The organism is Micromonospora echinofusca, from assembly GCF_900091445.1.
In the GTDB taxonomy this organism is placed as follows: Bacteria; Actinomycetota; Actinomycetes; order Mycobacteriales; family Micromonosporaceae; genus Micromonospora; species Micromonospora echinofusca.
Window position 1 is genome coordinate 3,292,309 of sequence record NZ_LT607733.1, and the last position, 461,373, is coordinate 3,753,681.

General features: G+C 74.7%; 314 protein-coding genes, 5 pseudogenes and 1 riboswitch (2 of these 320 cut by a window edge). Of the genes and pseudogenes, 149 read left to right on the plus strand and 170 right to left on the minus strand.

The annotated features are described in order from the left end of the window. The 3 genes in view from GA0070610_RS14450 to GA0070610_RS14460 are tightly spaced (each overlapping or abutting the next) and all read right to left on the minus strand, a layout consistent with a single transcriptional unit that may run on beyond the window. Positions 1-635, minus strand: the 5' portion of a protein-coding gene (locus tag GA0070610_RS14450; protein ID WP_089000519.1) for a DODA-type extradiol aromatic ring-opening family dioxygenase. Its footprint begins 205 nt before the window's first position; only the first 635 of its 840 coding nucleotides appear in the window; the start codon lies at positions 633-635; the stop codon falls past the left edge of the window. Continuing rightward, positions 628-1,617 (minus strand): DODA-type extradiol aromatic ring-opening family dioxygenase, encoded by a 990-nt coding sequence (locus GA0070610_RS14455; RefSeq protein WP_089000520.1) that lies wholly within the window; start codon positions 1,615-1,617, stop codon positions 628-630. The genes GA0070610_RS14450 and GA0070610_RS14455 overlap by 8 nt, the downstream gene beginning before the upstream one ends. Continuing rightward, positions 1,614-3,632, minus strand: coding sequence for a hydantoinase B/oxoprolinase family protein (locus GA0070610_RS14460; protein WP_089000521.1), 2,019 nt, complete (start codon positions 3,630-3,632; stop codon positions 1,614-1,616). Before GA0070610_RS14460 ends, GA0070610_RS14455 begins: the two co-directional genes overlap by 4 nt. Before the next feature lie 151 nt (positions 3,633-3,783). Between GA0070610_RS14460 and GA0070610_RS14465 the strand changes: the two genes are divergently transcribed. After that, complete coding sequence (locus tag GA0070610_RS14465) at positions 3,784-4,608, plus strand: IclR family transcriptional regulator (RefSeq protein ID WP_089000522.1); 825 nt, start codon at positions 3,784-3,786, stop codon at positions 4,606-4,608. A gap of 91 nt (positions 4,609-4,699) precedes the next feature. On the opposite strand, the gene GA0070610_RS14470 is transcribed toward GA0070610_RS14465, so the two are convergent. From GA0070610_RS14470 to GA0070610_RS14505, 8 genes are read right to left on the minus strand one after another with little or no spacing between them, the layout of a single operon-like run. Continuing rightward, positions 4,700-6,319, minus strand: a complete 1,620-nt coding sequence (locus tag GA0070610_RS14470) for a thiamine pyrophosphate-binding protein (protein ID WP_089000523.1) — start codon at positions 6,317-6,319, stop codon at positions 4,700-4,702. Next, the gene (locus tag GA0070610_RS14475) at positions 6,316-7,077 is read right to left on the minus strand and encodes an enoyl-CoA hydratase/isomerase family protein (protein WP_231926122.1); all 762 of its coding nucleotides are present in this window, start codon (positions 7,075-7,077) and stop codon (positions 6,316-6,318) included. The genes GA0070610_RS14470 and GA0070610_RS14475 overlap by 4 nt, the downstream gene beginning before the upstream one ends. Then, on the minus strand, positions 7,074-8,432 hold the full coding sequence (gene purB, locus GA0070610_RS14480; RefSeq protein WP_089000524.1) for an adenylosuccinate lyase: 1,359 nt from the start codon (positions 8,430-8,432) through the stop codon (positions 7,074-7,076). The genes GA0070610_RS14475 and purB overlap by 4 nt, the downstream gene beginning before the upstream one ends. Next, positions 8,432-10,012, minus strand: a complete 1,581-nt coding sequence (locus GA0070610_RS14485) for a class I adenylate-forming enzyme family protein (protein WP_089000525.1) — start codon at positions 10,010-10,012, stop codon at positions 8,432-8,434. The genes purB and GA0070610_RS14485 overlap by 1 nt, the downstream gene beginning before the upstream one ends. Before the next feature lie 3 nt (positions 10,013-10,015). Continuing rightward, positions 10,016-12,025: a hydantoinase/oxoprolinase family protein gene (locus tag GA0070610_RS14490; RefSeq protein WP_089000526.1), complete on the minus strand. Its 2,010-nt coding sequence runs from the start codon at positions 12,023-12,025 to the stop codon at positions 10,016-10,018. A gap of 36 nt (positions 12,026-12,061) precedes the next feature. Then, positions 12,062-12,889, minus strand: coding sequence for an ABC transporter permease (locus GA0070610_RS14495; protein ID WP_089000527.1), 828 nt, complete (start codon positions 12,887-12,889; stop codon positions 12,062-12,064). Continuing rightward, positions 12,886-13,770, minus strand: coding sequence for an ABC transporter ATP-binding protein (locus GA0070610_RS14500; RefSeq protein ID WP_231926123.1), 885 nt, complete (start codon positions 13,768-13,770; stop codon positions 12,886-12,888). The genes GA0070610_RS14495 and GA0070610_RS14500 overlap by 4 nt, the downstream gene beginning before the upstream one ends. Then, positions 13,767-14,687, minus strand: a complete 921-nt coding sequence (locus tag GA0070610_RS14505; protein WP_231926124.1) for an ABC transporter substrate-binding protein — start codon at positions 14,685-14,687, stop codon at positions 13,767-13,769. The genes GA0070610_RS14500 and GA0070610_RS14505 overlap by 4 nt, the downstream gene beginning before the upstream one ends. Before the next feature lie 407 nt (positions 14,688-15,094). Here GA0070610_RS14505 and GA0070610_RS14510 point away from each other — a divergent pair, with 407 nt between their 5' ends. From GA0070610_RS14510 to GA0070610_RS14600, 19 genes are all read left to right on the plus strand, one after another. Next, the gene (locus GA0070610_RS14510) at positions 15,095-15,943 is read left to right on the plus strand and encodes a MaoC/PaaZ C-terminal domain-containing protein (protein ID WP_089000529.1); all 849 of its coding nucleotides are present in this window, start codon (positions 15,095-15,097) and stop codon (positions 15,941-15,943) included. Positions 15,944-16,142: 199 nt separating this feature from the next. Continuing rightward, positions 16,143-18,158, plus strand: coding sequence for a phage tail sheath family protein (locus GA0070610_RS14515; RefSeq protein WP_089000530.1), 2,016 nt, complete (start codon positions 16,143-16,145; stop codon positions 18,156-18,158). 12 nt (positions 18,159-18,170) lie between these two features. After that, complete coding sequence (locus GA0070610_RS14520) at positions 18,171-18,689, plus strand: phage tail protein (RefSeq protein ID WP_089000531.1); 519 nt, start codon at positions 18,171-18,173, stop codon at positions 18,687-18,689. Then, complete coding sequence (locus tag GA0070610_RS14525; RefSeq protein ID WP_089000532.1) at positions 18,686-19,423, plus strand: hypothetical protein; 738 nt, start codon at positions 18,686-18,688, stop codon at positions 19,421-19,423. The genes GA0070610_RS14520 and GA0070610_RS14525 overlap by 4 nt, the downstream gene beginning before the upstream one ends. After that, positions 19,420-20,229, plus strand: a complete 810-nt coding sequence (locus GA0070610_RS14530) for a hypothetical protein (RefSeq protein ID WP_089000533.1) — start codon at positions 19,420-19,422, stop codon at positions 20,227-20,229. Before GA0070610_RS14525 ends, GA0070610_RS14530 begins: the two co-directional genes overlap by 4 nt. Then, positions 20,226-21,512: a DUF4255 domain-containing protein gene (locus GA0070610_RS14535; protein WP_089000534.1), complete on the plus strand. Its 1,287-nt coding sequence runs from the start codon at positions 20,226-20,228 to the stop codon at positions 21,510-21,512. Before GA0070610_RS14530 ends, GA0070610_RS14535 begins: the two co-directional genes overlap by 4 nt. After that, on the plus strand, positions 21,512-23,338 hold the full coding sequence (locus GA0070610_RS14540; protein ID WP_089000535.1) for an ATP-binding protein: 1,827 nt from the start codon (positions 21,512-21,514) through the stop codon (positions 23,336-23,338). Before GA0070610_RS14535 ends, GA0070610_RS14540 begins: the two co-directional genes overlap by 1 nt. Further along, the gene (locus GA0070610_RS14545; protein WP_089000536.1) at positions 23,335-23,577 is read left to right on the plus strand and encodes a hypothetical protein; all 243 of its coding nucleotides are present in this window, start codon (positions 23,335-23,337) and stop codon (positions 23,575-23,577) included. Before GA0070610_RS14540 ends, GA0070610_RS14545 begins: the two co-directional genes overlap by 4 nt. Then, positions 23,574-31,109, plus strand: a complete 7,536-nt coding sequence (locus GA0070610_RS14550) for an eCIS core domain-containing protein (RefSeq protein WP_089000537.1) — start codon at positions 23,574-23,576, stop codon at positions 31,107-31,109. The genes GA0070610_RS14545 and GA0070610_RS14550 overlap by 4 nt, the downstream gene beginning before the upstream one ends. Continuing rightward, on the plus strand, positions 31,106-31,750 hold the full coding sequence (locus GA0070610_RS14555) for a hypothetical protein (RefSeq protein ID WP_089000538.1): 645 nt from the start codon (positions 31,106-31,108) through the stop codon (positions 31,748-31,750). The genes GA0070610_RS14550 and GA0070610_RS14555 overlap by 4 nt, the downstream gene beginning before the upstream one ends. Beyond that, positions 31,747-32,169 (plus strand): hypothetical protein, encoded by a 423-nt coding sequence (locus tag GA0070610_RS14560; protein ID WP_197697856.1) that lies wholly within the window; start codon positions 31,747-31,749, stop codon positions 32,167-32,169. Before GA0070610_RS14555 ends, GA0070610_RS14560 begins: the two co-directional genes overlap by 4 nt. Further along, on the plus strand, positions 32,162-33,313 hold the full coding sequence (locus GA0070610_RS14565; RefSeq protein WP_089000539.1) for a hypothetical protein: 1,152 nt from the start codon (positions 32,162-32,164) through the stop codon (positions 33,311-33,313). The genes GA0070610_RS14560 and GA0070610_RS14565 overlap by 8 nt, the downstream gene beginning before the upstream one ends. Next, positions 33,310-33,816: a phage baseplate assembly protein V gene (locus GA0070610_RS14570; protein ID WP_089000540.1), complete on the plus strand. Its 507-nt coding sequence runs from the start codon at positions 33,310-33,312 to the stop codon at positions 33,814-33,816. The genes GA0070610_RS14565 and GA0070610_RS14570 overlap by 4 nt, the downstream gene beginning before the upstream one ends. After that, positions 33,816-34,160 carry a hypothetical protein gene (locus tag GA0070610_RS14575; protein WP_089003504.1) on the plus strand — a complete coding sequence of 115 codons (345 nt, stop codon included), beginning with the start codon at positions 33,816-33,818 and terminating at the stop codon, positions 34,158-34,160. Before GA0070610_RS14570 ends, GA0070610_RS14575 begins: the two co-directional genes overlap by 1 nt. Further along, positions 34,157-34,519, plus strand: a complete 363-nt coding sequence (locus GA0070610_RS14580; protein ID WP_089000541.1) for a GPW/gp25 family protein — start codon at positions 34,157-34,159, stop codon at positions 34,517-34,519. Before GA0070610_RS14575 ends, GA0070610_RS14580 begins: the two co-directional genes overlap by 4 nt. Beyond that, the gene (locus GA0070610_RS14585; RefSeq protein WP_089000542.1) at positions 34,516-36,894 is read left to right on the plus strand and encodes a baseplate J/gp47 family protein; all 2,379 of its coding nucleotides are present in this window, start codon (positions 34,516-34,518) and stop codon (positions 36,892-36,894) included. Before GA0070610_RS14580 ends, GA0070610_RS14585 begins: the two co-directional genes overlap by 4 nt. Then, positions 36,891-39,347 (plus strand): baseplate J/gp47 family protein, encoded by a 2,457-nt coding sequence (locus tag GA0070610_RS14590; protein ID WP_089000543.1) that lies wholly within the window; start codon positions 36,891-36,893, stop codon positions 39,345-39,347. The genes GA0070610_RS14585 and GA0070610_RS14590 overlap by 4 nt, the downstream gene beginning before the upstream one ends. Next, positions 39,344-41,467: a hypothetical protein gene (locus GA0070610_RS14595; protein ID WP_089000544.1), complete on the plus strand. Its 2,124-nt coding sequence runs from the start codon at positions 39,344-39,346 to the stop codon at positions 41,465-41,467. Before GA0070610_RS14590 ends, GA0070610_RS14595 begins: the two co-directional genes overlap by 4 nt. After that, positions 41,464-44,895, plus strand: coding sequence for a DUF6519 domain-containing protein (locus GA0070610_RS14600; RefSeq protein ID WP_089000545.1), 3,432 nt, complete (start codon positions 41,464-41,466; stop codon positions 44,893-44,895). The genes GA0070610_RS14595 and GA0070610_RS14600 overlap by 4 nt, the downstream gene beginning before the upstream one ends. Positions 44,896-45,127: 232 nt before the next feature. Here GA0070610_RS14600 and GA0070610_RS14605 read toward each other — a convergent pair whose 3' ends face one another. The 3 genes from GA0070610_RS14605 to GA0070610_RS14615 form a co-directional block, all read right to left on the minus strand. Then, a complete protein-coding gene (locus GA0070610_RS14605; protein ID WP_392567304.1) occupies positions 45,128-46,420 on the minus strand; it encodes an RNA polymerase sigma factor in 1,293 nt (430 codons plus the stop codon). A 5-nt stretch (positions 46,421-46,425) separates the two neighbouring features. Further along, positions 46,426-46,767: a YciI family protein gene (locus tag GA0070610_RS14610; protein WP_231926197.1), complete on the minus strand. Its 342-nt coding sequence runs from the start codon at positions 46,765-46,767 to the stop codon at positions 46,426-46,428. Positions 46,768-46,930: 163 nt separating this feature from the next. Further along, on the minus strand, positions 46,931-48,922 hold the full coding sequence (locus GA0070610_RS14615; protein WP_089000546.1) for a SpoIIE family protein phosphatase: 1,992 nt from the start codon (positions 48,920-48,922) through the stop codon (positions 46,931-46,933). Between the two features lie 251 nt (positions 48,923-49,173). On the opposite strand from GA0070610_RS14615, the gene GA0070610_RS14620 reads away from it, so the two are divergent. The 4 genes from GA0070610_RS14620 to GA0070610_RS14635 all read left to right on the plus strand — a co-directional run bounded on the left by GA0070610_RS14620 (position 49,174) and on the right by GA0070610_RS14635 (position 52,787). Then, complete coding sequence (locus tag GA0070610_RS14620; protein WP_089003507.1) at positions 49,174-50,286, plus strand: DUF4185 domain-containing protein; 1,113 nt, start codon at positions 49,174-49,176, stop codon at positions 50,284-50,286. Positions 50,287-50,389: 103 nt separating this feature from the next. Then, complete coding sequence (locus tag GA0070610_RS14625) at positions 50,390-51,517, plus strand: ABC transporter permease (protein WP_089000547.1); 1,128 nt, start codon at positions 50,390-50,392, stop codon at positions 51,515-51,517. Beyond that, positions 51,514-52,191 (plus strand): ABC transporter ATP-binding protein, encoded by a 678-nt coding sequence (locus GA0070610_RS14630; protein WP_231926125.1) that lies wholly within the window; start codon positions 51,514-51,516, stop codon positions 52,189-52,191. The genes GA0070610_RS14625 and GA0070610_RS14630 overlap by 4 nt, the downstream gene beginning before the upstream one ends. Before the next feature lie 14 nt (positions 52,192-52,205). Then, on the plus strand, positions 52,206-52,787 hold the full coding sequence (locus GA0070610_RS14635) for a TetR/AcrR family transcriptional regulator (protein WP_089000548.1): 582 nt from the start codon (positions 52,206-52,208) through the stop codon (positions 52,785-52,787). Between the two features lie 152 nt (positions 52,788-52,939). On the opposite strand, the gene GA0070610_RS14640 is transcribed toward GA0070610_RS14635, so the two are convergent. From GA0070610_RS14640 to GA0070610_RS14650, 3 genes are all read right to left on the minus strand, one after another. Further along, a complete protein-coding gene (locus GA0070610_RS14640) occupies positions 52,940-53,215 on the minus strand; it encodes a potassium transporter TrkA (protein ID WP_089000549.1) in 276 nt (91 codons plus the stop codon). 101 nt (positions 53,216-53,316) lie between these two features. Further along, positions 53,317-54,081, minus strand: a complete 765-nt coding sequence (locus GA0070610_RS14645; RefSeq protein ID WP_157747156.1) for a rod shape-determining protein — start codon at positions 54,079-54,081, stop codon at positions 53,317-53,319. A 144-nt stretch (positions 54,082-54,225) separates the two neighbouring features. Further along, a complete protein-coding gene (locus tag GA0070610_RS14650; protein WP_089000551.1) occupies positions 54,226-54,432 on the minus strand; it encodes a hypothetical protein in 207 nt (68 codons plus the stop codon). A 226-nt stretch (positions 54,433-54,658) separates the two neighbouring features. On the opposite strand from GA0070610_RS14650, the gene GA0070610_RS14655 reads away from it, so the two are divergent. The 9 genes from GA0070610_RS14655 to GA0070610_RS14695 all read left to right on the plus strand — a co-directional run bounded on the left by GA0070610_RS14655 (position 54,659) and on the right by GA0070610_RS14695 (position 67,797). Then, complete coding sequence (locus GA0070610_RS14655; protein ID WP_089003509.1) at positions 54,659-55,099, plus strand: hemerythrin domain-containing protein; 441 nt, start codon at positions 54,659-54,661, stop codon at positions 55,097-55,099. A 222-nt stretch (positions 55,100-55,321) separates the two neighbouring features. Continuing rightward, a complete protein-coding gene (locus GA0070610_RS14660) occupies positions 55,322-58,987 on the plus strand; it encodes a nitrate reductase subunit alpha (RefSeq protein WP_089003510.1) in 3,666 nt (1,221 codons plus the stop codon). Further along, the gene (gene narH, locus GA0070610_RS14665) at positions 58,987-60,681 is read left to right on the plus strand and encodes a nitrate reductase subunit beta (protein WP_089000552.1); all 1,695 of its coding nucleotides are present in this window, start codon (positions 58,987-58,989) and stop codon (positions 60,679-60,681) included. The genes GA0070610_RS14660 and narH overlap by 1 nt, the downstream gene beginning before the upstream one ends. Continuing rightward, a complete protein-coding gene (gene narJ / locus GA0070610_RS14670; RefSeq protein WP_089000553.1) occupies positions 60,678-61,304 on the plus strand; it encodes a nitrate reductase molybdenum cofactor assembly chaperone in 627 nt (208 codons plus the stop codon). The genes narH and narJ overlap by 4 nt, the downstream gene beginning before the upstream one ends. 173 nt (positions 61,305-61,477) lie before the next feature. After that, on the plus strand, positions 61,478-62,239 hold the full coding sequence (narI, locus tag GA0070610_RS14675; protein WP_089000554.1) for a respiratory nitrate reductase subunit gamma: 762 nt from the start codon (positions 61,478-61,480) through the stop codon (positions 62,237-62,239). Positions 62,240-62,273: 34 nt separating this feature from the next. Next, positions 62,274-63,533: an MFS transporter gene (locus tag GA0070610_RS14680; protein ID WP_089000555.1), complete on the plus strand. Its 1,260-nt coding sequence runs from the start codon at positions 62,274-62,276 to the stop codon at positions 63,531-63,533. A 363-nt stretch (positions 63,534-63,896) separates the two neighbouring features. Continuing rightward, entirely contained in the window at positions 63,897-65,264 is a 1,368-nt protein-coding gene (locus tag GA0070610_RS14685; RefSeq protein ID WP_089000556.1) for an endo-1,4-beta-xylanase, read from the plus strand. 171 nt (positions 65,265-65,435) lie between these two features. Further along, entirely contained in the window at positions 65,436-66,332 is an 897-nt protein-coding gene (locus GA0070610_RS14690; RefSeq protein WP_089000557.1) for a GNAT family N-acetyltransferase, read from the plus strand. Between the two features lie 136 nt (positions 66,333-66,468). Continuing rightward, positions 66,469-67,797 (plus strand): extracellular catalytic domain type 1 short-chain-length polyhydroxyalkanoate depolymerase, encoded by a 1,329-nt coding sequence (locus GA0070610_RS14695; RefSeq protein WP_089000558.1) that lies wholly within the window; start codon positions 66,469-66,471, stop codon positions 67,795-67,797. Between the two features lie 185 nt (positions 67,798-67,982). Here GA0070610_RS14695 and GA0070610_RS14700 read toward each other — a convergent pair whose 3' ends face one another. From GA0070610_RS14700 to GA0070610_RS14710, 3 genes are all read right to left on the minus strand, one after another. Continuing rightward, the gene (locus GA0070610_RS14700) at positions 67,983-69,182 is read right to left on the minus strand and encodes a hypothetical protein (protein ID WP_392567326.1); all 1,200 of its coding nucleotides are present in this window, start codon (positions 69,180-69,182) and stop codon (positions 67,983-67,985) included. 106 nt (positions 69,183-69,288) lie between these two features. Continuing rightward, positions 69,289-70,812 carry a metallophosphoesterase family protein gene (locus GA0070610_RS14705; RefSeq protein ID WP_392567305.1) on the minus strand — a complete coding sequence of 508 codons (1,524 nt, stop codon included), beginning with the start codon at positions 70,810-70,812 and terminating at the stop codon, positions 69,289-69,291. A 340-nt stretch (positions 70,813-71,152) separates the two neighbouring features. Continuing rightward, the gene (locus GA0070610_RS14710) at positions 71,153-73,186 is read right to left on the minus strand and encodes a serine/threonine-protein kinase (RefSeq protein WP_157747157.1); all 2,034 of its coding nucleotides are present in this window, start codon (positions 73,184-73,186) and stop codon (positions 71,153-71,155) included. A 232-nt stretch (positions 73,187-73,418) separates the two neighbouring features. Here GA0070610_RS14710 and GA0070610_RS14715 point away from each other — a divergent pair, with 232 nt between their 5' ends. Continuing rightward, complete coding sequence (locus GA0070610_RS14715; protein WP_157747158.1) at positions 73,419-73,697, plus strand: hypothetical protein; 279 nt, start codon at positions 73,419-73,421, stop codon at positions 73,695-73,697. Positions 73,698-74,045: 348 nt separating this feature from the next. After that, on the plus strand, positions 74,046-74,972 hold the full coding sequence (locus tag GA0070610_RS14720; protein ID WP_089000563.1) for a mechanosensitive ion channel family protein: 927 nt from the start codon (positions 74,046-74,048) through the stop codon (positions 74,970-74,972). Here the strand turns inward: GA0070610_RS14720 and GA0070610_RS14725 are convergent. Further along, positions 74,941-76,173: a cation:proton antiporter domain-containing protein gene (locus GA0070610_RS14725; protein WP_089000564.1), complete on the minus strand. Its 1,233-nt coding sequence runs from the start codon at positions 76,171-76,173 to the stop codon at positions 74,941-74,943. The two genes, GA0070610_RS14720 and GA0070610_RS14725, sit on opposite strands and share 32 nt — an antisense overlap. A 353-nt stretch (positions 76,174-76,526) precedes the next feature. Here GA0070610_RS14725 and GA0070610_RS14730 point away from each other — a divergent pair, with 353 nt between their 5' ends. Next, on the plus strand, positions 76,527-77,732 hold the full coding sequence (locus tag GA0070610_RS14730; protein WP_157747159.1) for a DUF2254 domain-containing protein: 1,206 nt from the start codon (positions 76,527-76,529) through the stop codon (positions 77,730-77,732). Positions 77,733-77,792: 60 nt separating this feature from the next. Here GA0070610_RS14730 and GA0070610_RS14735 read toward each other — a convergent pair whose 3' ends face one another. After that, a complete protein-coding gene (locus tag GA0070610_RS14735; RefSeq protein ID WP_089003511.1) occupies positions 77,793-78,584 on the minus strand; it encodes a potassium channel family protein in 792 nt (263 codons plus the stop codon). Between the two features lie 49 nt (positions 78,585-78,633). Between GA0070610_RS14735 and GA0070610_RS14740 the strand changes: the two genes are divergently transcribed. After that, entirely contained in the window at positions 78,634-79,143 is a 510-nt protein-coding gene (locus GA0070610_RS14740) for a MarR family winged helix-turn-helix transcriptional regulator (protein WP_231926126.1), read from the plus strand. Between the two features lie 38 nt (positions 79,144-79,181). On the opposite strand, the gene GA0070610_RS14745 is transcribed toward GA0070610_RS14740, so the two are convergent. Continuing rightward, positions 79,182-79,697 carry a DUF421 domain-containing protein gene (locus GA0070610_RS14745; RefSeq protein WP_089000567.1) on the minus strand — a complete coding sequence of 172 codons (516 nt, stop codon included), beginning with the start codon at positions 79,695-79,697 and terminating at the stop codon, positions 79,182-79,184. Positions 79,698-79,922: 225 nt separating this feature from the next. On the opposite strand from GA0070610_RS14745, the gene qcrC reads away from it, so the two are divergent. Together qcrC and qcrA are read left to right on the plus strand one after the other, a co-directional pair. Continuing rightward, entirely contained in the window at positions 79,923-80,747 is an 825-nt protein-coding gene (gene qcrC / locus GA0070610_RS14750) for a cytochrome bc1 complex diheme cytochrome c subunit (protein WP_089000568.1), read from the plus strand. Continuing rightward, the gene (qcrA, locus tag GA0070610_RS14755) at positions 80,744-81,832 is read left to right on the plus strand and encodes a cytochrome bc1 complex Rieske iron-sulfur subunit (protein ID WP_089000569.1); all 1,089 of its coding nucleotides are present in this window, start codon (positions 80,744-80,746) and stop codon (positions 81,830-81,832) included. Before qcrC ends, qcrA begins: the two co-directional genes overlap by 4 nt. A 199-nt stretch (positions 81,833-82,031) precedes the next feature. Here the strand turns inward: qcrA and GA0070610_RS14760 are convergent, their stop codons facing one another. Beyond that, the gene (locus GA0070610_RS14760; protein WP_089000570.1) at positions 82,032-82,754 is read right to left on the minus strand and encodes a VOC family protein; all 723 of its coding nucleotides are present in this window, start codon (positions 82,752-82,754) and stop codon (positions 82,032-82,034) included. A 270-nt stretch (positions 82,755-83,024) separates the two neighbouring features. Here GA0070610_RS14760 and GA0070610_RS14765 point away from each other — a divergent pair, with 270 nt between their 5' ends. Further along, on the plus strand, positions 83,025-83,738 hold the full coding sequence (locus tag GA0070610_RS14765; protein ID WP_089000571.1) for a hypothetical protein: 714 nt from the start codon (positions 83,025-83,027) through the stop codon (positions 83,736-83,738). Positions 83,739-83,881: 143 nt separating this feature from the next. Next, positions 83,882-84,640, plus strand: a complete 759-nt coding sequence (locus GA0070610_RS14770; RefSeq protein WP_089000572.1) for an SDR family NAD(P)-dependent oxidoreductase — start codon at positions 83,882-83,884, stop codon at positions 84,638-84,640. 69 nt (positions 84,641-84,709) lie between these two features. On the opposite strand, the gene rpsN is transcribed toward GA0070610_RS14770, so the two are convergent. The 3 genes from rpsN to rpmB are packed head-to-tail and all read right to left on the minus strand — an operon-like array spanning position 84,710 to position 85,418. Further along, entirely contained in the window at positions 84,710-85,015 is a 306-nt protein-coding gene (gene rpsN, locus GA0070610_RS14775) for a 30S ribosomal protein S14 (protein WP_089000573.1), read from the minus strand. After that, entirely contained in the window at positions 85,015-85,182 is a 168-nt protein-coding gene (rpmG, locus tag GA0070610_RS14780) for a 50S ribosomal protein L33 (RefSeq protein WP_089000574.1), read from the minus strand. Before rpmG ends, rpsN begins: the two co-directional genes overlap by 1 nt. Further along, entirely contained in the window at positions 85,182-85,418 is a 237-nt protein-coding gene (rpmB, locus tag GA0070610_RS14785; protein WP_089000575.1) for a 50S ribosomal protein L28, read from the minus strand. Before rpmB ends, rpmG begins: the two co-directional genes overlap by 1 nt. A gap of 45 nt (positions 85,419-85,463) precedes the next feature. Between rpmB and GA0070610_RS14790 the strand changes: the two are divergent. Next, positions 85,464-86,657: pseudogene (locus GA0070610_RS14790) on the plus strand (CobW family GTP-binding protein); the annotation flags it as partial. A 6-nt stretch (positions 86,658-86,663) separates the two neighbouring features. Here the strand turns inward: GA0070610_RS14790 and GA0070610_RS14795 are convergent. From GA0070610_RS14795 to GA0070610_RS14830, 8 genes are all read right to left on the minus strand, one after another. Next, positions 86,664-87,866: an erythromycin esterase family protein gene (locus tag GA0070610_RS14795; RefSeq protein ID WP_089000577.1), complete on the minus strand. Its 1,203-nt coding sequence runs from the start codon at positions 87,864-87,866 to the stop codon at positions 86,664-86,666. A gap of 156 nt (positions 87,867-88,022) precedes the next feature. Continuing rightward, entirely contained in the window at positions 88,023-88,883 is an 861-nt protein-coding gene (locus GA0070610_RS14800; RefSeq protein WP_231926127.1) for a class I SAM-dependent methyltransferase, read from the minus strand. 147 nt (positions 88,884-89,030) lie between these two features. After that, positions 89,031-90,038 (minus strand): glycoside hydrolase family protein, encoded by a 1,008-nt coding sequence (locus tag GA0070610_RS14805; RefSeq protein WP_089000579.1) that lies wholly within the window; start codon positions 90,036-90,038, stop codon positions 89,031-89,033. A gap of 307 nt (positions 90,039-90,345) precedes the next feature. Beyond that, positions 90,346-92,247: an SWIM zinc finger family protein gene (locus GA0070610_RS14810; protein WP_197697857.1), complete on the minus strand. Its 1,902-nt coding sequence runs from the start codon at positions 92,245-92,247 to the stop codon at positions 90,346-90,348. Beyond that, complete coding sequence (locus GA0070610_RS31410) at positions 92,244-95,921, minus strand: vWA domain-containing protein (protein ID WP_089000580.1); 3,678 nt, start codon at positions 95,919-95,921, stop codon at positions 92,244-92,246. Before GA0070610_RS31410 ends, GA0070610_RS14810 begins: the two co-directional genes overlap by 4 nt. Beyond that, on the minus strand, positions 95,918-97,108 hold the full coding sequence (locus GA0070610_RS14820) for an ATP-binding protein (protein ID WP_089000581.1): 1,191 nt from the start codon (positions 97,106-97,108) through the stop codon (positions 95,918-95,920). The genes GA0070610_RS31410 and GA0070610_RS14820 overlap by 4 nt, the downstream gene beginning before the upstream one ends. A gap of 107 nt (positions 97,109-97,215) precedes the next feature. Further along, entirely contained in the window at positions 97,216-102,249 is a 5,034-nt protein-coding gene (locus tag GA0070610_RS14825; protein WP_089003513.1) for a DNA-binding protein, read from the minus strand. Positions 102,250-102,254: 5 nt separating this feature from the next. Then, complete coding sequence (locus GA0070610_RS14830; RefSeq protein ID WP_089003514.1) at positions 102,255-103,112, minus strand: DUF4132 domain-containing protein; 858 nt, start codon at positions 103,110-103,112, stop codon at positions 102,255-102,257. Positions 103,113-103,366: 254 nt separating this feature from the next. Between GA0070610_RS14830 and GA0070610_RS31955 the strand changes: the two are divergent. Then, positions 103,367-103,651 (plus strand): annotated as a pseudogene (locus tag GA0070610_RS31955) (nuclear transport factor 2 family protein); the annotation flags it as partial. A gap of 181 nt (positions 103,652-103,832) precedes the next feature. On the opposite strand, the gene GA0070610_RS31420 reads toward GA0070610_RS31955, so the two are convergent. Both GA0070610_RS31420 and GA0070610_RS14845 read right to left on the minus strand, forming a co-directional pair. After that, positions 103,833-104,096, minus strand: coding sequence for a hypothetical protein (locus GA0070610_RS31420; RefSeq protein ID WP_231926129.1), 264 nt, complete (start codon positions 104,094-104,096; stop codon positions 103,833-103,835). Between the two features lie 147 nt (positions 104,097-104,243). Next, positions 104,244-104,882, minus strand: coding sequence for a TetR/AcrR family transcriptional regulator (locus tag GA0070610_RS14845; RefSeq protein ID WP_089000584.1), 639 nt, complete (start codon positions 104,880-104,882; stop codon positions 104,244-104,246). 61 nt (positions 104,883-104,943) lie between these two features. On the opposite strand from GA0070610_RS14845, the gene GA0070610_RS14850 reads away from it, so the two are divergent. Further along, positions 104,944-106,080 (plus strand): FAD-dependent monooxygenase, encoded by a 1,137-nt coding sequence (locus GA0070610_RS14850; protein ID WP_089000585.1) that lies wholly within the window; start codon positions 104,944-104,946, stop codon positions 106,078-106,080. Positions 106,081-106,342: 262 nt separating this feature from the next. Next, positions 106,343-107,386: a hypothetical protein gene (locus GA0070610_RS14855; RefSeq protein ID WP_089000586.1), complete on the plus strand. Its 1,044-nt coding sequence runs from the start codon at positions 106,343-106,345 to the stop codon at positions 107,384-107,386. Positions 107,387-107,575: 189 nt separating this feature from the next. On the opposite strand, the gene GA0070610_RS14860 is transcribed toward GA0070610_RS14855, so the two are convergent. Genes GA0070610_RS14860 through GA0070610_RS14870 form a run of 3 tightly spaced genes read right to left on the minus strand, consistent with a single transcriptional unit; the run spans position 107,576 to position 109,995 of the window. Further along, entirely contained in the window at positions 107,576-108,040 is a 465-nt protein-coding gene (locus GA0070610_RS14860; RefSeq protein ID WP_089000587.1) for a hypothetical protein, read from the minus strand. Then, entirely contained in the window at positions 108,015-108,653 is a 639-nt protein-coding gene (locus GA0070610_RS14865; RefSeq protein ID WP_089000588.1) for an RNA polymerase sigma factor, read from the minus strand. The genes GA0070610_RS14860 and GA0070610_RS14865 overlap by 26 nt, the downstream gene beginning before the upstream one ends. A gap of 31 nt (positions 108,654-108,684) precedes the next feature. Continuing rightward, the gene (locus tag GA0070610_RS14870) at positions 108,685-109,995 is read right to left on the minus strand and encodes a S8 family peptidase (protein ID WP_231926130.1); all 1,311 of its coding nucleotides are present in this window, start codon (positions 109,993-109,995) and stop codon (positions 108,685-108,687) included. A gap of 185 nt (positions 109,996-110,180) precedes the next feature. Between GA0070610_RS14870 and GA0070610_RS14875 the strand changes: the two genes are divergently transcribed. Together GA0070610_RS14875 and GA0070610_RS14880 are read left to right on the plus strand one after the other, a co-directional pair. Further along, entirely contained in the window at positions 110,181-112,808 is a 2,628-nt protein-coding gene (locus tag GA0070610_RS14875; protein ID WP_089000589.1) for a CHAT domain-containing protein, read from the plus strand. A 197-nt stretch (positions 112,809-113,005) separates the two neighbouring features. Next, on the plus strand, positions 113,006-113,953 hold the full coding sequence (locus GA0070610_RS14880) for a cation diffusion facilitator family transporter (RefSeq protein ID WP_089000590.1): 948 nt from the start codon (positions 113,006-113,008) through the stop codon (positions 113,951-113,953). A gap of 79 nt (positions 113,954-114,032) precedes the next feature. Here GA0070610_RS14880 and GA0070610_RS14885 read toward each other — a convergent pair whose 3' ends face one another. Together GA0070610_RS14885 and GA0070610_RS14890 are read right to left on the minus strand one after the other, a co-directional pair. Then, positions 114,033-115,436, minus strand: a complete 1,404-nt coding sequence (locus GA0070610_RS14885) for an endo-1,4-beta-xylanase (protein WP_089000591.1) — start codon at positions 115,434-115,436, stop codon at positions 114,033-114,035. Between the two features lie 288 nt (positions 115,437-115,724). Continuing rightward, positions 115,725-116,576, minus strand: coding sequence for an ATP-grasp domain-containing protein (locus GA0070610_RS14890; RefSeq protein ID WP_172896528.1), 852 nt, complete (start codon positions 116,574-116,576; stop codon positions 115,725-115,727). Positions 116,577-116,686: 110 nt separating this feature from the next. Between GA0070610_RS14890 and GA0070610_RS14895 the strand changes: the two genes are divergently transcribed. Further along, positions 116,687-116,974: a DUF1905 domain-containing protein gene (locus GA0070610_RS14895; protein WP_089000593.1), complete on the plus strand. Its 288-nt coding sequence runs from the start codon at positions 116,687-116,689 to the stop codon at positions 116,972-116,974. A 293-nt stretch (positions 116,975-117,267) separates the two neighbouring features. Beyond that, positions 117,268-119,136, plus strand: a complete 1,869-nt coding sequence (locus tag GA0070610_RS14900) for an adenylyl cyclase (protein WP_089000594.1) — start codon at positions 117,268-117,270, stop codon at positions 119,134-119,136. 51 nt (positions 119,137-119,187) lie between these two features. Here GA0070610_RS14900 and GA0070610_RS14905 read toward each other — a convergent pair whose 3' ends face one another. After that, positions 119,188-119,547 carry a hypothetical protein gene (locus tag GA0070610_RS14905; RefSeq protein WP_157747160.1) on the minus strand — a complete coding sequence of 120 codons (360 nt, stop codon included), beginning with the start codon at positions 119,545-119,547 and terminating at the stop codon, positions 119,188-119,190. 130 nt (positions 119,548-119,677) lie between these two features. Here GA0070610_RS14905 and GA0070610_RS14910 point away from each other — a divergent pair. After that, positions 119,678-120,397 (plus strand): annotated as a pseudogene (locus GA0070610_RS14910) (glycosyl hydrolase family 18 protein); the annotation flags it as partial. A gap of 155 nt (positions 120,398-120,552) precedes the next feature. Here the strand turns inward: GA0070610_RS14910 and GA0070610_RS14915 are convergent. The 3 genes from GA0070610_RS14915 to GA0070610_RS14925 all read right to left on the minus strand — a co-directional run bounded on the left by GA0070610_RS14915 (position 120,553) and on the right by GA0070610_RS14925 (position 124,146). Further along, on the minus strand, positions 120,553-121,689 hold the full coding sequence (locus tag GA0070610_RS14915; protein ID WP_089000596.1) for a CaiB/BaiF CoA transferase family protein: 1,137 nt from the start codon (positions 121,687-121,689) through the stop codon (positions 120,553-120,555). 165 nt (positions 121,690-121,854) lie between these two features. Then, positions 121,855-123,453, minus strand: a complete 1,599-nt coding sequence (locus GA0070610_RS14920; RefSeq protein ID WP_089000597.1) for a glycoside hydrolase family 64 protein — start codon at positions 123,451-123,453, stop codon at positions 121,855-121,857. A 105-nt stretch (positions 123,454-123,558) separates the two neighbouring features. Next, positions 123,559-124,146 carry an STAS domain-containing protein gene (locus GA0070610_RS14925; protein WP_157747161.1) on the minus strand — a complete coding sequence of 196 codons (588 nt, stop codon included), beginning with the start codon at positions 124,144-124,146 and terminating at the stop codon, positions 123,559-123,561. Positions 124,147-124,335: 189 nt separating this feature from the next. Here GA0070610_RS14925 and GA0070610_RS14930 point away from each other — a divergent pair, with 189 nt between their 5' ends. Beyond that, positions 124,336-125,286, plus strand: a complete 951-nt coding sequence (locus GA0070610_RS14930; protein WP_089000599.1) for a tetratricopeptide repeat protein — start codon at positions 124,336-124,338, stop codon at positions 125,284-125,286. A gap of 69 nt (positions 125,287-125,355) precedes the next feature. Here the strand turns inward: GA0070610_RS14930 and GA0070610_RS14935 are convergent, their stop codons facing one another. Next, a complete protein-coding gene (locus GA0070610_RS14935) occupies positions 125,356-126,192 on the minus strand; it encodes an SIR2 family NAD-dependent protein deacylase (protein ID WP_089000600.1) in 837 nt (278 codons plus the stop codon). Positions 126,193-126,652: 460 nt separating this feature from the next. On the opposite strand from GA0070610_RS14935, the gene GA0070610_RS14940 reads away from it, so the two are divergent. Continuing rightward, complete coding sequence (locus GA0070610_RS14940; protein ID WP_089003516.1) at positions 126,653-127,387, plus strand: DUF899 domain-containing protein; 735 nt, start codon at positions 126,653-126,655, stop codon at positions 127,385-127,387. An 18-nt stretch (positions 127,388-127,405) separates the two neighbouring features. On the opposite strand, the gene GA0070610_RS14945 is transcribed toward GA0070610_RS14940, so the two are convergent. Further along, a complete protein-coding gene (locus GA0070610_RS14945; RefSeq protein WP_089000601.1) occupies positions 127,406-128,062 on the minus strand; it encodes a M23 family metallopeptidase in 657 nt (218 codons plus the stop codon). 80 nt (positions 128,063-128,142) lie between these two features. On the opposite strand from GA0070610_RS14945, the gene GA0070610_RS31425 reads away from it, so the two are divergent. Both GA0070610_RS31425 and GA0070610_RS14955 read left to right on the plus strand, forming a co-directional pair. Then, on the plus strand, positions 128,143-128,394 hold the full coding sequence (locus GA0070610_RS31425; protein WP_231926132.1) for a hypothetical protein: 252 nt from the start codon (positions 128,143-128,145) through the stop codon (positions 128,392-128,394). Further along, positions 128,391-131,489, plus strand: coding sequence for a HEAT repeat domain-containing protein (locus GA0070610_RS14955; RefSeq protein WP_089000603.1), 3,099 nt, complete (start codon positions 128,391-128,393; stop codon positions 131,487-131,489). The genes GA0070610_RS31425 and GA0070610_RS14955 overlap by 4 nt, the downstream gene beginning before the upstream one ends. A 117-nt stretch (positions 131,490-131,606) precedes the next feature. On the opposite strand, the gene GA0070610_RS14960 is transcribed toward GA0070610_RS14955, so the two are convergent. Together GA0070610_RS14960 and GA0070610_RS14965 are read right to left on the minus strand one after the other, a co-directional pair. Then, positions 131,607-132,602, minus strand: coding sequence for a ribonucleotide-diphosphate reductase subunit beta (locus GA0070610_RS14960; protein ID WP_089003517.1), 996 nt, complete (start codon positions 132,600-132,602; stop codon positions 131,607-131,609). Between the two features lie 38 nt (positions 132,603-132,640). Then, positions 132,641-134,986: a ribonucleoside-diphosphate reductase subunit alpha gene (locus GA0070610_RS14965; RefSeq protein WP_089003518.1), complete on the minus strand. Its 2,346-nt coding sequence runs from the start codon at positions 134,984-134,986 to the stop codon at positions 132,641-132,643. A gap of 219 nt (positions 134,987-135,205) precedes the next feature. Then, a riboswitch (cobalamin riboswitch) is annotated at positions 135,206-135,420 on the minus strand. A gap of 236 nt (positions 135,421-135,656) precedes the next feature. On the opposite strand from GA0070610_RS14965, the gene GA0070610_RS14970 reads away from it, so the two are divergent. Next, on the plus strand, positions 135,657-135,986 hold the full coding sequence (locus GA0070610_RS14970) for an ArsR/SmtB family transcription factor (RefSeq protein WP_172896529.1): 330 nt from the start codon (positions 135,657-135,659) through the stop codon (positions 135,984-135,986). Further along, the gene (locus tag GA0070610_RS14975; RefSeq protein WP_089000604.1) at positions 135,986-136,687 is read left to right on the plus strand and encodes a cation transporter; all 702 of its coding nucleotides are present in this window, start codon (positions 135,986-135,988) and stop codon (positions 136,685-136,687) included. Before GA0070610_RS14970 ends, GA0070610_RS14975 begins: the two co-directional genes overlap by 1 nt. Before the next feature lie 190 nt (positions 136,688-136,877). Here the strand turns inward: GA0070610_RS14975 and GA0070610_RS14980 are convergent, their stop codons facing one another. Then, entirely contained in the window at positions 136,878-137,942 is a 1,065-nt protein-coding gene (locus GA0070610_RS14980; RefSeq protein WP_089000605.1) for a golvesin C-terminal-like domain-containing protein, read from the minus strand. Positions 137,943-138,099: 157 nt separating this feature from the next. Then, a complete protein-coding gene (locus tag GA0070610_RS14985; RefSeq protein WP_089000606.1) occupies positions 138,100-139,386 on the minus strand; it encodes a cellulose binding domain-containing protein in 1,287 nt (428 codons plus the stop codon). 855 nt (positions 139,387-140,241) lie between these two features. Here GA0070610_RS14985 and GA0070610_RS14990 point away from each other — a divergent pair. Next, positions 140,242-140,973, plus strand: coding sequence for a dienelactone hydrolase family protein (locus GA0070610_RS14990; protein WP_089000607.1), 732 nt, complete (start codon positions 140,242-140,244; stop codon positions 140,971-140,973). A 140-nt stretch (positions 140,974-141,113) separates the two neighbouring features. Here the strand turns inward: GA0070610_RS14990 and GA0070610_RS14995 are convergent, their stop codons facing one another. Beyond that, positions 141,114-141,503, minus strand: coding sequence for a nuclear transport factor 2 family protein (locus GA0070610_RS14995; RefSeq protein WP_089000608.1), 390 nt, complete (start codon positions 141,501-141,503; stop codon positions 141,114-141,116). 86 nt (positions 141,504-141,589) lie between these two features. Here GA0070610_RS14995 and GA0070610_RS15000 point away from each other — a divergent pair, with 86 nt between their 5' ends. Next, the gene (locus tag GA0070610_RS15000) at positions 141,590-142,351 is read left to right on the plus strand and encodes a helix-turn-helix domain-containing protein (RefSeq protein ID WP_089003520.1); all 762 of its coding nucleotides are present in this window, start codon (positions 141,590-141,592) and stop codon (positions 142,349-142,351) included. A 105-nt stretch (positions 142,352-142,456) separates the two neighbouring features. On the opposite strand, the gene metH is transcribed toward GA0070610_RS15000, so the two are convergent. Then, positions 142,457-145,972 (minus strand): methionine synthase, encoded by a 3,516-nt coding sequence (metH, locus tag GA0070610_RS15005; protein WP_172896531.1) that lies wholly within the window; start codon positions 145,970-145,972, stop codon positions 142,457-142,459. A gap of 261 nt (positions 145,973-146,233) precedes the next feature. Between metH and GA0070610_RS15010 the strand changes: the two genes are divergently transcribed. Then, positions 146,234-147,103 carry a PAC2 family protein gene (locus GA0070610_RS15010; protein WP_089000610.1) on the plus strand — a complete coding sequence of 290 codons (870 nt, stop codon included), beginning with the start codon at positions 146,234-146,236 and terminating at the stop codon, positions 147,101-147,103. Between the two features lie 145 nt (positions 147,104-147,248). After that, on the plus strand, positions 147,249-148,040 hold the full coding sequence (locus tag GA0070610_RS15015) for a GntR family transcriptional regulator (protein ID WP_089000611.1): 792 nt from the start codon (positions 147,249-147,251) through the stop codon (positions 148,038-148,040). Positions 148,041-148,076: 36 nt separating this feature from the next. Here the strand turns inward: GA0070610_RS15015 and mshC are convergent, their stop codons facing one another. The 5 genes from mshC to GA0070610_RS31695 form a co-directional block, all read right to left on the minus strand. Continuing rightward, on the minus strand, positions 148,077-149,315 hold the full coding sequence (mshC, locus tag GA0070610_RS15020) for a cysteine--1-D-myo-inosityl 2-amino-2-deoxy-alpha-D-glucopyranoside ligase (RefSeq protein ID WP_089000612.1): 1,239 nt from the start codon (positions 149,313-149,315) through the stop codon (positions 148,077-148,079). Positions 149,316-149,402: 87 nt separating this feature from the next. Further along, positions 149,403-150,221 (minus strand): SCO1664 family protein, encoded by an 819-nt coding sequence (locus GA0070610_RS15025; protein WP_089000613.1) that lies wholly within the window; start codon positions 150,219-150,221, stop codon positions 149,403-149,405. Further along, positions 150,218-150,802, minus strand: a complete 585-nt coding sequence (locus GA0070610_RS15030; RefSeq protein ID WP_089000614.1) for a DUF3090 domain-containing protein — start codon at positions 150,800-150,802, stop codon at positions 150,218-150,220. The genes GA0070610_RS15025 and GA0070610_RS15030 overlap by 4 nt, the downstream gene beginning before the upstream one ends. A gap of 286 nt (positions 150,803-151,088) precedes the next feature. Next, the gene (locus GA0070610_RS15035; protein WP_089000615.1) at positions 151,089-151,802 is read right to left on the minus strand and encodes a histidine phosphatase family protein; all 714 of its coding nucleotides are present in this window, start codon (positions 151,800-151,802) and stop codon (positions 151,089-151,091) included. A 95-nt stretch (positions 151,803-151,897) separates the two neighbouring features. Next, positions 151,898-152,026 carry a hypothetical protein gene (locus GA0070610_RS31695; protein WP_269458878.1) on the minus strand — a complete coding sequence of 43 codons (129 nt, stop codon included), beginning with the start codon at positions 152,024-152,026 and terminating at the stop codon, positions 151,898-151,900. 543 nt (positions 152,027-152,569) lie between these two features. Here GA0070610_RS31695 and GA0070610_RS15045 point away from each other — a divergent pair. Beyond that, positions 152,570-153,166 (plus strand): hypothetical protein, encoded by a 597-nt coding sequence (locus tag GA0070610_RS15045; RefSeq protein WP_089000617.1) that lies wholly within the window; start codon positions 152,570-152,572, stop codon positions 153,164-153,166. A gap of 377 nt (positions 153,167-153,543) precedes the next feature. Here the strand turns inward: GA0070610_RS15045 and GA0070610_RS15050 are convergent, their stop codons facing one another. Both GA0070610_RS15050 and GA0070610_RS15055 read right to left on the minus strand, forming a co-directional pair. Continuing rightward, positions 153,544-154,380, minus strand: a complete 837-nt coding sequence (locus tag GA0070610_RS15050) for an undecaprenyl-diphosphate phosphatase (protein WP_089000618.1) — start codon at positions 154,378-154,380, stop codon at positions 153,544-153,546. Next, the gene (locus GA0070610_RS15055; RefSeq protein ID WP_089000619.1) at positions 154,377-155,429 is read right to left on the minus strand and encodes an LLM class F420-dependent oxidoreductase; all 1,053 of its coding nucleotides are present in this window, start codon (positions 155,427-155,429) and stop codon (positions 154,377-154,379) included. Before GA0070610_RS15055 ends, GA0070610_RS15050 begins: the two co-directional genes overlap by 4 nt. Positions 155,430-155,605: 176 nt before the next feature. Between GA0070610_RS15055 and GA0070610_RS15060 the strand changes: the two genes are divergently transcribed. Further along, positions 155,606-156,577 carry an aldo/keto reductase gene (locus GA0070610_RS15060; protein ID WP_089000620.1) on the plus strand — a complete coding sequence of 324 codons (972 nt, stop codon included), beginning with the start codon at positions 155,606-155,608 and terminating at the stop codon, positions 156,575-156,577. A gap of 28 nt (positions 156,578-156,605) precedes the next feature. On the opposite strand, the gene GA0070610_RS15065 is transcribed toward GA0070610_RS15060, so the two are convergent. Genes GA0070610_RS15065 through GA0070610_RS15075 form a run of 3 tightly spaced genes read right to left on the minus strand, consistent with a single transcriptional unit; the run spans position 156,606 to position 158,912 of the window. Continuing rightward, positions 156,606-157,502 (minus strand): hypothetical protein, encoded by an 897-nt coding sequence (locus GA0070610_RS15065; protein WP_089000621.1) that lies wholly within the window; start codon positions 157,500-157,502, stop codon positions 156,606-156,608. Between the two features lie 22 nt (positions 157,503-157,524). Further along, entirely contained in the window at positions 157,525-158,586 is a 1,062-nt protein-coding gene (locus GA0070610_RS15070; RefSeq protein ID WP_089000622.1) for a WXG100 family type VII secretion target, read from the minus strand. Next, entirely contained in the window at positions 158,583-158,912 is a 330-nt protein-coding gene (locus GA0070610_RS15075; RefSeq protein ID WP_089000623.1) for a hypothetical protein, read from the minus strand. The genes GA0070610_RS15070 and GA0070610_RS15075 overlap by 4 nt, the downstream gene beginning before the upstream one ends. 93 nt (positions 158,913-159,005) lie before the next feature. Between GA0070610_RS15075 and GA0070610_RS15080 the strand changes: the two genes are divergently transcribed. Together GA0070610_RS15080 and GA0070610_RS15085 are read left to right on the plus strand one after the other, a co-directional pair. After that, complete coding sequence (locus tag GA0070610_RS15080) at positions 159,006-159,425, plus strand: YbaB/EbfC family nucleoid-associated protein (protein WP_089000624.1); 420 nt, start codon at positions 159,006-159,008, stop codon at positions 159,423-159,425. Then, complete coding sequence (locus GA0070610_RS15085) at positions 159,422-160,306, plus strand: SseB family protein (RefSeq protein ID WP_089000625.1); 885 nt, start codon at positions 159,422-159,424, stop codon at positions 160,304-160,306. Before GA0070610_RS15080 ends, GA0070610_RS15085 begins: the two co-directional genes overlap by 4 nt. 13 nt (positions 160,307-160,319) lie before the next feature. Here GA0070610_RS15085 and GA0070610_RS30895 read toward each other — a convergent pair whose 3' ends face one another. The 3 genes from GA0070610_RS30895 to GA0070610_RS15100 all read right to left on the minus strand — a co-directional run bounded on the left by GA0070610_RS30895 (position 160,320) and on the right by GA0070610_RS15100 (position 161,258). Then, on the minus strand, positions 160,320-160,475 hold the full coding sequence (locus GA0070610_RS30895; RefSeq protein WP_172896532.1) for a hypothetical protein: 156 nt from the start codon (positions 160,473-160,475) through the stop codon (positions 160,320-160,322). Between the two features lie 97 nt (positions 160,476-160,572). Beyond that, complete coding sequence (locus GA0070610_RS15095) at positions 160,573-160,779, minus strand: helix-turn-helix domain-containing protein (protein ID WP_089000627.1); 207 nt, start codon at positions 160,777-160,779, stop codon at positions 160,573-160,575. Then, complete coding sequence (locus GA0070610_RS15100; protein WP_089000628.1) at positions 160,779-161,258, minus strand: DUF2975 domain-containing protein; 480 nt, start codon at positions 161,256-161,258, stop codon at positions 160,779-160,781. Before GA0070610_RS15100 ends, GA0070610_RS15095 begins: the two co-directional genes overlap by 1 nt. A 168-nt stretch (positions 161,259-161,426) precedes the next feature. Between GA0070610_RS15100 and GA0070610_RS15105 the strand changes: the two genes are divergently transcribed. Beyond that, the gene (locus GA0070610_RS15105) at positions 161,427-161,618 is read left to right on the plus strand and encodes a DUF5703 family protein (protein WP_013734349.1); all 192 of its coding nucleotides are present in this window, start codon (positions 161,427-161,429) and stop codon (positions 161,616-161,618) included. Between the two features lie 79 nt (positions 161,619-161,697). Here the strand turns inward: GA0070610_RS15105 and GA0070610_RS15110 are convergent, their stop codons facing one another. Both GA0070610_RS15110 and GA0070610_RS15115 read right to left on the minus strand, forming a co-directional pair. Further along, positions 161,698-162,351 carry a hypothetical protein gene (locus tag GA0070610_RS15110; protein ID WP_089003521.1) on the minus strand — a complete coding sequence of 218 codons (654 nt, stop codon included), beginning with the start codon at positions 162,349-162,351 and terminating at the stop codon, positions 161,698-161,700. Positions 162,352-162,411: 60 nt separating this feature from the next. Continuing rightward, complete coding sequence (locus GA0070610_RS15115; RefSeq protein ID WP_089000629.1) at positions 162,412-163,740, minus strand: M20/M25/M40 family metallo-hydrolase; 1,329 nt, start codon at positions 163,738-163,740, stop codon at positions 162,412-162,414. Between the two features lie 217 nt (positions 163,741-163,957). Between GA0070610_RS15115 and GA0070610_RS15120 the strand changes: the two genes are divergently transcribed. The 3 genes from GA0070610_RS15120 (at position 163,958) to GA0070610_RS15130 (ending at position 165,910) form a co-directional block, all read left to right on the plus strand. Continuing rightward, positions 163,958-164,566: a hemerythrin domain-containing protein gene (locus GA0070610_RS15120; RefSeq protein ID WP_089000630.1), complete on the plus strand. Its 609-nt coding sequence runs from the start codon at positions 163,958-163,960 to the stop codon at positions 164,564-164,566. 86 nt (positions 164,567-164,652) lie between these two features. Then, complete coding sequence (locus GA0070610_RS15125) at positions 164,653-165,648, plus strand: LysR family transcriptional regulator (RefSeq protein WP_089000631.1); 996 nt, start codon at positions 164,653-164,655, stop codon at positions 165,646-165,648. A gap of 19 nt (positions 165,649-165,667) precedes the next feature. Continuing rightward, positions 165,668-165,910, plus strand: coding sequence for a hypothetical protein (locus tag GA0070610_RS15130; protein ID WP_089000632.1), 243 nt, complete (start codon positions 165,668-165,670; stop codon positions 165,908-165,910). Between the two features lie 99 nt (positions 165,911-166,009). Here the strand turns inward: GA0070610_RS15130 and GA0070610_RS15135 are convergent, their stop codons facing one another. Genes GA0070610_RS15135 through GA0070610_RS15140 form a run of 3 tightly spaced genes read right to left on the minus strand, consistent with a single transcriptional unit; the run spans position 166,010 to position 169,096 of the window. Further along, the gene (locus tag GA0070610_RS15135) at positions 166,010-166,360 is read right to left on the minus strand and encodes a DUF3140 domain-containing protein (protein ID WP_089000633.1); all 351 of its coding nucleotides are present in this window, start codon (positions 166,358-166,360) and stop codon (positions 166,010-166,012) included. Further along, positions 166,360-166,527, minus strand: coding sequence for a hypothetical protein (locus tag GA0070610_RS30900; RefSeq protein ID WP_172896533.1), 168 nt, complete (start codon positions 166,525-166,527; stop codon positions 166,360-166,362). The genes GA0070610_RS15135 and GA0070610_RS30900 overlap by 1 nt, the downstream gene beginning before the upstream one ends. 13 nt (positions 166,528-166,540) lie before the next feature. Further along, a complete protein-coding gene (locus tag GA0070610_RS15140) occupies positions 166,541-169,096 on the minus strand; it encodes an ATP-dependent Clp protease ATP-binding subunit (RefSeq protein WP_089000634.1) in 2,556 nt (851 codons plus the stop codon). A gap of 163 nt (positions 169,097-169,259) precedes the next feature. Between GA0070610_RS15140 and GA0070610_RS15145 the strand changes: the two genes are divergently transcribed. The 6 genes from GA0070610_RS15145 to GA0070610_RS15170 all read left to right on the plus strand — a co-directional run bounded on the left by GA0070610_RS15145 (position 169,260) and on the right by GA0070610_RS15170 (position 175,310). Next, entirely contained in the window at positions 169,260-169,667 is a 408-nt protein-coding gene (locus GA0070610_RS15145; protein ID WP_089000635.1) for a hypothetical protein, read from the plus strand. A 124-nt stretch (positions 169,668-169,791) separates the two neighbouring features. Next, the gene (locus tag GA0070610_RS15150) at positions 169,792-170,052 is read left to right on the plus strand and encodes a hypothetical protein (protein ID WP_089000636.1); all 261 of its coding nucleotides are present in this window, start codon (positions 169,792-169,794) and stop codon (positions 170,050-170,052) included. Positions 170,053-170,061: 9 nt separating this feature from the next. Continuing rightward, positions 170,062-171,495, plus strand: coding sequence for a hypothetical protein (locus GA0070610_RS15155; RefSeq protein ID WP_231926134.1), 1,434 nt, complete (start codon positions 170,062-170,064; stop codon positions 171,493-171,495). Continuing rightward, the gene (locus GA0070610_RS15160; RefSeq protein WP_089003522.1) at positions 171,488-174,160 is read left to right on the plus strand and encodes an FtsK/SpoIIIE domain-containing protein; all 2,673 of its coding nucleotides are present in this window, start codon (positions 171,488-171,490) and stop codon (positions 174,158-174,160) included. Before GA0070610_RS15155 ends, GA0070610_RS15160 begins: the two co-directional genes overlap by 8 nt. Beyond that, positions 174,157-174,822: a hypothetical protein gene (locus GA0070610_RS15165; protein WP_089000637.1), complete on the plus strand. Its 666-nt coding sequence runs from the start codon at positions 174,157-174,159 to the stop codon at positions 174,820-174,822. The genes GA0070610_RS15160 and GA0070610_RS15165 overlap by 4 nt, the downstream gene beginning before the upstream one ends. A gap of 131 nt (positions 174,823-174,953) precedes the next feature. Further along, positions 174,954-175,310 (plus strand): YciI family protein, encoded by a 357-nt coding sequence (locus GA0070610_RS15170; RefSeq protein ID WP_089000638.1) that lies wholly within the window; start codon positions 174,954-174,956, stop codon positions 175,308-175,310. Between the two features lie 62 nt (positions 175,311-175,372). Here GA0070610_RS15170 and GA0070610_RS15175 read toward each other — a convergent pair whose 3' ends face one another. Both GA0070610_RS15175 and GA0070610_RS15180 read right to left on the minus strand, forming a co-directional pair. Then, positions 175,373-176,638 carry a cupin domain-containing protein gene (locus GA0070610_RS15175; protein ID WP_089000639.1) on the minus strand — a complete coding sequence of 422 codons (1,266 nt, stop codon included), beginning with the start codon at positions 176,636-176,638 and terminating at the stop codon, positions 175,373-175,375. 9 nt (positions 176,639-176,647) lie between these two features. Further along, positions 176,648-176,950 (minus strand): hypothetical protein, encoded by a 303-nt coding sequence (locus tag GA0070610_RS15180; protein ID WP_089000640.1) that lies wholly within the window; start codon positions 176,948-176,950, stop codon positions 176,648-176,650. A 179-nt stretch (positions 176,951-177,129) separates the two neighbouring features. Here GA0070610_RS15180 and GA0070610_RS15185 point away from each other — a divergent pair, with 179 nt between their 5' ends. Then, entirely contained in the window at positions 177,130-177,981 is an 852-nt protein-coding gene (locus GA0070610_RS15185) for a PIG-L deacetylase family protein (protein ID WP_231926135.1), read from the plus strand. A gap of 152 nt (positions 177,982-178,133) precedes the next feature. Here GA0070610_RS15185 and GA0070610_RS15190 read toward each other — a convergent pair whose 3' ends face one another. The 5 genes from GA0070610_RS15190 to GA0070610_RS15215 form a co-directional block, all read right to left on the minus strand. Then, positions 178,134-178,562: a DUF2267 domain-containing protein gene (locus GA0070610_RS15190; protein WP_089000641.1), complete on the minus strand. Its 429-nt coding sequence runs from the start codon at positions 178,560-178,562 to the stop codon at positions 178,134-178,136. 319 nt (positions 178,563-178,881) lie between these two features. After that, positions 178,882-179,754 (minus strand): DUF72 domain-containing protein, encoded by an 873-nt coding sequence (locus GA0070610_RS15200; protein WP_089000643.1) that lies wholly within the window; start codon positions 179,752-179,754, stop codon positions 178,882-178,884. 48 nt (positions 179,755-179,802) lie between these two features. Further along, positions 179,803-180,201 (minus strand): TraR/DksA family transcriptional regulator, encoded by a 399-nt coding sequence (locus GA0070610_RS15205; protein ID WP_089000644.1) that lies wholly within the window; start codon positions 180,199-180,201, stop codon positions 179,803-179,805. A 160-nt stretch (positions 180,202-180,361) separates the two neighbouring features. Next, positions 180,362-181,000, minus strand: coding sequence for a nucleoside/nucleotide kinase family protein (locus GA0070610_RS15210; protein ID WP_089000645.1), 639 nt, complete (start codon positions 180,998-181,000; stop codon positions 180,362-180,364). Positions 181,001-181,063: 63 nt separating this feature from the next. Further along, positions 181,064-181,666, minus strand: a complete 603-nt coding sequence (locus tag GA0070610_RS15215; protein WP_089000646.1) for a winged helix-turn-helix domain-containing protein — start codon at positions 181,664-181,666, stop codon at positions 181,064-181,066. A gap of 452 nt (positions 181,667-182,118) precedes the next feature. Between GA0070610_RS15215 and GA0070610_RS15220 the strand changes: the two genes are divergently transcribed. Further along, positions 182,119-182,472 carry an ankyrin repeat domain-containing protein gene (locus GA0070610_RS15220; RefSeq protein WP_392567327.1) on the plus strand — a complete coding sequence of 118 codons (354 nt, stop codon included), beginning with the start codon at positions 182,119-182,121 and terminating at the stop codon, positions 182,470-182,472. A gap of 88 nt (positions 182,473-182,560) precedes the next feature. Continuing rightward, complete coding sequence (locus GA0070610_RS15225) at positions 182,561-183,517, plus strand: DUF3500 domain-containing protein (protein ID WP_172896534.1); 957 nt, start codon at positions 182,561-182,563, stop codon at positions 183,515-183,517. A gap of 3 nt (positions 183,518-183,520) precedes the next feature. Here GA0070610_RS15225 and GA0070610_RS15230 read toward each other — a convergent pair whose 3' ends face one another. The 6 genes from GA0070610_RS15230 to GA0070610_RS15255 all read right to left on the minus strand — a co-directional run bounded on the left by GA0070610_RS15230 (position 183,521) and on the right by GA0070610_RS15255 (position 191,512). Then, a complete protein-coding gene (locus GA0070610_RS15230; RefSeq protein ID WP_089000649.1) occupies positions 183,521-184,024 on the minus strand; it encodes a DUF2231 domain-containing protein in 504 nt (167 codons plus the stop codon). Between the two features lie 219 nt (positions 184,025-184,243). Further along, positions 184,244-184,984: a GAF and ANTAR domain-containing protein gene (locus GA0070610_RS15235; protein ID WP_089000650.1), complete on the minus strand. Its 741-nt coding sequence runs from the start codon at positions 184,982-184,984 to the stop codon at positions 184,244-184,246. Between the two features lie 186 nt (positions 184,985-185,170). After that, positions 185,171-187,462: an accessory Sec system translocase SecA2 gene (gene secA2, locus GA0070610_RS15240; protein WP_089000651.1), complete on the minus strand. Its 2,292-nt coding sequence runs from the start codon at positions 187,460-187,462 to the stop codon at positions 185,171-185,173. Between the two features lie 97 nt (positions 187,463-187,559). After that, positions 187,560-189,374: an ABC transporter ATP-binding protein gene (locus tag GA0070610_RS15245; protein WP_089000652.1), complete on the minus strand. Its 1,815-nt coding sequence runs from the start codon at positions 189,372-189,374 to the stop codon at positions 187,560-187,562. Positions 189,375-189,423: 49 nt separating this feature from the next. Continuing rightward, positions 189,424-190,512: a zinc-dependent alcohol dehydrogenase gene (locus GA0070610_RS15250; RefSeq protein WP_089000653.1), complete on the minus strand. Its 1,089-nt coding sequence runs from the start codon at positions 190,510-190,512 to the stop codon at positions 189,424-189,426. After that, entirely contained in the window at positions 190,505-191,512 is a 1,008-nt protein-coding gene (locus GA0070610_RS15255) for a Gfo/Idh/MocA family protein (RefSeq protein ID WP_089000654.1), read from the minus strand. The genes GA0070610_RS15250 and GA0070610_RS15255 overlap by 8 nt, the downstream gene beginning before the upstream one ends. 209 nt (positions 191,513-191,721) lie before the next feature. On the opposite strand from GA0070610_RS15255, the gene GA0070610_RS15260 reads away from it, so the two are divergent. The 5 genes from GA0070610_RS15260 to ctaD all read left to right on the plus strand — a co-directional run bounded on the left by GA0070610_RS15260 (position 191,722) and on the right by ctaD (position 197,546). Continuing rightward, positions 191,722-192,720 (plus strand): glucosyl-3-phosphoglycerate synthase, encoded by a 999-nt coding sequence (locus GA0070610_RS15260; RefSeq protein ID WP_172896535.1) that lies wholly within the window; start codon positions 191,722-191,724, stop codon positions 192,718-192,720. Between the two features lie 73 nt (positions 192,721-192,793). Then, positions 192,794-193,951 carry a glycosyltransferase gene (locus GA0070610_RS15265; RefSeq protein WP_089000656.1) on the plus strand — a complete coding sequence of 386 codons (1,158 nt, stop codon included), beginning with the start codon at positions 192,794-192,796 and terminating at the stop codon, positions 193,949-193,951. A 204-nt stretch (positions 193,952-194,155) separates the two neighbouring features. Then, on the plus strand, positions 194,156-194,608 hold the full coding sequence (locus tag GA0070610_RS15270; protein ID WP_089003524.1) for a DUF4383 domain-containing protein: 453 nt from the start codon (positions 194,156-194,158) through the stop codon (positions 194,606-194,608). Between the two features lie 102 nt (positions 194,609-194,710). Continuing rightward, positions 194,711-195,439 carry an ATP-binding protein gene (locus GA0070610_RS15275; RefSeq protein ID WP_089000657.1) on the plus strand — a complete coding sequence of 243 codons (729 nt, stop codon included), beginning with the start codon at positions 194,711-194,713 and terminating at the stop codon, positions 195,437-195,439. Between the two features lie 106 nt (positions 195,440-195,545). Beyond that, positions 195,546-197,546, plus strand: a complete 2,001-nt coding sequence (gene ctaD / locus GA0070610_RS15280; RefSeq protein ID WP_089000658.1) for an aa3-type cytochrome oxidase subunit I — start codon at positions 195,546-195,548, stop codon at positions 197,544-197,546. A 54-nt stretch (positions 197,547-197,600) separates the two neighbouring features. Here ctaD and GA0070610_RS15285 read toward each other — a convergent pair whose 3' ends face one another. Both GA0070610_RS15285 and GA0070610_RS15290 read right to left on the minus strand, forming a co-directional pair. Then, the gene (locus GA0070610_RS15285) at positions 197,601-198,740 is read right to left on the minus strand and encodes a SigB/SigF/SigG family RNA polymerase sigma factor (protein WP_089000659.1); all 1,140 of its coding nucleotides are present in this window, start codon (positions 198,738-198,740) and stop codon (positions 197,601-197,603) included. 228 nt (positions 198,741-198,968) lie between these two features. Beyond that, positions 198,969-200,381, minus strand: a complete 1,413-nt coding sequence (locus GA0070610_RS15290) for a hypothetical protein (RefSeq protein ID WP_089003525.1) — start codon at positions 200,379-200,381, stop codon at positions 198,969-198,971. 222 nt (positions 200,382-200,603) lie between these two features. Here GA0070610_RS15290 and GA0070610_RS15295 point away from each other — a divergent pair, with 222 nt between their 5' ends. Further along, the gene (locus GA0070610_RS15295; protein WP_089000660.1) at positions 200,604-200,837 is read left to right on the plus strand and encodes a CDGSH iron-sulfur domain-containing protein; all 234 of its coding nucleotides are present in this window, start codon (positions 200,604-200,606) and stop codon (positions 200,835-200,837) included. 53 nt (positions 200,838-200,890) lie between these two features. On the opposite strand, the gene GA0070610_RS15300 is transcribed toward GA0070610_RS15295, so the two are convergent. Genes GA0070610_RS15300 through GA0070610_RS15310 form a run of 3 tightly spaced genes read right to left on the minus strand, consistent with a single transcriptional unit; the run spans position 200,891 to position 204,905 of the window. After that, entirely contained in the window at positions 200,891-201,976 is a 1,086-nt protein-coding gene (locus GA0070610_RS15300; protein WP_089000661.1) for an iron-containing redox enzyme family protein, read from the minus strand. A 51-nt stretch (positions 201,977-202,027) separates the two neighbouring features. After that, the gene (locus GA0070610_RS15305) at positions 202,028-203,788 is read right to left on the minus strand and encodes a thiamine pyrophosphate-binding protein (RefSeq protein WP_089003526.1); all 1,761 of its coding nucleotides are present in this window, start codon (positions 203,786-203,788) and stop codon (positions 202,028-202,030) included. Further along, the gene (locus GA0070610_RS15310) at positions 203,781-204,905 is read right to left on the minus strand and encodes a baeRF2 domain-containing protein (protein ID WP_089000662.1); all 1,125 of its coding nucleotides are present in this window, start codon (positions 204,903-204,905) and stop codon (positions 203,781-203,783) included. The genes GA0070610_RS15305 and GA0070610_RS15310 overlap by 8 nt, the downstream gene beginning before the upstream one ends. A 143-nt stretch (positions 204,906-205,048) precedes the next feature. On the opposite strand from GA0070610_RS15310, the gene GA0070610_RS15315 reads away from it, so the two are divergent. Both GA0070610_RS15315 and GA0070610_RS15320 read left to right on the plus strand, forming a co-directional pair. After that, positions 205,049-205,597, plus strand: a complete 549-nt coding sequence (locus tag GA0070610_RS15315; protein WP_089003527.1) for a hypothetical protein — start codon at positions 205,049-205,051, stop codon at positions 205,595-205,597. A gap of 46 nt (positions 205,598-205,643) precedes the next feature. Continuing rightward, the gene (locus tag GA0070610_RS15320) at positions 205,644-206,504 is read left to right on the plus strand and encodes an alpha/beta fold hydrolase (protein ID WP_089000663.1); all 861 of its coding nucleotides are present in this window, start codon (positions 205,644-205,646) and stop codon (positions 206,502-206,504) included. Between the two features lie 102 nt (positions 206,505-206,606). On the opposite strand, the gene GA0070610_RS15325 is transcribed toward GA0070610_RS15320, so the two are convergent. Next, positions 206,607-206,945 carry a DUF3817 domain-containing protein gene (locus tag GA0070610_RS15325; protein ID WP_089000664.1) on the minus strand — a complete coding sequence of 113 codons (339 nt, stop codon included), beginning with the start codon at positions 206,943-206,945 and terminating at the stop codon, positions 206,607-206,609. Between the two features lie 183 nt (positions 206,946-207,128). Between GA0070610_RS15325 and GA0070610_RS15330 the strand changes: the two genes are divergently transcribed. Together GA0070610_RS15330 and GA0070610_RS15335 are read left to right on the plus strand one after the other, a co-directional pair. Then, positions 207,129-208,607, plus strand: coding sequence for a glutamate--cysteine ligase family protein (locus GA0070610_RS15330; protein WP_089003528.1), 1,479 nt, complete (start codon positions 207,129-207,131; stop codon positions 208,605-208,607). Between the two features lie 463 nt (positions 208,608-209,070). After that, complete coding sequence (locus tag GA0070610_RS15335) at positions 209,071-210,090, plus strand: hypothetical protein (protein WP_231925588.1); 1,020 nt, start codon at positions 209,071-209,073, stop codon at positions 210,088-210,090. A gap of 76 nt (positions 210,091-210,166) precedes the next feature. Here the strand turns inward: GA0070610_RS15335 and GA0070610_RS15340 are convergent, their stop codons facing one another. The 3 genes from GA0070610_RS15340 to GA0070610_RS15350 all read right to left on the minus strand — a co-directional run bounded on the left by GA0070610_RS15340 (position 210,167) and on the right by GA0070610_RS15350 (position 213,224). Next, positions 210,167-211,339: a zinc-dependent alcohol dehydrogenase gene (locus GA0070610_RS15340; RefSeq protein WP_089000665.1), complete on the minus strand. Its 1,173-nt coding sequence runs from the start codon at positions 211,337-211,339 to the stop codon at positions 210,167-210,169. Positions 211,340-211,365: 26 nt separating this feature from the next. Then, positions 211,366-212,319 carry an SRPBCC family protein gene (locus GA0070610_RS15345; protein WP_231925589.1) on the minus strand — a complete coding sequence of 318 codons (954 nt, stop codon included), beginning with the start codon at positions 212,317-212,319 and terminating at the stop codon, positions 211,366-211,368. 347 nt (positions 212,320-212,666) lie between these two features. Beyond that, positions 212,667-213,224, minus strand: coding sequence for a cysteine dioxygenase family protein (locus tag GA0070610_RS15350; protein ID WP_089000666.1), 558 nt, complete (start codon positions 213,222-213,224; stop codon positions 212,667-212,669). Between the two features lie 68 nt (positions 213,225-213,292). On the opposite strand from GA0070610_RS15350, the gene pdxR reads away from it, so the two are divergent. Both pdxR and GA0070610_RS30545 read left to right on the plus strand, forming a co-directional pair. Further along, a complete protein-coding gene (gene pdxR / locus GA0070610_RS15355) occupies positions 213,293-214,702 on the plus strand; it encodes a MocR-like pyridoxine biosynthesis transcription factor PdxR (protein WP_089000667.1) in 1,410 nt (469 codons plus the stop codon). Positions 214,703-214,768: 66 nt separating this feature from the next. Next, a complete protein-coding gene (locus tag GA0070610_RS30545; protein WP_157747162.1) occupies positions 214,769-215,614 on the plus strand; it encodes a CHAP domain-containing protein in 846 nt (281 codons plus the stop codon). A gap of 99 nt (positions 215,615-215,713) precedes the next feature. Here GA0070610_RS30545 and GA0070610_RS15365 read toward each other — a convergent pair whose 3' ends face one another. Continuing rightward, entirely contained in the window at positions 215,714-216,724 is a 1,011-nt protein-coding gene (locus GA0070610_RS15365) for a trypsin-like serine peptidase (RefSeq protein WP_089000668.1), read from the minus strand. Between the two features lie 334 nt (positions 216,725-217,058). Here GA0070610_RS15365 and GA0070610_RS15370 point away from each other — a divergent pair, with 334 nt between their 5' ends. Further along, on the plus strand, positions 217,059-217,997 hold the full coding sequence (locus GA0070610_RS15370; RefSeq protein WP_089000669.1) for an aminoglycoside phosphotransferase family protein: 939 nt from the start codon (positions 217,059-217,061) through the stop codon (positions 217,995-217,997). A 109-nt stretch (positions 217,998-218,106) separates the two neighbouring features. Then, positions 218,107-218,589: a cation:proton antiporter regulatory subunit gene (locus tag GA0070610_RS15375; RefSeq protein ID WP_089000670.1), complete on the plus strand. Its 483-nt coding sequence runs from the start codon at positions 218,107-218,109 to the stop codon at positions 218,587-218,589. A 135-nt stretch (positions 218,590-218,724) separates the two neighbouring features. Here the strand turns inward: GA0070610_RS15375 and GA0070610_RS15380 are convergent, their stop codons facing one another. Continuing rightward, the gene (locus tag GA0070610_RS15380; protein WP_089000671.1) at positions 218,725-219,276 is read right to left on the minus strand and encodes a YciI family protein; all 552 of its coding nucleotides are present in this window, start codon (positions 219,274-219,276) and stop codon (positions 218,725-218,727) included. 98 nt (positions 219,277-219,374) lie between these two features. Between GA0070610_RS15380 and GA0070610_RS15385 the strand changes: the two genes are divergently transcribed. Further along, positions 219,375-220,250, plus strand: a complete 876-nt coding sequence (locus GA0070610_RS15385) for an alpha/beta fold hydrolase (protein WP_231925590.1) — start codon at positions 219,375-219,377, stop codon at positions 220,248-220,250. A gap of 79 nt (positions 220,251-220,329) precedes the next feature. Here the strand turns inward: GA0070610_RS15385 and treZ are convergent, their stop codons facing one another. From treZ to glgX, 3 genes are read right to left on the minus strand one after another with little or no spacing between them, the layout of a single operon-like run. Then, the gene (gene treZ, locus GA0070610_RS15390; protein ID WP_089000672.1) at positions 220,330-222,063 is read right to left on the minus strand and encodes a malto-oligosyltrehalose trehalohydrolase; all 1,734 of its coding nucleotides are present in this window, start codon (positions 222,061-222,063) and stop codon (positions 220,330-220,332) included. Continuing rightward, positions 222,060-224,384: a malto-oligosyltrehalose synthase gene (treY, locus tag GA0070610_RS15395; RefSeq protein WP_089000673.1), complete on the minus strand. Its 2,325-nt coding sequence runs from the start codon at positions 224,382-224,384 to the stop codon at positions 222,060-222,062. The genes treZ and treY overlap by 4 nt, the downstream gene beginning before the upstream one ends. 1 nt (position 224,385) lies before the next feature. Next, the gene (gene glgX, locus GA0070610_RS15400) at positions 224,386-226,503 is read right to left on the minus strand and encodes a glycogen debranching protein GlgX (protein WP_089000674.1); all 2,118 of its coding nucleotides are present in this window, start codon (positions 226,501-226,503) and stop codon (positions 224,386-224,388) included. Between the two features lie 332 nt (positions 226,504-226,835). Between glgX and GA0070610_RS15405 the strand changes: the two genes are divergently transcribed. Beyond that, entirely contained in the window at positions 226,836-228,224 is a 1,389-nt protein-coding gene (locus GA0070610_RS15405; protein ID WP_089000675.1) for a glycosyltransferase family 4 protein, read from the plus strand. Between the two features lie 112 nt (positions 228,225-228,336). Here GA0070610_RS15405 and GA0070610_RS15410 read toward each other — a convergent pair whose 3' ends face one another. From GA0070610_RS15410 to GA0070610_RS30905, 4 genes are all read right to left on the minus strand, one after another. Further along, positions 228,337-229,620 (minus strand): citrate synthase, encoded by a 1,284-nt coding sequence (locus tag GA0070610_RS15410; protein WP_089000676.1) that lies wholly within the window; start codon positions 229,618-229,620, stop codon positions 228,337-228,339. 421 nt (positions 229,621-230,041) lie between these two features. Continuing rightward, the gene (locus GA0070610_RS15420) at positions 230,042-232,144 is read right to left on the minus strand and encodes a sulfatase-like hydrolase/transferase (protein WP_392567253.1); all 2,103 of its coding nucleotides are present in this window, start codon (positions 232,142-232,144) and stop codon (positions 230,042-230,044) included. Continuing rightward, on the minus strand, positions 232,137-233,561 hold the full coding sequence (locus GA0070610_RS15425) for a methyltransferase (RefSeq protein ID WP_089000678.1): 1,425 nt from the start codon (positions 233,559-233,561) through the stop codon (positions 232,137-232,139). The genes GA0070610_RS15420 and GA0070610_RS15425 overlap by 8 nt, the downstream gene beginning before the upstream one ends. A gap of 9 nt (positions 233,562-233,570) precedes the next feature. Beyond that, complete coding sequence (locus tag GA0070610_RS30905; protein ID WP_165947858.1) at positions 233,571-233,720, minus strand: hypothetical protein; 150 nt, start codon at positions 233,718-233,720, stop codon at positions 233,571-233,573. Between the two features lie 187 nt (positions 233,721-233,907). Here GA0070610_RS30905 and GA0070610_RS15430 point away from each other — a divergent pair, with 187 nt between their 5' ends. Beyond that, on the plus strand, positions 233,908-234,303 hold the full coding sequence (locus GA0070610_RS15430) for a VOC family protein (RefSeq protein ID WP_089000679.1): 396 nt from the start codon (positions 233,908-233,910) through the stop codon (positions 234,301-234,303). Positions 234,304-234,341: 38 nt separating this feature from the next. On the opposite strand, the gene GA0070610_RS15435 is transcribed toward GA0070610_RS15430, so the two are convergent. Then, on the minus strand, positions 234,342-235,028 hold the full coding sequence (locus GA0070610_RS15435) for a helix-turn-helix transcriptional regulator (RefSeq protein WP_089000680.1): 687 nt from the start codon (positions 235,026-235,028) through the stop codon (positions 234,342-234,344). Positions 235,029-235,070: 42 nt separating this feature from the next. Here GA0070610_RS15435 and GA0070610_RS15440 point away from each other — a divergent pair, with 42 nt between their 5' ends. Then, a complete protein-coding gene (locus GA0070610_RS15440; protein ID WP_089000681.1) occupies positions 235,071-235,916 on the plus strand; it encodes an arginase family protein in 846 nt (281 codons plus the stop codon). 118 nt (positions 235,917-236,034) lie between these two features. Here GA0070610_RS15440 and GA0070610_RS15445 read toward each other — a convergent pair whose 3' ends face one another. The 3 genes from GA0070610_RS15445 to GA0070610_RS15455 form a co-directional block, all read right to left on the minus strand. Next, positions 236,035-237,480: a sensor histidine kinase gene (locus GA0070610_RS15445; RefSeq protein WP_269458883.1), complete on the minus strand. Its 1,446-nt coding sequence runs from the start codon at positions 237,478-237,480 to the stop codon at positions 236,035-236,037. A gap of 16 nt (positions 237,481-237,496) precedes the next feature. Further along, positions 237,497-238,243, minus strand: a complete 747-nt coding sequence (locus tag GA0070610_RS15450; RefSeq protein WP_089000683.1) for a response regulator transcription factor — start codon at positions 238,241-238,243, stop codon at positions 237,497-237,499. Between the two features lie 112 nt (positions 238,244-238,355). Then, positions 238,356-238,589, minus strand: coding sequence for a hypothetical protein (locus GA0070610_RS15455; RefSeq protein WP_089000684.1), 234 nt, complete (start codon positions 238,587-238,589; stop codon positions 238,356-238,358). Positions 238,590-238,760: 171 nt separating this feature from the next. Between GA0070610_RS15455 and GA0070610_RS15460 the strand changes: the two genes are divergently transcribed. The 3 genes from GA0070610_RS15460 to GA0070610_RS15470 all read left to right on the plus strand — a co-directional run bounded on the left by GA0070610_RS15460 (position 238,761) and on the right by GA0070610_RS15470 (position 241,452). Further along, positions 238,761-239,708 carry a serine/threonine-protein kinase gene (locus tag GA0070610_RS15460; RefSeq protein ID WP_089000685.1) on the plus strand — a complete coding sequence of 316 codons (948 nt, stop codon included), beginning with the start codon at positions 238,761-238,763 and terminating at the stop codon, positions 239,706-239,708. Between the two features lie 87 nt (positions 239,709-239,795). After that, complete coding sequence (locus GA0070610_RS15465; RefSeq protein WP_089000686.1) at positions 239,796-240,224, plus strand: OsmC family protein; 429 nt, start codon at positions 239,796-239,798, stop codon at positions 240,222-240,224. 385 nt (positions 240,225-240,609) lie between these two features. Next, positions 240,610-241,452: a hypothetical protein gene (locus GA0070610_RS15470; RefSeq protein WP_172896536.1), complete on the plus strand. Its 843-nt coding sequence runs from the start codon at positions 240,610-240,612 to the stop codon at positions 241,450-241,452. A gap of 73 nt (positions 241,453-241,525) precedes the next feature. Here GA0070610_RS15470 and GA0070610_RS15475 read toward each other — a convergent pair whose 3' ends face one another. The 5 genes from GA0070610_RS15475 to GA0070610_RS15495 form a co-directional block, all read right to left on the minus strand. Next, positions 241,526-242,059 carry an ATPase gene (locus tag GA0070610_RS15475; protein WP_089000687.1) on the minus strand — a complete coding sequence of 178 codons (534 nt, stop codon included), beginning with the start codon at positions 242,057-242,059 and terminating at the stop codon, positions 241,526-241,528. A 189-nt stretch (positions 242,060-242,248) separates the two neighbouring features. Further along, positions 242,249-242,695 (minus strand): response regulator, encoded by a 447-nt coding sequence (locus GA0070610_RS15480; RefSeq protein WP_089000688.1) that lies wholly within the window; start codon positions 242,693-242,695, stop codon positions 242,249-242,251. 68 nt (positions 242,696-242,763) lie between these two features. Next, entirely contained in the window at positions 242,764-243,111 is a 348-nt protein-coding gene (locus tag GA0070610_RS15485; protein WP_089000689.1) for an STAS domain-containing protein, read from the minus strand. Positions 243,112-243,196: 85 nt separating this feature from the next. Beyond that, on the minus strand, positions 243,197-244,249 hold the full coding sequence (locus tag GA0070610_RS15490) for a cobalamin B12-binding domain-containing protein (RefSeq protein ID WP_172896537.1): 1,053 nt from the start codon (positions 244,247-244,249) through the stop codon (positions 243,197-243,199). Continuing rightward, complete coding sequence (locus tag GA0070610_RS15495) at positions 244,246-246,006, minus strand: PP2C family protein-serine/threonine phosphatase (RefSeq protein WP_089000690.1); 1,761 nt, start codon at positions 246,004-246,006, stop codon at positions 244,246-244,248. The genes GA0070610_RS15490 and GA0070610_RS15495 overlap by 4 nt, the downstream gene beginning before the upstream one ends. Positions 246,007-246,254: 248 nt before the next feature. On the opposite strand from GA0070610_RS15495, the gene GA0070610_RS15500 reads away from it, so the two are divergent. Both GA0070610_RS15500 and GA0070610_RS15505 read left to right on the plus strand, forming a co-directional pair. Continuing rightward, complete coding sequence (locus GA0070610_RS15500) at positions 246,255-246,602, plus strand: STAS domain-containing protein (RefSeq protein ID WP_089000691.1); 348 nt, start codon at positions 246,255-246,257, stop codon at positions 246,600-246,602. A 56-nt stretch (positions 246,603-246,658) separates the two neighbouring features. Further along, positions 246,659-246,997, plus strand: a complete 339-nt coding sequence (locus tag GA0070610_RS15505) for an STAS domain-containing protein (RefSeq protein ID WP_089000692.1) — start codon at positions 246,659-246,661, stop codon at positions 246,995-246,997. Positions 246,998-247,064: 67 nt separating this feature from the next. Here GA0070610_RS15505 and GA0070610_RS15510 read toward each other — a convergent pair whose 3' ends face one another. Next, entirely contained in the window at positions 247,065-247,379 is a 315-nt protein-coding gene (locus GA0070610_RS15510) for a hypothetical protein (RefSeq protein WP_089000693.1), read from the minus strand. A gap of 203 nt (positions 247,380-247,582) precedes the next feature. Here GA0070610_RS15510 and GA0070610_RS15515 point away from each other — a divergent pair, with 203 nt between their 5' ends. Beyond that, complete coding sequence (locus GA0070610_RS15515; protein WP_089000694.1) at positions 247,583-248,563, plus strand: DUF2267 domain-containing protein; 981 nt, start codon at positions 247,583-247,585, stop codon at positions 248,561-248,563. A 62-nt stretch (positions 248,564-248,625) separates the two neighbouring features. Then, the gene (locus GA0070610_RS15520; RefSeq protein WP_089000695.1) at positions 248,626-249,420 is read left to right on the plus strand and encodes a spermidine synthase; all 795 of its coding nucleotides are present in this window, start codon (positions 248,626-248,628) and stop codon (positions 249,418-249,420) included. Positions 249,421-249,629: 209 nt separating this feature from the next. Here GA0070610_RS15520 and GA0070610_RS15525 read toward each other — a convergent pair whose 3' ends face one another. Next, the gene (locus GA0070610_RS15525) at positions 249,630-250,931 is read right to left on the minus strand and encodes an NAD(P)/FAD-dependent oxidoreductase (RefSeq protein WP_089000696.1); all 1,302 of its coding nucleotides are present in this window, start codon (positions 250,929-250,931) and stop codon (positions 249,630-249,632) included. Between the two features lie 461 nt (positions 250,932-251,392). Here GA0070610_RS15525 and GA0070610_RS15530 point away from each other — a divergent pair, with 461 nt between their 5' ends. Then, positions 251,393-252,478 (plus strand): hypothetical protein, encoded by a 1,086-nt coding sequence (locus GA0070610_RS15530; RefSeq protein ID WP_089000697.1) that lies wholly within the window; start codon positions 251,393-251,395, stop codon positions 252,476-252,478. A gap of 82 nt (positions 252,479-252,560) precedes the next feature. Here GA0070610_RS15530 and GA0070610_RS15535 read toward each other — a convergent pair whose 3' ends face one another. From GA0070610_RS15535 to GA0070610_RS15570, 8 genes are all read right to left on the minus strand, one after another. After that, on the minus strand, positions 252,561-253,115 hold the full coding sequence (locus GA0070610_RS15535) for a GNAT family N-acetyltransferase (RefSeq protein WP_089000698.1): 555 nt from the start codon (positions 253,113-253,115) through the stop codon (positions 252,561-252,563). Between the two features lie 62 nt (positions 253,116-253,177). Further along, positions 253,178-253,573, minus strand: a complete 396-nt coding sequence (locus GA0070610_RS15540; protein ID WP_089000699.1) for a nuclear transport factor 2 family protein — start codon at positions 253,571-253,573, stop codon at positions 253,178-253,180. A gap of 50 nt (positions 253,574-253,623) precedes the next feature. After that, positions 253,624-253,917: a DUF6510 family protein gene (locus tag GA0070610_RS15545; RefSeq protein WP_089000700.1), complete on the minus strand. Its 294-nt coding sequence runs from the start codon at positions 253,915-253,917 to the stop codon at positions 253,624-253,626. Between the two features lie 20 nt (positions 253,918-253,937). Further along, positions 253,938-254,672, minus strand: a complete 735-nt coding sequence (locus GA0070610_RS15550) for a ferredoxin reductase (protein ID WP_089000701.1) — start codon at positions 254,670-254,672, stop codon at positions 253,938-253,940. Then, positions 254,669-255,259 carry a sulfite oxidase-like oxidoreductase gene (locus tag GA0070610_RS15555; RefSeq protein WP_197697891.1) on the minus strand — a complete coding sequence of 197 codons (591 nt, stop codon included), beginning with the start codon at positions 255,257-255,259 and terminating at the stop codon, positions 254,669-254,671. Before GA0070610_RS15555 ends, GA0070610_RS15550 begins: the two co-directional genes overlap by 4 nt. Positions 255,260-255,339: 80 nt before the next feature. Next, positions 255,340-256,359 (minus strand): TerC/Alx family metal homeostasis membrane protein, encoded by a 1,020-nt coding sequence (locus GA0070610_RS15560; protein ID WP_089000703.1) that lies wholly within the window; start codon positions 256,357-256,359, stop codon positions 255,340-255,342. A 214-nt stretch (positions 256,360-256,573) separates the two neighbouring features. Further along, positions 256,574-257,563, minus strand: a complete 990-nt coding sequence (locus GA0070610_RS15565) for a glycosyltransferase family 9 protein (protein WP_089000704.1) — start codon at positions 257,561-257,563, stop codon at positions 256,574-256,576. Beyond that, complete coding sequence (locus tag GA0070610_RS15570) at positions 257,556-258,734, minus strand: glycosyltransferase (protein WP_089000705.1); 1,179 nt, start codon at positions 258,732-258,734, stop codon at positions 257,556-257,558. Before GA0070610_RS15570 ends, GA0070610_RS15565 begins: the two co-directional genes overlap by 8 nt. Positions 258,735-258,807: 73 nt before the next feature. On the opposite strand from GA0070610_RS15570, the gene GA0070610_RS15575 reads away from it, so the two are divergent. Next, a complete protein-coding gene (locus GA0070610_RS15575) occupies positions 258,808-259,974 on the plus strand; it encodes a CaiB/BaiF CoA transferase family protein (protein ID WP_089000706.1) in 1,167 nt (388 codons plus the stop codon). An 85-nt stretch (positions 259,975-260,059) separates the two neighbouring features. On the opposite strand, the gene GA0070610_RS15580 is transcribed toward GA0070610_RS15575, so the two are convergent. Beyond that, positions 260,060-260,470 carry a DUF2267 domain-containing protein gene (locus GA0070610_RS15580; protein WP_089000707.1) on the minus strand — a complete coding sequence of 137 codons (411 nt, stop codon included), beginning with the start codon at positions 260,468-260,470 and terminating at the stop codon, positions 260,060-260,062. 153 nt (positions 260,471-260,623) lie between these two features. On the opposite strand from GA0070610_RS15580, the gene GA0070610_RS15585 reads away from it, so the two are divergent. Both GA0070610_RS15585 and GA0070610_RS15590 read left to right on the plus strand, forming a co-directional pair. Further along, the gene (locus GA0070610_RS15585; protein WP_089000708.1) at positions 260,624-260,896 is read left to right on the plus strand and encodes a DUF2795 domain-containing protein; all 273 of its coding nucleotides are present in this window, start codon (positions 260,624-260,626) and stop codon (positions 260,894-260,896) included. A 170-nt stretch (positions 260,897-261,066) separates the two neighbouring features. Continuing rightward, a complete protein-coding gene (locus GA0070610_RS15590) occupies positions 261,067-261,720 on the plus strand; it encodes a DUF1345 domain-containing protein (RefSeq protein WP_197697739.1) in 654 nt (217 codons plus the stop codon). 254 nt (positions 261,721-261,974) lie between these two features. Here the strand turns inward: GA0070610_RS15590 and GA0070610_RS15595 are convergent, their stop codons facing one another. The 5 genes from GA0070610_RS15595 to GA0070610_RS15615 all read right to left on the minus strand — a co-directional run bounded on the left by GA0070610_RS15595 (position 261,975) and on the right by GA0070610_RS15615 (position 269,476). Continuing rightward, complete coding sequence (locus GA0070610_RS15595; protein WP_089000709.1) at positions 261,975-262,640, minus strand: hypothetical protein; 666 nt, start codon at positions 262,638-262,640, stop codon at positions 261,975-261,977. Between the two features lie 42 nt (positions 262,641-262,682). Next, positions 262,683-263,654, minus strand: coding sequence for a pirin family protein (locus tag GA0070610_RS15600; RefSeq protein WP_089000710.1), 972 nt, complete (start codon positions 263,652-263,654; stop codon positions 262,683-262,685). A gap of 185 nt (positions 263,655-263,839) precedes the next feature. Next, a complete protein-coding gene (locus tag GA0070610_RS15605; RefSeq protein WP_089000711.1) occupies positions 263,840-264,433 on the minus strand; it encodes a hypothetical protein in 594 nt (197 codons plus the stop codon). A 618-nt stretch (positions 264,434-265,051) separates the two neighbouring features. Next, complete coding sequence (locus GA0070610_RS15610; protein ID WP_089000712.1) at positions 265,052-265,891, minus strand: DedA family protein; 840 nt, start codon at positions 265,889-265,891, stop codon at positions 265,052-265,054. A 99-nt stretch (positions 265,892-265,990) separates the two neighbouring features. Beyond that, a complete protein-coding gene (locus GA0070610_RS15615; protein WP_089000713.1) occupies positions 265,991-269,476 on the minus strand; it encodes a BTAD domain-containing putative transcriptional regulator in 3,486 nt (1,161 codons plus the stop codon). 169 nt (positions 269,477-269,645) lie between these two features. On the opposite strand from GA0070610_RS15615, the gene GA0070610_RS15620 reads away from it, so the two are divergent. Continuing rightward, complete coding sequence (locus GA0070610_RS15620) at positions 269,646-270,524, plus strand: alpha/beta fold hydrolase (protein WP_089000714.1); 879 nt, start codon at positions 269,646-269,648, stop codon at positions 270,522-270,524. Positions 270,525-270,721: 197 nt separating this feature from the next. After that, positions 270,722-271,549, plus strand: a complete 828-nt coding sequence (locus GA0070610_RS15625) for an MOSC domain-containing protein (RefSeq protein WP_089000715.1) — start codon at positions 270,722-270,724, stop codon at positions 271,547-271,549. 6 nt (positions 271,550-271,555) lie between these two features. Here the strand turns inward: GA0070610_RS15625 and GA0070610_RS15630 are convergent, their stop codons facing one another. The 4 genes from GA0070610_RS15630 to GA0070610_RS15645 all read right to left on the minus strand — a co-directional run bounded on the left by GA0070610_RS15630 (position 271,556) and on the right by GA0070610_RS15645 (position 275,430). After that, positions 271,556-273,097: a serine/threonine-protein kinase gene (locus GA0070610_RS15630; RefSeq protein WP_089000716.1), complete on the minus strand. Its 1,542-nt coding sequence runs from the start codon at positions 273,095-273,097 to the stop codon at positions 271,556-271,558. Positions 273,098-273,221: 124 nt separating this feature from the next. Beyond that, positions 273,222-274,070, minus strand: a complete 849-nt coding sequence (locus tag GA0070610_RS15635) for an SAM-dependent methyltransferase (protein ID WP_089000717.1) — start codon at positions 274,068-274,070, stop codon at positions 273,222-273,224. Positions 274,071-274,175: 105 nt separating this feature from the next. After that, positions 274,176-275,063 (minus strand): helix-turn-helix domain-containing protein, encoded by an 888-nt coding sequence (locus tag GA0070610_RS15640; protein ID WP_089000718.1) that lies wholly within the window; start codon positions 275,061-275,063, stop codon positions 274,176-274,178. Between the two features lie 127 nt (positions 275,064-275,190). Then, positions 275,191-275,430 carry a DUF397 domain-containing protein gene (locus tag GA0070610_RS15645; RefSeq protein ID WP_089000719.1) on the minus strand — a complete coding sequence of 80 codons (240 nt, stop codon included), beginning with the start codon at positions 275,428-275,430 and terminating at the stop codon, positions 275,191-275,193. A 260-nt stretch (positions 275,431-275,690) separates the two neighbouring features. Between GA0070610_RS15645 and GA0070610_RS15650 the strand changes: the two genes are divergently transcribed. After that, on the plus strand, positions 275,691-276,341 hold the full coding sequence (locus GA0070610_RS15650) for a GGDEF domain-containing protein (RefSeq protein ID WP_089003535.1): 651 nt from the start codon (positions 275,691-275,693) through the stop codon (positions 276,339-276,341). A gap of 118 nt (positions 276,342-276,459) precedes the next feature. Further along, positions 276,460-277,110 (plus strand): flavodoxin family protein, encoded by a 651-nt coding sequence (locus tag GA0070610_RS15655; RefSeq protein WP_089000720.1) that lies wholly within the window; start codon positions 276,460-276,462, stop codon positions 277,108-277,110. 3 nt (positions 277,111-277,113) lie between these two features. Here GA0070610_RS15655 and GA0070610_RS15660 read toward each other — a convergent pair whose 3' ends face one another. Then, positions 277,114-277,596, minus strand: a complete 483-nt coding sequence (locus GA0070610_RS15660) for a type II toxin-antitoxin system PemK/MazF family toxin (RefSeq protein WP_089000721.1) — start codon at positions 277,594-277,596, stop codon at positions 277,114-277,116. Between the two features lie 89 nt (positions 277,597-277,685). On the opposite strand from GA0070610_RS15660, the gene GA0070610_RS15665 reads away from it, so the two are divergent. From GA0070610_RS15665 to GA0070610_RS31960, 3 genes and pseudogenes are all read left to right on the plus strand, one after another. Then, the gene (locus GA0070610_RS15665) at positions 277,686-278,288 is read left to right on the plus strand and encodes a DUF4291 domain-containing protein (protein ID WP_089000722.1); all 603 of its coding nucleotides are present in this window, start codon (positions 277,686-277,688) and stop codon (positions 278,286-278,288) included. Positions 278,289-278,365: 77 nt separating this feature from the next. Next, entirely contained in the window at positions 278,366-278,977 is a 612-nt protein-coding gene (locus GA0070610_RS15670) for a hypothetical protein (protein WP_089000723.1), read from the plus strand. Positions 278,978-279,315: 338 nt separating this feature from the next. Continuing rightward, positions 279,316-279,810: pseudogene (locus tag GA0070610_RS31960) on the plus strand (penicillin-binding transpeptidase domain-containing protein); the annotation flags it as partial. A 126-nt stretch (positions 279,811-279,936) separates the two neighbouring features. Here the strand turns inward: GA0070610_RS31960 and GA0070610_RS31430 are convergent. Continuing rightward, positions 279,937-280,092, minus strand: a pseudogene (locus tag GA0070610_RS31430) (helix-turn-helix domain-containing protein); the annotation flags it as partial. 324 nt (positions 280,093-280,416) lie between these two features. On the opposite strand from GA0070610_RS31430, the gene GA0070610_RS15685 reads away from it, so the two are divergent. Continuing rightward, positions 280,417-281,688, plus strand: coding sequence for an MFS transporter (locus GA0070610_RS15685; protein WP_089000724.1), 1,272 nt, complete (start codon positions 280,417-280,419; stop codon positions 281,686-281,688). A gap of 346 nt (positions 281,689-282,034) precedes the next feature. Here GA0070610_RS15685 and GA0070610_RS15690 read toward each other — a convergent pair whose 3' ends face one another. Next, on the minus strand, positions 282,035-282,814 hold the full coding sequence (locus GA0070610_RS15690) for a transposase family protein (RefSeq protein WP_088998274.1): 780 nt from the start codon (positions 282,812-282,814) through the stop codon (positions 282,035-282,037). Positions 282,815-283,695: 881 nt separating this feature from the next. Here GA0070610_RS15690 and GA0070610_RS15695 point away from each other — a divergent pair. The 3 genes from GA0070610_RS15695 to prfH all read left to right on the plus strand — a co-directional run bounded on the left by GA0070610_RS15695 (position 283,696) and on the right by prfH (position 286,812). Then, positions 283,696-284,757, plus strand: a complete 1,062-nt coding sequence (locus tag GA0070610_RS15695) for an IS110 family RNA-guided transposase (protein WP_089000725.1) — start codon at positions 283,696-283,698, stop codon at positions 284,755-284,757. A gap of 205 nt (positions 284,758-284,962) precedes the next feature. Further along, a complete protein-coding gene (locus GA0070610_RS15700) occupies positions 284,963-286,138 on the plus strand; it encodes an RNA ligase RtcB family protein (RefSeq protein WP_089000726.1) in 1,176 nt (391 codons plus the stop codon). Continuing rightward, positions 286,135-286,812, plus strand: coding sequence for a peptide chain release factor H (prfH, locus tag GA0070610_RS15705; RefSeq protein WP_089000727.1), 678 nt, complete (start codon positions 286,135-286,137; stop codon positions 286,810-286,812). The genes GA0070610_RS15700 and prfH overlap by 4 nt, the downstream gene beginning before the upstream one ends. Here prfH and GA0070610_RS15710 read toward each other — a convergent pair. Together GA0070610_RS15710 and GA0070610_RS15715 are read right to left on the minus strand one after the other, a co-directional pair. Then, the gene (locus GA0070610_RS15710; protein WP_089000728.1) at positions 286,809-287,387 is read right to left on the minus strand and encodes an AAA family ATPase; all 579 of its coding nucleotides are present in this window, start codon (positions 287,385-287,387) and stop codon (positions 286,809-286,811) included. The genes prfH and GA0070610_RS15710 overlap by 4 nt on opposite strands. A 127-nt stretch (positions 287,388-287,514) precedes the next feature. Continuing rightward, a complete protein-coding gene (locus GA0070610_RS15715; RefSeq protein ID WP_089000729.1) occupies positions 287,515-289,149 on the minus strand; it encodes a BCCT family transporter in 1,635 nt (544 codons plus the stop codon). A 322-nt stretch (positions 289,150-289,471) separates the two neighbouring features. Here GA0070610_RS15715 and GA0070610_RS15720 point away from each other — a divergent pair, with 322 nt between their 5' ends. After that, the gene (locus tag GA0070610_RS15720) at positions 289,472-290,740 is read left to right on the plus strand and encodes a hypothetical protein (RefSeq protein ID WP_089000730.1); all 1,269 of its coding nucleotides are present in this window, start codon (positions 289,472-289,474) and stop codon (positions 290,738-290,740) included. Positions 290,741-290,759: 19 nt separating this feature from the next. Here the strand turns inward: GA0070610_RS15720 and GA0070610_RS32090 are convergent, their stop codons facing one another. The 3 genes from GA0070610_RS32090 to GA0070610_RS15735 all read right to left on the minus strand — a co-directional run bounded on the left by GA0070610_RS32090 (position 290,760) and on the right by GA0070610_RS15735 (position 292,610). Further along, complete coding sequence (locus tag GA0070610_RS32090) at positions 290,760-290,921, minus strand: TauD/TfdA family dioxygenase (protein ID WP_435820214.1); 162 nt, start codon at positions 290,919-290,921, stop codon at positions 290,760-290,762. Positions 290,922-291,219: 298 nt separating this feature from the next. Then, positions 291,220-291,978, minus strand: a complete 759-nt coding sequence (locus GA0070610_RS15730; RefSeq protein WP_089000731.1) for a thioesterase II family protein — start codon at positions 291,976-291,978, stop codon at positions 291,220-291,222. A 245-nt stretch (positions 291,979-292,223) separates the two neighbouring features. Beyond that, the gene (locus tag GA0070610_RS15735; RefSeq protein WP_089000732.1) at positions 292,224-292,610 is read right to left on the minus strand and encodes a DUF2267 domain-containing protein; all 387 of its coding nucleotides are present in this window, start codon (positions 292,608-292,610) and stop codon (positions 292,224-292,226) included. Positions 292,611-292,738: 128 nt separating this feature from the next. On the opposite strand from GA0070610_RS15735, the gene GA0070610_RS15740 reads away from it, so the two are divergent. From GA0070610_RS15740 to GA0070610_RS15750, 3 genes are all read left to right on the plus strand, one after another. Continuing rightward, a complete protein-coding gene (locus GA0070610_RS15740) occupies positions 292,739-293,413 on the plus strand; it encodes an arsenate reductase/protein-tyrosine-phosphatase family protein (protein ID WP_089000733.1) in 675 nt (224 codons plus the stop codon). A gap of 79 nt (positions 293,414-293,492) precedes the next feature. Further along, positions 293,493-294,602 (plus strand): ACR3 family arsenite efflux transporter, encoded by a 1,110-nt coding sequence (arsB, locus tag GA0070610_RS15745; protein WP_089000734.1) that lies wholly within the window; start codon positions 293,493-293,495, stop codon positions 294,600-294,602. 14 nt (positions 294,603-294,616) lie between these two features. Continuing rightward, positions 294,617-295,024 (plus strand): arsenate reductase ArsC, encoded by a 408-nt coding sequence (locus GA0070610_RS15750; protein WP_089000735.1) that lies wholly within the window; start codon positions 294,617-294,619, stop codon positions 295,022-295,024. A 64-nt stretch (positions 295,025-295,088) separates the two neighbouring features. Here GA0070610_RS15750 and GA0070610_RS15755 read toward each other — a convergent pair whose 3' ends face one another. Genes GA0070610_RS15755 through GA0070610_RS15765 form a run of 3 tightly spaced genes read right to left on the minus strand, consistent with a single transcriptional unit; the run spans position 295,089 to position 298,302 of the window. Further along, positions 295,089-296,450, minus strand: coding sequence for an MGH1-like glycoside hydrolase domain-containing protein (locus GA0070610_RS15755; RefSeq protein WP_392567254.1), 1,362 nt, complete (start codon positions 296,448-296,450; stop codon positions 295,089-295,091). Next, the gene (locus tag GA0070610_RS15760; RefSeq protein ID WP_089000736.1) at positions 296,447-297,265 is read right to left on the minus strand and encodes a sugar phosphate isomerase/epimerase family protein; all 819 of its coding nucleotides are present in this window, start codon (positions 297,263-297,265) and stop codon (positions 296,447-296,449) included. The genes GA0070610_RS15755 and GA0070610_RS15760 overlap by 4 nt, the downstream gene beginning before the upstream one ends. Further along, complete coding sequence (locus GA0070610_RS15765; RefSeq protein ID WP_089000737.1) at positions 297,262-298,302, minus strand: zinc-dependent alcohol dehydrogenase; 1,041 nt, start codon at positions 298,300-298,302, stop codon at positions 297,262-297,264. The genes GA0070610_RS15760 and GA0070610_RS15765 overlap by 4 nt, the downstream gene beginning before the upstream one ends. Positions 298,303-298,418: 116 nt before the next feature. Between GA0070610_RS15765 and GA0070610_RS15770 the strand changes: the two genes are divergently transcribed. The 5 genes from GA0070610_RS15770 (at position 298,419) to GA0070610_RS15790 (ending at position 303,094) form a co-directional block, all read left to right on the plus strand. Further along, on the plus strand, positions 298,419-299,813 hold the full coding sequence (locus GA0070610_RS15770) for an ABC transporter substrate-binding protein (protein WP_089000738.1): 1,395 nt from the start codon (positions 298,419-298,421) through the stop codon (positions 299,811-299,813). Further along, positions 299,810-300,769 (plus strand): carbohydrate ABC transporter permease, encoded by a 960-nt coding sequence (locus tag GA0070610_RS15775; protein WP_089000739.1) that lies wholly within the window; start codon positions 299,810-299,812, stop codon positions 300,767-300,769. Before GA0070610_RS15770 ends, GA0070610_RS15775 begins: the two co-directional genes overlap by 4 nt. Then, complete coding sequence (locus tag GA0070610_RS15780) at positions 300,769-301,635, plus strand: carbohydrate ABC transporter permease (protein ID WP_089000740.1); 867 nt, start codon at positions 300,769-300,771, stop codon at positions 301,633-301,635. The genes GA0070610_RS15775 and GA0070610_RS15780 overlap by 1 nt, the downstream gene beginning before the upstream one ends. 51 nt (positions 301,636-301,686) lie before the next feature. Beyond that, positions 301,687-302,244, plus strand: coding sequence for a GNAT family N-acetyltransferase (locus GA0070610_RS15785; RefSeq protein WP_197697741.1), 558 nt, complete (start codon positions 301,687-301,689; stop codon positions 302,242-302,244). A 244-nt stretch (positions 302,245-302,488) separates the two neighbouring features. Further along, entirely contained in the window at positions 302,489-303,094 is a 606-nt protein-coding gene (locus tag GA0070610_RS15790) for a class I SAM-dependent methyltransferase (protein WP_089000742.1), read from the plus strand. Positions 303,095-303,188: 94 nt separating this feature from the next. Here GA0070610_RS15790 and eccB read toward each other — a convergent pair whose 3' ends face one another. Next, positions 303,189-304,574, minus strand: a complete 1,386-nt coding sequence (eccB, locus tag GA0070610_RS15795) for a type VII secretion protein EccB (RefSeq protein WP_089000743.1) — start codon at positions 304,572-304,574, stop codon at positions 303,189-303,191. A 216-nt stretch (positions 304,575-304,790) separates the two neighbouring features. On the opposite strand from eccB, the gene GA0070610_RS15800 reads away from it, so the two are divergent. From GA0070610_RS15800 to GA0070610_RS15835, 8 genes are all read left to right on the plus strand, one after another. Further along, a complete protein-coding gene (locus tag GA0070610_RS15800) occupies positions 304,791-305,060 on the plus strand; it encodes a metal-sensitive transcriptional regulator (RefSeq protein WP_089000744.1) in 270 nt (89 codons plus the stop codon). A 136-nt stretch (positions 305,061-305,196) separates the two neighbouring features. Beyond that, on the plus strand, positions 305,197-306,600 hold the full coding sequence (locus tag GA0070610_RS15805) for an MBL fold metallo-hydrolase (protein WP_089000745.1): 1,404 nt from the start codon (positions 305,197-305,199) through the stop codon (positions 306,598-306,600). Between the two features lie 151 nt (positions 306,601-306,751). After that, positions 306,752-307,009, plus strand: coding sequence for a hypothetical protein (locus tag GA0070610_RS30550; RefSeq protein ID WP_157747163.1), 258 nt, complete (start codon positions 306,752-306,754; stop codon positions 307,007-307,009). Beyond that, positions 307,006-307,914, plus strand: a complete 909-nt coding sequence (locus tag GA0070610_RS15815) for a sulfite exporter TauE/SafE family protein (protein WP_089000746.1) — start codon at positions 307,006-307,008, stop codon at positions 307,912-307,914. Before GA0070610_RS30550 ends, GA0070610_RS15815 begins: the two co-directional genes overlap by 4 nt. Before the next feature lie 209 nt (positions 307,915-308,123). Further along, the gene (locus tag GA0070610_RS15820; RefSeq protein WP_157747164.1) at positions 308,124-309,182 is read left to right on the plus strand and encodes a sensor histidine kinase; all 1,059 of its coding nucleotides are present in this window, start codon (positions 308,124-308,126) and stop codon (positions 309,180-309,182) included. Further along, positions 309,175-310,296: a hypothetical protein gene (locus GA0070610_RS15825; RefSeq protein WP_157747165.1), complete on the plus strand. Its 1,122-nt coding sequence runs from the start codon at positions 309,175-309,177 to the stop codon at positions 310,294-310,296. Before GA0070610_RS15820 ends, GA0070610_RS15825 begins: the two co-directional genes overlap by 8 nt. Next, positions 310,278-310,934 (plus strand): response regulator transcription factor, encoded by a 657-nt coding sequence (locus GA0070610_RS15830; RefSeq protein WP_172896538.1) that lies wholly within the window; start codon positions 310,278-310,280, stop codon positions 310,932-310,934. The genes GA0070610_RS15825 and GA0070610_RS15830 overlap by 19 nt, the downstream gene beginning before the upstream one ends. 312 nt (positions 310,935-311,246) lie before the next feature. Next, positions 311,247-311,729 carry a hypothetical protein gene (locus tag GA0070610_RS15835; protein ID WP_089000749.1) on the plus strand — a complete coding sequence of 161 codons (483 nt, stop codon included), beginning with the start codon at positions 311,247-311,249 and terminating at the stop codon, positions 311,727-311,729. 155 nt (positions 311,730-311,884) lie between these two features. Here GA0070610_RS15835 and GA0070610_RS15840 read toward each other — a convergent pair whose 3' ends face one another. Next, positions 311,885-312,889, minus strand: coding sequence for an alcohol dehydrogenase catalytic domain-containing protein (locus GA0070610_RS15840; protein ID WP_197697893.1), 1,005 nt, complete (start codon positions 312,887-312,889; stop codon positions 311,885-311,887). Positions 312,890-313,019: 130 nt separating this feature from the next. On the opposite strand from GA0070610_RS15840, the gene GA0070610_RS15845 reads away from it, so the two are divergent. Both GA0070610_RS15845 and GA0070610_RS30910 read left to right on the plus strand, forming a co-directional pair. Continuing rightward, positions 313,020-313,733: a polyamine aminopropyltransferase gene (locus GA0070610_RS15845; RefSeq protein WP_089000751.1), complete on the plus strand. Its 714-nt coding sequence runs from the start codon at positions 313,020-313,022 to the stop codon at positions 313,731-313,733. Positions 313,734-314,201: 468 nt separating this feature from the next. Next, positions 314,202-314,378 carry a hypothetical protein gene (locus tag GA0070610_RS30910; protein WP_172896539.1) on the plus strand — a complete coding sequence of 59 codons (177 nt, stop codon included), beginning with the start codon at positions 314,202-314,204 and terminating at the stop codon, positions 314,376-314,378. Here GA0070610_RS30910 and GA0070610_RS15850 read toward each other — a convergent pair. Beyond that, positions 314,335-315,231 (minus strand): hypothetical protein, encoded by an 897-nt coding sequence (locus tag GA0070610_RS15850; RefSeq protein WP_089000752.1) that lies wholly within the window; start codon positions 315,229-315,231, stop codon positions 314,335-314,337. The genes GA0070610_RS30910 and GA0070610_RS15850 overlap by 44 nt on opposite strands. 115 nt (positions 315,232-315,346) lie before the next feature. On the opposite strand from GA0070610_RS15850, the gene GA0070610_RS15855 reads away from it, so the two are divergent. Continuing rightward, positions 315,347-317,035 carry a long-chain-fatty-acid--CoA ligase gene (locus GA0070610_RS15855; protein WP_089000753.1) on the plus strand — a complete coding sequence of 563 codons (1,689 nt, stop codon included), beginning with the start codon at positions 315,347-315,349 and terminating at the stop codon, positions 317,033-317,035. Positions 317,036-317,201: 166 nt separating this feature from the next. On the opposite strand, the gene GA0070610_RS15860 is transcribed toward GA0070610_RS15855, so the two are convergent. Then, a complete protein-coding gene (locus tag GA0070610_RS15860; RefSeq protein WP_089000754.1) occupies positions 317,202-317,567 on the minus strand; it encodes a hypothetical protein in 366 nt (121 codons plus the stop codon). A 32-nt stretch (positions 317,568-317,599) separates the two neighbouring features. Continuing rightward, positions 317,600-319,417: an acyl-CoA dehydrogenase gene (locus GA0070610_RS15865; protein ID WP_231925591.1), complete on the minus strand. Its 1,818-nt coding sequence runs from the start codon at positions 319,415-319,417 to the stop codon at positions 317,600-317,602. 461 nt (positions 319,418-319,878) lie between these two features. Here GA0070610_RS15865 and GA0070610_RS15870 point away from each other — a divergent pair, with 461 nt between their 5' ends. Next, the gene (locus tag GA0070610_RS15870) at positions 319,879-321,444 is read left to right on the plus strand and encodes a pectate lyase family protein (protein WP_089000756.1); all 1,566 of its coding nucleotides are present in this window, start codon (positions 319,879-319,881) and stop codon (positions 321,442-321,444) included. A gap of 168 nt (positions 321,445-321,612) precedes the next feature. Here the strand turns inward: GA0070610_RS15870 and GA0070610_RS15875 are convergent, their stop codons facing one another. From GA0070610_RS15875 to GA0070610_RS15885, 3 genes are all read right to left on the minus strand, one after another. Further along, a complete protein-coding gene (locus GA0070610_RS15875) occupies positions 321,613-322,785 on the minus strand; it encodes an alanine--tRNA ligase-related protein (protein ID WP_089000757.1) in 1,173 nt (390 codons plus the stop codon). Between the two features lie 257 nt (positions 322,786-323,042). After that, positions 323,043-324,185 carry a fatty acid desaturase family protein gene (locus tag GA0070610_RS15880; RefSeq protein ID WP_089000758.1) on the minus strand — a complete coding sequence of 381 codons (1,143 nt, stop codon included), beginning with the start codon at positions 324,183-324,185 and terminating at the stop codon, positions 323,043-323,045. A 13-nt stretch (positions 324,186-324,198) separates the two neighbouring features. Beyond that, positions 324,199-325,290 carry a ferredoxin reductase gene (locus GA0070610_RS15885; RefSeq protein ID WP_089000759.1) on the minus strand — a complete coding sequence of 364 codons (1,092 nt, stop codon included), beginning with the start codon at positions 325,288-325,290 and terminating at the stop codon, positions 324,199-324,201. An 84-nt stretch (positions 325,291-325,374) separates the two neighbouring features. Between GA0070610_RS15885 and GA0070610_RS15890 the strand changes: the two genes are divergently transcribed. From GA0070610_RS15890 to GA0070610_RS15920, 7 genes are all read left to right on the plus strand, one after another. Beyond that, the gene (locus GA0070610_RS15890) at positions 325,375-326,613 is read left to right on the plus strand and encodes a PucR family transcriptional regulator (RefSeq protein WP_089000760.1); all 1,239 of its coding nucleotides are present in this window, start codon (positions 325,375-325,377) and stop codon (positions 326,611-326,613) included. A gap of 240 nt (positions 326,614-326,853) precedes the next feature. Continuing rightward, the gene (locus GA0070610_RS15895; protein WP_089000761.1) at positions 326,854-328,233 is read left to right on the plus strand and encodes a hypothetical protein; all 1,380 of its coding nucleotides are present in this window, start codon (positions 326,854-326,856) and stop codon (positions 328,231-328,233) included. Beyond that, entirely contained in the window at positions 328,230-329,312 is a 1,083-nt protein-coding gene (locus tag GA0070610_RS15900) for a transporter substrate-binding domain-containing protein (RefSeq protein ID WP_089000762.1), read from the plus strand. The genes GA0070610_RS15895 and GA0070610_RS15900 overlap by 4 nt, the downstream gene beginning before the upstream one ends. 14 nt (positions 329,313-329,326) lie before the next feature. Continuing rightward, positions 329,327-330,196, plus strand: coding sequence for a hypothetical protein (locus GA0070610_RS15905; RefSeq protein WP_089000763.1), 870 nt, complete (start codon positions 329,327-329,329; stop codon positions 330,194-330,196). After that, complete coding sequence (locus GA0070610_RS15910; protein WP_089000764.1) at positions 330,193-332,367, plus strand: serine/threonine-protein kinase; 2,175 nt, start codon at positions 330,193-330,195, stop codon at positions 332,365-332,367. The genes GA0070610_RS15905 and GA0070610_RS15910 overlap by 4 nt, the downstream gene beginning before the upstream one ends. Positions 332,368-332,402: 35 nt before the next feature. After that, the gene (locus GA0070610_RS15915; RefSeq protein ID WP_157747166.1) at positions 332,403-333,845 is read left to right on the plus strand and encodes a VWA domain-containing protein; all 1,443 of its coding nucleotides are present in this window, start codon (positions 332,403-332,405) and stop codon (positions 333,843-333,845) included. 6 nt (positions 333,846-333,851) lie between these two features. After that, complete coding sequence (locus tag GA0070610_RS15920) at positions 333,852-335,588, plus strand: hypothetical protein (RefSeq protein ID WP_089000766.1); 1,737 nt, start codon at positions 333,852-333,854, stop codon at positions 335,586-335,588. Positions 335,589-335,681: 93 nt separating this feature from the next. On the opposite strand, the gene GA0070610_RS15925 is transcribed toward GA0070610_RS15920, so the two are convergent. The 5 genes from GA0070610_RS15925 to GA0070610_RS15945 form a co-directional block, all read right to left on the minus strand. Next, a complete protein-coding gene (locus GA0070610_RS15925; protein ID WP_089000767.1) occupies positions 335,682-336,062 on the minus strand; it encodes a VOC family protein in 381 nt (126 codons plus the stop codon). 19 nt (positions 336,063-336,081) lie between these two features. Then, entirely contained in the window at positions 336,082-336,327 is a 246-nt protein-coding gene (locus GA0070610_RS15930; RefSeq protein WP_089000768.1) for a DUF5988 family protein, read from the minus strand. 252 nt (positions 336,328-336,579) lie between these two features. Next, positions 336,580-337,317, minus strand: a complete 738-nt coding sequence (locus tag GA0070610_RS15935; RefSeq protein WP_089000769.1) for an ABC transporter permease — start codon at positions 337,315-337,317, stop codon at positions 336,580-336,582. Continuing rightward, positions 337,314-338,255: an ABC transporter ATP-binding protein gene (locus GA0070610_RS15940; RefSeq protein WP_089000770.1), complete on the minus strand. Its 942-nt coding sequence runs from the start codon at positions 338,253-338,255 to the stop codon at positions 337,314-337,316. Before GA0070610_RS15940 ends, GA0070610_RS15935 begins: the two co-directional genes overlap by 4 nt. A 286-nt stretch (positions 338,256-338,541) precedes the next feature. Further along, positions 338,542-339,216: an HAD-IA family hydrolase gene (locus GA0070610_RS15945; RefSeq protein WP_172896540.1), complete on the minus strand. Its 675-nt coding sequence runs from the start codon at positions 339,214-339,216 to the stop codon at positions 338,542-338,544. A gap of 216 nt (positions 339,217-339,432) precedes the next feature. Between GA0070610_RS15945 and GA0070610_RS15950 the strand changes: the two genes are divergently transcribed. Beyond that, on the plus strand, positions 339,433-340,842 hold the full coding sequence (locus tag GA0070610_RS15950; protein ID WP_089000771.1) for an acyl-CoA synthetase: 1,410 nt from the start codon (positions 339,433-339,435) through the stop codon (positions 340,840-340,842). Here the strand turns inward: GA0070610_RS15950 and GA0070610_RS15955 are convergent. Next, positions 340,839-341,501, minus strand: coding sequence for a 4'-phosphopantetheinyl transferase family protein (locus GA0070610_RS15955; RefSeq protein WP_089000772.1), 663 nt, complete (start codon positions 341,499-341,501; stop codon positions 340,839-340,841). The two genes, GA0070610_RS15950 and GA0070610_RS15955, sit on opposite strands and share 4 nt — an antisense overlap. Positions 341,502-341,673: 172 nt before the next feature. On the opposite strand from GA0070610_RS15955, the gene GA0070610_RS15960 reads away from it, so the two are divergent. Then, a complete protein-coding gene (locus GA0070610_RS15960) occupies positions 341,674-342,147 on the plus strand; it encodes a cold-shock protein (protein WP_089000773.1) in 474 nt (157 codons plus the stop codon). Between the two features lie 43 nt (positions 342,148-342,190). Here GA0070610_RS15960 and GA0070610_RS15965 read toward each other — a convergent pair whose 3' ends face one another. Next, positions 342,191-343,570: an AMP-binding protein gene (locus tag GA0070610_RS15965; RefSeq protein WP_089000774.1), complete on the minus strand. Its 1,380-nt coding sequence runs from the start codon at positions 343,568-343,570 to the stop codon at positions 342,191-342,193. A 1,393-nt stretch (positions 343,571-344,963) separates the two neighbouring features. Here GA0070610_RS15965 and GA0070610_RS15970 point away from each other — a divergent pair. Beyond that, the gene (locus tag GA0070610_RS15970) at positions 344,964-347,819 is read left to right on the plus strand and encodes an AAA family ATPase (RefSeq protein WP_089000775.1); all 2,856 of its coding nucleotides are present in this window, start codon (positions 344,964-344,966) and stop codon (positions 347,817-347,819) included. A gap of 679 nt (positions 347,820-348,498) precedes the next feature. Beyond that, entirely contained in the window at positions 348,499-351,309 is a 2,811-nt protein-coding gene (locus GA0070610_RS15975; protein ID WP_231925592.1) for a helix-turn-helix transcriptional regulator, read from the plus strand. 67 nt (positions 351,310-351,376) lie between these two features. Here the strand turns inward: GA0070610_RS15975 and GA0070610_RS15980 are convergent, their stop codons facing one another. The 12 genes from GA0070610_RS15980 to GA0070610_RS16035 all read right to left on the minus strand — a co-directional run. Continuing rightward, entirely contained in the window at positions 351,377-352,780 is a 1,404-nt protein-coding gene (locus GA0070610_RS15980) for a glycosyltransferase (protein ID WP_089000777.1), read from the minus strand. 446 nt (positions 352,781-353,226) lie between these two features. Next, positions 353,227-354,066 carry an ABC transporter permease gene (locus GA0070610_RS15985; protein ID WP_089000778.1) on the minus strand — a complete coding sequence of 280 codons (840 nt, stop codon included), beginning with the start codon at positions 354,064-354,066 and terminating at the stop codon, positions 353,227-353,229. Continuing rightward, complete coding sequence (locus GA0070610_RS15990; RefSeq protein ID WP_089000779.1) at positions 354,063-355,115, minus strand: ABC transporter ATP-binding protein; 1,053 nt, start codon at positions 355,113-355,115, stop codon at positions 354,063-354,065. The genes GA0070610_RS15985 and GA0070610_RS15990 overlap by 4 nt, the downstream gene beginning before the upstream one ends. An 87-nt stretch (positions 355,116-355,202) precedes the next feature. After that, the gene (locus tag GA0070610_RS15995) at positions 355,203-360,680 is read right to left on the minus strand and encodes a type I polyketide synthase (RefSeq protein ID WP_089000780.1); all 5,478 of its coding nucleotides are present in this window, start codon (positions 360,678-360,680) and stop codon (positions 355,203-355,205) included. A 25-nt stretch (positions 360,681-360,705) separates the two neighbouring features. After that, positions 360,706-370,188 carry a type I polyketide synthase gene (locus GA0070610_RS16000; RefSeq protein ID WP_089000781.1) on the minus strand — a complete coding sequence of 3,161 codons (9,483 nt, stop codon included), beginning with the start codon at positions 370,186-370,188 and terminating at the stop codon, positions 360,706-360,708. 48 nt (positions 370,189-370,236) lie between these two features. After that, entirely contained in the window at positions 370,237-375,228 is a 4,992-nt protein-coding gene (locus GA0070610_RS16005; RefSeq protein ID WP_089000782.1) for a type I polyketide synthase, read from the minus strand. 36 nt (positions 375,229-375,264) lie between these two features. Beyond that, positions 375,265-386,214: a type I polyketide synthase gene (locus GA0070610_RS16010; RefSeq protein WP_089000783.1), complete on the minus strand. Its 10,950-nt coding sequence runs from the start codon at positions 386,212-386,214 to the stop codon at positions 375,265-375,267. A gap of 47 nt (positions 386,215-386,261) precedes the next feature. Further along, on the minus strand, positions 386,262-400,388 hold the full coding sequence (locus GA0070610_RS16015; protein WP_089000784.1) for a type I polyketide synthase: 14,127 nt from the start codon (positions 400,386-400,388) through the stop codon (positions 386,262-386,264). A gap of 46 nt (positions 400,389-400,434) precedes the next feature. Then, positions 400,435-411,624 carry a type I polyketide synthase gene (locus GA0070610_RS16020; protein WP_089000785.1) on the minus strand — a complete coding sequence of 3,730 codons (11,190 nt, stop codon included), beginning with the start codon at positions 411,622-411,624 and terminating at the stop codon, positions 400,435-400,437. A gap of 41 nt (positions 411,625-411,665) precedes the next feature. Next, positions 411,666-426,224, minus strand: coding sequence for a type I polyketide synthase (locus GA0070610_RS16025; protein ID WP_089000786.1), 14,559 nt, complete (start codon positions 426,222-426,224; stop codon positions 411,666-411,668). A 43-nt stretch (positions 426,225-426,267) separates the two neighbouring features. Beyond that, the gene (locus GA0070610_RS16030; protein ID WP_089000787.1) at positions 426,268-436,332 is read right to left on the minus strand and encodes a type I polyketide synthase; all 10,065 of its coding nucleotides are present in this window, start codon (positions 436,330-436,332) and stop codon (positions 426,268-426,270) included. 347 nt (positions 436,333-436,679) lie between these two features. Next, on the minus strand, positions 436,680-461,373 hold the 3' portion of the coding sequence (locus GA0070610_RS16035; RefSeq protein ID WP_089003540.1) for a type I polyketide synthase. Its footprint extends 5,141 nt past the window's final position; 24,694 of the gene's 29,835 nt are visible here — the last part of the coding sequence; its start codon lies off the right edge, out of view; its stop codon occupies positions 436,680-436,682.

The window sequence follows — 461,373 nt, forward strand, 5'->3', positions numbered from 1 at the left end:
TCGAGTACGCGGGTGTTCCACTGCTCGTGCGCGGGCGCGCCGATGTGGTCCTGGGCGGGTTCGATCCACTGTTGGATCAGCCCGGAGGACAGGCCGCTGACCACGACGACGGCGGCGCGTACGCCGGCGTCGCGGGCGGCGGCGGCACCGGCCCGGCCGACATCGGCGAGGGTGTCGGCGTCGGCGTACAGGTTGCAGGAGACCTGCGCCCAGCGCAGCTTGCGCTCCGGGTCGAGCAGCGCCGAGGTGACGATGGTGCCGGTGTCGATGGGGAAGCCCTCGTAGCGGGTGCGGCGCGCCTGCTTGCCGTCGGCCTGCACCCGGTCGGCCCACCGCTCGCTGAACTCCACGTCGAAGCGCAGGTCGTAGCGGAGCTCCCCGTAGTCGTAGGCGTACCAGTTCTCGTCGACGTGTTCGCCGCGCGGGTTGGGGTCGCACTGGAACTGGTGGCCGAGGACGGTGAACCACTGGGTGGACAGCAGCAGGACGACGTCGGGCTCCAGCCGGCGCAGGCGCTCGCCCACGTCACGTGCGGCCGTGGCCAGCGCCTTCCAGCTCGGTGCGGGTTCCTTCGCGAGCAGGTGGGGCATGCCGGGCAGGAGCGCCCCGGCGACGATTCCGGTCCGGTCAGCCATGGGGGCTCCCCTCGGGCAGCCACTCGACGACGGCGTTTCCGGTGCCGATGATCGTGCCGTAGCCGAGCACGTCTCCGGCGACCTTGGGCCAGCCCATCGCGGCGAGCAGCCAGGTGAGGCTGCCGGCCTTCGTCTCCGACGCGGTGGCCTCGATGTGTTCGGTGATGAGTTCCCGCAGCGGGGCGGTCGGCCCCCGGCGGATCGCTTCGAGCAGCTTCATGTCCCACCGGTACTGGTGGTTGTTGTACGGGTGTTCGCGTTCCATGTCCTCCGGCAGCTCCGGCTCCTCGTGCCAGTGCAGGTGCGACAGGGAGTTGGAGGCGAGCAGCACGGCGCGGCGGCCGGTGGCCTCGACGGCACGGCGGGTGGCCTCGCCGAGCACCTCCATCTCCTCCAGGGACGCGTCGGAGTAGAAGTACGGGTTGTTGTTCGCCGACAGGGAGACCACGGGGATGTCCCAGGCGGGGTTGGCCAGGTGCAGGGCGCCGATGGTGGCGTAGTCGACGCGTACGCGGGGGTCGCGCATCGCGCGGGCGACCAGGCCGAGGTCGCTGGCCTCCTCGACGATGGCCTCGCCGAGTTCGACGTCGGTGCGGAAGTCGTAGCGGTAGCGGAAGAGGTGCGGGAAGATCGGCTCCACGGAGATGCCGCGCGGGTTCGGTGCGCAGTTGACGTGGTGGCCGACCATCGTGATCCAGTGCGGCGCGTGCACGATCAGCACGTCGGGGCGGTGCACCTCCTGGATGCGCTTGCGCAGCCGCTCGTAGGCCCAGCGCAGCGTCTCCCAGCCGCCGGTGGAGCGGGGTTCGTTCTGCGGCGGGTTCTCCGCGTAGATCAGGTGCGGCGGGTGCGGGCTGAGGCAGCCGGCGACGATGCCGGCCCGGGCGGGCGCGGCCTGCGGGGCCGGGGCGCTGCCGGCGCCGGTGCCGCGACCGGCGCGGGGGGTGGTCGTCGCCACCGGCACCCGGAAGACGCGGCTCACGACCGTCCCTCCCCCGCGAGGACCCGCACGTACGCGCGGTGCTCGGCGGTGGCGCCGAGGATCCGCATCCCGTCGTCGTCGAGGGCTATCTCGTCGGCGGCGAGGGCGGCGTCGTGGCGCAGCCAGGCCCGCAGGGGCGCCGGGTGTACGCCGTGCAGCTCGACGAGGCTCTCCTCGGCCAGGCCGCTGCCGGGTGCGACGTACGCGAGCCGGCGCTGGCCGCGCCGCCCGGTGTAGGCGGGCCGCTCGGTGGTGGCCAGGCGCAGCCAGTTCCGCTCGGCGCGCAGCCGCTGGCGCAGCTCGGCGGTGGCGGCGCGGTCGGCCCCGCCGGCGTCGTCGAGGACCACGCCGTAGCGCTGGCGGGCCTCGTCGCCGGTCAGGTAGTCCTGGCGGACGTCCTCGGCGACGGCGTCGGGCGCCCGGTCCAGGGGGTCGCCCCAGCCGCCGCCCCCGGCGGACTCCATCACGAGCACGTCCCCGGCCCGCATGGGGAAGCCGGCGATCTTGCCGGGGGTGTCGAAGTCGACCCGTCGGCCGTCGGCGCGGCGCAGGTGGGTGACCGTCGGCGCGCCGGGGCCGCCGTGGCGCAGCCCGTACGGGGGGACGGTGGTGCGGTCGGTCTGCACCGAGTACGACCCGCCGCTGGCCAGCAGCCGGGTCTCCCGTCGGCTGCCGAGGCCACCCCGGTGGGTACCGTCTCCGCAGGAGCCGGCGCGCAGTTCGCAGGCCTCGACGAGGATGGGGATCTCGGTCTCCAGCCGTTCGACGGACTGGATGGTGGAGATGTCGCCGAGGTCGACCGGGTTCATCGCGCTGGGGCCGTCGGATTCGAGGAATCCGCCGTTGCCGCCGGCCGGGTAGTCGTAGTAGAGGTAGGGCTGACCGGTGTGCTCGTCGACGCCGCCGATGAGGTTCTGGAAGGTGGTGCCGAACTGGTCGGCGGCGATGAGGTCGGGCGCCACCTGGCTCAGCGCCGCCATCACCGCGGAGATGACCCGCTTGCGGACCTCGCTGTGGGCGTTGGCGGGGGCCGGGTAGGCGACGTGCACCACCGTGCCGGGTTCGGTGAGCACCCGCAGGGGCCGGAACGCGCCGTGGTTGACCAGGCCGCCGGGGTCGAGGGCGGACTTGACCGCGATGAACACCCCGGCGACGGTCATCGCCCGCGACGAGTTGACCACGGCGGCGACCTGGGTGGAGGAGCCTCGGAAGTCGGCTTCGATCTCGTCGCCGTCGACGATCAGCCGGCAGCGCACGATCGCGGCGTCGTAGTCGCCGTCGGTGTAGAGGTCGAGGTAGTCCTCGTAGCGGTAGGTGCCGTCGGGCAGCGACCGGATCATGTCGCGCAGCCGCTGCTCGGTGCGGTCCATGTTGGCGGCGACGCAGTCGAGGATCAGCCCGGTGCCCCAGCGGTCGACGAGTTCCCGCAGCCGGCGCTGCGCCGTGTGGCAGGCGGCGATGCTGGACTCGAGGTCGCCGCGGCGTTCCTCGGCCATCCGGACGTTGGCGAAGAGGATGTCGAAGGCGGCCCGGTTGGGTCGGCCGGCCTCGATCAGCCTGATCGGCGGGATCCGCAGCCCTTCCTGGAGGATCTCGGTGGCCTGGCCGGAGACGCTGCCGGGGGTCATGCCGCCGATGTCGGCCCAGTGCATCCGGACGCAGGGGAAGAGGAACATCTGCCCGTCGACGAAGACCGGGCTGATCAGGGTGACGTCGTTGAGGTGGCTGCCGCCCCGGTACGGGTCGTTGACGATGTAGAGGTCTCCGGGGCGCATCTCGGCGGCGAAGTCGGCGAAGATCTCGGCCACCGAGGCCGGCATGGCGATGACGTGTCCCGGCATGTCCCGGCCCTGGGCGACCATCTGCCCGGAGGGGTCGAAGAGTGCGCAGGAGAAGTCCTGGGCGTCGGCGATCACCGGCGAGTGCGCGGTACGGAAGATCGTCTGCCGCATCTCGCGGACGATCGAGATGAGACTCTCGGTGACGACTTCCAGGTCGATCGGATTCACGGTCATGCGGATGCCTCACTGATTCCGGTGTCGGTCCGTGTCTTCCGCCGGAGGGGACCTGGACTGGTCGGGGCGAGTGGACCACCGTGCATTGGACCATCATGTGGTCCTAGAGTTATATTATGAAACCTAGCAGCCGGAAAGGCAGGGAAGCAAGATGTCGTACGCCACTGACCCGACGCCCGACGAGGGCGTCGCCCCCCGCGAGTCGGGCACCCAGGCGCTGGACCGCGCCCTGGGCGTCCTGCTGGCCTTCCGGGGTGACGCCGTCGAGCGCAAGGTCAGCGATGTCAGCCGCGAACTGGGCCTGCACAAGTCCACGGCCAGCCGGCTGTTCCGCGCGCTGGCCGACGCCGGCTTCCTGCAACGCAACGAGGAGAACGGCACCTACCGCCTCGGCGTCGCGGTCTTCGAGCTGGGCGCCCGCTTCCTCGCCGGGATCGACCTGCACGCGCTGGCCCGGCCCCTGCTGCACCAGCTCGCCGAGCGGGAGGGCGAGAGCGTCAACCTCGCCGTCCTGGAGGGCTCCGACGCCATCTCGCTCTACGTCGTGCAGGGCACCCGCAACGTGCAGCTCGTCTCCCGCCTCGGCCGGCGCATCCCCCTGTGGTGCAGCGCGGCCGGCAAGGCACTGCTCGTCGACCACGACGACGACGCCCTGCGCGCCCTGCTCGCCACCGTGCCGTTCACGGCGATGACCAGCAACACCATCACCGACCTGGACACCTTCGTGGCGCACATGGCCACCGTGCGGCGGCAGGGCTGGGCGCTGAACGACCAGGAGAGCGAGCACGGGCTGCGGGTGGTGGCCGCCCCCGTACGCGACCGGCGCGACCGGGTGACCGCCGCGATCAGCATCTCCGGGCCGATCTTCCGCCTGGACGACACCCGCACCCGGGAGCTGACCGACGCCGCCTGCCGTACCGCCGCCGAGCTGTCCCGCCAGCTCGGCCACGGCTTCGGCGACCGGTGGGGCGACTGAGCGCGCCGCCCACGAACCGGTCACCACGGGCCCCCGCCGTCGCGCCGGCACCGCGTCAGGTGCCGGCGGCGGCGCGGTGGGGCGTACGCCGTCAGAACCGCTCCTGGGTGACCTCGGGCAGGACCCGCACGTGCAGCACCGCCGGCCCGGTCACCGGCAGCGCCGCGTCGAGGGCCGCCTCGGCGCCCGCCTCGTCGGTGACCGTCCAGGCCGGTACGCCCAGGGACCGGGCCACCGCCGCCAGGTCCCGGGCCGGGAACCGGGCCAGCGCCGGGTCGACCCCGCGCGGGGCGAACTTGCGCACCTCCGCGCCGTAGCCACCGTCGTCGAGGACCACCAGCAGCACCGGCGCACCGACCCGGGCCAGCGTGTCCAGCTCACCGAGGCCGGTGAGCAGGCTGCCGTCGCCCTCGAAGGCCACCACCGGCCGGTCCGGTCGGCCCACCCCGGCCCCGACGGCGTACGGCAGGCCGACGCCGATGCTGCCGAACTCCCAGGGCGCGATGAACGCGCGGTCCACGGCGGACGAGTCGAGCAGCAGGTTCGGCCAGCCTCCGAACTGCCCCACGCCCACCACGGTGGTGCGCCGGGCGGGCAGCCGCCGGGCGCAGATCCGCATGAACGCCCGGGGGTCGATGCCCGCCGAGCCCTCGACGAACGCGATGCCGTCGAACGGGTCGGCCTCGGCGATCTGCGCGGCCAGCGCGGCACTGCGCCACTCCGGGCGCTCACGCGGCTCGAGCCGGGCCGTCACGGCCCGCGCGGTGACCGCCGCGTCCCCGACGATCCCCAGGTCGACCGGCCAGCGCGCGCCCAGCGCCCGCGCGTCGACGTCGACCGCGACCACCCGCGCCCCGGGGAAGAGCGCGCCGTGGTCGGCCGTCCACCGGTTGAGTCCCGCCCCGAGGGTGACCACCAGGTCCGCCTCGGCCAGCACCCGCCGGGTCAGCGGGCGGGCCAGTCCCCCGGCCACCCCCAGGTGGTACGGGTGGCCGGCGAAGAGCCCGGCGGCCAGCACGGTGGTGGCGAGCACCGCGCCGCACCAGTCGGCGAGCCGGCGTACGTCGTCGGCCGCCGCCTCGGCGCCCCGCCCGGCCAGCAGCACCGGGCGGCGGGCGGCGGCCAGCAGGCCGACCAGTTCGGCGACCGCCGCGTCGGTCGGCGCCGGCGACGCGGGCCGGTACGCGACGACGGCCGGCGCGGGCACGGCCCCGGCGGGCACCGGCTCGTCCTGGAGGTCGATGGGGACGTCGAGGACGACCGGGCCGGGCCGTTCGGCGGCGGCGCGGAACGCCAGGCCGACGTCGCGGGCGGCGGTGGCCGGCGCCACCACGGGCACGAACGCCCCGGCGGTGGCCAGCGCGAACGGCTGCTGCGGGAAGCTCTGCACGTGCAGCGGGTCGCCGGGCGGGGTGTCGCCGGCGATCAGGACCAGCGGCGTGCCGGCCTGCCGGGCGATGGTCAGCGCGGCACCGGCGACCGCCAGGCCGGGACCCTGGGTCACGGTGACGACGCCGCACCGGCCGGTGGCGCGGGCCCAGCCGTCGGCCATCATCACCGCGGCGTTCTCGTTGCGGGCCGCCACGAAGCGGACGCCGTGGCGCTGGACCAGGTCCGCGACCAGGAACATGTTGGCGTCGCCGAGCAGCCCGAAGATGGTGTCGACCCCGTGCGCCACGATGGCGTCGGCGATCGCCTCGCCGGCCCTCACCGGGCATCCCGGGCGAGGTAGTCGCCGGCGGGGCGCAGCGCCACGCTCAGCGCGCCGAGGTAGGAGTCGTTGGCGGCGGCCTCGAACCGGGGCCCGGCCAGGCGGGCCGCCCGCTTGGTCATCGACCGCCCGACGGCGGAGGTGGCCAGCAGCCGCTCGGCGAGCCCGGTCGCCGCGGCGGCGAGCCGCCCCGGGTCCACCACCTCGGTCACCAGGCGCAGGTCGCGCAGCTCGTCGGCGGGGATCCGCTCGCCGAGCAGCAGCCAGCGCTTGGCCAGGTCGGCGCCGACGAGGTCGGCGAGGATCGCCATGCCGCTCCAGGTCAGCGGGATGCCGAAGCCCACCTCCGGGAAGGTCGCGAAGCAGGTGTCGGCGGCCACCCGCAGGTCGCTGGCCAGGCCGAGCACCGCCCCGGAGCCGATGGCCGGGCCGTTGAACGCCGCGACGGTGCTCTGCTCCAGCCGGTACCAGCGTTCGACCAGCTCGGCGGTGCGGCGCTGCACGGACATCGTGGCCCGGGCGTCGAGGGTCGCCAGCTCGTGCAGGTCGGTGCCGGCGCAGAACGCGGTGCCGGCGCCCGTGAGCAGGACGACCTCGGTGCCGTCGTCGCGCGACAGCTCGTGCATCACGTCCTCGAAGCGGGCGAGCATCGCCAGGTCGAAGCTGTTGCGCCGGGCGGGCCGGTTGAGCGTCACCCGGGCGAGTCGGCCGTCGCGGTGCAGCAGCACGGACTCCTCGGCACGGTGGGCGTCGGTCATGGTGACTCCGAGTTGAGTAGGGCGCGGTCGACCAGCGCGGCGGCGTGGCCGACGTACGACAGGGGGTCCAGCAGGCCGGCGAGTTCCGCCGGGGGCAGGGCGGCGGCCACCTCGGGGTCGGCGCGCAGCGCCTCGGCGAACGGGCGGCCCGCATCGAGGCTGTCGCGGACGATCCGCATGACCAGGTGGTGGGCCTGTTCCCGGCCGAGCGGGCCGGCCAGGCGCAGCATCACCGCCTCGGAGAGCACGAGCCCGCCGGTGAGGTCGAGGTTGGCGCGCATCCGGTCGGGGTTGACGCCGAGGTCGCCGAAGACGTCGACCAGTCGCTGCATCGCGCCGCCGAGCAGGATGAAGCACTCCGGCAGCAGCTTCCACAGCGTCATGCCGACGCCCATGTCCCGGTCGTCCTGGGCGACCATGGTCTGCAACGCCAGGGGCACCTGGGCCCGCAGGGTGCCGGCGGCGGCGATCACCGCCTCGCAGCGGATCGGGTTGCGTTTGTGGGGCATCGTGCTGCTGCCGACCTGGGTGGACCGCTGCGACTCGTACGCCTCGCCGACCTCGGTGCGGCCGAGGAAGTAGACCTCCCGGGCCAGCTTCTCGGCGCTGGCCGCGACGAGGCCGAAGACCATCAGGCACTCGGCGAAGCGGTCCTGGGTGGCGTGCCACGGGGTGGCGGCGACGCCGAGCCCCAGGTCGGCGGCGACGGCCTGCTCCAGCGCGAACGCCTGCGGGCCGTAGCCGGCCATCGTGCCGGCCGCGCCGCCCATGCTCGTCACGAGCAGCCGCTGGCGCAGTTGCCGCAGCCGGACGCGGTGGCGTTGCAGCTCGTCCTGCCACACCGCGCAGCGCAGGCCGAAGGTGGTCGGCAGCGCCTGCTGCCCGTGGGTGCGGGCGGCCATCGGGGTGGCGCGGTGGCGCAGCGCCAGCCGGCGCAGCGCGCGTACCAGCTCGTCGATTTGCCGCTGCACGATGTCCAGGCCGTCGCGGGCCCGCAGGACGAAGCCGGTGTCCATCACGTCCTGGGTGGTGGCGCCGAGGTGGACGTAGCGGCCGGCGTCGCCCGGGCAGGCGGCGGTGAGCGCCCGCACCAGCGGCACGAGGGGGTGCACGGTGTCGGCGGCGTCGGCGGCGAGCACCGCCGTGTCGAGCCGCTCGACGCGGGCGGCCTCGGTGATGGCCTGCGCGGCGGCGGACGGGATGACGCCCAGTTTCGCCTGCCCCCGGGCGAGGGCGGCCTCGACGTCGAGCCACGACTGCATGAGCTGCCGGTCGTTGAAGACCCCGCGCATCTCGGCGTTGCCGAAGAAGCTGGTGACGGTGAGCGAGTCCAGGAAACACGAGCCGAGCTGCATCAGCGTTCCTCCCCCGGAGCAACGAGCAGGTCCCGCGCGGCCCGCCGGTCGACCTTCCCCGACGGCAGCAGCGGCAGGTCGGCGACCGTACGGATCAGGGTCGGCACCTTGTGCCGGGCCAGCCGTTGCGTGGCGGTGCGGGTGAGCCGGTCGACGTCGCAGCGCCCGCCGGGGACGGTCACGACCAGGGCCGCGACCTCCTCCCCCCAGCGCGGCGACGGCACGCCGAGGACGCACACCCGGGCCACGGCCGGGTCGTCGGCGAGCACGGCCTCGACCTCGGCGGGGTGCACGTTCTCGCCGCCGCGGATGATCAGTTCCTTGATCCGGCCGGCCAGGGTGAGGACCTTCTCGCCGGTCAGCGCCCCCAGGTCGCCGGTGCGCAGCCAGCCGTCGCTGGTGATCGCGGCGGCGGTGGTGAACGGGTCGTCGGCGTAGCCGCGGGTGACCGACTCTCCGCGTACCAGCAGCTCACCGACCTGCCCGGCGGGCAGCGGGGTGCGGGTGGCCGGGTCGACCACGGTGGCCTCAAGGGCCGGCAGGACGCGTCCGACGGTGCTCCCGGGCGCCCCGCAGGTCCCGTCGCCGGGGTCCAGGCTGATCGTCGGGCCGGCCTCGGTCTGGCCGTAGACGACCGCCACCCGCTCCAGGTCGAGGGCCCGCCGGGTGCGGGTGACCAGCGCCGGGGCGCAGGTGGCGCCGCCGAGGAAGCCGACCCGCAACGACGACAGGTTCCAACGTCCGGGGTCCTGCTCGACGCGGTCGCAGAGCATCGACGCCATGGTGGGTACGGCCTGCACCACCGTGCACGCGTGCCGCTCGATCTGGTCGAGCACCGGCTCGGTGCGGAACCTGCGGGTGGAGACCCACAGCGCGCCGGTCACCAGCGCCAGCATCGCCCCGCTGCCGAGCCCCGCCGCGTGGGCCAGGGGCAGCGGCGAGGCGATCCGGTCGTCGGGGCGCAGCCGGGCCGCCTCGGCCGTCCAGGCCGCGTTGGTCAGCAGGTTGGCCGCACTCAGCGACACCATCTTGGCCGGGCCGGTGGAGCCGGAGGTGAACTGGATGTTGCAGGCGGCGTCCGGGTCGCCGACGGGCGGCGGGACCGGGTCGTCCCAGCCGGGCAGCCCCGCCAGCGCCGCCGCGCCCAGGTCCGCGCCGAGGACGTGCCAGCCGTCCGGGCGCTCGCCCGGCGGCAGCCCCGCCAGGGCTTCGGTGACGGTGGGCGGGCCGGGCCGGTCGCGGACCCGCTCGGCGGCGAAGAGCCGCCGTGGTCGGGCACGGGCCAGCGCCGAGGTCAGCTCGGGCCCGGTGAGGCCGGGGTGCAGGGTGGTCAGGGCGGCGCCCCGCCAGGCCGCGGCGGCCAGCAGCACCAGCCAGGCCAGCCCGTTCTCGGCCCAGACCGCGATCCGGTCGCCACGGCCGACGCCTTGGGCCGCCAGGACGGCCGCCGCCCGGCCGGCGAGGTCGGCGAACTCCCCCGTCGTCACGGGCCGCCCCGGGTCGTCGAAGACGTACAGGGCGCGGTCCGGCTGCCGGGCGGCGCGCTCCAGCACGGTGAGGTCGAGCGCTGGCGGGATCACGGGTCACTCCTTGGTCAGCAGCAGGTTTCCGTGGTCGTCGACCGTGGCGGTCCAGCCGCCGCCGACGACGGTGGTGCTGCCGTTCTCCCGCACGACGGCGGGGCCGGCGACGACGGAGTCGGGGCCCAGGTCGGCGCGGCGCCACACGCTGGCCTCGACCCAGCCGCCGGTGCGGTAGAGGCGGGTCGTGCCGGGCTGCGCCGGGCCGCCGGTCGGGGCGGCGAAGCGTACGGCCGGGCGTGGCCCGAAGGCGGTGAGCCGGCAGTTGACGATCTCGGCGGGGTGGTCGGAGCGGGTGTACGCGTAGCGCTCGGCGTAGGCGGCGTGGAAGGCCGCCACCAGTTCGTCGGCCGTGGCCGGCAGCTCGGGCAGGGCGACGGCGAGGTCGAAGCTCTGCCCCCGGAACCGCATGCCGACCGAGAGGCCGAAGCTGACCTCGTCCGGCTCGACGCCGTCCTCGGCCTTGAGCTGGGCCAGGGCGGCGTCGCGCAGGTCGGCCAGGGCCGCCCGGGCCGCCGCCAGGCCGTCGCCGTCGGCCGGCACCAGGACGGTACGCACGTAGTCGTGGCGGGCCTGGGCGGTGACGAAGCCGAGCGCGGAGAAGTTGCCCGGCACCGGCGGTACGAGGACCCGGCGGATGCCGAGCTCGTCGGCGAGGTCGGTGGCGTGCATCGGGCCGGCGCCCCCGAAGGGCATCAGCACGAAGTCGCGCGGGTCGTGGCCGCACGCCACGGAGATCTCCTTGATGGCGCTGGTCATCTTGACCGTGGCGAGCGTCAGGATGCCGCGCGCCAGCTCCAGCTCGTCGAGACCGAACGTGCCGGCCAGCCCGGCCAGGGCGGCGCGGGCGGCGTCGGGGTCGAGCGGCACCTCCCCGCCCAGGCTCTCGCCCGGGTCGAGGTGGCCGACGAGCAGGTGCGCGTCGGTGGTGGTCGGCTCGGTGCCGCCCCGACCGTAGGCGGCCGGGCCGGGGGTGGAGCCGGCGCTGCGCGGCCCGACGCGCAGCTCCCCGCCCAGGTCGCGCCAGGCGATCGAGCCGCCGCCGGCGCCGATGGTGTTGATCTCGACCTGGAAGGTGCGGTTCGGGTAGCCGGCGATCTTCCCGTCGTTGGTCATCAACGGGGTGCCGTTCTTGATCAGGCAGACGTCCGTGCTGGTGCCGCCGATGTCGCAGGTGATGACGTTCGGATAGCCGGCGAGCGAGGCCACGTGCACGCTGGCGGCGACCCCGCCGGCGGGCCCGGAGAGGGCCAGGTTGATCGGCAGCCGCCCGGCCTCGTCGGTGGAGACGACACCGCCGCTGCTCGTCATGATCGACAGGGGGTGGGCGTATCCGCCGTCGGCGAGGGCGTCACCGAGCCCGCGCAGGTAGTCGGCGACGGTCGCCCGCACGCTGGCGTTGAGCACGGTGGTGGCGAAGCGCTCGTACTCGCCCTGCTCCGGCACCACGTCGGAGGAGACGGTGCAGACCAGGCCGGGGTGCCGCTCCGCCAGCCGCCGCGCCGCGGCCCGCTCGTGCGCGGGATTGCGGTACGAGTGCAGCAGGCAGACCGCCACCGCCCGGGGCCCGGCGGCGGCCACCCGGTCGAGTACCTCGTCCAGCTCGTCGGCGTCCAGCGGCCGTACGACGCTGCCGTCGGCGGCGATGCGCTCGCGCAGCACGTGCCGGTGCCGGCGCGCGACGAGCGGCGGCCGGGCGCTCTCCTTGACGCTGTAGAGGCGGGGCCGGTGCCCGAGGCCCATCTCCAGCACGTCCCGGAAGCCCTCGGTCGCCAGTACGGCCACCGGCTCGCCGGAGCCTTCGAGCAGCGCGTTGGTGACCCGGGTGGTGCCGTGCACGAACCGGTCGACGGTGTCCAGGCTGACGCCGAGCTTGGCCAGTCCCTCGAAGATCGCCGCCGCGGGGTCGTGCGGGGTGGAGAGGGTCTTGGCCTCGGCGAGCCGGGCGGTGGCCGGCTCGTAGACGATGACGTCGGTGAAGGTGCCACCGATGTCGACGCCGATGCAGAGCATGGCGAGCCTTTCGGGTAGGGGTGGATGCGTCGGCGACTAGAACGTCACGCCGTAGCGGCGCAGGGTCCGTCCCGTGACCAGCCGCAGGATCCAGTCGAAGAGGTAGCCGAGCAGGCCCAGGGCGATGATGCCCACGAAGACCCACTCGGTCTTGGCGTAGTTGCGGGCCGTCCAGATCAGCGAGCCGAGGCCGCTCTGGGCGGCGACGATCTCGGCGGAGACGATCGTCAGGAACGAGTTGCCCATCGCCAGCCGGGCCCCGGTGACCACGTGCGGCACCGTCGACGGCAGCACGACCGAGACGAGGCTGCGTACGGGGCCGGCGCCGAGCGCCCGGGCCGCGCGCATCCGGATCTCGTTGACCGACAGCACCCCGGCCAGGGTGTTGAGGGCGACGATGAAGACGGTGGTGTAGAAGATCAGCGCCACCTTCGACGCCTCCCCCGGCCCGAGCCAGATGATCGCCAGGGTGACGAAGGCGATCGGCGGCACGAAGCGGAAGAACTGGATGTACGGGTCGAGCATCAGCCGCAGCCAGGGGATGCAGCCCATCAGCAGACCCATCGGTACGCCGACGAGCACGCCGAGCAGCCAGCCGGTGAGGATGCGGGTCGAGGACGCGCTGACCGAGTCCCACAGGGTTCCGTCGCGGACGAGTTCGACCGCGCCGTCGAGGGTGAGCCGTGGCGAGGGCAGGAAGAAGGCGGTGTAGTTGCGGCTGACCAGGTCCCAGATCAGCACGCCGAGCAGCACCGACAGGATCGACAGCCCGATGCGGGTCAGCCGGGGCCAGCGGTTGCGGCGGGGGCCGGTCGTGGCCGCCGCCCGGGTGCGGTCGGGGACGGTGGGTGCCTCGACGGTCATCGTTCCTCCGTCCGCTCGGGCCGGTCGGCGCCGGGTCGGCCGTCGTGGCCGTCGTCGAGCCCCTGGGCGCGCAGCGTCCGGGCCACCTCGGCGCCGATGTCCTCGCGCAGCTCGCGGAACAGCGCCGCGCAGGCCGGGTCGGTCAGGTCGCGGGGCCGGGGCAGGTCGCAGCGGTAGTCCTTCTTGATCGCCGCCGACGGCCCCGCGGTCATCGTGACGATCCGGTCGCCGAGCAGGATGGCCTCGCCGATGTCGTGGGTGACGAAGACGATCGTGGCGCCGGTCTCGCGCCAGATCCGGTCGAGTTCGACCTGCATCACCAGCCGGGTCTGGGCGTCCAGCGCGCCGAACGGCTCGTCCATCAGCACGACCGAGGGGTCGTTGGCCAGGACCCGGGCCAGCTGGGCCCGTTGGCGCATGCCGCCGGAGAGCTGTTCGGGGAACCGCTCGGCGCTGTGTGCGAGGCCGACCATCGCCAGGTAGCGGTCGACGACCGCGTCGCGCCGGGCCTTCGGCACGCCGCGCATCTGCGGTCCGAAGGCGACGTTCTGGCGTACGGTCAGCCAGGGGAACAACGCCTCGGCGCTCTGGAAGACCACGCCCCGCGACACGTCCGGCCCGGTCACCGCCTCGCCGCCGCAGGTCACCTCGCCGGCCGCCGGGCGGACGAACCCGGCGACCGCGTTGAGCAGCGTGGACTTGCCGCAGCCGCTCGGGCCGAGCAGGCAGACGAGTTCACCGGCGGCGATGTCGAGGCTCGCGCCCCTGACGGCTACGAACTCGCCGAAGCGGATGTCGACGTCGCGGATGCGGATCGGGGAGCCGGCGCGGCTGGCGGGCAGCCCGGCGGACGTGGCGGGGGCGGTGCCGTCGACTGTCACGCCACCCCCTTGACCATGACGGTCGCCGGGTCGGCCTTCTGGGTGACGATCTTGCTGTCCTGCTGGAACTGGGCGATCTCGCCGTAGCGCTTGAGGTCGTCGTCGGTGAAGTCGCGGACCTGGCACTGGACGCCCTCGAGCAGCCCTTGGGCCTCCTTCGCCGGCACCTTGATGGCCTTCTCGGTGACCGTGCCCGCCTTGGCGGGGTCCTTGGTGAGCTGCTCGCACGCCTGGCCGATGGTCTGCACGACCTTCTTGGCGGTCTCCTTGTTGGCCTCGTACCAGGCGCCGTCGACGCCGATCACCAGGTTGTAGACGTAGCCGATGTCGCCGCTGGTCAGCAGGATCTTGCCGCCGTTGGCGACGCCGCGCGAGGGCCACGGCTCCCACATGATGTAGCCGTCCACGTCGCCGCGTTGCAGCAGGGCCGGCATCTCGGCGGGCGAGGCGTTGACGAACTCGACGGACTCCCGGCTGATGCCGCGCGCCGCGAGGACCTTGTTGGTGGCGTACTCGTTGACCGTGCCGGGGACGACGCCGTACTTCTTGATGCCCGCCACGTCGGCGACGCCGGAGCGCGCCACGAGCTTGATGAAGCTGGGCGACTGCGAGAAGACGGCCAGGCCCTTGATGTCGCCCCGGGTGGCCCGGTTGAGCAGGCTCGACTCGGTGCTCGCGGTGACCTGGCCCTGCTTGGCCAGGATCGCGTCGAGGCCGCCGGTGCCCTCCTGGTACTGGGTGACGGTGACGTTCAGGCCGTTGGCCTGGAACAGCTTCTCCTGGTCGGCGAGGTAGATCGGGGAGTACGCCGGGTCGACGCCCACGCCGAAGTTGACCGCCACCGAAGGGGTCGCCTCGCCGCCACCGGATTCGGTCGGGGTCTGGTTCTCCGCGCATGCCGCAACGGCGGCGGTCACCAGCAGGGCTGCTACCGCAGCTCGCAATGCTCGCATTCTCATGGCTACCCCAGATACCTAGCGGCTCATATTATGGTTACCGTTGCTTAATATGGGACGCTACTGCTGGGCGGTGGGCGCAGTCAAGAGATTCGACCTCACCTTCCTGCAACAGACAGTAGCCGTCGACGATCGACGGCCGACGGATCGAATCCGCAGCCACAAATCGGGAGTCCGATGAACACGCTGGACAAACGGGCCGATGCCGGCCGGCCCGAGCCGACGCCGGCCGCGAGGGCGACAACGTCGACCACTCTCCGTAGTCGCGCGCGCGGCGCAGAGGGCCGGGGTGGCCCCGGCGGCCGACCGCGCTGCGGCCGGGCGACGACGCGCCAGGCGTACGCGGGCGATCGGGCGGCGGCGGGCCGATGAGCGCACCGGGACCAGGCGGCCCGCTGCCGACGCTCGTCGGGCTGCACACGTCGTCGCGCCGGGCCTGGACCGCCACCGAGGCGATCCTCTACGCCCTCGGGGTCGGGGCGGGGCAGCGCGACCCGGCCACGGAACTCCGCTTCACCACCGAGAACTCGACCGGCCACCCGCAGCGGGTGCTGCCGACCTTCGCCAGCGTCCTCGCCGCCGATCCGCCGCCCCTGGGCGACCCCACCGCCGTCCGGCACGCGGAGGAGGCGCTCACCCTGTTCCGCCCGCTGCCGCCGGCCGGGCAGGTGCACACCACCGCCACCGTGACCGCGCTGCACGACCAGGGCAGCGGCGCGCTGGTCCAGCAGGTCTCCCGGCTGCGCGACCCGGCGGGCACGACGGTGGCCGTCGTACGCCGGTCCATGTTCGTCATCGGCGCCGGCGGCTTCGGCGGCAGCCGCGCCCGGGCCGCCGGATGGCGCGCGCCGACCGGCCCGCCCGAGCACCGGATCGTCGCCGCCGTCCGCCCGGACCAGGCGCTGCTCTACCGGCTCAGCGGCGACCGCAACCCGCTGCACTCCGATCCGGTCGTCGCCGGTCGCGCCGGGCTGCCCCGCCCGATCCTGCACGGCCTGTGCACCTTCGGCTTCGCCGGCCGGCTCCTGCTGCCCCTCGTCGGCGACGACCCGACCCGCGTACGGCACGTCCGGGCCCGCTTCAACGCGCCGCTGCACCCCGGCGACACCCTGACGGTGCAGGCCTGGCGGCGCCCGTACGGCGTGCTCTTCCGCGTCGGCGACGGGGCGGGGCGGATCGTCCTGGACCGGGGCGTGCTGGCCCTCGCCGCCCGGTGACCGGCCCGTCGTGCTGGCCGAACGGCGCGCGGGCCGGGACGTTCAGCGGCGGCCCGCTGGCCGATCAGTTCACGGCCAGTAACCGCATCGGCGCGGGTGTCGGGTTCGCGTCGCAACCCGGTCGGTTCCCCGCTAGAGGGCGCTGACCTGCGGGCGGAGGGTGTGGGCAGCCGACTTTCCACTCCGAGACGAGGTAGTCATGCCCGTGACTCCGAGCTATCCCGGCGTCTACATCGAGGAAGCCCCGAGCGGCGTCCGACCCGTCATCGGCGTGGCGACCGGGGTGGCCGCCTTCGTCGGATACGTCCGGACCGGCCCGGAGCACCGCGCCGTCCGGGTGAACAGCTTCGGCGAGTTCGAGCGCCGCTTCGGCGGCGTCGACCGCGACTCCGAACTCAGCCTGGCCGTGCAGCAGTTCTTCCGCAACGGCGGCGCCGCCGCGCTCGTCGTACGGGTGCCCCGCGCCGACGCCCGTCCCGCCTCGGTCACCCTGCTCGACAAGGTGGGCGCCGGCCCGAAGTCGGCGCTGGTGCTGGACGCCGCGAGCACCGGAAGCTGGGGCAGCGGGCTGCTGATCGACGTCGACCACGACGACGCGGCCGACCCGAAGACGTTCAACCTGAGCGTCCAGGACCCGGCGACCGGCGCGAGCGAGCACTTCACCGGGCTGTCGTCCGACCCGGCGAGCGCCGCGTACGCCGTCGCCGCGCTCAACGACCCCGACCGTGGCTCCTCGCTCGTGCGGGCCCGGGCCGGGGCGAGCGGCGCGGGCCGGCCGGTGCCCAGCGGCACCCTCGGCGCGGCCGTCGGCGCGCCGACGGTGGACGCCGCGAAGAACTACCGGCTCACCGTGCAGCCGGACCGGCCCACCAAGCCGGACCCGGCGGACCCCACCAGGACCGTCCCGGCCGTCGCCGCCGTGACCGTTACGGCGCTGGAGAAGGGCGAGCGGCTGCCGTCCTCACCCGCCGGCGTGGCCGCGCTGCTGCAACGGAAGATCAACACCGCGCTCGGGGCCGCCGACGGGGCCGCCGGGCTGCGGGTGCGGGTGCTGCCAACCGCCGACGGCGGGCTGCGCGTCCTCGGCGACGTGGACCCGCTGGTGGCCCCGGCGGCCGTCGACGCGGCCTTCACCGTCACGGGCGCGACCGCCTCCGGCGACGTGGCCGACGGCGCGGCGCTGCTCGGCCTGGGCGGCGCCACCACGAACGTCGGCCGGTACACCCCCGTCGGCGCCAAGCGACTCGGCCAGGGCGACCTGGTCACCGGCTCGGACGGCACGCTGCTGCCCGGCGCCGCCGCGCTGATCGGCTCCGAGGCCGCCTACACCGGCATCTACGCCCTGCTCAGGACGGACCTGTTCAACCTGCTCTGCATCCCCGACGCGACCCGCGCCAAGCCCGGCGACCCGACGTCGGTCGACACCGGGGTGGACCCGGAGGCGGTCTGGGCCGCCGCGTACGAGCTGTGCGCCCGGCGCCGGGCGATGCTGCTGGTCGACCCGCCGCCCGGAGTGGACGACCCCGACCGGGCGCTGGACTGGATCAACCAGCTCGGCGTCAAGGGACCCAACGCCGTGGCGCACTTCCCCCGGCTGCGGATCCCCGACCCGACCGACGGCTTCCGGCCGCGTACGGTCGCCCCCGGCGGCACCCTCGCCGGCCTGTACGCCCGCCAGGACACCGAGCGCGGCGTGTGGAAGGCTCCGGCGGGCACGGAGGCGCAGCTGCGCGGGGTGACCAACCTGGTCCACCCGCTCACCGACGCCGAGAACGGCGTGCTCAACCCGCTCGGGCTCAACTGCCTGCGGACGTTCCCGGTCGTCGGCACCGTCAACTGGGGGGCCCGCACCACGGCCGGCGCGGACGTGCTGGCCAGCCAGTGGAAGTACACGCCGGTGCGCCGGCTCGCGCTCTACATCGAGGAGAGCGTCTTCCGGGGTACCCAGTGGGCCGTCTTCGAGCCCAACGACGAGCCGCTCTGGGCCCAGCTGCGGCTGAACCTGACGTCGTTCATGCAGGACCTGTTCCGCAAGGGCGCGTTCGCCGGGCGTACCCCGCGCGAGGCGTACCTGGTGCGGTGCGACGCGGAGACCACCACCGGCGACGACCGGGACCGGGGCGTGGTGAACGTCGTCGTCGGGTTCGCCCCACTCAAACCCGCCGAGTTCGTGATCGTGCGGATCCAGCAGCTCGCCGGCCAGAGCCCGTCCTGAGAGGTGTGAGTCATGGTGCAGTTCGCGGTCAATCCGACGCGCTTCGACCCGTACAAGAACTTCAAGTTCCGGGTGAAGTGGGACGGCCGCTACGTGGCCGGGGTCAGCAAGGTCAGCGCGCTGAAGCGGACCACCGAGGTGGTCAAGCACCGCGACGGCGGCGACCCGTCGACCAGCCGCAAGTCCCCCGGGCGTACGGAGTTCGAGGCCGTCACCCTGGAGCGCGGCCTGACCCACGACGCCGAGTTCGCCCAGTGGGCCGGGCGGATCTGGGCGCTGCACGCCGGCCTCGGCTCGGAGGCGTCGCTGGCCGACTTCCGGCGCGACATCACCATCGAGCTGCTCAACGAGGCCGGGCAGGTCGCCCAGTCGTACCGGCTGTTCCGCTGCTGGGTCTCGGAGTACCAGGCGCTGCCGGAGCTGGACGCCAACGCCAACGCGGTGGCGATCGAGCACATCAAGCTGGAGAACGAGGGCTGGGAACGCGACGAGGCGGTCACCGAGCCGGCCGAACCCCGGCTCGCCTCGTGACCGCCGGGCCGCCGCCCGCCGAGGTGGAGCTGGTCTCCGCCTGGGACCGCGCGCTCGGGCAGCCGGCGCCGCGGCGCCCCCTGCTGCTGCTGGGCCGCGAGGACGCCGACCGGCTGCCGGTGGGCGAGGTGGCGGCCCTGCTGCTGCGTACGGCCCGGTCCTGGACCGGCGACCGGGTGGAGGCCACCCTCGACTGCCCGGCCTGCCCGCAACGGCTCGAGGTCGGTTTCGCCGTGGCCGACCTGCTGGCCGCCGCGCTGGACCCGACCGCCGACTCCGCACGCGGCGGCGCGCGGCACGTCGGCACCGGGGCGTTCACGCTCGACTGGCGGGGACACCGGCTGACCCTGCGGCTGCCCACCCCCGCCGACCTGGCGGCGGCGGCGCGGGCCGGGGACGCGGCGGCGGCCGAGCGGTGGCTGCTGCGGGCGTGCCTGCTCGCCGCCGATCCGCCGCTGGACGATCCCGCCCCCGCCCTGCCGGAGGTGTCGGCCGCGATGGCCGAGCGCGACCCGCTCGGGGTCGTCGCGGTCACCCTGACCTGCCCGGGCTGCGGCACCGCGACCGAGGCGCTGCTCGACGTGCCCGCCTGGGCGTGGCAGGCCGCCGACGCCCGGGTCCGGCGGCTGCTCGGCGAGGTGCACCGGCTGGCCCGCGCGTACGGCTGGTCGGAGGCGCAGGTGCTCGGCCTCGGCCCGCACCGCCGCGCCGCCTACCTGGAGCTGGTCCCGTGACCGGCTACCTGGCGGCGCTGGCCGCCCTCGCCGTCGGCGCCGCGCCCCGGCTGCGGCCCCGCACCCTCGGCCGGTTCGAACCGGAGCAGCCGCAGGCGGGCGACGACGTCGAGGCGTACGACGTGGAGCGGCCGACCCCCACGCCGTCCCGGCCGGCGGCGCGTCCCGCCGTGGCGGGCGCGTCGGGCGCGGTCCGGCCCGGCCCGCCCGCCGCGTCCCCGCCGGTGGCCGCTTCGCCAGCCCCGACAGCCCCCGGCGGCGACCGGTCGGCCGCGCCGGCCGCCGCTCCGGGCACGCCGCCGCCCGCGCCGACCGCGCCGGGCTCCGACCGGCCGGGCGCGCCCGCCACCCGGGCGCCGGTACCGGCGGACGCGGTGCGGCATGCGGCGGAGCGGGACGCCCCGCACCCGCCCCCCGTGCCCCGCCACCAGGTCCCTCCGCCCGCCGCGCCGTCGTCGCCCGCCGCGCCGGCCGTTCCCGGGTCGCCCGCCCTCCCGGCGGCCGTACCGCCGGCCGTACCGGCGTCCACGGTCGCGGTGTCCACGGTCGCGGTGCCCGCGTCACGCGCGCCGCAGTCGCCGCCCGCACGCGCCGTGGCGGTGACCCGCGCCGCCGCCCGGGCGCCCGAAGGCCCCACCGTGCACCTGCACATCGGCCGCATCGACGTGCGGCTCGCCCCGGGGCGGCACACCGCGCCCGCCGCCCCCGCGCCGGTCACCCCGGTCGCGCCGACGCCCGCCGTGGCCCCAGGACCGGCCCCCGAGCTGGAGGCCTACCTGCGCGAGGCGGAGGGACGGTCGCGATGAGCACCGCGTACGCCCTCGCCGCCGTCACCGCCGTGCTGCGCGCCCAGCTGATGGCGTACCTGCGGGCCACCGGCGCGTCGTCGGCCGTCGGCGGGGTCTCGGTCACCGCCGGCCCACCGGACCGGGTGAGCGTGGGCAACCAGGAGGGCAACCAGGTCAACCTGTTCCTCAGCCGGGTCACCCGCAACCCGACCTGGGCCAACCTCGGTCCGCCGCCGCGCAACGGCGCCGGTGACGACGTCGCCGCCGTCCCGCTCGGCGTCGACCTGCACTACGTGGCCAGCGTCTACGGCCACGACCCGCTGACCGGCGAGATCCTCCTCGGGCACCTGCTGGCGATGCTGCACGAGACGCCGGTGCTGACCCGCGCGACGATCCGCCGGTCCCTCGCGCCCGATCCACCGGACGCGACCCTGCCCGCGCCGGTGGCCGAGTCCCGCCTCGCCGAGCAGGTCGAGCAACTGCGGATCAGCGTCGCCAACAGCCCCGGCGGCGAGGAGAGCTTCCGGCTCTGGTCGGCGTTCAGCGCGCCCTACCGCAGCAGCGTCTTCCTCGACGTCTCGGTGGTGCTGATCGACCCCCTGCGGGGAGCCCGCGAGCCCCTGCCGGTGCGGTCGGTCACGGCCGGCACGGTCGACGTGCGCGGCCCCGAGGTCGACGCCGTACGCGCCGACGGGCCGACCGGCACCCCGGTCACCGCCGCCGCGACCCTCGTCGTGACCGGCCGCAACCTGACCGGCCCGGACACCCGCATCCGCGTCGGTACGGCCACCGCCAGCCCCGCCGCCGCGTCGGCCACCGAGCTTCGGGTGCCGCTGTCGGCCTTCGACCGGCCCGTCGCCGCCGGCCTGCGGGGCCTGGTCGTCACCCACTCCGTCGACCTGGGCGACCCGCCCGCGCCCCGGGCGGCGCTCAGCTCCGACGCCGTGCCGGTCACCTACCGGCCGACGATCACCGTCGCCCCCGCCGACGTGGTCGTCGACTCCAGCCGCACCGTGGACTCGGTGGTGCTGCGTACCGGCACGGTCACGGTCACCGTGCAGCCGCAGGTGGAGGCGACGCAGCAGGTCACCCTCTCCCTGACCGGGACGGGCGGCACGATCCTGCCCGCGCCGCCCGGCAACGGCGTCACCGGCGACGCCGGCACCACCGACCGGGTCCGCTTCGCCTTCCGCGACCTGCCCGCCGGGGCGTACCTGGCGCGGCTGCGGGTGGACGGGGTTGACAGCCCGCTGAGCACCGACCCCACCGGGCGGTACACCGGCCCCTCCGTGGTGCTGTGATGCCCGCCGCCCGCGCCGCCGCCCGCTGGCCCGCCCCCGCCGTCGCCGAACGGGCCGACGACGGGCTGGCCGCCGAGGTGGAACGGATCCGGCAGCTGCTCAAGGGCGAGCCCGCCCAGGTCGGCCGCCCGGACGGCGGGCACCTCGACCGGATCGCGGCCGGGTTCGGGCTCACCGGCTTCGAACGCGACGTGCTGGTCGCCGCCGTCGCGGGGGAACTCGGCCTGCTGGACCGCCCGCCCACCTTCGCCTGGTGCCTGGACGCCCTGCCCGGCGGGCACTGGGACGCCCTCGCCCCCGACCGTCCGCTGCGCGCCGCCCGCCTGGTCGAACTCGGCGACGGACCGCTGCCGCACGCCCCGCTACGCCTCGACGAGCGGATCCTGCACGAGGCGCGCGGCGCCGGGCGGCTCGACGAGCGGCTGCGGCCGTACGTCACCGAGCTGCCCGGACCGCCGGCGGGCCTGCCGGGCAGTCGGCGGCGGGCCGCGGCGGACCTCTGCGCCGCCTGGCAGGCCGGCCGCCGGGCCCTGCGGGTCACCGGGCCGGACCGGGCCGACCGCACGGACGTCGTCGCCGCCGCGGCGGCGACGGTGGGCCGCCGCGCCCACCGGCTGGCGGCGGCCGACCTGCCCGGCGCCGTCACCGACCGGGACGCCCTGGCCCGGCTGTGGAACCGCGAGGTGGTGCTCGCCGACCCGGTGCTGGTCGTGGAGCTGACCGGCGACGAACCGCCCGAGCAGACGGGCGTCGTGGCGCACCTGCTGGGGCGACTCATCGGCGACGTCGTCGTCTCCGCGCCGCGCGCCGTCGCGCTCGACGGGGTCGCCGCCGGGCCGGACGTGGACCGGCCCACCCGCGAGGAGCAGCGGGCGCTGTGGCGAGGGCTGCTGCCCGCGCGCCCCGCCGCCGCGCTGGCCCGCGAGTTCGACCTGGGCCACCACGAGATCCTCGCCACCGCCGCCCGCCCCACCACCGACCCGGCGGCGCTCGCCCGGGACCTGGTCCGCGAGCGGATCCGCCGGGACCTCGACGGGGTGGCCGAGCGGATCGCCGTGAAGGCCGGCTGGGACGACCTGGTGCTGCCCGCCCCGGCCCTGGCCCAGCTGCGGCAGCTCACCGCCGCCGCGGCCGGCCGCGCGCTGCTCGCCGAGCGCGGCTTCGGGCGGCGTACCGGGCGAGGGCTCGGGGTCACCGCCCTCTTCGCCGGCCCGAGCGGCACCGGCAAGACCCTGGCCGCCGAGGTCCTCGCCGGCGCGCTCGGCCTGGACCTGCACCGCGTCGACCTGGCCACCGTCGTCAGCAAGTGGATCGGCGAGACCGAGAAGCAGCTGCGCCGCGTCTTCGACGCCGCCGAGCGCGGCGGCACCGTGCTGCTCTTCGACGAGGCCGACGCGCTGTTCGGCCGCCGGTCCGAGGTGAAGGACAGCCACGACCGGTACGCCAACATCGAGGTGTCGTACCTGCTGCAACGCATGGAGCAGTACCGGGGCGTGGCGGTGCTGACGACCAACATGCGTACCGCCATCGACCCCGCGTTCCTGCGTCGGCTGCGGGTGTTGGTGCCCTTCGGGCATCCCGGCCCGGCCGAGCGGGCCGACCTGTGGCGGCGTGCCTTCCCGCCGCAGGTCGCCACCGAGGAGCTCGACCTGCCCCGGCTCGCCGGCCTGGACCTGACCGGCGGCGACATCCACACCGTCGCCCTGCGGGCCGCGCTCGTCGCCGCCGGGGAGCACACGCCCGTCCGGATGCGGCACGTGCTCGACGCCGTGGCCGCCGAGTACGCCAAGCACGACCGGCCCGCCGACCCGGGGCTGTGGTCATGAACATCGAGGTCGACGTCCGCGAGCTCGTCCTCACCGGGGTCGAGGCGCCCGATCCCGCCGCGCTCGGCGACGCGGTGCGCGTACGGCTGGCCCGACTGCTCGCCGAGCGCGGCCTGCCGCCCGCCTCTCCCCCGCCCGGCCCGCTGCCGGCGCCACCGGGAACGGACCTGCCGCAAGCGCTGGCCGAGGCGATCTGGGCGCAGTTGGGCCGGCCCGCCTGCCGGGAGGTGGACCGGTGAGCGAGCGCGAGGAAGCCGTCCGGCCGCAGTCCCCGACCGGCGAGCGGAACGCCGAGCTGGCCGGGCTGACCCGGGCCCTCGTCGAGCGGTACGCCCCCGCGCTGGGCCTGCGGCCCGACGCCGTACGGGTGCACCTCGGCGAGGCCGGACGGCGGGCCGCCAACCACGGCGCGAAGGGGCTCCTCGCCGACGGGGCGCTGCACCTGGCCCCCGGCTACGACCCGACGCGCGCCGCCGGGCGGGCCCTGCTCGCCCACGAACTCGGCCACCTAGCGCAGGCCGCCGCCGCATCGGGCGCGTACCCGGCCAGGCCCTCGGCGGGCAGTGCGGCGCCGGCGTCGACGACGAGCGTGACCGACCCGGAGGCCGAGGCACGGGCGCTGGCCGAGGCGGCGGCGGCCGGGCGGGCGCTCTGGACGCCGACGGCCCGGCTGCCGGCCGACGCGGTCGCCGCCGACACCGGCGCCGTCGCCACCGCTGCCCGCCCCGCGCCGGCCCTCGACGCGGAAACCGGCACCGGAGCGCTGGAGGCGCAGCTCAGTGAGCTGGTCGAGCGCCGGTACCGGGCCGAACGGGCCCGGATCATCGACCTGCTCGACGGCCTGTGGGTCTCCGGCGACGACGTGCGCGGCTGCCTGCGGGTGCTGGACACGTTGCCCTTCCTCGTCGCCCGGAGCCTGGTGCACAGCCTGCCGTCGCCACGGCGCACCGACCTGGGCCGCAACCTCGACGACGGCCACCACCGGCTCTACCCGGGTGCCGCCCTCGCCGCGCTCGGCGGCCAGACGCCCTACCTGCTGCGCCTGCTGGAGGCCGGCAACGTGCGCGGGCTGAGCACCGAGGGGCTCGGTCCCCTCGAGCGGCGTACCGCGCTGGACGTGCTGCGGGCCCTGCGCACCAGCGTCCTGCGGGAACTGCTCACCGGCGACCGCGGGAGGCACTTCCGGAGCCTGCTGACGCAGCTGCCGGAGCGTGGCAGCGACGCCGACGCCCTGCGCGAGCAGATCACGGCGCTGCGCGGGACCGACGCCGAGGCCGGCCGGCTGGACGAGGACACCGACCTGCGTGAGCGGCTGCGCCGCGTCGAGCGGCTGATCGGCCAGCGGCAGGGCAGCCAGGCGCTGGCGCAGTTGGCCGGCCTGGCGCCGGCCCCGCCCACCGCCGGCGGCACGGCCACCGCCGGGGGTCCGGCCGGCAGCGCCACCGCCGGCCCGCCCGAGCCGGGTCCCCGGCTGCGCCACGTGGTCCGCCGGCTCGACGAGGCCGGGCGCATCGACGCCCTGTTGGAGCAGCTGCCGTGGGAGGAGAAGCGGGTGGGCGCGCCCCTCGGCGCGCGGCTGCTCGTCGTGCTGGCCGCCCGGGAGGAACACCAGAACCTCACCCGCGTCGAGGGCCTGCTGTCGTACGGGGTCTTCGACTGGGCGATCCGCGACCACGAGGCGCGCTTCGCGTACCTGCTGCTGCGCAGCCTGCCGCTGGCCGCCCAGGACCGGTGGGTGCGGCTGGAGCAGGGCCGCTGGTTCGCCCGGCTGGAGGAGAACATCCCGGCCGAGGACGTCCTGGGCGGGCGGTACGCCGGGCTCGGCAGCCTCGCCGAGCCGCTCGACCCGGCCCGGGGCGGTGGCGGCCGGGCCGACGCCGACCGGATCGTCGCCGAGATCCACCAGCAGGTGCGGGCCGGGGTGGACGGGCACAACTCGGTGGAGCTGGTCCGCCGGCTGATCGGGCTGGACCGGGGCGCCGCCGTGGCACCGACCCGGCCCGCCGGACCGGGCCGGGAGACGCTCACCTCGGTCGTGCGCCGGCTCGACGCGCTGCGGGACCTCGACCGGATCGTCGAGGCGCTGCCCGACGCGTACCTCACCCACGAGAGCTGGCGGCCGGAGCTGCTGGACCTGTTCGCCCGCCGCGAGCCCGCCCAGCTCGCCCGGCAGGCCCGCCACCTGCTCGACATCGGGCTGCTCGACTGGGGGGTCAATCCCCGCGAGGCGTGGCTCGCCTTCCACCTCGTGCGCAACCTGCCGGCCGCCGAGCAGGGCCGGCTCGCCGCCGAGGACCCGGACCGCTGGGCCCGGATGCAGTCGGCGATGACCCCCGAGATGCGCGCGTCGCTGGCCACCACCGCCATCTCCGGGCCGCGCCGGCTGGAGACCCGCGACGCGCTGCGCGACCGGCTGCGCGACGACCGGCTCTGGAGCGCCGCGCAGGCCACCGAGCTGCGCGCGCTGATCATCCAGCTGTACGCGCTGGACGACCGCCGCTGGGTGTTCCTGCGGTCGCGGGAGGTGCGGGCCGACCGGGTGCCGGCGCTGGCGTCCCTCGTCGAGCAGCTACGCCTGTACCACGAGCGCAACCGGCCATCGTTCGTCCCCGAGCAGCTCGACTCGGGCGGCCTGCCCCGGGTCCTCGGCGAGCTGGGCCGGCTGGTCGCCGTCGGCCTGAAGCTGCTCTTCCTCAGCCGGACCGGTCTGAGCCTGTTCACCGAGGAGGTGACGGTCCGCGACTTCGACCTGCACGAGTTGCAGTGGGTCAGCGGCGACGTCGGCGGGGCGCGGTTGCGCGACCGCGCCCCGGGCGAGCGGTCCAACGAGCTGTCGCTGTCGGTCGACGCCCGGCAGGGCGTCGTACGGGTGCGGCTGCCCCGGCTGGAACTCAGCGGGGTGAACCGGGTGTTCACCGGAAGCTCCCTGCGCACCGGCCGGGTCACCCTGACCGACCTGGACGTCGTGGCGTCCTTCTCCGACCGGGGCTACGAGCGGCCGGTCGGCGCGCAGGCCGGGGTGGGCGGCGTCAGCGCCGCCGACGTGGTCTTCGCCAGCGAGTCGCTGCCCGGCGGGATGCTCGGGCTGACCCGGTTCGGGCTGTCGCGCCTGTTCTTCCGCGCGGGGGCCACCGGCACGGAGGACCTGGACGAGCCGTCGCGGCGCGGCTGGATCGGCATCCCGCTGATCAACCCGCTGATCCACCTGCTGCACAACGTCATCTCGTTCTACGGCGGGCTTCCCTTCCTCTCCAAGATCAGCGACGCGTTGATCGCCCCGTACACGGCCGGTGCGCCGTTCCTGGCCCGGCAGGTCGCCTCGTACACCGCCGGGGAGATCTTCAGCCCGCTGGCGAACGCCACGATCGGCCTGATCACCGACGGCGTCTTCCGGCCGCCCCGCACGGTCGGCGAGCGCGTCGAGGACGCCGCCGGCATGCTGCGCTCGTTGCAGGTCAGCTTCGCCAGCGCCACCGCCGAGGGGCTCTCCTTCGCCGGCATGCAGCAGATCGGCCGGGTCGAGATCGGCCGGACACTGCTCGGGGTGGGCACCAGCCTGCCCGCCCGGCTGCGCGCCGAACAGCGCTCGATCGAGGAGCGGCTCGGCCGCGCCGGCACCTCCGGGCAGCCCGCGCTGCGCGAGCGGCTCGCCGCCGTACGCCGGCAGGTCACCGAGCTGGAGCCGCTGGAGCGGGAGCTGCAACGCCTGGAGGGCCGGCACCGCTGGCACGCCGACTCGCTCAGCGAGGCCGAACGCCGCCGCCTGATCGAGCTGTCGGACCGGCTGCGGTCGAGCGCCGGCGGCACCCTCGACATCGGCGGCATCCGGGTCACCGGGCTGACCGGCCGCGTCGAGGCCGCCGGCGTGGAGATCGCCCCCGTCCACGCCGAGGCGTCGCTGCCCTCCCGCGTCGGGCAGCACCTGCCCGACGACGAGCTGATCGACCGGTTCCGCGCCGAGCGGACCCCGCCGGCCCTCACCACCACGGCCCGCGCCGCCACCGCCTCGGTCGAGGCCGCCGGCGTACGCCTGCTGCCCGGCGCCGACGGCACGCCCGCCCTGCGGCTGACCGCCGCCGAACTGCCCACCCCCGAGCAGGTACGCGAGCAGTTGGCCGCGCTGCCCGACGAGCCCCGCCACGCGCAGCGGCGTGCCGAGCTGACCCGCTGGCTGACCGGCCTGGCGCGGATCCGGGAGCTTCAGGCGCGTCCCGCCGAGCCGGTCGACGCCGCCGACCGGTACGTGCCGGGGCACCGCACCCGCGCCGAGGAGCAGGAGCTGCAACGGCTGCGCGAGCAGGCCCGCCGGTACTTCGGCGTCTCCGTCGGCGGGCTCACCCTCGCCGGGTTCGGCGCCTCGCTCGACCCCGCCACCCTCGGGGTGAGCGTGCGGCTCGCCGAGGCCACCGCCACCGACGTGCGCGCCGGCGCGTACGCCGTGGAGCGGATCGAGGCGCGTCGGCTGCGGTTGCGCGCCGACCTCGACACCGACGGCGGCGGGCTGCTGCCGCCCGAGTTGGCCGGCGCGGCCGCAGAGCAGGGCCTGCCCACCCGGCGTACCGCCCTCGGCTTCGGCGTCGGCGACCTCGCCGTGACCGGGGTGAGCGGGCCCGGCCTGGAGGCCCGCCGGATCGCGTTCACCGCGCCGGCCCGCCTCGACGGGCAGCCCGGCGAGGCCGTCCACGGCCGGGTGGTGCCGCGTGGCGACGACCTGAGCCTGCCCGACCTGGTGGTGGAGCAGACCGAGCTGACCGCGGTCACCCTGCGCTCGCCGGGACGCAGCCTCTACTCGCGCGGCAGCACCCGGATCGGGCGGATGAGCCTCGACGTGCTGATCCGCACGGCCGCCACGGGCTCGGGCCGGCAGACCCGCGGCGCGCTGGTACGCAGCATGGTCATCGACCGCATCGACGCCGACCAGGTCGGCATGGACGTCACCGAGCCGGCGCCCGGCTACTCGGTGGAGGCGGTCTCCGGGGCGCTGGTCGGCGTCCGGCTGCGCGACGTCGACGTCGACCTCACCGGCGCGGAGGCGACCTACTCCGGGCGGCTCACCGTCGGCCAGCTCGACCAGCTGCGCTTCGCCGTGGTCTCCCGCGCCCTGGGGGGACCGCCGACCACGATCACCGGCACGGTGGGCGGGCAGCCCACCGGCCCGGGGGCGGCGGCGGTCACCGTCGACCTCATCCGCGCCGGCGCGCACCAGGTCGACCCGGCCACCGGACGGGTGGTCAGCGACCCCACGGACGCCGTCGCCACCCGCCTCGACGGGCTCACCCTCACCGACACCACCCTGCGTACGCCCGACGGCCGGGTCACCGTACGCCGGGCCGGGGTGAGCGGGCGCATCGTCACCGGGCAGGGCGGCGGGCTACGGTTCGAGGACATCGGCCCGTCCCGGATCGAACTGTCGGCGATCGACTGGCGGGCGGGCGACGGGCGGATCACCTCGCGCGGGCCGACGGTGCTCGACGGGCTCACCGTCACCGGCCGCTGGGACAGCGCCCCCGAACACCGCGACGCCGCCGGACGGCTCGTCCCCGCCACCGCCGAGCTGTTCGTCGAGCGGCTGCACATCGACCGGGTCACCGGCCGCGACCTGCGCTACCGCAGCGGAGTGCTCGACGTCGGGCTCGGCCGGGCCACCCCGGTGCCGGCGGGCGAGCCGGACCTGCCGCCGCTGGAGATCCTCGACGTGGACCTGCGCGGGCTGCGCTGGAGCAGGGCGGCCGGGCTGGTGGCCGGGCGGCTGCGCACCGGGGCGACCCGGGTCGAGATCGCCGGCCAGATCGACGCGGCCCTGCACGTCGACGGCGCGCTGTCGGCCGCGCAGCTCACGCTGGGCTTCGGCCGGGGCGGCCGGGTCGAGGCCCGGGTCGTCGGCGGCGAGGGCCACCTCGGCGTGGGTCCGCGCCCCGGCGAACACGAGCAGCACGTCGGCATCCAGGGCCTGGACACCGGCCTGATCCGCGTCGCGCCGGACCGGATCGAGATCGGCCCGGACGGCTCCCCCGGACTACGCCTGGCGACGGTCGCGGTGGACGCCCTCAACTGGCAGGGCGAGTCGCTCGGCCTGCGCATCGCCCCCGGGGAGGGCGCGCTCACCTTCACCGGCATCACCGCGCGGGCACGCGTCGACCTGCACCCGGCCGGTACCCCGGGCGGCCGGTTCCGGCGGCTGCTGCTGCGCGAGGTGGTGGTGCAGGAGACCCGCGCCAGCGGCCTGCTGGTCGACCTGCGCGACGGCGTCACCATCCGCCTCGACGCCGACCGCGAGGCCGTCCTCGGGGAGCTGCGACTGCGCCCCGGCGCCGGCCAGGAGGGGTTCGTGGTCGAGGCCACCGGCACCGCCGCCGGCATGCGGGTCCTCGGCGGGCTGGACATCGGCGCGATCAGCGCGCCCCGGGTCGGCTTCGACATCGGCACATTTCTGTCGCGCGGCAGCGCCGACTTCGCCGCCGCCGGGCTCACCGTCGACTTCCTCGACCTGGGGGCGCTGCGGGTCAGCCTGCGCGAGCCCGCCCTCACCGCCATCCGCGCGCAGGTCACCGCCGAGTCCGGGCGGGAGCTGCGGCTGCTCGGCGCGCCGGCGGGCCGGCCCGAGTACGGGCTGCGCTTCACCTCGATCGGCTACACCCAGGACCCGGCCACCCCCGGCGGTCCCGCGCCCGGGCGCCGGATCGCGGTACGCGGCGGGGAGATCACCGGCCTCACCTTCACCGACACCGGGCTCGGCCTGCACATCTTCGTCGAGCGGGGCCTGCTCGGCGACCTCACCCACGACCTGGACACCGGCTCCGGCGAGCTGCCCTCGCTGGACATCCGCGACGCGACGTTCAGCCTGGACCTCGCCACCCTCCTCGGCGGCGCCGCCCCGGCCGCACCGGCCCGCACCACCAGCGCCCAGCGGCGGGCCGCCATGGCGACGCAGTGGGACGGGCTGCTGCGGATCCTGCACACCTACAACCTGAGCGAGGTGATCGACAGCCTCGACGGGCACATCGACTTCGACGTCGCCCACGACGGCTTCCTCTACGGCACCCGCGTCTGGGAGGTCCGGCTGTCCCTGCGCGACGGCACCGTGGACTACCGGCGGCTCACCGGGGCGCTGCCGTGGTGGACCCCCGGTCGGTTCGTCGTCGAGGGCGACGCCCTGGTCTACCGGGTGCACGTGCCCACCGTGGGCCCGGAGGGGGCGCCGCCGCCGGACAGCGACGTCGACGTGCTGCGCTGGCAGCTCACCACCGGGGAGGTGCAGCAGGCCCGCACCGAGCACCTGGTCCGGCTGAACCGGTTGCTCCAACCGACCCCCGGCTCCCGCGACGACCTGCTGCACACCATCGCCGACGTCGGCGACGACGAGCCGTCGACCGAGCCGCCCGGCCGGCTGGCCATCCGCAACGTCGACGTGGACCTCTCGGTGCGCAACCCCCGCGAGATCACCCTGCCGCTCGGCACCGGCAACGAGATCGTGCTCGCCCCCGACGCGCTGATGCACCTGACCGTCGGCGGCGGGCTGCGACGGGCCGCGGGCGGGGCCGGGCGCCCCGGCGCGCTGCGCCCGATCGCGCTGGAGAGCGCCACCGTCGCCCGGCTGAACCTGCTCTTCGGCTCCGTCGGCGTCTCCAGCGGCCGGATCCGGATCACCCACCTCACCGACGCCCGGCTCACCTTCGACGGGCTCAGCCCGCAGCTGCTGACCGGACGGATCGACCGCGCCGTCGCCGAGCGCATCCGCTGGCGGCGTACCGCTCCAGGAGGCACCCCGTGACCAGTCCGCTCAGCCCCCGCCTGCTCCGCGCCGGCCTGGTCGTCCTCGACCCGGACAGCGGCCGGACCCGCCGCGTGATCACCCTCCAGTACAACCCGGACGCGCTGACCCGGGGCTTCCAGCTCAAGACCGGTGGCGCGGAGGGCGGCGCGAAGGGCGAGGCGCTGCGGATCACCGGTCCGCCCGTGCAGACCCTCACGCTGGAGGCCGAACTCGACGCCGCCGACCAGCTCGCCGAACGCGACACCGCCGAACTCGGCCTGACCGCACAGTTGGCCGCCCTGGAGTCGCTGGCCTACCCCAGCCTGGCCGCCGTGCAGGACGCCGCGGCGCTGCTGGCCGCCGGGACCCTGGAGGTCGTACCGCCGCCGGCCCCGCTGGTGCTGCTGGCCTTCGGGCGGCGCCGGCTCTGGCCGGTACGCATCACCGAACTGACCATCACGGAGGAGGCGTTCGATCCCATGCTGAACCCGATCCGCGCGAAGATCCGGCTGGGCCTGCGGGTGCTGACCGTCAACGACGTGGGCACCGCCGGACGGGCCGGCGGGCTCGCCATGGCCGCCCACCAGCAGCTCGAACAGCTCGCCGGCCGGGCCCGCGGCGGCCGGCTGGGCGACCTCGGAATCGACCGGCTGCCGTGACCGGGCCCGGCGACACCGACCCGGCCCTGGTGGCCGCCCACAGCCGCGTCGCGGAGACCCTCTTCGCCGCGACCGGCACCGGCGGCGTCGGCGAGCCGTCGCCGGGGGCGGTCCCCCCGGAGAGCCGGTACGCCGGCGTCGGCACCACGACGACCGTCGACCCCGACACCGGTGCGGAGCTGGTCCACCTGCGCCGCCGGTTCGTGCCGCCCGCCGAGCGGCTGGCCACGGCCGGCTGGGAACGGGTCGCTGACGGCGACCGGGTCGACCTGCTGGCCGCCCGTACCCTCGGCGACCCGACGGCCTTCTGGCAGCTGTGCGACGCCAACGGCGCCTTCGACCCGGCCGAGCTGGAACAGCCGGGCCGGGTGGTGCGGGTGGCGCTGCCCGAGGGCTTCCCGGGAGGCGGCGATGCCTAGGGGCGTACGCCTGCAACTGCTGATCGGGCCGCTGACCTTCGGCCCCGCCCCGTACGAGCTGGTGGAGGCGTTGCAGGAGGCGCAGGTGACCCAGAACGCCGGGCAGCGCTCCGGGTTCCAGCTCCGCTTCGCCCTCGGCCGGGGCTCGCTGGCCGAACGGATGCTCGCCGACGGCAGCCTGGACCCGCCGACGCGGGTGCTGCTGGTGCTGCACCTCGACGGCCGTCCGCAGGTGCTCTCCGACGGGGTCGTCACCCGCCACGACGTGGCCCGCAGCAACGACGCCGGCGCCTCCACGCTCACCCTCACCGGCGTCGACGTGAGCCAGATGATGGACCTGATCGACCTGTCGGACCTGCCGATGCCGATGCCGGCGGAGGCCCGGGTGCTGACCCTGCTCGCCCCGTTCGCCGCGTACGGGGTGGTGCCGATGCTGGTGCCCAGCGTGCTGGTCTTCGCGCCGAACCCGACCCAGCGGATCCCGGCGGTACGCGGCACCACCTTCGCGTACGTGTCGCAGCTGGCCGACGAGGTGGGTTACACCTTCTACGTCGAGCCGGGCCCCACCCCCGGCATGAACGTCGCCTACTGGGGGCCGGAGGTCCGCGCGGGCCAGCCCCAGCCGGCGCTGACCGTGAACGCCGACGCCGGCTCCAACGTGGAGTCGCTGTCGTTCTCGTTCGACGGGGTGCAGAAGACCGTCCACCTGCTCACCGCCTTCCCCGAGCAGGTGCGGGTGCCGATCCCGCTGCCGGTGCCGGACGTCACCCCGCTGAACCCGCCGCTGGGCCGCAGGATCCCCGTCCCGCTGTCGTACCGGCGGATGAACGTCGGCCGGTCGAACCCGGCCGGCACCGACGACGCCACCGCCCGGATGGACGTGGTGCAGACCCTCGCCCGGGGCCTGGCCCGCGCTGCCCAGTCGGCGAACGTGATCACCGGCTCCGGCTCGCTGGACGTGCTGCGCTACGGCCGGCTGTTGCAGTGCCGGCGGCTGGTCGGGGTACGCGGCGCCGGCCGCGCCTACGACGGCGAGTACGTGGTGAAGAGCGTGACGACCACCGTCAAGGCGGGCGAGGTCAAGCAGCGCTTCTCCCTCGGCCGCAACGCCCACGTCTCCATCTCCGGGAGGGTCCAGCCATGACGACCAGGTACTACGGCAAGTATCGCGGCACGGTGGTCAGCCACATCGACCCGTTGCAGCAGGGACGCATCCAGGTGACCGTCCCCGACGTCACCCTGCCCCCGTCGACCTGGGCGATGCCCTGCTTCCCGCTCGCCGGGATCCACGCCGGCGTGTTCACGGTGCCGCTGCCCGGCACCGGCGTGTGGGTGGAGTTCGAGCAGGGCGACGCCGACCACCCGATCTGGACGGGCTGCTGGTACGGCTCGAAGGCGGAGATCCCCGCGCTGGTGGCCTCGGCGCCGCCGCCCACCCCGCCGATCGTGTTGCAGACCCCCGGCCAGGCCACCCTGATGATCTCCGACGCGCCCGGCCCTGCCGGCGGCATCCTGCTCAAGACGCTGACCGGCGCGATGATCTCGATCAACGACACCGGGATCGTCATCTCCAACGGCAAGGGCGCCTCGGTCACCCTCATCGGGCCGACCGTGGCCGTCAACCAGACCGCGCTGACGGTGACGTGATGCCGGGCCCGCCGCTGCACGTCGGAGCCGTCGTCTCCTGCCCGCACGCCGGGCCGGTCACCGCGCAGACCGCCAACTCCCGGGTGCTCGTCGACGGGCTGCCGGTGCTCACCGCCGCCGACGCGTACCCGGTCGCCGGCTGCACCTTCCAGGTGCCGGTCGGCGCCGGCACCAAGCCCCAGCCGTGCGTCCGGATCCAGTGGACCGCCCCGGCCGCCCGGGTGCTGGTCAACGGCCAGCCGGCGATGCTCACCACCAGCGTCGGGCTGGGCGTCAGCGCCGAGGGCGTACCGCAGGGCCCGCCCACGGTGAGCGGGTTCCAGGTCCGGGCGGTGGCGTCGTGACGTACCCGGCCTTTCCGTGGCGCCCCGACAACCGGGGCCGCTCGGGGCTGGCCGGCCCCGAGCGGCACGTCGCCGACCTGGTGGAGGCGGTGCTGTTCACCGCGCCCGGCGAGCGGGTCAACCGGCCGGACTTCGGCGCCGGGCTCGGCCAACTGCTCTTCGCCCCCGTCGACGAGGCGGTGGTGGGCGCCGCCGAGTTGCAGGCCCGCAGCGCGCTGCAACGGTGGCTCGGTGAGCTGATCGAGGTCGACGAGGTCCGCGTCGACCTGGCCGAGGCGGCCGTACGGGTGCACGTCGGCTACCGGCTGCGCGCCACCGGCCGCCCGGCGGAGGTACGGATCTCGAGGGGGACCGGATGAGCGTGCGGTGCAGTGACGACGAGCGCCGGGCCGAGGTCGCCCGCCCCGGCAGCGCGTTCAACGGCGTGGACTTCGTCGAGGTGGACGCGGCCGACCAGGAGCTGCTGCGGGTCGGGTTCCTGCACCCGCTGCCCGGCCAGCCGGGCGGCGTGCCGGGCGGGGCGGCGCTGGTCGCCGGCAACGTGGTCGTCGACGGGGGCGTACGGATCACCGGCGTGCGGGTGCTCACCGTCGCCGCCTCCGGCGCGGTGCTCACCGTACGGGTGGACCGGGCCGGCGACTTCTCCCCGTACACCCTGCGGTTGGTGCGTTCGGCGGTCGACGAGCGGGTGCCGCCGGGCTTCGATCCGGTGCTGGCGGCGGCCACCTTCTCCTTCAAGGCGAACTGCCCCAGCGACCTGGACCCGGCCCCCGCCGCGCCGGTCGTGCCCGCGCCCCCGGCCGCGCCCGCGCCGGTCGACTACCTGGCCAAGGACTACGCCGGCTTCCGGCGGCTGCTGCTCGACCGGCTCGCGGCCCTGCCCGGCTGGTCCGAACGCAACCCGGCCGACCCGCTGATCACCGTGGTGGAGGCGCTGGCACACGTCGCCGACCGGCTCTCCTACCGGCAGGACGCCGCCGGCACCGAGGCGTACCTCGGCACCGCCCGCAGCCGGGTCTCGGTGCGCCGGCACGCCCGGCTGCTCGACTACACGGTGCACGACGGCTGCGCCGCCCGCGCCTGGCTGAGCGTGCGGGTCGCCGCCGGCTCCGACGCCGAGGTCCGGGGTGTGCCGGCCGGCACCCCGGTGCTGGCCGCCGACCGGGCCACCCCGGCCCTGCCGCCCGCCGACGCGGCGGCGCTGCTGGCCGACGGCGCCACCGGCTTCGAGACGCTGACCGCGCTCGCCCCCCGCGCCGCCCGCAACGAGATCGCCCTGCACGTCTGGGGCGGCCGCGACTGCCACCTGCCGGCCGGCGCGACCCGGGCCACCCTGGTCGACCTGCCGGCCACCGGGCTGACCGCCGGCGACCTGCTGCTGCTGGAGGAGGTGCTCTCCCCCGCCACCGGGCGGCACGCCGACGCGGACCCGGCGCACCGGCAGGTCGTCCGGCTCGTCGCGGTGCGCCCGGGGACCGATCCGGTGGAAGGGCTGCCGGTGCTGGAGGTGGAGTGGGGCGCGGCCGACCGGCTGACGTTCCCGCTGACCGTCACCGCCTCCGTCGCCGGCACGGGCACCGGCCAGCTCGTCACCTGCGCCGTCGCCCGCGGCAACGTGGTGGCCGTCCAGCACGCCATCGCCGTACGCGGACACCTGCCGCCCGCCGCCGAGGCGCGGTGGCGGCCGGTGCTCACCGCCGAGCCGGTGGCGGCGGCGGCCCCGTTCCCGACGGACACCCCGGCGGCCCAGGCCCTCGACCAGGATCCGCGGGCCGCGCTGCCGCTGATCCGGCTGGAGACCACCGAGGGCAGCTGGCGGCCCCGCCGGGACCTGCTCAACGCCGACCGGTTCGACCAGGGCTTCGTGGCGGAGCGTGAACGCGACGGCCGCGTGGCGCTGCGCTTCGGCGACGACGTGTCGGGCCGCCGACCGCCGGCCGGCACGGTGTTCGAGACGACCTGGTGGCGCGGTGGTGGCGCCGCCGGCAACCTCGGCCACGACGCGCTGACCACTCTGGTCACCGACCGTTCCGGCGTCCTCGGCGTGACCAACCCGCTGCCCGCCGTCGGCGGCACCGACCCGGAGGACGTCGAGCACGCGCGCCAGCACGCGCCCGTCGCCTTCGCCATCCAGGAACGCGCCGTCACCACCGGCGACTGGGTGGCCGCGGCGCTGCGGCTGCCCGAGGTGGCCGGCGCCACCGCCCGGATCCGCTGGACCGGCTCCTGGTGGACGGTGTTCCTCACCCTCGACCTGCTGGGCGGCCACCGACTGGCCGGCGAGCCGGGGCTGGCCCGCCGGCTCGCCGGCCGCCTCGACCGGTTCCGGGTGGCCGGGTACGACCTGCAACTGCGCGACCCGGTGGACCTGCCGGTGGAGCTGCGCCTGTGGGTGTGCGTGGCGCCGGGGGCGTTCCGCTCCGACGTGCGTCGGGCCCTGCTGGAGCTGTTCTCCGACCGGGACCTGCCCGGCGGGCGTCGGGGGTTCTTCCACCCCGACCGGTTCAGCTTCGGTACCCCGCTCTACGTCAGCCAGCTGCTGGCCGCCGCGGTACCGGTCCCGGGCGTCACCGACGTCCGGGTCACCGAGCTGCACCCGGTGGGCGTGGCACCCGGCGGCGAGTTGGCCGCCCGGGTGCTGCGCACCGGCGACACCGAGGTGATCCGCCTCGACAACGACCCGAGCGTGCCGGAGCACGGCATGCTGCACCTCGACCTGGTGGGTGGGCTGTGACGACACGGACGGGCCGGGGGCCCAACCCGCCGGGACGCGGCGGCATCGACTACCGGCTGGGCCGGCAGGCGGACTTCGCCGCCGACATGCTGACCCGCCTCGGCGCCCGGCCGGAGTTGGCGGGGCTGACCACCCGCGAGGCCGACGACCCGGCCGTCGCCCTGCTGCACGCCTGGGCGGGCGCCCTCGACGTGCTCGCGTTCTACCAGGAGCGGATCGCCAACGAGGGCTTCCTCGGCACCGCCACCGAACGCGGCTCGGTGCTGATGCTGGCCCGCGCCATCGGCTACGAGCTGCGCCCCGGCGTCGCCGCCGCCACCTGGCTCTCCTTCACCGTCACGGCCACCCCGGGAGCGCCGGACGGCGTGCCGATCCCCGCCGGCAGCCAGGCGCAGAGCGTCCCGGGCCCCGGCGAGCTGCCCCAGGTGTTCGAGACCGTCGAGCCGCTGCTCGCCCGTCCCGAGCTGAACGCCGTCGGGCTGCGGGTCACCGAGCCCCGCGACCCCCGCCCCGGCGACGACACGCTCCACCTCGCCGGCACCGGTACGGTGCTCGTCCCCGGCAACGCGCTGCTGGTGCTCGGCCCCGACTGGTTCGACGTACGCCGGGTGCGGACCGTCACGGCGGTGCTGCCGCAGGCCGCCACCGCCCTCGACGGCGGCGAGGTGGTGCCCGCGTACACGGTCGTCGGGCTGGACGCGCCGGTGGGCGCGCGGACCCTCGGCGCGGAGCTGCGCCACCAGGTGCCCGGGGTGCAGGTGCACCTGCTGGCGCAGCGGGCGGCGTTGTTCGGCCACCAGGCCCAGCCCTGGTCGGCGCTGCCCGTGGCGCTGCGGGTGGGCGAGCTGAACCCGGGCACGAACCAGGTGCTGCCCGGCGCGTACGCGGACCGCGCGGACAGCTGGGTGGACGCCCCGTTCGCGGCGGCCGTACGCGAGCTGCACCTGGACCAGTCGTACCCGTCCGTCGTCGCCGGCTCGTGGCTGGTGCTGGAGACCGGCGGGACGCCGCAGCTGCGCCGGGTGGACGCGGTGGCGGACCTGCCGGTGGCGGACTTCGGCATCGCCGCCCGCACCACCCGCGTCACCGTCACCGGCGGCGACTCGCACGCCTTCTCCCGCCGTTCGACGACGGTGCTGGGCGACAGCCGGTTGCTCCCCCTGGCCCCGGTGCCACGCACCGCGCCCCTGGCCCGGGTGGCGACGCTGGAGTTGGCCCGCCCGGCGCCCGGGCTGGAGCCCGGCCGGCGGCTGGTGCTCACCGGCGTCGACCCGGCGGGCGCGGCGGTCTGCGAGGTGGTCGTCGTCCAGCGGGTCCGCGACGCCGCCACGGTGGACCTCGAGGCGAACGTCGCGCACACCTACCGGCGCGACAGCGTCCGCGTCCTGGGCAACGTGGCGGAGGCGACCCACGGGGAGAGCCGGGCCGAGGTGCTCGGCGGTGGTGACGCCCGGCAGGCGTTCCAACGGTTCACGCTGCGGCACGCGCCGCTGACACACGTGCCCGCCGCGACCGCCAGCGGGTCGCGCACCACCCTGGCCGTCTGGGTCGACGGGGTGCGCTGGCAGGAGGTGCCGGCGCTGCTCGGTCAGCCCGCCACGGCCCGGGTCTACACGGTGCGCCGGGCCGACGACGGCACCGTCACCGTCACCTTCGGCGACGGTCGCACCGGGGCGCGGCTGCCCAGCGGGCGCGACAACGTGGTGGCCACCTACCGGTCCGGGATCGGCCGGCTGGCCGACCTGGCGCCGGGACGGCTGACCATCCCGCTGTCGCGGCCGCTGGGCCTGATGGAGGTCACCAACCCGGTGCCCGCCGCCGGCGCCGACGACCCGGAGGGCGTGGACCGGGCGCGCCGCAACGCCCCGCTGGCCGTACGCACCCTGGGGCGGGTCGTCTCCCTGCACGACCACGCCGACTTCGCCCGCGCCTTCGCCGGTATCGGCAAGGCCCGCGCCGACCTGGTCTGGGACGGGCAGCGGCAGATCGTCCTGCTCACCGTGGCCGGTCCCGACGGGGCACCGGTCCCGGAGAGCGCGCCGGTGCGCGACGACCTGCTGCGCGCCCTCGACGCCGCCCGCCAGCCCGCCGTGCCGGTACGCATCCTCGGCCACCGCCGCCGCCGGGTCGCGGTGACGGCCCGGCTGCTCGTCGCGCCCGGGCACCGCTTCGCCGCCGTCGCCGCAGCCGCCCGGGCGGCGCTGGTCGCCGGCCTGAGCTTCGACGCCCGCGACTACGCCCAGCCCGTACGCGCCAGCGAGGTGCAGGCCCTGCTGCACGCGGTCCCCGGGGTCGCGGCGGTGGTGCTGGAGCTGCTGCACGAGGCCGGGCAGCCCGCCGTCCGCGCCGAGGTGATCGCCGCCGCGCCGGCGCGCCGCACCGGCGACCTGCTGCTCCCCGCCGACCTGCTCACCGCGGACGCCGGTGACGTCACCCTTCTGGAGGCATCGTGAGGGCCGAGGAGATCTGGGCGCTGCTGCCGGCCGCCCTGCGCAGCCAGGACGAGGCGGCCGGCGGCGTGCTGCGCGCGCTGGTGGAGGTGATGGCGGAGCAGGCCGTCCTGCTCGCCGCCGACGTCGACCAGCTCGCCGACGACTGGTTCGTGGAGACCTGCGCCGAGTGGGTGGTGCCCTACCTCGGTGAGCTGGTGGGTGCGGGCCGGCTGCACCCGCTGGCCGGCGGCACCGGGTTCTCCGACCGGGCCCGGGTGGCCGACACCATCCGGTTCCGGCGGCGCAAGGGCACCACCGCCGCGCTGGAGGAGCTGACCCGGGCGAACACCGGCTGGAGCACCGCCGCCGTCGAGTTCTTCGAACGGCTGGTCGTCACCCAGCACGTCAACCACGTGCGCACCGCGCCGGCCACCGCGGCGATCCGCGACGCCGGGGCCCTCGAACTGGTCGGCGGCCCGTTCGAGCCGGTCTGCCGGACCGTCGACGTGCGGGCCATGGACGCCGGCCAGGGCCGCCCCAACATCCCGAACATCGGCATGTACGTGTGGCCGCTGCCGTCGTACCGGCTGGACCGGGCCACCGCCGCCCCGGTCGCCGACCCGCCGGACGGGCGGTGGTGGATCGACCCGGTCGGGGTGGACCGGCAGCTCACCGGGCCGACGGTCACCGAGCCGGACATCGACCACCGCGCCGACGAGGCCAACGTGCCCGGCCCGCTGCGCCGTCGCCCGCTGCGCGACGAGCTGGCCGCGCTCGCCTCCGCCGCCCCGCCCGCCCCGCAGGAGCTGCGCTGGTTCCGCGAGGACGACCCCTCCCTCGTCGTGTGGATCCAGCCGGCGCCCGGCGACGAGCTGCGGCCCGTACCCCTGGAGCAGCTGCGGATCTGCGACCTGGCCGGCTGGGAGCGGCCGACCGGCAGCCTGGTGCGCGTCGACCCGGTACGCGGCCGGGTCACGGTCGCGCCCGGGCGGCCCGTGCACCGGCTGGCGGTCTCCTGGTGGTACGCCTTCGGCGCCGACGTGGGCGCCGGCCCGTACCCCCGCCGGGGCGACCTGGGCGCGGCCGACGGGCCGGTGGACTGGCAACTCGCGGTGAGCGTGACCGAGCCGCCGCGCCCCGGCGAGGTCGTCGCCTCGCTCTCCGAGGCCGTGACGGCGTGGCACGACTGGCAGGCCGACCACCCCGGCACGGCCGGCCGGATCGTGCTCACCGACAGCCACCGCTACCCGGAGGACCTCCTGGTGCGGGTCGGGCAGGGCAGCCGGCTGAGCCTCCTCGCCGCCCGGTGGCCCCAACCGCCGGACCGGCCACGCCGGCAGGCCGACCTGGACCCGGTCGGCGTCCGGCCCTGCCTGCTCGGCGGCCTGTCGGTCACGGGCACCGGCGCCGGCGAGCGCCCCGGCGAACTGGTCCTCGACGGCCTGCTGGTCTCCGGGGCGGTGAACGTCGCCGCGCCCGCCGCCGGGGAGACCGGCCTGGGCCGGGTCGAGTTGCGGCACTGCACCGTCGGGCCGGCGGCGACCGGCCTCACCGTCGCCGCCGGCAACGACCGCACGCGGGTGGCGGTGCACCGCTGCGTCACCGGCGCGCTGGCCGCCGGCGACGGTCCCGTCACCGTGGTCGACACGCTCGTCCATGGTGGGATCGCCGCCCCGGACGCCGAGGCCGACCTGACCGGGGTGACCGTCCTCGGCGCCACCGACGTGCGGGTGCTAACCGCCACGGACTGCCTGTTCGACCAGCCGGTCAGCGTGGCCCGGCGCCAGCAGGGCCACGTCCGCTTCAGCTACCTGCGGCCCGGGTCGGTCACCCCACGCCGCTACCGCTGCCAGCCGGACCTGGCCCAGCAGGCCCACCCCGGCGACCCCGACGTGGCCACCCGCGTCGGGCCGGCGTTCGCCAGCACCCGCTACGGCGACGCCACCTACGGCCGGCTCGCCGGCACCGCCGCCGCCGAGCTGCACACCGGCGCGGAGTCCGGCGCCGAGATGGGGGCGTTCCGACGCGCGCTGACGCCGCAACGCCTCAACAACCTCGCCCTCGCGCTGGCGGAGTACCTGCCGCTGGGGCGGGTGGCCGCTGCCCTGCCCGTCCTGCCGACCGGAGGAACCACACCATGAAGGGCGACATCAGCCGCGCCACGTTCGACCAGCGGCGGCACGCGACGAGCGTACGCAAGCAGCAGGGCCGGGTGGACCTGGACGCCGACTGGAACGAGCAGCAGGACATCCAGGCGCACCTGCGCGCCACGGCGCTGACCGACGTGGTCGGCGCGGTCGGCGCGCCGCTGGCCGGCGGGGCGTTCGCGCTCACCGGCGGGGCCGACCTCACCCTGTCGGCCGGCCGCTACTACCTCGACGGGGTGCTCTGCGAGAACGACGCGCAGGTCTCCGTCTTCGGCCAGCCCGACCTGCCGGCGGCCGGCCCGTTCGTGCGCCGCCTCGACGGCACCTGGCTGCCCGCCGGCGCCCCGGTGCCCGCCGGGGTGTACGTGGCGTGGTTGCAGGTGTGGCCGCAGCACGTGACGGCCATCGAGGACCCGGCCCTGCGGGAGGTCGCCCTCGGCGGGCCGGACACGGCCACCCGGCTGCGTACCGTCTGGCAGGTGCGGCTGGCGCAGGCCGGGCCGCCGGGCACGCCGGTGGGCTGCGCGGACACCCCGCCCGGCTGGGCCGAGCTGACCGCCGCCTCCACCGGCACCCTCGCCGTACGGGCCGATCCCACCGGCGCCGCCGGGGGCGACTGCGTCATCCCGACCGGCTCGCCGTACACGGGGCTGGACAACCAGTACTACCGGGTGGAGATCCTCTCCGGGGGTGCCCCGGGCACCGCCACGTACGTGTGGTCGCGCGACAACGCCGCGACGGTGGCGACGTGGGAGAGCATCGACGTCGACGTGCTGACCGTGAAGGTCCCCGGCCGCGACGGCAGCGCCGGCTTCGCCAACGGCTCCTGGGTGGAGCTGACCGACGACGGCCGGGAGCAGAACGGCGTGCCCGGCACCCTGGTGCAGGTCGACCGGGTCGAGGGCGACCGGATCGTGATCCGCCCCGCCACCGCCACCGGCAGCCTCGACCGGGCCGCCTTCCCGAGCCGGCCGAGGGTGCGCCGCTGGGACGGGCGGGGCGCCGTGCCGGCCGGCGGGGCCGAACTCGACCTGGAACTCGGCATCAAGATCCGCTTCGCGGCCTCGGGCGGCTACCGCACCGGCGACTGGTGGTCGTTCCCCGCCCGCGCGGCGGTGCACGACGTGGAGTGGCCGCGGGTCGGCACCACGCCCGTGCCGCAGACCCCGCACGGGCCGCGCCGCTCCCACGGTCGCCTGGGCGTCGTCGCGTACGACGGCAGCCAGTGGAGCGTCCTGCGCGACTGCCGGCCGGTCTTCGCCCCGCTGACCGGTCAGCTCGCCCTGAGCCTGCTCGGCGGCGACGGCCAGGAGGCCGTGCCGGTGCCGGCCAGCCCGGCGACCCTGGTGCCGCTCGGCCACGACCTGGTGGCCGGCGTCGCCGTCGGCGGCCGGCCCGTCGCCAAGGCCCGGGTCAGGTTCGGCGTCACCGTCGGCCAGGGCCGGGTGACCTCCGGGTCCACCACCGCCGCCACCGTCACCGTCGAGACGGGCGCCGACGGGCGGGCCCGCTGCGCCTGGCAGCTCGACTCCGCCACCGCCACCCAGGAGGTCACCGCCGTCCTGCTCGACGAGGCCGGGCAGCCCACGGGCCTGCCGCTGACCTTCACCGCCAGCCTGTCGCGCGCCGACCGGGTGTCGTACGACCCGACCGGGCACCCGGCGCTGGCCGGCTCGACCACCGTGCAGGCCGCCATCGACCAGCTCGCCGCCGCCACCACGGGCGGCTGGGCGACGGTGACCGTCCGGCCGGGCATGGACTGGGTGCAGGCGCTGACCACCCTGCCCGCCGGCGACGTGCTGATCTGCTTCGCCCCGGGCCTTTACATCAGCACCACGCCCGTCACCTTCTCCGGGCGGGCCAACATCCGGCTGCTCGGCAGCGGCCCCGCCAGCCGGGTGCGGGTCCAGGGCCACGAGTACGCGCTGATGTTCGTCGACTGCGGCACCGTGTCGGTGGCCCACCTGGCGGTGGAGACCCCCGGCCCGGCGTCCGCCTCGCACCGCCTCGGCCCGGTCACCGCGGTCAACTGCGCCGAGGTCACCGTCGAGCACGCCCAGCTCACCGGGGTGCCCGGCGCGTCACCGCAGAGCACCTGCCTGACCGTGCGCAACGACCACAACGCCCCGCCCGGCCGGGTCCGGGTGCTCGACTCGGACTTCCGCATCGGCCACGGGCAGCAGGGCGTGCTGCTGGTCAACCCCGACCACGCGATCGTCACCCGCTGCCGCTTCTCCTGCCCGCCCCGGCCGGCCTCGCTCACCCTCGCCGAGTTGGTCAAGGACGAGAAGTTCCGCGGCCAGCTGGCCGGCCAGCTCGTGGGCCGGCTCGCCCTCGACCGTCACGACCGGCTGGAGCGCGGCGAGTGGAACACCGTCGTGCGGGTCGGGCAGTGGGGCGTACGGACGAACTCCATCGTCCCGGAGAGCGAGTGGCGGACGCTGACCACGCTGCACCCGCCCACGGCCGAGGACCTGCGCGGCGAGGAGGCCGCCGGGGCGTACATGCTGCGCCTGGTGGACCTGGCCACCCACGATCCCGGCCGGCTGCCGACCTACAAGCGGCAGCTCACGTCACTCAAGGGGCGCCTCGGCGAGAGCGCCGGACGGATCTTCGACACCGACGAGGGCCGCCAGACGCTGCGCGACTACCTGGTCGGCGGCGGGCTGGACGTGCGGCGTTCCGACGACATCGCCCGCGACCGCCGCGAGGTGGCCCTGCCCGCGCCCGGCGCGAGCCTGCGCTTCGACTCGGCACTGAGCCAGGGCGCGTGGGAGGCCGCCGTCGCCGCCTCGCCGCCGTCCCGCCCGGTGCAGACGCCCTCCGCCGCCGCCCGGCACCTGCGCGCCGTCGCCGACCGCATCCTGCTGGAGCCGGCCTTCGGGGAGCGCTACGCCGCCGCGTACCGGCAGGCGCTGACGGCGGCGGCCGAGACGTCGGTGGGCGCCTGCGGGGTGGTGATCGGGGGCGGGACCGCCGTGGGGGACGTCGAGGTCTCCGACTGCCGCTTCGACCAGGTGGCCGAGGGCGTGCACATCGGGGTGTCGTACCGCTCGGGGTCGCCCATCCAGGGCCGCACCATCCGCGTCACCGGCAACGACATCCACCTCTACAAGGCCTGGTGGCGCGGTTCGGGCACGATCCGCGGCATCAAGGTCGGCAACATGCGGCACGTGTTCGTCTCGGACAACCGGATCTCGGTGGCCGCCGGCACGGGGCTCGGCGTCTGGGCGTCGGGGGTCGGCGGGCCGATCCTGACGATCCGGGACAACCTCGCGCAGAACTGCGAGCCCGGGATCGTGTGCGACCCGTCCTGGTGGAGCGCACCGGGCAAGCACCTGTGGTCGGTCACCGACAACGTCTCGACGCACGGGCCGATCCTGCTCGGCAGCGGCGTACGGAACTCGGGCAACGTCAGCTGAGCTGTCGCCTGGGCGACTGCGCGGCCGGCCCCGACCGGCCTACGCTCTCGGTGACTGCCATTCAGCACGGTTGCGGATCGCGGATGTGGTCGAGGGGTTCAAGTCCTCTGGTGGTCACCAACAGTGGCAAGGCGGGTCCTCACGGGCCCGCCTTGTCCCGTTCGGGGCGCGGGGAGCCGGTCGGGGCGCCGTCGCTTCGCGGTCGTCCGGTGCCGCCCCGCTCGGGTGGCCGTCACGCCGGCGACGCGCCGGGCCGGCCGATCGCGTCCAGCCTGCGGCGCAGCAGGGCCCGCTCCGGCTCGGTGCCGGCCAGGGCGAGCGCCTCCCGGTACGCCTCGGCGGCCTCGGCGTGCCGGCCGAGGCGGTGCAGCAGGTCGGCCCGGGCGGCCGGGTACGGGTGGTGGCCCCGCAGCAGCGGCTCGCCGGCCAGCTCGTCCAGCAGCGCCAGGCCCGCCTCCGGGCCGTCGCGCATCGCCACGGCGGCGGCCCGGTTCAGCGCGACGACCGGGGACGGCGCGAGGGCGAGCAGCACGTCGTAGAGCGCGACGATCTGCGGCCAGTCGGTGGTGGCGAGGTCCGCCGCCTCGACGTGCAGGGCGGCGATCGCGGCCTGCACCCCGTACGGGCCGGGCGGGCCGCCGGTCAGCGCGACGGGCACCAGGGCGAGGCCCTCGGCGATCATCGGGCGGTCCCAGCGGCCACGGTCCTGCTCGTCGAGCAGCACCAGCTCGTCGTCGGGGCCGGTGCGGGCGTCGCGGCGGGCGTGGACGAGCAGCATGAGCGCGAGCAGCCCGGCGACCTCCCGCTGGGCGGGCAGCAGCCGGCGCAGGATCCGGGCCAGCCGGACGGCCTCCTCGGCGAGGTCGAGCCGTTGCAGGCGAGGGCCCCCGCTGGCCGCGTAGCCCTCGGTGAAGATCGAGTACACCGCCTGGAGCACCCCCGGCAGCCGTTGCGGCAGCTCGCCCGCCTCGGGGACACGGAACGGGATCCGCGCCTCGTGGATCTTCTTCTTCGCCCGGGTGATCCGCTTGGCCATCGTCTCCGTCGGCACCAGGAAGGCGCGGGCCACCTCGGGCGTGGTCAGACCGGCCAGGTAGCGCAGGGTCAGCGCCCCCCGGTCCTCGGCGGCGAGCGCGGGATGGGCGCAGGTGAAGAAGAGCTGGAGCCGCTCGTCCGGCAGCTCGTCACCCGCCCCGGTGGCGGGGGCGGGGTCCGCGCGGTCCGCCTCCGCCTGGAGGACGGCCAGCCGTACGGCCAGGGCCTGGTCCCGCCGCAGCCGATCGACGGCCCTGCGCCGCGCCGTGGTCATCAGCCAGGCGCCCGGCCGGGGCGGGACGCCGTCGACCGGCCACCGCGCCAACGCCGTCTCGACGGCCTCGGAGGTGACCTCCTCGGCGAGGTCGAGGTCGCCGAAGCAGCGGACGAGGGCCGCCAGCAGTCGGCCGCGTTCCTCGCGGAACACGGCCTCCACGACCGCCGCCGGCGCCTCGTCCGTCCCCCCGTTGCCGGCGGGCGTCACGCCCACCGCGCTCAGCCCGCGAAGTCGGCGACCGGCCGGACCACGACGGAGCCGCCCGCGCGCGCACCGGGGCAGCGCGCCGCCCAGTCGAGCGCGACGTCGAGGTCCGGCACGTCGATCACGTAGAAACCGCCGAGGATCTCGCGGGTCTCGGCGAACGGCCCGTCCGTGACGGTCCGCCTGCCGTCCGGGCCGACCCGGACCGTGGTGGCGGTGACCAGGTCGGCCAGCGACTCGCCGGAGACGAGGATCCCCGCCTCGCGCACCTGCTTGTCGTACGCCATCCAGTCCCCGACCTCGCAGCCGGCGGCGCCGCCGTCCCCGTCGACCGCCCCCGCGTTGATGAGCAACATGTACTTCACGATCCCACTCCCCTTCCGTGTCGCGTCGCCCCTGCCGTTCCGGGCGACGCCGTACGCCATCACTACGGACGGGGCACGGCCGATTGGACATCCCACCCGGAATCTTTCCGCGCCGGGTCCGGCGCGGTCCCGGCTCCCGGGACGATCCCGCCGGTTACGGGCGCGCCCCCTCGTGGGTGGCGTCCGTGCCGGCCTGCGGCAGCAGGTGGCGCAGCCCGGTCAGCTCCAGTACGGCGTGGGCCGGGCTCTGCGGTGTGGCGGTGACGCGCAGGTGCGCGATGATCCGGTCGACCTCGTGCAGGATCCGCACGCCGGTGCTGCTCAGGTGGGTGACGGGGGTGAGGTCGATGGTCAGCGGCAGGCTGCCGCCGCGACTGGCCTGCATGATCGCGGCGCGCAGCGCGGGGCCGGTGGCCAGGTCCACCGGCCCCTGCACCCGCAGCACCCGGCCCGTCGGTGTCTCGACCACGGCGACGGCGAACTCCTCGGCGGCGGTGGCCTGCTTGTGGGGTCCGGCGGCCTGGGCGGCGGCCACGGTGCTCACCGTGGTCTCCTGGCCGATGTGCCGGTACATGCTGACGGTGGTGCCGGTCTCGGTGTGGCGGACCTCCGCCCGGTCGACGAGTCCGCGGATCATCGTCAGCCCACGGCCGCGGCCGCCCGGGTCGGCGACCGGCGGGCGCCACCGTCCCTGGTCGGCGCAGCTGACGTGCACGACGCCCTGGTGGTCCAGCGTGCCGTGCAGCGTGAACGTCCCCGGCGTACCGCTCGGATAGGCGTGGTCGACGGCGTTGGTGACGGCCTCCCCCGCGGCGTGCACGAGGTCGCTGGCGTCGGGAGCGCTGGCCCCGATCCGGGCCAGCCAGTCGCCCAGGTGCCGGCGCATCGGGCGCAGCGCCGCCGTCTCGGCGGGCAGGGTCACGTGCAGGGGCGCGACGGGCTCCGGCAGGAGGTGGGCGGCGAGGAGCGTGGTGTCGTCGCCGAAGCCGCCGCCGGCCAGGGCGAGACGTTCCGTGACCAGGGTGCAGATCCGGTCGGGCAGCCGCTGCGGGACGGTCGTGGCCTCGTGCAGGATCGCCCGCCGGGCCCCCGCCGCGGCGTCGGCCAGGATGCGGGCGCCGTCGTGCAGGTTTCGCCGGGGTCGTTCGATCAGGCCGTCGGTGTAGAGCAGCAGGACGTCGTCGGCCCGCAGCCGGCAGGTGTGGACCGGGGCGGGATCGGCTCCGGTGCCCAACGGCCCGGCGGGCGTCAGCGGCAGGTACCGGCCGTCGCCGTTCGGGCCGACGACCAGGGGCGCGGGGTGCGCGTGACTGGCCACCTCGAGGATGCCCGTGCCCGGGTCGAGGATCGCGAGGCAGGTGGTGGCCGCCCGGGTCGCGTGGGTGCGGGACGCGAAGTCGTCCAGGACGGCCAGCACCCGCGGCAGGTCGCCGCCCGACTGCAACGCCTGCCGGGCGACCGTACGCAGCTGGCCCATGGCGGCCGCGGCGGCGGCGCCGTGCCCGACGACGTCGCCGACGGTCAGCGCGAGCCGCCCGTCGGGCAGGGGAACGGCGTCGAACCAGTCCCCGCCGGCGACGAGGTCGCTGCTCGCGACGAGGTAGTGCGCGGCGACCTGGACGTGCGGCAGGACGGGCAGCATGTCGGGCAGGAGGCTGCGTTGCAGCTCCAGGACCAGGCCGACGGCCTGCCGGTAGCGGCGCTCGGCGGCGGCGGCAGCGGCCTCGGCGGCCTGCCGGGCGGCCACCACGGGGGTCGCGTCGACGGCCTGCACGATCACCCCGCGTACCGAGCCGTCGGGGTTGCGCCAGGGCGCCATGTCGAACGTGTAGAAGGCCTCCGTCAGCCTGCCGTCGCCGCTGCGGTCGGTCAGGACGCGCTGCTCGTAGCCGTGCGAACGGACGCCGTGCAGGGCCTGGTCGAGCAGCTCGAAGATGTGCTGGCCGGCGAGTTCCGGCACCGCCGACCGGAAGGGCTCGCCGAGCAGGCCGCTTCGGTCGCCGACGGCGGCGCGTACGGCCGGGTTCGCGGCCACCACCCGCAGCTCGGGACCCTCGAAGATCCACACGAATCCGGGCAGCTGCTCGAACCCGTCGAGCACCGCCTGCGGATCGCCGGAGGACCAGCGTGTACGCGGATCGACCACAGACGCCTACCCCTTACCCGTGCGCACCACCAGCACCCTGTCATGCCCGCGCCCGCCCCGTCCAATCCACCCCGGGGCGGCGTGGCGGCCCCGCCCGCCGACACGCCACGGGCCGCCGGTCGGGGCGGGCAGGTCCTTGACCCCGCCGGGTGGCTGGCCGTAGGTTCCAGCCCTACATCGACATCGGCAACTAGATGTGCGCTTCCCGCGTCCGTGGCCTTCCGGGACCCCGCACGAAGAGGATGGTCACCATGATCTCCCGCCGCTCCCTGCTCGGCACGGTCGCCGCCGCCGGCGTCGCCACGGCCGTCGCGCCGGTGCTCGCCCCCGGCAAAGCCCAGGCCGCCTCCTGGAAGAAGCGCCTCACCGGCGCCGACATGTACACCAACCACCGGTGGCGGGTCGCGGGCACCGACCTCGGCATCCCGTACGTGCTGGAGAACGGCTCCATCGGCTACCTCTTCGGCGACACGTTCGACACCCCGTGGCCCGAGGGCCCGCCGCTGCCCAACGACTGGCGCTCGCCGGTGATGCTGCGTTCCGCCGTGCACCCCGGCGCCGCCGGCGGGATCGTCTTCGACAGCGCCGCCCGCGTCGCGGGCGACGGTCGGGCCCCGGAGCTGATGCACAACGGCCACCACGGCGTCGGCATCGACGGCCTGCACGAGGTGACCGTCATCCCCAACGACGGCATCAGCTTCCCGGAGACCGGCCGTCAGCTCATCTCCTACATGAGCATCGAACACTGGAATTCCGCCGGCCCCGCCGGCCCGGACTGGAAGTCGCGCTACGCCGGCCTGGCCTACAGCGACAACGGCAACGACTTCCGCCGTCTGTCGCTGAAGTGGTGGAACAACGGCACCAACACCGACCCGTTCCAGATGTGGACGATGCAGCGCGACGGCGACTGGGTGTACGTCTTCTCCGTGCGCGCCGGCCGCCAGCACGGGCCGATGATGCTGCGCCGGGTCCGCTGGGACCGGCTGTTCTACCCCGAGTCGTACGAGGGCTGGGGCTGGAACGGCAGCAACTGGGGCTGGGGCCGCCCCTGCACGCCGATCCTGAACGGCCGCTTCGGCGAGCCCTCGGTGCGGCGGCTCTCCGACGGCACCTGGGTGATGTCGTACCTCAACTGCGCCACCGGCAACATCGTCACCCGCACCGCGGGCGGCCCGGACCACGTCTGGACGGCGGAGAAGATCCAGGTCACCTCCTGGCAGGAACCCGGTCTCTACGGCGGCTTCATCCACCCGTGGTCCAGCCGGCGAGCCAACGACCTGCACCTGATGGTCTCGAAGTGGACCAGGACGCCCGACAACCGCAGCACCGCCTACCACGTCAGCCAGTTCGTCGGGTCGGCGTAGCCAGGCACCGCCTCGTCTGACCGACGGCGCCGGGGAAGATGCCGACAGCATGTTGGTACGATGCCAACATGCAGTCGGTAAAATTGCGCCCCCGGCGGTGGGCATGTTCCTAGCGGTACGCGAACTGCGGTTCGCCAAGGCCCGGTTCGGCCTGATGGGGGCGGTCATCGCGCTCATCGCGGTGCTGGTGGTGCTGCTGTCGGGGCTCTCCACGGGCCTGGTGAACGACGGCGTGTCGGGGCTGCAGCGCAGCCCGGCGACCTCGTTCGCCTTCGCCGACGGGGTGCAGCACGATTCGGCGTTCTCCCGCAGCGTCGTCGACGTCTCCGCGGTCGACTCGTGGAAGGCGCAGCCCGGGGTCGCCGACGCGGCGCCCTTCGGCAACGCGCTGATCAACGCCCGCAGCGGCTCGGGCGTGGAGATCGACCTCGCGTTGTTCGGCGTGCCCACCGACTCGTTCCTCTCCCCGCCGGTGGCCGAGGGCGCCCGGCTGGGCGCCGCAAACGGCATCGTGGTGAGCCGGACCGCCATCGAGGCCGGGCTGCGGGTGGGTGACACGGTGACGGTCGACCGGATCGGCACCCGGCTCACGGTGGTGGGCGCCATGGCCGAGCAGCACACGTTCGGTCACGTCGACGTGGCCTACCTGCCGCTGCGTGTCTGGCAGGAGATCAAGGCCGGCGTCCGCCCCGGCGAACCCGTCCCGGGCGGCACCTACGACGAGATCACCGCCGTGGCGGTGCGGGCCGCCGACGGCGCCGAGGTCGACCTGGCGGCCGGTGACCGGGCCGCCGGCACCGAGAGCCTGTCCCGCACCGAGTCGTACGGCGCCTCGCCCGGATACACCGCCGAGACGTCGACCCTGCGGCTGATCGAGTGGTTCCTCTACGCCATCTCCGCGCTGGTGGTCGGCGCCTTCTTCACCGTGTGGACCATCCAACGCCGCGCGGAGATCGCCGTGCTGCGGGCCATGGGCGCTCCGACGGGATACCTGCTGCGCGACGGGCTGGCCCAGGCCTTCGCGTTGCTGCTGCTCGCCGTCGGCGCGGGCGTCGCGGTCGGCACGGCGGCCGGCAGCCTGGTCGGCAGCGGCATCCCGTTCGCGCTCAGCGCGCCGGCGATCGCGGTGGCCGCCCTCCTCCTGCTCGTCCTCGGCCTGGCCGGAGCGGCCGTGGCCATCGTCCGGATCGCCGCGGTGGATCCGCTGACCGCACTGGGAGCGAACCGGTGACCGACACCGGCCTGGTCATGCGCGGCGTGAGCCTGCGCTTCGGCGACGGCGACGACACCGTACCGGCCCTGGACGGCGTCGACCTGACCGTCGCCCCCGGGCAGTTCGTCGCGGTCGTCGGCCCCTCGGGGGCCGGCAAGTCCAGCCTGCTCGCGGTGGCCGGCGGGCTGACCGTCCCGACGTCGGGCTCGGTCACCCTCGCCGGACGGGACATGACCGTGTCGAGCGCGCGGGCGCGGGCGGCCCTGCGCCGGGAGTTCGTCGGCTTCGTGTTCCAGTCCGGCAACCTCATCCCCGCGCTGACCGCCGTGGACCAGATCCGGTTGCCGGCCCGCTTCGGCGCTCGCGGCTCCCGGCCCCGCGACGCGATGGCCCTGCTCGACGAGGTCGGGATGGCCCACAAGGCGAACCGCCGCCCGCACCAGCTCTCGGGTGGCGAACGGCAACGTGTCGGCATCGCCCGTGCCCTGGTCAACCGGCCGCGACTACTCTTGGTGGACGAGCCGACCGCCGCCCTCGACCGTGCCCGCAGTCACGAGGTGGTGGAGCTGCTGGCCCGCGAGACCAAGGAGAACGACGTCGCCACCGTCATGGTCACCCACGACCACGACGTGCTGCGCCACTGCACGACGGTGTACGAGATGATCGACGGGCGACTGATGCCCGTGGCGTGACGACAGGGGGTTCCGTGCCGAAGATCCAGGCGCCCACGGTGGCCGAGCACCGTGCCCGGCAGCGACGGGCGATCCTGGCGGCGGCCCGGGAACTCCTCGCGGAGAGCGGGGCGCAGGCGCCGAGCCTGGCCGAGGTGGGCAAGCGGACAGGCCTGGCGCGCCCCAGCGTCTACCAGTACTTCAAGTCGCGCGAGGACCTGCTCAACGCCGTCATCGCCGACATGTTCCCGCAGTGGTCGGCGTACGTCACGCAGCAGATGGACCGGGCCACCGACCCGGGCGGGCGGGTGCTGGCCTACGTCGAGGCCAACCTGCGGCTCGTGGCGCAGGGCGAGCACGCGGTCATGCGCGGGCTCGCCGCCAGCGTGCCGGGCGCCGTCCTCGCCGAGGAGAGTCGCGTCCTGCACGACCAGTTGCGTACGCCGCTGGTGGCGGCCCTGGCCGAGCACGGCGCGAGCGACCCGGCCGCCGCGGCGGAACTGGTCCAGGCGGTGGTCTACGCGTCCTCACAGATGATCGAGAACGGCACCCCGGAAGCCGCCGTGCTCGCCCTCACCCGGGAGCTTCTGGGCCCCTACCTACGACAGCAGGGCTGAGCGTCACCGGTGTCCGGCGGCGACCCGGCGGACCATCCGGCGCGCCGACGGGCTCCCGGGCCGCCAGGAACTCGCGGTGCAGCAGCCGGACCGCCGGACCAGTTCACGAACCCGCGCCCCACGTCGCCTCCTCCCACGGCCGGTCGGGCGGCTCACCCGCCGACGGCTGGGGTGGTCGTCGCCGGAACTCCGGCTCCGGGCCCGGTGACGTCGAGGGCGTCGAGCAGACCCAGCAGTCCGGCCAGGACGACGGCCTCGTCGGGTTCCAGCGTGATGCTGCGGGTGGCGTCGGGGTCCTCGTCGTCGGAGTGGACCAGCTCGCGCCGGCCGCCCGCGTGGTGGGTCACCACCCCGACGCGCACTCCGGCGGCGGTGGTGAACATGCGGCGGGTCCCGATGCCGGGCAGCGGGGTCAGTTCGACGTCCATCGGAAACTCCAGGGGATGCGGGGAGGGCCGGGACGGTTCGGTCCCGGCGCGGTGGGGCGGCGCGGTGGGGCGGGCGCAGGCCGTGCGGCCGCCCCACCGCCTCAGCCGGTGAGCAGCAGGCGCAGGCCGGCGAGCGTGGCCAGGTGCGGATCGGCGGGCATCGTGACGACCCGGCCGGTCAGCGCCGCCAGCCGGGCGCCGAGTTCGGGGTGCACCGCCCCGCCGCCGGTGATCAGCAGCCGGCGGCGCCCCGGCCCCACGGGCCGCGCGCCCAGGCGTCGTACCGCGGCGGCGATCAGCGGCACCTGGTCGAGGGCGTTGGGCCCGTCGACGCGCTCGGCGGCCTCGACCGCGCGGTCGGCGATGTGGGCGATCTCGGTGCGACCGAGTCCGATGTCGACGGCCACCACGTCGTCGCCGTCGAGGTCGGCCCGGCAGGCCAGGGCGGCGGCCAGCGGTTCCTCGACCGTGGCGACGCGCCCGCCGAACGCGTGGCGGACCGCCGCGACGAGGAGGTCCTTCTGTCGCAGCGTGGCGGTGGCCGGCACGCCGACCACGACCGGGGAGACGTCGTCGCCGGGCCGTCCGCTGGCCGCGGCCACCACCCGCAGCAGGTGTACGCAGGCGAAGAAGTCGGTCACCACGCCGTGCCGCACCGGCCACGCCAGTTTCACGTCACCGGTGTCGCGCAGCGCGATGGCGGCCCGACCGACGGCCTGGGCGCCGGCCGAGTTCCACGCGACGACGGCCGGCTCGGCGACGACCGTGCCGGACGTCGGCGTCCACAGCCGCACCGTCGAGGTGCCCAGGTCGAGGGCGACGGGATGGCGTAGGCCGAGGCGGGCGTACGCGCCGGGGGCCAGCATGCTCACCACCCCCGTCGCGGGGCGGGCGTGACCCGGGCTCCGTCGCGGACGGAGCGGGGCAGGATGGATCGATCGTGGTGCAGGGTGGGCATGGCGCTCCAAGCCACGGGCCCGCGTCGTGGGACGCGGGAAGGCGGACGGGCTTCAGACGGCGAACGTCAGCCCGGGCGGAGCGCGGTCGGCCGACCACGCGGGCACGCAGCCGGGAACGGCCCGTCGCGTACGCCGGAACACGATGCACAGCCCGACGGCCCGCGCCGCGGAGAGGACCATGACCAGCACGGTCAGCATCAGCAGCGCCGGCAGCGAGACCCGCCTGCCGGCGCGGCGGAGGCCGTGCCGATCCTGCATGCGCCCACCATAGCCGGGCGACCTGCCGGCCAGCCACGCCGCCACCCGACGGGCCGCCGTTCAGCCGACAGGCGGGCGGCGGGCGGCAGCGGGGCGCTGGTGGGCGGGCGACGGTCGTGGCGGGCCCGTCGTCCCGGCGTACCGGGCCGGTCGGCCCTGCCGACGGTGCCGCGGCCGCGCCGAGGATGGGGACCGGACGCGCCACCGGATCCTGGAGATGATCAGCATGTGCAACTACTGCGGCTGCCGGGAGTTCCCCCTGATCGGCCGGCTCTCGACCGAGCACGAGGCGATCGCCAACGCCGCCGGCCGGCTGCGCGACGCGGTACGGGCCGGGGGCACGGACGCGCCGGCGGCGCTCGACGCCCTGCTGGACCTGCTGATCCCGCACACCGCCACGGAGGAGGAGGGGCTCTTCGTCGAACTGCGGGCGGAGGGCAGCCTGGCCGACGCGGTGGAGAAGCTCTGCGCCGAGCACGAGGACATCCACGGTGTGCTCGGCGCCGTCGATCGCCGCGCGCCGGACTGGCCGGCGGTGCTGGCCGCCCTGGACCGGCTGCACCGGCACATCGACAACGAGGAGCACGGGCTCTTCCCGGCCGCGGTGATCGCGCTGCCCATCCCGGCGTGGGACCGGATCACCCCGACGGCCGGCGCCGCGCGGTAGGTCGCGTCGCAGGCCGACACCGCCGCGCGCGGCGGGGACGCCGACCGGCACGGCGCGGAGAACCGGGACCCGGCCGGAACACCTGATGATCTCGGGACCTTCGGCCCGGTTGTCCGGGGCTGCTGATCGCGACGATGGCTCCGGGCCCCCGCCTCCGGTTGCGCTCCGGCGCATTCGCCGCAAATGTGGGGCTCACGGTGATCTACCGGAGGGATGGGCTTCATGTCACGAGCTACCGAGCGAGCCGGGCGGGCGCTGCTGGCGGTCGGCGGCCTGGTGCGCCGGGCCGAGGTGTCCGACGACGGCCGGACGCTGCACCAGATCGGCGGCCGGGAGGCGGACGCCTTCTACCGGGACCGCTGGTCCTACGACAAGGTGGTGCGCTCCACGCACGGCGTCAACTGCACCGGCTCGTGCTCCTGGAAGGTGTACGTCAAGGACGGCATCATCACCTGGGAGCAGCAGCAGACCGACTACCCCAGCGTCGGGCCGGACCGGCCGGAGTACGAGCCGCGCGGTTGTCCCCGGGGCGCCGCCTTCTCCTGGTACACCTACTCCCCCACCCGGGTGCGCTACCCGTACGCCCGGGGTGTGCTGGTGCAGATGTACCGCGAGGCCAAGGCCCGCCTCGGTGACCCGGTCGCCGCGTGGGCGGACATCCAGGCCGACCCGGAGCGCCGCCGCCGCTACCAGAAGGCACGCGGCAAGGGCGGCCTGGTGCGCATCGGCTGGGACGAGGCGCAGGAGATGGTCGCCGCCGCGCACGTGCACACGATCGCCGAGTACGGCCCCGACCGGGTCGCCGGCTTCTCCCCGATCCCGGCGATGTCGATGGTGTCGCACGCCGTCGGCGCCCGGTTCGTGTCGCTGCTCGGCGGGTCGATGCTGTCCTTCTACGACTGGTACGCCGACCTGCCGGTGGCCTCCCCGCAGGTCTTCGGCGACCAGACCGACGTGCCCGAGTCCGGCGACTGGTGGGACGCCTCCTACTTCGTCATGTGGGGCTCCAACGTCCCGGTGACCCGCACCCCCGACGCGCACTGGATGGCCGAGGCGCGCTACCGGGGCCAGAAGGTCGTGGTGGTCAGCCCGGACTTCGCCGACAACGTGAAGTTCGCCGACGAGTGGATGCCCGCCCAGCCGGGCACCGACGGCGCGCTGGCGATGGCGATGGGGCACGTGATCCTCAAGGAGTTCTTCGTCGACCGGCGCACCCCGCGCTTCGTCGACTACGTGCGCCGCTTCACCGACCTGCCGTTCCTGGTGACGCTGGAGCCCGGCGCGGACGGCGCGTACCGGCCGGGCAAGTTCCTGACGGCCGAGGACCTCGGCGAGAGCGGGAAGGAGGCGGCCTTCAAGACGGTGCTCTGGGACTCCGCCACCGACGCGCCCGCCGTGCCGCGTGGCAGCCTCGGGCACCGCTGGGGCGAGCGGGACGGGCAGTGGAACCTCGACCTGGGCGACCTGGAGCCGGCACTGACCTGCCTGGGCGCCGGCGACGCGGTCGAGGTGGAGCTGCCCCGCTTCGACACCGACACCCCGCAGGTGCTGCGCCGAGGCGTGCCGACCCGGACGGTGGACGGCCAGCTGGTGACCAGCGTGTTCGACCTGCTGCTGGCCCAGTACGGGGTGGCCCGCGACGGGCTGCCCGGGCAGTGGCCGGCGGGCTACGACGACGTCGCGTCGCCGTACACGCCGGCGTGGCAGGAGCCGATCACCGGGGTGCCGGCGGCGCAGGTCGCCCGGGTGGCGCGGGAGTTCGCCGACAACGCGGAGCGCTCCGGCGGCCGCTCGATGATCCTGCTCGGCGCCGGCACCAACCACTGGTTCCACTCCGACGCCACCTACCGGGCGATCCTGGCGCTGGTGACGCTCACCGGCTGCCAGGGCGTCAACGGCGGCGGCTGGGCGCACTACGTCGGGCAGGAGAAGTGCCGCCCGGCGACCGGCTGGGCGCAGCTCGCATTCGGCCTGGACTGGGTGCGCCCGCCGCGGCAGATGATCGGCACCGCCTTCTGGTACGTGCACACCGACCAGTGGCGCTACGACACGTACTCCGCCGACGTGGTCTCCTCCCCCGTCGGCACGGGCGCCTTCGCCGGCAAGCACACCATGGACCTGCTGGCCCAGTCGGCGCGCTCGGGCTGGATGCCGTCGATGCCGACGTTCGACCGCAGCCCGCTCGACCTGGCCGACGAGGCCCTGGCCGCCCGCCCCGACGACCCGGGCGGCTGGGTGGCCGAGCAGCTCGGCGAGGGACGGTTGCGCTTCGCCTGCACCGACCCGGACGCGCCGGAGAACTGGCCGCGCGTGCTGACCGTGTGGCGGGCCAACCTGCTCGGCTCGTCGGCGAAGGGCAACGAGTACTTCCTGCGGCACCTGCTCGGCACCGACTCCAACCTGCGCGCGGACGAGGCCCCGGAGGAGCTGCGGCCGAAGGACGTGACCTGGCGGGAGGAGGCGCCGGAGGGCAAGCTCGACCTGCTGCTGTCGCTGGACTTCCGGATGACCTCCACGACGCTCTTCTCCGACGTCGTGCTGCCGGCCGCCACCTGGTACGAGAAGCACGACCTGAGCAGCACCGACATGCATCCCTTCGTGCACGCGTTCACCCCGGCAATCAACCCGCCGTGGCAGACCCGCACCGACTTCGACGCCTTCCACGGCATCGCCCGCGCGTTCTCGACGCTGGCGGAGCGGCACCTCGGCGTACGCAAGGATCTCGTCGCGGCGCCGCTGCTGCACGACACCCCGGACGCGATGGCGACCCCGCACGGCCGGGTGCGCGACTGGGCGGCCGAGGGCGAGACGCCGGTGCCCGGCCGCACGATGCCGAAGCTGCTGGTGGTGGAGCGCGACTACGGCGCGGTCGCCGACAAGCTGGCCGCGCTCGGCCCGCTGATGGACACCCTCGGCACGTCCGGTAAGGGCGTGGCGGTCGACGTCAATCCGGAGGTGGCGTACCTGCGGCGCAAGAACGGCGAGGTGCGCGGCGGGGTGGCCGACGGGCGGCCCTCGCTGGCGACGGACGTGCACGCCTGCGAGGCGATCCTCGCCCTCTCCGGCACCACCAACGGCCGCGTCGCCACCGCCGGCTTCCGCGACGTGGAGAAGCGCACGGGCGTACGCCTGGCGGACCTGGCCGCCGAGCACGAGGGCAAGCAGATCACCTTCGCCGACACCCAGGCCCGCCCGGTGCCGGTGATCACGAGCCCGGAGTGGTCGGGCAGCGAGCACGGCGGTCGCCGCTACTCGCCGTTCACCATCAACACCGAGCGGCTCAAGCCGTGGCACACCCTCACCGGGCGGCAGCACTTCTTCCTCGACCACGACTGGATGCACGAGGCCGGCGAGGCGCTGCCGATCTTCCGGCCGCCGCTGGACATGCACCGCCTCTTCGGCGAGCCGAGGCTCGGCCGCAACGGCGAGCTGGAGATCACCGTCCGGTACCTCACGCCGCACTCGAAGTGGTCGATCCACTCCGAGTACCAGGACAACCTGCTGATGCTGACGCTGTCGCGGGGCGGGCCGACGATGTGGATGAGCGAGGCCGACGCCGCGAAGATCGGCGTACGGGACAACGAGTGGATCGAGGCGGTCAACCGCAACGGCGTCGTGGTCTGCCGGGCCGTGGTCAGCCACAAGATGCCCGAGGGGACGGTCTACATGTACCACGCCCAGGAGCGGGTGATCGACGTGCCGAAGGCCGAGGTCAACGGCCGGCGCGGCGGCATCCACAACTCGCTGACCCGGCTGCTGGTCAAGCCCACCCACCTGATCGGCGGGTACGCCCAGTTGTCGTTCGCGTTCAACTATCTCGGGCCCACGGGCAACCAGCGCGACGAGGTCACCGTGATCCGCCGCCGTTCGCAGGAGGTGCAGTACTGATGCGCGTGATGGCCCAGATGGCGATGGTGATGAACCTCGACAAGTGCATCGGCTGCCACACCTGCTCGGTGACGTGCAAGCAGGCGTGGACCAACCGGTCCGGCGTCGAGTACGTCTGGTTCAACAACGTGGAGACCCGGCCCGGCCAGGGCTACCCGCGCACGTACGAGGACCAGCAGCGGTGGCAGGGCGGCTGGGTGCGGACCCGCTCGGGGAAGCTGAAGCCCCGCTCGGGCGGCCGGTTGAAGAAGATGTTCGGCATCTTCGCCAACCCGAAGCTGCCGTCGATGCAGGACTACTACGAGCCGTGGACGTACGACTACGAGCACCTGATCACCGCGCCGGCGGGTGACGACACGCCCGTCGCCCGGCCGAAGTCCCTGCTCACCGGCCAGGACACGAAGATCACCTGGAGCGCGAACTGGGACGACTCGCTCGCCGGCGGCAACGAGATCGCCGCCGGTGACCCGGTGCTGGCGAAGGTCTCCGACCAGGTGAAGCAGGAGTTCGAGAAGACGTTCATGTTCTTCCTGCCGCGCATCTGCGAGCACTGCCTCAACCCGTCCTGCGCGGCGTCCTGCCCCTCGGGGGCGATCTACAAGCGCGCCGAGGACGGCATCGTGCTGGTCGACCAGGACCGGTGCCGGGGCTGGCGGATGTGCGTGACGGGCTGCCCGTACAAGAAGGTGTACTTCAACCACCGCACCGGCAAGGCCGAGAAGTGCACGTTCTGCTTCCCGCGCATCGAGATCGGCCAGCCGACCATCTGCTCCGAGACCTGCGTGGGCCGCCTGCGCTACCTGGGGCTGATGCTCTACGACGTCGACCGGGTCGCCGAGGCCGCGGCCGTCAAGGACGAGGACGACCTCTACGAAGCGCAGCGCTCGGTCTTCCTCGACCCGCACGACCCGGCCGTGGCCGAGGCCGCGCGCGCCGCCGGCATCCCCGACGACTGGATCGACGCCGCGCGGCGCTCCCCGATCTGGGACCTGATCATGAAGTACGAGGTGGCATTGCCGCTGCATCCGGAGTACCGGACCATGCCGATGGTCTGGTACATCCCGCCGCTGTCGCCGGTGGCCGACGTACTGCGCGACACCGGCCACGACGCGGAGGACGCGGGCAACCTCTTCGGCGCGATCGACGCGCTGCGCATCCCGGTGGAGTACCTCGCCGAGCTGTTCAGCGCCGGGGACCCCGCCCCGGTGCGCGCCGTGCTCAACCGGCTCGCGGCGATGCGCTCGTACCAGCGCCGGATCAACCTGGGCGAGGCGCCCGACGAGTCGATCGCCGCCGCCGTGGGCATGACCGGTGAGCAGATGGACGAGATGTACCGGCTGCTGGCCATCGCCAAGTACGAGCAGCGCTACGTCATCCCGGCGGCGCACGCCGAGGACGCGCACCGGCTGGAGAAGATCGCCACCGAGTGCAGCCTCGACTACGAGGGCGGCCCGGGCATGGGCGGCGGCGGCCCGTACGGGCAGGGTCCCTTCGGGGAGTCGTCGGGCACGCCGGTGCCGGTGCAGGTGGAGACCTTCCACATGCTGCGCGACCGGCAGACCGCGGACGGTTTCACCGATCCCGGCGACGAGCCGCGCCGGGTGAACCTGCTCAACTGGGACGGCAAGGGCACCCCGAGGGGGCTCTTCCCGCCCCGGCCACGCGACGCCGAGCAGGACGGGGAGGGACGATGAGCGGGCCCGTCTGGCGGGCGGTGGCGGCGCGGGCCGCGTCGCTGCTGCTGCGCTATCCCGACGAGGAGGTCATGGCGGCGCTGCCGGTGCTGCGCGCCGCCCTCGACGAACTTCCGGCGGCGGTCGCCGGGCCGCTGCGCGAGGTCGTCGCGTACCGCGAGGGCACCGATCCCGGCCAGCTCCGGTCGACGTACGTCGAGCTGTTCGACTTCCGCCGCCGCTGCTGCCTGCACCTGACGTACTACACCTGCGGGGACACCCGTAAGCGGGGCGAGGCCCTCGTCGGCTTCACCGCCGCGTACAAGCGGGCGGGCCTGGAGGTGGTCGACGGCGAGCTGCCCGACTTCCTGCCCGCGGTGCTCGACCTGTCCGCCGTGGACGACGGCGGGTGGCGGCTGCTGCGCGACAACCGGGTCGGCCTGGACCTGCTGGTGGAGGCGCTGGGCCGGGAGAGGTCGGCGTACCTGCAGGCGGTGGCCGCCGTGCGGGAGATGCTGCCGCCCGCCGGGCCGGCGGAACTCAGCGCCGCCGCCCGGCTGGCCCGCACCGGCCCGCCCGTGGAGCAGGTCGGCCTGGAGCCGTTCGGGCTCGTCGACACCACGACTCTGGGCGGTCGCCGGTGAGCGCGAGGAACGCAGCGCAGCGGAGTACCGCAGTCGCGAACGAAAGAGGTCGCCGGTGAGCGCGAGGAACGCAGCGCAGCGGAGTACCGCAGTCGCGAACGAAAGAGGTCGCCGGTGAGCGCGAGGAACGCAGCGCAGCGGAGTACCGCAGTCGCGAACGAGGAGGGGCACCGATGAACACGCTGCTGTGGGTCGTGTACCCGTACCTGTGCCTGGTGGTGCTGGTCGGTGGGCTGATCTGGCGGCACCGGTACGACAAGTTCGGCTGGACCACCCGGTCCTCGCAGCTCTACGAGAGCACGATCCTGCGGTGGGGCAGCCCGCTGTTCCACTTCGGGGTGCTGATGGTCCTGATCGGACACGTCGGTGGCCTGCTGATCCCCGAGTCGTGGACCGAGGCGGTCGGCATCACCGAGCACGGCTACCACCTGATGGCCGTGTTCGTCGGCACGGTGGCCGGCTTCTGCACCCTGATCGGCCTGGGCATCCTCATCGCCCGCCGGCGGCTCACCGGCCCGGTCTTCGCCGCCACCACCCGCAACGACAAGGCCATGTACGTGGTGCTCGCCGGCGTGATCGTGCTCGGCCTGTGGGCGACCGTACGCGCCAACGTGTCGGGGCCGGGCTACAACTACCGCGAGACGATCTCCCCGTGGTTCCGGTCGCTGTTCTACCTGAGCCCGGACCCGGAGATCATGGCCGGCGTACCGGTGGCCTTCCAGATCCACATCCTGGCGGCGTTCGCCCTATTCGCGTTCTGGCCCTTCACCCGGCTGGTGCACGCGTTCAGCGCGCCGGTGGGCTACGCCACCCGCCCGTACGTCGTCTACCGCAGCCGCGACGACCGGCCCGGGTTGCGGCCGGGTCGCCCCGGCTGGGAGGGCCCGCCGAAGCTGCCCACCTCGCGCGGGGGCCGCAGCCGCTCGGGCCGGTGACGGCCGAACCAGGACGATTCGACGGAGAGCAGCCATGAGCATCCTCCCTGACGGACAGCCGACGCAGGCGACCTCCACCCCGGGTGCGGCCTCCCCCGGCGCTGGCGGCGGACCGGCGCCGGGCAGATCGGGCGCCACCACCCAGCTCGTCCTGGCCACCCTCGGCTTCCTGGTGAACTTCTGGGGGTGGGCGCTGCTGGGGCCGCTCGGCCCGGGCATCAAGGACCGCCTCGACCTCAGCTTCGCCGCGCAGTCCCTGCTGGTGGCCGTACCGGTGGTGGTCGGGTCGCTGGGCCGCATCCCGGTCGGCGCCCTCACCGACCGCTACGGCGCCCGGGTGGTCTTTCCGCTGGTCACGCTCGCCACGATCGTGCCGGTGCTGACCCTCAGCGTGGTCTCCTCCTATCCGGCGCTGATCGTGACGGGTTTCTTCCTGGGCATCGGCGGCACCGCCTTCGCCGTCGGCGTGCCGCTGGTCTCCGGCTGGTACCCGCCCGCGCGGCGCGGGTTCGCGATCGGCGTGTTCGGCATCGGCATGGGCGGCACGGCGATCGCCAACTTCACCACCGTCCGGCTCGCCGACGCCTACGGCTCCCGGGCGCCGTTCCTGCTGGTGGCCGCGATCCTCGCGGGCTACGCGGTGCTGTCGTTCCTGCTGCTGCGCGACGCGCCGGGGCGCGTCCGGCCGACCGGGTCGGCGTGGCGACGCCTCGCCGCGGTGGGCCGGCTGACCGTGACGTGGCAGTTGTGCTTCCTGTACGCGGTCGGCTTCGGCGGGTTCGTGGCCTTCAGCGTGTACCTGCCCGCGTACCTGAGCACCGCCTACGGGCTGGACGCCGCCGACGGCGCCTTGCGCACCGCCGGGTTCGTGGTCCTCGCCGTCCTCGCCCGCCCGCTGGGCGGCTGGCTCTCCGACCGGCTGCACCCGGTGCCCGTCCTGGTCTGGTGCTTCGCGGGGGTGGCCGCGTTCGCGGTGGTGCAGGCGTTCGAGCCCGCCCTGCTGCCCGTGGCGACCGTCGCGCTGCTCGGGATGGCGGTGCTGCTCGGCGCGTCCAGCGGGGCCGTCTTCGCCCTCGTCGGCAGGGTCGCCCCGGCCGATCAGGTGGGCGCGGTCACCGGCCTGGTCGGCGCCGCGGGCGGGCTGGGCGGGTTCGTCCCGCCGCTGGTGATGGGCTGGGTGTACGGCGTGCAGGGGTCGTACGCCATCGGCCTGATGCTGCTCTCCGACGTCGCGCTGGCGGCGGCGGTGTTCACGGCGGTGAAGATGGGCGGCCTGGCCAGGCGCGACGCCTGATCTCCGGTCGACGCCGGCCCGGCACCCTGCCGAGCGTTACGGAAGCACCCCGAAAAATCCGGTCGACGGACACTCACACCGATCGCATGTAGATCGGCGCGGGTGTCCGTCGCGTTGTCCCCCTCTGCGCTGACCTGGCATCCGGGTCGAGTCCACCGGAAGACGACCCTCCTTAGCTATCGTTAGTTTTCCGGAAATTCTTGCTCACCGATGCGATGCGCTGCCATACTCCACATCCACCAGGGTCGATGGTGACGGGCGCGCAGCCCTCGCGGTGCAGCCCCGCCAGCGGCCCCGGCCCGGCACACCCCCACCACCTCGGTCCGCCCTCGACGGTGCGGACCGGCCCCGGAAGGAGCAGGAATGATCGAGAGGTGCCACCGGGACACCCGGCCGAGATCGCGCCCCCGCCTGCACGCGGCCCTCGCCGTCGCCGCAGTGGGACTGCTCGCGGCGGCCGGCGCCACGGTCCTGCCCGGCGCGGCGAGCGCCGGGACCACCCTCGGCGCGTCGGCGGCGGAGCGCGGCCGCTACTTCGGCGCCGCCGTCGCCGCCAACAAGCTCAGCGACAACACCTACGTCACGATCCTCAATCGCGAGTTCAACTCGGTGACGCCCGAGAACGAGATGAAGATCGACGCCACCGAGCCGCAGCAGGGGCAGTTCACCTTCGCCAACGCGGACCGGATCGTCAGCCACGCCCGCAGCCGGGGCATGAGCGTACGGGGCCACACCCTGGCCTGGCACTCGCAGCAACCCGGCTGGATGCAGAACATGAGCGGCAGCGCGCTGCGCCAGGCGATGCTCAACCACGTCACGCAGGTGGCCACCCACTTCCGTGGTCAGGTGGTGGCCTGGGACGTGGTGAACGAGGCGTTCGCCGACGGCAGCAGCGGGGCCCGGCGCGACTCGAACCTCCAGCGCACCGGCAACGACTGGATCGAGGCGGCGTTCCGGGCCGCGCGGGCCGCCGACCCCGGCGCGAAGCTCTGCTACAACGACTACAACACCGACGACTGGAGCCACGCCAAGACCCAGGCCGTCTACGCCATGGTCCGCGACTTCAAGCAGCGTGGCGTGCCCATCGACTGCGTCGGCCTGCAGTCGCACTTCAACAGCGGCTCGCCCTACCCGGGCAACTACCGCACCACGCTGTCCAGCTTCGCGGCGCTCGGCGTCGACGTCCAGATCACCGAGCTGGACATCGCCGGGGCCTCGCCCACCACGTACCGCAACGTGGTCAACGACTGCCTCGCGGTGGCCCGGTGCACCGGCATCACCGTCTGGGGCATCCGGGACAGCGACTCCTGGCGGGCCTCCGACACACCGCTGCTGTTCGACAACGCCGGCAACCGCAAGCCCGCGTACGACGCGGTCCTCGCCGCCCTGAACAACGGCACTCCCCCGCCGACCACGCCGCCGCCGACGACCGGCCCGACCACCCCGCCGCCGGGCGGCGGAAGCTGCACCGCCACGCTGCGCGACGGCACCCGGTGGGGCGACCGGTTCAACAGCGAGGTGACGGTCAGCGGCGCCACCAACTGGACGGTCGTCGTCGCGGTGACGCCCCCGCAGAAGGTCTCCGCCACCTGGAACGGCACGCCGAGCTGGGACAGCAGCGGAAACGTCATGACCATGCGCTCGAACGGCAGCGGCAACGTCTTCGGGTTCACCACGATGGCCAACGGCAACTGGAGCCGCCCGCAGGTCTACTCCTGCACCGCCTCCTGAGCACGGCCGCCGGACGGTCCCGGGGCGGCGCCCGCCGCGCCGCCCCGGGACCGCCGGGTCGACTCCGGCCCCGGCCGTCGGGCGTCGGCCGACCGCCGGGCCGGCGCCATCGCGCGCGTCGCCGGAAGGGCACTGGCGTGGACCGTAGTTACCTGACTAAAGTCAGCCTTCATGGAAGCCGAGCGCATCGCCGCCGTGCGGCGGTTCAACCGGACGGTAACCCAGCGGGTGGGGGCACTCGACGACGAGTACATGGCGCGCGCCCGCCCCCTCGCGCAGGCCCGGCTGCTGTGGGAGATCGGTCCCGCCGGCGCCGAGGTCGCCGCGCTGCGGTCCCGGCTCGGGCTGGACTCGGGGCACCTCAGCCGCCTCCTGCGCGCCCTGGAGGGCGACGGGCTCGTCACCGTCGGGCCGGCCGAGCAGGCCGGCGGGGACGCCCGGGTGCGGGTCGCCACGCTCACCGACGCCGGCCGCGCCGAGTGGGCGGAGCTCGACGCGCGCTCCGACGAGTTCGCCCGGTCGATCCTCGCACCGCTGACCGGGCGGCACCGCGAGCGGCTCGTCGCGGCGATGGCCGAGGTGCAGCGGCTACTCGTCGCGTCGATGGTGCTCGTCGGGCCCTGCCCGCCGGGCGACCCGCGGGCACGCGCCTGCGTACGGGCCTACGCCCGGGAGGTGGCGCGGCGCTTCGACGGCGGGTTCGATCCGGCCCGCAGCAACCCGGTCCGCGACGAGGAACTCGTCCCCCCGGCGGGCGTGTTCCTGCTCGCCACGCTCAACGCCGAGCCGGTCGGCTGCGGCGCGGTGAAGCTGCACCCGGGCGCTCCCGCCGAGATCAAGCGGGTCTGGGTGGCGGACTCCGTACGCGGGCTCGGGCTCGGGCGGCGGCTGCTGGGCGAGTTGGAGCGGCACGCCGCCGAGCGGGGCTGGACCGCCGTCCGGCTGGACACCAACCGCAACCTCACGGAGGCGATCGCGATGTACCGGGCGGCCGGCTACCGGGAGATCGGGGCGTACAACGCCGAGCCCTACGCCCACCACTGGTTCGAGAAGCGACTGACACCGTGACGACCCGGGCGGCGCTTGCGGGACCCTCGATATTCATGGAGACTTGTCGATGCTTCTGAGCCGGATGTGATCGGGTAGCCGGGCAGCCCTCGATCGGCACCCCACCCTGTCCGCCGTCTGAGGAGAGGAACAGTTGATGAGAGCCAGACTCCGACTGCTGGGCGCCGCCCTGGCCGCCGCCGCGCTGACCGCGCTGGCGGCGGTGACGCTCGCCCCGCCGGCGTCCGCCGCGACGCTGACCGAGGTGACGAACTTCGGCCCCAACCCGAGCAGCCTGCGCATGTACCTGTACGTGCCGGACGCCGTCGCGCCCCGGCCGGGGCTGCTGGTCGCGGTGCACTACTGCACCGGCACCGGCCCCGCCATGTACGCCAACACCCAGTACGCGGCCCTGGCCGACCGGTACGGCTACATCGTCGTCTACCCGTCGGTCACCCGCAGCAGCCAGTGCTTCGACGTCTCCTCCCCGCAGGCGCTGCGCCGCGACGGCGGCAGCGACCCGGTGGGCATCAAGTCGATGGTCGACCACGTCCGGCAGCGGTACGCCGTCGACCCCGACCGGATCTTCGCCACCGGCATCTCGTCCGGCGCCATGATGACCAACGTCCTGCTCGGGCTCTATCCCGACGTGTTCAGCGCCGGCGCGGCGTTCTCCGGCGTCCCCTTCGGCTGCTTCGCCACCACCAACGGCTCCGAGTGGAACAGCGAGTGCGCCAACGGCCAGGTCAGCAGGACCCCGCAGCAGTGGGGAGACCTGGTCCGCAACGCCTACCCGGGCTACACCGGGCGGCGACCGCGCATGCAGACATGGCACGGGACGAACGACGAGGTGCTGCGCTACCCCAACTTCGGCGAGCAGATCAAGCAGTGGACCAACGTGCACGGGCTGAGCCAGACGCCGACGTACACCGACAGCCCGCAGGCCGGCTACACCCGCACCCGCTACGGCGGCAGCGGCGACCGGGCACCGGTCGAGGCGATCAGCATGCAGGGCGTGTCGCACAACCTGCCGGTCGACGCGGCGCAGGCGATCCGCTTCTTCGGCCTCGACACCACCGCTCCCCCCACGACCCCGCCGCCCACGACGCCGCCCCCGACGACCCCGCCGCCCAGCACTCCCCCGCCCAGCACCCCGCCGCCCGTGCCGGGCGGCTGCCGGGTCGGCTACACCGTCAACGCGTGGAACGCCGGGCTGACCGCCTCGGTCACCGTCACCAACACCGGCACCGCGACGGTCGACGGCTGGTCGCTGGCCTTCCCGCTGCCCGCCGGGCAGAACATCACCAACGGCTGGAACGCGACGTACGCCCCCACCAGCGGGGCGGTCACCGCCCGCAACGTCTCCTACAACGCCACCATCGCGCCCGGCGCGTCGGTCAGCGTGGGCTTCCAGGCCACCCACACCGGCGACACGGGACGCCCCTCCTCGTTCACCCTCAACGGCGTCACCTGCACGATCGCCTGAACCGGCCGGGGCGGCGCCGACCCCGGCGCCGCCCCGGCGGACAGCCGGTGCGCCACCGCAGCCGGATCCCTGTCACTACCGTCCCGGGATGCGGTGGACGGTGGCCCGACGGAGCCTCGCCGTGCTGGCCGGCTGGTACGCGTTCGCCGTGCTCGCACCGGTCGCGGCGGCGACCTGGATGTGGGTCAGCGCAGCGTGGAGCCGGTCAGCGTCGGGTTGCGGGCGCCCAGGAAGAAGATGCCGGGGTACCCGCGCGTCTCGAAGCCGTCGCTCGGGTTGCGGCGCAGGGTGGAGTCCTCGATCCGCATGGTGCCGGTGCGGTCGTTGCTGACGAAGAAGACGGCCCCGCCGCCCTCGTTCGCCTCGTTGCCCTCGATGATCGTGCCGGCGATCCGGACGCTGAACTCGTTGCCGTCGCAGTAGATCGCCCCGCCGCTGCCGCCGCCCGGCGTGCCGGCCCTGGCCGGGTTGGCCCCGGTGCCGACCGCCCGGTTGCCGGTCAGGACGCTGTTCAGCACCACCCAGCTGACGCCGATGCTGCTCAACGCGCCGCCGTTGGCGCAGACGCCGCCGTCGAACGTGCTGCCCACCACGTACACGGGTCCGTTCTCGTACTGGCTGAGCACCCGGATGGCCGCGCCGCCCAGGTCGGGGCCGGTACGGTCGCAGCGGTTGCGCACGAACCGCGAGTTGACCACCTTGAACCGGCCGCCCCGGACGAAGATCGCCCCACCGCCGCCGCCCTCGGTCCGCTCGCCGCTGGAGTTGCCGTCGGCGAAGGTCAGGTTCTGCACGGTGAGCTGCGGGTGGTCCTGGTTGTGGCAGTGCGAGGTGGTCCAGCCCTGCGCTTCGTCACAGGTGTTCATGTAGAGGATCCGCCGCCGCCCCTGGCCGCTGAGGGTGACCTTGCCGCCGCCGTCCAGCACCACCCTCGGCCCGTTGGCGTTGCGGACCTTGGCGGTGGCCGTCATCGTGATCGTCACCGGGTCCGGCCCGCAGTCGAAGGTGATGACGCCGCCGGCCGCCACCGCCTTCACCACCGCGGCCGAGGTGCAGCTGGCGGCGGTGCCGTCGCCGATCGTCCGCGTCGGCTTCGACGTGTCGACGGCCCGTGCCTGCGCCGGCACGTCCGCGCCGCCCCTCGGGTTGCCGGCCTTCAACGTCCCGCCCTTCGTCGAGGGTGCGGGGGTCGCGCTCGCGGAGAGCCCGCCGAGGCCGGAACGGGCTGTCGGGGCGCTACCGGGGCTGGTCGCCCCGACGGTGCCGGACGGCGCCGGCGCGGCCACCGGGGCCGACGCCGCGTCGCCGTCGGTCGTGGAGTTTCCGCAGGCGGGCAGGCCCGCCCCGGCGACGGTCAGGGCGAGCAGGGCGACAAGTGGCTTCACACGCACGCCGTGATGCTATGAGCCACGCGGACCGATGAGCGAATCCGTCGCCCGGCCCGACACCCGCGCGCACCACCACGGGCCACGGAAGCCCATGGTGTCGCGTCTACCGGTTCGCGGGACGAACAACCGGGGTGGGCGCGCCGGAGGTCGGGGGAACGCCGACCGGAGGAGCTTCGATCACCTTGCGGTCGAGGCTGACCTGTGCGGTGCCGGTGCCGCCGACCCGGATGTCGTCGTACGCCTTGAGCTGGCGGTCCGGGCCGAGATAGAGAACCGACATGGCCAGCGGTGTCGGCTCGTCGCCTTCGAGGCCTCGCAGCCCTGCCCCACCGGTGGACCCCTGCACCACCAGTCGCGTGGTCACCTCACCGGTCGGTGGCAGCACCGTCACTTCCCGACGGTGGGTGTGCCCGGCCAGCACGACAGGCGCGAGGCCGTTGAGCGCAGGGGCGGACGCCGGGTCGTGCACCAGTGCGAGATCCACGGGGGCGTCCAGGGCCCGGATCGTGGTGGCCAGGAGTTCACCGGCGCCCTCGACCGTCGTCGGCGACTCGTCCCAGGGGCCGGAGGCCTCCTCCCGCTTGTCGGGAGTGAAACGGGGATCGGCGATCCCCGCGATCCTCAGCCCCGCGACGAGCGTGACGGAGTTGTCGAGCACGACCGCGTTGGGCTGGCTGGCCACCGCGGCAGCGGTGCGGGGCGAGTCGTGGTTGCCGCGGATGTAGACGTAGGGCACGTCGAGGTGACTGATCATGGAGACGTAGGTGGTCTCGGGTTCGCTGCCCCAGTCGGTGATGTCACCGGTGTCGATCACCGCGTCGATGTCGTACTGGTCGACGACAGTCTTGATCACCGGCCAGGCGGCCGGATTGAGGTGCAGGTCCGAGACGTGCAGCAGCCTGGTGGTGTCCGGGGACGCCTGGTAGATCGGCAGGCTGGACACGGTGGCGTACAGCTTGCCGACGTTGCCCACCAGCCGTTGCAGCTGCTCGGCGTAGCGGCCGTAGTCGTCGGCGATCCGCTGGGCGTCACCGATCAACGCGGGGGCGTTGGCCAGCAGTCCCTCGTAGCGCGGCTCCGCCAGCGCCTGCGGTCGCAGCGTCGCGGCGGCGGTGCCGAGGGTGCCGCCGGTGATCAGCAGGGCCAGGCCGCCGGACCAGGCGACCCGGCGGACGGACCTGAAGGTCACGGCGGCGAGCAGCATCGAGGCCAGGACCGCCACCCCGAGCGTACGCAGCCCGAGGCGCACCAGCGCGTCACGGAGGTCCTGCGGTGCTGTCTCCCCGGCACGGGCGAGAGCTGCGGGATCGTTGATCAGCGCCTCGGTCCGTCGTTGGTCCAGCGAGTCGAGGCGGGCGGTCAGCCGGGCCGGACCCTCGTGGCTGTCGAGGAAGAGCGACCCCAGGGGTGGCACGGCCACCTCGGTGCCTCCGTCCGCGGCGAGGCTCACGTGGAACGCGACCCGGAACGGGCCGACGTCGCTCTCGCCTCTGCCACCCAGCACGACACCGACAATGACACCGACGCTGGTGACGGCCACGAGCGCGGCCACGGTCATGGCCCGCCTGGCCCATCGGGACCGGACGAACCGGGACGCACCTGTCCTGATGCCTCGCAGGCTCGGCATCATGTCGCGGTAGCGCGACCGACGGGCACCGGGGTGTAGGGTCACGGTCGGAGTCCGATCTGTTGCTCAGGAGGGGGCGGTCGGAAGCGCAGCACGACAGCTCCGGCCGCGACCGCGCCGGACGTGCGCCTTCCGACTGCCCGGACCTTCGGCCTCACCGAAACCTGCACACATGCAACAATCCCTGCGGCTGTCACGCTACCCGTCGGGACGCGGACCGGCCAGATACGCTGTCGGCCCCGACCGTCGGGCGGGCGCCACAGGTCCGGTTGCCTGGTCCCCGGCATACGCAAGAGCACGACACTCCGACGATCCGTCAGCCGAGGCCCCTGCGGGGCTGTCACACAGCGATCCGCGGTGAGCCGGTCACGGATCCGCCCACCCCCGGTGACCCGGTGACGGAAGGGTCGGCGGAGGTCGGCGGGCCGGGCGGGTCGCTGGGTCGGGGGTCCGGGACGAATTCGTCGCCTGGCGGCGGCGATGCCGAGGCGCTGCTCGGCGGCGGGTCGGTGCTCGGCGAGGGATCGACACTCGGCGGCGGGTCGGTGCCCGGCGACGGCTCCGTGCTCGGCGAGGGATCGACGGGCGGTGGAGGCATGGTGGTGTCCTGGGGGTCCCCGGTCGCCGGCGGGCTGGCGGGCGGCTGCGGGTCACCTCCCGGGTCGGGCTCCAGCGGAAGCGGATCGATGTCCTGCGCAGTCGTGGGCTCCCCCGGCGCGGCGTTGGGCGACGGCGTGGAGGCAGTCCCATCGGCCGGCCGACCCTTTCCTGCCGAAGGGGCGGCGGCGGACGACGGAGCGGACCCGACGACGGGCGACGCGATCTGGCTCACCACCCGGTCACACGGCAGGCCGTTGACGGAGAACGCGACCGGAGCCCTCAGACGTTCGGCCTCGACCGTCCCCCGCAGCGCCGCTGCCAGGGTCGCGCCGGGTGCCAGCGGCCTCGCCGGGGCGAGGGTCACCCGGCGGCGGTCCTGATCCCAGGACGTGCCGGTGGTGAGCACCCGGTGGCCGGGAGGCAGCGCGAACGCCAGTGACCAGTCACGCAGCCACTGCCCCCCGATGTTGGTGACGGCCAGGTCGGCACGGAAGCTCCCGTCCGCCATCTGGTGGGCGGTGTACCGGGCGGCGCAGCCGCCGGACTGCGGATCGGTGCTGCCGTTGTCGCTGTCCGCGGCATCGTCGAGCCCGGTGAAGCCCGGCAACTGGCCGACGAGTACCGCGGCGAGCAGGACCGCCGGTACGCCGATGGCGGCCCTGGAGCGGAGGCTGCGCAGACGTGCAGGACCCGGTACCGGCACGGTCCCGGGCCGCGTGTCCGCGGTGCGGGCCGGAGCCCTCGGACCACCGGTGAGCTCACGGGTCGATCCGGTGGCCGCCGGCGGGTCGGACACCGCGGCCGCAGGCCGCACCGACACCACCTCCACGCCGGTGGCGCCCCGTAGGGCGACTGCCACCTGGCCGGCCTCCGGCCGGCGACCCGCTTCCGACGACAGGCAACGCCCCACCAGGTCGGCCACCTCGTCCGGCAGTCCGGGAACGGACGGGACCTCGGCAGCACCCCGGCCGTGCCGCAGCTCAGCGGGACTCAGCCCGCTGACACACTCGGCCAGCACCAGGCCCAGGGCGAAGATGTCGCCGGCTGGCGCCGCCGTGGCACCGGCCGCCTGCTCCGGAGCCAGGTATGCCGGCGTGCCCCAGATCAGTTCCCCCTCGTCGGCGGGGTCCTGGCCGACACCTGCGGCGATGCCGAAGTCGACGACCTTGATCCCCCGGGAACCGAGCATCACGTTGCCGGGTTTGACGTCGCGGTGGACGAGTCCGAGGGCGTGTGCGGCGGCGAGGGCGTCCGCCACGGCGGCACCCACCCGGGCGACGTCGCGCCAGGGCATCCGTCCCGACCGGCGCAGACAGGCGGCCAGGGTCTCGCCGTCGACGAACTCCATGACGAGGAACGGTGCCCGCCCTCTGCCGAGACGCCGCTGCTCACCGTAGTCGTAGACGCCGGCGACGTGCGGATGGTCGAGTCTTGCCGCAGCGAGCGCCTCACCGCGCAGCCGCCCACGCGCCGCCGGGTCATCCAGCAACTCCGCGGAGAGCATCTTCACCGCCACTGTGCGCTGAAGCCGCAGATCGAAACCGCGCCAGACCACCGCCATGCCACCCTGCCCGACCGGTTCGTCGAGCCGGTAGCGCTGCTGCAGGAGTCGCATGTGTTCGTCTCCCCGGTCGTCGTACGGCGTCGACGCGATCGGGGCGGGATTCCGCTCCGGTCGCGCCGTTGTTTCCGTCGACGCTGGGCGGTACCCGACGCTCGTGGACCCAAACCCCTGCTCACAGTCCTCCGGACCACGGCGGGGATTGTCATGCAACCGTCATCGTCCTGCGGTCGTGCCGCCACATGCGGGGGAAGTTCTTGTCCATGCGGCACGACGGAGAGGAGGGACCGCGATGGGTGGACGGCATCGCCGGGTGCGTCCGGCGCTGGCGACCCTTCCGGCGCTGGTCCTACTCGCCACGGGCTGCACGAGCCCACCAGCGGCCCCTCAGCCCAGTCCCGAACCGGTGCCCACCACCCGGCCCGGCACCGTCGCCCGAGCGGAGGTGGGCGACCGGCTCACCATGACCGCCGCAGTCGACCGGATCATCACCGACACCGCGTTCGTCGTACGCGACGAGGATCTGACCGGCGGTATCCTGCTCGTGCTGACGACGGGTCCGTCGGCGCCGGCTGCGCCGCAGCTCGTGACCGTGCGGGGCACCGTCATCCGGTTCTCCCACGGCGCCCTCAGCGCCCGCTACCGCCTCGGATCCCCGGAACCGTACCGGGCCTTCGAAGGTGGGCGGGCGCTCGTGGCCCAGGATCTGAAGGTCTGGCAATGAGCCTCTCGACGCGGCCCGGGCTCCCCGGAGTCATCGGCCAGGCGGGGTGCGCCGGCCTCGCCGTCATTCTCGTCGCGACCTTCTCCGAGCGCCGTCACCCTTCCCGTTAGTACGGTGGTTACCGACGATCGCCGGTCTGCCGGTGGGCCGTCATCCTCGTCTGGTGAGCGGACAGCCCAACATCGAGGCACACCATCCTGCCGAAGTTGCCCGCCATGACTCCCGCGGACCACCCGCTCTCCCATACCAGGCGCATTCCGATATCTCGTCGCCGACGGCTGCCTATGGTGGAGGCGACGCGACGGACGCGCGTGCGCCGTTCGCCACCGAGGACGATGGGCAAGCAGCATGGAGCGGTTCCTGGAGGCTGTCTGGGACACGAGCAGCGTGGGCGGCCGCCTCGTGACCAGCGTCGTCCTGATCGTGCTAGCCATCGTGCTCGCCCCCCTGGCCGGCCGCCTGGCCACCCTCCGGGTACACGACACGACCAACCGTTACTACCTGCGCAAGGCGGTGCACTACCTGACCGTCGTGGCGTTGCTGTTCGCGCTGGCACTGCTGTGGCGGCCGTTCGCCGGCCGGGTCGGTGTGGTCTTCGGCCTGCTCGCCGCCGGTCTCGCGCTGGCCATGCAGGAGGTCATCGGCGCGTTCGCCGGATGGGTCAGCATCCTCACCGGCCGGCAGTTCCGCGTCGGTGACCGGATACAGATGTGCGGGGTCCGCGGCGACGTCCTGGACATCACCCCGCTGCGTACCCGCATCCTGGAAAGCGGCTCCTCCTCCGACCCGGAATCCTGGATCCGCGGCCGCCAGTACACCGGACGTGTGGTCTCCCTGTCGAACCGCTTCGTGTTCAGCGCACCGGTCTACAACAGCAGCACGGTGCTGGACCATCTGTGGGAGGAGCTGACCCTGCCCGTCCCCTACGAGGCGGACTGGCACCTGGCGGAGCGCATCCTGTGCGAGGAGGCGGAGAACGTCTCCTCGACGGTCGAGGCGCGAGGCGCCATCGAGCAGATGCGTCACCGCTACCCGGTCGCCGACGCGGAGGTCGATCCCCGCGTCTTCATCCGCGCCACCCCCAACTGGGTCGAGCTGTCGGCGCGGTTCGTGGTGCCGGTGCGCGCCGCACGACAGGTCAAGGACAAGGTCACCCGGCGGGTGCTGGAGCGCTTCGCCGAGAACGGCATCCGGGTGGCGTCGGTGACGCAGGACATCACCGTCCACCCGCCGCAGTCCCCGGCTACCGGCGCCGCCCCGGATGGTCGTCGGTGACGGCCGCCGACCGGCGGGCGTACCAGCGACGGCCCGGCGTGGCGGTGATGCCGTGCACCACGGTGCTCGCGACCACCACCAGGCTGCCGGCCGCCCACAGCCGGGGATCCCGGGCTCCCTCCTCCTGGCTGTGAGTGAGATAGAACAGCGCCGACACGCCGATCGGCCCGAACCAGCCCAGGAACACCACGCTTCGCCGGGGCATCCCCAGTACGCGTTTCAGCGCGAGCACCACCGGCAGGCGACGCAACACCAGCACCGCGACCACGAAGGCCGCCAGGGGCCAGCCCAGGTCGGCCCAGTCACGCCACGGCACCTCGACGCCGAGCAGAAAGAACAACGGCAGCACCAGATAACGGGTAAGCGCGTCGTCGAGCCTCTGCTCGGATGCACGTGACCGGTCGCCGATCACCGCGTTGTAGGCCAGGCCGGCGGCGAACACCGCGAGGATGCCGTCCGTGCGCGCCACGCGGGCGACCCCCAGTGCCGCGATGCCGAGCACGACCGTGAAGATCAGCAGGGAGCCCTCGTCCACGTCCTCCCGGGCCTCGGCCGTCATGACGGCCCGGCCGGCGGCGTAGCCGACCGCCAGGCCAACCACCACGGCCCCCACCACCCCCCACACCGCCGTGCCGAGCTGCCCGGCGAAAGATCCGGACGTCACGGCGGACAGCGCGAGCACGACGAACACGAAGGCGAGCCCGTCGTTGGCACCCGACTCGCCACTGATCACCTGACGTAGCCGAGCCGGCAGCTGCCGTTCGGCTGGCCCGCCCGAGACGATGCTGGATGCGAGGACCGGGTCGGTCGGCGTCAGACAGGCACCCAGCAGCGCGGCCAGGGCCACCGGAAGGCCGAGAACGAGCCAGGCCAGACCAGCGCTGACCACGGCCATTCCTGCCATCGCAACGGCGAGGAGCACACCGATCGGACGAATCACCGACCGGTACTCCGGCAGCGGAAAGCGCAGCGCGACGGCCATCAGCGAGATGGCCAGCAGGACCCGGCTCGCCTCCAGGGTCAGTACGGACGCCTGGCGGTGGGGCAGGTCGATCAGCCCGAGGACCGGACCTACCAGTACGCCCAGCAGCAGCGCGAGCAGAGGCTCACTGACCGGTACCCGACGGATGGCGCTGGACCAGAAGGCCAGCAGCACACCCAGGACACCGACCAGGGCGTAGCTGAGGTGAAGCAGGTCCATCCTGCGGCGCTACCCGTTTCGTGTCCGCTGCACACCTTCGCGCGGGCACCTGCCGCGGACGGTCACGTCGACTGGGGTCCGGCAGCGACGCAGGCCGGGCAGGCAGCGGCCTGGTCCGGTGATCCTGCCGTTGGTGAGGTGGCTGGTCGCACGACACTGCTCGCCCGAGAGGTGCGGGTCACGGTCCCCAGCGACGGAGCACCGGCGACTGATCCCGCCGGCTCCGGGCCGGCCAGCGCTGAGCCGCCCAGCGTGTCGCAAGCACCGTGCCCCGTGCCCCGGGTCGACGGACGGGGCGCGCCACGGTCCGTCGTACGCCACGATGGGGGTGTGCCGTCGAGGAACTGGTCATCGTGAGCCGGCCCCGCACCATGTCCGCGCGGCTCGCCGAAGTGCGGGAGAGCTTCTGGCTGGTGCCGGGGATGTTCGCCGTGGGCGCGGTGGCAGTGGCCGGCGGCCTTTCGATGCTGGAGCTGCAACTGGACCTTCCCGTCGAGGGAATCCTGCCCAGCAATCCCGCGGGTGCCCGATCGCTGCTGTCGTCGATCATCACGGCGATGATCTCCTTCACCGCGCTGGTCTTCTCCATCACGGTCGTGGCCCTGCAACTGGCCAGCAGTCAGTACACGCCGCGGGTCCTCCGGACGTTCCTCCAGGATCGGATCATCCAGGCGACGCTCGGTACGTTCGTCGCCACCTTCCTGTTCGCGATGGTGGTGCTCGCGGCGCTGCCAGCCCGGGACGGGGAGCGGTTCCCGGAACTGTCGCTCGCGGTGTCGATGTCGCTCGTCCTGGCCAGCACCGGCATCTTCATCTACTACCTGCACCACATCACCACGGTGATGAGGGTGTCGCACATCATCGCCTCGATCGGCGCCCAGACGCGGCGATCGATCGCCCGCCTACCCGCGCCGGACGAGCCGGCGGCGATGGTGCGCGGCGAGGTCACGCAGACCGTGCCCGCCCCGGCCCCCGGGATGGTCAGCAACGTCGACCTCCCCCTGCTCGCTCGCCTGGCACGCGAGTACGACTGCGCCATCACCGTCGTCCCCGCCCCGGGTGACTTCGTCGTCGAGGGGGCACCACTGGTGCGCGTCCACCGGGTGGTCGGCGCAACGGATCGCCCGGTACCGACCGACGAGGCCAGCCAGGGGGTGACCATCGGCATGGAGCGCACCCCGGGCCAGGACGTCGGGTTCGGCTTCCGACAGTTGGCCGACATCGCCGAACGCGCGCTGTCCCCGGCCGTCAACGACGTGACCACCGCCGTGCGCGCCGTGCAGGAGGCGCACGACCTCCTGCGCCGACTCGCCACCCGCCCCGACCCCGTCCACGTCGTCCGGGACGACGACAGCACCGTACGCGTCCGGGTGGACGGGGTCCGGTACGACCTCCTACTGGCCATGGTCGTCGACGACATCCGACTGGTCGCCGATCAGCAGCCGCGCGTCGCGCGGCTGCTGGACGCTGTCCTGCGCGACCTGGCGACCGTCGCGCTTCCCGCGCACCGGGCGGCGATTGCGTGTCGGATGTCGCCGGCAGCCCACAGCAGCCACTGACAGCCTGACCCGGCGGCGCCAAGGGCGCACCGCTCGCACGACCGTCGCGCGCGAACGTGGTCAGCGGGAGGGTTGGGGTGCCTCGCCCCGCCGCTGCGATTCGTCGCCGGCCCGTGACGCCGGCGGGACGAGTTGCTCGCGCAGGGCCGCGATCTCGGCGCGGAGGACGGCGATGTCCTCGCTCGTCGCCGCGGCCGCCTGCCCCTTGTCGGAGACCCGCTCCACGATCCAGGTGGCCAGCGAGCCCGTGACGAAACCGATCAGGCCGATCCCCCCGACCATGAGCCCCAGAGCCACAAACCGTCCGGCGTCGGTGACCGGGTAGTGGTCCCCGTAGCCGACGGTGGTGATGGTCACCGCCGCCCACCAGAGGGCGTCGTCGAACGAGACGATGTTGGCGTCCGTGGCGGACTGCTCGGCGTCGAGCACGGCCAGCGCGGAGACCAGTACGAGCAGCATGGTGGTCACGCCGACATAGATCGCCAGCCGACCGCGGGCCCACGTCTCCGTCTCCCGGCTGAGCGTCAGCACCACGGTGACCAGTCGCAGCGCCCGCAGCGGCCGCAGGACGGGCAGCACCAGTACGGCCAGGTCGAACAGGTGACCGCGCAGGAACCGCCGCCGATGGTCGGTCAGCCTCAGTCGCACCAGGAAGTCGGCCCAGAACGTCAACCAGATGAGGACGGTGGCGACCTCGCAGGTCCGCTGCCAGGGCTCCCCCAGGTCGGGTCGGAGGATCGGTGCCGCGTAGACGACAAGGAAGATCACCGACAGGACCGTCAGCGGGAGCGCCGTCCGGCGCTCCCAGCTCGTCGCCCGATCAGCGGGACGCGTGTGGTTTCTCGCCTGCATGACCGGTTCCATCCCGAAGTTTTGCGTGTATACATGCAATCATTGCCGGGTGGGACTTTACGCGGAAAGCGATACCCGGTCGACTCTCGGCGGCGAGGAGCTGATCGACGGGCTCTCGGCCCTCAGCCGCGCCCTGGTGGGAATCACCGCCCGGACGCTGGCGACCCTCGATGTCGAGGTCACCCTGTCGCAGTACCGGACCCTGGTCGTCCTGGCCTCCCGAGGCCCGCTGCGCACCGTGGACCTGGCGGCTGCACTGCACGTGCACCCGTCCACGGCGACGAGGACCTGTGACCGTCTGGTGCGCCGAGACCTGGTGGCCCGGCACCACCGGCCCACGGACCGGCGGGTGGCCCTGCTCACGCTCACGGAGGCCGGCAAGACACTGGTGGGCGATGTCATGCGGCACCGGACCGAGGAGATCCGGCGCCTGGTGCAGGCCGTCGCCACCAGTCCGCAGACGACCGCCGAGCTCATCACCTCGTTGGTGATCGCAGCCGACGAGCCCACGGAGGAACAGTGGTGGCACCGCTGGGATCGCTGCGCCGTGGCGCCCTAGCGGCGGCCACGGCGCACTCCTGCCGAGCGGTCCGCCCGCTACCCGGCATGGTCGACGACGTCGGCGAGACTGCTGCCGTCGCCCAGCTGTGACCGCGGGAGGACGCTCAGACTGCCGTCGGTCTCCAACACCACCGCCGCGAGGCCGTGGAGATCACCGGTGCCCTGACTGCGAGCGGCCTGCCGGATTTCGCTCTCGGCGACCCGGGCGCGGCGCATGGTGGCGTGACGCATCTGCCCGTCACGCAGCAGCATGGTCGGTCGTGCCTTGATCAACCGTTGTGACGGCGGCCAGCGCACCCCGAGCAGCGCGACCACGTACTGCAACGCCACCAGCAACACCAGCGCCAGGATGCCCTCCACCAGGGAGACATCACGCGACAGGAGGATCGTGGCGAGGGTGGAGCCCAAGGCCACGGTGACCACGAGGTCGAACGCGTTGAGCTTGGACAGGGTCCGCTTGCCGGACAGCCGCAGGATCAACACCAGCGCCGGATAGACGATCGCCGCGACGACGAGTAGACGCAGCAGGTCGGCAGGGTTCTTCAGCACCATGTCAGCGCCGTACCCGCGATGCGCGCCTCGCACGCGGCCGAACCGACGGCTCACCTCCGCGCGGAGGAGCCGAGGGTACGCGGGCTGACCTGCGGGGCACCGACGGGCGTGGTGCCCCGCCTCGACGAACCTGGGCGACGAACTTCAGTACACCTGCCGCGAGCCGTATACCCTAAATAGGCGTAAAGGCCGCGTATCGAACGGCTCTGAAGAGCAGAGGACGCCATGCACGACTCACGCCCGGGGTGCGCCCGACCGGGGGTACCTGTCCGTTTCAGCCGAGCCCGGCGGCGAGCCGCCGGCATCGCGCGGATGGTTACCGCACTCGTCCTGGCCGGGGGTGCCTACGCGCTGTTCGCGCCGGCCGCCCAGGCCCAGGAGGAGCCACGGTCGAGCGCCGCCGCGGCCGAGGGCGAGGCGTTGTTCGAGGTCGGCTGCATCACCTGCCACGGTCGCAGCGCCGGAGGGGTCGAGGGACGCGGACCCAGCCTGATCAACGTCGGTGGCGCGTCGGTCGAGTTCCAGGTCGGCACCGGCCGGATGCCGCTGGCTCGCCAGGAGGCTCAGGCGCAGCGCAAACCGCCGCTGTACACCGACGAGGAGGTCCGCCAGCTCGCCGCCTACATCGACTCCCTCGGGGTGGGGCCCGTGGTGCCGGACGACGTCGACGCCCTGGTCGACGAGGCCAACCTGGCCCGCGGCGGCGAGTTGTTCCGGGTCAACTGCTCGCAGTGCCACGCCTTCGGCGGCGGTGGTGGGGCGCTCTCCTCCGGCAAGTACGCCCCCAGCCTCTACCCCGCCAGCGACCGGATCATCTACGCCGCCATGCTCAGCGGCCCGCAGAACATGCCGGTCTTCGGCGACAGCACCCTGACGCCCGAACAGAAGGCCGACCTGATCGCCTACATCCAGCGGGTGATCCAGACCGACAACGATCCCGGCGGGTTCAACCTCGGCCGCTACGGTCCGTCCACCGAAGGGCTGGCGGTCTTCCTGGTCGGGATCGTCGCGCTGGTGTTCGCGAGCCTCTGGATCGCGGGCAAGTCGTGACCGGACAACGCGCCCAACAGAGCCGGGAGCCGGTCGACGTCGCGGATCGGTCGTTGTCCCGCTTCGAGGTCGTACGCGAGGGCGCGCGGCGTGACGACATCGAGATCGTGCACTACGAGCCCCAGGTCGCCGCCGGCTCCAAGGCCGAGCGCCGACTGGCGCGTACCGTCGCGGTGTTCTTCCTCGTCGCGGGACTCGCCGCCACCGCGTTCCTGGTCGTGTTCATCTGGTGGCCGTGGCGCTACCAACTCCTCGGCGAGATCGAGGAGTACTACACTCCGCTGCTCGGGACGACGATGGGCATCGCCCTGCTGGGCATCGGGTTCGGGGTCCTCATGTGGGGCAAGAAGCTGTTGCCCAAGGAGGTGTCCATCCAGGACCGCCACGAAGGTGCGGTCTCCGCCGACGACCGCGCCGTCACCGGACAGACCATGCTCTACATGGTCGACGAGATCGGTGTGAAGCGTCGCCCGCTGCTGGGTGTCTCGCTGCTCGCGGGCCTCGTGCCCCTCGGCGCGGCCGCCGCCGCGCCCCTCGTCGGCGGTCTCATCGCCGACCCCCACAAGGACGACCAGCTGTTCCGCACCGGCTTCGCCCTCGCAGACGACCCGGGCGCCGTCACCCGCGTGCGGCTGGTCCGCGAGGACGGCCGGCCGGTACGCCCCGCCGACCTGCTCCCCGGCGGGCAGGTCACCGTCTTCCCCGGCATCCCGCACGGCGTCAGCAACCAGTACGCCGACTCGGTCACCCTGCTCATCCACCTGCGGGCCCGAGACGCCCTGCGGGCACGCGAGAACAACGAACAGGCCGGCAAGCAGGACTGGATGTGGGGCAGCTACATCGCCTATTCCAAGATCTGCACCCACGCCGGCTGCCCCGCCAGCCTCTACGAACAGCAGACCAACCGGCTGCTCTGCCCCTGCCACCAGTCGCAGTTCCTCATCACCGACAACGCCAAACCCATCTTCGGCCCCGCCAGCCGGCCCCTTCCCCAGCTCCCCATCGAGGTCGACGACGAGGGCTTCTTCGTAGCCACTTCCGACTACCAGGAACCCATCGGCCCCGACTTCTGGGAACGCCCCTGACCACACAGCGCCACCGGCCACCCGCTCCCGGAGGCCGGCGGCGGTGCCGCAGGTGAGCCCGACGTGGTGCAGCACGCCGGCCACCGCCAGGCCCAGCGCCTCGGTGTCGACGCCGGCGGGCAGCCGACCCAGTTGCTGCTCGGCGGCCAGATAGTCGGCGCTCGCGCGTTCGATCGTCGGCCAGGTTCCGCGCGGCCGGCTACCGGGGCGGCAACACGCAGAACTCGTTGCCGTCGGGATCGGCCAGCACCGCCCGGTCGACCTCGCCCTGGCCGATGTCGATCCGGGTCGCCCCGAGGGAGAGCAGGCGCTCGACCTCCGCCTGAAGATCGCCGTCGGCGGGCGGCGCGAGGTCGAAGTGCAGCCGTTGCCTGCCGGTCCTCGGCATCAGCGGCGGGCCGCCCCAGGTGATCTTCGGACCGCCGAGCGGTGACTGGATCGCCGTCTCCTGGTCCTGGTCCCAGACCAGCGGCCACCTGAGGGCTTCGCTCCAGAAGTAGCCGACCTCCTGCGAGCCGTCGCAGGCCAGCGCGCCGACGAATCCGCAGCCGGCGAGGAAGTTGTTGCCCGGCTCGATGACGCAGAACTCGTTGCCCTCAGGGTCGGCGAGCACCACGTGCCCGTCTTCCGGGCGCTGGCCGACGTCGATGTGCCGTGCGCCGAGTTCCAGCGCCCTGTCCACCGTCTGCTGCTGCTCGCGCGGGGAGGCGCTCGTCAGGTCGAAGTGCATCCGGTTCTGGCCGGCCTTCGATTCCCGGGTCGGCAGGAAGCGGATCCGGAATGCCGTGTCGTCACCGGACAGGAGGGCGGCCCCGTCGTACGGGTCGTCGGCCAGGTCCCGGCCCAGTACCCCCGACCAGAACCGCGCGAGTGGCAGAGGTTCGTGCGCGGCGAAGCTGATCGCGAACAGGTGACATGTCATGGCTGTCCATCTCCGATCGCCGATCGGCCTCCGCCGATGGTGGCACCACCGGCCGGGTCGATCGGGAGCATAGGGGCACGCGGCGCCGTCCGCAGCCGAGTATTCCGCCGCCGCACCGGCCGGCAGCCCGTCGTGACCGGTCCGGGCCAGCTCCTTGCGCCGGTGGCGCCCGGCAGCGGCACCCGCGCCACATCCCCCTGCGGCGGTACGACCTCTGCGCGGGAGGCGGCAGCCGATTAGGCTCATGAAGATCGACTTAAGGAGTTGGCCATGCCGAACCTGTCGTCCCCTTCGACGGCCGTCCGCCGCGCCGCCGTCGCGGCCGCGCTGGCCGTCGGTGTCGCCGCGTCCATGCCAGCCTGCACCACCGCCGAGCCCACGGCCGGCGAGCCCACCGCCTCGCCGTCGACGTCGGCACCCGCCAGCGGGGCCGCCGACACGCCCTCGCCCACCGGCGCCACGCCGACGACCGACTCGCGGACGCCCGCCCCCGGCGCGACCGGCGACGCGGACCCCATCCTGCGGGGCGAACGGCAGATCGTGCTGCGGCCGGTCGGGTCGTTCGAGTCGATCCTGGCCGTCGACGCCAAGGGCCGACTGAACCTGACCGACGGCGACACGGACAAGAGCCTGTTCGTGTTGCTGCCCGCCAACGGCAACCGTCACCAGATCCGGACCGCGAAGGCGCACAACGGCGCCGAACCCGACTGCATGGGTCTGCGCGACAACGGCAGCGCCCCGGCGACGGTCGTGGCCGCCGCCTGCGACGCCCGCCGGGCCGGTCAACTGTTCACCATCGAGAAGACGAAGGAGAAGAGCGAGGGCCGCCCGACCTACACCATCAGCGGCGAGGGCAGGCTCCACCTGCGCGCCACGGACCGGGGTGGGCTCACCGCCCAACCGGTGGGCGAGGGCGACGCCGGCGAGGGCACGGCCTTCGACTTCGTCGACAACGGCGCCGCACCCTCCGGCCCGGGCGAGTGAGCGCCGCTGCCCCGGCAACCGACGGCGTCGGCGGGCCGCAGTGGCGGGGTTCCGCCAGGTCACGGGACCTTCGACTCTGCGCGCCGGGGCGCCCGCCGACGATCATGAAGAGGAGAGTTCCGAGGTCGGACGGAGATTGAGCCATGAACGAGCAGCGTTACGCCGGACGGGTCGCGGTGGTCACCGGGGCCGGATCGGGAATCGGCCAGGCGGTGGCCCGCCAGCTCGCGGCGGAGGGAGCCATGGTGCTCGCGTGCGACATCGACGCCGCCGGCCTCGCGTCGACCGTGGAGCTGATCGAGAAGGACGGGTACACCGCGACCACGGTCACCGCCGACATCACCCGGCAGGCCGACGTCGACGCGCTCATCGACGCGCTGCCCGAGCGACGGGTCGACCTGCTGGCCAACGTCGCCGGCGTCATGGACCACTTCCTGCCCGTCACCGAGCTCGACGACGACACCTGGGAGCACGTCCTGGCGGTCAACCTCACCGGCCCCATGCGGCTGTGCCGGGCCGTGCTGCCACTGATGAGGGCCCAGGGCTCGGGCGCGGTCGTCAACGTCTCGTCCATCGGCGGGCTCACCGGCGCGGTCGCCGGCACCGCCTACGTCGCTTCCAAGCACGGGCTCATCGGCCTGACCCGCTCCATCGCCAACCTGTACGCCGAGGACGGCATCCGCGCCAACACCGTCTGCCCGGCGGGCGTGGAGACCAACATCGGCCGCACCGCCGCGCCGAAGGTCCCGTGGGCGTACCAGCGACTGGAGAAGTCGTTCGGCCGCACCACCCGGATGGCCGTGCCCGCCGAGGTCTCCACCCTGGTCTGCTGGCTGGGCTCGCCGGAGGCGGTCAACGTCAACGGCGCGACCATCACCTCCGACGGAGGTTGGACCTCCTGACGCGGCCCCCGCCGGCCGGTTGTCGGCCGGCCGGCGGGGCTGCCTACGTTCGGGCGGGGCGCGGCGACGTCACCGCGACGCCTTGCGCACCCCGGGCAGCTCGCCGCGCAGGGCCAGCTCGCGGAACCGCACCCGGGACAGCCCGAACCGGGACAGCACCCCGCGCGGGCGGCCGTCGATCTGGTCGCGGGAGCGCAGTCGTACGGGGCTGGAGTCCCGGGGCAGGCGGCTGAGTCGGCGCGCCGCCTCGGCGCGTACGTCCGGGTCGGTGTCCGGATGGCTGACCGTCCGCTTCAGCTCGCCCCTCGCCTCGGCGTGCCGGGCGACGAGGATCTCGCGGCGGGCCTGCCGGTGGCCGAGGCTCCGGCGGGCCATCAGCGCGCCTCGCGGAACTCGACGTGCCGGCGTACGACCGGGTCGTACTTGCGCAGCACGAGGCGGTCCGGATCGTTGCGGCGGTTCTTGCGGGTGACGTACGTGTAGCCGGAGCCGGCGGTGCTGCGCAGCCGCACGATCGGGCGCACGTCGGTCTGCCGGGCCATCAGAGCTTCACCCCTCGGGCGCGCAGCTCGGCGACCACCCGCTCGATGCCCCTGCGGTCGACGGTCCGCAGCGCCTTCGCCGTCAGGGTCAGGCTGACCCACCGTCGCTCCGACTGCAGCCAGTAGCGGTGGTTCTGCAGGTTCGGGTTCCACCGGCGGCGGGTGCGCCGGTGGGAGTGGGACACGGCGTTGCCGAAACCCGGCTGCGCGCCGGTGACGTCACAACGTCTGGACACAGTGATCGCTCCTCGCTCGGTCGTCACATTAACGACAACGGTTTTCTCACCGTGCTGTCCGGGTTCTGGCCGGCGGCGACCTTCGCCGTCGCCCGTACGCTGCTCGCCGCCGACGAGTCGCTGCTGCTGGTGCGGCACGACCTCACCGGGATGCGCGGCGGCGTGATCCGTCGGGTGGTCCGCAACGGCACCGGCATCGTCGAGGACGAGCAGGTGGCGCTGGCGCACGGCTGCGCCTCCTGCACGCTGCGCGAGGACGTGCTGCCCACCCTCGCCCGGCTCGCCCGGGACAACCCCGGTCACGACCTGGTGCTGATGCTGTCCGAGGTGGTCGAGCCCGAGGCCGTCGCCGCCGCCTGCGCCCACCACCTCGTCGACGGCGCACCGCTCACCGACCTGATCCGCGTCGACTCGTACGTCACCGTCCTCGACGCCGAGCACCTGCTCGACGGCCTGGCCAGCACCGACGACCTCGCCGCGCTCGGCATCCAGGCCGCCGAGGACGACCACCGCGCGCTCGCCGACGTCGTGGCCCGGCAGATCGAGTACGCCGACACCCTGCTGCTCTGGGGGCGGTCGCGGGACGGGGAGTTCGGCACCAGCAGGATCGCCGTCCTGCTCCAGCGGATGGCGCCGTGGGCGACCCACTTCCGGGTCGACGGCGATCTCGTCGACGCGGACGCGCTCACCCGCCAGCTACGCCACACCCACCGGCACCGCCCCGAGACCCCCGGCGTCCTCGCCCGGGGCCTGGAAGGCTTCGCGCTGGGCATGCACGAACCGGAGGCCGACTGCGGCGTGGTCTCCGCCGTGTTCCGCGCCCGCCGGCCGTTCCACCCGCAGCGGCTGCACGACGTCCTGGAGGACGTCAACGCCGAGACGGTCCGCTCCCGGGGCCACCTCTGGCTGGCCAGCCAGCCCGACGCGGTCGTCGCCTGGGAGTTCGCCGGCGGCGGCCTGGCGCTGGGGTCGCTCGGACACTGGCTGGTCAGCCTGCCCGAGGACGGGTGGGAGCACGTCTGCGACCAGCGCCGGCTCGCCGCCGCCCTGGAGTGGGACCCCTACTACGGCGACCGGCACCAGCACCTGGTCTTCATCGGCCTCGACGCCGACCCCGTCGCGTTGCACCGCACCCTCACCGGCTGCCTGCTCACCGACGCGGAACTCGCCGACGGCGAGGAGACCTGGCGGACCTATGACGACCCGTTCGCCGGCTGTTTCCCCCTCGGCACCGGGTAGGCACGCCTATCCGGCGAGCGCGTCCCTGACGAACACGATCGCCTCGGCGCCGCCCAGGTGGGCCGGGTCCAGCGGCGAATAGCCGAACCACGGGGACACGCGGGCGGGCGGCGTCACGTCGCCGAGGGCGGCGGCCAGCCACCGGGCGTCGACGACGTACCGGTCGTCCGGGAGCGCGTACAGCATCCCCTCGACGGTGTCCGGCGGTGGGACGTCCACGCCGTGGTGGCGGATCGTGCCGAGGGCCGTGGCCAGGAAGGCGTACGCCTCCCCCAGGTGGGCGTCGACGATCGCGCCGGCGCTCCACCACTCCAGCGGCAGGCCCCCCATCCGCATGCTGCTGCGGTGCCGCTGGAGGTGGCCGTTGTGCGCGTTGACCAGCGCCGGGCCCCGCTCGGCGACGGCGAGCAGGTTGGCGGCCATCATCGAGTCCCGTACGCCGAGCAGCCGCGCCAGGCGGCTCGGCGAGGTGTCGGCCATCCAGTAGTGGTAGCGCAGCAGCCCGGCGGCGGTGCGCCCGTACAGCCGCGCCCGGTCCCAGTCGTCCCGCGAGGACGCGGCGATCAGCTGCGGCGTCTGCGCGTCGAGCAGCGCCACCAGGTCGTCGGCGAGCAGCCGCAGCTGCCTGGCCTCGGACGTCTGCCCCACGGATTCGGCCGGGTCCATCATGGCGGCGGGACTGGTCCATCCGTCATCGGCGCCGAGCAGCCGGTCGAGCGTGTCCGCGGTGCAGGGAAGCAGGCCGGTGTCGACCCGCGCGGCGAGGTAGGCGTGCAGCGCCGAGAGGGCGCGCCGAGGGCTCGCGGCGCCGGTGATCTCCAGCGGACCGTCGAACCCGGCGAACCGCAGCCGCTCGGCCGCGGGCCGCCCGTCGTTGTACGCGCGCATCCAGCGCACCAGCTCGCGGTTGGCCGGGAAGGCACCCCACCCGTGGCTGAAGCCGCGCGCCATGGCCTCGTCGAGGCTTCCGGCGCCCGAGGTGACGAAGTCGTCCACGACCAGGCCCGTCAGGCAGTCGCTCTCGATCGCGATCGTGCGGTAGCCCTCCTGCTCGACGAGTTGCCGGAAGAGCTCGTTGCGCAGGTCGAGCAGGACGTGCTCGCCGTGGGTGGGCTCGCCCAGGGCGAGCAGCCGTGGCCGCGTCGGCAGCAGCCTCATGACGTTGGCGGCGTCGACGACGTGGGCGGTGTCCTGGACAGCGAGGGTCATGACTTCAACCGTATCGTTGAACACCGCGGTTGAGGGTTCTGCGCGATGTTGGCGAGAGATCCATGGGGAACCCTCAAATCTGGGTGTCACCGGGGCGTTCCGCACCTCCCCCGGACGCCGTTTCGGGCCGGACCCGCGGCCGGGGACGACCGGCGATCACTCCGGCGGCTTGCGCCAGTACCAGATCTCCGTGCCCGGTAACTGCTCGGCGAACACGCCGTCGGGCGAGACCTCGCGCAGCAGCGCGCGCAGGTCGCGCTCGAACTCGTCGAGGCGCTCGCCGTACAAGTGAGGCGCGGAGTCCGACCGGGAGAACACCCACGCCACGATGTCGTCCGCGCTGCGCTCGACCACCGCGCCGGAGGGCACGACCAGCCGCTGGTACCCCTCGAACCCGGCGCCCTCGACGATCGCGCGTTCCCCGCTCTGCGTGCCGTGACGCAGCACGCCCTGCCCGGCACGGCGCACCGCACCGAGGTACGTGCGCACCAGCGCGGCGATCCCCTCGAACGGCGGCGCCGGGTGCGGCAGCGGCAACGGGTTCGCCGGCGGCTCCTTGAGATCGCTCATGTGCACGAAGAAGCCGCTCGGCTCGATCATCTCGAAGGCGGTGGCGGCGACGCGCTCGCGGTCGGTCCAGTGGAAGGACTGGGCGAAGAGCACCACCCGGAAGAGCCCGAGGCCGGCCGGAAGGTCCTCGGCGCGCGCCTCCGTCCAGCTCGCGTTGCGCACACCGAGACCCTCCGCGCGACGGCGCGCCTCGACGAGCATGTCCGGATCCGGGTCGACGCCGACGGCCTCGGCGAAGTAGGGTGCCAGCGCCAACGTCACCGTGCCCGGCCCACAGCCGACGTCCAGCAGCCGACCCTGACCGTGCTGGCCGAGTTCACCGGCGAGCCGCGCCGCGTATCGGGGCGCATAGGGCAGCCGGCCCTGGTCGTAGTAGGCGGCACTACCGCGGAACAGCGTCTGATCCCACTGCCAGCCTTCGGGCATCTGTGCTCCCAGGAGTGACATGGGGCCGATTGTCCGTTCCTCGGGCACCCTACCGCTTTCCGCACGAAGGTCTGCTCCGCGCCGCCCGGGCCGTCGAGCCGCTCGACGAGGCGCCGCCGACGGGGTCCGACGATCGGCGACGGATTCGGCGAAGCCGGGCGGTGCAGGTCAGACCGCGCGCGCCACGCAGATCCTGGCGTCGAGGCGGGGCCCGGCCTCGTACAGCAGGTATTCCACGCCGCCGTCGGTGCCGAACGTCGGCGACGCCACCCGACCGTTGTCCGAGGCGATCGGCCGGTGGAACACACCGAGGTGGACCTCGCGGTCGAAGTTGTTGCCGACCTCGGTCAGGTACATGTTGCCGCTGCTGCCGTGATACGCGAGGTACGCGGTGCCGTTGCGCTTCAGCAGGTGCGGCGCGGAGATGTCGGTGAGCCCGTCGCCCGACGGTGACACCAACGGGTTCGGGGCGAACTGCCAGCCGTTCCAGCCGTTCGGCGACCAGCCCCAGAAGATCTTGCGGGTGCCGGGGCGGACCGTGTGGGCACCCATGAACACCATCACGTAACGGTTTCCCTTGCCGGCCACCGGGTGCTCGAAGACCCGCGCGTACGAGGTCTCCGTCGTGTTGGGCACCAGATTCGTCGACAGGATCGGCGTCTCGTTGGTGAAATGGATGCCGTCGGTCGAACGGGCGACCCGGGTCGTGTGGTTCTCGCCGTGGAAGTACAGGTAGAACTGCCGCGTCGGCGCGTCCCACACGACGTGCGGCGACGACACGTGGCTCACCGTCGTGGTCGGCAGCACCCGGTCGACGACGGGGTTGCCGGCGTACTCGGTGTAGGGGCCCTCGAGGCGGTCGGCGTAGGCGAGGCAGATTCCGCCGGGCGCGTCGTGCGGCGCGTAGTAGAGGTAGTAGCGGCCGAGATAGCCGCTGATCTTGTCGTAGACGCCGCGCACGCACGGGAAGATGAACTCGCCGGTGGGGTTGTAGCGCAACGGTCGGTCGAACGCGTCGCGCACGTACCGGTAGGTGGGAAAGCCGGCCGGGCCGGCCAACGCCGGCGTGGGCGTCGCGGCGAGACCGGCGCCGGTGGTCGCGGTCGCCATCCCGGCGGCCGCCGCGCCACGCAGCAGCGCGCGTCGGGAGAAGGATCCTTCAGGGGTACGCGTCATCGCGTTCCCTCCGTTCGTGGGCCGAGCCGACGGGGGCAGGGGAAGCGGGGCGGCCGTGACGGGTCGGGTGACACCCCACCTCGCCGAGCGGCCGAACGGTGTGCGCGCCCGTCGCGATCGGGCTCGTTGATCGATGAGTCTGCGCGCGCCTGCTTCGCGGCGTCAAGGTGCTAATACGAATTAGCACGGCGATCCGGTGAGCCGCGACCGTGCCGCCGGCTGCGCCCGCGCGTGCGGAAGGCGTAAGCGGAACGCCGGCGCCCGCCCGGGGGTTCGAGCGGGCGCCGGCGTGGTCGGCGTCGGCGCGTCAGCCGACGGCGGACGCGGTCCAGGAGGACCGGATCAACTCCCGCTCGGCGGCGGCGAGGTGGACGGTCGCCGCGAGCCAGGCCCAGGCGTACCGGTCGGGATCCGGATCGGTGAGCCGACCGAACGCGTCCCGGCCGCGCCGGTCGGACTCGTCGGCGAGCGCGGCGGCCAGCGCGGCGGCGGTGGTGAAGCCGGCGCGGCGCAGCGGACCGGCCGGGCCGGCGCCGTCGCCGCGGGCCGCCTCGGCGACGGCGCGGCGGCCGCCCGCGACGGCCAGCTCCACCAGCCGGCGGACCCGCCACAGCGGGGACTCCGCGACCGCGTCGGCGCCGACGGCGAGCACCGGTCCGGTCGTCGCGGCCGGGTCGCGCGGCGGCAGGTGCCCGCCCTGGATCTCGTCGTAGCCGAGGTCCGCCCGGCCGTGCCAGTCCGGCGGCAGCCGGAGCGTCGCGGCGGCACCGGGCACCGGGCCGACCGCGAGCGGACGCAGCGTGCTGGCCCGGTCCGGGTCCAGCCGGCCGACCACCCGCACCCGCAGGCCGGGCCGGGAGGCGAGCCGCCGCAGGTTGGCAACGTGGGCCAGCCCCGGGTGTGCGTCGACGGGCACCAGCCGGATCAGCGGCCCGTCCGGCACCGGCGCGCGCTCCGCTGCGGCGTCGGTGGCGGGGGCCAGCTCGCGGGCCAGCACCTGGTCGCCGACGGCGCCCACCACCACCAGGTCGCCGCCGACGAGCGCGGTGCCCGCCCGGCCCGGGTCCTCCGGGTCCTCGGTGGCGAGCTGGGCGGTCACCACCTCGGCGAGCGGGCGGGCGAACAGTTCCGCCAGCGCTCCGGTGGCCCAGTCGGTGCCGGCGAGCGGCGTGGCCCGCACGCCCTTGCCGGCGCCGAGCCGGCCGTCCGGGGAGACGGTGGTGCCGGTGATCCGCAGGCCGCCGCGGGACAGTACCGCGTGGTTGACCGAGACCGCGCCCATCTCGGTGACCGCCCGGGCGCAGTCCCGGGCCCGGTCCGGCCCGCCCGGTTTCACGTCGCCGAAGGAGAGCTGACGGCCGTCGGCGGCGAGCAGGTGGGTGACCACCCCGGCGTACCCGGTCGCGCTGATCACCGGCTCCCGGCAGACACCGTGCACCTCCAGCGTGCCGTCCGGCTGGTAGGCCCGCCGCAGGACGCCGACCAGCGCCGGGTCGGGATCGCCGGCGGCCAGCCGGCCCGCGACGTACAGCAGGTCGTGCAGCACCTCGACGAGCTCGGCCAGCCGGTGGCCGTTCTGTCGTCCCCGCTGCGCGCGCAGGCCACGCACCGTGCGCAGCGCGGCGCTCTCGGCCCGCGGCAGGCCGGCGAGCCGGGCGCCGTGGGCGGCCCGCAGCAGTTCGGCCTGCGGCACCGCCCCGGCGGCCGGCACGCCGGCCGAGAGCACCGCCGCGCCCGCCCGCCACAGCGCGTCGGCGGCGGCCCGTTGCGCCTTCGTCGGTGCCGCGCCAGCCGACTTCCTGGTACGCCCGGTGCGGCCGGACGCCGCGTCGGCGCGGTCCGGCGTCGGGGACGCGGCGGCGGTGGTCGGCGGACCGGGGTGGCTGCCCGGATCGGCGACCGGGCAGGCCAGCAGGACGGCGGTGCGGTGCAGGCAGCGGGGCGAAAGCAGGCAGCTGCACCGCGCCTGGTCCGGGTCGGTGACCGCGCCTGCCGGTCCGGGCGTCAGGGTGACCAGCGCCTCCGGTCCGCAGTCGACCGACACGCCCCCGTCGAGGGGCCCGACCGGTACGCCGGCCAGCCGCTCGACGGCGGCGTCCAGCCGCTTGTGCAGCCGGGACGGCAGGGCCGCCACCGCCGCGGCGGCGACGGCCGGCAGCACCGCCGGCAACCGGTCGGTGTCCACGGTGGTGGCGGTGCGCTGCGTCAACGTGATCCTCCGCGGATGCGGTCGCCCACCCAGCGGGCGAGTTCGAGCGGACTGAGGGCGGCGACCGGCATTCCGGCCGCGACGAGCTGCTGGGCGACCGGCACCGAGTAGCAGGGCGCTCCCCTGTCGTTCAGCGCGGCACAGCCGAGCACGTGCACGCCGGAACTGACCAGCGTGCGGACCTCGCCGAGCAGCCCGGCCAGCGGGTAGCCCTCCTCGAAGTCGCTGACCACGGCGACGATGGTGCGGCTCGGCACGGTCACCAGCGAGCGGGCGGCGGCCAGCCCGGCGGCGATGTGCGTACCACCGCCGACGCGCACCTCCAGCAGCAGCGACAGTGGGTCGTCGACCCGGTCGGTCAGGTCGACCACCTCGGTGGAGAAGGCGAGGAAGTGGGTGGACAGGGCGGGCACCCCGGCCAGCACGGCGGCGGTCAACGCCGACCACACCACCGACGCCTCCATCGAGCCGGACACGTCGACCACCAGCACCAGCCGCCAGTCGGCCTCCTTGCGCGTGCGGCTGTTGAAGACGGGGCGCTGCGGCACCACCACCGTCCGGCCGTCGCCGAGGCGCTGGGTGTGCGCCAGGTTCGCCCGCAGCGTACGGGCGAGGTTGATCCGGCCGCCGGGGCGGCGGGACGGACGCGGGTTGGTCAGCCCCGTCAGCGCCGGGCGGACCTGGGTGGCCAACTGCTTCGTCAGCTCCTCGACCAGCCGCCGCACCAGTGGACGCAGCTTGGCCAGCTGCCCCTCGGGCAGCCCGCCGGCCAGCGACAGCACCGAGGTCAGCAGCTCCATCGACGGGCGTACCGCGGCGGGGTCGAGCTCGGTGAGCACGTCGGTACGGCCGTCCTCGGCCGCCCGGGCGATGACCTCCTCGCGGACCGCGGTGCCGAACAGCGCCTCGAGTTCGTCGGCCCACTCGCGGGCGGTCGGGAAGGACGCCTCCTGGCCGCCGCCGGCCGCCTGCCCGAGGTCGGTGGCGCCCTCGCCCTGGCCCGCCCCGTACAGCTCGTCCAGGGCGCGGGCGTAGCGACGGGCGTCGGCCGGCAACCGGTCGGGTTGGCGGCCGAGCAGCAGCCGCCACCGGTCGGTGGGGGTGAGCCCGGCCTCGGGGGTGTCCGGCCCGGGTGCGGCCTCGACCTCGGCGTCGGCGCAGCCACTCGGCGCGCCCGGGACGGGGATGTGGCGGGCGAGCAGGGCGGCCCGGCCGGCCGCGTCGGCGGCGGCCCAGCGGGCCAGCAGCTCGGGCGGGGCGGACAGGCTCAGATCGAGCCGGTCGCCGAGCCGGTCGGTGACGGTGTGCAGCAGCCGGTCCCGGGCCGCCGGGGTCAGCACGTCGAATCCGCCGCGCAGCGCCGGCAGCCGGTCCAGGAAGTCGGCGTCGGGAAGCCGCTCGACGCGTTCCAGCAGCGGGTCCAGCGCGGCCGGGGCGGACTGCAGCAGCGGGTGCGCCGCGGTGAGCAGACCGCCGAGCAGCCGGTGCAGGTGCCGGCGGGTGTCCGGTCCGGTCGCCGCGTCGACCCAGCCGGCCACCCGGGTCCCCAGGGTCTCCAGGTCGGTCAGGTCGAGCAGCACCCGGGCGGCCAGGGCGGCGCCCTGGATCAACGGCGAGCCGGCGCGGGCCAGGTGGTCGAGGGCCTCGTCCAGGCGCAGCCCGATCCGGTCCTCGCCGGCGCGGACCGCGAGGTCGACCAGCGCGGCGGCGTCGGCCGGGACGTCGCTGCCGGCCAGGCCGGGCAACCCGCGTACCGCCGCGTCCAGCAGCACGACCGTCAGCTCGGCCGCCCGGGCCCGGCCGTCGGCGGTGGTGCCGGGCAGGTGTTCGCGGCGCAGCGCCTCCAGCAGGTCCAGCGCGGCCAGCAGCTCGGGCAGCGTGCCGGTGCCCGGCAGCACGGAGGCCGCCAGGTCCAGCCGGTCGGTGACCAGGTCCGGCAGGTCGCACCGGGCGGCGTCGCGCAGGCCGACGAGCAGCTGCGCGGCCGTGGGGCCACCGTCGGCGGCCTCCCGGCGGAACCGTTCCCGCAGGGTGCCGGCCGCGGCCAGCGCCGCGGTCACCCCGCGTACGCCCACCAGGTCCAGCCGGGCCGCCACGGACGGCGTCCAGGCCAGTTGCCAGCGGGTGGTCAGGGCCGCACCGTCGCCGGTGCCGGACACCGCGATCGCCTCGCCGTAGCCGATGCCGCAGACCTGGAGGCGTTGCAGCAGGATCTCCCGCCGCCCGTCCAGCTCGGTACGCAGCGGGTCCAGCCGCACCTCGCGGGCCTTGGGGCTGTCCGGGCTGGGCAGCCGCAGTGTGACGAGTTCCGCCTCGACCGCCGGGCCGAGCCCGGAGCGCGGCGTACCGGGGGCGACGCGGCCCCGCTCGGCGCCGACCAGCACGGTCTCCAGCGCCCGGGCCAGCGCCCGGCCCCGGCCGAGCAGTTCGCCCTGGCCGAGCACGGTGGTCACCGCCTCCAGCACCTCGCCCCGGCCCGGGGCGGGCAGGTCCCGCAGCCGGGCCAGGTCGTCGGCGAGCCGTACCGTCTCGGTGGCCTCACCGGTGCCGGCGGTGTGGCCGGCCGCGCGGAGTTCCCGGCACAGGTCGGTGACCGCGCGGGCGGCGGCGGCCCGGATCCGTTCCGGGTCGCCGGCGGCGGTGAAGACGGACTGCTGCCAGCGCGGGTCGCGGATCCCGGCCGGGTAGCCGGACCGGGAGTCGAGCAGGTCGAAGGCGTACGGCACCAGCGAGGTGACCGCCGTCGCGCCGTCGGTGGCGGCGGGTCCGGGCGGCGTCGTCACGGACCGGACCGGATCGGTCGCGGCGGGGCCGGGCCGGCCGGGCGCCACGCTGGCGTCGGCGGCCGGCGCGGCGGCGAGCAGGGCCGGCGCGTGGAAGGCGCCGACGACGGCGGCGACCCGCCGGCCGTCGGCGCCGGCCTCGGCCAGCACCCGGCGCATGTGCCGCTCGCGGGCCAGGTCCCGGGCCGGTACGCCGCCGTGGCCGGCGCTGTCGGTGCGCATCGCCCAGCCGACGCCGAGCGCAGCCCGGCGCAGCGCTTCGGGCGCGCTGCCCGGGGCGCGCACCTCGACCACCCGGTCCCACAGGTCGTCGCCGTCGCGGCCGGTGCCGCTGGCGCTGAGCGCGGCGGCGTAGGAGCGACGCAGGCCGGGCACCGGCTCACCGGCGTCCGGCTCGGGCCCGCCACCGGCGGCCGGGTCGGAGTCGGTAGCCGGGCCGGTGCCGGTGGCCGGCTCGGTGCCGTCGGCGGTCCAGCCGCTGTCGGCCAGCGGCAGGTCGCAGCAGAGCACCTCGACGCCGCGTTGCCGGGCCCAGCGCAGCGCGGCCAGTTCCGGGGAGAAGTCGGCGAACGGGTAGAAGCCCATCGGGCCGTCCGTGCCGTGGCTGCCGACGAGGGCCAGCGGGGCCCGCGCGGCCGGGTCGGACAGGTACGGCAGCCAGCGCTGGAAGTCGGCGGGCAGCTCGACGCAGACCACCTCGGCCCCGGCGGCGTCCAGCAGCGCCGGGACCGCCGCCGCCAGCGCCGGGCTGTGGTGCCGCACCCCGATCAGGTACGGCCGGAGCGAACCGGCGAGCGCGTCGACCACGGCGCGCGGGTCGGCCGACGTCGGGTCGACGGCCACCGGTCCGGCGGTCGGCGGCGCGCCGGACGTACGGGAAAGGGTCGTCACCGCAGGCTCTCCCGCAGGTCCCAGAGCCGGCGCCACATCGCCGAGCCGTCCTCGGCGCGGCGGCGGACCGGGCCGTCCCAGTAGCCGAGCAGCCGGGCGTGGTCGTTCTGGTCGTCCTTGCGCACCACGCCGAGCAGGTGCCCGGGCACCAGGTCGAGCGTGTCCCCGCCGGGCAGGTACGCGGCCGACAGGCCGAGCGACACCGCCACCTGCACCGCCTCGGCGGTGGACATGACCGTGCCGGGCCGCTCCACGTCCCAGCCCTCGCCCGAACGACCGGAACGCAGGTCGCGGAACACGGTGACCAGGGCGTCCAGCACCGCGTCGTCCACCGTGTAGGCCGCACCGGCGCGCCGCACGGCGGCGGTGGCCTGCTGGCGGACCAGGTCGGTCTCGACGTCGGCGTCGGCGATCGGGTGGATCGTCTCGAAGTTGAACCGGCGCTTGAGCGCCGAGGACATCTCCGACACGCCCCGGTCCCGCAGGTTGGCGGTGGCGATCACGGTGAACCCGGGCAGGGCGCGGATCAGGCCGTCCTCGGTGCCGGACAGCTCCGGCACGTTCATCCGCCGGTCGGACAGGATGGACACCAGCGCGTCCTGCACCTCGGGCAGGCAGCGGGTGACCTCCTCGATCCGCACCACCCGGCCGCTACGCATCGCGGTCAGCACCGGCGAGTCGACCAGCGCCTGCGGAGTCGGGCCCTGCGCCAGCAGCAGGGCGTAGTTCCAGCCGTAGCGGAAGGCGTCCTCGGTGGTGCCGGCGGTGCCCTGCACGGTCAGCGCGCTGGTGCCGCAGACCGCGGCGGCCAACAGCTCCGACAGCATGGACTTCGCGGTGCCGGGCTCGCCGACCAGCAGCAGGCCCCGCTCGCCGGCCAGGGTGACCACGCACCGCTCGACCAGGCTCCGCTCGCCGACGAACTTCGCCGCAATGGTCATGCTGGCCGGCAGCTCGGTGCCGTCGGGGCCGGTACGCCGCTCGGCGGGCAGCTTCAACGCCTCGCCGTCACTGCCCTGGATGAAGGTGACCACGGCGCGCGGGGTCAGCGCCCAGCCCGGCGGCCGGGCCCCGTCGTCGTACGCGGCCAGGAAGGCCAGCTCGTCGGCGTACCGCTGCTCGGCGGAGAGGACCTGGGCGGCGGTCTCCGGCGCCTCGGAGGGGCGGACATGTTCCGTCACGGTCACGGGTGTTCCTCGATCTTCCTCTTGAGGGGGTGTTGCGGGACAGGGGTCGGCGGCGCCGCAACGTCCGGGCAGGTCGTCGCGGGCACCGCCGCCCTTTCGGGTACGGGTCAGCGGGGGGCGCCGCGGCCGGGCAGGTCGGCGAGGCGGGGCCGGTCGCCGTCGCGGAGGCGTCGCCAGGCCCGCCGGTAGAGTTCCGCGGCCGGTTCGAACGGCACGGTCACCCCGAGCGCGGCCGTGCCGTCGGGGGCGAGGTCGAACAGGGCCAACTTCCAGCCCTCGATCGGCACCTGCCCGGCGCCGCGCTCCAGCCACGGGCCGGGCAGGAACAGCGACCGGCCGGCCCGGGACCGGCTGGCCTCGACGACCAGGTCGGTGCCGGCCAGTTCGGCGCGGGCCGCCTTCAGCCGGGCCGGCTTCCAGCCCGTCCACCTCGCCGTGTTGCGGTCGGTCGGGTCGGGCATGGCCAGCAGCATCAGGTACGCCGCCGCCGCGTCGGCGCCCAGGGCGTGCTCCCCGGCGACCTCGGCGACCAGGTCGGGCACCGACCGCGTCGGGTCCTGCGGCCACCAGGTCCCGTCCGCCGTCCGCTCGCCACCGTCGGGCTCCCCCGCGTCGGCGAGCAGCGCCGCGAAGCGCGGGTCGCGCACCAGCCGCAGCGCCACCTCCACCGGGTACGGCTTGGCCACGTCCCTGCGCAGCGCCGGCAGGTACGGGTCCGTGCCGTCGGCGTCGAGCAGCTCCGGCCGCAGCGCGGGCGACGGTCGGCTGTCGTGGGTGGACAGCACGATGGCGCCGTAGCGTTCCCAGCCCGGGCCCGTCTCCGACGGGGTGCCCGCCACCTGCCGGAACTCGGGCAGGTAGACGTACTGCTCCAGGTCGAGCAGGAGGTCGGGGTTGGCCAGCCGGTCCCGGATCGCGGCGAGCGCGGCCGGCAGCGCGGCCCGGCACGGGTCACCGGCCGGCGTGTGGTGGGCTACCCAGGCCGCCAGTGCGACCGTGGAGCGCAGCACGTGGCCGGTGAAGCCCGCCGTGCGGTTGTCGACCGGCCGCACCCGGTCGCCTCTGAACTCGAAGGCCAGGTCGGTGCTCAACTCGGCCGAGCGGGCCGGGTCGAGCAGCGCCGGCAACGCCTTCGCGGGCGCCCACCCGGTGCGGATGGCGCGGGTCGCCTCGGCGAGCAGCTGTTCGGGCACGACCACCCGGCGCCCCAGGGCGGCGTTCCACACCGCCGCGGCTGCGGCCACGTCCGGTCCGTCGGTCCACAGCCGGGCCGGGTCGGCCGGCAGCAGCGCCGAGACCACGGCCCGGCGCAGTGCCGGCCTGGCCTCCCGCAGCACCCCGAAGGCCAGCTTGACCTCCCCGACCTGCCTGATCCCGAGCGCCTTGCGCAGCTCGGTCGGGACGGTGCCGGCCGAGTCCGCGTACGGCAGGCCGGCCAGCACGAGCTTCGCGGCGGTGGGGGTGATGCCGGTCAGCTCGGCGAACCGCTCGGCCGCCTCGGGCCGCCACGGCAGCGGGCCGCGTGCGGCCCACTCGGTGCGGAAGCCGGCCAGCCAGCCGGTCGGCCGTTCGTCACCGACCGGCTCCGAGGAGTGCACCGTGTACGGCTCCGGCACGGCGAAGACGCCGGCCGGGTCGTGGTGCAGCGCGTCGAAGAAGTAGCCGGTGGCCGTGCCGCTGGAGTTGAGCACGGCGAGGAACGCCCCGTCGGGCAGCGGCAGGATGCCCGGCCGGGGGTAGCGGCGCGAGCCGTCGGGGTTCTTCAGGTCGTCGTCCAGCAGGTGCAGCCTGCACCGGCGCCACCGCCCCGGCTCGGCCGCCGCGCTCAGGTCGAGCCCGTCCAGCTCCGTGAGCAGGGCGGCCAGCGTCTCCCGGTGCTCGTCGGGGGTGACCGCCGCGACGGCCCGGTAGGCGACGGCGGCGACGCCGTCGAGCAGCGACCACCAGTTCAGGGTGGACGGCAGCGACGGCCCGTCCAGGTGCAGCCGTACGGCGGGCTCGACCCCGCCGGTGGCGGAGCACTGGATGGCGAACGCCCGGAACTGGGTGAAGGTCGAGGTCGCGGTGCCCGCCCCGTGGACCGAGCCGCGCAGCCCGTCCAGCGCCGCGCTGAGCTGCCTGTCGGTGGGTCCGGCCGCGGCGGCCGGCGGCGCCACGGCGACGGGCGCGGCCAACGCCCTGGTGAGCCGCTCGGTCACCGCGTCCAGGTCGGTACGCACCCGGGCGGCCAGCCGCAGCGCCCCGGCCACCCCGGCGAGCAGGGCGTCGTGGCCGATCGCCGGCAGCGTCGAGCGGACCAGCTCGACCAGCGCGTCGGTGTCGTCCCCGTCGATGGCCGGTGCAGCCCCGCCGGTGCCGACCATGGACGCCGGGACGGCGACGGGCAGACCGGTGATCGCCTGCGTGGCGGCGGTCGACCCGGATCGCGTCGCCGCGCGGGCCGCGGCCCGCGCGGCCTCTTCCGCCAGGGCGGCGCGCCGCTCGTCGACCGCGACCTTGAGCAGTGCGGCGGCGGTCTCCCGGTCCATCCGGCGCAGGGTGGTGGAGCCAGCCGGGTCCCGGGGCAGCAGGTGCCCGACGAACGCCTGCGGCGGCAGCGGCACGGCGTCGGGGTGGTAGTCGCGGCTGGCCGGCGGTCCGGGGACCGCCGACGCCACCCCGTCCGGGTCGAGCAGGACGAACCCCTTGAGTACGGCCCGCGGCCGGTCGTCGCCGGGCAGCACCAGCGCCGCGATCGGCTCCTGCCCCGCAGCCACGGTGACCGTACGGCCGGCGAGGTCGTCGCCGCGTACCGAGCCGTCCGGCAGGGTGACCACCCGCCAGCCGAGCAGACCGTCCACGGGGACCGCTGCCGGGGTTGCCCCCTCGGACAGGGCCGGGCGCAGCCAGCTGGCCGGCTCCCGCAGCTGGCTGCCGTCGACCGGGAGCTCCGCCAGGAACCGGGGCAGGCCGCGCCCGCCGTGGGTGTTGGCGACCGGGTCGTACTCGCGCCAGCCGTACGTGTCGTCGTCCTCGCTGTGCCGGTAGACCCAGTGGTCGGTGCCGTCGGTGATGACCGGCAGCTCGGACGGCACGGCGGTGTCACCGGCGTGCAGGACGCCGTCGCCGGTGGTCCGTCCGCCGCCCGCCAGCGGCAGGGTGATCCCCTTCCCGCGTGGCTGGCTGCCGTGGTGGCGGCCCTGGAGGGGCTGCGGTTCACCGGGCGCCGAGTGCCAGTAGCCGCGCAGGTCGTAGTCGAGCGCCTTGGAACGCCAGTAGACCAGCAGGTGGCCGGCGACGTAGTGGTAGCCGGGCTGGCCCCACATGTCGTTGGCCGGGATGCGCAGGTCGTGGCGGAGCACGATGCCCTCGTCGCCAATCACGCGCACCGTGGTCGGCCCGGCCAGGATCACGTACGGCCAGGCCTCCTGCCGGGCGACCTCGACCCGGCGGTCGCCGCCGGTCACCTCCTGCCAGGCCAGCTCCCAGTCCGGCCAGCCCAGCTCGTCGACGAGGCCGCCGCGCAGGGCGCGGGCGACGTGCTCGGCGAGATCGACGCCCAGGGCCTGCCCGAGGTCGCCGCCCGCGCCGGCCTCGCCGACGACGTCGGGGACGAGCCGCAGCGCCTCGACCGGGATCCTGCCCAGCCAGTCCACCGACGCCGGCAGGTACGGCAGCCCGGCGGTGAACCGGGCGCGGATCCGCTCCCGCAGCCAGTCGGTCAGCAGCGGCCGGACGCCCGGCGTGTCGACCATCCGGCGCAGCGCCGGTTGCTGGTCGTCGAGCTGGTCGAGGCCCCGGCGCAGGGCGGCGGTGAACCGGTCGTCGCCGGCCACGGCGAGCAGATCCCGCTCTCCCCCACGCTTGACCCAGTTCGCCAGGTCGAGGACGTCGCGCTCCTTGGGCGGGGTCACCGGCAGGCCGAGGGCGAGCAGCAGGTCGAGCAGTTCCAGGTCGCCGTCGACGTCGAGGCCCTCGCCGCTGCCGGCCAGTTCGATGCGCAGCCGGTCGGCCATCCGCTCGACGAGCGGGTACAGCTGCGGCAGCCGGCGGTGGTGATGCCCGGAGTTGGCCCGACTCACGAAGCGGCGTAGCCAGCCGACGGAGCCGTCGCGCGGGCGGGCCGCCTCCGGCACGTCCGGGTCGCACAGGCCGGTGAGCGCGCCGGTGTCGGTGAGCAGGGCCAGCCAGGTGACCAGGTCGTCGCGGTCGGCGGGCATCAGGTCGAGCAGGCTGCCGCGGACCGCCGGGTCGCGCCCGGCCAGCGCCGTCACGGCCGGCAGGTGCGCCTTCCACCAGCCGGCCGGTGCCTCGGCGGCCACCGGCAGCCGGAGCAGCTCGGTCAGGTAGGCGTCCGCCCGGTCGGCGACGGCGGCAGCGGCCTTGCCGGCGGCTCTGGTGGCCGTGCGGACCAGGCGGTTCACCGCGGTGGCCGACTGGGTGGACGGGACCACCCCGGCGGCCGCGGCCCGCAGCGCCAGCCGGCAGAAGCGGTCCAGCGCCTCGTCGGCCGGCAACTGGGCGGACAACTCCTTCGCGTAGCCGGCCAGCGCGGTCGCGGACACCACCTTGGCCGACGCGAACTCCACGTAGACCTCGTCCAGCCGGTGCAGGTCGACCGGCAGGCCGTGCTGCGCCTCCGCCTTGCGCGCCTTGTTGAACAACTGCGTGGCGTACGCGTCCTGCCCGGCGGCCAGGAACACCCGCGCCGCCTGCTCGAAGAACGTCGGCAGGAAGTGCGGCAGCGTACGGGCGAACCGGTCGGCGATGCCCTGGTGGGCGTCCAGGGCGGCCTTGGGACGCGAGCGCACCTGCTTGGCCAGCTTCTGCAACTCCGGCACCACCGCCAACGCGTGCCGGCCGTCCGCCGGGTGGTGCACCAGCACCCATTCCGGGAAGGCCAACGGGCGGCGGGGGCCCAGCCCGACGACGACCGGCTCGGCGCCCGGCGCCAGGCCGAGGAACTCGAGGGCGATGTCCTCGCCCTCGCCGAGCGCGGCGTCGACCAGGCGCACCACCGGCCGGTCGTCGAGGGCCGGGTGCCGGTAGGTGCGGGCGGTCAGGGGCACCGCCCGCTCCCCCGCCCCGGCGGTGTCGGTCGGCAGCACCGCGCCGGCGGTCAGCACGCTTTCTGCCGAATGCTCGTCCGCGGTCGTGGTCATCGCGCTCACGCCTTCTTCCCCGTTCCGGTCACGGCGCCGGACAGGGCCGTCGCCATCCGCATTCCTTCCGACCAGGCCACCGGCCCGACCTCGGTCAACCGCAGCGTCGGGCCGTCCACGACCGCCCAGGAGAGGGTGCCCAGGGTCGCCTCGGAGTCCCAGTAGTCCTCGTCGAACCACAGGGCGGCCTCGACGGTGCGGCCGGCCTCCCAGACGCGGCACCTGATCTGCGAGCCGGAGACCCGGAAGCCGAGCGTGGCGGCCCGGACGGCCAGCCGGTTGGGGACCTTGGTGCCGCGGAAGTCGGCGACCGTGGTGTCCCGCGCCCTGAGGTCGTCGGGCTTGTCCCAGGTGCCCCGGTGCAACTGCTCGATGCGCTGGGTCACGTCCAGTTCGTCGGCGAACTCGCGCAGGTCGGGCAGGTCGGGCAGGCGCACCGGGTGAGGCAGCGTGGCGGTCGCCGGCGAGAGCCGGACGGTGTCGCCGTCGAGGTTGACCACGCGCAGGTCGCCGCCGTCGGTGACGTCGCGCAGGAAGCCCGTCTCGGCCAGGTCGTCCCCGAGCACCACGAGGTCGCGCAGCGCGTGCTGCCAGGCCGGGTCCGGCCAGACGCGGGCCAGCAGCGCGGTCGGCACCGGCAGCGAGGACACCACCCAGGCGTCGACCCGGGCCAGGCACTCGGCGCCGTGCCGGTCCAGCCACTGGGCGAGCTGACGCAGCCGGTCCACCTCGGGGGCGTCACGCAGCACCTTCGGCAGAGTCTTCAGTGGACGGCCGCCGGCGCGCGGGCCGGTGGACCGGGCCGCCACCTTTCCGTCCACGAGAGAGATCTCGTACGAGTCCCCCACCGGTAGCCAGGCCATCAGGAACACCCTCCGCAGTGGCAGAACAGCCAGATTTCGTGAGGAATCGGCCGTGATCGACAACGAGGGCACGCTAACAGTAGTGACCGACACGACAGCGACCCATCGGCCGAGCAGCCGAGGCGGGGTCGGGGGGGAAGAGGACGGCGCGGCTCGCGGAAGCCGCAGGTCCGGCGTGCCGGAGCGCGCGGCGCAGGGCCGACGGCAGCCCCGGCGGGAGCCCACGGTGATGACCTAGGTCACACGGCGACCGGATGCGTCGAGATCGCCGAACTGGTCGGCAGGCTCGCGGGCCTGGACGGCGCTTCGAGGACCTGCGAACCGTCTACGTTCCGCACGCCGAGACCAGCAGTCCACGCGGCGTCCTGCGCGGCATCGACGACATCGTCGACGTCGTGCGGCGCACCAGCCCGGAGCACGAGGCGACGCAGCACTTCAACACCGACGTGGTGGTGGATCTCGACGGCGACCATGCCGACGTCAGCACCCATCAGCTCGTCTACTTCTCCCACCAGGGCGAGGCGCCGCACCGGGCGGCCGGCGTCCAGGCCCGGTACACCGCCGTACGGACACCGGCCGGCTGGCGATTGCGCGGGCTGAGATCTCGCCGCGCTGGCGACACGTCTCGTGATCGCAGCGGTAGGCCGACAGTCGCGACGCGAGCGGTGCTCTGGCGGGACGGCAGCGGTCGCCCGCCGCCGTCCCGGCGGAACCGTCGGCTCAGCAGGTGGTGTTGCCGGCCGGCACCCAGCCGTCCACGGACGGGTGCTCGGCGCCGTGACCGTAGATCCAGACGTCGTCGTCGACGGCCCAGACCTGACCGTGCCAGCGGAACCCGCGCCCGGCGGTCAGGGTGAGCAGCACGTGGCTGTGCGGCGCGGCGCGCAGCCAGGTGTTCTCGCGGAGGTTGCAGACGATGCCCCACGCGTCGCTCGCCGAGGCCGGCGCGGCGGGCACGGCCGAACCGGAAAGAACGACGGTCACGACCGTCAGTGCGTGCAGGAGCCGGCGTTTCACTCGTGTCCTCTCGACAATGGACGATGACGGACTCCGATTGTGGTCGATGCCCGGTCCCGACGCCACGGGAGGCCTCCTCGGGTGAACGGCCCGTGGTCGAAGCGACGGCGGCGGTCAGCCGGCGGGACGTCGCGGGTCGGGGTGCCGACCGGCGAACGCCTGCAACAGGGTCGTGACCGCGACGGTGAGGTCCGCACGGTTCGCGGCCGTACCGGGTGGCGGCGCGGTGCGCGCGCCCGCGCCGGCCAGCCGGTCGAAGAGCAGACCGTCGATGCAGGCGACGAGATGGTCGCCGGCCTGCCCGGGGTGCCGGGCGCCGGCGGCCGCCAGCATCGCCCTCGACTGCGCGCGCGATGCGTCGCCGTACGCGAGGATCGTCCGGAGTTCCGGGCGGTGCGTGGCCTCCAGCAGGCAGGCGTAGCGGGCGAGCGTGCGGTTGCGGGCGGTGCTCATCCACCGATCGAGCAGGGCGGCGATGCCGCCGGCCACCGCGACGACGTCGTCCGGCGCGAGTTCCGGGAGGTTTTCCCCGGCCGGCACCCCGGCGGCTTCCAGGTCGGCCCGGTCGAGGTCGGCGAGTCGGCGCACCACCGCTTCGATGAGCGCTGCGCGGGTGCGGAAGTACGCGGACGTGGTGCCCTGCGGCAGCCCGGCCCGCGCGTCGACGGCGCGGTGGGTGAGCCCGCGCATGCCGAGTTCGGCGAGTACGTCGATCGCGGCGTCGGTCAGGACCGCGAACCGGTCGGTCGGCACGGCGTCGCCACCTCCTTCCAGGGCGGTAGTATCTCTTTCTACACCTGTAGAAGGAGCGGCGATGACGCGGACGGCAGTGGTGGTCGGAGCCGGCATCGGCGGGCTGGGCGCGGCCATCGGCCTGCACCGCGCGGGCTGGCGGGTGACGGTGCTCGAACGTGCCGCCACCTTCCGCCCGGTCGGGGCGGGACTGGTCCTGCAAGCGAACGGGCTGCGCTGCCTGGACGCGCTGGGCCTCGGCACAGCCGTACGGCAGCGGGGCCGCGCCGACGTCTCCGGCGGCACCCGCAGAGCCGACGGCCGGTGGCTGGCCCGCATCGGGCCCGGCGAGCTTGCCCGCGCGCTCGGCACACCCGCCGTCGGCATCCACCGCGCCGCCCTGCACGAGATCCTGCTCGGCGCGCTGCCGGACGGCGTCGTGCTGACCGGCGCCGAGGTCCGCGCCGTCACCACGGACGGCGAGGTGAGCTACCAGGGCCGGGACGGAGCGGCCCGGACGAGCGCCGATCTCGTGATCGGCGCGGACGGCATCCACAGCACGGTGCGCGGACTGCTCTGGCCGGAGGCCGCCGCCCCCGCCCCCATCGGCGTGACCGCCTGGCGCGGGGTGACCCCGACCTGGGACGGCGAGCTCGTCGTCGCGATCAGCTGGGGCCGGGGCGCCGAGTTCGGCATGGTGCCGCTCACCGATGGCCGCGTCTACTGGTTCGCCTCCGTCAACGCCGCGCCCGGCGCGCTGGGCGGCGACGAGCTGGCCCGGGTGCGCGAGCGGTTCGGCGGCTGGCACGATCCGATCCCCGCCCTCATCGCCGCGACCGGCACCGTCCTGCGGGACGACCTCGCATGCCTGGACGAACCCCTGACGACGTACGTCAAGGGCCGGGTCGTCCTGATCGGCGACGCGGCGCACGCGATGACACCCAACCTCGGCCAGGGCGCCAACCAGGCGCTGGAGGACGCCGTCGTGCTCGCCTCCGTCGCCAGCCGCCCGGACGGGCCCCTCGCCTACGACCGGCGGCGCCGCCCGCGCAGCCAACGGGTGGCGAGGGCGTCGCGCGCCGTCGGCCGCTTCGGTCAGCAACTGGAGAACCCCGTCGCCGTGGCGGCCCGCGACGCCGTCCTGCGCCTCACCCCGCCCCGGCTGGCGCTGCGCTCGATGGCCCGCTACGCCGACTGGCGTCCGCCGTCGCTCGGCTGAGAGCGCGCCCGCGGGCCGCCCGGCAGGGGCGACGGACGGGCGGGGCGGGCGAGGCAGCCGGGCCGATGGGCGGGGGTGCCGACGGACGGTCGCGCCGAGGGCCGTTGCGCGGCATTCGCCAGGTTGATGCGAACCCCCGTCATCTGACATCGGCCGACAAACACAGTCGTATTTATTCTCGTCGATCGCGCTCCGTATGGGTGTCCACCGCCCACGCCGCCATACCGGGGCGCGCGGCGATTCCCCACCTCCGGGAGGAAATGTGTCCACCAGACTCGCAGGAAGAGCGCGCCGCTCGACGCTCGCCCTGTTCACCGGCGCGGCGCTGGCGACGCTGCTGTCCGTCACCGCGGCCGGCGCCGCGCCACTGGCCGGCCCGACGGACAGCCGCGCCACCGCCGCCGCCGTCGACGTGTACATGCAGGACACTTCCGCCGACGTGGGGATCGAGCCGCACGCGCTCAATCCCCTCTGGCAGAGCCCGGACATCAAGGTCTGCCACACCGCCGTCGAGTGCGCGACCAGCCAGAACCCGATCGTCGGCCAACGCAACTACATCTTCATCAAGCTGCGTAACCCCGGCCCGTACGGCGACAGCGTCATGGAGCAGGGCACGATCTTCGTCTACCGGACCACGCCCGGCGGCGGGGCGGCCTGGCCGGGCGCGTGGACGCAGATCGGGGCGATGGCGGTACCGGTCTACCCGGGGGTCACCTCGGTGACCATCCCGTGGGACGACGTGCCCGGGCCCGGTCACTTCTGCCTGCTGGCCCGCTGGGTCTCCCCCAACGACCCGATGACCTTCGAGGGCCCGGACATCGGCGTCAACACCCGCCACAACAACAACATCGCCTGGCGCAACGTCGACTCGGTGGCGCTGACCGCCGGCGGTCAGGCGCAGAGCCGCCCGTTCGCCATCGGCAACACCCTGACCCGTCCGGCCCGCAGCAGCGTGGTCTTCAGCCAGAACGGGGCCCCGTTCCAGACCGCCGGTGGCCGGCTCGTCGCCGACCTCGGCCCGACCCTGTTCGAGCGCTGGGTCAAGGGGGGCAAAGCTGGCAAGGGCGTGCGCGAGGTGGGCCGCAACCAGGTCGAGATCGTCGACATCGGCCAGGCCAGCCTGGACAACCTGGAGCTCAACCCCGGTGAGCGGCTCGCCTTCTCGCTGAGCTTCACGGCGACCGTGCCGACCCGGGAGAAGACCGCCGTCAACGTGACCCAGATCGGCCCGGACACCACCGGCGCCGCCCGGGCCGACCTCGGCGGCGTCCGCTACGACGTCACCGTCGGCCAGCGGGCCGGGTAGCCCTCCGAGAGCAGGAACGGAGGTCGCGGACGGGGCCCGCGACCTCCGTTCCACCCGTCCGGCCGGCACACGGCCAGACCCGCGTCGCCCGGCGCCGGACCCGCACGGCGAGGACGACCCGCGCGTACGCCGCCCGGCGCGGACGGGAACGCCGTTCGACGCGCGCGATGGCGGCGAAGTGGTGTCCGCTCAGCGCAGGCTGACCCAGGCGGTCGCCACCGCGTACCCGGCGGTGCGCGCACAGAGCTGGACCGGGCCGGCGGGCGGCACGCCCATCGAGAAGAAGCCCACCGCGTCCACCGGCACCTCCTCGTACGCGCCGACCGACGTGTGCGCGGTGACCCGACCGCCCCGGGCCGGCGAGAGCTGCCCGACGATGCCGGCCCGGGTCACCTCGATCTCGACGACGACCGCACCGGCCCGGAACGTCAGCGTGCGCGCCGATCCGGTGGACCGGGTGAGACCGGCCGGCTCCGGGTCGCAGGACGAGTCGAAGGTCAACTCGGCGAGCTCCAACTCGGCGTCGACGGTCCGCCACCCGTACGCGGCCAGCGCCCCGGCCACGAACTCCTCCGGCACCGGACCGGGCTCGCGCAGGGCGGCCCTCAACTCGGCCAGCAGGGCGTCGTCAGCGGCTGGCGGCCACGGCTCCATCCCGGTCACCTCCGCTCCCGTCGTTGCCCGGGTGCGCCCCGACGAACGGGGCGAGCGCCGGGCAGTTGCGCAGCTTGTGCAGGCACCGGGCCTGGGTGGGACCGACGCTGCCCACCGGCATGCCCAGCCGCGCCCCGATCTCGCGGTAGCTGACCGGCGGCTCGGCCATCAGCAGGGTGAGCAGTTCGCGGCAGCGCGGCGGCAACTGTGCGAACGCCTCCCGCAGCGCCTGCCGCCGCTCGGCGCGCAGCAGGTCCTCGTCGGGGGTGACCGGGTCCACCAGCAGGGACGCGCCGACGTGCCCGCCGACCGAGTCGTCGTACGGGTCGAACGGCTGGGTCCGCCGGCCGAGGCGCAGCAGTCGGTAGCACTCGCGCCGGGTGGTGGTGATCAGCCAGGCGGGCAGCGCGTTGGACTCCCGTAGCCGGCCCAACTGCTCCACGGCGCGCAGCCAGACGGTCTGGTTCACGTCCGCCGCGTCGACGTGGTCGAGGCCGTGGGACCGGATCACCGACAGCACCAGTGGCGTGTAGCGACGGACCAGCTCGCCCCACGCCCCCTCGTCGCCGCAGGAGGCGGCGGCGACCAGCCCGACCGTGCCGCGCTCGCTCATCCGGCCACCGCCCGGCACGCCGCTACCGGCCTCACGCGACGAGTACGCCGTAGTCGGGATGCCAGCGGGGGCCGGCGACCAGCGCGGCGTGGGCCGCCTCCGCGCTGAGCCCGGCGCTGGTCATCAACGCGGCCAGCCGGCCGGCGACGTGGCCGGTGGCGAACGAGGTGCCGACCCAGGCGGCGAATCCGTCGAAGTAGCGGGTGGGATGGCCCGGCAACGGGAGCCGGCCCCGGACGTAGGTGCTGTGCCGGTCCCCCAGGGCGCAGGCGTCCACCCACGACCCGTGGCTGCTGTAGGGCGCCGGCACCGGGCCGGTGGACCCGGCACTCACCGCGCCGACCGCCAGCACCCGGTCGAGGGCGGCCGGCCACGTCCGCCGGCTGGTGCCGGCGTTGCCCGCCGAGGCCACCACGGCTCTGCCGGGCAGCCCGGCCAGCGCGTCGACCAGTGGCAGCGGAGGTTGGTCGTCCTGGGTGAAGTAGCCCAGCGAGAGGTTGACCACCGACACCTGCGGACCGAGCCGCCCGAGCGCGGCGACCAGCATCTCCTCGTCGCCGACGCCGGTGGCGTCCAGCGCGGCCTCGGGATCGAGCCGTACGCCCGGCGCGGCCTGCCGGACCACTCCGGCGACGAACGTGCCGTGGCCGCCCTGAAGCGCCAGCACGTCCGCGCCGACGTAGACCGCGTCCTCGTCGTCGACCTCGGGCAGGTAACTGCCGCCCAGCCACTGCGGATGGCGGGAGCCGGCCTGCCGCCAGATGCCGGTGTCGCAGATTCCCACCGTCACTCCCGCGCCCTCACCGGCGCGCGCCGGATCCGGCGCCGGCAGGGCGGCGGCGACGCGCGGCGGGCCGCCCGGGTTGCCCATGATGTTGCCGAAGCCGACGAGCACGTGGTGCGGCTGGACCAGGGGAACCGGCTGCCCGGGCCACTGCTGCGGGTCGCGCAGCCTGGTCACCACCGACGGGATGTCGGTCTCGACGGCGAAGAGGAGCCGGGCGACCCCGCCGAAGCCGACGCCCTCGGTGACCGGATGGCCGTAGCCGCGCAGCCGAGCCACGACCCGCTGCACGTCGGGACCGGCCACCAGGAGCTGCCGTGGCCGGTGGAGGAACTCCCGGCCGGCGACGGCGTGCCGGCGCACGTCGGGGTCCGCGGCCAGGGCCTCCAGGAAGAGCCGCTGGTAGGTGGCGTCGGGTGACTCGCCGGCGGCGGCCGGCCCGCCCGCCCCGACGAGACCGAGCGGCGCCGCCGCAACGGCCAGGGTGGACCAGGCCACAAGCTGCCGGCGGGACAACCCGGCGGGCGGGCGCGGCACGAAGGAGTCGTCGGACGGCACCGGTCCTCCAAGCGGTCGGAGATGCGTGGTCGGCGACGGGCCGGGCAGCCACGGAAGCGCGCTCCGAGGCACCGGACGATTATTTCAAAGGATAGTCGGGTGTCAATTGATTGTCGTTCCGGCGACGGATTTCCGATACCGCCCGCGCGATTGACCGAGGAGCGCGACTGCGGGATTCTTCTGGCATGGCCGACAGCGCCGGTTCCGGTGCCGGCACGGCCCAGGCCGCGCTCGACGCCGTCCAGCGTTACCCCCGCGAGGCGATCGTCATCGGCCGGCGGGTCCTCGCCGCCGGGCACCCCGACGCCGACGAGCGCTCCACCGCCGAACGCGCCATCGGGCTGGCCCTGCGGGAGATCAACGACCTGCCGGGCGCCCTGCGGCACCTGCGCCGGGCGGTCCGGGCCGCCGACTCACCCCGGGTACGGGCGCTGGCGCGGATGAGCCTCGGGTACGTCCTGGCCAACGCCGGACGCACCGGCGCGGCGCTGCGCGCGGTGACCCTGGCCCTGCCCCGGCTCACCGGCGCCGACGCCGGCCGGGCCCGGATGCAGCGGGGCGTCGTGCTGCACTACCGGGGGCGGTTCGACGAGGCGGTCCGCGACTACGGCATCGCGGTTGAGGTCGCCCGGCGCGAGGGCGACCTGCTGCTGGAGGCCCGCGCGCGCAACAACCGCGGGCTCCTCAACGCCCACCGGGGCACCGGCCGCGACGCCGACGACGACCTGGCCCGCTCCGCGGCCATCTTCAGCCAGCTCGGGCTCGACCTGGCCGCCGCCGACGCCCGCTGGAACATCGGCATCGCCGCCGGGCAGCGCGGCGACGTCGCGGGCGCGCTGCGCGGCTTCGCCACGGTCAACGAGGAGTACCGCCGGCTGTCGGTGCCCCGGCCGGCACTGCTGCTGGACCGGTTCGAGCTGCTGTTGTCGGTGCCGCTGGTCGACGAGGCGGTCGAGGTCGCCACCACCGCCGTGTCGGAGCTGCGCCGGCGTGGCATGGCCTCGGATCTCGCCGAGGCGCTGCTGGCCCGGGCCCGCGCGGCCCTGCTCGCCGGTGACCTGGACACCGCCGCGACCGCCGCCGCCTCGGCGCGGGCCCGCTTCCGCCGGCAGGGACGCCGCATCTGGGCCGCCTTCGCCCGGCACGTCGAGTTGCGCGCCGAGTTCGCCCGGGGCAACCGTTCGGCGGCCCTGCTCACCGCCATGGTGCGCACCGCCGGGCAGCTCGACGCCACCGGCTGGCCCTCGCCGGCGCTGACCACCCGGATCGAGGCCGCCCGCCTGGCCGAGGCGTTGGGCCGGCCCGCCCGGGCCGCCGGGCTGCTGGCGGTGGCGGCCCGGGCGCACCGCCGGGGCACCGCGCCCCACCGCGCCCAAGGCTGGTACGCGCTCGCCCTGCGCCGCCGACTCGACGGTGACCTGCGGGGAGCGGCCCGGGCCCTGCGCCGGGGCCTGGCGGTGCTCGACGGTCACCGGGCCTCCCTGGGCGCCACCGAGCTACGCGCACACAGCGGGACGTACGGGCACGAACTGGCCGCCGAGGGCCTGGACATCGCCGTATGCGCGGGCACGCCCGCGCAGGTGCTGGCCTGGGCGGAGCGCTGGCGGGCCAACGCCCTGCGGATGCGCGCGGTACAGCCGCCACAGGATCCCGAACTGGCCGCCGCCCTGGCCGAGCTGCGGATGGTCAGCGCCGCCCTGGAGGACGCGCTGCTCGTCGGTCACCCGGTGCACACGCTGCGCCGCAGCCAGGGCCGGCTCGAACAGCGCATCCGGGAACTGGCGCGCGGAGTGGACGGCGCCGCGCGGGGCGCCGCCGGTGACGGCCTGGTGGCACCGCCCTCGGTGCGGGCCCTCGCCGCCGCGCTGGGCGACGCCGTGCTGCTGGAACTGGTGACGCACGGGCGCCGGCTGCGGGCGGTGCTCGTCCGCGACGGGCGGACCAGCCTGCACGACCTCGGTCCGCTCGACGAGGCGCTGGGTCGGGCCCGACGGCACCGCTTCGGCCTGCGCCGGCTGGTCACCACCGGCGACTCGGCCAGCGCCCGGGCCGGCGTCGAGTTCGCCGCCACCGCGCTCGACCGGCAGCTCTTCGACCCCGTACGCCGGCTCCTGGGCGACCGGCCACTGGTGATCGTCCCGATCGGCGCGCTGCACGCCGTGGCCTGGTCCGGCCTGCCGACCTGCGTCGGCCGCCCGGTGACGGTGGCGCCCTCGGCGACGGTCTGGTTGCGCGCCGCCGGTCGGATCGTCCCGACCGGCCCGCCGGTGCTGGTGGCCGGGCCCCGGCTGCCCGCCGCCGAGACCGAGGTACGCCAGCTCGGCGCCGCCCTACCCGGCGCCCGCCACCTCACCGGTTGCCACGCCACGGCCGACGCCGTCACCGACGCGCTGAACGCCACCGCGCTGGCGCACGTCGCCGCACACGGCACCTTCCGCGCCGACAACCCGCTCTTCTCCACCCTTGAGCTGGCCGACGGGCCGTTGACCGCGTACGAGTTGGAGCGGCTGACCCACCCACCTGGCTGTGTGGTGCTCTCCGCCTGCGACTCGGGCCTCTCCGGCGTCCGGCCCGGCGACGAGGTCATGGGTTTCACCGCCGTGCTGCTTGCCCTGGGTGCGCGCACCCTGATCGCGGCCGTGCTGCCGGTCCCGGCCGACCTGACCACCGCGCTGATGCTGGACCTGCACCGGCGGATGCGCGCTGGCGCCGCCCCGGCGGTGGCGCTCGCCGATGCCCAGCGCGCATTCGCCGCGGGGGGCGCAGCCGCGCACGCCACCGCCGCCGCCTTCGTCTGCTTCGGCGCCGGCTGAGCGGCGCGGCCGGAAGGGCGGTGTTTCGGCCCGCACGAGGCGGGGCACAGACCGCAGCCGACGACAGATTCCTCGGCCCGTCCCGCGGGACGGGCCGACGCATACCCGGGGCGCGATGCCGGTAGAAGACCCTGACGGACGGGTGTCGTGTCGTAGGACGCCCCGATCGACGACATGTGACGAGGGAGAACCAACCGATGGCGGCTGAAGGCAGCACCAAAGCCGTGGTGACGGCCCTGATCGCGAACCTGGGCATCGCGGTGAGCAAGTTCGTCGCGGCCGCGATGACCGGCTCGGCGTCGATGCTCGCCGAGGGCGTGCACTCGGTCGCGGACTCGACCAACCAGGCGCTGCTGCTGATCGGCGGCAAACGCGCCCGCCGCGCCCCCTCGGCGCTGCACCCGTTCGGGTACGCCCGGGAACGCTACATCTACGCCTTCATCGTCGCGATCGTGCTCTTCAGCATCGGAGGCCTGTACGCCCTCTACGAGGGCTATCACAAGATCAGCGACCCGCACGAGCTCACCTCGCCCCTGATCGCCGTCGCCGTCCTGGTCATCGCGATCGCGTTGGAGAGCTACGCCCTGTACACCGCCGTGAAGGAGGCCAACAAGGTTCGCGGCAACCGGGGCTGGGTCTCCTTCGTTCGCCACGCCCGCGCTCCCGAACTGCCGGTGATCCTGCTCGAGGACGCGGGCGCCCTGCTCGGCCTGGTCTTCGCGCTGGGCGGCGTGGGGCTCAGCGTGCTCACCGGCAACGCCATCTTCGACGGCATCGCCACCCTGTGCATCGGTGCCCTCCTGGTCGTCATCGCGGTCGTCCTCGCCGCCGAGACCAAGAGCCTGCTCATCGGCGAGGCCGCCCTGCCCGAAGAGATCACCGCAATCCACACCGAACTGGTGTCCACCCCGGGCGTGGACGGCGTCATCCACCTGCGCACCCTGCACCTCGGACCGGAAGACCTCCTGGTCGCGGCGAAGATCGCCATCGGAACCGTCGACCGGGGAGCCGACGTCGCCGCCACGATCGACGACGCCGAGGCGAGAATCCGCAGGGTGCTGCCCACCGCTACGGCGATCTACCTCGAGCCCGACATCGACCGTCGGTCCGTCCCGGCAGTCGAGCCGGCCGGTCACAGCGGCTGAGCCCTCCGAGTCGAACGAGAGGTGCCTGCGACGTCGGCGGCCCGGTGCGGGAAGGCGTCCCACACCGGGCCGTACGCGGTCAGCTCGCGGTGCAGGTGGGGGTGCCGGTCGGTCCGGTTCCGGTGCCCTGGAAGCCGAACTCGGTGGTGGTCCCGGCGGCCATCCGGCCGTTGTAGTCGACGTTCTGGAACGTCACGGCGCCGGTGGCGCCGCTGCCGCGCGCGCTCCAGGTGTTGGTGACCGTCGCGCCGCCCGGCAGGGTGAGGGCGACCGCCCAGCCGTTGATCGGCGAGGCTCCGGCGGTGACCCGTACCGTGGCGACGAAGCCGCCGGTCCACGAGTTCAGCGACACCGACGCGGCACAGCCACCGGACGGCGGCGGGGAGCTGGGCGGCGGGGTCGTCGGGGGCGCGGTGGTCGGGGGCGGCGTGCTGGTGCCGGCGTTCAGGGCTTCGAGGGTGGCGGTGTATGCCGGCTTCTTGTTGCCGTTGCCGTCGAAGAGCAGGGGGGTGCCGCTGGCTCGCCAGGAGTCGGTGTCGCGGATGCCCCAGACGGTGATGCCGGTGCAGCGGGTGACGGCGAGGCAGTCGGTGACGACGTTGCGGTAGGTGGCGGCCTGGCTGCTGCCGGAGCCTTCGATGTCGAGTTCGGTGATTTGGACGTCGACGCCGAGCGCCGCGAAGCTGGACAGGGTGGTGCGGTAGTTGCCCGGGTAGGGCGAGCCGCTGTTGAAGTGCGACTGCAGGCCGACGCAGTCGATGGGCACGCCACGCTGCTTGAAGTCGCGGACCATGGCGTAGACGGCCTGGGTCTTGGCGTGGCTCCAGTCGTCGGTGTTGTAGTCGTTGTAGCAGAGTTTGGCGTCGGGGTCGGCGGTGCGTGCGGCGCGGAAGGCGGCCTCGATCCAGTCGTTGCCGGTGCGTTGCAGGTTGGAGTCGCGACGCGCGCCGGTGCTGCCGTCGGCGAAGGCTTCGTTGACGACGTCCCAGGAGTGGATTTTGCCGCGGTAGTAGGTGGCGACCCGGGTGACGTGGTTGAGCATGGCGGCGCGCAGGGCGGTGCCGGACATGTTCTGCATCCAGGCGGGTTGTTGTGAGTGCCAGGCGAGGGTGTGACCGCGTACCTGCATGCCGTTGGCGCGGGCGTGGTTGACGATGCGGTCGGCGTTGGTGAAGGTGAACTGGTTCTGCTGCGGCTCGGTGGCGTCGATCTTCATCTCGTTCTCGGGCGTGACCGAGTTGAACTCGCGGTTCAGGATCCCGACGTAGGTGGTGTCGGAGAGCTTGTGCGCCGCCACCGCAGCACCGAAGTAGCGCCCCTTCTCGGCGGCGGACGCCCCCAGGGTCGTGCCGGCGTTGGCGCCGGACGCCACCGCCATCGTCGCGGCGGCGACGGAGAGACCGACCACGACCGACGCCAGCGCGACGCGCGGCCGCCTGCGGGCCACCGGGCGCCCGCCGGCGGGGGTTGGATTGTTGTCCATGGCAGAGCCTTTCGATGAATCGAACGGATGGGCAGGGCCGCCTCGACAACCGCCCGCCACGGTGGGGCCGATGGAGTGGTCGCCCGGAGACCACGCCGCCGTCAGCATCCTCAGCACCGTGTGTTGATCGAAGCCCTTCCATCGGACCGTATCGGAACGTGTCCGGAACCTCAACGCCCGATTATCGGATTCTTCCGGCGCTGGCGTTCCGCTCCGCTCGCCCCGTCGGAGCCTCACCCGGCCGAACGGCCGTCCCGCAGCCGGCCCGGACGTCGGAAGTTTCGGAACTCAACCCACACCGTGGCGGAGGACATCGACCATGACGGCCGGTTCGATGGTGGACGGTCGATCGCTGACCTGCCCGTCGCCGAGCTCGACGATCCGCCATCCGCCGTCGGCGCGCAGGGCCAGGTCCACGGTCACGAACGGCAGTCCCAGCGCCGCCACCGACCCGCTGACCAACCCCGCATCGAACGCCTCCGGCGGGGTGTCGTGCGGGCTGTCGGGGTGGGCGCCGACCAGGACGCAGACGCCGTCCACCCACCACGAACGGACCTCGGCGCCGGTGAACCGCTCGAACCGGCGCAGCACCAGGCCGCCCACGAGATCGTCCCCGCGCAGCTCGACGAAGCGGCTCGCGACCCGCCAGGCGGCCTCGCCGTCGTCGAGATCCGGGATGAACGCCGCCTCGTGCCAGTGGTGCTTCATCGACTTGGTGAAGTCGCGCAGCACCGCCGCCCCGCCGCCGAGCGCGTGCCGCGCCCGGTCGAAGTCGGCGCGCCGCGTCCCGACCGTCCACGCCGAGCGCGGCGTCAGCTCGGCCAGGCCCGGATACCAGCCGGGCAGCTCGTGGGCGCGCCGGTACTGCTCCCCGGTCGTCCGCAGGGCGACACCCCGACGGGCCAGCGCGTCGGCGAAGGCGGCGTACCGCTCGCTGCGCAGCATCCAGCCCCGGTAGACCGCGACGCCCTCCCCGGTCACCCGCGACACCGCTCGCGGCACGTCGTCGCCACGGGCCAACGCGTCGTGGTCGACGACGGCGACCTCGACGCCGGCGTCCCGGGCGGCGTGCGCCTCCGGGGCGAAGTGGGCATCCGGGTGCCGCGGACGCAGGGGGTCCACCGGAACGAGCAACAGCACGGGTGCATGCTCCCCCATCGACGCCGACGACGCGAGTGCCGCCGCACGGCGTGGATCTGTCCGTCGCCCACCCGGACCGAAGCGTCGGCCCCCGTCCCTATGCTGAGCCGATGGAGCTGGAGTTCAGCGGCGAGCTGTGGTTCTGGCGGGGGCCGGCGCCGTGGCACTTCGTCACCGTCACCGAGGACGGCGGTCAGGAGCTGGCCGTGCGCGCCGCGGGGGTCAGCTACGGCTGGGGCATGATCCCGGTCGCGGCGCGGATCGGGCAGACCGGCTGGCGCACCTCGCTGTTCCCGAAGGACGGGCGCTACCTCGTGCCGGTGAAGGCGGCCGTACGACGGGCCGAGGGGCTGGCGGTGGGCGACGAAGTGACCGTCCGCCTGGTCGTCGACGGCTGAACGGCCGGCTCCACCCCACGGCGTACGCACATCTTTCCTGATCGCAGGAGTAGCGCCGGCGGGGTCCAGGGGGTAGAAACATGCCATCCCTTCCATCTCGACGTGAAGCAAGCACGCGGCGGCGAGAGAGCGCTCTCACAGATGCGCTTTCCCCACTGTCGTCCCCGGCGGCAGGTCGACGACGACCGGCCGACACCGGCGCACCCACCCTCGCACCGCGCCGGAGCACCTACCCCCACCGCGTCGCCGCGCCCGGCACCCGCCCCGGCCGGCGGAGAGGAACTCCGATGAGAATGCAGTCCCCCGACGAGCGACGGCGACTGCGCCGCGCGCTCGCGCTCGGTCTGGCACTGGCGGCGGTCGCCGGCACGACCGGCACGGCGGCCGCCGCCGGCCCGGCCCGCCACGGGGCCCCGGACTTCGGGCCCAACGTGACGATCTTCGATCCCGACACACCGCTCGCCGAGATCCAGGCGACCCTCGACGCGGCACACGCCCGACAGGTCGACGCCGAAATGGGCACCGCGCGGCACGCGTACCTCTTCAAGCCCGGCAGCTACGGCACGCCCGCGCAGCCCCTCCAGGCGAAGGTCGGCTACTACACCGAGGTCTCCGGCCTGGGCGCCTCCCCCACCGACGTCACCGTCACCGGCAAGATCGAGGCCTACAACCGCTGCCTCACCGACGGCGGCACCGGCAACTGCATCGCCCTGGTCAACTTCTGGCGCACCCTGTCGAACCTGTCGCTGTCCGTCAACGCCACCGGCCAGGACGGCTGCCGGTCCTCGGCGAACTTCTGGGCGGTCTCCCAGGCGGTGTCCATGCGCCGCCTCGACATCAGCGGCGGCGGCCTGTCGCTGATGGACTACTGCACCGCCGGCCCCCAGTACGCCAGCGGCGGCTTCATCGCCGACTCCCGGCTGCCCGCCACCACCAACGGCTCCCAGCAGCAGTGGCTCACCCGCAACAGCGAGGTCGAGAGCTGGTCCAACGCGGTGTGGAACCAGGTCTTCGCGGGCACCGTGGGTGCCCCCGACGACGCCGACTTTCCCGACCCGCCCTACACCACGCTGGAAACGACGCCGCTGAGCAGGGAGAAGCCGTACCTGTTCGTCGACGACCACGGCAGGTACCACGTACGGGTCCCCGCCGCCCGGCGCGACACCCGGGGCGTCTCCTGGGCCGACGGCATGACGCCGGGCCGCACCATCGGCATCCGGGACTTCTTCGTCGCCAAGCCCTCCGACCCGGTGCACGTCATCAACGCCCAGCTCGCCCGCGGCAGGCACCTGCTGCTGACCCCCGGCGTGTACGACATCGCCCGCAGCATCGAGGTCAGGCGGCCCGACACCGTGGTCCTCGGCATCGGCCACGCCACGCTGACGGCCGGGAACGGCGCGATCCCGCTGGACGTCGCCGGCGTGCCCGGCGTGGTCGTCGCCGGGGTCACCGTCGATGCCGGCCGCACCGAGTCGCCGGTGCTGCTGCGGGTCGGCCACCGGCACGGCCGCAACGCCAGCACCCCGCGCAACCCGATCACGCTCTCCGACGTCTACTTCCGCGTCGGCGGGCCGCACGTCGGCAGGACGCACACCGCGCTGGAGGTCAACGCCGACCACGTCCTCATCGACCACACCTGGGTGTGGCGCGGGGACCACGGCGTCGAGGGCTTCACCGAGGGCGTCAACGGCGACACCGACCGCTGGCGGACCAACACCGGTCGCTACGGCGCCGTCATCAACGGCGACCACGTGACGGCCACCGGCCTCTTCGTCGAGCACTTCCAGCGGTACAACACGGTCTGGAACGGCGAGCACGGCACGACGGTGCTCTACCAGAACGAGCTGCCGTACGACCCGCCGACGCAGGCGGACTGGATGAACGGCAGGACCCGGGGATGGGCCGGCTACAAGGTCGGCGACCGGGTGCGCCACCACACCCTGCACGGCGGCGGGGTGTACGTGTTCAACCAGAACAACCCGTCGATCCGCACCGAGAACGGCTTCGAGGTCCCCGTCACCCCGGGCGTGCGGCTGCACCACGTCATGACCGTCAACCTGAGCGCCGGCACGATCGACCACGTGGTCAACGGCGTGGGCGAGGCGGCCGACACGACGCGGGTCGGCGCGCCCGTCTACGTCACCCGCTACCCCGCGCGGTAGCCGAGTACGGGCCCGGGCCGGACGGGGCGCGCACCCCGTCCGGCCCGGTCGTCAGCCTGCGCAGTTGTTGTTGCGCGCGGGCTGGGTCAGCTTCTCCTGGGTGCCGAACTTCGCGTAGACCCGCAGGTAGCACGGCAGCTCGACGTCGCCGTAGTAGCTCTGCACCTCGTCGTCGTAGTGCGTGGTGCCGCTCTGCGCGACCTGCCAACCGCCGGCGTCACCCGACTGGATCTCCCAGTAGACGTCGCCCGAGCAGCCCTGGAGGCCCTGCGACCAGGCGATGATGTTGGCCCCGTTGTAGATCTCGGACTGCACGAGCGTGCAGCTCGCGGCCTGCGCCGGGCTGGCGCCGACGAGCAGCCCCACGGTCAGCATCGCTCCGGCTCCGATCGCCGACATCAATCTGCGCATGCTCGATCTCCTTCACGGTGGACGGCAGGTGGGTCCACAGGAGGGTATCGAATCTCGGAGATTAGCTCCATGAGCACGGTCGATGTCGGCGAAAAGTTTTACCGCCCTTCCGCCATCCCGGTCGGCCACCGAGATGTGCCGCGCCAAGGCCGCCGGCCTGACCATCCTGCTGTCCATCGGTGGCGCGACCGCCGGGATCGACCTCAGCTCGGCGGCCGTCGCCGACCGGTTCGTCGCGACCGTCGTACCGATCCTCAAGCGGTACAACTTCGACGGCATCGACATCGACATCGAGACCGGGCTCACCGGCAGCGGGAACATCTCCCAACTCTCCCCGTCACAGGCCAACCTCATCCGCATCATCGACGGGGTGCTCGCCCAGATGCCGGCGGGCTTCGGCCTCACCATGGCGCCGGAGACCGCGTACGTCACCGGCGGCAGCGTCACCTACGGCTCGATCTGGGGCGCGTACCTGCCGGTCATCAAGCGGTACGCCGACAACGGCCGGCTCTGGTGGCTGAACATGCAGTACTACAACGGCAGCATGTACGGCTGCTCCGGCGACTCGTACCCGGCCGGGACCGTGCAGGGCTTCACCGCCCAGACCGACTGCCTCAACGCCGGGCTGGTCGTCCAGGGCACCACCATCCGCGTCCCGTACGACAAGCAGGTCCCCGGGCTGCCGGCGCAGCCCGGCGCCGGGGGCGGACACATGGCCCCGGCGACGGTGGCCCAGGCGTGGAACACCTACCCGGGCGGCCTGAAGGGCCTGATGACCTGGTCGCTGAACTGGGACGGGTCGAGGGGCTGGACGTTCGGCGACAACGTCCGAGCCCTCCAGGGCCGCTGAGCCGCCGGCCACCCCCGGGCGCCGACCGAGCGGGTCCGCCCCCGGCCAGGAGGAGGGGGCGGGCCCGTGGTCGGCGGCGTACACGGACGCCCTCCGACCGGAGCGCACGGGCGGGATCCGGCAGCCGGGCGGGCGTCAGCCGGGCGGGGCGGGCGTCAGCCGGCCAACCAGCCGCGGATCTCGTCGCCGTGTTCGTCGAGCCCCGGCGGCGGCAGGTCGTAGCGCGGCGGGGTGGCGCTCAGGCCGATCGGGTTGCGGACGCCGGGCACGCCGCCGGCGCTGACCACCGGGTCGAGCCCGAGTTGCCGGGCCAGGTCGACGCCACCGGCGACGGTGTTGATCGGGCTGCACGGCACGCCCGCCGCGCGCAGGTCCCGGAACCACTCGTCGCGGGTGCGCTCGGCCAGGCGCGCGACCAGGATGGGCCGCAGTGCCTCCCGGTTGACCGTGCGGTCCTGGTTGCGTGCGAAGCGGGGGTCGTCGGGCAGGCCGGGCAGGCCGAGCACGTGGCACAGCTTGCGGAACTGCCCGTCGTTGCCGGCGATGACGACGAGGTCGCCGTCGGCGGTGGGCAGCGGCTCGTACGGGAACAGGCTCGGGTGTCCGTTGCCCATCCGGAACGGCGTCGCGCCCCCGGCGACGTGGCCGCTGCTCTGGTTGACCAGGCCCGACAGCGCGGCGGAGAGCAGGTCCACCTCGACGTGCTGGCCGGTGCCGCAGCGGTCGCGGTGGTGCAGGGCGGCGAGGATGCCGACGGCCGCGTGCAGGCCGGCGATCACGTCGAACACGGCGACCCCGGCCTTGTAGGGCGGCCCGTCCGGCTCGCCGGTGAGGCTCATCAGGCCGGACGCGGCCTGGACCACGAGGTCGTAGCCGGGCAGATCGGCGCCGGCGCCAGCGCCGAACCCGCTGATCGAGGCGTAGACGATCCGCTCGTTGAGGGCCACGACGCTGTCGTAGTCGAGGCCGAAGCGCCGCAGCCCGCCGGGCCGGAAGTTCTGGATCATGACGTCGGAGCGGCGGACGAGCTCCCGGGCGACGTCCAGGTCGGCGGGGTCGGCGAGGTCGAGGGCGATGGAGCGCTTGTTGCGGTTGACGCCGAGGTAGTAGGTGGAGGTCCCCTCCCGCACGGGCGGCAGCCAGGTCCGGGTGTCGTCCCCGCCGGGCCCCTCCACCTTGATCACCTCGGCGCCGAGGTCGGCGAGGAGCATGGTCGCGTACGGGCCGGCGAGGATGCGTGAGAAGTCGGCGACGAGGACGCCGCTGAGCGGCCCGGATCGTTGCTCTGCCATCGTCCGCGCCCCTCCCCCGTCGACGCCACGCCCCGGCGCGTCGTGGCCCGCCGGGTGCCGACGTCCGGCGCGTCGATGGAAGGACCACGATGGCACAGCGGACGCGGCGGCCGTCGCTCGCCCCGGCGGCGGGTGGCAACGGGGCGCCGCCACCCGCCGGGCCGGTCAGCCCTTACGCCACTTCTGGTTGGCGGTGCCCGCGCAGTCCCAGAGCTGGAGCTTCGCGCCGTCGGCGCCGTTCCACTCCCGGATGTCGACGCACCTGCCGGACGGGAGGTTGACCAGTTCGCCCGCCGCGTTCAGGGTGAACCGCTGTGCTCCCGTGCCGTTGCACGCGTAGAGCTGCACGACCGCGCCGTTGCCGGTGGCGCCGCCGTCGACGTCCATGCACTTGTCGTTCTGGCTGCGCAGGGCGTCGCCGGTGAACGTCCACTTCTGCGCGTCGGTGCCGTTGCAGTTCCACATCTGCAACTGCGCGCGGTCGACGAAGTTCGCGCTCGGCACGTCGATGCACTTGTTGTTCCAGGTGCTCAGCACGGGTACCGCGCCGCCGGGGTTCCCCGGCCCGCTGCCGCCCGCGCCGAACGGGCTCAGGACGACGCCGGCCGCGCGGGGGTCGCCGTCGTGGACCAGGGACTCGAACGCGCCGACGTCGTCGAAGGCGAAGGCGTACGCCCGGCCGTCGACCATGTTGGCGTGGATGACGCGGGCGTAGTGGTTCGTCGGGGTGTTGCGGTAGAACTCGGCGGGGTTGGTGCTGGGCTGGGTGTCGATGGTGCCGAGGGTGCCCCGGTTCAGTGCCGCGCAGAGCGTCCGGGAGATCGGGCCGACGACCGGATCGTTGGGTGCGGGCAGGTCCCCGTCGCAGCCCCAGACACTCGCCGAGGAGGGCCGGTTGAAGGAGGCGACCACCTGCCCGGCACCGTTGGTGAAGGTCATGACGTTGCCGGAGGTCCGCCCGAAGTAGCGGGTGTTCGGCTGGTCGGCGAAGGGCACGACGGTCAGCGTCCTGGTCGTGTACGCGTTCCACGCCCACGCGATGTAGGAGTCCAGGTAGGTGGCGCTGAACAGCCCGGCGCCGGCTGCCTTGCCGGGTGCGAGCACCCGCAGCACGGTCCCGTCGGAGCGGGTGTGCACGGTGCTGGCCCAGCCCGGCTGCGACCGGATGCCCTCGATGATCGCGTTGCGGCCGCCCGCCACGACGTCGCCGGTGCGCTTGGTGACGCCGTTGGCGCCGGTCACCGTGACCGCGTGCGGCACCGCGAACATGTCGACCTGCGAGCTGTTGAGCCACAGTCCGGCGTCGTTGTAGGTGAACTCGCTCCAGTCGAACAGGATGTCGCGGTTGGCGTCGCCGGCCGTCCAGGGTGCGGGTTGCACCAAGCCGTCCGGGGTGAGGAAGAACCTGAGCTTCTCGCCGAAGGAGAAGTAGACGCGGCCGGAGAAGCCGCGCGGGAACCGGATGGTGGTGCTGCCGCCGTTGTCGGGGCCGGGGATCGAGGCGTCCGGGGCGGGAGACGGCGGGAGCTGCCCGCCCGACCAGGGGACGAAGGTGCCGCCCTGGTTGACGTAGCCGAGACGGCCGCTGGAAAGCTGCACGCCGATGACGTACAGGTGGACGGCCTCGCCCCGACCGGTGCTGTTGGTGACCGTGACGGGCAGCAGCGCGGGGCCGACGGCGTGGGCGGGGGACGCCACGACGGTCACCGGGACGGCGGCGACCAGCGCGGACACGACGGCGAGCAGCCTTCTTCGGAGCTTCACGCGTACTCCTCCTCAGGGGGTGGCGGACAACTGAGAGAGCGCTCTCTCAGCGTCGGACCGACGCGCCCTCCTGTCAATAGACGTACGCCAATGGAGCCGCCGGGATCAGGCCCGGCGCCCGGGCGCCCCGGTCCATTCGGCGCCGGTCACCCGGGCGACCGCCTCGCCAAGACTGTCGTACGCCGGGAGCACCTCGTCCAGGCGCAGGGTCCGCAGGACGGTCCGCAGGAACGGCGACGGCGCGGCCAGGCTGAGCGTGGCGCCCCGCTCGGCGCAGTCCCGCTGGGCGCCGACGAGCAGGCCCAGCCCGGTGGAGTCGATCAGCCGGACGTTGCTCAGGTCGACGACGACGTGCCCGCCCATGTCGGTGGCGTGCAGCAGGGCCGTACGCAGGGTGCCCGCACCGTCGACGTCGATGTCTCCGGCGCAGGTGATGACGGTCGCGTCGCCGCGATGGTCGATGCCGAGGATCCCGCCCGGTCCCGGGCCGCCCGTGCTCGCCTCTCCGGAACCCGCCAGCAGGGTGCAGTGGGCGCAGCGGTGCGGCCCGTCGGCGAGCGGCGAGCCGGTCCAGTCGTGGTCGGACACCAGCTCCCAGACCACACCGCCCGGTCCACTCCCCGCCTGCACGACCGTCTCGCCGCAGACATCGCAGATCAGAGTCGTGTGCTCGTCACCCCGGACGACGCTCATCGTGCCGGTCCCTTCCTTCCACCCCATCCGTACGGCGTCGCCGCCGCGCGTTCACGGGCGTGCGCTGCCGTTCGGTCCACAACCTGCCGGCCGCGGTTCGCGGTCACCCTTCGGGCGGATGACGGTTGTGTGACAACTCCGGCTCAGGCGGGCTCCGGGGTGCATCAGCGCCGACAGTAGGGTGGCGGCGTGACCTTGACGCCTGCCACCGCCTCGTCCGCCCCCGGCGACACGTTGCTCGCCGAGACCGAGCGGGTGACGGCCGCCGAGCCGCTCGACGCCGCGCACCTCGAAGGGTTGTGCCGTGAGATCGACGGCCGGATCGTCCGCGGGGACGTGATGATCGGGATCCTGCCGATCCGGGCGTACGAGGTGCTGGTCCGGGGCTACCTGGCCGCTGCGCGGGCCGGCCGGACCGACGCGTGGGTGCCCCTGGGGCGTCGGCTGCTCGACCTGCCGATCGGGCAGCCGCCGGCGTGGCCGTCGCCGCACCCGTTCCCCACGAGCGGGAACGACGTCCTGGACGCGGCCCTGCGCTGCTTCGCCGAGGCCGCCGGACAGGGCGACCGCCAGGGCGCGTACCTGTTCGCCGCCGTCGGCCGGGAGGCCGTGGGCCGGGTCGGGCGGTACGCGCTGACACTGCTGGAGCCGCTGCGCGCCGACGACCCGACCGGGGAGGCGCGCTACTGGTCCGGCATCGTGCACTACCTGCTGGGCGAGGGCGAGGCGGCGGTCGCGTACCACCGGCAGGCCGCCGAGGCCGGCAACGCCGACGCGATGTTCGAGCTGCACGTCCTGCACGACACCGGGGACATGGTGCCGCGCGACGGGGCGGTGGCGCGGCAGTGGCTGCTGCGCGCCGCCGAGCGGGAGCACCCCCGCGCCCTGTACAACGTCGCGGCCGGGCACGCCAGCGGCCGGGGCTTCCCCCGGGACGAGGCCGTCGCCGCCGGCTGGTACGAGCGGGCGGCGAACGCCGGGAACGCGCGGGCGGCGGCCACCCTGGGGGTGATGTGCCTGCTCGGCTCCGGCGTGCCCACCGACCCGGCCCGCGCCGCCCGGTGGCTCGACCAGGCCGAGGAGCAGGGGTTCGACGTGGACGGCTGGCTGGACCAGCTCGGCATGCGCCGCCCCTCCTGACCCGGCGGCCTCGGCCACCCGGGGCCGGGTCCTCCGCCTCGACGGCCTCCCAAGCCTCGCCGCGCGCCGTCAGGTCGGGTCGGCGGCGCCCCAGGCGGCGCGCACGAGGGCGGGAAGCACCTGGGCGGCCGGGCCGCGCAGGTTCACGTCGGCCACGGCGTCCAGGGGCGTCTCCTCCGGGTTGACCTGCACCACCGGGGCGCCGAACCGGGCGGCCACCCGGGGGATCTCGGCGGCGGGATACACCAGTCCCGAGGTGCCCACGGTCAGCAGCAGGTCGCAGGCGGACGCCGCCTCGACGGCGGCCTCCAACGCGGCGCTCGGCAACGCCTCACCGAACCACACCACGCCGGGCCGGACGGGGCCCGCGCAGTGCGTGCACCGGGGCGGCGCCACGCGGCGACCGTCACCGTGCCCGTCCGGCGCCCCGCCGGACAGCGGCGGCGCCTCGGCGGGTAGGGACGTCCCGTCGGGCAGCGGCGGCTCGGCGGGCAGCGGCGCGGGACGGGCGCAGGCCGAGCAGCGCGGCGCGGACAGGCTTCCGTGCAGGTGGATCGGTGCGACGGAGCCGGCGCGCTCGTGCAGGTCGTCGACGTTCTGCGTCACGACGACCGCGTGGGGGGCGCGAGCCTCGATGGCCGCCACGGCCACGTGACCGGCGTTCGGGCGGGCCCGCCCCACCGTGGCGCGCCGCCACTCGTACCAGCCCCAGACCAGGGCGGGATCGTCGCGGAAGGCCTCCGGCGTGGCGAGCCGCCGCGCGTCGAAGCTGCGCCACAGGCCGGTGAGGGCGTCGCGGAAGGTCGGCACGCCGCTCTCGGCGGAGATGCCCGCGCCGGTGAAGACCACGACGTGCCGCGCCTGCGCCAACAGCGCTGCGGCCTCCCGAACCGACCGCTCCCCCACCGGACCCGCCCCCTTCCGTCACGTACCCGCGCGCCGCAAGACTAGTGCGGCATCCGGGACCCCCAGCGGGGATGCGCCGGGTGGCGCGTCGGAGCCGCCCCACGACCGAGTCGCGGCCCTACCGCCGGTGGGCCGGTGCGGCCTGTTCCGCCGTCCCCGTACGCCACCGGCTGTCGCGCCGCGCGACGGCACTTCGCGATCCGCGGACGGGCCGAGTGCGTCGGCGAATTTGTTCTCCCTTGCGCAATTGCCCGGCGTACGCCGACCCCGTTCCCCCGTGCCGGAACCGGCCCGGAGAACGGGTCGGACGGGCCGACCTGCCCGTTGTCGCCTCCGCCGACGGAAATTGCCGCCACGGACATCGGAAATGGGAATCCCACCGCGCCGGGCGGAGGCTGGTGTGAACGCGTACCGTCCGATAAGAATGGGGCAGGCGCTTCAGCGGAAAGGCGTGTCGTCGATGACTATTCCGAAGGTCGTGTCCCGGGACGAGTGGGTCGAGGCCCGCAAGGAACTCCTCGAACGCGAGAAGGAGATCACCCGCCGCCGCGACGAGGTCACCGCGCTGCGACGCGAACTGCCCGCGGTCGCCGTCGAGAAGGACTACTCCCTCACCGGGCCCTCCGGCTCCGTCCGGCTGGCGGACATGTTCGAGGGGCGGCGACAACTGCTCGTCTACCACTTCATGTTCGATCCCGAGTGGACCGAGGGCTGCTCGAGTTGCTCGCTGCTGGCCGACAACTTCGGCCACCTCGCGCACCTGCACGCCAGCGACACGACCCTCGCCGTGGTCTCCCGGGCGCCCTACGCGACCCTCGCGTCCTTCAGGAGCCGGATGGGCTGGGGCTTTCCCTGGTACTCCTCGCACGGCAGCGACTTCAACTACGACTTCCACGCCACCAACGACCCGGCCGTCGCACCGGTGGAATACAACTACAAGGACGCCGAGACCCTGACCGCGCAAGGCCTCACCGGCTTCATCAAGGGCGAGGGCCACGGCCTGAGCGTCTTCGTCCGCGACGGCGAGCGGATCCTGCACACCTACTCGGTGTACGGCCGGGGTCTCGAGACGCTGCTCAACACCTACAACTTCCTGGATCTCACGCCGCTGGGCCGGCAGCGCTACGTCAACGAGTTCCCCCTGCACGACACCTACGACACGGCCACGGCCGGCGGCGACTGCCACTGCCACTGACGGCGATCGGCGCCACGCTCACCCGGGCGGGCAGTTGTTGCTCTTGCGTCTGACCGTGTACTCGGTGTCGTCGTGGGTGATGCCCGACGGCGCGCCGTCGAAGTACGCCTCGACCTTCTCCCAGCCCCGCCGCTGCTCGTAGTGCAGGTGCGGGGCGCCGGAGTTGCCGGTGCTGCCCACCCGCCCGATCTGCTCGCCCTGGGCGACCCGCTGACCGACCCGGACCAGCGGCGGCTCCAACAGGTGCAGATACTGCGTCTCCCACTTCCCGCCGTGGTCGATCTTCACCCAGTAGCCGCCGCCACGCCCGCGCGGCCCGTCCGGGTCCTCGGGCGTACGGCCACCCACCGACCCGTTGATGCCCGCCACGGTGACCTTCCCCGCGTACGACGCGAACACCGGCCGCCCCCACGCCTTGCCCTCGGTCGGGAACAGGTCCACGTCGTAGTCGTCGTGACCGGGATAGGTGCCCAACTGCCACGTCTCCCCGCACGCGACGGGCAGTTGGAAGAGCGGACGCGGCCCCGCCGGTCGCACCAGCGGGACGACCACCGCGACGACGAACACGACGGCGGCGAGGAGCAGCGCGAGCGCGCCGGAGACGAGCGCGATCCGGAGGCGGCGGCTGCGGACGCGGCGGTGGGTGCGGGGACTGCTGCGGGGGCCGGTCGTCACCGGCCCGAGGATGGCAGACGCCGGCAAGGCCCCGCGGAACGGGTGTGCGGGGCGGCGTCCCGACCGCCACAATGAGCGGCGTGCGGAGATCGACACGCCGGCTGCTCGGTGAACTGGACGCGCTGACCCACCGGGAACGGATGGTGGCGCTCGCCCGCCGCGCCCGCGAACTGGCCGCCACGGGCGAACTGCCGGAGATCCTGGCGGACCTGCGCGGCGGGGAGGCGTACCACCGCTTCCTGGCCGTCACCGCCGCCGGGATCGTCGGCGACCGCGCGGCGGGGCGGGCGGCGCTCGACGACCCGCAACCCACCACCGGGCGGTCGCCGTGAAGGCGGGCCTGCGCGCCGGCTGGCTCGCCGGCGACGACCTGCACGCACTCGTCGGGGACGCGTCGGCCGACCTGCGCCACCTGGTCTACCGGTCGCTGCGGCACCTGCGCCGACCGACGGTCGCCGACGACCTGGTCGACGGCGTGCTGGGGCGCTTCGGCGCCGCCGAAGCGGTCGCCCTGCTGCCCGCCTGCGGGGCGGACACCGTCCGCCGGCTGCTGCCGGTCGTCGAACACGCGTTGCCGGACTCGGTCCGCCTGGCCCGCCGCCACGGCGACGTGGTGCTCGACCACGCGGAGTCGACGCTGCCCGACATCCACCCCGCCGACCGGGACCGCTGGTGGTCGACGCACGGCCCACGGGTCCTGGTCGCCGGTGCACGTCGACCGGAACGCGCGCTGGCCCTGCTCGAACGCTACGCGCCCACCGGGTACCTCCCCGGCGACCTGGCGAGCTACGGGCCGCTCGCCGCCGCCGCGCCACGACGGGTACTGGCCCTGCTGACCGCGGTGCCCCGCGCCGACTGGGTGGGCTACCAGTGGCTGCCCCCGGCGCTGCTGCGTCGGCTCGTCCGACTGCCGCAGGCGGACCTGGTCCTTCTGGGCCGGCGGGTACGCGGCCGCAACAACTCACTGGAGCGGCTGTTGGGGGCGCTGCCCCCGGCGCGGCGGGGCGAGCTGCACGACGCCGTGTTCGCCGACGTCGAGACGGCCAACCGGATCCCCGACGCGCCGCTGATGGAGGTGCTGCCGCACGCCTGGCGGGAGCGGGAGGCCCGCCGGGTGCTCACCCTCGACGACGTCCGCCACGACGAGGCGCAGGTGCGGTCCTGGAGCGCCCTGCTGCCCTGGCCGGCGGCGTCGGCGGTGCTCACCCCCGCACTGCGCGCCGCCGACGCGCGCGACCGGGCCGTCGCGTACCAGTTGCTCCTGGCCGCCGCACGGCGCAGCCGCGACCCCGTCGCGGCGGCCGAGGCCCTGGCCAGGCTGGACCGGCTGCGCAACGAGCAGGATCCGGTCCGGGCCGTGGCGCTGGCGGAGCTGGCGGACCTCGCCCCGTTGCTACGCGCGGACGCCGTCGACATGCTGGCCCGGATCACCGTCGACGCCACGACCACCCGCGACGCGTCGACGCGCACCCTCGCCGCGCTCGGCACCCTCGCCGCCCGGGTGCTGGGCCACCACGTCGACGAACCGGCCCTGCTGCGGTGGGCGTTGGACACCCTCGACCGGCTCTTCGGCGGGCACCGGCTGCCGCCGCTCGGCCGCCTCGACGAGACGCTGCGCCGGAGACAGGAGCAGTTGGTCTTCGCCCGGCTGCGTGGCTGGGTCGAGGCCGGCATGGCCCGGGGCCGGTTCGCCGCGCTGTTCGCCGTGACCCGGGCCCTGGGTCGGCGGGCGTGGGGGCTGCCCGAACTCCAGGATCTGCTGCGCCGGGCGACGGCTCCCGGCACCGTCGCCCCCGTCGTGCGGGAGGCCGTCGAGCTGTGGCTCGCCGATCCGAGGACACGGGCGCAGCGTGTGGCGTACGTGCTGCGCTCCGACGCCTCGACCATCACCTTCCCCACGGTGTGGCGGACCGTCAGCGCGCGACGCACCGACCTGCTCGACCGGGTGCTGCGCCACCCACCGAAGGGGGCGTTCCTCACCGCCGGCACCCGCTGGGTCCCGGGCCCGCCCGTGCACGCCGAGCGGTGGCTGCCCCGCCAGCAGGAGGCGTTCGTACGGTTGCAGGCGCGCCTCACCGCCGACGCCGGCACCCCGCTGCACCACCGGGCCGCCGCCGTCCGGGCCGCCGCGCCGGTGTCGGACCCCGGACGCGAGCTGGTGCTGCGCCACGTCGACTCGCCGAACGTCACCCTGGCCGAGGCGGCCCTGGCGGCGCTGCCGTGGACCGACCGACCCGAAGAGGCGCTGCCGCTGCTGCTGTCGCACGCCGACGACGAGCGGGCCAGGGTCGCGCTCTACGCCGCCGGTCGCGTCGCGCGCTTCACCCGTCCGGCCGACCTGGTGACCCCGCTGTCCGCCGTCGCCCTGGGGCGGGGCAAGGTGACCAGCCGCAAGCAGGCGCTGCGACTGCTCGGGCGCTTCGGTCCCCCGGCGGCGATGGCGGTGCTGGTGTCGGCGTGGCAGCAGCCCGACCAGCACCGCGACGTACGCGCGGCGATCGTCGCCGCCGCCCGGCAGCGGCTGCACGCACCGGAGAGCTGGCCGATCCTCGAACAGGCGGTCGTCGGGAGCCGGGAGGAGTCGCTGACGGTCCTGGCGACCCCGCCCGACGGGGTCGCCGCACCGGATCGCCCCCGCTACGCCGCCCTCGTCGCCCGGGCCTGCGCGAGCACCGACCGTGAGGTCAGCCGGCTCGCCCGACCCCGGCTCGTGCACTGGCTGCCCTGGGCACCCGACCTCACCGGCCTGGTCGCGGCGGCGCTGGCCGACCCGGGCGAGCGGCACGACTGGCAGTCGGTGCGACCGCTCGTCGACGCGGTGCTGCGCCACCCGGGTCGTCCCGAGCGGGAGGCGCCCACCATCGCCCTGCGCGCCCTCGTACGGGCCGACGACGCCGACACGGACCCCGGTGGCCCCGGCGCGGACCGTCCCGCGCGGCGGCGCATCGACGCCATCGTGGCCGAGGCGTCCTCGGTGTGGGCCTCCGATCCCCGGATGGATCCCGCGCCGTGGCGGCGGATGGCGGACGAGCTGGGCGGCCATCGCGCGTACGGGGCCCAGGCCGGCACCCTGCTGACCGGGCTGCTGCCGCTCGCCGACACGACCTCCGATCGGCTCAGCGCCGAGATCCTCGGCATCGCGCGACTGGTGACGGGGCGGCCGGCACTCGCCGCCCGGCTCGCCCGTCTCCTCGGCCGGCGCACCGCCTCGCCGAAGACCCTCGACGCCGAGCCGGTGCTCGCCGCGGCCCACGTACTCGCCGCGCGGGGCGAGGCCACCACCGGCCTGTTCGCGGTGGCACTCGCCGGCGGCGGCAGGGCGTACGGCTGGTCCGCGCCGTGGCGGGACCTGCTGCACCTGCTGCGCGAGCACCCGGTGGCCGACGTCCGCGACGCCGCCTTCGACATCTCGATGGAGGCGACGTGACCCGCAGCGGCCGCCACGACGACGGGCCGGTCCGCCCGCCGGCGCCGCACCCGCTCCGCCGCCTGACGCACGCACCCGGGGCGCCCCCGGTCCGCGAGGGTCGGGGGCGCCTCCGGCTCAGAAGTCGTCGTCGAAGGCCACCGTGCCGCTCACCCCGACCTGGTACGCCGACACGCGCCGCTCGAAGAAGTTCGACAGCTCCTGGACGTCCTGCAACTCCATGAACGCGAACGGGTTGGTCGACCCGTAGTGGGCGGGGATGCCCAGCTGCGCGAGCCGCCGGTCGGCGACGTGTTGCAGGTACTCGCGCATGTCGGCCAGGGACAGCCCGGGTACGCCCTGGCCGAGCAGGTCCTCGGCGAACTGGACCTCGCACTCGACGGCCTCGGTGAGCATCTGCCGCACCTGCTCGGCCAGCTCGTCGTCGAACAGGTCCGGCTCCTCGCCACGGACCGTCTCCACCACGTCGAAGGCGAAGGCCATGTGCAGGGACTCGTCGCGGAACACCCAGTTGGTGCCGGACGCCAGGCCGTGCAGCAGCCCCCGGGAGCGCAGGAAGTAGACGTAGGCGAAGGCGCCGTAGAAGAACAGCCCCTCGATGCAGGCGGCGAAGCAGATCAGGTTGAGCAGGAACGCCCGCCGGTCCTGTCGGGTACGCAGCTCACGCAGTTCGCCCAGCGAGTCGATCCAGCGGAAGCAGAACTCGGCCTTGCGCCGGATCGACGGGATGTTCTCGATGGCGGCGAACGCGGCGAAGCGTTCGGTCTCGTCGGGCACGTAGGTGTCGAGCAGGTTGAGGTAGAACTGGACGTGCACGGCCTCCTCGAACAGTTGCCGCGACAGGTAGAGCCGGCCCTCCGGGGAGTTGACGTGCTGGTAGAGGTTGAGCACGAGGTTGTTGGCGACGATCGTGTCGCCGGTGGCGAAGAACGCGACGAGGCGGCTGACCAGGTGCCGCTCGGCCGGCGAGAGCCGGTCGAGGTCGGCGAGGTCGGCGTGCAGGTCGACCTCCTCCACGGTCCAGGTGTTGCGGATGGCGTCACGGAAGCGGTCGAAGAAGTGCGGGTAACGCATCGGGCGCAGGGTGAGATCCATCCCCGGGTCTAGCAGCATGTGGGCGGTCCTCGGTTCGCTGGTGGTGGTCGGGGTGGTCACTGGCAGGCCTCGCACGACTCGGGGTTCTCCAGGGAGCAGGCCAGCGCCTCGTCGACGGTCGCCACCGGCGCGACGAGGCCGGCGGCGCGCGCCGGCCCGGCGGGCGCGACCGTGGCCTGCTGGATCCGGGTGGCCGGCCGCGACCGCAGGTAGTACGTCGTCTTCAGCCCGGCCTTCCAGGCGTACAGGTACATCGAGGAGAGCTTGCCGATCGTCGGGGCGGCCAGGAACAGGTTCAGCGACTGCGACTGGTCGATGTACGGGGCGCGGGCCGAGGCCAGGTCGATCAACGCCCGCTGCGGCAGCTCCCATGCGGTACGGAACAGCTCCCGCACCTCGGCCGGCAGTTCCGCGACGTCCCGCACGGAGCCCTCGGCGCGCTTGATGGCCGTGCGGATCCGCTCCGTCCACAGGCCACGCGCCTTCAGCTCCCGTACGAGGGCGGTGTTGACCTGGAGGAACTCCCCCGACAGGGTCTCGCGCTTGAACAGGTTGGACACCTGCGGCTCGATGCACTCGTAGCAGCCGGCGATCGAGGCGATGGTGGCGGTCGGCGCGATCGCCACCAGCAGCGAGTTGCGCAGCCCGTACGCGGCGACCCGCTCCCGCAGCGCGGCCCACCGCGCCGGCTGGGTGCCCGTCACGCCCCACAGGTCGGGTTGCAGCTGCCCGCGCGCCGCCCGGGTCCGCCCGTACGCCGGGTGGGCGCCCGAGCGTTCCGCCAGGTCGGCGGAGGTCTCCAGGGCGGTCAGGTACAGCTCCTCGCTGATCCGGGTGGACAGCTCCCGCGCGGCCGGGGAGTCGAACGGCAGCCGCAGCGCGAAGAACACGTCCTGCAAGCCCATCAGCCCGAGCCCGACGGGCCGCCAGCGGGGGTTGCTCGCCGCCGCCTGCGGCGTCGGGTAGTAGTTGATGTCGATGACCCGGTCGAGGAACGTCACGGCGGTGCGGACGGTGGCGCGCAGCCGCTGCCAGTCGATGCCGTCGGCGCCCAGGTGGGCGGCGAGGTTGACCGAGCCGAGGTTGCACACGGCGGTCTCGCCGTCACTGGACACCTCGATGATCTCGGTGCACAGGTTGGACAGGTGCACCACGTTGCCCGCCTCGGCGGTCTGGTTGCACAGCCGGTTCGCGGCGTCCTTGAACGTCATCCACCCGTTGCCGGTCTGGGCGAGGGTACGCATCATCCGCCCGTACAGCTCGCGCGCCGGGACCTGCCGCACGTAGCGGCCCTGCTCCTCGGCGGCCCGGTACGCCGCGTCGAACTGCTCGCCCCACAGGTCCGGCAGCTCCGGCACCACGTCGGGGTCGAACAGCGACCACATCCCGTCGGCCTCCACCCGCCGCATGAACTCGTCCGGGATCCAGTTGGCCAGGTTCAGGTTGTGGGTGCGCCGGGCGTCCTCACCGGTGTTGTCGCGCAGTTGGAGGAACTCCTCGACGTCCGGGTGCCACGGCTCCAGGTAGACGCAGGCCGCGCCCTTGCGCCGGCCGCCCTGGTTGACCGCTGCCACCGAGGCGTCGAGCGTCCGCAGCCACGGCACGATCCCGTTGGACTGCCCGTTGGTGCCCCTGATCAGCGCGCCCCGGGAGCGGACCCGGGAGAAGGCGATGCCGATGCCGCCGGCGAACTTCGACAGGTTCGCCACCTGCGCGTACCGCTGGTAGATCGAGTCCAGCTCGTCGCGCGGGGAGTCGACCAGGTAGCAGGAGGACATCTGCGTGTGCCGGGTGCCGGAGTTGAACAGCGTCGGTGAACTCGGCAGGTACGCCAGGCTCGACATCAGCCGGTAGAACTCGACCGCCTCGTCCGGCGTCTGCGACAGGCCGCAGGCCACGCGCAGCAACCAGTACTGCGGGGTCTCCAGCACCAGCCGGCTCGTCGGGTGACGCAGCAGGTAGCGGTCGTAGACCGTACGCAACCCGAAGTACTCGAAGCGCAGGTCGCCGCGCGGGTCGACGGCGGCGTCGAGGACGCCGGCGTGGGCGGCGACGAACGCCGCGGTGTCGTCACCGATCAGCCCCTCGGCGTACCCGCGCCGGATCGCCTCGCTGAAGGAGCCGATGCCCTGCCGGCGGACCTCCTTGTCGACGTACCCGGCCAGCAGGCGGGCCGCCAGCCGCGAGTACTGCGGCTCCTCGCCGATCATCTCCGCGGCGGTCTGGATGGACAGCCGGTCCAGTTCGGCCGTCGTCGCCCCGTCGTACAGGCCGCTGATCGTCCGGGTCGCCACCCGCAGCGGGTCGACGTCGGCGAGGTCGTCGGCCCACCGCTCGACCGCCCGGACGATCCGGTTGACGTCGACCGCCTCGGTGCCGCCGTCGCGCTTGCGGACCCGCATCTGCGGTCGCCGCTGGCCCGCCACGGCCGCATCGTCGACCGCCGTGCCGGCGGCCGGAACAACCTCGGTGACTGTCACCACTCACTCCTCGCGAGCCTTGATCCCAGACGGATTTCCTGGGGCACGCGGGGAGCGGACACCGACGACGACGCGCGCGAGCACGCGTCGGGATGGCGTCGGCCGTCCCACGCGGCCTCGGACCGCCACACACCCTGATGCGGGCGTACGGCGCACTGGCAGGTCTTCGGACTCGCGGGCGTGACCGGACTCGCCGGTCTCCTACTGGCCGTCGCTTCCCAGGCCGTTGGCGGCCCAGTGCTGATGACGGCGGTCGTTCCCACTCACCGCTGCGGGGCAGTCCCGGATTCCCACCGGGTTCCCTCTTGCCTCGACCGCTCCGGATGAGCGGCCGAACCAGCTGCGCCCGACACCATATATAGGGTTGGCGGCGTTGTCACACCCCACATGTCGGTCCCGGGCGTGTCGTCGGCGAGCCGGACGACGCCTGTCGATCGCACGCCGGATGCCCGCGTCGATACACCGCCGGCGGGCCGTTGCGCCAGCGGGCCGGTCCCGTCGACGGCGTCGCGCCCCGTCGACGTCCGGCCCACGAGACCAGCGCGCACCGAGCCGCCTCCGCTCGATACATCGTCGGCTGTACCATCGGGGCGTGGAGACGTTGACGTACGGTCAGGTGCTGGCGCGCTTCGGTCACGCCCTGTCCGATCCGACCCGGGCGCGGCTGCTGCTGGCGCTACGCGACGGGCCGGGCTATCCCGCAGAGCTGGCCGAACTGCTGGGCACGACCCGGCAGAACCTGTCGAACCACCTGTCGTGCCTGCGCGGCTGCGGCCTCGTGGTCGCCGCGCCCCAGGGGCGGCGCACCCGCTACGAGTTGGCCGACGCCCGACTGGCCCACGCCCTGACCGACCTGCTCGGCCTCGCCCTGACGGTCGACCCCGCCGCCTGCCCGGTCTCCGCCGAGAAGGGCTGCTGCTGATGAGCCTGCCCCTGATCGACCCCGCACCGGTCGGGCCGTCGCCGGCACGCCGCCAGGTGCTCGCCCGCCGGGTGCGGCTGCTGGTCGCCGCCACCATCACCTACAACGTCGTCGAGGCGGTCGTGGCGATCACCGCCGGCACGCTCGCGTCGTCGACCGCGCTGATCGGCTTCGGGCTGGACTCGGTGATCGAGGTGTCGTCGGCGGCGGCGGTGGCATGGCAGTTCGCCGGCCGCGACCCGGAGTCCCGCGAGAGGGTCGCGCTACGGATCATCGCGGTCTCGTTCTTCGCGCTCGCGGCGTACGTCACGGTGGAGTCGACACGGGCGCTGCTCGGCGGCGCCGAGGCCGGGCATTCCAGCGTCGGCCTGGTGCTCGCCGCACTGTCGCTGGCGATCATGCCAGGGCTGTCGTACGCGCAGCGCCGCGCCGGCCGGGAACTCGGCTCCCGCTCGGCGGTCGCGGACTCCAAGCAGACCCTGCTGTGCACCTACCTGTCCGCCGTACTGCTCGTGGGCCTGGGATTGAACAGCCTGTTCGGGTGGTCCTGGGCCGACCCCGTCGCCGCGCTGGTCATCGCGGCGGTGGCGGTGAAGGAGGGCCGCGAGGCGTGGCGCGGTGACGCCTGCTGCACGCCCGGCCTCGGCCCGGCCGGCCCGGCGACGAGCAGCCGTACGACGGACTGCGCGGGCGGATGCTGAGCGGGCCGTTCGGCAGCTCCCGGTGCGGCCGTCACCGGGTCCGTCGTCGACCCGCCGGTGATCGCGCCGCCGCCGCGAAGCACCAGGCTCCGGCAGCGGCGACGCGATCACCGTCCACGCCTCGTCGGTCACCTCGCCACGACGTACCACCGGCACGTCGTCGACGAGCGGGCACGGACCGGCGGCACTGTCAGACGCGGGTGACCCGGACGGCGTCGGCCACCACGTAGCCGGTGGCGTTGGTCCAGCGGCTGACCGCGACCAGGTTCCGGTCGCCGGCGGCCAGCCCGAAGGTGCCCAGCGAGCGCCAGACGCCGCCGCTGGAGCGCTGGTCCACGTTGACCGTACGGTTGCCCGAGGCGGTGACGACGACGTACGGGGTCGAGCTGTTGTAGCCGGGGTCGGCCGGGTGCCGTACCTCGACGCGGTAGTTCCCGGCGGCCGGGATGTTGACCTTGAACCAGGCGGCGTCGCTGGCCGGCGTGGGGTTGGCGAAGCGGTAGTCGGCCCCGTAGCGCTGGGCGGAGTACGAGGAGGTGCCCCAGTTGGTGCTCGCCGTGAACCGGCCCGCCGTGGCGTTGTCCACGATGGTGCTGAACGTCGGCGGGTTGGGCGCGCTCAGGCCGAGGTAGGCGGCGATGCCCTCGGCGTGGCCACGGGCGGTGGCGGTGATGAAGTCGGCGCGCTTGAGCAGGTTCGAGTCGGCGACCGAGTCGATGAAGAGGTTCTCGGTCAGCACCGCGGGCATGGCCGACTCGCGCAGCATGTGGAAGTTCGCGGTCTTCGGCCCTCGATCGGTGACCCCGCCGATCGTCCGCATGCGGCCGATCACCCTCGGGTGCAGCGCGTTGTGCAGGTTGACGGTGGCGGCGTCCGCCGTCGGGTACCGGTAGCTCTCGAAGCCGGTGCCGCCGCCGGAGTTGATGTGCACGCTCACGAGCAGGTTCGCGCCCCACGCGTTGGCGTCGTCGGTGCGGTACGCCAGGCTGCGGGTGATGTCGGTGGTGCGGGACATGCGGACGTCGACGGCCCAGTTGGCCAGCAGGATGCTGCGCAGTTGCAGGGAGATGTCGAGTGTCAGGGCCTTCTCCTGCAGCCCGTTGCCGACCGCGCCGGGGTCGGTGCCGCCGTGGCCCGGGTCGATGTAGACCTTCGGCAACGCGGCCCACGCGGGGCCGGCGACCACGGGGACGGCTGCGGCGCCGGCGACGGCCGCCAGGAGGGTACGCCGCCGCAGCGTCGGGTTGTCGAACATGTGCACCTCGTCATCGGGAGAGATCGACAGTGCCCGCAATATAGTGGAGCCTCGATGCCCGATGAAAGATGTCTACGCCTACTGATCTGAGCCTCGAAGGAATCTTCCTCCACCGGGGGCCCGGAGCCAGGTGGCTCCGGGCCCGGTCTCGCCACGCTCAGGGGCTGGTGCAGGTGATGTTGCCGGGCGCGGTGGCGCCGTCGCCGGTGGCGGTGAACCCGAAGGCGGTCGAGGCGTTCGCGCCCAGCGTGCCGTTGTACCCGGCGTTGCGGACGGTGATGTCGCCGGCGGTGGCCGTGTGGGTGCCGTTCCAGAGGCTGCTGATGGCCTGGCCGCCGGCCAGGGTCAGACGTACGGTCCAGCCGTCGATCGTGGTGGTGCCGGCGTTGGCCACGACGACCTCACCCTGGAACCCACCGGGCCAACTGTTCACCGTGCGGTAGGTGGCGGTGCAGGTGCCCGGCCCGCCGGTCGGCGGGGGCGTGGTCGGCGGCGCGGTCGTGGGTGGCGCGGTGGTAGGCGGCGCGGTGGTCGGCGGCGCGGTGGATGGGAACTGGGTGAAGAACCTCCAGATCTCCCCCGAGGTCCAGGTCCTGGCGTCGTTGGGGCTGGACGATCCGTCGACGGGACTCGGGGTGTGGTCTCCGTCGAACGCGGCCCACTGCACGGGGTATCCGGGTCGGCAGCCGGAGTAGCTGGTGGTGATGTGGGTGAGGCTGCCTCTGCTCGGCTCGCGCGGGTTCTGCGCGGTACAGCCGTTGTTCCTGACGAACGTGTCGCGAATCGACCGGCCCATCGAGATGTTCAGCACGCTGTCGTAGAGGCCGTGGATGCCGAAGTACGCGACGGGTTGGGTACCGCCGTTGCATCCGCTGAGGTTGGCGCCCGACAGGACGGTGACTGCCCGGATGACGGTGGGCCGGGCGCAGGCGACCGCATAGCTCATGGCCCCGCCGTAGCTCCAGCCGAGCGCGAAGCGCTGGGTCGTGTCGACGCAGAGGTCGTTCTCGACCTGCCGGGAGATGTCGTCGAAGAGGGTCAGGTCCCGACCGTTGGTGTTGGCCCAGCCGGCGTCGATGCCCTGGGGCGCCACGAAGATCGTGCTGTTGTTCGACAGCGGCGCGAGCCCGTAGTAGCCGGCGGAGGCCACGCTGCTGGCCGAGCCGTTCAGCCAGTGGAAGCCGAAGATCAGCCGATAGGGATGGTTCCTGTCGTACCCGTCCGGGATCCGCAGGATGTAGCTGCGGTTCTGTCCGCCGCTCTGAATCGTACGGGTTCCGCTGGTGAGCGTGGGGGCCTTGCCGCAGCCCGCGGTGGTCGCGAGGGTGCCGTTCGTCGCGGCCACCGTCATTGCGCGGAAGCCGCCGCCCAGCGCGCCGGCGGTCGCCGCGAGAAGAACTGCCGCGGCCGCCATGGATGAGAGAAGGTGCCGGTGTTTCAGCATTGCCTGACCTCCTGGCCATTGGTCCTGTGCCGGTGGCGCTGCGCGACGTCGACGCGGCGACCGCCGGCCGCACCCCCGCCGTCGCAGAGGGCGCAGACGACTCGCACCGCCCCTTCTCGCCGTCGACGAGCCGGGTCGAGCCGGTTCCGGGTCCGCCGACGACAAGGCGAGGGAAGCTGGGCGTACGGCCGGACGGAGTCGCCCGGCCGCGTGCGGTCACGTGGCATCGGCGCAGCGGCCCGGACTGGTCCTCGACCGGCGAGGCGGTGAGCGGGCGTACCCCTCGGGGCGCCTGCCGATCGACTGAGGTGACGGGGAGCGTGCCCTTCGCTCCCGCCGGGAAGATAGCAGGTTATCGATAACATCCTCAACCGGCCGCGTTACGGAAGACACCGCGGCGCTCCCGTATCCAGCTGTCCGGCGCGTGGCGGGGAAGGCCCGAAGGTCCTCGGCGGCTCGCGGCCGGGCCACCATCCCCTCGGGCCCGGCCAGCTTCTGGCTCGGACCTGCTCCTGTCACCCACGTCATCGACGACCGCGAAACTATCGCATGACAATCCGCAACTTTCTGGAGACCTGTGGCCAGCTACGAGTGTGAGCGCTAACAGCGTCCTGTCCCCCAGCCGCCGATGCGCCCGACGGGACCCGGTCCATCGGTGATGCGGGCGGGCTCGATGCAGGACAGCGCCCCGCCCGGCATCGCCGTCGGGCGGATCGCTTCGTGATACCGTCGGCGTCGCTGTGCGCTGCTGCGAACCGAGGAGGTGAGACCGATCAACGCTGTTACAGGTCGGGGCTCCCTCCCTCGCATGGCCTAGGGAGCGCCCGCAAAGGCATCCCGAAAGGCGTGAGCGCTATGCGCTTCAACTCTGAGACGTCGTCCAACGGCGTCCGCGAACAGATGTTCATCCTCGGTGACGTTCCCGGCGTGCTGTGGACGGCGGAAGGTGCCGCCGGTACCCGCCCCCTGATCCTGATGGGACACGGCGGCGGCCAGCACAAGAAGGCCCCCGACATCGTGGCCCACGCCCACCGCTTCGTGGCCGAGTGCGACTTCGCGGTGGCGGCGGTGGACGTGCCGGGCCATGGCGATCGGCCGAAGGATGAGGAGTACGACCGGATCGCGACCGAGAACCAGGCTCGCGTGGACGCCGGAGAGGACCTGGCTCCGCTGATCGCTGGTTTCCAGGCGCTCGTGGCCCGCCAGACCGTCCCGGAGTGGCGGGCGGTTCTGGACGCGGTCCAGGACCTTGATCACGTCGGTGCTGGTCCGGTGGGCTACTGGGGTGTGTCGTTGGGCTGCGGGCTCGGCGTGCCGTTCGTCGCCGCCGAACCCCGGGTCCGCGCGGCGGTGTTGGGCCTGGGCGGTGCACTGGCATCTGCGCAGGCCGCCGCGCGGATCACCGTCCCGGTGGAGTTCCTGCTGCAGTGGGACGATGAGCGGGTGCCGCGGGCCCAGGGCCTGGCACTGTTCGACGCCTTGGCCTCGACCGAGAAGACCCTGCACGCCAACCCCGGCAGGCACGGCGAGATCCCGGCATTCGAACTGGACAGCGCGCTACGGTTCTTCGCCCGGCACCTCGGCTGATAACGCGTGCGGTCCGCGACGCGCCGATCGGGATCCGTTCCCGATCGGCGCGTCCACCCCACTCCTGGGAGCCGATCGTCGGCGGGGTGCGCTCACACGGTCCTGATAGCCGATCATCGTCGGCGGCCGCTCACGCATCGTCAGCGCTGAGCAGATTCCCACCACACCAGATTCGCCGCCACCTGGGCCGTCGGCTCGATGATCTCCCACCCCTCGGCGATCAGCCCGTCGTCGATCCGCCAGATGTCGACGACCGCGATCTCCGGTCCCGCATCGGGAAGCCAGCGCCGCGAGTACACCACCACATGATCACCCTCGGCCAGCATCTGATGAATCTCGACCCGCATGCCGGCGAGCGGCGCCAGCGCAGCGCTGACGGCGGCGAGCCACTCATCCCTGGTCGATGTGGACGAGCCCGGTCTGTGGTGGACGAAGTCGTCGCTCAGGAACCGTGCGAGCGCGTCCACGTCGCCCGTCTCGATGAGCCCGGTCAGCGCCTGTTGGACGATGCTCTTGTTCTCGATGGTCACAGACGCAGTGTTTCCGCGACTGCTTAGATTGTCGATGAACTCGGACTTCATGGCGTCCGCCGCGACGACGGGTACGCTTCGTGATCGTGCACACGGTCGGAGAGCTCCTGCGGCAGTGGCGGCACCGGCGGGGACTCAGCCAGCTGGATCTCGCGATCGCGGCGGACGTCTCGGCCCGTCACGTCAGCCTGGTCGAGACGGGCAGGTCCAAGCCGAGCGCCGACATGATCCTCCGACTCGCGGACCAACTCCACGTGCCGCTGCGGGATCGCAACCGGCTCCTGCTCGCCGGCGGCTTCGCACCCCGGTACGCCGAGCGTCCGCTCGACGACGGCGCCTTGGCGGCCGTCCACGAGGCCGTCCGCAGGGTCCTGCGCGCGCACGAGCCGTACCCGGCGGTGGTCTTCGATCGCCGGTGGAACATCGTGATGACCAATCGCGCTGTCGACCCGTTCTTCGCGCAGGCGGATCCCGACCTGCTGCGGCCGCCAGTCAACCTGGTGCGGCTGGGACTGCACCCGCGCGGGTTCGCCCGCATCGTCGTCAACCTCGCCGACGTGCGCGCGGTATTCCGCAGCCGCATCTCACGCCAGCTCGCCGCTGCTCCCGACCCCGAACTCGCCGCACTCTACGAAGAGCTGTTGGCGCCCGAACCCGGCGAAGAGTCGAGCCGCCGGATCGACGCGGACGTCGTGATCCCCATGGTCCTCCGCGTCGGCGGACGGGAGCTACGGCTGTTCTCGACCATCACCACGTTCGGCACACCGACGGACATCACGGTCGACGAGATCGCGATCGAGTCCTACTACCCGGCCGACGCGGAGAGCGCGGCGTACTTCACGAAGTAGCGCGACCGCCGGGCGATCGACACCGCCTCCGGGCACGACCTGCGGCCCCGGACGGCCGGACACCGTCTCGGGACCACGTTCGCGCAGCCCGGGACGGGTACGGCGTCACTTGGCGTTGAAGTAGCTGGCCTCCGGGTGGTGCACCACGATCGCGTCGGTCGCCTGCTCCGGCATCAGCTGGAACTCCTCCGACAACTGCACGCCGATCCGCTCCGCGCCCAGCAGCTCCACGATCTTCGCCCGGTCTTCCAGGTCGGGGCAGGCCGGGTAGCCGAACGCGTACCGGCAGCCCCGGTAGTCGGTGCGCAGCAGACCCGCCAGGTCCGCCGGATCGTCGTCGGCCACCGTACGGCCGCCGGGCAGGGTCAGCTCGGCGCGGATCCGCCGGTGCCAGTACTCCGCCAGTGCCTCGGTGAGCTGCACGGACAGCCCGTGCACCTCCAGGTAGTCGCGGTACTCGTTGCGGGCGAACATCTTCGCCGTGTACTCGCTGATCGGATGCCCCACCGTGACCAGCTGCAACGCCACCACGTCCAGCTCGTCGCCGCGCGGACGGAAGAAGTCGGCCAGGCAGAGCCGCCGCTCCTGCCGCTGCCGGGGGAAGGAGAACCGCGCCCGCTCGGAGTTCCCGTTCTCGTCCAGCACCACGAGGTCGTTGCCCTCGGCGTACGCCGGGAAGTAGCCGTACACCACGGCCGCCTCCAGCACCTGGTCGGCGATCAGCCGGTCCAGCCAGTAGCGCAGCCGGGGCCGGCCCTCGGTCTCCACCAGTTCCTCGTAGGACGGCCCCTGGCCGCTGCGGGCGCCCCGCAGGCCCCACTGCCCGAGGAACGTGGCCCGCTCGTCGAGCAGCGCCGCGTAGTCGGCCAGCGGCACGCCCTTGACCACCCGCGTGCCCAGGAACGGCGGGGCGGGCACCTCCACGTCGGTGGCCACGTCGGAGCGCACCGACGCGTCGTCCAGCTCCGGCAACGACTCGCTGACGATCGCCCGCTGCCGCTCACGGCGCGCCCGGCGGGCCGCCAGGGCCGCCTCCCGCTCCGCGTCGATGACGGGCGCGCCGCCGCGCTTGGCCGTCATCACCCGGTCCATCAGCGACAGTCCCTCGAAGGCGTCGCGGGCGTAGTGCACCTGGCCGGGGAACATCGCCCGCAGGTCGTCCTCGACGTACGCCCGGGTCAGCGCCGCCCCGCCCAGCAGGACCGGCCAGCGTTCCGCGACCCCGCGCGACGCCATCTCGGCGAGGTTCTCCTTCATGATCACGGTGCTCTTGACGAGCAGGCCCGACATGCCGATCGCGTCGGCCCGGTGCTGCTCGGCGGCCTCCAGGATCGCGCTGATCGGCTGCTTGATGCCGATGTTGACGACCTCGTAGCCGTTGTTGGACAGGATGATGTCGACCAGGTTCTTGCCGATGTCGTGCACGTCGCCGCGCACCGTGGCCAGCACGATGCGGCCCTTGCCGCCGTCCTCGGCGGTCTCCATGTGCGGCTCCAGGTACGCCACCGCGGTCTTCATCACCTCGGCGGACTGGAGCACGAACGGCAACTGCATCTGCCCCGAACCGAACAGCTCGCCGACGACCTTCATGCCGTCGAGCAGGATGTCGTTGATGATGGACAGTGGGCTGCGCCCCTGCGCCATCGCCGTGTCCAGGTCGACCTCGAGGCCGTTGCGTTCGCCGTCGATGATCCGCCGCTTCAGCCGCTCCTCCAGCGGCAGGGCGGCCAGTTCCTCCGCCCGCCCGGCCCGCGCCGACGCGGCGTCCACGCCCTCGAAGATCTCGATGAACCTCTGCACCGGGTCGTAGCCCTCGCGGCGCCGGTCGTAGACCAGGTCGAGCGCCACCTCCCGCTGCTGGTCGGGGATCTTGTTGATCGGCAGGATCTTGCTGGCGTGCACGATGGCGCTGGTCAGGCCCGCCTCGCGGCACTCGTGCAGGAACACCGAGTTGAGCACCTGCCGGGCGGCCGGGTTGAGCCCGAAGGAGACGTTGGAGATGCCGAGGGTGAAGTTGACCCCCGGCCAGCGGCGGGCGATCTCCCGGATCGCCTCGATCGTCTCGACGCCGTCGCGCCGGGTCTCCTCCTGACCGGTGGCGATCGGGAACGTCAGCGCGTCGATCAGGATGTCTTCGCGGTCCATCCCCCACCGCCCGGTGAGGTCGTCGATCAGCCGGCCCGCGACCCGCACCTTCCAGTCGGCGGTGCGCGCCTGCCCCTCCTCGTCGATGAGCAGCGCCACCACGGCGGCGCCGTGCTCCTTGACGATGGGCATCACCCGGGCGTAGCGGGAATTCGGGCCGTCCCCGTCCTCGAAGTTGACCGAGTTGACCACGCACCGGCCGCCGAGCATCTCCAGCCCCGCCTCGATCACCGGCGGCTCGGTCGAGTCCAGCATGATCGGCAGGGTGGAGGCGGTGGCGAACCGGCCGGCGAGCTCCCGCATGTCCTGCGTGCCGTCGCGCCCGACGTAGTCGACGCAGAGGTCCAGCAGGTGCGAACCGTCGCGGGCCTGGCTGCGGGCGATCTCGACGCAGGCCCGCCAGTCGCCGGCGAGCATGGCCTCGCGGAACGCCTTGGAGCCGTTGGCGTTGGTCCGCTCCCCCACCATCAGCAGGGAGGCGTCCTGGGCGAACGGCACCGGGTGGTACACCGACGACACGCCCGCCTCGTGCCGCGGCTCGCGCGCTGCGGGGCGCGTGCCGTGCAGGCGCTCGGCCAGGACCCGCACGTGCTCGGGGGTGGTGCCGCAGCAGCCGCCGACGAGCGAGACGCCGTACTCGGTGACGAACCGCTCCAGGGCGTCGGCCAACTCGACGGGGGTCAGCGGGAAGTACGCCCCGTCGGCGGTCAGCACCGGCAGGCCCGCGTTCGGCATCACCGACAGCGGGATCCGGGAGTGCTGGGAGAGGTAGCGCAGGTGCTCGCCCATCTCGGCCGGCCCCGTCGAGCAATTCAGCCCGATCAGGTCGACCCCGAGCGGCTCGATGGCCGCCAGCGCCGCCCCGATCTCGCTGCCGACCAGCATGGTGCCGGTGGTCTCCACGGCGACGTGGCAGATGATCGGGACCGGCCGGCCGAGCCGCGCCATGGCCCGCTTCGAGCCGACCACCGCAGCCTTGACCTGGAGCAGGTCCTGGCACGTCTCGACGATCAACGCGTCCGATCCGCCCTCGATCAGGCCCTCGGCGTTCTCCTGGTAGGCGTCGCGCAGGGTGGCGTAGTCGGCGTGCCCGAGGGTGGGCAGCTTGGTGCCCGGGCCGATCGAGCCCAGCACGAAGCGGGGCCGCTCCGGCGTGGCGTACGCGTCGGCGGCCTCCCGGGCGAGGCGGGCCCCGGCCTCGGAGAGCTCGCGGATGCGGTGCTGGATGTCGTACTCACCCAGGTTGGCCAGGTTGGCCCCGAACGTGTTGGTCTCGACACAGTCGGCGCCCGCCGCCAGGTACGCCTCGTGCACCCCGCGCACGACGTCCGGCCGGGTCACGTTGAGCACCTCGTTGCAGCCCTCGTAGCCCTCGAAGTCGTCCAGGGTGAGGTCGGCCGCCTGCAACATCGTGCCCATGGCGCCGTCGGCGACGAGAATCCGGTCTGCCAGTACGTCGAGCAATGAGGTCCGCACGGGATCAGGTTAGTGCCGACGCGGCGCGACCGATCCCCCCGTACGGGCCTTCCCACATTGTGTCAGCGGGATCACGCTGTCCGGTTCATCGTGGTATGACCGACCGCCCCCGGGCACGACCGGCGCGGCCGACGGGCCGCATCCCGCCCCGACACGTAGGCTGACGGACGTGAAGGACTACAGCGACAGCACCACGCCCGGCGGGCGGACGACCGGGGCCGGTCCCGGTGCCGCCCCCGACGAGCAGGGTGAGGTGACGGCGTGACCGAGTTCGACGGACTGCCGGTGCTGCGGTCCCCCGTGGCGATCGCCGCGTTCGAGGGCTGGAACGACGCCGCCGACGCGTCCACCGCCGCGGTCGAGCACCTGGAACAGGTGTGGCAGGCCCGGCAGGTCACCGAACTGGACCCGGAGGACTTCTACGACTTCCAGGTCAGCCGCCCCACCATCACGATGGCCGAGGGCGAGACCCGCCGGGTCGAGTGGCCCACGACGCGCTTCATGGTGGCCAGCCCCGAGGGCACGGAGCGGGACGTCGTGCTGATCCGGGGCATCGAGCCGAGCATGCGCTGGCGCACCTTCTGCGAGCAGGTGCTCGAGATCTGCCACAGCCTGGAGGTCGAGCGGGTGGTCGTGCTCGGCGCGCTGCTCGCCGACGTGCCGTACACCCGGCCGCTGCCGATCAGCGGCAGCGCCTCCGACGCGGAGGCCGCGCAGCGCTACCAGCTCACTCCCACCCGCTACGACGGGCCGACCGGGATCGTCGGCGTGCTGCACGACGCCTGCAACAAGGCCGAGGTCGACGCCGTCTCGTTCTGGGTGCACGTGCCGCACTACGCCAACAACCCGCCCTGCCCCAAGGCCACCCTCGCCCTGCTGCACCGCGTCGAGGAGGTGCTCGACCTGCCGGTGCCCATGACCGACCTGGCCGAGGAGGCCGCCGAGTGGGAGCAGCGGGTGCGCAGCGCCGCCGAGCAGGACGCCGAGCTCGGCGAGTACGTGCGCGAGCTGGAGGAACGCGTCGGCGACGCGGGCATCACCCCGCTGACCGGTGACGAGATCGCCCAGGAGTTCGAGAAGTACCTGCGCCGCCGCGGCGGCTCCGCCGGCCCCACCGCCGGTTCCTGGTAGCACCCACCGCCTGCCCGTCGGGCCCCGGACGCGACGCGTCCGGGGCCCGGGTCTTTGTCCGCCGCGTGGGTTTCGCGTGTCCGGGGTGGCGCCGTCACCACCTCTACGGCATCCTAGGAACCTAGCTGTCATCGAGGAGGCGGGCATGCAGATCAATCCGGGGGCGGCCGAGTTCCCGCACCGGCAGATCGCCGCGCAGCTCAAGGCCCAGATCCGCCGCGGCGACTGGGGCCCGGGCGAGCGGCTGCCGTCCATCCCGGCCATCGCCGAGATGTTCGGCGTGGCGAAGCAGACCGTGCAGCGCGCCGTCGACCAGCTGCGGGTCGAGGGCATCCTGATCACCAAGCCCGGCTCCGGGACGTACGTCCGAGGCACCCGGCGGCGGCTCAACCGGCTCTCCCGGGGCCGCTACGGCGGCTTCCGCGGCTACCACACCGACCTGGCCGCGCGGTACCGGCAGCAGCTCGTCTCGGTCGGCCGGGCCCCGGCCCCGCCGGAGGTGGCCGACGCGTTCGGCGTGGCCGACGGCACCGACCTGCTCTGCCGGCGCCACCTCGTACGCACCGAGGACTCCCCCGTCGAGGTGGGCGCCTCGTGGTTCCTGCCCGCCGACACCGCCGGCACCTCACTGGAGCGCGCCGAGGCCTTCGGCCGCCCGCTCTACCAGGAGGCCGAGGAGGCCACCGGCCGCCGGTACGTCTCCGCCACCGACACCATCAGCGCCCGCCAGCCCAGCCGGGAGGAGGCCGAGATCCTCCAGATCCGCCCGGACACCCCCGTGCTGCACCTGCTGCACGTCGCCTACGACGGCCAACGCAAGCCCATCGAGGTGGCCCAGGCCACCTGGCCCGGCCCGGTCACCACGCTGACCGAGGAGTACAAGATCCCCGCCCCGGCCCCCGACCCCACCCCGGACCCCGGCCTGGTCCTGGGCTGACGCCCACCCCGCCCTCGTCGCCGCGGAGGGGGTGGATCAGAGGTGGAGCCCGAGGAGGGCGTCCAGGGTGGTGGCGAAGAGGGCGGGGGCGGCCGGGTCGTCGGCGTTGCCGGCGAGGGTCGCGTCGGCCCACGCGTCGGCCAGCGCCAGAGCGCCCGGGGAGTCGAGGTCGTCGGCGAGGCGGGCGCGTACGCCGGCCAGGAACTCCTCGCCCGACGGGCCGGCGGGCGCGGCGGCGGCCCGCCGCCAGCGGTCCAGCCGCTCCTGCGCGGTCGCCAGCAGCTCGTCGGTCCAGGCGCGGTCGGCGCGGTAGTGCCCCGAGAGCAGGGCCAGCCGGACCGCCATCGGGTCGACCTGGTCGGCACGCAGCCGGGAGACGAAGACCAGGTTTCCCCGGGACTTCGACATCTTCTCGCCGTCCAGGCCGATCATGCCGGCGTGCACGTAGTGGTCGGCGAACGGCGCGACGCCGGTGAGCCGCTCGGCGTGCGCGGCGGAGCACTCGTGGTGGGGGAAGATCAGGTCGTTGCCGCCGCCCTGCACGTCGATCCGGTCACCGAGCAGGTTGAGCGCGATGACCGCGCACTCGATGTGCCAGCCGGGACGCCCGGCGCCCAGCTCGCCGCCCGGCCAGGACGGCTCGCCCTCGCGGGCGCCGCGCCACAGCAGCGGGTCGAGCGGGTCGCGCTTGCCGGCGCGGTCCGGGTCGCCGCCGCGCTCGGGGAAGATCTCCAACATCTGCTCGCGGGTCAGGTTGGACTCGTAGCCGAAGCGGGGCGAGGCGGAGACGTCGAAGTAGACGTCGCCGGTGCCGTCGTCGAGACGGTACGCGGCACCGTCCTTGAGCAGCAGGAGCACCTTGTCGGCGATGTCCGGGATCGACTCGACCGCGCCGACGTAGTGCGCCGGCGGGATCATCCGCAGCGCCTCCATGTCCTCCCGGAACAGCGCGGTCTCCCGCATCGCCAGGACCTTCCAGTCCTCGCCGTCGCGCTCGGCGCGCTCCAGCAGCGGGTCGTCGATGTCGGTGACGTTCTGCACGTAGTGCACGTCCAGGCCGGCGTCCCGCCACACCCGCTGCACCAGGTCGAACGCGATCATGGTGGCGGCGTGGCCCAGGTGCGTGGCGTCGTACGGGGTGATGCCGCAGACGTACATGGTCGCGGTGCCGCTCGGGTCGCTGGGGTGGGCGCCCTGTCGCGCCGAGTCGAACAACGACAGCGGCTGGCCCCTGCCCGGCAGCCGCGGCACCTCGTGTCCCGCCCAAGAGTCCATGACCGTCAGCCTAACGAGCCGGCGCGGCGCGGCAGGACCGGCCCACAGTGATCAACATGACAGCGCCGCGCGACGGTCGGCCGGCACTCACATGGGGGGCCAGGGCACCGCCGGCCAGTCCTGCGACGGCTGCGGGAACAGGCCGGTGTGCCGCAGCCGGTCGACCCGGGCCGCCACCTCGGCGACCTCCCGGACGGTCAGGTGTTCGGCCAGCTCGGCGCCGAGCGCCCCGGGCAGCTGGCCCGCGAGCGCGTCGAGCATCTCCACGGCGTCCGCCGGCAGGTGCCGGCCGGCCCAGCCCCAGAGCACCGTGCGCAGTTTCTCCTCCACGTGGAAGCTCACCCCGTGGTCGACGCCGTAGATCCGGTCGTCCGCGCCGACGAGCACGTGCCCGCCCTTGCGGTCCGCATTGTTGATCACGGCGTCGAGCACCGCGAGCCGGGCCAGCCTCGGATCGTCGGCGTGCGACAGCGCGTACGGCGTGCCGTCGTCGTCGCGCGCCGCGGCGATCGGGAACCAGCGGGGCGGCAGCGCGTCGGCCGGCACGAACCCGACCAGGGGCTCGGCCTCCTCCGGCTCGTCGATCCAGAGCTGGCAGGAGCCGGGCCCGAACGGGCCGTCACGCAACACCGTCGGCGGGACCAGGTCCCAGCCGGTGGCCCGGGAGACCACGTACGCCGAGACCTCCCGGCCGGCCAGCGTGCCGTCCGGGAAGTCCCAGAGCGGGCGCTCGCCGCGCACCGGCTTGTAGACGCAGCGGGCCGTCACCCCGTCGAGGGTCAGGATGCCGCGCAGGGTGGTGTTGGAGGCGTCGACGAGCCGCCCCTCCAGGTCGAGGTGGCCGTCGCGGAGCAACCGGAGCGCGGCCTCACCGTCCTGTCGGGGTTGCAGGTCCGACGACGTCACCGGTGGTAACCGTTGTGGCGCGGGCAGAGGTGACCGGCGGGGTCGAGGGGCTGGCCGCACAGCGGACAGGGCGGTCGGCCGGCGTTGACCACCCGCCGGGCCCGCTCGATGAACTGGCGGGTCGCCTCGGGGGTCAGCCGCACCCGGAGCCGGTCGAGGTCCTCGTCCGGTTCCTCGTCCTCGTCGTCGGCGTCCTCGTCGTCGGCAGGCTCGCCGAGGTCGACCTCGGCCTCCGCCTCGCCCACGGCGATGGCCTCGATCACCACGGTCGCGGTGTCGACGTCGAACGCCAGCCCGAGCGTGCCGACCCGGAACTCCTCGTCGACGGGCGTGTCCAGCGGGTCGTTGTCGCCAACGACGGCCACCGGCTCGGGCAGCTCCACGCCGAATCGGCGCTGCGCCTCGGAGAGCAGTTCCTCGAGCTTCTCGGCGAGCAACGACACCTGGACCTTCTCCAGCGCGACGCTGACCAGCCGGCCACCGCCGCGCGCCTGGAGAAAGAACGTGCGCTCCCCCGGCGGCCCGACCGTCCCGGCGACGAACCGCTCCGGCGGCTCGAAGGCGTGCACCTGGTGGGTCATACCCACGACCCTATCCGGCGCGCCACAGCGCCGCGCACCCCACCGACGTGAATCGCCGCGCGCCCGCCGCGCCCGCCGCGCCGCGCGCCGCACCCGGGCGTGGCGGCCGGCCACACGCCGGTCCCGCGCCGCAGCGTCGCGGACGGGACTCCCGGCCCGCACCGGCGCGCGGACTCCTCGTCGGCCGGGGCGAGCGTCGCGGGCGGGACCGCCGCCACGCCCAGGCACCGCCCCGCCGGACGCGGCGCCCTGCGGCGAGGCCGTGGGTCGGGTCGCCGCCGGCCCGTCACCGGCCCGCCCCCGCGCCGCCGCCGACCGGCGCGTCGGAGTCGGCCGCCCCGGCCGCCCGCGTCGCCCGTCGGCGCCGCTTGCGCGGCGGCGGCACCAGCCCGGCCAGGTCGCCGCCGGTGTCGTTGAGCCGCATCAGGAACGGCCGCAGCGGGGTGTAGCGGATCGCCGTCACCGAGGCCGGGTCGGCCACGATCCGCTGGAACAGATCCAGGTGTACGCCGAGCGCGTCGGCGACGATCGCCTTGATCACGTCGCCGTGGCTGCACGCCAGCCAGACCGCCTCGGGGCCGTGCTCCGCCGTGATCCGGGCGTCCCACGTACGCACCGCGGTGACCGCCCGCGCCGCCATCGCCGCCATCGCCTCCCCCTCCGGGAAGACCGCCGCGCTCGGATGCTGCTGGACCACCGGCCAGAGCGGCTCCTTGGCGAGCTTCTTCAGCGGCTGCCCCTCCCAGGCGCCGTAGCCGCACTCGATCAGCCCCTCCTCCACCACCGGGGCGACCCCGGGCAACGCCAGCTCCAGGGTCTGCCGGCACCGGATCAGCGGGCTGGTCACCACCGCCGCGAGCGGCACCGCCCGCAGCCGCTCGCCGACCGCGCTCGCCTGGGTCCGGCCCGTCTCATCCAGTTCCACGGGCTGACGGCCGGCCAGCCCGCCGTCGGCGTTCGCGGTCGTCCGGCCGTGTCGCAGAAGCAGAAGGGTCGCCACGGGACCACCCTATGACCTGTGTCCGGCCACGGGTGCCTCCCCGGTGCGCGGTATGGCCCGCGCTCCCCCATCTGCGCTACGGCCCCGGGCCCGACTCACCTCGACGGCGCTGACCGCCCGTCGGCGTCGGCGTCGGCGTCGGCGTCGGCGTCGGCGTCGGCGTCGGCGTCGGCGTCGGCAGATCTTGGAACGAGAGTGCCCCTCCAGGGGCCGATCCTCGCCAAGATCTCGCAACCGGGGCCGGCCCGACAGGCTCGGCTAACCATCGACCATGCCCGGAAGCCACCAACGGACATCACCCGACACCCACATGTCGGGTTCATCCCCTGACACGCGGCTTCGCCGCCCTCCACCCCGACCGACACCACTCCGGAACGGTCACCACAACCCGCACCAACCCCACCCGACGGGTTGACAACGAGACGCATGTCCGGTTTCGAGATGTGACCGGGAGCATCGTGGGGGCGGAATCGCGGCCGGCCCCCGGTCGTTACACCATGCGTACGACCGAGCGAGGGCACGCCCCGCCTCTTGGGCAGGTGGCCAGCCCGGGCCCCGGAATGATGGCGGCCAGCCGGTCGTTACACATGGTCCCGGCCCACGTGCAGGGCATTCCCCTCCGCCCCACGCGGCCGACTCTGATCTTTCCTCCGGCAGGACGCCGGAGGTTCCCCGTTGTTCATCGAGCGCCGGACGGTGCTTGCACCCGCACACAGAGCCGATCCCCCTTCGGTGTGTGGTGCCAACCCCCGAATGGAGCGTCCCCCATGAACACGTTCATTCGTAACAGCGTTCTCGGTATCGCTGGTCTCGCGTTCGCCGGTGGTGTGGCCGCTGGCCCGATGACCGACAGCACCCCGACGACTGTCGACACCACGCCCGTGGCGGCTGTGGCCATGCAGGCTGACAAGCCGTCGGTCGACAAGGCGAAGCTGATTCCGCATGGTGTGCAGGGCGCCCAGTCGCACATCGACCTGTCCGATGAGCAGGTCGCCAACGTCAAGGCGATCATCGCCGCGACGAAGAAGGCCGGCATGGACGAGCGCGCCGCCGTCGTGTCGATCGCGACCGCGTTGCAGGAGTCGAAGTTGGAGAACCTGGGTCACCTGGGTGACCGCAACGACCACGACTCGCAGGGCCTGTTCCAGCAGCGCCCGTCCAGTGGTTGGGGCACGGTCGAGCAGATCACCGACCCCGAGTACTCGACCACCGCGTTCCTGAAGGGCCTCAAGCAGGTCGACGGGTGGCAGGACATGCCCCTGACCAAGGCCGCGCAGACGGTGCAGGTGTCGGCCTACCCCGACCACTACGCCCAGTGGGAGCAGATGGCCGCCGACCTGGTCGCCCAGCACTGGAACAGCTGACACACACGCACACAGACTTTCCACCACAAGGGGGACCGCTGGCCGGCACCGATCAATCGGTGCCGGCCAGCGGCACATCCACCACGACACAGCCACCACCCCACGGCCGGCACCCCGACAGGGGTGCCGGCCGCTGGCATCTCCACCACCAGATCTTGGACAGCTACCGCTCACACCCAACGACAACCGTCCAAGATCTCGACGTAAGGACGGCGAGCACGGCTGACGCAATCCGGCGAGAGGGAATGCGACGCCAGACGCCAGACGCCAGAGCGCCAAGGCGTCGGGCAGGCAGTGACGGCCGGCGGCGGGTCGGACACGGACCGGCCCCCGTCCGCTGCTGCGGAACGAGGGCCGGTCTGGAGGTGGGTGGCGGATCAGGTGGCGCTGATGGTGCCCGTCATCAGCAGGGCGAGCACCAGGGTGCCCAGCGCGACCCGGTACAGCACGAAGACGTACAGGGTGTGGTGCGCGACGTAGCGCAGCAGCCAGGCGATGGCCGCGTACCCGACGCCGAAGGCGATGATCGTGGCGACGATCATCTGGGCGAGGCTCGGCACCGACGTGCCGGGGGCCGCAGGCTCGAACACGTCACCGACGCTGAAGATCCCGGACATCACCACCGCCGGGATGGCCAGCAGGAACGAGTAGCGTGCCGCCGCCTCCCGGGTGAGGTTGAGCAGCAGCCCCGCGGTGAGCGTGCCGCCCGAGCGGGACACCCCGGGGATCAGCGCCATCGCCTGGGCGAAACCCATCACCACGCCGTCGCGCATCCGGAAGTTCTCCAGGGTGCGGCTCTGCCGGCCCCAGTACTCGGCGAACGCGAGCACGAACGCGAACACGATCAGCGTGGTGGCCACCAGCCACAGGTTGCGCCCGGCGGTGCGGATCTGGTCCTTGAACAGGAAACCGAACAGCCCGATCGGGATCGAGCCGACGATGACGTACCAGCCCATCCGGTAGTCGAGGCTGGAGCGCACCGACTTGTCCCTGATGCCGACCAGCCACGTACGGGTGATGCGCCAGATGTCCTTGGCGAAGTAGATCAGCACCGCCGCCTCGGTGCCCAGCTGGGTGACCGCGGTGAACGACGCCCCGGCGTCCTGGTCGAAGAAGATCGCGGAGGTGATCCGCAGGTGACCGGACGAGCTGACCGGGAGGAACTCGGTCAGTCCCTGGACGATGCCCAGGACGATGGCCTCGATCCAGGTCACTCCCCGACTCCCGAGAGGTCCAGCGCCTCGGCGACGGTACGCAGGGTGTGCAGGCCGCTGTCCCGGTCGGCGGCGAACAGGCTCACCGACAGGGTGGTGACGCCGGCGGCCGCGTACTCCCGCATCCGCTCGGCGATGCGCTCCTTCGGTCCCAGCAGCGAGGTGCGGTCGATGAACTCCATCGGCACCGCGGCGGCGGCGTCGCGCTGCCGCTTGGCCAGGTAGAGGTCCTGCACCTCGCGGGCGGCGTCGCCGTAGCCCATCCGGGTGGCGAGCTGGTTGTAGAAGTTCTGCTGGCGGCTGCCCATGCCGCCGACGTAGAGGGCCGCGTACCAGCGGACCAGTTCCGCGCAGGTGGCGATGTCGTCGCCGACCACCACGGGCACCGACGGGACCACGTCGAAGCCGGCCAGCTCCTTGCCGGCCTTCGCCCGCCCGGCGCGCACCGACGCGAGCTGCTCCTCGGCGAACTCGGGGGCGTAGAAGACGGCCAGCCAGCCGTCGGCGATCTCGCCGGCCAGCTCCAGGTTCTTCGGGCCCACGGCCGCGAGGTAGATCGGTATGTGCTCGCGCGGCGGGTGGAAGCCCAGCTTCAGCGCCTTGCCGGGACCGTCCGGCAGCGGCAGCGTGTAGAACTCGCCGTCGTACGCGACCGACTTGCGCGCCACGGCCAGCTTCACGATGTCCACGAACTCGCGGGTCCGCGCCAGCGGCTTGGCGAACCGCACGCCGTGCCAGCCCTCGGAGACCTGCGGGCCCGACACGCCGAGACCCAGCCGGAACCGGCCGCCGGAGAGCGCGTCGATGGTCGCCGCCGTCATCGCGGTCATCGCCGGGGTACGGGCGGGGATCTGCATCACCGCGCTGCCCAGGTCGATCCGCTCCGTCTGCCCGGCCATCCAGGCGAGCATGCTCGGCGAGTCGGAGCCGTAGGCCTCCGCCGCCCACACCACCGCGTAGCCGAGCCGGTCCGCCTCCTGGGCGAACGCAAGGTGATCGGCCGGTGTGCTCCACGCCGTCTGGTATCCGAGGCTGAGCCCGAGTCGCACTAGGTCCTCCCCCATCCGCACCACAGGTCGCATCAGGTTACGCAATGCCGGAAGACGGCCCGAGCACCGGTCGCCCCCACCGGGGCGTCGGCCGGACGGTCGGAAAGGCGACGCGCCCGACACACTTGACGGCGGCGAGGATATCGGCGGGCCCTGGTTCGAAATAAGGTTCACCCATGCAACAGCGACCGCTCGGCCGAAGCGGGCTGGCGGTTTCGCGGCTCGCGCTCGGCACCATGACCTGGGGCCGGGACACCGACGCCGACGACGCGGCCGCCCAGCTGAAGAGTTATCTCGACGCGGGCGGCAACCTCGTCGACACCGCCGACGTCTACGGCGACGGCGACGCCGAGGCCGTCATCGGGTCGCTGCTGGGTTCCCTGGTGCCCCGCGACGAGCTGCTGATCGCCACAAAGGCGGGGCTGCGTCCGGGCAGCGGCCGGCGCCGCGACGGTTCCCGGGGCCACCTGCTGCGTACGCTGGACGCCTCGCTGCGCCGGCTCGGCACGGACCACGTCGACCTGTTCCAGCTGCACGGCTACGACCCGGACACCCCGCTGGAGGAGACGCTCGCGGCGCTCGACCACGCGGTGGCCAGCGGCAGGGTCCGCTACGTCGGGGTGTCGAACTTCGCCGGCTGGCAGACCGCGCGGGCGGCGGCCTGGCAGACCGCGTGGCCGGGTCGCGCCCCGGTGGTGGCCGCGCAGGTCGAGTACTCGCTGCTGGAGCGGGGCGTGGAGCGGGAGGTGCTGCCCGCGTGCGACGCCCTCGGGCTGGGGGTGCTGCCCTGGTCGCCGCTGGGCCGCGGGGTGCTCACCGGCAAGTACCGCCACGGCCGGCCCGCCGACTCGCGGGCGGCCTCGCCGCACTTCGAGCGCTTCGTCGCCACCTACCTGGAGCCCCGCTGCTCCAGCATCGTGGAGGCCGTCGCCATCGCCGCCGGCGGGCTGGGTGTCTCCCCGACGGAGGTGGCGCTGGCGTGGATCCGCGACCGGCCCGGGGTGGTGGCCCCGATCCTCGGCGCGCGGACGGTCGGGCAGCTGCTCGGCGCGCTCCAGGTGGAGCGGGTGACCCTGCCGGACGAGATCGTCACCGCGCTGGACGACGTGTCGGCGGTGCCGGTGGGCTACCCCGAGCGCGACGGCTGACCCCGCGTCGCGCGGGGCGAGCGGGCGGTCAGGCCGCGGGGCGCCCGCCGGGCAGCTCGCGTACGGCGGCCAGGAAGCGGGCCTGGTCGTCGCGGGTGGCGGGGTTGACGATCCGGATCCAGGACCCGTCGTCGAAGACGATGGTGGACGGAAACTGCATCAGGCGGGCCCCGTGCTCGGATTCGATGCGGGCGACGCGCTGCCGCGGCACGCTCCACAGCACCTGGGGGCGCCGGCGGTCCTCGCGGTCGGGGTCGGGGCGGCGGCCCATCCGCAGCAGGTGCAGGTGGGTGTCGGTGACCGCCAGCGGGGTGCCGGTGTAGCGCTCGAGGAACAGCAGCAGGCTGCCGGCGAGCGTCGCCAGGTCGCCGCTGAAGACGTACCGCCGCCGGTAGGCGATCTCGGCGAGCTGGTCGGCCAGCGGCCGGTAGCGGCTGAGCCGGAACAGCGCCCGGAACGCCTCCTGCTCGTCGGTGAGCGGCAGCGGCTCCCGGGGCGCGGCGCCCGGCGCGGGTTCGGGCTCGGCCGCCTCCGGGGCGCCCGCGGCGAGCACGGTGGCCTTGCCGGGCAGCAGCAGGACGCCGGCGGCGACGCGTACGGGTGTCAGCACGGCGTCCACCCAGGCGACCGGGTTGACGATGTTGAGCAGCCCGAACAGCGCGCGGGGGTCGAGCGCCTCGGCCAGCTCCGCGTCGACCCGGTCGGCGAGCTGACTGCCGGCCCGGTGGTTCTCCGGAGCCCGCACCGGCGCCAGGCCGACGTAGCGGATCTCCTCGCCGGGCAGCAGGGGCGCGACGAGGGCACGCTCGGGCTCGTCGGTGGTGCGGAACTCGTCGCGCAGCTCCCGGGCCTTCTCCCGGGCGGCACGCGCGCCGCCGAGCACCGCGTCGGTCAGCCGGCCCAGCCGGCTGCGCCCCTCGGACACCTCGTACCCCCTCGGTCGGCCGTCACCTGCCGGCCGGTTGCTCCGCCGGCGGCTGCCCGAAGACATTCTGGTCGATCCACTCGGCGCCGCCCTGCACCGCCGCGTCGACCTTGTCGCCGACCTGGTCCATGCCCGGCACGGACAGCCCGGAGACCATCGCCACGGTGCCCCAGGTGACGCCGTGCACGACGGAGTTCGGGATGTTCCACGGCAGGTTGGTGGCCCAGTCCCGGCCGATCATCCGCGCCCCGTCGGCCATGCCGTGCGCCCGCAGCGCGCCGAGGCGCTCGAACGTGCCCATGTCGAACGGCGTGCCGGACTTGCCGAGCTTCCAGTTGCCCTTCGCCGGGTCCGTGAACCTGTGGAACCACTTGTCGGCGTCGCCGGCGGCGCGGCGCCTGTCGGCGTACTTCTGGCCGGCGCGCAGCGCCTTCTGCTTGTCGACCAGCTTGTCCAGGTGGTTGCGCAGCTTGCGCAGGTGGAGCAGGACCCGTTGCAGCAGCCGGATGACCTTCTGCAGGTGCGTCGCCAACGGCCGGATGATCTTCAGCATCCGGGCCAGCGCGATCATGCCCCGGGTGACGCCAAGCGCCACGCCGGCCGCCCAGGACGCACCGGCGGTGAACGGGGCCATCAGCAGCGCGGTGACCAGCGTCACCAGCAGGAAGTTCACGAACTCGACGCAGATGTCGACCAGCACGTCGTGCACGGTCTGCAACGCGTCGGCGACGCCGCGCAGATATTCGGCCGTGGCGGCGAACTGCCCGGCGACGTCCAGCAACTGCTGCTCGACGTCGGCCATCCGCCGCCCGTACGCCTCGCCGGACGGCGAGCGCCAGCCGCCCTGTTCGGCCAGGCGTACGCCGCGGTGGCCCATCGCCAGCTCCCGCACCTGCGTGGCCAGCGCGTCCCACTCGGTGGCCTTGGCGCGCAGCGCGGCCGGCTCGCCGTCGACGAGGTCGACGAGCTGGATCAGCGGCCAGGCGAGGGTGCGGCAGACGCTGTCGACCACCTTGTCCACGCCGGACAGGGCGTTGTCGATGCCGTTCCAGAGCTCGACGGCGGTGCCCGCGGGCCCGCTCACCGGGGCAGCCCGGCGCCGATGGCGCGGAACGAGGCGTCGATGTCCCGCTCGTTGCGCTCGTAGGACTCGGCCGTCGTGACCAGCGCGCCGCCGACCCGCTCGAACGCGTCGTGGCCGGAGCGGAACAGCTCCATACCGCCGGTGACCTGCTCGGCGTACTTCTCGCGGAGCATGTCGCTGACGAACGGCAGGTGCCCGAAGGCTCCGTCCGGGATGTCCCCGGCGGACGTGAGCCGGCTCTCCAGCGCGCTCAGCGAGGTGGCCACCCGCTTCGCCGCCGCCTCCAGCCGACGTACCGCCTGCACGTCGACGTCGATGTCAGGCACGCCGTTCCTCCCCCACTCGCACCGGCGGGACGACGATACGATCATGCCGCCGCCCGCCGCCACCCCGGGCGGCACCGCGTACGGGAGGTTCCCATGTCTGACCCGCTGTCCGCGTTCGACGCCCTCGCCGGACGGCTCGCCGACATCGAGCGGCGCTTCGCCGGGCTCACCGACGACCTCGACGAGCTGAGCGGCACCGCCACGGACGACAGCGGTCTGGTCTCCGCGACCGTCGACGCCACCGGCGAGCTCACCGACCTGAGCTTCGCCCCGACCGCGCTGCGGGTGGGCACGGAGGATCTCGCCGCCATGGTGCTCCAGGCGTACCGGCAGGCCCGGGCGGCGGCGACGGAGCAGCTCAGCGAGCGCACCGAGGGTCTCGACGCGACGCTCGGCGCGGGGCTGAACGGCATCTTCGGCACGCCCGGCGACTTCGCCTCGCTGGGTCGCCTGGAGGAGGCCATGGGACGCCTCGGGCGCCTCGACGGGCGGCTCGCGGGGCCGCCGGCATGACGTCGCCGGGCTGGCCCGACATCGTCGCCCGGCTCCACGACACGCTGTCCGGCTGCGACCGCGACACCGACCTGGAACTCGCCGCCGGCCCCCGCCGGCTGCACCTGATGGTGCGCCGGAACACCGTGCGCGGGGTCTGCCCGCCCTACGACGAGCCACGGCTGGCCGAACTCGGCTGGCAGGCGCCGCGCGGGGTCGGCGGCTGGTGGTACGAGACGCCGCGCACCGCCGAGGGACTGCGCTGGTGGAGCGGGTTCGCGGCGCGGACCGCCGCCACGGTGCTCACCACCGAGCCCGGCGCGCTGTCCTGCCAGATCCTCCCGCCCACCGGCCCCCGGGTGCGGCCCGAGCCGACCGTCCCGCCGGTGCCCCGCGTCCGGGCCGCTGGGCGACCGCCCGCCGGTGAGCCGGCCGCCGAGGAGCCGGCCGCCGAGGAGCCGGCCGCCGAGGAGCGGACCGCTGGGCGACCGCCCGCCGGTGAGCCGGCCGCCGAGGGAGCGGCCACAGGTGGGGCGTCCGTGCTCGACCTGCTCAGCGACGCCGGCGCACGGCGGGACCTGCCCGGCTACCTCGGCATCCTCGCCGCCACGGCGGTCTGCGTACCGCTGGCGGCGGAGCCGGGGCCGGACCGCGACGTGCCGTGGACGATCGTCACCGACCCGACCGGCGCGCCGCTGCTGCCCGTCTTCACCTCCCCCGACGCGCTGACCGCGTTCGCCGGGGAGGGCGTGCCGTTCGTCGCCGTGCCCTGCGCGGACCTGCTCGCGGACTGGCCCGACCCGACGTGGGGGCTGGTGGTGGACGCGGGCACCCCGCGCGCCCTCGCCCTCGGCGCGGCGTCGCTGGCCGCCCTGCTGGCGGCGAACCCGCCCACCGGCTGACCGCCGCCGCGCCCTACCTGCCGCGCCGCGCGGTCCGTACGCCGAACGCGATCGCGCCGACGACCAGGACGACGCCCAGGAGCTGGAGGCCCGGCGAGTCGTCGGCCTCCCCGAGCACGACGCCGGCGACGCCGAGCGCGACGGCGACGAGGACGAGCAGGTACTTCATGGCGTCTCCCTGATGGCGGCCGGGCCGGTCGCCCACCTGCCGGCGGACGGTTCGTGGTCGTTGGTCCGGGGCGTGGCGCGCGGCACGCCGTGCGGGTTCACTCCTCGACCCATTCGAGGAGGTCGCCGGGCTGGCAGTCGAGCACCCGGCACATGGCCTCCAGGGTGCTGAACCGGACGGCCTTGGCCCGGCCGTTCTTGAGCACCGCCACGTTCGCGGGCGTGAGCCCGACGCGCTCGGCGAACTCGCCGACGCTCATCTTGCGTCTGGCCAGCTCGACGTCGATGCGTACGACGATGGGCATCAGATCACCGCCTCCATGTCGGTCCGCAGCGTCGTGGCCTGCCGCAGCAGCGCGCGCATCACCACCATCAGCAGACCCAGCACGGCGACGCCCACCAGCAGCAGGAACAGCAGCAGCGGCAGCCCCGGGTCCGTGGCGTTGAAGCCGACGTAGAGGAAGACGCCCAGCAGCACGACCCAGGCGGCGACGATCGCCCACACGATCGCGTCCACCCACGCCAGCGCGGCGTCACTGAAGATGCGGTCGTGCTTGACCAGGGTGAGCAGCTTCCAGGTGCAGACGACCACCACCTGCACGCACAGCACCCAGAACACCGCGACGGCGGTCATCGGCCACCTGAGGTAGGCGAGGTCCGGGGACTCCCGCGCCATGTGCGCGAACTGCCCGGGCAGCGAGAAGGTCTGGAGCATGACCAGGATCCCGAACAGCACCACGAGGAAGACTCGGAGCGGCGCTACCGCTCGATGCTCGTTCAACATACATCGACTATCGCTCGCAACCTATCGAAAGTCAATCGGTTCGCCGTACATCCGCCGCGCCGGGGCGCGACCGGTCGGGCCGTCGGCGCGCACCACGCCCGGCGACGGCGGCGCGGGTCACCGGCGAGGGGGTGGCAAACGGCCGCCGGGCTGGGCAGCATAGGGCTCATGGACTACGAGTACGCGCCGCTGCGGCTGCCGCCGAACGTCGACCGGTTGACCGCCGCGGCGCAGTTGGCGATCCAGGCGGAGTTCTCCGGGTGGGAGCTGGCGCGGGTGCGGCTGTACCGCGACGGCACGCGGCAGGTGGTGCTGCGCCGCCGCCGGGTCAACCAGCCGCAGCCGGGGCTGTCGTACTGAGCCCGGCACACGCAAGGCCCGGGGTCGACCGATCGGTCGACCCCGGGCCTTCACCGCCGCGTCGGCGGGCCGTCAGCGCCTAGTGGGCGTGGTCGTGCTCCTCGTCGAGCTCCATGAACGGGTGCTCGTCGAGCCGGCCGACCAGCCGGTCGTCCGCGGCCGGCTGGAACGGGCCCGCCGGGTCGTCGTCGTCGAAGGACTCCAGGTCGACCGGGGTGCCGACCTCGCTGACCATCACCACGCCGTCGAGCGGCTCCAGCTCCGGCACGTCCAGCGCGCCGAGCGAGCCGTCGCCGCTCTGCAGCAGCTCCAGCACCGCCTCGCCGACGCCCTCCACGGGCTCCGGCTCGTCCTCGGCCGGGGTGCCCTCCCGCCGGGCCGCCTCGGCGACGCGGATCAGCGCCGAGACGCTCGGCACCCGGTAGTCGCGCCGCTGGCGCACCGAGATGACCCGCGGGTGCGGGTCGGTGGGCTCCACACCCTCCGCGTCGCCGAAGCGCTCGTCGGCCACCTCCGGGTCGATCGACTCGACGTCCCACGGGGTGACCTCGCCGAAGGCGTCCAGGAGTTGCTCGTCGTACGCGAAGGACGCGTTGTTCAGCGCGACGTACGCCTGCCAGACGTCGTCGTCGTCGATGCGGCCCTGCGCGGCGCGGACGGCGGCCAGGTGGTGGCGGGCCGCATCGATCACGCGCTCGAGGGCGGCGTCCAGCTCACCGTGCTGGTCGGTCATGTGGGTCAGTCCCTTCACGATCAGAGGTTCCCGCCGGAACACCGGGTTCCTGGCGGGGGCTTAGCAGGTGCGGAGGAACCGGTCGAGAACCCGCACGCCGAACTGTAGTCCGTCCACCGGAACCCGCTCGTCGATGCCGTGGAACAACGCGGAGAAGTTCAGGTCGGCGGGCAGCCGCAGCGGCGCGAAGCCGAAGCAGCGGATGCCGAGCTGCGAGAACGCCTTGGCGTCGGTGCCGCCGGAGAGCATGTACGGCACCGGCCGCGCCCCCGGGTCCTCCGCGCGCAGCGCGGCCGACATCGCGTCGACCAGGTCGCCGTCGAACGTCGTCTCGAGCGCCGGCTGGCGCTGCACGTACTCGATGACGATGTCCGGACCGACCAGCTCGCGCAGCTGCCGCTCCAACAGCTCCGACTGCCCCGGCAGGCTGCGGCAGTCGATGGTGGCGGTGGCCCGGCCGGGGATGACGTTGTCCTTGTACCCGGCGGCGAGCCGCGTCGGGTTGGCGGTGTTGCGGATCGTCGCGCCGATGATGTTGGCGATCGGCCCGAGCTTGGCGATCGCGGTCTCCGGGTCCTCCGGGTCCAGCTCGATGCCGAGCAGGTCGGAAACCTCCTCCAGGAACGCCCGCACGGTGTCGGTGACCACCACCGGGAAGCGGTGCCGGCCGACGCGGGCCACCGCCTCGGCGAGCGCGGTGACCGCGTTGTCGTCGTGGACCATCGAGCCGTGCCCGGGCCGGCCCTTCGCGTGCAGGCGCAGCCAGTCGATGCCCTTCTCGGCGGTCTCGATCAGGTAGAGCCGCTGGCTGTCGTTCACCGAGTACGAGAAGCCGCCGACCTCGCCGATGGCCTCGGTGCAGCCGTCGAGCAGACCCCGGTGGCGCTCGACGAGGAAGTGCGCGCCGTAGTCGCTGCCCGCCTCCTCGTCGGCGGTGTACGCGAGGACGATGTCGCGCGGCGGACGGACCCCGGTGCGCTGCCAGTGCCGCACCACGGCCAGCACCATCGCGTCGAAGTCCTTCATGTCGATGGCGCCCCTGCCCCACAGGTAGCCGTCGCGCAGCTCGCCCGAGAACGGGTGCACCGACCACTCGTCGGCGTCGGCGGGTACGACGTCGAGGTGGCCGTGCACGAGCAGCGCCCCACGGCTCGGGTCGGTGCCCGGGATGCGGGCGATGAGGTTGGCCCGTCCGGGCGCCGACTCGTGGATGACGGGCTCGACGCCCACCTCGGCGAGCTTCTCCGCCACGTACTCGGCGGCGAGGCGTTCCCCGGCGCTGGTGTCGTTGTCCCCGGTGTTGGTGGTGTCGATCCGCAGGAGGTCGCGGCAGAGGTCGACGACCTCGTCGGTGGGGTCGGGTCGGGCGGAGGCGGCGTCGCTCGTCATCGGTTCTTCATACCAGCCCGCCGGCCCGGTGCGGTCGTCCCGCCCCGCCGGCGCCACCCGCCCGCCCCGGCACCGGGTGGGGCGGGGCCGGCCGCGTGCCCACCCGGGGGCCGGGGCCGCCGGCCACCGGGCGCGGTTTCGCCGCCGACGGGGCCGGGTACCGCCGCTCGCGACCGCTCCCCACCACGTGCTTCGCCCGCCACCAGAGGAGGGCACCATGACCGTTCCCCTGCCACCGCTGCCGCCAACCGGAGAGGACGAGGACTTCCGTCCGGGCGGGCGCAGCATCGCCGACATCCTCGACGCCGAACACCGCCAGCTGCGGGAGTTGCTGCGGCGGCTCACCGCCGAGGGCCCGGAGCCCGCCCCGGGGCGCGGCCTGGAGGTGCTCACCGCGGCGCTGTCGCGGCACCTCTCGGCCGAGGAGCAGTACCTGCTGCCCGCCGTGCGCGCCGCCCTGCCCGACGCGGCCGGCCGCATCGACCGGGCCATCGCCGACGACCGCGCCCTGCTGACCGCCCTGCGGGGGCTCACCGACGGCGGGCTCGCCGACGTCGCCGCGCGGGTGCACCGCCACGTCGAGGAGGCGGGCGCGCTGGTCGCGGCGCTGCGCGAGGTGGCCAGCGCCGAGGAGCTGATCCGCCTGGGCAACCGGCTGGAGATCGCCGAGGAGGCGGCCCCCACCCGCCCGCACCCGGGCACGCCGGCGACCCCGCCGTGGAACCGGGTCGTCGAGCCCGCGGTGGGGGTGGTCGACAAGGTCCGCGACGCCGTCACCGGCCGCCCCACCTACCTGGCCGACCTGACCGAGCCGCCGCCGGCCTGAGCCGGCGGGGCCACGTCTGACAGATCGGAGACCGTTGATCCGTCCAGGCCCTTCCGTCGGCCGCTACGGGGTCATACCGTCACGGTATGAATCTGGAGCTGCGACACCTGAGGGTGATCTGCGCGATCGCGGAGACGGGGAGCGTGACCAAGGCGGCATCGACGCTCGGCCTGGCCCAGCCGGCACTCACCGCCCAGCTCCAGCGCATCGAGCGGACGCTGGGCGGGCCGCTGTTCGAGCGGGACCGCCGCGGCGCCCGACCGACCGCCCTCGGCGAGCTGGTGCTCGCCCGGGCCCGGGTGCTGCTGCCGGCGATGAAGGGCCTGCAGGACGAGGCGGCGCGGTTGGCCGGCGCGGGGGACACCCCGCGCCGGTACCGCTTCGGCGGGGTGAACAGCCCCATCCTCGGCCGCCTGGTGCACCGGCTCGCCGCCGAGCCCCCGCCCGCGCAGATCACCACCCACGCCTCCTGGTCGGCCGAGGAGCTGGCCCAGCTGGTCGCCGGCGGTCGGCTGGACTTCGCGCTGATCGGGGTGTGCGGCGACGCCGCCCCGCCGGCCGAGTTCGGGTTGAGCTGGCGCGAGGTGGCGGTCGACCCGGTGCTGGTGCTGCTGCCCGAGCAGCACCCGCTGGCCGGGCGGGCGGAGGTGAGCCTCGTCGACCTGAGCCGCGAGCAGTGGGTCGCCGCGCCCGGCGACGGCTGCTTCGGCGACTGCTTCGCCGCCGCCTGCGCCCGCGCCGGCTTCACCCCGCGCAAGGTGTACGAGACCGACGTGCGCTGCTGCATCGACATGGTGGACTCGGGCGAGGCCATCGCGCTCTGCCAGGCCACCTTCCGCCCGGTCGCCGGGCTGGTGACCCGGATGCTGGCCGGGACGCCGCTGCGCTGGCGGCTGATGTTGGGCTGGCATCCGGACTCCCCCGCCGCCCGCGACGCCGAGCTGGTGCTGGAGCACGCGCTGGCCGCGTACACCGACTCCCTGGCGGCCCACCCGGAGTACCTGGCCTGGCTGCTGCGCAACCCCGCCTACGGGGCGCGGGGGCTGACGGCTGCCGGGGCCGACGGGGTGCGAACGGCGTGACGCCGGGTATCAGGCGGGCATGACCGATCTCTACCCCGCCGCCGACGACCGGGAGATCCTCCGGCAGGCCGCCGCCGCGCACACCGCCGCCGCCCGCGACGTGGAGGCGTTCCTGCGTCGCCTGCCGGAGGTGCCCGACCCGGCGGACGTCACGGAGTACGCCAACCTGCTGACCCGCGAGCAGCAGACGCGCGCCGACCGCGAGGCGGCGGCGGACGCCGCGGGCCTGACGATCGGCAGCCTGGAGAGCGACCAGGGTTGACCACGCCGGGCCGGCGACACCCTGGTGTCGCCGGCCCGGCGTTCGTCGAGGCGCCGTACGCCCCGGTCACCGTTGCCCGAGGAGCGTCGTGCGCCCCGGTCAGCGTTCGACGAGGACGTCGTGGCCCAGGTCGAGCAGGGCGTGGCGCCACTCGTCGTCGGCGTTGCCGCGTGGCGGCTTCTCGTCCAGCAGGGACTGGATCTCGTCGATCGCGTCCCGCATCACCCGGATGTCCTCCGGGGTGAGGTCGACCTTGCGTTTGCTCAGCACCCGCAGGATCCGCCGGCCCAGCCCGGGCAGGTCGAGGTCCGGGTCGGGCCCGAACGACTCCTCCCCGGAGCCGCGGGTCAGCAGCCACTGCCGCAACTGTTCCGACGGGACGTTCACCTGGGCGTGGAAGTCGTCCCAGAGCACCTCCACCTCGGGTTCGAGCCGCTGCTCGCGTACCATCAGCCCTCCTCTCGACGGCGGCGGTCGGACTCCGCCGGCTCCGGGTCGTCGCCCTGCTGGCCCACGCCCTCCGGCGGTACCCGCACCCGGGTGGGGTTCGCGGTCGGCGGGGCCAGGATCGGATCGGTGCGCTCGCTCTCGTCCCGGGTCTCCTCGGGTTCGGTCATGTCCGTCCTCCGGTCAGCGGGGATGGGACGTCGTGGCCGGGGTGTAGCCGCGCTCGCCGGCCGCCACGTCGAAGGCGAGCCGCCCGTCACGGGCGTCCACGGTGACCTTCTGGCTCGGTGAGACGGCCGACTCCAGCAGCATCCGGGAGAGCTGGTTGTCCACCTCCCGCTGGATGACCCGACGCAGCGGCCGGGCACCGAACTCCGGCTGGTAGCCGTGCTCGGCGATCCAGTCGATGGCGGGGGCGGTGAAGTGGACCTGGATGTCCTGCGCGTGCAGCCGGCGGCGGGTCTCCTCCAGCAGCAGGCCGGTGATCTGGCGCAGCTGCTCGGCCTCCAGCCGACGGAAGATGATCACCTCGTCGATGCGGTTGAGGAACTCCGGCCGGAAGTTCTCCTGGAGCCGGCGCATCAGCCGCTCGCGCAGCTCGTCGCGCTCCTGGTCGCCGCCCTCGGCGCCGGTGCCGAACCCGACGGCGCGCTGGGCGCCGGTGATCAGCTCCGAACCCAGGTTGCTCGTCATGATCAGCACGGTGTTCTTGAAGTTGACGGTACGGCCCTGGCTGTCGGTGAGCCGCCCCTCGTCGAGCACCTGGAGCAGGATGTTGAACACGTCGGCGTGGGCCTTCTCGATCTCGTCGAGCAGCACCACCGCGTACGGGCGGCGGCGGACGGCCTCGGTGAGCTGGCCGGCCTCCTCGTAGCCGACGTACCCGGGCGGGGCGCCGACCAGCCGGCTGACCGTGTGCCGCTCCTGGAACTCGCTCATGTCCACCCGGACCATCCGGTCGGCCTCGCCGAACAGCGCCTCCGCCAGGGCCCGCGCCAGCTCGGTCTTGCCGACGCCGGTGGGCCCGAGGAAGAGGAAGCTGCCCATCGGGCGGTTCGGGTCGGCCAGCCCGGCACGCGAGCGGCGCACCGCCTCGGCGACCGCGGTGACCGCGTCATCCTGGCCGACGACCTTCTCGTGCAGGTGGCCCTCCAGGCGCAGCAGCCGGTCGCGTTCCTCCTCGGTGAGCTGGCTGATCGGGATGCCGGTGGCCCGGGAGACCACCTCGGCGATCTCCTGCGGCCCGACGGCCGGCACCTGCGACGAGCCGCCCTCGTCGCCGCGGGCCAGGCGGATCTGCTCCTCCAGCTCGGCGAGCCGGTCGCGCAGCGCGGACGCCTTCTCGTACTGCTCGTCGGCGACCGCCTGCTCCTTGTCGCGGCGTACCTCGTCGAGCTGCGTCTCCAGCTCCCGCACGTCGGAGGCGGGGGTGCGGGTACGCAGCCGCACCCGCGCGCCGGCCTGGTCGATCAGGTCGATCGCCTTGTCCGGCAGGAACCGGTCGGTGACGTACCGGTCGGACAGCTCGGCCGCGGCGACCAGCGCCTCGTCGGTGAAGCGCACCTGGTGGTGGGCCTCGTAGCGGTCGCGCAGCCCGCGCAGGATGGCCACGGTGTCGTCGACGGTGGGCTCCGGCACGAACACCGGCTGGAACCGGCGGGCCAGCGCCGCGTCCTTCTCGATGCTCTTGCGGTACTCGTCCAGCGTGGTCGCGCCGATCACCCGCAGCTCGCCCCGGGCCAGCGCCGGCTTGAGCATGTTCGAGGCGTCCATGCCGCCCTCGCTGCCCGCCCCGCCCGCGCCGACCAGGGTGTGGATCTCGTCCAGGAAGACGATCAGCTCCTCGCGGTGCGCCCGGATCTCGTCGATGACCTTCTTCAGCCGCTCCTCGAAGTCACCCCGGTAGCGGGTGCCGGCGACCAGGCCGGCCAGGTCGAGCTGGATCACCCGCTTGCCGAGCAGCGTCTGCGGCACGTCGCCGTCGCAGATCCGCTCCGCCAGGCCCTCCACGATCGCCGTCTTGCCGACGCCGGCCTCGCCGATCAGCACCGGGTTGTTCTTGGTCCGCCTCGACAGGATCTCGACGGCCTGCTCGATCTCCTCGGCCCGGCCGATCACCGGGTCGATCTGGTCGTTGCGGGCCAGGTCGGTGAGGTCCTGGCCGTACTGGTCCAGGGTGGGGGTGCCACGGTCGGGCCGGGGCCCGTTCGCCGGGCCGCGCTCGGCGCTGGCGGCCTGCAACGACTCGGGCTGGATCCGCCCGGCGGCGAGCATCCGGCCCGCCGGCGACTCGGGGTTGAGCGGCAGCGCCATCAGGATGTGCTCGGGGCCGATGTAGTTGGCGCCCATCGCCCGGGACAGCTGGTGGGCGTCGAGCAACGCCCGCTTGGCCGCCGGGGTGAGCGACAGGTTCGGCGGCACCTCGCCCCGGGGCGCGCCGTCGCCGCGCCCGCCGAGGGCGTTGAGCAGCGTGTCCGGGTCGGCGCCGGCGCGGCGGACGAGGTCGCGCAGCGGTTCGCGTTGCAGCGCGGCCCAGAGCAGGTGGTCCGTGTCCAGGTCGGTGCTCTGCCGCTGCGCGGCCCGCCGGGCCGCGTCGGCCAGCATCTCCCGGGCGTCGGCGGTCATCAGCCGGGTGATGTCGACCCGGTGCGCGGGTCGGCGTCCCCCCTCGCCCCGGCCGAAGTACCGGGCCAGGAACTCGTCCCAGGGGTCGGAGCCGAAGTCACCGGGTCCCATCATGTCTGTCCTCCGCAGTCGGGCGCGACGGTCGCCAGGGGCTACCCGACGACCGTCGCGACAAACGCCGCCGCCGTGCGGACGGACCGGGGCGCCCCGCCGACGCTCGCGGCAGGTCAGGGGCACCTTGCGCGGTCGCGGGGTGGGCGGGTGGCAGGCTGACGGCATGGACGCGACGACGCCGCTGCTGATCGTGGACGCCGCCAACGTGGTGGGATCCCGCCCGGACGGCTGGTGGCGCGACCGTGCGGGCGCGACCGCCCGGCTGCGTGACTCGCTGGCCCCGGTCGCCGCCGCCGGCCTGCCCCCGCAGTTGCCGCCCCCCGTGGAGGTGGTGCTGGTGGTGGAGGGCCGGGCGCGGGACGTGCCGGGCACCGCCGGGGTCCGGGTGGTCGCCGCGGCCGGCTCCGGCGACGACGCCGTCGTCGACCTGGTCGCCGCCGCGCCGCAGCGCCGGCGACTGGTCGTCACCGCCGACCGTGAGCTGCGGGAACGCGTCACCGCGCAGGGCGCCGAGGTGTACGGCCCACGCTGGCTGCGCGACGGCACCACCCCGCCCGGCGGGTCCCGCTGATCGGACTGACGGCGCTTCCGGTCGACAACCGGTCAGCGGGGCAGGAACACTGACAGGGCGGATGTTCTCTCACCGTGAGGGATAGGCTCTAATGGAGGCCTCCCCGCCCCCAGGAGGTTTCGCCGTGGCGAGCGTCGCCGAGCTCAAGGCAGCCATCGATGTCGCGCTGCAACAGATCGGCGACGGCCAGAGCGCCGTGCAGGCGGCCGGCGAGAAGCTGGCCGAGGCGCAGCAGACGCTGGCCGGCGCGCTGGAGGGCAGCGGGCACGAGACGGTCGAGGCGGCCCAGTCGTCGCTGACCCAGGCCAGCCAGGAGCTGGAGGAGTGCCTCGCCGCGACACTCGTCGCCGTCGAGCAGGCGCAACTCTACGTCGCGACGCTCTGAGGTCCGGCCGTGTCCATCGTCGAGGACGTCGGCGCACAGGTCCGCGCCGCCGCCGATGACCTGCCGCTGGCCCAGTTGGCCCTGGCGCTGGAGAAGTTCGGGCTGGCCGCCGAGCGGCTGCGCTGGGTGCGTCAGGAGTCGGCCGACCCGATGGGGGTGCCGGAGCTCTCCGCCGCCACCGAGCACGCCGAGACCGCCGGCTACGCGCTGCGCGTCGCGCAGGAGCAGCTGTCGGCGTACCTCGCCGCGATCGGGCTGGCCGCCGACGGTTCCCCGGCCCCGAGGCCGCAGGAGCAGCAGCGCCGGCCGGTGCACGACGCGCCGCGCGAGGCGACCCCGGGCGCGGCGGCACCGGAGCAGGCTACCGACGTGACGCCCCGCCGCTGGTGGTCCGTACGCGTGGCGGAGCTGACCGGCGGCCGGGAGGGTCCGCCGGAGCAGCCCGACGAGAAGGTCGACGACGCCCGGGAACTGCTGCGCCGGGTCGTCGGCGGGGTCCGGGCCGGCGACCGCGACCGGCTGCACGCCGAGCTGCGTCGCGCGCACGCCGACGTCGGCCTCGGCATGGCCGCCGTGGCCCCGCCGCTGCTGCGCGAGCTGGCCGGGGAGCTGCTCGGGCACCCGCCGCGCGCCGACGACCTGGGCCGGCTGCACCGCGAGCTGGACGGCCGCGTCCGGGACCTGCTGCCCGGCCTGCCCCCGGCGGTGCTGGACACCCTGCTGACCCGGATCTGCCGGATGCCGCCGCCGCGGCGCGGCGAGGCCGAGCAGCCGCACGCCGCCGACCCGGCGGTCACCGCGGGGGTGCTCACCGGGGTGCTGCTGGCCCGGCTCGGCCGGGACCTGCCCACCGCCGACGAGCGGGACCGGCAGGCCGAGGCCACCCGCGAGCGGCGCGCCGCCGACGAGCGGGACCGGCAGGCCGAGGCCGCCCGAAACCGGGCCGACGACGCCGAGTGGCAGCGCCGCGCCGCCGCCGCGAAGGGCCGGGCAGCCGACGCGCGGGAGCGGGTCGCGGCGGCCCAGCAGCGCGCGGCGGCCGCCCACGACCAGGCCAGCGCGGCCCGGAAGCGGGCGGCACGACCCGACGCCGCCGAGCGGGCGGCACGACCCGACGCGGCCGAGCAGGCGGCGCGACCCGACGCGGCCGAGCGGACGGCACGGACCGGCCGGGCCGACGCGGCCGAGCGGACGGGGACCCCCGAGCGGGCCGGCGCGGCGCGGGACCGGGCGTCGACGCACCACCGTCCCGCCCCGACGAACGACCGGGCGGCGGGTGCCCGGCCCGGTGGATCGACGGGCGGCGCGGCGCCGCGACAGGGCGCGGCGGTCGACGGGGCGACGGGCGCGGGACGGCCCGGCGGCGTCTGGTCGAGCCCGCCAACGGGCCGGCCGGCCCGGGGTGCCGGGACGGACCCGCGCGGGCGGGGCGTCGATGGCTGACCGGCGCAGCCAGCTGGTCACCCGGGTCCGGGGCATGTTGGGCGAGGCCCTCGGCGCGACCCGGACCCGGCTGTCCACCGCGCAGACCGAGCTGACCACGGCCCGGGACCGGCTGGCGAAGGTCCGCCGCGCCGCGGCGGTCGTGCCGGAGCGGGTCGGCGCGCAGCGCGACCGACGGCTGGCCGAGATCGACGAGCGGCACGCCGAACGCATCGCGGAGCTGGCCCGGCGAGCGGCGGACGCGGCGCAGCGGGAGGCCCCCGGGGCGGCCTCCGCGGACTGGGCCCGGTGGCGCCCCACCCCGACCCGGCGGGCCGAGCCGCCGGGCGCGCTGCGCGTCGGCACGGTACGCATCCCCGGCGCCGAACCGGTGCCGGCGCTGGTGCCGCTGCTCGACGCCGGCCACGTCGAGCTGACCGGGGACGACCGGGTGGGCTGCGACGCGGTGGTGTCGGCGCTGCTGCTGCGCGGCGTCGGGCGGGCCGACCCGGGCGCCGTCCGGCTGGTCGGCTACGACCCCGAGCACCTGGGCGGCGGCCTGGCCGGGTTCGCCCCCCTCGGCACCGCCGGGCTGCTCACCTTCGTCGGCCCGGGCGGGCTGGCCCGGCTGCTCGACGACCTGGTCGAGCAGATCCGCCGGATCAACGAGACGGTGCTGGCCGGCGAGTACGGTTCGCTGCGCGAGCTGGCCGGCGCCACCGGACGCCGGCCCGAACCGTGGCGGGTGGCGGTGCTGCTGGGCGGCGACGAGCTGTCCCGCCACGAACGCGGCCAGCTCGACCGGGTGGTCCGCACCGGGGCGGCCTGCGGCGTGCACCTGGTGGTGCGGGGCGTGTCGCTGCCCGAGGACCCCACCGTGACCCGGGTGGGCGCGCACACCGACGGCGCCCGCATCGGCGGGCCGGGCGGCCTGCCCGTACGCCTCGACCCGCCGCCCCCGCCGGTGCTGGTCACCGAGACCTGCCGGGAGGTGGCGGCACGGGTCAACGCCGGGCCGGCGCCCACCCCGTTCACCGACCTGCTGCCGCCGCCCGAGCAGATGTGGCGGGAGGACTCCGCGACCGGGCTGACCGCCCCCATCGGTGAGGGTCCGCACGGTCGGCCGGTGCTGCTCACCCTGGGCGACTACCCGCCGCACGCGCTGATCGGCGGCCCGTCCGGCACCGGCAAGACGAACCTGATCTTCGCCTGGATCGGCGCGCTGGCCGCCCGCTACTCCCCCGCCGAGCTGGAGTTCTACCTGCTGGACTTCAAGGAGGGGGTGTCCTTCGCCCGGTTCGCCAAGGGTCGGCGGGACCCGAGCTGGCTGCCGCACATGCGCCTCGTCGGGATCAACGTCAACACCGACCGGGAGTTCGGCCTGGCGTTACTGCGCTTCCTCGCCGAGGAGCTGCGCCGACGCGCCGACGCCGCGAAGAAGCACGAGGTCACCAAGCTCGCGGAGCTGCGCGCCGTCGACCCGACGGGGCACTGGCCACGCATCGTCGCGGTGGTCGACGAGTTCCAGATGCTGCTGGCCGGGCGGGACGTGGTCGCCCGGGAGGCCGCCGACCTGCTGGAGGACCTGGCCCGGCGCGGCCGGTCGCAGGGCATCCACCTGGTGCTCGCCTCGCAGGACGTACGCGGCATCGAGGCGCTGTGGGGTCGTCCCGCGCTGGTCGCGCAGTTCACGCTGCGCATCGCGCTGCCGAAGGCCCTGCGGATCCTCGCCGAGCGCAACGACGCCGCCCAGTCCCTGCCGCGCCACCACGCGGTGGTCAACGCGGAGTCGGGCATGGCGGAGGGCAACCAGGTGGCCCGCATCCCGTCGGCCAGCGACTGGGAGACGTGGAGCGAGTTGCAGCACCGGCTGTGGCGGATGCGCCCGCAGGACGCCGCGCCGGCCCGGCTCTTCGACGGCGACGCGATCCCCCGGCTCGCCGACGCGCCGGACTTCCGGGCGTTGACCGCGCCGGAGACGGGGCATGCGCGTACGCCGGTCGCGCTGCTCGGCGAGATCATCGACGTGCAGGCGCGCTCGGCGGCGCTGCGGCTGCCCCGGGCGCCCGGCCGCAACCTGGCGGTGCTCGGCACCCGGGTGGACGAGGCGTGCGCGGTGCTCGACGCGGCGGCCCGCTCCCTGGCCCGCCAGCACCGCCCGGGCACGGCCCGCTTCTCCATCGCCTGCCTCGACCCGGACGCCGACCCGGCCGCCCGGTCCCTCTACGAGGACCTCGCCGACGACGCCGCCTGGTACGACGAGGAGACGGTCGGTGAGCTGATGGCCGAGACCGCCGAGGGGCTGGGCGCGCCGGGCACCCCGCACTACCTGCTGCTGTTCGCCGTCGACGCGGCGGCCGGGGCGTTGGCGACGCGGATCGGCCGGCGTACGGGGCTGGAGGAGCTGCGGCGGATCCTGCACGACGGGCCGGAGCGGCGTACCCACGTGCTGGCCTGGTGGCGGGGCGTCGCCCGGATGCGGGTCGACCTCGGCGGGCCGGCGGCCCGGACGGACCAGATCGGCGCCTGGGTGGCGCTGGACGCCCACGGCGGCGAGCTGGGCTCCTCGCTGTACCCGGGCACCGGCGGCCCGGACTGGTATCCCCGCCCCTGGCGGGGGCTGTTCTTCGACCGGGCGGTGCACCGTACCGGTCAGGTGATCATTCCCTACGGGCCGGCGCGATGAACGAACCGGTGACCAGCGAGTCGTACGCGGCCCAGATCCGTCGGCTGGCGGAGCTGAGCGCCCGGGTGCGCGCCCAGCGGGACGAGGCGCACACCTGGCACGCCCAGCAGTGTGCCGCCGCCGAGCGGGCCGTCGCCGAGGCGGAGGCAGCGCTCCGGCGCGCGGAGCGGGAGCTGGTGGACGCCCGGGAGGAGCAGGAACGGGTGGACGCCGAGGTCGCCGACCTGTGGCAGTCGCTGCGCGGTCGGCTCGGCGGTCCGGGTCGCCGGGCGGGCGGGCCACCGGCGCCGGTGCCCGGCGCGACGGGCGACCCGGCTCCGCTGCTGGCCGGGGTGCGCGATCTGCTCGTCCGCACCCGCCAGCCGGGTGACCTGCCCGGTTCGGTCAACCCCCTGCTGGCGTTGTGCGGGGTGGCGGGCGCGGTGCTCGCGTACGCCCTCGGCGGGGCGGCCCGGGCGGCGGGCGACCGGTACGGCGGGGAGCTGGGGGTCGGGCTGCCGGTCCTGGCCCTGGTGGTGACGCTGCTCGGCCCGCTGGTCGGTCTGGTGCCGGCGAAGGTCCTGGCCGACCGCCGGCACGCCGTGCTCGGCCCTCGGCCGATGACCGTCGTGCTCGTCGCCGGGCTGGTGACCACCGTCGCGTTGCTGGTCGCCGGCCGCTGATCCGCGGTCACGGCGGCGTCCGGGCGATCCGGGCGCGGTTGCCGCAGCGCGTTGTCGGTGCGCCCGCCCGCCGGTCGTGTAGATGTGGAGGCCGGACGACGCCGGCCCCACCTGACGACAGGGAGCGTACGATGCCCAACTTCGTGCTCAACGTGATCCAGCCCGACAGGGACAGCCCGCCGCCGCCGGAGTTCCTCGAACCGATCCTGCGCGACGTCAAGGCCCTCAACGAGGAGATGCGCAGCGCGGGTGCCTGGGTCTTCCGCGCCGAGCTGGACCTGGCGCACACCGCCCGGGTGGTCCGGGTCGACGACGACGGCACGTCGCTGACGGACGGCCCGTACGCCGAGGGCAAGGAGCACCCCGGCGGCTTCACCGTGATCGCCGCGCCGGACCTGGACGCGGCGCTGGGCTGGGCGGAGAAGCTGTCCCGGGCGACCACCCTGCCGATCGAGGTCCGCCCGGTCACGGAGGTCAACCCCACCTGAAGCGGCCCTGCCGCGGCACGCCGCCGGGCCGGGCCGCGGACGGCCCGGCCCGGTTCGTGTGCTCAGGCGGGGACCAGCACCGCCTCGCGCAGGAGGCGGCGGGCCAGGGTGAGCCGGTCGGCGTCGTCGTCGAGGCCCGGCAGGTCGCCGACGCGCACGGTGCCGTCGAGCAGGGCGCGCACGGCCGGCGCGCACGACGCGGGCAGGGTGATCGTGCGGTCGGACAGCACCAGCGCGACCCGGTCACCTCTCGGCGTGAGCTGCCACCGCAGGCCGGGTCGCGGGGCGAGCCGGGCGTCGGCGTCCAGCGCCGCGAGCGCGGCGGCCTGGGCCAGGGGCCGGATGGGCGCCGGCCGGGCGGCCGGCCAGGCCCGCTGCCGCAGCCGGGCGGCGACCGCCGCCGGGTCGGCCCGCAGCAGCCAGTCCCGCAGCGCCTCCACCGTCTCGGTCAGCTCCGGTTCGATCGCGTCGGGGTCGGCGACGTCGGTGCCGAACGGCAGGGTGCCGCGCAGCCGCTGGTCCTCGGCGGCGAGCGCGAGCAACTCCTCCACCATGGCGTAGCGGGTCAGCGCCCGGACGCCGACGGTCAGGTGCAGCGAGCTGGACTCCTGTGCCTGCGCGCTGTGCAGCCAGCCGCGCGGCAGGTAGAGCGCGTCGCCGGGGGCGAGCACCACGTCCAGCGCGGCGGGCCCGTCGGCGGTGGCGGCGACCTCGTCGGCCCGGCCGCCCCAGGGCTGCTTCTCCAGCGGGTCGGGCAGCACCGGCGGGTGGATCCGCCAGTGCTTGCGGCCGTCGACCTGGAGGACGAAGACGTCGTGGGTGTCGTAGTGGGTGGCGAAGCCCTGGCTGCCGGCGGGCGTCAGGTAGGCGTTGACCTGCAACGGCTGCCCGACGGCGGTGCCGAGTTCGCGGGCGAAGTCGACCAGGGCCGGCCAGGTGCGGTGCAGGCCCTGTAGGACGAGGGTTGCGCCGCCGGCGTACAGCTCCAGCACCCGCTCGTCGAGCACCTGGTCGCCGATCTCGGCACCGGCACCGCCGCCGCCGGTGAAGCGGGCCGCCGGCACGAGCTGGCCGTCCTTGGCGATCCGCAGGAACGGGGTACGCAGGCCGCGGCGGCTGAGCAGTTCGTCGGCGTCGGCGGGGCTGAGCAGGTCGGTGAAGCCGGCCCGGTTGGGCAGCTCGTCGGCGCGCGAGAGCAGCGGCGTGCGTCCCCAGTGGGCGGCGGCGAACTTAGCCGGCTCGACCGACACGCAGCGGGCGAGCGCGGCGGCGGCCGCGGACGGAACCGCCGGGCGGCGGTCGCCGCCCGGCGGGTCGAGGTCGGTCATGGCGATCCGTCAGGCGCTGCCGTCGGCGCCACCGTCGTGCTGGCCCGGGGTCGCACCGCCGTCGGCGGGGCCCTCCGCGCCACCGTCCGCGCCACCGTCCTGCTGGCCCGGGGTCGCACCGCCGTCGGCGGGGCCCTCCGCGCCACCGTCCGCGCCACCGTCCTGCTGGCCCGGGGTCGCACCGCCGTCGGCGGGGCCCTCCGCGCCACCGTCCGCGCCACCGTCCTGCTGGCCCGGGGTCGCGCCACCGTCCGCCGGGCCCTCGAGGCCGCCGCCGCTGGTGGTCTGCATGTCGTCGTCGTTGAGTGCCATCGGTGCTCCCTAGGGATGTGCCGCCCCGCCGTTGGGCCGGGGTCCGTCGTGCAGCGGGTGGTACCCCACACGCGATCTTCTCTAACCCCACCGTAGACGCCCGTTCCGGTTCACACCGGCGGTTCGCCGCGCCCGGTCCGGGCCGCCGGAAGGCGCGGCGACGGCGGCGCGTTGGCGCGTTGGCGGAGCCGTCGGCGCCGGGCATCCCGGCCGGGGTCGACGCCGCCGCACCGCGCGCCGGCGCGGACGGTGACAGGATGGTCCTCGACCGGGAGGTGACGATGACCGACGAGACCGGGCCGCGCCCGCTGGAACCGGTGACGGAGCAGTGGCAGCGTGCGCTGGCCGTCGTGGCGCACCCCGACGACCTGGAGTTCGGCGCCGCCGCGGCGGTGGCCCGCTGGACGGGGCAGGGCAAGCAGGTCGTCTACTGCCTCGTGACCAGCGGCGAGGCCGGCATCGACGCGATGCCGCCGCCGCGGGCCAGGCAGGTGCGGGAGCGCGAGCAGCGCGAGTCGGCCGCCCTGGTCGGCGTACGGACCGTGGAGTTCCTCGGCCTGGCCGACGGTGTCCTCGAGTACGGCGTGCCGCTGCGTCGCGCCCTGGCCGGGGTGGTCCGCCGGCACCGCCCCGAGATCGTGATCACCAACAACTTCCGCGACACCTGGTTCAGCGCGTACGCGCTGAACCAGGCCGACCACATCGCCACCGGCCGGGCGGCGCTGGACGCCGTCCGCGACGCCGGCAACCGATGGGTCTTCCCGGAACAGCTCGTCGACGGCGTCGAGCCGTGGAACGGGGTGCGCCAGGTCTGGGCCGCCTCCTCGCCCCTGGCCGCGCACGGGGTGGACGTCACCGACACCTTCGAGCGGGGCGTGGCCTCGCTGCGGGCGCACGACGCGTACCTGAGCGGGCTGGGCGACGGCAGCTTCGACGCCGAGGAGTTCCTCGAAGGGCTGAGCCGCCCGGTCGGCACCCGGCTGGGTGTGCGCCACGGCGCGGCCTTCGAGGTCTTCCACGTCGACGCGTAGGGACATCGACGCGTCGGGGCGGCGGATGATCCTGCTCGGCACCTCACCCGTGACCACACCGCGACCGACGCCTCCTTTGACGACGCCGGCCTGGACGGCACGCGGCCCGCCCCACCGCAGGGTGGCGCGGGCCGTCGCGGACGAGCGGCGGGTCAGGGAATGATCTTCGCCAGGTCCCGGGGCATCGTGGCCTTCACGTCGTCCCACTCGCCCTGGGTGACGTGCCGGCGCAGGGTGTCCAGCACCACCTGCACCACGCGCTCCGGGCCGCCCTCCACGTCGTACGGGAAGCCCTGCCGGACCTCCAGCAGGAAGTCGTCCCGGTTGAGCTTGATCGGCACGTCCGACGGCTGCCAGCCGTCGAAGTAGATCCCGCGCACCAGCACCGGCAGCTGCGCGGCGAACTCCACGCTCTCCTGCACCGGCATCCGGTCGCGCAGCAGGTGCAGCACGGTGCGCAGCGCGCAGTAGGACTGGTTGCGTTGCTCCTTGGGCCAGCCGTAGGCCTGCTCGATGTCCTTGAGGATCAGGTTGGTCTTGTCCATCGAGGACTCGAACGCGGAATGAAGCTGCTCAGCCATCTGTCCACCCCCGTACGTCGGTCTCCCAGCGTCGGTCGTCGTCCCGTCGCGGCGGTCCCGCCGGGCCACGCGGCTGCCGGGTCGGGCCGCCCCGGACGGGACGCGGCGCCCACCGGGTGTCGGCGGACGAGCCGACGACGTGCAGCACGGCGCCGGGCCGTCGACCCGGTACCACCCGAACCGCCATCTCCAGCCACCTCCCTGGTGTCGCCTTCTCGCGGCCACGGTGGACCGCACGCACCCTCCATGCTGCGCGGCGCCGGGGTGAGCGGCCCTCACCCGGGCGGGGTGAAACGCCGGCCGGGGCGCGGTGCCGCCCTCAGTCCGCGTCGAGGAGCCCGGCGAGGGTCGCGGCGTTGGTCTGCGCGAAGTCGCGGTAGCAGTTGTTCATGAGCACGTGGGTCTCGCCGGTGGAGTCGGCCAGCTCGCGCAGCTTCGGCGCCCAGTCGCGCAGCTCCCGGTCGGAGTAGCGGTAGCCGAACTTCTCGTGGATGTCCCGGCTGGTCCACTTGTCGCTGTGCCCGTGGAAGCGCACCACCGCCAGGTCCGCGGTGGCGGCCAGCACCGGGGGCACCGACGAGCGGTGCCCCTGCGGCATGTCCACGCAGACGTACGCGAGCCGGTGCTCGCGCAGGAAGGCGAGGGTCTCGTCGGCGTTGTCGCCGTCGAACCAGGAGGCGTGCCGGAACTCGTAGACGGGGCGCAGCGGGGCGCAGCGCTTCGCCACCTCCAGCAGGTACTGCTTGTTGTCCCGCCTGATGGTGAACCAGGGCGGGAACTGGAACAGCAGCGCGCCGAGCTTGCCCGCCGCCACGAGCGGGTCCAGGGCGGCCAGGAAGCGCGTCCAGACCTCCTCGTACGCCTGCGGCGCGAGGTCGTCCGGGTACAGGTTCTTCTTGTCCGTCTCCGGTCGCAGGTCCTTGTAGAGCGCGCCGGGTCGGGTGGGGTGCCCGGTGAGCAGGCTGAACGCCTTGACGTTGAAGGTGAAGCCGGCCGGGGTGCGCTGGGCCCACAGTCTCGCCGTGCGTTCGGCGGGCGGCGAGTAGTAGGTGGCGTCCACCTCGACCAGCGGGAACTGCCGGGCGTAGTACGCCAACCGCTTCTCGGGGTCGTCAGCCGTCTGCGGGTACCAGCCGGAGTCCAGCAGCGTCCGGTCGGTCCAGGAGGCGGTGCCCACCTTGATCGCACCCATGGCTCGACCTCACCGCGTTTCCGGACCGACCGTCGACCGTGGGCGGTGTCAGGCCGCCCGGCGCTCCCGGTTCTGCTTGCACTGCACGCAGGTGGTGGCGGAGGGGAAGATCTCCAGCCGCTCGACCGGGATGGCCGAGGTGCAGCCCTCGCAGAAGCCGTAGGTGCCCTCCTCCAGCCGGGTGAGGGCGTGCTCGTACTGGGCGCGGCGGTCGAGGATGGTGCGCAGCAGGGACTGCGCGGTGTCCCGCTCGGCCGTCTTGGTGCCGCTGTCGGCCTGGTCGTCGCCGGCGGTGTCGCCGACCTCCACCAGCCGCAGCACCTGGCTCTGGAGCACCGCCTGCTCGTACTCCGCGGACAGCTCGTCGTAGCGGGCCTGCAGGGAGCGCCGGATCTGGTCGATCTCCGCCTGGGACCGGCCCGTACCGATCGTGTCGTGGACGAGCATCGCTGCCTGCCTTTCTGGCCTGGAATCCGCCGGGGACACCGGTTCGTGCGCCCAGCGCCGTGGTGGTCTGCGCGCGGGCGGATCACCCGCGCTCTGTGAGCCGGGCGAATACCCCACCGCACCGGCGGTCAAACCGACGATTTTTCGTTGGGGCACGGCGTCACGGCGACAGGGCGGACTCCACCAGCGCCGGGTGCCGTGGATCGTCGGCGCGGACCACCACGTCGGCGAACGTGGCCGGGGCGACCTCGTCGGCGTACCGGGCGAAGGCGGGCAGCGTCCACCGCAGCGCCGGCTCGGTGCGCCGGGCCAGGGCCGCCGGGGAGAGCACCAGGTGGACCGTGACGTCGAAGGGCAGGCCACCGCCGAGCAGCAGCGCCCCGCTGACCAGCACGACGCCCCCGGGCGGCAGATCGACGTACGCGGCGCGGCTCGACCGGTCGGCGGCGGCGTCCCACAGCGCGGGCAGCACCCTCCCCACGCCCCCGGGCCCGGCCGGGTCGAGCACCTCCCGGCGCAGCCCCTGCTCGTCGACCCACCCCTCGTAGAACGCGTCGGGGTTGGTGCGGCCGTACTCCAGCCGCACCGAGGCGGGGCGGAGGAAGTCGGCGGCCCGTACGTGCAGCGCCGGCCGGCCGAGCGCGCGCAGCGGGTCGACCAGCGCGGCGGCGAGGTCGTCCGGGCGGGCCGCCGGGGCGCCGTCCACGGCCACCCGCAGCCGGCCGGGGACGTCGGTGCCGGCGAGGCGCTCGGTCAGCTCGGTGACGAGCCGCTGCGGGGTGATGGGGCGGATGCGCATCCGACCATGGTGCCCCGCCGGGCGGGCGGGCACGGTGGGAGACGGGCGCGCAGCGGGCGGCGGTCAGCCGTTGCGGTCGATGGTCACGCGGGCGTCGTCGGCGAGGCGGTAGCCGACGCCGTAGACGGTCGTGACCAGCGGGACGTCGACACCGACCTTGCCGCGCAGCCGGCGGACGTGCACGTCGACGGTGCGCACGCCGGCGTGCTCGTAGCCCCAGACCGCGTTGAGCAGCTGCAACCGGGTGAACACCCGGCGGGGGTGGGCTACGAGGTGCAGCAGCAGGTCGAACTCCAGCCGGGTCAACGGCAACGGCTCGCCGTCGCGCAGCACCGACCGCGACGAGGCGAGGATGTGCAGGGTGGGGATCGTGGCGGCGACGGCACGCGACGGCGCGCGGCCGGCGGGCACCGGGTCGGGGCGGCGTTCGACGGTGGCCGTGATGACGGTGCCCTCGCCGCGTTCCAGCATCTCCCGGGCGGCCTCCAGCAGCCGCCGGGCCGGTGGGGTCAGCGACTCCTCGGACGCCAGCGGGATGTTCAGGGTCACCGTGAGCATCGGGGCGGCGGTGTTGGCGGGGCGACGCTGGCCGCCCGGGGGGCGACCGGGAACAGCAGGCTGGGACGTATGCCATCCGGCGCGCGACGAGGCGGGGCTGACCGACATGGTCCTCCTTGGCTGGTCCGGGTATCTCCCCACGGCCCGGGACGCCGCTCCATCGATGCTTCCCGGCGCCCGGGCGAGGGTCAAGGGGCGGCTGCGTTGCATGAATGTGACAATTGACGAACGCATCGGAGCCGGATGCTCGCTCTGCGTACGAGGCCTGATGATTACAGCAGAGCCGCCGGGTTGACCCGATAGGGGGGTGCCCGCCCGGTTCACGGTGCTCGAAGCGGGTGGCGCCGGGGCGGGCGAGTGCGCGTCACGCCGGCGCGGCGACGGGCCACCCGCGCGGGGCCGGTGTACCGGGGACGGGACCGGTGCCCGTACGCGCCGGCACGTCACCGCGCCCGCCCTCCCCCAGCACCCCGGCCGAGCGACGCGCCAGACCGGTGTCCGACTAACCTGGACCGGTGAGTGAGGAACTCGACGCCGAGACGTTGGCGTTCGCGCACCGGATGTTCGACCTGGCGCGCGACGGCGCCACCGCCGAACTGGCCGACTACGTCGACGCCGGGCTGCCGGTCGACATGACCAACGACAAGGGCGACACCCTGCTGATCCTGGCGGCGTACCACGCCCACCCCGAGACCGTCGCCGCGCTGCTCGCCCGCGGCGCCGACCACTCGCGGACCAACGACCGGGGCCAGACGGCGCTGGCCGCCGCCACCTTCCGCAGCAGCACCGGGGCCGTCCGGGCGCTGCTCGCCGCCGGGGCCGACCCGCACCACGGCAGCCCGTCGGCGGTGGAGACGGCCCGCTTCTTCGACCTGCCCGACATGCTCACGCTGCTGACGGCGCCGACCGGCTGACGGCACGGGCCGCCCGCGTCGTCCGGCCTCGGAGCGGAAACGGCCGCGACGCCCGGCGGGTCCGGCGCGCGACCGGTATACAGGGTCGGTGGAGGATCCGCTGCCCGAACAGATGCGCACCGCCGCCACGGCGCTGCTGGCCGCGCTGGACGAACCCGCCCGCGACCAAGCCACCCACCGGTTCGACGACGAGGCGGCCCGCCGCTGGATCGAGTACCGGCCACGACCCCGGCCCGGGGTCTGCCTGGCCGACCTGGACCGCGCCGGGCGCAAGGCCGCGCACCGGCTGCTGGCCACCGCGCTGAGCCCACCGGCGTACGCCCAGGCGATGGCGATCGTCGCGCTGGAGGAGGTGCTCGACCGGGCGGAGGGGTGGCGCCGGGGCCGGCACAGCGGCGACTACTGGGTGGCCGTCTTCGGCGACCCGGCCCGCGACGACGCCTGGGCGTGGCGCCTGGAGGGGCACCACCTCTCGGTGAACATGACCGTGGTGGCCGACCAGGTCTCCCCCGCGCCGATCTTCCTCGGCGCCAACCCGGCCACCGTCCGGCACGCCGGCCACCCCGTCTCCCGCCCGCTGGGCGTGGAGGAGGACTTGGCCCGCGCCCTGCTCGACGCGATGGGCCCGGCCGGCCGGGCGGCGGCGATCGTCGCCGACGAGGCGCCCGGGGACATCATCAGCGCCACCCGCTCCCGCGTCGACGGCCCGCTGGAGCCGCTCGGAGTGCCCGCCGACCGGCTCGGGCCCACCGGCCGGGCCCTGCTGGACCAGCTCGTGGCGCTCTACCTGGACCGGCTCCCGCCGGAGCTGGCGATCCGGGAGGCGCGCCGGCTCGACCCGGGGCGGCTGCACTTCGCCTGGGCCGGCCCGACCGTGCCCGGCCGGCGCCACTACTACCGGGTGCAGGGCGACGACCTGCTCATCGAGTACGACAACACCACCGACGACGGCAACCACGCCCACACGGTCCTGCGCCGCCCGGCCAGCGACTTCGGCACCGACGTCCTCGCGACCCACCACGCCGAGGCCCACCCCGGCCCGTGACGGTCAGGGGCGGCGGTGGGCCAGGTCCACGGTGGCGTCGGCGGCGCCGCTCAGCGCGTCGAAGGTGGTGGCCTCGGACCGGCGGCCGGCGTCGAAGCGGCGCACCAGGCGGGCGCCCAGCCAGACGCCGACCGCGCCGACGCCCAGGGCCACCAGTTCGGTGAGCAGCAGCACGACGGAGGCGCCCCGCTGCGGCGCGTCCGCGCGGACGAGGCAGGCGACCAGGAACAGCGCGGCCATCGCCACGTTCACGAGATTGAAGGTGACCGCCGTACGCCGGGTGCGGTCGACCGGCACGTCCCACAGGTCGATCATGCCGGCCACGGCGGCCAGCGCGGCGGCGACCAGGGCCGCCACGGACGTCCAGTAGCCCACCTCACCGAGGAAGGCCGGCCCACCGAGCACGTCGGTCAGGTCGAACACGGTCGCGCTCACGAAGAGCCCGAACGGGAACGTCACCAGCATCGGTTGGATCGGGTGCCCCTGCACCCGCAGCCGGCTCTGCATGGTTCCTCCCCAGGTCGGCACGCGTCACCAGTCCAGGGTGCTACCCGGGCGCCGGTACGCCGAAACGACACGCGGCCCACCGGCCCCGCCGATCCCACCGGTCACCTGGGCCCCTGCCCCGGCGACGGCGGGCCCGGGGCGCCAGCGGAACGTCGGCATCCGCCGGTGACCCGCGTCGACGGGGTGCCACGTGGCGACCGGAGCGCCGGCGGGAGGGGGTCAGTTGTCCCGGGGGCGCGACACGGTGGCGACGAGCCGGTCGGCGACGTCCCGCAGCGGGATGTCCAGCGAGGACGCCGCGCTACGCAGCACGTCGAGCGCCTCCTCGGCCGGGCAGCCGCGCTGCGTCATGATCACGCCGATGGCCTGGCCGATCACCCCGTCGCCGAGCAGCGAGGCGTCCAGCTCACCGGCCTGGGCGGCCCGGCGCGCCCGGTCGCGCACCGCCGCCAGGAGCAGCCCGGCGTGTTCGGCGAGCAGCATCGCGGTGAGCTGGTGCCCCGGGGTGAGCAGGTCGGCGGCATTGGCGTAGAGGTTGATCGACCCGATGACCTGTTCGTCTACGTCGACCGGGGCGGAGATCACCGACTGCACGCCCAACTCCCGGGCCCGTGGCGTCCAGGCCGGCCAGCGCTCCTCGCGGTCCAACCGGTCGGAGAGGACCAGCTCCCGCCGCCGGATGGCGTCCATCGCCGGCGAGTCCGGGCCGTGCCGCAGGTCGTCCAGGCCCGCCAGGCGCGCGTCGGAGGCCGCCACCCCGGCCGGTTCGCCGGCGCGCAGGGCCGTGAAGCCGCACCAGCTCACGCCGGCCACGGCGTCGCGGGCCGTACGCACCAGCGCGTCCAGCGCCTCGTCGAAGTCGTCGACGGCGATCAGCCCGGCCGTCAGCTCGCGCAGCAGGGCAGCGGTCTCGAGGACGCCGAGCCGCTCCACCGCCAGGTCCCGCGTCTCCAGGTTCACCGCCGCGCTGCCCCCACCGTCGCGGCGCGTGCTGCCGCACGCCCGACCGGCGCCGTCACCTGTTCCATCGTCGTGGTCTCTCCTGACTCCTCGGACCCGGCCTACTACCCTCGCAACCCGGGGTCGAAACGGCGCAAAAGGGGGCCCCTTCCCGGCGCCCGGAGGCGCGGGAAAGGGCCCCACGCGTCAGCGCGACGCGGAGCTGAGTCGCCGCCCCACCGAGGCGATCAACCGGTCCAGCTCCGAGCCGAACGGGTTGTCGTGCACCAGGTACGTCCAGGTCGCGCTCGGCCGCACCAGCTTCGCCTCGTCCGGCTCCCAGTCGTCGCCGAACTCCGTCTCCTCGAAGGTCTCGATGGTGCGCCGCTCGATCTCCGGGATGAGGTTGTTGAACGCCGGCACCGCCGCCCGGTGGAACTCGTCCAGCGGGTCGAGCCGGCCCAGGGCGCGCAGGTGCACGCCCTCGCGTACCTCGGAGAGCTCCGCGAGGTGCTCCGCCCAGAGCCGGTCGAGGTGGTAGAGGGCGATCGAGCGGGCGGCGCGGGCGAGCAGGTCCTCATCCATCTCGCCGGCCTTCTCGGGCACCCGGTCCAGCAGCATCAGCGCCGCCACGTCGCTGGTCAGCAGGCGTTCCCGGCGCTCCGCGAGCGCCTTGCGCTGCTGCTCGATCACGACGCTGTAGCGCCAGGTGTTGCGGTGGATCTCGTGGTTGACGCCCTCGGCGACCCGCTGGGCGTGCTCGACGGCGTACTCGACCTGGTCGTCGGTGACCAGGCCGTCGGCGTTCATCCGGGGCGAGGCGGGCACGGCGTCGCCGGCGTGCCGGACGACCAGGTCGTCCTCCAGGCTGACGAAGAAGACCGAGCCGCCCGGGTCGCCCTGCCGCCCGGCCCGGCCGCGCAGTTGGTCGTCGACGCGCCGGCTGTCGTGCCGGCCGCTGCCGATCACGTAGAGGCCGCCCAGCTCGGCGACCCGGCCCCGGTCGGCCTGGTCGCTGCCGCCGAGCCGGATGTCGACGCCCCGGCCGGCCATCTGGGTGGAGACGGTCACCGCGCCGTACGCGCCGGCCTCGGCGATGATCGCCGCCTCCTCGTCGTCGTTCTTCGCGTTGAGCACCACGCACGGCACCCCGGCGGCGTTCAGGCCGGCGGCCAGCCCCTCGGACTCCTTCACGTCCAGGGTGCCGACGAGCACCGGCCGCCCGCGCTCGTGGTTGCGCTTGATCTCGTCGACCAGCGCCTCGTCCTTCTCCGCGCGGGTGGCGTAGATGCGGTCCGACTCGTCCTCGCGCACGCACGGGGTGTTCGGCGGGATCACCGCCACCTCGAGGCCGAAGAACTCGCGGAGCTGGTCGCCGACCAGCACCGCCGTGGCCGTCATGCCGCACACCTTCGGGTAGAGCGCGATGTAGGCCTGCACGGCGATGGTGCCGAGCACCTCGCCCTCAGCGGTGGCGTCGAGGCCCTCCTTGGCCTCCACGGCCGCCTGGAGCCCGTCGGGCCAGCGGCGGCGCTGGGCGACCCGGCCGCGCATCTCGTCGATCAGCTCGACGGAGCCGTCCCGGACGATGTAGTCGACGTCGCGGTGCAGCAGGGCGTGCGCGTGCAGCGCCACGTTCACGGCCGAGAGCTGCGCGACGTGCTCCTCGTCGTACAGGTCGATGCCGAGCTTGGCCTCGACGGCGGCCAGGCCGGCGGCGGTGAAGGCGACGCTGCGGCCGTCCTCGGCCACCGTGTAGTGCTTGCCCTTGCGCAGGCCGCGCACCTGGGCGGCGGCGGCGTGCACCGGGTCCTGCTCGCTGGCGACCGAGCCGGCGAGGACCATCGGCACCCGGGCCTCGTCGATGAGGATCGAGTCGGCCTCGTCGACGATCGCGGTGCGCAGCGGCGGCTGCACCCGGTCCTCCACGTCGGTGACGAGCTGGTCGCGCAGGTAGTCGAAGCCGGCCTCGCTGACCGAGACGTACGTGACGTCGCAGGCGTACGCGTCGCGCCGCTCCTGCGGGGTGGAGGCCTCGTTGACCCAGCCGACCGTCAGGCCGAGCAGGGTGTAGACCGGCTCCATCCAGAGGGCGTCACGCCGGGCCAGGTAGTCGTTGACGGTGAGCACGTGCACCGGGCCGTTGCCCAGCCGGACGTGCCCGTACGCGGCGATGGTCGCGGTGAGCGTCTTGCCCTCACCGGTGGCCATCTCGGCGACCTTGCCGGAGAGCAGCGCCATCGCGCCCAGCAGCTGCACGTCGTACGGCCGCTGGTCGAGGCCCCGGCGGGCGGCCTCGCGGCCGATCGCGCAGATCTCCTCGTAGTCCGTGGCCTTGCCGGCGGCCTCGGTCAGCTCGGCGTCGTCGAGCGCCGACAGCTCGTCCTCGCGCGCCTCGACGGCGGGCAGCAGCTTCTCCAACGGCCCCAGGTCGACCGTCGTCCCCGGGCGCTGGAGGAACCGGCGGAACCTGGTCTTCAAGCGTTGCGACACACCCATGAGCGGCAACGGTACGCGACCGGGGCCGGTGTTGGCGGCCCGCCCGGCGCGCCGCCGCGCGGGTGTCGTCGCCGGGCGGATCGCGGGCGTGGACCGCTCAGCTCACCAGGAGCTGGTGGGTGGCCAGCTCACGGTAGAGCGGGCTGGTCCCGGTCAGCTCGTCGTGGGTGCCGGTGGCCGCCACCCGACCGCCGTCGAGCACCACGATCTGGTCGGCGTCGACGACGGTGGAGAGGCGGTGCGCCACGATCAGCAGGGTGCGCCGGGCGGCCACCGCGTCGATGGCCCGGCGCAGCGCGGCCTCGTTGCGGGCGTCGAGGTTGCTGGTCGGCTCGTCGAGCAGCAGCACCGGCGGCCCGGCCAGCAGGGCGCGGGCGATCGCCAGCCGCTGCCGCTCGCCGCCCGAGAGCAGCACCCCGCCCTCGCCCACCTGCACGTCCAGCCCCTCGGGGGCGCGCTCGGCCAGGTGGCCGAGGTTGACCTCGTCGAGCACCGCACGCAGCCGGGCCTCGGTGGCCTCCGGCGCGCTGATCAGGAGGTTCTCCCGCAGCGTGCCGGCCAGCACCGGCGCGGACTGCTCGACGTAGCCGATCCGGGCGCGCAGCGCGTCGCGGGGCAGGTCCCGCACGTCGACCCCGTCGATGCGTAGCGCGCCCTCGGTGACCTCGTAGAAGCGCTCGACCAGCGCCAGCAGCGTCGACTTCCCGGCGCCCGACGGGCCGACCAGGGCGGTGCGGGTGCCGGCCGGCACGGTGAAGCTCACCTCGCGCAGCACCGGCGGGCCGCCGGGGTAACCGAAGCCCACCCGGTCGAACTCGACGGACGCCGGGGCCCCGCCGGTCGCCGCCGTGGCCGGAGCGCGCGCCGGCCGGTCGGCCGCCCCCTCCACGGGCACGGCGAGCACCTCCTCGATCCGCTGGAGCGCGCCGAGGCCGGTCTGCAACTGGGTGTAGGCGTGCACCGCCTGCCCGAGCGGGAGGACCAGGAAGAACAGGAACATGATGAAGGCGACGAGGTCGCCGACGGTGATGGCGCCCGCCGCCACCCGCGCCCCGCCCACCCCGAGGACCAGCAGGAACGCCCCCTGGATGGTGACGCCGCTGGCCGGGCCGACAAACGCCTGCACGCGGGCCACCCGCAGCCCCGCCGCGTACGCCTGGGCGGCGCTCACGCCGATCGCGTCGGCCTCGCGCCGCTCGGCCCGGGCCGCGCGGATCGTGCGGGCGGCGGAGATGGCCCGCTCCACCGCCGAGGTCATCTCGCCGATGCGTTCCTGGGCGGCCCGGGCCAGCCCGCGCACCCGGTGGGCGAAGGCGACGGCGATGGCGATGCCGGCGGCCACCCCGAGCAGGGTCACCCCGAACAGCACCGGGTCGAGCAGGACCATCGCGCCGGCCGCGCCGAGCACCATCACGGCGCCGGTGACCACCTCGAACAGGCCGGAGGTGACCACGGCGCGCAGCAGGGTGGTGTCCGAGCCGACCCGGGAGAGCAGGTCGCCCGTGCGGCGGCGGTCGTACTCGGCGATCGGCAGTCGCAGCAGGTGCCCCGCCAGCCGCCGCCGGGTGCCGAGCACGACCCCCTCGGCGGTGCGTTGCAGCAGGTAGTCCCGCACGCCGCCGAGCGCCGCACCGACCAGCACGAGGGCGACCAGCGCCGCGACCAGCCCGGCGACGGGCCGGCTGGCGGAGAGCCCGTCGAGCACCGAACGGGTGAGCAGCGGCTGGGCCAGCGACGCCGCCGCGCCGGCCAGCGACAGCGCGCCCACCACGGCCAGGGTGCCGCGGTGGGCGCGCAGGTAGGGCAGGAGGGCGGCGAGGCCGACCCGCCGGTCGGCTCCGCCCCCGCCGGGACCGCCGGGGGCGGCCGGGACGGAGTCGTCGGCGGTCAGGACGGCGGCGTCGGCGGTCATGGCTGGAACGGTATCCGCCCGCGCCACCCGCCCGGACCGTACGCGCGCCTCAGGCGGTCAGCACCACCTGGAGCTCCTGGCGGCGCCGCTCGGCGAGGTCGGTCAGCAGTGTCGGCGCCTCCTCGAACGGCACCACCGCCGAGACCAGGTGCTTGCGGATGACGTCCCCGTACGCGCGCAGCAGGTCGATCGTCTCGGCGGAGAGGCGCTCCCGGTCCCAGGTCGGGGCGAGCCCGCGCGGCACCCGGCCGATCTGCGCGCAGCGCAGCGACAGTCCGTTGTGGTGGAACTCCTCACCGAACCGGACCGCGTCCGCGCCGGCCTGGTAGAAGGCCAGGTCGACCACCGTGCCCTGGGGACGCAGCAGGCGCAGCGCGAGCTGCAACGCCCAGGCCTGGCCCCGGCACTGGAACACCAGGTCGGCGCCCCGGTCGCCGGGCCCGTGCGCCCAGCGGGTCTTGAGCACCACCGCCGGGTCGTCCGCCTCCGGGTCGAGGGTCTCCAGGCCCAACGCCTCGGCGACGGCCCGCCGCTGCGGGGTCGGGTCGAGCACCACCACCGAGGCGGCCCCGTGCCGCTTGGCGAACAGGGCGGTGAGCAGGGCCACCACCCCGCTGCCGACGACCGCGACCCGCCGGCCCCGTACCCCGTCGCCCAGCGAGCGCACGTCCGCGCCGTGCAGGTCGGCGGCGGCGTGCAGCACGCCGTTGGCGCAGATCGGCCCCATGTGCGCGACGTAGACGCCGAGCAGCGGGTCGAGGTCCTCGGGCAGCGGCACGAACCGCTCGGCGACCGCGTCGGCGACCCAGCCGGTGCGGTGGCCGTACGTCATCGCGCCGACGGTGCCCACGGCGACGGCCGGCGTGCGGCTCTCCACCACCCGACCGACCTGCATGTAGCCCAGCCGGGTCACCGGGTACGGCGTGCTGGCGGCACCCGGCTGGAAGAGCCCGAGGTCGGCGTTCCAGGTGACGTTCAGGTAGGGGTTGGTGCCCTTGACGTAGCTGAGTTCGGTGCCGGCCGACACGCCGCTGAACAGCGTCTCGACCCGGAACGTGCCGTCGGTCAGCTCGGCGGCGTCCTGCTCGACCAGCTCGACCCGGCCCGGGCCGCTGACCACCACCACGCGGTCACGCATCGACGGTCACCCCCGTAGCCAGCGGCGCGGCGGCGGGCGTGTCCAGGCGTACGGGCCGGCCGGTGCGGGCGGAGTCGGCGACCGCGAGGGCGAGCCGCTGGGTGCCGAGGGCCTCGGCGTACGGGACGCGCACGTCGTCGCCGACGCCCCGGACGGCGTCGACGAAGGCCCGGTCCACGGCCACCCGGGCGGCCTCCGGGTCGGCGTCGAAGCGGCGTTCCCCGTCGGCGTCGCGCACGACCAGCCCGTCCTCGCTCAGCGACAGGGCCAGCCCGTCGGCGAGGATCTCCAGCCCGGCGCGGTGCTTCCAGCCGAGCACGCAGGCGGCGGTGAGCGTGCCGACCGCGCCGCCGGCGAAGCGCAGCGTCGCGGTGGTCACCGAGTCGATGTCGGCGCCGTCGACCGGCGGCGGGGTGCCGTCGCCGTACGCGGTGACCTCGGTGGCCTCGCCGACCAGGCACCGGATGAGGTCCAGCACGTGGGCGGCCTGCTCGACCACCGGGCCGCCGGAACGCTCGCGCGACGACCACCAGGCCACCGGGGGCACCTTGTCCCACCACGCGCCGGCGACCATCCGCACCGGACGGTCGCCGAGCAGCTCCCGGGCCTGCTGCACCACCGGCAGGTAGCGCCAGTGGTGCCCCACGCCGGTGAGCAGCCCGCGCCGGGCCACCAGGTCGGCGACGCGCTCGGCGGTGGCCAGGTCGACGGCGACCGGCTTCTCCACGAACATCGGCACCCCGGCCGCGACGACCGCCTCCTCGGCCGGCCCGTGGGCGAACGGCGGCACGCAGACGTAGACCGCGTCCGGGCCGGCGGCCAGCAGCTCGTCGACGTCGCCGAAGGTGCGGGCGTCGTGCGCCCGCGCCAGCTCCGCCGCCGCCTGCGGCACCACGTCGGTCACCCCGATCAGCTCCACGTCGGCGAAGCCGCCCAACACCCTGGCGTGGCGTTGCGCCACCCCGCCGGCCCCGACCAGTCCCACCCGGCACGTGCGCATGTAAAGCCCCTTCGCCACAGTTTCGCGTTCGACGACTGCACTCCCCCCGCGTGCGCGCAACCAAACGTTCACCAGGGCGGAACCCGGTCACGTCACCGTCGTGATCAAGCTGTTAGGCATGCTGCGGGTTAGCGCGAGTGCGGTAGTGGGAAAAACAGGGAAGGTTTTTCCGCCACGATCTGGGGGTGCCTGTGCGGAATACGGAAACTATGGTGTCGCCGGTGGTGGAGGCCTGGGCCACCTACCGCACGACGTCGGCGGGGGACTGGCCGGCGCGGCGCCTGGTGCGCGCCAAGGGCGACAGCCGGGTCAGCGTGGTGCTGCCGGCCCGCAACGAGGAGGCGACGGTCGGCGCGATCGTGTCGACCATCCGGGAGCACCTGATGGAGCGGGTGGCCCTGATCGACGAGCTGATCGTGGTGGACTCCCGGTCGACCGACCGCACCGCCAAGGTGGCGCGTGCCGCCGGCGCGGAGGTGGTCAGCCAGGACGCGATGACCCGGGGCCTGCCGCGGCTCACCGGCAAGGGGGACGCGCTCTGGGCGGGGCTGGCGGCGGCCGAGGGCGACGTGGTGGCGTTCATCGACGCCGACCTGCGTGAGTTCCGGCCGCACTTCGTGACGGGGCTGATCGGTCCCCTGCTGACCGATCCCTCGGTCGACTTCGTGAAGGGCTTCTACCACCGCCCCCTGGTCGGGGCGTCGAGCGTGGAGGCCGACGGCGGCGGGCGGGTGACGGAGCTGATGGCCCGGCCGATGCTGAACCTGTTCTGGCCCGAGCTGGCGGGCTTCGTGCAGCCCCTCGCCGGTGAGTACGCGGGCCGCCGGGAGGTCCTGGAGCGGGTGCCGTTCGTCTCCGGCTACGGGGTCGAGACGGCGATGCTCATCGACCTGCTCGAGCTGGTCGGGTTGGACGCGCTGGCCCAGGTGGACCTGGGCGAGCGCAAGCACCGCCACCAGGACACCGCCGCGCTGGGCCGGATGTCGGCCCAGATCATGCTCACCGCCTGGTCGCGGCTGCAGCGGCGCGGCTGGGCGGCGCCCGGGGCGATGCCCGCCGCCCTGCTGACCCAGTTCCGGCGCGGCGGCTCCGACGCCCTGCCGAACCTGGACCGGGAGATCGTCGTCAGCGACGTCTCCGTCGAGGAACGGCCGCCCCTGGCCGAGCTACGGCACCGCATCCCCCGCCGACGGGTCGCCGCGGCGTGAGCACGCGACCTCTTGTGACCCCGAACGACCGGGCGCGGACGGCCGAGGGCCCCGCCGAGGGAAGGAATCCCGCATGAGCCTCACCGTCCTGATGAACGCCGGTCCGTGGCTGTCCGTGCCGCCGCCCGGCTACGGCGGCATCGAGAACGTCATCGCGACGCTGGTGCCGGAGCTGCGCCGCCTCGGCGTACGGGTGGTACTCGCGTCGGTCGACAGCAGCACGCTGCCGGTCGACGAGAAGTTCTCCGTCTTCGCCGACGGGCAGTTCCCCGCCCTGCAACGGCCGTACAACCAGGTCTGCGGCATCTCGCAGGCGCACCTGAACGGGGTGGTGCGCGCGTTGCACTCGCGTGACGACATCGACCTGGTGCACGACCACGTGGAGGCGGTCGGCCTGGCCACGCTCGCCGCGATGGGCCCGGACGCCCCGCCGGTGCTGCACACCCTGCACTGGGACCTGGCCAAGCACCCGGCGCTCTACGGCAACCTCGACGGCGGCGACCGGGTCCGGGTCAACGGGGTCTCCGCCTCGCAGCTGGCCCGCGCGCCCCGGGCGTTGCAGGAGCACTCGGTGGGCCACGTGCACCTGTCCACCCCGCTCGCCGTCGACGCGGACCGTCGGCCCCGGGCCGACAAGGGCGACTATCTGATCATCCTGGGCCGGATCAACCCGGGCAAGGGCCAGGACGTGGGCGCGCGTCTCGCCCGGCAGGTGGGGGTGCCGCTGGTGCTCGCCGGGCCCGTCGGCCCGTACCACCGGCCGGAGGACCTGGCTGCGGCCGGGGACGAGGCCCGGCAGAACCCGGACGTCCGGTTCTTCTACGACGAGGTGGCGCCGCACGTCGACGGCGACCTGGTCCGCTGGGTGGGCACGGTGGCCGGGCAGGAGCGCGACGACCTGCTGGCCGGCGCCCGGGCCTCGCTGTTCCCGCTGCGCTGGGAGGAGCCGGGCGGCACGGCGGTGGTCGAGTCCCTGGCCCTGGGCACGCCCGTGGTCGCCACCGCCCGGGGCTGCCTGCCCGAGCTGATCGAGCACGGCCGCACCGGCCTGCTCACCACCGACGAGGAGGAACTGGGCGACCTGCTGCTGGCCGCCAGCCTGCTCGACCCGGACGAGTGCCGGCGCGAGGCCGCCGTCCGCTTCACCCCCGCCGTGATGGCCGAGAAGTACGTCGGCCTCTACGAACTCCTCCGCCAGTCCGCCGCCGCCGGGCGCCTGCTGCCGGCCTGATCGTCCGTCCGCGCCCCGGGGCCGGGCCGCCGTCATGGTGGGCCGGCCCCGTTGGCGTACGCGCCCGGGGACCGCGACGACGTTCGCCCCGTCGGCAGTCGGGGGCCGCCCGTCCCGGGGCGGGAGGTTTGGCGGCGCGCACGGCGGGAAGGCGCGGTCCGCTCAGCTTTCCCGCACAGTGAGGAGACGGCGGTGACCGGTCCCATGGCGCGCTCGCGCGCCCGGCACAACCCGGCCGACGGCAAGGCTCCCGTCCGGCGGGCCGCCGCCGCCGTGGCGGTGGTCTTCCTCCTGGTCGGCGTCCTCGGCTTCGTACCGGGCATCACCAGCGACTTCGGCGACCTGCGCTTCGCCGGGCACGACTCCGAGGCCAGGCTGCTCGGCCTGTTCCAGGTCTCGGTGCTGCACAACTTCGTCCACCTGCTCTTCGGGGTGGCCGGGCTGGTGCTGGCCCGCACCGTCGCGGGCGCGCGGACCTACCTGGTCGGCGGCGGCGCGATCTACCTGGTGCTCTGGCTCTACGGCCTGGTGATCGACCACGACAGCGGGGCCAACTTCATTCCGGTCAACAACGCCGACAACTGGCTGCACCTCTTCCTCGGCCTGGGCATGATCGCGCTGGGCGTCCTGACCACCCGGGGCCGAGCCACCCGGTGACGCAGCGTCGACGGCCGGGGCCCGCCGCCCCGGCCAGGCCGGTTTCGCCCGCCCCCGTCCGGGTACTTCGCAGATCCCCGACGACGCGAAACGAGGGCGCACATGCCGCGGCGGATCACCTGCGAGGTGCAAGACAGGTCGCCGGTGACCGTCGTACGCCTGCGTGGCGGCCTCGACCTCGGCACCATGCGCACGGTGCACACCGCGCTGGACGCCTGCCTCGCCAGCCAGCCCGACGCGCTCGTGGTGGACCTCACCGACGTCACCGTCCGTGACCCGCTGGCCCTCTCGGTCTTCGCCGCCACCGCCCGCCGGGCGGCCGGCTGGCCGGCGGTGCCCGTCGTGCTGTGCGCCCCGCCGCCCGACGCGGCGACCTGGCTGGCGCAGTCGACCGCCTGCCGGGTGGTGCCCGTGCGCCGCGACTGCGACGAGGCGACCCGGGCGGCGAACGCGGCGGCGGCGCCCCGGCTGCGCGCCCGGCTCGAGCCGGTCGCGGAGGCCTGCCGGCGGGCGCGGGAGCTGGTCACCGACGCCTGCGGTCGGTGGAACGTGCCGGAGGCCGTCGGCCCGGCGTCGCTGGTGCTCAGCGAGCTGGTCGGCAACGTGGTCCGGCACGCCGGCACGCCGATGCGGGTGACGCTCACCCTGCGCCGGCCGTACCTGCACGTGGCGGTGACCGACGGCGACCGGACCCTGGTCCGGGCCGGCTGCCCCGACGGGCAGGCCGAGGGCGGCCGGGGGCTGCTGCTGGTGCGCGAGCTGGCCCAGGTGTGGGGCAGCTCGCCGGCCGGTGACGGGAAGGTCGTCTGGGCCATACTGCCCGCGAATTGACCAGATTTACCACTCTCGCCTGAATAACCGCTGTCGCCTGGTTTCATGGGCTGTGGGGCGGGTAGCCGCGCCGTCCTATCTGTCGTCATGGCGGGGTGAGAGTCACATGCCCGAGCGGGTAACCACGGAACCACGCGACCGGGGGCCGGCGATCCTGGCGCCGGCACGCTTCGGCGGCTATCCCGGGCCGCTGCGCAAGGCGCTGCCCGGTGGGAAGCTCACCCGGTTCCTGGCCACCACCGACCACAAGCAGATCGGGCTGCTCTACCTGCTGACCTCGTTCGGATTCTTCCTGGTCGCCGGGGTCCAGGCGATGCTGATGCGGGCCGAGCTGGCCCGGCCGGGCATGCAGTTCCTCTCGGCCGAGCAGTACAACCAGCTCTTCACCTCGCACGGCGCGCTCATGCTGCTGCTGTTCGCCACGCCGGCGGCGTTCGGGTTCGCCAACTACATCGTGCCGATCCAGATCGGCGCGCCGGACGTGTCGTTCCCCCGGCTCAACGCCCTCGCGTACTGGCTCTACCTCTTCGGCGGCCTGATGGTGCTCGGCGGCTTCCTCACCTCCGGCGGCTCCGCCGACTTCGGCTGGACCGCCTACACGCCGCTGAGCAGTTCGGAGCACTCCCCCGGCGTCGGCGCCAACATGTGGGTGATCGGCCTGGTGATCTCGGGGCTGGGCACCATCCTCGGCGCGGTCAACCTGATCACCACGATCCTCACCCTGCGCGCGCCCGGCATGACGATGTTCCGGATGCCGATCTTCACCTGGAACATGCTCTTCACCAGCGTGCTGGTGATCCTGGTGTTTCCGCTGCTGGCCGCGGCCCTGATGGCGCTCGCCGCGGACCGGCTGCTCAACGCCCACGTGTACGACCCGATAACCGCCGGGCCGATGCTCTGGCAGCACCTGTTCTGGTTCTTCGGCCATCCCGAGGTCTACATCATCGCGATCCCGTTCTTCGGCATCATCACCGAGATCATCCCGGTCTTCTCCCGCAAGCCGATCTTCGGCTACACGGGACTGGTGCTGGCCACCGCCGCGATCACCGTGCTGTCGATGACCGTGTGGGCACACCACATGTTCGCCACCGGCCAGGTGCTGCTGCCGTTCTTCAGCATCCTGAGCTACCTGATCGCGGTCCCCACCGGGGTCAAGTTCTTCAACTGGATCGGCACCATGTGGAAGGGGCAGCTCACCTTCGAGACGCCGATGCTCTTCGCGATCGGCTTCCTGGTCACCTTCCTCTTCGGCGGCCTGACCGGGGTGCTGCTGGCCAGCCCGCCGGCGGACTGGCACACCCACGACACGTACTTCGTCGTCGGGCACTTCCACTACGTGCTGTTCGGCACCGTGGTCTTCGCGCTCTTCGGCGGCTTCTACTTCTGGTGGCCGAAGATGACCGGGCGGCTGCTCGACGAGCGGCTCGGCAAGGCCCACTTCTGGACGATGTTCATCGGCTTCCACGGCACCTTCCTGGTGCAGCACTGGCTGGGCAACGAGGGGATGCCCCGCCGCTACGCCGACTACCTGCCCAGCGACGGGTTCACCGCGCTGAACACGATCTCCACCATCTTCGCCTTCGTGCTCGGCGCCTCCACGTTGTTCTTCATCTGGAACGCCTGGAAGTCCTGGCGCTTCGGGGCGCAGGTGACCGTCGACGACCCGTGGGGCTTCGGCAACTCGCTGGAGTGGGCCACCACCTGCCCGCCGCCGCTGCGCAACTTCGACCGGATGCCCCGCATCCGCTCCGAGCGGCCCGCCTTCGACGCCAAGTACGGCCCGCTCGTCGCCGACCTCGGCCGGGACCTGCCGCAGCGCACCACCAAGCCGCCGCAGGAGTTCCGCGACGAACTGCACCGCGAGAAGCACGTGCCCGAGTCGCCGTCCCACGAGGGTGCACACGGCGCGCGGGAGGCCACCGAGTACCAGCCGGCCCCGCAGTCCGGGGCCAGGCCGGTGGACGTACCCGAGCCGGGCGACATCCGCCGGCCCAGCTTCGAGCAGACCGACGAGCCGGAGGAGACCAACCTCGGCGCCCAGCGGGAGCAGCAGGAGAACGACCGCTGGCGGCACCCGCGCGCGCCCGGCGACCCGCCCGACCACTGAGTGTCCGTACGCGAAAGGGCCGGCACCGCCTGGTGCCGGCCCTTTCCGACGTGCTCAGCCCTCGCGGGCCGCCGCCAGTCCCGCCGCGGTGAGCGAGCGGCGCACCGCCGGCTGCACCCGGGTCAGCCGCAGCGGCACCCCCGTACGGGCCGCGGCCTCGCGGCCGGCCATCAGCGCGGCGATGCCGCCGGCGTCGAAGCCGCCCGCGCCGTCGAGGTCCACCACCACCTCGGCGGGCTGCCCGGTCACCGCCTCCAGCATCGCCCGGCGCAGCTGGTCCGCGCCGTCGCGGTCGACCTCCCCGCCGACCTCCACGACCACCCGGTCGCCGTTGTGCCGCACCGAGATCCTGGTCTTCGCCGGCTCCGACTCGGCGGCGCCGTTCTGCCACGGCGGCGGGGCGTCGGCGAGCATCGCCTGGCGCAGCCAGGTCAGCGCCCGCGACAGCAGCCGGGAGACGTGCATCTGGGAGATGCCGAAGCGGGCGGCGATCTCCGCCTGGGTCTGGTTGCCGTAGAAGCGCATGGCCAGGATGCGCCGCTCCCGCCAGGGCAGCCGGTGCAGCAGCCCACTGACCGTCACCCGGTCGTCGACGGATTCCAGCGCGTTGTCGGACTCGCCGACCAGGTCGCCGAACTCGGCCGAACTCTCCCCGCCGACGGGGGCGTTCAGCGAGGCCGGGCTGTAGCCGGCGGCCGACTCCAGCGCGGCGAGGATCTCCTCCTGCGGCGTCTCCAGCCGCTCCGCCAGCTCGGCGACCGTCGGGGCCCGGGACAGCTCGCTGGTCAGGGCCGACGTCGCCTGTCCCACCTCCAGGATCAGGTCGCGCAGCCGGCGCGGCACGTGCACGCCCCAGGTGCGGTCGCGGAAGTGCCGCTTGATCTCCCCGACGATCGTGATGGCCGCGTACGCGGTGAACGAGCCCCGCTCGGGGTCGTACCGGTCGACGGCGTTGACCAGGCCGAGGCGGGCCACCTGTTCCAGGTCCTCCAGCGGCTCACCGCGCCCCCGGTAGCGGCGGGCCAGCCGGCCCGCGAACGGCAGGGCGAAGCGGACCAGGTCGTCCCGCGCCTCCTGCCGCCGTTCGGGCGGTAGGCCCTCGATGCGGGCCGCGTACGCCAGTGCGGCCGCGTCGAGGTCCTCCAGGCCCCGCTCGGTCGGCGGTGGTGTGGTCGTGGTGGTCTGTCCGAACATCCGCGCCTCCCTCAGGAAGGTCCCCCGCCCGGATTCAGGAAACCGGTCGTGCGCGCGCGTGGTCGCACCACGCCCGGGCCGGAAAGTGGGTCACATGACTGGGATGTCAGCGGGCGACGACGCCACGCCGGACGGCGTGATCAGGCCGTCGCAGCCAGCGGTGTTCCCGCTCCGTAGGTACTCAATCACGGGACCCGGGGTTCGCGAGGATGTTTCGAAAGGGCCGGATCAACAGACCAGCAACCCCTGGCCGGCGCCGCCGTCGCGCAGCGCCGCGAGGGCGTCGTCCACGGTCATCGGCGGCGGCGTCGGCAGGTCGTACGGCTGCGCCCGCAGCACCTCCGTGGCCCGGCGGGTGGGCACCGAGGTGACTGGGTAGCCGCGCGCCGAGGTGCGGTCCAGCGCCCGCCGGCGGCGGCCGAAGCCGGCGACGGCCAGCCACTGGGGCAGCCCGGCCAGTGCCGGCGAGCGCAGGCCGGGCGGTTCGGGCAGCACGTCCACCGAGCTGAACGGCTCGCTGCCGGCGAGCCACCACTCCACCCCCGCCACGCTGCGCCGGGTGGCGTTCTCGCACCAGTACGGCACCATCCCGGCCCGCACCACCTGCCACGGGTCCAGCAGCCGGCCGCACTCCACCACCAGCCGGTCGCCGGTCTTGCCGGCCGCGCGCAGCCAGCGCCGGTACAGGTCGGCGGTCGCGGCGCTGAGCGCCTCCGGCCGTGGCACGAGGACCCGGTGCAGCGGATGCTCGTGCCGGCCGGTCCAGTCCCGGACAGCGGCCTCGAAACCGGACTCCACGCCGTGTTCCGCCGGCTCGGGCGGCGAGGTGACCTCCGGCGGCTGCCAGTGCGCGCCGTCGCCGCCGGCCGAGCGGAGCACCTGGCGCAGGGCGTGGCTGTCCGGGTGGAAGTCGACCGGGTCGAGGCCGCTGCCGGGGCAGCCGACCTGGAAGCTGTGCCCGGGGGCGGAGTCGAAGACCGGCCAGGTGCGCGCGTCGCGCAGCAGCAGCACCGGGGCGCCGGGCTCCAGCCGGTCGGCCAGGAACCGCGCGTACGCGGCCGGCAGGGACCGCCACCGGGCCGCCAGGGACACCGTGGCGCCGGCCAGTGCGCCCCGGCTCGCGGGACAGTGCACCTGGCGCACGTGCAGGTCGGCGTTGCCGCCGAGGAGGCGGGCGGTGAGCGCCGCGCCGTGGTCCAGGGCGGCCTGCGGCCGGTCGACGGCCCCCTGCGCCCAGTGCACGGTCATCTCGAAGCCCGCCGGCAGCCACGGCACCCCCAGCGCCGTCGCCAGGTGCGCGGCGGCGCCGTGCGGGGAGCCGATCAGGGCCCCCGGGTACCGCCGGCGCGGATACTGGTCGGCGAACCAGCGGGCGATCCGGCCGGCGTCCACCTCGGCCGTCTGCCCGGGGGTGAGTGCCACCCGGCCCGCCGCCCGGATCACCGCGGCCCGACGTACCGGCTCGGGCGCGCCGGTGAACCGCGACAGCGGCCCCGGGTGCCCCGGGTGTCCCAGGTCGGCGCAGTCGGTGCCGCGCAGCGCCCGCGCGGTGGCGGCCACCAGGACCCGCGCCGCGCTACCCGCCGCCACGACCCGGTCGCCCGCCAGCCCGGCACCGTCGGCCGTGAGCCCCTCGCGCACCTTGTGCACCGGCCCCACCTTGCCTCGTTCGCTCACCACGCGGCCCGGCTTCCCGTCCCGATGGGGTTCAAACAGGGCATCCCCCACCGGGCGGGAGCAATCAGAAGATCCCGGGCGGGGTGGCGCCGGCCCGGCGAACGGGACCACGACGGCGGTCACCGCCGCTCCGGTACGCCGGTGAGCAGGGGTTTCGTCGGCGCGGTAAGGGGCACATCTGCGCCCATGCGCAGCGACGACGAGGCCCCCGCGGCGGCGGCCACCATCACGCCCTACCAGGACGGGCCGCTGCTGGTCCGGGGCGACTTCGCCCTGGTCACCCCTGACGGGGAGACCATCGACGCGAGGCGGGGCACGGTGGCGCTGTGCCGCTGCGGCAAGTCGGCGCTCAAGCCGTTCTGCGACGGCACCCACAAGGCCGTCGGCTTCCGCGCCGGCACCACCCGCCCCGCCCCCTGACGCACCGCCCCGGCCCCTCCCCGCGTGATCGACCGGCCTGGTCCGCGCCCGGGTCAGGCGACGGCGGCGGGGAGTTCGCCGGGGCGGGGGCGGTCGCGGAGGGCGATGCGGATCGGGGCGGTGCTGCGCAGGGAGGTACGGCCGGCGGCCCAGGCGTCCAGCAGGTGTGCGGCGAAGAGCCGGTCCACCGCCAGCGCGGCGGCGGCACCGAAGAGCACGTCGGGGGCGAGCCCCGGCTCCAGGCGGACCAGTCCCCCGCACATGTCGTGCGCCGCGATCTGCTCGTGCACCGCGTCGGCCTCGACGTGTTCGTCGTAGAAGCGCGTGGCCACCTCGTCCAGGCCCAGGCGGCGCAGCCCGTTGCCGTAGCGGCGGTTCGGCAGCGAGGAGGTCATCTCGTACGCGGCGAGGTGCCCCAGCAGCGCCCCGCGCAGCCGCCGGTGCAGCCCGAGCAGCGACATGAGGTTGTTGGTGGCCAGGGTGATCGCCGGTACGGCGTCCAGGTGGGCGGCGTAGCCGGTGTCGAGCCCCAGCCGGCCGAGGGTGACCCGGAACAGCTCGGCGTGCATCCGGTCGAGGCGGCCGTTGCCGTACTCGTCCATCTGGATCTCGACCAGGGCGGCCTTCGCCGGCCCGCCGAGGCGCGGCAGGGCCCAGCTGTGCGGGTCGGCCTCGCGCAGGTGGTAGATCGAGCGGTGGGTGACGAACTCGCGGAACTGGGCCAGCGACGCGCGGCGCTGCAGGTACCCGGCGAGCGACGGCCCGTCGTCGGCGGCGACCACGTCGGCCAGGGCCGCCGGCACCCCGCCGGGCAGCGCCGCTGGCAGCGGCCCGGCCAGCGCCCGCACCGCCGCCTCGAAGCGGCGTTCGGCGTACGCGCGCAGCACGAGCAGCGACGGCTGCCACTCCCAGCCCTCGTCGACGCCCCGCCAGCCGCGGTAGTGCAGCTCGTAGCAGCAGAAGAGCGTGAGCTGGAGGTCCTCGTCGGTGAGCGGGTCGGCCGGGTCGAGCCCGTCGCCGAGCCCCGCCGGCAGGTCGTGCGGCGTGCGCCGCAGCGCGTCCAGCAGCGCCGCCGAGACCGGTCCACGGGGCTGCGGCAGGGGCGCGGGTCCGTACCGGCGATCCGGGGACTCTGACAAGGTGACCTCCAGCGTCGTACTGCGCGTCCTCAGTGCCCGTCGCCCGGGTCGTTAAACGAGGTCGTCGACCTCGACGGCCACCCCGGCGGCGAGCATCCGGTCGCGCACCCGCCGGGCGGCGTCGCCCCCGGCGAACACCTCGCGCAGGTCGGCGAACGCGGGCTCGGGCGGCGCCAGCCGTACCGCCGGGTCGACGACGGTCTCCAGGACGCAGGGCCGGTCGGCCGCCAGCGCCTCGTCCCAGGCCGCCCCCACCAGCTCCGGCCGGTCGACCCGCACCCCGTGCAGGCCGAGCAGGCGTGCCCAGCCGGCGTACGGCACGTCGGGCCGGCGGCGCGTCGGGTCGGTGGGCGTACGGCCGCCGCCCATGCCCGACTGGTCCCGGTTGTTGAGCACCAGCACCACCAGACGGGGATCGCGCCACTCCCGCCAGTGGTGTGCCACGGTGACCAGCTCGGCCAGCCCGTTGCGCTGCATGGCGCCGTCGCCGAGCAGCGCGATCACCGGCTGGTCCGGAGCGGCGAGCTTGGCCGACACCGCGTACGGCAGGGCACAGCCCATCGAGCCGAGCGTGCCGCAGAGCTGCGCGTTGACGCCCGGGGGCAGTTCGAGGTGCCGGGCGTACCAGTAGAGGACCGACCCGACGTCCACGGCGACCGCCCCGCGGCGGGGAAGCCGGGTGGAGAGCTCGTACAGCACGAGCTGCGGGTTCACCGGCTCGGCGGGGGCGGCGGCCCGCTCGGCCCGCTCGGCCCGCCAGCGGTCGACGGAGCCCTCCACGGTCTCCCGCCACCGGGCGTTCGGCCGGTCGGGCACCCGGGCCAGCAGCGCCCGCAGCGTCTCCTGGGCGTCGCCGACGAGCGGGACGTCCACCGGGTAGCGGGTGCCGATGCGGCGCCCGTCGATGTCGATCTGCACCGTGCGGGCCTGCCCCGGCATCGGGAAGTAGTCGGTCCACGGGTCGTTCGTGCCGACCAGCAGCAGCGTGTCGCAGCCACCCATCAGCTCGGCGGCGGCCGGCGTGCCGACCTCGCCGAGCACGCCGGCGTGGAAGGGCAGCCGCTCGTCGAGCACCGGCTTGCCCAGCAGGGACGCCGCGACCCCCGCGCCGAGCCGGTCGGCGAGGGCGACGATCTCGGCGGCCGCGCCCCGCCCGCCCTGGCCGACCAGGATCGCGGTCCGCTGGCCGTTGGCGAACAGCTGGGCGGCCGCGTCCAGGTCGGCGTCGTGCGGCAGGACCCGGGCCAGCGGCTCCCCCGGCGTCGCCGACAGCACCCCGGCCGCGTGCGACTGGAGGTCGGGTACGGCGGCCTCCTGCAACTGCCGCGGCAGCACCACGCAGACCGGGCTGCGGGTGGCGGCGGCGGTGCGGAACGCCTGGTCGAGCAGGGCCGGCACCCCGTCGGGGACGCGGCCGTAGCGGACGAACTGGTTGCAGGCGTCGGCGAACAGCCGGCTCAGCCCGATCTCCTGGTGGGCGGCGCCGAGCGGACCCGAGACGTCCTCGCCGACGATCGCCACCACCGGCTTGCTGTCCAGCTTGGCGTCGTAGAGGCCGTTGAGCAGTTGCACGGCGCTCGGCCCCTGGGTGGCCAGGCAGACCCCGATCCCGCCGGTGAACTTGGCGTGCCCGGCGGCCATGTACGAGGCGGTCTCCTCGTGCCGGGCCGGGATGAACGCCGGATCCCCGCCCGAGGCGTCCAACGCCTCGACCACCGGGGCGATGGCCTCCCCCGGGTAGCCGAAGACCCGCGGCACCCGCCAGGCGCGCAGTCGCTCGACCACGAGGTCGGCCACCCTGCGCTCAGCCATCGCCACGTCCCGGCGTGCCGGCGTCGACGTAGCGCAGCACCGCCCCGACGCCGTCGGTCAGCTCCGGTGCCTCGTCGGGACCCAGCACGGTCAGCTCTGCGTCGATGCCGACCAGCGCGCGCACCAGCGCGGCGTCGGCGCGGACCTTCTCCGGGTCGCGTACGGACATGGCGGCGAGCTGCCCCGGATCGGTGGCGATCTCGGTGGGGTCCGGCCCGATCCAGAGTTCCCCGTTCGCGGACGGGTCGTCGACGATGAGCATCGTCTCGACCTGGTTGCGTTGCAGGGCCGACACCACGGCGTCCAGCCCGGCGCCGACGTCCTCCTGCATGCCGAAGCGGTCCAGCACGGCCGTGATCCGCCGGTCGGCCACCTCGGCGATGGTCTGCACGGTGAGGTCGTCGAGCAGGCTCTGGTCGGCGCCGCCGGCTCGGGACCCGGCGTCCGTACGGACCACCACGTCCTGCCAGCGCGACGGCATCTGGGCGGCGATCACCCCCGTGGCGCGTACGTCGCCCGCGACCACCACCACCTCGGCGCCGACCTTCTCGGCCAGCTCCACCGTCGCGGCGGTGACGTCGCCCGCGTTGTGGTGCCAGGCCTCCATGGCGGCGCGCTGGTACCGGGACTGCGACCAGCCGCCGGGCTGCACCCGACGCAGCGGGAAGTGCTCCCGGCCGGTCACGTGGGCTCGGCGCGGCACGCCGCCGGCGCTGATCGCCATGGCGTCGGCGCCGGTGCGGTCGGCCAGCACCCGCACCCAGCCCACCTGCTCGCCGCGCTGCGCCAGCATGGGCATCACGTGCGGCAGCGAGGTGTACGCGGCGAGGTCCCGCAGCGGCGGGGCGGAGAGGTACTCCGACAGCACCACCCGGCCCCGGGCGCCGAAGATCGCCAGCCCGTAGTCGCCCGGCATCGGGTCGTGCCCCCGCACGACCCGTTCGACGGCGTCGATGGTCTCCACGTCGGCGCGCTGCTGTTGAAGTTCTTGGCGCAGGGCCCGCCAGCGCAGATCGAGCGCCGGGTGGGCGTCCTCGGTGTTGGCGGAGGCGTCCAGGTACACCGAGACCCACGGCCCCGGCCGGTCGTAGAGCGGGCGCAGGAAGGACAGCTGCATGCTCGACCCCTTTCCAGCTCGGCCCCCCGCTTACCCGCGCCACCCCGGTTGTCACCTGGCCGCCGGGCGGCACGTGACCGGGGTTCATTCATGTCGTTCAACCCGGATGACCGATACCATCAGTGAACGCAACCGGACTCTGGGTGGTGGAAATGGACAGCGACCTGCACATCCGGCGCATCGTCCACCCGAGCGACCGCATCGTGACGGGGCGGATCGTGCGGCTGATGGAGGGCTATCCGCGCGAGGTACGCATCGGCCAGCCCGTGCTGGTCGCGGTGCTCGCGGCGGCCGGCGTCGCCGGCCTGCTGACGGCACTCGTCCGCTCCCTGTTCTCGGCCGGCTCCGGCGCGGCCCGCCGGCGCTTCAAGGACCTGAAGAAGGGCCCGGAATACCTGGTCACCCCCGTGCGGCTGCGCGACGCCGCCGGGCAGCTCTGCGAGGTCGAGCTGCACGGGCACCTGCCGCAGAGCGCCCTGCACCCGGCCGACCACGTGCAGTTGACGCTGCGCCGGCAGGGCGACCCGGACCTGCCGCCGAAGATCGAGCGGATCGTCAACCTCACGACGGGTCAGCTGCTCACCCCGCGTACCGCCACCCTGTGGTCGCACCTCGGGCCGCCGCTGCTGCTCCAGGCGATGCTGGGCACGCTGCTGGTCGCCGTCCTGCTGACCTGGTCCACGCTGACCTGACGGCCGGCGCGGTTTCCGGCGTCGCGGCGGCGGGCACGGTGGGGACATGTTCGAGGGGTTCACGCTGGAGCACGTCGACGTCGGCGAGGTCCGGCTGCGGGTACGCCACGGCGGCTCGGGCCCGCCCGTGGTGCTGCTGCACGGGCATCCACGTACCCACGCGACGTGGCACCGCGTCGCGCCGCTGCTCGCCCGCGAGCACACCGTCATCTGCCCGGACCTGCGCGGCTACGGCGGCTCGTCGAAGCCGCCGAGCGACCCCGGGCACACCGCGTACGCCAAGCGGGCGATGGCCCGCGACGTGGTCGGCCTGCTCGACGCGCTCGGGCACGACCGCGCGGCCGTGGTGGGGCACGACCGGGGCTGCTACGTGGCGATGCGCACGGCGCTGGACCACCCGCGGCGGGTCAGCCGGCTGGGCGTGCTCGACGGGGTGCCGATCGGGGAGGCCCTCGCCCGCGCCGACGCGAGGTTCGCGACCCGCTGGTGGCACTGGTTCTTCCTGGGCCAGTCCGACAAGCCGGCGGAGCGGGTGATCACCGCCGACCCGGACGCCTGGTACGGCGGGTCGCCGGCCGCCATGGGTGAGGAGGCGTACGCCGACTACCGCCGGGCCATCCACGACCCGCCGACGGTGCACGCGATGTGTGAGGACTACCGGGCCGGGCTCGGCCCGGACCGGGCGGCCGACGACGCCGACCGGGCCGCCGGGCGGCGGATCGCCTGCCCGGTGCTGTTCTGCTGGTCGGAGCGCGACGACATGGTCGACCTGTACGGCGACCCGGCGGCGATCTGGCGGGACTGGGCCGACGACGTGCGGGTGGCCGCCATCGACTCGGGGCACCACGTGGCCGAGGAGGCCCCGGAGCAGCTCGCCGCCGCGCTCGCCGACTTCCTCGCCGACTGACGGTCCTCGACTCCCCGGCTGCCCGCCACTCGGCTCCCGGCTGGCCGCCCCTCGACTCGCCGGCTGGCCGCCCCTCGGCGACGGCGAGGTCAGCGACCGGGGTCAGCCGACCGGGGTCAGCGGGCGGTCCGGCTCGCCCGCGGTGCGCAGCATGCCGCGCCGGGCGGCCCAGCGCTCGAAGACCAGGGTGGCGAACGGCGGCACGGCGCAGGCCAGCGCCACGAGGGTGGGCCAGGGCCGCCACCGGTGCAGCCGGGCCATCGCGAGGACCAGCAGGCCGTACGCGACGAAGAGCGCGCCGTGGATGGGGCCGAAGATCTGCACGCCGATCTCGTTGCCCGGGGGGCCGTACTTGACGGCCATGCCGACGAGCAGGGCCAGCCAGGAGCAGGCCTCGGCGATCGCCGCCGCCACGAAGAGCCTGGTGATCTTCTCGCGCATCGTCACTCCCCCACCGGTTGCCGCACATGCTAACCGCCCCGCCGGGCGCGCCGACGGCACGACGGGCGGAGGCGACAGGGATCACGCGGGCCCGAGCTGGGTACGTACAAGAAGCTTCGGGTCTTCCCCGGCCCGCCCCGGGCGTGCGAGGTTAGGGGAACCAACGGTGACAGGGCGGTGACCATGGGCGAGGACGTCGGGGTGCGGACCTTCAGTCGTGAGGACCGGGCCCGCTATCGGGAGAAGGTGCGGCGGTGCCTGGACGTCTTCGCCGAGATGCTCCGGGAGTCCCGGTTCGACGTCGAACGGCCGATGACCGGGCTGGAGATCGAGCTCAATCTCGTCGACGACGACTCGATGCCGACCATGCGCAACGCCGACGTGCTGGCCGCCGTCGCCGACCCGAGCTTCCAGACGGAGCTGGGCCAGTTCAACGTCGAGATCAACGTCGCGCCGCGCCGGCTGGCCGGCACCGGCACGCACGAGTTCGAGGAGAGCGTACGGGCCAGCCTCAACGCCGCCGAGGCCAAGGCGCGGGGCGTCGGGGCGCACATGGTGATGATCGGCATCCTGCCGACGCTGCGCCCGGAGCACCTGACCGCCGAGACGCTGTCGGCCAACCCGCGCTACGCGCTGCTCAACGAGCAGATCTTCGCCGCCCGCGGCGAGGACCTGCGGATCGCGATCAACGGCGTGGAACGGCTGGCGGTCACCGCCGACACCATCACGCCCGAGGCGGCCTGCACGAGCACCCAGTTCCACCTCCAGGTCAGCCCCGCCCAGTTCGCCGACTACTGGAACGCCGCGCAGGTGGTCGCCGGCATCCAGGTGGCCCTGGGCGCGAACTCGCCGCTGCTCTTCGGTAGGGAACTGTGGCGGGAGACCCGCATCCCGCTGTTCCAGCAGGCCACCGACACCCGGCCGGAGGAGATCAAGGCCCAGGGCGTACGCCCGAGGGTGTGGTTCGGCGAGCGTTGGATCACCACGGTGTTCGACCTGTTCGAGGAGAACGTCCGCTACTTCCCGGCGCTGCTGCCGGTCTGCGACGCGGAGGATCCGGCCGAGGCCCTCGCCCGGGGCGACGTGCCGAAGCTCGCCGAGCTGCGACTGCACAACGGCACCGTCTACCGCTGGAACCGCCCCGTGTACGACGTGCTGAAGGGCCGCCCGCACCTGCGGGTGGAGAACCGGGTGCTGCCGGCCGGGCCGACGGTGCTCGACACCGTGGCCAACGGCGCCTTCTACTTCGGCCTCGTCCGGGCCCTCGCCGAGGCCGACCGGCCGCTGTGGTCGCAGATGTCGTTCAGCGCGGCCGAGGAGAACTTCAACGCCTGCGCCCGGTACGGCATCGACGCCCAGGTCTTCTGGCCCGGCCTGGGCTATCTCCCGGTCACCGAGCTGGTGCTGCGCCGGCTGCTGCCGCTGGCCCACCACGGGCTGGACCGGTGGGGCCTGGACCCGGACGAGCGGGACCGGCTGCTCGGCATCATCGAGCAGCGCTGCCTGACCGGCCGCAACGGCGCGAGCTGGCAGGTGGAGACCCTGCACCGGCTGGAGTCCGCCGACCACCTCGACCGGCCGGAGGCGCTGCGCGAGGTGGTGCGCCACTACGTGACGCTGATGCACAGCAACCGGCCGGTCCACGAGTGGCCCATCCCCTGACCCGCCGCCGGCGTCGTGGCCTGCACGCCCCCTCCCAGCGCCGCAGCCACCGTTGCCCCGTCGCCATCGACAGGCCGCCCTCTCGCCAGCGCTGATCCTTGTCTCCGCAGGGTCACCAGGGCTCGTCGGGCGCCGGAGGGACGTCACCCCACCCCGACCAGACCTGACCAATCCGAGCCGAGCCGGTCACGCGCCGGCTGGAGGACGGCAGCTGGACTGTTCCGGAGTTGACCGGCGCCTTGACCGGGTCGAACGGCCGGGGAGATTGCGCACGATGGAAGAACCGGGCCGATGGCGGCCACCCCATGATGAAACGCGGACATCGACCGGCGGCGATCGGGCCCGGAGGGCCGCACCGACGCGTACGCGTCGATCGAAGGTCATCGACGCGACCGCAGGCGTCGGTGCGGCGCCCGGGTTGCCCGGCACCGGACCCTCCCTTCCCACCACACGAGGAGCGCATGTGACGCAGACCCAGAGGTCCTCCCGGCGGCCCGACGCGCCCACCCGGCGCGGGCCCGGCACCACGCCGCTCGGCCCCGACGCCACGCGGAGCGGGACGTCCGCGTTCGTCAACGGGCACTTTCCCCGGCGGAGAGGGCTGATCATCCTCCTCGGCGTGCTCGGCGGATTCCTGCTGACCGTCATCTGGTCGGCGGAGTTCGTGGACCGCACCATCGGCGACAACGTCGCCAACACGCTGCTCGGCCACGACGCCAAGGAGACGCCCATCCAGGGCATCGCGGCCGGCATCCTGTTCGCCTTCGTCTCCGGCATCGCGGGCACGTTCACCGCCTGCAACATCGCCGCGTTCGGCGCGCTGGCCCCGCTGACCGGCACGACGGGCAGTCGGTTCAGCCGGATCGTCGCGCCGCTGAAGCCGCTGGGCTGGATGTCGGTGGGCATGGTCGCCGTGTCGGCCGCCTACGGCGCGCTCGTCGGCCTGGTCGGCACCTCGATGCCGCAGTTCTCCACCGCGCCCAACGCCCCCGGCGGACTGTCGCCGAGGAGCATCCAGTCCATGGTGGTCTTCGGCGCGATCGGGCTCATCATGATCTACCTCGGTCTGGCCGCGCTGGGCGTCGTGCCGGATCCGTTCGCCCGGATCGCCCGACGGTTCCCCAACGCCCCGATGGTCTTCATGGGCGCGCTGATCGCCGGCTTCCTGATCGGCCGGCCCTTCGCGTTGTTCCGGCAGATGTTCCGCGACGCCGCCGAGAGCGGCAACCCGCTCTACGGGGCGGCGGCGTTCACGCTGCAGTCCCTCGGCAACATCGTCATCATGGCGGTGCTGTTCCTGCTGCTGGCCTGGCTCGCCGGCTCCCGCCTGCAACGCTGGTTCAGTGCCCGGCCGAGCCGCCTGGCGGTGCTGACCGCGGTCGCGTTCATCGTCGCCGGCGCCTTCACGTTCCTCTACTGGGACGTGCGGCTGCTCGCGCGCCGCGAGATCATCCCCTGGTATCCGACGGCCCCCTGGGCCTGAGCCGACGCTGACGGGTCCCGGGGACGGCGAGGCCCGCCGTCCCCGGGTCGGGTGCCGGCGCCGCCCGCCCTCCCGCTCAGACCTTCAGGACGACCTTGCTGCATTCGTCCTGCTTCTTCTGGAAGATCTTGTATCCCTTGGCGGCGTCCTTCAGCGGCATCCGGTGGCTGATGATGAAGCTGGGGTCGATGTCACCGCGCTGGATGCGCTCGAGCAGCGGACGCGTGTAGCGCTGGACGTGACACTGACCTGTACGCATGATCAGCGACCGGTTCATGAACGCGCCCATCGGGAACTTGTCGACGAAGCCCCCGTACGCGCCGATCACCGAGACGACGCCGCCGCTGCGGCACGCGAGGATCGCCTGCCGCAACGCGAACGGCCGCTCCGTCTCGACCCGGGCGGCCTGCTTGGCCCGGTCGTACGCGTACACGGCGGTGTTGCCGTGGTGCCCCTCCAGTCCGACGGCGTCGATGCAGGCGTCGGGCCCCCGACCGGCGGTCATCTCGTTGAGCGCGTCGAGCACGTCGGTGTCGTCGTAGTTGATGGTCTCCGCGCCGGCGTGCTCCTCGGCCAGCCGCAGCCGGTACGGGTACCGGTCGATGACGATCACGCGTTCCGCGCCGAGCATCCGGGCGCTGGCGGCGGCGAGCAGCCCCACCGGGCCGGCGCCCCACACGGCGATCACGTCGCCCGGCTTGATGTCGCACATCTCCGCGCCCATGTAGCCCGTGGGCAGGACGTCGGCGAGCATCACCGCCTGGTCGTCGGGCACCTCGTCGGGCACCTTGATCGGGCCGACGTCGGCGAACGGCACCCGGGCGTACTCGGCCTGGCCGCCGGCGTAGCCGCCGAGCAGGTGGGAGTAGCCGAAGATGCCGGCCGGCGAGTGACCCATGATCTTCTCGGCCACCCCGGCGTTGGGGTTGGAGTTCTCGCAGACCGAGAAGAGGCCGCGCTGGCAGGAGGAGCAGTGGCCGCAGGCGATGGGGAACGGCACGACCACCCGGTCGCCGGGGCGCAGGTTGCGTACCTGCGGGCCGACCTCCACGATCTCCCCCATGAACTCGTGGCCGAGGATGTCGCCCTTGCGCATGGCGGGGATGTAGCCGTGGTAGAGGTGCAGGTCGGAGCCGCAGATCGCGGTCGAGGTGATCCGTACGATCGCGTCGCGCGCGTTCATGATGGTCGGGTCGGGCACGTCGACGACCTTGACGCTGTCCTTGCCCATCCAGGCGGTGGCCTTCATCGTTCGTCCTCTCGGGTCACGGGCGGTCAGCGGCGGGCGATGGGCAGCGGCTGGGCGGGGCGTTGCATGACCTGCTGGCGTACGGAGATGCCGTCGGGGCTGCCCTCGGAGCGGACCACCTCGCCGGTCTCCACCACCTGCTTGCACCGGCGCAGGTCGTCGCGGACCTGCTGCTCGGGCTCCTCGCCGAAGAGCTTCGCCACCGCCCGGCCGAGCGCACCGGCGGGCGGGGCGTAGCGCAGCCGCACCCGGACCTCGGTCCCGCGGTCGCCCGGGGCGGGCACGAACCGCACCCGGCCGGCGTTGGGCACCCGGGTGCCGGGCAGCGAGCGCCAGGCGATCGACCGGTTGGGCTGGTCGTCGACGATCTCCGCGTCCCACTCGACGGGGCGGCCGGCCGGCCCGCGCGCGGTCCAGTGCGAGCGGCGCAGGTCCTCGGCGCGTACGGATTCCAGGTGGGTCATGAACCGGGGCAGGTTCTCCAGGTCCCGCCAGAACCGGTACGCCTCGGCCGGGGAGCGGTTGACGGTGACCGCGACCTCCATGTCGATCACCCGCCGGCGTGCGGCCTGGGCCCGCCCGGCGCGTACGGCGGCGAACAGGTCCACGGCGGCGATGCCGGCGATGGCGGCGGTGGTGAGGGCGACCCGCCGGCGGCGCTCGCCGCACCGGTCCGCCCAGGCCCGGCCGAGCAGGGTGAGGTCCATGGCGTCGCCGGCCACCCGGGTCCACGTCCAGCCGGTCGGCCGGCGGCCGGCGAGCAGGCCGGCCGCGTGGGCCAGCTCGCGGGCGCCCACGGCCGGGATGACCGTACGCGCCATGGGTGAGTCGTCCACGCCGGTCAGCCGGGCCACCGCGCGTGGGGCCAGCAGCCCGCCCGCGCCGAGGGCGAGGCTGACCACGCCCAGCGCCCGGGGCAGCCCGGTGCCCCGGGCACGTCGGTTCCGCTGGTCCAGCATCATCGGATCGGTCTCGTCCACGTCGCACCACCGTCAGATCGTCCTGACCCGCCCCGGGGGCGGGCCCGGCGGCGGGAAGCCGCCACGCCTGACGCTATGCCCGGGAATCGCCCCACGAACCCCGAATCGGCCCACAACCCGACGCCCGTCGTCGACGGCCGGGCACCTGCCTGTACCACCGCGTCCTCGGACGGGAAGTGGCGGCTCTGCCCGGTCAGCGCGACCGCGCCACAGCGAAGGTAACCGCTCGGTCAGATTTCTACCCCGTGTTAGAAAGTCTGACCGAGCGGTGGAACCAGGGGGCGCGCACCGGGCATCGGCGACCACCACGGAAACGGAGGGTGGCACCCGGCGGGTGGCTGCGGCCGCTACGCCGTGGACCTGGTCGGTGTACGGCTGACGACGGGGAGGTCGTAGGTGCGCCGGACGCTGCCGCCGATGCGCCCGATGTCCGTACCGTAGATGTGCAGTGAGACGGCGACGGTCGTACCGACGTTGGAGACCCGGTGGACGTCCCCGGGTGGCGCGAAGCCGGTGACGCAGCCACCCCGGTCGATCCGTTCGCCGGCGCGGACGAGGTGCGCGCCGCCCGGGGCGAGCCGGAAGCGTTCCTCCATCTCGACGCCGTCGATCACGGCCACCACGCACCACGTGACGTGGTCGTGGATGCTGGTCGCCTGTCCGGGACGGGTGACGAGGGCGACGACCGAGAAGGTGCCGTCCGCTTCGACGTGCAGGCGCTGGCTGCTCTCATGGCCGCGCCGGGCCCACTCGGGGACGGCACGCAGCACGTCCGGCGCCGACGGCAGGCACGACCCGATGCGCGCGGCGACGGCGTCGGCCGTGGCCTGCCAGTCCGCCGGTGTGCGGGTGGCGGCACGGACCGCGTCGTACAACGCGTCCAGGCCGCCCGGTGGTGCCGTCATCGTCTCTCCTGAAGGTCCGGTGGAGTCACCGTACGGCGGCCACTGGCCCACCGTTAAGGTCCAGTCGCATGGCAGTCGAGTGGTCCGGTCTGACGCCGGAGATCATGCTGCAACTCGACCGGGGCATCCGGGGGACGCTCGGCATCCAGTTGCAGGCGGCGCTGCGTACGGCGATCCGGTCGGGGCGGCTGCGGGCGGGCGAGCGGCTGCCGTCGTCACGGAAGCTGGCAGCGGACCTCGGCCTGTCACGCGGGCTGGTCCAGGGCAGCTACGAGCAGCTCGCGGCCGAGGGATACCTGACGGCGACGGCCGGTGGCGCCACCCGGGTCGCGCTGACCCTTCGACAGTCGACGACCGCGCGGCCCCCGGCCGGCGCGGCCGTCGACACGGTGATCGACTTCTCTCCGGGTCGACCGGACCTGAACAGCTTCCCCGCCCGCGACTGGCTGTGGGCCTACGGCGAGGCCATCCGGGCCGCGTCGCGCCGGGACATCGGCTACGGCGAGCCGGCCGGTTCGCCGCGCCTGCGCGAGGTGCTCGCCTCCTACGCCCAGCGCGTGCGGGCCGCGTCGGCCGGCAGCGCCGACGTCGTCGTCTGCAACGGGTTCACCCAGGGCGTCGGCCTGACGCTGCGCGTGCTGCGGGAGCAGGGCACCACGACCGTGGCCGTCGAGGACCCCGGTCACGGCGAGATGACCATGCAGGTCCGCGGCGCCGGTCTCCGCCCGGTTCCGGTGCCCGTCGACGCGCACGGCGTCGTCGTCGACGCGCTGCGCGCCACGGCAGCCACCGCCGTCATCCTCACCCCGGCGCACCAGACCCCCACCGGGGTCGTGCTCGCCCCGGAGCGACGCCAGGAACTGCTGCGCTGGGCCGACGAACGCGACGGGCTCATGATCGAGGACGACTACGACTCCGAGTTCCGCTACGACCGCCGGCCGGTCGGGGCGCTGCAGGGGCTGGCGCCGGACCGCGTCGTGATGATCGGAACGGTCAGCAAGTCCCTCGGACCGACCCTGCGGCTGGGCTGGATCCTCGCCCCACGCCGCCTCGCCCCGGCGATCGCCGAGGAGAAGCACCGCAACGACTGGGGAACCAACGGCCTCGACCAGCTCGCGCTCGCCCGCCTCGTCGAGTCCGGCCGCTACGACGCCCACCTGCGGCGGATGCGCCGGGCGTACGCCGCCAAGCGGATCGCCCTCACCGAGGCGCTGCGCCAGCACGCCCCCCACCTGCGACTGACCGGGCTCGACGCCGGCTTCCACGCGGTGGCGACGCTGCCCGAGGGTGTGGACGAGGCCGCGCTCGTCGCCGCCGCGGCACGGCGTGCGGTGCGCCTGCACGGCATGCGGCGCTACCGCGTCCACGGCACGAGCGGGCCGCCCGCCGTCGTCCTCGGTTTCGGCGACCTCAGCGCGTATGCCATCCGGTCCGGCATCGCCCGCGTGGCGGACCTGCTCCAGCCCCGCCCCGATTGAGGGGTATGGCGATCGATCGATGGCTTGTAGCGTGGGTCCCTCCTCACCCCTAGGAGGGAAGTGATCATGCCCACGGTAACCGCTCGCGTCCTCGGCGCCCTCAGTGCGAGCGTGCTCAGCGCGACTCTCGGCGTCCTGGCGGTCGCCGCGCCGGCCCAGGCCGCGTCCCGCGACGGCACGTGCAACGCCGGCGAGTTCTGTTACTACTTCAACAGCGACCACGCCGGCTCGGTCTCCGACCACGCCGGCTCGCTGGCCGACTACGGCTCGACGCAGCCGGGCTGCTACGAGTTCAAGGGCGCCGGCAGCGGCAAGGGCCAGTGCATCAAGAACAACGCCGCCTCGGCGTGGAACCGCACCGGCAAGACCGTGCGCGTCTACTACAACACCGGCTACAACGGTTCGCACGCGTACCAGGACTTCGCGGCCGGGGCGAAGAAGAACCTCAACTCCACGCTGAAGAACAACAACGCCTCCCACCAGCTCATCTCCGCCGGGGCCAGCTACCCGGCCAGGGACGACTACCCGTACAAGGGGCAGACGTCAGGCATCGACCCGTGGAACTTCTACAAGGGGCAGTGCACCAGCTTCGTGGCCTGGGCCCTGCGCAGCCGCGTCGGCGTCGCCTTCCACAACCAGTACAAGGGCCAGGCGCGGTGGGGCAACGCCAAGGAGTGGGTGGCGGCCGCCGGACGCGCCGGCGTACCGGTGCACAACAGCCCGAAGGCCGGTGACGTCGCGGTGCGCCTGGGCGGCACCTACGGTCACGTCGCCTTCGTGACCAGGGTGAACGCGAACGGCACCTTCGAGATCGACGAGTACAACTACGTATCCGCCGACAGGTACAGCCATCGCACGGTGTCGGTGGGAACCGCCAACAACCAGTTCTCGAAGTTCATCCGCTTCAAGTGACCCGCCGCCTCGGATCGCCGGTCACCCCGCGCGCCGAGGACGCAGCATTCGCGCGCAGAGCCCCGGCCGCATGGCCGGGGCTCTGCCGATCACGTGCCCCTACGCCGGGGAGAGACCCTCCGCGAAGTCGTAGAGGCTCTTGATGTCGTCGTCGAAGTACGGCCCGTCGAATTGGCCGTTGCCCGGGTTGTCGCCGTGGCTCACGACGCTGTTGATGAATCCGAGACCATTCTGGTCGTTGTATTCCTGGAGCCAGGGACCGCCGCTGGAGCCGTAGGTCATGTTGCACCACATCCGGATCTGCTGGCTGCCCGCGTGCCAGGTGCCGCTCTGGCAGTAGTACTGGCTCTCGCCGCCGCCGAGGTTGGACGGATAGCCCAGCGCCGTCATCAGCGAGATGTCGTAGCCCCAGTTCCAGCGCATGCCGTGGCCGCCGACCGTCTCGACGACCTTCAGGCCCCAGTTACCGCCGTTGTGCATGATGGCGATGGCCATGTCCTCGTCGTAGCTGCTGCCGTTGATCCACGCCGTGCGGGCGGTGAGCTGGTAGGCCACGAAGGTGCCGAACGGCCGCGCGCCGTCACGGTAGCGCGGCACGAACTGCCAGTTGCTGTACCACTGTCCGCCGGCGCCCTGGTGCACGCAGTGCCCGGCGGTCATGACCAGTCGCGCCTTGCCGCTGGCGACCGCGCTCGCCGAGCAGGAGGCGCCGCCGCCGTTGGGGGTGGTGAAGTAGACCTTGCCGACGACCGCCGACTCGTTGAGCTGGATGCCGACGTCGGCACCGCTGGCGACGCTCGGCCGCACCGGCGCGACCGAGCCCGCCGGCCCGTCGGGCCTCGGCGCCCGGCTCAGCGACTCGGTGGCGTTCGCGGACTTCGCGATGTCCAGGTCCACGGCGCTCGCCATCCGCTGCGGCGTCCAGAACGCGGCGACCTCCTCGGCGATCGCCTTGTTGGTGATCGCACGGCCGTCACTGGTGCGGGCGACGGTGGTGGTGTTGCCGCTCTTCTCGACCGCGGTGGGTTTCGCCTGGGCGACCGCCGGGGCGGTCAGTACCAGCGCGAGCGCCAGGCTGGCCGATGCGGACCAGCGTAGGGTTGATCTCAACAGGTGCCCCCCTTTTCCGGGTACTCCAAATAGAACCAGCGAAACCTATCGATCGAATTGCTTTGATCACAACGCAATGGAATGACAGGTAATTGACACTGGCTCCTCGGCGACCGGAAACGGCCATCGCCGGTGACAAACAAAGCGTGCCCACCCCGAACAGAAGCCTCGAAATTGACCTTGCAAATCCCATTGCCGCGAATCCGCGCTCTCGATTTGCGGGGCGCGCTCTGCTGCCGACAGACGGGAATTGCGATTGCTACCGTCAGCCTCAGGTGACTACGGTGGTGGCGCCAAGCGCACTTTTCGTCGCCGGACGGGCAAGGATGTCTCAGTGAGCAACACCCCGCACCTCGGTCCCGCACCCCAACGCCTCACCGTCGACGCGGATCAGGTGCGTCAGCTCGTCGCCGAGCAGTTCCCCCAGTGGGCCGGCCTCCCGGTCCGGCCCGTCGCCAACGGCGGCTGGGACAACTGGACCTTCCACCTCGGCACGCGGATGTCGGTGCGTCTGCCCAGCGCAGCCGAGTACGCCCTGGCGGTCGACAAGGAACACCGGTGGCTTCCCGGGCTCGCCCCCCGGCTCCCGCTGCCCATCCCCACCCCGCTGGCGAAAGGCGGACCCGGCGCGGGCTACCCCTACCCGTGGTCGGTGTACCCGTGGCTCGACGGCGAGCCGGCGAGCGCGGACAGCATCGCGGACCCGGTCCGGTTCGCGCTCGACCTGGCCGGGTTCCTGGCGGCCCTACAGAGCGTCGACACCACCGACGGTCCCCGCCCCGGCAAGCACAACTGGTTCCGGGGCGGCACGCTGCGCACCTACGAGGGGGAAGCCCGGCGCGCGCTCACGGCACTCGACGGCCACGTCGACGTCGAGCTGGCCCGCGAGATCTGGCAGGGCGCGTGCGACGCCCGCTGGGACGGTGTGGACAGCTGGTTCCACGGTGACGTCGCCCAAGGAAACCTCCTGCTCATCGGTGGGAAGCTGGCGGCCGTCATCGATTTCGGCACATGTGGCGTCGGCGATCCCGCCTGCGACCTGGCCATCGCGTGGACACTGCTGACCGCCGACGGTCGGCAGGCGTTCCGGGAGCGGCTGTCGGTCGACGAGGCGACCTGGGCGCGGGGGCGCGGCTGGGCCCTCTGGAAGACGCTCGTCACCTGCGCCCACGCCCTGGGCGACGCCGACGCGCAGGCCGCGAACGCGCTGCGCGTCCTCGGCGAGATCTTGTCCGATCACACGGCCGGCGCCGCCGCCACAGCCAAGCCGTGAGCAGCCACCACGCCGGCTGGCCAGCACCGCCATCGTCGCGATCCCGGCCGGAGTACTAGGCTGGGCGTCAAGGTGTTCGACTACGCGGTCGACCTCGGAGGGTGGAAACGTGGACCTGGAGAGGACCCGGCTGTTCGGCGTCGGAGAGTCGTACGCGTTCGTCACGGGGACGGGCCAGCGAGGCGCGGTGATCGTGCACTTCGACGGCCGACGCGACATCGTGCTCTACGACCCCGCTGACCCCGAGACCGTCCAGCACACGTTGACGCTGGAGAGCACGGAGGCGCGGACGATCGCCGACCTGCTCGGCCTTCCGCTGGTCATGGACAACCTGACGGAGCTGGTCCCGCCCCTGGAGGGCGTCGAGACCGTACGCATGCCGATCCCCGCCCGGTCGCCGTACCTCGGGCGCAACCTCGGTGACACGCGCGCGCGGACCCGCACCGGCGCGTCGATCGTCGCGGTGGTCCGCGACGGTCGCGTGATCCCGTCGCCGGGTCCCGACTTCACCCTCCAGTCCGGTGACTCGCTGGTGGCCGTCGGCGACGGCGCCAGCCTCGTCGCGATCCGCGAGCTCTTCACCAACGGCTGACCCGCCACCGCGGGCGGCACGCTGGTCGTCTGCCGCACGCCCCGGTGCCGGTCCGGTCAGCGGGTCACGACTGCTACCGCCGCCAGCTACGCGCAAGGGGCATCACCCCGGTCATCGCCCGACAGGCCTCCGGGGTCATGACGGTCGTCCGCCGAACGCCCACGCGTGGACCTCGATCTCGGCGTACCGGTCCGGGGTCAGCAGTGCGCGCGCCTCGTCCGGGTCCTCCGCTCGGACCAGCGCCGCCGTGCCCAACCACATGACACCGTCGTCCGACAGCAGCGGCCCGCATGCGATCAGCTCCTCCCGGTCCGCGCTCACGTCCAGGTCGGCGGCCTCCCCCGCCCCGAGGCCGAGCACCAGGTAACGGTCACCACCCGTCCGGCCGCCCGGGAAGTCCCACATGGTGCGCCCCAGCGTGTTGTGCCACCGGCGCAGCAGCACGTCCCGGTACGCGCCGGCCTGGTAGTTGGGCTCGTCGAAGGCGAACGCCCGGGCGGCGGCGGGATCGGGCAGGTCGACGATGTGCACGCTGCCGGTCGGCGTCCTACCGTCGGGCGCGAACGTCGGCCCACGGGCGATCATCTGGGCCGCGTAGCGGTCCATGTAGGACCAGTGCTCCTCGCGCAGCTCCTTGCGCAGGGGCCAGGAGCCGGCCCGGTCGCGGTGGTAGCAGAAGAACTCCATGCCGCAGATCCTGACGCCGGTGCCGGCACCCGAGGCAGGTGGGACCCCTCCCGCGTGTGGCGCCCGATCTGTCACCCCCCGGCCGTACGCTCGCCGGCATGACGACGATGGAGACCCACACACTCGCCGTGCCCGGCGTCGACCTGGTCTACGACGTGCGGCGTCCGCTGCCGGCGGCTGGCGGGCACCGGACGCTGCTCATGATCGGCCAGCCGATGACGGCGGAGGGCTTCGGCGCGCTCGCGGCCCACTTCACCGACCGGACGGTCGTCACCTACGACCCGCGCGGGCTGGGCCGCAGCGTCCGCAGCGACGGCCGATCGGACCACACGCCGCAGGACCAGGCGGCCGACCTGCACCTGCTGATCGAGGCGCTCGGCGGCGGTCCGGTCGACATGTTCGCCAGCAGCGGCGGTGCGGTGACCGCGCTGGAGCTGGTCGCGGCCCACCCCGGCGACGTCGGCACACTGGTGGCGCACGAGCCGCCGATCAACTCCGTGCTCCCCGACGCCGCGGCGGCCGAGCGCGCCCAGGCCGCTGTCCACGAGGCGTACCAGGCGAAGGGCATGGGCGCGGGCATGGCCGCCTTCATGGCGTTGGTCTCCTGGCAGGGCGAGTTCACCGACGCCTACTTCGCCCAGCCCGCGCCCGACCCGGCGGCGTTCGGCCTGCCGACCGAGGACGACGGCTCCCGCGACGACCCGCTGCTGTCGAAGGCCTCCGGGACGGTCACCGACTACCGGCCCGACGCGGCGGCACTCACGGCGGCGCCGACCCGGATCGTCATCGCGGTCGGCGAGGAGACGGCGGGGACCTACACGGCGCGTACGGCCGTCGCCACCGCGGAACTGCTCGGCCAGGAGGCCGTGGTGTTCCCGAGCCACCACGGCGGCTTCATGGGCGGCGAGTTCGGCTACGCGGGCAAGCCCGCCGAGTTCGCGGCCAAGCTGCGTGAGGTGCTGGACGCCGGCTGACCAGCGCCAGCGGGGGCAAGCCGGTCGCCGCCGGCAGCCGCACCACCACCGCCGGCGGCGAAGCGACGTCGAGCGCCGCTCAGAGCGCCACGATGGCCGCCGTCTCCGCCGGCAGTTCGATGCGGTCGCGCATCACGGTGACCCCCTCGCCGGTGGCGAGCAGCACGCGGCGCGCCACCCCCGGCAGCGTGATCCGCTGCGGCTTGGCGGCCAGGTTCGCCGCCACCAGCGTCTCGCCCCGGCGCATCACCAGGAACTGGTCGCCGTGCCGGACGTCGACCCGGTCCAGCCGAGGATCGGTCAGGTCGGCCCGGCTCTTGCGCAGCGCGATGAGCCGCTTGTGGAACTCGTACATCTCGCGGTGTTCGGGTTTGTCCAGCTCGGCCCAGTCGAGCCGGGAGCGGACGAAGGTCTGCGGGTCCTGCGGGTCCGGCACGTCGCCCTCCGGCCAGCCGTGGGCGGCGAACTCCCGCTTGCGGCCGGTGGCGACGGCGGTCGCCAGCTCCGGCTCGGGGTGGCTGGTGAAGAACTGCCACGGCGTGCTGGCCGCCCACTCCTCCCCCATGAACAGCATCGGGGTGAACGGGGCGGTGAACAGCAGCGTCGCGCCGACGCGCAGCAGCCCCGGGGAGAGGGTGGCGGAGATCCGGTCGCCGGTGGCCCGATTGCCGATCTGGTCGTGGTTCTGCAGGTACGCGACGAACCGGTGGCCCGGCATGCGCTGCCGGTCGACGGGCCGCCCGTGGTGGCGGTTGCGGAAGCTGGACCAGGTGCCGGCGTGGAAGAACCCGCCCGTCAGCACGTCGGTGAGGCATTCCAGCGAGCCGAAGTCGCCGTAGTAGCCCTGCCGCTCGCCGGTGAGCAGGGTGTGCAGGGCGTGGTGGGCGTCGTCGTTCCACTGGGCGTGCAGGCCGAAGCCGCCGGCCTCGCGGGGCGTGATCAGGGTGGGGTCGTTGAGGTCGGACTCGGCGATCAGCGACAGCGGCCGGCCCAGGTGGGTGGCGAGCGCCTCGACCTCGATCGCCACCTCCTCCAGCCATCCGGTGGCGCGGGAGTCGGGCATGGCGTGCACGGCGTCGAGCCGCAGGCCGTCGACGTGGTAGTCGCGCAGCCACATCAGGATGCTGTCGACGATGTAGCGGCGTACGCCGTCGGAGTGCGGGCCGTCGAGGTTGACGGTGCGGCCCCAGGTGTTGCTCTGCTCGGTGAGGTACGGCGCAAACATCGGCGCGTAGGCCCCGGAGGGCCCGAAATGGTTGTAGACGACGTCGAGGATCACCCCCAGGCCCTTGGCGTGGGCGGCGTCGACCAGTCGTTTCAGGCCGTCCGGCCCGCCGTAGGGCTGGTGCGGGGCATACCAGCAGACCCCGTCGTAGCCCCAGTTGTGCTCGCCGTTGAAGGCGTTGACCGGCAGCAGCTCGATCATGTCGACGCCGAGGTCGACGAGATGGTCGAGGCGGCCGATGGCGGCGTCGAAGGTGCCCTCGGGGGTGAAGGTGCCGACGTGCAGCTCGTAGAGGACGGCGCCGGGCAACTGCCGGCCCGTCCAGGCCTGGTCGGTCCACTCGAACGCCGCGTGGTCGTAGCGGCGGCTGGGCCCGTGCACGCCGTGCGGCTGCCAGGGCGAGCGGGGGTCGGGCAGCGCCCGGTCGTCGTCGTCGAGCAGGAAGGCGTAGTCGGTGCCGGGGCCGGCGGCGGGCACCTCGACCCGCCACCAGCCGTCGGAGCCGGCACGCATCTCGTGGTCGGCCGCGCCCGGCAGGCGCAGCCGGACGCGGGCTGCCTGTGGCGCCCACACCGTGAACTCGGTCATGACGAAGCCTCCACGGACTCGGCGGTGGGAGCCAGCAGCGCGACGGGGTAGGTGGCCAGCAGGTCGGCCAGCAGGGTCTGCCCGCCACTGTAGGACCGACCCGTGAACAGGTCGGTCACCTCGTGAACGGGAAGTGACAGGGTGGTGTCGCCCCAGCCGCCGGCGCGGGCCAGCCCGAGCGGCAGCCGGGTGGCGACCGCGACCGCGCCGCCCCGGTCGAAGGCCAGCGCGTGCCGCCCGGCGCGCCCGTGCGCGGGCACCGGCCGGTAGCCGGTGAACAGCTCCGGGCGGTCGCGACGCAGCCGCAGGGTCCGCGACACCACGAGCAGCTTCGCCGCGCCGTCCGCGTCCACCGGCGGGGGCGGTCCGGCGTCGAGGCGGGCCAGCAGCTCCCGGCGTACGGCGAAGTCGACCGGGCGACGGTTGTCGGGGTCGACCAGCGAGTTGTCCCACAGCTCGGTGCCCTGGTAGGTGTCGGGCACGCCGGGCATGGCGAGCTGCACGAGCTTCTGCCCGAGCGAGTTCGACCAGCCGGCGGGGGCGATCTCGGCGGCGAAGGCGGTCAGCTCGGCGTGCAGCTTCCGGTCGTCGTACATCGCGTCGACCACGTCGTGCATGGCCCGCTCGAAGACCGGGTCGGGGTCGGCCCAGCTCGTGGCGGCCGACGCCTCGCGGGCGGCCTTCTCGACGTACGCGTGCAGGCGCTCCCGCTCGATCGGCCAGGCGCCCACGGCGGTCTGCCAGAGCAGGTGCGCGAAGGCGGGGTCGGGCAGCGGCGCGCGGACCGTCCACCGGCCGATGAGGTCGGCCCAGCGCCCCGGCAGCTCGCTGAGTACGGCGAGGCGGGCCCGGACGTCCTCGGAGCGCTTGGTGTCGTGGGTGGAGAGCGTGGTCATGCTCGCCGGCCAGCGCACCTGCCGGGCGGCGGCGAAGCGGTGGAACTCGGCCGGCGGCACACCGAAGTGCGCGGGGCTGCCGCCGACCTCGTTGAGCGCGACGAAGCGGCTCCACCGGTAGAAGGCGGTGTCCTCCACCCCCTTGGCCATGACCGCGCCGGTGAACTGCGGGAAGCGCTTCGCCAGCTCGTCGTCGGGGTCGCGCAGCCGGCCGGTGAGCGCGTCCAGCGCGGCGGTCAGGTCGGGGCGGCGGCGACCCGCCTCGGCGCGGGCGGCAGCCAGGTGGCGCGCACCGTGCGGCGGGTAGCCCCGGTAGACCGGGAACGCGGCGGCCAGCTCGGCCAGCCCCGCCCGGGCCGCGTCGCGCTCGACGTCACCGGCGAGCGCGGCGAGGCGGTTCAGTTCGGTCGCCAGCAGCCGGGTGGCCGCGGCGAGCTTGGTGTCGTGGGTGAGGTCCTGCCAGGAGGTGTGCCGCCCGACGAGGTGGGTGTCGAGGGCGGTGAAGTCGCCCTGGGCGTCGGGGTCTACGAAGAGCCCGCAGACGGCGGCGAGGGCGTCGTAGCCGGTGGTGCCGTCGACCGGCCAGTCCGGCAGTTCCTCGCCGTACTCCAGGATCTTCTCCACCACCAGCCACGCGTCCGGCGCGGCGGCGCGCAGCCGGGCCAGGTAGGCCGAGGGGTCGCGCAGCCCGTCCGGGTGGTCGACGCGGATGCCGTCGACCTCGCCGGCCGCCGCCCAGCGCAGGACCAGCTCGTGGGTGGCGGCGAAGACCTCCGGGTCCTCCACCCGCAGGCCGGCCAGGTCCGAGACGGCGAAGAACCGGCGGTACGTCAGCTCGGCGTCGCCGCGCCGCCAGGAGACCAGCTCGTAGTGCTGCCGGTCGTGCACCTGCCGGGGGTCGCCGTCGCCGGTGCCGTCGGCGATCGGGAAGCGGTGCTCGTGGTAGCGCAGTTCCCCGTCGGCGAGCTTGAGGTCGTCGAGGGCGTCCGGGGAGTCGGCGAGCACCGGCAGCAGCAGCCGGCCCCGGTCCCAGTCGACGTCGAACCAGGCCGCGTACGCCGAGTCGCGGCCCCGGCGCAGCACGTCCCACCAGGCGGGGTTGGCGGCGGGCACGGCCACCCCGGCGTGGTTGGGCACGATGTCGACGACCAGGCCGAGACCGGCGGCGCGCAGCGCGCGCAGCAGCCGCTGCCGGGCCGCCTCGCCGCCCAGCTCCGGGTTGACGGCGCGGTGGTCGACCACGTCGTAGCCGTGCGCGGAGCCGGGGGTGGCGGTGAGCAGGGGCGCGCCGTAGAGGTGGGTGACGCCGAGGTCGGCCAGGTAGTCGGCCAGCTCGGCGGTGGTGTCCAGGTCGAAGCCGGGGCGCACCTGCACCCGGTAGGTGGCGCCCACGCGGGGCGCGTCGGGTCGAGGGGTGCTCGACATGTCAGGCCGTCCTCTCCAGCACCACCACGCAGCGGTCGGGTACGCAGAGGCTGCCCCCCGCCTCGACCACGGTGGTCTTCTCCGGTTCCGGTTCCGCGGTGCTGATCACCACCTCCCAGCGCTGCCCGAACTCGGGGCCGGGGACGGTGAAGTCCAGCGGCGCGTCGTGGGCGTTGAAGCAGAGCAGGAAGGAGGCGTCCACGTGCCGCTGGCCGTACGGGCCGCGCTCGCGGATGCCCTCGCCGTTGACGAAGAGCGCGACGGCGCGGCCGAAGTCGTTGCCCCAGTCCTCGCCGGTCATCTCCCGCCCGTCGGGGGTGTACCAGGCCAGGTCCGGCAGGGGCTCGTCGACCAGCCGGGAGCGCACCGGCAGGCCGGTGAAGAAGCGCCGCCGGCGGAACACCTGGTGGCGGCGGCGGAAGTCGACCAGCTTGCGGGTGAACTCCAGCAGCTCGGTGTCGGCGTCGTCCCAGTCGATCCAGGCCAGCTCGCTGTCCTGGCAGTAGGCGTTGTTGTTGCCGCGCTGGGTGCGGCCCAGCTCGTCGCCGTGGCCGATCATCGGCACGCCCTGCGACAGCACCAGGGTGGCCAGGAAGTTGCGCCGCTGCCGGGCCCGCAGGGCGCGTACGGCCTCGTCGTCGGTGTCGCCCTCGACGCCGCAGTTCCAGGACCGGTTGTGGCTCTCGCCGTCGCGGTTGTCCTCGCCGTTGGCCTCGTTGTGCTTGTCGTTGTACGACACCAGGTCGCGCAGCGTGAACCCGTCGTGGCAGGTGACGAAGTTGATGCTGTGGAAGGGGCGGCGCCCGTCGTCCTGGTAGAGGTCGGCGGAGCCGGAGATGCGGGAGGCGAACTCGGCGAGGGTGGCCGGCTCCCCGCGCCAGAAGTCGCGCACGGTGTCGCGGTACTTGCCGTTCCACTCGGTCCACACCGGCGGGAAGTTGCCCACCTGGTAGCCGCCCGGGCCGACGTCCCACGGCTCGGCGATCAGCTTGACCTGGCTGACCACCGGGTCCTGCTGCACCACCTCGAAGAAGGTGGAGAGGCGGTCGACCTCGTAGAACTCGCGGGCCAGGGTGGCGGCGAGGTCGAAACGGAACCCGTCGACGTGCATCTCGGTCACCCAGTAGCGCAACGAATCCATGATCAGCTGGAGCGAGTGCGGGCTGCGCACGTTGAGGCTGTTGCCGGTGCCGGTGTAGTCGACGTAGTAGCGGCGGTCGTCCTCGCTGAGCCGGTAGTAGCTGGCGTTGTCGACGCCCTTGAAGCTCAGCGTCGGGCCAAGGTGGTTGCCCTCGGCGGTGTGGTTGTAGACCACGTCGAGGATGACCTCGATGCCGGCGGCGTGCAGCGCCTTGACCATCCCCCGGAACTCCTGCACCTGCTGGCCGAGGTGCCCGAGCGCCGAGTAGCCGTGGTGCGGGGCGAAGAAGCCGATGGTGTTGTAGCCCCAGTAGTTGCGCAGCCCCAGGTCGGTCAGCCGGTGGTCGTGCACGAACTGGTGCACCGGCATCAGCTCGACGGCGGTCACGCCGAGCTTCGTCAGGTATTCGATCATCGGCGGCGAGGCGAGGCCCGCGTACGTGCCGCGCAGCTCGTCGGGGATGTCCGGGTGGCGCATCGTCAGGCCGCGCACGTGCGCCTCGTAGATCACCGAGTGGTGGTAGGGGATGCGCGGCGGCGAGTCGTTGCCCCAGTCGAAGTACGGGTTCACCACCACCGACTTCGGCATGAACGGCGCCGAGTCGGTCGTGTTCATCCGCTCCGGGTCGCCGTGTTCGTAGTCGTAGACGGCCGGGTCCCACCGCACGTCGCCGTCGACCGCCTTGGCGTACGGGTCGAGCAGCAGCTTGGCCGGGTTGCAGCGCAGCCCGTTCGCCGGGTCGTACGGGCCGTGCACCCGGTAGCCGTAGCGCTGCCCCGGCTCGATGCCGGGGATGTACGCGTGCCAGACGTACGCGTCGACCTCGCGCAGCTCGACGCGCCGCTCCGCCCCGGTGTCCCACTCGTCGAACAGGCACAGCTCGACCCGCTCGGCCACCTCGGAGAAGATGGCGAAGTTGGTGCCCATCCCGTCGTAGGTGGCCCCGAGGGGGTACCGCTCACCCGGCCAGACCTGCATGTCGCTCCTTCGCGAGATCATGAGCGCGCACCGCACCATGAGCGCACCACACGACGGGGGCCGGCGGCGCGTGTGCGCGGGTATTGCCCCGCGCGTTCCGCCGCCAATCCAACCGATCGGTCGATGACCGGAATCCACCCGACTGACACGACCCGGGACTTTCAGGTGTCCTCCGTCACCTTGGCCCCTTTCGAGATGCGGGATCGGCCCGGATGCCTTTTGCTTGTCGCGGGGCGCGCCCGCGCGTCTCCAGTCGGCCCTTCGGCCACCCCCACCACTGTTTCGCCGCCACCGCCGTCGGCGCGTTCCACCATGCATGGACGGAGATTGATGTGACGACCCTGCGGGTCGAGCAGTCCACCACCACCCCGGGTCGGGTCCACCGGCCCACCCTCACCTCCCGGCCCCAACTCCCGACGGCGGCCGGACCGGGCACTCCCCCGCAGACGCGCCGCATCCTCATGCTCTCCTGGGAGTACCCGCCGGTGCTGGTCGGCGGGCTCGGCCGGCACGTGCACGCCCTGTCGGTCGCCCTGGCCGCCGCCGGGCACGAGGTCACCGTCGTCACCCGCCACAGCGAGGGCGCACCCCTGGAGGAGTACGCCGACGGCGTACGCATCGTCCGTGCCGCCGAGGACCCGGTCACCTTCCCGCTGGCCACCAGCTCCCTGCTGGCCTGGACCATGGCGTTCAACCACACCCTCACCCGCGCCGCGCTGCGCGCCACCGAAGCCGGCTCCTACGACGTCGTCCACGCCCACGACTGGCTCGTCGCGCACACCGCGATGACCCTGCGCGAGCACCTGGACATCCCGCTGGTCAGCACGATCCACGCCACCGAGGCCGGCCGGCACCAGGGCTGGCTGCCGGAGGAGATGAACCGCACCATCCACGGCGTCGAGCACTGGCTGGCCGGCGAGTCGGGCCGGGTCATCGTCTGCTCCGGCTACATGCGCGACGAGGTCACCGGGCTGTTCGGCGTACCGGCCGGCCGGGTCGACGTGGTGCCCAACGGCGTCGAGCCGCACCGCTGGCGCGTCCCCGCCGCCGCCGTGGCGAGCGCCCGCGCCCGCTTCGCCGGGGACGGGCCGCTGGTCACCTTCGCCGGCCGGCTGGTCTACGAGAAGGGCGTGCAGCACCTGATCGCCGGGCTGCCCCGGCTGCGCGAGCGGCACCCCGGGCTGCGCGCGGTCATCGTCGGCGACGGGCCGTACCGTAGGGAACTGGAGGCTGAGGTGCACCGCCTGGGCCTCGGTGACACGGTCAGCCTCCCGGGCTTCCTCGGGGGCACCGACCTGCCCGCCGTGATGGCCGCCTCGGACTGCTTCGCCGTGCCGAGCATCTACGAGCCGTTCGGCATGGTGGCCCTCGAGGGCGCCGCCGCCGGCGCGCCCCTGGCCGTCGCCGCGACCGGTGGGCTCGCCGAGATCGTCGAGCCCGGGGTGACCGGGATGACCTTCAAGCCGCACGACCCGGACGGGCTGACCGACGCCGTCGACGCGCTGCTGTCGGACCGGGACCGGGCCCGCCAGCTCGCCCGCCGGGCCCGCGTCATGGTGCACGAGCGCTACGGCTGGTCGGCCATCGCGCAGCGCACGGCCGCGGCCTACGCGGCGGCGATCGCCACCTCCGGATCGTTCGCCGCCGAGCGGGTCACCCGGGGCCGCGCCGTGCCGTCGGTCGCCGAGGGCAACCTACTGGCCGCCGCCGGCCTGCGCTGACTGCCGACGCGGACCCCTGTCGATCCGGGGTCCGCGCCGCCGGGCCCGACAACACGACGAAGGCCGCCGACCCGTACGGGTCGGCGGCCTTCGTCGTCGGTACGGCCGGGGCTCAGCGCTCCGAGAACGGGGCGTACGCGCGCTCGGGGGCGCCGGTGTAGATCTGCCGCGGGCGACCGATCTTGGTCTCCGGGTCGTTGATCATCTCGCGCCACTGCGCGATCCAGCCGGGGAGCCGGCCCAGCGCGAAGAGCACCGTGAACATCTTGGTCGGGAAGCCCATGGCCTTGTAGATCAGGCCGGTGTAGAAGTCCACGTTCGGGTAGAGCTTGCGGGAGACGAAGAACTCGTCGGCGAGGGCGATCTCCTCCAGCTGCACGGCGATGTCCAGCAGCGGATCCGGCTTCGCCATCCGGCCGAGCACGTCCTGGGCCGCCTTCTTCACGATGGCCGCGCGCGGGTCGTAGTTCTTGTAGACCCGGTGGCCGAAGCCCATCAGCTTCACGCCGTCCTGCTTGTCCTTGACCTTGCGGACGAAGGACGCGACGTCGCCGCCGTCGGCCTGGATCTTCTCCAGCATCTCCAGCACGGCCTGGTTGGCGCCGCCGTGCAGCGGGCCGAAGAGCGCGTTCACGCCGGCCGAGACCGAGGCGAAGAGGTTGGCGTTGCTGGAGCCGACCAGCCGCACGGTCGAGGTGGAGCAGTTCTGCTCGTGGTCGGCGTGCAGGATGAACAGCATGTCCAGCACCTTGGCCATCACCGGGTCGACCTCGTACGGCTCCGCCGGCACGCCGAAGGTCATCCGCAGGAAGTTCTCCACGTAGCCCAGCGAGTTGTCCGGGTACAGCAGCGGCTGCCCGATCGACTTCTTGTAGGCGTACGAGGCGATGGTGGGCACCTTCGCCATCAGCCGCACCGTGGACATCTCGACGTGCGAGGAGTCGAAGGGGTCCAGGCTGTCCTGGTAGAAGGTGGAGATGGCGCTGACGGCCGAGGAGAGCACGGCCATCGGGTGCGCGTCGCGCGGGAAGCCGTCGAAGAAGCGGCGCATCTCCTCGTGCAGCAGCGAGTGCCGGCGGATGCGCTCGGTGAAGTCCGTCAGCTGCTGCTGGGTCGGCAGGTCACCGTAGATCAGCAGGTAGGAGACCTCCAGGAAGGAGGACTTCTCCGCGAGCTGCTCGATCGGGTAACCCCGGTACCGCAGGATCCCCGCGTCACCGTCGATGTAGGTGATGGCGGACGAGCAGGCCGCGGTGTTGACGAAACCGGGGTCGTACGTCGTCATCCCGGTTTCCTTCAGCAGCTTGCCCACCCCGATGCCGGCGGGGCCCTCGACCGCGGATTGCACCGGCATCGAAAGCTGCCCACCGGGGTGATCGAGCTTGACTTCCGTCATGTTTCCCTCGCTTCGCCGGCAGATCTGCGTTGAATTGCCTTCGCTTTTACCGTAATCACGGTCGAGGTGACACCGCCCGTCGTGGTTCGACGGTGAGGCATGCGTCACGCGTTTCCCGACCAGCGAGCCGAGAAACCCGCTCATTCCGGACGCACAACCGTCAACCAACCCCACCCCACCGCCCCGCGCCACGCAGCGCCACGCAGCGCCACGCAGCGCCACGCACATTGATCATGAGGTTAGCGCCTACGGAAAGCGCGTTCCAGGGCAACAACCTCATGATCGACCCTGGGGAGGTGCGGGAGGACGGCGCGGGCGAGCCGGAGCGCGGCAGCGCGGCAGCGCCGGGACGCCGGGACGCGGGGCGCCGGAGCGCGGGCTGGGTGGGGCAGGTGGGGCTGGGGTGGGTGGGTGGGTGGGGTCAGGTGAGGGTCAGGCGGAGGAGGGTGTCGTCGCCGGTGACGCGGTAGACGGCGAGGCGGTTGGCGCCCGCGCGGAAGAGACGGTCGTCGGCGAGCAGGGCGGCGAACCGGCGTCCGCCGGCGTCGCGGGGGACCACGGGGACGACCGCGCCGATCCGGCCGTTGACGGCGATCGCCAGGGGCGTGCCGTCGGGTACCTCGTCCGGCACGTCGCCCCAGACGGCGGCCGGCAGCCGCCCGGTGTCCGGGTCCACCGCGTCGTACGCGGCCAGGTCGGCGACCTCAGCGGTGCCGCCCGCCGGGCGGTCGCCGACGGCGGTGCCCACCAGCGGGTGGGGCGCGGGTGGCGGGAGTGGGGCCGGTACGCCGCCGGCCACGGGGGTCGGCTGGCCGGGACGGTCGTAGAAGACCTTGCCCGCCTCCGTACGCGGGGCCTGCCGGGCGGAGCGGCCGTCGACCGGCCACGGGAGCCGGATGGCCGCCTCGTCGGCGATGGTGGGCAGCAGGTCCACGTGCTGCCAGTTCCGGTCGTCGACGCGCCCGGCGCGCTGGCCGGGGGTCTTGACGAAGGTCGGCACCCAGGCGACCTCGGCGGGGGCGGTCCGGATGGCGTCCATGCCCCGGCCCTGGGCGCCCGGCGTGAAGCTGACGCCGTGATCCGCGGTCACCACCAGCAGGGCCTGGTCGTAGAGGCCGGTGGAGCGCAGGGTACGCAGGGTCTGGCCGATCAGCCGGTCGGTGTAGCCGAGCTGCGCCAGGTGCCGCCCGCGGGCCAGTTCCACCCAGCCGGCGCCGTCGTTCGGCAGGTCCTCCGGGGCGTCGTAGCGCGCCCCCGACGGCAGGTACACCCACGGCGAGTGCGGCATCAGCAGGTGCAGGAAGTGCAGGGTGGGCCGGGCCGCCGGCCGCAGCCCGGCGAGGAAGCTGGCGAAGCGGGCCGGCTGGTTGTCGTCCAGGCTGTCCCAGCGGAACTTCGGGTCCGCCGGCACCGGCTCGGCGGCGTCGATGCCCGCCTCCGCGGCGGTAGGTTCGCGGTACGAGTCCTCCGGGTCCACCCGACTGTCGACCGGCGCGGTGATCTGGCGCAGCAACCCGCCGGCCTGCCGGACGAGCACGCCCAGCCCCTGTTCCGGGTCGACCGGCTGCTCGCAGCGGCTGGGCGGGCAGAGCCGGGTGATGCTCTCCTCGGCGCGCACGTCGTACAGGCCGCCGAAGGCGGTGAAGAGGTTGTCCGGGTGCTGCGAGTAGTGCGGTGCCACCGCGCGCTGCGGGTAGCGGCCGGTGAGCATCGCCGGCAACGCGTAGGGCGTCCAGCCGCTGACGCCCGTGGCGTTGCGGTACCAGGTGGAGCCGCCGGCCAGCTCCGCGAAGTGCGGGAACCGGGCGGCGTCGATCCGCCCGTCGGGGCCGAGCAGGGACACCAGGGGCAGCTCGTCGAGGACCAGCACGACCACCGGCGGGTGGTGGCCGGGCCCGGCCACCCCGGCGGCGCCGCCCTCGCCCCGGGGCAGCACCACCGTGGAGGTGGGCGAGGCGAACACGAACAGCCCCACGAACAGCAGCGGCCCGGCCGCGGCCAGCCGCAGTGCCCGGCCGGGCGCGCGCCACCGCCGGTGCGCGGCGGCCCCGGCGGCCCCGGCCACCGCGGCGAGCAGCAGCAGCGGTACGCCCCGCAGCGGCGTGCCGTGCCGGCCGACCTGCACGGTCAGCGCGGCGAGCAGCAGGCCGACCAGCAGGGTGTGGCTCGCCGAGCGGGCGGCGCGCCCGGCCAGCCGGGACAGTGCGCCGAGCAGCGCCAAAGCGGCGGTGGGCACCAGCGCGACCAGTGCCACCAGCAGCAGGATCTCCCGGCGCTCGGCGCGGTGGAACAGGAAGAAGTCGGGGCTGCGCCCGAGGACGTCCAGCAGCGGCTGGGTGACCACGAGCCCGACCAGCCCCGCCACCTCGGCCAGCCGGCCCAGCTCCGTACGCCAGCCGCCCGGCAGGGACGGCTCGGACAGCGACGACTCACCTACCTGGTCGGGCCGGACGGTGGGGGCGGCTCGGCCGGCGGGGTCGGGTGCCGGGGACGCGGCGGACGTGGCGGGGGTCGGCTCAGCCACCCACGACCGCCGCGTAGAGCGTCCGGGTGCCCGAGGGCAGGTCGAGTCGTCGCGTGATCCGGCAGCGCGCGGCGAGCAACCGCTCGAACTCGGCCGGCCGGTAGTCGGGGAAGAGCCCCTCGGGCTTGTTGGCCAGCAGCCGCCGGGCCATCGGGTCCCCGGGGTGGACGAACTCCACCACCAGGCGGGCGCCGGGGGCGGCGAGCCCGACCAGCCAGTCCAGCACCTCGGGCAGCGGTACGTTGCGCCCGATCGCCAGGTGGTGCACGACGGCCAGGGCGAGGATCGCGTCGGCGTCGGCCCGGTCGGCGAACGAGGCCCGCTCGACGCCGCGCCAGCCGCCGCCGGGCGACGGGTCGGCGAGGTCCATCACCAGGGGCAGGATCCGCCGCTCCCCCGCCGCGCGCAGGTCCCGGTAGAGCCCGTCCACCACGCCTGGGTCCTGCTCGACGGCGACGACGTAGTCGGCGTGCCGGGCGGCGAGGCGGGCGTACCGGCCGTCGTTGGCGCCCAGGTCCAGCGCCAGTCGGGGCCGTGGCCCGGCGGCCAGCGCATCGGTGACGAAGCGTTCCTTCGCCGCCCGGTCGTCGGCCGTGTACGCGCAGGTGCGCTGGTAGTCCACCCAGTGGCTGGCCGCCGGGCGGGGCTCCAGCCGCCGGACGAGCTTCTCGATCCCCCGTACGGTGGCCAGCGCCAGCTCACGGGAGTAGCCGGCCGCCCGCAGCTGGGAGCGGACGTCGGTGGTGCTGGCCCGGGCGTTGTGCCGCTGCATCGCGTCGTGCAGGTGCACGTGGGTGGGCACGCCGGGCAGCAGCCGCCGGGCGCCGCCGAACAGCCGGCGCATCTGGTCGGGCTCGATGCCGTCGACCCGGGCGCGCAGCCACGGCTGGAAGTCCAGCCCGAGGTGGGCGCCGAGCAGCAGCGGGTAGAGCAGCGTCTGGCAGAACTGCCGGTACCCGGCCCAGGGCTCACCCTCGCGCGCCGGGGTGAACGAGCCGACGTCGATGAACACCGGTTCCACGCCGCGCCACTGGAGGTTGTATGCCGAGCCGTCCTTCGTGGTGAACCCGGCCGGCAGGGCGGCGCGCAGGATCTCCAGGTGCAGCAGCGCGGCGTCGCGCAGCATGGCGAAGGACCACTCGTACGGGTGGGAGACGAACGGGATGCGCTCGTGGCGCAGGACGGCGGCCCACCGGTCGACCGACGGCACGGCCGGCGACTCGACCGCCTCGGTGCCGCACACCTTGCCGGCGGCGATCAGCGGCGGGAAGAACGCGCTGGCGCTCAACGCGCGCCACTCGCCGGCGGCCTGCTCGTCGAGCCCACGCAGCACGTCGCCGTCGAGGTGGAAGACCCGGTTGGCGGGGTCGCGGAAGGAACCTGGCTCGGCGTGCAGGCCGGTGCGGGAGTTCGCCATGGGCCGGGGTCAGCGCTGGTCGGTGGGCTGACGGCGGAACCGGTCGACCAGTCGCCGCCAGTAGAGCTTGGCCGCCACCGCGGCGCCGGCCACCCCGCCGACCACCGCCTGCACGATCAGGCTGCCGGACCCCGCGTCCAGGTAGGCCAGGTGTTCCACCGACCGCTCCTTCCCTCGCGTCTCGAGATCGGCGTACGCGGACAGCCCCCCTTGGGGGATTTGCCCGGAAAGCCGGAGTTGTCTGACACGCTACGCCGATCGTCCGGCTCGTGCGGCCACACCCGGCACTCCGCCCGGCGTCCGTTTCGTTCAAGACCACCGCCGCCGGCGGCCCTACCGTGGGGCCATGACACCGCCGCTCGACCTCATCGGCCTGGTCAGCACCGACCTGCCCCGCTCCCTCGCCTTCTACCGGCGGCTGGGCCTCGACATCCCGGCCGACGCCGAGGCCGACCCGCACGTGGAGATCACCCTGCCCGGCGGCCTGCGGCTGGCCTGGGACACCGCCGAGACCGTCCGCTCCTTCGACCCCGGCTGGCGGCCGGGCGGTGGTGGCGGGGCCAGCCCCGCCTTCCGGTGCGCCGATCCGGCCGAGGTCGACCGGCTCTACGCGGACCTGGTCGCCGAGGGGCACGAGGGCCACCTGCCCCCGTGGGACGCCTACTGGGGCCAGCGGTACGCGGTGGTGCTCGACCCCGACGGCAACGGCGTGGACCTGTTCGCCCCGCTCCCTGAGGCCTGAGCCGGGATCCCGCCCCGCGCGGCCGGCTCACGCCCTGCTCAGCGAGGCAGCAGGGCGGTCGGCGGCACCCCGGCCAGGTCCCGTACGTCCCGGGTGAGATGGGCCTGGTCGGCATAGCCACAGCGGGCCGCCACCTCGGCCAGCGGCATGCCGGCGCGGGCCAGCGCCAGCGCCCGCCCCATCCGCAGGATCCGGGCCAGGGTCTTCGGGCCGTACCCGAACAGGTCCCGGCACCGGCGGTGCAGCCTGCGCGGATCGAGGCCGGTGGCGGCGGCGGTCGCGGTCACGGTGGCGCCGGCGGCCAGCGCGGCGGCGACCCGGGCCCCGAGCGGATCGGGCCCGCCGGCCGCGCCCAGCCGCCGTACGGCGATCTCCGTCAGCGCGGCGGCCGGGGCGGCCTCCACCCGCCGGGCCAGCCGGGCGGCCTCCCGCTCGCCCCACATGTCGGCCAGGGCGACCCTGCGGTCGCGCAGCTCGACGGCCGGTACGCCGAGCACGGCGGGCCCGGTGCCCGGCGGGAACCGCAGCCCCACCCAGCGCTCCGCCGGCCCGCCACCGCTGAGGTGTGCCCTGCGGTCCGGCCCGGCCACCAGCAGCCCGACGCGGCTCGACCAGAGCAGGTCGACGCAGCCGTCGGGGAGCACCCGGGTCGGGGCGGCGCCCGCCGTCGTGGCGCTGGTCCAGAGCACCGCGCCGGCGAACCCGGCCGGACGTTCCCGGTACATGCCGCCCAGCCTGCCACGGCCGGGCTAGCCTCCGGGTGTGCGATGGTCGGTGCTGGACGCTCCCCTCGACTCCTCCGGACGCGGCCGGGCGAGCACCGGGCGCCCGCCGCGCTGCGGTCCGCCGGGCTGCTGGGTTGGCTGGGCGTGGCCGACGCCGGCGCGGTCGACGCCCTGATCAGCGACCCGGTACGGGATCCGGAGACCGGGGTGATCGGCGTCGACCAGCTGCGCCGCGCCGCCCGGGCGATCGCCGTACGGGTGACGACGCTGATCGGCACCGGGCGGCACCCGTTGGTGCTCGGCGGCGACTGCGCGATCCTGCCGGGCATCCTCCAGGGGCTTCCCGCCGGCTTGGACCTGTGGTTCCTCGACGCCCACCTCGACTTCGAGGACGGCCGCACCTCGCCCACCGGCGAGGCGGCCGACATGGACCTGTCGATCGTCACCGACCACGGCCCGGCGGGGGTCCTCGACCGGGAGGGGCCGCTGGTCGATCCCGACCAGGTGCACGTGCTCGGCCACCGGCCGCTCGACCGGGCCACGGACGGCAGGGAGGCCTCCCGGATCGACCCGGCCGTGCACCTGGTGCCGGCCACCCGGCTGCGCGGCGCCGACGCGGCGCAGACGGGCCGGGACCTCGCCGTCGGTACGACGCCGGCCTGGCTGCACCTCGACCTCGACGTGCTCGACCCGCTCGTGCTCCCGGCGGTCAGCTACCCGGAGCCCGACGGCCTGGACTGGGCCGACCTGATCGCGCTGGCCCGACCCCTGGTGCGCTCGGGTCGGCTGATCGGGATGAGCGTCACCGACTTCAACGCCGACGAGGACCCGGACGGGCGGCACGCGGAACGCGTCGGGAAGGCCCTCGCCGAGCTGCTGGCCGACTGAACGCGCCCGTCGGTCGCCGCGGGTGGCGGCCGGCTGTGGCGCCCCGGACGCGACCGACACGGAACTCCGGGACGCGGGCGAGCAGCACGGCGACGGACCCGGGGACGGGTGGGCGCGATCAGGCGTCGGTGGTGACGCCCGGCAGCCGGACGGTGAACACCGTACGTCCCGGCCGGCTGTCCAGCTCGACCGAGCCGTGGTGGGCCTCCACCACGGCGGCCACGATCGCGAGCCCCAGGCCCGTGCTGCCGTGCGCCCGGGACCGGGAGCTGTCGCCCCGGGAGAAGCGTTCGAACACCTCGGCCCGCAGCGCCGGCGGCACCCCGGGCCCGTCGTCGGCGACGTCGAGCACGGCGGCGTCGCCGGCCACCCGCAGGGTGGTGGTGACCGTGGTGCCGGGCGGGGTGTGCACGCGGGCGTTGGCCAGCAGGTTCGCCAGCACCTGGTGCAGCCGGGCCGGGTCGCCGGGGACCCGGACGACCACGTCCGGCAGGTCGAGGCGCCAGCGGTGCTCCGGCCCCGCCACGTGCGCGTCGCCGACCGCGTCCACCGCCAGGGCGGACAGGTCCACCGGCTCGACCGCGAGGGGGCGGCCCGAGTCGAGCCGGGCCAGCAGCAGCAGGTCGTCCACGAGGCTGGTCATCCGGGCGCTCTCGGACTCGACCCGGCGCAGCGCGTGGGCCACGTCGGGCGGCACCTCGTCCCGGCCCCGCCGGGCGACCTCGGCGTACCCCCGGATGGCCGCCAGCGGGGTGCGCAGCTCGTGGCTGGCGTCGGCGACGAACTGGCGTACCCGGGTCTCGCTGGCCTGGCGGGCGGCGAGCGCGGCGCCGACGTGCCCCAGCATCCGGTTGAGCGCCGCGCCCACCTGCCCGACCTCGGTGCGCGGATCGGTGTCGGCTGCCGGGACCCGCACCGACAGCGCCACCTCGCCGCGGTCCAGGGGCAGCTCGCTGACCCGGCCGGCGGTGGCGGCGACCCGGCGCAGCGGGCGCAGGGTCGCCCGCACGATCAGGGCACCGGCCCCGCCGGCGACCAGCAGCCCTGCGGTGGCCACGCCGGCCTGCGCGACGACCAGCCACCACACGGTCTCCGACACGCCCGACAGGGGCAGACCCAGCACCCGCACGGTCCCGCCCGGAAGTTGGCGTGCCACCACCCGGTAGTCGCCGCGCCCGCCCAGCTCACGGGTGCGGGGCCGGCCGTCCGTGGGCAGGTCCGCGAGCTCGGCCAGGTCCTTGGCGGGGACGGCCTGTTCCTCCCGGCCCGCCAGGATCCAGGCCCGCACGACCCGGCCGTCGACCACCTCGGCGGCGAGGGTCCCCGGCGGCAGGCCCCGGGGAATCCGCGCGTCCGGCCCGCCGGTGCCGCCGCGCGGCCACTCGACGGGCGCCGGCCCGCCCCACCCGGGGGCGGCGCGCATCGGCGCCAACTGCTCGTCCACCCGGTCGATCAGGAAATGTCGCAACGCGACCGTGGTGATCCCGCCGATGGCGACGCTGACCAGGGCCAGCAGGGCGACCAGGATGAGCACCAGGCGGGTCCGCAGCGACAGCCCGGCCAGCCAGCCGGCGGGGCGCTCACTGCGCCGGTCGAAGGACATACCCCGCGCCGCGCAGCGTGTGGATCATCGGCTTGCGGCCCGCGTCGATCTTCTTCCGCAGGTACGAGATGTACAGCTCCACCACGTTGGCCTGACCGCCGAAGTCGTAGTGCCAGACCCGGTCGAGGATCTGCGCCTTGCTGAGCACCCGGCGCGGGTTGCGCATCAGGTAACGCAGCAGCTCGAACTCGGTGGCGGTGAGCGTGATGGGGCAGCCGTCGCGGGACACCTCGTGGCTGTCCTCGTCGAGGCTGAGGTCGCCGACGGTGAGCACGGCGTCCGGGCGGGTGGCGACGGCGAACCCCGAGCGGCGCAGCAGCGCGCGCAGGCGGGCGACGACCTCCTCCAGGCTGAACGGCTTGGTGACGTAGTCGTCGCCGCCGACGGTCAGCCCGGCGATCCGTTCCTCCACCGCGTCCCGGGCGGTCAGGAAGAGCACCGGCACCGTGGGGGCCTGCTCGCGCAGCCGGCGCAGCACCTGGAAGCCGTCCAGGTCGGGCAGCATCACGTCGAGCACCACGGCGTCCGGCTGGAACTGCCGCGCCGCGTTCAGCGCCGACGTGCCGTCGCCCGCCGTGCGCACCCGCCAACCCTCGTAGCGCAGCGCCATCGACAGCAGGTCGGCCAGGGTCGGCTCGTCGTCGACCACCAGCACCCGCACCGGTTCCCCGTCGGGGCGGCGCAGCTCCACGCGGCCCGCTCCGGCCCGCCCATCCGTCACCATGGCCCCCATCGTGCGCCGGCCCGCTGGGCCCGACTTGTGCGCCACCTGTGTCCCACCTGTGCGTCGCCCCGGCCCGCTCACCGTCGGGCGGCCAGGTGCCCGACGCGCGTACTCACTCGGTCATGCCGACCGGGTAGGTGTGCACGAAGCGCATCGTCCAGGTGCCGTCGCCGGCGGGATGCTCGCGCCGGTAGAGGTGGTCCGGCCCGCCACCCGGGGCCGGTCCCGCGCCGTCGGGGTGCCGCAGGATCCAGTGCGCCGGCGGCGCGCCGTCGGGCTCGGCGGGCACCGGCCGCACCAGGTCGTGGGCCGGGCCGCCGACGAAGCGTACGGTCACCTCGCTCATCCGCGCGCCCGCCTTCCCGCGTACCGCCCGACATCCGGCCCTGGCTCGCAAGCTACCGCAGCGGGAGGCGGCCCCGCCCCGAACCGACAGCGGTTTGCCCTGATCGGAGCCCGGGTACCGCAGCGTTGGCGCCCCGTCGCGGGACGGGCCACGAGCGACAGGGAGCAGTCGATGAGAACGCTGGACGGGCGATACCGGCTCGAACAGCGCATCGGCATCGGCGGCATGTCGGAGGTCTGGCGGGCCCACGACGCGGTGCTGGACCGGCCGGTCGCGGTGAAGGTCATGTCCCCCGGGCAGGAGGGCCAGGACACGTCGGTGGAACGGATCCGCGCGGAGGCCCGCTCCGCCGCCCGGCTGGTGCACCCGAACGTGGCGTCCGTGCACGACTTCGGCACCTGCGGGACCGGCCCCGAGGGCCAGGTGCCCTACATCGTCATGGAACTGGCCGAGGGCGAGACGCTGGCCGCGCACCTGCGGGCCGGGCCGCTCGACTGGCGCATCGCCGTACGGGTCTGCGCCGAGGTGAGCGCCGCGCTGGCCGCCGCCCACGCGCACGGCATCGTGCACCGTGACGTCAAGCCGGCCAACGTGATCCTGACCCCGGCCGGCGTGAAGGTGCTCGACTTCGGCATCGCCACCCCCTCCGGCACCCCCGACCGGTCCCCGGAGGGGATGGTGGTCGGCACGCCGGCCTACCTCGCCCCGGAGCAGCTGGAACGGGCACCCGCCACACCCGCCGCCGACATGTACGCCCTCGGCGTCCTGCTCTACTACTGCCTGACCGGCCGGCTGCCGTACCAGGCGGGCACCACGACCCAGCTGCTCGGCGCCCGGCGGCGGCAACCGCCGCAGCCGCTGCCGGAGATCGAGGGGCTGCCGCCGGAGGTGGCCGACCTGTGCGCGTCCTGCCTGGCCGACGACCCGGCGGAGCGACCGTCGAGCCTGATGGCGGCGCTGCTGCTCGCCGAGGCGGTGGACGCCCGGGTGTACGTGCCGCTGCTTCAGTCGGCCGTACCGCGCCAGCGTATCGGGACGATGTCGCCGTGGACGGAGCGGGCGGCGGCCGAGGTGACCGAGGCGGCCCCCCTGCCCGACTGGTCCACCCAGGCCGGCTGAGCCCCTCCCCGGCCTTCCCGCCGGGCGCCTGCGGTTTCACGGCCCGGGGGCCGGGTAGCCGGGCGGCTGAGCGACGGGAGGAACGCGATGCCGGAATCGAGCTCCTGGCTGAACGAGACGGCCACCGCGACCGCCGAGGGCGGCCACGTACGCACCGACGACGGGAGCCTCTCCACGGCCCTGGCGTCCCCGCTGGCGCCACACTGCTCGGGGCTGACCCCGGAGCAGCTGCTCGCCGCCGCCTTCGCGTCCTGCCTGCACCATGCGGCGGTGGAGGCGGCGGGCGAGATCACCGACGAGGCGCACACCGTGCAGGTACGCGCGGAGGCGAAGCTCGGACGCGACGACGACGGCCGGTACCGGGCCGACGTGCACGCCTCCATCTCCTCGGCGGGACTGAGCCGGCAGCAGCTCGCCGAGCTGGTGGAGCACGCCGACCGCCTGTGGCCCTTCTCCAGCGGCGACGGCAGCCGGCACCGGCTCACGGTGACCCCGGCGGAGAACGGCCGGCACTGACCGGCGCGCACGGCGGGACGACGTCGGAGGAGTCACGGCGCCGGCCCGGACGGCAGCGGCTCCGCCGCGCGGGGTCGTGCGAGGGCGCGCGGGTCGCGCGAGGGCACGCGGGGGTCCCCCCGGGGACGACCCGCGCTCGTCCGGGTGGGCTGAGTCGACCTCCACCGTTCGGTGGAGGCCCGGCCGGGCCAGGGCGCTCTCACCCATGATCGACTCTTGACCCGATTAGCGACCCCGTATCGGATATGTGCGGAAGATCAGACAAAGGCGGATAGTGGCGTTACTGCTCCGCCGGGCGTAATCGTCCCGCAGATCGGCGCAAATTGTGGCGCATGCCACCAAGCAGGCCGATGGCAAGGCGCGCTCGCCTTTCTAGCCTCGGCGGGTGCACCCCGACGCCCCCATCGACAAGACGCCGACCCAGGATCGACCGTCCGCCCGTACGGATGATCCCTCCTCGACCGAACGGACGATCGGCCGGCATCGCGCCGCGCAGCGGCAGCGGCGCGGCGGCCGTGCCCTGCTCGCCTCGACCCCCGTGCGGGTCGCCCTCGCCACCGGTGTGACCTGCTGCCTCGGCGTGGCCGCGTTCGCCGGCACGCGCGAGGACGCCGACGCCACCCGGGAACCCGTGGCCGAGGCCCTGGCCGAGCGGGCCGTCGACGACGAGCGCGCCTCGCGGTCCCTGGACCGGGCCGTCTCCCCCTCGCCCACGCTCAGCCCCAGCCCGACCCCGAAGCCGACCCCCTCGGCCACCCGCAAGGCCCCGCGCAAGCCGGCCCCGCCGCCCCGGCCGCGCCCGGTCGCCGGGCTCACCCAGGCGCAGATGGACAACGCCAAGACCATCGTCGACGTGGGCGTCGAGCTGAAGATGCCCCGCCGCGCACTGGTCGTCGCCGTGGCGACCGCGATGCAGGAGAGCCGGCTCTACAACCTCGCCAGCGACGTGCTCCCGGAGTCCAGCCGGTACCCGCACCAGGGCAGCGGCGCCGACCACGACTCGGTGGGCCTGTTCCAGCAGCGCCCGAGCAGCGGCTGGGGCACGGTACGCGAGCTGATGCGTCCGACGTACGCCGCGCAGGCCTTCTACGAGGCGCTGCGGGACGTGCCGGGCTGGCAGCAGATGAGCGTTGCCGGTGCCGCCCAGGCCGTGCAGGTCTCGGCCTTTCCCGACGCGTACGCCCAGCACGAGGAGCTGGCCACCACGGTGGTCGCGGCGCTGACCTGACGGCTCCGCGAGGACCATGCGCGGGCCGGACGGCTCCGCGAGGACCATGCGCGGGCCGGACGGGCGCGCAGGGTCAGCGCATCCCGGCGCGGCCGCCCGGCGGCTCGCTGGGGGCGTCCGCGCCGTTACGGTCCGCGATCCGGGTCGCCGGCACGCCGGCTGCGGCGGTCGGCGTCTCGGCGGGGACCGGTTCGACGGTCAGCCCGTCGAGGATCCGGTCGACCCGGGCCTCGCGCCGGCGCCGGGCGAGCAGCGCCTCCTCGAACTCCCGGCGGGCCTGCACCGCCTCGGCGTAGACGCGCTCGCGCACCTGGCGGGCCTCCTCCCGGGCCGCGTCGAGCTCGACCCGAGCCCGGGCCAACAGGTCCACCGCCTCGCGATCGGCGTCGTACGCGCCGCGCGGGGCCCGGTCGGCGTCACCCAGGTCCAGCCGCTGGAGCAGCCCGCTCAGCGCCGTCGCCTCGTCGCGGATCTCGTCCCACTCCCGCCCGGCCCTCGCGGCGCCCTCCGCGCGGGCGGCGAGCCGGGCCAGCCGGATGCCGATCTCGTCGAGGCAGGAGTCGACCTGCCGCTGGTCGTAGCCGTTCTCAACGACGGAGAACCTCATGCTGTCGCCCCCCCAGGCAGCTGGTGTTTCCTTCCCCACCCTGGATCCTCGGCGCTGGGGGCGGCGCCGGAGGGGGTTCGGGAAAAATGTTCACCATGCGGACACCCCGAAGGGCCGGGCGAACCGTGCAAGGGCCGGCGGGAACGGCCGCCCGGGTTCACCCAGGCGGCTCGGGAACGCTCGGGCGCCTCAGGAGCGCTTCGGAAGCACGACCACCCGGCCGAAGAACTCGTCGATCCGGCGCACCACGTCGTTGAAGTCGTCCAGGTCGATCGGCTTGGTCACGTAGGCGTTGGCCTGGAGCGTGTAGCTGCCCACGATGTCCGTGTCGGCGTTGGAGGTGGTCAGCACGACGATCGGGATCGTACGCAGGTCCTCGTCGCCCTTGACCTCGCCGAGCACCTGCCGCCCGTCCATCCGGGGCATGTTCAGGTCGAGCAGGATGACGTCCGGCCGCCGGGCGTCGGGGTGCCGTCCCTCGCGGCGCAGGAACTCCATCGCCTCCTGGCCGTCGCTCACGACGTCGATGACCTTGTCGACGTCGGAGTCCGCGAGTGCCTCCTCGATCATCAGAACGTCACCCGGGTCGTCGTCCACCACCAGGATGCGAACCGGACTCGGGGCGTCTACACCCATCACTACCTGCTTCGTGTCGGTGGAACGGAGAACCGCGGGGCGCTCTGCGCCGGCGGAAATCTAGCCCATCAGCCGGCGGAGCGCGTCGTCGGGTCCGCCCTGCCGGGGTCGTACCGCAGCACCTCCGCCAGCCCGGTCACCTGGAGCACGCGGTCGACCCGGCCGGTGGCACCCGTCAGCCGCAGCCACCCGCCGTCGGCGGCGACCCGGTTGTCGCCCCGGACGAAGGCGGCGATGCCGGTGGAGTCGCAGAAGGTCAGCTCGGTGAGGTCCACCAGCAGGCGCCGCTCGCCGGCGCCGATCAGCCGGTCGATGGCGGCGTTGAGCTCGGGCGCGGTGCTCAGGTCGAGCTCGCCGGCCAGCCGCAGGCATGTCGCCCCGCCGTCGCGGTCGGCGCACGTGACGGTGAACGTCACCCCTGGTCCCCCTCGCTCCACCGCAGGCGGATGCTTGCAGTGAGGCAAGTATAAGCAGGGGTGCCGGCGGCGACCGCACCGGCGCTCAGCGCACCCCGGCGCCGCCGAGCCTGGCCAGGGACGACCCGGCCGCCCCGAGGAAGCGCGCGGCCCGGGGGAAGTCGCGCAGGACCCGGCCGTAGTGTTCCAGAGTCGACCCCAGCGTGGGAGCCGGCACACCGCGGCTGGTGAGGATCTCCACCAGCCAGTCGACGAACTCGGTGAACAACGTGGCGTCGTCGACGTAGAGCGCGGCGGCCAGGAAGTCCACGATGTAGCCGAGGTCGCTGACCGTCGAGTCCATCTGGCTGGGCGTGTAGTCGCGCGTCCCCGGGTCGCGTTCCCGCAGTTCCGCCAGCGCCCCGTCGATCAGCTCGCCGCGCCGCTTGAGCAGGCTGGTGTACTCGTCGTCGGCCAGGTGGCTCAGCTCCGCCGGCGGGACGCGGCGCAGCGTGCGCTCGTCGGCGATCAGGTCGGCCGCGCTCGGGGCACCGGGTGCCCAGGCGACGCCGAGCTTGCGGGCCCAGCGCCCGTCCGCGCCGAAGCCCCGGCCCCCCACCACCACGGGGACGTCCACGCGGCGGCACGCCTCGATCATGCGGTGCGCGTGCGGCAGCCGCATCGGCAGCGCGCAGGCGAGCGCGACCGCGTGGGCGTCGTGCCGGTGCAGGTAGGACACCAGGTGCGGAGCGGGAACGCTCGCGCCCAGGAAGGTGACCTGCCAGCCCCGCAGGCGCAGCACCTCGGCGACCAGCCGGGGCGGCAGGGCGTGCCACTCGCCGTCCATGCAGGCCACCACGACCCGCCCGCGCGTCGGGCGCGGGTTCGCGTACGCCGCGACCGCCGCCACCACCCGCTCGCTGATGTGCGTCGCGGCGTGCTCCTGGGCGACGCTCCACTCGTTGCGCGCCCACCGCTCCCCCACCTCGGCCTGTGCCGGGGCGACCAGGTCGAGCAGGACCCGCTCGGCGGGCACGCCCGCCTCGAGCAGACCGACGGCCACCTCGATGGCGGCGTACTCGTCGGCCTCCTGGAGGCCGTCCAGGTATGCCGGCCAGGCGCCGGCCGGGAGGATCCCGGCGGTCGGGGCGGCGGTCACGAGTGGATCCCCCTCAGCTCGACGGTTCCGGTCGCGTCGGGCACCGCGTGCAGGTGCCGGGGCGTACGCTCACCCGGGCCGGTCGCGCGCAGCGCCAGCACGGCGATGTCGTCGTGGTCGCCGTGGGCCAGCCAGTCGCAGGTCACCTGCTCGACGCGTTCGGCCAGGGCGGGGGCGGGCATCCGCTGGCAGCCGCCCACCGCGTGGATCAGCCGTTCCGTGCCGAACTGCTCGTTGCCGCGGCGGCCACCGCGCGCCTCGGTCACCCCGTCGCTGTAGAGCAGGCAGGTCTCCCCCGGCTCCAGCCGGACGGTGACCTCGCCGATGCGGGGATCGGGGACCACGCCGACCAGCATGCCCGACAGCGGGACCGGCTCGACCTCGCCGGAGTTACGCAGCACCAGCGGCGGCAGGTGCCCGCCGCCGGCCATGGTCAGGGTGAGCCCACCCTCGCGGTGCGGGCGGACCACGCCCAGCACCATCGTCGCGAACCGCCCCTGGCCCTGTGCCTGGCTGGTCTCCAGCAGCGCGTCGTTGAGCAGCTTGAGCAGCCGCCCCGGCTGCGACTCGACCCGGTGCAACGCCTGGAGGCACTGTCGGAGCTGGCCGGTGAAGACCGCCGCCTCGACGCCCTTGCCCGAGACGTCGCCGAGGAAGAACACCGAGCCGCCGTCGGCCAGCCGGTGCGAGCCGTAGAAGTCGCCGCCGATGCGTAGGCCCGCCTGGGCCGGCCGGTAGGCGGTGCCCCACTGCACCCCGGTCGCCTCCGCCGGCTCCACGGGCACCAGGCTCGCCTGGAGCGTGTCGGCGACCTCGGCCTGGTCGCGGTAGAGCAGCGCCGTGGTCAGCGCCGCCCCGGCCCGGGCCGCGAAGGCGCGGACCAGGTCCACGTCGGCCTCGTCGTACCAGCGGTCGAGGCGCCGCGCGACCAGCAGCACACCCGCCGGGGCGTCGCGACCGGGCAGCGGCACCACCCGCGCGCAGGACTGCGCCGCGGTCAGCCCCGGCAGCCAGCCGGCCTCCACGGCCTGCTCCACCAGCCAGTCGAGGGTGTGCGGTTCCGCGCCGTCCAGGCCCTCGGTGATCGCCGCCGGCAGGTCGACGACGGGCAGGACACCGCTGTCGACCATCGGGGCGTCGTCGTCGGTGCGGGCGGCCCGCCACCAGCGTGCCCGCCCGGAACGGGGTGCCAGCACCAGCACCGCCACCTCCGCCAGCGTCGGCACGGCCAGCCGAACGACCGCCGCGGCCGCCCGGTCCGGGTGCAGCGGGTTGCCGAGCTTCTCGCCGACGACCGCCAGGAAGGCCGAGCGGGCCCGCTCGGCGAGCAGCGCGTCGGCGCGGGTGACGCTCTCGGTGACGTCCTCGACGTACCAGCAGCAGCGGGCGGCCGACAGCGGCACCTGGCGCGCGCGCAGCCGGCGGCCGTGGTGGCTGAACTCGGCGTCGTCGGCCAGCCCCGCGATGCCGGCCGCCGCGAGCAGCTCACCGGGGGCAACCTCGGGCAGCAGCCGCTCGGCCACCGGGCTGACGTGCCGGACGACGCCCTGTGCGTCACAGACGACGAGGCCCTCGCGGAAGTGTTCGACGATCTCGGACCAGTCGGGTGCCGCGTGCTCCCGGTCGGCCGCGAGCGCGGGCAGTGCGGATGCCGGGCGTGCCGGGGCGTCGGCTCTCCACGCCGTGGCCCGTGCGGCACCCGGTGCGGAGATCCGTCCGTCGCCGGGATCTGAGTCCCGGACGTCGGCAGCAGTCACCAGCTGAGCCCCACTCCTCGTCGACACCCGTACCACCGTGAGGCGGCGCATGTGGTCAAATCTCTGCACCCACCCTACGCCCGTGGGCTGCGAGCGCCACCCGACGCCCGTCGCGTGGGCGGCGTGCGCGTGCCGGGCGGGACCTGCCGGGGATTGTTACGATCCCCTCACCCTCTGCCCCTCGCAGCCTGCGGAAAGGCGTGATCGTGCTGTCCCGTCGGAGCCAAACCGAGGCGACTCCGTTGAGCATGACCGTCGACCGGTCGGATCCGGCCACCGCCCTCATCCGGGTCGGGGGCGACCTCGCCTACACCACCGCCGGGCCGCTGCGCGCCGAGGTCGACCGGGTGATCGCGGACGCTCCGGCGACCCTCGTCCTCGACTTCTCCGACCTGATCTTCATCGACAGCACCGGCCTCGGGGTGATCGTGCACGCGTGGCGCGAGGGGCAGCAGTGCGGCACCGCCCTGCGGCTGTGCGCCGTGCCCCGGTTCCTGGAGACGATCCTGGACATGACCGGCGTCACGGGCCTGCTCGACCGGCCGCTCGGCGAAGGCCCGACGGCCCCGACGAAGGGCACCGCCGGCACCGCCTGACGCGACCCACCGGCCCCCGGCTTTGCGCGCGGGCCCTTGGCTGGGACCATGGGGACATGCCCGCCCAGCTGTTGACCATCGAGGTGACCCGGCTCGACGCCGGGCGTGCCCGGCTCCGGCTGTCCGGTGAGCTGGACTTCGACACCGCCCCGGAACTCGTCGCCGCCGCCGCGGACCTGCGCCGCGAGGGCTACCAGGAGCTTCTGTTCGACCTGAGCGCGGTCAGCCTGTGCGACTCGTCCGGGCTCAGCGCGTTCCTGACCGCCCATCGCGGCGGCACGGGCGCCATCCGGCTCCGCGGGGTGGGTCCCCAGCTCCAGCAGCTGCTCGACCGCACCGGCCTGACCGAGCTGCTCGCCGTCGAAGGCGTCACCGACGTCCGCCGGGCGGGCTGAGGCCGGGGCCTCCCGCCTAGGGGTGGCCCCCGACCCTGGGACCAGGGGCCGGGGGCCGGAGTGAGGATCAGGGTGTGGTGAGCGGTTGCAGCCGGGGCCCGGTCGTCCGCAGCTGTCGCGTCGACGGCGGCTCGGCGTCCTCCGGTGGGCCGGAATCGGGAGTCTGGAAGAGATAGCGGACGAACACCCCACCCGCCTCGTTGTCGTCCGCTCCGGGCCACTGCCCGATGCAGTCCACCCCGACCACCTCGCGGCCCGAGCCGTCGCCCTCCTCCAACAGCGCCCACAGGCTCACCGGGTAGCAGCGGGTGTCCTCGGGCGAGAGGCGCCAGCGGGCGTACCAGCCGGGTCGGGCGGGAACGATCTCGACGATCCTCTTCATCACGACCTGTCCTTCCGCGTTCTCGGAAGTTCTCCGGTCCGCTGCGATCGTCGGATCCCGTCGGGTGAGCACCCCTCACCCCCGCCGGATGAACCTCCGTCGAGGCGTCCCCGGCCCGACAGGCGGCGTCCGTTTCGGTGCCGGCGACGACGGGAAGGCGTCGGGCGGAAGCGAGGGAACACCAGCGGAAGCGAGGTGTCACCATGCGCAAGCAGATGGAGGGCGACAACCAGCGCCGCCGCGCGCTGGCCCGCCAGGCCCGCGAGCGCGGCATGCAGGCCAGCGAGACCGGCGCCAGCCTGAGCGCCTCCAAGCAGCTGTCCCACCTGGACCAGGGCAAGCGTGCCGGCCCGTCGCCGGCCGGCAGCCGCCACAAGCCGGACAGCACGCGGGGCGGGCCGGCCCCGCCACCGGCGGGCGTGCCGGAGTCCCCCCGCCCGCTGCCCGAGCGGGGGCCGGGCCCGCCGGACGGGACCGCGCTGGGCTACCACGCGCTGGTCGACGACGTCGTCCGCCGTACCGGGGCCGACTTCCGCACCGCCAAGGTGGGGGTCGAGTCGACCGTGCTGGTCCTCGCGTTCGCCCTCGGCGAGGCGGAGCGGCAGCGGCTGCTGGCGGCCGTGCCGAGCAAGCTGCACGACGTCGTGCCGGTGGACGGCATCCGGCGCCGGCAGGACCTGGCCGGCTTCCTGGCCGAGGTGGGCCGGATCAGCGGCCGCACGCCGGAACAGGCCCGCTACCAGGCCGAGGCGACCGTGGCGGCGCTGGCCGACCACGACGGCGACCTGATCGAGTCGCTGCACGTGCCCGACGGCCTGCGTGACCTGCTGGAGCCGCCGTCCGTCGGCGGCGGGGTGGTTGGCGCAGTCGGTGCGACGCCCCCGCTGAGCGAGGTGGAGCTGCGCGAGGCGCTCGACGGGCTGCCGTACTGGTCCGGCGACGGCGACGCGCTGACCCGGACGGTGGAGCTGCCGGCGGACAACCTGGACCGGGTGCTGGACCGGATCGACCGGCTGCGGCAGGAGACCGGTCGCGGCCCGCGGATCGGCCGCCCGGACCCGGGCACCGCCGTGCTGACCGTACGGTCCCGGCAGGCCGACGCCGTGACCGCGATGGACGTCGACCTCGCCCACGCCGTGGACGACGCGATCGACGAGGCGGGCGCCGGCATGGCGTCCGGCTGACCGGGGCGCGGGCCGGCGGACGCCAACCCGCCGGCTCGCCCTGGCTCGGCTAGCCTGCCGGGATGGAGCCCTCCGACGCGCCCCGCCTGGAGCTGGTCGTCGACCCGGCGCGCCCCACCGGGCGTACGCTCCTCGCCGCCGGCGTCGAGCAGTCCTACGTCGACGTGTCCGACCCCCGCCACCTGCACTTCGAGTACGTACGGCGGATGGCCGCCGTGGTCGACCTGGCGGCCCCGCCCGGCCGTCCGTTGGACGTGCTGCACCTCGGTGGCGGCGCGCTGACCCTGCCCCGCTACGTGGCCGCCACCCGGCCCGGCTCGGCGCAACTGGTCGTGGAGCGCGATCCGGCCGTGGTCGACCTGGTGGCGCGGGAGCTGCCGGCGTCGCCGGCCGGCGTCGACGTACGGGTGGCCGACGCCCGGGATGCGCTGCGGGGGGCGCCCGCTGCCGGCTACGACCTGGTGCTGGCCGACATCTACCGGGCGGCGCGGATGCCCGCCCACGTACGCAGCGTCGAGTTCGTCACCGAGGTGGCCCGGACGCTGCGTCCCGACGGCGTGCTGGTGGTCAACGTGACCGACCTGCCGCCGCTGGTCCTCGCCCGGGTCCACGCGGCCACCCTGCGGGCCGTCCTCGCCGACGTCTGCCTGGTCGCCGATCGCCGGATGCTGCGCGGGCGGCGCTACGGCAACGTGGTCCTCGCCGCCGCGGCGCTGCCCGGGCGGCTGCCGGTGGCCCGGCTGTCCGCCCGGGTCGCCCGGGATCCGGTGCCCGGCGGGGCGCTGCACGGGGCGGCCCTGGACGCGTTCGTCGCGGGCGCCCGCCCCGCCACCGACGCCGCCCTCGCCGCGCGCTGAAGCCCTCCCGACCCGCCGTCGCCGCGCGCTGAGGCCGCCGGCCCGACCGCGCTCACCGCGCGCTGAAGCCCCGGCCCGCCGCGCTCATCGCCGGGGAGCGTCGGTCCCGGCCTGCGCGACGGCCCCGCCGGCCGCCCGTGCGCTGCCCGCGCCGCAGCCGGCGGCGCGACGAGCGCCACGGCCTGGCCGGACGACCCCGGCCGGTGCGGTCAGCGCGCCCGGACGGCCACCTCCGGCGAGGAGCTCTCCAGCGGTACGGCGTTGGCCGGCACCAGGCCGAGCTGCACGGCCGGACGCGGCAGGGCGGCGTCGAGCATCCAGTCCGCGCCCACCCGGACGCGGTTGCCCGGCATCGCCAGCAGGTGGTAGCCGCGGGTGACCGCCTTGGCGGGCAGCCCGGACAGCGACACCTTCAGCGGGTTCGCCGCGGCGTCCTTGCCGCCCAGGTCGACCACCCAGCCCAGGTCGTGGTGCTTGTACGGCCTACGCCGCCCCTGCCCGTAGGAGGCGGCGATGTTGTGCGCGGCCAGTTTGCCCTGCCGCTGCGCGTGCTGCGCCGTCATGGCGCAGATCTGTCCGGGCCGGGCCAGGTCCGGCACGGCGGCGGCGTCGCCGCACGCGTACACCTCGGGGAAGCCGGGGACGTTGAGGTACTCGTCGACGACGAGGCGGCCCCGCTCGGTGCGCAGTCCCAGCTCGGCGACGAACGGGTCGGGGCGCACGCCGACGCACCAGACCAGGGTGCAGGTGGGCACGTAGTCGCCGTCGGTGAGCGTGACCCCGTCGGCGGTGGCCACGGCGACCGAGGTGCCCATCCGCACGTCCACGCCCCGGCGGCGCAGCACCCGGTCGGCGGTGTCCGACATCCGCTTGTCCAGCTCGGGCAGCACCCGGGGCGCGACGTCGAGCAGCATCCACTTCGGGCGGATCTTGAGGCGGGGACGCTGGGAGACCAGTTCGTCGGTGAAGAGCTGGCCGTGCGCGGCCACCTCGGTTCCGGTGTAGCCGGCGCCGACGACCACGAAGGTGGCGCGCGCCCGTTGCTCGGCCGGGTCCTCGGTCTGCTCGGCCAGCTCGATCTGCCGGATGACGTGGTCGTGCAGGTAGAGGGCCTCGGGCAGGCCGCGGAAGCCATGGGCGTACTCGGTCACGCCGGGGATCGGCAACAGCTTGTTGACGCTACCGACGGCCAGCACCAGCCGGTCGTACGCGATCCGGTTGCGGTCGCCCTCCGGCTGCGTGAAGCCGACCCAGCGGTTCTGCAGGTCGACGTGGTCGGCCTCGCCGATCAGCACCCGCACCCCGTCGAGCGTCCCGGTCAGCGGCACGGAGATCCGCCGGGGTTCCACCACGCCGGCGGCCACCTCGGGCAGCAGCGGCAGGTAGAGGAAGTAGTCGGTGGAGTTCAGCAGCACGATCTCGGCCCGGCCCCGGGCCAGCCGGCTCAACGTCTTCGCCGCGTGGTAACCGGCGAACCCGGCCCCCACGATCACCACACGAGGTTTCGTCATTGCGGCCCCGTTCCCACCCGGCAGCGGGACAAACGTGGCGACACGGACGAATCAACACTCGCCAGCCGGACAGCCGCCTGGCGACCGGGTAGCCGAGGGCGTTGTAGAGCCGCTCGCCCCAGGGGGAGGGTGCGGATCCCCAGCCGGTGAACATGTCGTCGGCCATCAGCTGCCGCACCACCGTGCCGGCGCGCTCCGGCGGCACGATGCCGCTCCACAGGACAGCCATGACCCCACCGCAGGAAGACCGGCCCGCACCGTCATCACCCACCGCGGGTGAAACGGCGCGGACCGCTCGCGGCCAAACGGAACGCAGAACCATGGACGTCGATTGCGGGTCCTCAGGGCCGGGAGCCGACAGCGGCGGACTTGCGACACGCGACTGTGCGGTTGCCGACAGTGACGCCCCCGGCGGCGGCGCACGCTGCTTGCCGACCCGACCCTCGTCACCAGGAGGAAAGATGCGACTCCGTTCGCTCGCCGCCGCCGCGCTGACCGCCGTACTGGCCGCCGGCGCACTCGCCGCGGCTGGCCCGGCCGCGGCGGCCACCGCCGACCGGTGGGGCTTCGCCTACGTCAAGGACCCGACCGTGCCGGCCTGGACGGTGCTCGACACGACCCGCCAGTGGGGCAGCTGGAAGACCGCCTTTCCCGCCGCCTGGGCGCAGGGCGCGAAGCTCGCCCCGGGCCGGTTCCAGGTGCGCTTCCCGCAGATCGGCGCCGGGGCGCGGGGGGTGCCGCACGTGACCCCGGTCAACCGCACCGGCCACTACTGCGAGGTCGTCCGCTGGTTCTCCTCCGGCGCCGACCAGATCGTCGACGTGCAGTGCCACAAGCCGGGCGGGGACCGCGACGACACCCCGTTCACCGTCCTGTGGACCACCAGCAGCGGGGTGCTGCCGGCGGGCACCTCCCACGCGTACGTCCAGCAGGCCGGTGGGGCGCTGGTCCAGTCGTACAACTCGACGGGGGCGGCCAACGGCATCGGCCCGCTGGGGGTCGGCCAGTGGGCGGTGAAGCTCCCGGGCGTCGGGCTCGCCGGCGCGCTGGCCGGCGACGTGCAGGTCACCGCCGTGCAGCCGAACGCGGCGCCGCGCCGCTGCAAGATCGGCAGCTGGTCCGCCGCCGGGACCGACGTGGCCGCGACCGTGTCCTGCTTCGACCAGGCGGGCGCGCCGGCGGCCACCGACTTCGCCCTGTCCTACCACCGTCGGCGGCCGGTGATCGGCTCGCTCGCCCCGCCGTCGCGCTTCGGCTACCTGGGCACCGCGGTCGGCGGGCCGACCAACGACAACTCGGTGCTCGGCGTCGGCGCCAACACCGTGGCCGCCATCGCCCCGGCCGGCCGCTACCTGGCGAAGTTCCCGCAGCTCGGGGTCAGCCAGACGCACGCGCAGGTCGTGGCGCAGGGCGCCGGGTCGAACTACTGCCACCTGACCCAGCCCTGGTCCACCGGCCTCGACGTGGAGGTGGACGTGCTCTGCTTCGACAACGCCGGGGTGACCACCCCGCACCGGTTCCTGGCCACCTTCACCTCCCGCGCCTGAGGCGGCCACGCCGACCGGCCGCGCCGGGCCGGCTCACCCGGGGCGGGTGGTTCGACCCACCCGCCCCGGCGGTCGGTGGCGGTCACGACGGGCCGCCACCGGCCTGCGTACCGGCGGGCGCCGGCGCGGTGATCGCCCACCGTTCGTGGTCGCGCCACGCCCCGTCGACGAACAGGTACTCCGGCGAGTAGCCCTCCAGCCGGAAGCCGAGCTTGCGCGCCACCCGGCGCGACGGCTCGTTGCCCGGCTGGATGTTCGCCTCCAGCCGGTGCAGGCCGAGCGCGTCGAAGGCGTGCCGGAGCACCAGGCCGATGCCGGCGGAGGCGTGCCCGGTGCCGGTGTAGGGCAGGAAGGCCGCGTAGCCGAGGTACCCGCCGCGCAGCGCGCCCATCAGGATCCCGCTGATGTTCACGTAGCCGGCGATCGCGCCCGAGTCCCGGTCGCAGATCAGATATCCGGCATGGTCCCGGCGGCGGATCTTGCGCAGGTACGCGGCGTACCGCGCCGGGTCGTCGGGCGCGGCCAGCCAGGGGTGGTGCAGGTCGCGGCTGCGCCGGGCCGCCGCGACGAACTCTGCCTCGTCGACCGGACGGGGCGGGCGGATGCCGACCGGCCCCGCCGTACGCAGATATCTCACGGCGAACCACTGTCGCGGCGGTCGCCGCCGTTGTCCAGCGCGTCGCGGGCGCGACCCGGCACTCACGGTCGCGCGGGCGGGTCCGCCTCGCCGTCGACCGGCTCCAGCGTGTAGTGGATGGTCTGGGCGACGATCCAGCCCTGCTCGATGAGGAACGAGTCCGCCCCGTCGCAGACCCGTACGCCCTCGATCTGGGCCGTCCACTCCAGGAACGCCATCCGGCCCTCGACCATCCGGTTCGTGTACACGTACCGGGCGCCGGGCAGCTCGTCCTCCAGCCACCGGGCCAGCTCGCGGACCCCCTCGCGCCCGCGGAACACGCCCCGGCGTTCCAGGACCACGCACGACGGCGACACGTTGCGCGCCAGGTCCTCCGCGAACCGGTGCTCGGCGGCCAGCCGCAGGTGGTCCTCGAACACCTCCCGCGCCGACCGCGCCCGCAGGGCCTCGTCCGTCACGTCGCCTCCGTCCGGTCCGGGAGCCGGTGCCACGTCCTCCTCCCCCGCCCTCACAGCGGGCCCGGGTACGGCTGCTCGGCGGGCATCGGCACCCGCAGGAAGGTGGCCCCGCGCAGGTCCAGCCAGGCGTACTCGGGCGAGCGGACCAGCCGCAGCATCACCTCGGCGCAGTTCGGGCAGCGGGCGACGAGGCCGGGCGCGTGCGGGTAGACCCGCAGGCCGGCCAGCGGGCCGAGCATGCCGCAGTGCGCGCACCGCCCGGCGGCGGTGCTCAGGTCGACGGCGAACAGCTCCCGCAGCGGGCCGTCCAGCATGTTGCCGTCCAGGTACGACGTGTCGGTCATCGGGCGTTCCTCCTCGACGCTCAGCCGGTGGGGCCGAACCGTTCGGTCTTCACCCGGCGGCTCTGGTGGCCCAGCCCGACGAGCAGGTCCGCCGCCGTCTCCACGAACCCGGTCGGGCCGCAGACGTAGCAGAGAGGTTCCAGCTCCGGCGGCCAGCCGTGGCTGTCGACGTCGGCCAGCCCGATCCGGTGCGGCTCGCCCCGCCAGCCCTGCGGGGCCTCGCGGGTGTACACGTGGGCGACGTCCAGGCCCGGGTCGTCGCGGACCCGGCGGCGCAGCTCGTCGGCGTAGATCACGTCGGCCGGGGTGCGCACCGAGTAGATCAGCCGGAACGGCACCCGGCTGCCGGTGGCGCGGCGGGCGCGGACCATCGCCATCAGCGGCACGACACCCGACCCGCCGGCCACCAGCAGCACCGGTGCGGTTTCCTCCGGATGCCAGACGAACCAGCCGCCGACCGGGCCGCGCACCTCCACCGGGTCGCCCTCGGCGTAGACGTCGATCAGGTACGGCGACACCTCGCCGTCGGGCACCCGCTGCACGGTCAGCGCGATCCGGTCGGCCTCGGCCGGGCCGGCCAGCGAGTACGACCGGGCCGCCTGGTAGCCGTCGGGGGCGGTCAGCCGCACGTCGACGTGCTGCCCGGGCAGGTGCCCCGGCCAGCCGGGCACCTCCAGCACCAGGGTGTGCGCGGTCGGCGTCTCGACCCGGCGCTCGCACAGCCGGGCCACCCGCCAGCGCAGCGGGGCGCTCAATCGCCCTGGTACCGCTGCTCACGCCACGGGTCCCCGTAGTCGTGGTAGCCGGCGGTCTCCCAGAATCCGGGCTGGTCCTGCACGCTGAGCCGGATGCCGCGCACCCACTTGGCGGACTTCCAGAAGTAGAGGTGCGGCACGAGCAGCCGGGCCGGGCCGCCGTGCTCGGCCGGCAGCGGGCCGCCGTCGTAGCGGTGCGCGATCCAGGCCCGCCCGCCGCGCAGGTCGTCCAGCGGCAGGTTGGTGGTGTAGCCGCCGTACGAGTGGGCCTGCGCGTACCGGGCGCCGGTGTCGACACCCTCCAGCAGCGTGTCCAGGGAGACCCCCTGCCAGCCCGTGTCCCGTTTCGACCAGCGGGTCACGCAGTGGATGTCGACCGTCGCGGTCTCCTGGGGCAGCGCCATCAGCTCGTCCCAGCTCCAGCGGAACTCGGCGCCGGACTCGGTGGAGATGACGAACTCCCAGGTCTCCAGCGGCACCCTCGGCGTCGGGCCGGCGGAGAGCACCGGGAAGTCCTGCGTCAGGTACTGCCCGGGCGGCAGGGCCGGCTCCGCTGAGCGGGGCCGGCCCTGGAAGCCCGGTGACACGATTCCCACCCGTCAGTCGTACCACCCGGGGTGGGTGGCACGGCGCGGTCGGACGGATCCGCACCGCGACGGGTGACGCCTCAGCGCCGCTCGACCACGATCTCCTTCTCGCCCCCGCCGGCCTTGCTGGTGGCCCGCAGGCTGGTGAGGGTGACGATCACCAGTACGCCGATGATCACGCCCAGGGAGGCGAGGGTCGGGATCTCCGGCACGCCCGGCCAGATGCCGTGCGCCCAGTGCAGGCCGAGCTTGACGCCGATGAACGCCAGGATGATCGCCAGGCCGTAGCTGAGGTGCACCAGCCGGCTGAGCGCGGCGTGCAGCACGAAGTAGAGCGCCCGCAGCCCCAGCAGGGCGAACGCGTTGGTGGCGAAGACCAGGTACGGGTCCTCGGTGATGCCGTAGACGGCGGGCACCGAGTCGACGGCGAAGACGATGTCCGTGGCGAGCAGCGCCGTCACGACGAGGGCGAACGGGGTGAGCGTACGCCGGCCGGCGATCCGCACGACCATCCTCGGACCGTGGTAGTCCTCGGTGACCGGCATGAACTTGCGCAGCAGCCGCACCGAACGCATCTTGCTGATGTCGACTTCCTGCTCGTGCCCGGTGACGGCGTCGCGCAGCAGCTTCGCCGCTGTGAGCAGCAGGATGATCGCGAAGAGCAGGAAGGCGAAGTCCAGGGTCTGCAGGGCCGCCGCGCCGATGGCGATGAACACCGCGCGCAGCAGGAGCGCGCCGGTGATGCCGTAGAGCAGGGCCCGCTGGGCCAGCTCGGCCGGCACCGCGAACGCGGCCAGCAGCAGCATGAAGACGAAGAGGTTGTCGACCGAGAGGGACTTCTCCACCAGGTAACCGGTGAGGTACTCCACGCCCTGGTTGGAGCCGAAACGGGACCAGATCCAGGCGCCGAAGGCCAGCGGCAGGGCGATGTAGAAGGCGGACCAGCCCAGCGCCTCCCGCATCGACACCTCGTGCGGTTTACGGGTGACCAGGAAGTCCAGCACGAGCAGGGCGACCACGGCAGCGATGGTGATGCCCCACAGCGTGGGGGTACCCACCGATTGGAGACCGGTGGCGGCAAGATACGGCGAATCGGACATGGAGCCTCCTCGAACACCCTGTCATGTTCGAGGTCTCCTTCACCCACTTTTCGTGGGCAGCCACCCGAGGCGTGCTCCGGGCACGCCGTACTGACCGGGATGGCTCGTGGGAAGTACTCCCCTCGTCGCGACAAGGTTAGGGCAGGCCCGTGGGCTCGGCAAACGGGGCACGCCAGATCACACCCGCGACCTGTGACGCGGGCTGCGTCCCAGCTCAGCGGGCGGTTACGGCGGCGAGCACGGCCGCCACGTCGAGGTCGGCCATGCACGCGGGGCCGGCCGCGTCGAGCGGGCAGCGCGCCTCCCACCAGCAGGGCTGCTCGGTGATGGCGGTGGGACGCCGGTACGCACACCCGGGCAGGCCCTGCAGGTCGGTGCCGCCCATGCCGTACCGCCGGGCGTCGGTGGGGCCGAACAGCGCCACCGTCGCGGCGCCGGCCGCGGCGGCCAGGCGCACCGGCCCGGTGTCCGGCCCGACCACCACCCCGCCGCGCCGCCCCACCGCGGCGAACTGCCCGGCGAGGGTCGGCAGGTCGGCCCGGGGAAGCGGCACCCCGAGCGGCGCGGCGGGATCGACCGGGCCGACGGTGAGCACCGGGTGCCCGCCCCGGGTCAGGGCGCGGGCCAGCCCTCGCCAGTGCCCCCGCGGCCAGCGCTTGACCGCCATTCCGGCATCGGTGACGAGCACCACCGGCGGCGCCAGCGGCTCCCCCACCAGCCGGGCCACGGCGCGCTCCCCCGCCCGCCGGGCCGCACCGTCCAGGTACACCCGGGGCCGCGCGCTCCGGTCGGCCGCGCCGAGCAGCCCCTCGGCGCGGAGGACCTCCAGGTAGCGGTCGCCGACCGGCTGCTGCGGCGGCGGGTCGCGCCACAGGTTCGTCACGGCCCGCCCGGCGCCGGCCTCCAGCAGGTCGGGGATGCCGTCGTAGCGGGTGGTGCTGACCGCGAGGTCGGGTCGGGTGGCCGCGAGGGCCGCGACGACCGCCTCCCGCTCGGCGCCGGCCCGGCCGTGCAGGGGTGTGCGCACCTCGGCGACCGCCGGGTCGGTGCGCACCAGGTCCGCCCCGGGGTCGTGGGTGAGCAGCCGCAGCCGCGCGCCCGGGTTGCGGCGGGCCAGCCCGTGCACCGCCGGCAGCAGCATCAGCAGGTCGCCGATCCCGCCGAGCAGGTCGACCACCAGGATGTCCGCGTACCGCTCAGGCATCCGCGCGGCCCAGGGCCCGGGCGTAGAGGTCGCGGTGCGCGGCGGCCACCCTCGGCCAGGAGTACGCGGCGGCGAAGGCCCGCCCGCGCTCGGCGAGCCGGCGGCGCAGCACCGGGTCGGCGAGCAGCCTGCCGACGGTACGTACGATCGCGGCGCTGTCCCGGCGGGCCCCGATCACCGCGACCGCCCCGCTGCGGTGCGGCCCGTCGTCGCCGGCGTCGGACCCCGTCACCGCGGTCGGTACGCCGTGCGCGAGCGCGGCGAGCAGTGCGCCGCTCTTCGTGCTCACCCCCGTGGTGAACGGCAGCACCGCGACGTCGGCGGCGTGCAGCGCGGCGGAGACCCGCTCGGCGGGCAGGTGCCCGGTGAACGTCACCGCGTCGGCCACCCCGCAGCGGTCGGCCAGCCCGGTCAACTCGGCGCGGAACGCCTGCGCCTCCCGCTCGGGCAGCGCCTGCGAGGTGAACCCGCCGACCACCAGCAGCCGCAGGTCGGGGTGGTCGCGCCGCAGCTCGGGCAGGGCCTCGATGAGGTACCGCAACCCCTTCACGGGGTGCACGAAGCCGAAGAAGGCCAGCAGCGGCGCGCCCTCGGACAGGCCCAGCTCCACCCGCATGCGGGACCCCGCCGTCGCCGCCCCCACGTGGTCGACGACGTTCGGGGCGATCGGGATGTGGATGGCCGCCCGGCCGGTACGGGCGCGCACCACGGCCCGGTGGCCGGGGTTCGTGACGATCACGGCCGCGCTGGCCGGCACCAGCCGGCCGGACTCCCGATCCCAGCAGCGGATCCGCTCCACCGCCGACCAGAGCCGTCCCGGCAGCCAGCCGGGGCAGGCCCACCAGCCGTACTCGTGCAGGGTGGTGACCAGCGGCACCCGCCGGGGCAGCCGCCACGGCAGCAGCCCGGGCTGCCCCGAGAACCGGTACGCCGACGGGGCGAACTGCACGTGCACCACGTCGGGGGTCAGCTCTCGCACCCGGCGGGCGGCCCGGCCGGTGGCGGCCCGCCAGCGTCCCCGGTCGCCGTCGGGGCGCACCGGCACCGGGGTCACCTCGACGCCGACGCCGTCGAGCGCCTCGACCAGGTGCGTCACGTAGTCGCTGACGCCGTCGGCGTCGGGGCGACCGGGACCGTGCAGCATGGCCACCCTGATCCGGTCGTCGACCACGCCACCTCCCACGTCTCGACGGGCGGGTTCCCGACCCCTTACGGGGCAAACGCGCCTCGCCTATGGTGTGCCGATGACCGAGGACCTCCCGGCCGGCCCGCTGGCCGGCGTGCGGGTGATCGAGCTGGCCGGCATCGGGCCCGGTCCGTTCGCCGCGATGATGCTGGCCGACCTGGGCGCGGACGTGGTCCGGGTGGACCGGTCCACGGACGTGGACCCGGCGGCGTTCGGCACCGCGCACCCGGACCTGCTCAACCGGGGACGCCGCTCGGTCGGGGTGGACCTGAAGTCCCCCGGCGGCCGGGAGGTGGTGCTGGCCCTGGTCGCCAGCGCCGACGCGCTGATCGAGGGGTTCCGTCCGGGGGTCACCGAGCGGCTCGGCGTCGGCCCGGCGGACTGCCTCGCGGTGAACCCCCGGCTGGTCTACGGCCGGATGACCGGCTGGGGTCAGGACGGCCCGGCCGCACCGCACGCGGGGCACGACATCGGCTACGTCGCGCTGACGGGCGCGCTGCACGGCATCGGGCGGGCCGGCGAGCGCCCGGTGCCGCCGATGAACCTGCTCGGCGACTTCGGCGGGGGCGGGATGATGCTCGCCCTCGGCCTGGTCTCCGCCCTGTACGCGGTGCGCGGCGGCGCGCGGGGACAGGTGGTCGACGCGGCCATCGTCGACGGCGTGGCGGTGCTCAGCACCCAGATCCACGCGCTGCGCCAGCTCGGCATGTGGCGGGACGAGCGCGGCGTGAACCTGCTCGACGGCGGCGCCCCGTTCTACGACACGTACGAGTGCGCCGACGGCCGCCACCTGGCCGTCGGCGCCCTGGAGCCGCGCTTCTACGACGAACTCGTCCGGCGTACCGGCTTCCCGCTGCCCCCGGACGAGGCGCTGGACCGCACCGACCCGGCGAACTGGCCGGCGCTGCGCCGGTCGTGGGCGCGGCTGTTCCGCACCCGGACCAGGGACGAGTGGACGGCGCTGCTGGGCTCCTCGGACGCCTGCGTGGCGCCGGTGCTCGACTGGCGGGAGGCACCGGAGCACCCGCACCTGGCGGCGCGGGGCACCTTCGTCCAGCGGGACGGGGTCACCCAGCCGGCCCCGGCGCCCCGCTTCTCGGGCACCCCCACCGCGCTGCGCCGCCCGCCGCCGCAGCCGGGCGAGCACACCGACGAGGTGCTGGCCGAGGCGGGCTTCGAGGCGGGGCGGGTGGCCGCCCTGCGCGCCGCCGGCGCCGTCGCCTGACCGTCGGCGGGAGCGTGTCGGCGTCGTGCCGGCGGTTCCTCGGTGGTCAGGTGGGCGACGGTGTCGCCGACGCGCAGCCGGCGGGTCAGGAACGGCGCAGGGTGGCGCCCGGCGCCATGGCGGGCTCGACCATGTCCCGGAAGTCGCGTGGGAGCTGGACCACCACGTCGTCGAACTCGCCGCCGCTGATCGCCTCGCGCAGGGTCACGAAGACCGCCCGGGCGGCGTCGCGGGCGGCGGGCTCGGTCACGTCGGCCCGCACGGCGACGCGGGCGACGAACTCGGCCGCGCCGAACCGCTCCGCCGACTCGGTGCGTGGGCTCGGCTTCAACACGAGCTGCAGCGGCTTGGGCAACTGGGCGGCCAGGTCCAGCACCTCCCCGCCGGTCAGCCGCTCGGCGAGGGTCTCCAGCGTCGCCCGGGTCAGCGCCACCGCCTGCTCCGAGGAGGTACGGGTGCGCTGGGCGACCTGGTCGACGAAGGTGTCGTAGTTCATCCGGGCTCCTTCGGGCTGGTCGGGTCCTGCGCGTACCCCCCGGCGGGGCGGGGAAACGGCGGTGATTTCCGCGCCGGGCGGCGCGTGACGGTCGCCCGGGCGGGTAACCGCCGCCGGTCGTGACCCGAACGATGCCCCGGAGGAGCCGACACCATGGCGAGTTACGCCGACGTGCTGCAGTACCTGTCGAGCCTGGACTACCCGGCCGGGAAGGACGACGTGGTACGCGAGGCCGAACGGGAGGGCGCCCCGCCGGACGTGCTGCGCGCGTTGCGGGCCCTGCCGCCGGTCGACTACGCCAACGGCAACGAGGTGGCCCGCTCGGCAGGCATCGAGGCGGCCCCCGAGGTCGGCCCCGCCCAACGGGCGGCGCAGGCCCGGGACAAGCGGCACCAGCGCGTGTCGCAGCACCTGCGCGGCATCTGAGCCTTGCTGTCGCGGGCCAGCGGCTCGTCAGGGCGGTCGCCCGCGGCGAGCGCGCCCCCGACGCGGTCGAGCGCGCCCGGGCCCGGGCGCGGGCGCGGCTGGTCAGCGCCGCGGCGCGTACGGGAGCCGACGCGGCCGGTCCGCGCCGAGCCGTACCTCGCCGGTGCCGGATGACGGCGCGTCGACCGGTCGGGCACACCCCGGCCGCGGTCCAGCTCACCGTGATGGGCGTGGTCGGCCTGGTGGTCGGCGGGCTCGCCGCGCTGGCCGCCACGCCGGCTCTGGCGCCGCTGGCCGGCTGGGACGCCGCTTCGCTGAGCTGGCTGGTGCTGGTCTGGCACAAGCTGTGGCCGATGGACGCGCGGCGCACGGCCCAGGTGGCCGTGTACGAGGACCCGAACCGGGCGGCGCGTGACGCGCTGCTGCTCGCCGCCTGCCTGGCCAGCCTGCTGGCCGTCGGCGTCGTGGTGACCCGCGCGCACGGGGCGCACGCCACGCCCGCCCGCAACGTCTACGGCGGGATGGCCGTGCTGAGCGTGCTGCTGTCCTGGCTGGTGGTGCACACCGTCTTCGCCGCCCGGTACGCGCGGATCTACTACACGGGCCCGGACGGCGGGATCGACTTCAACCAGGTCGAGCCGCCCCGCTACTCGGACTTCGCCTACCTGGCGTTCACCGTCGGCGCGACCTTCCAGGTCTCCGACACGGCGCTGACCAGCAACGAGATGCGCCGCACGGCGCTGCGACACTCGATGGTGTCGTACCTGTTCGGGGCGTTCATCATCGCGGTCACGGTGAACCTGCTGGCCGGCCTCGCGAGGTGAGACGGTGCCCCGGCGGCGCGGTCGGCAGCCAGCGGGACGCGGGGTGCCGGACAGGCGGGCGCCCCCGTCGCGAACCGCGACCGGGGCGCCACACAGAACCTGTCCGGTGGCCGGTCGGGCCCGAACCAGGCCGCGACCACCAGGCGGTCGATGTACGCCCGAACCGGGCGGGCATCAGTGCCGCGACCATCATACGATGAAACATCATCCGTTCGGCTGATTACGGGGCAAGTGTGGGCCAGCCCACCCGCAGGTCAGGCGGCCAACTCCGCGTACCGCTTCTCCAGGTCGACCCGGGCCAGCGCCCCCACCAGCCAGGCCAGGCGCTCGGACTCGCCGCTGCCGGCGAGGCTCGCCAGGTCGTCGGCGGAGCGGCCCAGCCCCAGCCGGCGGGCCGCGACCAGCGCCCTGCGGTCGGCCACCGGCGCGACCTCCCGCCACAGCGCCTGGGCCTCGCGCAGGAAGAGGTCGACCACCGTGGCGTCGACCCCGGGCAACTCGGTGAGCAGTTCCCGCTCCCGGGCCGGGTCGTGGTGGGCCACCGCGCGCAGCCGGCGCAGGTCGCCCCGGTAGCGCTCCACGACGGCCCGGGCCAGATCGCCCAGGGTGTCGGCGAGCGCGTCGACGTCACCGCGTTGGCCGCTGTCAAGCAGCACGCGTACCCGGTCGGCGTGCAGGGAACGGGCCAGCCGGGCGGCGCTGTCCCAGCCCGCGGCGGGCAGGGCGTGCGCGCTGTCCACGGCGCGCCGGAAGTCGCCCCGGCGGGCCAGCAGCACGGCGAGGCAGAGCACCTGGAACAGGCTCGACGGGTTGTTGATCACCCGGAAGCCGTACTGCTCGGCGAAGCCGCGCCCGCTGCCGGCGAGCCGGCGCACCAGACGTTTCCTGTCCTCGACGTGGGAGGTGGCTGTGGTCGGCATGCCGGCGACTACCCGCGCCGCGCCGGGCCACGCCTGCCCGGCTCAGCCGTGCAGGCCACCGCTGCGGTCGCGCGCCTTGAGGCGGGTGGTGGGCAACGCCGGGGCGGGCAACGGCGGGGCGGGATCGTCGGCGACGACGCCGAAGCGCCGCCCTGCCATCCAGTCCTCCCGGGCGGCTGCCACCTCCTCGTGCGAACGGCCCACGAAGTTCCACCACATCACCAGCGGTTCCTCGAACGGGGCCCCGCCGAGCAGCAGCAGGCGGCTCCCCGGCTCGCCCCGCACGGTGCGGCGCTCCCGGCCGGTGCCGAGGTAGAGCAGCGCCCCGGGCGCGAAGCGCACCCCGTCGACCTCGGCGGCGCCGGACATGGCCAGCAGCCCGTACTCGAAGTCGGGGCGCAGCGGCAACGTGGCCGGCGCGGGCCCGCGCAGCTCCAGCTGGGCGCCGAGCAGCGGGGTGTACGTCCGCGCCGGGGACCGCTCGCCCGCCAGCTCACCGACCAGCAGGGTCACGTCCAGCTCGCCGTCGCGCCAGCGCGGCAGGTCGGCGTGGTGGGCGAAGTCGGCGGCACCGGCGCGGGCCGGGTCCGGCAGCGCCACCCAGAGCTGTACGCCGTGCATCAGCGGCGGATGCCGCTCGGGCGACCGCTCCGAGTGGGCGATGCCGTGCCCCGAGGTCATCACGTTGAGCTGGCCGGGGCGGATGGGCTGGACGTTGCCCAGGCTGTCGCGGTGCAGGATCTCCCCGTCGAGCAGCCAGGTCACGGTCTGCAGGCCGGTGTGCGGGTGCGGCGGCACCTCCATGCCGGGCCGCTCGGCCACGTCGTCCGGGCCGAAGTGGTCCACGAAGCACCAGGCCCCGACCATCCGCCGCTGCCGCTGCGGGAGCAGCCGGCGAACGGTGGTGTAGCGGCCCAGCGGCACGTCGTGCCCCGGCAGCAGGACGCTGCCGGGATCGGCCGTGGCCACACCAGGTGGTCGGGTCTCCGCCGGCATCTTCTCGGTGCGCTCCACCGCCCGACTGTACGCCCGGCCACGACACCGAGCCGCCGCTCGCCCACCACCGACGGGGCGCCCGGCACCTGCGGGCACCCGGCATCTGCGGGGCTCCCGGCTACTGCCGGCTCCCGGCTTCTGCATGCGTCTGGCCGGCACCCGGGTGGGGTACCGGCCAGACGCGGACGTTCAGACTGCTCGGGTCAGCTGTTCCAGTGCTCGGCGACCAGGTCGGCGGCCATCTGCTCCCACTGGGCGTAGTGGTCCGGGTACGCCGACACCTGCACCGTCTGCGCCGCCTCGGTCAGCGGCATGTCCTGCCACCCGTCGACCTGCTTCAGACCCTTCAGGAACGCCGTGGTCGAGTACTCGGGGTCGGTGATCTGCTCCACCGTGCCCCAACCACTGGACGGACGCTGCTGGAACAGGCCCTGCGAATCATGGTCGTTGCGGTCACCCAGGTGACCCAGGTTCTCCAACTTCGACTCCTGCAACGCCGTCGCGATCGACACCACCGCGGCCCGCTCGTCCATGCCGGCCTTCTTCGTCGCCGCGATGATCGCCTTCACGTTGCCGACCTGCTCGTCGGACAGGTCGATGCGCGACTGCGCACCCTGCACACCGTGCGGGACCAGCTTGCCCTTGTCCACGGCCGGCTTGTCGGCCTGCACCGCCACCGCCACCGGCACCGGCTCCACCGACGGGGCGGCATGCGCGGCAGCCGGACCAGCGAACACGCCACCGGCAAACGCCAGACCCGCAACACCAAGAACGCTCTTACGCAGAATCGTGTTCATCACAGATGCTCCATTCGGGGGTCGGCACCCACAACGCCGAGGGGGATCGGCTCACGCGGGTGCAAGCACCGTCCGGCGCCCATGAACTCAGGGGAAACTGCTGCCACCTCCGGCGACCACGAAAGCAACCGGAGGAAAGATCAGATCGGCCACGCCGGCCGACTACCGGGCCGTGCAGGCCGCAAGGACCGGAGGCTGTTCCGCGAGGCGGGGGGACGCCCTCACGTCAACCGCGACCATGTGTAACCACGAGCGGCCCACCACCATTCCCCCAGCGGCCCGGGGCCCGGCGGGGCGGCGCGCCCTGCTCGGTCGTACGCATGGTGTAACGACCCCACCCCCGCCACGATTCCGCCCCCACGATGCCCCCGACCACACCCCCGAACCGGACACCCCGCCCACCCCGGACCAGACGAGCACAGCCCAGCCGCACTCCCCGCACGCCTACGCCACAACCGGACACGCGACGCAGATGGCCGTGATCGTGACCGGCCGAGATCTTGGTAGTTCCGCGCCCCTGGAGGGGCACTTTCGTACCAAGATCTCACGGACCCCAGGCACGGCCCGGACACCCAGCCAGCACGCCGGGCGTGGCCCGGTCCGGCATGCGCCTGAGGCTCAGCGGGACAGGTCGCGGTCCGGGGCCTGCGCGTCGGAGTAGACGCTGCGGTAGATCGTGCCCCGCCCCGTCGGGTCCGGCGCGTACGGCAGCGGAGCGGGCTCGACGGGCGGGGCAAGATCGACGGGCGGAGCAAGGTCGACGGGCGCTGCGGGGTCGACGGGCGCGGCGCCGCGCCGTGCCCGGACGATCCGGGAGACCACGAACCAGCCGGCGGCCGCCACGCAGGCCACGATGACCACCTTCTGCAGCACGCCGGCGTAGCCCTCGACCAGGTGCCAGTTGTCGCCGAGCAGATAGCCGGCCATCACGAAGGTCGTGTTCCAGATCAGACTGCCGAGCGTCGTGTAGACCGCGAACGTCCACACCGGCATCCGCTCCACGCCGGCCGGGATGGAGATCAGGCTACGGAAGATCGGAATCATCCGGCCGAAGAAGACGGCCTTCACCCCGTGCCGCAGGAACCACTCCTCGGTGCGGTCCACGTCGCTGAGCTTGACCAGCGGCAGCCGCTGCGCGATCGCCCGGACCCGTTCCCGGCCGAGCACGGCGCCGATCCAGTAGAGGGCCAGGGCCCCGAGCAGCGAGCCGAGGGTGGTCCAGAAGATCGCGCTGACCACGCTCATCCGGCCCTGACCCGCGACGAATCCGGCCAGCGGGAGGATCACCTCGCTGGGGATCGGCGGGAAGAGGTTCTCCAAGGCCACGGCCAGACCCGCGCCGGGACCGCCGAGCCGCTCGACCAGACCGATGACGAAGCCGATCAGTCCGTCCTCGGGTGGCGCGGCCTCCGCGGTGTCGGTGCCGGAGGCGAGCAGGGCGTGCGCGGTACGAATCATGGCCCCCACGCTACGAACCGTTCCTGAGAGTCCGCCACGGGGCCGGCCCTCCCGGGCGGCGGGGCCCGTGACGGCGGGGTGCGGGAGGCCGGGAGGCGCCTAGCGGGCGGCCCGCGCGGCGACCGCACGGGCGGTCCGGCGGTGCGCGGCGGCCTCGTCGGCGCGCCCCAACGCGGCGGCGAGATCCGCGAGGTGCCGGGCCACCGGGCCGAGGGTCAGCACGCCGCTGCCGGCGCCGGCCAGCTCGTCGGCGGCCGGGACGAGCGCGGCGTACGCCTGCCGCATCGTGGCGTGGTCGTCGAGGGCGAGGGCGGCGCGGGCGGCGAGGCAGAGCCGGGCCTCGCGCAGCAGGTCGTGCGGCGAGTCCGGGACGGCGCGCAGCGCGGCGGCGGCCTCGCCGCGCCGACCGGCGGCGAGCAGGACCAGGGGGCGCGCCCAGGGTTCGTACGGCCCGAAGTCAGCCGCGCCCCCGGCGGTGCCCTCCGGCTGCGGCGCGGTCGGCCGCAGACACAGCAGCGCCAACGCGAGCAGCCCCTGCTCCATGCCGGGCATCCCGCTGCCGGTGAGCCGGGCCTGCGCCGCCCGGTAGGCGGCCTCCGCCTCGTCCGGCTGCCCGGCGATCGCCAGTCGCAGGGCGGCGTACCAGCTGGTGAAGACGCCGACCAGCGGCAGGTCGTAGCGCTGCGCGAGGCGTTCGGCGGCGCGGGCGTGCGCGTCCGCGGCCCCGAGGTCGGCCAGCGCGCAGCGCGCCTGGAGCAGGACGAGGTGGCCGAGTACCTCGAAGCTCACCAGCCCGTGCCGACCGGCCAGCTCGACCAGTTCGGTGCCGATGCGGGCGCGCTCGCCGGCGAGGCCGGCCCGGCCGAACGTGTGCAGGAAACGGGCGTTGAGCGCGTGGGCGAGCAGCGCCGGATGCGACAGCCGCCGGGCGACCGCCTCCGCCTCGCACGCGGCCCGGTGACCCCGGTCGGTGGTGGTGCCGCGCAGTTCGAGGGCGAGGGTGCTCAGCAGCCGGCTGCGGCGTTGCGGATCGCCGTCGCCGAGCGCGGCCAGCGCCCGCTCGGCGGCCCGGGCGACCTCGCGGGAGAGGTGTTCGTCGTCGTTGCGGGTCCAGACGGCCGGGACGTCGAAGGCGGCGAGGACATCGCCGGTCAGGGTGGCGTCGTCGAGTTCGACGGCGGTGGCGAGCGCCGTGGAGCGCAGTCGCCGCGCCTCGTCGAGGTGGCCGGTGACGGCGAGCGCCCGGCCCAGCCCCATGACCGCGTCCAGCCGCCCCCGTACGTCGCCGTCGCCCGCCCGGTCGTGGGCGGACAGCGCCTGACGCCACAGCCGGGCCGCCTCGTGCGGCTGGAAGCGCCGTTCGGCGCGCTCGGCAGCCGCCCGGGCGTAGCGTGCGGCGCGGGGCGCGGTGACGCGGGTCGCCGCGAGGGCGAAGTGGTGGGCGAGGGCGGTGACGTCGTGCGGGTCCAGCCGCTCGATCGCCTCGCCGGCGGCGGCGTGCCAGCGGGCCCGGCGCGGCGCCGACAGGTCGCCGTAGAGGGTGTCGCGCACCAGGATGTGGGTGAACCGCAGCCGCCCGTCGGCGCCGTGCCCGGTGAGGAATCCGGCGGCCAGGGCGAGGTCGAGACCGTCGAGGACCGACGGGCTGTCGCCGGCGAGGGCGGCCAGCAGGTCCGGGTCGACGTCCCGACCGAGCACGGCGGCCTGCCGTAGCAGCGTACGGGCCTCGTCCGGCAGCCGGGTCAGCCGGTGGCGGATGACGTCGCGTACGCCCGTCGGCACCTCGTGCAGGGCCGCGCCGCCCCCGGTGGCGAGCAGCCGCGCCAACTCCCGGACGAAGAACGGGTTCCCGCCGCTGCGGCGGTGGATCAGGCGCACCACGGACGGGTCCAGCTCCTGCCGGGCGACCGCCCGGGCCAGGTCCCCGGTCGCGGGCTCGGCCAGGCCGCCCAGGTGCACCCGGACCGGTTCGACGCGGGCGAAGCGGGCCAGCGCGGCGGTCAACTCGGGGGTGATCTCGGCGGTGCGGTACGTGCCGACGATCAGCACCGGTCCGGTCACCGGCTCCGGCTCGCCGACCAGGGCGGTCAGCAGGTCCAGGGTGTCGGCGTCGGCGCGGTGCAGGTCGTCGACGACGAGCAGCACCGGTCCCCGCCCGGCGGCCGCCGAGACCAGCGAGGCGGCGGCGCGACGGAGCCGGAACCGGGCCACCGCCGGGTCCACCCCATCCGTCTCCGGGCCCGTTTCGTTCACCTCCCGGCCCGCCGCGTCCACCTCCGGGTCCGCCTCCCGGCCCGCCGCGTCCGCCCATGGGCCCGCCGCCCGGCCCGCCGCGTCCGCCCATGGGCCCGCCGCGGCGGGCCCCGGCTGTGCGGCGCCCGGGGCGGACGCGGTGAGCGCGGCGGTGATCCGGGCCCAGGGCCAGGCGACCGGGGCGCCCTCGTACTCCGGGCTGCGGCCCCACGCGGTCGTCCAACCGGCAGCGGCCAGGTCCCGGGCGAGGGCGTCGGCGAGCGCCGTCTTGCCCGCGCCCGGCTCGCCCGAGACGAGGGCGAGCGCGGGGCTGCGGTGCCCGGCGACGTGGGCGGCGGCCTGCCGCAGGGCGGTCAACTCCCCGTTCCGCCCGACGAACGGGCGCTCGCCAGGCGGGACCGCCGCGCCGGCCGGCGCGGGCGGCGCCGCCCCGGCAGCCGTCCCGGGCGGCGCCGCCCCGGCAGCCGTCCCGGGCGGCGCCGCCCCGGCAGCCGTCCCGGGCGTGGTCACCCCGCCGCCCGTCACGGGCGTGGTCACGAAGGGCGGGATCAGTTCCGGCGCCTGGGCGAGGATGTCCGCCTCCAGTCGGCGCAGCCGCGGGCCCGGGTCCACGCCGAGCTCCGTGACCAGGGTGTCGCGCGTCTGCCGCAGCACGGCAAGCGCCTCGCCCTGACGGCCCGACCGGTACAGGGCGGTGGCCAGCAGCCGCCAGGCGTCCTCCCGCAGCGGGTGGCTGGCCGTGTGGGCCCGCAGTCCGGCGGCGGCCTCGGCGGCCCGGTCGAGCGCCAGCAGCGCCTCCGCCCGCCGCTCGAGGACCAGCATCCGCAATTCGTCGAGCCGGTCGATCTCCGCGCGGGCCCAGAGCTGGTCCGCGAACTCCGCGTACGCCGGACCGCGCCACAGGCCGAGTGCCTCGTCGAGGCGACGCAGCGCGGGTACGGCGTCGCCGGCCGTCAGCAGCTCGCCGGCCTCCCCGGCCGCCGCCTCGAACCGCCAGGCGTCCACGGTGTCCGGGGCCGCGCGCAGCGCGTAGCCGGGCGGGGCGGTCACCAGCAGGCGGGCGGGTTGCCGGGCCGCCCGGCCCGGTTCCAGGGCGCGGCGCAGGTCGGCGACGAACGTACGGATCGCCCCCACCGCACCGTCCGAGGGCGTCTCCCACAGGTCCCCGACGAGCCGCTCGACCGGTACGACCCGGCCCCGGGCGACGAGCAGGCGGGCCAGCACGGCGCGGTGGCGGGGGCCCTTCAGCGCGACGGGTCCGGCGTCGCGTACCGCGCGCACCGGTCCCAGCACGCCGAAGGCCACCGCGTCCGCCGCCGGTTGCCTGGTCATGGCACCAATCTAGGCAGGCCCCGCCGGCCGGGTGCCCGGGGCCGGCACCGCGCGGCACTCATCCGTTGCTGACCGGTCGCTGATCATCCCCGGGCACGCTCGGTGCCGGACGACGTGGTCCCCGGAGCACCGCACCCGCCGCGAGGGCGGCACCACAGGAAGGCCCACCATGCACCCGACGATCAGCGGATTCGAGCACCGACGCGTCACCGTCGCCGACGGCGTGACGCTCAGCGCGGCCGTCGCCGGTTCCGGCAGCGCGGTCGTGCTGCTGCACGGCTTCCCGCAGACCCACCTCATGTGGCGGCACGTCGCCGCCGATCTCGCCGCCGACCACACCGTGATCTGCCCCGACCTGCGCGGCTACGGCGACAGCGACAAGCCGGCCGACACGGACGGGACCGCGTACTCGAAGCGGACCATGGCCGCGGACGTGGTCGCGCTCGCCCGGGCGCTGGGCCACGAGCGGTTCGCCCTCGCCGGGCACGACCGCGGCGCCCTGGTCGCCGTCCGCGCCGGCCTGGACCACCCCGGGACGGTCACCCACCTGGCCGCGCTGGACGTGCTGCCCACCCTCGACATGTGGGACGTCATGCGCGGTGTCTCCGCCGCCGTCGGCTTCCACCTCTACCTGATGGCCCAGCCCCCGGGTATGCCCGAGCGGCTGATCGGGGCGAGCCCGGACGCCTTCTTCGGCCACTTCCTCGACGCCTGGACCCGCGACCCGGACGCCATCCCCGCCCAGGTGCGGGCGGCGTACCTGCGGGCGTCCCGGGAGGCGGTGCCCTCCATCGTCGCCGACTACCGGGCGTCCGCCGGGATCGACGTCGCGCACGACCGCGCCGACCGGGCCGCCGGCGCGACGCTGCGGATGCCGGTGAGCGTGCTGCAACAGGACTGGGGTGCCGCCCTCGGCTACGACGCGGCCGCGCTGTGGCGGGCCTGGGCACCCGACCTGGAGCACCGGACGGTCACCTGCGGGCACTTCATGGCCGAGGAGGCGCCCACCGAGGTCGTCGCCGCCCTGCGCGCCCTGCTGGCCCGGTAGCGCCGGGCGACGCCCCCGGCCGCGGTGCCCGCCCCGCCCCGGACCGGCCCAGGGGTCGGATCCGGTCGGGGACCGTCACGCCGCGCCGGGGCGATCCGGTGGCGGCAACCGCACTAGGGTGACCCCGTGACGACGCGCACCACGAGCACCGGCGCGGCCCCGGTCGGCGCGCTGCCCGCCGCCGGGACGGCGGCGCGGTGACCGGCCGGCTGGCGCAGCTGTGGCGCTATCCGGTGAAGTCGATGCTGGGCGAGCGGCTGCCCGCCGGCGACGTCGGCCCGGCGGGCGTGGCGGGCGACCGGCGGCTGGCCCTGCGGCACCGGGGCACCGGGCGGGTGGCCAGCGCGAAACACCCCCGGCTCTGGCGTGGCCTGCTCGCGCTCCACGCGACCGGCGCCGCACCCGGGCCCGTACGCATCACGCTGGCCGACGGGCGGGCCGTGTCCAGCGTCGACCCCGACGTCGACGACGTGCTGTCGCGGGTGCTCGACGCCCCGGTCACGCTGATCGACCGGCCCCCTACCGGGGCGGTGCTGGACCGGGCCGACCCGGACGCGGTGCTGGCCGCCGGCCTCACCGCCGAGGTCCCGGTCGACGCCAGTCCGCTCGGGGCGGCGGCGCCGGGCACCTTCTTCGACTTCGCCCCGGTGCACCTGGTCACCACGGCCACGCTGGCCCGGGTGGCCGCCGAGCTTCCGGCCGGCACCGTCGAGGCGGTCCGCTACCGGCCCAACCTCGTGCTCGACGTCGACGTGGACGGCTTCGCCGAGAACGACTGGGTCGGCCGCGAGCTGCGGATCGGCCCGGAGCTGGTGCTGCGGGTGCTCGCCCCGACCCCACGGTGCGCGGTGCCGACCCTGGCGCACGGGCCGCTCCCCCGGCAGGGCGCGGCGCTGCGCGTACCGGCCCGGCTCAACCGGGTGGCGCCGCTGCCGCAGCTGGGCCCACAGCCGTGCGTGGGGGCGTACGCGCAGGTGGTCCGAAGCGGTCGGGTGGTGCAGGGCTCGACGGTCGAGGTCGGCTGAGCCGGCTCAGTCGTCGTCCTCGTCGTCGTTCCGCAGCCCCGTGTCGACCCGGTCGAGCAGGGCGTCGAGTCGCGCCGCCGTGTCCGGCGGGATCTGCCCCTCCTCGGCGGCCTCCGCGAGGCGCTCCCGCAGTTGTTCGACCCGCTTGGCCCGGTCCTTCTCCTTGCCCCGGCCCAGGTCGGCGAGCTTGTCCCGCAGCCCCTCGACCGTCTTGCGGTCGATCTCGCCGCGCGCCTGCGCCCAGGCGAGCACCGCGGCGAACTCCGCGATGAACTGCGGCAGGCCGACCGGTTCGGGCCGCGCGGTCACCGGCGGCGGGGCGGCGGTCGTGGCCGGCGGTCGCGTCGGTCTGGCCGACGTCGGCTCGCCGCCCGGCGTGCCGGTGGTGGGGGCCGCCGCCGGTGGTGGGCTCGCCCCGTCGGTGAGCACGAGCGCCCCGACGAGGCCGACGAGCAGCGCCACGCCGACGGCGACCAGCGCGGTGACGGGCCTGTCCCGCGTCGCCCGCGCGTCGGTGGCCGGGACGCCCCGGCCGGTACGGGCGGCCACGGGTCGGTGCCCGCCGGCCGGGGCGGGGTACGGCACCCCCGCGCGCCCGGACGCCGGCCCGGGCAGCGCGCGGTCGGGGCCTGGCAGCGCGCGGTCGATCAGGGTCGGCGGGTGCGCGGGGCTCCCGGGCAGGGTCGGCAGGACGGCCGCCGGCGGGTTGGCCGACGTCGACGCGCCGAGACGGGCGGAAAGCTCAGCGGCGCCCGGCCGGCGTGCCGGGTCGGTGGCGAGGCAGGCCAGGGTCAGCTCGGCGACGTCGGCCGGCAGACCCGGTGCCTGCGGGGGCGGCACCGGCCGGTGCCCGGCGTGCACCTCCAGCGCGTCCTCCCAGGTCTGCACGGGCAGCGGGGCCCGGCCGGTGAGGGTCCGGTAGAGCAGCGCCCCCAGGGCGTAGACGTCGCTGGCCGGGTTCGGCGGACCGGGCCGCATCCGCTCCGGGGCGAAGTAGGCGGGGGTGCCCATCAGCAGCTCTCCGGTCTGACCGGCGCGCGGATGGTGCGGACCGGCGAGCGCGGCGATGCCGAAGTCGAGCACCTTGGCGCCGGTCTCGGTGAGCATGACGTTGCCGGGCTTGACGTCGCGGTGCACGACGCCGATGCGGTGGGCGGCGGCGAGCGCGCCGGCGACCTGGGCGGCCATCCGCACCGCCTCCGGCCAGGGCAGCGGGCCGGAGGCGAGCCGGTCGGCGAGGTTGTGCCCCTGCACCAGCTCCATAACCAGGTACGGCACGACCATGCCGCCGTCGAGGGTCGCCTCGCCGTAGTCGTACACCTGGGTGACGTGCGGGTGGGTGAGCCGCGCGGCGGCGCGGGCCTCGCGCTGGATGGTGGCCCGCAGCTGCGGGTCGGTGGCGAACTGACGGGTGAGGGCCTTGACCGCGACGGGGCGGTGCAGCACCTCGTCGTCGGCGCGCCACACCTCGGACATCCCGCCGAGGCCGATGCGCTCGCGCAGGACGTAGCGGTCGTGCAACCGCAGGGCGGGCGAGAACGGCGACATAGCCCTCCAGTCTGCCCTGCCGGCGGGGGTGGCCACCAGCGCGGTGCCCGTCGGCCGGGCGAGCTGATCGACGAGGCGCACGCACGACGCCGCCAGCGCCCGTCGTCCCGGACGCGGGCGCGGGTCAGGGCTTGCGGGCCACCCCTGCGTACATGCTGACCTCGGCCGCCGTCGGACGCGGCTGCGGGGCGTCCTCGGCACGCCACTCGGCGACGGAGGTGATGCCGGGCTCGACCAGCTCCAGCCCCGCGAAGAAGCGGGTGAACTCGGCCCGGGTGCGCAGGTTGATCAGGCCGTGCGGCCCGTCGCCCCGGGCCGCCTCCTTCGCCTCCTGCGCCACCTGCGGCGGCAGGTAGTCGTGGGTGGCGTGCGAGGCCGCCAGGAAGCTGCCCGGCGGCAGCGCGTCGAGCAGCCGCGTGACCACGGCGTAAGGGTCGTCGTCGTCGCCCACGAAGTGCAGGATCGCGACCAGCATCAGGGCCACCGGCCGGGACGGGTCGATGGTGCGCAGCAGGTCCGGATGGCGCAGGATGCGCTCCGGGTCGCGCAGGTCGGCGTCGATGTAAGCGGTGGCGCCCTCGGGTGAGCTGGTCAGCAACGCCCGGGCGTGCGCGAGCACGATCGGGTCGTTGTCGACGTAGACCACCCGCGACTCGGGGGCGACCGCCTGGGCGACCTCGTGGGTGTTGTCGGCGGTCGGGATGCCGGTGCCGATGTCGAGGAACTGGCGGATGCCCGCCTCCCGGGCGAGGTGCCGCACGGCCCGCTGGAGGAAACGCCGGTTCTCCAGGGCGGCGGTGCGGATCGTCGGGAAGGACGCCGCCACCATGTCGCCGGAGTCCCGGTCGGCCTGGAAGTTGTCCTTGCCGCCGAGCCAGTAGTTGTACCGGCGCGCGGGGTGGGCCACCGAGGTGTCGATGCGGTCGCTGGGGCTGGCGGGGCCGGACGTCGTGCCCGGGGCATCGGTGGTCAAGGCAGCCTCCACGACTCTGCGCCGCCGCGAGCGGGGCGTCCGTCCACTGTCGCCGGTCGGCGACCATGTTAGCCGCAGCCCCGGCCGGACGAAGCCCCGCCGTGCTCACCCCGGATAGAGGTCGTCCAGGATCCCGCCGAGGATCTCGGGCGTACGCTCCGGCGGCTCGGCCTCCACGCAGAGGCGCTCCATCGCCACCGCGTAGTAGTCGAGGTCGTCGCGCTTGTCGAGGTAGAGCGCGCTGGTGAGCTGTTCGATGTAGACGACGTCGGGCAGTTCCTGGTCGCCGAAGCGCAGGATGGTGAAGGCCCCACCGGCGGCGGCGTGCCCCCCGGCGGCGAACGGGATGACCTGGAGCCGGATGTTCGGCGACTTGGTCGCCTCGATCAGCGCCGCCACCTGGTCACGCATCACCCGGGGGCCGCCGATCGGCCGGCGCAGGGCAGCCTCGTCCACCACCGCCCACAGCTGCGGCGGGCGCTCGCGGTGCAGCAACCGCTGGCGCTGCATGCGCAGGGCGACCCGGCGCTCGATCTCCGCCGGCGCGGCCCGCCCGTGCCCGAGCAGCACCACCGCGCGGGCGTACTCGCGGGTCTGAAGCAGGCCCGGGACGAACTGGACCTCGTAGCTGCGGATGAGCACCGCGGCCGCCTCCAGCCCCAGGTACGACTGGAACCAGCTCGGCAGCACGTCGCCGTAGCGGTGCCACCAGCCCGGGCTGTTGGCGTCGCGGGCGAGCTTGAGCAGCGCCTCCCGCTCCTCGGGCGCGGTGACGCCGTAGAGGGTGAGCAGGTCCGCGACGTCGCGCTCCTTGAAGCCGACCCGGCCCAGCTCCATCCGGCTGATCTTCGACTCGGAGGCGCGGATCTCCCAGCCGGCGCCCTCCCGGGTCACCCCGCTGGACTCGCGCAGCCGACGCAACTGGGCGCCGAGCAACATGCGCAGCACGGTCGGGCCGGTCCCCGGACCGCCCTCGGCGGGACCCATCGCCACAGCCGACCTCCACACGCCGTTCAGGTCGGCCAGGTGCCCCCGCGCGGCCGACGTGTAAGCATGCCATGAACCGTGAGTGAGGTGAACTTCCTCGGTGCGGACAATCCGTCCCGCCGACGGGACGCGGTCAGGCGATCAGATCGTCGAAGTCGCCGTCGCGGGCGCCGAGCACGAAGGCGGCGATCTCGTCGACCGTGTAGATCAGCGCCGGCCCCTCGGGGTGCCGGGAGTTGCGCATGGCGATGCCGGCGCCGCCCGGCAGTTCGGCCAGCTCGACGCAGTTGCCGCTGGGGTTGCTCCGGCGACTCTTCTGCCAGCGCAACGGGGGCAGCTGGGTGGTGGGAACGCCGTTCGGAGGCTGTTGCATGGGCGTCTTTCTCTCGCGAGCCCCGCGACGCCGGCCGCGGTGGCTCGGTGAGGGGCGCACGGCATCGACGATGGGCTTCCTGCACGTGCATCTGCTATTGCATCTGCATCGGACAGCGAGCATGATAACGCACGTGAACGGTACCCATCTGTTCACTGAGAGTTACCGAACCTGGGCTGCCACCAGGGCGGAAAGGGCCTGGCGCGGGCGTGGACCGCCGCGTGCCGGGGCCGGGAGTCATCGTGGTGATGGGAGGTCTCGTGCCGGATCCGTTGACCATCGCGTCCGGCATCTGTGCCGCCGGGGCACTCGTCACCTCCTGGCAGCTGCGGCGCCGCGCGATCGAGGCCGAGGCCGAGATCAGGCACCTCCAGGCCGAACTGGCCGCCGAGCGGCACGCCGCCAGCCACGACCCCCTCACGGGCCTGCCCAACCGCCGCGCCTTCTACCGCCTGGCCGCCACCCTGCTCACCGACGCGGCCGGCCAGCCGCTCATCGCCGTCGTGCTCGACCTCGACGACTTCAAGCAGATCAACGACCGCTACGGGCACGCCGCCGGCGACCAGGTGCTGGTCAGCGTCGCCCAGCGGCTCGCCGCCTTCGCCGGGGACAACCTGGTCGCCCGGCTCGGCGGCGACGAGTTCGCCGGGCTGCTCACCAGCCCCACGATCGACCGACGGTGGATCGAGCACGCCACCCGGCGGCTCTGCGACAGCCTCGCCGCCCCGATCCCGCTGGGCGGGCTCAGCGTCCGGGTGACCGCCTCCGTCGGGCTCGCCCCCGTCACCGGGCCGGCGCAGCTCACCGAGGCGCTCGACCGGGCCGACGCCGCGATGTACCGGGCCAAGAGCCTCGGTGTGGCCCGCCCGCCCCGCCAGCTCGTCGACACCGCCCACCTGGCGGAGTGCTGAGCGGGCCGGCCCGCCCTGTCGGATCGCCGACCGGGCGCGACGCGTTTCGACGTGTCCCGCGACGGCCGGCGGGTATGCCGGCGGGGTCAGCGCCACAACGGCCGGAAGGGGAACCACCGTGGCGAGCATCCGCGCTGTGGTCCTGAACTGCACCCTCAAGCGGTCCCCCGCCCCGTCGAGCGCCGAGGTGCTCGGGCGCGAGGTGCTCGACGCCCTCGCCGGGCAGGGGGTGGCGGGCGACCTGGTCCGGGTCGTCGACCACGACGTGCGGTTCGGGGTCTCCACCGACGAGGGCGACGGCGACGGCTGGCCGGCCATCCGGTCCAAGCTGATGGCCGCGCAGATCCTCGTCATCGCCACGCCGATCTGGCTCGGCCAGCCGTCCGCGGCGTGCAAGATGGTCCTCGAGCGGCTCGACGCCGAGCTGTCCGAGACCGACGCCGAGGGCCGGCTGCTCACCTACGGCAAGGTCGCCGGGGTCGCGGTCGTCGGCAACGAGGACGGCGCGCACCACACCATCGGCGAGGTGCAGCAGGCCCTCAACGAGGTCGGCTTCACCTGCCCCGCGGCGGGCGCCACCTACTGGGTCGGCGAGGCGCTGCACAAGGTCGACTACATCGACGCCCGCCCCAAGCCCGACACCACGGGACGCACCACGAAGGCGCTGGCGCTCAACAGCGCGCACCTGGCCCGGCTCCTGGCCGAGCAGCCGTACCCGCCGCCGGACGCCCGCGACGCCGCCGTCGGCCCGAGCCGCGAGCCGGCCTGACGCTCAGCGCCAGCCGTAGCCGGCCCGCAGGGCCTGCCCCACCCGGTCGAACCGGGCCCGGTCCAGCACCGCGCCCTCGCGGCGGATGCCGTCCTCCCGCATGGTCAGTACACGGTCCAGCCGCACCCAACTCGGCCGGTTGTCCCGGTCCCACTCGCCCGGACCGAGCGCGAGCCAGTGCCGCTGCCCGTCGCGCTCGCTCTGGCTGGACAGCATCAGCCCGAACAGCGTCCGGCTGTGCCGGCCCACCACCAGCACCGGGCGGTCCTTGCCCTGCCGCGGGTCGTCCTCGTACGGCACCCAGGTCCAGACGATCTCCCCCGGATCGGCGTGCCCGTCGCGCTCCGGGGCGTACGCCAGTTGCCGGCGCTGCAACGCGGCCACCTGGCGGGGACGGGCGACCTGCGCCGGGCCCGGCCGGGGCCGACGCGGCGACGGGATGACCCCGCCGATGCGGGCCGCCACACTCCTGAGAAGTCCTGCCACGACCGGCAGCCTATCCCCCACCGGGACCGGCGGCCCGGTGGGGACAATCCGGTGGACCGGGCCCGGGGCGAGCCGTCAGGATCGGCGCCATGCCGGTTCCCCCGCATCAGGTCCGCGCCCGTCACACCGCCGACACCGTCACCGTCTATCAGGCGTACCCGCCGGAGATCGCGGGTCCGGCGCTGGCCGCCGGCCGCTTCGTGCCGCCGTTCAAGCGGGAACGGATGACGTGGATCAAGCCGTCGTTCCGCTGGATGATGTACCGCTGCGGGTGGGGCGCGAAGCCCGGGCAGGAGCGGGTGCTCGCCGTCGAGATCACCCGCGCCGGCTTCGAGTGGGCGCTGGCCAACTCGTGCCCGAGCAGCCTCGACCGCGACCTGCACCCCGACCGGGAGACCTGGTCGCGGCGGCTGCGGGCCAGCCCCGTGCGGGTGCAGTGGGACCCGGAACGGTCGCTGCGCCTGGCCCCGCTGCCGCACCGGTCCCTCCAGGTCGGGCTCGGCGGCGAGGCGGTGCGGCGCTACGTCGACGAGTGGCTCGTCGGTCTCACCGACGTGACCCCGACCGCCCACGCGGTACGCGCGGCGCTCGACGCGGGCGACGACACCGCCGCCGAGGCGCTGCTGCCGCCGGAGCGCCCGTACCCGCTGCCGCCCGAGGTGGCCGCCGTGATCGGCGCGTCCACACTGTGACCGGACCCCGTGCCCCCGGTGGGCGCGTCGTCGGGTCCCGGTCTGCCTCGACCCGCCACGCGCCACGGCTCCAGCCGGTGCTCGAGGTGGGTCGCCTCGACGACTTCCCGCTCTGGCCGGTGGCCGACGTCGGGCCGTGGCTGGCGCTCTCCGAGGCCCTGACCGCCGCCGAGGTGGGCGCCGCCGTGGCCCGGATCGCGGCGTACAACCACCTCGACGACCGCACGGTGTGGCCCGGGGACGACCCGCTGACCGCCGTGCTGCCGGTGGTGGCGGCCGACCCGGAGCCCGGCTCACTGGTGGTACCCGGCGGTCTGCGCCTCACCGACCCGGCGACGGGGGCGCGGGTCGACCCGGGCTGCTGCAGTGGCCTGGAGGACTGGCGCGAGTGGTACGAGGTGCCGGCCGGCCGTTCGCCGGACCTGGGCCACGACCCCGACCCCTGGGTGGAGCGGCGCCCCGACGGCACGGTCCGGGTGTGGGCGGACGAGGAGGGCAGTTCCTGGGTGGACGCCCACGTCGATGAGCTGATGGGGCTCGTCAACGGCGTCCGGGCGGACCTGGCCGGGTTCCTGCGGGCGCTGCGGAGCTGGGCCGATGACGTCGTTCCCGCCGGCGCGGACGAGCTGGTCGCGAACCTGGACCGGCACCTGCGGGTGTCGGAACCGGGCGCCCCGGCGAGGCCATAAGCCGACCGACGGCGCGGGGTGGTCGGGCGGCGCCGTAGCCCCTGGCACGTGCTTCACTGGGGTGCCGGCACGGACGGAGGCGGTGGCGGGTGGTCTTCGAGACACGGACGCGGAGCCTGGCCGCGCTGCCGACGGTGGGCGGCCCGAGCGCCCGCCCCCGGCGGCGGGTCACGGGTGCCGCGGCAGTCGCCCTGCTCCTGCTGGCCGGCGCGACCGGCTGCACCGGCAGCGGGCGTTCGCAGCCGCCGCCGGCCGACGCCGCGTCCGCCACCGCCGCCACGGATCCGTCCCCCACGCCGACCGCGCCGGCGGTCGAGGTCCGCGACGACTTGGCGGGCCTGTTCCGGCAGGCCGGACTGCGGGGTACCTTCGTGATGTACGAAGTGACGGCCGGACGCGTCGTCATGGTCGACCGGGAACGGGCCGAGCGGCGCTTCGTCCCCGCCTCGACGTTCAAGATCGCGCACAGCCTGATCGCGCTGGAGACCGGCGTGGTGCGCGACGAGCGGCAGAAGGTGCCGTACGGCGGCGGGCCGCAGCGCGTCGCCGCCTGGGAGCGGGACATGGGGCTGCGCGACGCGGTGCGGGTCTCCAACGTGCCGGTGTTCCAGGAGCTGGCCCGCCGCATCGGGCCGGAGCGGGAGCGGGAATGGCTGCGCCGGCTCGGCTACGGCAACGGCGAGGTCGGGCCGGCCGTGGACCGGTTCTGGTTGAGCGGGCCGCTGGAGATCTCGGCCGACGAGCAGGCGCGGTGGCTGGCCCGGCTGGCCCGGGGTGAGCTGCCGGCCGACCGGGGGCACCAGGCCACCGTCCGGGACATCCTGCGCCTGGAGCGCACGCTGCGGGTCGGTGGACTCTTTCCACGTCTTGGTCCGCTGGAAGGTGATCCGGTGCCGATGCAGGATCTGCCGTAGCCGTTCCCGCCCGATCCGGACCCGTCGGGTGGAATGAACGCGCAGGTAGTCGGCGAGCTTGCGGATGCTCCACCGGGTGAATGACCGCCCCAGCTTCTCGGGGCGGGTGTTGGCCGTCTCGACGATGAACTGCTCGGCATCGCTACCGATCTGGCGGGGACGGCCACCCGCCCGCTGAGGGTCCAGGCTGGCCATCCCCATCTCGTTGAACCGGTGATGGCCTGCCGGATCGTGTCCTCGTCGGCCTGGACGAGACGGGCGATCGCCGGCACCGTGTTCCCACCGGCCGACGCGAGCACCACCATCGCCCGCCGTAACCGGATCGGCGAGCCGGTACCTCTACGAGTAATCCTCAACAGCTGCTGACCCTCCTGGTCACGGAGCCAGCCGAACGCGAACGAGTTCTGCCACCGCCACAGCCTGACCCGCCACCGCACTACCGGCCTGGCATGCCATACGGCGTGTCATCCGACGTCGCCAACGACGTGGGGCACCAGCGGTGGTAACGGAGAAGTAAGGTGGGCGGTGATCTTCATCAGGAACCGGCGTTTCGGCCTGCTCTGGACCAGCACGCTACTGTCCAACCTGGGCAACTGGCTGATGATCGTCGCCGTGCCGGTCTACGTCTACACGATGACCGGATCGACGCTCAGCAGTGGTTTCGCCTTCGTCGCGCAGACCCTGCCCGCGATCGTCTTTGCGCCTCTGGCCGGGGTGGTGGCCGACCGGTGGGACCGGCGGACGGTCATGGTCGGGGCGGACCTGCTGCGCATGGTCATCGTGCTGGCGCTGCTCGTAGTCGACGATCCGGGCATGCTGTGGCTGCTCTACACGGCGATGTTCTTCGAGAGCGCGATCGGGCATTTCTTCCAGCCCGCGGCCCGGGCGGTGGTGCCCGCCATCGTCGGTCGGGGCGGTGACCTGGAGGCGGCGAACGCCTGGAACACGGTTGCGGGCGGCATCGTCCGCCTCGCCGGCGCGCCCCTGGGCGGCGCGCTCTACGCCCTCGTGGGTTTCGACGGCCTGGTGCTAATCGACTCCGCGACGTACCTGCTCTCCGCCGTGCTGATCTTCGGAATGGGCCGGCTGCGGGTGGCCGACAATGGGCGCCAGCCGGACACTTCCTCCTGGTTGGCCGCCTTCTGGGAGCAGGTCCGGGAGGGCCTGGCTTTTCTCTTCAGGCACTCTGTACTCCGCGCGACGCTCATCGTATCCAGCCTCTTCCTGTCGGCCAACGCCGCTCTGAACGTGCTTCTGGTGCCGTACGTCCTCGACGTCCTTGGCGGCGACGCCGGCGACGTAGGCGTTCTGATGGCGGCACTCGGCGGCGGCTTCCTGGCCAGCGCATACGTCGGCAACGTACTGTCCCGCAGCGGGCTTCTCCGGCTGTCGTTCACCGGTTGCCTGGCGGCGATCACCCTCTGCTTCGCCGGGCTCTTCCTCATCCACCACTTCGTCGCCGCGCTGGTCTTCATCGCCCTGGCCGGTCTGCCCGGCGGCGCGCTGCTGATGCTGGTCCAGGTCCAAGTCCAACGCCAGACCCCGGACCGCCAACTCGGTCGGGTCGGATCCGCCTTCTCGGCCGCCGAGATGGCCGCGACCGTCGTCGGCGCGTCGGCGGGCAGCATCGCCGGACAACAACTGCCCCTCACCACCACCGTCTGGCTCGTGATCGGCGTGCTGGCGGCCAGCGCGGTGCTCGCCGCCGCGCTGCTACCCACCCGACCCGGACCGGCTGCAGCGAAACCGGAGGCTACAGCGGAACCGGCGATGGCGAAAACCGGTGACAATGGCTGACCGGCATTCATTACGGCTTCTCGCGTCGATCACCGCGACCCAATGGAGCCCACACTGACCTACTGGTGGTCCCGGCTGGCTCTGGAGCCCTCCCCCGCGATCGCCTTATACAGGCAGCTCGTCCGGCCTCCTGAACCTCCTGGTGACCCAGCCGCCGCGCAGAGAACGGGTTCTGCCGCCGCCACAGCCTGAATGCACCACAATGCCGGCCTGGCGACCAGACGGCATGTCAACCAACACCGTGAACGTTCGTGGCCACGGCACTAGACAGGTTCGACAAGACCTAAGCCTCCCTAAGGGACGTCTCGTAACTGGGTGGAGGCGTTGCCCGGCACCGGCCCGGCGTTCAGCCGGCCAGGATGATGTTGTGGAGGTTAGCGATGCCGGACGCGGCGTCGGTCAATGTGTGGGCGGCGCGGCGGTAGTCGCGCAGGATCTTGAAGCACTTCATCCTGGCCAGGGCGTGTTCGACCCCTGCTCGGACGGTGCGGTGTTCGACGTTGAGGGCTTCCTTCCAGTCCGGCAGGTCGCTGCCGTCGGTGGGCTTGCGGTACGGGATGATCACCTCGGGGTTGCCGCGGTAGCCGCCGTCGGCCATCACCGGCCGCCCGTCGAGCTTCTCGGCGATGCCTGAGGTGCGGTAGACGATGGTGTCGTTGCGGTTGCCGGGCTGCGGGTCGCCGACGGCGATGACCAGGCGGGTGCTGGCGTCGATGGCGACCTGCAGGTTGGTGGAGTAGCGGTAGTTCTTGCTCCGGGCGGCCAGGCGGTGATCGCGGGTGGGGACCAGCGTCCCGTCGACGATCGCGATCTGCTCGACCGGCCGCTTACGCACCGGCGCCAGGGCCAGCAGCGGCGCGAGGGTGTCGATGACCCGGTGCGCGGCGGAGTGCGACACCCCGAACAGCGGGCCGATCTGCCGCATCGTCAGGTTCGTACGCCAGTACGCGGCGACCAGCAACACCCGATCCGGCAGGTCGAGGGCCCACTGCCGGCCCGGCCGGCCGTCGGCGATGCCGTCACCGCCGCGCTCGGCGACCAGTCGGACCAGCGAACGGAACTGGGCGGGCTGCAGCCCGGTGAACGGGAAGATCCACTCCGGGCGGGCTGCCGAGATCACCTGCACCCAGGCATCTTGACCGACCATCCTCAACGGACAGACACCGGGGTTACGAGACATCCCTTAGATCAAGCGACCGTCTCGTACGTGCGATGCCGTCGACACCGACCGCACGAGTCGATCATGAATTGGGACCTGTTGCTGTCGCCGGCGCATCGAGCCCTCTCCAAGCCTGACCTTGAAGCCGATGGTGGGATCCTGCACGCACCACGTGAACGTGCGAGTCATTGCCGACGTCGACAGTCGGCTTGGGTAGGCGTCACCAACATTGCCGGGCTCGACGCATGATCTGTCAGCCGCCCCGGGCATGGCATCAGCGACGCGCTGACCAACACACATGCTGCAACGCAGCAGACAAGGGACATCCGGATACCCGCAGTGGCATGCGTCGTTCAAGCGGACGCGGTTCGGGGTCCGAAACGGTCGCGCCAGCAGAAGGGCGGTCGACCGAACAAGCGCGAAGATCCGTGCCTGCGCGATCAGGCAACGCCACGTTCAAGATCCGGAAGCAAGCTGTCCTGCTACCCAGGCCAGGCAACGAAGATCGTGCTGGCCGTACTCGCGCTGCACCACGTGGAGATCAACCGTTGCGCGAGATGAAAGTGGCTGTGAGAGTTGTCGTTGTCTGGCCTGGGGCTGGCTGGCAGGGTCAGCGTCATGACCGCGGGCTGGGTGTGGCTCATGAAAATGGTGGCCCCACAGGGTGCTCTCAGTGAGATCTGCCCATCCGGTCCGTGGTCGGGCGTCGGCCCTGCCTCTCTCGGTGGCTTGATCAGAAGCTTGCCCGACCCGTTGCAGCGGATCGTGGCTCATCACAGTCCTGCCTCGAGAACACACTCCTGGGCCGACGCCGTCACGACGTCTCCCCGGGAAGGCAGTACGCCGCAATGGCCATCGTCGCAGACCAGTACGACTTCGTCATCGGCGTGGACACCCACGCCGCCTCCCACACGCTCGCCTTGATCACCGCTGGCACCGGCGTAGTCGGGCAGCAGGCTCAGTTCCCGACCAGCCCGTCAGGGCTGCGCCGTGCCGTCGACTGGATCGAACGCCACACCCACCAGGCGCCGACGCTGATCGTCATCGACGGCGCCGGTTCCTACGGCGCCACCTTCACCGAGCAGCTTTCTGTAGCCGGCTTGACCGTCGCCGAGGCCCCCGACGTTGCGGCCACCACCCGGCGTCGCCGTGGCAAGAGCGACGCCGTGGACGCCGTCGCGATGGCCCAAGCAGCTCGCAGCCTCGACATGAACGAACTGTGCTGGCCACGCGCCGGCGGCGATCGCACAGCACTGCGCGTCCTGACAGTGGCTCGCGAACAGATGAGCGGCGAACGCACCCGCGCGGTCAACGCGCTGACCGCGCTGCTGCGCACCGTCGACCTCGGCATCGACGCCCGCCGCGCCTTGACCACCACGACGATCGCCGCCGTCGCGGCCTGGCGCACCCGCAGCGACAACGCCACCCTGGCCGTCTGCCGCGCCGAGGCGATCCGGCTGGCGCGTCGCATCCGCGCTCTCGACGCAGAACTCGCCGCCAACCACACCGCGCTGCACGAAGCTGTCACCGCGCAAGCGCCACAACTGCTCGCCCTGCCAGGTGTCGGCGCCGTTGTCGCCGCTACCGTTCTGCTGGCCTGGTCCCACCCTGGCCGCGTTCGCTCCGAAGCCGCGTTCGCTGCCCTGGCCGGCGCCTCACCGCTACCGGCCTCATCAGGCAATACCACCCGCTACCGGCTCAACCGCGGCGGCGACCGACGCCTCAACCGAGCGCTCTACACCGTCGCGCTGGTCCGCATGGGCCACGACCCTCGCACCCGCGACTACGTGACCCGCCGCACCCGCGAAGGACGCACCAAACGCGAGATCATGCGCAGCCTCAAGCGCTACATCAGCCGGCAACTCTTCCGGACCCTGAACGGCGCCCACCCAGCCACCAGCACCACTTGACAGCTATAGAAGCATCTCACTCGCTGCCGTTGACGCTGCAGCGGCTCGGCTGCGGCCGATAACCGGTTGCCGCGCGCGGCCGGCATCCGCAATCGTGTCGGCCATGACGTTCTGACGGGCAGCACCCCCATCGCCGAGGCGCGCGGCACCGACCGGTGTCGTGGTGCCGTCCGTCCATTGCCGTTCACGCGAGAAGCGAGCGTCCTTGTCTCAGCACCAGTTCCTGCCGCAGTCCGCCCCGGCCACCGTCGCCGTGTTCGCCTCCCCCACGAGCTGGATCGAGTCCGACGCCCTGGCGCAGTGCCGACAGGTGGCCGCCCTCGACGGCATGGTCCACGTCGCCGCCATGCCGGACCTGCACCCGGGCAAGGGCGCCCCCATCGGCGCCGCCATGGCCTCGACCGTGCTGTACCCGTTCCTGGTGGGCTCCGACATCGGCTGCGGCATCGCCGTGTTCCCGATCAGGCTCAAGCGTGCCGTGCCGGAGCGGCTCGCCGCCCGCTTCCCCGACCTCGACCGCCCGCTCGACCCCGAGCGGGACGCCGACGACCCCGCCTGGGCCGTCCTGCACGGCGACATCCCCGCCGGGCACACCGAAGGACTCGCCACGGTCGGCCGGGGCAACCACTTCGTCGAACTGGCGCGCGTCGGGACGGTCTTCGAGCCGGGCCACGCGGGCCGCCTCGGGCTCGACGCCGGCGACCTCGTGCTCGTCGTACACTCCGGTTCCCGAGGGCTGGGCGAGCGCATCCTGCGGGCACACACCGAGACCCACGGCGCCGGCCCCGCCCCTGACCCGGCGGCCTACCTGGCGGCGCACGACGACGCCGTACGGTGGGGCTCGCTCAACCGCCGGCTGCTGGCCGCCCGGGTCGCCCACGCCCTGGGGGCCGAGCCCACCGCGCCCGTCGTCGACCAGTGCCACAACCTGGTGGAGGTTCGCGACGGGGTCTACCTGCACCGCAAGGGTGCCGCACCGGGCGACGGCCGCGACGTGCTCGTCGCCGGCACCCGGGGCACCCCCTCCTACCTGGTGGCCGCCCATGCCGGCCCGGAGGCCAACCACTCGGTGGCGCACGGCGCGGGTCGCAAGATGTCCCGCGCGGACGCCCTGCGGCGCAGCCGGGCCAAGCACACCGTCGAGGAGCTGCGCCGCACCCCCGTGGGTTCGCTGGTGGTGTGCGGCGACCGCCAGTTGCTCTTCGAGGAGGCGCCCACGGCCTACAAACGGATCGAACGCGTGGTCGACGACCTCGTCGAGCACGGTCTGGCCACCCCGGTGGCCACCACCGTCCCCCTGGTCACCTACAAGACGCCGGACGTCGGGTCCGCCGCCCGGTCGGACCGTCGGGACGACCGCCGCAGGCGGGGCCGGCCGTGAGCACGCACCTGCTGATGTCCGCCGGGCGCGGCCCGCAGGAGTGCGCCTGGGCGCTGGCCCGGCTGCTGCGCCGTCTCGAGGCCGACGCCGCCCGGCAGGGCCTGACGACCCACCGGGTCGAGACGGTGCCCGGCGACCGGCCCGGCACCTTCCGGTCGGCCCTGATCCGGATCGACGGAGGCGACGCCCAGGCGTTCACCGCCTCGTGGACCGGCACCCTGTGCTGGCAGGCCCCCAGCCCCTACCGGGCGGGCACCGGCCGGAAGAACTGGTACGTCGTCGCCCGACCGTGCCGGCTCGACAGCCCGGTCACGACGTTCGCAGAGGCGGACGTCGACATCGTGGCCTGCCGCACCGGCGGGCCGGGCGGCCAGCACCGGAACAAGGCCAGCACGGCGGTGCGCGCGACCCACCGACCCTCGGGCCTCGTGGTCGTGGTCGACACGGAACGGCAGTTCAGCCTGAACCGCCGCCTCGCCCTCCAGCTGCTGCGGCAGCGCATCGCGCGCGGCGACGAGGCCGCGGGGCGCGCCGTCGTCGCCGCACGCTGGCGCATCCACGACGAACTCGTCCGTGGCGACCCCACCCGCGTGGAGCGCCCGGAGCCGTCGGAGCGGGAGGCGGCCCCGACACGTCCGCTGCCGACCCGACGGGGCCGGGCGGCCGCGTCCTAGGCGAGGCAGGCGAGCAGGTCCCGGTATGCCTCGTCCTCCCTGCCGTGCTCGCTGCGCACCACCCGCGTGCCGGGCCGGGCGGCCACGACCGTGAGCAGCCGGTCGTACATGGCCGCCAGCTCCGTGGCTCCGCCGTGGCGGTCGAGCAGGCGCTGGGCGTCGAGATGCGCCGGGTCGCTGGAGGTACGGCTGCGCTCGGCGAAGCGCCGCAGCGCGTTCTCCTTGTCGTCGAGCAGCACGATCTCGTGGAAGTCCGCGCCGGTGTCGTGCGCGACGCGCTCGGCCTGCTCGATGAACTCGATGCGGCCGAGGAACTGCGGGACGATCACGTCGTGGCGGCCGGCCAGGTGCGCCCGGGCCGCCGCCAGGGCGACGGTACGGGCGAGCAGGCCGGCGGGACCGGCATGGTCACGCCACCGGCCGATGAGGTCACGGATCCGGTCGATGTCGAGGTCGAGCGCGAGCGGGTGATCCTCGACGTAGCGGCGGGCCAACGTCGACTTGCCGCAGCCGGGTGGCCCGTTGAGCACGATCAGGCGCGGCGCCGACGCGGCGGCCGGCGGAGCCTGCGTCACGGCGTGCCTCCTCGCTCGGCCCGGCGGAGCCCGTGGCGCCGCCCGTACGGACGCCCACGATCGTACGGGCGGACGCGACGCGGCGCGGGCCGCCCCGGTCCGGGACGGCCCACGCCACGGGTGGCGGTCAGGAAGCGTCGGTATCGGTGGGCGCCGGTCGTGCGGTGGCCGACACGAGGGCGCGCAGTTGCGGGGCCATCGTGGCGCTGTCCGGTTCGCGCCGCAGCTCGCGGAGCAGCCCGACCACCATCCCGACCATCACGAACAGGAACGGCAGGGCGGCCAGGATCGTCAGCGACTGGAGGGCGGACAGCCCACCCGCGAGCAGCAGCACCGCGGCCACCAGGCCGGTCAGGACACCCCACATCGAGACCAGCCAGGCCTTCGGCTCCAGGTTGCCGCGCGAGGAGAGCGTGCCCATCACCACCGAGGCGGCGTCGGCGCCGCTGACGAAGAAGAGCGCCACCAGCACCATGACCAGGATCGCGGTCACGGTGAAGAACGGGAACTCCCGCAGCACCGCGAAGAGCGCCGCCTCGGGGCTCTCCTTCACCGCGGCCGACAGGTCGGTGCCACCGAGTTGCAGGTCGACGGCGGTGCCGCCGAACACCGAGAACCAGACGACGCTGACGAGGCTCGGGACGGCCACCACACCGAGGATGAACTGACGGATGGTGCGGCCCTTGGAGATGCGGGCGACGAAGGCCCCGACGAACGGGGTCCAGGAGATCCACCACGCCCAGTAGAAGATGGTCCAGCCGGCCATCCACTGCTCGCCACCGAAGGCGCCGGTGCGGAAGCTCATCGGAACGAGGTTGAACAGGTAGCCGCCCGTCGACGCGGTGAGCGTGTTGAGGACGAAGACCGTCGGGCCCACCACGAGCAGGAAGAACATCAACGCCACCGCGAGCACCATGTTGGTGTTCGACAGGAACTGGATGCCCCGCTTGACGCCCGTGACGGCGGAGACCACGAACGCCACGGTGAGCGCCGCGATGATGCCGATCGCCAGCGGCGTGGACTTCGGCACGTCCCAGAGGTTGGTCAGGCCGCTGTTGATCTGGAGGGCGCCGAGACCGAGGGAGACGGCCGACCCGAACAGCGTCGCGAGGATCGCGAAGACGTCGATGGCCCGGCCGGGCCCACGGTCGGCGCGCTCCCCGATGAGGGGGAAGAAGGTACTGCTGATCAGACCGCGCCGGCCCTTGCGGAAGGTGAAGTACGCCAGCGCCAGGCCCACGACGGCGTAGATCGCCCACGGGTGCAGTGCCCAGTGGAACAGGGAGTACTCCATGGCCACCCGGGCGGCCTGCGGGGTGTTCGGTTCGTTGAGGCCGCGCGGCGGGGTCGCCAGGTGCGACAGCGGCTCGGCGGCGCCCCAGAACATCAGGCCGATGCCCATGCCGGCGCTGAACATCATCGCCACCCACGAGACGGTGGAGAACTCGGGCTCGTCGTCGTCGCGACCGAGCTTGATCCGGCCGTACCGGCTGCACGCCAGCCAGATCGAGAGCACCACGAAGCCGGTGCTGGCCAGCACGAAGACCCAGCCGAACGAGCGGACCACCCAGTCGAGCGCGGTGCCGCTGACCGAGGCCAGGTTGTCGGTGGCGACGATGCCCCACGCGACGAAGAGGACGGACACCACGGCGGCGACGCCCAGCACCGTCCGGTCGATGCCCTGCCGGGGGTGGCCCGGTTCGGGGGGTGCGCCGTCCGGCGGGGTGTCGTCGGTTGCCGGGCCTGTGGCGGACACGGTCATGGTCTGTGGACCTCCGTGGGCGTCCGGGCGCGCAGGGCGCGTTGCCGGCGCCGCGCGCCGGTCGGCCCGCATCTCGGGTTGTCCCGCGCCCCGTCTGGGCGCCCGGGAACTCGGACAGGTGTCGCTGAGCGCGCCGACGTCCACGGGCGGCTGGGGAGCCGGCCGAAGTTCGACTGCCAGGGACGCCGGCGACGACCGGCGATTACTCTCGGCGTCGATGGTGGAGGAAACCCTGCGGTCCCATGACAGTGCTGTGACAAAACCCGGGGCGGCTCGCGAAGGTGGTGGTGACGGCGGCCGGTCGAGCGGGCACAGTGGGGCGGTGACGACCGACATCCGTACGCCCCTGGCCCGCTACGCCGACCGCCTGCACGCCGTGACCGGCGACGGGCACCACGTCGCCTCCCCGCTCGGCGCGTGGCTGCTGCTGGCGCTCGCCGCGCCGGCCGCCACCGGTGCGACCCGCGCGGCGCTGGAGGAGGCGCTCGGCACCGACGCGGAGAGCGCCGCCACGGCCGCCCATGCCCTGTTGACGGCGCCGCATCCGCTGGTGCCCTCGGCGACCGCGTTCTGGCACCGGTCGGGACGCGCGAGCGCCGGGCTCGACGGGTGGCGGGGGACCCTGCCCGCGTCGACCGCGACCGGGGCACTGCCGGATCAGGCCGGGCTCGACGCGTGGGCCCGCGAGCAGACGCTCGGGCTCGTGGAGGCGTTCCCGCTGACGGTCACGCCGCAGGTGCTGCTGGTGCTGGCCAGCGCGCTGGCCACCCGGGTCTCGTGGGCGACCCCGTTCGAGGTGGCACCGGCCGACGCGCTCGGGTCCGGCAGCGCCTGGGCCGGTGCGCTGCGCCGGGTGCTGCGCAGCCCGCGGTACGGCCACCGCTGCTGGATCGCCGACACCACGCGGGCCGGCACCGTCGCCGTGCACGCCGCCCCCGCCCGGCCGGCGCGGACCGCCGACGGCGCGGCCGGGTTGCTGGTGGTCTCCGTCGTCGCGGCGCCCGACGTGCCGGCCGGGGACGTCCTGGCGGCGGCCCACGAGCTGGCGGCGGTCGCCGCCGACACGCCGGAGGGGCACCTGCCGGCACGGCGTTCCCTGTTCGACGTGCCGCTGGGCGAGGGCCCGCTGTGGACGCTGCGCGAGGAGCCGACCCGCACCAACGCGCCGGAGGGCCGGGAGGAGCGGGCGACGGCGGTGCTGCCCTGCTGGTCGGCCCGCAGCCGGCACGGGCTGAGCGCGCCCGGCCTGGGTTTCCCGGCCGTCGCGCGGGTGTTCGGGGAGCTGCTGGACGAGCCGGGCCTGGAATTCGAGGCGGCCCAGGCGGCGATGGCCCGCTACGGCCGGTACGGCTTCGAGGCGGCGGCCGTCACCGGGTTCGCCGCGACGCTCAGCCTGCCGCCGGAGGGGGTGGCCCGGGTCGCGGAGCTGCGCTTCGGCCACCCGTACGCCGTGGTGGCGGTCGCCACCGACGACCGGGCCGGCGGCGGGACGCCCGGCCCGTGGCACGGCGTGCCGGTCTTCTCCGCCTGGGTCGCCGATCCGGAGGAGCTGCCGGAGGCCGACGTCGCCGACCGCTACGAGGACGCCTGAGGCGGGCGCCGGGCGGCCGTCAGGGGGTGTGCGGCTCGGCCATCGCGACGGCGATCCTGCGGGGGCCGGTGAACGGCTCCCGCCCGTGCGCGGCGGTCATGTTGTCCACGACGAGCACGTCGTCGCGCTGGTAGTCGAAGCGGACGCTCGCCGCCCGGTACGCGGACCGCAGGTGCTCCATGACGTCGGCGGGGATCTCGCCGCCGTCGCCGTAGTAGGTGTTGGCCGGCAGTCCCTCGGTGCACCGGGGTGGCGCCCTGCGTGCGCGGCGGGGGTGAGGCAGTGGAAGAACAACGTCAGCGGCCAGCGGGCCTGGTACGAGTTCTCGTTGTGCAGGAAGATCTCCTCGTCCGGCGGGTAGTCGGTCGAGGTGTAGACCCGCCCGCCGACGTCGCGGACGGCGGCGGGACGGTGGTCCTGACGGCTCGTCGCCCGTCGGCGGGACCGTGGTCCTGACGGCGACGGCCGTGGCGGGCGGCTCACCCGTGGCGGCGGGTGGGCATGTCGGCGTGGGCGGCGGCGAGGTCCGCCCGGATCGCGGCGAGCAGCTCGGGCAGCCGCTCGTTGAGGAAGAAGTGCCCGCCGTCGATCTCGCGCAGGGTGAAGCCGGCGGCGCTGTGCTCCCGCCAGCCGTCGCTGTGCTCCCGGCTGACGGTGTCGTCGCCGCGGCCGGCGAACGCCACGATCGGCATCGGCAGCGGCGCCTCGGGGGTGTAGCGGTAGTCGTCGACCTGCGCGAAGTCGGCGCGCAGCAGGGGTAGCAGCAGCTCGACCAGCTCGGGGTACTCCAGCAGCCCGGCCGGCAGCCCGCCGCCGGCCTCCAGGCGGCGCAGCAGCTCGTCGTCGGCCACCCGGGACAGCCCATCGAAGTGGCTGGGGGCGCTGACGTGCGGGGCGCGGGCGCCGCCGACGTAGAGCCGCAGCGGCAGCGGACGTCCGGCGCGGCGCAGTTCGCGGACCACCTCGAAGCCGACCCGGCCCCCCATCGAGTGGCCGTAGATGGCGTACGGGCCGCGGATGCGCTCGGCGATGGCGTACGCGACGTCGGCGGCCCGGAACACGGGGTTCTCGCTGATCCGGTTCTCGCGGCCGGGCAGTTGCACCGGCAGCACCTCGACGTCGGGGGCGAGCCCGTCCTGCCAGCGCCGGAAGACGCTGGCGCCCCCACCCGCGTAGGGCAGGCAGAACAGTTGGACCGGCGCCGAGCGCCAGTCGCCGGCGGAGAGGAACCAGGTCACCGCGCGCCTTTCGTCGAAGGGGCCGTTCCGGTGGCGCTGTCGCCGGAACGGTGACGTCCGGTGCGGTGCGCCGGACCGACCCGGGGCGCCGCGGCCTGCGGGGCACGGGCGGGCGGACTGCGGTCGGCCGCTCGCCATGCTCCCGGGGGCCTCATGATCTGCCTATACCGTCACGTCGGAAGCAGCATAAGGCGCGATGCCCGACCGCGATGATCCGCGTGCCGGGCGGGTGACGGGGTGGCTGGTCAGGCGTCCGGTCGGGGGATCGGTTGGGTCATGCCGTCGAAGTCCCGGGGCAGTCGGGCCACCATGTCACGGAACTCGTCGACGGTGACCGCCTCCCGCAGGGTGGCGAAGACGGCGCCGGTGCCGGCCCGGGCGGTGGCCTCGTCCACCCCGGCCCGCTCCCCCACCCGGCGTACGAAGTCCGCCGGCCCGGCCGCGCCCGCCGGGGTCTCGCCGGGACCGGGGTCGCCGAGATAGCCGTCCAGGTCGTCGGGGAGGCGGCCGGCGGCAGCGCCGCTCATCCGTTCCACCATCGTCTGCAACACGGCGCGGGCGATCGTGGCGGACTGCGCGGTGGGCAGTCCCGCGCGGCGGGACACCGCGTCGACGAATAGGGGGAACCGCACGGCAGCCTCCTGTCGTCACCGGCCCGGCGGATACCCGCCCCCGGTGCCGGCAAACGGCGCCGGGCGTCGGGGTGCGGCGCGCCACCCTCGCTTGACGCCGGCGCGGTAACTCAGCAAGTATTGAGTCAATGGACGCTGATGCTTCGCTCACGACCCGCGCCCGGATCCACGCCGCCCTCGGCGACCCGGCGCGCCTGGCGATCGTGGACGCGCTGCTGCTGGGTGACTCCTCCCCCGGCGAGATCGCCCACGCCCTCGACCTGCCCACCAACCTGGTGGCCCACCACGTCAAGGTGCTCACCGACGCCGGCCTGGTCAGCCGCACGCGCTCCGAGGGTGACCGGCGTCGCGCCTACCTGCGGCTGCGACCCACGGTGTTGTCGACGCTCACCCCGCCGCCGCTGGCCGACGTGGGCCGGGTGGTCTTCGTCTGCACTCACAACTCGGCCCGCTCCCAGCTCGCCGCCGCCCTCTGGACGCGGCGCACGCACGCCCCGGCCGCGTCGGCGGGCACCCGCCCGGCCCGCCGGGTGCACCCCCGCGCCGTGGCGGTGGCCCGCCGCCACGGGCTGCGTCTCGACCCGGTCGGCACCGCCCACGTCGACGACGTCGTACGCGCCGAGGATCTGGTCGTCGCCGTCTGCGACAACGCGCACGAGGGCTTCACCGGTGCGGCCCGCCCCCGCCTGCACTGGTCGGTGCCCGACCCCGTCCGCGTCGACACCGACGAGGCGTTCGAGGCGGCGTACGCCGAGATCGAGGCCCGGGTCGAGCGACTCGCCCCCGCCGTCACCCCGCGATGACCGCCGCCCGCACCGACGGCCCGACCGACGTGGCCGCCGGATACCGTCCGCCCCCACCGACGACCCGAACGGGAGCCCCGTGAGCACCACCACGTACGACGATCCGGCCGAGACGGCCGTGGTCGGACGCCTGTCCCGCCTCGACCGGTTCCTGCCGGTCTGGATCGGCCTCGCCATGGCGGCCGGCCTCCTGCTCGGCCGGCTGGTGCCCGGCCTGGACAGCGCGCTCGACGCGGTGCAGATCGGCGGCGTCTCACTGCCCATCGCCCTCGGCCTGCTGATCATGATGTACCCGGTGCTGGCCAAGGTCCGCTACGACCGGCTCGACTCCGTCACCGGCGACCGGCGGCTGCTGGTCTCCTCGCTGGTGCTGAACTGGGTCGTCGGGCCGGCGCTGATGTTCGCCCTGGCCTGGATCTTCCTGGCCGACCAGCCGGAGTACCGCACCGGCCTGATCATCGTCGGCCTGGCCCGGTGCATCGCCATGGTGATCATCTGGAACGACCTGGCCTGCGGCGACCGGGAGGCCGCCGCGGTGCTGGTCGCGCTCAACTCGGTGTTCCAGGTGCTCGCGTTCGGCCTGCTCGGCTGGTTCTACCTCGCGGTCCTGCCGGGCTGGCTGGGCCTGGAAGGCGCCGAACTGGCCGTGTCGGGCTGGGACATCGCCGGCAACGTGCTGATCTTCCTGGGCATCCCGCTGGCGGCCGGCTACCTCACCCGCCGCCTCGGCGAGCGGGCCCGGGGCCGCGACTGGTACGAGCGCCGGTTCCTGCCGAGGATCGGCCCCGCGGCGCTGTACGGGCTGCTCTTCACCATCGTCGTCCTGTTCGCCCTACAGGGCGAGGCGATCGCCGACCGGCCGCTGGACGTCGCCCGCATCGCCCTGCCGCTGCTGGTCTACTTCGCGGTGATGTGGGCCGGCTCGTACGCCCTCGGCCGGGCGGTCGGCCTCGGCTACGCGCGCACCACGACGCTGGCCTTCACCGCCGCCGGCAACAACTTCGAGCTCGCCATCGCCGTCGCGATCGGCACCTTCGGCGTCACGTCCGGGCAGGCCCTGGCGGGCGTGGTCGGGCCGCTGATCGAGGTGCCGGTCCTGGTCGCCCTCGTCTACGTCTCGCTGTGGGCACGCCGCCGGTTCTTCCCGTCACCGGCCCCGGGCCGGCCGACCGTCTCCGCTTCCCGCTGAAAGGAAACACCGCCGTGAGCGACAAGCCCAGTGTCCTGTTCGTCTGCGTGCACAACGCCGGCCGTTCGCAGATGGCCGCCGGCTGGCTGCGCCACCTCGCCGGCGACGCCGTCGAGGTGCGCTCCGCCGGCTCGGCGCCGGCCGGGACCGTCAACCCGGCCGCCGTCGAGGCGATGCGGGAGGTCGGCATCGACATCAGCACGCAGACGCCGACCCTGCTGGAGTACGCCACCGCCGAGTCCTCCGACGTCATCGTCACCATGGGCTGCGGCGACGCCTGCCCGGTCTTCCCCGGCAAGCGCTACGAGGACTGGCAGCTCGAAGACCCCGCCGGCAAGGGCGTCGAGGCGGTCCGGCCGATCCGCGACGAGATCCGGGCGCGGGTGCAGCGGCTGTTGCGGGAGCTGGTGCCCGCCGGCTGACCGGGGCCGGGTGCGCTCAGCCGACCGGGGACGGGTCGGGTTGAGCTGACGGGGACGGGTCGGCTCAGCCGGCCGGGTCGTCGGCGAGGACGTCGAGCAGCAGCGCGGCCGTCCAGCCGAAGGCCGGCGAGCCGAGCCCGGCCCCGGTGTCGGGGTGGAAGTACTCGTGGCAGCCGGCGCCGGCCACCAGCTCGATCATCGAGTCGCGCAGGCCCGCGGCCAGGTCGGGGCGGCCGTGGCGCAGCAGTCCCCGGCGTACCAGCCAGTTGACGTTCATCCAGCTCGGCCCGCGCCAGTAGCGCAGCGGCTCGAAGTCCGGCGCGGTGCGGTCGTGGCTGGGCAGCGGCCGGTCCATCCGGGCGGCCAGCCCGAAGCGCGGCGAGCACGCCTCGGCGAGCAGCGCCGACACCTGCCGCGCGGGCAGGTCGGGCAGGACGAGCGGGGCCAGGCCGAGCACCGTACGGGCCGGCACCAGCCGGTCGGCGCGCAGGTCCCGGGGCTGGAAGGTGCCGGTCGTCGGGTCGTACAGCCGGCGCACCAGGGCCTCGGTGATCCGCGCCGCGCGTTCCCGGTGCGGGCCGGGGTCGGCGCCGGCCAGCGGCGCGATCCGGGCGAGGGCGTGCTCGGCGGCGCCCATCGCGGCGTTTACCAGCGGGCACTCCACCAGGAACGGGTGCCGGGCGGCGAGGTCGTCGTCGCGGTAGCGGCGCTCGCGGTAGGACGCGACGAGCGCGACGTAGCGCGCGTAGTCGAGGTCGGTCGGGCGGTGCGCGGCGTCGGCGTGCGCGGTGTCGTGCCGGCGGTACGCGCGCATGACGGCCGCGTCGGCGGGCACCGCCGCCAGCGGGGCGTCCCAGGCGGGGCTGTTGTCCAGCCCCGACTCCCACGGGTGCACGACGCAGGCCAGCCCGCCCCCGCCGACGTCCCGGCGGGTGGCGAGGTAGCGCTGCTGGGCCACCAGCCGGGGATAGAGCCGGCGCAGCGCGGCCCGCGCCTGCTCCGAGGGGCACCGCCGGTACGCCAGCCAGGCGGCGGACGCGTGCACGGGTGGCTGGACCAGGCCGGAGGTGGCGGCTGCCGGGGCGCCCTCGGCGAGCCCCGACGCCCAGAACTCGGGGCCCGGAAAGTACGAGCCGACGGGCAGCGCCGGGTTGAACACGATGTGCGGCACCCGCCCGTCGCGCCACTGGGCCCGGAACAGGCTGGTCAGCTCCCGCCAGGCGCGCTCGGGGCGCACGTGGGACCAGCCGATCGCGATGAACGCCGAGTCCCAGCTCCACTGGTGCGGGTAGAGGGTGCGCGAGGGCACGGTGTGGTCGTGCTCCCAGTTGGCCTCGAGGGTGGCGACGGCAAGGCGGCGCAGTGCCCCGACGTCGCGGGCCCCGGCGTCGGCGGTGTACGCGCCGCCGGCGGTCCCGGTGCTCACGCCGCCGCCTGCCGGGGCTGGGCGTGGCGCAGCACGGCGGCGGCCTGGTGCAGGGCGCGTACGGGGTCGCCGCGCAGCCGGCACTCCAGCGCCAGCCAGCCCCGGTAGTCGATTTCCAGCAGGGTGCGCACCAGCGCCGGCCAGTCGAGGTGCCCGGCGCCGGGCTGGAACCGGTTGGAGTCGCTGACCTGCACGTGCCCGAGGTACGGCGCGGCGGCGCGCAGCGCCCGGTGCACGTCGTCCTCCTCGATGTTCATGTGGAAGGTGTCCGCCACCACCCGCACCGAGGGCAGCCCGACCATCGCGCAGAGGGCGACGGCGTCGTCGAGCCGGTTGACCATGTGGTCCTCGTACCGGTTGAGCGGTTCCAGGAAGAGGGTGACCCCCTCGGCGCGGGCGTGCTCCCCCAGCTCGCCCAGGGCGTCGACGAGCACCTGCCGGTCGCCGGCGGGCGAGCGGGGCGGCTCGAACGGCGGCAGCCGCCGGGAGAACATCCCCCAGGCGGCCGGGGTCAGCGCGCCGACGCCGCCCAGCTCGGCGATCACCGAGAGCTGGGAGCGCAGGTTGCGTACGGCGTCGCGGGAGCGCTCGGGGTCGAAGTCGCCGATGAAGTGGTCCATCTCCACGCAGACGGTGGGCATGACCACCCCGGCGGCGCGGGCCCGGCGCAGCTCGGGCAGCCGGCGGGCGAGGCCGAGGTCGCCGGCGCCGCGCAGCTCGATGGCGTCGTAGCCGAGCGCGGTGGCGAGCGCGTACTTCTGGATCAGGTCGGTGCCCGGCAGGAGCTGCTCCTGACAGGCCAGGGGAATCGTCATGGGAACCTCAGCACGACTTGGAGGGCGTCAGCGTCACCGCGGTCGAGCAGCGCCAGCGCGTCGGCCACCGCGCTCGCGTCGACGACGTGGCTCACCAGCGGCAGCGGATCGACGCTGCCCTCGGCCACCAGGTCCATGAAGGTGTGTGCGACGCGGGCCCCGGTCCACCGGCCGGCCATGCCGGGCGCCGGGGTCGGCCCGGAGACCTGGGCCGCCACCAGCTGGATCCGGTTGTGGTGGAACTCCTCACCCAGGCCGAGCCCGTCGGCCTGTCCCTGGTAGAAGCCGGCGGCCACGACGCGGCCGGCGTGGGCGGTGGAGCGGATCGCCTCGTGCAGCGCCGGGTACGCCCCGGACAGCTCCAGGCAGACGTCGGCGCCCCGGCCGCCGGTGGCCCGGCGCAGCACGGCCGCGGCCGACTCGGCGCCCGCGTCGACGGCGATCCGGGCGCCGAGCCGGGTGGCGTGCGCCAGGCGGGCGGGCACCCGGTCGACGGCGACCACCCGCGCGCCGGAGAGGACGGCGAGCCGGTTGGCGAGCAGCCCGATGACGCCCTGCCCGAAGACCGCCACCCAGTCGCCCAGGTGCAGGTCGCCGGCGAGCACGGCGGTGAGGGCGATCGCCCCGGGACGGGCGAAGACCGCCGCGAGGGGATCCAGGTCCGGGGGCAGCGGGTGCACGGCGCCGGCGGGCACGACGGCCTCGGCGCGGTGCCCCCAGATGCCCCAGACGACCTGCCCGGCCCGCCGGTCGGGCACGTCGGGCGCGACCTCGACGACCTCGCCGACCTCCTCGTAGCCGAAGCCCACCAGCGGGTACGGCACGGTGCTCTGCCGGGGCACGAACATCCGGCTGACGTCGTCCCAGTCCTTGCTCAGCCGGGGGTTGCTGCCCCGGTAGAGGGTGAGCTCCGTGCCGGCCGAGATGCCGGAGTAGCGGGTGCGGACCCGAACCTGGCCGGGGCCGAGCGGATCCGGGGGGCAGGGCTCGAGGCTGATCCGTCGGGGCCCGGCGAGTGAGACAACCCAGTTGACCATGAGTCACATCCCGGTAGCACTGGGCTCCATCGTAGGCAATAAATCGGCATATGTCTTGTAATTGATCAATCGAAGGGGTTGAATCCGTTCCATACCCTTCGAGAGGAGTGCCACCGATGTCAGCACCTCCGATGCGGATACTCGCCGCGACCCTGATCATGGCAGTCACCGGGGCCGGCCTGCTGGCCTGCGGCGACGGAGAATCCGACAGCAGCAGCAGGAAGATCACCGTGTGGAGCCTGGAGGACGTGGCCGACCGGGTCACCGCCACCAAGGCGATCATCGCGGACTTCACCGCCAGCACCGGCATCGCCGTCGACCTGGTCACCGTCAACGAGGACCAGTTCCCGTCCCTGATCGCCTCCAGCGCCGCCGCCGGCGAACTGCCCGACGTCGTCGGCTCGGTGTCGCTCGCCGGCGTCCGCACCCTCGCCGGCAACGAGCTGCTGCACGCCTCGGCGAACGCGGAGGTCGTCGAGAACCTCGGCCGGCAGACCTTCTCGCCGCGCGCCCTGGAGCTGACGGCGGACGACGGGAAGCAGCTCGCCGTGCCCAGCGACGGCTGGGGCCAACTGCTCGTCTACCGCAAGGACCTGTTCGCCGCCGCCGGGCTGCCCGCCCCCGACACGTACGAGAGGATCGCCGCCGCCGCGACGAGACTCGACACCGGTGGGGTCGCGGGCATCACGGCCGCCACCGCCCCCGGCGACGTGTTCACCCAGCAGACCTTCGAGCACCTGGCGTTGGCCAACAACTGCCAGCTCACCGACGACTCCGGGGCCGTGAAGCTGGACTCGCCCGAGTGCGTCGAGGCGTTCCGGTTCTACGGCGAGCTGATGCGCACCAGCTCGGTCAAGGGCGCGCAGGACGTCGACACCACCCGGGCCACCTACTTCGCCGGCAAGGCGGCCATGCTCGTCTGGTCGCCGTTCATTCTCGACGAGCTGGCCGGCCTGCGAAACGACGCCAAGCCGACCTGCCCGCAGTGCCAGGCCGACCCGACGTTCCTCGCGAAGAACAGCGGCTTCGTCACCGCGATCAAGGGACCGAACGGCACCGAACCCGCCCAGTACGGCGAGATCAGCTCCTGGGCGGTGCTCGACGGCGCCGCCGCCGACCCGGCCAGGTCCTTCGTGGAGCACATGCTCGGCGACGGCTACCCGCGCTGGTTCGGCATGTCCCCCGAGGGGCGCTTCCCCGTCCGCAAGGGCACCGCGGCCGAGCCGGAGAAGTTCCTCACCGCCTGGAACACCAGCCAGGCCGGGGTCGACACGAAGAAGCCGCTCGCCGAGGTCTACGGCGACGAGGTGCTCGCGAGCCTGCGCCGCAGCCCCGACACCTTCCAGCGGTGGGGCCTGACCCAGGGCCAGGGCAAGCTCGTCGGCGCGATCCTCGGCGAGCTGCCGGTGCCCAAGGCCCTGAACGACGTGGTCGCCGGCAAGACCGACGCCGCCGCGGCCGCCGGACGGGCGAAGAAGGACGTGGAGGCGATCAAGGCGGGCGTCAATTGACCACCGCCCCACCGGGCACCGGCCGCTCCCCCGCCCGGGAGCGGCCGGCCCCGGCCCGCCGCCGACCGCTGACCCTGCGCCGCCGCGAGTCCCGCGCCGGGCTCGCGCTGGTCGCCCCGACGCTGCTCGTCGTGGTCGCCGTCATCGGCATACCCATCGTCTGGACCGTCGTGCTGGCCTTCCAACGGGTACGCCTGGCCACGCTGCGCCGCACCGGACTGTTCGGCGAGTTCACGATGGACAACGTCGAGCGGGTGCTGAACACCCCCGGCTTCGCCGACACGCTGTGGACCACGCTCGTCTACGCCGTGGCCAGCACCGTCGGCTCCATCGTGCTCGGCCTGGTGGCGGCGCTGGTCGTCCGCCGGCCGTTCCGGGGCCGCACCCTGGTGCGCGCGTCGATGCTGCTGCCGTACGTGGCGCCGGTGGTCGCGGTCACCTTCGTCTGGCAGGTGATGCTCGACCCGCAGCTCGGCATCGTCAACGACTGGGGCCGGCGGTTCCTCGGCTGGGACACCCCGGTGCCGTTCCTGTCGCAGGAGTCGACCGCCCTGGCCACGGTCGTCGCCTTCGAGGCGTGGCGCTACTTCCCCTTCGCTTTCCTGTTCCTGCTCGCCCGGCTCCAGGCGGTGCCCGGCGAGCTGGAGGAGGCCGCCCGGGTCGACGGCGCCACCCCCACCCAGCGGTTCCGGCACATCCTGCTGCCGCAGCTGCTACCGGTGATCGGCCTGCTGGGCGTGCTGCGGTTCATCATGACGTTCAACAAGTTCGACGACGTCTACCTGCTCACCGGCGGGGCCGCCGGCACCGAGGTGGTCAGCGTCCGGGTCTACGAGTTCCTGACCGCGCGTACGGACATCGGCGCGGCGGCGGCGCAGGCGGTCGTGCTCGCCGTGGTGCTCATCGTGTTCGTGGTGGTGTACCTGCGCTTCTTCGGCGGACGGAGGGACGGCTGATGGACCGGGACCGGATCGAGACGGTGGGCCTGCGCTGGCTGCGCCGGCTGGTGATCGCCGCGTTCCTGCTGGTCACCGTCTTCCCCTTCTACTACATGCTGGTGCTCTCGGTGCGCCCCATCGAGCGGCTGCTGCTCGACCCCGGCTCGCTGGTGGTGGGCCTCGGCGAGCTGACGTTCGACACGTACGCCGAGGTGGTGAAGGCCGTCGACGACGGCGGCCAGGGTTTCCTCACCTTCATGCGCAACAGCGGGCTGGTCGCCGTCGCCGCGACGCTGCTGACGCTGGCCGTGGCGATCCCCGGTGCGTACGCGGTCGCCCGGCTGCGGTTCTTCGGCCGGCGGCAGGTCGACTTCCTGTTCCTGGCGGTCTACCTCTTCCCGTCGATCGTCATCGCCATCCCGCTCTTCGTGGTCTTCACGCGGGCCGGGCTGCGCGGCTCCCTGTTCGGCCTGGTACTCGTCTACATCTCGCAGACGCTGCCGGTGTCGGTCTACATGCTGCGCAACTACTTCGAGACCATCCCGGTCAGCCTGGAGGAGTCGGCGGCCATCGACGGCGCCGGGCGGCTCGGCATCATCCGCCGGGTCAGTCTCCCCCTGGCGGCGCCGTCCATCATGGCCGTCGCCCTGTACGACTTCATGATCGCCTGGAACGAGTTCCTCTTCGCCCTGCTGTTCCTGGTCGACAAGCCGAACCGATGGACGGTGTCGCTGGGGCTGGCGCAGCTCTCCGACGGCGTCGAGGTGCCGAAGACGGTGCTGATGGCCGGCTCGGTGATCCTCACCCTGCCCATCGTGATCCTCTTCTTCGCCAGCGAGCGCCTGCTCACCGAGGGGCTCACCAGCGGGGCGGAGAAGGGCTGAGGCGGCGGGCGGGGTTGCCGCGCGGTGGGGCGCTGACGGAGGATGTGCCGGGTGGATGCCCCTCCCGGCGCGGTCCCCGACGACGCGCCCGCGGCTGCCCCGCCCGCGGTCGGGATGCGGCTGCGCGACGTGGAGCCGGGCGACCTCGACGCGTACGTGCGGATGCGCTGCGATCCCGTCGTGATGGCGGAGCTGGGCGGTCCGCAGCCGCGCGAGCGGGTGTCCGCCCAGCTCCGGCGCGACCTCGAGACCGTGCGAAAGGGCAGCGCCTGGATCAAGATGATCGTCCCGGACGGTGGCACCGAGGTGGCCGGGACGGTGACGGTGTACGCCCACGGCGGCGTCTCCGAGATCGGCTGGATGGTCGTGCCGGAGTTCCAGGGCAGGGGCCTGGCGGGCAGAGCCGTCCGCGCCGTGCTCGACCTGGCCCGGGCGGAGGGCCGCTGGGGCCTCATCCACGCCTTTCCCGCCACGACGAACGCCGCGTCGAACGCGATCTGCCGCTCGGGCGGCTTCGCCCTCGTGGGCGAGGAGCAGACGGAGTTCGCCGGCCGCCTCTTCCGCACCAACCACTGGGTGCTCGATCCGTCGGCCCGCGTCGACGGCTAGGGCGTCGCTGTCCTGGCGGCGTTCCGGGCAGGCGGAAGACCTGGAAGGCACGCCGAGCTGATGAACCGCTGCCGCCGGAACAGCTGATACCTGTGCGGTATAAGAATGCCTGTGTGGTATCGGGCGAGCGGACCGCACCGCCGTCGGCGACGGCCCGCCGGGCAGGCGGGCACCGCGTCGCCGGCGGAGGTCCCCGTCCGCCCCGCCGCCACCGGAGCACCGGGGGCCCGGCTACGGTGGCGGCATGGGAAACCCGACCCGTTGGGAGACCGAGACCGGTCCGGAGCACTCGCAGTGGTACATCGACCGGTTCCGCCGGCTGGCCGCCGACGGGGCCGACCTGGCCGGCGAGGCCCGGCTGCTGGACGCGATGGTCGCGCCCGGATCCCGGATCCTCGACGCCGGCTGCGGCACCGGCCGGGTGGGCGCGGCGCTGGCCGCCCGGGGGCACGCCGTGGTCGGGGTGGACGCCGACCCGGCCCTGGTCGAGGCCGCCCGCGCCGACCACCCCGGCCCGCGCTGGCTGGTCGCCGACCTGGCCGAACTCGACCTGACGGCGGCCGGCGAGCCGGAGCCGTTCGACGCGGCGGTGCTGGCCGGCAACGTGCTGGCCTTCGTCGCCCCCGGCACCGAGCGGGAGGTGCTGCGCCGCGTCGCCGCCCACCTGCGCCCCGACGGCGTGCTGGCGGTCGGCTTCGGCACCGACCGGGGCTACCCGCTGACCGGCTTCGACGCCGACGCGGTCGCCGCCGGCCTGCGGCTGGAGCACCGCTTCGCCACGTGGGACCTGCGCCCGTGGCGCGACGACGCCGACTTCGCCGTCACGGTGCTGCGCCGCCCCGCCGACTGACACCGGGCGGGGCCGCGACCGGCCGGCGCGGCCGTTCGCCGTCGACGCGAGGCCGCACCGGGGCCGGTGGGTGCCCGCCGGTGGACAGGCGCGCTCAGGCCGGGGCGGCGACGACCCGCGCGGCGGCCGGGTCGAGCGTGGCGCCGGCGGGCACCATCGCCACCAGGCCGGCCGGCAGCCGCACCGGACGCACGTCGCGGTAGCCGAGCGCGCCGAGCACGTCGCCACCGGCGAGGACGTAGCGCCGGCCCAGGTCGGTGACCACGGAGATCGCGCCGCCGGTCGCGCCGGGCGCCGCGACCGCCTCGACCACCGCGCCCCGGCCCGGCTCCACCACGACGTGGTCGGCGCGCACCCCGCCACCCGCCGCCGGTGCGGTGCGCGGCGCGGCGGCGAGGTCCGGCAGCCGTACGCCGAGCCGGACCCCGGTGACTCCGCCGTCGTCGCCCACCCGGGCGCAGAGCGCCGCCCCGTCAGCGGCGGCGAGCCGGGGCGGTGCGGTCGGCGGGGCGGTCGGTCCCGTCGGGGCGAGGTCGGGCAGCTTGGGCAGCGCCGCGAACCGCCCGAGCGTGATCGGCTCCGGCTCGCCCTGGCCCGTGCGGGCGAGCAGCAGGCCGGCCTGCAACTCGGTGATGCCGGCGAGGCCGTCGCGCAGCGCGACGGCGTACTGCCGGCCGCCGCCGGAGTTGCGCACCAGGTAGACGTCGCCGATCCGCGCCCCGGACACCCGCGCGGAGCGCTCCCCCTCGTCGGGCAGGGTCAGCGGGGCGAGGTCGGCGCCGGCGGGCAGGCTGTTGAGCAGGGCCGGGGCCACCGGGACCGCTCGGGCCCGGGTCGCGGCCAGGGCGGCCAGCACCCGGTTCGGGTCGCGCACCAGGTGGCGGCGCTGGTGCCAGACGAGGTGCAGCCCCCCGTCGGGATCGCGCAGCAGCAGTGCGTCCTCGCCCAACTCCCGGCCCTCGCCGACCGGCACGCCGATCAGCAGCGCCGAGCGGGGCACCGTCCGGTCGGCCTCGGCGGCGACGGAGCAGACCGTCCACGGCGCGGTGGACAGCCGGCCCATGGCGGGCAGCGAGTCCGGGGCGTCGGCGATGCCCAGCGGCAGGCCGCGCGGCACCCCGTCGATGGCGCGACGGGAGACGAGCACCGTCTTCGGCCGCTCGGCACCGATGATCAGCAGGGCCGAGGCGTAGTTGAGCACCGGGTGCAGCTTCTCCTCCCGGTAGACGAACCGGGCGCCGGACTCCTTCTCCACGATCACCGCGCCCGGGTCGCGCCAGCTGCTGCCGCCCCCGGTGAAGAGGCCGTAGAGGGCGAACCCGCCCAGACCGATGGCCGCGACCAGCACGCTGGCCAGACCGGCGCCGGCGAGCCGCCGGAACGGTGACTGCGCCGGGTCGGTCTCCCGCATCACCAGCGCGGCGACGGCCCGCTGGACGGTGAACTGGTACGAGTGCAGCTGGTCCTGCCGCGACGGCATCGCATCCCTTCCGGTGGGGCGTTCGGGGCACAGGATAAGCGTTGCGTCGATGCCCCGAGGACCCTGCGTGGCGGCGGCGCCCAGATTCCCGGTGTCGGGCCCTGGCGGTGCGACCAGGATCACCGCGCGGAGGCGGACGCCTCTCGCTCGGGGGGATAGCATGGGCACGTACGGGTACCCCCCAGGGTATGCTCGGAGAGAGCGAGGAGGCACGCGGTGAAGCTGCGACCCGAGATGACGAGCGAGGCCCTCACCCGCCTGAAGCGGGCCCGGGGCCAGCTCAACGCGGTCATCGAGATGATGGAGACCGGCCAGGACTGCCGCGAGGCGCTGACCCAGCTCGCCGCCGTGTCGAAGGCGATCGACCGGGCCGGCTTCAAGATCATCGCCTCCGGAATGCGGCACTGCACCGCCGCCCGCGAGCGGGGCGACTCCCCGGAGATGACCGAGGAGGAGCTGGAGAAGCTCTTCCTCGCCCTCGCCTGACCATCGCCGAAAGAAACGCACCGCACACGTTGCGTGACAGCGACGTGTGCGGGTAGACAGAGTGCACGCGTCAGCACACCCGACGTGTGTCCGCCGCATACCCCCCGGGGTATTTGATCCCACAAGGAGTACGGCAATGGCAGTTGAGGTGTCCGTCATCGCGACGTCCTCGCTCGGCGACCGCAGCTACCTGGCCTCCGACGGCACGGTGGCGATCGTGGTCGACCCGCAGCGCGACATCGACCGGATCCTGTACCTGGCCGGCGAGAAGGGCGTACGCGTCACCCACGTGGTGGAGACCCACATCCACAACGACTACGTCTCCGGCGGTCTGGAGCTGGCCCGGCTGACCGGTGCCCGCTACCTCGTCGCCGCGGACGACGAGGTCGACTTCGACCGGACGCCGGTCGCCGACGGCGACACCGTGCCCGTCTCCGGCGCGCTGCGGCTGCGGGTGCTCGCCACCCCGGGACACACGTTCCACCACCTGTCGTACGTGCTCGACGAGGCCGACGACTCCGGCTGGCGCCCGGTCGGCGTCTTCACCGGCGGCTCACTGCTCTTCGGCACCACCGGGCGCACCGACCTGCTCGGCGAGCAGCACGCCCACGTACTCGCCCACCACCAGCACACCTCGGCCCGGCGCCTGGCCGACCTGCTGCCCGACGGCGCCGAGGTGTGGCCCACCCACGGCTTCGGCAGCTTCTGCTCCGCCAGCCAGTCCGACGCGCCCGAGTCGACCATCGGCCGGGAGAAACGGGCGAACCCCGTGCTGCGGCTGGCCGCCGACGACTTCGTCACCGAGACCCTCGCCGGGCTCGACGCCTACCCGGCGTACTACGCCCACATGGGCGTGGCGAACCTCGCCGGCCCGGCGCCGGTGGACCTCACCCCGGTCGCCCGGGCCGACGCCGCCGAGCTGCGGGAGCGGATCGCCGCCGGCCAGTGGGTCGTCGACCTGCGCCACCGCAAGGCGTATGCCACGTCGCACCTGGCGGGCACCGTCGCCCTCGGACTCGACGGCCCGATGTCGACCTGGCTCGGCTGGCTCATCGACTGGGGCGCACCGCTCACCCTGCTGGCGGAGACCGAGGAGCAGGTCGCCGACGCCCAGCGCGAACTGGTCCGCGTCGGCATCGACCGGCCGGCCGCCCAGGCCACCGGCGACCCCGACCGGTGGTCCACCGAGCCGGGGCAGCTCCGCGAGCTGCGCATGGCCGACTTTCCCGCGCTGGCCGCCGCCCGGGCCGGCGACACCCCGGCGGGGCTGCCCGCCCCGGACGTGGTGCTCGACGTCCGGATGACCAACGAGTGGACCGCCGGTCACGTCGAGGGCGCCGTGCACATCCCCCTGCCCGACCTGCCCGGGCGCCTCGCCGAGGTGCCCGCCGGCACCGTCTGGGTGCACTGCGGCTCCGGGTACCGGGCCACCGCCGCCGCCTCGCTGCTGGCCAACGCGGGCCGCGAGGTCGTCGTGATCGACGACAAGTTCGGCCGGGCCGAGGCCGCCGGGGTCGCCACGAGCCCCGGCGACGCCTGACCGACGCCGCACCGCCGGCCCCCTGCCGTACGGGCCGGGCCGCTACCGGTCGTCCGCACGGCGACGCGCGCCCGCCGCCGAACGGCGCCGATCGACGGCGGTCCGGCTCACCCAGCCCGCCCGCGGGCGAGCCGTCCCTGAACCAGGAGACATGACCACTTCACCGAACGCCCTGCCCGCCACCCTCGACGCCGCCACACTGCGCGAGCTGGTCGACTCCGGCCGCGCTCCCCGCATGCTGGACGTGCGCACCCTCACCGGCGCCGGCCTCACCTTCGCCGCCGTCACCGACACCCGCGCGCTGGGCATGCTGCTCGGCAGGCTCCCCTACGACCGGGGCGCGAGCTGCGACGTGGAGACCGTCGTCGGTCGGCTCGGAGACCACCCGACGCCCCGGCCCCTGCCGTGACCGGCAGCCTCGCGCTGACCGTCGCGCTGGCCGTCCTCATCGGGGTGAGCCTCGGCCTGCTCGGCGGCGGCGGGTCCATCCTCGCCGTGCCGCTGCTGGTCTACGTCGCCGATCTGCCGGCCCGGGAGGCGATCGCCACCTCGCTGCTCGTCGTCGGGGTGACCAGCGCCGTCGGCGCGCTGCCGCACGCGCGGGCCGGCCGGGTCCGGTGGCGCACCGGCCTGCTCTTCGGGGCCGCGGGCATGGCCGGCGCGTACGGCGGCGGGCGCCTCGCCGCGTTCGTCCCGGCGGCGGTCCTGCTCACCGGCTTCGCCCTGATGATGCTCGCCACCGCGACGGCCATGCTGCGGGGCCGGCGCGACGGCCCGGGGCGGCAGCGGCGTGAGCTGCCCGTGGCGCGGGTGCTCCTCGACGGCGTCGTGGTCGGACTGGTCACCGGGCTGGTCGGCGCGGGCGGCGGGTTCCTGGTGGTGCCGGCCCTCGCGCTGCTGGGCGGCCTGCCGATGCCGGTCGCGGTCGGCACCTCGCTCGTGGTCATCGCCATGAAGTCGTTCGCCGGGCTGGCCGGCTACCTGTCCACCGTCGCCATCGACTGGGGCCTGGCCGCCGCCGTCACCGGCGCCGCCGTGCTCGGCAGCCTCGCCGGCGGCCGACTCGCCGGGCAGGTCCCGGAGGACGTGCTGCGCCGGGCGTTCGGCTGGTTCGTGGCGGCGATGGGCGTCTTCGTGCTGGCCCAGCAGTTGCCCCAAGATCTGCGGGCGGACCCGCTGCTGTGGACCGTCGCCACGACCACGGTGGCGGTGGCAGTGGTGGTCGCCGGGGTGCGACGGATACGCCGGCGGCTCCCACCGCCACCGGCGTCGTCTGACTCCAATACGACTGGGAAACGACAGGACTCGATGTAGGAACTACGCTGGCGCTGGGTGGACGTTCGAGCAGGTAGTCGTCGGCCCGGGGCGCGCACGGCGCTCCCGATCCGCCCTGGGGTGAGCCCGATGCGACTGAAGGACGGGACGCCGTCATGAGCGCGTGGCGACCGGGTCCGTCACCACTGCGGCCCGCAGGCGCCACCGAACGCGAGCTGCGCCGGTTGGGCCGACGATACGCAGTCGTCATGCGCACCACGGCGCTGTGCTGTGTGAGCGGCGCCGCGTTGTTCCAGGCGACCCCCGACCGGCGCGCGCTGGTCGCGGGCGTGGCCACCGGGCTCGCCGCCTGGAGCGTGGTGTACGTCCGCTTCAGCTCCCGCGGGTGGCTACTGCCGGTGGACACGCTGGTGATCATGCTGCTGTGCCTGGCCCAGCGCTGGACCGTGCCGCCGGACGCGGCGGTGGACAGCACGAACTGGGTCCTCGCCGTCGTGACGGTAACGGCCATAGCGCACCAGTGGCTCACGACCGCGGCCGGCGGCGTACTGCTGACCATCGCGGTCGTGGTGGCGCATCTGGCCGGCAACGCCCTTGCCCTGCCCGAGACCTGGTCGGGCACCGTTTCACTCGGCCTGTGGACCTTCGCGGAGGCCGGCCTGTCCAGGGTGCTGTTCCTGCTCGTGCGGGCCGGAGCCCAGCAGGCTGACCGGACCGTCGCGGCGAGCGAACGGGCCCGGCGCGATGCCGCGGTCGCGGCCGCCCGACGTGCCGACGAACGGGAGCACCTGGCGATACTGCACGACACCGCGGCAGCCACCCTGCTCGCGGTCGGCACCCGCATGGTCGACGGCACCGAGCCGTGGCTGGCCGAGCAGGCCGCCCGCGACCTGGAGATCCTCGCCGCGCAGCCGCACTTCCCCGACGGCGACACGGACCTGGTACGGCTGCTGGACCAGGTGGCGCGGCACGCCCCGGTCGCGGTGGAGGTGCGCTTGCCGGCGGCCGTGCCGATGCCGGCGATCCGCGCCACGGCGATCAGCGCGGCGGCTCGGGAGGCGCTGACGAACGTGGCGCGCCATGCCGGCGTCGACACCGCCGTACTGGTGGTGGGGCGGGCCGGGGACCGGATCCTGGTGGAGATCTCCGACCAGGGCAGGGGCTTCGCGCCGGAGCGGGTACCGCCGCATCGGCGCGGGGTGTCGCAGTCCATAGCGCAACGCATGGCACGGGTCGGCGGACGAGCGATCGTGACGTCGCGTCCTGGCGCCGGCACCCGGATCTTCCTGGAGGTCCCGGATGGCTGAGCCGGTTTCCCACCTCATGGCGGGGAAGCTGCTGCGCGGCCTACGCCTGGCCACGCTGGCGATCACGGTCACCACGCTGTTCGGTTTCGCCCTGCCGTTGCTGGTCACGGGCTGGGAGACCTACAGCAGCCCGGCCCGGCAGGTGCTCGCCTTCACGATCCTCACTGTGGTCGCCGTCGTGGCCGGGGTGCGAATCCTGCGGGACGAGCCGCTCGGCCGGCCGCGCTGGGTGCTGGTGGCGGCGGTGATCGCGGCGGCGGCGCTGGCGACCACCGGAATTCCAGCCGCCGAACTCATGTCGGAAGAGGAATGGTCCTACGGCGTCATCGGCTGGTTCGGGATCCTGCTGCTGGTGGACCGCAGCGTCGTGGGTGCGGCCGTCTTCCTCGGCGCGTACACGGTCGCGAGCTTCGCGCAGTTGGCGCTGGTCGGGCAGGGGCACGAGACCGCCGACCTGGTGGTCGTCACCGCGATCATGTTCGGTTGCGAGCTGCCGGTCCTGGCCGGCGCCATGGCGCTGCGCAGTCTCGTGGCCGCCTCGTCAGCCGCCACCGCCGACGCGGAGCGGGTGCGGACTGCCGAGGTCGTCGCGGAGCACCTGCATGCCGACCGCCGGCTGAGATACGCGGACCTCGCCACCACGTCCATACCGCTGCTGGCCGACCTGACGACCGGTTCGGTGGACCTGGGCGACGAGCGGGCCCGCAGCGCCTACGCCGTGGCGGCGGCACGGTTACGCCGTCTGTTCGCCGAACATGACGAGGTGGCCGATCCGCTGTTGCACGAACTGCGCGCCTGCCTGGATCTGGCGGAACGCCACGGAGTCGCGATCTACCTCGGGACGTGCGGGGAACGGCCGACACCACCACTGGCGGTGCGTCGCGCGTTGACCGAGCCCGCGTTGCGCATCATGCCGAACGTCACCTCCGAGGTACGGGTCACGGTGCTCGGGTCGGCGACCGGCGTCACGGTGAGTCTCCTCGCCGACGCCGATGCCAGCGAGCCCGCCGACAGCGATCCGGCAGGCGCCGCCGTCCACAGCGGGGTGACCGTCACCCGACTCGTACACGGTTCGAAGGTGTGGGTGGAGGCCACATGGCAACCACAGGGTTGAACACGGTGGTGGTCATCGACGACCACCCGGCGATCATCTCCGGGATCGAGGCGTGGTGCGGCGCGGCCGAACCGCCGGTCCAGGTCGTCGATTCCGGCAGGACACCGGCGGTGGCCTGGACGGATCCAGGCCTGTCCGCCGACGTCATCGTGTTCGACCTGCTGCTCAACGGGCAGGTCCCGGCGTACCCCGACCTGCGGCGGCTCGTCGACGCCGGCCGTCGGGTGATCGTCTACACCATGCGAGAGGACCGCGACACCATCCTCACCTGTCTCGACCTCGGCGCACTCACCTGTCTCGCCAAGACGGAGGGACCCGGTCACCTGGTCCCCGCGATCCACGCGGCCGGCCAGAACCTGCCCTACACCTCCCCGTCCATGGCCCGCGCCATCAGCACGGACGCCCGGCCCGACCGGCCACGACTCACGCCGAGGGAGGTCGACGTGCTGGTCAGCTGGTTCGCCTGTGAGTCCAAGGAGATGGTGGCCCGCAAGCTCGGCCTGTCCGTGCGTACGGTGAACAGCTACATCGACCGGGTCCGCATCCGCTATGCGAACGCCGGACGTCCGGCCTCCACCAAGGCGGCGCTGGTCGCCCGGGCCATTCAGGACGGCCTGGTCCGGCTGGACGAGTTGTAGCGAAACCGACCCGGTTCGTGGGTCGAACGACCGTCACGGCGTCCCTGTGCCCAGCCCTAGCCTGGGCACAGGGACAAGGGAAACGACGCCAGGGTCCCTGATCGAAAGAATGGGTCGTGGGCACGGCGAAGCGGGCCGCCGCAAAGACCGGACCAACCGGTCGGGAGGATTCACCCGTCCGGCATCGGCACGTCGGAATTGGCATTCGCCCCCGTCAGCGCCTACGACCTGTCGTCACCCAATCGGTACGCGCCGGAAGGTGGTACGTGAAGAGACCACGCGCAGCCCGGCGACAGATCACAGGAGGAAGACATGACCGCAACGAGAACCACCCGTCGCGCGTGGCAGGCATTCGGGGCGCTGATGTCCGCGCTGGTCCTGGTCGTGGGGGCATTCAGCGCACCCGTGCAGGCCCACAGTACCGACGACTGGACCGCCGTCAGCGGTCCGGGCACCAGCAATTGCCGCTACCCCGACAGCAGCCGGACCGGGGTCTATGCGGACTTCGACATCTGCTGGTCCGGCTCAACCGTCTGGGTGAGAGCCTTTGCCATGGACACCGTGGACGGGGATGGCTGGTGCGGCATTGCCCAGATCAGCTACCTGATCGACTCGAACCGCAACGGCGTCTACGAAGACCACCGACACGTGCGGTCCACGGAAACCGACTGCAACGCACCTTTCGGCGACCTGTCGGGATGGTACAGGTCGAACTATCCGACCACCCAACTCTGGGGCCGGGCCTGCGTCGGTTACAGCAATGGGGATTCCTACGCGTGTGACAGTTGGCGCTGACCCGGCTGACATCTCAGGCTTAGACGTCCTCACACAGCACGACAGATTGTGGCAGCTGCGCCCTCGCGGAGCCTCCCGGGGTCAGGCTCCGTTTTCCACCGTCCTGGCGGAGAACGGAGCCTGATTCGTCTGTCCCCCGGGTGTCACCGCACTTCTCAGGGGCGCAGGATCAGCCGGATCGGGTTGCCCTGCTTGGTCTGCACCCGGCGCACCGCCTCCTGGGCGTCGGCCAGCGGCAGCACGTCGCTGATCGACGCCGCCAGGTCGAGTCGCCCCTGCCGGGCCAGCGACACCAACTGCTCGACGTGCTCGCCCTCCGAGCCGTAGTGGCCGAGCACCGCCTGCTGGAAGTAGGTGAACGGGCTGTCCGACGCGATCGTCACCGGCTTGTTGGCGATGCCCGCGAGCACCAGCCGGCCCCGGCGGCCCAACACGGTCAGCGCCTGCTCGCGCACGGCGGTGACGCCGGCGAAGTCGAACGCCACGTCCAGCCCTCGCCCGCCCGTCAGGTCCAGCACGGCGTCGCGGAAGGCGGGGTCGGCCGGGTCGAGCACCGCGTCGGCCCCCAGGGCCACCGCCCGCTCGCGCGCCGCCGCCAGTGGCTCCACGGCGATCACCGGGGCCGCGCCGACCAGGCGGAGCAACTGCACGGCGTGCGCGCCCAGCCCACCCACGCCCCACACCCCGACCGCCTCGCCGGGGCGGGTACGCGCGGTGTCCGTCACCGCCGCCCAGGGGGTGGAGACCGCGTCGGGTATGACGCAGGCCTGCTCGAAGGGGAGGTCGTCCGGGATCGGCACCACGGTGCTCTCGCTGGCCACGGCGTACTCGGCCCAGCCGCCGTCGTAGTCCACGCCCCGGGTCAGCACGGTGCCGCGCCGGTCCCGCTCCCCCGCCTGGAGCAGCACCCGCTGACCGGGCTCCCAGCCCTCGACGTCGTCGCCGAACGCGTCGACGACCCCGGCCACCTCGTGCCCGAGGGTCACCACGTCGCCGGGCAGGTACAGCGGCGTGAGGGTGCCGTCGATCAGGTGCACGTCGGAGAGGCAGACCCCGGCCGCCTCGACCCTGATCCGCACCTGCCCGTCCCGCGGTTCGGGCACCGGCACCGACTCCATCCGCAACGCCCGCTCCGCCAGGTGCAGCCGTCCGGCCAGCATGTCCGCCACCGCGTCCTCCCTGTCCGGCCCCCGTCGGCGGCCCTCGACGGGCACGCATACCCGCCCGGGCGGCAGGAATGCGCGTGCCGGCCGCCGGGACCCGAGGTGCCGGCGGGTAGCATCCGGGCCCGTGGGCGTGCGATTCGAGGAACTGGCCTGGCGGGAGACCCCGATCGGCCTCATCAGCCTGCGTCGGCGCCGCGACCCGCAGCTCGACGTCGAGGTGTACGAGGTCAAGCTCGACGACGAGTTCCTGATGTCGAGCCTCTTCCCCGTGGCGGAGATCGAGCTGGCCCGGCTGGGCCTGGCGCCCCTGTCCGGGCAGGGCCTCGACGTGGTCGTCGGCGGCCTCGGCCTCGGCTACACCGCCCGCACCGCGCTCTCCGACGAGCGGGTCGGCTCGCTGCTGGTGGTGGAGGCGATCGAGGACGTCATCGACTGGCACCGGCGCGAACTGCTCCCCTTCGCCGCCGGGCTGGCCGCCGATCCCCGTACCCGGTTCGTGCGGGCCGACTTCTTCGCCGCGGTCGCCGACGGCAGCGGGTTCGACCCGCGGGAGCCGGGGCGGCGGTTCCACGCCGTGCTGCTCGACGTCGACCACTCGCCGCGCAACGTGCTGCACCCGAGCCACGCCAGCTTCTACACCCCCGACGGACTGCGCCGGCTCGCCGCCCACCTGCACCCGGACGGGGTGTTCGCCCTCTGGTCGGACGACCCGCCCGATCCCGACTTCGAGGCGGCGCTGAGCGAGGTGTTCCGCACCGCGCGGGCGCACGTCGTCCCGTTCGCCAACCCGCTGACCGGGGGGCGCTCGGCCAACACCGTCTACGTCGCCCAGCGCTGACGCCGGCAGCTGCCTGCTGGGCGAGCACCGCGGGAACCGGACGGCCCCGCCGATCCACCTGGCGCCCCGCCAAGCCGAGGCACCGGCAACTCGCCGAACTCAACGACCGCCCGCCGCAGGCTGATCCGGACCGGCGCTTCCGCATGGGCAACGCCCGTCCGCTGCCCCTGACCACCCTCCCGGGCCCTTCCCGCCGACCTCGACCCGAGATCTTGGGCACTTGCCGTTACCCGGGGACGGAAACTGTCCAAGATCTGCCCTGCCGGCCGCCGCGATCGAGGTCTGGTGCCTTCCCGCCTGGCCGGGCCCGCACTCGGTGGGCACCGCAGGGAACCGGGGGGGGAGGCCGCGCTGCCACCGGCGTGGCGCGCCGAGGAATTCGCCGGCCGCGGCGGCATGGCCGGGTGCGGGCCGGGAAGGCGGGCGGGTGGGCCGCGACCTCGCGGCGGGAGTCACGGGAGGTGGCACATGCGGACGTTGCTCTGGGTCGTCGGCGTCGTCGCGGGCGCGCTCGTCCTGCTCGGACTGCTGCTGGAGGCGGTCCGCTGGCTGGTGATCATCGGTGCGGTCACGCTGGCCGTGGTCATCGTGCTGGCGGTCATCAAGGGCCGACAGGCGATCCGCCATTCCGCCGGGCAGCGCTGACGTCGAACGCGGCGGCCAGTTCCTCGTCGTAGGTGGCGATCGGACGTCCGTCGGCGGCGTAGGCGACGAGCCGGCCGTGGGCTATGGTCGCCGGCCGGAACGAGAACGTCCGGGGTCCCGGGTGTGGCGCCAGCAGCGGGATGACGCGGGGCGCGCCGCCGGGGGCGGAGTGGCACTCGAGCCGGGCCACCGCAGGCGAGACGACCCCGTTGACTTGGACCTTGGTGCGCTCCCTGCGGACGCCGAACGTCACGGGAGCGTCCGTGCCGTACGCGGCGCACTCCAGCGCGCCCCGGCAGACGAAGAAGTAGCACGGATCGCCCGCATCGGGGAGCGCGTACGCCTTGAAGGTCGGATCGGCGCCGGCCGGCAGCGGCTGCACGGCGAAGAACGCGACGGCCAGCGCGGCGGTGGTGCCCAGCCACAGCCAGCCGCGCGCCGCCGGTCCGCGCCGGCCACCGCCAGCGCCGCCCCGCCGAAGCCGGCGAGGCAGAGCGCGCCGACGCCGAGCGCCCGGGCGTTCTCGAGCAGGAACTGCGTCCCGGAGGTGGGCGAGACCGGCCTGAGCGCCACCCCCCAGCGACACCACCATGGTCACCAGCAGGGCAGCCCCGGCCACACCGTCGGCACCGATCAGCAGCATCGCCGCCAGCACCGGCCAGATCTGGTGGTGCGTCCAGGACACCGGGGACGCGGCGACGGTCGCGCAGCCGACGAGCACGGCGGCGTGACCGGGCCGCCCGTGCGCCGCCAGGTGCCGGGCCCGCAGCAGGGCCACCGCGCAGACGACGGCCACGAGGGTCGCCCAGAGCAGCGGCAACGACGCCGGGTCGAGGCCGAGGCGCAGCAGCATCCCGCTCCCTGCGGAGTCTGCGGCCGGCACGGCCGGCCGGGGGTACCTCGACCGCTACCTACGCGACCGTAGGTTACCGTGTGGTAGGACAATGGACGTACGTCGGAGGAGTGAGATGGACCTGAGCGCGGAGCGACCCTGGCTGCGCAGCTACGCCCCGGGCGTGCCGGCCACCGTCACGCCGTCCGACGAGTCGCTGGTCGACCTGCTGCGCGACGCCGCCCGCCGGTTCGGCCCCCGGGTCGCGCTGGACTTCTTCGGCGCCACCACCACGTACGCCGACCTGGACGACCAGGTGGGCCGGGCGGCCGAGGCGCTGCGCCGCCTCGGCGTCGGCCGGGGCGACCGGGTGGCGCTGGTGTTGCCCAACTGCCCGCAGCACGTGGTCGCGTTCTACGCCGTGCTGCGGCTCGGCGCGGTGGTGGTGGAGCACAACCCGCTCTACACCCCGCAGGAACTCACCCACCAGCTCGCCGACCACGGCGCCCGGGTCGCGGTGGTCTGGGACAAGGTCGCTCCCTCGGTGCGGGGGGCCGTCGGCGCGACGGCCGTCGAGACGGTGCTCGCGGTGGACCTGACCCGGGCGCTGCCCCGGCGCAAGCGCTGGGCGCTGCGGCTGCCGCTGGCCCGCGCGCGGGCCACCCGCGCGGCGATGACCGGGCCCGCGCCCGGAGCGCTGTCCTGGGAGCGGCTGGTGGCCGAGGCCGGCCCGCTGGCCGCCGCGCACCCCGCCCCCGGGCCGGACGACACGGCGCTGTTGCAGTACACGGGCGGCACCACCGGCACCCCGAAGGGCGCGATCCTGACCCACCGGAACCTGCGGACCAACGCGGCGCAGGGCCGCGCCTGGGTGCCCGGCCTGCGCGACGGCGAGGAGACGGTGTACGCGGTCCTACCGCTGTTCCACGCGTACGGGCTGACGCTCTGCCTCACCTTCTCGGTGGGCATCGGCGCCACGCTGGTGCTCTTCCCCCGCTTCGACCTCGACCAGACGCTGGACGCGGTGCGCCGCCGTCCGCCGACCTTCCTGCCCGCCGTCCCGCCGATCTACGAGAAGCTGGCCACGACCGCCCGGGAGCGCGGTGTCGACCTCTCCTCGGCCCGGTACGCCATCTCCGGCGCCATGGCACTGCCCCCGGCGACGGTCGAGCTGTGGGAGTCGGTCACCGGCGGGCTGCTCGTCGAGGGCTACGGCATGACCGAGACCTCGCCGGTCGCGCTCGGCAACCCGGTCTCCCCCGCCCGCCGGCCGGGCACCGTCGGCGTGCCGTTCCCGTCCACCGACATCCGCATCGTCGACCCGGAGGACCCGTCGCGCGAGCGCGCCCCGGGCGAGGCGGGCGAGCTGCTGATCCGGGGGCCGCAGGTGTTCGCCGGCTACTGGAACCGCCCGGCGGAGACGGCGGCGGCGCTGCTGCCCGACGGCTGGCTGCGCACGGGGGACGTCGTGGTGGCCGACGCCGACGGCTTCGTCAGCGTGGTCGACCGGATCAAGGAGCTGATCATCACCGGCGGGTTCAACGTCTACCCGTCGGAGGTGGAGGACGCGCTGCGCCGCGTACCAGGCATCCGCGACGCCGCGGTGGTCGGCCTGCCGGGCGCGCACGGCGAGGAGGTGGTGGCGGCGGTCGTCGCCGACGAGGGCGCCGAGCCCGACGAGGCGGGCGTCCGGGCGGCGTGCCGGCAGCACCTGGCCGGATACAAGGTCCCCCGCCGCGTGGTCGTCGTCGAGGACCTGCCCCGCTCCCAGATCGGCAAGATCCTGCGCCGCGAGGTCCGCGACCGGCTGCTCGCCGACGGCTGAGACCGCTCCGCTCGCGCGGCGGGGCGAACGAACCGGCCGGCGGGACCCCGGCTCCAACGGCGCCGGCCGGCGGGACCCCAGCTCGACCGGCGCCGGCCAGCGGGACCCCGCTCGACCGGCACGGGTCACCGGCCCTCGCTCGGGCGCGGCCGGACCGCCGCACCCCTCAGGCGACGGGCGGGCCGGCCCGCAGGATGCGCCGGGCCCGGCGGCGGTCGAGCCAGCGCGGCTCGGGCGGGTCCGTCGGATCGCCGCCGAGACCGAGCTCCAGCAGGATCTGCACCCAGAAGCCGGCCGCGCTGAGCAGGTTGCGGGCGCGGCCCGGCTCCGGTGCCCCCGGCGGCAACACGACCTGCGCCCAGCGCCAGGCCACCCAGGCCACCTCCCGGTCCGGGTGGTGGCGTCCGGAGCGGCTGAGCAGCCGGACCTCGCGCCGGGCGGGCGCCGGCACCCGCCACCAGCGGCGCAGGATCTCCAGTCGCTCCTCGGCGCCGTCGGCGGACGGTGGGACGGACACGTCACCGGGGTTCATGCCTGGCAAGGATAGGCAGGCGGCGCACGCCGTCAGAACCAGTCGTCGCGCATCTCCAGCGTGGTCCGGTCGAGGCTGTCCAGCAGGTCGAACTGCGCCGCCGTGCGGGGCAACTCGTGCCGGAAGAAGAACCGGGCCGCCTGCCGCTTGCCGGCGTGCAGGTCGGCGTCCGGGCCGTCGCCGGGGCCGCCGGCCGCCTCCACCACGAGGAGCTGCTCCAACCACATCCAGGCGATCACCACGTGGCCCACCGCCTCCAGGTAGACGCTCGCGTTGGCCAGCGCCACCTCCGGATCGCCGGTGCCCCACAGCCGCCGGGTGACCAGGGAGACCCGGTCGAGGGCGGCGCCGAGCGCGGCGGCCAGCTCGGCGGCCTCGCCGCCGGCCTTCCACGCGCGGGTGGTCGTGGCCCGGACCGTCTCCACCAGCAGCGCCAGCCCGGCCCCGCCGCGCATGGTGACCTTGCGGCCGAGCAGGTCCAGCGCCTGGATGCCGTGGGTGCCCTCGTGGATCGGGTTGAGCCGGTTGTCGCGCCAGTGCTGCTCGACGTCGTAGTCCCGCGTGTAGCCGGCGCCGCCGTGCACCTGGATGGCCAGGTCGTTGGCGGCCAGGCACCACTGCGAGGGCCAGCTCTTCGCGATCGGGGTGAGCACGTCCAGCAGCAGGCGGGCCCGCTCCCGGTCGGCCGCCTCCGGCGCGGTCTTCTCCTCGTCGAGCAGCCGGCCGCAGTAGAGGACCAGCGCCAGGGCGCCCTCCACGTAGCTCTTCTGCGCCAGCAGCATCCGGCGTACGTCCGGGTGGGTGACGATGGGCACCTGCGGCGCCGCCGGGTCCCTGGCGGCCAGCGGGCGGCCCTGCGGCCGCTGGCGGGCGTACGCGAGGGACTTCAGATAGCCGGTGTAGCCCAGGGCGGTGGCGCCGGCGCCCACCCCGACACGCGCCTCGTTCATCATGTGGAACATCTGCGCCAGGCCCTGGTGGGGCTCGCCGACCAGATGGCCGACCGCCCCCGGGCGCCCGCCGGGCCGGTGCACGCCCTCGCCGAAGTTGAGCAGCGTGTTGGTGGTGCCGCGGTAGCCCATCTTGTGGTTGAGGCCGACCAGCACGACGTCGTTGCGGGCGCCGGGCGCGCCGTCGTCGGCCAGCAGCACCTTCGGGACGATGAACAGCGAGATGCCCTTCACCCCGGGCGGACCACCGGGGATCCGGGCGAGGACGAGGTGGACGATGTTCTCCGACAGCTCGTGGTCGCCGCCGGAGATCCACATCTTGGTGCCGCGCAGCCGGTACGTCCCGTCGTCCTGCGGCTCGGCGCGGGTGGTGATGTCGGCCAGCGAACTGCCGGCGTGCGGCTCGGAGAGGCACATGGTGCCGAAGAAGCGCCCCTGCACCATCGGCCGGACCCAGGTGTCGATCTGCTCCGGGCTGCCGTGCGCCAGCAGCAGGTTGGCGTTGCCGAGGGTCAACAGCGGGTACGCCGAGGTGCCGACGTTGGCGGCCTGGAGCCAGGCGAAGCAGGCGGCCTGTACGACGTGCGGCAGCTGCATGCCGCCGACCGACGTGTCCATGCCGGCGCCGAGCAGCCCCGTCTCGGCGAAGACGTCGAGGGCCTGCTTGACCTGCGGGATGGTGTGCACCCGACGGCCGTCGAAGGTGGGCTCGGCGAGATCGGCGGCCCGGTTGTGCGGGGCGAACCGTTCCGTGGCCACCCGCTCGGCGAGCTCCAGCACGGCGTCGAAGGTCTCCCGGGAGTGTTCGGCGTAGCGGTGCCGCTCGGTCAGCCGGGTCACCTCCAGCCAGTCGTGCAGCAGGAAGCGCAGGTCGCGACGGGAGAGCAGGGTGGACGACACGGGTCTCCTTCCGTCGTCGCGCGGGCCGTCGGCCGCGGCGCGGCCGGGCGATGCCCTCGCGCAGGTCATCCTGACTGATCCGGCCCGCCGGCGCAGCACCCCGCCGCGCCCACCGGACGCGCCGGACCGCCGGACGCATCCGCCCATCAACCCACAATCCGGGCACGCCCTTGCCATCGGCATAGACATCTCCCTATCCTCGCTGGAAAGCGCTTTCCGGGCACGGGCGACGACGGGCGGCACCACGGGCGGAGCGGGCGGGAGCGCGCTCACGGTGCCCCACGCCGGCACCGACGACCTCGGCGGCCGGAGTCGGCGGCGCGACCGCCGAGCGATCGACAGCGGGGCGAGTTCCACGCGGATGTCCACCGACGACTGGCCGGCGACGGACGGCCCCGGTGGACCGCCGACACGACAGACACGCAGCAACACGGGCATTCGAAACGAGAGACGAGGCGAAGATGAGACGACCAGTCGCACTGCGACTCCAGGTGGCGCTGGCCACGACGGCCGTCGGGGCCGCGATCGGTGTCGCGGTCCTGCCGACGCACGAGGCGTCGGCGGCCGCGGGCGCCGCCACCGGCTACGCGACCCAGAACGGCGGCACCACCGGCGGGGCGGGCGGGCAGACGGTGCGGGTCAGCACGGGGACCGGGATCCACACGGCCCTGTGCACCCGGCCCAGCAGCAGTACCCCGATCATCATCGAGGTCCAGGGGACGATCAACCACGGCAACACCGCCAAGGTGTCCGGCAACAGTTGCAGCACCGCCGCCGGCGTGATCGAGCTCAAGCAGATCAGCAACGTCACGATCATCGGGGTCGGCACCGGAGCGGTCTTCGACCAGCTGGGCATCCACATCCGCGAGTCCCGCAACATCATCATCCGGAACGTGACCGTCCGTAACGTCAAGAAGTCCGGCTCACCCACGTCCAACGGCGGCGACGCCATCGGCATGGAGAGCGGCGTCCGCAACGTCTGGGTCGACCACGCCACCCTGGAGGCCTCCGGCGGCGAGTCGGAGGGCTACGACGGCCTGTTCGACATGAAGGACGACACCCAGTACGTGACCCTGTCCTACAGCATCCTGCGCAACTCCGGCCGGGGCGGCCTCATCGGCTCCAGCGAGAGCGACCGCTCGAACGGCTTCGTCACGTTCCACCACAACCTGTACGAGAACATCGACTCCCGCACGCCCCTGCTGCGCGGCGGCATCGCGCACATCTACAACAACCACTACGTGAGCCTGCGCGAGTCCGGCATCAACTCCCGCGCCGGCGCCAGGGCCAAGGTGGAGAACAACTACTTCCGCAACTCCAAGGACGTCCTGGGCACCTTCTACACCAGCGAGGCCGGCTACTGGCAGGTCGCCGGCAACATCTTCGACAACGTGACCTGGTCCAGCCCCGGCAGCGACAACAACCCGGCCGGCCCCAACCCGCAGTCCAACACCACCGTCAGCATCCCGTACGCCTACAGCCTCGACGCGGCCAGCTGCGTGCCGGACGTCGTCCGCCAGACGGCGGGCGCCAACACGGGCCTGCGGGAGTCGAACGGCAGCTGCTCGCCGCAGACGCCGGCGCCGACCACCCCCGCGCCGGGGCCGACCAGCCCGACGCCGGCGCCGACCAGCCCCACGCCGACGCCGACCCAGCCCGCCGGGCCGAACCTCAGCATCGGGGCCGGCTCCGACGGTTCCAGCAAGGCCAGCGGCACGAGCTACGGCAACGTGCGCGACGGCAGCCTGAGCACCTACTGGTCGCCGGTCGGCGCGACCGGGGACATCTCCATCAAGTGGGGTTCCGCCACCACGGTGTCCAGGGTGGTCATCCGTGAGCCCGCTGGCACCCAGGGCAGCATCGGGTCCTGGCAGCTCGTCAACCACGGCAGCGGCGCCGTCCTGGCCTCCGGCAGCGGGGCGGGCGCGATCACCTTCCCCGCCACGTCACTGACCAAGATCACCTTCAGGATCACCAGTTCGGGCGGCAGCCCGAAGGTCGCCGAGTTCGAGACCTACGCCCGGTAGCGGCGCGGCCCGCCGTCCGGCCGGGCACCGGGCTGTCCCGGTACCGGCCGGACGGCGGCGGCCTTCGCATCGACGCCCTACCGTCGCGGATCGCCCTTCATCGGCCGGAAGGTCGTCGAGGAGGCGGCTGGAAGCGGCAGTCACCACGACGGGCGGCGCGCGGCCGGGTCAGCCCGCCTCGGCGAGCAGACCGTCGACGAGGTCGCGGGGCAGCCCGTGGGTGTCGTGCAGGTCGCGGTAGTCCGCGTCCGTCAGCGGGCCCCGGGACCTGCGCCGCAAGACCACCGGCCGGCCGCGACGCAGCAGTTCCCGGAACCGCCGTTCCTCGCCGGTGAACACCTCGCGCACCTCGTCGACGGTCACGGACTGGCGGAAGCTGTCGAGGGTGTGTCGCACCGGCGCGGTCGGCAGGTCCGACAGGGTCCTGGACGCCTCGTCGCGCCACAGCGTGGTGAGCGTCCGGCGCAACAGCCGACGCAGCACGTAGCCGCGGCCGGTGTTCGAGGGGCGTACGCCGTCGCCGACCACCACCACGCCCGCGCGCAGGTGGTCGCCGACCACACGCAGCGACGCGTCCCGCAGGCCCCACACGTCGCAGACGCCGCCCACCCACGGCACGAGACTCTCGCCCTCGTGGACCGAGCGGTGCCCGCGCAGCACCATCTCCAGCCGTTCGAGGCCCATCCCGGTGTCCACGTTGGGCTGACGCAGCGGCGTGAGTCGGCCGTCGCCGTGGCGGTGGTAGCGCATCCCCACGTGGTTCCAGACCTCCATCCACCGCTCGTCGGTGCCCGGGGTGCCGTGGGGCGGGCCGTCGCCGGTCCAGACGAAGATCTCGGTGTCGGGTCCGCAGGGCCCGGTCGGGCCGTTGGACCACCAGTTCTCCTCCCCGGTCAGCTCCACCGGCAGGCCCAGCTCGCCCCAGGTGCGCAGCGACGGCTCGTCCGGGCCGACCCGGTCGTCGCCGCCGAAGACGGTCACGTGCATCCGCTCGTGCGGCACGCCGAAGCCGTCACGCAGCAGCTCGTAGCCCCACCGCAGACTGCGGGGCAGGTCGTAGTCGCCGAGCGACCAGGAGCCGAGCATCCGGAACAGGGTCAGGTGGGTGCGGTCGCCCACCTCGTCCAGGTCGGTGGTGCGCAGGCAGCGCTGCACGTTGACCAGCCGCCGGCCCAGCGGGTGGGGTCGGCCCTCCAGGTAGGGGGTCAGCGGGTGCATGCCGGAGGTGGTGAAGAGCACCGGGTCGCCCGGCGGCGGGATCAGGGAGCCGTCGGGCACGAGTTCGTGGCCGCGCTCGCGGAAGAAGTCGAGGAAGGTACGGCTGATCGGGTCGTACGTCATGGCGGTGGCCTTTCCGGGTTCGGACGACCGGAAAGGGTCCGACCACCGGGGACCGGCGGGCCGACGGAGACGAGAAGCCGGCGGACCGTTTCCGGTCGCCGGCGGGAGATGGTGAGGTCAGGCGGCGGCGACCGACGAGCGCGAAGCTCGCGCGGCCGCGGCGGCGAAGAAGCGCCTGATCTCCATGCCCCGACTGTACGCGGACCCGACGCCGCCGCCCAGCGCGTTTCGCGGCGGGCGGCGGTGCCGGAGGAGGATCAGACGCCGGAGGTGGCGAGGGCCGGGGCGGGGCGCTCGTCGGCGCGGCGGGGCGTCTGGCGGTTGGGCAGCGAGAGCCGGACGACCTTCCGCCACGCCGAGAAGACCTGCCGGGGCAGCGAGCCGGTGGTGTACTTCAGCCCGTACCGGTCGAACAGGGCCCGCACCTCGGGGGCGATCTCCTGGTAGCGGTTGCTGGGCAGGTCCGGGAAGAGGTGGTGCTCGATCTGGTACGACAGGTTGCCCGTCATGATGTGCATCAGCCGGCTGCCGCTGATGTTGGCCGAGCCGAGCATCTGCCGCAGGTACCACTCGCCGCGGGTCTCGCCCTCGATCGAGCGCCTGGAGAAGGTCTCCACGCCCTCCGGGAAGTGCCCGCACATGATCACCGAGTGGCTCCACAGGTTGCGCAGGAGGTTGGCGGTGAAGGTGGCGGCCAGCGTGTGCAGGAACGAGGGCCCGGACAGCAGCGGGTGCACGACGTAGTCCTTGAGCACCTGCCGGCGGATCTTGCGGCCCACGGCGCGCGCCCGGGCCCGGAACTCCGGCTTCTTGTGCCGGCCCTTGCGCAGGTTGCGCCCCAGCTCCAGGTCGTACGCGGCGATGCCGTACTCGAAGAAGCAGGCGTTGATGAAGTTCCACAGCGGCTGCCCCAGGTGGAACGGGTGCCACCGCTGGTCCTCGTCGACGCGCATGATGCCGTAGCCGAGGTCGTTGTCCTTGCCGAGGACGTTCGTGTACGTGTGGTGCAGCTCGTTGTGCGAGTGCTTCCACTGGTCGGCGGGCGAGACGTGGTCCCACTCCCAGGTGGTGGAGTGGATCTTCGGGTCGCGCATCCAGTCCCACTGGCCGTGCAGGACGTTGTGGCCGACCTCCATGTTCTCCAGGATCTTGGCCACGGTCAGGCCGGCGGTGCCCACGATCCAGGCGGGCGGGAAGAGGGAGAACAGCAGCACGACCCGGCTGCCGATCTCCAGCTTGCGCTGGGTGGAGATGACCCGGCGGATGTAGGCGGCGTCGCGCTCGCCCCGGCTGGCGACCACCCGGTCGCGGATCGCGTCGAGTTCCTTGCCGATGGTCTCGATGTCCTCGGCGGAGAGGTGGGCGATCGGGTTGACGGGCTTGTTCTGGATCACGGTCACGTCAGTACTCCGGTCAGTGGTCGATGTCGCAGGGGCCGGCCGCCGCCGACACGCAGGTCTGGATGCGGACGCCGTCGCCGGGCACCGCCGTGGTCAGTTCCCCGTTGCGCAGGTCCCGAACCGCGCCCTGGCGCAGCGGCAGGACGCAGCCGAAGCAGATGCCCATCCGGCAGCCCGAGGGCATCAGCACCCCGGCGTTCTCGCCGGCGTCGAGCAGCGGGGTCGCGCCGTCGGCGGCGACGGTCACGCCCGAGCGGACGAAGGTGACGGCGCCGCCCTCGCCGGCCGAGATGACGGTGGGGCGGAACCGCTCCGTGTGCAGCCGGTCGCCGTGCCCCGCGGCCGTCCAGTGCTCCTCGAGGGCGTCGAGCAGGCCGACCGGGCCGCAGGCCCAGGTCTCCCGGTCGAGGTGGTCGGGCACGAGGCGCTCGAGGTCGGCCACGGTGAGCAGCCCGTCGGTGTCGGTGTGCCGCTCCACCAGCCGGATCGCGCCCCGCGTCGCGAGGTCCCGCAGTTCGGCGCCGAAGATCACGTCGTCCGGCGTGGGCGCCGAGTGCACCACGACGACGTCGGCGCCGCCCAGCACGTCGGCGCGCAGCATCCCCATGACGGGGGTGACGCCGCTGCCCGCCGTCACGAAGAGCACCCGGGCCGGCGGCCGGTCCGGCAGCACGAAGTCGCCCTGGGCCTGGTCGAGCCGCACCAGCGTCCCGGGCCGGGTCCGGCGGACGAGGTGGTTGCTGACGACCCCGTCGGGGATGGCCTTGACGGTCACCGAGATCGGTCCGCCCCGGCGCTGCGGCGCGGAGGTCACCGAGTACGCCCGCCACTGGCGTACGCCGTCGACGTCGACGCCCAGGCGGACGTACTGCCCGGGGGTGTGCCCGCGCCAGTCGCGGCCGGGCCGGATCACCAGCGTCGCCGCGTCGGCGGTCTCGGGGCGTACGGCGAGGATCCGCCCGCGCAGGTCGGCGCCGGAGCGCAGCGGGGCGACCATGTCGAGGTAGTCGTCGGGCAGCAGCGGGGTGGTGACCGACGCGGCCAGCCGGAGGATCCGGCCCCGCAGGGCCGCCTTCCCGGAGGGGTTCGGGACGGTGGTGGTCATGATTCGATGGTCGCCCGCCGAATGGCATAAAATCTTGACCTGCGAAGGTGAACCGGACGAGGCTTTTTGTGCGGAGGGAACAATATGTCCGAACGCTCGGAGGCCACGCGACGCGCGGCCCGGCTCGAATTGGACGCCCGGGTGGCCGGCGAGCTGCACGAGCGGCTCCCCCTGCTCGCCGAGCGCACCATCACCGCCATCACCGCCGAGGTACCGAGCTACTCCGGCACCCTCACCGGCCAGATGCGCGAGAAGATCGAGACGGCGGTGCAGATCGCGCTCGGCACGTTCCTCCAGCTCATCGGGCGCTCCGAGGGCAGCGACCCGAGCACCCCGCTCGTCGGCGCGCTGGAGGCCGCGTACGCCCTCGGCAGCGGCGAGGCGCGTTCCGGCCGAAGCATGGACGCCCTGCTCGCCGCGTACCGCGTCGGCGCCCGGGTCTCCTGGCGGGAGATGTCCACCACCACCGTGCAGGGCGGGTCGTCGGCCGCGACCGTCGCCGAGTTCGCCGAGCTGATGTTCGCGTACATCGACGAGCTCTCCGCCGCGAGCGTGGCCGGGCACGCCGACGAGCTGGCCAGCGCCGGACGGGCCCGGCGGCGCAACCTGGAACGGCTCACCCAGCGGCTGCTGGCCGGGGAGCCCGAGGAGGCCCTGCTGCGCAGCGCCGAGCGGGCCGACTGGCCGCCGCCGCAGACCCTCACCGTCGTCCTGCTGCCCCGGGCCAACCTCCGCGCGGCGCTCGCGCGGCTGCACCCGCGCACCCTGGAGAGCGGCGACGACCTTGCGGCAGGCGGGGCGGGCGAGGACCTGGCGGTGCTGCTGGTGCCCGACACACACGGCGACCGGCGGCGGCAGCTCGCCCGGGTGCTGCACGGCCGCCGCGCGGTGCTCGGCCCCGCCCGGCCCTGGACCCTGGTCGCCTCGTCCTACCAGCGGGCGGTCCGGGCCCTGTCGCTCGGCCTGCGCCCGGCCGACGACGGGCCGGCGCTGGACACCGAGGAGCACCTCGCGGAGCTGGTGCTCAGCACCGACCCGGAAGGGCTCGCCGACCTGCGCGCCCGGGTCCTCGCGCCGCTCGCGTCGCTGCCGCCCGGCACCGCCGACCGGCTCGCCGAGACCCTGCGCTCCTGGCTGCTGCACCAGGGCCGGCGCGACGACGTGGCCGCCGAACTGTTCGTGCACGCGCAGACCGTGCGCTACCGGATGGGCAAGCTGCGCGAGCTGTACGGCGAGCGCCTGACCGACCCGGCGACGGTCCTCGACCTCACCCTGGCCCTGGCCTTCCCGCCCCGCGGCGAGGTCGACGACCCGGCGCCCTGACCTGTCCGTGCGTGTTCGCACGGCCACGCTCAGGTCAGATACCGGACACACGCGTGCCGCCCGGGCAGCGGAAATGCCACCCTGGTCCTCCCCCGCCCGTGATCACCCCGACCGGTTGCCGGCCCCCGCGCCGACGGCCGCCGGCGGGTCCGCCGGTGGGGTGGACGGGGCCGCCGCCGGTCCGCGACGCCTTCCGCCAGGAGGGCGCCGGACGGGGCCCTCGCGAGCGGGAGGACGGGCATGGCGTCGCACACGGGGGACCAGACCGGGGCCGACCGGTCCGCCGGGCCGGCGCGCCCGGCCGGCACGGGCCGGCTCCGCGACGTCCTCCGGACGACCCCGGCGCTGATCGTGCTCAGCGGCGCCGTGCTGCTCGCCGCGCTGGCCGCCACCGCCGTCGTCGCCGTGCAGTCCCGCCCGTCGGCCACCACGCTGGGCGAACGCTCCGCCGCGACCGCGGTGGGCACCAGCACGACCGCCCGGAAGATCTACCAGGGCCTCGCCGACGCGGACGTCGCCGCCAGCGCCGTCTTCCTGCTCCCACCGACCGAGGACCGACGGGCCTCGTTGGTGGCCGCCTACGACGCGTCCGTACACGAGGTCGAGCGCACGCTGACCGACTCGATGGGCAACGCCGTGGGCGACCCGGCCCGCCTGACCCGACTGGCGACGATCGCCGCCCGGCTGAAGGTCTACCGCGACGTGGTGTGCGCCGCCCTGCGGGTGGCCGGTCCGCTGTCCGCGACGGCCACGGGGAACCGGCGCCCCTGCCCGCCGGCGACGACGGAACAGGCCGGGACGGGCAGCCCGGCGGCCCGCGCGGTGCTCGCCTCCGCGTACGCGCGCCAGGCGTCGCACTACATGTCCACCGAACTGCTCACCGCCGCCCAGGGCCTGTGGAACTACGACACCAGGCTGCTGCTCGACGCCCGCGCCGACGCCCGCCCGTGGCTGGCCGCGTCGATCCTGGTCCCGCTGGCCGCGCTCGCCGCGCTGGTGGTGGTCCAGGTGTGGCTGCGCCGGCGGACCCGGCGCCGACTGAACGCGGGCCTACTGCTGGCCTCGGTGGGCACCGCCGCCGTCCTGGCCATGCTGGGCTCCTCGTGGTGGCACTGGCCGGACGCCGACCGAAGGTTCCCGGAGCTGGAACGGGCGATCGACGCGCAGAGCGCCACCCAGCAGCGGCTCGGCGCCCTGCTCGCCGGCCGGGCCGACGTCTACCTGGGACTCGGCGCGAGCGTCGACCCGGCCGGGCACAAGGCGGACTTCGACAACCGGGACCTCTGCCTCGCCCCCGCCGCCGGGCGGGAGTCACCGGACCGGATCGACTGCACCGACCTGGAGGAGGACGTCTGGCCGGCCCGGCAGATCAAGACCCCCAACGCGTTCCGCGCGGCGGTCGACACCGTGCTCGCCGAGGGATCGGCGGGCCGGGCGTTCGTCGCCGCCGAGGGGCACCTGCTGACCGAACTGACCACCCGCAACGAGGAGGTCTCCCGGATGGTCGCCGACCTGCCCGAGGCGCGCCGCCACCTGGGCGGCGCAGCCGCCTGGGTGACCCTGCTCGCCGCCGCCGGTGTGGTCGCCGGGCTGCGCCAGCGCCACCGGGAGTACCAGTGACCACACCCCGGCCGACCTCCACGCGGACCCGACGCCGGGCCGCGTTCCTCGCGCTCCTGGCGACGCTGCCCGGGTGCGCCGCCCCCGCGACGCCGGCTCCCGCACCCCCCGCCCGGCCGCCGGGGGTGGCGACCGCGCCGACGACCGACGCGACCGGCGGGGTCTGCCCCGTACGCCGCAGCTTCCCGCCCGACCCGACGCCCCCGCGCCGGATCCTCGACCGGGGCGAACTGGTCGCGGGCGTGGACCCGTCCGACGCCACCATGAGCCACTGGGACGCCAGCAGCCAGCGGTTCGAGGGCTTCAACATCGAGCTGATGCTGGCGGTGGCCCGTGCCCTCTGGCCGGCCGACGACCCGCGCAGCCGGCTCACCTTCAAGGCGGTGCCGCCCGGCCAGGGCGCCTTCACCATGCTGGACAAGGGTGAGATCGACGTTGTCGCCACGTCGCTCACGGCCTCCTGCGAGCGGGCCCGGCTGGTGCTGTTCTCCAACGACTACCTCGACTCCGGGCAGACGGTGCTGGTCCGCAAGCGCCCCGACGGCACGCCCGAGTTCGCGGGCATGGAACAGCTCGGCGGCCGGCGGGTCTGCGCCGCCGCGAACACCACCTCGCTGGCGATGATCGCCGGCTACCGCACCACGGGAGGCCTGCGGCCGGTCCCGGTGCACGCCCCGCACCCGGTCGACTGCCTGGTCATGCTGCGTCAGGGGCAGGTCGACGGCGTCAGCACCGACGACAACATCCTGCTGGGCTTCGCCCGGATGGCCCCGGACACGACCCTGGTGACCGAGGCGCCCCGGGAGGAGCGGCGCTCCTGCGAGCACCACCGGGACGAGGACTGCACCTGGTTCACCGACGAGCCGCACGCCTTCGCGTTCCGCCTGACCGACGGCCGGGACCTGGTCGCGTTCGTCAACCACGTGCTGGCGCAGCCGCGTACGGCGATGGTGTGGCAGCAGGCCCACGACCGGTGGCTCGCCGGCCACCGGGACCGGGGCATGCCCTCGCCCGGGCCGGCCACCACCGCCTGGCCGCCGCCCGACCCCGCCCCGGCCACCCCCGCGCCGGCCGACTGATGGGCGGTGGGGAAATGGCCGTGCGCCAACGCCTCGACGCCGCCCTGGCCGCGCACGCCTGGGTCTGCGAGCACCTGCTCGACGTGCAGCAGCTGGTCACGGACGCCTTCCGGCAGCCCGGCGGCCCGGCCGCCGCGCCCGCGCAGGAGGCCCGGGGCCTGCTGCACCGGCTCGGCTGCCTGTCGCTGGCCCTCGACCGGCTCGTGGACGACCTCGACGGCGTCGAGGAGCCGACGGGCGCGGGCGCGCAGGCGCTGGCCCGGCTGCTGGCCGACCCGTGCCAGGTCCGGTTCACCGCGGCCACCGGCGAGCCGGTGACCGTGGAGGCGATGAGCGTCCAGGAGATCCTGGCCGCGGCCCGCGAGCACGTGGCCCGGATCCGCCGGATCGTCGACGCGTACGGCCGGGACCGGCTGACGGTGCGGGCGCAGCGGCTGCGCTCCTCGGTCGAGCGGCTGCGGCGGCTCGCGGCGGAGGCCGCCGACGAGGGGCTGGGCGACGGGACGGACCCGGTGGCGGCGCTCGCGGTCGACGCGCTGCTCGACCGCCTCGGCGCCGCCGAGGCGGCGGGCCGCGGCCAGTGGTGGCGCGGCGACGTCCAGCCGGAACGCGACGACGGGTCGCTGGGGGCCGCCGTCGACCGGGCGGTCGAGCGGACCGACACCGCGCGGCGCCGGCTGCGCCGCGGCTGCCACGCGGAGCTGGCCGGGCGGCTGGAGGCGTACCGGCAGAAGGCCGCCGACGAGGGCCGGGCCGAGCACCCGCAGGTCGAGCGGGCCTACCGGGAGGCGCTGGCCGCGCTGCGACCCGACGCCTTCGCGCTGACCGACGCCAGCCGGGCGGTGCGGGCCTACCAGCGGGCCGTGAACGGGGGTACGCGATGACGGTGGACCGCGACTGCGCGCAACGCAACTGCCCCGGCGCCGTCGACGAGGACGGGTTCTGCCGGCTGTGGGGCCACGAGTGCCTCGGCGCGGGCGGGGCCGACGTGGGTGGCGCGGCGGTCCGGCCGCCCGAGGCCGATCCGCGACCGCCCCGGACGACGTCGCGGCCGTGGGAGCGACCGGCGGTGCTGCCGACCGCGCGGCCCCACGATCCCCTGACGGCGGTGGTCTCGCAGGCGGTGGTGCCCGAGCACTCCCGCTACTGCGGCAACACGAGGTGCCACCGGCACCGGGGTCCCCGGCTGCCCCGGGTCGCCGGGTTCTGCCCCGACTGCGGCACCCGCTACTCCTTCACCCCGCCGCTGGCCGACGGTGACCTGCGCGCCGGGCGCTACCGGATCGAGGGCTGCCTGGGCAACGGCGGCGTCGGCTGGGTGTTCCTCGCCCGGGACGAGGACATGGACGGCGCCTGGCGGGTGCTGAAGGGACAGCGCAACCCGGAGGATCGGGAGGCCGTCGCCGCGTTCGTCGCCGAGCGGCAGGCGCTGATCGCGCTGAACCACCCGAGGATCGTCACCATCACCCACGCGCTGCGGCCCGAGTCCGACCGCGACGGCGGCTACCTGGTGATGGAGTACGTCAACGGCGGCACCCTGGAGGAGGCGCGCAGCACGGCCGGACCGGGCGGCGGGTCCTGCGCCGTGGACGTGGCGCAGGCGCTGGGGTACGCCGTGCAGATCCTCGACGCCTTCGAGTACCTGCACGACCAGGGCTGGCTGTACTGCGACCTGAAGCCCGAGAACGTGATGCGCGTCGGCGGCCAGGGCACCAACGACCCGATCAAGCTGGTCGACTTCGGCGCGGCCCGCCGCATCGACAACACGGTCAGCCCGGCGTGGGGCACGGTGGGCTACACGGCGCCGGAGGTGGAGCGACTCGGGCCGGCCGGCCCCAGCGTGCGGTCGGACCTCTACACCGTCGGGCGTACCCTCGCCGCGCTGACCCTGGTGCCCCGCTCCACCGAGGTGACCCGGATCCCGCCGGGTGCGGACCTGCTGCGGCTGCCCGTGCCCGCGCGGCTCGACCCGTTCCTGCGGCTGCTCGCGCGCGCCACCGCCGCCGAGCCGGAGGACAGGTTCGCCTCGGCGGCCGAGATGCGCGAGCAGGTCCGGGGCGTACGCCGGCAGGTCGGCTCCGCCACCGACGGCGTGCCCAGACCGACCCGCTCCACTCTGTTCAGCCCGTCCACGTGCGCGTTCGCGCTGCACACCGACCGCGCTGCCCTCGACGTCGTGGAGATCATGCTCGGCCTGCCCGTGCCCCTGGTCGACGGCACCGACCCGGCCGCCGGGTTCCTCGCCTCGCTCGGCGCCGCCGACCCGGCCGAACTCATCGAGCTGCTGAAGACCGCGCCGCAGCGGACCGCACAGGTCACCTACCGCGCCGTACGGGCCCACCTCGCCGCCGGACGGGTGGCCGAGGCGGGCCCGCTGCTCGCCGGCTTCCCCGAGGACCTGCGGGACTGGGCGCTGTGGTGGCACCGCGGCCTGGTGGCCCTGGTGGGGCGGGACGCCGCCACCGCCCGACGCCGCTTCGAGCAGGTCTACGGCTGGCTGCCCGGCGAGGTGTCCACCCGGCTCGCGTACGCGGTGGCCTGCGAACTCGACGGCGACCCGCGGACCGCCGCCGACCACTACCGGGGGGTGTGGGACGCCGACCCGGGCGTGGTGGGCGCGGCGTTCGGGCTGGCCCGCTGCCTGCTGGCGACGGCCGACGCGCGCAGCGCGGCGGACGCCCTGCTGCGGGTGCCGGAGTCCTCCCGCGCCTCGACGGTGGCGGTCACCTGCGCGGTGCGGATCCTGCTCGACGCGCCGGACGACGGGCGTCGGCTGGACGCCGCGCTCGACGCCGCCGCGATCGTCGACAAGCTGCCCCCGTTCGGCGAACGCGAGGAGGTGGAGGCGCACATCCTGCGGATCGCGCTGGACTGCGACCTGACCGAGGGGCGCCACGACGACCGGCGGCTGTTCGGTCACCGGCTCGACGAGGACGCGCTGCGCCGCGCGTTCGAGCGCCGGTGCCGCTCCCGCGCCCGACGCACCGCCGACCGGCGGGAGCGGATCGCGCTCGTCGAGCTGGCCAACGCGTACCGGCCGGTGACGTGGTGGTGACCCCGGCCGCCGACCCCGACGGAAAGAGGTCCCCCGTGAACGACCTGCCGCTGCGGCTGCGCGTGCACCACACCGAGTGCGTCCCCGCCGACGGGGCGGTGCTCGACGTCGTCGCCACCGTCCGGGGCGAGGAACCGGCCCACCCGGACGTCCGGCACGACGACCTGGCCGAGGTGATCCTGCTCGACTCGTCGGGCTCGATGGGGGCGCCGCAGGCCAAGATGCGCGCCGCCCGACAGGCCACGGTGGCGGCCGTCGACGCCCTGCCCGACGGGGTGGCGTTCGCGGTGGTGTCGGGCACCGCGCACGCCACCATGGTCTACCCGGGCGACCGGCGGCTGGCGGTCGCCGACGAGAGCACCCGCGCCGCCGCCCGCCGGGCGCTGCGGCACGTCACCCCGCACGGCGGCACGGCCATCGGCACGTGGCTGCTGCTGGCCCGCCAGCTGCTGGCGACGCGACCGGACGCGATCGGGCACGTCATCCTGCTCACCGACGGGCGCAACGAGTCCCAGCGCCCCGCCGACCTGCGGGCGGCGGTGGACGACTGCGTGGGCCGGTTCACCGTCGACTGCCGCGCCATCGGCTCCGCCGACGGCGTACACGACTGGGACGCGGCGGAGCTGCTGGGCATCGCGGAGGCGCTCGGCGCCAACCCCGTCGTGCCGGTGGAGGACCTCACCGGGCTCGCCGACGACTTCCGGGCGGTGCTGGGCCGGGCGATGTCCCGGCGGGTCCCCGACGTACGGCTGCGCGTACGCACCACCGGGCTGGCCCGGGTCCGCTTCGTCAAGCAGGTGCACCCGGCGCTCGCCGACCTGAGCGGGCGCGGCGAGCCGGCCGGCGAGCTGTCCACCGACTACCCCGTCGGCGCGTGGAGCCCGCACGACCAGCGCGACTACCACGTCGCGCTGGAGGTCGACGCGATGGCGCCGGGGGCGCGTCGGCGCGTCGGCTGGTTGAGCGTGCACGCCGGTGCCGACGCCGCGCCCGTCGAGGTGCCGCTCACCGTGGAGTGGACCGAGGACGCCCTGCGGTACTCGGAGATCAACGAGAGCGTGGCGTACTACACCCGCCAGCAGGACTACGCGGCGGCGGTCCAGCGGGGGCTGTCGGCCGCCCGGGCGGGGCGGGTGCCGGAGGCCGAGGAGCACCTCGGGCGCGCGGTGGCGCTCGCCCACGCCACGGGCCGCGACGACGACGTCGCCCTGCTCGCCCGCGTCGTGGACGTCCTGGACGCCGCCGGGGGCCGGGTCCGGCTCAAGCCCGACATCGACGTCCGCCTCACGCAGTCCTCCCTGGTCGTGGCCCACCGCACGTCGCGCTGGGGGCCGCAGGAGCCGCCGGCGCAGCGGGCCGCGCCGACCGGCCCGCCCGCCCCGTGGCGGCACTGCGACGAGGAGCAGACCGGCGCGTACTGCGAGGGGTGCGGCGCGCACCACCTGTCGGCCGACCGGCCCGGCGCCGGCCGGTCCTGACCGCCGATGGACCTGGACGTCTCGGACAAGGTCGCCAGCGTCGTCAGCGGCACCGTGGCGCTCGCCACCGCGCTCGCCACCGCGGGCGTCGCACTGCACCGCCACGCCCGGGGCCGGCGCGGCTGGTGGGCCTCGCTGCGCCCGGTCTGGCACGGCGAGGCGGACGCCGGCATCGTCCACCCGCACCGCTTCGGGGGCTACGTCAAGCCGCTGTCCGAGGTGTACGTGCCGCGCCGGGCGGTGCCGCGGCTCGCGCCGGCCGGCGACGGCGTGGACGTCGCGGACCTGTTCACCGGCGACGGCAACGTGCTGCTGATCGGGGAGCCGGGCAGCGGCAAGACGGCGCTCGTACGCTACGAGAGCGCCAGGTCGGCGCGGCGCTGGCTGGCCGGGCGCGGCCGGCGACGGCGCTGTCCGCCCGGGCCGGTGCTGGTGAGCCTGCCGGCGGCCGCTCTGGTGCACCGGCCGCTGCCCGCCGCGCTCGCCGAGGCGTACCCCCGGGAGGGCGCGCCGCTCGACGTCGAGCGGCCCCCCGTCCCCGGCCGGCGGTGGCTGGTCTGCGTCGACGCGCTGGACGCCGTCGCCGACCCGGACGAGCGGGCCGTCGTCCTCAACCGCCTCGCGGAGCTGGCCCGCTCCCCCGGCCCGGCCGGTGCGCCGCGTCCCTGGCGGCTCCTGGTGACCACGCGGCACCTGGCCGAGGACGAGCTGGCCGTGCTGGGCGACGGCTACCCGGCGTACCACCTGGCGCACTTCACCGACGCCGACGTGGCGTTGCTGGCGGCCCGCTGGTTCCCCGACGGCGACGCCGCCCGCAGGTTCCTGGACTGGACGCACGCGCAGCGCATCACCGACCCGGTGCACAATCCGCTCACCGCCACCGTCGCGGTGCTGGTCTGGGAGGGCGGGCAGGCGGAGGCGGCCACGCAGCCCGGCCCGGCCGCCCTGCTCGACGAGTTCGTGCGCGCCCTGCTGCGCGGCGGCCGGGACAGCCTCGACGCCGCCTGCGAGGCGCTGCGCCGCCATCCGGCCGGGGGCGAGGCGGTCGCCGCCTGGTTGGACACCCGGCACACGGATCTGGTCGAGGTGGCGGCCACCGCCGCCGTCGCCGGGGGCGACCCGGTGGCGGCGGTCGTCGACTGGTCGGCGGCGCACGCCCCGGCTCCCCCCGCGACGGTGCTGCCCGACTGGCCCGCGCGCGTACGCCAGATCCTGCTCGCCACCGACCTCTTCCGGGCCGACCGGCACGCCCTGACCTCGGTCTGGCCCAGCCTGGTGGAGTACCTGGCGGCCGGGCCGCTCGCCCGCGACTGGCGGCCGGACGAGTGGGTGACGCTGATGAACACGGGCTCGGCGCGGTTCGTGGCGTTGCAGGCGATCAGCCGGGCGGCCGTCGCGCCGGCCTTCCTGCGCGCCCGGTTGACGCGACCCGACGGGGCGATCGCCGCGGGGCACCTGCTCGCCGGCCGGGGCACCGCCGGGGCCGGCACGCCGTCGTTCCGGGCGGACGTGCTGGCGGCGCTGCTCGCCCACTGGTCCGCCGGCCCGGACGGTCCCGCCGGCCGCGACGGCGCGCGGGAGTGCTTCTCGTTGTTGACGACGCTGGCGGCGGAGCGGGCCGACCGGGACCTGCTGCACGGGATCGCCACGGACCCGCGCCGGCCGGGGGACGTCCGCCGGGCCGCGGCGCTCTTCTTCGCCGTACGCACCCGCAACGCCCGCCGGGCGCGGGCACGGGGATGACGCCGGCGACGGCGACAGCGAGCAGGGCCCGCGCTCGGTGCGCGGGCCCTGTCACGGTCTCGGCCCACCGCGGCGGTGGGCGTGGAGCCTCGCCTACGCCGCCCGCTGCGGACCCACGACGGCCCAGCACAGGCCGGCGGGATCGCGGAGCGTCACCTGGCGCGACGGGTCCGCCGGCGGCTCGACGCGGGCACCGGCGGCCACCGCCCGCCGCAGCACCGACTCGGGGTCCGTCCGCTCGATGGTCAGCACGTCGTCGCGGCTCTCGACCGCCGACGCCATGCCCGCCTCGTACCACTCGCTGACGGTCAGACGGTGGCCGCCGACGGCCAGCTCCGCGTGCAGGACGCGCCCGTCGAGCAGACACTCCCGTTGGATCGCGACGGCGTCGAAGACGTCCGTGTAGAAGGCGATGGCTTCGTTCGTGTCGCTGACCGTCAGGTGTGGCCCCGGCCGGTGGTCCTGTGCCCTCATGAGACTGCTGCGCCCTTCCCTACTCGGCGATCCGGGTCCGGCCGGTCCAGCGGAAGACCACCGGAAGGTCGAGCGTCCCCGGGGCGGCGCCCCGCTCGAAGTGCTCGTACCCGCCGTAGTGCAGGACCTTGATCTTCTCCTCCGCCCTGGCCACCCGGCGGCTGCGCAGGTCCGCCGGCAGGTCGACGGGGCCGCCCTCCAGGACGACGTCGATGACGCCGGCGGCGTCCCGGGTGACCGGATCAGCTTGCGAAACGTCCTTCATGGCACGACCTCCGTCGCATTCCGCACACCTTGGACGGGCCGCCGCGTGGTGCGGCGGCGTCCACACAGGTCTGACGACACCCGTTGCCGGGTGAACGGACGCTTCGCGGTCGAACGTCCTTGTCCGGTGACCGGCCGCCCGTTCTGCTCCGAACGTAATCCAGATCACATTCGCCCGACACCCTTAGGTCACCCCTAGGAACGGCCCTGGGCAGCGACGATGCCCCCGTACCGACCACGACGGTGCGGAGGCTCACTCCCAGCGGAAGAACCGGGTGGCCGCTACGGAACCGACGACGGCCGTCACCGCCAGGGCGATCAGCTGCGGCAGTTCCGGGTTCGCGCCCGCCCACGCCGCGCCGAGGGTGTCCACCGTGGCGCCCAGTGGCGAGTAGTCGGCGATGGCGGCCAGGGCGGCCGGCATCCGGTCGCGCGGCAGCCAGGCGCCGGCCAGGAAGAGCAGCGGGAAGAACAGCGCCGGGCCGATGGACTGCGCCGCCCTGGCCGACGGCGCGAGCGCCGCGATCAGCAGGCCGACGGCGAAGAGGCACGCCACCCCGAGCAGGAAGGCCAGCACGAACCCGGGCAGGTTGGCCGGTGCCGGCTGGTCCAGCAGGAACCGTACGGCGATCGCGGTGACCACCGCGCCGAGGACGCCCATCACCAGGTTGACCACCACCTGGGCCACCAGCAGGAGGCTGGGCTGCACCGGGGTGGTCGCCAGGCGGCGCAGCACCCGGCGCTCCCGGTAGATGCCGAGCGCCATCGGCAGGGTGAAGAGCGCGAGCATGCCGATGGTGAGGGCCAACGCAAGCGACGGCAGGAAGGTCTGCTCGGCGTGCTGCCCGGTGTCGGCGGCCGTACCGGCGCGCTGCGGCAGCCCGAAGACGAGCATCAGGCCGATCGGCAGGGCGAAGACGAAGAACAACGACACCGGTTCCCGCAGGAACAGCTTCGTCTCGACGGCGATCAGCTTGGACAGGGCGCTCACGACGACCTCCCGTCGGTCGGGGACTGCGCGGCGGTCCGGCCCGAGCGGCCGGTGAGGGAGACGAACGCGTCGTCGAGGGTGGGTTGCTCGACCCGCAGCGCGTCGTAGCCGATCCCGCGCTCGTTGAGCACGGACATGACCGCTTGGAGCACGTCCTTCGTGCCGGTCACCGTCACCTCGTCGCGGTAGCGCGACACCCCCGTCACGTCGGGCGACGCGAGCAGCGGGGCGTCCTCGACGGGCTCGGCGGGACGGAAGTGCACCCGGTGCTCGGAGCCGACCCGGGTGAGCAGGCCGGCGGGGCTGTCGATGGCCACCACCCGCCCCTTGTCGATGATCGCGAGCCGGTCGCAGAGGCGTTGCGCCTCCTCCATGAAGTGGGTGACCAGCACGACGGTGACGCCCCGGTCGCGGATCCGCTCGACCAGGTCCCAGGTGTCCCGGCGGCCCTGCGGGTCCAGGCCGGTGGTCAGCTCGTCGAGGATGGCGACCTCCGGTCTGCCGACCAGCGCCAGGGCCACCGACAGGCGCTGCTTTTGCCCGCCCGAGAGCTTCTGGAAGTAGGTGTTGCGCTGCTCGGCCAGGCCGAGGTCCGTCAGCAGCTCGTCGATGTCGGCCCGGTTGCGGTAGAAGGACCGGTACAGGTCCAGCGCCTCCCACACCCGCACCTTGTCGGGCAGCTGGCTCTCCTGGAGCTGGGCGCCGACGCGCTGCCGCACCTCGGTGCGGTCGCGGATCGGGTCGAGCCCGAGCACCCGGATGGTGCCGCCGTCGGCGCGGCGCAGGCCCTGCACGCATTCGACCGTGGTCGTCTTGCCGGCCCCGTTCGGGCCGAGCACGCCGAAGATCTCGCCCTGTTCCACCGTGAAGGAGACGTCGTCGACCGCGATCTTCTCGCCGTACCGTTTCTGCAGATGATCGACTTCGATGACCGGCATGGGGGGTGGTCCTCCTTCACGTGCGGGTTGCCGTCGAGAAGGGCGGGACCCCTCGGCTGATCGCGGCGTCGGCTTGCGGGAACGGGCCGGTGCCGGGCGGCGCCAGGCCGACCGACGCCCGACGCCCGACATCATCCGGCCAACCGATGCGCCAATCAACTGATCAGTTGACAAATCGGGGGTGTCCGACCGGGAACCGGCGCGGGACAGGGGTACCGGCCGCGCACGCGCCCCGGAGGCAGGGGTGCCGACCGGTCACCGCAGGTGTCCGGTCGGTGCGGGCCGGTCACCGCCGGGCCGGGCAGATCGGCAGCAGCTCGTCGAGCCGGGTCAGCACGACGTCCGGGCCGGCGGCGCGCAGGGTCTCCTCGTCGGACTCGCCCCACAGCGCGGCGACCGCCACCACGCCGGCCGCCCGCGCGCTGGCCAGGTCGCTGGGCGCGTCGCCGACCATCAGCGCCTCACCCGGCCGGGCCCCGAGCAGGCGCAGCGCCCGCCGCACGATGTCGGGCGCGGGCTTCGGCCGGTGCACCTCGTCCGAGCCCACCACGTGGTCGACGAGCGGCAGCAGGTCGAGCCGGCCGAGCAGGTCCCGGGCGCGGACTCCGCTGCGGCCGGTGGCCACGGCCAGCCCGATCCCCCGCCGGCGCAGCGTGCCGAGCAGCTCCGGCACCCCGTCGACCGGGGTGACGCGGTGCGCGAGGCGGTTGCTCTCCCGCACGAACGGCCCGGCCAGCGCCGCCGGCAGGCCCATCAGCTCCAGCACCTCCGGCAGGTACCGGCCGGGGTGGCGGCAGTACTCCTCGACCGGGGCCACGCCGTCGCCGACCACCTCGGCGTACGCGAGGGCGAACGCCTCCCGGGCCACGGCGAGGCTGTCGACCAGCACCCCGTCGAGGTCGAGCACCACGGCCCGGACGCCGTCGGGTGCCGCCGCCCACGGTGTCGCGTCCACGGTCACCGGTGCCACCTCCCGTCCGACGCCGCCCGTAGGGGTGGCAGGCCCCCGGGAGCCCCGACTACGGTCAGGACGTCGTCCCGGGCCCGCCGGCGCGGCGTACCCGCCCGGATCGCCGGCGTCGCACCGACCCTACCGGCGTCCGGGGCGCCCGTCGTCCGGTGCCGGCGCGCCAGGCCGGGCCCGGCCGGGTCCGAGCCGCTGGAGAGGGATCGCACCATGCCGCTGCTGAGCTGGCTGACGAAGGGCACTGACGAACGCCCGGACGCCGTCCGGGTCGACGACCGCGCGGTGTCCTGGGTGGAGCTGCGCCGCCTGGCCGCAGCGGTGGCCGACGAGCTGCACGGTGTCGACCGGGTCGCCATCGAGGCGACCGCGACCCTGGAGACCGTGGTCGGAGTGGTCGGCGCGCTCACCGCCGGAGCGGCGGTCGTACCGGTCCCGCCGGACGCCGGTCCGATGGAGCGCGACCACATCCTGCGCGACTCGGGGTCGACGGCGCTGCTGGTCCCGGCCGGCGCGGCGCGCGGCGCCGAGGGCGCGGGCCGCGCGGTCGTGCCCGTCGACCTGACCCGCCGGTCGGACACCGTCCACCCGGAACCGGACCCGGCCCGCACCGCGGTGATCCTCTACACCAGCGGCACCACCGGCGCCCCGAAGGGCGCCGTGATCTCCCGCCGCGCGGTCGCCGCCTGCCTGGACGGGCTGGCCGACGCCTGGGCGTGGACGCCGGACGACCTGCTGGTGCACGGCCTGCCGCTGTTCCACGTGCACGGGCTGGTGCTCGGCGTGCTCGGGCCGCTGCGGCTGGGCAGCGGGCTGCACCACGTGGGCCGCCCGCGTCCCGAGCGGTACGCCGCCGCCACCGGTTCGATGTACTTCGGCGTGCCGACCGTCTGGTCCCGCATCGCCGCCGACCCGGACGCGGCACGGGCGCTGCGTCCGGCGCGGCTGCTCGTCTCGGGCAGTGCGGCGCTGCCGGCCGCCGTCTTCGCGGACCTCGCCGCCCTCACCGGCCACCGGGTCGTGGAGCGGTACGGGATGACCGAGACCCTGATCACGGTGAGCGCCCGGGCGGACGGCCCGCGCCGGCCGGGCACCGTCGGGCTGCCGCTGCCGGGGGTGCGTACGCGGCTCGTCGACGACGACGGCGCCGTCCTGCCCGCCGACGGGGCGGCGATGGGCGAACTTCAGGTCGCCGGCCCCACCCTGTTCGACGGCTACCTCAACCGCCCGGACGCCGACGCGGCCAGCCGCACTCCGGACGGCTGGTTCCGCACCGGGGACGTCGCCACCGTCGACCCGGACGGCTGGCACCGGATCGTCGGCCGGGCGTCCACCGACCTGATCAAGAGCGGCGGCTACCGGATCGGCGCCGGCGAGGTGGAGGACGCCCTCCTGGCGCACCCCGGTGTCCGCGAGGCCGCCGTGGTGGGCGTCCCGCACCCCGATCTCGGCCAGCAGGTCACCGCGTACGTGGTGGGCGACGGGGTGGACGGGGCCGAGCTGATCGACTTCGTCGCCCGGCACCTGTCGGCGCACAAGCGGCCACGCGAGGTACGCCTGGTCGACGCGCTGCCCCGCAACGCCCTCGGCAAGGTGCAGAAGAGCAGGCTGACGGCGGACTAGGGGCGCGCGGCCGGGATGCTGATCGCGGTGGCGAGCAGTCCCCGCTCGACGAGGAACCTGCCGGCGAAGGCCGTCACCGGGGTCCCGCCGAGCACGGGGCCGGGCACCAGCAGCCGGGCCTCGAACGTGCCGGCCGGATCGATCACGATGTCCGCCTCGGAGAAGTCCAGCCACCGGCCGGTGAGCGGGAACCACGCCTTGTACACCGCCTCCTTCGCGCTGAACAGCAGGCGGTCCCAGCAGACGGTGGGGCGGGCCGCCGACAACGCGGTGGTGCGCGTCCGCTCCGCCGGCAGGGCGATCGCGTCGAGCACCCCCTCGGGCAGCGGCGCGTGCGGCTCGGCGTCCACGCCGAGGGTGGCGAACGCCGTCGTACGGCCGAGGACCGCCGCCCGGTAGCCGTCGCAGTGCGTCATGCTGCCCACCACCCCGCCCGGCCAGACCGGGGCGCCTCGGGCGCCGGAGACGATCGGCACCGGGTCGAGCCCCAGCTCACCGAGGGCCAGCCGGGCGCAGTGCCGCACGGTGGTGAACTCCCGGCGGCGCTTCTCCACCGACCGGGCCACCAGCGCCTCCTCCTCGGGGAACAGGGTGAGGCCGGCGGGGTCCGTGAAGGCTTCGGCCACCGCCACGGCGGGAGGCAGGATCTGCTCGATCACGTCCGCCGATGCTAGGCGGTGCGGCGACCCGCGCCGCCCCGGCGTCGGCGGTACGGTGCACCATAGGGGTCGGGTACGGGTGCCGGGCCGCGCAGGTGGCTGCCAGTCTGGGGCGGCCCCGGTCCCACGGGCGGGGCACGCGGATTTTGGGTCGGATGGATGCGGGAAAGCGATGCTCACTGGCAAGGTGGTGCGGTTCGACGAGGTGCGGGGCTACGGGTTCATCGCCCCGGACGACGGCAGCGACGACGTGTTCGTGCACGCGAACATGCTGGACGGCGACAAGTGGGCGTTGACGCCCGGCGTCCCGGTGGAGTATGAGGCGGTGGGGACCGACCGCGGTCCCAAGGCCGTGCTGGTGCGGGTGGTCGGCGCGGGCGCGGAGCGGAACGGGACGGCCGGCGCGGTGGCGCCCTCCCGGTCCGGCGTGGCGGTCACCGGCGCGCGCGGCAGGGACAGCGGACACGCCGCCGGCGGGGCCGAGGACGACGAGGGCCTCTGCGACGTGCTCTCCGAGCGGGCCTTCTACGCCGAGACCACCGAGGCGCTGGTGACGTCCGTGTCGGATCTGACCGGGGCGCAGATCGTGGCGGTACGCGCCCGCATGCTGGACCTCGCCCGGCGGCACGGCTGGGTGGAGGGCTGACCGCAGCGGCCGACGGGGTGGACGCCCGCCCGACGCGATCAGCTCAGCCGGCGGCGATCAGCAGGGACTTCCTGATCCGGCCGTGCGCGCTGCGCGGCAACTCGTCGACGAAGTGCACCCGCCGGGGTCGTTGACAGGCCGAGAGGTACCGGCCGACGTGGTCGATGAGCACCTGCGCGGTCAGCCCCTCCGCGACGACGTACGCGGTGACCTGCTCGCCGAGCGCGTGGTGCGGCGTGCCGACGACGGCCGCCTCCCGCACCCCGGGATGGCTCAGCAGCGCCTCCTCGATCTGCCCGGCGTGCATCCGCCGGCCCCGGCTGTGCACCACGTCGAGCCCGCACCGCCCGATGATCCGGTACGAGCCGTCGGCGGCCACGCTGGCCAGGTCGCCGGTGGCGTGCCAGCGCCCGGCCGGAAAGCCCTGGCCGGCCCCGACGTAGCCGCTGAACAGCGTCGGGCCGCAGACGCTCAGCTCGCCGACCGACTCGCCGTCGGCCGGCACCGGCCGGGCCTCGCGGTCCAGCACCCGGGTCTGCACGCCGGGAAGGGGGGTGCCGACGGCACCGGCGGCGGTGCGGTCGTCGGCCCGCCCGGTCAGGGCGATGAGCGTCTCCGTGGTGCCGTACGCCTGCACCGGTGAGTGCGAGGTCAGCAGCCGGAGGCGCTCGGCCACGGCGGAGGGCAGGGGGGCGTCGGCGGAGATCAGGACGCGCGCCGCGGTCAGCGACCGGGCCCACCGGCTGTTCAGCGCGATCCTCGCCCACTGTTCGGGCATCGCGAGGTACATGGTGCCGACCGGTCCCGCGGCGGCGTGGCGGTCGAGGTGGACGAAGCGGCTGCCGACCCGCAGCGCGCCGAGCAGGCCGACGACCAGCCCGTACGCCCGGAACAGCGGCGCGCCCTGGACCACCACGTCGTCCTCGCACCACCGCCACGCCTGGGTCAGCAGGTCGAGGTCGGCGGCGATGGCGCGACGCGAGATGCGTACGCCGCGCGGCGGCCCGCCGGCACCGCCGGTGTAGAGGATGACCGCGTCGGTGCCGGGCGACGGCTCGGGGTGCCGCGTCGACGAGCGCTGGCGCAGGTCGACCGGGACCGTGGGCAGCCGGTGGGTGTCGGGCAGGTCCCGGCCGAGGAACAGCGTCGCCCCGGACTGCCGGAGGATGCGGCGCCGCTCGCGCTCGTCGGCGTCGGGCGGCAACGGCACGAGCGGGACGCCCGCGTGGAGGGCGCCGAGCATGCCGACCACCGTCTCCAGGGTCGGCGTGCCGTCGACCGCGACGGCGCCCGCGCCCCGGATCCGGTCGGCGACGGCGTTGACGCAGCCGAGCAGGGCCTCGCTGGAGAGCGTACGGCCGGCCACCCGCACCGCGTCGGCCCGATCCGCGCCGAATCCCCGCAGCGCCGGCAGCAGTGTCATCTCCGCTATCCCCTGCGGAGGGCGTCAACGAGTCGCGGCAGCGGCTGGGACATCACGACGGCCACAGAGCCCTTCAGGTCATGGGACCGGCACGGCCCCATATCCGGCTATCCCGATGTTGGAAACGGGTGCCCCGAAATTAGGCCGGGCAATCGTCCGGCACAACCCCTAGCCACCGCGCCCCGGTCCCCTGCCGGGGCCGACAGCCCAGGTAGGACGGGATTTCGCCCCGGCTCCGGGGACGGCTGGAGCGGCCACCCTTTCCGGCCCTCGCCACTATGGACGGACGACGGTGTCGCAGCATCTGCGGGCATTCAACCACGGAATCGTCCGCGACCTCGCCGAGTGATATGCCGAGGACGTCCACGCATTGACGTCTGCCACTCTTTTTCAAACATTTTTCATCGGCCGGTCCGCACCGTCGCCGTCCACCCGGGACCCTGGGCCGCATAATTCTTTTTTAACAACATAATCGTTGAATTTCCCAAACGTCCGAATCGGCGGTCGCCCCCGCGACCCGCGGCACGCCCGATGCGCCACCCCCACCCCCCGGCAGTCCGCGGTCGCACTTCGCGGCACCCGATGCTTTACTCCGCAACGATTTCGGGAATCCTCGCCAATTCCGGCCCCCAGACCCGGGCGGGAGCGTCCCGGCGGGCCCGGCCGGCGGAGCCGACACGCCGACGGCATCCGCCCGGACGCGCGACGCACCCTCCCCGGGCCGGACGCGCATCCCGGGTGCCGGCCGCGCTGACCCTGAGTTGAGCAGCGCCTACGCGCTGGCCTCGACAGTTGCGTCCCAGTGACCGGGACCAGGCTCGCAGACCTCATCGACACTGCGCGATTCCGATGTCGACCGGTGGACAGCTCGGGTCCGCACCGGGACAGCGGGCGCCGCCGCAAACCGGACACGCCTAGCACGCGAAACCGCGTCCGCCAATCGCCGGGCGGGCCAGAAAAGGCGCAACCAATGGGCGTCGAGAGCGCTCTGTCACGTTGCGACGCCACCCGGCGACTTTCCGTTGTCGACCGACGTCGAAGGCGCGCTCGGGCCGGCGGTGGCCCGCAACCGATGTTTGCCCATCCTTTACAAACCTCGGCTTGCCGCCCAATTGCCGAACTGCCATACTCCCACCATCACGGCGGTCGATAGGGGAGGCCGACCCGGAGGGGCTGGGGAATTATCGCCGAGGCCGACAAGGGCGCAACTCGAAGTCCTCGGCCGGTCAAGTCGGTCGATGTTCACCAGCCATGTTCGATGGTCGTCTATATTTGCTAATAATGGAATGGGTCAAGAATTGCCGGTCTCCGATTTCGTCGAGCTCCCGGGCCACGCAGCTCGGGCGGCCCGTTCGGTGACCGCGGACCGCGCGCTCCCTCGGAGGCCACGTCGATGGAGCTGACCGAGCGGTCGTGCCAGCTGAGCCTGCTGGAGGGCCGGCTCGCGGACCTGTTCCGGGGTGGGAGCACGTCGACGAACCGGACGGTGATCGTGCTGACCGGTCCGGTCGGCGTCGGTAAGACCACGCTTCTGCAGACCTTCGCCCGGCGGGCCTGTGACTCCGGAGCACGCGTCCTCGGCGCGAGTGCGTCCCGCGCCGAACGCACCGTGCCGCTGGAAGTCGTCCGACAACTCGTCCGGGCGGCGCCGTTGAGCGGGACCGGCACCCCGGACACCCTGGCCCGGCTGGAGCGGCTGCTGGACGAGGGCGCCCTCGCCTGGGCGGACGCCGACGACACCGACGACGAGGGCACGGCCCTGACCACCGCCGCGATCGGTGGTGCCCTGCTCGAGATGACCACGCGGGAACCGCTGGTCATCGCCGTCGACGACATCCACCACGCCGACGTGCCGTCGCTGCGCTGCCTCGACTACGTGGCCCGGAGGATCTCCGGCCTGCCCGTGCTGATCGTCCTGACCGAGGCGCCGCGTACCAGGCCGTGGCGGCCGGAAGTGCACGCCGAACTGCTGCAACCCGCGAGGCTGCACCGCATCCGGCTGCCGCTGCTCAGCCCCGACGGCACGTTCCATCTGCTCGCCCAGCGGCTCGGTGTCCCGGTCGCCCGGACCATCGCCGCGGAGAGCCACCGGATCAGCGGGGGCAATCCCCTGCTGCTCCAGGCGCTCGCCGAGGACCAGGCCGTGGCACCCGGCCCCGCCGACCACCCCGCCGTCGGGGAGTCGTTCCGGGAGGCGGTGCTGAGCTGCCTGTACCGCTGCGACCATCTGGTGCTCAACGCCGCCCGGGTGCTCGCCGTGACCGGCGAGCCGCTGCACGGCAACCTGCTGCCGCAACTCGTCGACGCCCGGTCGCGGGCCGCGCTGGGCGCGATCGACGACTCGACCAGTGCGGGGCTGATCACCGAGCAGGGGTTGCGCCACCCGGCGGTGAGCCAGGCGGTGATCGACGGAACGACCTCCGAGGAACGCGCACGGCTGCACCTGGAGGCGGCCTGCCTGCTGCACGACGACGGCGCGGCGCCGGCCCGGGTCGCGCCGCACCTGGTCGGGATCGACGAGTTGGCCGAGCCCTGGATGGCGCAGACCCTGCTGGACGCCGGCGAGCAGGCGCTGCTCGACGGCGAGGTGGAGACCGCCCTGCGGTACCTGCGCCGTGCGCACCGGGGCTGCGCCGGCGAGTGCCTGCGGGCCCGGATCCGTTCCGCGCTGGCCCGCGCCGAGTGGCGGCTCGACCCGCAGGCCGCGCTCCCCCACCTCATCGGCGTCGTCAGCGCCATCCGCGCCGGGCACCTCGGCAGCCAGCAGGCCGCCGGCCCCATCCAGTACCTCCTCTGGCACGGTGAGATCGAGGAGGCCGCCGCGCTGGTCAACCACCTCAGCGAGCGGGCGGACAGCGCCGACCCGCGGTCCGCCGCCGAACTGCTCATCATCACGGGTTGGATGTCGACCCTCTACCCCGGCGTGATGCTCGAGCGTCCCGCCCCCACCATGGCCGTACGGGACCCGCTCACGCTGGCCAAGGTCAAGCGCGGGGTCCAGGGGGCCACCCTGTTGTCGGCCGTCCTCGACCGTGGTGACGTCGGCGCGGTCGAGCAGGCCGAGCGGACGCTGTCGACCACCGGGCTCGACGACGAACGCAACATGTGGACCGCCGTCTGCGCCCTCATCGCCATCATCTACGCGGATCGCCTGGACCTGGCCGACGACTGGTGCGACCGGCTGGGCCGCGATCCCGCCGCCCCGCGCTACCCCACCCCGTCGGCCATGCTGACCGCCCTGCGGGCGACCGTCGCCGGACGCCTCGGCGACCTCTCGCGAGCCGAGAAGCTGGCCGACGAGGCGCTGGGGCAGCTCTCGCCCAAGGGCTGGGGCGTGGTGATCGGGATACCGCTGGCGGTGCGGATCCGGGCCCTCACCTTCATGGACCAGCTCGACGCGGCGGCGGCCTGCCTCCAGACGCCGGTCCCGCCGGCGATGTTCGAGACGCCGATCGGGCTGCACTACCTGCAGGCCCGCGGAATGCACGCCCTCGCCGCGGGCAGCCCGGAGGCCGCACTGGCCGACTTCCAGCTGTGCGGGCAGCTGATGAACCGCTGGCGGCTGGACTTCTCCGGCCTCATCCCCTGGCGTACCGAGTCCGCCCGGGCGTTGCTGCGGATGGGCCGCCGTCAACAGGCCGGCCGGCTGGTCCGCGACGAGTTGGCCCGGCTGCGACCCGTCCACGTCCGGTACCGGGCCGCCGCCCTGCGGGTCCTGGCCGCCACCGAGGACGGGCCGGACCGGATCCCGCACCTGCGCAGCGCCGTGCGGCTGTTGCGCCAGTGCGGCGACCGGATGGAGCTGGCGCACAACCTGGCCGACCTCGGCCACGCCTACCAGCAGGCCGGCGACCGGCGGCAGGCCCGCGTGGCGTCGCGCTCGGCCCGGGAACTCGCCGAGGAGTGCGGCATCCCGATGCTGCGGTTCGGCATCTCCGCCAGGAGCGGCGCGGCCGAGGGCCGCCGCGACACGACGGTCGTGGTGCACGGGCTGACCGACGCGGAGTCCAAGGTGGCAGCCCTGGTCGCCCAGGGCCACACCAACCGCGAGATCGCCGAGAAGCTCTTCCTGACGGTCAGCGCGATCGAGCAGCGGCTGACCCGCATCTACCGGAAGCTGGACGTCAACTCGCGCAGCGAGCTGGCCAGCCGGCTGCGGTTGAGCCGGCCCGGCGCGACGCTGCTGGATCCGCCGCCGCGCGGCTCGCTCGACCCGGACCGCCGGCCTCCCGGCTCCCGGCTGCGCTGAGGCACCCCGGCGCTCGACCCCCGGCCGTCGGCCCGACGCCGTGGCGGTCACCGTCGCCGTCGGCCGCCGACGACCCTCCACGCCGGACCGACAGTCGTCGCCGACCGTTCATTTCCGCCCGGGTCCGAGTTCACCTGCCGTTCATCCCCGTCGTCGTCGGCGCGTACCCCTTCTGCCGGCGCCTGACGCCCCGCCGGGAGACGCGGGACGGCCTTTTCCGCCGGCCGTCGCCGCGTGTCCACTTCCCACCACTGTCCGTACCAACGGGGGTGCGTGGGGAAGCCGGGTGTGACACCATCGGGATGCACACCCGACACCAGCCACTCACGGAGTGTCCATCTCCCCCGTCGGGCCGGCGCCGACACCCCTCAGTGCGATTCGCGCAACCCCTATATGCGCTCGAGAGCCGCAGGTTTGTGCGCGAAACGGTGGGGTCCCGCGCCCGTTGTCGCACACCCGCGCCGGTGCCAGACTCGCCTGAACACGCGGACCGTACGGCGAAAACCCCGGTCCGGCGAAAGATTTCCAGGTCCACCCGGCACGGCGGCCCGGTGCGCTCCACCCCTACCCGGCACACGCGGGTGCAGGGGCGGCTGTCCGGCAAGGGGGAGGCGGCGTCGACAGCACCGGGGTTCCCGGTCCGTCGCCGCGTACGAGAAGGGCTGACACGCTGGTGTTGGTGCAGCAAGAGGAACAGACGACCCGTCTCCGGCGCGCGTTCCGGGCCTGTGAGGACCAGCAGCGCGGCCACGTCGCGCTGGTGACCGGCGCCGTGGGAAGCGGCAAGACGAGCCTGCTGGAGTCGTTCAGCGAGTGGGCGGCGGGCGCCGGCGGACAGGTGATGAGCGCCGCGGGCTCCCGGGCGGAGCGCGGGCTGCACCTGGGGGTCGTCGGGCAACTGTTCCACAGTGCACGGCTCGCGCCGCAGGAGGCGGCCCGGGTCGAGAAGCTGATCCGGGACGCCGCCTTCGCCGTACCGCTGCCCGAGCCCGGCGGCGAGGCGGCCGACGGCGACCGGGCCTGGGCGCCCCTGCTGCACGGGCTCTTCGCCACCCTGCTCGACCTGACCGGCGCCGGCCCACTGGTCCTCGCCGTCGACGACGTGCACCACGCGGACCCGGCCTCGCTGCACTGCCTTCTCTACGTGGCCCGCCGGCTGCGCCACGCCCGGATCATGCTCGTGCTCGCCGAGGCGTCGACGCTGCGTCCGCCGCACCCGCTGTTCCGGGCCGAACTGCTCAGTCAGCCGCACTTCTCCCGGATCGGCCTGCCGCCACTGACCGTGGAGGCCGTCGCCCGGCTGGCCGGCGGCGACGCCGACGACGCCGACGCCCGCAGGACGGCGGAGCGGTGCGTACGGATGACCGGCGGCAACCCGCTGCTCACCCGGGCGCTGCTCGAGGAGCGGGTCAGTGGCGGGCTGAGCGACGACTACGGCCAGGCCGTCGGTGACGCGTTCGACCAGGCCGTGCTCGGTTGTCTCTACCGGCACGAGCCGGGCGTACGCCGGGTGGCCCAGGCGCTGGCGGTGCTCAACCGGCCCGCGCCGGTCGACCTGCTCGGTCACCTCCTCGACGTGGTGCCCGAGTCCACGGTCCCGGCGCTGCGGGTGTTGCGTACCTCGGGGTTGATGGAGTCCGACGAGCTGCGCCACCCGCGCATCCTGCGCTCGATCCTGGGCGACATGTCCGCCGACGAACGGCGCAGCCTGCACCAGCGGGCCGCCGAGGTGCTGCACGAGCACGGCGCGGAGCCGAGCGTGGTGGCCGAGCACCTGGTGGCCGCCGGCACGGCGGGTGCCCCCTGGATGGTGCCCGTGCTCCAGGACGCCGCCGGGCACGCGTTGGCTTCGGGCCGGCCCGACATGGCCGCCGCCTGCCTGCGGCTGGTCTCCCGGGCCCCGGTGGACGAGCAGCAGCGGACCGCCACCACCGAGATGCTGGTCAGCGCGCGTTGGCAGATCAACCCGTTGACGGTGAACGGGCAGCTGACCGAGCTGGTGGAGACGGCGCGGGCCGCCGGCTGGTCCACCGACGCGGGCCTGTCCGCCGTGCCCTACCTGCTCTGGCAGGGCCGGGTGGACGAGGCCACCGAGGCGGTCACCGCCTTCCCGTCCGACGAGGAGAACGGCTCCCTGCCCGGTCGCCTGCGGATGATGCAGCTGCTGGTCTCGCTCTCCCACCCGGACCACCTGGCCAGCGTGCGGGAGACCCCGAGCACCTGGAGCCGGGCGGCGAACGCGCCGACCGCGATCAGCCCGCTGCTCCAGGCGGTGACGGTGCTCGGCACCGCGCTGACGCCGGCTGCGGACAACGACACCGTGGCGACCGCCGAGCAGCTCCTCCAGCGCCACCACACGGACGACGGGGCGCTGGGCCTGCTGACCGCTCCCCTGCTCGCGCTGCTCTGGACGGGTCGCTCCGACCGGGCCGCGGTCTGGGGGGACGTGCTGCTCGGCCGGCCGGTGGCCCAGCACGCGCCGGGGTGGCGGGCCGTCATCCGGGCGATCCGGGCGGAGGCGGCGCTGCGCGTCGGCGACCTGCCCGGCGCCGAGCACCACGCCCGCGCGGCCCTGGAGGAAATGCCCGCTCCCGCCTGGGGGGTGGCGGTCGCCGGCCCGCTGGCCACGCTGGTCGCCTGCGCGACCGAGTCGGGCCGGTTCTCCGAGGCCGACCGGTGGCTCGCCCAGCCGGTCCCGCCCGGCATGTTCCGCACCCCGCTGGGCCTGCACTACCTGGCCGCCCGCGCCCGGCACCACCTCGCCGTACGGCGACCGCACGCCGCCACCACCGACCTGCGGCGCTGCGGCGAACTCATGCGCGCCTGGGGCATCGACGCGGCCGGGCTGGTGCCGTGGCGGCTGGAGCTGGCCCGGGTGCAGCTCAGCGTCGGCAACAAGACGCAGGCCACACAGCTTCTCCAGGAGCAGCTGCGGGTGCCGCACGGGGTCGACGACCGGACCCGGGGCCGCACGCTGCGCCTGCTCGCCACCACCGCCGCCCAGGACCACCGGCGCAAGCTGCTCTCCGAGGCCGTCAACCTGCTCCAGTCCAGCGGCGACCGGCTGGAACTCGTCCGGGCCCTCGGCGACACCGGCCAGACGTTGCAACGCGCCGGGGACTCGGCCCGCGCCCGCCTGCTCGTGCGGCGGGCCTACCAGCTCGCCCAGGACTGCGGGGCGTCGGTGCTGGCCCAGCGGCTGATCCGCCGGGAGCCGGGCAGCGGGCTGCCGGCGTACCCAGCCGCCGCCGAGTTGCAGGAGCCGGACGACGGGCTGAGCGACGCCGAACGCCGGGTCGCCGCGCTGGCCGCGCAGGGGCACACCAACCGGCAGATCTCCAGCAAGCTCTTCATCACGGTGAGCACGGTCGAGCAGCACCTGACCCGGGTCTACCGCAAGCTGGACGTGAAGCGCCGCACCGACCTGCCGTCCCGGCTCGTCGCGTACGCGGAGGCGTTGGCCGACGAGACCCAGGGCGCCGCGTCCTGACGGGCGTCGAAGGGGGCGCGGTGGCCGCAGACCACCGCGCCCCCTTCGGCGTACGGCAGCCAGGAGCTCAGCCGACGGCCAGCCCGGCGGTCGGGCGGGCGGCCGCGGCGTCGCGGTGCCGCAGCACGAGGTCGGTGGCGGCGGTGACCCCGCCGGCCTGGCGCATCCGCCGGCTCCACAGCCGCGCCCGCGCCCGGAACGTCTCCTCGCCCAGCAGTCGTCCGAGCTTGGCCAGGACGTCCTCGACGTTCAGCGAATCGGCGCGCTCGACGGCGAGCGCCACCCCGCTGTCGACCGCCCGCACCGCGCCGTCGGGGCAGTCCAGCCAGAACGGCATCACCAGCTGCGGTACGGCGAAGTGGACGGCCTCGTGGATGGCGTTCGCGGCGCCGTGGTTGAAGAAGACCCGCACGTGCGGGTGGGCCAGCACCCGCAGCTGCGACGGCAGCCACGCCTCCACCCGCAGGTTGGCCGGCAGCCGTCGCTCCGGCGGGAGGAGGTGCCGTTGGCGTGCGGGCACCTTCCACAGCACGGCGTGTCCGGGCCCGAGCCGCTCGGCGACCTCGACGATCGCGTCCACCTGCCCCTGCGACAGTCGCATGATGGTGCCGAACCCGACGTAGACCACCGAGGGGTGCTCGTCGAGCCACCCCATCAGCTCGTCGTCGTCGGCCGGCGACAGCTCGCGGGGCACCACGGGGCCGAGCATCCGCAGCTTCTCCGGGGCGGTGGCGAACGGGTACTCGAAGCCGAACACCGTGTACGCCATGAGGGCCTCGGCGGCCTCGACGTAGCCCGCCGGGCGCATCTCCGGGTTGGGGATGCCGGCCGCCCTCCGGCTGGCCACGGCGGCGAGACTGCGGCGTAGCCGCTGCGGCTCCATCAGCGCCCGCACCAGCCGGTTACGGAAGCCGGTGTTGGCCGCCTGCTGCCGGGGCGTCATCTGCTGCGGCAGTCCCGAGAACGGAGCGGGGTAGCGCGGCGGCAGCTGCTCCTGGAGGAAGTTGGACGGCGGCAGCGAGATGCTGACCACGTAGGGCAGCCGCCGCGTCTGTGCGGCGTCCATGGCCCAGCTGGCGAGGCTGTCGACCACGGCCACCGCCGGGCCGACCTCGTCGATGACGTCCAGGCAGCGCCGGTAGAGCTGCCGCACGTGGTCGTAGTCGGTGCTGACGTCGAGGTAGCGGGCGAAGCTGGTCGCACGGTCGCCGGTGGTCAGCGCCCGGTACGTGGCGTCGTCCCAGGTGTCCGGTGACGACTGTGGCCGGGCCGGGCCGAGCGAAACGAAGGTGACCTCACCCGGCCCGCGCAGCCCCTCGACGTCCGCCCGGCGATCCTCGGTCGACGCGAACCAGACGTTCCCGACTCCCCGGGCCTTCAACTCGCCCACGATGGTGAGCAACGGGTTGAACATCCCCGCGCTGTTGTAGGCGACGACCAGCACCGCTCGGTCGCGGTCGTTTCCGGTCATGTGCACCGTCCGCCACTCCTTCCCGCCTGTGCGGCGACCTGCGCCGTCCGGCCCTGGAGTACGCCGCACCGGCGGGCTGTTCGTGGAGCCGTCCAGTCAGCGGCAGGGCCGATCATCGATCTTTATCGATTCGGCGACGTTCGGCGGGTCCCCTGACACAGGGCCGGTCACTCCGGGACAGTCGGGCCCCAGGAACTACCGCCGTCTATGCAGCCTGCCACGGTTGGCGCGACGACGCTCGCGGAGAATAGGGGTTTTCTGCCGATTATTTCGGGCGAACCGGCTCTGCCTGAGCCTGCCCAGGTCCGTGGCGCGCGTTCCCCGATCGGCGTCGACGTCACGCCCGAAACCACGACGCCGATGGCCCGGGCCGCTCACGCGGCCCGGGCCATCGGCGTTCGGGTGGTACGACGGACGGGTGGATGTCTGGCGTCGGTCCTGGTCGGTCAGTCCATGGCGCGGCGCATGAAGCCCCGCATGCCGATCGCCGAGAACACCACGAAGACCCCGGTGAGGACGCACATGCACAGCCAGAGCGGCAGCGACTCGACCCCGGGCGGGCCGACGAGCGACCGGGTGGCCTCGCTGATGTAGGTGAGCGGGTTGAGCGAGCAGATCACCTGGTACCAGCGCAGCGAGTCCAGGCCGAGCAGCGGGAACTGGGTCGCGCCGGTGAACATGATCGGGGTCATCACCACGGTGAACATGATCTGGATGTGCTGCGTCGGCACCAGCGTGCCGAAGGCGAGGCCGACCGCCGCACCGACCAGCGCGCCGATCGCCAACACCCCGACCACCTTCAGCACGACCGCCCAGGGCCAGGTGACACCGAGCATGAGCATGCCGACCGGGATCAGCACCACGCCGGCGATCAGGCCACGGATGCCGCCGAAGACGATCTTCTCCAGGGCCACCAGCGGAATCGCCATGGGCGACAGGAGGCGGTCCTCGATCTCCCGGGTGAAGGAGAAGTCCATCATCATCGGCAGCGCGGTGTTCTCCAGCCCGATCAGGAAGGCGTTCAGCGCGATGACGCCGGGCAGCAGCACGTTGGAGAAGTCGTCGCTGGCGTAGCCCAGGTCGCTGAGCACCTTGCCGAAGATCAGCAGCATGAACAGCGGCTGGATGAAGACCTGGAGCAGGAAGCCGACCAGCTCCCGGCCGGTGACGAACAGGTCCCGCGAGAGCACCGCGCGGAACGTGGCGAACTGGTCCAGCGCGCTCACCGGCGGCGGCGCCGCGGCCGACGAGGGCGCGGACGGGGGGGCGGGGGCGGCGACGCTCACCGAAGTTCCCTTCCGGTCAGGTGGATGAAGACATCTTCCAGGCTGGGCTGGCCGATGTTGAGGTCACGAACCTCGCAGCCCAGGTCGGCGAGGATCTTCATCGCCATCGGGATGGCGTTGGCCGGCTGACCGCTGGTGTAGACCCGGAAGGAGAGCGGGGCGTCCGGATCGACCGGCGCGTCGGGGGCCGGCGCGGGCATCGGCATCGCCGGCATGCCGGGGAACGCCGGCGCGGCGACGGGCGCCGGGGCGGTCATCTTGAAGTGTTCCACCTGCTCCACGTCCGGGATCGCGTCGAGCGCGGCCCGCACCTCCTCGGCGGGGGCGCCGGGGGTCACCACGAGGGTCAGGGTGCTGCTGCCCGGCAGCGTACGGGTCAGCGCGGACGGGGTGTCCATGGTGAGCAGCTTGCCGTGGTCGACGATGCCGACGCGGTCGCAGAGCTTCTCCGCCTCGTCCATGTCGTGCGTGGTGACCACCACGGTCACCCCGGCCCGCTTCAGCTCGGCGATCCGGTCGTGCACGAAGAGCCGGGACTGCGGGTCGAGGCCCGCGGACGGCTCGTCGAGGAAGAGCACCCGGGGCGAGTGCATCAGCGCGCGGGCGATCATCGTGCGCTGGGCGAGGCCACCGGACAGGAAGTCGGTACGGTGGTTCGCGAAGTCCTTGAGCCCCATCTGATCCAGCAGCTCGTCCGCCCGCCGGATGCGCTGCGCCCGGGGCACGCGGTGGTACGCCGCGTGGAACAGCAGGTTCTGCCGGACGGTCAGCGCCCGGTCCAGGTTCACCCGCTGCGGTACGACCGCCAGCAACTGCCGAGCGACGGCGGGCGCGCCGATCACGTCGGCGCCGCACACCCGGGCCCGGCCCGAGGTGGCCCGCACCCGTGTCGTCAGCACCCCGATCGTCGTCGTCTTGCCGGCGCCGTTCGGCCCGAGCAGGCCGAAGACCTCACCGGCGCCGACGGAGAAACTCAGTCCGTCCACCGCCGGTGGCATATTGGGCTGGTACCGCTTGACCAGCTCCGTGACCACCACTGCCTCGTCCACGTCGTCATGCTCCGTCCTGAAACATCGGTCCGATAGATGTGCGTGCGCCGATAGGGGGCGCTAGGGGCACGCCAGGGGCGGCACCGGTCACAGACCCCGCGCGGTCAGCCACCGCTGCACCGTGCCGGCGAGTTCCGGCCCCCGGTCGGCGACCATGCTGAAGTGGTCCCCCGCCGCGTCCGCCACCTCGTGCGGATAGGGCCAGCGGGAGCGCCAGCCGTCCTCCTCGCCGGCCCACTCCCCCAGCGGCTCGCTGGCCCGGACCAGCAGGGTCGGCGCCGCCATCTCGATCGGCTGCCAGTCCAGGAACAGGGGCAGGTAGCCGGCCCACGCGGTCGTCCGCCAGTCGTCCATCGGCGTGTACGCGCTCTCCCGGTCGATCATCCCGTCGAGCAGCTGAGGCACCCATCCGCCGAGCACCTCGCTGTTCGCCGGGTAGGTGTCCATCAGCACCACCGCGTCCGGCGTCCGGCCCTGGCGCTCCAGCTCGCCGGCGAGCAGGTTGGCCACCATCGCGCCGCCCGAGTGCCCGGCCAGCACGAACGGGCCGGCGCCCACGGCGCGCAGCACCGTGTCGGCGTGCACCCGCAGCAGGGCGTCGAGGTCGGCGGGAAGCTCCTCGCCGACGCCGAACCCCGGGTTGGGCAGGGCCCACACGTCGCGCACCCCCCGGAAGCCGGCGGCGAGTCGGGCGTACTCGTGGGCCCCGGAGAGCAGCGACATGGTGCAGCAGCACACCAGCTGCGCCCGGGCGTCCCCCTGGGCCAGCCGGAGGATGCCGGCCGGTCGGGTGAGCTGCGCCGGTTCGCTGAAGCTGGGCCGGAACTGGGCGAGCTTGACCAGGAGTTCGGCGTACCCGGCCGGATCCTCGCGCGCCTTCGGCTGGTTGAACAGCCCGCCGAGCAGGCCGCCACCGGCGCTCTCCGGTGCGCCGCCCCCGGCGGCGTCCGCCGCGTCCTCGGCGGCGTCCGCGCCGACGAGCTGACCGAGCAGATGGCGGGCCAGCGCCGTAGGGGTGGGGTGGTCGAAGAGCAGGGTCGCCGACAGCTCCGCCCCGGTCTCCTGGCACAGCGCGTCGCGCAGTTCCAGCGCGGTCAGCGAGTCGAAGCCGAGTTCCAGGAAGTCGCGGTCGGCCTCGACCGCCCCGGGCGAGGCGTACCCGAGCACCGTGGCCACGCGTGCCCGTACGAGATCCAGCAGGATCCGGTGCCGGTCGCCGGCCGGGACACCGGCCAGCCGGTCGCGCAGCGCCCGGGCCGGGTCGGTGGCCTCGCCGCCGGACCCGGCGTCCCGGTCGGCGGCGACCGCCGCCTCGGGCACGCCGCGCAGCAGCGGGCTGGGCCGGACGGCGGTGAAGGCCGGCACGAAGGCGGCCCAGTCGAGGTCGGCGACCGCGAGCTGCTCGTCGCCGCGGCCCACGGCCTGCTCCAACGCGGACAGGGCCAGCGCGGTGGGCAGGGGACGGACCCCCCGGCGTCGCAGCGGTACCGGATCGGTCACCTCGTCCGCCCAGGGCACCCACGCGACGACGGTGGCCGGCCGGCCGGCGGCGCGCCGGCCGGCGGCCAGGGCCTCCAGCCCGGCGCCGGCGGCGGCGGAGACGGCCGCTCCCCCGCTGCCCCAGACGGCGGCGGTGGAGGTGAAGACCACGAACTCGTCGACCGGCCGACCGGCGCAGGCCTGCTCGAGCAGGTGCACGGCGGCGGTGCGGGCGGCCACGGCGTCGGCCAGGTCGCGCGGCTCCAGCGTCACGACCGGGTCGCCGGCACCGTCGGAGTCGGCGACATGCAGGACGGTGCGGACCTCGGTGCCGGCGGCGGCCAGCCGGTCCAGCACCTCGGGCAGCCCGTCGAGGTCGTCGACGCCGGTGACGGCGACGTCGCCGCCCAGGTCGGCGGGCGGCACGGAACCGACGACGACGAGGTGGGCCGCGCCCCGGTCGGCGAGCCACCGCAGCAGGTGCGGGGTGCGCACCGCCGCCGCCCCGTGCACCAGGACCGCGCCCCGGGGCCGCCAGTCCGCGTCGGCGGCGCCGGCCGGAGCGCGCGACAGCCGCCGCGCGTACACCCCGCCGGGGCGCACCGCGAGCTGGTCCTCGTCGCCGCCGGCCGCGACGAGCCGGGCGAGCACGGCGAGCGCGGCGTCGTCCGGCTCCGCCGGCAGGTCCACCAGCCCGCCCCACAGGCGCGGCTGTTCCAACGCCAGCACCCGACCCAGACCCCAGAGGTACGCGCCGGCCATGGCGGGCGCGGGATCGTCCGCGTCGACGGCCACCGCGCCCCGGGTCACCGTCCACACCGGCGCGCTGCTCCCGGCGCCGCCGAGGGCACGCACGAGCGCGGCGGTCGCGGCCAGCGCGGCGGTCCCGGCCGGCTCCCCCGCCGCCAGCAGCGAGAGCACGACCGACGGGGTGCCCCCGGCGGGCAGGGCCCGGGCGATCTCGTCCGGGTCGTCGGCCACGGTCACGAGCACCGGGGCCAGGCCCTCGGCGCGCAGGGCGGCCAGCACGGCGTCGGCGTCGGTGCCCGCGCCGGCCACCACCAGGCACTCGCCGGCCGGCGCGGTGCCGGCGGCGGGCGGGGCGACGCGGGCCCAGTCGGCGCGGTACCGCAGGCCGTCGAGCTCGGATCCGCGACGCCGCCGGTCCCGGTAGGACGCGAGGGCGGGCAGCAGCTCGACGAGCGCCTCCTGCCGGTCGCCGTCGAGGCCGAGCGTGGCGGCCAGCGCGTCCGGCCGGCCCGCCGCCACGGCGGCCCAGAACTCCTCGTCGTCGCCGACGGCGGCGGCGGGTTGGATGAGGTCGACGGTGGGCGGGTCCGGCCAGTAGCGCTCGTGGTGGAAGGCGTAGGTGGGCAGCTCGACGCGGGCGGCGTCGCTGCCGGCGAAGAGCGCCGACCAGTGCACCCCGGCGCCGCGCAAGTCGACGGCGGCGAGCGCGGCGAGCAGGGTGGCCGCTTCCGGCTGGTCCCGGCGGCCGAGCGGCACGAAGGCCGTGGGCTCGACGTCGGGCAGGCACTCGCGGGCCAGCGCGGTCAGGGCGCCGTCGGGGCCGAGCTCCAGGAAGGTCGCGACACCGGCGGCGGCCAGGGTGGCGACGCCGTCGTGGAAGCGGACGGTGTCCCGCACGTGGTCGACCCAGTAGCCCGGGTCGGTGGCCTGGGCGGCAGTCAGCGCCTCGCCGGTGCGGTCGGAGACGACCGGCAGGGTCGGCGGCTGCCAGGTGACCTTCTCCGCGACCACCCGGAAGTCGGCCAGCATGGCGTCCATGCGCGCGGAGTGGAACGCGTGGCTGACCCGCAGCCGGCGCGACCGCCGGCCCTCGGCGGACAGCCGCCGACCCGCCGCGAGCACGGCCTCCTCGTCGCCGGAGAGCACCACCGACCGGGGACCGTTCACGGCGGCCAGTGACACCCGCTCGTCGAGCAGCGGGAGCACCTCGGCCTCGGACGCCCGTACCGCCAGCATCGCCCCGCCGACCGGCAGCTGCTGCATCAGCCGGCCCCGGGCGGCCACCAGGGACGCCGCGTCGGCCAGCGACAGCACGCCGGCGACGTGCGCCGCGGCCAGCTCGCCGACCGAGTGCCCGAGCAGGAACTGCGGGCGCAGCCCCCACGCGGTGACCAGCCGGTAGGCGGCGACCTCGTAGGCGAACAGCGCCGGCTGGGTGAACTCGGTGCGGTCCAGCAGCGCCGCCTCGGGCGAGTCGGCCTCGGCGAAGACCACCTCCCGCAGCGGCCGGCTCAGGTGCCGGTCCAGTTCCCCGGCCACCTCGTCGAACGCGGCGGCGAACACCGGGAACCGGCGGCACAGCTCGGCGCCCATGCCGGGGCGCTGGGCGCCCTGGCCGGTGAAGAGGAACGCGACCTTGCCGGCCGGGCGGGCCACGCCGCGTACCACGCCGGGGGCGGTGCGCTCCTCGGCGACCGCGCGCAGGCCGGACAGCAGCGCGTCGCGGTCGTCACCGATCACGGCGGCCCGGTGCGGCAGCGCCGCCCGGGTGGTGACCAGCGAGTACGCCACGTCGGCCGGTGCCAGGTCGGGGCGGGCGGCGAGATGGTCGAGCAGCCGCCGGGCCTGTCCGGCCAGGGCCGGCGCGGACCGGGCGGAGACGACCCAGGGGGCCGGTGGGGCGGGCGTGCCGGCCGGCCGGGCGTCGTCGGTGTCCGCCCCGGCGGCCTGCTCGATGATGACGTGCGCGTTGGTGCCGCTGATCCCGAACGCGGAGACCCCGGCCCGGCGCGGCTGCCCCGTCTCCGGCCAGGGCTGCGCTCCGGTCAGCAGGGACACCGCCCCGCTGTTCCAGTCGACGTGCGGGGTGGGCTCGTCCACGTGCAGGGTGGGCGGCAGCACCCCGTGCCGCATGGCGAGGACCATCTTCATCACCCCGGCCACGCCCGCCGCCGCCTGGGTGTGGCCGATGTTCGACTTCACCGACCCCAGCCACAGCGGCCGGTCGGTGGGGCGCTCCTTGCCGTACGTGGCCAGCAGCGCCTGCGCCTCGATCGGGTCGCCGAGGGTGGTGCCGGTGCCGTGCGCCTCGACGACGTCCACCTGGTCGGCGCTCAGCCCCGCGTTGGTGAGGGCCTGCCGGATCACCCGCCGCTGGGACGGGCCGTTCGGGGCGGTCAGCCCGCTGCTCGCGCCGTCCTGGTTGACCGCGCTGCCGCGTACCACCGCGAGGACCGGATGGCCGTTGCGACGGGCGTCGGAGAGCCGCTCGACCAGCAGCATGCCGGCCCCCTCGGACCAGCCGGTGCCGTCGGCGGCGGCGGCGAACGACTTGCACCGGCCGTCGGTGGACAGACCGCGCTGGCGGGAGAACTCCACGAAGACGGTCGGGGTGGCCATCACCGACACCCCGCCGACCAGCGCCATCGTGCACTCGCCCAGCCGCAGCGCCTGGCAGGCCAGGTGCAGCGCGACCAGCGACGAGCTGCACGCCGTGTCCACGGTGACCGCCGGCCCCTCCAGGCCCAGCGCGTACGAGATCCGGCCGCTGGCGACCGCGGCGGCGCTGCCGGTGCCGAGGTAGCCCTCGACGCCGCCGCTGACCCCGGTGAGCAGCGCCGCGTAGTCGCCCTGGCTGCTGGTCGCCGCGTACACGCCGGTGGGCGCGCCGCGCAGCGTGGTGGGGTCGATGCCGGCCCGCTCGAACGCCTCCCACGCGGTCTCCAGCAGCAACCGCTGCTGCGGGTCCATGGCGAGGGCCTCGCGGGGGCTGATGCCGAAGAAGGCGGGGTCGAAGTCCCCGGCGGAGTAGAGGAACCCGCCCTCGCGCACGTACGACGTGCCCCGGCTGTCGGGGTCGGGGTCCGGGTCGTAGAGCGCGCCCAGGTTCCAGCCCCGGTCGTCGGGGAACGCCGACATCGCGTCGGTGCCCGCCGCCACCAGGTCCCACAGCTGCTCCGGCGACCCGACGCCGCCGGGGAACCGGCAACTCATGCCGATGATCGCCACCGGCTCGCTGAGCGCGGCGGTCAGCTGCTGGTTCTGCTGCTTGAGCTTCTGGTTGTCGAGCAGGGACGCGCGCAGCGCGCCGACGACCTCGTCCAGGGAAACACTCATCGGGGGCTCCTCAGGGCCGGCCGGGTCACGAGTCGGAGCCTTCCAGGGCCATCCGGACCAGGCCGGCGACGTCGAGTTCGCGGATCTGGGCCTCGGGCGCGGGCGACGCGGCCGGGGCGGCGGGCGCCACGGCCGACGGGCCGGCGCTCGTGCGGGCCAGCTGGAGCAGCTGGTCGAGCAGGCCCGCCTGACGCAGCTCGTCCAGCGGGATCGCGGCGAGGGCCCGGCGGACCGACTCCTCGTCGCCGCCGTCGCCGACGTCCGCGTCGCCGTCGGCGAAGAGCTCCTCGTACAGGTGGTCGGCCAGGCCGGCCGGGGTCGGGTAGTCGAAGACGACGGTGGTGGGCAGGTCGTGCCCGGTCGCCGCGGTGAGCAGGTTACGCAGCTCCACGGCGGTGAGCGAGTCGAAGCCGAGGTCCAGGAAGCCCCGGTCGGTCTCGATCGCGTCGCCGGAGGGGTGGCCAAGCACCTTCGCCGCGTCGACCCGCACCATCTCCAGCAGCGCGGCCCGCCGTTCGTCGCCGGGCAGCGCCCGCAACCCGGCGAGCAGGTCCCGCGCGACGGGTGCAGACGCGTCCGGCACGGCGGTGGGAGTGACGGCCAGCTCGCGTACGGCCGGCAGCTCCGCCAGCAGCGGGCTGGGTCGCAGCGAGGTGAACAGCGGCTGGAAGGTGGCCCAGTCGACGTCGGCGACGGTGACGCAGGTGTCGTCGGCGGCCAGGGCGTGGCGCAGTCCGGCCATCGCCACGCCCGGCGGCATCACCCGCAGGCCGCGGCGGCGCAGCTGCTCCGCGGCGCCCTCGGTGTACATGCCCGACTCGGTCCACGGGCCCCACGCGACGGACGTGGCCGGCAGGCCCCGGCCGCGCCGCCGCTCGGCGAGCGCGTCCAGGTAGGCGTTGCCGGCCGCGTACGCGCCCTGCCCGCCGCTGCCCCACACCGCCGAGATGGACGAGAAGAGCACGAACGCGTCCAGCTCGGTGTCGTCGAGCAGCTCGTCGAGGTGCTCGGCGCCGGAGAGCTTCGGGGCGATGACGTACGCCAGGTCCTCCAGGGTGGTGTCGGCCAGCGGCACCACCTCGCTGACCCCCGCGGCGTGCACGACCGCGCGCAGCGGCGGCCCCTCCCGCCGCAGGTCGGCCAGGAGTTCGGCCACGGCGGCACGGTCGGCGGCGTCGCAGCGGGCGACCCGGCAGTCCACGCCGAGGCCGGCCAGCTCGGCGAGCAGCTCGGCGGCGCCCGGGGTGTCGGTGCCCCGCCGGCTGGTCAGCACCACGCGTTGCGCGCCGGCGCCAGCCACCCAGCGGGCCACGTGCCCGCCGAGCGCGCCGGTGCCGCCGGTGATCAGCACCGTGCCCCGGGGCTGCCACGGCGCGGGCTCCGATTCGGTGACCGCCGGGACGAGCCGCCGTACCAGCACCCCGGACTCGCGGACGGCGAGCTGGTCCTCCACGCCGCCGCCGGTGAGGAGGCCGCCGAGGCGCATCGCCGTCCAGGGCTCGAGGTCGGTGGGCAGGTCGACCAGCCCGGCCCAGCGGGTGGGCTGCTCCAGCGCCGCCACCCGGCCCAGGCCCCACAGCATCGCCTGCCGGGGGTTGGCGGGGACGTCGCCGTCGCCGGTTCCGACGGCACCCTGGGTGACGCACCAGAGCCGGGCCGGGGCGTCGAGGTCGACGAGCTGCTGGAGCAGGTGCACGGTCGCGGCGAGGCCGCGGGGCAGCGCCGGATGCTCGGCGTGCGGGGCGTCGTCCAGGCCGAGGAAGGACAGGATCGACAGCGGCCCCTCGCCGGCGCCGAGCGCCTCGGTGAGCACGTCGGCGAATCCGCCGCACAGCTCGTCGGGGTCGGCGGCGGTGTCCACGGGCACGATGCCGACCTCGGCGCCCAGCGCCCAGGTGCAGGAGTTCAGGTCGGGGTCGTCCGCCCTGTCGGCGGGCAGCAGCACCAGCCAGCGGCCGGGGTCCTGCTCCTGCGGGGTCTCCGCGATGGGCTCCCAGACGACCCGGTACCGGCTGCCGTCCACGAGGGCCCGCTCCCGGCCGCGCCGCCGCCACGCGGACAGGGCGGGCAGCACGGTGCCGAACGGCTGGTCGCGGTGCACGTCCAGGTCACGGGCCAGCGACTCGAGGTCCTCGGCCTCGACGGCCGCCCAGAAGCGGCGCTCGACCTCGGTGTGCTCGTCCTCGGCGGCCAGGCTGGCCCACGGCGGCGGCTCCGGCCAGTAGCGCTGCCGGTCGAAGGTGTAGGTGGGCAGGTCGACCCGCTGCGCGCCGGTGCCCGCGTAGAGAGCGGACCAGTCCGGGGAGACGCCGTGGGTGTGCAGCGCGGCGACCGCCCGCAGCAGGGTGGTCGGCTCGGCACGGTCCCGGCGCAGGGCCGGCACGACCAGCGGGGGCCGCCCGCCGGTCGGGGCGCCCTCGGCGAGGACGGCCTGGGCGAGGGCGGTGAGCACCCCGTCCGGGCCGATCTCGACGAAGCCGGTGACGTTGCGCTCCCGCAGCGCCGTGACGGCGTCGGCGAAGCGTACGGCGTCGCGGGCGTGGCGCACCCAGTAGTCGGGCGTGCCGATCTCCGCCACGTCGACCGGCGCGCCGGTGACAGTGGAGATCATCGGGATGGTCGGGGGCGCGTAGCGCAGCCGTCCGGCGACGGCGGCGAGGTCGTCGAGCACCGGTTCCATCAGCGGGCTGTGGAACGCGTGGCTGACCGTGAGCCGCCGGATCCGTACGCCTCGGGCGGTCCACTCGGCGGCCAGTTCCTCGACGGCGTCGCCGGCCCCGGACACCACGACGGCGGCGGGACCGTTGACGGCGGCGACGGAGACCCGCTCGGCGCGATCGGCGAGCGTGGCGGTCACCTCGGCCTCGGTGGCGGCGATGGCGAGCATCGCCCCGCCGGCCGGCAGCGCCTGCATCAGCCGGCCCCGGGCGGCGACCAGTTCGGCGGCGTCGGCCAGGGAGAGCACCCCGGCGGCGTGCGCTGCGGCGAACTCGCCGATGGAGTGCCCGGCGACGGCGTCGGGGCGCACGCCCCACGCCTCCAGCAGTCGGAACAGCGCCACCTCCACGGCGAAGAGCGCCGGCTGGGTGAACTCGGTGCGGTCCAGCGCCTCGGCCTCGGCGGTGTCGGGCTCGGCGAAGAGCAGCGGCTTCAGCGGGCGGGACAGGTGCGCGTCGAGGGCGGCACAGGCCTCGTCCAGGGCGGCGGCGAAGACCGGGAACGCCTCCGCCAGCTCGCGACCCATCCCGGCCCGCTGGGCGCCCTGCCCCGAGAAGAGGTACGCCACCTTCGGCCGGGACGCGGCCACGCCGGTGACCACCAGCGGCGAGTCCTCGCCGGCGCCGAGGGCGCGCAGCCCGGCGCCCAGGGCGATCCGGTCGGTGGCCAGCACGACGGCGCGGTGTTCCAGGGTGGCCCGGGAGACCGCCGACGACCAGCCGACGTCGACCGTACGCGGCGCCTCCAGCCCGGTGAGCTGCTCGCCCCAGCGCTCCGCCTGGGCGGCCAGCGCGGCACCGGTGCGGCCCGACAGCAGCACCGGCACCACCGGCAGCAGGGCCGGGTCGCCCGTTGGCTGCTCGACGACGGACGGCTCCGGGGCCTGCTCCAGGATGGTGTGCGCGTTGGTGCCGCTGATGCCGAACGAGGAGACGGCCGCGCGGCGCGGGTGGTCGGTGACGGGCCACGGGCGGCCCTCGTCGAGCAGCTCGACCGCGCCGACGGACCAGTCCACCTGGTCGGTCGGCTCGTCGACGTGCAGGGTCTGCGGCAGGTAGCCGTGCCGCAGCGCCAGCACCATCTTGATGATCCCGGCGACCCCGGCGGCGGCCTGCGTGTGCCCGATGTTGGACTTGATCGAGCCGAGCCACAGCGGCTGGTCGGCGGGCCGCTGGCCGTACGTGGCGAGCAGGGCCTGCGCCTCGATCGGGTCGCCGAGCTTCGTGCCGGTGCCGTGCGCCTCGACGGCGTCCACGTCGGCCGGGGTGAGCCCGGCGTTGGCGAGCGCCTGCCGGATCACCCGCTGCTGCGACGGCCCGTTCGGCGCGGTGAGCCCGTTGGACGCGCCGTCCTGGTTGACGGCGCTGCCCCGGATCACGGCGAGCACGGGGTGGCCGTTGCGGCGGGCGTCGGAGAGCCGCTCGACGAGCAGCAGGCCGAGGCCCTCGCCCCAGCTGGTGCCGTCGGCGGCGGAGGCGAACGCCTTGACCCGGCTGTCCGGGGCCAGCCCCCGCTGCCGGCTGAAGCCGACGAACACCCCGGGGGTGGACATGACGGTGACGCCGCCGACGAGGGCGAGGGAGCACTCCGAGCGGCGCAGCGCCTGGCAGGCCCAGTGCAGCGCGACCAGCGACGACGAGCAGGCGGTGTCCACCGAGACGGCGGGCCCCTCCAGCCCGAGGGTGTACGACACCCGGCCGGAGAGCACGCTGCCGGCGTTGCCGGTCATCAGGTGCCCCTCGGCGCCCTCGGCGCTGAACATCAGGTTGCGGTAGTCCTGGTAGTTGGTGCCGACGAAGACACCGGTGGGGCTGCCGCGCAGGGCGTGCGGGTCGATTCCGGCCCGCTCGATGGCCTCCCAGGACGCCTCCAGCAGCAGCCGCTGCTGCGGGTCCATGGCCAGGGCCTCGCGGGGGCTGATGCCGAAGAAGGTGGCGTCGAAGTCGGCGGCCCCGGTGACGAAGCCGCCCTCGCGGGCGTAGCTGGTGCCCTCCTTCTCCGGGTCGGAGTCGAAGAGCCGGTCGAGGTCCCAGCCCCGGTCGGTGGGGAACTCGCCGATCGCGTCGCCGCCGCCGGCGAGGAGCTGCCACAGCTGCTCCGGGGTGTCCGCCCCGCCGGGCAGGCGGCAGCTCATCGCCACGATGGCGATCGGCTCGTCGTCGTCGGCCGGGGCGGCCGGGGCGGGGGTGGCCACGTCCGGGGCGGCGCCGGAGAGCAGTTCGTCAAGGTGCGCGGCGAGCACCGTCGGGTTCGGGTAGTCGAAGGCGAGCGTCGCGGGCAGCCGCAGGTCGGTGGCGGCGGCCAGGAAGTTGCGCATGTCCACGGCGGTCAGCGAGTCCAGGCCGAGGTCGCGGAAGGGCAGGGTGGCCGGGATGTCGTCGGCGGCGCCGTAGCCGAGCGCGGTGGCCGCACACTGGCGGACCAGCTCCAGCAGCGTCGCGGCGCGCTCGGCCGGGGCGAGCCCGGCGAGCCGCCGCGCCAGGGCCGACGGTACGTCCGGCTCCTCCTCGGCGGCCTCCTGCGGGGCGGGCCGCGTCGCCTCGCGTACCTCGGCGAGGTCGCCGAGCAGCGGGCTGGGCCGGACCAGGGTGAACGCGGGGGCGAACCGGGCCCAGTCGATGTCGGCGATGACGGTGGTGGTCTCGTCGCGCCGCAGCGCCCGGGCGAGGGCCTCGACGGCCAGGTCCGGGTCCATGCCGACCATGCCGCCCCGGCGCAGCCGCTGCTGGGCGCGCTCGTTGTCGGCGGGCAGGCCGGCACCGCGCCAGGCGCCCCAGGCCACGGAGAGGGCGGGTCGGCCCTCGGCCCGGCGCCGTTCGGCGAGGGCGTCGAGGAACGCGTTCGCCGCCCCGTACGCGCCCTGCCCGGCGTTGCCGGTGGTGCCGGCGACCGAGGAGAAGAGCACGAAGGCGTCCAGGTCGAGGTCCCGGGTCAGCTCGTCGAGGTGCAGCGCGGCGGCGCACTTCGGCGCGGCGACGGTGTGCAGGCGCTGCGCGGTGGCGGTGTCGACGATCCCGTCGTCGAGGACGGCGGCGGTGTGCAGCACGGCGGTCACCGGGGCGTCGGCGGGGGCGGCGGCGAGCAGGTCGGCCACCTGCGCCCGGTCGGCGACGTCGCAGCGGGCCACGGTGACCCGTACGCCGAGGTCGGTCAGCTCCGCCTCCAGCTCGGCGGCGCCGGGGGCGTCCGGGCCGCGCCGGCTGGCCAGCAGGACGTGCGCGGCGCCGGAGCGGGCCGCCCACCGGGCCAGGTGCCCGCCCAGCCCGCCGGTGCCGCCGGTGATCAGCACGGTGCCGCGCATCCGCCAGGTGTCCCCGGTGGCTGCCGGCTCGGGTTCGGTGATCCGGGCGAGTCGGCGCACGTACACCCCGGAGTCGCGGACGGCGAGCTGGTCCTCGCCGCCGGACTGGTCCGCGTCGTCGCCGTCGCCGAACGGGTCCTCGCCGCCGCTGGCGCCGAGCGCCGCGCAGAGCAGCGCGCCGGCCTGCGCGTCGAGGGCGTCCGGCAGGTCGAGCAGGCCGCCCCAGCGGCCGGGGTGCTCCAGGGCGACGGCCCGGCCGAGCCCCCAGACGGAGGCGGCGACGGGGCGCGGCGCCGGGTCGTCGGGGCCGACCGCGACGGCCCCGCGGGTCGCGCACCACAGCGGCGCCTCGACGCCGAGCGCGCCGAGCGCCTGTACCAGCAGGGCGGTGCCCGAGACGGCCAGCGAGGTCGCCGGGTGCTCCGGGTGCGCGCGTTCGTCCAGGCCCAGCAGCGAGAGCACGGCGACGGGGGCGTCCGGGCCGGCGAGCGCCGCGCCCAGCGCGTCGGCCAGCGCCGCCGGGTCGTCGGTGGCGTCCAGCCGCACGGGTACGACGTCCGCGCCGAAGTTGCCGAGTGCCGACAACACGTCGGTGACCAGGGGGTCGTCGCCCAGTGCCGCGGGCACCGGGACGAGCCAGGTGCCGCCGAGCCAGGTCAGTGGCAGGTCGGGCAGGGCCTGCCAGGTGATCCGGTAGCGCCACCGGTCGATGTCGGGCTCGCCGTCGGGCGCGACGAGGAAGACCGGCGGCGCGGGCCAGTACCGGTGGTGGTCGAAGGCGTACGTGGGCAGGTCGACGGCGGGCGCGGCGGGGAGCACCTTCGTCAGGTCGACGGGCAGGCCGATGGCGTGCGCGGTGGCGAGGTTGGTCAGCAGCCGCGTCGGGTCGTCGTCGTCGCGGCGCAGGCTGCCCAGGGTGTGGCCGGTGACGCCGGTGTCGTCGAGGATCGCCGTGACCGGCATCGTCAGCACCGGGTGGGGGCTGATCTCGATGAACGTGGTGTGTCCGGCGGCGACGGCCACCCGCACGGCGGCGTCGAACTGCACGGTCTGCCGCAGGTTGTCGTACCAGTAGTCGGCGCCCATGACGGTGGGGTCGGCCCAGTCCCCGGTCAGGGTGGAGACGAGCCGGGTGTGGCCGGCCTGCGGGGTGACGTCGGCCAGGTCGGCGCGGAGCTGCTCGGCGACCTCCTGGACGGCGGGCGAGTGCGACGCGTAGTCGACGGGGATCAGCCGGGCGCGGATCCCCTCGGCCTGGCACGCCTGCACCAGGTCGGCGACGTGCTGCGGCGGGCCGGAGACCACGACGGTGGACGGGCCGTTGACGGCCGCCACCCCGACGCCCGGGAAGGCCGGCAGCCGCTCGGCGACCGCGTCGGCGGAGAGGTCGATCGACGCCATGGTGCCGGTGCCCCGCAGCACGGTCAGGGCCCGCGAGCGCAGGGCCACGGCCTTCGCCGCGTCCTCGATGCTCAGGATCCCGGCCACGCACGCGGCGCCGATCTCGCCCTGCGAGTGACCGACCACCGCAGCCGGGGTCACACCAGCGTGCTGCCACACGGCGGCGAGGGCCATGCCGACAGCCCACAGCACCGGCTGCACGACCTCGACCCGCTCCAGCCACGACTCGTCGTCGCCGGTGAGCACCGACACCAGGTCCACGTCCAGGTACGGGGCGAGGGCCCGCTGGCACTCGGCCAGCTTCGCGTCGAACACCGGCGTACGACCGACAAGGCCGGCCGCCATCCGCGCCGACTGGGCGCCCTGCCCCGGGAAGACGAACACGGGGCCCGCGCCGGGGCTCGACGCCACGGCGGTGACCACGTTGCCGGCCGGCAGCCCGGCCGCGACCGCGTCCAGCCCGGACAGCAGCTCCTCGGCGGTCGAGGCGACGACGGCGGCGCGGTGGTCGAACGTCGAGCGGGTGGCCGCCAGGGACCAGCCCACCGCCGCCGGGTCCGTGCCCGCCCGCCCGCGCAGGTACGACGCGAGCCGGGCGGCCTGCCCGGCCAGGGCGGCCTTCGACCGGGCCGACACCGGCCACAGGAGCGCGTCGGCGGCGACGAGACCGGGGGCGGTGTCGGACGGGCGTTCCTCGGCCGGCTCGGCCGGCTGCTCGATGATCACGTGGGCGTTGGTGCCGGAGATGCCGAACGAGGAGACGGCGCCGCGCCGTACCCGGCCGGTCTCGGGCCACGGCCGCGCCTCGGTGACCAGTTCCACCGCGCCGGCCGTCCAGTCGATGTGCTGGGACGGCGCGTCGACGTGCAGCGTCGCCGGCACGAGGCCGTGCCGGATGGCGAGCACCAGCTTGATCACGCCGGCCACGCCCGCGGCGGCCTGGGCGTGGCCGATGTTCGACTTCACCGAGCCGAGCAGCAGCGGCGGCGCCTCCCCCCGGTCCTGCCCGTACGTGGCGATGAGCGCCTGCGCCTCGATCGGGTCGCCCAGCTTGGTGCCGGTGCCGTGCGCCTCCACGACGTCCACGTCGGCGGTGGCGAGCCGGGCGGAGGCCAGGGCCTGGCTGATCACCCGCTGCTGCGCCGGCCCGTTCGGGGCGGTCAACCCGTTCGACGCGCCGTCCTGGTTGACGGCGGTGCCGCGGACCACCGCGAGGACGCGGTGGCCGTTGCGGCGGGCGTCCGACAGCCGCTCGACCAGCAGCCAGCCGACGCCCTCGGAGAACCCGGCGCCGTCGGCGGCGGCGGCGAACGACCGGCACCGCCCGTCCGGGGAGAGTGCGCGCTGGCGGCTGGATCCGATGTAGAGGCCCGGGGTGGCCATCACGGTCACCCCGCCGGCCAGCGCCAGGTCGCACTCCCCCGCCCGCAGCGCCTGCACGGCGAGGTGCAGCGCCACCAGCGACGACGAGCAGGCCGTGTCGATGGAGACGGCCGGCCCCTCCAGCCCCAGGGCGTACGACACCCGGCCCGACGCGACGGCCGCCGCGCCCCCGGTCATCGAGTGCCCCTCGTCGCCGTCCGGCGACATCATCAGCAGGGTGCCGTAGTCCTGCCCGTTGGTGCCGACGAACACCCCGGTCCGGCTGCCGCGCAGCGAGGCGGGGTCGATGCCGGCGGCCTCGACCGCCTCCCAGGACGTCTCCAGCAGCAGTCGCTGCTGGGGGTCCATCGTCAACGCCTCGCGGGGCGAGATGCCGAAGAAGGCGGAGTCGAAGTCCCCGGCCCCGTCGATGAACCCGCCCTCCCGGGCGTACGAGGTGCCCGGGTTGTCGGGGTCGGGGTGGTAGAGGCGCTCCAGGTCCCAGCCCCGGTCATCGGGGAAGGGGGTGACGGCGTCCCGGCCGTCGCGCAGCAGCTCCCACAGGTCGTCGGGGTTGCGCACCCCGCCCGGCAACCGGCAGCTCATCGCCACGATCGCCACCGGCTCCAGTTCCTGGGACTGTGCCTCACTGAGCCGGCGGCGGGTGTCGTGGAGATCAGCCATGACCCGCTTGAGGTAGTCGCGGAGCTTGTCTTCATTGGCCATCGGAGTGCCGCTTCCTCGAAAGGGACGGGAGAGAGCTGGAGCTGGAGGTCAGGAGATGCCGAGGTCCTTGTCCACCATCGCGAACAGTTCGTCGTCGGTGGCGTCGTCGAGGTGCCGGCCGATGTCGGCGCCACCGCTGTCCTGGGCGAGCCGGGAGAGCATCGCCTGGAGGCGTACGGTGGCCCGCACCCGGGCGGCCTCGTCGCGCGCCACCACGTCGAGGCTGTCGGCGATCCGGTCCAGATCGTCGAGGAGGGCGGTCGGGGTGACCACGTCGTCGTGGGCGACCTCGGCGAACAGGTACTCCGCCAGGGTCGTCGGGGTCGGGTAGTCGAAGACCAGGGTGACCGGGAGGGCCACGCCGGTGGCCGAGCCGAGCCGGTTGCGCAGCTCGACGGCGGTGACGGAGTCGAAGCCGAGCTCCCGGAACGCCCGGTGCTCGTCCACCGACTCGGCGGACGGGTAGTTGAGCACGGCGGCGACCTGGCTGCGGACCAGGCCGAGCAGCACGGCGAGCCGCTCGGCTGCGGGCAGCCCGGCGAGCCGCTCCTGCAACGACTCCGGGCCGTCGCCGGCCTCCACGCTGGCGACCTTCTCGGCCGTGGCGAGCCGCCGCACGTCCGGCAGGTCGCTGATCAGCGGGCCGGGCCGGGTGGCGGTGAAGGCGACGGAGAACCGCTCCCAGGCGATGTCGGCGATGGTGAGGAACGCCTCGCCGTGGTCGACGGCCTGGTGCAGCGCGGCGATGGCCGCATCGGGGGTCATCTCGGGTACGCCGTGGCGGTGCAGCAGCTCGCCGAGCGGCCCGTCGGCCATGCCGCCGCCGGCCCACGCCCCCCAGGCGATGGAGGTGGCCGTGAGGCCGAGGCCGCGCCGGTGCTGGGCCAGCGCGTCGAGGAACGCGTTGCTCGGGGCGTAGTTGCCGACGCCGGAGCTGGCCACGCTGCCGGCGAAGGACGAGAACATGATGAACGCCGACAGCTCGTGGTCGAGGGTCAGCTCGTGCAGGTTGTACGCGACGTCGACCTTGGCCTGGAGCACGCGCTCGATCTGCTCCGGCCGGATGTCGTTGATCATGGCGTCGTCGAGCACGGCGGAGGCGTGCACGACGGCGGTGAGCGGGTACTCGGCGGGGATCGCGTCGATCAGGTCGGCCAGCGCGTCGCGGTCGGAGGCGTCGCACTCGACGACGGTGGCCTGGGCGCCCAGCTCGGTGAGGTCGTCGACGAGCTGCTGCGCGCCCGGCGCGGCCATGCCCCGCCGGCTGACGACGACGATGTTCTCCACGCCGCTGCGGGCCAGCCAGCGGGCGGCGTGCCCACCGAGCGCGCCGGTGCCGCCGGTGACCAGCGCCGTGCCGTACGGCTGCCACGGGTTGGCGGGCTGGCTGTCGCCGAGCGGGACCCGGGTGAGCCGGCGGGCGAGCAGGCCGCTGGGGCGTACCGCGATCTGGTCCTCCTCCCCGGCGGTGGTGAGGGCCGCGACCAGCAGGTCGGCGCAACGGTCCTCGACGGCCTCGGGCAGGTCCACGAGACCGCCCCAGCGCTGCGGGTGCTCCAGCGCGGCGACCCGGCCGAAGCCCCAGACCAGCGACTGCACCGGGGAGCGCAGCAGGTCGGCCATGCCGACGGAGGCCGCGCCGGAGGTGACGCTCCACATGGGGGCGCGCAGGCCGATGTCGCCGAGGGCCTGGAAGAGCGCGACGGTGGCGGCGAATCCGCCGGGCACGGACGGGTGCAGCGGGTGGGCCAGCTCGTCGAAGGCGAGCAGCGAGACCACGCCGGTCACCTCGGCGGCGGCGTCGCCGCCCGGTGCGGCGGCGAGCGCCTCCTGAAGCAGCTTGCCGAACTGGTCGCGGTCGACGTCGGGGGTGGAGACGGCGACCGGGACGAGCGTCGCGCCGGCGGCCGTGAACGCCTCGACGCAGGCGTCCTGCCAGGGCTCGATGATGTCGCCGGTCGGCATGACCACGACCCAGGTGCCGCTCATGCCCCGGTTGGCGACGCCGGTCAGGGGCTTCCAGGTGTCCTGGTAGCGCCAGCTGTCGATGTCGGACTGCCGGCGCCGCTGCCGCCGCCAGGAGGTGAGCAGCGGCAGGGCCGGCAGCAGCGCGTCGAGGACCTCGTGCGCGGGGGTCTCGTCGGTGGCGATGGTCTCGGCGAGGGCGGTGACGTCGCCGCGTTCCACGGCCGCCCAGAAGCTCGCGTCGCTGGGGTCGCCGGCGCCGGAGAGCAGGCTCTCCAGGTCGGGGCCGCCACTGCCGTCGAGCCAGAACCGCTGGTGGTCGAAGGCGTACGTGGGCAGCGGCGCGACGTCGGTCTCGGCGAGGACGTCCGCCAGGTCGACGGGCAGGCCGATGGCGTGCGCGGTGGCGAGGTTGGTCAGCAGGCGCGTCGGGTCGTCGTCGCCGCGGCGCAGGCTGCCCAGGGTGTGGCCGGTGACGCCGCTGTCGTCGAGGATCGCCGTGACCGGCATCGTCAGCACCGGGTGGGGGCTGATCTCCACGAAGGTGGTGTGCCCGGCGGCGATCGCCGTGCGCACGGCCGCGTCGAACCGCACGGTCCGGCGCAGGTTGTCGTACCAGTAGTCGGCGGTCATCGCGGCGGGGTCGACCCAGTCCCCGGTCAGGGTGGAGACGAGCCGGGTGTGGCCGGCCCGCGGGGTGACGTCGGCCAGGTCGGCGCGGAGCTGCTCGGCGACCTGCTGCACGGCCTCGGAGTGGGAGGCGTAGTCGACGGGGATGAGCCGGGCGCGCAGGCCCTCGGCCTGGCACGCCGCGACGAGGTCGGCCACGGGCTGCGGCGGGCCGGAGACCACGACGGTGGACGGGCCGTTGACGGCCGCCACCCCGACGCCCGGGAAGGCCGGCAGCCGCTCGGCGACCGCGTCGGCCGGCAGGTCCACCGACGCCATCGTGCCGGTGCCGCGCAGCACGGCGAGCGCACGGGAGCGCAGCGCCACCGTCCGGGCGGCGTCCTCCAGGGTGAGGATGCCGGCCACACAGGCGGCGCCGATCTCGCCCTGCGAGTGGCCGACGACCGCGTCCGGGACGACGCCCGCCGCGCGCCACACGGCCGCGAGGGCGATGCCGACGGCCCACAGCACCGGCTGCACGACCTCGACCCGCTCCAGCCACGACTCGTCGTCGCCGGTGAGCACCGACACCAGGTCCACGTCCAGGTACGGGGCGAGGGCCCGCTGGCACTCGGCCAGCTTCGCGTCGAACACCGGCGTACGACCCACCAGGCCGGCCGCCATCCGCGCCGACTGGGCGCCCTGGCCGGGGAACACGAAGACGGGGCCGGTGCTGGCGCTGGTGACCGTACCGGTGACGAGGTTGCCGGCCGGCTGGCCGGCGGCGAGGGCGTCCAGCCCGGCGAGCAGCTCGTCGGCGGTCGAGGCGACGACGGCGGCGCGGTGGTCGAACGTCGAGCGGGTGGTGGCCAGCGACCAGCCGACCGCCGCCGGGGCGAGGTCGCCGTGCTCGCGCACGTGCCGCGCGAGCCGGGCGGCCTGCCCGGCGAGGGCGGTCTTCGACCGGGCCGACACCGGCCAGAGGGTGACGTCGGAGGCGACCAGGCCGGGCCGTCGCGCGGGCTCTACGGCGGTGGCCTCGACGGCCTCCTCGCCGTCGACGGCGACCGGGTCGGCGACGCGCGGCCGGTACTCCTCCAGGATCACGTGCGCGTTGGTGCCGCTGACGCCGAAGGAGGAGACGCCGCCGCGGCGGGGGCGGTCCAGTTCCGGCCACGGCTTGGACTCGGTGAGCAGGGACACCGCCCCGGCGGTCCAGTCCACGTGCGGGGAGGGCTCGTCGACGTGCAGGGTCTCCGGCATGACGCCGTTGCGCAGCGCCATCACCATCTTGACCAGCCCGGCGACGCCTGCGGCGCTCTGGGTGTGGCCGATGTTCGACTTCACCGAGCCCAGCCACAGCGGCCGGTCGGCCGGCCGGTCCTGCCCGTACGTGGCGATGAGCGCCTGCGCCTCGATGGGGTCGCCGAGGGTGGTGCCGGTGCCGTGCGCCTCGACCATGTCGACGTCGGCGGTGCCGAGCCGGGCGTTGGCGAGGGCCTGCCGGATGACCCGCTGCTGGGAGGGGCCGTTCGGCGCGGTGAGCCCGTTGGACGCGCCGTCCTGGTTGAGGGCGCTGCCCCGGATCACGGCGAGGATCGGGTGGCCGTTGCGCTCGGCGTCGGCCAGCCGCTCCACGACGAGCACGCCGCCGCCCTCGCCCCAGCCGGTGCCGTCCGCGCCGGCGGCGAACGCCTTGCACCGGCCGTCGACGGACATGCCGCGCTGCCGGGAGAAGACGACGAAGACGCCGGGGGTGGCCATGACGGTGACGCCGCCGGCGACGGCGAGGTCACACTCGCCGCGGCGCAGCGCGTTCACGGCGAGGTGCAGGGCCACCAGAGACGAGGAGCAGGCGGTGTCGACGGTGACGGCCGGGCCGTTGAGGCCGAGGGTGAACGAGATCCGGCCGGACGCGACGCTGGTGGTGTTGCCGGTGCCGAGGTACATGTCGACGCCCTCGGGCACGTGCGGCAGGCCGATGCCGTAGTTGGACGTGCTCAGTCCGACGAAGACGCCGGTGGAGCTGCCGCGCAGCGACAGCGGGTCGATGCCGGCCCGCTCGACGGCCTCCCAGGACGTCTCCAGCAGCAGCCGCTGCTGCGGGTCCATGGCGAGGGCCTCACGCGGCGAGATGCCGAACAGGGTCGGGTCGAAGTCACCGGCGCCGTCGAGGAACCCGCCGACGCGGGTGTAGCTCTTGCCCGGCTTGTTCGGGTCCGGGTCGTAGAGCGCCTCCAGGTCCCAGCCCCGGTCGTCCGGGAACTCGGTGAGCGCGTCCCGGCCGTCGGCGACGAGGTCCCACAGGGCCTCCGGCGACCGGACCCCACCGGGGAAGCGGCAGCTCATGGAGACGATGGCCAGCGGCTCCTGATCCCGGGCCTCGACGGTCTGCAGCTTGCGCTTGGTGTCGTGCAGGTCGGCGGTCACCCGCTTGAGGAAGTACCGCAGCTTGTCGTCGCTCATCGGGTGGCCCCTGCCTCGATTCGAAGGTTGGTCATCTCAGGAGATTCCAAACTCTTTGCTGATGAAGTCGAAGATCTCGTCGTCGCTGGCCGAGTCGAGGTCGGGCCGGTCCGGCTCGGCGGCGGGCCCGGCCGCCAGGTCGGACGCCTTGGCGAGCAGGTCCTGCATGCGGGCGGTGAACCGGGCCCGGGCCGCCGGGTCGAGCGGGATGCTGTTGAGCAAACTCTCCACCGTGTCGATGCCCTGGAAGAGCGGTTGCGTGGAGGGCGCCGCGTCGGCGGCGATCTCGCTGGTCAGCTTCTCGGCGAGCGCCGTCGGCGTCGGGTAGTCGAAGACCAGCGTCGCCGGCAGCCGCAGCCCGGACAGGCCGTTGAGCCGGTTCCGCAGGTCGACAGCGGTGAGCGAGTCGAAGCCCAGGTCGGTGAAGAGCCGGTTCGGGTCGACGGCGTCGGCGCCGGCGTGGCCGAGGACGGCGGCGATGTTCGCCCGTACCACGTCGAGCACGACCTTGAGCCGCTCCGGGCCGGCCAGGCCGGCGAGTCGCTGGCTGAGCTGCACCCCGCCGGAGCGGGCGCCGGTGGCGTCGACGGAGCGCCGCAGCGGCACCCGGACCAGGGCCCGGAGCATGGGCGCGAGGGTGCCGGCCTCCGCCTGCCCGCGCAGCGTCCCGACGTCCAGGCGCATCGGTACGACGGCCGCCGCGTCGAGCCGCCACGCGGCGTCGAAGAGGTTCAGCGCCTGCTCGGTGGCGAGACCGGCGGCGCCCTGTTCGGCCATCCGCCGCACGTCGTCGTCGCCGAGGTGGCCGGTCATGCCGCTGGCCTGCTCCCACAGGCCCCACGCGAGCGAGATGCCGGCGAGCCCACTGGCCCGGCGGTGTGCCGCGAGGGCGTCGAGGAAGGCGTTGGACGCCGCGTAGTTGGACTGGCCGGCGCTGCCCAGGGTGGCCGCCGCCGAGGAGAACAGGACGAAGGCCGCGAGGTCCGCGTCGGCCGTGAGGCGGTGCAGGTGCCACGCCGCGTCGATCTTGGGTACGGCGACCGCGTCCACCCGCTCGGGGGTCATCGACTCCAGCACGCCGTCGTCGAGGACGCCGGCGGCGTGCACCACGGCGGTGAGCGGGTGTGCGGCGGGCACCCCGGCCAGCAGTGCCGACAGGGCGTCGGGGTCGGCGGCGTCGCAGGCCGCGACGGTCACCTCCGTACCGGCGCCGGCGAGTTCGGCGACCAGGTCGTCGATCCCCTCGGCCGCCGCGCCGCGCCGCCCGGCCAGCAGCAGGTGCCGTACGCCGTGGGTGGTGGCGAGGTGGCGGGCCAGGATGCGGCCCAGCACGCCCGTCCCGCCGGTGATCAGCACCGTGCCGTCCGGGTCGATGCCGCCCGGCAGCGGCTCCACCCCGGCCGGGACCCGCCCGAGCCGTGGCGTGCGGACCTGCCCGGCCCGCACGGCGAGCTGCGGCTCGCCGGAGGCGACGGCGGCGGCCAGCGCGGCGGCGCTGTCCGGGGTGTCGTCGAGGTCGACGAGCTGGCACCGGCCCGGGTGTTCGAGCTGCGCGGCGCGCAGCAGACCCCAGACCGGGGCCTGGCGAAGGTTGACCGTCTGCTGCTCCCCCGCCGCGACCGCGTCGCGGGTGACCAGCACCAGCCGCGAGTCGGCGAACCGGTCGTCGGCGAGCCAGGTCCGCAACGCGGCGAGGGTACGGTGCGTGGTGGCCCGCGCCTGCCCGGCCAGCGCCGGGTCCGTCGGGTCCCCGACGTCGCCGATCGGCACGATCACCGCCTCGGGCGCCGGCTCACCCCCGGCGAGCAGGTCGCCCAGCGAGTCGAGGCCGACGTCGGTACGCACCCGGGCGCCGGCCGCCTCGCAGGCGGCGCTGAGGGCCAGGTCGTCGCCGAGCGCCACCCAGCGGGTGGCCGCCGGTACGGGGCCGGTGGGCACCGGCAGCACCGGCCAGTCCACCTGGAACAGCGACTCGTGCCGGCCGGAGCGGGCCGCGCCGAGCGAGTCGCCGGAGACCCGGCGCATGATCAGCGAGTCGACGTGCAGCACCGGGGCGCCGGTGGCGTCGGCCACCTGGAAGGAGACGCCGACCTCGCCGGCCGCCGCGACGCGTACGCGCAGGACGGTGGCCCCGGCGGCGAGCAGCGAGACCCCGGTCCAGGCGAACGGCAGTCGGGGCACGCTGGCGTCGGCGCCGTCGCCCATCCGGCCGAGGAAGCCGCCGATCGACATGGCCTGCAACGCGCCGTCCAGCAGCGCCGGGTGCACGCCGAAGCGGCCGGCCTCGGCGTGGTGGTCGGCGGGCAGCTCGACCTCGGCGAAGACCTCGTCGTCGCGGGTCCACGCGGCGCGCAGGCCGCGGAAGGCCGGACCGTACCCGAAGACGGTGGCCTCGATGCCGGAGTAGAAGTCGTCGGCCTCGACGCGCGTCGCGCCGGGCGGCGGCCACACCCCCAGGTCGAAGGCGGGTGCGGCGTCGGCCGGCTGCGGGCCGAGCAGACCGGTGGCGTGGCAGGTCCAGGCGACGTCGGCCAGGATCTCGTCGGAGCCGTCCCGGTAGGGCCGGGAGTAGAGCTGGACGCTGCGCCGTCCGTCGTCGTCCCGGTCGCCGACCATCAGCTGCACCTGGAGCGCGCCGAGTTCGGGCAGGACGAGCGGGGCGAGCAGGGTCAGCTCCTCCACCGTCGGGCAGCCGGCCTGCTCGCCGGCGTACGTGGCCAGCTCGACGAAGGCGGTGCCGGGCAGCAGGATGTTGTCCATGACCCGGTGCTCGCCGAGCCACGGGTGGGTACGCACCGACAGCCGCCCGGTGAAGACCATCCGCTCGCTGTCGGGGAAGGTCAGCGTGGCGCTGAGCAGCGGGTGCCCGGCGTCCTGGAGGCCGGCGGAGCTGACGTCCTGCGCCCGGTGCAGCGGCGGCTCGACCCAGTACCGCTGGTGGTCGAAGGCGTACGTGGGCAGCGCCACGATGTCGGTCTCGGCGAGGACCGTGGTCAGGTCGACGGGCAGGCCGATGGTGTGGGCGGTGGCGAGGTTCGTCAGCAGCCGCGTCGCGTCGTCGTCCCCCCTGCGCAGGCTGCCGAGGGTGTGACCGGTGACACCGCTGTCGTCGAGGATCGCCGTCACCGGCATCGTCAACACCGGATGCGGGCTGATCTCGATGAACGTCGTGTGACCCGCGGCGACCGCCACGCGGACGGCCGCGTCGAAGCGCACGGTCTGCCGCAGGTTCTCGTACCAGTAGTCCGCCGTCATCGACGCCGGCTCGACCCAGTCCCCGGTCAACGTCGAGACCAGCCGGATGTGCCCCTGCCGGGGGGTGACGTCGGCCAGGTCGGCGCGGAGCTGCTCCGCGACGTCCTGCACGGCCGCCGAGTGCGACGCGTAGTCCACCGGGATCAACCGGGCCCGCACCCCGTCGGCCTGGCACGCCTCGACGAGGTCGGCGACCGGCTGCGGCGGTCCGGACACCACGACGATCGACGGGCCGTTGACCGCCGCGACGCCCACGCCGGGGAAGGCCGGCAGCCGCTCGGCGACCGCCTCGGCGGAGAGGTCGATCGAGGCCATGGTGCCGGTGCCCCGCAGCACCGTCAGCGCCCGCGACCGCAGGGCCACCGCCTTCGCCGCGTCCTCCAGGCTGAGGATGCCCGCCACGCAGGCGGCGCCGATCTCGCCCTGCGAGTGGCCGATCACGGCGGCCGGGGACACCCCCGCGTGCTGCCACACGGCCGCCAACGCGACGCCCACGGCCCACAGCACCGGCTGCACGACCTCGACGCGCTCCAGCCACGACTCGTCGTCGCCGGTCAACACCGACACCAGATCCACGTCCAGGTACGGGACCAGGGCCCGCTGGCACTCCGCCAGCCGCGCGTCGAACACCGGCGTACGACCCACCAGACCCGCCGCCATCCGCGCCGACTGCGCACCCTGACCCGGGAACACGAACACCGCACCCGCGCCGTGGGACGCGACCGTGCCGGCGACCACGTTGCCGGCCGGCGAGCCGGACGCCAGGGCGTCGAGCCCCGCCAGCAGGTCCTCGACGGTCGAGGCGACCACGGCGGCGCGCTGGTCGAACACGGACCGGGTGGTCGCGAGGGACCAGCCCACCGCCGCCGGATCGACCTCGCCGCGCCCACGCACGTACTCCGCCAGGCGGGCCGCCTGACCGGACAGGGCGCCCTTCGACCGCGCCGACAGCGGCCATGCCACGACGTCGGCGGCCACGAGTCCCGGGGCGGGCTCGGCCGGAGCCACGGCCTCGATCGGTGCGTCGGCCTGCTCGATGATCACGTGGGCGTTGGTGCCGGAGATGCCGAACGACGACACCGCCGCCCGACGCGGCCGGTCCACGGCCGGCCACGGCCGCGACTGCGTCGCCAGCTCGACAGCGCCGGAGGTCCAGTCGATGTGCGGCGACGGCTCGTCCACGTGCAGCGTCGCCGGCACCATGCCGTGCCGGATGGCCTGCACCATCTTGATCACACCGGCGACGCCGGCGGCGGCCTGCGCGTGGCCGATGTTCGACTTGATCGAGCCGAGCAGCAGCGGCCGGTCGGCGGGCCGTTCCCGCCCGTACGTGGCGAGCAGCGCCTGCGCCTCGATGGGGTCGCCCAGCGTCGTGCCGGTGCCGTGCGCCTCGACCACGTCGACGTCGGCCGTGGAGAGCCGCGCCGAGGCGAGGGCCTGGCGGATCACCCGCTGCTGCGACGGGCCGTTCGGCGCCGTCAGCCCGTTCGAGGCGCCGTCCTGGTTGATGGCCGAGCCGCGCACCACCGCGTACACGGTGCGGCCCTGCCGGCGGGCGTCGGAGAGCCGCTGCACGAGCAGCATGCCGACGCCCTCGGACCAGCCGGTGCCGTCGGCGGACGCGGCGAAGGACTTGCACCGGCCGTCAGCGGCCAGGCCGCGCTGCCGGGAGAACTCGACGAACGCGGTCGGGGTGGCCATCACCATGACGCCGCCGGCGAGGGCCATGTCGCACTCGCCGCGCCGCAGCGCCTGGCCGGCCCAGTGCAGGGCGACGAGGGAGGACGAGCAGGCCGTGTCCAGCGACACCGCCGGCCCCTCCAGCCCGAACGTGTACGCCACCCGGCCGGAGATGACGCTGCTGGTCATCCCGGTCAGCATGTAGCCCTCGGCGGCCTCCGGCGAGTACGCGAGCAGCGAGCCGTAGTCCTGGCCGCTGGTGCCGACGAAGACGCCGGTGCTGCTGCCCCGTACGTCGGCCGGGTCGATGCCGGCGGACTCGAAGGACTCCCAGGTGGTCTCCAGCAGCAGCCGCTGCTGCGGGTCCATGGCCAGGGCCTCGCGGGGCGAGATGCCGAAGAAGCCGGGGTCGAACTTGTCCACGCCGCTGAGGAAGCCGCCGCCGCGGGCGTAGAACGTGCCGGGGGCGTCCGGGTCGGGGCTGTAGAGGCTGTCGAGGTCCCAGCCGCGGTCGGTCGGCAGGTCGCTGATCGCGTCGACGCCGTCGACCACCAGCCGCCACAGGTCGTCGGGCGACCACACGCCGCCGGGCAGCCGGCAGGCCATGCCGATGATCGCAAGGGGCTCGTCGTCGCCGACCGACACGGCGGTCGTCGTGGGTCGCACGGGAACCGGGGTGCCGGCGATCTCCGTACCCAGGAAGGCCGCCAGGTCGTGCGGGGTCGGGTAGTCGAAGACGAGGGTGGCCGGCAGCCGCATCCCGAACGCGTTGTTGAGCCGGTTGCGCATCTCGACGGCGGTGAGCGAGTCGAAGCCGAACTCGCTGAACGCCCGGCGCGGCTCGATGGCCGCCGGGTCGGGGTAGCCGAGCACGGCGGCGGCCTGCCCCCGGACGATCTCGACGAGCGCGGCGGCCCGCTCGGCCTCGCCGAGCCCGGCGAGCTGCTGCACCAGCGAGGCGCCGGTGGTGGCCGCGGCGGCGCGGGCGGGCGTGCGGATCAGCGCCCGGTACAGCGGCGGGATGGTCCCGCCGGCGAACTGCACCTTCATCGCGGCGAGGTCCAGCCGGGCCGGGACGAGCGCGGCGTCGGTGGTGCGGCAGGCCGCGTCGAAGAGGGCGAGCCCCTCCTCGGCCTCCATCGCGGCGACGCCGGAGCGGGAGATCCGGTTGAGGTGGACGTCGTCCAGCTCGGTGGTCATGCCGCTGCGGTCGGCCCAGAGGCCCCAGGCAAGGGTGAGGGCGGCGAGGCCACGCGCCTTGCGGTGCTGGGCCAGCCCGTCGAGGAACGCGTTGGCGGCGGCGTAGTTGCCCTGACCCGGGCCGCCGGCGGTGGCGGCGAGCGAGGAGTACGAGACGAACGCCTTCAGGTCGAGGTCGGCGGTCAGCTCGTGCAGGTGCCAGGCGGCGTCGACCTTGGGCCGCAGCACGCCGTCCATCCGCTCGGGGGTGAGCGAGGAGATGACGCCGTCGTCGCGGACGCCGGCGGCGTGGATGACGGCGGTGAGCGGGTGCTCCGCCGGAATGCCGGCCAGCAGCTCGGCCACGGCACCGCGGTCGGCGACGTCGCAGGCGGCGACGGTGACGCTCACGCCGAGCGCCTCCAGTTCGGCGCAGAGCTCCGCGACGCCCCCGGCGGCGCGGCCGCGCCGGCTGGTGAGGATCAGGTGCCGGACGCCGTACGTGCCCACCAGGTGCCGGCTCATGAGCTGGCCGAGGGTGCCGGTGGCGCCGGTGATCAGGACGGTGCCGTCCCCGTCGAACGGGGCTGCCGGCGGCTCGACCACGGCGGGGACCCGGGTGAGCCGGGCACCGGCGGCGACGCCCGCCCGGATGACGACCTGCGGCTCGTCGGTCGCGACGGCCGGGACGAGCGCGGCGGCGCAGCCGGCGATGTCGTCGACGTCGACCAACACGAACCGGTCGGGGTTCTCCGACTGGGCGGAGCGGAGCAGGCCGATCACGGCGGCGCCGGCCAGGTCGGTCAGGTCGGTGTCCCATTCGGTGGCGACCGCGCCTGAGGTCAGCACCACCAGCCGGGAGGCCGTGTAGCGGTCGTCGGCGAGGAACTGTTGGAGCACGGCGAGCGCGCGGTGGGTCACCTCGGCGACGGCCCGGGGCACGTCCGCCGACGTGGGCGGGTCGAGGAACGGCACGACGAGCACGCCGGGTGCGTCCGTCCCGTCGTCCATGGCCGTGGCCAGGGCGGTCAGGTCGGCGTACGCCGTCACGGCCGTGCCGGTGGCGGCGACCGCGTCGGTGAGCGCCGCGGCGTCGCCGATCACCGCCCAGTCGACGGTGGCCGGGCCGGCGGGCAGCGCGAGCGGCGCCCACTCGACCCGGAACAGCGACTCGGTGCCGCCGCCGGAGGCGGTGCGGAGCTGGTCGGCGGAGACCGGCCGCAGGACGAGGGAGCCGACGGAGATGACCGGCGCGCCGGTGACGTCGGTGAGCAGCAGCGAGATGCTGTCGGGGCCGGTGTGCGAGACCCGGACGCGGGCCGCCGCGGCGCCGGCGCCGTGCAGGGCGACGTCGTTCCAGGAGAACGGCAGCCGGCCGTACCCCGGGGGCATGTCGGCCCCGGAGGGCTCACCGGCCGGCGTGGTCAGGCCGAGGGTGTGCAGCGCGGCGTCGAGCAGGGCCGGGTGCAGGCCGTACCCGCCGGCTTCGGCGGCGGGGGCCTCGGGCAATGCCAGCTCGGCGAAGAGGTCGTCGCCGCGCCGCCACGCGGAACGCAGGGCGATGAACGACGGACCGTAGTCGTAGCCCTGGGCGGCGAGGTTGAGGTACAGGTCGTCGGTGCCGACCTCGGTCGCGCCGGGCGGCGGCCAGGTGGTCAGGTCGGACCAGCCGACGGGGCCGCTCGGCACGGCCGGGCCGCTGGCCAGCACGCCGCTGGCGTTGCGGGTCCAGGCCCGCTCGCCCTCGGTCGGCTCGCCGTCCTGGGCGGAGTGCAGCGACACGGACCGGCAGCCGGTCTCGTCCGCCGGGCCGATCCAGAGCTGGATGTCGACGCCCCCGGTCTCCGGCAGGATCAGCGGCGACTCCAGGGTGAGTTCGCGGACGTGGTCCGCGCCGACGTGCGCGCCGGCCTGGAGGGCGAGTTCCACGAAGCCCGTGCCGGGCAGCAGCACGGTGTCGAAGACGACGTGGTCGGAGATCCACGGGTGGGTACGCCGGGCCAGCCGTCCGGTGAACAGGAAGCCCTCGGCGTGCGCGACGCCGACGGCGGCCCCGAGCAGGGGGTGTTGCGCGGGCCGCAGGCCGAACGCGGTGACGTCGCCGGTCCACCCGGCCCCCGCCTCGGGCCAGTAGCGCTGGTGCTGGAACGCGTACGTGGGCAGGTCCACCCGCCGGGCGCCGGTGCCGGCGAACCACGGCTGCCAGTCGACGGCCACCCCGTGCGTGTGCAGCTCGGCCAGCCCGGCCAGCAACCCCTGCGCCCCGGGCCGGTCCTTGCGCTGCGCGGCGACGGCCAGCACGACGTCGTCGCCGGGCAGGATCTCGCCGACCATCGCGGTCAGTACGCTCTGCGGCCCGATCTCCAGGAACGTGTCCGCCCCGGCGGACCGCAACGCGGCGACCCCGTCGGCGAAGCGGACGGCCTCCCGGACGTGACGCACCCAGTAGTCGGCCGTACGGATCTCGTCGGCGTCGGCCAGCGCCCCGGTCACGTTCGACACCACCGGCAGCGACGGCGCGGAGAACGTCAACCCGTCCAGCACGGTGCGGAACTCGGCGAGCATCGGCTCCATCAGCGGGCTGTGGAACGCGTGACTCACCGTCAACCGACGCGTGCGTACGCCCCGCTCCCGCCAGACCCGCTCCACCTCGTCGAGGGCGTCGACGGCACCGGAGACCACGACCGAGGTCGGCCCGTTGACCGCGGCGATCCCGACCCGGTCGGTCGATCCGGCGATCGACTCGACCACCGCCGCCTCGTCGGCGGCCACCGCGAGCATGCCGCCACCGGCCGGCAGCGCCTGCATCAGCCGCCCCCGCGCCGCCACCAGCGCACACGCGTCGGCCAGCGACAGCACCCCGGCCACGTACGCGGCCGTGACCTCACCGATCGAGTGACCACCCACGAACTCCGGCGCGACCCCGAACGACTCCACCAGGCGGAACAGCGCCACCTCGACCGCGAACAGACCGGCCTGCGTGAACACCGTCCGGTCCAGCAGCGCCGCCTCGGCGGAGCCCTCCGGCGCGAACAGCACCTCCCGCAACGGACGCGGCAGCAACGCGTCCAGGTACACGCACACCTCGTCCAGCGCGGCGGCGAACACCGGGAAGCCGGCGTACAACTCGCGGCCCATGCCGGCGCGCTGCGCGCCCTGACCCGAGAAGAGCACCGCCAGCGAGCCCCGGCCCCCGGCCTGGCCGGCGACCACCGTGCCGGACGGCTGGCCGGCGGCGAGGGCGCGCAGCCCGGCCAGCAGATCCTCGCGGCCGGTCGCGCAGACCACGGCGCGGTGGTCCAGGCTGGACCGCGACGTGACCGACGAGAAGCCCAGGTCGAGGGGCCGCAGGGTCTCGTCGGCGGCGATCCGCTCCGCCCAGCGGGTCGCCTGCGCGGCGAGGCCGGCCGCGTCCCGGGCCGACACCGGCACCGGTACGACCGGCCGCTCGACCACCGGCGCGGCGGCCGACGGGGGCTGCTGCGGTGCCGGAGCCTGCTCCAGGATGGTGTGCGCGTTGGTACCGGACACCCCGAACGAGGAGACCGCCGAGCGGCGCGGGCGGTCCACCGCCGGCCACGGCGTCGCCTCGGTCACCAGCGAGACCTCGCCGGCCGACCAGTCGACCTCGGGGGTCGGCTCGTCGACGTGCAGGGTGGGCGGTACGAGCCCGTGCCGCATCGCCATGACCATCTTGATGACGCCGGCGACGCCGGCGGCGGCCTGCGCGTGGCCGATGTTCGACTTGACCGAGCCGAGCAGCAGCGGCGCCGAGTTGCCCCGGTCCTGCCCGTACGTGGCCAGCAGCGCCTGCGCCTCGATCGGGTCGCCGAGCCGGGTGCCGGTGCCGTGCGCCTCCACGACGTCCACGCCACCGGCGGCGAGGCCGGCGTTGGCCAGGGCCTGCTGGATCACCCGCTGCTGCGACGGCCCGTTGGGGGCGCTCAGGCCGTTGGAGGCGCCGTCCTGGTTCACCGCGCTGCCCCGCACCACAGCGAGGATGGGGTGACCGTTGCGCTGCGCGTCCGACAGCCGTTCCAGCACCAGGACGCCGACGCCCTCGGACCAGCCGGTCCCGTCGGCGGCGGCGGCGAACGCCTTGCACCGGCCGTCGGCGGCGAGGCCACGCTGCCGGGAGAACTCGACGAAGGCGGCCGGGGTGCACATGGCCGTGACCCCGGCGACGATGGCCAGGGTGCACTCCCGCTGCCGCAGCGCCTGGCCCGCGAGGTGCAGGGCGACCAGGGAGGACGAGCAGGCGGTGTCGATGGTGACGGCCGGCCCCTCCAGCCCGAAGGTGTAGGCGATGCGGCCGGAGACCACACTGCCGGCGTTGCCGGTCATCAGGTGCCCCTCGAGGCCCTGCGCGGCACCCATCAGCACGGTGCCGTAGTCCTGGCCGGTGCTGCCGGCGAAGACGCCGGTGCGGCTGCCGCGCAGCGAGTGCGGGTCGATGCCGGCCCGCTCCAGGGCCTCCCACGAGGTCTCCAGCAGCCAGCGCTGCTGCGGGTCCATCGCCAGCGCCTCCCGGGGGGAGATCGCGAAGAAGCCCGGGTCGAAGTCGGCCAGGTCGTGGACGAAGCCGCCCTGCCGCGTGTACGACGTACCGCTCTGCTCGGGGTCGCTGTCGTAGAGCGACCCGAGGTCCCAGCCGCGGTCCTCCGGGAAGTCGGAGACCACGTCCCGACCGGACGCGACCACCTCCCACAGGTCCTCGGGCGACCGCACCCCGCCGGGGAAGCGGCAGCTCATGGAGACGATGGCGACCGGTTCCTGTTCACCGGCCTCCACCTCGCGCAGGCGCTGGCGCACCTGGTGCAGGTCAGCGGTGACCCGCTTGAGGTAGTCGAGAAGCTTCGCCTCGTCAGCCATGGACCGCGCACTCCTTGTGTTGACCCGTCGTCGCAGCAGCGATCACGTCAGGACATCCCCAGCTCGCGGTCGATGAAGTCGAAGACCTCGTCCGGCGTCGCGTCCTGGAGCTTCTCGGCGACGGTGTCGCCGTCCGCCGGCGCGTCGGCCTCGTTGAGGGAGGCCAGCAGCGCCCGCAGCCGCTCGGTGATCCGAATTCGGGCGCTGCGGTCCGGCGCCGAGCCGGAGAGCGCCGCTTCCAACCTGTCAAGCTCACCGAAGACCGGTGCGACCCCGACCACCCCGCCGTCGACGATCGCGGCCCGCACGTACTCGGCCAGCCCGGCGGCGGTCGGGTAGTCGAACACCACCGTGGCGGGCAGCCGGACGCCGGTCGCCGCGGTGAGCCGGTTGCGCAGCTCCACGGCGGTCAGCGAGTCGAACCCGAGTTCGCGGAACGCCCGGTCCGGCTCCACGGCGTCCATCGAGGCGTGCCCGAGCACCGCGGCGGCCTGCCCGCGTACCAGTTCCAGCAGGGTCTTGCGTCGTTCGGCGTCGGTCTGCCCGGCGAGCAGGGCGGCCAGGGACTCCGCGGAGACGCCGGTGTCCTCGGCCCGCTCGGCGACGGCCCGGCGCGCCTCGGCGACGCCCGCGATGAGCGGGCTGGGCCGCACGGCGACGAACCCGGGCACGTAGCGGGCCCAGTCGATGCCGGCCACCATCGTCGCCGGCTCGCCCCGCGCGACGCACTGCGCGAGAACCGTGAGGGCCGGCGCGGTGTCGAGGCGGGCCACGCCCGTGCGCCGGCGGCGCTCCTCGACGGCCTGGTCGGTGGCGGCCATCCCGCCGGCCGTCCAGGGGCCCCAGGCGACCGAGGTGGCCGGCAGGCCCTGGCGGTGCCGCTGCTCGGCGAGGGCGTCGAGGTAGGCGTTGGCGGCGGCGTAGCTGCCCTGACCGGCGGCGCCGAGCTGACCGGCCATCGCGGAGAACAGCACGAACGCGCGCAGGTCCCGCCCGACGGTCAGCTCGTGCAGGTGCAGGGCGCCGAGCACCTTGGGGCGCAGGACGGTGGCGAGGCGGTCGGCGGTGAGGCCGTCGAGCACCCCGTCCTCGAGGACGCCGGCCGCGTGCACGACGCTGGTCAGCGGCGCGTCGGCGGGTACCTCGTCGAGCAGCTTGGCCAGCGCCGCCCGGTCGGCGACGTCGCAGGCCGCGACGGTCACCCGGGTGCCCGCCCCGGTCAGCTCGCGGACGAGCTCGGCGGCGCCGGGGGCGTCCGCGCCGCGGCGGCTGACGAGCATCAGGTGCTCGGCGCCCCGGGCGGCCAGCCAGCGGGCCACCTCCGCGCCGAGCGCGCCGGTGCCGCCGGTGACCAGCGTCGTGCCCGGGTAGCCGGCCTCGTCGGTGGGCGCCTCGCCGCCGGGCGCCCGCACCAGCCGGCGTACCAGGATGGTGGCGCCGTCGATCGCGAGCTGGTCCTCGCCGTCGAGGCCGGCGAGGGCGGCGCAGAGCAGGTCCCAGCCGTGGTCGTCCAGGGTGGCCGGTACGTCGACCAGGCCGCCCCACCGCTCGGGGTGTTCGAGGGCCACGACCCGGCCGAGGCCCCAGAGCAGCGACTGCTCCGGCCGGCCGGGCGCCGCGCCCCGGGTGGTGCCGGCGGCGCCCCGGGTGACGCACCACAGCGGCGCGGCGACGTCGAGGTCGCCGAGCGCCTGGATCAGCGCGAGCGACCGGGCGAGGAACGGCGGCACCGGCTGGGTGTCGTCGACCGCGCCGTCGGCGAGGGCGAGCAGCGACAGCACCCCGTCGACCGGGGCCGGCCCGCCGTCGACGGTGCGGGTGGCGCCGGTCAGGCGCGCGGCGAGGGCGGCGCGGTCGGTCAGGTTCTCCGGCAGCGACACCAGCCGGACGTCGGCGCCCCGGCGGGTCAGCTCGGCGACGGCGGCCTCGCCCTCCTCCGGGTGCCGCTCGTCGGCGATGACCCACCAGGCGCCGGGGAGGAAGCTGACGGGCGTCCCGGTGTACGGCTGCCAGACGCTGCGGTAGCGCAGGTCGTCGAGGCTGGACCGGTTGCGCTGCTGCCGCCGCCAGGAGGCGAGCACGGGCAGGGCCGCGCCCAGCCGTTCCAGCGATTCCGTGGCGTCCTGCTCGGTGAGTTCCGCGAGCGCGGCCAGGTCCTCGCGTTCGATGGCCGCCCAGAACGCCGAGTCGACGCCGCTCGGGGTCTCCTCGGTGTCGCCCTGCCCGGTCGCCGCGGTGGGCCAGAAGCGGCTGCGTTCGAAGGCGTACGTGGGCAGCGCCACGATGTCGGTCTCGGCGAGGACCGTCGTCAGGTCGACGGGCAGGCCGATCGCGTGGGCGGTGGCGAGGTTCGTCAGCAGCCGCGTCGCGTCGTCGTCACCACGCCGCAGGCTACCCAACGTGTGCCCGCTCGCGCCCGCGTCGTCCAGGATCGCCGTCACCGGCATCGTCAACACCGGATGCGGGCTGATCTCCACAAACGTCGTGTGACCCGCCTCGACGGCCACCCGCACCGCCGCGTCGAACCGCACCGTCTGCCGCAGGTTCTCATACCAGTAGTCCGCCGTCATCGAGGACGGATCCACCCAGTCCCCCGTCAACGTCGAGACGAGCCGGGTGTGACCGGCCTGCGGGCTCACGTCGGCCAGGTCCGCGCGCAACTGCTCCGCGACGTCCTGCACCGCCGCTGAGTGCGACGCGTAATCCACCGGAATCAACCGCGCCCGCACCCCCTCGGCCTGACACGCCTCCACCAGATCGGCAACCGGCTGCGGCGGACCCGACACCACCACCGTCGACGGACCGTTCACCGCCGCCACCCCGACACCCGGGAACTCCCCGAGCCGCTCAGCCACCGCCTCGGCCGACAGGTCCACCGACGCCATCGTCCCGGTCCCCCGCAGCACCGTCAGCGCCCGCGACCGCAACGCCACCGCCTTCGCCGCATCCTCCAAATTCAGGATCCCGGCCACACACGCCGCACCGATCTCACCCTGCGAATGACCAACCACCGCCGCCGGAACCACACCCGCGTGCTGCCACACCGCCGCCAGGGCCATGCCCACGGCCCACAACACCGGCTGCACGACCTCGACCCGCGCCAACCACGACTCGTCCTCACCCGTCAACACCGCAACGAGGTCCACGTCCAGGAACGGAGCCAGAGCCCGCTGACACTCCGCCAGACGCGCATCGAACACCGGCGTACGACCCACCAGACCGGCCGCCATCCGCGCCGACTGCGCACCCTGACCCGGGAACACGAACACCGCACCGGTCCCGGAGGCCGTACCCGTGACGAGGTTCCCCGCCGGTGCGCCGGCGGACAGGGCGTCGAGCCCCGCCAGCAGCTCGGCCACCCCGGCGCCGACGACGGCGGCGCGGTGGTCGAACGTCGACCGGGTGGCGGCGAGGGACCAGCCCACCGCCGCCGCGTCGATGTCGGCGTGCGCGCGGACGTGGTGGGCCAGGCGGGCGGCCTGACCGGCCAGGGCGCCCTTCGACCGCCCGGACACCGCCCAGACGACGACGTCGGAGGCCACGAGCCCTGGACCGCGGCTCTCAGCGGCCTCGCCGTCGGGTTCGGCGCTCTCGGCGGGCCGGTCCTCGGGCAGTTCGATGATGACGTGGGCGTTGGTGCCGGAGATGCCGAACGACGACACCGCCGCCCGGCGTGCCCGGTCCACGGTCGGCCAGGGCCGCGACTCCGTGGCGAGTTCGACCGCGCCGGAGGTCCAGTCGATGTGTGGCGACGGCTCGTCCACGTGCAGCGTCGCCGGGACCACGCCCTCGCGCATCGCCAGCACCATCTTGATCACGCCGGCGACGCCGGCGGCGGCCTGGGTGTGCCCGATGTTCGACTTCACCGAGCCGAGCAGCAGCGGCTCGTCGCGCTCCTGCCCGTACGTCGCCAGCAGGGCCTGGGCCTCGATCGGGTCACCGAGGGTGGTGCCGGTGCCGTGCGCCTCGACCACGTCCACGTCGGCCGTGGAGAGCCGCGCCGACGCGAGGGCCTGCCGGATCACCCGCTGCTGCGAGGGACCGTTCGGGGCGGTCAACCCGTTGGAGGCGCCGTCCTGGTTGACGGCGCTGCCCCGCACGATCGCCAGCACCTCGTGGCCGTTGCGACGCGCGTCCGACAGCCGCTCGACGAGCAGCATGCCGACGCCCTCGCCCCAGCCGGTGCCGTCGGCTCCCGCGGCGAACGCCTTGCACCGGCCGTCGGCCGCCAGGCCCCGCTGCCGGGAGAACTCCACGAACAGTCCGGGCGTCGCCATCACGGTCACGCCGCCGGCGAGGGCGAGGTCGCACTCGCCGCGCCGCAGCGACTGCACCGCCAGGTGCAACGCCACCAACGACGACGAACACGCCGTGTCCACCGACACCGCCGGCCCCTCCAACCCCAACGCGTACGCCACCCGACCCGACACCACACTCGCGGCGTTGCCCGTCCCCGCGAAGCCCTCCACCTCGTCCCCCGCCACCATCAGCAGGGCCCCATAGTCCTGACCATTCGTGCCCACGAACACCCCTGTTCGCGAACCCCGAAGGACCCCAGGCTCAACCCCTGCCCGCTCGACCGCCTCCCACGAAACCTCCAGCAGCAACCGCTGCTGCGGATCCATGGCCAACGCCTCGCGGGGGGAAATCCCGAAGAAACCGGCATCAAACTCCGCCGCCTCGTAGAGGAAGGCGCCGCTGCGGACGTAGGAGGTGCCGGTGGAATAGGGGTCGGGGTCGTAGAGGCGCTCGACGTCCCAACCCCGATCGCCCGGGAGGTCGGACACGGCGTCGCGGCCGGCGTGCAGCATCTGCCAGAACCGCTCGGGGTCGTTGGCCCCGCCGGGGAAGCGGCAGGACATGGCGACGATGGCCACCGGCTCGTCGTCGCCGAGCGCCACCGGGGCGGTCTCGACGGCCACGGCGGCCTCGCCGCCCAGTTCCTCGTGCAGGTGCCGGGCGAGCGCGGTCGGCGACGGGTAGTCGAAGACCAGGGTCACCGGCAGCCGCAGCGAGGTGGCGGTGGCGAGCCGGTTGCGCAGCTCCACCGCGGTCACCGAGTCGAAGCCGAGGTCGCGGAACGCGTGGTGCGGGTCGACGGCCTGGCCGTCGGCGTACTTCAGGACGGTGGCGGCCTGGTCGCGGACCAGGTCGAGCAGCGCCTGCTGGCGCTCGGCGGCGCTCATCCGGGTGAACGCGCCGGACGGGCCGGCCTCGTCGGTCTCCTTCGTCTCGGCGAGGCCCTTGGTGGCCTGCAACCGCTGCGCCTCGGGGATCTCCGAGATCAGCGGGCCGGGTCGGGTGGCGGTGAACGCGACGAAGAACCGGTCCCAGGCGATGTTGGAGATGGTCAGGAACGTCTCGTCGTGCTCGACGGCCTGGTGCAGGGCCGCGACGGCGAGCCGCGGGGGCATCTCGGGCGCGCCGTGGCGGTGCAGCATCCGGCCGAACTCGCCGTCGGCCATGCCGCCGCCGCCCCAGGCACCCCAGCCGATGGAGGTGGCGGGCAGGCCGAGGGCACGGCGGTGCTCGGCGAGGGCGTTGAGGAACGCGTTGCCGGGGGCGTAGTTGCCCACGCCGGAGCTGCCGACGGTGCCGGCCATCGAGGAGAACAGGATGAACGCGTCGAGGTCCAGCTCGCGGGTCAGCTCGTGCAGGTTCAGCGCGGCGGTGACCTTCGCGCTGAGGGCGTAGTCGACCTGCTCCAGGGTCAGCGAGTTGATCACCGAGTCGTCGAGGACGGCGGCGGTGTGCACGACGGTGGTCAGCGGGTGCTCGGGCGGCAGGTCGGCGAGGACGGCGGCGAGCGCCGACCGGTCGGCGGCGTCGCAGGCCGCGACGGTCACCCGGGCGCCCAGTGCGACCAGCTCGGCCTCGAGGTCGGCGATGCCGTCGGCCTGCCGGCCGCGCCGGCTGACCAGCACCAGGTGGGCGGCGCCGTTCGCGGCGAGCCAGCGGGCCATGTGTCCGCCGAGCGCGCCGGTGCCGCCGGTGACCAGGGCGGTGCCGGAGGGCCGCCAGGTGCGCGGGGCGGGGGTGTCGCCGAGCGGGGCGTGCAGCAGGCGCCGGCCGAAGGCGCCGGCCCACCGCAGCGCGACCTGGTCCTCCCCGTCGGCACCGGCGAGGACGCGGACCAGCCGGCGGCCGGCCGCGTCGTCGAGCTCGTCGGGGAGGTCCACGAGGCCGCCCCAGCGGTCGGGGTGCTCGAGGGCGGCGACCCGGCCGAAGCCCCAGGTGAGCTGCTGGAGCGGGTGCGGCAGCGGGTCGGCCGGGCCGGTGGCGACGGCACCCCGGGTGAGGCACCACAGCGGCGCGCGGACGCCGGCGTCGCCGAGCGCCTGCACGAGGGTGACCGTGCCGGCGAAGCCGACCGGCACCGACGGGTGCGCCGGGGCGGGCGTCTCGTCGAGCGGCAGCAGCGACAGGATCCCGGCGGGGCGGGAGCCACCGTCGGCCAGGTCGCGCAGCCGGGCGGCGAGCGCCGCGCGGTCCGTGCGGTCGGCGTCCAGCGCCAGCGGTACGACGGTGCCGCCGTGGCGCCGCACCGCCTCGGCGCAGAAGGCGGCCTCGGCCGCGCCGGTGTCGTCGGGGCCGGTGAGCAGCCACCAGGTGCCGGTGACTGCCGGCTCGCCGGCAGCGTCGGGGGCGACGGGCGTCCAGCTGTCCCGGTACCGCCAGGAGTCCACGGTGGCCTGGTCGCGGTGTCGGCGGCGCCAGGCGGCGAGGACGGGCAGCACGTCGGCGAACGCCGTCTCCGGGACGGGCCGCGACTCGGTCGTGGCGCAGAGTTCGGCCGTGAGCGCGTTCAGGTCCTCCGCCTCCACGGCCGCCCAGAACCGGGCGTCGACCTCGTCGTCGGCCACGGGACCGGCGGCCCCGGCTGCGGGGGCGGGCGCGGCGGACGGCTGCGGCCAGTACAGCTGCCGCTGGAACGGGTACGTGGGCAGGTCGAGGCGACGTCCGGCGAGGCCGGTGAAGGCGGGCCGCCAGTCCACCGGCGTACCCCCGGTCCAGACCTCGGCCAGGGCGCGCAGGAAGCGGCCGAGGCCGCCCTCGCCCCGGCGGAGGCTGCCGGTGACGGTGACCGCGTCCGGGTCGGCGGCGGCCAGCTCGACGCTCTCCTGCACGGCCATGGTCAGCACGGGGTGGGCGCTGACCTCGACGAAGGTCTGGTAGCCGGCCGCGACGAGGCTGCGCACCGCCTCGTCGAAGCGGACGGTCTGCCGCAGGTTGCGGTACCAGTAGTCGGCGTCGAGGGCGGCGGTGTCGAGCCAGTCGCCCTCCACGGTGGAGCGGAACCGGACCTCGCCGGTACGGGGCCGCAGCCCGGCGAGCAGTTCCAGGAGCTGCTCGCGCAGCTGCTCGACGTGGGCGGAGTGGGAGGCGTAGTCCACGGGGACGCGGCGCACCCGCACCTCGCGGGACTCGTAGTGGGCGACCAGCTCGTCGAGGGCGGCGCTGTCGCCGGAGACCACGACGGAGGTGGGCCCGTTGACGGCGGCCAGGGCGACCCGGCCGGCCCAGCGGGTGATCGTGCCGGTGGCCTCGTCGGCGGTGGTGGCGACCGAGACCATGCCGCCGTCCCCGGCGATACCGGCGATAATCCGGCTGCGCAGCGCCACCACGGCCGCCGCGTCGTCCAGGGTGAGGCCGCCGGCGACGTACGCGGCGGCGATCTCGCCCTGGGAGTGGCCGACGACGGCGGAGGGGCGCACCCCGTACGACTCCCAGAGCGCGGCGAGCGAGACGCTGACCGCGAACAGGGTGGGCTGCACGACGTCGACCCGCTCCAACGACGGGGCGTCCGGCGCGCCACGCACCACGTCGGTGGGCGACCAGTCGACGTACGGGCGCAGCGCCTCGGCGCAGGCGGCGAACTTCTCGGCGAAGACCGGTGCGGTGTCGAGCAGTTCGGCGGCCATGCCGACCCACTGCGAGCCCTGGCCCGGGAAGACGAAGGCGACCTCGCCGGGGGTGCCGGGGACGCGGGTGACGGTCTGCGGGCTGGGCCGGCCGGCGGCGAGCGCGTCGAGGGACGCGGTCAGTTCGTCACGGTCGGTGGCGAAGACGACGGCCCGGTGGTCGTGGGCGGCGCGGGTGGCGGCCAGCGACCAGCCGACGGCGGCGAGGTTGTCGTCGTCGACGGTGTCGAGGTGGTCGAGCAGGTCCCCGGTGCGGGCGGTGAGGGCGTCGACGGTGCGCCCGGAGAGCACCCAGGGCAGCTCCCCGATCGGCCCGCCGGCCACCGGCTCGGACTCCGGCTCGTCGGCGGGGGCCTGTTCGAGGATGGTGTGCACGTTGGTGCCGCTGATGCCGAACGAGGAGACGGCGGCGCGGCGTACGCCGTCGGCCGGCTCCCACGGGCGGGCGGAGGTGAGCAGTTCGACGCTGCCGGCGCTCCAGTCGACGTGCGGGGTGGGCTCGTCCACGTGCAGAGTGGGCGGCAGCACCCCGTGCCGCATCGCCAGGACCATCTTCATCACCCCGGCGACGCCGGCGGCGGCCTGGGTGTGCCCGATGTTCGACTTGATCGAGCCGAGCCAGAGCGGCCGGTCGGCGGGACGGTCCTGCCCGTAGGTGGCGAGGAGCGCCTGCGCCTCGATGGGGTCGCCGAGGGTGGTGCCGGTGCCGTGCGCCTCGACGGCGTCCACCTGGTCGGCGGTGAGTCCGGCGTTGGCGAGGGCCTGGCGGATCACCCGCTGCTGGGCGGGGCCGTTGGGGGCGGTGAGGCCGTTGGAGGCGCCGTCCTGGTTGACGGCGCTGCCGCGCAGCACGGCCAGGATCGGGTTGCCGTCGCGGCGGGCGTCGGAGAGGCGCTGGAGCACCAGCAGGCCGACGCCCTCGCCCCAGCCGGTGCCGTCGGCGGCCCCGGCGAACGGCTTGCACCGGCCGTCGGCGGCGAGGCCGCGCTGGCGGGAGAAGCCGACGAAGATGCCGGGGGTGGCCATCACGGTGGCGCCGCCGGCCAGGGCGAGGTCGCACTCGCCCGTCTGCAGGGCCTGCGCGGCCAGGTGCATGGCGACCAGCGACGACGAGCAGGCGGTGTCGACGGTGACCGCCGGGCCGTGCAGCCCGAAGGTGTACGCCAGCCGGCCGGAGATGACGCTGGCGGAGGTGCCGGTGGCGAGGTAGTTCTCGTCGACGTCCCCGGCGGCCATCAGCAGCGAGCCGTAGTCCTGGCCGTTGGTGCCGACGTACACGCCGGTGCGGCTGCCGCGCAGCGCGGTCGGGTCGATCCGGGCCCGCTCGAACGCCTCCCAGGTGGCCTCCAGCAGCAGCCGCTGCTGCGGGTCCATGGCGAGGGCCTCGCGGGGGCTGATGCCGAAGAAGGCCGGGTCGAACTCGCCGGCTCCGGCGACGAAGCCGCCCTCCCGGACGTAGCTGGTGCCGAGGTGCTCGGGGTCGGGGTGGTACAGCTCGGCGAGGTTCCAGCCGCGCTCGCCGGGCATCAGGCTCATCGCGTCGGTGCCGGTGGCGACGAGGTCCCAGAGCTGCTCGGGCGAGGTGACGCCGCCGGGGAAGCGGCAGCTCATCGCGACGATGGCGATCGGCTCGCGGTCGCGGCCGGTGCCGTCGGCGACCACCTCGCCGGTGGTGTGCCCGGCGGTGAGGCCGTGCAGGTGGGCGGCGAGTTCGGCGACCGTGGGGTGGTCGAAGACCAGCGTGGCGGGCAGGGTCATGCCGGTCTCGGCGGTGAGCCGGTTGCGCAGCTCGACGGCGGTGAGCGAGTCGAAGCCGAGGTCGCGGAAGGTGCGCTCGGGCAGCGGCTGGCCGGCCGGGTAGCCGAGCACGACGGCGGCCTGGGTGCGCACGAGGTCGGCGAGCTGCGGCAGGGACCGGCCGACCACCACGGCGCGGGCGGGGCCGGTCGGCACGGCGGGCACCCCGGGAAGGGCGGCGATCAGAGGCGTCGGGCGGCCCCAGGAGGCGGCGAGGCGTCCCCAGTCGACGTCGGCGACGGTGACCGCCGGCTCGGCGGTGTTGACCAGTCGGCCGAGGGCGGTGACGGCCTCGGCGACGGGGAGCGCGTCGACGCCGCCCCGGGCGAGCCGGGCGGTCAGCGCGGCGGCCATGCCGTCCTCGGCCCAGGCGCCCCAGGCGATGGCGGTGCCGGGCAGGCCCTGGTCGCGTCGCCAGGCCGCGAACGCGTCGAGGTACGCGTTGGCCGCCGCGTAGTTGCCCTGTCCGGCGCTGCCGATGACCCCGGCGAGGGAGGAGAAGAGCACGAACGCGTCGAGGTCGCGGTGGGCGGTGGCCTCGTGCAGCACCTGGGCGGCGCGGACCTTGCCGTCGAGGACGGTCTGCATCCTGCCCAGGTCGAGCCCGTCGAGGACGCCGTCGTCGACCACGCCGGCGGTGTGCACGACGGCGGTCAGCTCCGGCAGACCGGCGACCAACGCGTCGACCGCCGCCCGGTCGGTGACGTCGCACGCCACCACCCGCACCGCGCCCAGCTCGTCGACCAGCTCGGCCGCGCCCGGCGCCGCCGGACCCCGCCGCGAGGCCAGCACCACCTCAACCGCCCCGTTGACCAGAAGCCAACGCGCCACGTGCCGACCCAGGGCACCCGTACCACCGGTCACCAGCACCGTCCCGGCGGGCCGCCAACCCGCACCGGCCGGCGGCGCGGCCGGCACCAGCCGCCGACCGAAGACGCCCTGCGGGCGGATCGCCACCTGGTCGTGGCCGGCGTCGGCGAGGACGGCGAGCAGCGCGTCGGCGGCGGTGCGCTCGGCGCGGGCGGGCAGGTCGATCAGGCCGCCCCAACGGTCGGGCTGTTCGAGGGCGACGACCCGGCCCAGGCCCCAGGCCAGGGCGGACCAGGGGTCGGCGAGGGTCTCGCCGGCCCCGACGCGGACGGCGCCCCGGGTGAGGCACCAGAGCCGGCCGGGCAGGCCGGCGTCGGCGAGCGCCTGGGTGAGGGTGAGCAGCAGCGCGGCGCCGCCGGAGACGGCCGGGGCGTCCGGCAGCGCCCGGTCGGTCGCGGGCAGCACGCAGAGCACCCCCGTCCAGCCCTGGTCGCCGTGGCCGCGCAGCAGCCCGGTCAGCTCGGCGCGGTCGACGCCGGGGGCGACGGTGAGGGTGTCGACGTGGGCGCCGGCGCCGGTCAGCGTGCCGGCCACCCCGGCGTCGTCGGTGTCGGCGGTGACGACCAGCCAGCGGCCGGTCAGCGCCGGCACGGCGGCGGGGCGTACCGGCTCCCAGTCGACCCGGTACGTCCAGCCGTCCACCACGGCGTCGCGGTGCCGGGCCCGCCGCCACGACGACAGCACGGGTACGGCGGGCGCGAGGGCCTCGACCGCCGCGGGGTCGTCCTGCACGGCCAGGTGGGCGGCGACCCCGGTCAGGTCCCCGCGCTCCACGGCCGCCCAGAAGTCGCCCTCGGCGCTGTCGCCCGGCGCGGCGGTCGCGGCGGTGCCGCCGACCTCCGGCCAGTAGCGCTGGTGCTGGAAGGCGTACGTGGGCAGGTCCACCCGCCGGGCGCCGGTGCCGGCGAACCACGGCTGCCAGTCGACGGCCACCCCGTGCGTGTGCAGCTCGGCCAGCCCGGCCAGCAACCCCTGCGCCTCGGACCGGTCCCCGCGCTGTGCCGGCACGGCGAGCACGCCGTCCCCGCCCGGCAGGGCGTCGCCGACCATGGCGGTCAGTACGCTGCGCGGCCCGATCTCCAGGAACGTGTCCGCCCCGGCGGACCGCAGGGCGGTCACCCCGTCGGCGAAGCGGACGGCCTCGCGGACGTGACGCACCCAGTAGTCGGCCGTACGGATCTCGTCGGCGTCGGCCAGCGCCCCGGTCACGTTCGACACCACCGGCAGCGACGGCGCGGAGAACTCCAGCCTGTCGAGCACCGCGCGGAACCTGGCGAGCATCGGCTCCATCAGCGGGCTGTGGAACGCGTGGCTGACCGCGAGCCGGCGCGTGCGTACGCCCCGCTCGCGCCAGACCCGCTCCACCTCGTCGAGCGCGTCGACGGCGCCGGAGACCACCACCGCCGACGGGCCGTTGACCGCGGCGATCCCCACGTCGGCCAGCCCGTCCAGCATGGCCAGCACGTCGGCCTCGGCAGCCGCGACGGCCAGCATCCCGCCGCCCGAGGGCAGCGCCTCCATCAGCCGGCCGCGCGCCGCCACCAGCGCGCAGGCGTGCTCCAGCGACAGCACCCCGGCCACGTACGCGGCCGTGACCTCGCCGATCGAGTGGCCGGCGACCAGGTCGGGGGCGATGCCGAAGGACTCGACGAGGCGGAACAGCGCCACCTCGACGGCGAACAGGCCGGCCTGCGTGAACACCGTCCGGTCCAGCAGCTCGGCGTCGGCCGAGCCCTCGGCGGCGAAGAGCACCTCGCGCAGGGGGCGCGGCAGGGCCCGGTCCAGGTACCCGCACACCTCGTCGAGGGCGGCGGCGAAGACGGGGAACTCGGCGTACAGCTCGCGACCCATGCCGGCGCGCTGCGCGCCCTGGCCGGAGAAGAGCAGCGCGAGCTGGCCGCGCGGCGCCCCGGCGCCGGTGACGACGGTGCCGGCCGGTTCCCGGGCGGCGAGGGCGCGCAGCCCCGCGAGCAGGTCGTCGCGGCCGGTCGCCGACACCACGGCGCGGCGGTCCAGGGTGGAGCGGGAGGCGACCGACGAGAAGGCCACGTCGAGCGGGCGGAGGGTCTCGTCGGCGGCGAACCGGGCCGCCCAGCGGCCGGCCTGCGCGGCGAGCGCGGCGTCGGAGCGGGCGGAGAGCAGCACGGGAGCCACCGTGCGGACCGCCGGCGCGGTCGGTTCCGCCTCGGCCTCGGCCTCGGCGGGTGCCTGCTCGATGATGGTGTGCGCGTTGGTGCCGGACACGCCGAACGACGACACGGCGGCCCGGCGCGGCCGGTCCACGGCGGGCCAGGGCGTCGCGGCGGTGGCGAGGGTGACCGCCCCGGCGGTCCAGTCGATGTGCGGGGACGGCTGGTCGACGTGCAGGGTGGGCGGCACGACGCCGTGCCGCATCGCCATCACCATCTTGATCACGCCGGCCACGCCGGCGGCGGCCTGGGTGTGCCCGATGTTCGACTTGACCGACCCGAGCAGCAGCGGCGCGGCGTCGTCGCGGTCCTGCCCGTACGTGGCCAGCAGCGCCTGCGCCTCGATCGGGTCGCCGAGCCGGGTGCCGGTGCCGTGCGCCTCCACCACGTCGACCTGCTCGGGCGTGAGCCGGGCGTTGCCCAGGGCCTGGCGGATGACGCGTACCTGGGAGGGGCCGTGCGGGGCGCTGAGCCCGTTGGACGCGCCGTCCTGGTTCACCGCGCTGCCGCGCACCACGGCGAGCACCGGGTACCCGTGCCGCTGCGCGTCGGAGAGCCGGGTGAGCAGCAGCATGCCGATGCCCTCGGACCACGAGGTGCCGTCCGCGCCGGCGGCGAACGCCTTGCACCGGCCGTCGGCCGCGAGGCCGCGTTGCCGGCTGAAGCCGACGAAGACCGCCGGGGTGGGCATCACCGTCACGCCGCCGGCCAGCGCCAGCTCGCAGTCGCCGTTGCGCAGGGCCTGCGCGGCCAGGTGGATGGCGACCAGCGAGGACGAGCAGGCGGTGTCGACGGTGACCGCCGGCCCCTCCAACCCGAGGGTGTACGCGACGCGGCCGGAGATGACGCTGGTGGCGTTGCCGGTGAGCAGGTGCCCCTCGCCGTTCTCGGCCTGCGCCATCATGCCGTCGTAGCCGTGCGACGACGCCCCGACGAAGACGCCGGTGCGGCTGCCCCGTACGGCCGGCAGCGGCAGGCCGGCCCGCTCGAACGCCTCCCAGGAGGTCTCCAGCAGCAGCCGCTGCTGCGGGTCCATGGCGACGGCCTCGCGGGGCGAGATGCCGAACAGGTCGGCGTCGAAGTCGGCGGCGGAGTAGACGAAGCCGCCCTCGGAGACGTAGCTGGTGCCCGGGTGGTCCGGGTCGGGGTGGAACAGGTGCTCCAGGTCCCAGCCCCGGTCGGCGGGGAACGGCCCGATCCCGTCGCCGCCGTCGTGCACGAGCTGCCACAGCGCCTCGGGGCTGTCGACCCCGCCCGGGTAGCGGCAGCTCATCGCCACGATGGCGATGGGCTCGGAGTCCCGGGCCTCCAGCTCGCGCAGCCGCCGCCGGGTACGCCGCAGCTCCGAGGTCGTACGCTTCAGGTACTCGACGTACTTCTCGTCCTCGTTGCTCACCGTGGACCTACCTCACTCGGCATGCCGATGTCGTTGCGGCTGGTCGTCACGACGTCTCCAGCTCGCGGTCGATCAGGTCGAAGATGTTCTCGGCGGTGGCCGACTCCAGGTCGTCGTCGCCGTCCGCGTCCGTCTGCCGCTCGGTCAGCCGGTCCAGCAGGCCGTGCAGCCGGTCGGTGATCCGGCGGAACTCGTCGTCGGTCGGGTCGAGCCCGACGAGCGCCGCCTCCAGCCGGTCGAGTTCCCGGCCGGCCGTCGACGTCTCCCCCGCCGGGGTCACCGGGGCGAACTGCCCGGCCAGGTGGGTGGCGAGCGCCTCGGGCGTCGGGTTGTCGAAGACCAGCGTCGCCGGCAGCCGCAGCCCGGTGGCCGCGCCGAGCCGGTTGCGCAGCTCGACCGCGGTGAGCGAGTCGAAGCCGAGTTCCCGGAACGCGCGGGTCGGCTCGATGCCGGCCGGGTCGCCGTGGCCGAGGACGACCGCCACGTGCGACAGCACCAGGTCACGCAGGGCGCGTACCCGCTTGTCGTCGGGCAGGGCGCGCAGCGTCTCGGCGTACGCCTGCCCGTCGGCGGCCTCGCCGGCCGCGGCCCGGCGGCCGGCGGCGCGGACCAGGTTGGTCAGCAGCGGGTGCACGGGCGATCCGGGCGCCGCCACCCCGGTGACGATCTTGGCGGGCATCAGGGTCGCCCGCTCCGAACGCCAGACCGCGTCGAACAGGGCGAGCCCCTCGTCGTCGGACAGGGCGGCCATGCCGCCCCGGTCGAGGCGGCGGATGTCGGCCGAGTCGAGGTGGCCGGTCATGCCGCTGGCCTGCGCCCAGCGGCCCCACGCCAGCGCGACCGCCGGCAGGCCGAGGGCCCGCCGGTGCTCGGCGAGGGCGTCGAGGAACGCGTTGCCGGCGGCGTAGTTGCCCTGGCCGGGGCCGCCGAACACGCCCGCGGCGGCCGAGAAGAGCACGAACGCGCTCAGGTCGTGGCCGAGGGTGGCCCGGTGCAGGTTCCAGGCCACGTCGACCTTGGGCCGCAGCACCGCGGCGAGGCGGTCGGGGGTGAGCGACTCCACGGTGGCGTCGTCGAGGACGCCGGCGGCGTGCACGACGGCGCGCAGCGGGTGCCGCCGGTCCACCATGGAGAGCACGTCCGCCGCGGCGTCCGGGTCGGCCAGGTCGGCGGCGACGATCGACACGTCCGCGCCCAGGGCCTTGAGGTCGGCGAGCAGGTCGTCGGCGCCCTCGGCGTCCGGGCCGCGCCGGCTGACCAGGAGCAGCTGCCGGGCGCCGTGCGCGGTGACCAGGTGGCGGCAGAGCAGCGCGCCGAGGGTGCCGGTCGCCCCGGAGACCAGGACGGTGCCGTCGAGGCGGGGCGCCTGCGGGACGCTCAGGGCGAGCTTGCCCACGTGCCGGGCCTGGCTGAGGAAGCGGAACGCCTCGGGGGCGCGCCGGACGTCCCACGTGCGCCGGGGCAGGGGCCGCAGCGCCCCGCCGGCGAAGAGGGCCATCAGTTCGCCCAGCATCGCGCCGATCTTCTCCGGGCCGGCCTCGATGAGGTCGAAGACCTGGTAGCTGACCCCCGGGTGGTCGGCGGCGACGCGCTGCGGGTCCCGCTTGTCGGTCTTGCCCATCTCGACGAACCGGCCGCCGTCGGCGAGCAGCCGCAGCGACGCGTCGACGTACTCGCCGCTGAGCGCGTTGAGTACCACGTCGACGCCCCGTCCGCCGGTGCGGTGGGCGAACTCCCCGGCGAAGTCGAGGCTGCGGGAGGAGGCGAGGTGCGCGTCGTCGAAGCCGGTGGCGCGCAGCGCCGGCCACTTGCCGGGGCTGGCCGTGCCGTAGACCTCCGCGCCGAGGTGGCGGGCGATCTGCACGGCCGCCATGCCGACACCGCCGGCCGCCGCGTGGACGAGCACGGACTCCCCGGCGCGCAGCCGGGCCAGCTCCACCAGGCCGTACCAGGCGGTCAGGAAGACCACGGGCACGGCGGCGGCGTCGGTGTACGACCAGCCGTCGGGGATGCGGGTGACCAGCCTGCGGTCGGTGACCGCCGCCGAGGAGAACGAGCCGGAGAAGATGCCCATCACCCGGTCGCCGGGGGCGAGGTCGGTGACCCCCGGTCCGACGCCGAGCACCACGCCGGCGCCCTCGTTGCCCAGCACCTCCTGGTCGGGGACCATGCCGAGGGCCAGCACCACGTCGCGGAAGTTCAGCCCGGAGGCGCGCATCCCGACCAGGACGTGGCCCGCCGGCAGTTCCCCGGTCGTCCGGGGGGCGGGCAGCAGGGCGAGGTTCTCCAGCGTGCCCTTCTCGGTGACGTCGAGGCGCCAGGGCACCTCGTCGGCGGGCAGCGGCAGCACGCCGGCGTCGCGCGCCCGGGCCAGCCGGGGCACCAGCGGCACGCCGTCGCGCAGCGCGAGCTGCGGCTCGCCGGAGGCGACGGCCGCCGGGACGGCCGCCAGGGAGGCGGCGGCGTCGTCGGTGTCGAGCAGCGTGAACCGGCCGGGGTGTTCGGACTGCGCGGAGCGGACCAGCCCCCACAGGCTCGCCCGGGCCAGGTCGCGGGGGGCCTCGCCCGGGGCCGCGCCGACCGCGCCCCGGGTGTGCAGGACCAGCCGGGACCGCTCCAGCCGGGGCTCGCCCAACCACTGCTGCACCAGCGCGAGCGCGTCGCGGGCCGCGTCGTGTGCGGCCGCGCCGGCCCGCTGCGGGTCCGACTCCGCGCCGGAGCGCAGGTCCAGCACCACATCGGGTACGTCCCCGGACTCCCCGACCTCGGCGACCAGCGCCGCCAGGTCGGCGTGGGCCCGCACCGGGTGCCCGGCGGCGGTGAGCGCCCCGGCGAGGCCGAGGGTGTCGTCGCCGAGCAGCGCCCAGCGGGTCGCTTCCCCCGCCGCCGCGTCGGTGCCCGGCAGCGGCGTCCAGTCCAGGTGGAACACCGAGGTGCGGCGCAGGGCGGCGGCCTCGTCGGCCCGGCCCGCGGCGACCGGGCGGAACGTCAGCGACTCGACGGTGGCCACCGGCTGGCCGGCGGTGTCGGCGAGGGTGACCGCGACGGTGTCCGGGCCGAGCGGGCGCAGCCGCGCCCGCAGCCGGGTGGCGCCGTGGGCGTGCAGGGCGACCGAGCGGAAGGCGAACGGCATCCAGCCCGCGCCGGAGGTGTCCGCCGGGTCGCCGAGCAGTGCGGTGACCCCGCTGGCCTGGAGGGCCGCGTCGAACAGCGCCGGGTGCAGCCCGAAGCGGGACGCGTCGGCGCTCGCCTCCTCGGGGAGGGCCACCTCGGCGTAGACCTCGCCGTCGCCGCGCCACACCCGGCGCAGGCCCCGGAAGGCGGGGCCGTAGCCGAGTCCACCCTCGGCCATCTGCGCGTACCAGGCGTCCAGGTCAGCGTCGACCTCGACGGCGTCGGCCGGCGGCCACTGCCCCGGTACGGCGGCCGGGGCGGGCAGGTGTGCCAGCAGCAGACCCTCGGCGTGCCGGGTCCACTCCGCGTCGGGGTTCTCCTCGGGGCGGGAGTGCACGGTGACGCTCCGTTCGCCGGTGTCGCCGGGCGGGCCCACGCGTACCTGCACCTGCACCGCGCCGGCCGGCGGGAGCACCAGCGGGTTGATCAGCGTCAGGTCGCCCACCTGGCCGGCGTCGACCTCGTCGCCGGCCCGGACCACCATGTCGACCACGCCGGTTCCCGGGACGATCACCGCCCCGCCGACGGCGTGGTCGGCCAGCCACGGGTGGGTACGCACGGACAGTCGCCCGGTCAGCACCACCGTCCGGTCGTCGGCGACGGGTACCGCCGCGCTGAGCAGCGGGTGGTCGGTGTCCTGGAGGCCGGCGGAGCCGACGTCGCGTACGCGGTGCGCGGGCGCGTCCAGCCAGAAGCGTCCCCGTTCGAAGGCGTACGTGGGCAGCGCCACGGTGTCGGTACGGGCCAGCACGGCCGTCAGGTCGACGGGCAGGCCGATCGCGTGGGCGGTGGCGAGGTTGGTCAGCAGCCGCGTCGCGTCGTCGTCACCACGCCGCAGGCTACCCAGCGTGTGCCCGCTCGCGCCCGCGTCGTCCAGGATCGCCGTCACCGGCATCGTCAACACCGGATGCGGGGAGATCTCCACGAACGTCGTGTGACCCGCCTCGACGGCCACCCGCACGGCGGCCTCGAACTGCACGGTCTGCCGCAGGTTGTCGTACCAGTAGTCCGCCGTCATCGACGCCGGGTCGACCCAGTCCCCCGTCAACGTCGAGACGAGCCGGGTGTGACCGGCCTGCGGGCTCACGTCGGCCAGGTCCGCGCGCAACTGCTCCGCGACCTCCTGCACCGCCGCTGAGTGCGACGCGTAGTCCACCGGAATCAACCGCGCCCGCACCCCCTCGGCCTGACACGCCTCCACCAGATCGGCAACCGGCTGCGGCGGACCCGACACCACCACCGTCGACGGACCGTTCACCGCCGCCACCCCGACACCCGGGAACTCCCCGAGCCGCTCAGCCACCGCCTCGGCCGACAGGTCCACCGACGCCATCGTCCCGGTCCCCCGCAGCACCGTCAGCGCCCGCGACCGCAACGCCACCGCCTTCGCCGCATCCTCCAGGGACAGGATCCCGGCCACACACGCCGCACCGATCTCACCCTGCGAATGACCAACCACCGCCGCCGGAACCACACCCGCGTGCTGCCACACCGCCGCCAGGGCCATGCCCACGGCCCACAACACCGGCTGCACGACCTCGACCCGCGCCAACCACGACTCGTCCTCACCCGTCAACACCGCAACGAGGTCCACGTCCAGGAACGGAGCCAGAGCCCGCTGACACTCCGCCAGACGCGCGTCGAACACCGGCGTACGACCCACCAGACCGGCCGCCATCCGCGCCGACTGCGCACCCTGACCCGGAAACACGAACACCGCACCCGCGCCATGCGACAGAGCCGTCGCCGCGACGACGTTCCCCGCCGGCGACCCGGACGCCAGCGCGTCCAGCCCTCCCAGCAACTCCTCCGTGCTCGACCCGACCACGGCCGCCCGCTGGTCGAACGTCGACCGGGTGGCGGCGAGGGACCAGCCCACCGCCGCTGGGGCGAGACCGCCGTGCTCACGCACGTACTCCGCCAGGCGGGCCGCCTGGCCCGCGAGGGCGCGCTTCGAGCGCGCCGACACCGGCCACACCACGACGTCGGCGGCCACGAGTCCCGGACCGTGCTCGGCCGGAGCGGCGACCTCGGACGGCTCGTCGGCCTGCTCGATGATCACGTGGGCGTTGGTGCCGGACATGCCGAACGACGACACCGCCGCCCGACGTGGCCGCTGCACCTCGGACCACGGCCGCGACTGCGTCGCCAACTCCACCGCGCCGGAGGTCCAGTCGATGTGCGGGGACGGCTCGTCCACGTGCAGCGTCGCCGGCACGACTCCGTGCCGCATCGCCAGCACCATCTTGATCACACCGGCGACGCCCGAGGCGGCCTGGGTGTGCCCGATGTTCGACTTGATCGAGCCGAGCAGCAGCGGCTCGTCAGCCTCGCGGCCCTGGCCGTAGGTCGCCAGCAGGGCCTGCGCCTCGATCGGGTCACCCAGCGTGGTGCCCGTGCCGTGCGCCTCGACCACGTCCACGTCCGCGGCGGTCAGGCGCGCCGACGCGAGGGCCTGCCGGATCACCCGCTGCTGCGAGGGACCGTTCGGCGCCGTCAACCCGTTGGAGGCGCCGTCCTGGTTGACGGCGCTGCCCCGCACGATCGCCAGCACCTCGTGGCCGTTGCGGCGTGCGTCCGACAGCCGCTCGACCAGCAGCACGCCGACGCCCTCGCCCCAGCCGGTGCCGTCCGCAGCGGCCGCGAACGCCTTGCACCGGCCGTCGGCCGCCAGGCCCCGCTGCCGGGAGAACTCGAAGAAGGTGCCGGGGGTGGCCATGACCGTGACGCCGCCGGCGAGGGCGAGGTCGCACTCGCCGCGCCGCAGCGACTGCACCGCCAGGTGCAACGCCACCAACGACGACGAACACGCCGTGTCCACCGACACCGCCGGCCCCTCCAACCCCAACGCGTACGCCACCCGACCCGACACCACACTCGCGGCGTTCCCGGTGGCCCCGAACCCTTCGGCCTGCTCCCCCGCAGCCATCAGCAGGGCCCCATAGTCCTGACCATTCGTGCCCACGAACACCCCTGTTCGCGAACCCCGAAGGACCCCAGGCTCAACCCCTGCCCGCTCGACCGCCTCCCACGAAACCTCCAGCAGCAACCGCTGCTGCGGATCCATCGCCGCCGCCTCGCGGGGCGAGATCCCGAAGAAACCGGGGTCGAACTCGCCCGCGCCGTGCAGGAAGCCGCCCTTGTCGGTGTAGGTGGTGCCGGGGTTGGCCGGGTCGGGGTCGTAGAGCCGGTCGAGGTCCCAGCCCCGGTCGGTCGGGAAGTCGCCGATCGCGTCGACGCCGTCGGCGACGAGGCGCCACAGCTGCTCGGGGTCGTCGACGCCGCCGGGGTAGCGGCAGGCCATGGCGACGATGGCCACCGGCTCGTCGTCGTCCACGGAGGCCGGGGCGGCGTCCGGGGCCGGCCCGGCGTCGGTGCCGAAGAGCCCGGCGAGCAGGAAGCGGGCCAGCACGACCGGGGTGGGGTGGTCGAAGACCAGGGTGGTGGGCAGCGCCTGCCCGGTGGCGGCGGCGAGCCGGTTGCGCAGCTCCACGGCGGTCAGCGAGTCGAAGCCGAGGTCGCGGAACGCGGTGCCCGCCGGGACGGCGGCGGTCCCGCCGTCGTGGCCGAGCACGTCGGCGGCGAGTTCCCGGACCAGGTCGGCGACGCTCTCCTCCCGCCGGGCCGGGGTCAGCGCGGCGAGGCGCCGGCGCAGGGTCGCCGCCGGGCCCTCGTCGCCGTCGTCGACGGCGGCGCCGCCGTCGAGGGCGGCCCGCGCCTCCGGTACGCCCTCCAGCAGCGGACGGCGGCGGGCGGAGGCGTACGCGGGGGCGAACCGGGACCAGTCGACGTCGACCACCGTCACGGTGACGTCGTCGTGGTCGAGGGCCTGCTGCAACGCGCCCATGGCCACGGCCGGGTCCATGGCGGGCAGGCCCCGGCGGCGCAGGTTCCGTTCGGCGTCGGCCGCGTGCATGCCGCCGTCGGCCCAGGGCCCCCAGGCGATGGCGGTGCCGGCCCGGCCGTCGGCGCGGCGCCGCTGCACCAGCGCGTCGAGGTAGGCGTTGCCGGCCGCGTACCCGGCCTGCCCGCCGCTGCCCCAGGTGGCGGCGATGGACGAGTAGACGACGAAGGCGTCCAGTTCCCGGTCGGCGAGCAGGTCGGCGAGGTGGGTGGCCCCGGCGGTCTTGCCGACGGTGACCTCGGCCAGTTCGGCCGGGGTGACCTCCGCCAGCGGGGTGGCCTGGGCGATGCCGGCGGTGTGCACGACGGTACGCACCGGCGGTCCGGCGGACTCGACCCGGTCGAGCAGGTCGGCGAGGGCGGCCCGGTCGGCAATGTCGCAGGCGGCGACGGTGACCCGGGCCCCGAGGCCGGTCAGCTCGGTCTCCAGCTCGGCGGCGCCGGGGGCGGCGGGTCCGCGCCGGCTCACCAGCACGACGTGTTCGGCTCCGGCGGCGGCGAGCCAGCGGGCGGCGCGGGCGCCGAGGCCGCCGGTGCCGCCGGTGATCAGGGCGGTGCCGGTGGGCGTGAACCGGCGCGCCGGCGGGCGGTCGCCGAGGGCGGCGCGGACGAGGCGGCGGGCGAAGACGCCGGGGCCGCGTACCGCGAGCTGGTCCTCGCCGGTCGATCCGGTGAGGATCGCGGCGAGCCGGGCGGCGGCCCGGTCGTCGGGCTCCGGCGGCAGGTCGACCAGGCCGCCCCAGCGGTGCGGCGCCTCGACGCCGACGACCCGGCCGAGGCCCCAGATCGCGGCCTGCGCGGGATCGGCGAGCCGGTCGTACGAGGCGGCGGCGACCGCGCCCCGGGTGACCAGCCACAGCGGCGCGGCCAGCCCGGCGTCGCCGAGCGCCTGCACGAGCGTGAGGGTGGCGGTCAGGCCGGGCAGGCCGGTGCCGTCGGCGGCGGGCGGTTCCCCGGCGAGCAGGGAGACGACGCCGGCGGGGTCGGTGCCGGCGAGCGCCGCCGCGAGGCCGGCCCGGTCGGCGTCCGGCTCGACGGTCAGCGGCTGCACGTCGGCGCCGGCGCCGGTCAGCGCGGCCCGGACGGTCCGCGCCGCCGGGTCGTCGGCGCCGCCGGCGGGCAGCGCCAGCAGCCAGGTGCCGGTCAGTCGGGCGGGGGCGGGTTCGGGCGTCACCTGCCAGTCGGTCCGGTACCGCCAGCCGTCGAGGACCGAGTGCTCCTGCCGTTGCCGCCGCCAGTCGGCGAGGACGGGCAGCAGGGTACGCAGCGACTCGGCGGCGGCGGAGTCGGTGACGGCGAGGGTGTCGCGCAGCGCGTCGAGGTCGGCGCGTTCGACGGCCGCCCAGAACCGCCGGTCGAGCGCGCCGGCCCCGCCCGTGGCGGCCTCGTCGGCGGGCGCCTCGGCCGGCACCCAGTACTGCTGCCGCTCGAACGGGTAGGTGGGCAGGCCGACGAGCCGGCCGGGCCGGTCGGCGAGGACGTCCGCCCAGCGCGGCGGCGTGCCGGCGACGTGGAGCTGGGCGAGGGCGGCGAGCAGGGCGCGGCGGTCCGGGCGGTCCCGGCGCAGCACCGGCACCACCACGGCGGGGACCGCGTCGGCCGCCTCGGCCTCGGCGAGGGTCTCCTGGATGCTGGCGGTGAGCACGGCGTCGGGGCCGACCTCCACGAACGTGCCGACGCCGTTGGCCCGCAGGGTGCGTACGCCGTCGGCGAAGCGGACCGCCTCCCGGACGTGGCGCACCCAGTAGCCGGGGTCGGTGAGCTGCGCCGGGTCGGCCAGCTCGCCGGTCAGGTTGGACACCACCGGCAGGGTGGGGGCGCGCAGGTCGAGGCCGGCGGCGACGGCGGCGAACTCGGCGAGCATCGGTTCCATGAGCGGGCTGTGGAAGGCGTGGCTGACCCGCAGCCGCCGCACCTTGACACCCCGGCCGGTCCAGAGTTCGGCCAGCGCGTCGATGGCCGCGCCGTCGCCGGAGACGACGACGGCACCGGGGCCGTTGACGGCGGCGACGGCGACCCGGTCGGTCACGTCGGCGATCGACTCGGCGACCCGGGCCTCGTCGGCGGCGACGGCGAGCATCGCGCCGCCAGCGGGCAGGGCCTGCATGAGCCGGCCCCGGGCGGCGACGAGGGCGCACGCGTCGTCGAGGCTGAGCACGCCGGCCACGTGGGCGGCGGTCAGCTCGCCGACGGAGTGCCCGGCGACCAGGTCGGGGGCCAGCCCCCAGGAGCCGAGCAGCCGGTGCAGCGCCACCTCGACGGCGAACAGCGCGGCCTGGGTGTAGACGGTCTGGTCGAGCAGCGCGGCATCGTCGGTGCCGGGCTCGGCGTGCAGCAGCGGCTTCAGCGGCCGGGGCAGCCGGTGGTCGAGGTGGGCGCACACCTCGTCGAGCGCCTCGGCGAAGACCGGGTACGTCCCGTACAGCTCCCGGCCGGCGCCGGCACGCTGGGCGCCCTGGCCGGAGAAGAGGAACGCGACCCCGCCGCGCTCGGCGGCGGCACCGGTGACCAGGCCGGGGGCGGGCCGGTCGTCGGCGAGGGCGTGCAGGGCGGCGAGCAGGCCGTCGCGGTCGTCGGCGAGCACGACCGCCCGGTGTTCCAGGGGCGAGCGGGAGACCACCGAGGTCCAGGCCACGTCGCCCGGCCGCACGTCCGCGTCGTCGGCGACGTACCGCGACCAGCGCTCAGCCTGGTGACGCAGCGCGGCGCGGGTACGCCCGGTGAGCAGCACCGGGGCGGGCGCGGGTGCCTCGGGCCGGTCGGCCTCGGCGCGGGCCGGCTCGGGCTGTTCGAGGATGAGGTGGGTGTTGGTGCCGCTCATCCCGAACGAGGACACGGCGGCGCGGCGCGGCCGGTCCACGGCGGGCCACGGCGTGGCCTCGGTGACCAGGGTGACCGCTCCGGCGGCCCAGTCGACGTGGGGGGTGGGCTCGTCGACGTGCAGGGTGGCCGGCACGGTGCCGTGCCGCATCGCCTCCACCATCTTGATCACCCCGGCGATGCCGGCGGCGGCCTGGGTGTGCCCGATGTTGGACTTGATCGAGCCGAGCAGCAGCGGCGCGGCGTCGCCGCGCTCCCGGCCGTACGTGGCGAGCAGGGCCTGGGCCTCGATCGGGTCGCCGAGGGTGGTGCCGGTGCCGTGCGCCTCGACCACGTCGACCAGGTCGGGGGTGAGCTTCGCGCCGGCCAGGGCCTGCCGGATGACGCGCTGCTGGGACGGGCCGTTGGGGGCGGTGAGGCCGTTGGACGCGCCGTCGGAGTTGACCGCCGAGCTGCGGATGATGCCGAGCACGGGGTGGCCGTTGCGGCGGGCGTCGCTGAGCCGTTCCAGCAGCAGCATGCCGACGCCCTCGGACCAGCCGGTGCCGTCGGCGGACGCGGCGAACGACTTGCACCGGCCGTCGGCGGCGAGGCCACGCTGCCGGGAGAACTCGACGAACGGGCCGGGGGTGGCCAGCACGGTCGCCCCGCCGGCCAGGGCGAGGCCGCACTCCCGTTGGCGCAGCGCCTGGCAGGCGAGGTGGATGGCGACCGACGCCGACGAGCAGGCGGTGTCCACGGTGACCGACGGGCCCTCCAGCCCGAACGTGTACGCCAGCCGACCGGAGACGACGCTGGCGGCGGTGCCGGTCAGCACGTACCCCTCGACGCCGGGTGCCCGGTGCAGCACGGCGGCGTAGTCCTGCCCGGAGGTGCCGACGAAGACGCCGGAGCGACTGCCGCGCAGCGACAGCGGGGCGATGCCGGCCCGCTCGAACAGCTCCCAGGTGACCTCCAGCAGCAGCCGCTGCTGGGGATCCATGGCGACCGCCTCGCGCGGCGAGATGCCGAACAGCGCGGCGTCGAAGCGCCCCGCGTCGTGCAGGAACCCGCCGGAGGTGGTGTACGAGGTGCCGGCGTTGTCCGGGTCGGCGTGGTAGAGCCGCTCCAGGTCCCAGCCCCGGTCGGTGGGGAAGTCGCCGATGGCGTCCCCGCCGGACGAGACGAACTCCCACAGCGCCTCGGGCGAGTTGATGCCGCCCGGGTAGCGGCAGCTCATCGCCACGATCGCCACCGGCTCGGACTCCTCGGCGGTGACCTCGCGCAGCCGTTGGCGGGTCTGCTGAAGTTCGGCGACGACCCGCGTCAGGTATTCGCGCAGCCGCTCTTCATCCGCCATGACATCTCGCTTTCTCGTGACACCACAGGTCCTCGGGCGGCTCAGGAGAGCCCGAGGTCCTGGTCGATGAGGTCGAACAGCTCCTGGTTGCTGGCCACCCGCAGCCGGTCGGCCACCTCGGCGGTCTCCTGGCGACGTTCCTCGGCGGTGCCGAGCCGCTCGAGCAGGCTGTGCAGCCGCATCGTGATCCGCACCCGGCCGATGTCGTCCGGGTCGCGCAGCGCGAGGGCGCTCTCCAACTGGTCCAGCTCCGCCAGCGTCGGCAGCGCCTCCACCGACGCCTCGCTGAGCAGTTCGGCCCGCAGGTGCTCGGCCAACGCCTGCGGGGTCGGGTAGTCGAACACCACCGAGCTGGGCAGGCTCAGCCCGGTCGAGCGGGCCAGCCGGCCCCGCAGCTCCACGGCGGTGAGCGAGTCGAAGCCGAGGTCCCGGAAGGGCCGGCCGGCCTCCACGGCGTACGGGCTGTCGTGGCCGATGACCTCGCCGGCGGCGGTGCGGATGAGGTCCACCAGCAGCCGCGCCTGCTCGGCCGGCGACAGCTCGCCGAGCCGCTTGCGCAGTTCGCCGGCGACCTGGTCGCCGTCCTCGGCGTCGGCGCGCGCCGCCGCGGCCTGGGCGGCCACCTCGGCGATCTCGCTGATCAGCGGCCGGGGCCGGGCGGAGGCGAACACCGGCGCGAAGCGGTCCCAGGCGATGTCGGCGACGGTGAGGGCGGTGTCGTCGCCGTCGAGGCCGGCGCGCAGGGCGGCCATCGCCGGTTCCCGGTCGAGCAGGGACACCCCGCGTCGGCTCATGGCCGCCGCGTGCGCGTCGGTCACCATGCCGCCGCCGGCCCACGGTCCCCAGTTGACCGACAGGTGCCGGGGGCTCCCGGCCGGCCGGGACTGCGCCCAGGCGTCCAGGAAGGCGTTGCCGGCGGCGTACGCGCCGTGGTCGCCGACGCCCCAGACGGCCGCGATGGAGGAGAAGTGCACGACCAGGTCGAGCGGCTCCGGGTCGAGGAACTCGTCGAGGTGCCGGGCGCCGGCGATCTTGCCGGAGACGACGTCGGCGAGTTCCGCCTCGGTCACCGCGGCGACCGGGTTGAGCCGGCCCACCCCGGCGGCGTGCACCACGGCGTGCACGGTCTCGCCGTCGGCGCGCAGGGAGCGCACCAGCTCCGCGACCGCGTCCCGGTCGGCCAGGTCGCACGCCAGCACCCGCGCCTCGGCGCCGAGGGCGGCCAGTTCCGCCACCGCCTCGGCGGCCCCGGGGGCCGCCGCGCCGCGCCGGCTGACCAGCAGCAGCCGGCGCGCGCCGTGCCGGGCGAACCAGCCGGCGGCGTACCGGCCGACGGCGCCGGTGCCGCCGGTGACCAGGACGGTGTCCGGCGGCTGCCAGCCGGCCGGCGCCTCGGTGCGGGGCGCGCGGGCCAGCCGGCGCAGGTACGTCCCGGAGTCGCGTACCGCGAGCTGGTCCTCGTCGCCGGCGGCGGTGAGCGCCGCCAGGACTCCCTCGGCGGTGGCGGTGTCCAGCGTGGCGGGCAGGTCCAGCAGGCCACCCCAGTGCCGGGGGTGTTCCAGCGCGGTCACCAGGCCGAGGCCCCACGTGGTGGCCTGGGCGGGGCGGGCGACGGGGTCGTCGGCGCCGGTGGCGACGGCCTGCCGGGTGAGCAGCCACAGCGGCACCGGGGGCAGCGCGTCCGTGACCGCCTGCACGAGGGCGAGGTTCGCGGTCAGGCCCAGCGGCACGGCGGGGCGCTCGGGGTGCGGCCGCTCGTCGAGGGCGAGCAGCGACACGATCCGGGTGGGCGCGGCGCCGGCGAGCTGCCCGGCGAGCGCCGTCCGGTCGGTCGTGGCCGGGTCGACGGCGAGCTGCCGCACGGTGCCGCCCCGGGCGGTGACGAGCTCGGCGAGCCGGTCGACGACCGGCTGGTCCGTGCCGCTGTGGACCAGGGTCCACGTGCCGTCGGCGGCACCCGCGGCGAGGGCCTGCGGACGCCAGGTGATCCGGTAGCGCCAGCCGCCGGCGAGGGTGTCCTCCTGCTGCTGGCGCCGCCACCGGTCCAGGTCCGGCAGCAGTTCCCGCAGCGGCCGGTCCGCGTCGAGGCCGAGCCGGCCGGCGAGCGCGTCGCCGTCGCCCGACGCCACGGCCCGCCAGAACGCCGAGTCGACCTCGTCGTGGGTGGCGGTCGGGGTGCCCGTCGACGCCGCGTCGAGGGTCGGCCAGAACCGCTGGTGGGCGAACGCGTACGTGGGTAGGTCCACGGGGCCGGCGCCGGGCAGCAGCGCCGGGAAGCGTACGGGCACGCCGTGGCAGTGCAGCCGGGCCACCGCGCCGAGCAGGGTGGCCACCTCGTCCTGGCCGGGCCGCTGCACGCCGGTCACGACGACCGGGGCGTCCGCCGGCAGCGCGTCGGCGGTCAGGGCGGTCAGCACGGTGTCCGGCCCGATCTCCAGGAACCGGGTCACCCCGTGGGCGTGCAGGTGGGTGACGGTGTCGGCGAAGCGGACCGCCTCCCGGACGTGGCGCACCCAGTAGTCGGGGGTGCAGAGCTGCTCGGCGTCCACGACCGCGCCGGTCAGGTTCGACACCAGCGGCACCGTCGGCGGGGCGTACGACAGGGCCGCCGCCACGGCCGCGAACTCGGTGAGCATCGGCTCCATCAGCGGGCTGTGGAAGGCGTGGCTGACCCGCAGCCGCTTGGTGCGTACCCCGAGGTCGGCGAAGTGGGCCGCCAGCCCGGTCAGCGCGTCCTTGGCGCCGGCGACGACGACGGCGGCCGGCCCGTTCACGGCGGCGACGGCGACCTGTCCGGACGTGCCGTCCAGGGCCCGCAGCACGTCGACCTCGGGCGCGGCGACGGCAAGCATCCCGCCGCCGGCGGGCAGGGCCTGCATCAGCCGGCCCCGGTTGCCGACGAGCGCGCAGGCGTCGGCCAGGTCGAGCACCCCGGCGACGTGGGCCGCGCTGATCTCCCCGACGGAGTGCCCGGCCACGAAGTCGGGCCGGATCCCCCAGTGTTCGAGCAGCCGGAACAGCGCCACCTCGACGGCGAAGAGCCCGGCCTGGGTGAAGGCCGTCTGGTCGAGCAGGTCGGCCTCGGCGGTGCCGGGCTCGGCGAACAGCACCGGACGCAGCGGTCGCGGCAGGTACGCGTCCAGGTGCTGGCACGCCTCGTCGAGGGTCGCCGCGAAGACGGGGAACGTCTCGTACAGTCGGCGGCCCATCCCGGCGTGCTGGGCGCCCTGGCCGGAGAAGACCGCCGCCAGCGCGCCGCCGGGCTCGGCGACGCCCCGGGTGAGGCCGGGGTAATCCTGGCCGGCGGCGAGGGCCCGCAGGCCGGCGAGGGCGGCGTCGGCGTCGGCGGCGAGCAGCACCGCGCGGTGCCGCAGCGGGGACCGTCCGGTGGCCAGTGCCCGGGCCACGTCGGCGGCGGGCGTCGCGCTGCCCGGCAGCCAGTCGGCCAGCCGTGCCGCCTGGGCCCGCAGGCTGTCGGCGGTGTCGGCCGAGACGACCCAGGGCAGCACCGGCGGCCCGTCGGCCGGCCGGGGCGTGCCGGCGTCGGCCGTCGCGGCGGCGGGGGCCTGTTCGATGATGACGTGCACGTTGGTGCCGCTGACCCCGAACGACGACACGCCGGCCCGGCGCGGCCGGTCGACGTCCGGCCACGGCTGCGCCTCGGTCAGCAGCGCGACGGCGCCCGCCGACCAGTCCACGTGCGGCGACGGCTCGTCCACGTGCAGGGTGGGCGGCAGCAGGTCGTGCTGGAGCGCCAGCACCATCTTGATCACACCGGAGACGCCGGCGGCGGCCTGGGTGTGGCCGATGTTCGACTTGACGGAGCCGAGCCACAGCGGCCGGTCCGCGGGCCGGTCCCGCCCGTACGTGGCGAGCAGCGCCTGCGCCTCGATGGGGTCGCCGAGCCGGGTGCCGGTGCCGTGCCCGTCGACGGCGTCCACGTCGGCGGCGGTCAGCCGCGCGTTGGCCAGCGCCTGGCTGATCACCCGCTCCTGGGCCGGCCCGTTGGGTGCGGTCAGGCCGTTGCTGGCGCCGTCCTGGTTCATCGCCGAGCCGCGGACGACGGCCAGGATCCGCCGACCGTCACGCTGGGCGTCGGAGAGCCGCTGCAACATCACCAGGCCGACGCCCTCGCCCCAGCCGGTGCCGTCGGCGGCCCCGGCGAACGACTTGCACCGGCCGTCGAGGGCCAGCCCCCGCTGCCGGGCGAACTCCAGGAACGGGCCGGGGGTGGCCATCACCGTCACGCCGCCGGCGACCGCGACGTCGCACTCGCCCTGCCGCAGGGACTGGCAGGCCAGGTGCAGCGCCACCAGCGACGACGAGCAGGCGGTGTCGACGCTGACGGCGGGGCCCTGCAACCCGAAGTGGTACGCCAGCCGACCGCTGATGACGGCGGCGACGTTGCCGGTGGCCTGGTAGCCCTCGGTCTCGACGCGGGCGGCCATCAGCAGCGTCGCGTAGTCCTGGCCGTTGGTGCCGACGAAGACTCCGGTGTTGGTCTCCCGCATGTCGGCCGGCGCGGTGCCGGACCGCTCGAACAGCTCCCAGGCGCTCTCCAGCAGCACCCGCTGCTGCGGGTCCATCACCATCGCCTCGCGCGGAGAGATGCCGAACAGGGCGGCGTCGAAGCCGGCGGCATCGGTGAGGAAGCCGCCCTCCCGCACGTACGAGGTGCCGGGCCGGTCGGGATCGGGGTCGTAGATCGCCGCCAGGTCCCAGCCCCGGTCGGTCGGAAACTCCGCGATCCCGTCGCGTCCCTCGGCGACCAGTCGCCACAGGTCCTCGGGGCCGGCGACACCGCCGGGGTAGCGGCAGCTCATCGAGACGATGGCGATCGGCTCGTCCAGCGCGGTGGCGGCCTGCGTGGGCGCGGCCGTCGGGGCGTCGTCGCCGGTGATCCTGGTCGCCAGGTGCTCGGCGAGGGCGTCGGGCGTCGGACGGTCGAACACCAGGGTCGCGGGCAGGTTCAGCCCCACCGCCTCGGCGAGGCGGTTGCGCATCTCGACGGCGCTGAGCGAGTCGAAGCCGATCTCCCGGAACGACCGGTCCGCCGCGAGCGCCTGCGGCGAGGCCAGCCGCAGCACCGCCGCCGCGTGGACGCGTACGAGGTCGAGCAGGACCCGGCGGCGTTCCGGCGCGGCGAGGCCGGCCAGGCGGCCGCGCAGCGGGGAGGCCGCGTCGGGCGTGTCGCCCTCGCGCTGCCCGGCGGCGAGCAGCCGCGCCACCTCGGGGACGTCGGCGATCAGCGGCCGGGGGCGGGCCAGCGTGTAGGTCTGCAGGAACCGGTCCCAGGCGATGTCCGCCACGGTGAGGGTGGTGTCGCCGTCGTCGAGCGCCCCGGCCAGGACCGAGACCGCGAGGTCGGGACGCATGGCCCGTACGCCCGAGCGGAACATCTGGTCGGCGGCGCCCTCGGCGTCGACCATGCCGCCGCCGTCCCAGGCGCCCCAGGCGATGGCGGTGGCGGCCCGGCCGCGCCGTCGCCGGTCCTCGGCGAGCGCGTCGAGGAAGGCGTTGGCCGCGGCGTAGCCGCCCTGGTGCCCGCCGCCCCAGACGCCCGCCCCGGAGGAGAAGAGCACGAACGCCGACAGCCCGTCGCCGCACACCTCGTCGAGGTTGACCGCCCCGGCCACCTTGGCGCGCAGGGCGTCGGCGAGGTCGGCCACGTCGGTGGCCGCGACCGGTGCGGCGTGGGCGACGCCGGCGGTGTGGAACACGGCCCCGATGCGGGTGCCCTGCCCGGCCAGCCGCTCGACGAGGTCCCGCACGGCGGCGGGGTCGGCGACGTCGCAGGCGGCCACGGTGACGGTGGCGCCGGCGGCGCGCAGTTCGTCCGCCAGCTCGTCGGCGCCGGGCGTGGCGGGGCCCTGGCGGCCGGTCAGCACCAGTTCGCCGACGCCCTCGCGGGCCAGCCAGCGCGCGACCTGGGCCCCGATCGACCCGAGGCCGCCGGTGACCAGGACGGCGCCGCTCGCGGGACGCCAGTCCCCGGTCGCCGTGCGCTCGGCGCGGGCCCGGACCAGTCGCCGGGCGAACACCCCGGAGGGGCGCAGCGCCAACTGGTCCTCGGCGTCGACGCCGGCCAGCACCGCCACGAGCCGGGCCCGGTCCCGGGGGTCCGGCTCGGTGGGCAGGTCCAGCAGGCCGCCCCAGCGGTCCGGGTGTTCGAGGGCGACCACCCGGCCGAGGCCCCAGAGCATCGCCTGCCGGGGACGGTCGAGGGGATCGGCCCGGCCGGTGGAGACCGCGCCGGCGGTGGCGCACCACAGCGGCGCGGTGATCCCGGCGTCGCCGAGGGCCTGGACCAGGGCGTACGTGCCGGCGAGGCCCGCCGGCACGACCGGGTGGGTCGGGTGCGGCGCGTCGTCCAGGCCGAGCAGGGAGAGCACGCCGGCGACCGGTCCGCCGGTACGCGCGAGCCGGTCGGCCAGCGCCGGCCGGTCCGTCTCCGTCGCGTCGATCCGGACGACCTCGGCCCCGCCCTCGCCCAGCGCCCGGGCGGCACCGTCGACCAGGGGGTGGTCGGCGTCGGCCGCCGACACCACCAGCAGCCAGGTGCCCGAGAGGGTGGCCTCGGGCGCGACGGTCAGCGGCTTCCAGGTCACCCGGTACCGCCACGAGTCCACGGTGGACTCGTCGCGGCGGCGTCGGCGCCACGAGGAGAGCAGGGGCAGCGCGGGGTCGAGGGACCGGGCCGTGGTCTCGTCGATCCGCATCGCGGCGGCGAGCGCCTGCGGGTCGGCGCGTTCCACGGCCTCCCAGAAGTGCCGGTCCGCCTCGTCGGAGCCGGCGAGGGCGGGGGCGGTCGCCACCGGCGCCTGCGGCCAGTAGCGCTGGCGCTGGAAGGCGTACGTGGGCAGCTCCACCGGCGGGCCGGTGCGGGTGCCCAGGATCGCGGTCCAGTCCACGGGCACCCCGTGCACGTGCAGCCCGGCGAGGACCGCCAGCATGCGGTGCCAGCCGCCGGCTGCGGTGTCGTCGGCGGCCACCACGACGGCGTCGTCGGCGACGCTCTGCGCGGTCTCGCGGATGCCGGCGGCGAGCACGGGCTCGGGGGTGGCCTCGAGGAGGACCCGGTGGCCCTCGTCGAGCAGGGCGCGTACGACCGGGCCGGTGTCGACGGCGTCGGCCAGTTCCCGGTACCACCGGGCGGCGTCGAGGCCGTCGGTGTCGACCGTGCCGCCGGCCGTCGCCGAGTACAGCGGCACCTCGGCCGCCCGGAGGGTGATCCCGGCCAGCGCGTCCGGGCCGGCCTCGGCCCCGCCGCCGAGGGCGATCGTCCTCGCCGCGTCGTCCAGCGACAGCGCCCCGGCCACGCAGGCGGCAGCGACCTCGCCGTGGGCGTGTCCGAGCACGGCGGCGGGTCGTACGCCGAGCGAGCGCCACCAGCGGGCCAGCGAGACCGCCACGGCCCACCGGACGGCCCGCGTCACCCCGGGGTCGGCCGGGGTCGGGGCGCCGTCCGCGCCGCGCAGCACGGCGGTGAGCGACCAGTCCACCCAGGGCGCGAGGGCCGCCTCGCAGGCGGTGATCGCGGCCGCGAACTCCGGCGACCGGTCGAGCAGCTCGACCGTCGTGGCGGGCCACGGGTCGCCGTGGCCGGGGAAGACGAGGACCGGGTCGGCGCCGCGCAGCGCGACGCCGGTGACGGTGGCGGCGGTGGCCTCGCCGAGGTGCAACGACTCCAGGGCCCGCGTCAGGCCGACGGTGTCGCGGCCGAGGACGACGGCGCGGTGCCCGAACGTGGCCCGGGTGGTGACCAGGGCGTGCGCGACGTCGGCCGGCGCCAGCTCCGGGTGCGCCGCCAGGTGCGCGCCCAGCCGGGCCGCCTGGTCGCGCAGCGCCGGGGCGTCCACGGCGGAGAGCAGCAGGGGTACGACGCCGGCGCGCGGCCGGTCGGTGGACGGCGCGCCGACCGCCTCGGCGGGCGGCTGCTCGATGATCACGTGTGCGTTGGTGCCGGAGATGCCGAACGACGACACCGCCGCCCGACGCGGCCGGTCCACGGCCGGCCAGGGGGTGGGCTCGGTGGCGAGGGCGACCGCCCCGGCCGTCCAGTCGACGTGCGGGGAGGGCTCGTCCACGTGCAGGGTCGGCGGGACGAGGCCGTGCCGCATCGCCAGCACCATCTTGATCACACCGGCGACACCGGCGGCGGCCTGCGTGTGACCGATGTTCGACTTCACCGACCCCAGCAGCAGCGGCCGGTCCTGCGGACGCTCCTGCCCGTACGTGGCCAGCAACGCCTGCGCCTCGATCGGGTCACCGAGGGTGGTGCCGGTCCCGTGGGCCTCGACGGCGTCCACGTCGGCCGGGGTCAGGCGGGCGTTCGCGAGGGCCTGGTGGATCACCCGCTGCTGCGACGGACCGTTCGGCGCCGTCAAACCGTTCGACGCGCCGTCCTGGTTGACGGCCGTGCCGCGCAGGACGGCGTGGATGCGCCGGCCTTCGCGCTGCGCGTCCGACAGGCGCTGCACGAGCAGTACGCCGACGCCCTCGGACCAGCCGGTGCCGTCGGCCGACGCGGCGAACGACTTGCAGCGGCCGTCCTGCGACAGACCACGCTGCCGGGAGAACTCGATGAACGTGCCCGGCGTCGCCATCACGGTCACACCACCGGCCAGCGCGAGGTCGCACTCACCCGACCGCAGCGCCTGCGCGGCGAGATGCAGCGCAACCAGCGACGACGAGCACGCCGTGTCCACGGTGACCGCCGGGCCCTCCAGCCCGAACGTGTACGCGACCCGGCCGGACAGGACGCTGCCGGAGTTGCCGGTGCCGACGTAGCCCTCGACCTCGTCGGCCAGCTCCATCAGCTGGGAGGCGTAGTCGTGGTACATGACGCCGGCGAAGACACCGGTCCGGCTGCCCCGCAACCGCTGCGGGTCCATCCCGGCCGACTCGAACGACTCCCACGACGCCTCCAGCAGCAACCGCTGCTGCGGGTCCATGGCGAGGGCCTCGCGGGGCGAGATCCCGAAGAACGCGGGGTCGAACGCGCCGGCGTCGTACAGGAAGCCGCCGTGCCGGGTGTACGACGTGCCGGGGTGGTCGGGGTCGGGGTCGAACAGGCTCTCCAGGTCCCAGCCGCGGTCGGTGGGGAACTCCCCGATCCCCTCCCCGCCGGCGGCCAGCAGCGCCCACAGTTGGTCGGGCGTCTCGACGCCGCCGGGGTAGCGGCAGGCCATGCCGACGATGGCGAGCGGCTCGTCGACCCGGGTCGTGGTCCGCGCGCCCGGCGCGGCGGGACCGCCGGCGGCACCGGCCAGTTCGGCGTGCACGTGGGCGGCGAGCGCCTGGGGCGTCGGGTAGTCGAAGACCAGCGTCGAGGGCAGCCGCAGGCCGGTGGCTGCGTTCACGCGGTTGCGCAGGTCGACGGCGGTCAGCGAGTCGAAGCCCAGCTCGCGGAACGCCCGGTCGGCCGGCACGGCTTCCGCCCCGCCGTGCCCGAGCACCTGCGCGACGAGGCCGCGTACCAGCACGTCGAGCTGGGCGCGCGCCTCGTCGGTGCTCAGGCCGCCGATGCGGGTCGCCCAGGTGGTGCCCTGTCCCGCCTGGCGGCGGGTCGTGGTCGTGCCGACCAGGCTGCGGAGCATCGGCGGTACCAGGCCGGCGCCGGCGGCGGCCCGGAGGGCGACCAGGTCGATCACGGCGGGCACCAGGGTCGGCCGGTCGGCGGCCAGGGCGGCGTCGAACAGCCGCAGCCCGGTCTCGGCGCTCATCGCGGTGACGCCGCCCCGGGTCGATCGCGCCCGGTCCGCGTCGTCGAGGGAGGCGGCCATGCCGTCCGTGTCCCACATGCCCCAGGCGAGGCTGACGGCCGGCAGTCCGAGCTGCCGCCGGTATGCCGCCAGGGCGTCCAGGAACGCGTTACCCGCCGCGTACGCCGACTGACCCGGCGAACCCAACACCCCCGCCACCGACGAGAACACCACGAACAAGCCCAGATCAAGGCCCGCCGTCGCCTCGTGCAGGAACCAACCCGCCGACACCTTCGGCGCCAGCACCCCGGCAAGACGCTCCGCCGTCAGCCCTTCCACGACACCGTCGTCGAGGACACCGGCGGTGTGCACCACGCCCGCCAGACGACCCCCGTCGGAAACCTCGGCCACCAACGCGCCGACCTGGTCCCGGTCCGTCACGTCGCACGCGACCACCCGCACCGACGCGCCCAACGCCGACAACCGCTCCGACAGCTCACCCGCGCCCGCAGCCTCCGGACCACGCCGCGACACCAGCACCAGCGACCGCACGCCGTGCACCGACACCAGGTGCTCCGCCACCAGCGCGCCCAGCGCGCCCGTACCACCGGTCACCAGCACCGCACCGTCACCCACCACGGCACCGTCCGCCGACGACGGGGCGACCGCGCGCACCAGACGCGGCACGAACACCTCACCCGCACGCACCGCGACCTGACCACCGAACGCCACCGGCTCGTCGGCCACGGCGGTCAGCACACCCAGCAGCCCGGCATCCACGTCGCCGTCGACGTCCGCCAGGACGATGCGGCCCGGATGCTCCGACTGCGCCGAGCGCAGCAGACCCCAGACCGCCGCTGCGGCCAGGTCGGTGACCCGGTCTCCGTCCCCGACCGACACCGCGCCCCGGGTCACCACGACCAACCGCGAGTCCGCCAGCGCGTCGGCCGCCAGCCAGGACTGCACCGTCGCCAGCACGGCCGTGGTCGCCGCGCGTACCGCCTCAGGGTCGTTGCCGCGCCCGGCGTCCGGCGCGCCGGCGTGGTCGGGACGCTGTCCGCCGCCCGCCGGCACCAGCAGCAGGCGCGGCGACACGCCCGACGACCCGGCGGCCGCCTCGACGTCGGCGTACGCCGGCAGGTCCACGCCGACCGGCGAGCCCACCAGCGCCCACCCGGAGACGTCCCCGGCCGGGCTGACCTCCTGTGCCTGCCAGGCGACCTCGAACAGCGACCGGGCCGCCGCACCCGCCGCCGCCACGCCGGTCAGCTCCCGCAGCGCCAGGGAGTCCACCGACACCACGGCCGCACCCGACTCGTCGCACGCGACCAGCCGCACCGCAGAACCCGTACGCGACAACCGCACCCGCAACACCCGCGCACCCGAGGCGTACACCTGCACACCCTCGAACACGAACGGCACCCGCGGCCCACCCGAACCCTCCGCACCGGCCAACAACCCGATCGGATGCAGAGCGGCGTCCAGCAGCGCCGGATGCACCCCGAAGCCGGCCGTGTCACCGGCGACCTCGTCGGGCAACGCCACCTCGGCGAACACCTCGTCGCCACCGGCGGTCCACACCCGGCGCAGCCCCCGGAACACCGGCCCGTACGTCAGGCCGCGCTCGGCCAGCGCCGGATACCAGCCCGTGACGTCCACCTCGGACGCGCCAGCCGGCGGCCACTCCCCCACGCCCGGCTCGTCGGCCGACGCCGGTTCCAGCACACCCTCCGCGTGCCGGACCCACTCCGGGTCGACGGCCTCCTCCGGCTGCGAGTGCACGGTCACCGACCGGCTGCCCGCCTCGTCGGCCGCGCCCACACGCACCTGCACCCGCACCGCACCCGCCGACGGCAGCACCAGCGGCGCGGCCACGGTCAACTCCCGCACCCGCGACGCACCCACCTCGTCGCCCGCCCGCACCGCCAACTCCACCAGGGCGGCGCCCGGCACGATCACCACGCCGGAGACGGAGTGGTCGGCGAGCCAGGCGTGCGTCGACGTGGACAGGCGGCCGGTCAGCACCACCATGTCCTCGCCGGCCACGGAGACGGCAGCGCCGAGCAGCGGGTGCCCGGCCGCCCCGAGGCCCGCCCCGGAGACGTCCGTCCAGCGGCCCGCCGGTTCCAGCCAGTACCGCTGGTGCTGGAAGGCGTACGTCGGCAGGTCCAGGTGCCGGCCGCCGGCCCGGCCGAGCAGGTCCGCCCAGCCGACGGTCACACCGTGCACGTGCAGCGACGCGAGGGCCTCCAGGAGGGCCTGCGGCTCGGGCCGGTCGTGGCGCGACGCCGGCACCAGCAGGGGCGCATCGTCGTCCGCCCGCTCGGCGAGGCAGTTCTGCGCCATGGCCGTCAGGACGCCGTTCGGCCCCACCTCCAGGTAGGTGTCGACCTCCTCGGCGCGCAGGCAGTCGACGGCGTCGGCGAAGCGCACGGTGCCACGTACGTGGCGCACCCAGTAGCCCGGGTCGCAGAGCTGCTCGGCGTCGGCGACGCGGCCGGTCAGGTTCGACACGACCGGGATCGTCGGCGGCCGGAACGTCAGCCGCCCGGCGACGGCCGCGAACTCGGCCAGCATCGGGTCCATCCGGGCGCTGTGGAAGGCGTGGCTGACCCGCAGCCGGCGGGTCTGCACGCCCCGCTCCGACCACACCCGCTGCACCTCGTCGAGGGCCTCGACGTCGCCCGCGACCACCACGGCGGCGGGGCCGTTCACGGCGGCCACGTCCAGCCGGCCGGGCAGCCCGGCGAGGGGCGCGGCAACGGCGGCCTCGTCGGCGGCCACGGCGAGCATGCCGCCGCCGTCCGGCAGGGCCTGCATGAGCCGGCCGCGCGCGGCGACCAGCGCGCACGCGTCGGCCAGGGAGAGCACCCCCGCCACGTGCGCCGCCGCGATCTCGCCGATGGAGTGCCCGGCCACCAGGTCCGGCACCACCCCGAACGACTCGACCAGGCGGAACAGGGCCACCTCGACGGCGAACAGCCCCGCCTGGGTGAACACCGTCTGGTCCAGCAGCTCCGCCTCGGGCGTACCCGCCCCGGCGAACAGCACCTCGCGCAACGCGCGCGGCAGCAACGGGTCCAGGTGTCCGCACGCCTCGTCGAGGGCGGCGGCGAAGACCGGGAAGGCCGCGTACAGCTCACGGCCCATGCCGGCGCGCTGCGCGCCCTGGCCGGAGAAGAGGAAGGCCACCCGGCCGCGCGGGGCCGCCGCCGCGGTGGTGACGGTGCCGGTCGGCTCGCCGGTGGCGAGGGCCCGCAGCCCGGCGAGCAGGTCGTCCGCGTCACCGGCCAGGACGACCGCGCGGTGTTCGAGCCCCGCGCGGCTGACCGAGGAGACCGCGACGTCCACCGGACGCAGGGAGTCGACGCGGGCGAGGTGGTCGGCCCAGCGGCCGGCCTGCCCGGCGAGCGCCTCGGGCGTACGGGCGGAGAGGAACACCGGGGCGAGCGGGAGCGTGACCGGCGCGTCGGCGACGGGCGGGGCCTCGTCCGTGGACGGGGCGTCGTCGACGGGCGCCTCCTCCAGGATGACGTGTGCGTTCGTACCGCTGATGCCGAAGGACGACACGGCGGCCCGGCGCGGCCGGTCGGTGGCCGACCACGCCCGCGCCTCGGTCAGCAGCGAGACCTGCCCGGCGGACCAGTCGATGTGCGGGGACGGCTCGTCGACGTGCAGGGTGGCGGGCATGGTGCGGTGCCGGATCGCCTCGATCATCTTGATCAGCCCGGCGGCGCCGGCGGCGGCCTGGGTGTGGCCCAGGTTCGACTTGACCGAGCCCAGCCAGAGCGGCCCGCCGTCGCCCCGGTCCTGCCCGTACGTGGCCAGCAGCGCCTGCGCCTCGATGGGGTCGCCGAGGGTGGTGCCGGTGCCGTGCGCCTCGACCACGTCGACGTCGGCCGGCGAGAGCCGGGCGTTCGCGAGGGCCTGCCGGATGACCCGCTCCTGCGACGGGCCGTTCGGGGCGGTGAGCCCGCTGCTGGCGCCGTCCTGGTTGACGGCGCTGCCCCGGACCACGGCGAGGATGCGCCGGCCGTCGCGGCGGGCGTCGGAGAGCCGCTGCAACAGCAGTACCCCGACGCCCTCGGACCAGCCGGTGCCGTCGGCGGCGGCGGCGAACGACTTGCACCGGCCGTCCGAGGCCAGACCCCGCTGGCGGGAGAAGTCGGCGAAGGTGCCGGGGGTGGACATGACCGTGACGCCGCCGGCGAGCGCGAAGTCGCAGTCCCGCTGGCGCAGCGCCTGCGTGGCCAGGTGCACGGCGACCAGGGACGACGAGCACGCCGTGTCCACCGTGACGGCCGGGCCCTCCAGCCCGAAGGTGTACGCCACCCGCCCCGACACGACGCTGCCGGAGTTGCCGGTGCCGATGTAGCCCTCGACGCCGTCGGGCAGGTCCAGCACCCGCGACGCGTAGTCGTGGTACATCACCCCGGCGAACACGCCGGTCCGGCTGCCGCGCAGCCGCTGCGGGTCGATGCCGGCGTGTTCGAACGCCTCCCAGGACGTCTCCAGCAGCAGCCGCTGGTGCGGGTCCATGGCCAGCGCCTCGCGGGGGCTGATGCCGAAGAAGCCCGGGTCGAACTGCGGCGCGTCGTAGAGGAAGCCACCCTGGCTGCTCGTCGAAGTGCCCGGGTTGTCCGGGTCGACGTGGAAGAGCCGCTCCAGGTCCCAGCCCCGGTCGGTGGGGAATTCGCCCACGCCGTCGCCGCCCCGGTCGACGAGGTCCCACAGCTCGGCCGGGCTGGACACCCCGCCCGGGAACCGGCACGCCATGCCGATGACGGCCATCGGCTCGCGGTCCTTGGCCTCCACCTCGCGTACCCGCCGGCGCGCGTCGCGCAGGTCGGCAGTGGCACGCCGGAGGTAGTCGAGGAACTCTGCCTCAGTGGGCATCGGGCCACTCCGTATCGGGGTTCGAGGTGTGCGACATGCCGGATCAGGCCGAGCCGAACTCTTCGTCCAGCAGGCTGAAGATCTCTTCGGCGGAGGCCGACTCGAGGCTGGCGCCCTCGTCGGCGGCGGAGTCCGCACCGGACTCGGTGTAGGTCCACAGGGAGAGCAGTTCGCGCAGCCGGGCGCCGACGGCGGCCCGGTCGGTGTCACCGGTGGCGACCGCGCGCATGGCGTGCTCCAGCTTGTTGAGCTCGCCGAGCACCGTCAGCGCGGACGTGCTCCGCTCCGCCAGCAGCGCGCCCCGCAGGTACTCGACCAGCGCGGCCGTGGTCGGCCGGTCGTAGATCAGCGTGGACGGCAGCCGTAGGCCGGTGGCCGCGTTGAGCCGGTTGCGGAACTCGACGGCGGTCAGCGAGTCGAAGCCCAGCTCGACGAAGCCGCGCTCGGCGTCGATCGAGCGGATCGACGCGTAGCCGAGGACGGCGGCGGCGTGGGTGCGGACCAGGTCGGAGAGCACCTGGTCGCGGTCGGCCTCCGCCGTGGCGGCGAGGGTCTCCCGCAGCGCCTCGGCGGGGTCGCGCTCGGCGGCCCGGGCCGCGCCGGTCGCCACCGGGCGGACCAGCGACCGCAGCACCGGCGGCACCGCCGCCGGCCCGTGCCGGCCGATCAACGCGAGGTCCAGGTTGACCGGTACGACCACCGGCTCGGCGAAGCGCAGGGCCTCGCTGAACAGGTCCATGCCCTCCTCGGCGCCGAGCGGGACGAAGCCGCCCCGGTTCATCCGGGCCTCGTCGACGTGCCCGGTCTGCCCGTCGCCGGTGTCGTTGACCCACGGGCCCCAGGCCAGCGAGAGCGCCGGGAGTCCACGGTCGCGCCGATGCTGGGCGAGGGCGTCGAGGAAGCAGTTCGCCGCCGCGTGGTTGGCCTGCCCGGGGCCGCCGAAGAGGCCGGCCGCCGAGGAGAAGAGCACGAACGCGGCCAGGTCCAGCTTCTCCGTCAGCTCGTGCAGGTGCCAGGCCGCGTCGACCTTGGGGCGCAGCACGGTGTCGAAGCGGTCCGGGGTGAGCGCGGGCAGGACGCCGTCGTCGAGCACCCCGGCCGCGTGCACCACGCCGGTCAGCGGCAGGTCGGCGGGGAGCTGGTCGACCAGCAGGGCGAGCGCGTCGCGGTCGGTGACGTCGCAGGCGAGCACCCGGGCGGTGGCGCCCAGCTCGGCCAGCTCGTCGACCAGCGCGGCGACGCCCGGGGCGTCCGCCCCGCTGCGGCTGACCAGCAGCAGGTGCCGTACGTCGTGCCGGGTCACCAGCCGCCGCGCCACGAGCCGCCCGAGCAGGCCGGTCGCCCCGGTCACCAGGACGGTGCCGGCGGCCAGGTCGGGGCCGGACGCCTCGGCCGGGGGCGGTCCGAGCCGGGTCAGTCGGGGCACCCGGAGCTGACCGGCGCGTACGGCGAGCTGGGGTTCGCCGGCGGCCAGGGCCGCCGGCAGCAGCGCGGCGGCCGAAGCGTCGTCGTCGACGTCGAGGAGCACGATCCGGTCGGGGTTCTCCGACTGGGCGGAGCGCAGCAGGCCCCAGGCGGTGGCGGCCGGTACGTCGGCGATCCGCTCGTCCGGGTCGACCCGGACCGCGCCGCGGGTGACGACCACCAGCCGGGCGGCGGTCAGGGCCTCCTCGGCGAGCCACTGCTGGGCCAGCGCGAGCATCCGGTGGGCGACGCGGTGCGCCTGGGCGGCGGGGTGCGGCTCGTCGGCGGCCGGTCCGGCGCAGGTCACCACCACCGCGTCGGGCACGGGGCCGCCCGCGCGCACGTCGGCGACCAGCGCGGAGAGGTCCGGGTGCCGGTCGGTGCCCGGCCAGTCGTCGCCGAGGACGACGAACCGGGGGGTGCCGTCGGCGCGGCCGGCGACGGGGGCGACCCAGTCGAGGCGGTGCAGGGACCGGCTGGCCGAGCGGCGGGCGGCGCTGAGCTGCTCGCCGGAGATGGGCCGCAGGACCAGGCCGTCGACGGAGGCGACCGGGGTGGCGCCGGTGTCGGTGATGGTCAGGGCCACGGACCCGGCGTCGGTGGCGCGCAGCCGGATCCGCAGCTCGCGGGCGCGGGTGGGCCGGATGGTGACGCCCGCCCAGGTGAACGGCAGGCCCGGGCGGATGTCGGGGCCGCCGTCGGGGGCCGGCGCGCCGCCGTCCACGGTGGCGTCGGTGGCGCCGGCCGTGGCGCTGGCGCCGATGGCGTGCAGCGCCGCGTCCATCAGGGCCGGGTGCACCGAGAAGGCCGTGGTGTCGGTGGACGCGTCGGCGTCGAGGGCGACCTCGGCGAGGATGTCCGGGCCCGAGCGCCACGCGGCGCGCAGCGCACGGAAGGCGGGGCCGTAGTGGTAGCCCTGGGCGGCGAGCCGGGCGTAGAGCCCGTCGAGGGCGATCGGCTCGGCGTCGGCGGGCGGCCACACGCCGGCCGGAGCGGGGTCCGGGTCGACGGTGTCGGCGAGCTGGCCGGAGGCGTGCCGCTGCCAGGCCCGGGCGCCGTCGGGCCCGGTGTCGTCGTCGCGCCGGGTGTGGATGGCGACGGGCCGGTGCCCGGTCTCGTCCGGCGGGCCGACGCGGACCCGCAGGTCGATGCCGCCCTCGGTGGGGATCGCCAGCGGCGCCTCCAGGTTCAGCTCGGCGACCGTCGCCGCGCCGGCCTGCCGGCCGGTCCAGGACGCCAGCTCCACCAGGGCCGTCCCGGGCAGCAGCACCGTGCCCAGCACGGCGTGGTCGGCGAGCCACGGGTGGGTGGAGAGGGTGATCCGGCCGGTGAACAGCAGGCCCTCGTCGCCGGGCAGGTCGGCCACCGCGCTGAGCAGCGGGTGGTCGACCACGTCGAGGCCGACGGCGGGCAGGACGGAGCGGTGCGCGCCGGTGCGCTCCAGCCAGTAGCGGTGCCGGTCGAAGGCGTACGTGGGCAGGTCGACCGGCTCGGCCTCGGGCAGCAGCCGGCGGTGCTCCACCGCCAGGCCGAGGGTGTACGCGGTGGCGAGGCCGGTCAGCAGCCGGGTGGCGGCGTCGTCCGGCCCGCAGAGGGTGTCCAAGACGTGGCCGGTGGTGCCGGTCGCGTCGAGCACGGCGGCGACCCGGGCGGCCAGCGCGGGTGCCGGCGAGACCTCCACGAAGGTCACGTGTCCGGCCGCCACGGCGGCGCGCAGGGCGGCGTCGAGCCGCTCCGTTCCCGCGTCCCCGCCGGCGGCCGCCGGAGCACCGGTCCCGAGCGCGGCCCAGTGGTCCGGACCGAGCCCGGCCGGGTCGGTCCAGTCCCCGGTGACGGTGGAGGCCAGCCGGGCGGTCCCGGGCTGCGGCGCGATTCCCGCCAGGGCGGCGCGGAGGCCCTCGGGGTCCAGGTCACCGGCGGCGGCCCGGGCCCGCAGCGCCACCGTGCGGGCGGCGTCGGGCAGGGAGAGCAGGCCCGCGACGCAGGCGGCCACGACCTCGCCGTCGCCGTCGCCGACGACCGCGGCCGGGGTGAGCCCGGCGTGCCGCCAGACGGCGGCGAGCGCCACGCCGACGGCGAACAGGATGGGCCGGGCCAGCTCCGGCCGCTCGGCCCAGGAGGGGTCGGAGCCGGTGAGCAGGGCGGCCGGGTCGACGTCCACCCAGGGGGCGAGGGCCTGCCGGCACTCGGCGAGGGTGTCGTCGAAGACCGGGCAGCGGCCCACCAGGTCGGCCGCCGCGCCCGCCGGGGCGACGGCCGGGAAGACGAGCACCGGGCCCGCGCCGTGGTTGGCGACGGTGCCGGTCACCACGTTGCCGGCCGGGGTGCCGGCCGCGAGGGCGTCCAGGCCGGCCAGCAGCTCGCCGGGGGTGGCGCCGAGCACCACGGCACGCCGGTCGAACGCCGAGCGGGTCGCGGCGAGGGACCAGCCGACCGCCGCCGGGGCGAGGCCGGGGTGCGCGCGCAGGTGCCGGGCCAGCCGGGACGCCTGCGCGGCCAGGGCGGAGGCCGAGCGGGCCGAGACCGGCCAGACCACCGCGTCGGCGGCCAGCAGCCCGGCGGCCGGGGCGGGGGTCGCCTCGGCGTCGCCGGCGGCGTCGGTGTCGACGGCCTGCTCGACGACCACGTGGGCGTTGGTGCCGGAGATGCCGAACGAGGAGACCGCCGCCCGGCGGGGCCGGCCGACCGCCGGCCAGGGCCGGGACCGGGTCACCAGCTCCACGTCGCCGGCCGACCAGTCGATGTGCGGCGACGGGGTGTCCGCGTGCAGCGACGCCGGGACGGTGCCCTCCCGCATCGCCAGCACCATCTTGATCACGCCGGCCACGCCGGCGGCGGCCTGCGCGTGGCCCATGTTCGACTTGACCGAGCCCAGCAGCAGCGGGCCGGCGTCGCCCCGGTCCTGCCCGTACGTCGCGAGCAGGGCCTGCGCCTCGATGGGGTCGCCGAGGACGGTGCCGGTGCCGTGGGCCTCGACGACGTCCACGTCCGTGGTCGTCAGCCGGGCGCTGGCGAGCGCCTGCCGGATCACCCGCTGCTGGGAGGGACCGTTGGGGGCGGTCAGGCCGTTGGACGCGCCGTCGGAGTTGACGGCGGAGCCGCGTACCACGGCGAGGATGCGGCGGCCCTGCCGCCGGGCGTCGGAGAGCCGCTGCACGAGCAGCATGCCGACGCCCTCGGACCAGCCGGTGCCGTCCGCCGTGGCGGCGAAGGACTTGCACCGCCCGTCGGAGGCCAGGCCGCCCTGGCGGGAGAACTCCTGGAACGCCGTCGGGGTGGCCATGACCGCCACGCCGCCGGCCAGCGCCAGGTCGCACTCGCCGCGCCGCAGCGCCGCCCCGGCGAGGTGCAGCGCCACCAGGGACGAGGAGCAGGCGGTGTCGACGGTGACGGCCGGTCCCTCCAGACCGAGGGCGTACGCGACCCGGCCGGAGATGACGCTGTGCGCGGCGCCGGTCATCAGGTAGCCCTCGACGCCCTCGGGGACCTCGGTGAGCCCGGTACCGTAGCCGGAGGTGGAGGCGCCCACGAAGACGCCCGTACGGGTGCCGCGCAGCGTCGCCGGGTCCACCCCGGCCCGCTCCAGCGCCTCCCAGGACGTCTCGAGGGTGAGCCGCTGCTGCGGGTCCATGGCGAGGGCCTCGCGGGGCGAGATCTCGAAGAACGCGGGGTCGAAGTCCGCCACGTCGTAGAGGAAGCCGCCCGCCGGCGGGTGCGTCCCCTCCGCAGGCTCGGGGATCTCCCAGCCCCGGTCGGTGGGGAACGGCGAGATGGCGTCCACGCCGTCGGCGACCAGCCGCCAGAACGCCTCCGGCCCGTCGACGCCCCCGGGGTAGCGGCAGGCCATGCCGACGATCGCGACGGGCTCGTCGGCGTCGACGACGACGGCCTGCGGGGCGTCGGCGGGGGCGGCGCCGGAGACCAGCTCGCGCAGGTGCGCGGCCAGCTCGGCGGGGGTCGGGTAGTCGAAGACCAGCGTGGTGGGCAACCGCAGGCCGGTGGCCGTGTTCAGCCGTCCCCGGAAGTCCACGGCGGTCAGCGAGTCGAAGCCGAGGTCCTTGAACGGGCGGCCGCGCAGCTCGTCGGGGGTGGCGTGGCCCAGCACCGCGGCGGTCTGCTCGTTGACCAGCCGCAGCAGCTCCCGCTCCTGCTCCGCCGCGGGCAACGCCGCGAGGTGGCGCAGCGGCGCGGCGACCCCGCCCGTGGGCGTGGCGGCCTCCTCCTGCGCGACGAGCGCCCGCACCTGCGGCAGGCCGCCCAGGAAGGGGCTGGGCCGGGCCACGGTGAACGCGGGGTGGAACCGGCTCCAGTCGACGTCGGCGACGGTCACGCAGGGCGTCGGGCGACGCAGCGCCCGGTCGAGGGCGACGAGGGCCTTCTCCGGGTCGACGGGCGGCAGGCCCATCCGGTTGAGCTGCTCGGTGGCCACGTTCTCGGCGGCCATGCCGTGCGCGCCGCCCCAGGCCGTCCAGGAGACGGCGGTGGCCGGCAGGCCCCGGTCGCGCCGGTTGACGGCGAGGGCGTCCAGCAGGGAGTTGCCGGCGCCGTAGGCGCACTGCCCGGCACTGCCCCACACGCCGGAGATGGAGGAGAACATGACGAACGCGCCCAGCTCGCGGTCGGCGAGGCACGCGTCGAGGTGCAGGGCGCCGAGCACCTTACCCGCGACGACGTGGGAGAACTCGTCGAGGGTGGTGTCGGTCAGCGGGGTGAGCTGGTCGGTGCCGGCGGCGTGCACGACCGCGGTCAGGTCGGGCAGCGACCCGACCAGCTCCGCCACGGACCGCCGGTCGGTGACGTCGCAGGTGGCGGCGGTGACCCGCCCGTCGGCGCCGTACGCATCGAGCAGGTCCGCCACGGCCGGGGCGGCGGCGCCCCGGCGGCTGGCCAGGACCACCCGCCCGACGCCGCGGTCGAGCAGCCAGCGGGTGACGTGGCCGCCGAGGGCGCCGGTGCCGCCGGTGACCAGGACGGTGCCGGAGCACCAGTCGCCGGCGGACGGCTCGTCCGCCGGCGGCGGGGCCGGGGTGAGCCGCCGGGCCCAGGTCCCGCCGGGTCGCACGGCCACCTGGTCCTCGCCGCCGTGGCCGGTGAGCACGGCGGCGAGCCGCCGGGTGGTGGCGTCGTCGACGGTGGCCGGCAGGTCGACCAGGCCGCCCCAGCGGTGCGGTTGCTCGACGGCCGCGGCGCGGCCGAGGCCCCAGACCTCGGTCTGCAACGGGTGCGGGACCCGGTCGCCCGGGGCCGCCGCCACGGCGCCGCTGGTGACGCACCACAGCGGCGCCACCAGGTCGAGGTCGGTCATGGCCTGGACCAGGGCGAGGGTGCCGGCGGCGGCGAGGGTCACGCCGGGGTGCTCGGGCAGCAGCCGGTCCTGGCCGGCGACCACGGCGAGCACGCCGTCGACACCCCGGCCGTCGACCGTCTCCCGCAGCCGGGCGGCGAGCGCCGCGCGGTCCAGGTCCGCCGCGCCGACGCGCAGCACCAGCGGCTCGGCGTCGCCGAAGATCCCGGCCAGGCCGTCCGCCCACGCCGGCGCGTCGTCGGCGGGCAGCACGACCAACCAGCGACCCGCCGGGGCGTCGGCGTCCTCGACCGGCACGGGCTGCCAGGTGACCTGGTACGACCAACCGTCCACGAGGGAGCGTTCCCGCCGCGACCGACGCCAGGAGGTGAGCACCGGCAGGGCCGGCAGCAGCGCCTGGACCTGCTCGTCGTCGTCGCCCAGCTCGCCGCGCAGGGTGTCGGCGTCCGCCTGTTCCAGGGCGGTCCAGAACTCGTCGTCGCCGTCCGCCGCCACGGTGTCGGGGGCGGCGGGCGGCGGCTCGGGCCAGAAGCGCTGCCGGCGGAAGGCGTACCCGGGCAGCGGCACCCGCGCGGTGTCGGCGCCCGCGTACAGCTGCGCCCAGCCGACCTCGACCCCGCCGACGTGCAGCTCGGCGAGGGCGGTGAGCGCGGACGCGGGCTCGGGGCGGTCGCGGCGCAGCAGCGCCACGGCGGCGGTGTCGTCGTCCGCGCCGGCGGCGGTCAGGACGTCACGGGCCAGCGCGGTGAGCACCCCGCTGGGGCCGACCTCCAGGAACGTACGCACGCCCAGGGCGCGCAGCTGGTCGACGCCGTCGGCGAACCGGACGGCCTCCCGCACGTGCCGCACCCAGTAGTCGGCGGTGCGGATCTCGTCGGGGTCGGCGAGCGCGCCGGTCAGGTTCGACACGATCGGCAGCGCCGGCGGGTGCAGTTCCAGCCGGCGCACCACGGCGGCGAACTCGGCGAGCATGGGTTCCATCAGCGGGCTGTGGAAGGCGTGGCTGACGCGCAGCGGCCTGGTGCGTACGCCCTGGTCGGCCCAGCGGCGTTCGAGTTCCTCGACGGCGTCGGCCGCGCCGGAGACGACCACGGCGGTGGGCCCGTTGACGGCGGCCACGGCGACGCGGTCCTCGACGCCGGCCAGGGCGGCCCGGACGGCGTCGGCGGGGAGCTGGACGGCCAGCATCGCGCCGCCGGCCGGCAGGGCCTGCATCAGCCGGCCCCGGGCCGCGACGAGCGTGGCGGCGTCGGGCAGCGACAGCACGCCGGCCGCGTGCGCGGCGGACAGCTCGCCGATCGAGTGGCCGAGCAGGACGTCCGGGACGATCCCCCAGCTCTCCAGGAGCCGGAACAGCGCGACCTCGACGGCGAACAGGCCGGCCTGGGTGTAGAGGGTCTGGTTGAGCAGCCCGGCGGCCTCGTCGCCCTCGGGCGCGAAGAGCACCGGGGCCAGCGGGCGGGGCAGGTGCCGGTCCAGCTCGGCGCAGACCTCGGCCAGCGCCCGGTCGAAGACGGGGAACGCGGCGGCCAGCTCGCGACCCATGCCGCTGCGCTGCGCGCCCTGGCCGGAGAAGAGGAACGCGAGCTTGCCGCCACGCGGACCGGCGCCGGTGACCAGGCCCGGGGCGTCGCCGCCGGCCGCCAGCGCGCGCAGGCCGGCGGTCAGGTCGGCCCGGTCGGCGGCGAGCAGTACGGCGCGGTGCTCGAGGCTGGCCCTGGTGTGCACCGACGACCAGCCGACGTCGGTCAGCCGCAGCTCGGGGCGGCCGTCGAGCCAGTCGGCCCAGCGGGTGCCCTGCACGGCCAGGGACTCGGCGTCGCGGGCGGAGACCAGCACCGGCACGAGGCCGGCCCCGTCGACGCAGGCGGTGTCGGCGGCGGCCGGCACGGTGCCGGCGTCGGTCGCGGCGGCGGGGGCGTCCGGGGCGTCGGCCGTCGGGGCCGGGTCGGCGGCGGGCGCCTCCTCGATGATCACGTGGGCGTTGGTGCCGCTCATGCCGAAGGAGGAGATGCCCGCGCGGCGGGGCTGCTCCCCGGCGGGCCACGGCCGCGGCTCGGTGGCCAGCGCGACCGCGCCGGCCGTCCAGTCCACGTTGGGGGTGGGCTCGTCGACGTGCAGGGTGGCGGGCACCGTGTCGTGCCGCAGCGCCATCACCATCTTGATCACGCCGGCCACACCGGCGGCGGCCTGGGTGTGGCCGATGTTCGACTTGACCGAGCCGAGCCACAGCGGCCGGTCCGCCGGCCGGCCCTGCCCGTACGTCGACAGCAGCGCCTGCGCCTCGATGGGGTCACCGAGGGTGGTGCCGGTGCCGTGCGCCTCCACGACGTCGACCTGCTCCGGGGCGAGCCGGGCGCTGGCCAGCGCCTGGAGCACGACGCGCTGCTGGGACGGGCCGTTGGGGGCGGTCAGCCCGTTGCTCGCGCCGTCCTGGTTGACCGCGCTGCCGCGTACCACGGCGAGGACGGGGTGGCCGTTGCGGCGGGCGTCGGAGAGCCGCTCGACCAGCAGCAGGCCGGCCCCCTCGCCCCAGGCGGTGCCGTCGGCGGCGGCGGCGAACGACTTGACCCGGCCGTCCATGGCCAGGCCCCGCTGCCGGCTGAAGCCGATGAAGGCGGACGGGGTGGACATGACGGTCGCCCCGCCGGCCAGCGCCAGGGTGCACTCGCCCTGCCGCAGCGCCTGGCACGCCAGGTGCAGCGCGACCAGCGACGACGAGCAGGCGGTGTCGACGGTGACGGCGGGTCCCTCGATGCCGAGCGCGTACGAGATCCGGCCGGATACGACGCTGGCCGCGGTGCCGGTGAGGATGTATCCCTCGGTGCCGGGCGGCGGCTGCTGGAGCAGCCCCACGTAGTCCTGGCCGGTGGTGCTGGCGAACACCCCGACCTGGTGGCCGCGCAGCGTCGAGGGGTCGATGCCGGCGTGCTCGAACGCCTCCCACGAGGTCTCCAGCAGCAGCCGCTGCTGGGGGTCCATGGCGAGGGCCTCGCGCGGCGAGATGCCGAAGAACGCGGCGTCGAAGTCGGTGGCGGAGTCGACGAAGCCGCCCTCGGCGACGTACGACGTGCCGGGGTGGTCGGGGTCCGGGTGGAACAGCCGCGCCAGGTCCCAGCCACGGTCGGCGGGGAACGCGGAGACGGCGTCGCGGCCGGAGTCGACGAGCTCCCACAGCCGCTCCGGCGAGTCCACCCCGCCCGGGAACCGGCAGGCCATGCCGACGATGGCGATCGGCTCGCGGTTGGCCGCCTCAAGCTCGCCGAGCTTCCTCCTGGTCTGGTGAAGGTCCGCCGTCACCCATTTCAGGTACTCCCGGAGCGTATCTTCAGTCGCCATTGACGCCACCTCTTCGGGTCGGAAAGAAACAGCGACCCAATACCGTCCACAGACGCCACAAGCCGCGAAGATCCAAACCCATTCAGCCGACCACGAATTGCCAGACAAATAGCGTTTAAGTCCCCACCAGGTCTTACGCGCCGGACGAAAGGTAATTGTCGCCGGACGGCGGTCACAACCCCTAGCGTGCCCCTACGGGTGCCCCTAGGCGGCGGGGGCGCAGGCTGCGCCGACCCGCCCTGCGAGCGGTCCGGCGCGGCACCCTCGCGGGGTGTGGCCGGGCGGGTGTCCAGGCCCGCCCGGCCACCGGTGTCACAACCGTCGACAACGGCCGTACGACACCATTTCTAGATGCCCGGCAAATTGCCGCCGGGGCCACCCAGCTCGCGGTGGATGAAATCGAAGATCTCGGCGTCGGTGGCGTCGTCGAGGGTGTGCGAGGCCGGTTTCTCCTCGACGGGACCACGCTCGTCGCCCCACCGGGCCACGAACGCCTGGAGCTGCACCAGCAGCTTCTGGCGGGTCAGCCGGTCCGGCGCGTCGGCCGCGAAGACGCCGTCGAGCCGCTCCAGCTCGGCGAGCAGCGGGGCCGCCGCGGCGGCGCCGTCCTCGGCGAGCCGGTCGCGCAGGTGCCGGGCGAGCGCCGCCGGCGTCGGGTAGTCGAACACCACGGCGGCGGGCAGCTGGACGCCGGTGGCGGCGCGGAGCCGGTTGCGCAGCTCCACGGCCGTCATCGAGTCGAAGCCGACCTCGCGGAACGCCCGGTCGGGCTCCAGCCCCGCACCCCCGGTGTGGCCGAGTACGGCCGCCGCGAGGCCACCCACCAGGTCGACGAGGACGCCCTCCCGTTCGCCGGGGCTCAGCGGGCGCAGCCGCTCCCGCAGCGCGGCGGCCGCCTCGTCGTCCGCCGGCCGGTGGTCGTCGTCGGCGGGCATCGCCGCGCCCGCCTCGGGGACCCCGGTCAGCAGCGGGCACGGCCGCATCGACGCGAACGTCGGCACGAACCGGTCCCAGCGCACGTCGGCGACCACCAGTGCCGCCTCGCCCCGCAGCGCCTGCCCGAACGCCTCGACGGCCAGCTCCGGGGGCAGACCCGGCAGGCCCCGCCGGCGCAGCTGCGCCAGCTCGGCCGACTCGGGATCGTCGTGCCACGGGCCCCACGCCACGGCGGTGGCCGCCAGTCCGCCGTGCCGCCGGTTCGCCGCGAGCGCGTGCAGCAGCGCGTCACCGGCGGACTGGCCGGCCCGGCCGCCCGCGCCCCACACCCCCGTCGTGGAGGTGCACAGCACGAACGCGTCGAGCGGCCGGTGGGCCAGCTCGTCGGCGTACCTGGGGACGTCGCCGACGGTGGCGGCGAGGTCGGCGGCCAGGCCGGCGAGGGTCAGCTCGCCCAGCGGCACCGAGCCGGTCTCCGCCGGTACGTGCACGAGCGCGGTCACCGGCCGGCTCTCGGCGGCGAGCTGCTCCATCAGGTCGCCGAGCTTGCCCGTGGCCGGCTCGGTCAGCGGGAGCACCTCGGCGCCGTGGCGGCCCAGCCAGTCGGTGGTGTGCCGGGCGAGCGCCCCGGTCCCGCCGGTGAGCAGGACGGTGCCGTTCGGCTGGTAGCCGTCGCCCGTCGCCGGCCGCCCGGTGTCGCGGACCAGCCGCCGGGCGTGTACGCCGGCCTGCCGGACGGCAAGCTGGTCCTCCCCGTCGACGTTGACCAGCGCCGAGACCAGGGCCGCGTACGCCGCCTCGTCGTGGCCGGCCGGCAGGTCGACGACTCCGCCGACGTGCCGGGGGTGCTCCAGGGCGGCGACGAGCCCGAGGCCCCACGTGGTGGCCTGCGTCGGGTGCACGACCGGTTCGTCGTCCACGGCGACGGCGCCGGTGGTCGCCAGCCACAGCGGCACGGCCGGGCCGGAGCGACCGGTGTGCGCCTGCACGAGCAGCAGGTTCGCCGCCAGGCCGGTCGGCAGCGCGGTCTGCTCCGGGTGCGGCGCCTCGTCCAGCGCCAGCAGGGACAGCAGCGCCGTCGGCTGGTACGCGGCGGCGAGCCGGTCGAGGTCGGCGGCCAGGCCGTCGCGGGTGGCGGTGGCCGGGTCGACGGTCAGCAGGTGCACCGTCGCGGCGCCGGCCGTGAGGGCGGCGAGCACCCGGTCGGTGACCTGGTGCGGCGGGGCCACCACCAGCCACGTGCCGGGGTCGGCGCCGGTCAGCGCCCGGCGTTCCCAGGTGATCCGGTACCGCCAGCCGGCCAGGGTGCCGTCGAGGCGCTGGCGGCGCCGCCACGACTCCAGTTCCGGCAGCAGCTCGCGCAGCGGCTGGTCCGGGTCGAGGCCGAGGCGGCCCAGGTCGCCGTCGGTGACGGCCCGCCAGAACGCGTCGTCGACCGGGTCGGCGGTCGGCGCCGCGTCGAGGGTCGGCCAGTAGCGCTGCGGCCGGAACGCGTACGTCGGCAGCTCGGGCAGCCGGCGGGGGTCCGGACGGGGGCCGGCCAGCACGGCGAGCACCGCCGACCAGTCGACGTCGCGTCCGGTGCCGTGCACGACGGCCAGCGCGGAGAGCAGGGCGGTCGGCTCGTCGGCGCCGGCGCGCAGCGCCGCCACGGCCGTGCCGCCGTCGTCGTCGGGCAGCAGTCCGGCGGTCATGGCGGTCAGCACCGCCTGCGGGCCGAGTTCCAGGAAGGTGTCCACGCCCGCGTCGCGCAGCGCGGCGATTCCGTCGGCGTACCGGACGGCCTCCCGCACGTGGCGCACCCAGTAGTCGGGCGTCCGGATCTCGGCGGGCTCGGCGAGCCGCCCGGTCAGGTTCGACACGATCGGCAGCAGCGGCGCGGCGAACGTCAGCCCGTCGAGGACGGTCCGGAACTCGGCCAGCATCGGCTCCATCAGCGGGCTGTGGAACGCGTGGCTGACCCGCAGTCGCCGGGTGCGTACGCCGCGCTCCTGCCAGAGCCGCTCCAACCCGTCGAGGGCGTCGACGGCGCCGGCGAGCACCACGGCGGTGGGGCCGTTGACGGCGGCGACGCCGACCCGGTCGGTCAGCCCGGCGAGGGACTCGGCCACCGCCGCCTCGTCGGCGGCCACGGCGAGCATCCCTCCCCCGGCGGGCAGGGCCTGCATGAGCCGGCCCCGGGCGGCCACCAGCGTGGCGGCGTCCGCGAGGGACAACACCCCGGCGACGTGCGCGGCGGTGATCTCGCCGATCGAGTGCCCGGCGACGTGCCCGGGCACCACGCCGAACGACTCGACCAGCCGGAACAGGGCCACCTCCAGCGCGAACAGCCCCGCCTGGGTGAACACCGTCTCGTCGAGCAGCGTCGCCTCGGCGCTGCCGTCGGCCGCGAACAGCACCGGCTTCAGCGGCTGCGGCAGCTGGTGGTCCAGCGCCGCGCAGACCTCGTCGAGGGCCGCCGCGAACACGGGGAACGTGTCGTACAGCTGCCGGCCGGCGCCGGGGCGCTGGGCGCCCTGGCCGGAGAAGAGGACCGCGAGGCCGCCTCCGTGCCGTCGGGCGGTGACCAGCGCTGGGTGGTCCTCCCCGCCGGCCAGGGCCCGCAGGGCGGCCAGCCGGGTCGCCCGGTCGGCGGCGACCACGGTGGCCCGCCGGCCGAGGTGGGCCCGGCCGTCGGCGAGCGTCCAGGCGACCAGGTCGGCGGGGTCGTCACCGGTCGCGAGCCGGTCGGCCAGCCGGCCGGCCTGCGCGCGCAGCGCGGGCAGGTCGGCGGCGGAGACCGGCCACGGCAGGGCCACGGCGCGCTGGTCGCGTGGCGCTTCGCCGTGCCCGACGGTCGCTTCGGGCCCTTCCCCGTCGGCGGCGACCGGTGCCGGCTGCGGGGCCTCTTCGATGATCACGTGGGCGTTGGTGCCGCTGATCCCGAACGAGGAGACACCGGCCCGGCGCGGCCCGTCCGTGGTGGTCCACGGTCGTGCCTCGGTGAGCAGCGCCAGCGTGCCGGACGTCCAGTCGACGTGCGGGGTCGGCGCGTCCACGTGCAGGGTCGCGGGCAGCACCCCGTGTTGCAGGGCCAGCACCATCTTCATCAGGCTCGCCGCGCCCGCCGCCGCCTGGGTGTGGCCGATGTTCGACTTGACCGACCCGAGCCACAGCGGCCGGTCGGCGGGGCGCTCCCTGCCGTACGTGGCCAGCAGCGCCTGCGCCTCGATCGGGTCGCCGAGGGTGGTGCCGGTGCCGTGCGCCTCGACGACGTCCACGTCACCGGGGGTGAGGCCGGCGTTGTCCAGCGCCTGCCGGATGACCCGCTGCTGCGCGGGCCCGTTCGGCGCGGTGAGGCCGTTGCTCGCGCCGTCCTGGTTGACGGCGCTGCCCCGTACGACGGCGAGGATCCGGTTGCCGTCGCGCTGGGCGTCGGAGAGCCGCTGGAGCAGCAGGACGCCGACGCCCTCGCCCCAGCCGGTGCCGTCGGCGGCCTCGGCGAACGCCTTGACCCGCCCGTCGGCGGCGAGGCCGCGCTGCCGGGAGAACTCCAGGAACGCGCCCGGGGTCGACATCACCGTGACGCCGCCGGCCAGTGCGAGGTCGCACTCGCCGCTGCGCAGCGCCTGTGCGGCCAGGTGCAGCGCGACCAACGACGACGAGCAGGCCGTGTCGACGGTGACCGCGGGGCCGTGCAGCCCGAACGAGTACGCCAGGCGGCCGGAGACCACCGACGCCCCGTTGCCGGTCGCCTGGTAGCCCTCCACCTGGGACCGGGCGCCCAGCAGCAGCGTGGCGTAGTCCTGCCCGTTGGTGCCCATGAAGACGCCGGTGGCGGAGCCGCGTACCCGGTGCGGGTCGATGCCGGCTCGTTCGAAGACCTCCCAGGTGGTGTGCAGCAGCAGCCGCTGCTGCGGATCCATGGCGAGGGCCTCGCGCGGGTTGATGCCGAAGAACGCGGCGTCGAAGCCGGCCACGTCGTGCAGGAAGCCGCCGCTGCGGGTGTAGCTGGTGCCGACCCGCTCCGGGTCGCTGTCGAACAGTGCGTCCAGGTCCCAGCCCCGGTCGGTGGGCATCGGCGTCACGGCGTCCACGCCGTCGGCCAGCAGCCGCCACAGTTCCTGCGGCGAGGACACCCCGCCGGGGAAGCGGCAGGCCATGGAGACGATCGCGATCGGCTCGTCCGCCGGCGGCCGGGCCGAGGTCGTGCCGCCGGTGACCGGTCCGCCGTCCGCGCCGATGACGATTTCGGTACGCAGGAAGCGGGCCAGTTCCGCCGCCGACGGGTGGTCGAAGACCACCGTCGACGGCAGGGTCAGGCCGGTGACCCGGCCCAGCCGGTCGCGCAGCTGCACGGCGGCGAGGGAGTCGAAGCCCAGCTCCCGGAACGCCCGGCCGGCCGGCACCTGGTCGGTGGTGGGGTGGCCGAGGACGGCCGCCGCCTCCGCGCGGACGAGGTCGACCAGCAGCGCCTCCTGGCCGGTCGCCGGCAGCGTGGCGAGCCTGGCCCGCAGCCCGTCGGTGGCGGCGGCGCTCTCCGGCCGCTCCGGCTCCTCGGCGACGGCGGGGGCGACCCGGTCGAAGAGGTGGCTCGGCCGCGCGGCGGTGAACGCCGTGACGAACCGGGACCAGTCGACGTCCACGATCACCGGCGCCGCCTCGGGGGCGTTCACCCAGCGGCCGAGCGCCGCGACGGCGGCGTCGGGCGCGAGCGGGCTGAACCCGCGGCGGCGCAGGCCGTCGGCCGTCTCGCCGGAGGCCATGCCGTCCTCCGCCCACGGGCCGTAGGCCAGGGCGGTGGCGGGCAGGCCGGCCGCCCGGCGGGCGGCGACGAGCGCGTCGAGCAGGGCGTTGCCGGCCGCGTAGCCGGCCTGCCCGCCGCCGCCCCAGACGCCGGCGACGGAGGAGAAGACCACGAACGCGTCGAGGTCCCGGCCCCGGCAGGCGGCGTCGAGGTGCACGGCGCCGAGCACCTTGCCGGCCAGGGTCTCCGACAGCTCGCCGTCGGTCACCTCGTACGCCGGGGTGGTGCCGCCGGACGCCCCGGCGGTGTGCACGACGGCGGTCAGCTCCGGCAGGTCCGCCACGAGGGCATCGATCGCGGCCCGGTCGGTGACGTCGCACGCCACCACCCGCACCGCACCCAGCTCGGCCACCAGCTCGGCCGCGCCCGGCGCGGCCGGACCCCGCCGCGAGGCGAGCACCACCTCACCGGCCCCGTTGGCCAGCAACCAGCGCGCCACGTGCCGACCGAGGGCACCCGTACCGCCGGTCACCAGGACCGTCCCGGCGGGCCGCCAGCCCGCGCCGGCGGGCGGCGCGGCCGGCACCAGCCGCCGGCCGAAGAGGCCGTTGCGGCGGACGGCCACCTGGTCCAGGGTGCCGTCGGCGAGGACGGCGACGAGCCCGGCGCGGGCGCCGCGGTCGGCGCGGTCGGGCAGGTCGATCAGGCCGCCCCAGCGGTCGGGCTGTTCGAGGGCGACGACCCGGCCCAGGCCCCAGGCCAGGGCCGCCCAGACGTCGCCGGCCCGTTCCCCGGCCGTGACCGGCATCGCGGTCCGGCTGAGCGCCCACACCCGTCCCGGCAGGCCGGTGTCGGTGAGCGCGCGGGTGAGGGTGAGCAGGGCGGCCGCGCCGGCGGGCACCGCCGGGGTGTCGGCCAGGGGCCGGTCCTGGCGGGGCAGTACGCAGAGCACCCCGGCCCAGCCGTCCCCGCTGATCCGGCCCAGTCGCTCGCTCAGTTCGGCGCGGGCGAGGGTGGACGACACGGTGAGCGTGTCCACCCGGGCGCCCGCCTGGCTGAGGGTCTTCGCGACGCCCGCGTCGGCGCCGCTGTCGACGGTGACGACCAGCCACCGCCCGGACAACCGGGTCGCCGGGGCCGGCCGCACCGGCTCCCACCCGACCCGGTACGACCACCCGTCGAGGGCGGTGTCCCGCGACCGGTGCTGACGCCAGCGCGCCAGGAGCGGCAGGGCCGGGGCGAGCGCGTCCAGGTCCTCGGTGTCGTCGCCGAGTTCGGCGGCGAGGGCGGCCAGGTCGCCACGCTCGACGGCGGCCCAGAACTCGGCGTCGCCGCCCTCCGGGGCGGCCTGCTTCGCGGGCGTGCCCTCCGGCCAGTAGCGCTGGTGCTGGAAGGCGTACGTGGGCAGGTCGACGCGGCGCGCGCCGGTGTCGGCGAACCACTGCCGCCAGGTCACCGGCACGCCGTGCACGTGCAGCTCCGCGAGGGCGTGCAGCAGCGCCTGCGTCTCCGGCCGGTCCCGGCGCTGCACGGCCACGGCCAGCACGGCGTCGTCGTCGGGCAGCACGTCGGCGGCCATCGCGGTCAGGACGCTCTGCGGCCCGATCTCCAGGAACGTGTCCACCCCGGCGGCCTTCAGGGCGGTCACCCCGTCGGCGTACCGGACCGCCTCACGCACGTGCCGCACCCAGTAGTCAGCCGTGCGGATCTCGTCGGCATCGGCCAGCGCACCCGTCACGTTCGACACCACCGGCAGCAACGGCGCTTCAAAGTTCAGCCCGGACAGGACCGCGCGGAACTCGGCCAGCATCGGCTCCATCAACGGGCTGTGGAAGGCGTGGCTGACCGTGAGGCGGCGCGTGCGCACGCCACGGTCGCGCCAGACGCGCTCCACCTCGTCGAGCGCGTCGACCGCACCCGACACCACCACTGCGGCCGGGCCGTTGACGGCGGCGATGCCGACGCGGTCGGTCAGCCCGGCGAGCGACTCCGCCACCGCAGTCTCGTCGGCGGCCACCGCCAACATCCCGCCACCGGCCGGCAGGGCCTGCATCAACCGGCCCCGCGCGGCCACGAGCTGACACGCGTCGGCCAGGGACAGCACGCCCGCGACATGTGCGGCGGTCACCTCGCCGATCGAGTGACCGGCCAGCATGTCCGGCACGATGCCGAACGACTCCACCAGACGGAACAGCGCCACCTCGACCGCGAACAACCCGGCCTGCGTGAACACCGTCTGATCCAGCAACTCCGCCTCGGCACTGCCCGCCTCCGCGAACAGCACCTCCCGCAGCGGACGCGGCAGCAGCGGGTCGAGCTGCGCACACACCTCGTCCAGCGCGGCGGCGAACACCGGGAACTCCGCCGACAACTCCCGGCCCATGCCGGCGCGCTGCGCACCCTGACCCGAGAACAGCAGCGCGAGCTGGCCGCGTACGGCGGTGGTGCCGGTCACGACGGCCCCGGAGGGCTCGCCCGCATCGAGGGCCCGCAGCGCGGCGAGCAGGTCGTCCCGGTCGGCCACCACGGCGACGGCGCGCTGCTCCAGCGCGGGTCGGGTGGCGACGGAGGACCAGGCCACGTCCAGCGGACGCGGGGCCTCCTCGGCGGCGAGCCAGCGCGCCCACCGGCCGGCCTGGCCGGCCAGGGCCGCGTCGGAGCGCGCCGACAGCAGCACCGGCACCAGCGGCGGTACGTCCCGGGCGACGATCTCGCCCTCGATCGTCTCGGCGGGCGGCTGCTCGATGATCACGTGCGCGTTGGTGCCGGAGATCCCGAACGACGACACCGCCGCCCGACGCGGCCGGTCCACCGCCGGCCACGGGGTCGCCTCGGTGGCGAGGGCGACCGCCCCCGCCGACCAGTCGACGTGCGGCGACGGCTCATCCACGTGCAGGGTCGACGGCACCACACCGTGCCGCATCGCCATGACCATCTTGATCACACCAGCCACACCCGCGGCGGCCTGCGTGTGACCGATGTTCGACTTCACCGACCCCAACAACAACGGCCGATCCTGCGGACGCTCCTGCCCGTACGTCGCCAGCAGGGCCTGCGCCTCGATCGGATCACCCAGCGTCGTGCCGGTCCCGTGTGCCTCGACCGCGTCCACGTCGGCGGCGGTGAGACGCGCGTTCGCCAGAGCCTGGCGGATCACCCGCTGCTGCGACGGACCGTTCGGCGCCGTCAGACCGTTCGACGCGCCGTCCTGGTTCACCGCCGTGCCGCGCACCACGGCGTAGATCTTGCGGCCCTCGCGCTGGGCGTCGGAGAGGCGCTGCACCAGCAGCACCCCGACGCCCTCCGACCAGCCCGTGCCGTCGGCCGAGGCGGCAAACGACTTGCAGCGACCGTCCTGCGACAACCCGCGCTGCCGCGAGAACTCGATGAACGTCCCCGGCGTCGCCATCACCGTCACACCACCGGCCAACGCCAGATCGCACTCACCCGACCGCAACGCCTGCACCGCCAGGTGCAACGCCACCAGCGACGACGAGCACGCCGTGTCGACGGTCACCGCCGGGCCCTCGAGGCCGAACGTGTAGGCGACCCGGCCGGACAGGACGCTGCCGGAGGTCCCGGTGCCGACGTAGCCCTCCACCTCGGTCGGCAGGTCCATGAGGCGGGAGGCGTAGTCGTGGTACATCACACCGGCGAAGACACCCGTCCGGCTGCCCCGCAACCGCTGCGGGTCCAGCCCCGCCGACTCGAACGACTCCCACGACGCCTCCAGCAGCAACCGCTGCTGCGGGTCCATGGCCAGGGCCTCACGCGGCGAGATACCGAAGAAGCCCGGGTCGAACTCCGCCGCCCCGTACAGGAAACCACCGTGGCGCGTGTACGACGTGCCGCTGCGGTCCGGGTCGGGGTCGAACAGCGACTCCAGGTCCCAGCCCCGGTCCGCCGGGAACTCGGAGATCCCGTCCCCACCGCCGGCCAGCAACTCCCACAGTTCGTCAGGCGATTCCACCCCGCCCGGGTAGCGGCAGGCCATGCCCACGATGGCGATCGGCTCGTCGGTGCCGACGATGGCACCGGCGACCGGGCCGGCGGCCGAGGCGCGAACGCCGGCCAGCTCCGACCACAGGTGCTCGGCGAGCACGGCCGGGGTCGGGTAGTCGAACACCAGCGTCGAGGCCAGCCGCAGCCCGGTGGCCGCGTTCAACCGGTTACGCAGGTCCACCGCCGTCAGCGAGTCGAAGCCCAACTCCCGGAACGCCCGGTCCGCCGGCACCGACTCCATGCCACCGTGCCCCAACACCTGCGCCACCAGGCCACGCACCAGCACGTCGACCTGGGCGCGGCCCTCGTCCTCGGTCAGCCCGGCGAGCCGCTCGGCCCAGCCGCCACCGCCCTGCCCCGCCTGGCGGCGGGTGCCGGTCACGCCGATCAGGGTGCGCAGTACGGCCGGCACGGGGCCGCCGGAGGTCGCCGCCCGCAGCGCGGGCACGTCGATCACGGCCGGTACGAGGGTCGGCCGGTCGGCGCCCAGGGCGGCGTCGAACAGCTCCAGCCCGACCTCGGCGCTCATCGGCGCCAGGCCCGCCCGCGCCGAACGCGCCCGGTCCGCCTCCTCGATCGACGCGGCCATGCCGGCGGTGTCCCACATGCCCCACGCCAGGCTGACCGCCGGCAACCCGAGCTGCCGCCGGTACACCGCCAACCCGTCCAGGAACGCGTTACCCGCCGCGTACGCCGACTGACCCGGCGAACCCAGCACCCCCGCCACCGACGAGAACACCACGAACAAGTCCAGGTCCAGCGACGCCGTCGCCTCGTGCAACAGCCAACCCGCCGACACCTTCGGCGCCAACACCCCCGCCAGACGCTCCGCCGTCAGCCCCTCCACGACACCGTCGTCCAGGACACCGGCGGTATGCACCACACCCGCCAACCGGCCCTCGGCGCCGATCTCGGCGACCAGCCCGAACACCTGGTCCCGGTCCGTCACGTCACAGGCCACCACCCGCACCGACGCACCCAGCCCGGTCAGCCGCTCCGACAACTCACCCGCACCCGCAGCCCTGAGGCCACGCCGCGACACCAGCACCAGAGACCGCACGCCATGCACCGACACCAGGTGCTCCGCCACCAACGCACCCAACGCACCCGTACCACCGGTCACCAGCACCGCACCGTCACCCACGACCGGCGCCTCCGCCGCCGTGATGCCGGCCCGGACCAGGCGCGGCGAGTACACCGCCCCCTCGCGGACGGCCAACTGGCCGCCGGTCGCGGTCGGTTCCCGCAGGACGCCGTCCAGCAGGGCCACCAGCGCGGCATCCAGGTCGCCGTCGACGTCCGCGAGGACGATGCGCCCCGGATGCTCCGACTGCGCCGAGCGCAGCAGGCCCCACACCGCCGCGCCCGCCAGGTCGGCCACCCGGTCGTCGGCACCGACAGAGACCGCGCCCCGGGTCACCACCACGAGCCGCGACTCCGCCAGCGCGTCAGCCGCCAGCCAGGACTGCACCGTCGCCAGCACGTCCGACGTCGCCGCCCCGACCGACTCCGGCGTCGCCGAGCCGGGCGTGGGGAACACCGGCAGCAGCAGCGTCCGGGGGACGGACTCCTCCCCCCTGACCGTCGCCACATCGGGGTACGTGGGCACTCCGAGGGGTGCCGGCAGCTCCTGGCCGCCGGTCACCAGCGCCCATCCGGAAAGCTCCCCGGCGGAGGCGGCCTCCACCGCCGGCCACCGCAACTCGAACAGCGACCGCGACGCCACGCCCGGCGCGGCCACGCCGGTCAGCTCCCGCAGCACGAGGGAGTCCACCGACACCACCGGCGCGCCCGACTCGTCGTACGCCACCAGCCGCAGCCCCGAACCGTTGCGGCTCAGGCGCACCCGCAGCAGGGCCGCCCCGGAGGCGTACACCTGCACGCCCTCGAACGCGAACGGCACCCGTGGGCCGCCCGACTCCTCGCCACCGAGCAGCAGCCCGATCGGGTGCAGGGCGGCGTCCAGCAGCGCCGGGTGCACGCCGAACCCGGCGGCCTCCGTCGCGGCGTCGCCCGACAGGACCACCTCGGCGTACGCCTCGTCGCCGCCGGTCCAGGCACGCCGGAGCCCCTGGAAGATCGGCCCGTACGTCAGGCCGTGCTCCGCCAGCGTCGCGTACCACCCGGCGAGGTCCACCTTGGACGTCCCGGCGGGGGGCCAGGTGATCGTGTCGGGCTCGTCGGCCGTGGACGACTCCAGCACGCCCTCCGCGTGGCGGGTCCAGCCGGCCTCGGGGTCGTCGTCGGGGCGGGAGTAGACGGCGACCGCGCGGTACGCGGAGTCGCCGGCTGCGTCCACCCGTACCTGGATCCGCACGCCCCCGGCTTCGGGGAGCAGCAGCGGCGCGGCCATGGTCAGCTCCCGCAGCCGGGAGAGGCCCACCTCGTCGCCAGCCCGCACGGCCAGCTCCACCAGGGCGGTACCCGGCACCAGCGTCAGCCCGGAGACCGTGTGGTCGGCCAGCCACGGGTGCGTGGCCAGGGACAACCGGCCCGTCAGCACGAACTCGTCGTCGCCGGCCAGATCCACCGTCGCGCCGAGCAGCGGGTGCCCGGTGCGGCCAAGCCCGGCCCCGGACACGTCGCCCGTACGCGTCCGGTTGGCGGCGGGCCAGTAGCGCTGGTGCTGGAAGGCGTACGTGGGCAGGTCCACCCGCCGCGCGCCGGAGTCGGCGAACCACTGCCGCCAGCTCACCGGAACCCCGTGCACGTGCAGCTCGGCCAGGGCGTGCAGCAGCGCCTGCGCCTCCGCCCGGTCCCGCCGCTGCACGGCGACGGCCAGCACGGCGTCGTCGTCGGGCAGCACGTCGGCGGCCATCGCGGTCAGCACGCTCTGCGGCCCGACCTCCAGGAACGTGTCCACCCCGGCGGACCGCAGGGCGGTCACCCCATCGGCAAAACGCACGGCCTCACGCACGTGCCGCACCCAGTAGTCGGCCGTACGGATCTCGTCGCCGGCCAGCGCCCCCGTCACGTTCGACACGACCGGCAGCAACGGCGCGGAGAACGTCAACCCCTCCAGGACCGCCCGGAACTCGTCGAGCATCGGCTCCATCAACGGGCTGTGGAAGGCGTGGCTGACCGTCAGCCGGCGCATACGCACGCCCCGGTCGCGCCAGACCCGCTCCACCTCGTCAAGGGCCTCGACCGCACCGGACACCACCACTGCGGCGGGGCCGTTGACCGCGGCGATGCCGACGCGATCGGTCAGCCCAGCGAGCGACTCCGCCACCGCAGCCTCGTCAGCGGCCACGGCCAGCATGCCGCCGCCGGCCGGCAGCGCCTGCATCAACCGGCCCCGCGCCGCCACCAGCGCACACGCATCCGGCAGGGACAGCACCCCCGCCACATGCGCCGCCGTCACCTCGCCGATCGAATGACCGGCCAGCATGTCCGGCACGACCCCGAACGACTCCACCAGACGGAACAACGCCACCTCGACCGCGAACAACCCGGCCTGCGTGAACACCGTCTGATCCAGCAACTCCGCCTCGGCACTGCCCGCCTCCGCGAACAGCACCTCCCGCAACGCACGCGGCAACAGCGCATCGAGCTGCGCACACACCTCGTCCAGCGCCGCCGCGAAGACCGGGAACCCGGCGTACAAGTCCCGACCCATGCCGGCGCGCTGCGCACCCTGACCCGAGAACAGCAGCGCAAGCTGGCCCCGCTGGGTCGTGGCGCCGGAGACGACCGTACCGGTGGGGTCGTCGTCTGCGAGGGCGGTCAGCGCCGTGACCAGGTCGTCCCGCTCGGCGGCGGTGACCACCGCCCGGTGCTCCAGCGCGGGCCGGGTGGTGACCGAGGACCAGGCCACGTCCAACGGACGCGGGGCCCCGTCGACGCTCAGCCAGCGCGCCCAGCGGCCCGCCTGCGCGGCCAGCGCCGCGGCGTCGCGGGCCGACAGCAGCACCGGCACGACCGGCGGTACGTCCCAGGCGACGATCTCACCCTCGATCGTCTCGGCGGGCGGCTGCTCGATGATCACGTGCGCGTTCGTGCCGGAGATACCGAACGACGACACCGCCGCCCGACGCGGCCGGTCCACGGCCGGCCACGGGGTGGGCTCGGTCGCGAGTGCCACCGCCCCGGCCGTCCAGTCCACGTGCGGCGACGCCTCGTCCACATGCAGGGTCGCCGGCACCAGACCGTGGCGCATCGCCATGACCATCTTGATCACACCAGCCACACCGGCAGCCGCCTGCGTGTGCCCGATGTTCGACTTCACCGACCCCAACAGCAACGGCCGATCGACGGGGCGCTCCTGCCCATACGTCGCCAGCAGAGCCTGCGCCTCGATCGGGTCACCCAGCGTCGTGCCGGTCCCGTGTGCCTCGACCGCGTCCACGTCGGCCGGGGTCAGGCGCGCGTTCGCGAGGGCCTGGTGGATGACCCGCTGCTGCGACGGACCGTTCGGGGCGGTCAGGCCGTTCGACGCGCCGTCCTGGTTGACGGCCGTGCCCCGCACGACCGCGAGCACGCGGTGCCCGTTGCGCTGCGCGTCCGACAGCCGCTCCACGAGGAGCACGCCGACGCCCTCGGACCAGCCGGTCCCGTCGGCCGACGCCGCGAACGACTTGCACCGACCATCCTGCGACAGACCGCGCTGCCGCGAGAACTCGATGAACGTGCCCGGCGTCGCCATGACGGTCACGCCACCGGCCAGCGCCAGATCGCACTCACCGGACCGCAGCGCCTGCGCCGCCAGGTGCAGCGCCACGAGGCTGGACGAGCACGCCGTGTCGACGGTCACCGCCGGGCCTTCGAGGCCGAACGTGTACGCTACGCGACCCGACAGCACGCTGCCCGACGTGCCGGTGCCGACGAAGCCCTCGGCGTCCGGCGGCAGGTCCATGAGGCGGGAGGCGTAGTCGTGGTACATGACGCCGGCGAAGACACCCGTCCGGCTGCCCCGCAACCGCTGCGGATCCAGCCCCGCCGACTCGAACGACTCCCACGACGCCTCCAGCAGCAACCGCTGCTGCGGATCCATCGCCAGGGCCTCACGCGGCGAGATCCCGAAGAAGCCCGGGTCGAACTCCGCCGCCCCGTACAGGAAACCACCGTGCCGCGTGTACGACGTACCGCTGTGCTCCGGGTCGGGGTCGAACAGGCTCTCCAGGTCCCAGCCGCGGTCGGTGGGGAACTCGGAGATCCCGTCCCCGCCGCCGGCCAGCAACTCCCACAGCTGGTCCGGGCTCTCGACGCCGCCCGGGTAGCGGCAGGCCATGCCGACGATGGCGATCGGCTCGTCGGTGTTGGCGGTGCGCACCGCCGTCTGGCGGGCGGCGATCTGCCCGGAGACCTGCTCGTAGAGGTGGTCGACGAGCACGGCCGGGGTCGGGTAGTCGAAGACCAGCGTCGAGGCCAGCCGCAGCCCCGTGGCCGCGTTCAACCGGTTACGCAGATCCACCGCCGTCAGCGAGTCGAAGCCCAACTCCCGGAACGCCCGATCCGCCGGCACCGACTCCACGCCACCGTGCCCCAGCACCTGAGCCACCAGACCACGCACCAGCACGTCGATCTGGGCGCGCGCCTCGTCGGGCGCCAGGCCCGCGAGCTGGTTGGCCCAGTCGCCGCCCCGCGCGGCCCGTCGCCGGGACGCCGTCGACCCGATCAGGGTACGCAGCACGGCCGGCACCGGGCCGGCGCCGAGCGCTGCGCGCATCGCCGGTACGTCGATCACGGCCGGCACCAGGGTCGGCCGGTCGGCGGCCAGGGCGGCGTCGAACAACTCCAGCCCGGTCTCGGCGCTCATCGGCGCCAGGCCCGCCCGCGCCGAACGCGCCCGGTCCGCCTCCTCGATCGACGCCGCCATACCAGCGGTGTCCCACATGCCCCAGGCGAGGCTGACGGCCGGCAGTCCGAGCTGCCGCCGGTACACCGCCAGGGCGTCCAGGAACGCGTTACCCGCCGCGTACGCCGACTGACCCGGCGAACCCAACACCCCCGCCACCGACGAGAACACCACGAACAGATCCAGATCAAGGCCCGCCGTCGCCTCGTGCAACAGCCAACCCGCCGACACCTTCGGCGCCAACACCCCCGCCAGACGCTCCGCCGTCAGCCCCTCCACGACACCGTCGTCCAGGACACCGGCGGTATGCACCACACCCGCCAACCGGCCCCCGGCAGCGACCTCGCCAACCAACCCGAACACCTGGTCCCGGTCCGTCACGTCACAGGCCACCACCCGCACCGACGCACCCAGCGCCGACAGCCGCCCGGCCAGCTCGCCGGCACCCGCAGCCTCCGGACCACGCCGCGACACCAGCACGAGGGAGCGCACGCCGTGCACCGACACCAGGTGCTCCGCCACCAGCGCGCCCAGCGCGCCCGTACCGCCGGTCACCAGCACCGCACCGTCACCCACGACCGGCGCCTGCCCCGACGGGGCGACCGCGCGCACCAGACGCGGCACGAACACCTCACCCGAGCGCACCGCGACCTGACCACCGTGAGTGGACGGCTCGTCGGCCGCCGCCAGGACGGCGATCGTCGCGGCATCCACGTCGCCGGTCACGTCCGCCAGGACGATCCGGCCCGGATGCTCCGACTGCGCCGAGCGCAGCAGGCCCCACACCGCCGCGCCCGCCAGGTCGGTCACCCGGTCGTCGGCACCGGCCGAGACCGCGCCCCGGGTCACCACCACGAGCCGCGACTCCGCCAGCGCGTCCGCCGCCAGCCAGGACTGCACCGTCGCCAGCACGGCCGTGGTCGCCGCGCGTACCGCGTCGGGGACGGCGGTCTGCGGCGCGTCGAGCGGCAGCAGCAGCCCCTTCGGCGCGACCGCCCGGCCGGCGTCGACCGCCGCGACGAGCGCCTCGACGTCGCCGTACGCCGGCAAGTCCACGCCGACCGGCGAGCCCACCAGCGCCCACCCGGAGACGTCCCCGGCCGGGCTGACCTCCTGTGCCTGCCAGGCGACCTCGAACAGCGACCGGGCCGCCGCACCCGCCGCCGCCACGCCGGTCAGCTCCCGCAGGACCAGGGAGTCCACCGACACCACGGCCGCACCCGACTCGTCGCACGCGACCAGCCGCACCGCAGAACCCGTACGCGACAACCGCACCCGCAACACCCGCGCACCCGAGGCGTACACCTGCACACCCTCGAACACGAACGGCACCCGCGGCCCACCCGAACCCTCCGCACCGGCCAACAACCCGATCGGATGCAGAGCGGCGTCCAGCAGCGCCGGATGTACCCCGAAGCGGGCCGCCTCCGTCGCCGCCTCGTCCGGCAGGGACACCTCGGCGTACACGTCCTCGTCGGCGGTCCACACCCGGCGCAGCCCCTGGAACACCGGCCCGTACGACAGGCCGTGTTCGGCCAGCGTCGGGTACCAGTCCGTGACGTCCACCTCGGACGCGCCAGCCGGCGGCCACTCCCCCACGCCCGGCTCGTCGGCCGACGCCGGTTCCAGCACGCCCTCGGCGTGCTGGACCCACTCGGCCTCCGGGTCGCCCTCGGACTGCGAGTGCACGGCCACGACCCGGGTGCCCGCCTCGTCGGCGGCGCCCACGCGCACCTGCACCCGCACCGCACCCGCCGACGGCAGCACCAGCGGCGCGGCCACGGTCAACTCCCGCACCCGCGACGCGCCCACCTCGTCGCCCGCCCGCACCGCCAACTCCACCAGGGCGGCACCGGGCACGATGACCGCGCCGGAGACGACGTGGTCGGCGAGCCACGCGTGGGTGGTGAGCGACAGTCGGCCGGTCAGCACGACCATGTCGGCGCCGGCCACGGTGACCGCCGCGCCGAGCAGCGGGTGCCCGGCCACGCCGAGGCCCGCGCCGGAGACGTCGGCGGTACGCGCCTGGCCCGCGCCGAGCCAGTACCGCTGGTGCTGGAAGGCGTACGTCGGCAGGTCGACCCGGGTGGCGCCGGTGTCGGTGAACCACTGCGTCCAGGTCACCGGCACGCCGTGCACGTGCAGCTCGGCGAGGGCGTGCAGCAGCGCCTGCGGGGCGGGGCGGTCCCTGCGCTGGACGGCCACCGCGAGCGCGTCGTCGGCGAGCAGGTCGGCGTTCATCGCGGTCAGGACGCTCTGCGGCCCGATCTCCAGGAACGCGTCGACGCCCGCCTCGCGGAGGGCGGTGATCCCGTCGGCGTACCGGACCGCCTCACGCACGTGCCGCACCCAGTAGTCGGCCGTGCGGATCTCGTCGGCATCGGCCAGCGCACCCGTCACGTTCGACACCACCGGCAGCAACGGCGCGGCGAACGTCAACCCGTCCAGGACCGCACGGAACTCGGCCAGCATCGGCTCCATCAGAGGGCTGTGGAACGCGTGGCTCACCGTGAGCCGACGGGTACGGACACCCCGGTCCCGCCAGACCCGCTCCACCTCGTCCAGCGCCTCGACGGCACCCGACACCACCACGGCGGCGGGTCCGTTGACGGCCGCGACGCCGACCCGGTCGGTCAGCCCGGCGATCGACTCCACCACGGCTGCCTCGTCGGCCGCCACCGCCAGCATCCCGCCACCAGCCGGCAGCGCCTGCATCAACCGACCCCGCGCCGCCACCAACGCACACGCATCCGGCAGGGACAGCACCCCCGCGACATGCGCGGCCGTGACCTCGCCGATCGAGTGACCGGCCAGCATGTCCGGCACGACCCCGAACGACTCCACCAGGCGGAACAGCGCCACCTCGACCGCGAACAACCCGGCCTGCGTGAACACCGTCTGGTCCAGCAACGCCGCCTCAGCAGAACCCGCCTCCGCGAACAGCACCTCCCGCAACGGACGCGGCAACAGCGCATCGAGCTGCGCACACACCTCGTCCAACGCCGCCGCGAACACCGGGAACCCGGCGTACAACTCCCGACCCATGCCCGCACGCTGCGCACCCTGACCCGAGAACAGCACGGCCAGCTGCGTACGCGTCGTGCCCGTGCCGGTGACCACGGTGGCGGCCGGCTCACCGGCGGCGAGGGCACGCAGCCCGGCCAGCAGTTCGTCCCGGCCCGTCGCGGTGACCACCGCGCGGTGCTCCAGCACGGCCCGGCTGACGGTCGACGACCAGCCGACGTCGACGGGGCGCAGCGCCTCGTCCCCGGCGATCCAGCGGGCCCAGCGGTCCGCCTGCGCCGCGACGGCGGCCTCGGACCGGGCCGACAGCAGCACAGGGGTCGGCAGCGACCCGGCGACGGTTTCGTCGGCGCGCGTCGGCGCGCCCTCGCCCCGGGCCGGTCCCGCCTCGGCGGGCGGCTGCTCGATGATCACGTGCGCGTTGGTGCCGCTGACTCCGAACGACGAGACCGCCGCCCGCCGGGGCCGGCCCGCCGCGGGCCAGTCGCGCGCCTCGGTGAGCAGGGTGACCGCCCCGGCGCTCCACTCGATGTGCGGGGACGGCTCGTCGACGTGCAGCGTCGACGGCATCAGTCCGTTACGCATCGCCATGATCATCTTGATGATGCCGGCCACCCCGGCGGCGGCCTGGGTGTGGCCGATGTTCGACTTGATCGAGCCCAGCCACAGCGGCCGGTCCTGCGGACGCTCCTGCCCGTACGTGGCCAGCAGAGCCTGCGCCTCGATCGGGTCACCCAGCGTCGTGCCGGTCCCGTGCGCCTCGACCGCGTCCACGTCGGCGGCGGTGAGACGCGCGTTCGCCAGGGCCTGGCGGATCACGCGCTGCTGCGACGGCCCGTTCGGGGCGGTCAGCCCGTTCGACGCGCCGTCCTGGTTCACGGCGGTACCGCGCACGATCGCGTGGATCCGCCGGCCCTCCCGCTGGGCGTCGGAGAGGCGCTGCACGAGCAGCACGCCCACGCCCTCGGACCAGCCGGTGCCGTCCGCCGACGCGGCGAACGACTTGCACCGGCCGTCCTGCGACAAGCCACGCTGCCGCGAGAACTCGATGAACGTCCCCGGCGTCGCCATCACCGTCACACCACCGGCCAACGCCAGATCACACTCGCCCGACCGCAACGCCTGCACCGCCAGGTGCAGCGCCACCAGCGACGACGAGCACGCCGTGTCCACCGTGACCGCCGGGCCCTCCAGCCCGAACGTATACGCCACCCGACCCGACAGCACGCTGCCGGAGGTGCCGGTACCGAGGTAACCGCCCACGCCCTCGGGCAGGTCCTGCACGCCGGAGGCGTAGTCGTGGTACATGAGCCCGGCGAAGACGCCCGTTCGGCTGCCGCGCAGCCGCGACGGGTCGAGGCCGGCGGACTCGAACGTCTCCCACGAGGTCTCCAGCAGCAGCCGCTGCTGCGGGTCCATGGCGATCGCCTCGCGGGGCGAGATGCCGAAGAAGTCCGGGTCGAACTCGGCGGCCCCGTACAGGAAGCCGCCGTGGCGGGTGTACGACGTCCCGGGGTTGTCCGGGTCGGGGTGGAAGAGCCGGTCGAGGTCCCAGCCCCGGTCGGTGGGGAACTCCCCGATGCCGTCGGCGCCGGCGGCGACCAGGTCCCACAGCTGCTGCGGGCTCGTCACGCCACCCGGGTAGCGGCAGGCCATACCCACGATGGCGATCGGCTCGTCGACGGTGGTCGCCCGCACGGCCTGCTGCTGGTCGGCGACCTGGCCGGACAGCTGCTCGTACAGGTGCTCCGAGAGGGCACCGGGGGTCGGGTAGTCGAAGACGAGCGTCGACGTGAGCCGCAGCCCGGTCGCGCCGTTGATCCGGTTGCGCAGCTCGACGGCGGTCAGCGAGTCGAAGCCCAGCTCCCGGAACGCCCGGTCCGCCGGCACCGCCTCGGCGCCGCCATGACCGAGGACCTGCGCGATCATCCCCCGGACCAGCAGGGCCACCTGGGTGCGCGCCTCCTGCGGGTCGAGCCCGGCCAGCCGGTCGGCCCACGCGCCGGAGCCGGAGCGGCGGCGCTTCGCGGCCGACCCCACCAGGGCCCGCAGCATCACCGGCACCCGACCCGCGGCGGTCTGCGCCCGCATGGCGGGCAGGTCGACCACGGCCGGCACCAGGGCCGCGCCACCGTGGGTCAGGGCGGCGTCCCACAGCCCGAGCCCGACGGGGGCGGTCATCGGGACCAGACCGGCCCGGGTCACCCGGGCCCGGTCGGCGTCGTTGATCGACGCGGCCATGCCGTCGGTGTCCCACATGCCCCAGGCGAGGCTGACGGCGGGCAGCCCGCGCTGCGCCCGCAGCAGGGCGAGGGCGTCCAGGAAGGCGTTGCCGGCCGCGTAGGCGGCCTGGCCGGGAGAGCCGAGCACCCCGGCGACGGAGGAGAAGAGCACGAAGAGGTCGAGGTCCAGCTCGGCGGTCGCCTCGTGCAGCCACCAGCCCGCCGTGACCTTCGGGGCCAGCACGTCCGCCAACCGGTCGGCCGTGATCCCGCTGACCACGCCGTCGTCGAGGACGCCGGCGGTGTGGACCACCCCGGCCAGGCGGTCCTCGGCGGTGATCGCCCGGACCAGTTCGCCGACGCGCTCGCGGTCGGTCACGTCCGTGGCGACCACCCGGGCGCTCGCGCCCAGCGCGGCCAGCCGCTGCACCAGTTCGTCGGCGCCGGGGGCCGCCGGACCCTGCCGGGACGCCAGCACCAGCGAGCGCACGCCGTACGCGGTGACGAGGTGTTCGGACACCAGCGCGCCGAGCGAGCCGGTACCGCCGGTGACGAGGACGGTCCCCCGGCCCAGGGTCGCCGGGGTGCGGGCGTCGCCGGTGGCACGCACCAGCCGCGGCAGGTACGCCGTGCCCGTCCGCACCGCGAGCTGCCCGCCGAGGGCGGGATCGTCGGCGGCGGCGGCGAGCAGGCCCAGCAGGTCGGCGTCCAGGTCGGCGTCCGGGTCGAGGTCGGCCAGCACGATCCGGCCGGGGTGTTCCGACTGGGCCGAACGCAGCAGGCCCCAGACCGCCGCCCCCGCCAGGTCGGTGACGCGGTCGTCGGCGCCGGTGGCCACCGCGCCGCGCGTCACCACGACCAGCCGCGCGTCGGCGAGGGGGTCGGCGGCCAGCCATGCCTGCACCGCGCCGAGGACGTCCGCCGTGACCGAGCGCACCGCGTCGGGCACGTCCGACCCGGAGGGGGCCGGGGTGACGGGCAGCAGCAGCGCCGCGGGGGCGGTTGCGTCCGTCACGGCCGTGGTCACGGCGGCGACGTCGGCGTACGCCGGAAGCTGCGGGGCGCCGTCGAGCGGGCGGTCGCCGAGTACGACCCAGCCGTACGCGCCGTCGGACGCGGTGATCTGCTCGGGCTGCCAGGAGACCTCGAACAGGGAGCGGTACGCCTCGTCCGGGGCGGCCGCCAGGCCGGTCATCTCGCGCAGCGTCAGCGAGTCCACCGACACCACCGGCACACCGGTCTCGTCGACGGCGACCAGCCGCACGGAGTTGCCGGTGGCGGTGAGGCGGACCCGGAGCGTGCGGGCCCCGACCGCGTGGACCTGCACCCCCTCGAACGCGAACGGCACCCGGGGGCCGCCGCCCGACTCGTCGGCGGGCAGCAGCCCGACGGGGTGCAGGGCGGCGTCCAGCAGCGCCGGGTGCACCCCGAAGCCCGCCGGGTCGCCCATGACCTCGTCGGGGAGGGCGACCTCGGCGAACACCTCGCCGTCGGCGGCCCACGCCCGGCGCAGGCCCCGGAAGACCGGCCCGTACGTCAGCCCGTGCTCGGCGACCGTCGCGTACCAGCCGGTGACGTCCACCTCGGACGCTCCCGGCGGCGGCCAGGCGCCCAGCGTGGGCTCGTCGACCGTGGGGGTGCCGACGAGGCCGTCGGCGTGCCGGGTCCAACCCGACTCCGGGTCGTCCTCGGGCTGGGAGTGCACGGTCACCGAGCGGCTGCCGGTCCCGTCGACGGGACCGACCCGGACCTGGACCCGTACCCCACCGCCGGTGGCGGGCAGCAGGAGCGGGGCGAGCACGGTCAGCTCACGCACGCGGGACGCGCCGACCTCGTCGCCCGCCCGGACGACGAGGTCCACCAGCGCGGTGCCCGGCACGACCACGGCGCCGGAGACGACGTGGTCGGCGAGCCACGGGTGGGTCGACACCGACAGCCGGCCGGTCAGCACGACCATGTCCTCGCCGGCGACCGACACCGCCGCGCCGAGCAACGGGTGCCGCGCCACGCCGAGGCCCGCCCCGGAGACGTCGGCGGACTGGCCGGCCGGCGGCAGCCAGTACCGCTCCCGGTGGAAGGCGTACGTGGGCAGGTCCACCCGCTGCGCGCCGGAGTCGGCGAACCACTGCCGCCAGGTCACCGGCACGCCGTGCACGTGCAGCTCCGCGAGGGCGTGCAGCAGCGCCTGCGTCTCCGGCCGGTCCCGGCGCTGCACGGCCACGGCCAGCACGGCGTCGTCGTCGGGCAGCACGTCGGCGGCCATCGCGGTCAGGACGCTCTGCGGCCCGATCTCCAGGAACGCGTCGACACCGGCGGCCTTCAGGGCGGTCACCCCGTCGGCGTACCGGACCGCCTCACGCACGTGCCGCACCCAGTAGTCAGCCGTGCGGATCTCGTCGGCATCGGCCAGCGCACCCGTCACGTTCGACACCACCGGCAACAACGGCGCCGAGAACGTCAACCCCTCCAGGACCGCACGGAACTCGTCGAGCATCGGCTCCATCAACGGACTATGGAACGCGTGGCTGACGGTCAACCGGCGAGTGCGGGTGCCCCGCTCGCGCCAGACCCGCTCCACCTCGTCGAGCGCGTCGACGGCACCGGACACCACCACCGACGTCGGACCGTTGACGGCGGCGATGCCGACCCGGTCGGTCAGCCCGGCGATCGACTCCACCACGGCAGCCTCGTCCGCCGCCACGGCCAGCATGCCGCCACCGGCCGGCAACGCCTGCATCAACCGACCCCGCGCGGCGACGAGCGCACACGCGTCCGCCAGGGACAGCACCCCGGCCACGTGCGCCGCCGTCACCTCGCCGATCGAATGACCGGCCAGCATGTCCGGCACGACCCCGAACGACTCCACCAGGCGGAACAGCGCCACCTCGACCGCGAACAACCCGGCCTGCGTGAACACCGTCTGGTCCAGCAACGCCGCCTCAGCAGTGCCCGCCTCGGCGAACAACACCTCCCGCAGCGGACGCGGCAACAGCGCATCGAGCTGCGCACACACCTCGTCCAACGCCGCGGCGAACACCGGGAACCCGGCGTACAACTCCCGCCCCATGCCCGCACGCTGCGCACCCTGACCCGAGAACAGCAGCGCGAGCTGGCCGCGCTGACCGCCCGGGCCGCTGACCACGCCGGCCGAGGGCTCGCCCGCCGCCACGGCTGCGAGGCCCGCCAGCAGCTCTTCGCGGCTCGCCCCGGACACGACCGCCCGGTGCTCCAGTACGGAACGCGACGCCACCGACGACCACGCCACGTCGAGCGGGCGCGGGGTCCCGGCGCCGCCGAGCCACTGCGCCCAGCGGCCGGCCTGCGCCGACAGCCCGGCCGCGTCGCGGGCCGAGAGCAGCACCGGCACCACCGCCGTCGCCCGGGACGGCTCGTCGCCGGTGTCCGGCTCGTCCGCGTCGGTCGGCGTGGGCGGCTGCTCCAGGATCAGGTGGACGTTCGTACCGCTGATGCCGAACGACGACACGGCTGCCCGGCGCGGCCGGTCCACCGCCGGCCAGGGGCGCGCCTCGGCCAGCAGGGACACCGCGCCGGCGGACCAGTCCACGTGGGGGGTCGGCTCGTCGAGGTGCAGGGTCTGCGGGAGCAGGCCGTACCGCATCGCCTGCACCATCTTGATCATGCCGGCGACGCCGGCCGCGGCCTGGCTGTGGCCGATGTTCGACTTGATCGAGCCGAGCAGCAGCGGCCGGTCGGCGGGGCGGCCCTGGCCGTAGGTGGCCAGCAGGGCCTGCGCCTCGATGGGGTCGCCGAGCGTCGTTCCCGTGCCGTGCGCCTCGACGGCGTCCACGTCGGCCGTGGTCAGCCGGGCGTTCGCCAGGGCCTGGCGGATCACCCGCTGCTGGGCCGGCCCGTTGGGGGCGGTGAGGCCGTTGGACGCGCCGTCCTGGTTGACGGCGCTGCCGGCGATCACGGCGAGCACCTGACGACCCTGCCGCCGGGCGTCGGAGAGCCGCTGGACCAGCAGCACGCCGACGCCCTCCGACCAGCCGGTGCCGTCGGCGTCGGCGGCGAAGGACTTGCAGCGCCCGTCCGGGGCGAGACCGCCCTGGCGGGAGAACTCGACGAAGGCGCCCGGCGTCACCATGACGGTGACGCCGCCGGCCAGCGCCATGTCGCACTCGCCGCCGCGCAGCGCCTGGGCGGCCAGGTGCACCGCCACCAGGGACGACGAGCAGGCGGTGTCGACCGTCACCGCCGGGCCCTCCAGCCCGAAGGTGTACGACACCCGGCCGGAGATGACGCTGTGCGCGCCGCCGGTGAGCTGGTAGCCCGCCAGCTCGGCCGGGGTGTCGGTGGTGCCGTAGCCCGACGGG

What these genes read in the sequence shown, in the direction of transcription:
- GA0070610_RS14460 (WP_089000521.1), bottom strand. Translation starts at nt 3,632, where the DNA reads ATGACCGTGAATCCGATCGACCTGGAAGTCGTCACCGAGAGTCTCATC.
- GA0070610_RS14465 (WP_089000522.1), top strand. Translation starts at nt 3,784, where the DNA reads ATGTCGTACGCCACTGACCCGACGCCCGACGAGGGCGTCGCCCCCCGC.
- GA0070610_RS14475 (WP_231926122.1), bottom strand. Translation starts at nt 7,077, where the DNA reads ATGACCGACGCCCACCGTGCCGAGGAGTCCGTGCTGCTGCACCGCGAC.
- purB (WP_089000524.1), bottom strand. Translation starts at nt 8,432, where the DNA reads ATGCAGCTCGGCTCGTGTTTCCTGGACTCGCTCACCGTCACCAGCTTC.
- GA0070610_RS14490 (WP_089000526.1), bottom strand. Translation starts at nt 12,025, where the DNA reads ATGCTCTGCATCGGCGTCGACATCGGTGGCACCTTCACCGACGTCATC.
- GA0070610_RS14495 (WP_089000527.1), bottom strand. Translation starts at nt 12,889, where the DNA reads ATGACCGTCGAGGCACCCACCGTCCCCGACCGCACCCGGGCGGCGGCC.
- GA0070610_RS14510 (WP_089000529.1), top strand. Translation starts at nt 15,095, where the DNA reads ATGAGCGCACCGGGACCAGGCGGCCCGCTGCCGACGCTCGTCGGGCTG.
- GA0070610_RS14515 (WP_089000530.1), top strand. Translation starts at nt 16,143, where the DNA reads ATGCCCGTGACTCCGAGCTATCCCGGCGTCTACATCGAGGAAGCCCCG.
- GA0070610_RS14520 (WP_089000531.1), top strand. Translation starts at nt 18,171, where the DNA reads ATGGTGCAGTTCGCGGTCAATCCGACGCGCTTCGACCCGTACAAGAAC.
- GA0070610_RS14535 (WP_089000534.1), top strand. Translation starts at nt 20,226, where the DNA reads ATGAGCACCGCGTACGCCCTCGCCGCCGTCACCGCCGTGCTGCGCGCC.
- GA0070610_RS14540 (WP_089000535.1), top strand. Translation starts at nt 21,512, where the DNA reads ATGCCCGCCGCCCGCGCCGCCGCCCGCTGGCCCGCCCCCGCCGTCGCC.
- GA0070610_RS14545 (WP_089000536.1), top strand. Translation starts at nt 23,335, where the DNA reads ATGAACATCGAGGTCGACGTCCGCGAGCTCGTCCTCACCGGGGTCGAG.
- GA0070610_RS14565 (WP_089000539.1), top strand. Translation starts at nt 32,162, where the DNA reads ATGCCTAGGGGCGTACGCCTGCAACTGCTGATCGGGCCGCTGACCTTC.
- GA0070610_RS14570 (WP_089000540.1), top strand. Translation starts at nt 33,310, where the DNA reads ATGACGACCAGGTACTACGGCAAGTATCGCGGCACGGTGGTCAGCCAC.
- GA0070610_RS14575 (WP_089003504.1), top strand. Translation starts at nt 33,816, where the DNA reads ATGCCGGGCCCGCCGCTGCACGTCGGAGCCGTCGTCTCCTGCCCGCAC.
- GA0070610_RS14585 (WP_089000542.1), top strand. Translation starts at nt 34,516, where the DNA reads ATGAGCGTGCGGTGCAGTGACGACGAGCGCCGGGCCGAGGTCGCCCGC.
- GA0070610_RS14600 (WP_089000545.1), top strand. Translation starts at nt 41,464, where the DNA reads ATGAAGGGCGACATCAGCCGCGCCACGTTCGACCAGCGGCGGCACGCG.
- GA0070610_RS14610 (WP_231926197.1), bottom strand. Translation starts at nt 46,767, where the DNA reads ATGTTGCTCATCAACGCGGGGGCGGTCGACGGGGACGGCGGCGCCGCC.
- GA0070610_RS14620 (WP_089003507.1), top strand. Translation starts at nt 49,174, where the DNA reads ATGATCTCCCGCCGCTCCCTGCTCGGCACGGTCGCCGCCGCCGGCGTC.
- GA0070610_RS14625 (WP_089000547.1), top strand. Translation starts at nt 50,390, where the DNA reads ATGTTCCTAGCGGTACGCGAACTGCGGTTCGCCAAGGCCCGGTTCGGC.
- GA0070610_RS14640 (WP_089000549.1), bottom strand. Translation starts at nt 53,215, where the DNA reads ATGGACGTCGAACTGACCCCGCTGCCCGGCATCGGGACCCGCCGCATG.
- GA0070610_RS14645 (WP_157747156.1), bottom strand. Translation starts at nt 54,081, where the DNA reads ATGCTGGCCCCCGGCGCGTACGCCCGCCTCGGCCTACGCCATCCCGTC.
- GA0070610_RS14650 (WP_089000551.1), bottom strand. Translation starts at nt 54,432, where the DNA reads ATGCAGGATCGGCACGGCCTCCGCCGCGCCGGCAGGCGGGTCTCGCTG.
- GA0070610_RS14655 (WP_089003509.1), top strand. Translation starts at nt 54,659, where the DNA reads ATGTGCAACTACTGCGGCTGCCGGGAGTTCCCCCTGATCGGCCGGCTC.
- GA0070610_RS14660 (WP_089003510.1), top strand. Translation starts at nt 55,322, where the DNA reads ATGTCACGAGCTACCGAGCGAGCCGGGCGGGCGCTGCTGGCGGTCGGC.
- narH (WP_089000552.1), top strand. Translation starts at nt 58,987, where the DNA reads ATGCGCGTGATGGCCCAGATGGCGATGGTGATGAACCTCGACAAGTGC.
- narJ (WP_089000553.1), top strand. Translation starts at nt 60,678, where the DNA reads ATGAGCGGGCCCGTCTGGCGGGCGGTGGCGGCGCGGGCCGCGTCGCTG.
- narI (WP_089000554.1), top strand. Translation starts at nt 61,478, where the DNA reads ATGAACACGCTGCTGTGGGTCGTGTACCCGTACCTGTGCCTGGTGGTG.
- GA0070610_RS14680 (WP_089000555.1), top strand. Translation starts at nt 62,274, where the DNA reads ATGAGCATCCTCCCTGACGGACAGCCGACGCAGGCGACCTCCACCCCG.
- GA0070610_RS14685 (WP_089000556.1), top strand. Translation starts at nt 63,897, where the DNA reads ATGATCGAGAGGTGCCACCGGGACACCCGGCCGAGATCGCGCCCCCGC.
- GA0070610_RS14690 (WP_089000557.1), top strand. Translation starts at nt 65,436, where the DNA reads ATGGAAGCCGAGCGCATCGCCGCCGTGCGGCGGTTCAACCGGACGGTA.
- GA0070610_RS14695 (WP_089000558.1), top strand. Translation starts at nt 66,469, where the DNA reads ATGAGAGCCAGACTCCGACTGCTGGGCGCCGCCCTGGCCGCCGCCGCG.
- GA0070610_RS14705 (WP_392567305.1), bottom strand. Translation starts at nt 70,812, where the DNA reads ATGCCGAGCCTGCGAGGCATCAGGACAGGTGCGTCCCGGTTCGTCCGG.
- GA0070610_RS14720 (WP_089000563.1), top strand. Translation starts at nt 74,046, where the DNA reads ATGGAGCGGTTCCTGGAGGCTGTCTGGGACACGAGCAGCGTGGGCGGC.
- GA0070610_RS14725 (WP_089000564.1), bottom strand. Translation starts at nt 76,173, where the DNA reads ATGGACCTGCTTCACCTCAGCTACGCCCTGGTCGGTGTCCTGGGTGTG.
- GA0070610_RS14735 (WP_089003511.1), bottom strand. Translation starts at nt 78,584, where the DNA reads ATGCAGGCGAGAAACCACACGCGTCCCGCTGATCGGGCGACGAGCTGG.
- GA0070610_RS14745 (WP_089000567.1), bottom strand. Translation starts at nt 79,697, where the DNA reads ATGGTGCTGAAGAACCCTGCCGACCTGCTGCGTCTACTCGTCGTCGCG.
- qcrC (WP_089000568.1), top strand. Translation starts at nt 79,923, where the DNA reads ATGCACGACTCACGCCCGGGGTGCGCCCGACCGGGGGTACCTGTCCGT.
- GA0070610_RS14760 (WP_089000570.1), bottom strand. Translation starts at nt 82,754, where the DNA reads ATGACATGTCACCTGTTCGCGATCAGCTTCGCCGCGCACGAACCTCTG.
- GA0070610_RS14765 (WP_089000571.1), top strand. Translation starts at nt 83,025, where the DNA reads ATGCCGAACCTGTCGTCCCCTTCGACGGCCGTCCGCCGCGCCGCCGTC.
- GA0070610_RS14770 (WP_089000572.1), top strand. Translation starts at nt 83,882, where the DNA reads ATGAACGAGCAGCGTTACGCCGGACGGGTCGCGGTGGTCACCGGGGCC.
- rpsN (WP_089000573.1), bottom strand. Translation starts at nt 85,015, where the DNA reads ATGGCCCGCCGGAGCCTCGGCCACCGGCAGGCCCGCCGCGAGATCCTC.
- rpmG (WP_089000574.1), bottom strand. Translation starts at nt 85,182, where the DNA reads ATGGCCCGGCAGACCGACGTGCGCCCGATCGTGCGGCTGCGCAGCACC.
- GA0070610_RS14795 (WP_089000577.1), bottom strand. Translation starts at nt 87,866, where the DNA reads ATGACCCTCGCTGTCCAGGACACCGCCCACGTCGTCGACGCCGCCAAC.
- GA0070610_RS14800 (WP_231926127.1), bottom strand. Translation starts at nt 88,883, where the DNA reads ATGTCACTCCTGGGAGCACAGATGCCCGAAGGCTGGCAGTGGGATCAG.
- GA0070610_RS14805 (WP_089000579.1), bottom strand. Translation starts at nt 90,038, where the DNA reads ATGACGCGTACCCCTGAAGGATCCTTCTCCCGACGCGCGCTGCTGCGT.
- GA0070610_RS14825 (WP_089003513.1), bottom strand. Translation starts at nt 102,249, where the DNA reads ATGACCACGACCGCGGACGAGCATTCGGCAGAAAGCGTGCTGACCGCC.
- GA0070610_RS14830 (WP_089003514.1), bottom strand. Translation starts at nt 103,112, where the DNA reads ATGGCCTGGCTACCGGTGGGGGACTCGTACGAGATCTCTCTCGTGGAC.
- GA0070610_RS14850 (WP_089000585.1), top strand. Translation starts at nt 104,944, where the DNA reads ATGACGCGGACGGCAGTGGTGGTCGGAGCCGGCATCGGCGGGCTGGGC.
- GA0070610_RS14860 (WP_089000587.1), bottom strand. Translation starts at nt 108,040, where the DNA reads ATGGAGCCGTGGCCGCCAGCCGCTGACGACGCCCTGCTGGCCGAGTTG.
- GA0070610_RS14865 (WP_089000588.1), bottom strand. Translation starts at nt 108,653, where the DNA reads ATGAGCGAGCGCGGCACGGTCGGGCTGGTCGCCGCCGCCTCCTGCGGC.
- GA0070610_RS14875 (WP_089000589.1), top strand. Translation starts at nt 110,181, where the DNA reads ATGGCCGACAGCGCCGGTTCCGGTGCCGGCACGGCCCAGGCCGCGCTC.
- GA0070610_RS14880 (WP_089000590.1), top strand. Translation starts at nt 113,006, where the DNA reads ATGGCGGCTGAAGGCAGCACCAAAGCCGTGGTGACGGCCCTGATCGCG.
- GA0070610_RS14885 (WP_089000591.1), bottom strand. Translation starts at nt 115,436, where the DNA reads ATGGACAACAATCCAACCCCCGCCGGCGGGCGCCCGGTGGCCCGCAGG.
- GA0070610_RS14895 (WP_089000593.1), top strand. Translation starts at nt 116,687, where the DNA reads ATGGAGCTGGAGTTCAGCGGCGAGCTGTGGTTCTGGCGGGGGCCGGCG.
- GA0070610_RS14900 (WP_089000594.1), top strand. Translation starts at nt 117,268, where the DNA reads ATGCAGTCCCCCGACGAGCGACGGCGACTGCGCCGCGCGCTCGCGCTC.
- GA0070610_RS14905 (WP_157747160.1), bottom strand. Translation starts at nt 119,547, where the DNA reads ATGCGCAGATTGATGTCGGCGATCGGAGCCGGAGCGATGCTGACCGTG.
- GA0070610_RS14915 (WP_089000596.1), bottom strand. Translation starts at nt 121,689, where the DNA reads ATGGCAGAGCAACGATCCGGGCCGCTCAGCGGCGTCCTCGTCGCCGAC.
- GA0070610_RS14925 (WP_157747161.1), bottom strand. Translation starts at nt 124,146, where the DNA reads ATGAGCGTCGTCCGGGGTGACGAGCACACGACTCTGATCTGCGATGTC.
- GA0070610_RS14940 (WP_089003516.1), top strand. Translation starts at nt 126,653, where the DNA reads ATGACTATTCCGAAGGTCGTGTCCCGGGACGAGTGGGTCGAGGCCCGC.
- GA0070610_RS14960 (WP_089003517.1), bottom strand. Translation starts at nt 132,602, where the DNA reads ATGCTGCTAGACCCGGGGATGGATCTCACCCTGCGCCCGATGCGTTAC.
- GA0070610_RS14965 (WP_089003518.1), bottom strand. Translation starts at nt 134,986, where the DNA reads ATGCGGGTCCGCAAGCGCGACGGCGGCACCGAGGCGGTCGACGTCAAC.
- GA0070610_RS14975 (WP_089000604.1), top strand. Translation starts at nt 135,986, where the DNA reads ATGAGCCTGCCCCTGATCGACCCCGCACCGGTCGGGCCGTCGCCGGCA.
- GA0070610_RS14980 (WP_089000605.1), bottom strand. Translation starts at nt 137,942, where the DNA reads ATGTTCGACAACCCGACGCTGCGGCGGCGTACCCTCCTGGCGGCCGTC.
- GA0070610_RS14985 (WP_089000606.1), bottom strand. Translation starts at nt 139,386, where the DNA reads ATGCTGAAACACCGGCACCTTCTCTCATCCATGGCGGCCGCGGCAGTT.
- GA0070610_RS14990 (WP_089000607.1), top strand. Translation starts at nt 140,242, where the DNA reads ATGCGCTTCAACTCTGAGACGTCGTCCAACGGCGTCCGCGAACAGATG.
- GA0070610_RS15015 (WP_089000611.1), top strand. Translation starts at nt 147,249, where the DNA reads ATGCAGATCAATCCGGGGGCGGCCGAGTTCCCGCACCGGCAGATCGCC.
- mshC (WP_089000612.1), bottom strand. Translation starts at nt 149,315, where the DNA reads ATGGACTCTTGGGCGGGACACGAGGTGCCGCGGCTGCCGGGCAGGGGC.
- GA0070610_RS15030 (WP_089000614.1), bottom strand. Translation starts at nt 150,802, where the DNA reads ATGACCCACCAGGTGCACGCCTTCGAGCCGCCGGAGCGGTTCGTCGCC.
- GA0070610_RS15045 (WP_089000617.1), top strand. Translation starts at nt 152,570, where the DNA reads ATGAACACGTTCATTCGTAACAGCGTTCTCGGTATCGCTGGTCTCGCG.
- GA0070610_RS15060 (WP_089000620.1), top strand. Translation starts at nt 155,606, where the DNA reads ATGCAACAGCGACCGCTCGGCCGAAGCGGGCTGGCGGTTTCGCGGCTC.
- GA0070610_RS15080 (WP_089000624.1), top strand. Translation starts at nt 159,006, where the DNA reads ATGTCTGACCCGCTGTCCGCGTTCGACGCCCTCGCCGGACGGCTCGCC.
- GA0070610_RS15085 (WP_089000625.1), top strand. Translation starts at nt 159,422, where the DNA reads ATGACGTCGCCGGGCTGGCCCGACATCGTCGCCCGGCTCCACGACACG.
- GA0070610_RS30895 (WP_172896532.1), bottom strand. Translation starts at nt 160,475, where the DNA reads ATGAAGTACCTGCTCGTCCTCGTCGCCGTCGCGCTCGGCGTCGCCGGC.
- GA0070610_RS15095 (WP_089000627.1), bottom strand. Translation starts at nt 160,779, where the DNA reads ATGCCCATCGTCGTACGCATCGACGTCGAGCTGGCCAGACGCAAGATG.
- GA0070610_RS15100 (WP_089000628.1), bottom strand. Translation starts at nt 161,258, where the DNA reads ATGTTGAACGAGCATCGAGCGGTAGCGCCGCTCCGAGTCTTCCTCGTG.
- GA0070610_RS15105 (WP_013734349.1), top strand. Translation starts at nt 161,427, where the DNA reads ATGGACTACGAGTACGCGCCGCTGCGGCTGCCGCCGAACGTCGACCGG.
- GA0070610_RS15110 (WP_089003521.1), bottom strand. Translation starts at nt 162,351, where the DNA reads ATGACCGACCAGCACGGTGAGCTGGACGCCGCCCTCGAGCGCGTGATC.
- GA0070610_RS15115 (WP_089000629.1), bottom strand. Translation starts at nt 163,740, where the DNA reads ATGACGAGCGACGCCGCCTCCGCCCGACCCGACCCCACCGACGAGGTC.
- GA0070610_RS15120 (WP_089000630.1), top strand. Translation starts at nt 163,958, where the DNA reads ATGACCGTTCCCCTGCCACCGCTGCCGCCAACCGGAGAGGACGAGGAC.
- GA0070610_RS15125 (WP_089000631.1), top strand. Translation starts at nt 164,653, where the DNA reads ATGAATCTGGAGCTGCGACACCTGAGGGTGATCTGCGCGATCGCGGAG.
- GA0070610_RS15130 (WP_089000632.1), top strand. Translation starts at nt 165,668, where the DNA reads ATGACCGATCTCTACCCCGCCGCCGACGACCGGGAGATCCTCCGGCAG.
- GA0070610_RS15135 (WP_089000633.1), bottom strand. Translation starts at nt 166,360, where the DNA reads ATGGTACGCGAGCAGCGGCTCGAACCCGAGGTGGAGGTGCTCTGGGAC.
- GA0070610_RS30900 (WP_172896533.1), bottom strand. Translation starts at nt 166,527, where the DNA reads ATGACCGAACCCGAGGAGACCCGGGACGAGAGCGAGCGCACCGATCCG.
- GA0070610_RS15140 (WP_089000634.1), bottom strand. Translation starts at nt 169,096, where the DNA reads ATGATGGGACCCGGTGACTTCGGCTCCGACCCCTGGGACGAGTTCCTG.
- GA0070610_RS15145 (WP_089000635.1), top strand. Translation starts at nt 169,260, where the DNA reads ATGGACGCGACGACGCCGCTGCTGATCGTGGACGCCGCCAACGTGGTG.
- GA0070610_RS15160 (WP_089003522.1), top strand. Translation starts at nt 171,488, where the DNA reads ATGGCTGACCGGCGCAGCCAGCTGGTCACCCGGGTCCGGGGCATGTTG.
- GA0070610_RS15165 (WP_089000637.1), top strand. Translation starts at nt 174,157, where the DNA reads ATGAACGAACCGGTGACCAGCGAGTCGTACGCGGCCCAGATCCGTCGG.
- GA0070610_RS15170 (WP_089000638.1), top strand. Translation starts at nt 174,954, where the DNA reads ATGCCCAACTTCGTGCTCAACGTGATCCAGCCCGACAGGGACAGCCCG.
- GA0070610_RS15175 (WP_089000639.1), bottom strand. Translation starts at nt 176,638, where the DNA reads ATGACCGACCTCGACCCGCCGGGCGGCGACCGCCGCCCGGCGGTTCCG.
- GA0070610_RS15180 (WP_089000640.1), bottom strand. Translation starts at nt 176,950, where the DNA reads ATGGCACTCAACGACGACGACATGCAGACCACCAGCGGCGGCGGCCTC.
- GA0070610_RS15190 (WP_089000641.1), bottom strand. Translation starts at nt 178,562, where the DNA reads ATGGCTGAGCAGCTTCATTCCGCGTTCGAGTCCTCGATGGACAAGACC.
- GA0070610_RS15200 (WP_089000643.1), bottom strand. Translation starts at nt 179,754, where the DNA reads ATGGGTGCGATCAAGGTGGGCACCGCCTCCTGGACCGACCGGACGCTG.
- GA0070610_RS15205 (WP_089000644.1), bottom strand. Translation starts at nt 180,201, where the DNA reads ATGCTCGTCCACGACACGATCGGTACGGGCCGGTCCCAGGCGGAGATC.
- GA0070610_RS15210 (WP_089000645.1), bottom strand. Translation starts at nt 181,000, where the DNA reads ATGCGCATCCGCCCCATCACCCCGCAGCGGCTCGTCACCGAGCTGACC.
- GA0070610_RS15215 (WP_089000646.1), bottom strand. Translation starts at nt 181,666, where the DNA reads ATGTCGGTCAGCCCCGCCTCGTCGCGCGCCGGATGGCATACGTCCCAG.
- GA0070610_RS15220 (WP_392567327.1), top strand. Translation starts at nt 182,119, where the DNA reads ATGTTCGACCTGGCGCGCGACGGCGCCACCGCCGAACTGGCCGACTAC.
- GA0070610_RS15230 (WP_089000649.1), bottom strand. Translation starts at nt 184,024, where the DNA reads ATGCAGAGCCGGCTGCGGGTGCAGGGGCACCCGATCCAACCGATGCTG.
- secA2 (WP_089000651.1), bottom strand. Translation starts at nt 187,462, where the DNA reads ATGGGTGTGTCGCAACGCTTGAAGACCAGGTTCCGCCGGTTCCTCCAG.
- GA0070610_RS15245 (WP_089000652.1), bottom strand. Translation starts at nt 189,374, where the DNA reads ATGACCGCCGACGCCGCCGTCCTGACCGCCGACGACTCCGTCCCGGCC.
- GA0070610_RS15250 (WP_089000653.1), bottom strand. Translation starts at nt 190,512, where the DNA reads ATGCGTGACCGCGTGGTGGTGGTCAGCGGCCCGGGCCGGGTCGAGCTG.
- GA0070610_RS15255 (WP_089000654.1), bottom strand. Translation starts at nt 191,512, where the DNA reads ATGCGCACGTGCCGGGTGGGACTGGTCGGGGCCGGCGGGGTGGCGCAA.
- GA0070610_RS15260 (WP_172896535.1), top strand. Translation starts at nt 191,722, where the DNA reads ATGGTGTCGCCGGTGGTGGAGGCCTGGGCCACCTACCGCACGACGTCG.
- GA0070610_RS15265 (WP_089000656.1), top strand. Translation starts at nt 192,794, where the DNA reads ATGAGCCTCACCGTCCTGATGAACGCCGGTCCGTGGCTGTCCGTGCCG.
- GA0070610_RS15270 (WP_089003524.1), top strand. Translation starts at nt 194,156, where the DNA reads ATGGCGCGCTCGCGCGCCCGGCACAACCCGGCCGACGGCAAGGCTCCC.
- GA0070610_RS15275 (WP_089000657.1), top strand. Translation starts at nt 194,711, where the DNA reads ATGCCGCGGCGGATCACCTGCGAGGTGCAAGACAGGTCGCCGGTGACC.
- ctaD (WP_089000658.1), top strand. Translation starts at nt 195,546, where the DNA reads ATGCCCGAGCGGGTAACCACGGAACCACGCGACCGGGGGCCGGCGATC.
- GA0070610_RS15285 (WP_089000659.1), bottom strand. Translation starts at nt 198,740, where the DNA reads ATGTTCGGACAGACCACCACGACCACACCACCGCCGACCGAGCGGGGC.
- GA0070610_RS15295 (WP_089000660.1), top strand. Translation starts at nt 200,604, where the DNA reads ATGCGCAGCGACGACGAGGCCCCCGCGGCGGCGGCCACCATCACGCCC.
- GA0070610_RS15305 (WP_089003526.1), bottom strand. Translation starts at nt 203,788, where the DNA reads ATGGCTGAGCGCAGGGTGGCCGACCTCGTGGTCGAGCGACTGCGCGCC.
- GA0070610_RS15310 (WP_089000662.1), bottom strand. Translation starts at nt 204,905, where the DNA reads ATGCAGCTGTCCTTCCTGCGCCCGCTCTACGACCGGCCGGGGCCGTGG.
- GA0070610_RS15320 (WP_089000663.1), top strand. Translation starts at nt 205,644, where the DNA reads ATGTTCGAGGGGTTCACGCTGGAGCACGTCGACGTCGGCGAGGTCCGG.
- GA0070610_RS15325 (WP_089000664.1), bottom strand. Translation starts at nt 206,945, where the DNA reads ATGCGCGAGAAGATCACCAGGCTCTTCGTGGCGGCGGCGATCGCCGAG.
- GA0070610_RS15330 (WP_089003528.1), top strand. Translation starts at nt 207,129, where the DNA reads ATGGGCGAGGACGTCGGGGTGCGGACCTTCAGTCGTGAGGACCGGGCC.
- GA0070610_RS15340 (WP_089000665.1), bottom strand. Translation starts at nt 211,339, where the DNA reads ATGAAGGCCACCGCCTGGATGGGCAAGGACAGCGTCAAGGTCGTCGAC.
- GA0070610_RS15350 (WP_089000666.1), bottom strand. Translation starts at nt 213,224, where the DNA reads ATGACGGCACCACCGGGCGGCCTGGACGCGTTGTACGACGCGGTCCGT.
- pdxR (WP_089000667.1), top strand. Translation starts at nt 213,293, where the DNA reads ATGGCAGTCGAGTGGTCCGGTCTGACGCCGGAGATCATGCTGCAACTC.
- GA0070610_RS30545 (WP_157747162.1), top strand. Translation starts at nt 214,769, where the DNA reads ATGCCCACGGTAACCGCTCGCGTCCTCGGCGCCCTCAGTGCGAGCGTG.
- GA0070610_RS15380 (WP_089000671.1), bottom strand. Translation starts at nt 219,276, where the DNA reads ATGGAGTTCTTCTGCTACCACCGCGACCGGGCCGGCTCCTGGCCCCTG.
- GA0070610_RS15385 (WP_231925590.1), top strand. Translation starts at nt 219,375, where the DNA reads ATGACGACGATGGAGACCCACACACTCGCCGTGCCCGGCGTCGACCTG.
- treZ (WP_089000672.1), bottom strand. Translation starts at nt 222,063, where the DNA reads ATGACCGAGTTCACGGTGTGGGCGCCACAGGCAGCCCGCGTCCGGCTG.
- treY (WP_089000673.1), bottom strand. Translation starts at nt 224,384, where the DNA reads ATGTCGAGCACCCCTCGACCCGACGCGCCCCGCGTGGGCGCCACCTAC.
- glgX (WP_089000674.1), bottom strand. Translation starts at nt 226,503, where the DNA reads ATGCAGGTCTGGCCGGGTGAGCGGTACCCCCTCGGGGCCACCTACGAC.
- GA0070610_RS15410 (WP_089000676.1), bottom strand. Translation starts at nt 229,620, where the DNA reads ATGACGGAAGTCAAGCTCGATCACCCCGGTGGGCAGCTTTCGATGCCG.
- GA0070610_RS15425 (WP_089000678.1), bottom strand. Translation starts at nt 233,561, where the DNA reads ATGGCGAACTCCCGCACCGGCCTGCACGCCGAGCCAGGTTCCTTCCGC.
- GA0070610_RS15430 (WP_089000679.1), top strand. Translation starts at nt 233,908, where the DNA reads ATGACACCGCCGCTCGACCTCATCGGCCTGGTCAGCACCGACCTGCCC.
- GA0070610_RS15435 (WP_089000680.1), bottom strand. Translation starts at nt 235,028, where the DNA reads ATGTACCGGGAACGTCCGGCCGGGTTCGCCGGCGCGGTGCTCTGGACC.
- GA0070610_RS15440 (WP_089000681.1), top strand. Translation starts at nt 235,071, where the DNA reads ATGGTCGGTGCTGGACGCTCCCCTCGACTCCTCCGGACGCGGCCGGGC.
- GA0070610_RS15450 (WP_089000683.1), bottom strand. Translation starts at nt 238,243, where the DNA reads ATGGTGACGGATGGGCGGGCCGGAGCGGGCCGCGTGGAGCTGCGCCGC.
- GA0070610_RS15455 (WP_089000684.1), bottom strand. Translation starts at nt 238,589, where the DNA reads ATGAGCGAGGTGACCGTACGCTTCGTCGGCGGCCCGGCCCACGACCTG.
- GA0070610_RS15460 (WP_089000685.1), top strand. Translation starts at nt 238,761, where the DNA reads ATGAGAACGCTGGACGGGCGATACCGGCTCGAACAGCGCATCGGCATC.
- GA0070610_RS15465 (WP_089000686.1), top strand. Translation starts at nt 239,796, where the DNA reads ATGCCGGAATCGAGCTCCTGGCTGAACGAGACGGCCACCGCGACCGCC.
- GA0070610_RS15475 (WP_089000687.1), bottom strand. Translation starts at nt 242,059, where the DNA reads ATGAGGTTCTCCGTCGTTGAGAACGGCTACGACCAGCGGCAGGTCGAC.
- GA0070610_RS15480 (WP_089000688.1), bottom strand. Translation starts at nt 242,695, where the DNA reads ATGGGTGTAGACGCCCCGAGTCCGGTTCGCATCCTGGTGGTGGACGAC.
- GA0070610_RS15500 (WP_089000691.1), top strand. Translation starts at nt 246,255, where the DNA reads ATGACCGTCGACCGGTCGGATCCGGCCACCGCCCTCATCCGGGTCGGG.
- GA0070610_RS15505 (WP_089000692.1), top strand. Translation starts at nt 246,659, where the DNA reads ATGCCCGCCCAGCTGTTGACCATCGAGGTGACCCGGCTCGACGCCGGG.
- GA0070610_RS15510 (WP_089000693.1), bottom strand. Translation starts at nt 247,379, where the DNA reads ATGAAGAGGATCGTCGAGATCGTTCCCGCCCGACCCGGCTGGTACGCC.
- GA0070610_RS15515 (WP_089000694.1), top strand. Translation starts at nt 247,583, where the DNA reads ATGCGCAAGCAGATGGAGGGCGACAACCAGCGCCGCCGCGCGCTGGCC.
- GA0070610_RS15520 (WP_089000695.1), top strand. Translation starts at nt 248,626, where the DNA reads ATGGAGCCCTCCGACGCGCCCCGCCTGGAGCTGGTCGTCGACCCGGCG.
- GA0070610_RS15525 (WP_089000696.1), bottom strand. Translation starts at nt 250,931, where the DNA reads ATGACGAAACCTCGTGTGGTGATCGTGGGGGCCGGGTTCGCCGGTTAC.
- GA0070610_RS15530 (WP_089000697.1), top strand. Translation starts at nt 251,393, where the DNA reads ATGCGACTCCGTTCGCTCGCCGCCGCCGCGCTGACCGCCGTACTGGCC.
- GA0070610_RS15545 (WP_089000700.1), bottom strand. Translation starts at nt 253,917, where the DNA reads ATGACCGACACGTCGTACCTGGACGGCAACATGCTGGACGGCCCGCTG.
- GA0070610_RS15560 (WP_089000703.1), bottom strand. Translation starts at nt 256,359, where the DNA reads ATGTCCGATTCGCCGTATCTTGCCGCCACCGGTCTCCAATCGGTGGGT.
- GA0070610_RS15565 (WP_089000704.1), bottom strand. Translation starts at nt 257,563, where the DNA reads ATGCCTGAGCGGTACGCGGACATCCTGGTGGTCGACCTGCTCGGCGGG.
- GA0070610_RS15575 (WP_089000706.1), top strand. Translation starts at nt 258,808, where the DNA reads ATGACCGAGGACCTCCCGGCCGGCCCGCTGGCCGGCGTGCGGGTGATC.
- GA0070610_RS15580 (WP_089000707.1), bottom strand. Translation starts at nt 260,470, where the DNA reads ATGAACTACGACACCTTCGTCGACCAGGTCGCCCAGCGCACCCGTACC.
- GA0070610_RS15585 (WP_089000708.1), top strand. Translation starts at nt 260,624, where the DNA reads ATGGCGAGTTACGCCGACGTGCTGCAGTACCTGTCGAGCCTGGACTAC.
- GA0070610_RS15590 (WP_197697739.1), top strand. Translation starts at nt 261,067, where the DNA reads ATGACGGCGCGTCGACCGGTCGGGCACACCCCGGCCGCGGTCCAGCTC.
- GA0070610_RS15595 (WP_089000709.1), bottom strand. Translation starts at nt 262,640, where the DNA reads ATGCCGACCACAGCCACCTCCCACGTCGAGGACAGGAAACGTCTGGTG.
- GA0070610_RS15605 (WP_089000711.1), bottom strand. Translation starts at nt 264,433, where the DNA reads ATGAACACGATTCTGCGTAAGAGCGTTCTTGGTGTTGCGGGTCTGGCG.
- GA0070610_RS15610 (WP_089000712.1), bottom strand. Translation starts at nt 265,891, where the DNA reads ATGATTCGTACCGCGCACGCCCTGCTCGCCTCCGGCACCGACACCGCG.
- GA0070610_RS15615 (WP_089000713.1), bottom strand. Translation starts at nt 269,476, where the DNA reads ATGACCAGGCAACCGGCGGCGGACGCGGTGGCCTTCGGCGTGCTGGGA.
- GA0070610_RS15620 (WP_089000714.1), top strand. Translation starts at nt 269,646, where the DNA reads ATGCACCCGACGATCAGCGGATTCGAGCACCGACGCGTCACCGTCGCC.
- GA0070610_RS15630 (WP_089000716.1), bottom strand. Translation starts at nt 273,097, where the DNA reads ATGTCGCCGTTCTCGCCCGCCCTGCGGTTGCACGACCGCTACGTCCTG.
- GA0070610_RS15645 (WP_089000719.1), bottom strand. Translation starts at nt 275,430, where the DNA reads ATGCAACAGCCTCCGAACGGCGTTCCCACCACCCAGCTGCCCCCGTTG.
- GA0070610_RS15665 (WP_089000722.1), top strand. Translation starts at nt 277,686, where the DNA reads ATGCCGGTTCCCCCGCATCAGGTCCGCGCCCGTCACACCGCCGACACC.
- GA0070610_RS15695 (WP_089000725.1), top strand. Translation starts at nt 283,696, where the DNA reads ATGGCCATCGTCGCAGACCAGTACGACTTCGTCATCGGCGTGGACACC.
- GA0070610_RS15715 (WP_089000729.1), bottom strand. Translation starts at nt 289,149, where the DNA reads ATGACCGTGTCCGCCACAGGCCCGGCAACCGACGACACCCCGCCGGAC.
- GA0070610_RS32090 (WP_435820214.1), bottom strand. Translation starts at nt 290,921, where the DNA reads ATGGAGCACCTGCGGTCCGCGTACCGGGCGGCGAGCGTCCGCTTCGAC.
- GA0070610_RS15740 (WP_089000733.1), top strand. Translation starts at nt 292,739, where the DNA reads ATGGACGCTGATGCTTCGCTCACGACCCGCGCCCGGATCCACGCCGCC.
- GA0070610_RS15760 (WP_089000736.1), bottom strand. Translation starts at nt 297,265, where the DNA reads ATGACGATTCCCCTGGCCTGTCAGGAGCAGCTCCTGCCGGGCACCGAC.
- GA0070610_RS15765 (WP_089000737.1), bottom strand. Translation starts at nt 298,302, where the DNA reads ATGGTCAACTGGGTTGTCTCACTCGCCGGGCCCCGACGGATCAGCCTC.
- GA0070610_RS15770 (WP_089000738.1), top strand. Translation starts at nt 298,419, where the DNA reads ATGTCAGCACCTCCGATGCGGATACTCGCCGCGACCCTGATCATGGCA.
- GA0070610_RS15780 (WP_089000740.1), top strand. Translation starts at nt 300,769, where the DNA reads ATGGACCGGGACCGGATCGAGACGGTGGGCCTGCGCTGGCTGCGCCGG.
- GA0070610_RS15790 (WP_089000742.1), top strand. Translation starts at nt 302,489, where the DNA reads ATGGGAAACCCGACCCGTTGGGAGACCGAGACCGGTCCGGAGCACTCG.
- eccB (WP_089000743.1), bottom strand. Translation starts at nt 304,574, where the DNA reads ATGCCGTCGCGGCAGGACCAGCTGCACTCGTACCAGTTCACCGTCCAG.
- GA0070610_RS15805 (WP_089000745.1), top strand. Translation starts at nt 305,197, where the DNA reads ATGGCAGTTGAGGTGTCCGTCATCGCGACGTCCTCGCTCGGCGACCGC.
- GA0070610_RS30550 (WP_157747163.1), top strand. Translation starts at nt 306,752, where the DNA reads ATGACCACTTCACCGAACGCCCTGCCCGCCACCCTCGACGCCGCCACA.
- GA0070610_RS15820 (WP_157747164.1), top strand. Translation starts at nt 308,124, where the DNA reads ATGCGCACCACGGCGCTGTGCTGTGTGAGCGGCGCCGCGTTGTTCCAG.
- GA0070610_RS15825 (WP_157747165.1), top strand. Translation starts at nt 309,175, where the DNA reads ATGGCTGAGCCGGTTTCCCACCTCATGGCGGGGAAGCTGCTGCGCGGC.
- GA0070610_RS15830 (WP_172896538.1), top strand. Translation starts at nt 310,278, where the DNA reads ATGGCAACCACAGGGTTGAACACGGTGGTGGTCATCGACGACCACCCG.
- GA0070610_RS15835 (WP_089000749.1), top strand. Translation starts at nt 311,247, where the DNA reads ATGACCGCAACGAGAACCACCCGTCGCGCGTGGCAGGCATTCGGGGCG.
- GA0070610_RS15840 (WP_197697893.1), bottom strand. Translation starts at nt 312,889, where the DNA reads ATGCTGGCCGGACGGCTGCACCTGGCGGAGCGGGCGTTGCGGATGGAG.
- GA0070610_RS30910 (WP_172896539.1), top strand. Translation starts at nt 314,202, where the DNA reads ATGCGGACGTTGCTCTGGGTCGTCGGCGTCGTCGCGGGCGCGCTCGTC.
- GA0070610_RS15850 (WP_089000752.1), bottom strand. Translation starts at nt 315,231, where the DNA reads ATGCTGCTGCGCCTCGGCCTCGACCCGGCGTCGTTGCCGCTGCTCTGG.
- GA0070610_RS15855 (WP_089000753.1), top strand. Translation starts at nt 315,347, where the DNA reads ATGGACCTGAGCGCGGAGCGACCCTGGCTGCGCAGCTACGCCCCGGGC.
- GA0070610_RS15860 (WP_089000754.1), bottom strand. Translation starts at nt 317,567, where the DNA reads ATGAACCCCGGTGACGTGTCCGTCCCACCGTCCGCCGACGGCGCCGAG.
- GA0070610_RS15870 (WP_089000756.1), top strand. Translation starts at nt 319,879, where the DNA reads ATGAGACGACCAGTCGCACTGCGACTCCAGGTGGCGCTGGCCACGACG.
- GA0070610_RS15875 (WP_089000757.1), bottom strand. Translation starts at nt 322,785, where the DNA reads ATGACGTACGACCCGATCAGCCGTACCTTCCTCGACTTCTTCCGCGAG.
- GA0070610_RS15885 (WP_089000759.1), bottom strand. Translation starts at nt 325,290, where the DNA reads ATGACCACCACCGTCCCGAACCCCTCCGGGAAGGCGGCCCTGCGGGGC.
- GA0070610_RS15890 (WP_089000760.1), top strand. Translation starts at nt 325,375, where the DNA reads ATGTCCGAACGCTCGGAGGCCACGCGACGCGCGGCCCGGCTCGAATTG.
- GA0070610_RS15895 (WP_089000761.1), top strand. Translation starts at nt 326,854, where the DNA reads ATGGCGTCGCACACGGGGGACCAGACCGGGGCCGACCGGTCCGCCGGG.
- GA0070610_RS15905 (WP_089000763.1), top strand. Translation starts at nt 329,327, where the DNA reads ATGGCCGTGCGCCAACGCCTCGACGCCGCCCTGGCCGCGCACGCCTGG.
- GA0070610_RS15910 (WP_089000764.1), top strand. Translation starts at nt 330,193, where the DNA reads ATGACGGTGGACCGCGACTGCGCGCAACGCAACTGCCCCGGCGCCGTC.
- GA0070610_RS15920 (WP_089000766.1), top strand. Translation starts at nt 333,852, where the DNA reads ATGGACCTGGACGTCTCGGACAAGGTCGCCAGCGTCGTCAGCGGCACC.
- GA0070610_RS15925 (WP_089000767.1), bottom strand. Translation starts at nt 336,062, where the DNA reads ATGAGGGCACAGGACCACCGGCCGGGGCCACACCTGACGGTCAGCGAC.
- GA0070610_RS15930 (WP_089000768.1), bottom strand. Translation starts at nt 336,327, where the DNA reads ATGAAGGACGTTTCGCAAGCTGATCCGGTCACCCGGGACGCCGCCGGC.
- GA0070610_RS15940 (WP_089000770.1), bottom strand. Translation starts at nt 338,255, where the DNA reads ATGCCGGTCATCGAAGTCGATCATCTGCAGAAACGGTACGGCGAGAAG.
- GA0070610_RS15950 (WP_089000771.1), top strand. Translation starts at nt 339,433, where the DNA reads ATGCCGCTGCTGAGCTGGCTGACGAAGGGCACTGACGAACGCCCGGAC.
- GA0070610_RS15960 (WP_089000773.1), top strand. Translation starts at nt 341,674, where the DNA reads ATGCTCACTGGCAAGGTGGTGCGGTTCGACGAGGTGCGGGGCTACGGG.
- GA0070610_RS15965 (WP_089000774.1), bottom strand. Translation starts at nt 343,570, where the DNA reads ATGACACTGCTGCCGGCGCTGCGGGGATTCGGCGCGGATCGGGCCGAC.
- GA0070610_RS15970 (WP_089000775.1), top strand. Translation starts at nt 344,964, where the DNA reads ATGGAGCTGACCGAGCGGTCGTGCCAGCTGAGCCTGCTGGAGGGCCGG.
- GA0070610_RS15980 (WP_089000777.1), bottom strand. Translation starts at nt 352,780, where the DNA reads ATGACCGGAAACGACCGCGACCGAGCGGTGCTGGTCGTCGCCTACAAC.
- GA0070610_RS15995 (WP_089000780.1), bottom strand. Translation starts at nt 360,680, where the DNA reads ATGAGTGTTTCCCTGGACGAGGTCGTCGGCGCGCTGCGCGCGTCCCTG.
- GA0070610_RS16000 (WP_089000781.1), bottom strand. Translation starts at nt 370,188, where the DNA reads ATGGCCAATGAAGACAAGCTCCGCGACTACCTCAAGCGGGTCATGGCT.
- GA0070610_RS16005 (WP_089000782.1), bottom strand. Translation starts at nt 375,228, where the DNA reads ATGAGCGACGACAAGCTGCGGTACTTCCTCAAGCGGGTGACCGCCGAC.
- GA0070610_RS16010 (WP_089000783.1), bottom strand. Translation starts at nt 386,214, where the DNA reads ATGGCTGACGAGGCGAAGCTTCTCGACTACCTCAAGCGGGTCACCGCT.
- GA0070610_RS16020 (WP_089000785.1), bottom strand. Translation starts at nt 411,624, where the DNA reads ATGGCGGATGAAGAGCGGCTGCGCGAATACCTGACGCGGGTCGTCGCC.
- GA0070610_RS16025 (WP_089000786.1), bottom strand. Translation starts at nt 426,224, where the DNA reads ATGCCCACTGAGGCAGAGTTCCTCGACTACCTCCGGCGTGCCACTGCC.
- GA0070610_RS16030 (WP_089000787.1), bottom strand. Translation starts at nt 436,332, where the DNA reads ATGGCGACTGAAGATACGCTCCGGGAGTACCTGAAATGGGTGACGGCG.